The sequence below is a fragment of the Paraburkholderia unamae genome, from assembly GCF_003096875.1.
In the GTDB taxonomy this organism is placed as follows: domain Bacteria; phylum Pseudomonadota; class Gammaproteobacteria; order Burkholderiales; family Burkholderiaceae; genus Paraburkholderia; species Paraburkholderia unamae.
The window spans coordinates 57,672-399,425 of sequence record NZ_QEOB01000008.1; the positions used below are offsets into that span (position 1 = coordinate 57,672).

Genomic DNA, 341,754 nt, shown 5'->3' on the forward strand with positions numbered 1-341,754 from the left:
CCGCGGGTGCGGGCACGACATGCTCCTTCACCGGCGCGCCGGCCATGAGTCGTAGCGTGTTGTCGACGATCACGTGGTCGCCCGCGTGCAGGCCCGATTCGATCACCCATGCGTTGCCGTTCCACTGGCCCGTTTCCACGGAGCGTTGCTGCGCCCGGCCGTCCTTGTCCACGGTCCATACGAAGGCGCCACGCGGTCCTTGCTGCACGGCGTTCTGCGGCACCGCGATCGCGTTCGGGCGCACCGCGCCAATGAGCTTCACGCGCACGAACTCGCCCGGACGCAGCGACCCGGTGGCATTCGTCACCACCGCGCGAATCAGGTAGGTGCCGGTTTGCTGGCTCAGCGAGGCGTCGGTAAACGAAATATGGCCGCGCTGCGGATACACGCTGCCGTCGGCGAGCACGAGCTCCACCTCCAGTTGGCCGAGCGGGGGCAGCTTGAGCGTGCCGTTGCCCGTTTGCGTGCGCACGTTGAGCATCTCGTTTTCCGAGAGCGAGAAGTTGACCCACATGGGGTCGAGCTTTGCCACGTAGGTGAGCAGGCTGTTGGTGGCGTCGATATAGGAGCCGTCCTGCTTCTTCGCGAAGCTGGACAGGCCGGTGACGGGCGCGGTGATGGTGGTGTAGCCGAGGTTGAGCTTCGCGCTCGTGACGTTCGCGCGCGCCTGTTCGAGCGCGGCGGCGGCGGCCTGCTCCTGGCCGGTCGAGTCGTCGAGATCCTTCTGGCTCAATGCGTTTTTCGCGGCGAGCGGCCGCACGCGAGCGAGGTTGGCGCGCGCCGTGTCGAGGCGCGCCTTTTGCTGCGCGTATTCGGCCTGCGCGGCGTCGAGCGCCGCCTGGAACGGCTTGCGGTCCATCACGAACATCACGTCGCCCTGACGCACCATCGTGCCTTCCTGGTAGACGCGCTTTTCGAGGAATCCGCTCACACGCGAGCGGATTTCGACTTGCTGCGAACTCTCTGTCTGGCCGACATAGTCGAAGACCACGGGCACCTCGCGCAGCGCGACGGCCATGACATCGACGTTGGCCACGGGCAAGGCGGTTTCGGGCGCTTTTGCTTTATCGCATGCGCCAAGGCCGAGGCAGGTTGCGAGCGTGACACCGGCTAACACGTAATGAAATCGTCGGTACATTGTTTTGTTCTCGTAGGCGAAAGCCCGCGCATTGATTTCCATCCGTTCCATTGCCGGAGCGGAAGGAACGGAAACAATGCGTCGATCGCGGTGACAAGAAAAAGGAAAGGAAAAAAGCAGATCGAGAGTGCTACATCTTGAAATCAACTGCGGGACGAGTTTGTTGCGCGTCGTCATAAGCGCATCGCCATGACTGACAGGCGATGTTTAGAAAGGGCGTCATTCTGGCGGTGCCAAACCACAGTCCTTGTCGGAAATCATTCTTTTCATCAAGAAAAGAAACGAAATGTGGCGATATGAAATCCAGCCGTGCAGGCGAGCCATTAGCCGGATTCATTGACTTCAATGGATGTGCCGGTTGATTCGAACAGATACCCCGAGGTCATTTCGTTGAACCAGTCCGCGAGTGCCCGCTTGCGAATGGTCTTGCGCAGTGCGCGAGCGGATTCTTGCGACGCGGCATCGCGTCCGTGTGCGGCAGACTCCACGCGCGCGCGGTCGTGGCAAGCAGCAACGCCGCCATCGCGTCCGGCTCCGATTCCGGGGCTCGTGGGGCTGGTAATTGCGGGTGCGCGTTCCTTTTCGAGGTCGACATGATGTGATGGGAGCTGAAAGTCGGGTTGGCGGGCCGGTATGGGTTGTCATTGAGCGCACCCCGCAGTCGATGGAGGGACCGGACGCCGCCGGAAAGGGCAGCGCCGCGTAGGGGTGCAGCGCTGCATGAAGGGGCGGCGGCCATGAACCGCCACCGCCCGCTCGCCGTGTTATTCCGGCGTCCAGAGTCTTGAAAGCGAGCCTGGAGGTGGGCTTAGAACCGGTGACGGATGCCCGCGCTCACGACCACCTGGCTCTTGCTCGACGACGGGGCGTCGGTGCCGTTGATCTGCACCGCGTTCGCGCCGACCGAGTTGTTGGCGCCGATTTGCGCGACGCTCGTGGCGTAGAGGTCGGTGCGTTTGGAGAGCGAGTAATCCGCCATCAGGCCGAACTGGTTCCAGTGCGACGAACGGTTGTTCGTGTCGCCGCTGGCCGGCGTATTGCGCAGGCCCTGCGTGTACGTGTACGACGCGCCCACGAAGAAGGCCGGCGAGAAGTTATAGCGCCCGTTGACCTCATAGTTGTTGTAGCGCACGGAGACGTCCGCGATCTTGTCCTGAACGCGCGTTTGCGTGAACACCGTGCCGATGACGGCGGGTCCGAACGCGTAGTTCGCGCCGAGACCCCAGACACGCTGGTTCTGGAGGCCGAGAGCGCCGAGCACCACAGGCAGGCCGTTCTGCACCGCGCCGTTGGTGTTGCCCGAATTCAGACCTTGCAGTTGCAGGTACGCGGCCGCGACTTGCAAGCCGCCGTAGTTGTAGCCCGCGCCCACGCTATACGCACGGTTGTTGGCGAAGCCGCCCGCCTGATTCGAGAAGCCATACATGCCGCTCATCGAGAAGCCGGCGTAGTTCGCGCTTTGGTACTTGATCGAATTGTTGGTGCTGTAGGTGCTGTTCAGGTTGTCGGCGTCGCCGAAGTGGGCGAAGTAGGTGCCGCCCCACGAGCCCGTTGCGGAGATCGGCGCGAGGTAGTCGACCACCGAGTCGTACTGGCGGCCCAGCGTGACCGTGCCGTAGTCGGCGCTCGACAGACCGACCACGGCCTGACGATTGAAGAGCGAACTGGTGGCGGTCTTGCCGTTGGTCACATCGAAGCCGCTTTCCAGCGTGAACACGACCTTCAGGCCGCCGCCCAGGTCTTCGGCGCCACGCAGGCCCCAACGGCTTTGCTGAACGTTGCCGCCGGTCAGGCCGAACATGGCCTTGCCGTTGGCCAGACCGCCGGACGTGACGACCGAAGCCTGGTTCGCTTCATTGCTCACATAGCTCAGTCCCGCGTCGATCAGCCCGTAGAGCGTCACGCTGCTCTGCGCGTGCGCAGCGCTGGCGAAGGCAGCGGAAGCGGCTGCGAAAATCAAGCTTGTCTTTTTCATCGGTTATTTCCCTACAGAATCTGATGGCTAATGTGAAAACTACGGCTGCGATCAGGTTGAATTCCGTTATTCCGCTGTCAGAATTCCGGTCAGAATCGCGGTATTGCCTGCGCGAACGGAATATAAAGTTTTACGGACTTCTGAACTACACCGGATAGGGAATAGGTATTTCAAATAAGCTGAAAAAAGACTGCGACATCGTAGGCAGCATGGGGGGCTGCCGGATAAATCCCTCGTATATCTCTTATTTATGACGTTTCTGATTGAAATTAACGTTGTCCTTTTGCAACATCGAATTTGTCCTAGGAGTTTTAAGTTGGTAGAAACCGCGATCGGCCAGAGTTATCTTATGCGTCTTCCGTATTTATTAAATCGTAAGTCAATAAATTTGAAGAATCATGTTGAATCAATTACAGGCAATGCGCGTTTTTCTCAAGGTTGCAGAGAACAATTCCTTCAGTCGCGCGGCGGCGAGTCTCGACTTGTCAAATGCCGCCGTGACGCGTTACGTCGCGCTTCTCGAAGCGCATCTCAATACACGCTTGATCAACCGGACCACGCGCAGCCTCTCGCTGACTGAAGACGGCCGGGCCTACGTGCAAGGCTGTCGCCAGATGCTCGAACTGATGGACTCGATCGAGTCGTCGGTGGGGGGCGGCTCGGGCGAGCCGAGCGGCACGCTCAAGCTGGTGGCGTCCGCTGCGTTTTCGCTGGTGGGATTGCCGCCGCTCGTCATGGACTACTGTCAGCGTTATCCGAAGGTGAAGCTGGATCTCACGCTGCTTCACCGTAATGTCGATCTGGTCGAGGACGGCTTCGATATCGGCATTCTGACGTCGCGTCAGGCGAGCAGCGGCTCGCTGGTGAGGCGCCCGCTCGCTTCGCTGCGCCCGGTCGTGGTGGCGTCGCCGGCGTATCTCGAAACTTACGGCGTACCCGCCGCGCCCGCGGACCTGGCGCTATGCGGGTTTCTCGCGCCGTCGCGTGAAATTCACGGGCGCGAGTGGTGCTTCGTCAATGCGCAGGGAGAGGAGGAGTCGATCAGCGTCGAGCCGCGCTGCACGGTCAACGACATGATCATGCTGCGCCAGTTGGCGCTCGTGCATATGGGACTCGCGATCCTGCCCGAGGCCTATGTGAAGGACGACCTCGAAAACCGCCTGCTTTCGCTCGTGCTGCGCGACTATGAGATCCGCGAAGGCGACAAGGAACTGGCGCTCGTTTATCCCGGAAGGCGGCACGTTTCGGCAAAGGTGCGCACGTTTGTCGACCTTGCGGTCGAGCATTTCCAGACGGCCTTCGGTTCCGCCCGCAACACCTGAAAGCGCGCCTGAAACCCGGATCTTTCGCATCGGCTTGCGCCCGCTCACGCTGTGCCGTGAGTCCATGGGCACGAGTCCCGCGTGTCGGGCATCGTGCCGCCAGGAACGAAGCGCGTGGTCAGCCAGGCGCCTTTTTAGAACCACGCATCCCGCATGTCGAGCGTCGTCCGGTCGAGCGAGGCGAGCAAATCGAATTGCGCGTTTGTCTTCGGAAGTTCCCACGCGAAAAAATACGCCGCTGCCGCCAGCTTGCCGCGGTAGAAGTCCGCCTCGTCGCCGCTGGCGTGTGCGAGCGCCGCGCGCGCGACGAGCGACTGTTCGAGCCATACCCACGCCATCACGACATGGCCGAACGCTTCCAGGTACACCGAAGCATTGGCGAGCGTCACCGCCGGATCGCCCGCGGCCCAAAGCTGCTTCGTGACCTCGGCAAGACGCCGCAGCGAGGCTTCGAGCGCACGCGCCTGGGTCGTGCATTCGGCGGCGTCATGCGCTGCGCCCGATGCATGCGCGCGTTCCAGCGTGCCCTGCACGCGTTCGACGAAGATGTTGAGCGCCGCGCCGTCCTTGATGACCACCTTGCGGCCGAGCAGGTCGAGCCCCTGAATGCCGTGCGTGCCTTCGTGAATCGGATTGAGACGGTTGTCGCGATAGAACTGCTCCACGTTGTACTCGCGCGTATAGCCGTAGCCGCCGTGCACCTGAATGGCGAGATCGTTGGCCGCGAGACACCATTGCGAGGGCCAGCTTTTCGCAATGGGCGTGAGCAGATCCAGCAGCAGCGTGAGCGACTCGCGCTCGGCGCCGCTTGCGGCGCTCGCTTCGTCCACGAGCTTCGCGCACCAGAGATTGAGCGCGAGCGCGCCTTCCACATAGCTCTTTTGCGCGAGCAGCATGCGGCGCACGTCGGCGTGTTCGACCAGCCTGACCTGTGGCGAAGCCGGGTCTTTGCCCGCCGCGCCCACGGGACGTCCTTGGGGGCGGTTGCGCGCGTAATCGAGCGCGTGCAGATAACCGGTATAGCCGAGCATCGTCGCGCCCAGCCCCACGCCAATGCGCGCCTCGTTCATCATGTGGAACATGTACGCGAGCCCGTGATGCGGCTCGCCCACGAGGTAGCCGACCGCGCCCGCGCGGCCGCCCGGCGTATGCTTCGTGCCCTCGCCGAAGTTGAGCAGGCAGTTCGTCGTGCCGCGATAGCCCATCTTGTGATTGAGGCCCGCGAGCACGACGTCGTTGTGCTCGCCGCGCGAACCGTCCTCATTCACGAGATATTTGGGCACGACGAAAAGCGAAATGCCTTTCACGCCCGCGATGAGCTTGCCGTCGGGACCGGGAATCTTGGCGAGCACGAGGTGGACGATGTTTTCGGAGAGATCGTGCTCGCCGCCCGAGATCCACATCTTGTTGCCGCGCAGCCGGTACTGCGCGCCAAGCGGCGAATCGCACTCGAAGTCGGCGCGCGTGGCGACATCCGAAAGCGACGATCCGGCCTGCGGCTCGGAAAGGCACATCGTGCCGAAATAACGGCCTTCCAGTTCGGGGCGCACGAAGGTGTCGATCTGCCTGGCGCTGCCGTGCGCGAGCAGGAGGTTCGCGTTGCCGATGGTGAGGAACGGGTAGGCGCTCGTGCCCACGTTCGCGCCCTTGAACCAGGCGAAGCCCGCTTTCTCCACGACGAGCGGCAACTGCATGCCGCCGTATGCGTAGTCCTGCCCGGCGGCCATGAGGCCGGCCTCGCTGAACGCCTTCAGCGCCGTCTTGACCTCGGGGATGATCGTGACCGTTTCGCCGTCGAAGTGCGGCTCGTGCTGGTCGTTCTTCTTGTTGTGCGGCGCGAACAGGTCGGTGGCGATTTTTTCGCAGGTGTCGAGCGCGGCGTCGAAGGTCTCGCGCGTATGGTCGGCGTAGCGGCCGATGCGCGTGAGGCTTTCGACATCGAGCCATTCGTACAGCAGGAAATTCAGATCGCGGCGGGAAAGGATCAACGACATGGCGGAACGGTCTCGCAACATGGGAAGAAGAGACGGATAGCCTACCCAAAATAGAACGAGCGTGCTATTGGTAATTTCTCCTGCCCGCGCGAGGCGCCCGGCTTTCGATTTTACGAAGAATCGCTCATGATCGGGCGTCACCCTTCCGGAAAGCGAGAATGCGATGGACCGTCTCGACGCCATGACCGTGCTGATCGCCGTCGTGGACGCCGGCAGCCTTTCGGCGGCGGCGCGCCGCCTCGGCATGCCGCTCGCCACGGTGAGCCGCAAGGTCGGCGAGCTGGAGGGGCATCTCAAGACCCGCCTGCTCACGCGCACTACGCGCCAGCTCTCGCTGACCGAGGCGGGCCGGTCGTACGTGGCCGCGTGCCGGCGCATTCTCGAAGACGTGGGCGAGGCCGAGCGCGCCGCCACGGGCGAGTACAGCGAGCCGAAGGGCGAGCTGGCGATCACCGCGCCCGTGGTGTTCGGCCGCCTGCATGTGTTGCCGGTGGTGGCTGAATTCCTGGCGCGCTATCCCGAGATCGGCGTGCGGATCATGCTGGCGGACAGTCTCGTGAACCTGCTGGAGGAGCACGTCGATCTGGCCGTGCGCATCGGCGAGTTGCCGGACAGCGCGCTCGTGGCGATGCGCGTGGGCGCGATACGCCGCGTGGTGTGCGCGAGCCCCGACTACCTTGCCGCGCATGGTGTTCCGGCGCATCCGCGCGACCTCGCGGCGCACGCGTGTATTACGTCGGACGGGCTCACGTCCGCGCGATCGTGGGCGTTCTGGCTGGGCAGGGAAGCGGTCTCGCTACCCGTGCGCTCGCGGCTCGTGCTCAACACGGCGGAAGCGGCCATCGACGCGGCCATGCTCGGCGTCGGGCTCACGCGCGTGCTGTCGTATCAGGTGGCGAGCGCCGCGCGCGAAGGCAAGCTCCAGGTCGTGCTCGAAGCCTTCGAGCCGCCCCCCTGGCCCGTGAGCCTCGTGCACGCGGGCCAGGCGCCGCTGCCGCTGAAGCTGCGCGCGTTTCTCGACTTCGCTGCGCCGCGCTTGCGCGCGCGGCTGGAGGGGGCGCGGCTCGCGAGTGCGAGTTCAGTCTGAGCCGCCCCAAAGCGTCACCCGCCCGGCTTCAGGGTTTGCCGTTGACGTAGTGATGCGGCGACACGCCCATGACGCGCTTGAACATGGTCGAGAACGCCGTCGGGCTGCCGTAGCCCAGGTCGTACGCGACGCGCGTGACCGAGTCGCCCTGGGTCAGCCGGGCGACGACCGCGAGCAGGCACGCCTGTTCGCGCCAGGCAACGAAGCTGGTTCCCAACTGCTCGCGGAACAGGCGCGTGAAGCTGCGCCGGCTCAGTCCCGCGCGGCGGGCGGCCTCGTCGAGACCGAGCGCCGTCGAAGGCGCGGCGAGCACCTCGCGGCAGAGCGCCGCGAGCCGCGGCTCTTCCGGCAGCGGCGCATTGAGCGCGAGAGGCGGCATGGCCGCGATTTCGTCGACGAGCAAGGCCATGATCCGCTCGGCGCGACTCATGGGCGCGTACAGCGCGGGCTGCAACACCGCCTCCGACATCAGATTTCTCAGCAGTGGCGTGGTGCCTTGCACGCAGCACTGTCGCGGCAACGCGCCCGCTTCATCGCCCGCTTTGTTGTCCGCCTTGTTGCCCGTTTCGTGCAAGCGCGTGTCGATGAACGCATTGAGCATGCGGACCTGACCGCTCATGCGCATTTCGTGCGGGACGTCGGCGGGTAGCCAGACCGCGCATTGCGAAGGCACGACCCAGTTGCCGGCCGCCGTCGACACCGTCATCGCGCCTTGCGCCGCATAGGCGAACTGGCCGCGCTCGTGCGTGTGGCGAGGGTGCACGAAGCCCGAGGGATAAATGCGCTCGGTCGCGATGACGTCGCGCGGGACTTCGTCGTAGCTCGGCGGTATGGCGGCTGGCATGGCCCGAATTGTGGCTCGATTGACCTGATCGCGAGTGCGGGGCGGGAAGCGCAAATTTAGCATGGTGGCGTTGGCGAAAGGCTGCCGTTCGCCAACGGACTGCGGCCGGGAACCCGGCCGGTCGACTCACGCCACCAGGAGACGCAAATGGTTTTGCGCAACGAGCGCATGCTGGCCCGATACACACAGTGGGCGAACGAAGTGATATATGAGGTGGTCGCCGGACTGCCGCAAGAGGACATTGTGAAGACGCGCGACATGACCTTCGGCACGCTCTTGCGCGCGCTGGGGCATGGTTACGCCGTGGGCGCGATCTTCAAGGCGCACCTCGAACAGCGCGACCACGGCTTCACCGCGCGCCACATCCCCGACGAGACGACCTTCCACGAACTGCGCGTCATGCAGCGCGAGCTCGACGCGTGGTACGCGTCGTGGATCGACCGGTTGAGCGAAGTCGAGGCCGCGCAGCCGCTGCGCTTCCCGTACATCGGCGGTGGCGAGGGCGTCATGACGCGCGGGGAGATAGGGTTGCACGTGGTCAATCACTACACGTTTCACCGCGGCTTTGTCGTCGAGACGCTGCGTGGGCTGCGGCAAGCCGTTCCGGCCACGGACATTACGGTTTATCTTCGCGATCACGCGCGCCAATGAATAACGGCTCGCCGGGCCCGGAACGAGTACGGCCAGTCCCGCCAGGCTGCAAACGTTTGCAAATACTTGTTCAGCAAAGGGTTTCCTGAAGTTTCCCGGAAGGCTGCCGTAAACTCGTACGCGGGTCCCGAATGTATTGGCCGGGACTGCCGCATTTACGCCTTCCTCCAACTTCCATTCTCTTCATTCAAGTGTCGTTCATGCTGGCAGATTCGCCGGGCCGCTCGCAATCGCTCCAATCGTCCGGTTCGCAACAGCGCGTGGCCGTTCGCGCGCTCGACGAAGTCGCGCGCGCCGCCGACGCCGTGATGTACTCCACGCTGATTCTCTCCGCTATCGCAGCGGTTTTGATCGGCTTCTTCTATTACGAAACGCAGCTCGCGTTCGCGGGCGCCGCGTTGTGCCTCGGGGTGGGGAGCTTTGCATTCTTCGGCGCGCGCGGCACGCGCCTTTCGTGCGGCGCGCTCACGCTCGCCAACGCCGCGCTGGTCGCGCTGCATATTCAGGCGGCGCATGGCGTCACCGAATTCCATTTCGGCGTGTTCGTGCTGCTCGGCCTGTTGCTCGTGTATCGCGACTGGCGCCCGATCGTGCTCGCCGCCGCGTTCTTCGCCGTGCATCACCTCGCCTTCGACCGGCTTCAGGCCCTGAACTTCGCCGTGTATTGCACGCACGAGGCGAACCTGCCGCGCGTGCTGCTGCATGCCGCCTACGTGGTCGCGCAGACGGCCGTCGAGATCGTGCTCGCCCATCGCCTGCGCGTGGCGGCCATCGAGGCGGCGGAGCTGGCGGATATCGTGCGGCGCGTGGTGCGCGAGCGCGAAGTGTGCCTCGCGGTGGACGGCATCGCGGCGAGCGCGCCCACGGCTGTCGCGCTCAAGGGCGCGATCGGGCAAATGGCGCGCGCCATGCAGGAGGTGAGCATGAGCACGGCGCATGTGGAGCAGGCCGCGCGCGAAATCGCCGAGGGCAACGCGAGCCTGAGCGAGCGCACCGAGCACCAGGCGGGCAGTCTGGAGGAAACGGTTGCCTCGATGGACCTGTTCACGCACACCGTGAAGGCGAGCGCGGAGCACGCCCGCGAAGCGAGCGAGTTCGCCCGCGAGGCGTCGACGGTCGCGAAGGAGGGCGACGGCGTGGTCGCGCGCATGGTGGCGACGATGGGCGCCATCGAGACCTCGGCCAAGCGCATCTTCGAGATCGTCGACGTGATCGAGGGCATCGCGTTCCAGACCAATATTCTTGCGCTCAACGCGGCGGTCGAGGCCGCGCGCGCGGGCGAGCAGGGGCGCGGCTTCGCCGTGGTCGCGAGCGAGGTGCGCAGCCTCGCGCAGCGCGCTGCCGCTGCCGCGCGCGAGATCCAGCAGCTCGTGGAGGCCTCGGCGAGCGAGGTGGGCGCGGGCACGCAACTGGCCGGCGAGGCGCGCGCCGCGATGGAAGGCGTCGTGCGCAGCATTGGCCGCGCGGCCGACATCATGGGCGAGATCACGGCGTCGAGCCACGAGCAGGCGCAGGGCATCGAGCAGGTCAACGCCATGGTCGCGCAGATGGACGACACCACGCGCCGCAACGCCGCGCTCGTGAGCGAGGCGGCCGCCGCCTCCGCGTCGCTGCATGCCACGAGCGCCAGGCTGCGAGACGTGCTCGGCCTCGTCGCTTTGTCGTGATATCGTGGCGCGTCGCATCGGGCGAACACGTGGCTGAACAGGAGGCTTACCCGTGATGAGCGTGCTGGGCTGCATCATCTACAGGCACAACCTGTGGCTTGTCGTCGTTGCGCTGCTGATTTGCGGCGCGGGCTCGTGGGTCACCGCGCGGCTCGTTCTGCGCGCGTTCGCCACGCGCTCGCTGCAACGCTTCGGCTGGTCGTTCATCGCGGCCGTCGTGGCCGCCGCCGATATCTGGTGCACCCATTTCGTCGCCATGCTCGGTTTCGAGCCGGGCGTGCCGATCGCCTTCGACCCCGTGCTCACCATCGCGTCGCTGCTCATCGCGCTGGTGGGCAGCATCGCGGGCTTCGTGCTCGCCACGAGCCGCGTGTCGCGCGCGGCCCCGGCGCTCGGCGGCGCGATCGTCGGGCTGGCGGTCGCGCTCATGCACTACGCGGGCATGCTCGCGTATCGCGTGGAAGGCGTCGTGATCTGGAATCGCACCTTGCTGGTGCTTTCGATCGTATTCGCGGTAGGCCTGTGCGCCCTCGCGCTGCACCGCGCCGGCGTTGCCGCCGGGGAGCCCGGCGAGGCGGCTCGTGCGCGCTCGCGCGGCAATGCGGCCGCGCTCGTCGTGGCCGGCGTGCTCGCGCTCGCCATCGCGGCGCTGCATTTCACGGGCATGACGGCGTTCCAGGTCGTGCCGCTCGCGATCGACGGCCATTTCTCGAATCCCGCGGCGCTGCATGCGCTCGCGCTCGCCGTGGCCTGCATGGCGCTCGTGATCGCGGGCTCGGGCTGCGTGAGCTTTCTGCTCGACGACAGCGTGCGCGCCGAATCGGTCGAGCATCTGCGCACGATGGCGATGAGCGACATGCTCACGGGGCTGCCCAATCGGGCGAACTTCAACGCGCGCATCGACGCCGAACTGGCCCGCGCCGACGACTCGCGCAAGCTCGCGCTCATCGGTATCGACCTGAACCGCTTCAAGGAAATCAACGACCTGCACGGCCATCATGCGGGCGACGAGGTGCTGCGCATTCTCGCGAGGCGTCTGGCGAGCCTCGTGCGCGAGGACGAGTTCGTCGCGCGCGTGGGCGGCGACGAGTTCGTGGCGTTCACGCGCTTCGCGACGCGCGACGAACTGGCCGACCTGCTGGAGCGGCTCGAAACGGCGCTGTACCGGCCGATCCGCTACGACGACGCCGAAGTGATCTCGGGCGCGAGCCTGGGCGTGGCCATCTACCCGGACGACGCCACCAGCAAGACGGTGCTCATCAACAACGCCGACCTCGCCATGTACCGCGCCAAGGCGGACCTCACGCAATCGGTGTGCTTCTACGAGCCGGCGATGGACGAGATCGCGCGCGAGCGCCGCTCGCTCACGCACGACCTGCGCGAGGCGCTCGCCCGCGGGCAGTTGAGCGTGCACTACCAGGTGCAGACCTCGATCACGACGGGCGACATCTGCGGTTACGAAGCGCTGCTGCGCTGGGAACATCCGCGCCTTGGCTTTATATCACCGGCGAAGTTCATACCGCTTGCCGAGGAAAACGGCCTCATTCTCGGCATCGGCGCATGGGTGCTGCGCGAGGCGTGCACGCGCGCGGTCGCGTGGTCGCCGCCGTACAAGGTGGCCGTGAATCTTTCGCCCGTGCAGTTCGCGCACGCCGACCTGCCCAAGCTCGTGGAGACCGTGCTGGTGGAAACCGGCCTCGCGCCCGAGCGGCTGGAACTGGAGCTGACCGAAACGGCGATTTTCGCGGACCGCGAGCGCTCGCTCGACGTGCTGCAACGGATCAAGGCGATTGGCGTGAATCTCGCGCTCGACGACTTCGGCACGGGTTATTCGTCGCTCGACACGCTGCGCTCGTTCCCGTTCGACAAGATCAAGCTCGATCAGTCGTTCGTGAACGAGGCCGAGACGAGCCGGCAGGCAACGGCCATCATCCGCGCGGTGCTCGCGCTCGGCAAGAGCCTCGGCATTCCGGTGCTGGCCGAAGGCATCGAGACGCAGGACCAGCTCACGCTGCTCGCGAACGAAGGCTGCGACGAGGTGCAGGGCTTCCTGCTCGGCCGTCCGGCGCCGCTCAGCCAGATCGTGGCGAGCGGCCAGCTTTCGCTGCTCGCCGACGACGAGCCGGTCGTGGACGTGGCGCGGCCATAAGCACGCCGCGTTTCACCCCGCTTATCACGCCGCTTATTTCACTTCCTCCGCCTGCCCGTAACCCACGAAGCGCGGCGCACACTCCGGCGCCCACGCGTCACCGCTTTTCGCAAATGCCCCGCGTGCGGTGTTGTGCGCGTCGAGCGGCGCTTCGGCAAGACTCAGCACCGGCGTGACGCACGCATCGCTGCCCGCGAACAGCGCGGCCCATTCGTCGCGCGTGCGTGTGGCGATCACGCCGGCAATGCGCGCTTGCAAGCGCGGCCAGTGCGCCCGGTCGCGCTGCGGCAGATCGAGCAGATCCTCGGCGCCAATGCCTTTCATGAACGCTGCGTAGAACTGCGGCTCGATGCAGCCCACGGCAATCCAGCGATCGTCCGCGCAGCGATAGGTCCGATAGAAGGGCGCGCCGCCGTCGAGCAGGTTCACGCCGCGCGCATCCTGCCAGTGCCCCGCCGCCTGAAAGCCGTAGATCATGCTCATGAGCATGGCCGCGCCGTCGGTCATCGCGGCGTCGACCACGCAGCCTTCGCCGCCCGCGCGCGCGCGCAGGATGGCCGCCACCACGCCGAACGCGAGCAGCATGCCGCCGCCGCCGAAGTCGCCGACCAGGTTGAGCGGCACGACCGGATCGCCGCCCGCGAGACCCACGGCGTGCAGCGCGCCCGAGATCGCGATGTAGTTGATGTCGTGACCCGCCGTGTGCGCGAGCGGCCCGGTTTGCCCCCAGCCGGTCATGCGTCCATAAACGAGCGACGCGCGCCGTGCATGGCAGACCTCGGGACCGAGCCCGAGGCGCTCCATCACGCCGGGGCGAAAGCCTTCGATCAGCGCGTCGGCGCTTGCGATCAGGTCGAGCGCGCGCGCGATGTCCTCGCCGCGCTTGAGGTCGAGCGCGACATACTCGCGCCCGCGCGCGAGCGGACCCGAGGGCGGGGGCGCGCCTTCGCGGCCGATGCAGATCACGCGCGCGCCCATTTGCGCGAGCAGCATGCCGCAGAACGGCGCGGGGCCGAGCCCCGCGAATTCCACGACGGTAACGCCTTCCAGTGGCTTGATCATGTGTGTTGTTCCATCTGCTTCGTCTTGCGTAGATTGCCGCGCCGTCACAGCGTACGGGCGATGATTTCCTTCATGATCTCGTCGGTGCCGCCGTAGATGCGCATCACGCGCGCATCCACCCACGCGGTGCCCACCACATACTCGGACATGTAGCCGTAGCCGCCGTGCAGTTGCAGGAATTCGTCGAGCAACTGGTTTTGCAGTTCGGTGGCGTTGAGCTTGGCCATGGCGGCGTCGACGGGCGAAAGCTCGCGCTTGAGGTGCCGCGCGATGCAGTGATCGACATAGGTGCGCACCATCTCGGCTTTCGCGCGCGCATGCGCGAGCTTGAAGCGCGCGTTCTGGAAATCGAAGATCGACTGACCGAACACCTTGCGCTCGCGCGTGTAGCGGATCGTGCGCTCCAGCATGCCTTCGATCGAAGCCGCGGCGCGCACCGCGATCACGAGCCGCTCTTGCGCGAGTTCACGCATCAGGTACGAAAAACCCTGGTTCTCCTCACCAAGACGCTGCGTGACGCTCACGCGCACGTCCTCGAAGAAAAGCTCGGACGTGTCCTGCGCCCGCAGCCCGATCTTGTCGAGCTTGCGGCCCTTGCTGAAACCCGGCGTGCCTTCTTCGACCACGACGAGCGACACGCCCTTGCCGCCCAGTTCCGGCGCGGTCTTGCACGCCACGATCACGAGGCTGGCGTTCTGCCCGTTTGTGATGAACGTTTTCTGCCCGTTGATGATGTACTCGTTGCCTTCGCGGCGCGCGGTGGTGCGCACCGACTTGAGGTCGCTGCCGGTGCCGGGCTCGGTCATGGCGATGGCGCCGATGTGCTCGCCGCGCGCGAGCTTCGGCAGCCACTCGCGTTTTTGCTCCTCGGTGCCGTAGGCGAAGATATACGGGGCGACGATATCGGAATGCAGCGGAAAGCCAATGCCGCTCGCGTTCACGCGGGCCAGCTCCTCGATCATGATGGCCGCGTGGCCGAAGTCGCCGCCGCCGCCGCCGTATTCCTCGGGAATCGTGCAGCAGAGCAGCCCCTCTTCGCCCGCGCGCAGCCAAACGGACTTCGGCACGATGCCGTCCAGTTCCCATTGATGATGAAACGGCACGATCTCGCGTTCGACGAAGCGCCGGACCTGCTCGCGGAAAATTTCGTGGTCGTCGCGGAAAACGGTGCGCATGAGTAGTGTCTCCAGTTGCTTCTATGACTTCGTTATGCGATTCACACTGCCGGCTGGCGGTAGCGTTCCTTGAGAATGCGCCGCAGCAGCTTGCCGTTGTCGTGGCGGGGCAGCGCCTCTTCGAAATCCACGGCGCGCGGCACCTTGATATGCGAGAGCCGCTCGCGGCAGAAGGCGATGAGTTCCTCCGCGAGTTGCGGGCTTGCGCTGTCGCGCTCGCGCGGCTGCACGATCGCCATCACGGTCTCGCCGAATTCGGGATGCGGCACGCCGATCACGGCCGCGTCGGCCACGGCCGGGTGCTCGGCGAGCACGTTCTCGATCTCCTGCGGATAGACGTTCACGCCGCCGCTGATGATGAGGTCCGCGCGCCGGTCGCTCAGGTACAGGTAGCCCTCGGCGTCGACATGGCCGATATCGCCATAGGTGGCCCAGCCGTGGCGGTTGTACACGCTGCGGGTTTTCACCGGGTCGTTGTGGTACTCGAACACGGGGCCGCCCTCGAAGAACACGCGGCCGATTTCGCCCACGGGCAGTTCGTTATCCTCATCGTCGATGATATGCAGTTGGCCGTATTTCGAGCGACCCACCGAACCGCGATGCGTGAGCCATTCCTCGGAGCCGATCGCCGTGAGCCCCACGCTTTCCGAGCCCGCGTAATACTCGTAGATCACCGGGCCGAACCACGCGATCATCTGCTCCTTGATGTGCGGCGGGCAGGGCGCGGCGGCGTGGATGGCCACGCGCAGGCTGCTCACGTCGTAACGCGCGCGCGTCGCCTCGGGCAGGTTCAGCAGGCGGATGAACATGGTCGGCACCCACTGGCTGTGCGTGACGCGATGGCGCGCGAGCGCGTCGAGGGCGGACTCGGCGTCGAACTTTTGCAGCACGATGGCGCGCCCGCCCGTGTGCAGCATGCGGATCAGGTAGCGCAGCGGCGCGGCGTGGTAGAGCGGTGCGGTGCTCAGGTAGATGGAGTCGGCGTCGAAGCCGAAGGTCTTGCGCCACGAGGCCGTTTCGGTGTCGTCGTCGTCGCGCTGCTCGAACGGCACGAGCGGTTTGCGGATGCCTTTGGGCAGCCCGGTCGTGCCCGACGAATAGAGGAAGTCGCGCCCGCGCGGCCGTGGCGGCAACGGCGCGCGGCCGTCGATGTCCGCGAGCGCCGCTTCGAGCGAGGCGAAGCCGGGCAGCGCGGCGCTCGCGCCGCAAAGGAAACCGGCCACGCCTTGCGCCGCGCCTTCGGCCACGAGCGCCGCGGCCAGCTCGCTCAGGGCCTGCGAGACGATCAGCACGCGCGCGCCGCAGTCCTTGAGGACGTGCGCGACTTCGCGCGGCTTCAACTGGATGCTGATGGGGGTGTAGTAGAGGCCGGCGCGCTCGGCGCCGATGGCGATGACGGCCAGCGCGGGATGATTCTCGAACAGCAGCGCAATGCCGTCGCCGGGTTGCAGCCCGAGGCCGATGAGCCAGTGCGCGATGCGGTCCGCGCGTTCGTTCAGCTCGGCGTAAGTGATGACTTCGTTGAGTGCGGGAAAGCGCAGGGCTTCCCGTGTGGGTGCTTCTACGGCTAGTTCGCGGACACGCTCCACGGTCTCGTCTCCATGTCATGCGCGGCTCCAGTCATGCTGCCGAGCGCTGCCTCCACGCGCCTGACGAGCGACATCAGCCGGGGAGCGATGTCGTCGGTCAACTGGTTGCCGCTGATATTGAAAACTGCAATCGAACAGCTAAAAACCCAATACTCGTCATCGATCGGGGCGGACAACGGAATCGCCACCGAATGAATTTCGCGTTGCATGTCGCCGTGCGAGATCGTGCAGCCGTGCGCGCGCAATTCCTGCTGCGCTTGCGCGAGGCGCTGCGCGAGCAACTCGCCCTTGGCCGGGTCGCGCGTGAGCGTCTCCTGCAAGTACTGCTCGCGTTGCTCGCCGGGCACGGTCCACAGATACGCGCGGCCCGAAGCCGTGCGCGAGAGCGAGAGCCGCGTGCCCGTTTCCGAGCGGTACACGGCGCTGCCCTCGCCCTGGATCACCTCGGCGTACGCCATGTTCAGGCGGTAGCCCACCGCGAGCGTGACCTGGCCGTGGCAGTAGTCGGCCAGTTCCTGCATCATCGGCCGCGCGATCTGCCGGATCGTCATGCGGCCCAGCGCCGGGGCCGCGAGGCTCAGCATCTCCGTGCCGAGCACGTACTTCGAGATGCGCTCCGAATAGCGCAGCAGGCCGAACTCCGCGAGCGTGTTGATGAGCCGCAGCGCCGTGGGCTTGGGCAAGCCGGTGCGCTCGACCAGATCGCGCGCCGAAAGCTCCGCATCGCCCATCGAAAAGCATTGCAGGATCCGGATGCCGCGCGCGAGCGCGCTCACTAGCTGCGAGTCGGCGGCGTCGTCGGTGCGGGAGATGGCCTGATCGTTCATTTCGGGTCCTTCGTCGGGGTAAGGGCGCGGCGCGCCGGTGCGGCTCGCGGCAAACCCCGGATTCTAGCTTTCACCTGCGCGCTGGAACAATTTTTTAAGACGCCTGGCTCATTTTTTCGCTTCCGCGATGCGGCGCGGCCGGTTGGGGCGCGCTCGTGTCTCCTTTTTTGATCTCTCAGGTTCATGCAGTGCAATCAGTGTTGCGGATTGCGAACGAGAAATCAACAAAAATGATTCAACAGACTCAAAATATGTTTACCTCTATTGAAATAGTGAGCCGGCGTGGTGTATTTTGAGTCGTCGGATCCATTTTTCCTATCACTTCCCAACGTTGAGAGAACCATGACCAACAGCGCGGTAATCGTCGACGCAGTGCGCAGCCCGATGGGCCGGACCAAGGCTGGCGGTGCTTTCGTCGAGCTTCATCCCGTCGATCTGCTCTCGCAGGTCCTCAAGCAGTTGATTGTCCGCAACGACCTCGACCCCGGCAGCGTGGACGACGTCATGATCGGCTGCGTGAGCCAGGTGGGCGAGCAGGCCTCCACGCCCGGCCGCCTCGCGTGGCTCGCGGCCGGTTTTCCGCAGCACGTGCCGTCCACCACCATCGAGCGCAAGTGCGGCTCGAGCCAGCAGGCCATCCATTTCGCGGCGCAGGCGATCATGGCGGGCGTGAACGATATCGTCGTGGCGGGCGGCGTGGAGTCGATGAGCCGCGTGCCGATGGGTTCGTCGCGCATTGGCCGCGACCCGTATGGCGCGCTCTACCACGCGCGCTACCCCGAGGGTATGGTCGGGCAGGGCGTGAGCGCCGACCTCGTCGCGCAAAAGTGGGCGCTCACGCGCGCGGAACTGGACGCCTACTCGGCCGAATCGCACCGCCGCGCCGACGCCGCGCGCGCGGCCGGGCAGTTTGCGCGCGAGATCGTGGCGATCGACGTGCCGGGCGCGGAGGGCGTGCGCCGCGTGGACACCGACGAAACCATCCGCGCGGGCACGACGGCCGAACGCCTCGCGGGCCTCGCGCCCTCGTTCGAGAGCGCGGAGCTGGCCGAGCGCTTTCCCGGCATCCAGTGGAACGTGACCGCGGGCAACGCCTCGCAGATCGCCGATGGCGCGTCGGCGCTGCTCATCATGAGCGAGCAGAAAGCGGCCCAGTTGGGCCTGAAGCCGCGCGCGCGCATCGTGGCGTTCGACGTGTGCGGCGACGATCCGCTCATGATGCTCACCGCGCCGATTCCCGCCACGCAACGCCTGCTGAAAAAGCGTGGCCTTACCGTGGGCGACATTTCGCACTTCGAAGTGAACGAGGCGTTCGCCGCGGTCCCGCTCGCGTGGCAAAAGTCGCTGGGCGCGGACGCCGCGCGCCTGAACCCGGCGGGCGGCGCGATTGCGCTCGGGCATCCGCTCGGCGCTTCGGGCGCGCGCCTCATGACCACGATGCTCAATTCGCTGGAATTGAGCGGCGGCCGCTACGGCTTGCAGACGATGTGCGAAGCGGGCGGCATGGCCAACGCAACGCTCATCGAGCGCCTCTGACGCGCAACCCCGAACAACGAAGGAGAAACGACTCATGAACGAACAGAACAAATTTGCAGGCACGGTGGCGGTGGTGACGGGCGGCGCTTCGGGGCTCGGCCTCGCGAGCGCGAAGCGTTTGCTCGCGAAGGGCGCGCAGGTGGTGATCGCCGACCTCGCCAGTTCGCGCGGTGCGGCCGTGGCTGACGAACTGGGCGCGCAGGCGAGCTTCGTGCCCGCCGACGTGACGAGCGCCGACGACATGAACGCCGTCTTCGAAGCGGCCACGAAGCGCGGCACGCTGCGCTCGCTCGTGCATTGCGCGGGGCGCGGCGGCGCGGTGCGCCTGATCGAGAAAGACGGCTCGCCGGGTTCGCTCGAAGCCTACGAAAACGTGGTGCGCGTGAATCTTATCGGCACCTTCAACGCGTTGCGACTCGCGGCGGCGGCGATGGCGCGCAACGAGCCCGACGCGGGCGGCGAGCGCGGCGCGTGCGTGCTCACGGCGTCGGTGGCCGCGTACGAAGGGCAGATCGGGCAGGTGCCGTATGCGTCGTCCAAAGCCGGCGTGGTCGGCATGACGCTCGTGGCCGCGCGCGATCTCGCAAGCAAGGGCATCCGTGTCTGCACGATCGCGCCGGGCCTGTTCGACACGCCGCTGCTCGCGCGTCTGCCCGAGGAGATTCGCGATTCGCTGGGCCGCATGGTGCCGTTTCCGCCGCGTCTGGGCGAAGCCGACGAATTCGCCGCGCTCGCGCTGCACATTCTGGAGAACCCGATGCTCAACGGCGAAACGATCCGTCTGGACGGCGCGATTCGCATGCAACCGCGCTAAAGCGAGGCCGACGATGAGCGACGAATTGCTGATCGAATACCGCGACGGTATTCAGATTCTCACGATCAACCGCCCCGAGGCGCGCAACGCCTGCACGAAAGCGGTGGCCGAGGCGATTGCCGCGGCCCTCGACGAACTGGCGCGGCGCGACGATCTGCGCCTCGCCATCATCACCGGCGCGGGCGGCACGTTTTGCGCGGGGATGGACCTGAAGGGCTTTCTCAAGGGCGAGCGGCCGAGCCTGCCGGGCCGCGGCTTCGCTGGGATCACGGAAGCGCCGCCGGGCAAGCCGCTGATTGCGGCGGTGGAGGGCTATGCGCTGGCGGGCGGCTTCGAACTCGCGCTGGCGAGCGATCTCGTCGTGGCTGCGAACAACGCACAGTTCGGCCTGCCCGAAGTGAAGCGCGGCCTGTGCGCGGCCGCCGGCGGATTGTTGCGCCTGCAACAGCAGTTGCCCGAGCGCATCGCCATGGAACTCGTGCTCACCGGCGACATGTTCGGCGCGCAACGGGCCTACGAATTCGGCCTCGTCAACCGCCTCACGCCGCCGGGCGAGGCGCTGGCCGGGGCGCTCGAACTCGCGCAAAAGATCGTCGCGAACGGGCCGCTCGCGGTGGCCGCGAGCAAGCGTGTGATGCGCGAGTCGCGCGACTGGACGAGCGCCGAGATGTTCACGCGCCAGCGCGAGATCACGGACCCGGTGTTCGCATCGGCCGACGCGCGGGAGGGCGCGGCCGCGTTTGCGGAAAAGCGCAAGGCGGTGTGGCAGGGGAAGTAGCGGCGAACGCGTGGGCCTCTTGCGACGGGGCGCGGCGGCCCCGTCCGTGATGCGCCGCCTTCACGGTTGAATCACGGGTGAATCAACGTTCTCCTCAACGCGGTGAAGAACAATTCCGACTGAAGCCGCTCGCCCTGAACCTGACTGGCCACCCGTTGCGCCAGCCCGGCGGCCACGGGCCGCAACGCGCGCCCCGTGGAAAGCGCGAGCACCTGCGTCGCGCAGGCGCGCTCCAGGTAATAGAGGTCGTCGAACGCGTAATCGATGCGCTCGCCGCACACCACGACGCCGTGATTGCCGAGAAAGCCGATATCCTTGCCGCCCAGCGCGTGCGCGATGCGCTCGCCTTCCTCGGGACCGAGCGCCAGGCCGTTATAGTCGCGGTCCAGCGCAATGCGGCCGTGATAGCGCATGGCGTTCTGCGACAAGGTCGTATCGAGCCCGCAATCTTCCGTGAGCGTGAGCGCGGTGGCGTAGGGCATGTGGGTATGCAGCACGCACTGCTTGTTCGCGATGCGGTGGATGGCGGCATGGATGAACATCGCCGTGGGCTCGACTTCGTGACGCCCCGCGATCATGCGCCCCTCGGCGTCGACGATCACGATGTCGTCGGCCTTCACCTCGCTCCACATCAGGCCGCGCGGGTTCAGCAGAAAGCGCCCCGCTTCGCCGGGCAACGCCACGCTGAAGTGGTTGCAGACCCCTTCACCGAGCCCGAAATGCGCGGCGGCGCGCAGGGCGAGCGCGAGGTCCGCGCGCAAAGGCACGATCGCCGGATCGTGGAATAGCGCGTCGTCTCCCGTCATTCCCGCGTGATGTGGCGTGTTGCTGCTCATGGGGCGTCGCTCCTTGTTTTGAATCGTGGGCCTGGCAAGGCGTCATGTCCGATCCTCGCATAGCGGCGCGATAAAAATTATCGGAAAGCGCGCGCAAAACGATGGATTTTTGCATCCACACCGGTTATGCGTCGCCCGCATCGAGCGGCACTTCGAGCCCGACCTTCACGCGGCTCATGCTCACGAGAGTCTTGAACCGCTTCACGTTATTGTTCGAAAAGAACAGTTCGCGCGTGAGTTCGGTGTACTGGTCCATGTTGCGCACCGCGAGAATCAGCACGAAATCCCACTCGCCCGCCACGTAGTAGCACTGCTGGACCTGCGGGCAGCGCGCGAACGTGCGCTTCATGGCGTCGAGCAGATCGATCTGCTCGCTCTCCACCTCGACGTTGGCCACGATCGTAATGGGGTGATCGACCTTTTCGGGCGACACGATGGCCGCGTAACGGTCGATCACGCCCTCGTCGGCGAGGCGACGCAGACGGCGGTTCACGGCGGCGGTGGAGAGGTTCACGCGCACGCCGAGTTCGTTCTGCGGGGTCTGGGCGTCGCGCTGCACTTCCATCAGGAGCTTGCGGTCGAACGAATCGAGATGTGTCGCCATTTCCATTTACACGGGAGCCTGAAAGTCGATATTTTTTTGCGTGCAGCGCTCGCATTATGAGACTTTTTCGCGGGGTCTGCGCAATATCATTTCGATATCGCAAGCCCACCGGAGCCCTTACGCATGCTGATCGCCAATCCTCGCGCCACGCGCAGTCCGTACCCCGAGACGCTGCGCGGCATCCTCAACATGAAGTCCGGCGACGAAAGCCGCGCATGGCTGGCCGGCTGGAATCTCATCAGCCCCGAGCCGACCCCGCTCTGGGAACTGGGCGGGCTGGCCGCGCAACTGGGCGTTGCCCGCGTGGGCTTGAAGGACGAATCGCTTCGTTCTCCTCTGGGCAGCTTCAAGGCGCTTGGCGCGCCCATCGCGCTGATGCGCCTCGTCATGCGCCTGTGGCCCATGCACGATATCGACGCCCGGGCGTTGATCGAGGGCCGTTACGCGGAAATGGTCGCGAACCTCACGGTCATCAGCGCGACCGACGGCAATCACGGCAAGGCGCTCGCCGCGGCGGCGCGTGCCATCGGCTGCCACTGCGTGATCGTGCTGCATGCGAACGTCAGCGCCGAGCGTGAGGCGGCAATCGCCGCCTACGGCGCGCGCATCGTGCGCATTGCGGGGAACTACGACGAGTCGGTCGAGCACGCGGCGCAACTCGCGAAGACGAACGGCTGGCACGTCGTCTCCGATACGTCATACGAAGGCTATGAAGCGATTCCGCGCGACGTCATGCAAGGATATGGGACGATTGCGGCGGAAATCATCGAGCAATCGCGCGACGCGGCGTGGACGCACGTTTTCCTCCAGGGCGGCGTGGGCGGCCTCGCGGCCGGTGTGGCCAGTTATCTCTGGGAGCATGATGGCGTGGCGCGCCCGCGCTTCATCGTGGTCGAACCGCGTCAGGCCGATTGTCTCTATCAAAGCGCCATCGCCGGTCAGGCGGCGAAGGCCACGGGTTCGGTCGATTCCGTCATGGCGGGCCTTGCGTGCGGAGAAGCGTCGCCGCTCGCGTGGAAAATTCTCGAGCCCTGCGTGGACGACTTCCTGCTGATCGACGATGACGAAGCCGTTGAAGCGATGCGCAGACTCGCGGCGGGCGCGGACAACGACGTGCCTGTCGTGTCCGGCGAATCGGGCGCGGCGGGCCTGGCGGGCCTCGCGCGGCTGATGCGCGAGCCCGAACTCGCGCGCGCGGTCGGTCTCGACGCCAACGCGCGCGTGTTGCTCATCAGCACGGAAGGCGCCACGGCGCCGGGCGTGTACGCGCAGCTCGTGGGCGTGCCCGCGGAGGATGTGGCGGCGCGTCGCGACGCGTGGCTCGGACAACTCACGCGGTAATCGAACGGATGCGAACGGCGAGCACAGAAAAGGACAACCGCATGGAAAGCACACTGCAAGGCCAGCTCAAAAGCTGGCGCCAGTATCTCCACCAGCGCCCCGAAACCGGCTTCGAGGAGGTCAATACGTCCGACTACGTGGCGAAGATACTCGAAACCTTGGGGCTGGAGGTGCATCGCGGCATAGGCGGCACCGGGCTCGTGGCGAGCCTCAAGGTGGGAGACGGCAAGCGCGCCATCGGCCTGCGCGCCGACATGGACGCCTTGAATATCGCGGAGCATGCGCCGGGCCGCGCCCACGCTTCGCTGATCGCGGGGAAGATGCACGCGTGCGGGCACGACGGCCATATGTCGATGATCCTGGGCGCCGCGCGCCTGCTCGCCGAGCGGCGCGACTTCAACGGCACGGTGCGGTTTATTTTTCAGCCCGCCGAGGAGCATGGCCGCGGCGCGAAAGCGATGATGGCCGACGGCTTGTTCGAACGCTTTCCCGTGGACGCGATTTTCGGCGCGCACAACATGCCGGGCATGCCGGCCGGCTCGTTCGCCACGCGCGCGGGCGGCATCATGGCCAGCGAAGATAATTTCGTCATCCATATCAAGGGGCGAGGAGCCCATGCCGCGCGCCCGCATATGGGCGTCGATCCCATCGTGATCGGCTCGCAAATCGTGCTCGCGCTGCAAACCATCGTCTCGCGCAATCTCGACCCGAGCCTGCAAGCCGTGATCTCGTGTACGGAGTTCATCACGGACGGCATTCGCAACGCCACGCCGTCGAACGTCGTCATCAAGGGCGACACGCGCAGCTATTCGAAGGACGTGCAGGCGCTGCTCGAAACCCGCATGCGCGAGGTGAGCGAGGGCATTTGCCGCACGCACGGCGCGCAGTGCCAATTCGAATACACGCACGAGTTCGCGCCCACGGTCAATTCGGAGGCGTTCGTCGGCGTTGCGGTTCAGGCGGCGCGCAACGTGGCGGGCGAGTCGAATGTCGACGCCAACGTGGTGCCGATGATGATCTCCGAGGACTTCGGCGCGTTCTTGCAGGTGGTGCCGGGCAACTTCAGCTTTATCGGCAACGGCGAAACGCCGGAGCGCGGCGGCATCGCGCTGCATAACGCGAGCTATGACTTCAACGACGACATCCTGATGACCGGCGCGCGCTACTTCGCTGAAATCGCTCGGCTGGAATTGCCGCGCCTCGCAACGGCGGAGCGCCCATGACCACCCATACGACACTCAAACTGAACGGCGAGCGGCTGCTGCGGCAACTGCGCGAGCTAGGCGAGATCGGCGCGGACCCCGATGCGGGTGGCCGCACGCGTATTGCGCTGAGCGACGACGAAAAGGCCGGCCGCGACCGCGTAGTCGCCTGGATGCGCGAACTCGATCTCGACGTGACGATCGATCGCATCGGCAATGTGTTCGGCACCTTGCGCGCCGACACGCAGGATGCTGACGACCGCGCGCACCGCCCGCTCATGCTCGGCTCGCACATCGACACGGTACGCAACGCCGGTGCGCTGGACGGTTGCTACGGCGTGCTGGCCGGTCTCGCCGTGGTGCGCGCCTTTCGCGAGGCCGGAGTCAAGCCGCGCCGCGCCATTACCGTTGGCGCTTTCACGAACGAAGAGGGCGTGCGCTACCAGCCCGACATGATGGGCTCGCTCGTCTACGCGGGCGGCCTCGCCGTGGACGAGGCGCTGGCGACGCGCGGCATCGACGGCACGCGTCTTGGCGACGAACTCGCGCGCATTGGTTACGCGGGCGACATGGAGCCGGGGGCGATCTTGCCGCACGAGTACGTCGAACTGCATATCGAGCAGGGGCCGATACTCGAAGCGGAGAACGTGCGCATTGGCGTGGTCGAGAATCTGCAAGGCATTTCGTGGCAGCGCGTGACCGTGCAGGGCAGCGCCAACCATGCGGGCACCACGCCCACGCATCTGCGTCACGACGCCGGCTGGGTGGCCGCCGCGGTCGCGACGTTCCTGCGCGAACTCGCGGTGCAAAGCGGCACGACGCTCGCGACCATCGGCATGCTGAACATCGAGCCTAACGTGATCAACGTGATTCCTCGCAAGGCCGTGTTCACGGTGGATTTGCGCGACCCCGACGAAGCGCGCCTGCAAGAAGCGGAGCGGCGTCTTGCGGACTTTCTCGTCGAGTCGGCGCAGCGCGAGGGCGTGAGGATCGAGACCGAGCGCCTCGTGCGTTTCGAGCCGGTGGTGTTCGACGCGGCCCTGCTCGATGTCATCGAGGCGTCGGCGGCGCGGCTGGGCTTTTCGCATCGCCGCATGACCTCGGGCGCGGGCCACGACGCCCAGATGATCGCGCGCATCGCGCCGTCCGCCATGATCTTCGTGCCGAGCCGTGGCGGCATCAGCCACAACCCGCGCGAGCATACGGACGACGATCAGCTCATCGACGGCGCGAACGTGCTACTCGACGTCGTGGTGAAGCGCGTCGCGCTTGCGTGACCGCCGGTCACGAAGCGGCCGTCGCCGCCTCGTCGAGCGCGTCGAAGATGCCGACGACGCCTGCGGCGACGCTGCTCCAGCGGTCGATGGCGTGCGTGCCGACCACCTCATCCCAATAGGACTCCGATCCATACTGCAAGCGTTGCGCATGCGACCGGCGCGTATGGAGCTGGAGATCGAACTCGGCGGTGATGCCCATCGCGCCCGTAAGCCGGGCACCGAGGCCACGACAGCGTCACCCGGCCCGCGCGCCACGACGCGTATCGCGCAGGTCCTGCGCATACTCGCCGACCACCCGCAAGGCGCCACGCTTACCGGGCTCGCGGAGTTGAGCGCCACGCCCAAAACCAGCCTCCTCGCGCTGCTGCGCGCGCTCACGCACGCGCATTACCTCGCGCACAACGGCGGCAAGTACGCGCTCGGCGTGGAAGCGTTCAAGCTTGGCGCGGCCATCGTCGCCCAGCGGCGTTTTCCCGAGATCGCGCGGCCCGTGATGGAGCGCCTCGCGCTGGAGGCGGGGGAGACGATCCTGATCGGCCAGCTCGCGAGCGACCGGCCTTCCATGGTCTATGTGATGTCGGCGGAAAGCCGCAGCGCGATCCGTTTTATCGCGGGCATCGGCGAGCGGCGCGAACTGTTTTCGTCATCGGGCGGGCGCGTGCTGCTCGCGGCGATGAGCGAGGCGCAGCAGGCCGAGTATCTGCGCACGGCCGACCTGCGTGCGCACACGCCCGCCACGCGCACGCTCGCGCGAGCTGAAAGCCATCATCAAGGACGTGGCGCAAACCGGCGTGGCGGCCACGGTCGAGCAAAGCTCCGCCGACGTGATGGGCTTCGCCGCGCCGATACGCGACGAGCCGGGTGCGGTGATCGCGACGCTCGTGATGGGCACGCCCGTGAGCCGCGGCGTGCCGGGCATGGAGCGCTTCAAGGCGCTGATCGCGCGCGGCGCGGCGGACGTGTCGGCGCTGCTTGGCTACGCCGGGCCGCACGCATTTGCGCTTGCAAAGCCGGTGGCTTGAGCGGGCGACGTCCTCGCGCGCGCAGGCCGGCGCGCGGCCGGCTTGCGCGGTTTGACCGGACCGCGCCTCTTCAATAGACTGAGATCCCTTTTGTGCCTTGCCAACAAAAGGGATTCCCATGCTCGGTCTATCTACGCTCGCGCTCTTTTCCGGCGCTTGCCTTGCTCTGACGATGACACCCGGCCCGGACATGCTGCTGATCGCTTCGAGGAGCGTGAGCCAGGGGCGCGCCGCGGGCTTCGCCTCGCTGGCCGGCATTCAGGCGGGCACCTACTGTCACGCGATGGCGGCCGCGTTTGGGCTCTCCGAGTTGTTTCTGGCCGTGCCGGCCGCTTACGACGCGGTTCGCTTCGCCGGCGCCGCGTATCTGCTCTACCTTGCCTGGAAAACATTCCGGGCGAATGCAACCATCGCATCGGCCGCGACGACATCCGCTCGAAAGTCATTGGGACGGATTTTCCGGCAAGGGTTGTTGACGAATCTGCTCAATCCCAAGATGGCCTTGTTCGTGCTCGCGCTTTTTCCGCAATTCGTGCGCCCGCAAGACGGCTCCGTCGCCTTGCAGATATTGATGCTGGCCACCGTGCTCAATGCGATCGGTTTCGTTGTGAATGGCGTGGTGATCGTGGGAGCGAGCCGTGTGATGCGCCGATTGATGGGAGGGCGGCGTCAATCGAGGCTTGCGCAGTATCTTCTTGGAACGGTGTTCGCGGGGCTTGCGATCCGGCTTGCGATGGCAAGCCGGAGATGAAACAGGGGGACGCCCGGCGATCCTGAGCGGATTGTCCTGGCAACACCGGGCCAACCGCCGCGACGCATCCACATGCAAAAAAGCGGAGACCGGGTTTTAAATCCGGTCTCCGCTTTTTTTCGCTACGTCTATCGAAGACGGGCTCGCTTACGCTTCAGCCGTTCCGCTAGTCGCGTCGATCGCCCACTGCGGCGCATCTTGCAACGCAACCGGGCGCAGGAAGCGCTCGATCGCGGCATAACCCACCGAGGTGGTTTGCGGTTGCGTCGAAGCGGGCCACGGGCCGCCGTGTTGCTGCGCGTCGCACACGGCGACGCCGGTCGGCACGCTGCCGAACAGCACGCGCCCCGCGATGCGTTGCGCAGCGGCGGCAAGCGCGCGATTCCCGGGCGTATCGGCCTGCGCGCCCCACAGCGTGACCGTGAGCGAACCTTCCACGGCGCCCAGCACGTCGAGCGTTTGCGCTTCGTCGCGCACCTTCACGATCAATGCGGCGGGTCCGAACATCTCTTCATGAAGCGCCGCGTTCGCGATGAACGTTTGCGCGTCGGTTTCGAAAAGACGGGGCGCGGGTGCGACGGCTTCTTCGTTTTGCTCGGGCGCGGCAAGACGCACGCGCACGCCCGCTTGTGCGGCGACATGCGCGCTCGCGCTTTCGAAGCCACGGCGCATGGCGGCCGTGAGCATCGCATGGGGCTTCTGCGCGGACAAGGCCTGGGCCAGCGCTTGCGCGAAACGTTCGCCGTCGGCATCGTCGCGAACGAGGATCAAGCCGGGGCTCGTGCAGAACTGACCGCAGCCCGCCGTGATGGACGCGGCAAGCGTGGCGGCGGGCGTGTCGACGCCTTCGGCGAGCGCTTGCGGGAGCACCACGAGCGGGTTGATCGAGCCGAGTTCGCCGTAGAACGGAATCGGCCGGCGGCGCGCATTGGCCGCGCGCCACAGGGCCACGCCGCCCTGGTACGAACCCGTGAACGCCACCGCCGCGACATCGGCATGACCCACGAGATGCACGGCCGCTTCGCGCGACGCTTGATCGACGAACGCGATCACGCCTTGCGGCAGGCCCTGTTCGCGCAACACGGCCGCGGCCAGCGCATGCACGCGGCGCGAGAGTTCGGGGTGGCCCGAGTGCGGCTTGACGATCACCGCGCAACCCGCTGCGAGCGCCGACGCCGTATCGCCGCCGAGCACCGAGAACGCGAACGGGAAATTGCTCGCCGAAAACATTGCGACAGGTCCGAGCGGGATCTGAACGCGCGTGAGATGCGGGCGGCCTGCGGGCGGCGCACCGGGCACAGCCGCGTCGTCGACGTGGCGATGGGCGACGCCCGCGTCCACGCGCTCGGCAAAGCCGCGCAACTGGAACGCCGTGCGTGCGACTTCGCCGTTCAAACGCGCCGCGCCGAGCGAGGTTTCTTCATCGGCGATCGCGACGAGCTGGGCGACGTCGCGTTCGAGCGCGTCGGCGAGGCCCCGCAGCAGGGCGCTGCGCACCGCGCGCGAAGCCGCGCCGTAAGTCGCCTGGGCTTCGTGCGCGAGGGCGGCGGCTTCGTCGATGCGCGCGAACGGCGCTACGTTGTTGTCTGTTTGCATTGCGAATTCACTCCAGATTAAAGACCGCGCGCGGCCAGATTGGCATACAGCGCTCGCACGCCGAACGTCCACGGTTCGATTTCGGTGCTCAGGCGCACGGTGTTGACGATGGCGCCGAGCGGCGGCGCGCTGATCGTGACCCGGTCGCCGAGGTGATGGGTAAAGCCGCCGCCGGGCGCGTCGCGGTCCTTGATCGGCGAGAACATCGTGCCGAGGAACAGCATGAAGCCGTCGGGATACTGATGGTGGCGGCCCCATGTCTGCGAAACGAGATCGAGCGGGTCGCGGCTGATTTCCTGCATATGGCTCACGCCTTCGAGCAGGAAGTCGTCGTCCGCGCCTTCCACGCGCAGCGACACGCTCGTGGCGCGAACCGAGTCGAGCGTGAACGTGTCGTCGAACACGCGGATGAACGGGCCGATGGCGCAGGAGCCGTTGTTGTCCTTGCACTTGCCGAGCAGCAGCGCGGAGCGGCCCTCGATGTCGCGCAGATTGACGTCGTTGCCGAGCGTCGCGCCCACCACGTCGCCCCGGCTGTTGACCGCGAGCACGATTTCCGGCTCGGGGTTGTTCCATGCGGAGGCCGGATGCAGACCGATATCGGCGCCGAAGCCGACCGAGGACATGGGCTGCGACTTCGAGAACACCTCGGCGTCCGGGCCGATGCCGACTTCCATGTATTGCGACCACGCGCCCCGGCGCTGAAGTTCGTCCTTCAGCTTGCTCGCGGCCTCGGAACCGGGCTTGATCTTCGAAAGATCGGTGCCGATGAGCTGGGTGATTTCGGCGCGCACGGCCTGCGCTTTGGCGGGGTCGCCGCCCGCCTGTTCTTCGATCACGCGCTCCAGCAGGCTCACCGCGAACGTCACGCCGCAGGCCTTGATCGCTTGCAGGTCGCACGGCGCGAGCAGCGAGGGGCGATCGGCGGGGCGCCTGGCCGCGAGGCTGTGCTCGATCAGCGCGCCGACCGGGCCGAGCGGCTCGCCGGGCGTATGGCGGATCACATCGAGCAGATCGTCGCGCTCGAACAGGTCGGCCGTGGTGGGCGCGACAGGCGAGATGTCGAAAACCATGCCGCCGCGAACGACGACGACGCAGGGGCCGTCACCATCCGGGGTGGGGCGCCAGACGCGGCCGACGAGCAGGGCGCAGTCGAGATCGTGCGGAAGATAGGCGGAAGCTGTGGACATGGAAGACTTTCGAGAGTGGGAGTGGCGAGTCGCATCGTAGGCCGCAAGCGCGGGTTCGTCCAAAGGAATGCTTCATCTTCCAACAGGTTGGACGAAAATATGATACCGGTATCAAAATGGCTGATCGTAGGGCTGGCGCTGCGAGCGTTACGGGGCCCAACGACACTCGCGCTACGCGTCGACGTTGGCCTCGTCGAGCATGCGCTCGGTGAGCGCCAGCGCGACTTCTCCGGCAGGCGAGAGGGTTCGCTCGGCCAGCGAGACCAGCGCGAATTCCAGACCCGTACGCGGCGCGTCGGTCAACGGCACGGCCGCGAGCGTTTTCGCCTCAAGCTCGCGCCGTGTCACCGATGCCGTTGCGAACAGCACCGCGTCGCTGGTTTCCACGTAGCCCTTGAGCACGCGCACGTCATTGCATTCGAGCTGGATCGGAATTCGCTCGTGCGAGCGGATTTTCAGCAGGCGGTGCACCGCGCTGCGCATGTATTGCGGCAACGGCACGGTCACGATCGGATAGTCGCGCAGCGCGCTCGACGGCACCGGCCCGCGTTGCATCAACGGATGGCCGGGCCGGGCAAACCAGTTGCCGTTGTGGCGCGGCAGACGCCGCACCGATAGCGATGCGTTGTCGGGCAGCACCCGACGGTCGAGCACGAGGAAGTCCAGTTGCTCCTTGAGCAGCATGTCGATCATCACGTGCGCGTGATTGAGCTCGGCTTTCATCTGCACGTTCGGATAACCGGTGGCGAACGCCGTCAGCAGGTCGGGCAACAGCAACGCAGCGGGGTACGGTCCGAGCCCGATGCGCACCTCGCCCGCCTCGTGTGTCTTGAGCAATTCGACGTCGCGCACGAGACAGCCCGCTTCGAACAGCACGCGGCGCGCTCGCTCGATGATCAGCTTGCCCGCCTGCGTCACCGCCACGCCGCGCGTCGCGCGATCGAACAGGCGCAAACCGAGTTCTTCCTCGATGGCCTGCACACTGCGGCTGAGCGCCGGCTGGCTCAAATGGACGCGCTCGGCCGCGCGCGCAAAGCTGCCTTCTTCGGCGAGGGCGACGATATGGTTCAACCGGCGGACGCTGATTTCGACCAACGGGATGTGACTCCGGAAAAGGTGGCGCGAGCGGCAACGCCGGAGCGTGCCGTGACACCGCAAGATAGCGAAGATCGTGCCCCCTCGCAACGCGTGGTTTGCCCACCCGACGCAGGTTTTCGCCGGTTCGATGTGGCCCCGAAGTGCATGCGCGTGCTGCATCGATTGGATGCAAAGAATGCAATTGTGTAATCAAGCCGGGCGTCGTTCAATGTGCGGCACGCGGCAGCGGGAAGGCGATCGGTGTTGGCCGGCGCGACGACAATGGCCGCGAGAGGAGACACCATGGCGTTCGACGCGAGCGGTAAGGGCCGGAGATGGATCATCGTCGCCGGACTGTTTTTGTTTCTGGCGATCAATTTCGCCGACAAGTCCCTGATCGGGCTCGCCGCCGGGCCGATCATGCGAGACCTGCATCTCACCCACGCGGCGTTCGGGCGCATCGCGGCAAGCTTTTATGCGCTCTTTTCCGTTTCGGCGTTGCTGGTCGGCTTGCTGGCCAATCGCGTCAAAACGCGTTGGCTGCTGTTCGGCATGGCCGTGATCTGGTCCTTGTCACAGGCGCCGCTGCTCCTGTACGCGACGCCCGCCACGCTGCTCGCGTCGCGCATCTTGCTGGGCGCGAGCGAAGGCCCGGCTTTTCCCGTTGCCGTGCACGCGCTCTATAAGTGGTTCCCGGATCACGAGCGCATGCTGCCCTCTGCATTGCTAACGATCGGGGCCGCGTTCGGAGCGGGCTTCATCGCGCCCGGCATCACGGCGGTGATCGCCGCGTATGGCTGGCACGCCGCGTTTCAGTTGCTCGCCGTCGTCGGCCTGGTCTGGAGCGCGGCATGGCTCCGGGTCGGCCAGGAGGGGCCGCTTGGCATGCACGACGGGCAGCGCGGGCAAGGCGAACATGCCACCGCCCAGGCACGCCCAGACCTTCACGCGCTGCCCGCGCGCGTCCCGCTGCGCGTGTTGCTGCTCGCGCGCACGTGCGTGGGTTGCGATCTGGGCGGGTTTGCCGCCTATGTGATGCTCACGGTCGCCACCGTCTGGCTGCCGAGCTATCTCACACGCGTTGGCGGCTATTCGATCGAGCAGGTCGGCTGGATCGTCGTGCTGCCCGCCTTTGGCCAGATGATCGCCTCACCGGCGCTGAGCGGCGGGTCGCAATGGCTTATGAAGCGCGGCATTTCCAGTCGCCATGCGCGCGGAACGCTGGGCGCGGCGGCGGTGGTCGCCTCCGGCGGCGCACTGGCGCTCATGCCGTTCGTGCCCGTTGGGCCGCTGCTCATCGCGACCGTGACACTCGCGTTCTCGCTGGCTTCGTTCACGTTCGTGACCGGTGTCACGCTCGCGGGCGAAATCGTGCCGGGCGCGCAACGCGGCGGCGTGCTGGGCATCAACATCTGCATCACGACGCTGGCGGGGCTGATCACGCCCGCGGTGATGGGATGGATCATCGACCGCGCCGCGGACGTCGTCACCGGCTATCGCCTCGGCATGATGGTGGCCGGGGGATTCTCCGTGATCGCGGGCTTGCTCGCCGCGTGGCTGATCCATCCCGACGCGGATCGGCGGCGCTTTATCGCTCGCGCCCAGGCCGCTCACCCAGCGTTGGCCGACTCGAACCGGCCCGGCTCGCAAAGCGCGCGCCACACCGTCCAGTAACGCCGCGCTTGTTTGCAACGCGGCCGTTCAAGGCGGCATTGCCGCCCCGCCGCCTCCAACCGGAAACTGTTATGTACAACCCAACAATGAGCCTCAACGAGGCAATGCCGGAACACGTCGACGACCCGCTCACCGCGCTCGTCAGAATGGCGGCCGGGCCGCTTGCGCTCGCGCGTTATCCCGTGGTCGAAGTCATGCGCACGTGCGCGCTGCACACGCTGGCGCATTCGACGAGTCCGCTGCGCTCGCCCTTCAACACGATTCACGCGAGCGAGCGTTGCTGGACCCACGAAGATCGCGACATCGTCACGCCGGCGAACGACTTCCTCTATCTGAACGGCTGGATCGATCTTGGTGCGGGGCCTGTCGTGCTCGAGATTCCCGCCATCGAGGCGGATCGCTACTACGTGATCGAACTGCTGGACGCCTTCACGAGCAACTTCGTCAATATCGGCGCACGCAAAGCGGGCGCAAACGGCGGCCGGTTCGTGCTGCACGCGCGCGGCCAGCGAGTGGATGCGCCGGGTATTCCGGTGGAATGTCCCACGGCACTCGTGTGGTTGCTTGGCCGCGTGCTGGTGCACGGCGACGACGATCTGCCGGCCGCACGGCAGGTTGCACGCGCGTTTCGTCTGCACGGGCCGCAGAGCGCAGGGCCCGCGTGCGTGAGCCGATGGCCCGAGCGCGGAGATCGCGCGCTCGACTTCTTCCAGAGCGTGTTCGACTCGCTGGCCGACTTTCCGGTGCGCGAGGACGAGGCAGCGCTCGTGAAGATGCTCGTGCGCGCGGGCTTGCGCGAACGGGGGCCGAACGACGTCACGTTGCTTCCGGCAGCGGTTCAGCATGGTTTGCGCCAGGGTTACGTGGACGCCCAACGTTTGATCGCCGCGTTCACGACGAATCGCGCCCGGCGCGGTTGGGCGTATAGCCTCGGACTTGGTCGCTATGGAAACGATCATGTGCTGCGAGCGTGCATCGCCATGAAAGGCCTGGGTGCGCTGGCCGCCGACGAAGCGGTCTACGCCACTGCCGATTTCGACGACGCGGGGCAGCTTCTTGCCGGGAGCCGTCGCTACGAACTCTATTTTCCGCCGGGCCAGTTGCCGCCGGTCGATGCGCTGTGGTCGCTGTCGCTCTATGGCGAGGATCGTTTTTTCGTCGACAACCCGATCAGGCGGTATGCGATCGGTGACCGCACGCAAGGGCTTCAATACGACGCCAACGGCGGCCTGCGTATCCAGATCCAGCACGCGCCGCCGCCTTTGTCCGCGAACTGGTTGCCCGCGCCGGTGGGCGGCTTCTATCTGATCCTGCGCCTTTATCACCCGCAAACGTCTTTCCTCGAAGGGCTTTACGCGATTCCCCCGGTTCGTGCCGTGAATGACCAACCATGACTAACCATGACCAACGCCGCTTGTGAACATGAAACCCACGCCTGATTCCGATCCGCAGTTTGATGGTCTGTTCGATCTGGCCGTCGAAGCGGTGCAGTTCGCGCTGCCGCTGTACGAAATGGCGCGCATGCGCTCGGCAACCTGTCCGCGTATCGACGCAGCCGGGCGTCTCGCCGGTTCCGCGGCCGACGCCTCGCAACGCTGGGCGAACCAGTGGCTCCATGTGCGCGAACTGCTCGGCCCGCAACATCGCCGGGTCGTCACGCCAAACAACGACACGCTGTACTCGAATGCATGGCTGGACCTGAGCGCGGGCCCTATCGTGATCCGCGTGCCCGCGATGCAGGCGCGGTACTACGTGCTCGGTCTGCTCGACATGTACACGAATCCGTTCGGCTGTATCGGCACGCGCACGACCGGCAACGAGGCCGGCGCGTTCCTGCTGCACGGACCGGGTTGGCGCGGCAGCGTGCCCGAGGGCATGCAAGCGGTGGCATGCCCCACGAATACAGTGTGGATCATCGGTCGCATGCTGGCGGACGGCGCAGCGGATCTCTCCGATGCCGTGCGCTTGCAGGACCAGTTGGTCATCGAGCCTGGGCCGGAAGGCAGCGCGCAGGCGCCGTGCCGGATCGACGCGGGCATGCAGCCGAACGAGAAGCCGGGCGACGCCATGCGGTTCGTCGAGGTCGTCAACGCGGTGCTGGCCGCGAATCCGCCGCCGCTTGCCGAGGGCGAACGCGTGGCAAGCTTTGAGCGAGTGGGCGTCGGCGCCCGCTGCGCCGGCAAGGCGCTCGACGCGCAGGTGCGCGAGACCCTGGCGCGCGCCATTGCGCATGTGACGGATGCCCTCTCGGGTGCGCCCGCGCTCGCGCTGGGCGGCGGGTGGGCCTTGCCGGTGGACGTGCGCGAGTCGTTCGGCGCGGACTATCGCGAACGCGCGCAGGTCGCGCTCAACTATATCGGCGCACTGGGCATCGAAGAGGCGATGTACATCACGGCTGACTTCGATTCAAGCGGGGCATGCCTCGATGGCGGCTGCACTTACGTCGTGTACTTTGCAGCGGGACAAGGGCCGCAGGTCGACGCATTCTGGTCGCTCACCGCCTACGAGAAAGCGACCTGCATGCTCGCGGAGAACGAGATAGGGCGTTATTCGCTGGGCGACCGTACACGCGGCCTGCGTCACGACGCGGACGGCGGCTTGCGCATTGCGATTTCGGCCGTGGAGCCGCACGATCCGGTTCTGCGCGCCAACTGGCTGCCTGCGCCCGCGGGCCGCTTCTATCTGGCGCTACGTCTTTATGTCCCGCGAGAAGTGCACATTTCGCGCCGGTTTGTTTATCCACCTGTCGTGCGTCAATCCGTTTGATTCGATACGGATAACGAAATAAAAACGGCGACTGCTTGCAGTCGCCGTTTTTGTTGCTTACGTGGGAACGCAGGAAATCAGAAGCGATGCGTCACGCCCAGGGCCGCCATGAACTGATTCGTGCCCGCTTCGGTTACGGAGACGCCCGGCCAGCTCACCGTGGCGGTGCCGTTGTTCTTCATGTAGCCAACGCGCGCATAGACGCTCGTGCGCTTGGACAGAAGATGGTCGATACCCGCCGCGAAGCCCGGTGTGTTGTCATGCGCGCCGCGTACGTTGCGATAGAGCGCGGCAAGCTTGATGGAATCGGCGGAACTCGCCTGAATGGTTGCGCCGAGTTCCGCGATGCTGAGCGAGTGCGCCGTGCCGAGAACCGCGGCGAGCGTATGCTGCGAGGGATTGTCGGCGCGCTGGTACGAGTAGTTGAATTGCAGGTTCACGATACCCAGCCGGTAGGCGAGCGCACCGACGAAGTGCTCGGTGCCGAGCAAGGTCAGCGCGGCCGGCAGGGCGGCGATGGTCTGCGTTCCCGGCCGCTGGTTCGTATAGGCAAACCCCGCGTAGAGCGCCCCGCCCGTGTAGTTCACGCCTACGCCGAGCGTATTGCCCGTGGTCGCCGGAACCGGCGCCGTGACGGTTGCGGCGAACGAATACATCGCGTAACCCTGCAAGCCGCCAATTCGCGGCGTCTGGTAGAGCGCGCTGTTGGACAACCGACCGGGATCGTACTGCGTCGAGAGCGTATTGCGATCGACGGCGAGCACCATGGCCGAGAACGGCGACAACGTTTCGTTGACGTTGAACGGCTCAACCGGGTAGACAATGCGAAACGCCACATCGTACTGGCGGCCGAAGCTCAGCGATCCATACGTTTCGTCCTTGAGCCCGACCCACGCCTGGCGATAGAACAGCACGCTCTTGTCGATCAACAGCGAGCCGTTGTTGAGATTGAAGCCCGCTTCGACGTCGAATTGCGCGGCGAGTCCGCCACCCAGGTCTTCGTTGCCTTTGAGCCCGACCAGCGAGCCCGTCGAACCGCCGCTGTACTGGCCGATCGTATGGGCGCCGCCATTGTCGAGATACTGCAAATAGGTGTCGGCCACGCCGTATAGCGTGACGTTCGAATCGGCTGCCGCCGCACTGCCTGCGGCAATAGCCAGCGCTACGCCGCACGCTCCGTGCTTGCCAACGCGCATAGTTGTCTCCTCTTGGTCTTGGTTTAATGGCATTCAAAATAGAATGACCGTGCCAATTTGAGGGACCAGGCCAGTTGTTGTCTACTGCATTGTTTTTATGGGGAGATTGCAGGTCGTGCATGGCGCCGCGCGCGCCGGAATGGGGCGCCTTCTGCGAGGCATTTACTCGCCCATCAAGCTCCCACCCGGCGCCACCGGCAGCGACAATTTCCCCTGATCGGTGAATCGCGTGCCGCCACCGATGCCGCCCGCGAGCCGCCCGCGAATCTCGTACGGAATGCTGCCCGCGCTCGCGCCGCCTGCGAACGCGAAGGCCTGGCGCACGGCGGAGAACGCAGGCACGGTCAGCGGCACATAGATGATCGCTTCGCCAAATCGCGGCACGACGCCGCTTTGATCGCTCACGCCGCTCGCGAAGGATTGCCCATTGAGATCCAGTTGCAGCGAGACGCCGCTATATTCGATCGGCGTATCGTTGGGATTCTGGATGCGCAGCTTCACGTTGAAGCGCATCTCCAGCCCTTCGCCTTTTAGCGGTTCGATGCCTGCCACGTTGACCCGCAGCGGGTCCTGGCCAAACCCCGCGCAGCCGCTGAGCCAGAAAACGAGGGAGAGGAGAAGGCAGAAGAGGGAGAAGAGGCGAGCTGAACGCCCCGCATGGGCAACCGGCATGGCGAGCACCTCGTTCGATGAGTCTTCGATGAGTCGGCGGGTGCCGCCAAGTGTAGCGTTTTTCGCTGCCGGGCTATCCGATGCGGGTTCGCGCGCCGGGTGGAGGCGCTCGCGTGAGCATCGAGCGCCTCCCGCGCGGCCGGTCACGCATGCCGCGAAGTGTGACCGCGCTCGCCCCAGGCGCGGGTGTCGTCGTATTCGCGCGAAATGTCCTTGTTCGTGTAGTCGCCCATGCGCCAGGCGGCGAGCAGGCTGACCACCGCGCACGCGAGGATATACGCCGCGATCGCGTAGCCCGAGCGGTAGTAAGCGAACAGCGCGGTGGCGATCAACGGTGCGGGGCCGCCCGCAATCACCGAAGCCAGTTGATAGCCGAGCGACGCCCCGCTATACCGCAGCCGCCCCGTGAACGACTCGGCGATGAACGCCGCCTGTGGACCGTAAAGCATGGCGTGCGGGACGAGCGAAAGCACCACGGCCGCGAAAATCCACGCGGGATTTTTCGTGTCGACCATCGCGAAGTAGATAAAGCCGAACACGCCGACGGCTACCGCGCCGATCATGTACATGCGCTTGCGACCGATCAGGTCGGACACGTGGCCAAAGAGCGGAATGGTCACGAACTGCAACACGGCGGCGGCCAGCACGGCGGTGAGCATGAGGTCGCGCGAGACGTGCAGCGTTTTCACGCCATAGGTGAACACGAAGGCCGTGTAGATGTAGAACGGCGCCTGCTCGGCCATGCGCGCGAGCGCCGAGAGCAGGATGTCCTTGGGCTGGCGGCGGATCACTTCGAGCATCGGGGTTTTCTCGATCCTGTTCTCGGCGAGGAGCTTGGCGAAGATCGGCGTTTCGAGAATGCTCAGCCGGATATAGAGCCCAATGGCGACGAGCACGATGCTCAGGAAAAACGGCACCCGCCATCCCCAGGTCAAGAAGCTGCTGCCGGAGATCTCGCTCATGGCCAGCACCGCGAGATTGGCGAGAAAGAGGCCCGCCGGCACGCCGAACTGCGGCCAGGACGCGACGAAGCCGCGGTGCGAATTGGTGCGCGCCCACTCCATGGACATCAGCACCGAGCCGCCCCATTCGCCGCCCACGCCCACGCCCTGGATGAAGCGCAGCACCGTGAGCAGGACCGCGCCCCAGACGCCGATCGTCGCATAGGTCGGAACGAAGGCCACGGCGAAGGTGGCGAGGCCCATGAGCAAGAGAGTGACGATCAGGGTGGCCTTGCGGCCCACGCGGTCGCCGTAGTGGCCGAAGATGGCCGCGCCAACCGGCCGGGCGACGAACCCCACGGCGTAGATCAGAAAGGCTTGCAGGGTGCCGACGAGCGGGTCGGACTCAGGAAAGTACAGCTTCGCGAAGATAAGGCCGGTGACGATACTGTAGAGGAAGAAGTCATACCATTCGATCGTCGTGCCGATGGTGCTGGCAATGACAGCGCGGCGCAACTGGCGATGGGCGTCTTCCTCCGACAGGAGCGTGGCTCCCGACTGATCAGCATTCATTTCGCACCCCCGGAAACAAGGGCGATAGGGCTTTTCGGACAAATCGCAGGACTAGGGTTCCGGTGGCGCGCAGGCGTGCGCCAAGTTGCCGGAAAGTGGAACTGACCGGTTCAGGCAAAAGTGATTTGTCCCTTGCTGTCGCTTCATCCTGATCCGCGTGGTTGATCCATTCTTCTATCGAACGTTATATCACGTTGTGATGTGATGCGCGATGGATCGTCCAGGTAAAGTCATACGATCCGGCTCGCGCCGCTCGGCTCGGTGCACCGGTAATGCCCCGCACCACGCGCCCGGAAGCCCGGCCGGGCACGCGCGCGCGCCCTCCGGCATTGGGACAAATGCCGACTTCCAGCCAGCCGAACGCCCGCTTTTCCGAAAACGAATTGTTGGCCTCGCGTGCCTCCACCACACTGGCACCTGTCCGATGTTGGCGCCACGCACGCGCCACGCCGGAAAACTCCAAAGCAAACAAGCGCCCGCGAAGGCGAAGGAGGAGACATGAGGCGACCCAGGACGCAAGCCCGGCTTGTGCAGCACGCGCCCAACGCAACACCCGCTCGCGCGCCGCGCCGCCTGCATGGCGCGCTGGCAGCGGCGCTGACCATCGCGCTGGCGCCAACGCTTGCGCACGCCACGGAGTGGCGCGTAGGCGTGGAACTGCCGCTCACCGGCGCGCTCGCGCAGGCGGGCACCGAGATGTATCGCGGCATTCAGGTGGCGGCCGACATCTACAACCGTCGCCATCCACAGGACAAGATCACCCTCATCGCCGTCGACGACGAATCGAACCCGGCCAAGGCCGTCGCCGCCGTCGAGCAACTCGCGTCGCAGCACGTGGTGGCGATTGCGGGCGCGGCCAATTCCAACTGCGCCGGTCCCGCTTCGGAGGCGGCCAGCAAGGCGGGCCTCGTCTACGTGACGTCGGGCGGCACGAGCGACGACATGGTCACGCGCGGGCTGAAGAACTTCTTTCGCGTGAGCAACACGCCCGGCTACACGAAGGGCATGGTGGGCCTCTTTGACGCACTGGGCGTGAAGTCGGTGGCGATCGTCTATTCGACGAAGGACGCGACCAGCGATCTCGCGAAGCAACTCGACACGGCGCTCAAGGCGCAGGGCGTGAAGACCACGCTGCACGCCTACGATCCCTCGATCAGCGACTTCAAGCCGCTCATCAACAAGGTGAAGTTGCAGGACAAGCCGGACGCGATGGCGATGCTCGGCTATGAAAACGACTACGTGGGCATTCTGCGCGCCGCGCGCGTGCTCAAGCCCGACCTGAAGGCGATTGCGGCGCCGTGGGCCTTTGCGAGCCCGAAGATGGCGCAGTCGTTCCCCGATCTCGTGCCGAACGTGTACGGCGCGACGGTGCTGTCCTCGCCGGCCGACTACCGCTCGGCTGACCAGCGCGACTTTTCCGATACCTATCAACGTCTCTTCAAGACCAGCTCGAATTACCAGTCGCAAACGTCGTTCGTCTACGCGCAAGTGCTGTTCGACGCGATCGCCAAGGCACAGAAGTCCGGTGCGCTCGATAAGGGCGGTCTCGCCGACACGCTGCGCGCCACGCAGCGCGACGACACCTTCCTCGGCAAGGTGAGCTTCGACGCGCGCGGCGACAACACGAACTACGTGGCGCACATGGGCCAGTTCGCGCACGACGGCAAGCTCGCGCTCGTGTGGCCCGCCAACTACGCGACGTCGAAGCCCGTGTATCCCGGCGTGCCGTGGTGAGCTGAAGCCGCGCTCGCGTGAGTGCTTATGACGTACTCCGAAGCAAACGAATAGAACAACGAAACAGTGCGAGCGCCGCGTTCGACGGCGCCGCTCCATCTCATTGAGACAAAGGTTTGGAGGTTCGATGGTTCGCAACGCTACTCGCAGCAAGCCGAGCACGGTTTTCCGCGCTTTTTTCCGAGCTTTTCCCCGCCCCTCGTGGCGCCTGGGCGCGGGCGCGGCAAGCGTGTGCGCGCTGCTCGCGCACACGCCCGCGGCGTTCGCCGACGTGCTGCCGGTGGGCGTGGAGTTGCCGCTCACGGGTTCGATGGCGCGCGCGGGCAACGCCCAGCTCGAAGGCATCAAGCTCGCCGCGGACCTCTTCAACAAGGGCGGCGGCAAGCACAAGGTCGCGCTCACGGTGATCGACGACGAGGCGCAGCCCGCTAAGGCGGTTTCGGCCGTCGAGAAGCTCGCCTCGCAGGGCGTGCTCGCCATTACGGGCGGCTATGGCTCGAACTCGGTGAGCCCGGCCTCGGAAGCGGCCGACAAGGCAGGCATCGTCTATATCACCTCGGGCGCTGTGGACAGCGCGATGACCACGCGCGGCCTCAAGCGCTTCTTTCGCATCGGACCCGCTTCGGGCTACTCGAAAGCCGTGGTGGGCCAGTTGAACGCGATGGGCGTGAAGTCCGTGTCGATTCTTGCCTCGACGAAGCAGGCCACCACCGACCTGAGCAACGAAGTCTCCACGCAAATGCGCGCGCAGGGCGCGACGGTGACCGTGCACGCGTTCGACCCGACCATGACGGACTTCAAGCCGCTCGTGAACAAGGTGCGCTTGCAGGACAAGCCTGAAGTCATGCTGATGATCGGCTACGAGAACGACTATATCGGCATCCTGCGCGCGGCCAAGGTGTTGCGCCCGCAACTGAAGGCCGTGATGGGCGCGTGGTCGATCGCCACGCCCAAAATGACGGCCGAGTTTCCCGACCTCGTGAACAACGTGATCGGTTGCGCGATGCTGCCGCATCCGGCGCAGTTCGGCTCGGCCGAAGGCAAGACCTTCGTCGAAGCTTACCAGGCCGCGTTCCACAAGGAGCCCGACTACGTGGCCGAGTTCGCCTACGTGCAGTCGCGCCTGCTGTTCGACGCGATGGCGCGCGCCGCCGACGCGGGCACGCTCAAGCAGGACGGCATTGCCGCCGAGCTGCGCGCGAAGCCGCACGACACGCTCATCGGCAAGGTGAGCTTCGCGGCGAACGGCGACAACCCGTCATTCCAGAACAACATGGCGCAGATTCAGGGCGACCGCATCGTGCTCGTGTGGCCGAAGGAACGCGCCACGGGCAAGCTGAACTATCCCGCGCTGCCATGGTGAGCGCTAGCGCTGCGAAGGAGGCGTCGCAATGACCGACCTGTTGCTCCAATCGCTGTATTCCGGCGTGCTCGTGGGCGGCGCGTACGCGCTCGTCGCGCTCGGGCTCGCGCTGGTGTTCGGCTCGATGCGCATCATCAACCTCGCGCACGGCGAGCTGGTGCTGCTTGCCGCCTATATCGCCTACACGTTCGAGACGAAGCTCGGCCTGAATCCCGTGCTCGCGATTCCGGTCGCGATTCCCGTGGTGTGCGCGGCCGCTGCGGCGGCGTGGTACCTCGTGAGCCGCATCAAGCGCGACCGTGAGCTGAACTCGCTGATCCTGACCTACGGCATCGGCATCGTGCTCACCAACGCCGTGCTGTTGGGCTGGGGCGCCGACGTGCGCTCGAGCGGCAACGCGTGGTTGCAGGACAGCGTGATGCTGGGCGACCTGCTTTCCATGCGCAGCGAGCTGCTTTCGTTCGGCATCAGCGTGGTGCTGATGCTCGCGTTGTGGTGGTGGCTCTCGCGCTCGTGGTATGGCCGCGCCGTGCGCGCCATTTCGAGCAACCGCGACGCCGCGCGTCTCATGGGCATCGACCCGCGCAAGACCGAGCTGATCTCCTTCGTCGTGGCGGGGCTGCTCGCTTCGTGCGCGGGGGTGTCGATCTACGCGTCGAGCGCGATCCAGCCGTCGATCGGCGAGGCGCTCACGGTGAAGGCGTTCATCATCACGGTGCTCGCGGGCGTGGGCTCGATTCCGGGCGTGCTGGCGGGCGCCATGCTGCTCGGCATTACCGAGGCGCTCACGGTCACGCTCGCCAGCTCGGCGCTTCAGGAACTCGCGGGCATGCTGCTGTTCCTGCTCGTGCTCTACGTGTTGCCGAACGGCTTGTTCGGCGTGGCGAAACGAAGGGGATGAGATCCATGCAAACGATGAAACCGGCAACCGCCTGGTCCGGCTCGCGCATCGCCGCGCTCGCCGTGGCGCTGCTCGTGCTCTATGTGGCCGTGCCGCTCGTGCTCGGCCAGAACCTCTATCTGATGAGTCTTGCCGTGGCCTCGCTCACCATTGCGGGCGTGGCGCTCGCGTGGGCGCTGCTCGGCAATCTGGGCGGCATGGTGAGCTTCGGCCATGCCGCGTTCTTCGGCGTGGGCTCGTATATTTCGGCGCTGCTCACGCTCAAGGCGGGGTGGCCCGTGTTTCCCGCCATGCTCGCGGGCGGCGTGGGCGCGGCGCTCGCCTCGCTCGCGATGGCGCCCGCGCTGCGCCTGAAGGGCCCGTACTTCGCGCTGGCCATTCTCGCTTACGCGCAGATTTTTCGCATCGTCGCGACCGAATGGTCCGGCCTCACCGGCGGCGCGAGCGGGCTCTCCAGCATCCCGGGCTTGCCGAAGCTCGCGGGCTTCGACTTCGGCAGCAAGAGTGGCGGCTACCTCGTGGTGCTCACGCTCGTGCTCGTGTTCGCCGCGATCTACGCGCGGCTGCGCGGCAGCTACGTGGGTCTTGCGCTGCGCGCGATGCACGAGTCGGAGGACGCCACACGCGTGGTGGGCGTGAACAGCGTGATGCTCAAGCTTGCCATGCTGATGCTTTCCGCCTTGATGACGGGGCTGGTGGGCGCCTTCAACGCGCATTACATCAACTTCCTCGAACCCGACTATGCGTTCAACGCGAGCTGGGCCGTGGTGCCGATCATCGCGGCGATCTGCGGCGGCTATCGCACCATTCTCGGGCCGCTGGTGGGCGCGGTGAGCGTGTATCTCGTCGATCAGCTCGTGCTCAAGAGCCTGCTGCCCACGGGCCACCAGATCGTGCTCGGCATGCTGCTCGTGGCGATGATCATCGTGAGCCCGGCGGGGCTGACCGCGCTGCGCTTCAAACGTACCCGGCGAGGTGTTTATGCAGCAAGCTGAACGAGTCGAAGGCGTGGAACAAGGGGAGCAAGCGGCGGAACTGCGCCTGCAAGACGTGTCGATCCGCTTTGGCGGCATCACGGCGGTGAACGGCGTATCGCTGTCGCTCGGCACGCGCGACGTCGTGGGACTCGTCGGGCCGAACGGCGCGGGCAAGACCACGTTATTCAACGCGATCTCCGGCCTCGTGCGGCCCACGAGCGGCTCGATCCGCTTCGGCGACGTCGATTTGCTGAAGGCGCCGCTGTATCGCCGCGCGCGCCTTGGCATCGGGCGCACGTTTCAGGTGCCGCAGCCCATGCACGAATTGACCGTGCGCGAGAACCTGATCGTCGCGCAACGCTTTGGCACCGGACGCGTGGACGAAGCTCGCATCGACGAGATCCTGGCGTTCATGGGGCTGGAAGCCAAGGCACAGCGCGAAGCGGCCACGGAACTCGCGCTGACCGAACTCAAGGCACTGGAAGTAGCGAAAGCGCTGGCCACGGGGCCGAAGCTGCTGCTGCTCGACGAAGTGCTGGGCGGGCTGGAAACTGCGACCAAGCGCCGCTTCATGCAGACGCTGCTGGCGGTTCACGAACGCTATAAGGTAGGCATCCTGATCATCGAACACGATATCGAAACCGTGATGAACCTGTGCCGCCGCGTGTGCGTGCTCAATTTCGGCAAGCTGATTGCCGACGGACCGCCCGCCGAGGTGTTCCGCGATCCGGAAGTCGTGCGCAGCTATACGGGGGAGGCCGCCCATGCTTGAAGTCAGCAGCGCCCGCGCGGGCTACGGCGCGATCAACGTGTTGTGGGATGTCTCGCTCAATATCGCGAGCGGCGAAGTCACGACTATCGTGGGACCGAACGGCGCGGGCAAGACCACGCTGCTGCGCGCGATCATGGGGCTCGTGCCGCTGGAGCGCGGGCAGATCACCTTCGACGGCGCGCCGCTCGCGGGTGTGCCCACCTGGGACATGGCGCAACGTGGCATTGCGATGGTGCCCGAGGGACGCATGATTTTCCGCGACATGTCGATCGAAGAGAACCTCATGCTGGGTGCTTTCGCGAAAGCGCGGCGCGCCGGGGCGAAAGCGCAGCTCGATGAGGTGTACACGCTTTTTCCGCTGCTCAAGGAGCGTCGCGCGTTGGCGGCGGGGACGCTCTCGGGTGGGCAGGCACAGATGCTCGCGTTAGGGCGCGGGCTGATGTCCTCGCCGCAACTCATGCTGATCGATGAGCCTTCGCTTGGGCTTGCGCCCGTGATGGTGCAGGAGGTGTTCGCGATTCTCGAACGCCTGAAGGCGGCGGGGCGGACCATCGTGCTGGTCGAGCAGAATACCAATATGGCGCTGCGGCTTGCTGATCAGGTGTATTTGATGCAGGGTGGGAAGGTGACGTTTGCCGCGCGGGCGAACGATGTGAATGTGGATGAGCTGCACGATATGTATTTTGCGCGTTAGCTTTTCTTTTTTGTCGTGGTTCCTGGGGGCTTTCGCGTTTCCTTGTTTTCGTGTCGGTCTGCCAGGGTTGCCCCTGTGCGGGGCGGCACCTACTTTTCTTTGCAGCGGCAAAGAAAAGTAGGCAAAAGAAAGCCGCTCACACCGCTAACGCCTGCCACCGTTCACCTCGCGCCGCCCCAGATAGTGGCTCCGGAGCGTCTGTCACCCCGCACCTTTGTACTGAGTGACAAAGGGCTCATCCTTTCGGCGGCGCTACGCGCCCCGAAGGGCATAACAGAAAGCACAAACCTTGCGTACGCAAGGCGGGTTTCCCGCAGACCTTTCCGCGGCGCGCGAAGCGAGCAGCGGGAAGTATGACGGCCTTGTCACTACGTTCGAAGGTGCGGGGTGACGGACGCTCCGGAGCCACTACCTGATGCGGTGCGGGGTGAACGGTGGCGGGCATTGGCGGTGTGAGCGGCTTTCTTTTGCCTACTTTTCTTTGCCGCTGCAAAGAAAAGTAGGTGCCGCCCCGCACAGGGGCAACGCATGCAGACCGACACGAAAGCAAGGAAAGGCCAAAACCGCCAGGAACCCCGCCATCAACCCGAGCCAACCTCAACCGCCAGAGCCCAGGCACCAGCGCTCAGACCACCACGGTATCGAGACAATCCTCAGCCCGCCACCCATATAACCATTGCAGCGAATCATAAAACTGCTCCTGACTGCGCCCCACCCACAACGCATTGCGCACAAGACGCTCCACACCCATCGCGTGATAAACGCGCCCCATCTCACGCGCCGAGTAGAGCACGCGCGCCGTGCGCGGAATGCGCACCGCTTCATAGCGCTTGAATGCCGCGACGAAGTCGCCATCGGCGGCCTTGACGGCAGCGCCGAGCGTCACAGCATCCTCCAGCGCCTGGCAGGCGCCCTGAGCCACGTACTGCGTCATGGGGTGCGCAGCGTCGCCGAGTATCGTCGCGCGCCCGAAGCTCCATTGCTCGACCGGGTCGCGGTCGGCGGTGGCCCATCGCTTCCACGAGGTGGGACGGTCGAGCATCTGGCGCGGCAGTGCGTCGATTCCTTCGAAGTACGAAAGGACTTCTTCCTTGCTGCCGTCGCGCACGCCCCACACTTCCTGCTCGCGGCTGTGAAAGGTCACGACGAGGTTGTACTGCCGCCCGCCGCGCAGCGAGTAGTGCACGAGGTGACAGTGCGGCCCGGCCCATACCACGGGCGCATTGAGCTGCAAGTCCTTCGGCATGTTTTCCGTGTCGACCACGGCGCGGTAGACCACATGTCCCGTCACACGCGGTTCGTCGCCGATCAACGCGGCGCGTACCGCCGACTTCACGCCGTCGCAGCCGATCATCGCGTCGGCGCTGTAGCGCTCGCCGTGCTGGTCGGTCACAGTCACGCCGTGCTCGTCCTGTTCGAGCGCCTTGATCTGCGTATTCGTGCGGAACTGGATCAGCGGATTGTCCTTCACCGCTTCGAGGATCGACAGGTGGATATCGGCGCGATGAATCACGCCGTACGGATTGGCAAAGCGCTCGCGAAAGCGCGCACCCGTTTCGATGCGCGCAACCGGCCTGGCATTGGTCGCATCCATGAGCGTGAGCGAGTCCGTGAACACCGCGCGACTGCGCGCCGCCTCGCCCGCGCCGAGCGCATCGAGCGCCGTGAACGCATTGGGCCCGAGCTGGATGCCCGCGCCGATCTCGCCGATCTGCGCGGCCTGTTCGAGCAGCAGCACGCGAACGTCGGCGCGCGCGAGCGCGAGCGCCGCGGCCAGGCCGCCGATGCCGCCGCCCACGACGATCGCGCGACGCGCCGGTTGGGATGTATGCATGTCTTGTCTCCTGAATGACTTGTTGGGGCGGCGGCTGGCCGCTATGCGATGTAATCGGGCTGGCGTTGCGGCTCGGCCGCGGCGAACGCCGGATGTTCGCGGGCGTGACGGTAGACCGCCATGCTGCGCACGTAGGCCGAGAGGTCGCAGCCCATGCGCAGCGCGTTGGCGATTTGCGGCACGAGGCAGCAATCGGCGAGCGTGGGCGCCGCGCCGAAGCACCACGGTCCCTCATGCGTGGCGGCGGCCTGAGCGAGCAGACGCTCGACGCCCGCCATGCCTTCGTCGATCCAGTGCCGATACCACGCGTCCTTCTGCTCCGGCGTCACTGCCAGCACGTTCTGGAGGTACTTGAGCACGCGCAGGTTGTTGACGGGGTGCATGTCGCAGCCGATCAGATACGCGAGTTCGAGCACGTGCGCACGCCGTTGCGGGTCCGCCGGAATCAGGCGCGGCTCGGGATGGCGCGCATCGAGCCAGTCGATGATGGCGAGCGACTGGCCGAGATGAAAATCGCCCTCGACGATAGCGGGCACCGCCGCCGAAGCGTTCACGTTCTCGACGTATTGGGGCGCGCAATGCTCGCCGGTGCGAATGTTCACGCCGAGATACTCATGCTCGACGCCCTTGAGCCGCAGTGCGATGCGCACGCGGTACGAGGTCGAGCTGTTGAAGAAGCTGTAGAGCTGCACGATGACGTTTCCTGTAGGCGCGACGCGGCTCAAACCACTTTCACGGTCAGCTCGCCCAGGCGCTCCACGCCCACCTTCATGGTGTCGCCGGTCTTCACGGGGCCCACGCCTTCGGGCGTGCCGGTGAAGATCACGTCGCCCGGTTCGAGGCGGAAGAACTGCGAGAGGTACGCGACCGTTTCCGCGACCGACCAGATGAGATGCGAGACATCGCTCTTTTGCTTCGTTTCGCCGTTCACGGTGAGCCACAGCGCCGCGTTGTCGAAGTGCCCGGCAATGCTTGCCGGATGCACGGGGCCGACCGGCGCCGAGAGATCGAACGCCTTGCCGATTTCCCAGGGGCGGCCCATTTCGCGCATTTTCATCTGGAGGTCGCGACGCGTCATGTCGAGGCCGACTGCGTAGCCCCAGACGTGCGAGAGCGCGTCTTCAAGGGCGATGTCCGAACCCGCCTTGCCGATCACGGCCACGAGTTCCGCTTCGTAGTGGTAGTTCTGCGTTTGCGCCGGGTAGGGCAATTCGAGCGTTTCGCCGTAGGCCACGGGCACGATGGCGTTATCGGGCTTGCAGAAGAAGAAGGGCGGCTCGCGGTCCGGGTCGAAGCCCATTTCGCGCGCGTGCGCGGCGTAGTTGCGGCCCACGCAGTAGACGCGGCGCACCGCGAATTGATCGGTCGAGCCGGCGACGGCAAGGGCGACGGGCGCCTCGGGCTGGAAAACGAATGCCATGTTGGTTGCTCTATGAGAGTGAATCGGTTGATATGGATTGCGAAATGATGATGTAGCGAACGCGCCGGTACGAACGGCGCGCTTCACGGCAGAACGTCAGCCGAGGCGCTCCTCGCGCAGCAGGTTGAGCGCTGCGAGCACGGGGCGATCGGAGTAGCTGAACAGCACGGCGTCGCTATCGGCTTCGAGTTGCACCGGCATCCACGAGGGCGCGACGAACACGTCGTGCGCGTCGAACGTGAAACGCTCCTCGCCGATACGCACCGCGCCGCTGCCCTCCACCACGCAGTAGACGGTGGAGTCCGTGCTGCGATACGGCTTGCCCCTGAAGCCCTTCGGCAGGAACTGCATGAAGGTCGCCATGGTCGGCATGGGCCAGCCGCCCGTGGCCGGATTCACGTAACGCAGCTTCACGCCGTCCCAGTCGTCGAGATCGCCGTGGCGGTAGAGCGTGTCGAGCGCTTCGCGGCTGCGCGCGTACGGATAGCTGAAGATGGGCGAAGTCGGGTCGGTCACGGTATGGCGCACCGGCACCATGTTGTGGCCGAAGCGCGCATAGCTGTCGCCTTCGGGGCGCGCGACGGGTTGCGTGGCTTCAGGGTAGTTCTCGGCGAAGCCGGCGTCGAGATGGCCGAGCAGCGGAATGTCCAGGCCGTCGAGCCACACCACGGGCTCGCCGCCTTCTTCCACGGTGGGGTTGCCGTGATCGTGCCAGGTCCACGAGGGCGTGATGATGAAGTCGCCGGGATGCATGCTGGTGCGCTCGCCGTTCACGGCGGTCCACGCGCCCTTGCCTTCCACGATGAAGCGCAGCGCCGACTGCGTGTGGCGATGGCTCGGCGCGATTTCTCCGGGAAGGATCAACTGAAGGCCGCCGTAGAGGTTGGGCGAGAGGCTCGACTTGCCGGGCAGGCCGGGATTTTCGAGCACGAGCACGCGGCGGATCGCTTCCTCGGCGCTGATGACCGCGCCTGCCTGCATGACGAGCTCGCGCACCTGCGCGTACTTCCAGATGGCGGGCAGCGCCTGCGGGCGCGGCGACTTCGGCACGAGGCTGTGCAGCGACTCCCACAGCGGGGACATGCCGCTGCGCGCGATCTGCGCATAGTAGGCTTCGCGCTCGGGCGTGGCCGTGCCGGCTGACATGCTGGACATGCGAGTCTCCTGAAATTCGTTGTATTGGGTGGCGGTTGAACGAATTTATAATCCCGCAAGACATATCCAGTAAAATCACAAATTCATCTTGTCCATATGTTTGTGGATATACCTTGGCGAGGAGATCATGGACTGGACTCACCGTTTGCGGCTGCGGCACCTGCAAATGCTGCTTTCCGTGGCGCAGACCGGCAACCTGAGCCAGTCGGCGGAGGCGCTCAACACCACGCAGCCGGCGCTTTCGAAGTGGCTCAAGGACCTCGAAGCCGACATCGGCCTGGCGCTGTTCGAGCGCCATGCGCGCGGCCTGCGGCCGACGCCGTACGGCGAAGCGCTCATCGAGCACGCGCGCCGCATAGAGGGGCACCTGGACAGCGCGCGCGACGACATGCTCGCGTTGCGCGAGGGCGGCAGCGGCCTCATCTCGATCGGCACGTCGGGGGTCTCGGCGGCGGACACGGTGCCGCTCGCGGTGGCGCGCCTCATCGAGGCGATGCCGCGCGCGCAGGTGCGCCTCGTCGAAAGCACCATGAACCTGATGATGCCCGCGCTCGTGCACGGCGATCTCGACATCGTGGTGGGGCGTGCCGCCAACGCCCAGTTCGACGCGACGCTGGAGATGGAAACGCTCTATCGCGACCCGGTGAATTTCGTCGTGGGCCTTGGGCATCCGCTCGCGAAACGGCGCAAGGTGGACTGGCACGATTTGTTCGAGTATCCGTGGATCGTCTGGCCGGCGGGCACGCCCATTCGCACCGCGCTCGAAGCGGCGCTCGCGGCGGCGGGGCGCGCCATGCCCCGGCACACCGTGGAGTCGAATTCGTCGATGCTCAACGTGACGCTGCTGAACCAGACGCACCTGATCGGCGTGGCCTCGCACCGCGCGGCCGTGCGCTTCGAGCACCTGAACGTGCTTCGCGTGCTCGCCATGCCCATGCCGCTCGGCGGCTCGGGCGCGGTGGGCATGTACTGGCGGCGCGACAGCGTGGGCCGCGCGGCGGTCGCGCTCGCGCTCGACTGCCTGCGCGAGAGCGCGAATCCTTCAGGCGAGGGTCAGACCGGGACGTGACGCCATCGCGAGATAACGCGATGCGCGGTGGGGAAACGTTGCTTGTTGGTATCGCATTGAGCCGCGTTGACTGAGAACAAGCTGACGGGCGTGGCCTGACGGTATGCTGCGCGGGCAGCGCGTGGGCGTCAAACCACGGCTGAATTTTTCCCACGCCGAGGTTTTATCCAGGAATGAAAAAGGTCACGCTTGCCGGTCTCTCACTTGCTATCACGGCTATTGCGCTGAGCGCGGGCGGTGCGCTGGCGCAAACTTCCCAGCCGGGCCCGGCGCCCTCGATCGATCAGGGCGATGTGTTCCTGGCCGTATGCCAGAAGCCCGAGAACCTCGACGCATGCATCATGTATCTCGCCGGTTATACAAACGGCGCGCTGGTTCAGTCCGTTATCGACAAGCAGCGGCCGCGCTACTGCATCCCGCCGAACGTCGGCCGCAAGGACCAGCTCGTTGCCGTCACGACGTGGATGAGAGGGCATCTCGAACATGTGCTCGAACCCACGGCGGCGGTGGTCTACAAGGCGCTGATCGGCGCTTACCCGTGCCGGTAGCCGCGCCGCTGCGAGGCTCGGCCGGGTTTGGCCATTTCATGAATTGCATTCATGAAAGCATGCGCGATTCAGGGCTTTATCGAAAGACGGCGACGTATTTAAATCTCCACTTCGGCAACGAGTTCGAAGTGAGAGGATATGGACTATCGCAATCTGGGCCGCAGTGCGCTCAAGGTTTCCCCGTTGTGCCTCGGCGCGATGATGTTCGGCGGCGAGACCGACGAGGCCACGTCGAAGCGCATCATCGAAAAGGCATTCGAGCAGGGCGTGAATTTCATCGACACGGCCGACGTTTATCACGCGGGCCGCTCGGAAGCGATCGTGGGCCGCGCGATTGCGGCGCAGCGCGATAGCTGGGTCGTGGCGACCAAGTTCGGCTTTCCGTTCGCTCAAGGCCCGAACGAGCAGGGCCAGTCGCGCAAGTGGATCTATCAGTCGGTGGAGGCGAGCCTGAAGCGCCTTGGCACCGATTACATCGACATTCTCTATTTCCATCGCGCGCTGCCCGACGTGCCGCTCGAAGAGAGCGTGCGCGCCGTGGGCGATCTGATTCGCCAGGGCAAGGTGCGTTATTTCGGCGTGTCGAACTTTCGCGGCTGGCGCATTGCGGAGATCGCACGGCTGGCCGACCAGATGGGCATCGACCGGCCCGTGGCGAGCGAGCCGCTCTACAACATCGTCGACCGCACGGCCGAGGTCGAGCAGTTGCCCGCCGCCGCGCATTACGGGCTCGGCGTGGTCTCGTATAGTCCGCTAGCGCGCGGCGTGCTGACCGGCAAATACGCCGTCGATGCGCCGCCGCCCGGCGACAGCCGCGCGGGCCGTGGCGACCGCCGCATCCAGCAGACGGAATGGCGCGCGGAGTCGCTGCGCATCGCGAAGCAGATCGCCGATTACGCGGCGCAGCGCGGCGTCACGCCGATCGCGTTCGCGCTTGCCTGGGTGCTGAAGAATCGTCATGTGAGTTCGACGATCGCGGGGCCGCGCACCGAGGCGCATTGGGACAGCTATTTCGAGGCGCTGAGCGTGCAGCTCGGGCCTGACGACGAGGCGTTCATCGACAGCCTCGTGCCGCCGGGGCATGCTTCCACGCCGGGCTACACCGACCCGGGCTATCCCGTGGAAGGACGCAAGACCGGCATGTGATCTGGCCGCTGAGTCGGCACCTAACCTCGCGCTGCGTTACCCTCCGGGCTACCCTCGATAACGCAGCGCGTCGATCACGAGCGCGAGCGCGCGCGACGATTGCCGCCGGCTCGGGTAGAACGCGTGGTAGCCCGGAAACACCGGGCACCAGTCCTTGAGCACGCTTTTCAGGCGCGCTTCGCGTATGAACGGCAGCGCGACGTTCTCGGGCAAAAAGGCGAGACCGTGGCCGTCCAGCGCCGCGTTGAGCATTTGCGGCACGGCGTTGAAGGTGAGCTGGCCGTCCACGCGCACCTGCAATTCGTGCTCGCCCTTCTTCAGTTCCCAGGCATACAGCCCGCCCGACGACGTGAGCCTCAGCGTGATGCAGTTGTGCTTGAGCAGATCCTGCGGCGTTCGCGGCACCTTGTTTGCGGCGAAATAATCGGGAGAACCAACGATCGCCATCTTCACGTCGGGCCCGATGCGCACCGCGATCATGTCCTTGGTCACCTGATCGCCCAGGCGCACGCCAATGTCGTAGCGGTCGGCGACGATGTCGCGCAGGCCGTAATCCACGGTGATTTCCACCTTGATGTCGGGATAGCTCGCGAGCACGGGGCGCAGTTTCGGCCAGATCACGCTGTCGATGGGATGATCGATCGCGGTGATGCGGATCGTGCCCGCGGGCTTGTCGCGCAGCTCGGTGAGGGCGGCGAGCTCGGTGTCGATTTGCTCGAAGCGGGGCGCCACGGCCTGAAAGAGCTGCTCGCCGGCCTCGGTGGTCGAGACGCTGCGGGTGGTGCGCGTGAGCAGGCGCAGACCCAGACGCGTTTCCAGACTACGGATGGTATGGCTTAGCGCCGACTGCGACACGCCCAGTTGCGCGGCGGCGCGGGTGAAACTGCGCTCGCGCGCAACGGCGAGAAACGCAAGGAGATCGCTGAAATTTTCACGCGCCATGGAAGTGCTCGAAGTCGGGGCCGGAGTGGTGCGAATCGTATCACCAGGGGCGCGGCGGCGTGAAAAGGGCGTCAATGCGCCGGGCGTCAGGCTGTCGCTTCGATGGCCAGTTCGAAGCCCTCGTCGAGCCAGCCCGTCACGCCGCCGATCATCACCTTGACGGGCCGCCCCAACTGGGCCAGCCGGATCGCCCCGCGCGTGGCGCCATTGCAATGCGGCCCCGCGCAGTAGGTCACGAAAAGCGTGTCGGCCGGATACGCCGCGAGCTTCGAGGCAATGATCTTGCCGTGCGGCAGGTTGACGGCGCCCGGCACGTGGCCGCTCGCGTAGCTTGCGGGCCCGCGCACGTCGAGCAGTACGAAGTCCGCGGGGCCGTCGCTCGTCAGCGCGGCGTGGACGTCGGAGCAGTCGGTTTCGAAACGCAGCGAAGCGGTGAAGTGCGCGAGCGCTTCGGCGCTTGCGGCGGCGGGGACGGCGGATACGGTCGACATGGGGGCTCTCCTGAGTGTCGTGTTGCGTTGCGATGGCATCCATTGTGGGGGGGGCGACGCATGACGTGCCAGTGGCGCGATTGCCAATCTCCGGTAACATCGCGCCATGAACGAATCGACTTCACACCTCGTTGTCGCGCTCGCCTACGACAGGCTTTGCACCTTCGAATTCGGCTGCGTGACGGAGTTCTTCGCGCTGGAGCGCCCGGAGCTTGGCGTGGACTGGTATCGCTTTGCCGTGTGCGCGGGCGAGCGCGGGCCGTTGCGCGCGGCGGGCGGCATCACGGTGCAGGCGCCCTATACGCTCGCCATGCTCGATCGCGCGCAGACCATCGTCATACCGGGCTGGCGCGATGCTGACGAAATCCCGCCCGAACCACTGCTCAGAAAGCTGCGCGCGGCCTATGCGCGCGGGGCGCGGCTGTGCTCGATCTGCTCCGGCGTGTTCGTGCTGGCGGCGGCGGGCGTGCTGGACGGCAAACGCGTGACGACGCACTGGCGCTACGCCGAGCGCCTGCAACAGCGCTATCCGCGTGTGATCGTGGAGCCGCAGGCGCTCTACGTCGACGAAGGCCAGGTACTGACGTCGGCGGGCTCGGCCGCGGGGCTCGACATGCTGCTGCACCTCGTGCGCCGCGATCATGGCGGCGCGGTGGCCAATCGCGTGGCGCAGCGTCTCGTGGTTGCGCCGCACCGCGAGGGCGGCCAGGCGCAGTTCGTGCCGCGCCCCATGCCGCCCGACGAAGCGAGCCGCCTTGCCAGGCTGATGGACTGGGTGCGCGCGAATCCGCGCCGCGCGCACAGTGTGGAGTCGATGGCCGCCAGGGCGGTCATGAGCCCGCGCACGCTGCAACGGCAGTTCCTCGAAGCGACGGGCATGGGACCGTACGAATGGGTGCTGCGCGAGCGCGTGAGCGTCGCGCGCGAGTTGCTGGAGTCGCGGCCGCGCCTGACGCTCGCGCGCGTTGCCGAGCTGGCCGGCTTCGGTTCCGAGGAGTCGATGCGGCGGCACTTCAGGCGCATCGCCTTGACGAGCCCGGCGGCTTATCGTGCGAAGTTCGGTACGCAATCCGGCGCGAAAGCAAGTGGCGAAACCGCATAGCGTGGCGCGCGATCGTCACGCCTTGCCGCGCTCGCGGACGATCGTTGCGGCGCGCTTCGGCGTAGCCGACGGTTGCGCGTTGTGTTCGCGCGTGCGTCCGAGAAAGGCGAGCACCGCAAGCGCGCAGATGAGCGTCAGCGCCGCCAGTCCCGTAAGCAGGACCGAAAACGCGTCGGCATAGGCGTCGCGCAGCGCCGCGGCGGGCAAGCCCGGCAGCCACGCTGACGCTTGCGCGAGGTCGCCCGTCGCGAGTCTTGCCGCCGCCTGGGCGAGGGCGCCCGCATCGGCATGAGCGTGATTCACGGCGCCGAGCCGCGTTTGCGTGAGCGCAGCCAGCACCGCGCTCACACAGGCAAGCGCGATGCCTTCGCCCGCCACGCGCGTCGTGCTGAAGATGCCCGTGGCCATGCCCGCGCGCTCTTTCGGCACGACGCTCACGGAAAGGCCGTCCATCAAGCCCCAGGGCATCGCCGCGCCTGCGCCGATCGCAAGCATGGGTCCGATGGTCCGTTCGATTGCCAAGCCGTGCGCGCCGCCGCGCAGCGCAAGGCCGAGCGCATACAGCCCCACGGCGGCGATGGCGAGCCCGATGCCCGAAACCACGCCCGGCGCTAGCCAGCGCGTGAGCAAGGCGGCCGCGAGCGGCACGACGAGCATGGGCGCGGAGAGCGCGAGCATGAGCCAGCCCGCGTCGATCTCGCGGTAGCCCTCCACGCCGATCAGCCGCAGCGGCAGCACGACGAGCAGCACGATGTAGCAAAAGCAGGTGGCGACGGGCAGCAACTGCACGCCCACGAAGCGCGGATAGCGAAACAGCGAGAGATCGAGCATGGGGCGCGCAATGCGCGTTTCGATCGCGACAAAGGCGCAGCCCAGCACCGCCGAGGCGCCCAGCAAGCCCGTGACGAGCGCATTCGACCAGCCACGTCCCGGCGCTTCGATTACGCCGTAGGTGAAGCACGAAAGCGCGGCGGTGAAGGTGAGCGTGCCCGCCCAGTCGAGCCCGCGCGCGTGCGGGTCGCGCGACTCGCGCATGCGCGGCACGCCGAAGGCGAGCGCGAGCGCGCCCGCAACCGCGCCCGTCGCGAACACGGCGCGCCAGCCGAGGCGATCGATCAACAGCCCGGCGATCACGGGCCCGAACGCGAGCCCCAGGCCGAAGGTCGTGCCGAGCAGGCTGAACGCGCGCGTTCGCGCATGGCCGTCGAATTCCTGCGCGAGCGCCGCCGTGCCGCCCGCGAGCGCGGCGGCGGCCGCGATGCCCTGCGCGGCGCGCAGCAGGTCCAGCGCGAGGAGCGAAGGCGCGCACGCGAGCGCGATCGATGCCAGTGTGAAGCCGCCTATGCCGAGCGCGAACACGCGCCTGCGCCCATACCGGTCGGCGAGCGTGCCCGCCGCCATCAACAGGCTGCCGAAGGCGAGCATGAAGGCGTTGGTGATCCAGTTGAGGGCGGCCGGGCTGCCGGCCGTGCCGGTGGCGAAGGCCCGGCCGATGGCGGGCGTCGCGACGGCGCCGCCCGAGAAGGCGAGCGGCAAGGCGAGGGCGGCGAGGCAGACCGCGGCCAGGATCGCGACCCGGCGCGAGCGCTCGCTGTCGTTGCGAAGAGGCGTCATGAGTGGGCTCCGGAGCGTCGCCGGGCGTGCGCCGGCAGGAGCGAGCAACGATAATGCGCAGGCGCGCGCGGAAAAACAGGCTGGCGCTCCGGGCATTGCGGAACGCAATTCGCGAATCGTTGCGCGCGAGACCACTCGAACACGACATGGACAACCTCAACGGCATCGTCGCCTTCGTGCGCGTCGCGCAGGCGCTCAGCTTCGTTGCGGCCGGGCGCACGCTCGGCATCTCGGCCTCGGCGGTCGGCAAGAGCATTGCGCGGCTGGAGCAGTCGCTCGGCGTGCGGCTCTTTCATCGCACCACGCGCCGCATCACGCTGACCGAGGAAGGGCAGCTTTTCTACGAGCGCTGCCATCGCATGCTCGAAGAGTTGCGCGACACGCGCGAGCTGCTGTCGGCCGCCGCGCAAACGCCGCGCGGCCGCCTGCGCGTGAGCCTGCCCGCCATCGGCTATCGCTTCCTGCTGCCGGTGCTGCCCGAGTTCGCGCAGCGCTACCCGGAAATCGAACTCGATCTGGACTTCAGCGACCACATGGTCGATCTCGTGGAGGGCGGCTTCGACGCGGCGATCCGCAGCGGGCCGCTCAGCGATTCGAGCCTGATGGCGCGGCGGCTGGGGCCGTTTCGCTTCGTGCTTGCCGCGTCGCCCGCCTATCTCGCCCGTGCGGGCGTGCCGGGCACGCCCGCCGATCTGGAGGCGCATGCGTGTGTGCGCTACCGTTTCGCCACCACGGGCAAGCTGCAACCCTGGGACATCGCGAGCGGCGCGCAAGCGCTGCCGGCGCTGCGCAGCGCGCTCGTGTGCAACAACATGGAGGCCTTGCGCGGGGCCGTGGAGGCGGGCTTCGGCATTGGCTACATGCCCGATTTTCTCGCTCGCGGCGCGGTCGCGGCGGGTACGCTCAGGACCGTGCTGGACGATGCCTGCGAAGCGCGGGGCCAGTTCTCGATCCTCTGGCCCTCTAACCGGCAGCTCACGCCGCGCCTGCGTGCTTTCGTCGATTTCATTTGCGAGCGGCTTTTCAAGGCGCGCTGAAGCCGCTGTTACGCTGTTATTGCGCCGTCGGGGTCACGGCGGATTCATGCCAATCGTGCTAGCATGCGCGCTTTCGTCCGTCTGGATCCGGGCGCGCGCCCACACGCACGCGCCTCGCGCGAGAGGCTGCCTGCCTCGCGAATCTTCGCGGCGGCATGACGCCGCCGCATCGCGCCCCGACCTTGTCCCCGCCCCCCTTCGAGCCAGCGCGACGCGCGGGGCGTGGCAGCGACATTCAGCCAACCTGCCGCAATCCATACCGCTTCATGGAAACCGACCGTTCCGGCTCGCGCCGTCCTGCTTCCCGTTTTTCACTGCTGCGCGGCGAACTGCTCGCGGGCCTCACGTCGTCGTTCGCGCTCGTGCCCGAGTGCATCGCGTTCGCGCTCGTCGCGGGCGTGAACCCGCTCGCGGGCCTGTATGGCGCGTTCTTCATCTGCACGATCACGGCCCTGTTTGGCGGGCGGCCCGGCATGATCTCGGGCGCGGCGGGGTCGATGGCCGTGGTGATCGTCGCGCTCGTGGTCCAGCACGGGCCGCAGTACCTGTTCGCCACGGTGGTGCTGAGCGGCATCGTCATGATGCTGTTCGGCGCGTTGCGGCTGGGCAAGCTGATCCGCATGGTGCCCCACCCGGTGATGCTCGGCTTCGTGAACGGCCTGGCGATCATCATCGCCCGCGCGCAGTTCGAGCATTTCAAGGTGCCGGGTCCGCAGGGGCCGCAGTGGATGCACGGCTCGGCCCTCGCGCTCATGGCGGGGCTCGTCGCGCTCACCATGGCGATCGTGTTCGTGCTGCCGCGCCTCACCAAGGCGGCGCCGCCCGCGCTCGTGGCGATCGTCGGCGTGGGGCTCGCCGCGCAACTCCTGCATCTGCCCGCGCGCACGCTCGGCGATATGGCGCACATCGCGGGCGGCCTGCCCGCGTTCGCGCTCCCCGCCGTCCCGTTCGACTTCGCCACGCTGAAGATCGTGCTGCCCTACGCGGTGCTGATGGCGACGGTGGGGCTGCTGGAGACGCTCCTCACGCTCAATCTCACCGACGACGTGACGGCCACGCGCGGCCAGCCCAACCGCGAGTGCGTGGCGCTGGGCGCGGCAAACGTCGCATCGGGCCTGTTCGGCGCGATGGGCGGCTGCGCGATGATCGGCCAGACCGTGATCAACCTCGGCTCGGGTGGCCGCGCGCGGATTTCCGGCGTGACGAGCGGCGTGATGATCCTGCTCTATATCCTGTTCCTTTCGCCGCTGATCGAGCGCATTCCGCTCGCGGCGCTGGTGGGCGTGATGTTCGTGGTGGCGGGGCAAACGTTCGCATGGGGATCGCTGCGCGTGCTGCACAAGGTGCCGCGCAACGACGCCGTGGTGATCGTCGCGGTCACGCTCATCACCGTTTGCACGGATCTCGCCACGGCGGTGCTTTGCGGCATCGTGATCGCCTCGCTCAATTTCGCGTGGCAGCATGCGCGCGAGTTCCGCTGCGACGTGCACGATGTCAACGACGGGGCCGAGCGCGAGCGCATTTACGCACCGCGCGGCACACTGTTTTTCGCCTCCGCCGCGCATTTCCAGACGCTGTTCGATCCGCAGCGCGACCCGGCCGCCGTGACGATCGATTGCGCGCATCTGCATGTGGCCGACCACTCGGCCATCGCCGCGCTCGAAGCGGTGCACGCGCGCTATGAGCGGGCGGGCAAGCGGCTCGTGTTCGCGCATCTTTCGCCGCGTTGCAGCGGGTTGCTGGCGCGTGCGGAGGTGGCGGTGAGGGTGTCGGCCTAGCCGCTCGTCGCACTGTCCACTCACGGCCGGCCCGTCCCGTTGACAATGGCGGTGAGGATGGCGCAGTCGTAAAAAGCGCTTGACCTGGAGTGCACTCGAAGTCCCACGATCTCGAATGTCGATGAGGAGAAGCGCATGAAGATTGGCGAACTGGCCGCACTTTCGGGCCTTTCGGCCCACACGATCCGCTATTACGAACGCATCGGGCTGATTCCCTATGCCGTTCGCGACGACACGGGCCAGCGCGCTTACGACCGCAGCGTGCTCGACTGGATCGGCTTCCTGGGCCGCCTGAAGACGACGGGCATGCCGATTCAGGGCATGCTGCGTTATGCGCAGCTGCGCGCGGCGGGTCCGGCAACCGAAGGCGAGCGCGGCGAGTTGCTGGCGGCGCACCGCGATGCGGTGCGTGCGCAGGTTGCCGAACTTCAGGCGTGTCTTCTCGTTCTCGACAAAAAGATCGAAGGTTATTCCCACGCCATGCAAAGGAACGAGAATGCACAACACGATGAATCAATCCGGCGACGTCCGGCAGGAAAGCCGCCTCGCAAGAGGCCAGCGCATGCTCACGGCGATTGACGGCAGCGCCGGCGAACATGTGATCGACGCGCTCGCGGATATCGCGCCCGACTTCGCGCGCTATCTGCTGGAGTTCCCGTTCGGGGACATCTACGCGCGGCCGGGCCTCGATCTGCGCTCGCGCGAGATCGCCACCATCGCCGCGCTCACGGCCGTGGGCCATGCGCTGCCACAGCTCAAGGTGCACATCGCGGCGGGACTCAACGTGGGGCTCTCGCGCGAGGAGATCGTCGAGACGATCATGCAGATGGCCGTGTACGCGGGCTTTCCCGCCGCGCTCAACGGGCTTTTCGCGGCGCGCGAGGTGTTCGCAAGCAAGGCGTGAGGCGTGCCCCGCTTGCGGTGGCCGCATCAGAACAGTTTCAACGGCATGTTCACGACGAGGCGATACTCCATGTTGCTCGGGTCGGAGTAATACTTCGAGCCGTGATGCCACATAGCGATGAACGTGAACTTCGTGTCCTTGAAACGCCCGTCCTGGACGGTATAAGACGGAATGAGGCCGAACTCGTGATGCGAGCCGTGCACGGGCTGCCCGTCTTTCCAGTAGAGGTTGTAGAGCGGGCTCGCCGGCGTGGGGTTGGCGAGCGCGCCCGCTGTTGCATCGGCGCCCCAGCCTAGCGCGTACCAGAGCATGGCTTTCGCGCCCGGCAGGCCCGCATATTTACCGTCGAAGCCATAGCGCACCTGGAACGACTGTTCGTGAGGCGCGTTGTAGTCCACGTCCATCGAGTTGACGAGATAAATGCCCGCGGTCTCGTTCACGTAGTCGAAGAACTGGTCGCCGAGCACCTCCTGATAGCCGAGAAAGAGTGAATGCGGACCATGCTGCGCCGACAGCGAAAGGCTGTACGCGTTGCTGTTGATCGGGCCTTGCAGCGCGCTGCCGGCGTTGTGCGTCGAGTAGATGTTGAAGAAGCCCGTCCACTTGATCGTCGATGGGTCGCCGTAGCTCTGCTGCAACGAGCCATAGTACTGACGCCACACATCGTCGGCCTGGTTCGCGAAGAGCGCGAGGCTGCCGCTTTTGCTGTAGTCCCAACTGCCGCCCAGGTAGCTGAAGCGCTTGAACGACACACCGCCGTAAGTGGTGGAGAGATCGACGAGGTTCGTGTGTCCGCGCGGGTTGACCTTCGTGAAGCTGCCCGCCTGTAGCGCGACGTTCGAGATGTCGTTGCTCACGAGCGAAGCGCCGAGGAAGGTGGGCGGCAGGGCGCGGTTGTCGTGCGGCTCGAAGAACGGGTTGTCGGAGACCATTTGCAGGCCGTACTTCACGACTGTGTCGGAGATGCGCGCCTTCACGTCGTAAATGCCGGGGTAGGCCCACGCGAGCTGATTCGAGCCGCCGCCGTCCTTGCCCACGTGCACCATGTTGCCCGCACCCGCGCCGCCGTCGAGCTTGAGCGCCGCATAGAGCGAGGCGTCGACGCCGAGGCCCACGGGCCCCTGCGTGTAGCCCGAGGTGTAGTCGAGCATCGCGCCCTGCACCCACGCATGGCGGTGCGGGCCGCCTTGCACGTCGAGGTGGTCGGCGTAGTTGCGCAGATTGAGCGTGAGGTGGCTGTCCGCGATAAAGCCTTTGCTTTGCGACTGGCTCGATTGAGCGGGCTTCGTGTTGTCGGCCTCCACGGCGCGGTTCACGCTCAGGTCGGGCGAGCCCGATGCGAGACGCTCCGGGGCGTTGGGTTGCACGAGCGCGTCGGGGTGCTGTGCGTGCATCTGCACCGGGGCCGTGGCGGCATCGGCCTGCGCGGTTGACGGCGTGGTGTGCGTGGCCGTTTTGCGGCGCGCTTTGTGGCGGGCTTTCTTCGCTTTATTGGGCGCGGGTTGTTGGGCCTGTGGCTGCGATTGTGGCTGCGTTTGAGTTTGCGCTTGTGTTTGCACTTGCGCGCCTGCCGCTAGGCTCAACGGCAGTCCGATCGTGAGCAGCGCGAGTCGTGCGGCGTATTGCCTGTTCCTGTGTCCTCTTTTCATCATGTCTCCATAAGTATGGTCGTTGTTATTCCGCAAACAATAAGGAATGCGAATGGTTTGTGAGGCCCGCCCGCGAGGGCAAAGCGGGCACTTCAGGCCGCGCGTGGATCTTCAGCCGTGCGCGGGTGCCAGCAGGCGACAATCGAATGGCCGCAGCGGGAAGCCACGGGCGGCGGCGTAGTGGCGGCGCACTGCGCCGAGGCACTTGGGCAGCGTGTGCGGAACGCGCAACCCGAAGGCGGCTTGAGCGGCGAGGCGATCTCCCCGCGCAGCAGCGGCGCGGGGCGCTCGCGGGCGTGCGCCGGGTCGGGCAGCGGCACGGCGTCGAGCAGCGCGCGCGTGTAAGGGTGAGCGGGGTCGTCGTACACGGTCCCGCGCGCGCCGAGTTCCATAACGCGCCCCAGATACATCACCATCACGCGATGGCTGATGGCCTTGACCACAGCCAGGTCGTGCGCGACGAAAAGCAGCGAGAGTGACAGCTCGCGTTGCAGGTCGCACAGCAGGTTGACGATCTGCGCCTGAATGGAAACGTCGAGCGCGGAAACCGGCTCGTCGCAGATCACGAGCGCGGGCTCGCCGATCAGCGCGCGTGCAATGCCCACGCGCTGGCACTGACCACCCGAGAATTCGTGCGCGCGGCGTTCCAGGTGATGCGCGTTCAATCCCACGCGTTCGAGCATGGCGAGCACGCGGCGCGCGGTCTCCTTGCGGCCCAGATGCGGCGCGTGCGTGCGCAATGGCTCGGCCACGATCTCGCCGATCGACATGCGCGGGTCGAGCGAGGCAAGCGGGTCCTGGAAAATCATTTGCACGCCACGGCGCAGGTTGCCGAGGCGGCGGCGCGCGCCGAGCACGGTTTCTTCTCCCTGCCAGCTCACGCTGCCCGAGGCGACGGGTGCGAGGCCGATCACGGCGCGGGCAAGCGTGGACTTGCCGCAGCCCGATTCGCCCACGAGCCCGAGCGTTTCGCCACGCCCAATATCGAAGGAAATACCGTTTACGGCGTGCAGCAGCGCCTTTTGCCACGGCCACGCGCCGCGTGCGACGCGAAAATTCACCGCGAGGTCGCGCACGCTCAGGAGCGGGGTGCCCGGCGCTATCGTGGGTTTCGTCATGCGTGGACTCCCGGTGCGGCGCGCAAGGCGCCGTCGTGGCGAATCGGCAGGTGGCACGCGCGTGCGCGCGTGTGCGGCGGCGTGGCCACGGATTCGAGCGGCGGCATTTGCGTGCGGCACCGTTCGAGCGCGGCGGCACAGCGCGGCGCGAATGCGCAACCGGGGCCGAGGTTGCCCGGCATCGGTGGGTTGCCGGGAATCGTGCGCAGCGGCGCGCCGCCTGGCGCATCGAGCCGCGGCAGTGCGCCCAGCAGTCCCACCGTGTAGGGATGCAGCGGCTGCTCGAACAACGCGCGCGCGCTCGCCTTTTCCACCTCGCGGCCGGCGTACATCACCATGACGTCGTCGCAAAGCTCGGCCACCACGCCCATGTCGTGCGTGATGAGCAGGATCGCGGTACCGCGCTCGCGGTTCATCTCGCGCAGCAGCGCCATGATCTGCGCCTGCACCGTGACGTCGAGCGCCGTGGTCGGTTCGTCGGCGATCAGCACGTCGGGCTCCATCATCAGCGCCGCCGCGATCAGCACGCGTTGGCGCATGCCGCCCGAGAACTCATGCGGATACATGGCGATGCGCCGCGCGGCGTCGGGAATGCGCACGCGCTCCAGCGCCTCGATCGCGCGCTGGCGGGCCGTGCGCCGCGTGACCCTGCGGTGCAGTTGCAGGGCCTCGGTCATTTGCCGTTCGACGGTAAGGAACGGATTGAGCGAGGTCATCGGGTCCTGAAAGATCATGGCGATGCGGTCGCCGCGAATGCGGTTGAGCGCGCGCGGTTTCATGTCGAGCAGGTTCTCGCCGCGCAGGCGCGCATGGCCGGTGGCGCGGCCATGCGAGGCGAGCAAGCCGAGCAGCCCCATCACCGTTTGACTCTTGCCGGAACCCGACTCGCCGACGATGCCGAGCGTCCCGCCCGCTTCGAGCGAGAAGGAAACGTCGTGCACGACGGTCACGGGCGGCTCGTCGCGGCGTTCGAAACGCACGCTCAGGTCCTGAACTTCGAGCAGGGCCATGTCAGCGCTCCTTGGGGTCGAGCGCGTCGCGCAGGCCGTCGCCCACGAAGTTTACGCAGTAGAGCGTCGTGCACAGCAGAACGGCGGGACAGAGCAGCAGCCACGGCATGGCTTCCAGCTTTTGCGCGCCGTCCTGGATCAGCACGCCCCAACTGGTCATCGGTTCCTGCACGCCCAGACCAAGAAAAGACAGTACGGACTCCGTAAGAATGATGTTGGGAACGGTGATGGTGGCGTAGATCGCGACGACGCCCGCGAGATTGGGCACGATATGTTGCGCGATGATGGCGGCGGGGCGCACGCCGATGGCGCGGGCGGCGTCGACGAACTCGCGCGAGCGCAGCGAAAGCGTTTGGCCGCGCACCACGCGCGCCATGTCGAGCCACGAAAAGGCGCTGATGGTGAGCACCACGAGCGAGAACGCGCGGCCGAACAGCGTGACCATGAGAATGGCGATCAGCATGTAGGGGATGGCATACATCATGTCGACGATGCGCATGAGCACGGCGTCGACGCGCCCGCCCAGAAAACCGGAAGTCGCGCCGTAGATCACGCCGACCAGCGCGGAGACGAACGTGCCGAGCAGGCCGACTTCGAGCGACACGCGGCCGCCGACCAGCGTGCGCGCCAGCAGGTCGCGGCCCAGTTCGTCGGTGCCGAACCAGTGGCCGCCCTGGAGTGTGGGCGCGACGCTCATCGCGCCCCAGTCGTTGTCGATGGGCGTGTTCGTGAGGAGCAACGGGCCGACGAAGCAGGCCAGCGAGATGAATGCGAGCAGCACGACGCTCGCGAGCGCCGCGCGGTGGCGCATGAAGCGCTCGAGCGCGGGCGGCATGCGCCGCCTTGGAGCGGCCGCCGTGGCTGGAGTGAGGGACGAGGCGTTCATGATGACGGAGGCGTTCTCAATAGCGGATGCGCGGATCGAGCCACGCATAGGCGAGGTCGACGAGCAGATTGAAGAGCACGGCGCAAACCGTGGTCAGCACGACGAGGCCGAGCACGAGCGTGTAGTCGCGATTGACGGCGCCGTTCACCACGAGTTGCCCGAGGCCGGGCAGCGCGAACACCGACTCGGTGACGACCGCCGCCGTGATCGACGAGATGCACACCGGGCCGAGCAGCGAGACGACGGGCATGAGCGCGGGCCGCAGCGCATGGCGCAGCACGATGACGTGGCCGGGCAAGCCCTTGGCGCGCGCCGTGCGGATAAAGTTGCCCGAGAGCACTTCGATCAGGCTGCCGCGCATCACGCGTGCGATCGCGGCCATGTTGATGATGACGAGCAGCGCAATGGGCAGCACGCGGTGAGGCCAGTCGCCGTCGCCCCAGCCGCCTGCGGGGAGCAGGCCATTGCCGTTGGCGGATTTGAGCAGGATGGCGAAACAAAGCACGAGAACCGGGCCAAGCACGAAAGGGGGCACTACGTTGCCGAGATTGCCGAGCAGCATCACCGCGTGATCGACCGCGCCGTTGCGGCGCACGGCGGCAAGCGTCCCGAGCGTGACGCCCAGCAGCACCGCGAGCGGAATGGCGACGCCGCCGATGCCGAGGCTCACGGGCGCGGCCTTTTTCACGAGCTCGTTGACGGACCAGTCCGCGTAACGGAACGAGCTGCCGAGGTCGCCGTGCAGCAGCGCGCCGAGATAGCGCAGGTACTGCTGCCAGATCGGCTCGTCGAGGTGGTAGCGCGCGTTGAGATTGGCGAGCGCCGCCACGGAGAGGCGTTTCTCGGTGTCGAACGGGCCGCCCGGCGTGAGATGCAGCAGCAGGAAGCAGGCGGTCACGACCGCGAGCACGGTCGGCACCGACCAGAGTACGCGGCGCAGGATGTAGGCGAGCATGGGTGGTCAGTGCTTCAGGATGTACATGTCCTGGGTGGCGCGCTGGTCGAGGTAGCTGGTGAGCGAATAGCCCGCCACATACGACTTCACCAGCCGGGCGTTCGAGTACTGAAATAGCGGCACGATCGGGTAGTCGCTCATCGCTTGAGCGAACGCCTGGGTGAGCAGGCTCTTGCGCTTCGCCTCGTCGCTTTGCTGGTTGGCGTCGTTCGCCAATCCATCGGCCTTCGAATTGCAGTTGTGCTGATCGTTTTGCGGGTTGCCGCATTGCACGAGGTTGTAATAGCTCGTGGCGTCGTTGTAATCGGCGTACCAGCCGTTACGTGCGACCTGGTATGCGCCATCGTGACGCCGCTTCAAAAGAACCTTGAATTCCAGGTTCTCGATCTGCGCGTTGACGCCGAGCTTGGTGCGCCATTCGCTCAACGCGAAGAGCGCGACCTTCTTGTGCAGATCGTTGGTGTTGTAGGTGAGCGTGAAGGCGAGCGGCTTCGCGTCGGAGTAGCCTGCGGCCTTCAACAGGGCACGCGCCGTTTCGACACGTTTGGCCATTGGCCACGAGGCCCAGTCCGGCGTGAACGGCTCGGCGCCCTTTGTGCCTTCGACGACGAGCCCATAGGCGGGGCGCTCGCCGCTTTGCGTGATCTTCGAAGTGAGCAGGTCGCGGTCGAGCACCATCGAAAGCGCCTGGCGCACGCGCGGATCGTGCAACGCGGGGTCGCTGTTGTTCAGGCTGTAGTAGTACGTACCGATTTGCATGCTCGCTTTCAGTTCCTGGCCGAACTGCTTCGAAAGCGACGCGTACTGGCTCGACGGCACCGTGTAGGTCATGTCGATCTGCCCCGCCTGGAACATGCGCATCGCGGTTTCGTCGTTATCGATGGGCATCCACGTGACCTTGGCGATGGCGACGTGGGCCGCGTTCCAGTAGTGCGGATTCTTCGTGAGGACGATGCGGTTGTTCGGTTGCCAGTCGGCGAGCACATAAGGGCCGTTGCCGACGAGATTGCCGGGGCGTGTCCAGGTGGCGCCGTACTTCGTGATCGTCGCGCGGTCCACCGGCGCGAGGGAAGGGTTGGCGGTGAGTTCGGTCAAGAAAGGCACGGCCGTTTCGGTCTTGACCTCCAGCGTGTAGGGGTCCAGCGCACGCACGCCGAGCGCCGTCGGCGGCTGCTTGCCCGCAATCACGGCCTTGGCGTTCTTGACGAACTCGACGATGACCGTGTAATTCGAGGCCGTTTTGGGATCGGCGACGCGCTGCCACGCGTACACGAAGTCGGCGGCGGTAACAGGACGCCCGTCGCTCCATTTCGCGTCGTGGCGAAGCTTGAATACCCAGGTGTCGGGCGCGGTGCGCGTCCAGGAGGCGGCGACACCCGGCACGACCTTGCCGGCGGCGTCGAGGCGCGCAAGACCTTCGTAGAGGTCGTAACCGACAAAGGCGGCACTGGTCGTTTCGATGTGTGCGGGATCGAGCGACTCGACCTCGGCCAGCAACTGCCGCGTGATTTCCTGCTTCGCTGCGAGCGCCGTGCCGGGCGGGATCGTGACGGCGTTGGCCGCGGGCAACTGGGCGAATGCGAACGCGGCGAGCGCCGCCGCGAATAGCGATGTGCGTGCCATGGGGTCTCCTGATTAATGTTCGTTGTGCGAAGCGGATTCGCGTGGCGCGGGCGCGATCAGCTTGACGATTCAAGCTGTGCCTGGCGCGGCGATAACTAGCCTGGTTGGCGAGTCGGGGGCGATTATTGAAATCGGCGAATGCCTTGTCAATCGGGGAGGATGCGTCGCGAGATTCGGATTTGTCCGATGGAGAAAGACCTCGGCTGTGGGTTCACTTTTCGGCTCTTAAGTAAGCCGTTGATAATGCAATCGATATTCAGGACTATCGAAAGGAGGCGTGTGCAGGCGCGAGCGGGATCCATACAAGACGCATAGCCCGAAACGTTTCGCTCCGTGCAAGAGCATTGCGCTCGGTCAATCTTGCAGCGATCCCATCGGTGAGGTTGGAGGCCCGTATCACGGATGCCAGCGATAGACCACAACACTCGATCCGTTGTAATTGTCCTTCGTGATCACATATTCGCCGGTCGAGCGCAAAAGTGCGCGAATGCCGTACATCGAATCGACGTCGTTGCCGACATCCAGGGCCGATGGATTCGAGTTGGTCAACGTAGTCACCAGGCTGCCCGTGTTGAGGTCGAACACGTCGATGTTCGGCACCGTATGCACATAGCCGACAAACAGATAGTGGCCCGCCGCCGCGATCGATTTCGGGTTCGCGCTCGTGAGGTCGATCACGGGGCTCGGCGCGCTCGTGTTGCCTGCTTTCCAGCCGTGATACACCTCGATGTGCCCGTTCATCGCGGTCCAGTCCCAACTTCCCGCAATGCCTTGAGCGAGGATCATCGTGTCGCTGTCCGACTGGTAGACGATGCGCGTGAGCGGCAGCGCGGTGCGCGGGATCTGCGTCACGATGGCCGCGCCCCATGACGGCTTGCCGGTCGCGTCGAAGCCCGTCAACGGATAGTGGTAGAGGCGGTTGGTGCGGTCGAGACCGGCCCAGATGTCGCCGTTGCCGTCGATGGCGAAGCCGGCTGTCACCTTCAGATCGGTGTTGAAGGACTTGCCGGGCAGCGAGCCGTCCGGAATCGCAATGTAGCCGTTCGCCGCATTGAAATGATAGAAGTTGAACGCGTCGGGGTTCTGGCCCGAGGCGACGAGTATGCGATTGCCGCCCACCGACACGAGCTGGCCGAAGTGCTGGCCGCGCTGGTAGTCGTTCACGTTCAGGCGCGGGTCGTTCGGCCAGGTGAACGGATCGATTGTGTTCGCAACGAATGTGCCGCCCGCCGTGCCGGTATAAATGTTGTTGCCACTGTAGAACCAGGCGCCGTCGGTTGCCGGGTCTGGCGCGGCGATCGCTTCGAAATTCAGCGCCTGCAAGGTCCACTGGAGCGTGCCCGTGGGGCTGTACGAGTGAAGGTCGGTGCTGCCGTTGCGGCCGAGGTCCCAACCGCCGCCCCATGCGTTGTTCAGCACGTACAGATTCGCGGCGGCATCCTTGCCGATACCCACCACACGCGTGAAGCGCTTGTCGCCAACCTGCCCCTTTATGCCCGTCGTGGTGTCGAGATAGCCGCCCTGCACGCCGAACGTGCCCACCTGCGCCGGTACGCCGGTCAGGGCGTATCGCTTGATGTTCATGTCGGGCCCCTCGTCGCCGACCAGCAACTGGTTCGTTGCGGCGTCGTAGTCGAGCGCCGAGGGCCGCGCGCCCGCCGCCATCTGGATCGTGTTCAAGGCGGCGCCGGTGGGGCTGAACTGGGCGATCACGCCCGCGCTCTCGCACGCGACCCACAGGTTGCCCGCGCCGTCCGTTGCGAGCGCACCGGGTTGCTTGACGCCGATGTCGCGTTGCCACACGCCGTCGGTGGTGTAGACGCGCACACGGTTGCCGTAAAAGTCGCTTGCGTACAAGAGCGATCCTGCCGTGGCGAGCCCGGTGATCACGTCCGCGTACGGAATGCCGGTCCACGTGCTCACGCCAATGCGCAGGTCGCGGGTGTTCGTGCCGCGGTTGTAGCGTCCCACGGACCCGCTGCCGTACGTCCGGCTATAGCCGAGCGCCACGAAGATCGACGTGGCATTGCCCGTGATGGCGCCGCCCTGGAACTCGTCGTGCGCGCCGATGGTGCCGAGCGCGGCGCCGTTCTGGTAGATCGCCACGCCGCCCGCGTTTTCGTCCCAGCGCGACGCCGTGTAGATCACCCCTTCGGGCGCGACCCACATCGAGCGCGCGCCATTGCCGACGTGCGCGGCGAGCGTGCCGTACGTGTTCGCGAGCCAGTCGGTCGTGTATTGCGCGTGAGCGCTGCTCGCCAGCGTGGCGACGAGCAGCCCCAGCCATGCCGCGCGAATCGGTTGTTTGAACATGCGTGAGTGTCCCGCTGATGTCGCGCCGCGAGAGGGTGAATCGTGGCGCATAAAATGGCTGGTAGTGCGACGACGCCGGATTCGCAAGGGCAGGTTTCGCGATCGTGCGTAAAGGCAGTGTACGCACTAAATGCGAATCACTGCTTCGAGCAGGACACCTTGTAGCGCGCCTCAGGGGCGCGGCGTGACCCGCAACGAATCGGGGCCGCACGAGGATCCCGATATAATCGTCCTGCCATTCAACGAGGACGTTACATGAAATCACTGATCGCCTTTCTCGCCGCCGCTACCGTTGCATCGAGCGCTTTCGCCGCCAACACCATCGAGAAGTTGCCCTCGGGTGTGGTGGTCGAGCACATCAAGCAAGGCACCGGCCCGCAACCCACGGCCAATGACGTCGTGCGCGTCAACTATCGCGGCACGCTCGCGAACGGCACCGAATTCGACAGCTCCGACAAGCACGGCGGCGCGGCGACTTTCCCGCTCGGCCGAGTGATTCCGTGCTGGACGCAAGGTCTCCAGAAGATGAAGGTTGGCGGCAAGGCCAAGCTGACCTGCCCGGCGGCGACGGCATACGGCGACCGCGCAGTCGGCCCGATCCCGCCGAACAGCGACCTCACGTTCGAAGTCGAACTGATCGGCATCGGTCAGTAATGCGAGGGTGAACGCGGCCGGCCATGCATAAACGCCGCGTGTAACACGCCGATTCAGGCGGGCGGTGCGTCCAGCGTGGCGCATCGCGAGAACCGGGCCTGGCCAGACCGTTCTGATCGATAGCGAGCGTGCTTGAGTTGCCGGATTGATTGGTACTGCTGAGTAGTATGCGGGCCAGCACGATGACGCCCGACAAGCGCGATTTAAGGCGTCAAGTCTCGGGCTTCATCAAGAATCCATTTCGCGAATGCCTGTAATGGCGTTTCGCTCAATTCGATCGGCTCCGGCAGAACGAGACAGAAGTTTTTGGTCACGGCTTTGCCGTCGGGCCAGGGCGCGACCAGACGGCCTTGTTCAAGCTCGGTCCCGATGTAGAGACGCGGCACCAACGCCACGCCTAAACCGGCAAGCGCGGCCTCTATCAGCATGGAATGGAGATCGTAACGCGCGCCAACCGCGGAATTGCCAAGCGCGATGCCGGTCTCTTGCGCGTAAATCTGCCAGGCATCCGGATTTTGTCGCCGGTGAAGGCGTGGCAACGCATCGAGCGACGCGTTCGCACCGGCGTTTGCGAGGAGCGCCGGACTGCAAACGGGCACAAGCACCTCCTCCAGCAAGCGATGGAGATGCATGCCCGCCCATGCCGGATGCTCGAAATGAATGGCCGCGTCGAAACCGCTACCGGCAAGAAGGAAGGGCTCCATGCGTTCGGCGATATGCACCGTGATGTTGGGGTACCGATCCTGAAAACGCTTCAGCCGGGGAATCAGCCAGCGGGTGGCGAAAGTCGGAATGGCGGCGATATCGAGGCTCGCGCCCTCCAGAGGCTGCCCCATCACATACAGGCTGTCCCGCTCCAGCCGGTCCAGAATCTCCCGAACCTGCGCCGCGTAGCGCGTGCCGTTGGGTGCGAGCCGCACCCGATTGCCCACTCGCTCGAACAACGCGACACCCAGGAACACTTCCAGCCGGCCAATCTGACGACTGATGGCGCCCTCGGTGAGCGCCAGTTCCTCGGCGGCGCGGGCAAAGCTTCCGTGTCGAGCCGCGGCCTCGAAGGCCAGAAGCGCGGAATTGCTGGGAATCTTGCGTCGCATTGGAGGTTCTCCGGTCAAAATGGGTTCCACGCCAGCTTGATTAAATGTCACGAGAGCCTGACTAAACGTCGATATTCGCGCGGGAAATGCAAGGCTACCATTACATTGCTGCAATGAACATGAATCATTCGCAGAAGGAAGCCCATCCCTCAGAAGGACAAATCGATGATCTATACCGTGGAATGCAGCTTTGCCGATTCCAACTGCGAAGCCGAATGGAACGACTTCTACAGCCTTGAAAAGCTGCCCGCACTCATCTCCGTTAGCGGCTTTCATACGTCGCAGCGCTTCAGATCGATAACCGACGGTTGCCCCGTCTACCTGGCCGTTCACACGATCGACGGACTCGATGTCCTGACGGGAGAGGAATATCGCCAGAAAGGCGGCGGCAATTTCGCCAGGTGGCAGCAACACATCACTAACTGGCATCGCAATCTCTACAGCGATATCGGCCTCGCGCCAGCGGTCAATGCCGACGAACGCCTCGTGCTTTGTGCAAGCGGCCCCGATCCGCTGATCGGGATGGGCCTCGAACCGTTAGCCATGCACGCCGTTGCGCTGGAGAAGTCTCCCGAACGTCGCTGGCTTGCGGTCATGTCTCGCAGTCACGCTCAACGTGTCGGGAGCGTCGCTGAAGACGTCCATCTTTACTCGCCGATGACGGCACAACTGACAAGCTCCCGCACGCTTTCGACGCAGCAGAAATAGCAGGACTGCCATGCCAAATGTGACTTTCTATATTCATGTGGAGCACATGCCGTCCGGCGCGAGCCTTGCCGGGCTATCTCGCGACTGCGTCGAACTCTGCACGAATGTTCTCGAAGCGAAACTCAAGAACGTTCATGTCGTATATGTGGGCGTTCAGCATGGACACGGGCATCCCGTCTTTGTGGAAATCCAATATCGTCTGGAGACGTTTCGTACTCCTTCGGTCATGAGCCGGTTCATGGAAGTCCTGGATCATGCCATCGCTCGCCACACGGGGCTCATGGCGCGTATCCGCTGTTTTGGTTATGCCGCGTCGGATATTCACGCCCGAAACTAACCGGTCAGGAGAAGAACTGTGTCCACCCTTGTCTTTCCAACGCAGCAGGTTGGCGACTTCACGATTACCGCGATCAGCGATGGCTACCTCACCGCGAGCCTCGACTTTCTCTCGAATATCGATGCGTCCGAGGCTTCCAGCATGCAGCGCGATGCGGGGCAAACGGAACCGTCTGCCGTGCATATCAATTGCTACGTGGTGCGAGGCGCGGGCCGCACCGTTCTCATTGACGGCGGGGCTGGCGGTATCAAGCAGTGGGGTGGCCGCCTGAAGCCCCATTTATTGCTCGCGGGCATCGAACCCACCGCGATCGACACGATCCTGCTCACGCACGCGCATCCCGACCATGTCGGCGGGCTGATGGATGCGGCCGGACAAGCGAGCTTCCCGAATGCGGAGTTGGTGGTTCATCAGCGCGAAGTTGAATTCTGGCGGGATGAGGGGAACAGGGCGCGTGCCAGCGAGCGGGCGCGCGGCAACTTCGTGATAGCACGCCAGGTTTTCGATGGCTACCGCGACCGGCTGCGCACATTCAATGAGGGCGAAGTGCTCCCCGGTATCAGCGCGATGCCGCTACCGGGACACACCGATGGACATACCGGATATCTCCTCGAAGCCCGTGATCGGAGTCTTCTTGTCTGGGGGGATATCGTTCATTTTCCTCACATCCAGATTCAACGGCCGGATGTTTCGATTGCATTCGATCAAGACTCGTCCCTCGCCGCGACTACACGATCACGGCTTCTGGATAGGGTCAGTTCGGAGCGGCTTCTGGTTGCCGGCATGCATTTGGGGGAAGCCGGTTTCGCGCGAATCAGGCGGACGCGGGGAGCGTACGGTTTGCATTACGAGAGCGAAGCGTGAGGCATCAGGTCCGATTCACCAGCTGGTCTCGCAACTGTCGCCGCAGCACTTTCCCGACCGGCGTTTTCGGCAGACTGCTCACGAAGACCACCTGCTTCGGCACCTTGTAAGCGGCCAGGCTTTTGCGCGCGAACTCGATCACGTCGGGTTCGCTCAATCCCGAATCGCTTTTCACCACGAAGGCCACCGGCGTCTCGCCGGATTGCGAATCCGCCACGCCCACCACCGCAACTTCGAGAATGCCGGGATGCCGGAAGAGCACGCCTTCCACTTCGTTCGGGTAGACGTTGAAACCGGAGACCAGAATCATGTCCTTCTTGCGGTCGACAATCCGGATCATGCCGCGCTCGTCCATGACCCCGATATCGCCGGTCGCGAAAAATCCATCGGCGCCGATCGCATGCGCCGTTTCCTCGGGCCGGTTGAAGTAGCCTTGCATGACGATGGGCCCGGCGACCCAGATTTCGCCCGGCATACCAGTGGCCACGGCCGCTCCGCGTTCATCGCGGATTTCAATGCGTGTGGAAGGCAGCGGCACGCCGATCGTCCCTTCGAAGTTCGCCACCGTGACGGGATTGGCCGTCACCGCGCCCGCGGCTTCGGATAGCCCGTAGACTTCCAGCACCGGGCTGCCGGTGAGCGTCTGCCAGCGCTCGGCAACGGCTGGCTGGGTCGCGGTTCCGCCACCGAACGTGTTGCGCAATGTCGAGAAGTCGAGCGCGCTGAACTCGGCGTTGTTCATCAGCGCCGTGAATAGCGTATTGAGACCGCCGAACACGGTTGGCCGGTGCGTTGCAAAATCTCTCACGAGGCCGGGAATATCGCGTGGGTTCATCACGAGAATGCAGCGGGTTCCCAAATGAAACGAGACCAGGCATTGGCACACGAGTGCCGCGACGTGGTAAAGGGGCAGCGCGACGAGCGTGGTTTCGCCGCTCGCACGAAACACCGGCTTCACCCACGCGGCGAACATCAGCACATTCGCGAGCACGTTGCCATGCGTCAGCACGACCCCTTTGGGCTCGCCGGTCGTGCCGCCGGTGTATTGGAGGAGCGCTCTTGTCTCGCGGCTCAGCGCCGGTTCGGTGAAGTCCGCGGCCGCACGCGCGCTCATGGCGGTCCTGAAGGCGATCGCGCCGGCGATCGTCCAGGGCGGCACGAGCTTTTTCTTTTTCCGAACGACGTAGTCGACGAGGATGGATCTCGGAAAGTGCTGCATCTCCGCCACGCGCGCCACGATAACGTGCTCAATGGCGACACGGGTGAGCACCTTTTCGACGGTGGCGGCGGAAACCTCCATGACGATGATCGCGCGTGCACCGGAATCCTTGATCAGAATTTCCAGTTCCGGCGCGGTGTAGAGCGGGTTGACGTTGACCACGGTGAGCCCGGCCCGCAGTGCGGCGAACATCGCGATGGGATGTTGCAGGGAGTTCGGCAACATCAGCGCAACGCGGTCGCCGGGTTTCAGACCCAGGTCTTTCTGGAAATAGGCGGCGAGGCGGGTGGCGTGCTCGTCCAGTTGGCGATAGGTGAGATCCACGCCGAACTGATGAAAGGCGATGCGGTTGCCGAATCGTGTAACGGCTTCTTCGAGGAGGGCGACCATCGAAGGGTAGTCATCGAGGTCGATGTCCGCCGCAACGCCGGGGGGGTATTGCGAAAGCCAGGGCAAGTATGACATTGCGTCCTCCGCTGCGGACGGCTCCGACGTTTGCCGCGTCTAACATCCTGTTCGATCATTCCGCAAAGACTGGAATTCGCGATCCATTATCCATAACGGCCAATGCATAATGCGATTCGTCTTCCTTCGTAAGGTAGACGAAATTAATTCGGACTCCAAGCGTATTCTCGCTGTGATGTCCCTGGTGTGCTGTAGCGCACATATGTGCGAAATGTCCGGATGCCGCGTTAGCGATCCGGTCAGGGAAGGCTGTGAAGGAGTTGCTCGGGTATTGCGGCGTGTGCGGCGTCAGCCCGTTTGGTGGCAGCAGGAGGAACCGATGAGCGGGCGCCCGGATGAACGGTCGAGACAGGGGCGAGGATGCTTGAGGCCTGATAGAGACAAACCCATTCCGCGTGCTCTGGCTGCCGCGGATCGATTTCCAGCAACCAGTTTGTCTGGCAAATGCGGCAACCGTAACGTTGCAGGAGCACGGGGCGACGCCCGAGTGGGCGCAGCCGGGTGCGCCCGTCGATGATCCGCAGCCCGTCGTGGGGAGGGACCGTGTCGCCCAGTTGCATTCTTTGGCAGGCTTCGCAGGACATGGCAGTCGGAGTGTCGCTGGACGAGTGACCGACTATAGCACCGCGTTGCGCGCCAGGCGCAGAGTCAGTAGTCGAAGAAAAAGCCCGCACAGGGCGGCCTGAATGCCGATCGAAAGGAGGCAAGTAAGGCGCGCCGCGCAGTATAGACTTTTGATGTTGTGTCGCTCCCGCTCGTGCGCTTATTGAGCGCTGATACGGGCAGTCACGATACGCATCGGGTTATTCCTCTGATTTTTAGCCGCGACACGACGCTGTGCCTGCGCGGCAACGACAGGAGCCGGTCATGAATTCAAACCTGCGATGCGCCTTGTGTGCGTCTTTTCTGCTGATCTTTACCGGCATCGCGAATGCCCAGTCGGCAACCGCGCCTTCCGATGCGTCGATGGCGCCGGGCGCGACGCCCTCGGCATCCAGCACGACGAAGTCGGACCGGGCGCTCGCGCGTGCTGTGCGGCGCGCATTGTCGAAAGCGCCGGGGTTCAATGTTTCCGGTGTTTTCGTTCGCGCGCGCGACGGCGCCGTGACGCTCAGCGGCACGGTTCGAAATGGCGACCAGATCCGGCAGGCGGAAGACGTTACGCGTTCGGTGCCGGGCGTGAACTCGGTATCGAACAAGCTGACGCTATTTCACGGCGGGAACGGTTGATACGGCCGCTTGCGGAGCGGAGCCGTCGATCAAACAGGCGGCTCCCATCCTCACTCCCTGGCACATCGCGAAGGTCCGCTCGTTATCCGCGAGAACAGTTTTCTTGCGGCTCGAACGCAAAGACCCAGACAGATGAGCAGCATGCCAAGCAGGATCATTACGCCGGCCATGCCCGTGACCGCGCCGCCCACCCCTTGTCTCGCCGAATCGACCACCACGAGCGTTCCGAACGCAATAAGGCCCAGCGCCACGATGTAGTACATCCGTCGCAACAGCGTCGCGCCGCCCGGCGCGGGCCGCCAAATGTTGTACAGGCCAACGGCGACGGCGCATACGTACATGATTAAGGCTAGATACGTCGTTAGCATGATTTTGAGCCGCCGGTGTTGTCAAAAATGCGAATGTCGATCCCTGGCAGTCCTTGATGGTTCCTGGAGGCGGTCGTCGAACCATGAAGGCGTCTACGGCGCGCTCTGCCGCAGTTGCTCGGCCAGCAGGCCGGCGTGCGGAGTCAGTGCGGAAAAGTCGCGCGCGCAGAGGTAGAGCCGTCGCGTGGACCACGCTTCCGATAGCGGCAGGACGGCGAGGTCGCGGCGCAGCGTTCTGGCCAGCCCTTCGGAAAGGATGGAAACGCCGATGCCGGCTTCCACGTGCATGACCACATGGTCGACGTTGCGCAACTGGATGCGGTAGTCGAGCTGCCGCCCCAGACGTGATGCACGTTCCGCGAGATGCGTTTCGAGCGCCGTGTCCGCCATGCCCACGATGGGCTCGTCGAGGATATCGGTAAAGGCAACGTCCGATTGCCGGGAGAAACGATGCGAATGGCTGGCGACCACGACGAGCTGGTCACTGGCGATCAGGTGCGTTTGCAGCGTGCCGAGATCCGTGATGTCCGCAACGACACCCAGATCCGCGCGTCTGTCCATGAGGGTCTGGACGATCTCGGCGCTGGGCCGCTCCTCCAGATCGATCGACAGGTCGCGATGCGCCGCCAGAAATCGGCAGAGCTGCGGCGGCAGGAACGCCGCCATGGCGGCGGTGTTGGAGAGCAGCCGGATGCGCCCTTTCAGGCCCGTTGCGTAGGTCCGCAGTTCCCCGCGCATCATTTCGACCTGGCCCAGGATCGAACGCGCATGACGGACCAGCGCGTCGCCCGCAGCGGTCGTGCGCACGCCGCGACGGTTGCGTTCCAGTAACGGCGCGCCCAGCGCCGCTTCCATGCTGGCCATGCGCTCGCTGACCGATGCCAGCGCCAGATGCATCGCCTGGGCGCCATGTGTGAGGCTGCCGCATTCCACCACGCTCAGGAATAGGCGCAAATCGGTCAAGTCGAAGCGCATGGGCGATTGTCATGGGTTCGGATTTTCCGAAGTCTAGCACCGGAATTGCCAGATTGTCGGAATGCGGGGTGGCGACTAACATCGCTGGCATGAACTCGACGGCCTTGATTTTTTCAACGGGATTGCTGGCAGGCGCGATGAATGCGCTGGCAGGGGGCGGCTCGTTCGTCAGTTTGCCGGCGCTGATCGCGGCGGGCGTGCCTCCGGTTCAGGCGAATGCTTCCAGCACCGTCGCGCTGTTCCCTGGCGGCCTGGCCAGCGCGTGGGCGTATCGCGACGGCCTGCGGCCGGTGGGCGCCGTGTCGCTGCGCGCGCTGCTCGCGACGACGCTGTGCGGCGGCTTCGCGGGCGCACTGCTGTTGTTGTGGACGTCGTCCGCGGCGTTCACGTTCGTGCTGCCGTGGCTGTTGCTGGTGGCTTCGATCGCACTCGCGTTCGGCAGGCGCATGGGCGAGGCGTTACGCGCACGCTGGCACATTCACGCGCGTGCGGTGCTGGCCGTTCAGTTCGCGCTTGGCGTCTACGGCGGCTACTTCGGCGGCGCGGTGGGCATCATGATGATTGCGATGTGGGGCCTGCTCGAAAACGCTGACCTGAAACACCTCAACGCGCCGCGCACGCTGCTGGTCAGTGCCGCCAACGTCGTGGCGGTCCTCGCTTTCATTGTCGCCAATGCGGTGCGCTGGCCCGAGACGCGGGTCATGCTGGTGGGCGCGATCATCGGCGGATACGTCGGGGCGCGCATCGGTCGCCGGGCGTCGCCGCGAATTATCCGCGCCCTCACGTTGCTGGCCACTTCCTGCATCACGCTCGCGTTCTTCGTGAAAACGTACGCGCCCCTGCTGCTGCATCGCTAATTCGATGAGGACACCATGCTCAGCGCCTTGCTGGAAACCATCGGAACACTGGGTATCCTGGCGAGCCTCGCGGTGCGGTTGCGCAGGCGCCGACGCTGACCGGCTGGCGTATCGCTGCGTCGAGGTCGTGAAGCCGGGCGGGATCCCATCACGATCGGCGCGCGGCGAACGCCATTGCTGTGTCGCGCCCCGGCTGCACCGCTTCGACGATGCGCCCGTCTTCAAGCCGGATAACCCGGTCGGCGGCGTCGAAATAGCGGTCGTCGTGCGAAATCACGATGAGTGTTTTGCCCTGGCGTTTGAGGTCCGGCAGGATCTCGGTGTAGAAAATGCGCCGGAATGTCGGGTCCTGGTCGGCGGCCCATTCGTCGAGCACCATCACCGGGCGGCCCTCCAGATAAGCATGCACGAGCGCGAGTCGCTTGCGTTGCCCGGTCGACAGATCCGTCGTGCTGAACATGCCGTCTCGCACCGATACCTTGTGCGCGAGCGCGAGCCGCTCCAGATAGCGTTGCGCTTCGTTCTCACGCGTGTGCTCGCCGGGCAGCAATGTGTCGAACAAGTGGTAGTCGGAGAAGACCGCCGAAAAAAGCTGGCGGTAGGCGTCGAGCCCGTCGGCGCGAACCGGTGCGTCGTCGACGAGCAGCGCGCCGCTGTCCGGCACATAGAGACCGAGCAACAGCTTGAGCAGGGTTGTCTTGCCGCAGCCATTCTCGCCAACGATAAAGAGCGTTTCGCCGCGGGTGACGGTCAGCGAAAGCGGCCCGAGCGCGAAGCCGGCCATATCGGCCGGCGCGCCTGCATGGCTGTCGTCCTGCGGCGCGGGAAACCGGTAGGTGATATCGCGCAGCGTGATGGTGTGGAACGCGTGGGCATCGAACGCCTGCGCATGGCGTGGCGTCGCGCGAGGCGGCGCATCGAGCAGCGCGGGCTCGCTGCTCGAAAACCGTGCGGAAAGCGCCGCAATGCGCCTGAGCGCGACTTGCGCTCGCCCGATGGACGGCAGCGCGCCGACGATCTCCTGAATCGGGCCCTTCATGTAGAGCAGCACGAGCACGAATCCGGTCAGCACGCTGCGATCCGCATGGGCCGCGCCGCCTTGCAGCACGAGCATGAGACCGACCACGACGAAGAACAGCAGCGAGCCGAACGCGTTCGCACTCACGAACACATTGGCGGCGCGCACGCGCAGTCGGAAAATCGCATCGATCGTGCCGGACAGCTCATGGCCGTAGACGAAGGCGCGGCGCTCGCGGTTGATGCGCAACTCCTTGGCGCCGTCCACCATCGCGCGATAGTGCTTTTGCAGGCGATCTTCGGCTTCACGGGCGGCGCCGAAGCGGCGAATGCCCACGCGCCTCGCGAGCGACTGCACGATCGAGCCGAGTGCGATGGCGACGAGCGCAATGAGCAGCAGCATCGGCGAGAGCACGAACAGATAGCCGAGGCAACCGGCGATGGTGGCCGTTGCGATGGCGAGGCTCGAAAACATGAAGGAAAACGTGCTGATCGTATCGATGTCCTGATTGAGCGCGGCGATCAGCCGATGGCTGCGAAACTGCTCGATCTCGCTGATCGGCGCGGCGATGATCTTCGCGCAGAGGTCCTTGCGCAACGCCGCGATCACGCGCTGCCCGACAACGTTGTTGCCGATATCCGAGATCACTTCGCCCGCGAGCGCAAGCGCGCAGAGGCCGGCGAAGCTCGCAACGAAGGTCGGCAGCGCGGCGTCGCCGTCGTGCAGCGTGCGGTTCGTGAGGGCGAGCAGCGCCGCCGTGGCGATGCCGCTCGCCGCGCCCATGAGCGTTGCGAGCGCCGAGATGGGCCACAGGCGGCGCAGCAGCCGGAACAGGTGGGAGAGCATGGTTTTCTCCGTCGTTATTCTTGAAGATGCAGTGGGGAAATCAGGCGGCGGAGGCGCGCCGCGCGAGCAGCCACATGAGCCACGGCGCGCCGAAAAGCGTTGCAACCAGGCCGGCCGGCAGTTCGCGCGGCAACAGCAGCGTGCGCCCGAGCCAGTCGGCAATGACGATCGTGAGTCCGCCGATGGGCGCGGCGAGCAGCAACTGGTCGAGCGGACGCCGCGCGCCCGCGAGGCGGGCGAAATGCGGCGCGGTGAGTCCCACGAACGACAGCGGCCCGACGATCAAGGTCGCTGCGGCGCTTAGCAATGCGGTGAGGGCGAGCAGCGCGCCGTGCGCAAGCGGCGTGTGCACGCCGAGCGCGCGTGCGCTGGCGTCGCCGAGCGGCAGGATCGCGAGCAGCCTGCCGGTGAGCGGCGCAAGCGCGGCGAGCACGAGACTGAGTCCGAGCGCGAGCATCGCGTCGCGAGGCGTGACCGTGTAAGTGGAACCCGAGAGCCAGGTGAGCAGGGTGGCCGCCCGTTCGCCGCCGCCGGCGATGACCACGGCCACCACGGCCTGAAACAGCGCGCCGATCGCAATGCCCACGAGCAGCACGCGTTGCGGTGCGAACGCCGAGCGGCGCGCGAACCAGAGGATGGCGAGCAGCGTCGCGAACGCGCCGCCGGACGTGGCCGCAAGACGCGCGCCGTGCCCAGCGTCGGCCGCGCAGGCCACGAGCGCGATGAAGCCGAGCGCGGCCCCGGCGGACACGCCCAGCACCTCCGGACTCGCGAGCGGATTGCCGGTGAGCCGCTGCAACAGGGTGCCTGCCAGCGCGAGCATGACGCCGGCCGCGAAGGCGGCAATCTCGCGCGGCGCGCGCCAGATCGCGACGTGCGAGAGATCGGCGAGGCTGCTGAACTGCCAGCCATGCACGCCCCGGCCGAAATCGAGCGCGAGCACCAACGTTGTGGCGCTCACGATTGCGATCAGCGCGAAGCGACGCCGGATCGACATGGCGCGAGAGACTCGACGCGATATCGAAGCGACGGCGTCGAGCCGCTGCGTGCGCGGCATGCGCGCGAGCAGGAGCAGCATGAGCGGCGCACCGAACAGCGCGCTCGCGGCACCCGCGGGCACCAGTTCGCCGAGCGCGTTGGCCAGCGGTTGCACGGCCTGATCCGTGAGCCAGAGCAGCAGCGCGCCGCACAACGGCGCCAGCACGAGGCGCTGCGCCATGCGTCGCGCGCCCGCGAGCTGTGCGAGAGCGGGCGCGGCGAGCCCGATGAAACCGATCACGCCAACCGTGCTCACCACGGCGGCGCTCAGCATGACGGCGAGCGCGAGCGCGGCAAGCCGCAGGCGGCGCAGTGCGAGACCGAGGCTGCGGGCGTTGGCGTCGTCGAGACTGAAGAGCTGGAGCGGGCGCAGCAGCAGCCACGCGAGCGCGCCCCCCACGGCGAGCCGGGGCGCGAGCGCGGCGACATCGCTCCAGTCCTGCTGGACGAGCGAGCCGCCGCCCCAGATGAACAGGCCGCGCAGATAAGGCGTGTGAAAGAGCTGGAGCGCGACGCTGACCGAGCCGCACCAGAGCGTCACGACGAGACCCGCGACGGCGACCGTCACCGGCGCGAGGCCGCTGCGCCACGCGAGGCCGAACACGATGGCCGCGGCGGCCAGCGCGCCCGCGAGCGCGACCGGCTCGCGCGCGAGACCGTGAGCGGCGAGCGAAGCGGGCGCCCAGAGCGCGGCGAGCGTGAGCGCGAGCTGGGCCCCGGCGGAAATGCCTAGCGTCATCGGCTCGGCGAGCGGATTGCGCAGCACCTGCTGGAAGATCGTGCCCGCGAGGCCGAGCGTCGCGCCCGCGAGCCAGGCGGTGACGATGCGCGGCAGCCAGCTATCGTGCACGATGATCTGGCGGATGTCGCGCGCATCGGGCGAAAGGAGCGCCTGCCACCACAGCGAGCGTGGCGCGACAGCGGCCAGGTTGAGCGCCGACAGGCCGACGGCCGCGACGAGCGCTAGCCCGAGCGCCACGACGACGAGCGAGCCGGAAAGGCGCCCGTGCCCGGCGCGCGCCGACGTCGCGAGGGGTGCCTCGGGGGTTGCCTGGGAAGGTGCCTCGGTCGGCGGCGGAGAAAGACGATCGATTCCGCTCATGAGTGGGCGATTCCGGTTGCGTGGGTCGCGCTGGCGGAGGCCGCGAGCAAGGTCCGCGTGATGGCATCGCCGAAGCGGCGCGCCGAGGGCAGCATGCCGAAGCCCCAGAAGGGCGGCAGCGCGGCCACGCGGTCATGGGCGACGGGCGGCAACGCTCGCCACAGGCGGTTCGACGCGAGCGTGCGCGCAACGTCCTGGGGCAGCGGGTCGAAGTAGAGCATGCTGGCGTCGGGCGCGGCGGCCAGCGCCTCCAGCGGCGCGACGCCGATTCCCCAGTAGTCGGTTGGGCCGCGCCAAGCGTTGGCGAGACCGAGCGTGTCGAGCACATCCTGGAACAGGCTGCGCGCGCCATACACGCCGACGTGCCGCGCGTCGAAGAAGCGGATCAGATAAAGCGGCCGTGCGGGCGCGACAGCCGCTGCAAGACGCGCGCGGTTGGCGGCGAGCGCCTGCGCCGTTTGCGCGATGAGGGCCTGCGCGGCCGCCTCGCGGCGGCAGAGCGCGCCCAGCTCGCGCGTGACCGATGCGGCGCGCAGGTAGGGCGCGCCTGCGTCGGTATAGACCGCGAAGGCGCGAACCGGCGCGATGCGCTCCAGCATGTCGCGCTGCGACTCCTGGCTCGAATTGATGAGGATGAGATCGGGAGCGAGCTGTGCGAGCCACTCGAGGCTCGGCGCGAGCCGCAGTCCGACGTCCGGCACACCGGGCGGCACGCGCGGCGTGACCACATTCGCGTTGTAGTCGCCGATTTCGGCAACGCCCGCCGGGACCACGCCGAGCGCGAGCAGCGTCTCGGCAAGCCCCCAGTCGAGCACGACGACGCGCGGTGCGTCGTGTTGCGCGGTAGCGCGGGTCGCCGCGCGCGGCGCGCCGCTGCCAAGCGCCGCCGCGCTGGCGGCCATTGAAAGCAGAAACGTTCGCCTTTGCATGGTCAGCGCGCCACCGCAATGGGGCTGCCGCCATGCGGGTGCGGCACGATATCCATGGGGACGCCGTAGATCGCTTCGAGCACCGGGCTTCGCATCAGCTCGGCGGGCGTGCCTTGCGTGAGCAGCCGGCCGCCATGCAGCGCGACGAGTTCGTCGCAAAAGCGCGCGGCGAGGTTGATGTCGTGCAGCACGATCACGACGCTCAGGCCGTGTGTGTCGGCGAGGCTGCGCAACAGGCGCAGCACGTCGATCTGGTGTGCGATGTCGAGCGCCGAGGTCGGCTCGTCGAGCAGCAGGCACGAGGCGCCTTGCGCGACGAGCATGGCGAGCCAGACGCGCTGACGCTCGCCGCCCGAGAGATGCTCGGCAAGCTGCGCGGCGAAACGCGCCGTATCCGTCACGCGCAACGCCTCGTCGATCATCGCGCGATCCTCCGCGCGCAGGCGGCCCAGCGCGCCATGCCAGGGATACCGGCCCAGCGCGACGAGCTCGCGCACGGTCATGCCCGCGGCCTGCGGCGGGTGCTGCGGCAGGTAGGCCACACGCCGCGCGAACTCGCGCGCGGACCAGGCGCCCAGCTCGCGGCCCGCAAACCGCAGCGAGCCGCCCGAGGGCGCCTGCTGGCGCGCCAGCAGCTTGAGGAGCGTGCTCTTGCCCGAGCCGTTATGGCCGATGAGCGCGATCATGCGGCCCGCCGTGAGCGAGAGCGAGAGCGGCGCGAGCAGCATGCGTGCGTCCGCTTCGAATGACACGCCCTCGATCTCGTACAGCGCGCCGCCCGCGCGCTCGCGCGGCTGTCTCGCATCGTCGAGAGCGGGCGCGTGGGTTGCCTGCATCGAACGCATCGCTTGCCTTACCAGCGATAGCGCGCGGTCGCGAGCACCTCGACGCCGTCGCCGTAGGTGCAGGTGTTCGCGCTGAAACAGGACGCCACGTACTGCCGGTTGAACAGGTTGGTCCCGTTGAGCGAGAGCAGCCAGTGACGGCCCGTGTCGTAGTGAATGGCGGCGTCGATGAGCGTGACCGACGGCACGCGGATCGTGTTCGACTCGTCGTAGCTCGAACCCAGGTAGCGCACGCCCCCGCCGAACCCGAGGCCGCGCAGCGACCCGCCGTGCAGCGTGTAGTCGATCCAGGCGGCCGCGACGTTGCGCGGAATCCCCCACGTCGTCTTGCCCTGCAACGGGGTCGTGCCGCCGTCGATGGTCGTGGCCGAGTCGTTCGAATCGGTCGTGACGTTGTTCAGATAGGTGTACGAAGCGGTGATATTCAGGTCGTCGGAAAGACTGGCCTGACCCTGGAGCTCGAACCCACGTGCGCGCACCTGGCCCGCCTGGGTGCTGAAGCCGGGGTTCGCCGGGTCGGACGTGAGCACATTGCGCTCGCGCAGGTCGAACACCGAGGCCGTGATGAAGCTGTTGTAGCCGCGCGGCTGGTATTTCACGCCCACTTCGTACTGCTCGGCCGTGGTCGGCCTGGCCGCCGAACCGTCGGCGAGCACGCCCGCCTGGGGATTGAACGACTTCGCAAAGCTGGCGTAGGGTGCGAAGCCGTTGTCGAACAGGTAGACGAGACCGGTGCGCCACGTGAAGGCGCGCGCCGACTGCGACGTGTACGACGCCGTGACCGGATTGTTGTCGTCGGACGAGGCCCAGTCCTGGCGCACGCCGATCAGGAAGCGCCACCTGTTCCAGGCGAGCTGGTCCTGTGCGTACACGCCAAACTGGGTCATGCGGATGTTGTCGTCCGAGGTGGCGTTCGGCATGGCCACGCTCTGATAGACCGGCGCGAAAGGATCGAGCTGCGGCGCGGCGCCGAGGCCCACGCGCTCGCGATAGAGCACCCGCTGATAGTCGAAGCCGAAGAGCGCCGTGTGGCTGACCGGGCCCGTCGAGAATTTCGCCTGGGCCTGATTGTCGACCGTGAAGAACTTCGCGCTCTCGTCGTTGAAGAACGCGTAGCGGTTCAGCTTGGTGGCCGAGTCGTCGGAGAAGCCGTTGGCGAACACGTTCGAGAAGTCGTCGCGCACGTACGTGTAGCGCAGGTTCTGGCGGAAGGTCCACACGTCGTTGAACCGGTGCTCGAACTGGTAGCCGACCGAAGCCTGCGTACGCGAATGCGAGTCGAAGTTCGGGTCGCCGAGATTCGTGTGCGTCGAGATCCTGCCGTTCGGCGTCTCGAACAGGCTCCCCATCGCCGGCACGAAGTTGTAGTAGCCCACGTCCGGGTCGCGCTGGTACTTCGCGAGCACCGTGAGCGTGGTGTTCGCGTCCGGCTTCCAGGTGATGGCGGGCGCGATGTACACGTGGCTTTGCTTCGCGCCGTCGACCTGCGTGTCGTTGCGGTTCGCCGTGCCCGTCAACCGGTAGGAGAGCGAGCCATCCTGGTTGATGGCGCCGCCAAGGTCGAAGCCGCCTTCCGCGCGATTGTGGCTGCCCGTGGTGAAGAACACCTCGTGAACCGGCGTCGTGGTCGGCTGCTTGCTCACCAGATTCGCGACGCCGCCGGGGTTGGCCTGACCGTAGAGCACCGAAGCCGGGCCGTGCAGCACGTCGATGCGTTCGAGCCCGTAGGGATCGAACGCGGGAATCGCGTAGCCGAAGCTGATGTCGCTCGGTTGCCGCGCGCCGTCGAGGAACTGCTCCAGATAGAAGCCGCGGCTCATCAGATAGGGCGCACCGGCCGCCGACGCGCCGCGGATCTCCGAGGTGACGCTCGCGGTGTAGCGCAGCGCCTCGGTCACCGTCTGGGCGTTCTGGTCGGTCATCTGGTCGCGCGTGACGACGGAAACCGACTGCGGCGTCTCGATGAGTGGCGTGTCCGTTTTAGTGGCAGTAACGGCCGTAATCGGCACATAACCGTCAGCGGTGCCGGTCGTGGTCTGTTCGCGCCGGTTGCTGACCTTGACGGCGGGAAGCTGCTTGCCCGCGTCCGTTGCGCCGTCACTCGCGGCGCCTTGTGCATTGTCATTGGCTGTCTGCGCCAGCGCGGCGCCACCGCCACCGAGCAGATAAAGCAGCAACGCGATGGCAGTCGTGCTGCCTACCCCGGTCTTCATGTGGATATCTCCATCGAGTGCAAATAATAATACAAGTCGGAATGATTCTCGTTAACAATGGAAATGCCATGTGAAGGACTCTTGGTGGTCCTCGGGACATTTGCCATGCGATGGGGACGTTCAGGCAGAAGACGGCTGGGCCGCTCAGGCGTTACTATAACTGCGGCATTCCGGCTTAGTCCGGACAACTTTGGCAATGAAATGGTCAATCATGGCAGATTGGATGTGAGATTGACTTTGAGACATTTGATACGGACATGAGCCAGCCCAAACTCCAGACTTTCGGGGCGCTGCCCGTGGGGCGCAAGGTGATCGCGCAGTCCATCGACTACGACGACGGCACCCACGAAATCGCTCACGTTCACCACCGCTCGCAGCTCGTCTACGCCACGACGGGCATCGTGCGCGCGGTCACGCCGTTGGGCCTGTGGATGCTGACGCCCGGCCACGCGCTGCTGATCGGCTCGCAGGTCGAGCACGAGCTGCATATGGTGGGCAAGGTGTCGATGCGCACGCTCTATATCGAACCTGAAGCGTTGCCGGCAAGCGGCGCCGAATGCCAGATGCTGACGGTCGACGCGCTGCTGCGCGCGTCGGTGCTCGGCATGTTCGACCCGGCGCTCGATGAAGATGTCGGGAACGGCTCCGGCGCGACGGACACGCGCGAAACGCTGCTGGTGCCGCTGATCCTGCGGCTTCTGGCGCTTGCCTGCGCGCGTGCGCCGGACAAGCGGCTGCCGCTGCCGGCCAACCCACGCCTGCGCCGGATCTGCGAGCGCCTGATCGCACAACCGGCGACCAACGACACGCTGGACGACTGGGCCGACGAAGTGGGCGCGAGCGCCCGCACGGTTGCGCGGCTCTTTCGGCAGGAAACGGGCATGACGTTTGGCCAGTGGCGCGAGCAGTTACGCCTTGCCGAGGCGATGTCCAAGCTCGCGGTCGGCCATCCCCTGGCGCGCATCGCACAGGACCTGGGCTACGCGGACGTGCGCACGTTCTCCTCGATGTTCCGGCGAGCGTTTGGCAGCACGCCGCAGCAGTTCCGGCAGCACGTGGGCGAAGCGGATTGAGCTCCCCACCTCATGCGTTCCCGCCGGATAAAAAAAACGCCAACCCATTCGGGTTGGCGTTTTGCTTGCAGCAGGACAGGTATCAGAACTGGTTCATCGTGTTGTCTTTACCTGCCGCCTTCAGGGCCGCTTCGCCGCTGAAGTATTCCTTGTGGTCGTCGCCGATGTCCGAACCGGACATGTTCTGGTGCTTCACGCAGGCGATGCCCTGGCGGATTTCCTTGCGCTGCACGCCAGCCACGTAGCCCAGCATGCCCTGGTCGCCGAAGTATTCCTTGGCCAGGTTGTCGGTCGACAGCGCGGCGGTGTGGTACGTCGGCAGCGTGATCAGGTGGTGGAAGATACCCGCTTCGCGCGCCGCGTCGGCCTGGAAGGTGCGGATCTTTTCGTCGGCGGCGGCTGCCAGTTCAGTCTGATCGTATTCCACGCTCATCAGTTGGGCGCGGTCGTAGGCCGACACGTCCTTGCCTGCGGCCTTCATCGCGTCATACGCCTGCTGGCGGAAGTTCAGGGTCCAGTTGAACGACGGGCTGTTGTTGTACACGAGCTTGGCGTTCGGGATGACCTTGCGGATCTCGTTGACCATGCCTGCGATCTGGGCGATATGCGGCTTTTCGGTTTCGATCCACAGCAGGTCGGCGCCGTTTTGCAGCGAGGTGATGCAGTCCAGCACGCAGCGCGCTTCGCCCGTGCCGGCGCGGAACTGGAACAGGTTGCTCGGCAGGCGCTTCGGACGCATCAGCTTGCCGTTCTGCTTGATGACGACGTCACCGTTGCCCAGTGCATCGGCCGAGATTTCGTCGCAGTCGAGGAACGAGTTGTATTGGTCGCCCAGATCGCCCGGCGTGTGGGTCACGGCGATCTGCTTGGTCAGGCCGGCGCCCAGCGAGTCGGTACGGGTCACGATGATGCCGTCGTCCACGCCCAGTTCCAGGAAGGCGTAGCGGATCGCGCGCACTTTGGCGAGGAAGTCCTCGTGCGGCACGGTGACCTTGCCGTCCTGGTGGCCGCACTGCTTCTCGTCCGACACCTGGTTTTCGATCTGGATGCAGCAAGCGCCCGCTTCGATGAACTGCTTGGCCAGCAGGTAGGTGGCTTCCGCGTTGCCGAAACCGGCGTCGATGTCAGCGATGATCGGCACGACGTGGGTGACGTGGTTGTCGATCTTGTCCTGAATGGCGGCCTTGGCGGCCGCGTCCTTCGCGGCGTCCAGCTCGCGGAACAGGCCGCCCAGCTCACGGGCGTCGGCCTGGCGCAGGAAGGTGTACAGCTCGCGGATCAGCGCGCTCACCGAAGTCTTTTCGTGCATCGACTGGTCCGGCAGCGGGCCGAACTCGGAGCGCAGCGCGGCGACCATCCAGCCCGACAGGTACAGGTAGCGGCGCTCGGTGCTGTTGAAGTGCTTCTTGATGGAGATCATCTTCTGCTGACCGATGAAGCCGTGCCAGCAGCCCAGCGACTGGGTGTACTTCGACGGGTCGGCGTCATAGGCGGCCATGTCGGCGCGCATGATCTTCGCCGTGTACTTCGCGATGTCCAGGCCCGTCTTGAACTTGTTCTGGGCGCGCATGCGAGCGGCGGATTCGGGATTGATGGCATCCCACGCGCTGCCTTGTTTCTCCTTCAAACCGGCAACTGCCTTGATGTCGTCTTGATACTGGGCCATGAGTCTCTCCTGAGAGCTAAGCGCGATTGATCGAATGATTCAGCTTGCCGCTGCGTATGTCGAAGCGAACTGCATGACTAAATAGTAGCGATGTTTGAGACGCGCGGGCGATGTCTTATATAAGACATAAGAGTTTATTTTTCGTTATTTTTCAATGAGATACGCATCTCTTTTTGCGATGCAAAACAGGTTTTCAAGCGACGAAAAGAGGACGCGGCGGAAATCCGCAGCGGATTCCGCAATGTGAAACGTGCTTTCGGGTGCTGAAGGGAAGGCCGGTGCGGCAGGCGCGAGCGACGATCGCCGGCGGGATGATCTTGCGGACGTCTGTTACGAAGACTGGCGCGCCAACGAATGCTCGCCGGATGATTGGATCTACGCGCGCCTGGCGGGTCCGCGGCGTCCCTTCGCCGCCGGTTTCGTCTCAAGAGAAGGCGAGCGCTCGGTGAGCGACGGCGAACTCTCGTTCCTCTCCCCGAAGAACTGCTGCCGATAGGCGACGGGCGTCATCTGCTTCGTCGCCTTGAACTGCCGGTTGAAGTTCGGGACGTTCGGAAACCCGCAGCGGGCGGCGATCACCGAGATCGGCACGGCGGTATCGGTCAGCATGCGGCACGCGTGACCGATTCGAACGCGGGCGATGTACTGGCCGACGCTTTCCCCGAGGTGCTGCGTGAAGTGCCTCGTCAGCGTGCGTTCGGACATCCCGGCGGCCTTCGCAAGCGTCGCGAGCTTCAAGGGATGCGCGAATTGCGTGTCGATCAACGACAGCACCCGGTTGAGCCGGTCCGGCCCGAACCCCGAGGTGGCGCCCGCGCGGGCGTCGAAGGCCACAGGCAGCGTCAGCGCCTGGGCGGGCAAGTCCGACAACCAGACGAGAATATCGAGCACGGCGGCCAGCCTTTCTCGCGCATTGGCCGATAGCAGCCGGTCCAGTTGCGCGCGCATCTGCGTGCCCGCGCCCTCCTGGAACACCAGCCCGCACGCGGCCCGCCGCAGCAGATTGCGCAGGTCGGCGTATTCCGGGCACAGATCGGCGAGCCGCTGCACCCACAAACCGTCGAACCAGACGACGATCGCCACCTGCGGCTGCGAAGGATTGATGGAGCGGTTCGACGACCAGGTGTGCGGCAGATCCGGCGGCACCAGCACCAGGTCGTCGTCGCCATAAACCGCGACCGTGTCGCCGATGTAGCGCTTGCCCTGACTGTTCATCGTCAGGGTCAGCTCATATTCGGGGTGATGGTGCCATTCGAACGGGATTTTCGGCAGCCGGCGGTTGTATACCCTGACCGAACAACGCTCACCGAATTCGACGTGCTCGTAGGCGGGTTTCATGGCTGGAAACGCAAAGAGGTTGTCCGGATTCTATCTCTTCTCCGGGGTGCCGGGCGCTAAGCTTTGGGGCACGACACACTATATGGAGACGCAGCATGGAATCCCTGCATATCGACGATCTACCGGCGGCCATCCGCGCGGTGAAGCAGCAACTGCGCGAGAGCCTTCCCGACTACCGGCAGGTATTCGAGCAGGTCGACGCCGAAATCAGGCGCAAGGTCGAGGTGATTGCGCGCGAGCGCGAGCGTGGCGAGCCGGTGATTCCGGAGGTCCAGTATGCGGATGTGGCGGCGGGGCGCGTGAGCGAGCAGGCGATCGCGGCGATCAAGGAGCGCGGCGCGTGTGTCGTGCGCGGCGTGTTCAGCCCGGAACGCGCCGCGGCATGGGACGACGAGATCGCGGGCTATGTCGAACGCAACCGGCTGGACGAGAAACTCGCGCACCGGGCCGAGGACAAGTTCTTTGGCACGCTCGCATCGAGCAAGCCGCAAATCTATGGCATCTACTGGTCCGGGCCGCAGGTGGAGGCGCGACAGTCCCCCGAACTCACCCGCACACGCGTGTTCCTGAACCGGCTCTGGAAGTGGGAAAGCGAAGGCCGGGTTCACTTCGACCCACAGAGCGTGCCGGCCTACGCGGACCGCCTGCGCCGCCGCCCGCCGGGCTCGGAATCGCTGGGGCTTTCCGCGCATTGCGACGGCGGCTCGGTGGAGCGCTGGCTCGACGAGAACTTCCGGCGCGTCTATCGCCACGTCTTCAGCGGCGACTGGCGCCGGTACGACGCCTTCGACGCGGCCTGGCGCCCGCAGGCGCGCGAGATCCGCTCCCCGACGGTGTGCTCGGTGTTCCGCACGTTTCAGGGCTGGACGGCGCTCACGCCGCAAGGGCCGGGCGACGGCACGTTGCAACTGGTGCCGATCGCCAACGCGATGGTCTATGTGCTCTTGCGCGCGCTCCAGGACGACGTCGCCGACGACGATCTGTGCGGCGCGATGCCGGGCCGCGCCTTGTCGATCAGCCCACAGTGGCACGCTCCGCTGCACGAGGCGCTCTCGTCCATTCCCTTGATGCAGGCGGGCGACACCGTCTTCTGGCACAGCGATGTGATTCACGCGGTGGAAGACGCCCATCGCGGCACCGGCTACAGCAACGTGATGTACATCGCGGCGGCGCCCGGCTGCGCGAAAAACGACGAGTACCTGAAGCGCCAGTTGCCGGCTTTCCTCAAAGGCGAAAGTCCGCCCGATTTTCCCGCCGATCACTTCGAAACCGGTTTTGCCGGCCGCGCGACCGAAGGCGATTTGACGGCGCTGGGCAAGGCGCAACTCGGCTTCGGCCTCTGACCTACTTACGTGGGGGAATGCGCGGGAGGCTGGGCGGCTCGACGGCGACTTGGCGCCGTCGAGCCAGGGGGACATCAGCCGCTTCGGCTGAAGGTGAGGGTGAGGGGCGTTCCTGTTGCGTTGCGTGCTTACGCGTTTGCGGTTTCAGGGCGCTTCCAGTGTGCGGTGGCTTGCTTGTCCGTTATCCGCACCTTCGCGAGCAGCGGCTTGTAGCCTCGCAAGATGACTTCGCTGATCGCGAGAAGCTCCGAGCGGAAGATGTCGCTGGTGAAGCGGCTACCGTCGGCGAACTCCAGCGAATAGCCATCGATCGGGCCCCATTGGCCTCGCGGTAACGGTTCGATATACACGTCCATCATTAGTCTCCATAGAATAGAAGGGGTAAGAGATTCAGTCGTTTTCAGTCTATCGCAGGAAAAGATGCGGCCATGGCTGCCATTCGTCTCGGATAATTCGTTGTAATTCAATGGCTTGTGTGACATTTTTCACGATGAGGGAAGAAGTCCTCCAATGCGCAATTGCGCAGCGGTAGCGGGGAAATGGCATTCCCACGCATTGGAGCCAGGTTGCACGATATGAAAGCGCGGGCCGGTTCGCGCGTACGCTTCGAGGTGTCGTGGGTCGCGGGTCAGGTGGTGCTTGACACCATCTTTTTTTCTGGTGAAAGTGTAGACACATGTGTAGGCTGAATTGAGCTGCATCGGGCTACATTGCGCGAACGAAAGAACCGGTACGACGGACAGGACGGACACCATGAAGCTCGCTATATACAGTGCGACTCACGCCTCGCCCAAGGCTCGTTCGCCACATACACGCAAAACCTGCAAAACCTGCAATACGCGGCAGGCGCCCACCCGAACCATCGCACACGACGCGCGGCGATTCATCAGTCCGTTCCCCGGCGCATACGGCACCGGCACTGCCAGCGAGACGCAAAGCGTTCCTGGTACCGCTTTCCTCGTGGCGCTGCTTGGATTGTCGGGCGTGCTCATGGGGGCGTTCGTCTTCATGCTTCACAGCGCCGTCAACGCATCCTGACGACGAACCCATTGTGAGTACAACAAGGCGGCTCATGACCCGACGATTCGCTCATGGCCGCCGCACGCCGCGACGTTCGGTCGAGCACCAGACTGGGGAAAACTAGAATACAAAAGTGTAGACAATCCGCTAGTCTGGAGACGTCGTGAGCCAGTGGGCTCCCCCTCTTTTGCATGTTGTGCAATGCCTCGCAGTGCCGCCAAACGCGCAGCGAGCCGCATGTTTGCTGGTTAGCCAGGAAGCCGGAGAAGCCTTGTTTGCAGGTCCTCTGGCCCCGCGTTCGAGTGTCGATGTTTTTATTGACATCGTTTTTTTTGCGCTAAATTGTCGACACTTGTGTAGTCTAATTTTCCCATCCGATGAAGGGGTGTCACCATGAAGTTTGCGAAAGAGCTGTGCATGAGCGTTGCAGCGGGCGCGTTGTTCTCCATGGCGGGCGTGGCGTCTGCACAGACGGTGTCGCTTGGCGCAGTGCTGCCCCTCACGGGGGCGAGCGCGTCGGTCGGGGACGATCAGCGGCGCGGCGTGGAACTGGCCGTCGAGCAAATCAACGCTCACAACGGCGTGCTCGGGCAGAAGCTTCAGGTCATCGTCGAAGACTCCGGCGGCGTGGCGGCAACGGCACTGAGTTCGGCCCGCAAGCTGGTGTCGGTCAACAAGGTGCCGGTGGTGATCGGCGAGTTCTCGTCGGGAATCACGATTCCCGTTGGGCAATACGTGGTGCAGCAGGGCGACGTGCATATCAACATTGGCTCGTCCAGCCCGCAGGTGCGCAAGATCGGCGATGGTTCGTTCAGCGTGATCGGCCTCGACGACCTCTCGGCGCGCTTCGCGGCCGGTGACGTCTTCGGGCAGAACCTCAAGGACGTCGCGTTCATCGCCCCGAATAATTCATACGGGCAGGGCGTCGCGAACGAATTCAAAAAGCGCTTCGAATCGCTGGGCGGCAAGGTGTCGTCGGTGGTGCTCTATAGCGAAGGGCAATCGACGTATCGTCGCGAGCTTCAGCAGATGTCGCGCTCGGCGCCGCAGGCCTATGTGTATAGCGCGTACGGGCAGGAAGCGGCGACCATCAATCGCGAGGCGTATGAGCTCGGCCTGAACAAGTCGAAGTGGTACGGCATCTACCTGACGATGTGCACGAGCGATACGACGCCCCAGGCCGCGCAAGGCCAGGAAGGGCTCGAAGTCGCCTCGATCGGCGATGGCGGCAAGGCGTATGAGCAGGCCTATCGCGCCAAATACAAGGAAGCGCCCAAGTCGTCCTTCGGCAGCTATGCGTACGACGGCGTGATGGTTGCCGCCGCCGCGATCAACAAGGCCGGTTCGGCCGATCCCGCCAAAATTCGCGCCGCGATGAAGGCCTTGGGGCCGTACAGCGGCGCGACGGGGACCATTGCGTTCGACGATGGCGGCCAGCGCAAGGACCAGCCCTACGACAAGGTGAAGTTCGATACGAAGGTCGTCACCCGCTAAGCTCGGCCGCGCTGCGTGCCAGCGCGGCTGGCCGAGGAGAACTCGATGCTGCAATTCATCATTGACACCCTGATACGCACCTCAGACATCATGCTGGTCGCCGTGGGCCTGAGTGTCGTCTACTCGCTGGTCAAGTTTCCGAACATCGCCCATGTGCAATACGCCATGCTCGGCGCCTTCATCAGCCTCGCGCTCACCCGCGTTGGCATGCCGTTCGTGCTGGCGCTGTTCGGCTCCTGCGTCGCGATGGGCGCACTCGCCGTGCTGCTGAACATGCTCATATTTAAGCGGCTGTTGCGCTCGGGCAGTTCAATCGCGATGATCGGCTCGCTGGCCATTTCGATGATTTTCATCGCCGTGGTGCTGGGGGTTGCAGGCTCGCGTCCGTTCCAGTACTCGGCGGGACTGTCGCATCCCATCGCCGTCGGCTCGACCACGGTATCGGTGGACCAGCTCACGTCGATCGCCTGCGGATTCGGCTGCGTCGGTCTCCTTGCCGTGCTGCTGTTCAAGACCAACGTTGGCCGCTCAATGCGCGCCATGTCGTCCAATGCCGCGCTTGCGGCGGCTACCGGCGTGGACGGCGCGCGCATCGTGAACGGCATCACGTTCCTGAGCGGCGCGCTGGCGGCCCTGGGCGGCACGATGCTTGGCCTCACGGAGTCCGTTCATATCGGCCTCGGGACCAACCTGTTGCTGCCGGTATTCGCCGCGGCGATTCTGGGCGGGCTGGGTAATCCGCTCGGCGCGGCCGCCGGCGCGCTGTTGATATCCATTGCGGAAACGCTGGTCACGAACCTCGATTTCGGATGGATGTTCGGGACAACCGATGTTTATGTGCCGATCACCTACATCAGCGCAGCGTCCTTCCTGATTCTGCTCGTTGCGCTCCTGTTCAAGCCCTACGGCATCTTCGACCGGGAGGTTCGCCGTGTATAGCTTCCTGTTGCACGTTGCGACGCTCACCTGCATTTATGCCCTGCTCGCGCTCGGGCTGAATCTCCAGGCGGGATTCACCGGACTCCTGAACTTTGGCTTCGTGGCGTTTGCAGGCGTGGGCGCCTATGCGTCAGCGATCACCTCATCGCTGGGCTATCCGGTTCCCGTCGGCATGCTTGCCGGTGTCGCCGTGGCCATGCTCGTAGGTTACGTCATGGCGCGGCTCGGCCGCAACCTCGCGTCCGACTACTGGGCGATCGCGACGCTCGCCGTGGCGGAGTTGATCCGCACCGTCGCGCTCAATGAAAACTGGCTCACGGGTGGTGCGCAGGGGATCAGCGGCGTGCCCGCGATTTTCGGGAGCAAGGCCGGCACGCAGTACGACCTTGCGTTCTTCCTGCTCGCATTGGCGATGGTGGTCATGGCGTTCTTCGCCTGCACGCGTCTGACGCGGGGCCGGTTCGGCCGCGCAATCCGCCTGATGCGTGAGGAACCCGCGCTCGCAACCAGCCTGGGCTACCAGCTCGTGCCGCTCAAGGTCAAGGCCACCGTCACGAGCGCCGCGATGGCTTCCGTTGGCGGTTCGCTGCTTGCGCACTACATGAGTTTTGTCGGCCCCGACTACATGCTTTCCTCCGAGACCTTCCTGGTCTGGACGATGGTGATGATAGGCGGCCTCGGGAACAACGTGGGCGTGATACTGGGCGCGTTGCTCGTCGAAGCAGTCTATAGCGCGGTGCCGTTTGTCAAAGACTACCTCGACATCAGCAGCGACATTGCGGGCGCGGTGCGGCTCGGCACGATCGGCGTCGTGCTGCTCATCTGTCTGATGGTCCGGCCCGGTGGCCTGGTTCCCGAAAAAATCCGGAGCGCAACATGAGCACGATGCTTCGCTTGCATGACGTGTACAAAGCCTTTGGCGGCAACCAGGTGCTGACCGGCCTGAACTTCAACGTGCGCCAGGGCGAAATTGTCGGCTTGCTCGGGCCGAACGGTTGCGGCAAGAGCACCGTCCTCAATGTCATCACCGGCTATTGCCCCGTCGATCGCGGCGAGGTGGAGCTTCAGGGCGAGCGCGTGAGCGGCATGGCGGCCCACCAGATTGCCGCAAGGAGCGTGCGCCGAACCTTCCAGCTACCGTCCATGCCGACGCGCATGACGGTCGAAGAGGTCGTGATGGCGGCGTCCACGCAAAGTCACGGTCTGTGGAGCACGCTATGGCGAACGGCAGCGGTCAAGCGGCTGGAGCAGCAAACGCGCGAGCGCGCGCGTCATCTTCTCGACGAATTGCTGCTCGCGAAAGTCGCGCACTTGCCGGCCGCCTCGCTCTCCGGCGGCCAGAAAAAGCTCCTCGGCATTGCCTGCGCCATGATGGAGCAGCCGGCGCTGCTGCTGCTCGACGAGCCGATGGCGGGCGTGCATCCCAACCTGCGCGCGGAACTCGTCACGACGCTCAAGCGCATCAACGCTCAGGGCATTACGCTCGTCATCATCGAGCACGACATGCACTTCATTTCCGAAACTTGCAGCCGTTGCATCGTGCTGGACAAGGGCAAGACCGTCGCCGACTGCCTGCCTTCTGAGCTCGAAAATCACGAAAGCGTGGTGGAGGCCTATCTCGGCAAGAAGCCGGGCGGGCAATACCAGGTTGCGGGAGCCATCGCATGATAGCCGTCAATAACGTCGTAGCCGGTTACACGCGGGAAGTCGACATCCTGCGTGGCATTTCCATCAATACGCGGCAACTGGAGATCGTGACCATCCTCGGCCCCAACGGCTGCGGCAAGTCAACCTTGCTCAAGACCGTTGCCGGATTCGTGCTGCCCCGCGAAGGCACCGTCACACTGGACGATGCCGACATCGGGCAAGTGCCGGTGCATCGCAAGGTGCGCAAGCACGAAATCGGCTTCGTCCCGCAAACCGACAACGTATTCGGTTCGTTGTCCGTATGGGAGAACCTCGTGCTCGGCGGTCAGTTCATGCAGGAGCGGGACCGCAAAGCGAGAGTGGATGAACTCTGCGGCGCTTACCCGGTGCTCAAGCGCAAGATCCGCGCCCGCGCCGCGAGTTTGTCGGGCGGCGAGCGGCAGATTCTGTCGCTCGCGCGTGCGCTCATGCCGCGCCCGCGCTTTCTGCTGCTCGACGAACCGTCCGCCGGACTCTCGCCCAAGATGCTCGGCGAGGTCTTCGACGCGATTGTCGAATTGCGCAACACCGAACGTATCGGCGTCCTGATGGTCGAGCAGAACGCGACCGAGGCGCTGCGCATTTCCGACCGGACCTATGTGCTCTCGATGGGACAGGTCGCGCTGGAAGGCAAGGCTTCTGAGCTACTCGCGAGCGATGAAATGCGCCGGCTCTATCTGGGTGGCAGGCCGCACTGAAAATGCGGCGGGCAGCGTGCTTTCACGCGCGCTGTCGTCGCGGGTATCGTGAAGCATTGGTTCGACGAAATCGGTTCGACCCAATCGGTTCAAAGGGACGACGGACGAGCGCCCCTTAAAGGAGGAGACAGCGTGACGAATGAGCCGGGGATTCTGGAGCGTACCGGAAGACAACTGCCGCGCGGCAGCGTGGTGGCATTGATTACGCCGTTCACGAAAGAGGGCAGTATCGATTACGAAAAGCTGCGCGCGCTCATCGACTTTCATGTGGCCAGCGCAACGGCCGGCATTGCGGTGGTCGGCACGACCGGCGAGGCATCGACGCTTTCGTTTAATGAGCACTGCGACGTGATTGCGGCAACGGTGGAACATGCGGCCGGGCGCATCCACGTCATGGCGGGAGTGGGCGCCAACTCCACCCGTGAAGCCGCAGCGCTTGCGAAGTTCGCGTGCGTGCATGGCGCGGATTCGCTGCTCAGCGTCGTGCCGTACTACGTGAAGCCTTCGCAGCAAGGTTTGGCCGCCCACTTCCTGGCGCAGGCCGATGCGGGTGACGCGCCGCTGGTGCTCTACAACGTGCCGGGCCGCACGGTGACGGACATGTCCGTCGAGACGGTCCTGCGCCTGAGCGCCCACCCCAATATCCGCGGCATCAAGGATGCGACCGGCGACATGCTGCGGGCGGCCGAGCTTGTCGCCGCATTGCCGGCCGACTTCGCACTCTATAGCGGCGACGATTTCACCTCCATGCCCTTCATGGTCCTCGGAGGATGGGGCGTCATTTCGGTCGTGGCCAACGTGTTGCCCAGGCAGGTGAGCGAGATGTGCCGGCTTATCGACGACAACGACATCGCGCGGGCACGGCAAGCGGTCCTTGCGATGCTGCCGCTCACCCGCGCACTCTTCGCGGAAACCAGCCCGGGGCCGGTGAAATACGCGGCCAGCCTGCTCGATCTGTGCGAGTCCGTTGTCCGCCTGCCGCTCGTCTTGCCGGAAGCGTCGACGCGGCGGTATCTTGAGGAAATCCTTGTCAGGGTGCAGAAACATGCTGCATGAAATGGTGGCAACGGTGGCCAAAAGCGGAAGCGGCGTGACGCCTCTGCCGGAACCGGGCGCGCTCGTGCGGCTTGGGCGCTGGCTGTCCGGGCGGGACATCATTCGATCCGATGTCGCGTGCGTGTCGAAGTTGTCCGGCGGCGCCATTCAGGAAAACTGGCGAATCGACACGGGAGACGGAACGTCATACGTACTGCGTACGGATGCCGATGCCGCGATCCCAACGAGTTGTACCCGCAAGGAAGAATACGAGCGCTACAGTCTGGCGTCGCGACTGGGCGCGCGGGTGGCGCGGCCCCACGGGTTCTGCGACGACCTCTCCATCATCGGCAAGCCGTTCTTCATCCTCGACTTCGTATCGGGAATGACCGCAGGGCATATTCTCGCCAAAAGCGACGCGCACGTCCCCGACCGGCATGCGCTCGCGGTCGAGCTGGGCGAGCTTCTCGGTGTCATCCATCGTGTGCCCGCGCCCGATGTGGAGACCGTATTCGGCGCTGCGCCGCGCTCGGCCGCATCCGCGTCGATCGCCCATATCCGCAGCCAGCTCGACGCGTTGCCGGACGCCCATCCGGCGCTCGAGCTCTGTCTGCGTGAAGTCGAAGTGAGGGTGGGCGGTGCATCGCAAGCGGTGTTTTCACACGGCGACTATCGAACCGGCAACTACATGGTCGATGGCGGACACGTTACGGCTATCCTCGACTGGGAGTTCTCGGGTTGGGGGCACCCCTATGAGGACCTCGGGTGGTTCACGGCGCCTTGCTGGCGATTCGGCAGGGCGGAGCTGGCCGGCGGCGGAGTCGGACCCGTTGAAGGCTTCCTGGACGGCTACCAGGCAGCAACGGGCAGCCGCGTCGAGCCGTCCGAACTCGTCGACTGGCAGGCGCTCGCCCAGGTCAAATGGGCTGTCATCGCGCTTCATCAAGCGCAGCGGCATGCGTCGGGGGCGCAGCGCAGTCTGGAACTCGCGCTCTCCGGCCGCCTCGTTTCCGGGCTGGCGCTGGAAGCCATGAATCTGCTGGAGATGCGTTGATGAACACCCATGACAGGATGGTGGACCTGCTCGACACGGCAACCGGCACGCTGACCGGCGACGTCCTCCCGTCGCTTCAAAAGGAAGCGCGATACAACGGTCTCATGGTCGCCAACGCGATGCGGATCGTCGCGCGTCATTTCGGTCGTGCTTCCGCTGTGCCGGACGCCCACGCGCCGGTCCAATTGCTCGGCGATGCTGTCATCGTCAGCGGTATTCGCGCCGGACAGTTCGACGTCGGCTCGCCAATGCGCCCGGCGCTCGTCGCCACGCTGTGGAATCGGCTCGCGCAGGAACTGGCGGTCGACAACCCGCGCATGCTCGAAACACTTCAAAACTCCCCACGGGGCAGGTGAAATGGACTTCTCGATTGACAGCAAGACGCGCGCGTTGCGCGACCGGATTCGAACCTTCGTTGACGACGTCCTGTTGCCGCTGGAGTCCAGCGCGGCGTCTTACGACGAGCATGAAAACGTCGCCGAAGGCTTGCTCGGCGAACTGCGTGCGCAGGCGCGCGAGCGCGGCCTGTGGTCGCTCCAGATGCCGCGCGAGCGCGGCGGCGGCGGTCTGTCCGTTGCGCAGATGGCCGTTTGCTACGAGGAGATGAATCGCTCCATCTTCGGTCCAGTCGTATTCAACTCGGCGGCGCCCGATGACGGCAACATGATCCTGCTGAACAAGGTGGCGACACCGGACCAGAAGGACCAGTGGTTGCAACCCATCATCGACGGAAAGGTGCGTTCGGCGTTCGCGATGACCGAGCCCGCGCCGGGAGCGGGCTCCGACCCGTCGATGATGCTGACACGCGCCGAGCGCGCGGGCGACAAGTGGATCATTCACGGTCGCAAGTGGTTCATCACGGGCGCTGCGGCCGCGACGCATTTCATTCTTATCGCGCGCACCTCGGCCGACGCGAGAAAGGGTCTCACCGCTTTTCTCTTTCACGCTAACACGCCGGGTTGGCGCATCATTCGCCGCATTCCGATCATGGGACCGGAGGAGCACGGCGGACATTGCGAAATCGAATTCGACGGTCTGGAGATTCCCGACGCGCATCGCCTCATGGAAGTGGGCGATGGGTTGAAGGCGACGCAAATACGCCTTGGCACGGCTCGTCTTACGCACTGCATGCGGTGGAACGGCATGGCGCGTCGCGCGCTGGAGCTGGCCGTGGCGCACGTGAACACGCGCAAAGCGGGCGGCGACCTGCTTGCGGCGCGTGAAGGCGTGCAATGGATGCTGGGCGAAGCGGCCATGAAGCTCGACGTCGCACGCTTGCTGACGATGCGCGCGGCGTGCTGTCTGGACACCGGTGACTTCGCACGTGCGGAAATCTCGATGGCGAAAATTGCGGCATCCGAAACATTGCATCAGGTCGTCGATACTGCCATTCAGTTGCATGGCGCCAAAGGCTATTCAAAGGACACCCGGCTCGAATGGATGTATCGCTACGCACGGCAGGCGCGCCTCGTTGACGGCGCCTCCGAAGTTCACAAGATGGTCGTTGCGCGCTCGCTGCTCGAAACCGGCAGCGAGATGTGGAACTGGAAGACGCAAGCGGCTGAACCCACTGCCTCGAAGGAATGACCGTGAATTTGCGAACTGTGACGCTTGACGACAAATACACGCTCGACAGCGGGCGTATCTTCCTGACCGGCGTGCAAGCGCTGGTTCGCCTGCCGCTCATGCAGCATCGACGGGACAAGGCCAACGGTTTGAACACCGCCGGCTACGTCTCCGGCTATCGTGGCTCGCCGCTGGGCACCTACGACGCCGAACTCGGCAAAGCCAAAAAATTTCTCGGCGAAGCCAACGTGGTTTTCGTGCCCGGCGTCAACGAGGATCTCGCTGCGACGGCGGTCTGGGGCACGCAGCAGGCGGAGGCGGCCGGGGACGGCAAGTACGACGGCGTCTTTTCCATCTGGTACGGAAAAGGCCCCGGTGTCGACCGCAGCGGCGACGCCTTCCGCCACGCCAATCTCGCGGGGAGTGCGAAGCACGGCGGCGTGTTGCTGTTGATGGGCGACGACCACACGTGCGAGTCGTCCACGACCTGCCATCAGTCGGAATTCGCCTTGGTCGATGCGTCGATACCCATCCTGAGCCCGAGCGGCGTGCAGGAAATTCTCGACTACGGCCTGTACGGTTGGGCCATGTCGCGGTACTCGGGCTGCTGGGTCGGTCTCAAGTGCGTGAAAGATACCGCCGACGCTTCCGCCGCGATCGATGTCGAACTCGACCGCGTCTCCCCGCGCATTCCCACTGGCGTGGATATGCCGCCCGGCGGCCTGAACCTGCGTCTGCCCGACACGCCTCAGGAGCAGGAATTCCGGCTGCACAACTACAAGCTCGATGCCGTTCGCGCCTTCGTGCGCGCCAACGGGCTCGACCGGGTGACGCTCGGCAAGCCTGGCGCGCGTATCGGCATCGTCACGCACGGCAAGAGCTATCTGGACCTCCTGCAAGCGATCGATGACCTGAACGTCACAGAAGCGGATCTGGAAGCGATGGGCGTCGCCATCTACAAGGTCGCATGCACCTGGCCGCTCGAACCGCAGGGCGTTGCGGCGTTCGCGGCCGGGCTGGACCTGCTCATGGTGATCGAAGAAAAGCGCAGCCTGCTGGAGTCCCAGATCAAGGACATTCTCTATCGGCAACCGCATGCGCCGGTCGTGATCGGCAAGCACGACGAGCACGGCAAGAAGCTTTTCCCGGTCGAAATGTCGTTGAGCTCGCTTCAGATCGCCATTGCGTTGGGCGAGCGTCTGACGCAACACGCGCGCGACAAAAGTCTCGCGGAACGCGTCGAGTTTCTCACCGCATTGAGCCAGGTCGAGTTCGCGCCCGAAGCCATGCTGCGCAGCTTCTACTTTTGCAGCGGCTGCCCGCACAACTCGTCGACGGTGATTCCCGAAGGCAGCAAGGCCTACGCGGGAATCGGCTGTAGCTGGATGGCGCAGACGATGGAGCGCAACACGCTGGGCTATACGCAGATGGGCGCGGAAGGCATGGCGTGGGTGGGCGAGGCGCCGTTCTCCACGCGCGCGCACATGTTCCAGAACATGGGCGACGGTACTTATTTTCATTCAGGATTGCTTTCGGTTCGCGCGGCGATTGCGGCGAAGACCAACATCACGTTCAAGATTCTGTACAACGACGCGGTGGCGATGACCGGCGGGCAGCGGCACGACGGCCAGCTTAGTCCGATGACCATCACGACGCAGGTGCGCGCCGAGGGCGTGGGCCGCATTGCCGTCGTGTCGGACGACCCGTCGAAATATCCGGCCGACGCCGGGTGGGCGCAGGGCGTGACCATTCATCACCGCTCCGAGCTGCAAAAGGTCCAGGAGGAACTGCGCGAGATTCCGGGCGTGACCGTGCTCGTGTACGACCAGACCTGTGCGGCGGAAAAGCGCCGGCGGCGCAAGCGCAAGCAGTTTCCCGACCCGGCGAAACGGCTCGTCATCAACGATCTCGTTTGCGAGGGCTGCGGCGACTGCGGCGTGAAATCCAACTGCGTGTCGCTCGTTCCGCTCGAAACGGAGCACGGCCGCAAGCGCGCCATCGACCAGTCGTCATGCAACAAGGACTATTCGTGCAACAACGGCTTTTGTCCGAGCTTCGTGACGGTGCATGGCGGCAGCCCGCGCAAGGCGCCCGCCGTGAAACCGAACGTCGACCTGTTCCCGGCGCTGGTCGAGCCTGAACTGCCGTCGGTCGAGCACGGGGTGTACTCCATCATTGTGACGGGCGTGGGCGGCACCGGCGTGGTGACCATCGGCGCGATTCTCGGCATGGCCGCGCATCTCGAAGGCAAGGGGTGCGGCATTCTCGATATGGCGGGGCTGGCGCAGAAGGGCGGCTCGGTATGGTCGCATCTGCGATTCGGCAAGAATCCGGCGGCGATCAAGGCCATTCGCATTGCCGCTGGCGGCGCCGATGCGGTGCTCGGCTGCGACATGGTCGTGGCCGCGAGCCGCAAGACGCTCGCCGCGACGCGCAAGGGCGCCACGCGTATGCTCGTGAATACGCATGAGGTCATGACGGGCGAATTCGCGCGCCACCCCGACCTCCAGTTCCCTGCTGCGGAACTGCGCAAGGGCATTGCGGATGCAGTCGGCAGCGAGTGCGTCGAATTTGTCGACGCAACGAAATACGCCCTCAGCATTTTCGGCGACACGATTGCGGGCAATATGTTCATGCTCGGCTATGCCTGGCAGCGTGGCCTCATTCCGATCGGCGCCGAGGCGATCCACACCGCCATCGAACTCAATGGCGCGGGCGTCAAGATGAACCGGGACGCCTTTCTGTGGGGACGCCGTGTGGCGCAGTCGCCCGCTTCGGCTGAGCGGGCCCTCGTTGCGGCGAAGCCCGTGAGCGAGTCGCAGCGTATCTCGTCGTCGCTCGACGAATTCATCGAGCGCAAAGTCAAGTTCTTGACCGGCTATCAGAATGCGGCGTATGGCGAGCGTTTGCGCAAGCTCGTTAGCCGGGTGCGCGACTGGGAGCGTGCGGTCATGCCGCGCGAGGAGCGTGTCACGCGCGCCGTGGCGAGCGGCTATTTCAAGGTCCTCGCCTACAAGGACGAGTACGAGGTTGCCAGGCTTCATTCCTCGCCGGAGTTCGTCGAAAGCATCAAGCAGCAATTCGAGGGCGCATTCCGTATTGCCTTCAATCTCGCGCCGCCGCTTTTCGCGCGCAAGGATGCGTTGAGCGGCGAACCACGCAAGAAGGAATTCGGCGCCTGGATTCTGCCGGTGTTCCGCGTGCTCGCGAAAATGAAAGGGCTGCGGGGAAGCGCACTCGACGTGTTCGGCTATACGGCCGAGCGCCGCATGGAGCGCGGGCTCATTGCTCGCTACGAGCAAACCGTCGATGAAATTCTCCGTCACGGCACTGCGCGCAATTATCAGGCTGCGTTGCGTGCGGCGAGCATCGTGGAGAAAGTGCGTGGATATGGGCACGTCAAGGAGCGCAATTTCAAATCCGTCGATGCCGAGTGGACGAATGCCGTCGCTCAATTGTCGAAATCGCACGTGATCGAACTCAAGCAGGTCGCTTGAATCACGCAAAGTCTGGAGAACCTGCATGACGTTCAACTTCGACTTGGCAGACAAGACCGTGCTGGTCACGGGCGCATTCAGCGGGCTGGGCCTTCATTTTTCGAAGACGCTCGCAGCGCAGGGCTGCCGGGTGGCCATGTGCGGGCGGCGTCTGGCTCTTGGTCAGACGCTGGCGCAGTCACTCTCGGATGAGGGCCATACGGCGCACGCTTTCGAGCTGGATGTCACCGAAGCGAATTCGGTCGCACGATGTATCGAGGCGGTCGCCGGGAAACTCGGCCAGCCCGTTGTGCTCGTGAACAACGCGGGCGTTGCCCACCATTCGCCCGCGCTTGCCACCACCGACGAGTCGTGGAACCAGACCATCGATGTCAATCTCAACGGCGTGTGGAGAATGACGCGCGCGTTCGCCGCGAGCCTGAGGGACGCCGATGCGCCGGGAAGCGTGGTCAACATCGCGTCGATACTCGGGCTGAGGGTGGCCCAGCAGGTCACGGCGTATGCCGTCTGCAAGGCGGGCGTGATTCAGATGACCAAGGCGCTGGCGCTCGAACTCGCGCGATATCGGATTCGCGTGAACGCCATCGCGCCAGGCTATTTTGAAACGGACCTGAATCGGGACTTCTTCGAAACCGAGGCGGGGGCCCAACTGGTCAAGCGCATTCCGCAACGCAGGCTTGGTGCGCTGAGCGAGCTTGACGGGCCGCTGCTGCTGCTCGCCTCCGGCGCGTCCTCGTTCATGACCGGCTCGGTCGTGACGGTCGATGGCGGTCACCTCGTCAGTTCGCTCTGAATGCCAGCGCGGTGACAGGCGCCGCCGCGCTTACTGCGAATAGAGTTTCACGACGCCGGCGTCGACGACCTTGGCGATTTCTTCCATGCGCCAGGTGATATGCGTTTCCGTGAGTTCGCGGCAGCGCTTGGCGTCACGCGCTTCAATGGCGTCGAGAATGTCGAGGTGTTCCGAGAACGCGTCGTGGCCGCGCTGTTCGAGGTCGACCCAGCGCACGAAATGAATGCGGGCGTTGATGCCATACAGCGCGCGCACCATTTCGTTATTGCCGGAAAGGGCGACGAGGCGCACGTGAAACTCCTCGTCGCGCGCAACGAGTTGCGTGGCGGGCGCTTGCGCGGCCTTGTTCTTCATCACGTCCTTCCAGAACTTGCGTAAAGCCCGGATGTCCTTGATGTCGGCGCGCTCGACCGCGAGTTGCACGGCCGATGCCTCGATACTGCGCCGAAGTTCGAACAGGTCGAAAATGTCCTGACGATTCAGCTCGCGGATAAAGAACCCCCGGTTCGGAACGAAGGTCAGGAGGCTCTCGGCGACAAGCCGATTGAGCGCCTCGCGCAACGGCGTGCGGCTGACGTCGAACTTCGCGGCAAGCTCCAGTTCGTTCACCCGCTCGCCGGGGCGTATCGTGTAGAGCACCGCCATCTCTTTCAATTGCTCGTACAGGTCGTTGACGGTGAGCCCGGCGCGCTTCGGTGCGTTGGTTTCGCGTACACGCGGCCTGGATTCGCGCAGGAGCGAGTTGTAGCCTGCCATTGTCTGTTTCCTTCCTGGTGCGCATGGCACCCTGTTTCTTGCTGGGGACTTGCCGCTCCCGGCTTCGGGGTCGAGGAAATGCGCCGGTTGGAAAGTGTCGGCAACGCTGTATTCTACAACAGCCGCTGTCGCCAGCAGCCTCGCGGTCCTGATGCGCCGGTTCCCTGATCGACGGCGAGGTCAGCGTCCGGCAAATGCCGCTTCGACCTTGTCCGTCAGGCGATGCCACGGATGAATGAGGCCGGCCATACGCACGGCGACGCCGTGGCTGTGGATTTGCCGGAGCGGCGTCACGGGCACGGGCATGTCGGCTTCGGTTGCCGCGCCTGCCAGCAGGCGCGCGGCGCACGGGCCCCAGACCGTGCTCATGGCGACGCCGCGTCCCGAGTACACGCCCGCAAAGAGCAGGTTCGGCGCGAGCCGCATCAGTCGCGGTATGCGGTCGGGCACCGCAGCCAGGGTGCCCTCCCAGTATTCAGCGGATTTGAGCCCGGCTAGCTGCGGGAAGACGGCCCGAAATTTCGCCATCACGGCGGCTTGCCCCCTGGCTGCGGCGTCGTGCCATAGGGTGTGGGCGCCGATCGCTTCCAGTCTGCCTTCGCTATCGTAGCGGCAGGCGAACAGGTCTTTGCGCGTGTCGGAAACGCCTTCGTTTCCGGGCAGGACGGTGCGCCGTTGCGCTTCGTTCAACGGCTCGGTTGCGACCTGATAGATCCGCACGGGGATGAGGGCGCGACGCAAGCCCGGCCAGAAGTCGCCGGTCAGCGCGTTGGTCATGACGAGTACGCCCTTCGCCGAAACTTCACCGACGGGCGTGCGGACGCGCCATCGGCTCCCGTCGCGAACAATGGCCGTCGCGGGAGAGTTTTCATACAGCCGAACTCCGTCGCTGACCGCGCCGCGCGCAAGCCCGCAGCACAAGGCGTATGGATTGAGATGACCGGCGTGGAGGGCCTTCCAGCCACCCGGATACATCACGCTTCCCATGCGTGCGGCCAGCGCGTCGCGGTCGAGCCATTCCACGCGGGCACCGAAGGCCTTCCATTGCTCATAGAAGGTGCGCCCCCGGTCGAGCGCCTGTCTGGAATGACAGGCCTGCATCCAGCCATTGCGCACAGAATCACAGCGAATATCGTAGTGGTCGATCAATTCGAACAGCTTCGCCGGAGCGGAGGCGACCAGGCCGTTGTAGCGTTCGCCGCGTGCCGCGCCGAGCCACTGCTCCATTTCGCGCGGGCTTGCCTTGGAGTGGTGGGGAATCACCTGACCATTGTTTCGGCCCGAGGCGGCTTGCCCGATACGATCCTGTTCGAGCACGACTACGGAAGCGCCAAGGCGAATCAGTTCGATGGCCGCATTCAGCCCCGACAAGCCGCCGCCAATCACGACGTAATCAGTCGTTAGCTCTCCAGATAGAACGGGATAGTCCGCCGTGACCTCTTTCGAAATCTTGAGCCAGTGATGTCGTGTCTCATTCATTTCCCGCCTCCTCGCCGCCGGCACGGCAAGCAGATTGGCGGCCCGGCGTCATGACGTCAGGCCATCCATCGGAATTTCCGGCGTGCGTCCCGCGATGAGGTCCGCGGTAATGCGAGCCGAGCCGTGCGACATGGTCCAGCCGATGTGGCCGTGGCCCGTGTTCAGGAACAGGTTGGCGTATTTCCGCTTGCCGAAGCACGGTAGATTATTGGGCGTCATCGGACGCAGGCCGGCCCACATTTCCGCGCGGTCGTAGTTGCCGCCGTCCGGATAAAGCTCTTGCGTGACGCGTTTCATGAACGCGAAGTCCGATGGTTGGTGCGTCGTGTTGTATCCGGCGAATTCGGCGGTGGCGGTGACGCGGATCCTGTCGCCGAACCGGGAGATGGCGACCAGGTTGTGCTCGTCGACCACGGCGACGTTGGGCGGCTGGACATGGCTTTCGATCGGGATGGTGAGCGAATAGCCCTTCACTGGATAGATCGGCAAGTGGATGCCGATCTGCCGCGCGACGATCGGGCTATAACTGCCAAGCGCGAGCACATACGCATCGCCCGTCAAGCTGCCTTTATCGGTGCGCACGGCGCTGATTTTCCCGCCCGCCACTTCAATCCCCTGAATCGTCGTATCGGTCAGAATCGTCGCGCCTCGGGAAACGATGATGTCGGCCAGGCCCCGCGTGAATTTCGCCGGGTCCCCGGTTTCGTCCGTCGGGCAGTAGATTGCGCCGGCAATCTCGTCTTTCGCGGTGGCCAGCGAAGGGTCGACTGCGACCACCTCGTCCCGGCTCAACACCTTGATGAGTTGTCCGTCCGATTCCAGCAGTTTCATTTGCGCGACGCCGCGCTCCAGCGCTTCCTGACTGCGATGGAAATAGAGGATGCCCCTGTCGTTGCGATCGTAGCTGAGCGATTCCGTCGCGATGACGTCTTGCAGCACCGACTGCGAATAGGCGGCGAGCCGATGCTTGAGCAGCGTGTTGCGCCTGGCTTTCTCCGCCGTGCATTCCATCAGGAATAGCCACGACCAGCTATAAAGCCTCGGGTCGGCCGAAAACTTGAAACGCAGCGCCTGGTCTTTGAGCACCAGTGACTTGAGCAGCACCATCGGCGCTTTCGGCGAGGACCAGACGAACGAGTGTCCCGGCGCAACCATGCCCGCGTTCCCCCAACTGGTTTCGCCGGCGACCACGGGTTGCCGGTCGACGACCGTCACGTCATGGCCATCCTTTTGCAGTTGATACGCGGTCGTCACGCCCACTACGCCGCCGCCAAGCACGATTACCTTCATGATGCCCTCAGTCTCAAACGTGGAATGACTTCGCGTCAGGCGCCGAGGGCCGCGGTCTCCCGACCCTCGCTCGCAAAGTGTCTACACAAATGTATATTCCGAATAAAAAAAGAACGCAATGGGCGCTATCGCTGACTCGGATTCTATCCGTATCTGTCGATAAAAGTGTCGACAATTGTGTGTGACATGAGTTAGCCTTAGGACACTTTCACCTGACCTGATAGAGGAATCCATGCAGATCAAGCGCTACGAGAGTGGCAAGCGAATGAGCCAGGCCGTTGTCTACGGTGGTTTTGTGTTTCTTGCGGGGCAGGTCGCCGCCGACCCGAGCGAGGACGTGAAGGGGCAGACCGGGCAAATCCTCAAGAAGATCGACACCCTGTTGCAGCAAGTCGGCTCGGACAAGACGAAAATTCTCTCTGCGAGCATCTGGCTTGCCGACTACCAGACGTTCAACGAGATGAACGAGGTGTGGGACGCATGGGTGCCCGAGGGCGATGCGCCGGCGCGCGCCTGCGTGGAGTCGAAGCTGGCGTTCCCGCAATACACCGTCGAAATCGGCGTGATTGCCGCGGTGTGACGGGTAGGGCATGAACGATGCGCTGGCCAGGCGCATTTCAATCCGGTGGCAGCACGAACCGACAACGTTGAAGGGCACAGTATGGAAACCGTTGAAGCTGCGCAGCGCTATGTGAAGCTCGACTTCACCCTCGATGACGGGATTTCGCATCGCGCCGCAATTGGTCTCGTCGTCCTCGCGACCGACCACACGATCGAATACGAGTGGCGCAAGCTGCTCGCCGTCGAGGGGGTTGGCTTCTATGAGAGCCGGATCCTCAACTCCGCGGAAATCACACCGGCAACGCTGCGGGAAATGGATCGGCTGATCGCGCCGGGTGTCGCCCTGATCCGGCCCGGCGAGCGGCTCGACGTCGTCGCGTTCGGCTGCACGTCGGCTTCCATGGTGCTCGGCGAAGGCCATGTGATGGAGCGCATCAGGGAGGCCCGGCCCAACGCTGCGTGCACCACGCCCATTACCGCCGCGAGGGTCGCGCTGAATTCGCTGGGCGCGCGGCGCGTCGCGCTTCTGACGCCGTATCTGCGCGAGATCACGGAGTCCATGAAGGATTACCTGAGCGCCCGTGGCATGAACATCGTACGAATGGGCTCGTTCGAACACTCGGACGACAACGAGGTCGCGCGCATCGACGCCCAGTCGGTGCGCAACGCGGTGCTCGAACTCGGCCGCCACGACGACGTGGACGCGGTGTTCGTCTCGTGCACGTCCGTGCGCCTCGCCGACCAGGTCGCGGCCATCGAGCGCGAGCTGGGCAAGCCGGTGACGTCCAGCAATCACGCGATGGCGTGGCACGCCTTGCGCCTGGGCGGCGTGAAGGACGAACTGCCGCAGTTCGGACGACTCTTCACCGTGCAGAACGTCGAGCAGTAGCCCACGCTGCCAGCCCTAGCGCCCCATGCGCCGGTCGTAGCTGCGCGAAATGCGCTGCATGAGCGTGGGGTCGCGCGCATCGGCGCTATTGAACTGCACGATCACGCTGCCGTCGCTTTGCTGGTGCACGTTCGCCGTCACGGTGCCGCCATCGATCGTTCCCGCGATCGTGCCGGTGCCGGGGTCCTGGACCGTGAGCGCGAGACCCTCGTCGCGCATGGCGCCCGCGGCGGCCGCGAAGGAGCGGTCGTAGCTGGCGGGTGTCATGACGACGGTGCCCGCGGGCACCGCATAGTAGGGACATCCGGCGAGCGGCAGCAAGCAGGCGCAGACGCTTGCGAGCACCACGCGCCGCGTGACGGGACCGGTTGCCATGCGGCGTTGCCGCTTACCCCGTGAAGTCATCGCTGTTCTCCTCGATCGCACCGAAAATCGTCTGGCTTCCTAAAAGCTCACCGCAAGACCGAACGACACGCCGTGCACGTTGTGCCCGAAGACATAGCGCACCATCGCGCGCGTGCGGGTGATGATGATCGGATACTGGCTGCTGTCCAGTTCGAGCCCCACGCCGAGCGACGTCAGATCGTTGAAGCCCAGCACGCCTGCACTGTCGCCGAAATAGTGCGAGTAGGCGAATTCCAGCACGTAGCGCACCGGCTTGTCGAGCGCATGCCAGCCGGTCGGCGCGCGCCAGCGCGTCCACAGGCTCAGTTGCTGCGCCATGGCCGATCCCTGTACGGCGTCCGACGATCCGCCGAAGCTGCGCAGGTAGATGTCGGTCGCGCGCAGTTCCGCGTCGATTTCGTAGTTTTCGCGGTAATGCTCGAAATCGAGCATCAGCGAGCCGCCATAGCCGTACGCGTCGAGATAGCCGTTGTTGAGAAACTGGAGATTGCTGTCGGTGATGTGATTGATAAGCGTCTGGCCGATCCGCAGATCGCTCGAAACCCGCCCGATCGTGCCGTTCAGAATGGGGCGAAACACGAGTTCATTGGTGATGGGGAAGTCCCAGCCGATGCCGACCGTGCCGCTGAAGGTGTTCCACCGCGTCGGCAAGGCGCGCTGCTCGGCGCCGTCGGTCGCGACGAACGTCGGATCGTAGCGGCTATAGGCGATCGTGCCTTCCATATACAGGGGAAAGGACCGGCTGAGCGTGAAGCCGCCTCCCAGTTGCGACTGACCGAAGCCCGGATTGCCGGTGGTGCCGTTGTTGATCGAAAGCGAACTGGTGGTCACGTCGGGAACCGTGGTGTAGGTCATGATGGATAGCACGGCGTCCGCATGCTGCTTGATGTTGCCGCCTACCACTGTGCGACTGGACAGTTGATCGGGCAAGCCCTGCGCATGCAATTGCAAGGGCGGCAGCGCGACGAGCATGACCACGCAGAGTCGCCGGAAAATGAATTGGAGTCCATACGATTTCGCCATGCCGCTAGTTCCGATGGTGCGCATGGCGTAAAGCTTCGTGCACGTTTTTCATAACGTGTTCCTTTCGGGAGCCGCTTTGCCGCGTGGGGCACGCCGCTCGAAGATCTGAAGCATGAGCGAGGCATAGATCGTAACGGCGAAAAAGAGGCCCATGCGCACCGCAAATGCCTGATAGACGTCCTTGCCCGCCACGCTGTCCTGCACGGACTGGCCAAGCAGAATGATCATCGTCACTAGGCTGTTCAGCCAGAAGCCGGGCGAATAGCGCGTGGGGCTCAGGCGATAGAGCTTGCGCCCGGCCAGCAGGCCGAACAGCAGCATCCACAGATAGAACATCCACACGTTGACGAAGAGCCTGAGCGCAAACCAGAACGCGATGGCGAGGAGTCCGCCGAGCGCGGTGGAGCCGAGCAGTTCGCGCACCGCGCCGCGCGCCGAGGTCGTGCAGCTTTGGCGGCCGAGGCTCACGGACTTCATGATGATCGGCATATAGCTGGCGGGGTCGCTCATCGCGAGCAGCCAGGCGGGCATGACCACGAGCGCGGCCTGCAATGCCACGCGCGCCGCCTCGTCGCGCGACATGGCGCGCGCGGCGGGCGGCGAGGGCGCGCCCGCGGGCTCGGGAAACAAGGCGTGGCTCGCCGTGCAAACGAGCACCGCGAGCAGCAAGCCTTTCACCAGTGCGCCCACCACGGTCGCGGCCAGTTGCAGGTCGGCCACGCCTGCCGCCGAAATCATCGTGAGGCCTGCCGCGAGGAACGTCGCCACGAGGTTGTTGCCGCCGCGCAGCCCGTGGCGAAAGGCGAGGAAGAGGCCGAGGCCCACCAGCAGCACGCCCGCAAAGGGGTAGTAGCGAAGCAGGGGAACGAGCAGCAGGCCGCTGCCCGTGGTGGCCGCCGTGACCACGGCCAGCGCGAGCGCCGCCTTGAGCGAAAGCGGCCGGGTTTGGGTGGCCAGCAGAAAGACGGTGAACACGGGCGCGATCACGGGGATCGGCAGATCGAGCGCGAAGCTGACGGCGAGCGCGAGCGCCGTGCCGGTGGCGACGCGCAGCGCACGCTGGCCGGGACGCGAGAGGCTCGTTGGCATGGGCGCCGTTCAGTAGAGGAAGGAGATCCAGCTCATCGCGCGCAGAAACACGCGGCCGAGCGGATTGAGCGGGTTGCCCTGACTGGGAAAGGCCATCACCTCGGCCTGGCCGCCCACGCGCACGTTGCGCAGCCGCGCGCGCTCGTCCGGGGCGAACTCGACGATCACGGGAAAGCGCTGCGCCGGGCGCAGCCAGTCGCGGCTGTTCTGAACCGTGGGCAGGGTGCCCGGCGGGGTGCTCTGGCCCACGCTCACGCCATAGCCGATGCTGCGCACGCGCCCTTCGAACACTTCGCCGGGCAGCGCGTCGAGCGCGATGGCCACGGGCGTGCCCGGCTGCAAATGGCCCAGATTGTTTTCGGTCATGTCCGCGCTGATCCAGACGTCATGAATCGCAATCAGCGTCATGACCGGATTGCCCGCCGCCGCGAACTGGCCGACCTCGGTGCGCAGGTCGGTGATGACGCCCGCCGAGCGCGCCCGGATGCGCGTATTGGCGAAGTCGAGCCGGGCCTTCTCCAGTGCGGCCGCCGCGCTGCGCAACTGTGCGTTCTCGGCTTCGTCGCCGCCTTGCTGCTCGCGCGCGCGCTCCACTTCGGCGCGGGCGGCTTCCACCTGGCTTTGGGCCTGCTCGTGCGTGGCGCGCGCCACTTCGAGACGCCGCAGCGAGACGGTGCCCTCGTCCTCGCGATAGAGCCGTTCGAGCCGATCGCTGTCCTGGCGCGCCTTGACCTCGTTGGCGAGCGCCGCGCGCAAGGAGGCCTGCGCGGAATCGATGCCGGCCGTGCTCGCCCCGATCTGGCGGCGCGTGGATTCGAGATCGGCGCGCGCGCGGTCGGCGGCAATGCGGTATTGCTCGTTGTCGATCTCGAACAGCACGTCGCCCGCTTTGACATCCTGATTGTTGTGCACGAGCACGCGCGTCACGCGACCCGAGACTTCGGCGGCCACGGGCACGACGTAGGCCTGAACGCGCGCCTGCTGCGTATAGGGCGTGAAGCGATCGGCGAGCAGATACCAGATCAGGCTCACGGCGATCAGGCCCACCACCCACTTGAGCGCGCGGCCCGATGGGTCGGACGCGGGCGGCGTTGGCGTCGCAGGCGGCGGCGCGGCGGAAGCGGGTCCGGTCGATTCGCTCATCGTGTGGGCCCTTCTGGCTGGGTTTGCTGCTCAGGCTGCGTATGGGCAACTGGGGCGACCGGGTCCGCAGTGGGTTCGTCGAGCAGGTCGCCCCAGTCGGTGCGATGCTGCATCTGCGCGCGCATGGCGGGGTCGACGAGCGGCGCCTCCGAATACCAGCCGCCGCCCACAGCTTTATAAAGCGCAATGAGGCTGCTCACGGCGTTGCCGCGATTGACGACGTAGGCGTCCTGCTGCGCGGAGAGCGCGCGTTGCGCATCGAGCACGCGCTGAAAATCCGAATAGCCTTCGCGGTAGATCGTGTTGGCGAGCGTGAGCGAGCGCCGCGCCGCGCCCTCCGCGTCGCGCAGGATGGTGTCGCGCTGGAGCGCCGCGATCAGCGCCGTGGCGGCGTCGTCGGCTTCGCGCGCCGCCTCGCGCACGGTTTCCTGGTAGGCGACGATCGCCTGCTGCAAGCGCGCGTCCTGCACGCGCACGTTGTTCGTGATCTTGCCGTGATCGAACAGGTTCCATGTGATGCTCGGGCCGGCCATCACCGCAAGCGTGTTGGGCGAGCCGGCGAGCGAACTGGCGCTCCACACGAGCGAGCCCACCAGCGAAATGGAGGGGTACAGGTCCGCCTTCGCCACGCCGATGAGCGGGGACTGCGCGGCCATCTGCTGTTCGGCCGCGCGCACGTCGGGGCGCCGCAGCAGCAGATCGGCCGGCACGTCGTCGAGCACGGCGCGCTTTATGAGCGGCACCACGGCCGTCTTGCCGGGCTGCGCGTCGAGCTCGGGTAGCGGGCCGGGCGGGCGGCCGAGCAGAATGCAAAGCGCGTGGCGCGCCAGCGCGATCTGGCTTTCGAATACGGGAATGCTGCTCAGCGTGCCGAGATACTGCGTTTTCGCCTGCTGGAGATCGAGCTCGTCGGTCTCGCCGCTCTTGAAGAGTTTTTGCGTGATCTCGTAGCTGCGCTTTTGCAGTTGCGCGTTCTCGCGCGCGATGCCAAGGCGCGCCTCGGTCGTGCGCAACGTGTAATAGGTATCGGCAACCTGCGCGTGCACGAGCACCAGCGCGTCTTCCCGGTTGGCTTGCGCGGCGAAGAACGATGCGTCGGCCGACTCGATCGCGCGCGCGAAGCGTCCCCAGAAGTCGAGCTCCCAGCCAATGCTCATACCGAGGCCGTACTGGAAGTACGCGCCCGAACGCGTGTTGAAACCATCGGAGCGCTTGCGCGCCGAGTAGAGCACATCGGCGTTGGCCTGCTGCACCTGCGGATAGCGGCCCGCGAGCGCGATGCCGAGTTGTGCGCGCGCCTCGATAACCCGCAGTCCCGCGATCTTCAGATCGCCGTTGTTCGCGTCGGCGGCGGCCATCAACTGGTCGAGGTTTTCATCGCTGAAAATTTGCCACCATTGCCGCACGTCGGGTTGCGCCCCGGGCGTCGTAACCTGCTCGATCGACGCGCTGGTCCAGTGCTCGCTCCAGCTTTCATGCTGCGGCTGGAAGTCGGGCCCCACGCGCATGCACGCGCTCAGGCAGCATGCGCCAAGCGGCAGCCAGTAAGGGTGCTGGCGGAGGAACACAGGGTGGTTCCTCCGCTTCAAGCCTTTTGCTCTTCCCGTGCGCGTTCCGCTTGAGGCTGGTCCCGCACCCAGCGCCAGAACAACTGATAGCCGACGGCCAGCATCACCGGGCCGATGAAGAGGCCGATCACGCCGCCCGTGACCATGCCGCCCAGCGCGCCGATCAGCACCACGGGCATGGGCACCGCGACGCCGCGGCCGAGCAGCATGGGCTTGAGCACGTTGTCGGCGAGCCCGGCCACGAACTCGTAGACCGAGAACACGATGGTGGCGGTGCTCACGCCTTGCGTCATGATCACGAAGATGATGACGGGCACGGTGATGAGCGTGGCGGGCAACTGCATGATGCCGATCAGCAGCACCGCGAGCGCGAGCAGCCCCGCGCCCGGTATGCCCATCACGATGAACCCGATGCCGATCAGCAGCATCTGGATAAAGGCGATGCCGACCACGCCCTGCGCCACGGCGCGAATGGTGGACGTGCAAAGCTCGGCGATCTGCGCGCCGTTTTCCGGACCCGAGATGCGCGAGGCGATCTGCACCGCGCTGCCGTGGCCTTTCTCGCCGTATGCCATGAGAATGCCGGCCACGATGAGCGAAACGAAGAACACCAGCAGCGCCGCGCCCAGACCGGTGACGGTGCCGAGCAGCCCGAGCCCGGCGGCCTTCAGTTGCGGCGCGAACCGCTGCACCAGCCCGGTGAGATCGGTCGAGGCCTGCAACCAGAAGTCGTACACGCGCTGCCCGATGACCGGCCAGCCGGTTATCGAATCGGCGGGCGGCGGAATGTGGAAGGTGCCGCTCTTCGCGACGCTCATCGCATGTTCGATCGAATCGGCCACGGCCACGCCGAGCAGGTAGGTGGGCGCGAGAATCACGCCGAACGCCACGAGAATGATGAGCGTGGAGATCAGGCCGTCCTTGTTGCCGAAGGTGCGCCGCAAGCGGACTTGCAGTGGATAGAGCGTGACTGCGAGGATCACGGCCCAGACCATGAGGTCGAGGAACGGCGCGAAGATGCGGAAACAGAACATTGCCAGCACGGCAATGAGCGCGGCGCGAATCAGGACATCGAGCAAGTCCCGCGATTGCGCCTTTGGCGTTTGACTCGTGGGCAGCAGCATTGTTGGTCTCCTCGCAGGTTGCCGCGAGGGATCCCCGACGGCAAACCAGGCACGCCGCGGTGCTCGTGTCGAGCCATCCGTGGCTTCTCTCGCCATCTGGCGACGCCGTCGCCAGAACCCAGGTAGTACGAGAAACTGTCCGCCGACATGCGTTGTTTCCGCAGGCTCCATCCCTCTTGCGAACACGACCCCATGATGTTCGCAATCACCTTGTTGCATCTCTTCAGGCACCGCTATACGCACGCTGATCTGAGTCTAGATCAAGCGGGAAAAAGCGGCAATAAACGTGCCGCCCGCATTTGCACAGCGAGCAATCGCGCTAATTGGCTGCTTAAGACGCGGCCGCGCGAATGATTTTTATTCGACGCTCACGCTTGCTGGTTCAATGGCCGGGTCCGCTCGACGGCTCGCAACTCAATACGAGGTGGTCGCCGGTACTGCCGGCGCTAAGCGCTGCATTGTGAAAATCGTGGCTGCCACAGCGCCACTCGGCGAGATAGTCGTTGCGACACCCGCCCGATTGCGCGGCGATGACCGAGAGCGGATAGCTGCATGTGCGCAGACCGTCGCAGTGTTGCGCGAGGTCGTGCGTGGCGTTGCCGCGCGGTGCGCCGCAATTGCCGCCATACGTGCCCGAGACAATGGCGATCGACGCTTCATTCGCGCCGGCCACCGCGGACGAGACCAGCAGACCGCCGATGGCGACGGCCACGCATGCGCCCACGAGGGCGATATCGGTTGGTTTCATGATGCACCTCCCGAGCCGACGCCGCGTGCGCGACCACGCAAACTCGCGCGCGAGGCGCGGCTTCCAGTCGACGCTTTCATCTTAGCGCGCACACGCCCGGCGTTGGTGCGAGGCTACGTTGCAGTGCACCAGCAGCAAACACCGCAGGCACATGAATGGTGGCGCGCCGCTCGCGTGCGCGGCGGTGGCGGCGCGGCTGCTTAAACGGGGCCGCTTTGTGCAAACCCGCGCCAGCGGGGCTTCGCGGCGTCGTGCGTGACCCAGGCCACGAGATGGCATGCCTATTGCTTATTAAGCTGCGGGGCCAATGACGGCTCCAACGAATTGCAATGTCCCGCGGCGTGCGGGAACGATCAGGTCAGGCGGGGCAACGGCGTCCCGAAGCAACACCCCACGGCACAAGCGTGCCTGGCGGGTGCGCTTCGGGACGTTTTTTTTTGCCCTGTGAGACCCATCGAGCCAGGCGAGTCACTGACAGGTCCATTTGCACTACTAAAGATGATCATGCGGGAAACGACACACAGCGTCTCTGGGGAAATCGTCGGCGAGCTCATCAATCTGGCCGGGCGCCAGCGCATGCTCTCGCAGCGCATTGTCCTGCACGCGTTGCTCGGCTCGCGCGGCGACCCCGCCGCCGTTGCTGCGATTGCCATCGCACGCGAATGCCTCGCGACGTTCGCGGCCTCGCACGCACGCATCGTGGAAGGCGACGACCACTTTCCCGGTGTGTTCTCGCCCGCGCTGCGCGAGTTGTATTTCGGCGCGCGCAAGGCCGACGAACGCATTCGCGCCTTCATGAAGCTCGCCGCGCACGCGCTCGATGGTCTCGAACGCTCGCGGCACGACGACGCGGCGCGCGAAGCCGCGCTCGCGCGGCTCACGGCCGAAGCCACGCCGCTGCTCGAACTGCTGCAAGTGCTCACGCAGGCCTATCAGGACGAAATGCGCGGCGTGGAAGCGGCGGCCGCGAAACGCCAGGCGGGCATTGTCGACGAGCTTGCCACCATTTCGCTGCGCGCGAACATCGTCGCGCTCAATGCGCGGGTGGCCGCGGCGCGCGCCGGGCAGTTCGGCCGCGAGTTCGCCGTCATCACGGCCGAGCTGGCCGACGTGATCGGCGAGATGGACCGCCTCGTGCAAGGCGTCGTGGGCAAGCGCGAGACAAATTCCATTGCGCCCGAGCGTAATTTCGGAATCCGAATTCAACGGATGCATGCCCGCGCTGCGGGTTGAGATCCATTACTGGGGAGAACCTCGTGAAAGACCTGGCAAGTTCGCTCAAGAGCGGTAACTGGCGCGCGCTGATAGCGTGCTTCCTGTACTTCGACACCGGCTTCACGGTCTGGGTGATGTTCGGCCCGCTCGCGCCGTTCATCCAGAAGGACATCAAGATGACGCCGGCCGAACTGGGCCTGCTCGTCGCGGTGCCGGTGCTCGGTGCGGCCATCCTGCGCGTGACGCTCGGCAACCTGTACCAGGCTTACGATGGCCGCCGCGTCGCGCTGCTCGGCATCGCGCTCTCCGCCATTCCCGCCGCCGTGCTGCTGCTCATGCCCGGCACGCCGTCCTATACGACGCTGCTCGTGCTCGGCGTGCTGCTGGGCGTGGGCGGCGCGAGCTTCGCCGTGGCGCTGCCGATGGCGGGCAGCAATTATCCGCCCAAGGTGCAGGGGCTCGTGCTCGGTCTCGCGGCGGCCGGCAATATCGGCGCGGTGCTCGACGGCTTCCTCTTTCCCGGCCTTGCGGCCCACTTCGGCTGGGCGCGCGCGACCGGTGCGGCGCTGCCGCTGCTCGCGCTCGCCGCAACAGCCGTGGCTTTCTGGGCGCGCGATCTCGGCCAGAAGTCGGGTAGTGCCGCGCAGGCATTGCGCTCGTTCTTCATCACGCTCGCCGGCCTTATCGCGCTCGTGCTGGCCGTGCATGCCGGCGTGTTCGGCGCGGGCAAGACCGGCGTGCTGATCCTGCCGGTGCTCGGCGCACTGCTCGCCATCGCCGTGTTGCCGCGTCACTATCGCGCCGTGCTCACGCAAGGCGACACGTGGGTCGTGATGCTCGTGTACAGCATTACGTTCGGCGGTTTCGTCGGCATGTCCTCGTATATCTCGACGCTGCTCATTTCGCTCTACCAGGTGCCGAAGCTCGAAGCGGGCGTGGTGATGTCGCTGCTGGCGCTGACCGGCGCCATGGTGCGCCCGCTGGGCGGCCTGATCGCCGACCGCATTTCGGGCGTGCGTGCACTCGTGCTGCTGCTCGCCGCGATTTCCGTGTGCGACTTCGCGTTCGCGCTGTGGATGCCGCCGTTCGCGGCCGGTGTCGCGCTGCTCGCGTTCACGTATGTGTGCTTCGGCCTGGGCAACGGCGCGACGTTCCAGCTCGTGCCGCGCCGCTGGCAGGGCCGCACGGGCCTCATGTCGGGCATCATCGGCGCGGCGGGCGGCATTGGCGGCTTCTATCTGCCGGTCATCATGGGTATCGCCAAGGAAAGCACGGGCAGCTACCAGATGGGCTTCGCCACGTTCGGCGCCATTGCCGCCGTCGCGTTCGGGCTTGTCGTGCTGCATCGCGCCCGCTGGCTCGAATGGGCGCTGCCGCAAGAGCCGGTCATGGCTCCTGCCGTCGTGCAAGGTGCACAGGCGAGCGCAGGCAATTAACGCTGCAAGCGCGATCCGGCGCGAGGCCGGGTCGCGCTTCAACCCTTACCGTTCGTGCGCTGCCTGAAGGGTCGGCTCCGCAGTCGGTTCGTACAACGGAGCATCGCGTGCACGCAGGATATAGCCGATGCCGCGCAACGTGAGGATCTGCGCGCTCGACGGCGCGAGATGCTTGCGCAGGCGATGAATATAGATGTCGATCGCGTCGCGGCTCGGTTCGTCGTCGAGGCCGAAGATGTTCTCCATGAGCGTGTGCTTCGATACCGTGCGGCCCTGGTGCAGCATCAACGCTTCCAGAATCGCATGCTCGCGACGGCGCAGGCCAAGGCGCGTGTCGTTGTGACGGAACTCGCGCGTGTCGGAGCGATAGTGCAGGTCGCCGCAAGTCAGGCGCGCGCTTCGGTCGGCGAACTGCCGGCGTATCAGCGCCTTGATGCGCGCCAGCAGTTCGCGCGTATCGAAAGGCCGTACGAGATAGTCGTCGGCGCCCGCCTCGAAGCAGTCGACCTTGTCTTCGATCGAGCCGTGGACGGTCATCATCATCACCGGGATGTTGTCCTGCCTGCGACGCAATCGGGTCAGCACGGTTTTGCCGCTCATGCGCGGCAAGTGCATTTCGATTATCACGAGGTCGTAGCGTTGTGTTTTCAGCAACGAATCGGCGGCTTCGCCATCCGCCATCCAGTCCACCGTGAAGTTTTCTTCACGCAACAGGCCGCATAGCCAGCGGCCGAGTTCGACATTCTCTTCGACGAGCAACAGCTTCATTTTTTTGTCCCATGCTTGGGCCGGTCCGGCTTGCGTACCTCCGCGACGAACGCCATTCACGACGTAATACACGAAGTGACCCAGAGCGCGAAGGGGAGGCTGCATGGCCGGCTCGCAATGATGGGCCGACTGCACGATGCCGTCCGCCGCATTAGATGGCTGAATTCTAGCGACGTGAACCCTTCCTCACGCTTTCACAGAGGAAGCCAAAACATCCGGGATTTCCATGAGGCGCGTAGGAGCGCGGTAGGAGAAAGGTCAGGCGATGGTTAATATGACAGCGGTTGATCGCAATTGGCTTACTGAATGGTGATTCGATTTCAAGTTGAAAGTTTGAATAATGGAAACCGGTTTTTCTGCATCTGGAATATTGATTGACTACGTGCGATGCTGAAAAATAAGTCGATATCCTAAGTATTTTGACCAGGAAAGCCCGCCCCGATCGTATCCGATCGAGGCGTTCTCGATCGGGCGATCAAGCGATCAAGCGATCAAGCGCTGCGGTGTCTGCCCCGCATCTTCGTCGTAGCCCACGCCGAACGATGCGTGCGAGAGGCTGAACGAAGCCGCCTCGCCAATGGCCTTGCCCACGAGAATGATGGCGGGGCTGCCCAGTCCGGCCGCCTGGGCTAGCGCTGCGATCGTGCCGAGCGTGCCTGTTGCGCGCCGCTCTTTCGTGCTGCCCGCCCATTGCACGACGGCGGCGGGTGTGTCGCTCGCGAGCGTGGCGGCGAGCGTCGCGCACAGCGACGCGATCCGGCTCATGCCCATATAGATGGCGAGCGTCATGCCGGTTGCGGCGAGCACGGTCCAGTCGGGCTCGCTATGGTCGCGCAAATGCGCCGTCACGAAGATCACGCCCTGGCAATGGTCGCGATGCGTGAGCGACACACCGAGCCCCGCCGCCGCCGCAAACGCCGAGGAAATGCCGTTGACGATTTCCACTGTCACACCCGCGCTGTGCAGCGCCGCGAGTTCTTCGCCCGCGCGGCCGAACAGCAGGGCGTCGCCGCCTTTCACGCGCACCACGTGCAGGCCGCGGCGCGCATAGCGCTGCATCAGGCGCTCGATGAAGGCCTGCGGCGTGGAGCGGCAACCGCCGCGCTTGCCCACGCGTATCACACGCGCCTGGGGCGCGAGCGTGACGATTTCCGGGTTCACGAGATCGTCGAGCAGCACGACGTCGGCGCTCGCCAGCGCCCTGGCCGCTTTCAGGGTGAGCAGCTCGAGGTCGCCCGGACCTGCGCTCACCAGCGTGACCTTGCCCATAGCCATCGTCTTGTCCTTTCGCGTTGCGCGCGCCCACTGTGAAAGTGGGCGCGCCATAAAACAAATGGCGTCCGCTCGCCGCTTGCGACGAGGGGACGCCATTGTCCGGTTTGCTCGATGGGCGGCGCGCAGCGACGCCCGGGGTGTGCAGCGCCCGGCATCGTTGCCGGACGCCTTCCTTCACGCAAGTTCCAGACCAGCCCGCATGCATGCGCGGCCGTTGCCCGCCGGCGGGGCGCGCCCCGATTGACAACGTCGCAACGTGCACAGTCAGGGCGCACAGCGAAAGTGCTGCACGGCACCAATCTTGTGCCGGCCTGCATCACAATGCGCTCACGCGGGCGGTGTGTGGCGAACGGCACGCAAACCTTCCACGCCCGCCGCGCGGGGCGTTTCGCGCGATGGCGGCAACTTGGCATGGTGCTTGCGTAATGCTCTACCGCAAGTGCCACAGCGGATCAATGGCGATCCGGCCGCAAGACCACAGCGCGGCGCACGACAATTTTCGTATTTTGGGCAACGGCGTCCCCCGAATCTGGCTTCCTTATGCAAGCTGGAATCGCGGGACGCCTTTTTTATTGGCAGGGGCTCATGGTGCAAGCAACGAACGCAGTGAACAGCTCGGCCGCGATGGAGATCGTCGTCGTCGGCCATGGCATGGTGGGCCACAAATTCCTCGAAAGCATCCTGGCGGACGGCTCGCTCGACTCAAATGTCACGGCGCGCGTGACCGTGCTCTGCGAAGAGCCCCGTCCCGCCTACGACCGCGTGCATCTCTCCGAATTCTTCGCGGGCAAGTCGGCGGACGATCTTTCGCTCGTGGCGCCTGGCTTCTTCGAGCGCGAGAACGTGCGCCTCGTGCTCAATGCCAGGGCCGTGGCGGTCGATCGCGCCGCACGCACCATCACGGTGTCCAACGGCGAGACGCTTTCGTACGACAAGCTCGTGCTGGCCACCGGTTCCTCGGCGTTCGTGCCGCCCATCGCGGGCAACGACCGCGCCGATTGCTTCGTCTACCGAACCATTGCCGACCTCGAAGCGATGCAGGCGCGCGGCGCGCACGCGAAGACGGGCGTGGTGGTGGGCGGCGGCCTGCTCGGCCTCGAATGCGCGAAGGCCCTGCGCGACCTGGGCCTCGAGACCCACGTGGTGGAATTCGCCCCGCGCCTCATGGCGGTGCAGGTGGACGACGACGGCGGCCGCATGCTGCGCGGCAAGATCGAAGAACTCGGCGTGACCGTGCACACGCAGAAGAACACCACGGCGATCGTGGACGGCGAAACGGCCGCGAACCGCATGCAGTTCGCCGACGGCACGCACCTCGACGCCGACATGATCGTGTTCTCGGCCGGCATTCGCCCGCGCGACGAAATCGCACGGGCCTGCGGCCTCGATATCGGCGCGCGCGGCGGCATCGTGATCGACGACCAGTGCCGCACGAGCGACGCGAACATCTACGCCATCGGCGAATGCGCGCTCTGGCAAGGCCAGATCTTCGGTCTCGTCGCCCCTGGCTACGACATGGCGCGCATCGCCGCCAAGGCGCTGGCGGGCGAGGCCTCGACCTTCGCGGGCGCGGACATGAGCACCAAGCTCAAGCTGATGGGCGTGGACGTGGCGAGCATTGGCGACGCGCACGGCAAGACGCCCGGTAGCCGCTCGTACCGCTACGCCGACGAGCGCCGCCAGGTCTACAAGAAGATCGTGGTGTCCGATTGCGGCAAGAAGCTGCTCGGCGCGGTGATGGTGGGCGACGCGAGCGAGTACGGCACGCTGCTCCAGATGATGCTCAACGGCATCGAGTTGCCCGAGTCGCCCGAATTCATGATCCTGCCGCAAGCCGACGGCAAGGCCAAGCCCGCGATCGGCGTGGAGGCATTGCCGGATGCCGCGCAAATCTGCTCGTGCAACAACGTTTCGAAGGCCGAAATTTGTGCGGCCGTGCGCGAAGGCGCGACCACCATCGCAGCGGTGAAGGGCGCGTGCAACGCCGGTACGTCGTGCGGCGGCTGCGTGCCGCTCGTCACGCAGGTCATGAAGTCGGAGATGAAGCGCCAGGGCCTCGCCGTCAACAATCACCTGTGCGAGCACTTCCGTTACTCGCGCCAGGAGCTGTATCACATCGTGCGCGTGGAGGGCATCAAGACCTTCAGCGAACTGCTCGCGAAGCATGGCCACGGTCTGGGCTGCGATATCTGCAAGCCCGCCGTGGCCGGCATTCTCGCCTCGTGCTGGAACGAATTCGTGCTGAAGAAGGAGCACGCGAGCCTGCAAGATTCGAACGATTACTACCTCGCCAACATCCAGCGTGACGGCACCTACTCGGTGGTGCCGCGCATGCCCGGCGGCGAAGTGACGCCCGAAGGCCTCATCGCCGTGGGGCAGGTCGCGAAGAAGTACGGCCTTTACACGAAGATCACGGGCGGCCAGCGCGTGGACCTCTTTGGCGCGCGCGTCGAGCAATTGCCCTTCATCTGGGAGGAGTTGATCGGCGCGGGCTTCGAATCGGGGCACGCCTACGGCAAGGCCCTGCGCACGGTGAAGTCGTGCGTGGGCTCGACGTGGTGTCGCTATGGCGTAGGCGATTCGGTGGGCTTCGCGATCGAACTCGAAAACCGCTACAAGGGCCTGCGCGCGCCGCACAAGATCAAGTTCGGCGTGTCGGGCTGCACGCGTGAATGCGCCGAGGCGCAGGGCAAGGACGTCGGCATCATCGCAACCGAGAAGGGCTGGAACCTCTACGTGTGCGGCAACGGCGGCATGAAGCCCCGCCACGCGGAACTGCTCGCCGCCGATCTCGATCAGGCCACGCTCGTGCGCTACGTCGACCGTTTCCTCATGTTCTACGTGCGCACGGCCGACCGCCTGCAACGCACGAGCGTGTGGCGCGACAACCTCGAAGGCGGCCTCGACTATCTGATCGACGTGGTCGTGAACGACAAGCTGGGCCTCGCCGCCGAACTCGAAGCGGAAATGCAGCTCGTGGTGGACACCTACGAATGCGAGTGGAAGAAGGCCGTGACCGACCCCGAAACGCGTCGCCGCTTCCGCCACTTCGTCAACAGCGATGCGGGCGACCAGCACGTCACCTTTATCGAGGAGCGCGGCCAGATTCGTCCGGCCACCCCCGAGGAGCGCACGCAATGCCCGCAACCGGCGCGTCATGACGCGTTGGCAGAGATTCCCGTAGTCGTCGAAACCGTCTGATTCCTTTTATCGAACCAAGGAGTGCGCCATGACTCACCCGACTCAAAGTGACCGCAACCCGAGCCACTGGATTCCCGTCTGCACGCTCGACGACATCGTGCCGAACACCGGCGTCTGCGCGCTCGTGAAGGGCGAGCAGGTCGCCGTGTTCCATGTCGACGACGGCGACGCGCGCGTGTACGCCATCGGCAACTACGACCCGAACTCGCATGCGGCGGTGCTCTCGCGCGGGCTCGTGGGCAGCTTCGGCGAACGCATCGTGGTGGCCTCGCCCATCTACAAGCATCACTTCGACCTCAGCACCGGCGAGTGCATCGAAGCGCCGCAGCATTCGGTCAATGCGTTTGCCACGCGCGTGGAAAACGGTCAGGTGTGGATCGCCGCCTGATGATTTGACTGACGTGAGCCAGGCGCGGCGTGCATCATGCGCCGCGCGCCCTGAATCTGTTTCAAGCTGAGATTGATCGACCGCATGAGCCGCGAGAGCGTAAAAAGCGTTTGCCCGTACTGCGGCGTAGGCTGCGGAATGATCCTGCACGTCGAGGACGGCCAGGTCGCGAAAATCTCGGGCGACGCCGAGCATCCGACCAATTTCGGCCGCCTTTGCACGAAGGGCTCGTCCGCGCACGTGGCGCTGCGCAAGTCCGGGCGCCTCGAGCGCGCCTTCGTGCGCCACGCGCGCGACGAAGACCCGGTGCCGCTGCCGATCGCGCAGGCGATCTCGGACACGGCGCGCCGCCTGCGCGCCACGCTCGACGCGCACGGCCCCGACGCGCTCTCGTTCTATGTTTCCGGGCAGATGTCGATCGAGGCGCAGTACCTCGTGAACAAGCTCGCCAAGGGCTTCGTGCGCACCAACAACATCGAGTCGAACTCGCGCCTGTGCATGGCGAGCGCGGGCAGCGGCTACAAGCTCTCGCTCGGCGCGGACGGGCCGCCGGGCTCCTACCAGGACTTCGAGAAGGCCGACCTGTTCTTCGTGATCGGCGCGAACATGGCGGACTGCCACCCCATCCTGTTCCTGCGCATGATGGACCGCGTGAAGGCGGGCGCGAAGCTCATCGTGGTGGACCCGCGCCGCAACGCCACCGCGGAGAAGGCATCGCTTTTCCTGCAAATCGCGCCGGGCACCGACCTCGCGCTGCTCAACGGTCTGCTGCACCTGCTGCACAAGAACGGCCATACCGACGCCGACTTCATTGCCCAGTACACCGAAGGATGGGACGCGATGCCCGCGTTCCTCGAAGATTACACGCCGGAAAAAGTCGCCGGAATCACGGGTCTTGCCGCTGACGACATCCGCCGCGCCGCGCAGATGATCGGCGAAGCGCCCGAGTGGATGAGCTGCTGGACCATGGGCCTGAACCAGAGCACGCACGGCACGTGGAGCACGAACGCGATCTGCAACCTGCATCTCGCGACGGGCAAGATTTGCCGCCCCGGCAGCGGGCCGTTCTCGCTCACGGGCCAGCCCAATGCGATGGGCGGGCGCGAAATGGGCTACATGGGGCCGGGCCTGCCCGGCCAGCGCACGGTGCTTGCCGAGGAGGATCGCGCGTTCGTGGAAGCGGCATGGGGTGTCGCGCCCGGCACGCTGCCCGTGAAGGTGGGTGGCGGCACTATCGACATGTTCTCGCGCATGGCGCAGGGCGAGATCAAGGCGTGCTGGATCATCTGCACGAACCCGGTGGCGAGTGTCGCGAACCGGCAAACGGTGGTGGCGGGGCTGAAGGCCGCCGACCTGGTGATCGCCCAGGACGCTTTTCTGGACACCGAAACGAATCAGTACGCCGACGTGCTGCTGCCCGGTGCGCTCTGGGCCGAGGCCGAGGGCGTCATGATCAACTCCGAGCGCAACATGACGCTCATGCAGCAGGCGGTCGAGCCGCCCGGCGAGGCGCTGGCCGACTGGCGCATCATCGCGCGCGTGGCCTGCGAGATGGGTTTTGCGCACGCGTTCAGCTATGAAAGCGCTGCCGAGGTATTCGACGAAATCACGCGTTTCGCGAACCCGAAGACGGGCTACGACCTGCGCGGCGCGAGCTACGCGAAGCTGCGCGAAACGCCGCTGCAATGGCCGATTGCGCCCGAGTCGGCGAACGACCGCAACCCGCTGCGCTATGTGAACGACGGCGTGAGCCAGACGCTCAAGGAAAACGCGGACGGCACGCGCCCGCGCATTGCCTTCGCCACGCCGCACGGCAAGGGCGTGTTCTTCGCGCGTCCGCACGTGGCCCCGGCGGAACTGCCCGACGGCACGTTTCCCGTGGTGTTCAACACGGGACGGCTCCAGCACCAGTGGCACACCATGACGAAGACGGGCAAGGTGCCGATGCTCAACAAGCTCAACCCCGGCCCCTTCGTCGAGATTCATCCGGAGGACGCCAGCGCGCTCGGCATCGCCGCGAAGGATCGCGTGGAGGTGCGCTCGCGCCGTGGGCGCGTAGTGCTGCCCGCGGTCGTGACCGAGCGCGTGCGGCCCGGCAACTGTTTCGCGCCGATGCACTGGAACGACGTGTTCGGCGAGGAACTGTGCGTGAACGCCGTCACGAGCGACGCGATCGATCCGGTTTCCCAGCAGCCCGAACTGAAGTTTTGCGCGGTCGCGCTCACGCGCGTCGGCCCCGCGTCCGCGCCGCGCGAGACCGCGCGCACGCCGGACGCCGCTGATGCACCGGCTGCCCCGGCCGCTGTGGCCGCTGTGGCCACTCAGGCCGTCAACCCGTCTCAGGAACACGACATGTCCCGTATCGATGCCTTCTCGACGCTACTCGGTCTCGACGACGTAGCCGCGCCGCAACTGGGCGAACCGGAACGCCGGTACCTTGCGGGTTTCGTCGGCGGCCTGCGCTCGTCGCGCTCATTGCCATCGGACGAGGCCATCGGCGTGCCGATGCTGCCCGCGCACGCGCCGTTTCCCGCCGACACGCGCGTTTGGCTTGACGGCCTGCTCGCGGGCCTCTTTAGCCGTGCAGAGCCCGCTCATGCTGCGCGCGCCGGCTCGCTTGCCGCACCGCAAGCGCCGGAGGAAAAGCCTCATGGCGTGCGCATCGCCCATACGCGCCCGAAGGTCGTGCTGCTGTGGGCTTCGCAAACGGGCAATGTCGAGTCGCTCGTCGAACGCTACGCTACGCAACTGATGGAATCGGGCTTCGAGATTCGCACGGCTTGCATGGCCGACTACTCGCTCGCCAGCCTCGAAAAGTCACAGTACGTACTCCTGATGACGAGCACGTTCGGCGACGGCGACGCGCCCGACAACGGCGAGGCCTTCTGGAGCGCGCTGGCTGCGCAGAGCGCACCGCGTCTCGCGTCGCTGCGCTTTTCCGTGCTCGCATTGGGCGACCGCAACTACGACCAGTTCTGCGGCCACGGCCGCAAGATCGACGCGCGGCTCGAAGCGCTGGGCGCCACGCGCCTCATGGAGCGCGTGGATTGCGACAGCGAATACCAGGGCGCCGCCGACGCGTGGCTCGATCGCATCGTCGTACGCATCAAGGAAGAAGACGCGGCGCTGCATGCGGTGCCCGCCGACGGCGCGATTCCCGAAGTGCTGCCCGGCTGCGCGGCGACCAAGGCGCGTCCGGCCGCCTCGCGCCTGCTGAAGAACGTGCGCCTGAACATGAGCGGCGCGACGAAGGACACGCGCTACTTCTCGCTCGCGACGGGCGAGGCAGGCCTCGAATACGAAGCCGGCGACGCACTGGGTGTATGGCCCACCAACTGCCCGGCGCTCGTGGACGAACTGCTCGGGCTCACGCGCCTTGCCGCCGACACGCCGGTGGCCGTGAGCGGCCAGGGCGAGATGCGCCTGGGCGAAGCGCTCAGCAAGCACTTCGAAATCGCGCGCCCGAGCCCCGATGCGCTCGCGTTCATCGCAAAGCGCACGCGCTCGGGCGGGCTGACCGATCTGCTCGACGAGGCGCGCAAGGGCGACCTGCGCAACTGGCTCTGGGGCCAGCAGCTTGCCGACGTGCTGCACGAATACCCCGTCGACCTGAGCGCGCCCGAACTGCTCGGCATGCTCAAGCGCCTGCAACCGCGGCTCTATTCGATCTCGTCGAGCCCGAAGGCGCACGCGGGCGAAGTGCATCTGACCGTTTCGGCGGTGCGCTACAACAATGGCCGCCGCGAGCGCAAGGGCGTTGCCTCGACCTTCCTCGCCGATCGCGCGCTGGAGGGCAGCGTGCCCGTGTTCGTGCAGAAGAGCACGCATTTCCGGCCCCCGCGCAGCGGCGACACGCCGATGATCATGGTCGGCCCCGGCACCGGTGTCGCGCCGTTCCGCGCCTTCCTGCACGAGCGTCGCGCGCGCGGCGACACGGGCCGCAACTGGCTGTTCTTCGGCGAGCAGCACGCGGCCACCGACTTCTACTACCGCGACGAACTGGAGACGATGCGCAAGGACGGCCACCTCGACCGGCTCGATCTCGCGTTCTCGCGAGATCAGAGCGAAAAGGTCTACGTGCAGGACCGCATGCGCGAGCAGGGCGCGCAGCTATGGGCGTGGTTGCAGGAAGGGGCGCATCTCTACGTATGCGGCGACGCGAGCCGCATGGCGAAGGACGTGGATGCGGCGCTCAGGGAGGTGGTGTGCAGCCACGGCGGTATGAGCGCCGATGCGTCGCACGACTACATCAGTGCGCTCGGACGGGACAAGCGCTACGTGCGCGACGTTTATTGAAGGCGCGCGGCGCGGCTTTGGTCAGTCCGTGCGCCGGTCGTTTGCCTGCGCGCCACGTTTTTCGCGCGCGTGAGCGGCGCGTGCGCGTCGGGTCCGCGCCGGCGAAGCTTTCATCTTCATTGCCGAGCCCCGCATAAAGACCGCCCCGGCCGCCCTTGGCCGCGACGGGCTCGGGCAACAGGATGGCGATCAGGAACGTGAGGCACGAGCCTGCGAACACGGCCACCACACTCAGCGCGATCGACTCGAACATCCGCTCGCTCCCCGGCGGATTGATTCCCGCCGTTGCAATCTATTGTGCGCGGGGCGCGCGCCCACGTCCAAGACCTTATTCGCATCGATGCGCCCGCCTTATGAGTCATTCGGAAGTCATCCGGAGACCTTCGGGAGCGAGCCACCTGACGATGCTTCGCGCTCAGGGTTGCGGTGACGAAAGCAGATTGTTGAAGAAGTCCACCGCGTGCTGACGTGTGGGCGTGGACCCGAGCGCGGCCGCCGGGTCGAGCCCCGAGCGGCGCGCGGTGCCGCTTACGAGGCTTTGTTGCAGGTCGTTGAGCGGGCGCGCGAGACTCGTCGCGATGAAGCCGGTGGAAGGCGGCGCGGCGATTGTCGGCAGGTCCGTGCGGGGCGTGTCGAGCGTGAGCAGCGGGGCGAGCGTGGGCGCGGCCGCGACGCGCTGGCTCGCGAGCATGTCGGCCGGCGCGATGTCGAGCCAGTCGCGCAGGGTGGCGAGGATCGAGGTGTGGTCGTAGGGCGTCGTGCCCGCCGCGCGAAACACGGTGCCCGCGGCGATATATGGCGAGACCACCACGGCCGGCACGCGCACGCCGAAGCTGTCGAAGCCGTAGTTCTGGTCGCCGGGGTTGCTGGCGGCGTCGGGCGGCACGGCGTTCGCGGGCGGCAACACGTGGTCGTAGGTGCCGCCATGCTCGTCGTAGGTGATCACGAGCAGCGTTTCGGGCCACGCGGGCGACGTGCTGATCGCGCTCCAGATGTCGTAGAGAAAGCGCTCGCCCGCGTAGACGTCGTGGGGCGGGTGCTGGTCGTTGGGGTCGAGCAGGAAGCGCGGCTCGATGAACGCATACTGCGGCAGCGTGTCGTTCTGGCAGGCGCTGACAAACGCGCTGAAGCGCTGGAAGTTCGGCTTGTACTTCGCGTCCCAGAGCGTGGGGAACATCGTGAGCGTGAGCGAGGGCGCGACGAGCGCGTCGCTGTACACGGCCCAGCTCGCGCCCACGTCGCCCAGCACGTTGAAGATCGTGCGGACCTGCCAGTCGAACGGGTCGGGCGGCGAGCCGTTGTCCACGTGGCCGTTCGAGGTGCCCGCGTGGGTGAATGCGCGGTTCGGCCAGGTCTGGCTCGGCACGGACGCGAACCAGGCATCCGAAACGGCGTACTCGCGCGCAAGCGTGGAGAGCACGTTCAATTGCCCGGCGCTGTGGCACTGCATGACCTGGCTTGCGTCCGTGGTCGCGGTCGACTCGTAGTTGAGCACGAAACCCGACATGGGCGAGTCGCCCTGCGCGTTGCCGAGCAACTGGATGCGTACGTTAGCGAACGTCTCCTGCGGGTCGGGGTCGGGGAGCGTGGCAGTGGTGGCCGGCATGCTGGCGAGGACCGTGCCGCCCGCTTTGGAGAGGTTGGAGAGGCCCGGCTTGAGTCCGTCGAACGGCGGCGGCGTGCCGCCGGCGGGCAGGAAATGCGCGGGCTGAGTGCCCCCGGTGCTTCCGGCGTCTCCCGAGTAAAGGCCGCCGAGCATCGTATCGAACGAACGGTTTTCGAACATCACGACGACTACGTGCTTGATGTTCTGCATGGGCATGGGTCTCTCCGTCACAAGGGCTGACGCAGAGTATTGGGGCAGGCGCGTTCATTCGGCAAGCTTCGGGAACCCTGGGAGAAGCGGGGCGATGCTGCGTGAATGGAGAGGAGCGCGAATTAAAGCGGATTGAAAGGCGAGGGCGGGCCAAGCCGGGCCCGTTGCCGCTTTTACCTTCGCCTTTCACTTTGCTTGTGGCATCGCGCGTTACTTCACCGCCGCCTGCCGCACGCCTCGCTCGACTTCCCGCCCCGGCGCGGGTACCGCGCGCAGCAGTACCACCATGCCGATGACGAGCAGCAACGCGATCACGGCGAAGCCCGAATAAAGGCTTCCGCTATAAGTCTTGAGCATGCCCACGAGCGAAGGGCTCACGGCCCCGCCGAGCGCGCCGATGGCCGTGATTGCCGCAATGCCGGCCGCGGCCGCGTTCTTGTCGAGGAACGCGGTCGGAATGGTCCAGAACACGCTCAACGTCGCATAGATGCTGAGCGAAGCCACCATCAGCAGCAGCACCGTGAGCACGATGCTGTGCGCGGCGAACGGCAGCAGCACGAAGCTCGCCGCCGTGGCGAGGCCGCAGCCGGCGGTGTGCCAGCGGCGCTCCATCAAGCGGTCGGAGCTGCGGCCGATAAGCAGTATGCCGATGGCCGTGCACACCGAAATGCCGCCGCTCAGCCAGCCGATCGACGAGACGTGCTCCACGCCCACCTGGCGCAGCAGCGTGGGAATCCAGAAGCCCACGGCGTTCAGGCCCATGAAGATGCAGAAGTAGATGCCGGCCATCACATAGATGCGCGGGTTCGCCAGCACGTCGCGCAAGCGGCCGTGGCCGTGAGGCTGTGCGCCCGCATGTCCGGCGCGTTCGGCTTCGAGCGCGGCGGCCACGCGTTCCTTTTCGTGGACGCTGAGCCAGCGCGCGTCGGCGGGCCGGTCGTCGAGATAGAACAGCGCCATGAAGCCGAGCGCCACCGCCGGCACGCCTTCGATCAGGAACAGCCACTGCCAGCCGCGCAGGCCGAGCGCGTCGTGCAGATGGCTCATGATCGCGCCCGAGAGCGGGCCGCCCACGATGCCCGCAAGCGGCACGGCCATCACGAACAGGCTCATGATGCGGCCGCGCCGGCTGTCGGGGAACCAGTAGGTGAGGTAGAGCACGATGCCGGGAAAGAAGCCCGCTTCGGCTGCGCCGAGCAGAAAGCGCAATACGTAGAGCCCGGTCGCGTTCTGCACGAACATGAGCAGCACCGTGAGCAGGCCCCAGAGCGTCATGATGCGCAGCATCGTCTTGCGCACGCCAATGCGCGCCAGCAGCAGATTGCTCGGCACTTCGAACACCACGTAGCCGACGAAGAACATGCCGGCCGCGATGCCGAACACGGCGTCGTCGAGCTTGAGGTCTTGCAGGAATTGCAGCTTCGCGAAGCCGATGTTCACGCGGTCGATGAAATTGACCACATAGCAGACGAACAGGAACGGCACGATGCGCCGCGCTATCTTGCGAAAAATGGCGTCCTCGTCGGAATGCGCCGGGGTGGCTTGCATGCGTTTGTCTCCTCCGGGGCTCGCCCGGTTTTGCCTCCCTGTCGTAGCGCAGGGTACGGCGGTGCTGTCGGTGTGTCGGGCCGGGGCTTGGCGCTCACCACTCGCCGAAGAACACGCCCCAGTCCTTGTGCGTGTTGGTTTTCGATTCGACGGTGGGCGTATCGACCGTCACGCGCTGCTTGAGCGCACCGTGCCACTGCGCGAGCTTCGCGTGCATGCGCGTGCGTTCGGCCTCGTGGCTCGCTTCGGCGCCGAGATCGACGAACTCGTCGGGGTCGTTGGCGAGGTCGAAAAGCTGCGGGCGATAGCCTTGCCAGTACACGTATTTCCAGCGCTCGTCGCGCACCATCCAGCCGCGGCATTCGTCGGGCTTGCGCCCGAGCGTGAGGCGCGCGCCGCGAAAGCTGTAGTCGAGCTCGGAGACTACATAGCTGCGCCAATCTTCGGTTTGCGCGGCGTCGGCGCGCGTGAGCGGCAGGAGCGACGCGCCTTCCACGCGCTCCTCGTACTTCGGCAGCCCGAGCGCGTCGAGCACGGTGGGCACGACGTCGACGCCCGAGACGAAGCGCGCCTCGCGCGTGCCGCGCGTGGCGTCGGCGGCGGAGGACGGATCGTAGACGATAAAGGGCACGCGCTGCACGGTGTCGTAGAACATTTCTTTCTCGCCGAGCCAGTGGTCGCCGAGGAAGTCGCCGTGATCGGCCGTGAAAACGATCAGCGTGTCCTGCCAGCGCCCGAGCTTCTCCAGCGTGTCCCACAGCTCGCCCAGGCGATCGTCGATCTGCTGGATCAAGCCCTGATAGACAGGGCGCACCGTGTTCGAGACTTCGTCGCGCGCGAAGTTGAGACTCTCTTCATGCTGGTGATACGCGCCGAGCACCGGGTGCGGGTTGTCGAGTTCCGCGCGGCGGCGCACGGGCGGCAGGCACTGGTCGAGCGAGTACAGGTCGTGATAGGGGCGCGGCGCGACATACGGCCAGTGCGGTTTCACGTACGAGAGATGCAGCGTCCACGGCGTGTCGCCCTGCTGCTCGATGTAGCGGATCGCCTGGCGCGTCATGTATGCCGTTTCCGAATGCGGTTCGGCCACGCGCGCGGGCCAGCGCACATTGCGCATCTTCCAGCCCGACTGGACCTTGCCCTCGTCGTCCTCCACGCTGATGACGAAATCGCTCCACGGGCGCTCGCTCTCGTAGCCGTGGCTGCGCAGGTAGGCCGGATAGCCGCTCTCGCGGCCGGGTTCGTGGTGGCCGTCGTAGCGGTCGAGTTCGAGAAAGGAGCCCGTGCACAGGCGCTGGCCGAGTTCGCTGGCGCGCGCGATTTCGAGGCGGCGCATGCCGTGCTCGTCCACCTGCACGTGGGTCTTGCCCGCGAGCGCGAGCGTGCGGCCGTGGCGTTGCAGATACTCGCCGAGCGTGATCTCGCCGATCGAGAGCGGCACGCGGTTCCAGTTCGCGCCGTGGCTCGTCATGGTGCGGCCGGTGTAGTACGACATGCGCGACGGGCCGCACACGCCCGAGGTGACGTAGGCGTTGTCGAAGCGCACGCCGCGCGCGGCGAGGGCGTCGATGTTGCGCGTGCGCAGCCAGGGATGACCGTAGCAGCCGAGGTGATCGCGGCGCAGCTGGTCGCACATGATGAAGAGAACGTTGCGGGTGGCGGTCATGCGGGTGTCTCTCGCGCGGGGCGCGTGGTTGGTGTGGGTGCTCGTGTTGCGGGGCCTATGCGGGCGATGTTAGGGAAGCCGCCGACGATTGACCTAATCAAACGTATGTGCGGTTGCACAATGACATGGCCGGGCCAGGCTTGCGGCGTTGCGCGCCCACGTTTTCCCGCGTTCTGCGCCGTGCGGCGAAACGGCATAATGAGGGGCCGGACTGCCTTGTTCTCCGCGATTGCCTCGACTCCAACGTGCCGCGCTCCAAATCCGCCCCTCCTTCCGCGGCGCCGCCCGCAAGCCCCGCATTGAAGAACCCGGGGCATATCGAAGAATTTCTGCTCTATCGCATCCATAATCTCTCGCGCATCGCCACCCAGGGTGTGGGCCTGATGTTTCGCCGCGAGATCGGCATCAGCCGACGCGAGTGGCGCATCATCGCGTTCGTCGGCCGCTATCCCGAGCTGAGCCTCACGCATCTTGCGCAACTCGCGGCGCTCGACACCGTGGTGACGAGCCGCGCGGTCGCGCAACTCGTGAAGAAGGGGCTGGTCGCCAACCGGCGGCTGCCGTCGAACAAGCGCATCGTCGCGCTCGCGCTGACCGAGGCGGGGCTGGCCGTCTACGAGCGGGCGCGCGCGGCGGGGCTGCGCTACAACCTCGAATTCATGGATTGCCTGAGTGACGGGGAGGCGCAGCAACTCGACGCGCTGCTCACGCGGCTGGAGGCGCGCGCAAGCGAGCTGACGCGGCGCGAGGCGCAGCGCAGCGGCGTGGAACAGGAAGACGGCGACGGCGATTGAGCCGCTTGATCTGGCGGCTCAAATGACGATTCACGCGCCCCGCAACCCGCGCCCGATCTTCGCGTACGAAACGAGCATGGCCGCAAGCGAAGCCGCGATGGGCGCGAGCGGCGGGCTCGCGCGATGCACCACGCAAATCGTGTAGACCTTCTGCGCCTCGACTATCGGAATGCGCGCGAGGCCCTCGCGCATGAGGCTGTGCGTGAGCGCCGTTTGCGGCAGCGGCGCGAGCAGGTCGGTGCTCGCGATCAGCGAGAGCGTGTCGAACAGCGAATCGCACACCACGGCGATATTGGGCGGCCCGAGCCCGGCTTCCGCGAACAGGTCGACGATGCTGCTGCCGGGCACGCCCATGCTGTCGGCCACGCCCGTCACGATCCACTCGCAGTCGGCCAGCTCCCGTATCGAGCGGCAGTGCGCGCGCGGGTGGCCGCGCCGCCCGACGATGGAAGGCTCGGTGGGAAAGAGCGGAATGGTGTGCAGCCCGGTGTCGTCGAAGGGCTCGGGCACGGGCGTGACGGCAATATCGAGCTGGCCCGAGCGCACCGCGGGCAGCAGCGAATGCGCGAGACCGTGCTGCACATGCAGGCGCGCGCGCGGAAAGCGCCGCCGGAACTCGGGCAGCACGGCGGGCAGCAAGTGGATGGACGGCGCGGGTGAGACACCCAGATCGATTTCGCCCGCCTCGTCGCCGCGCAACTGGTTCAGGTTGGCCTCGGCGCGGTCGCACTCGCGCAGGATCACGGCCGCATGTTCGAGCAGGCTTTCGCCGAACGCCGTGAGCGCCACGCCGCGCGGCGTGCGCACGAACAGCTCGGCCTGCACCGATTCTTCGAGCCGCGTGAGGCTCTTGGTCAGCCCCGCCTGGGAAACGCCCAAGGCGCGCGCGGCCGCGCGCACGCCGCCGTGGCTCACGATCGCGCGGAAGTCGCGCAGTTGCTGGAGTGTCATCGTGCCGGGCCGCGTCCGGGCGGTCTGAGTGATCGCTAAAGGCGATCATGATAGCGAATTTTGACTTCCTTGGTTATCTCCAAAATGCCACGATTCGGGTCATCGGATCCCGCTCAGCCGGGAACGCCGCCCGGCAGCGAGCGGGGCGCGATAACGCCAACAGGAGGCTGGAGACATGCAGGAACTGCTCAAACATCGGCGCGTGATTTTCGCGTCGACCATCGGCAACGTGCTGGAGTGGTACGACTTCATCGCGTTCGGCTATCTGATGGGCGTGATTTCGCGCCACTTCTTCCCCGCCGGCGCGGGCGCCTCGGCCACGTTGCTCACGGCCGCGACCTTCGGCGTGTCGTTCGTCGCGCGCCCGCTTGGCGGCATCGCGCTCGGCATCTACGCCGACCGCGCGGGGCGCAAGGCGGCGCTTCTGCTCGTGATCGTCATGATGACGATCGCCACCGCGCTGATCGGCTTCGCGCCCACCTATGCCGAGGCCGGAGTCACGGCCACCGTCATCATGGTCGTTGCGCGTGTGTTGCAGGGCGTGTCGGCGGGCGGCGAATTCGGCAGTGCGACGTCGATGCTCGTGGAGTACGCACCCGCGAACCAGCGCGGTCTCTTCGGCAGCTTCCAGATGTTCGCGCAGGCCGTGGCGGGTGTGCTGGCCGCGCTCGCGGGCGTGCTCATCACCGAGGGGCTCACCACCGCGCAGCTCGAATCGTGGGGCTGGCGCCTGCCGTTCATGTTCGGCCTGCTGCTCGGGCCCGTGGGTCTGTATATCCGCCGCAGCGTGGACGAGCCCGAAGTGTTCCGCGCCACGCGCGATCGCGAGCCGCGTCTGTCCTTCGGGCAACTGTTCACGGGCTACTGGCGCGAGATGCTGATCGCGGGCGGACTCGTTGCGGGCTCAACGATCATGCAGTTCGTCTTCAACATCTACATGCCCACCTACGCGGTGCAATACCTCCGGATGCCGGCCGCCACGCCGTTCATCGTGATCGCGGGCTCGGGCGTGGTGCGCATTCTCGCGTGCCCGCTGTTCGGCGCGCTCTCCGATCGCACCGGGCGCAAGCGCGTGATCGCTTGGGGCTTCGCGTTCTGCCTGCTGGCGGTGTGGCCGTCGTTCGCGTGGCTGAAGGCGGCGCCCACGCTCGCTACGCTGCTCGCCATCGAACTGCTGTTCGGCGTGCTCGGCGCGGCCGTGCTTGGGCCGCTTTCCACGGCGCTGGCCGAGATGTTTCCGGTGCGCGGTCGCTCCAGCGGCCTGGCGGTCAGCTACAACGTTTCGACCACGATCTTCGGCGGTTTCACGCCCTTCATCGTGACCTGGCTGATCGTCACCACGGGCGATCGCATGGCCCCGGCCTACTACGTGATCTTCGGCGCCGTGTGCGGGCTCGTGGCGACGTTCGCGCTGCCGGGCGTCGCCTGCATGCGGCGCATGGTTGCCGACTCCGGCGAGGCGCCCGACGCGGCGCTGCGCGGCTGATCTCACTCTCAACTCTCTTCGTTGTCACTACACAAGGATTCGACTCATGAACATGACAGGCGGACAGGCGCTCGTGCGCCAGCTCGTGCGCGAAGGCGTGACCGACATCTTCGGCATTCCGGGCGTGCAACTCGACTGGGCCGTGGAGGCGCTGCGCCAGCACGGCGACGCGCTGCGCTACTGGGTGCCGCGCCACGAACAGGCCACCGCCTATATGGCCGACGGCTACGCGCGCACCACGGGGCGCATTGGCGTGAGCATGGTGGTGCCGGGGCCGGGCCTGCTCAACGCCATGGCCGGACTCTCCACGGCCTACGCGTGCAATTCGCGCGTGCTGGCGATCAGCGGCAATATTCATTCGAGCGGCGTAGGCAAGAACTTCGGACTGCTGCATGAAATTCCCAACCAGAGCCAGGTGCTCGCGAGCGTGACGAAATGGCAGGGCGGCGCGCCTACGCCACAGGCCATTCCCGCGCTGGTGCGCGAGGCGGTGCGGCAGCTCAGGAGCGGGCGGCCGCGGCCGGTCGGCATCGAAATCTCGCACGACCTGCTCAGCGCCAGCGCCGATATCGCGCTGATCGACCCGCCCGCCAACGAGGACGACGCAGGCCGCGCGCGTCCCGATGCACGCGCCATCGACGAAGCCGTCGCGCTGCTCGAACGCGCGCGCTTTCCGGTGATTTACGCGGGCGGCGGCGTGCTGGCCGCGGGCGCGAGCGAAGCGTTGCGGCGCTTCGCGGAAAAGCTACAAGCGCCCGTGGTGCTCGACGACAACGCGCATGGCGCGCTTTCCAGCCGCCATCCGCTCGCGCTCAACACGCTTGCGGGGCGCGCCGTGTTCGCCCACGCCGACGTGGTGCTGGTGGTCGGCAGCCGTTTTCTCGACATCATGACGCCGCAGCCTTCGTGGCCCGCCGCGGGCATCCGCTATATCTATCTGAATGTGGATGCGGCGGACTGGTCCGCGCCGCGTGCGCCCGGGCTCGGCATTGCCAGTGACGCGCTTGCCGGCCTGAACGCGCTGTGCGACGCACTTGCCGACACGCCGCGCCGCGTGAGCGCGGACCTCGATCTCGTGCGCGCCTGGGCGCAACGCCAGGCCGACGAAATCGAGCCGCAAAGCGCCTATACGCGCGCGCTGCGCCGCGCGATACCCGACGACGGCATTCTCGTGAACGAGTTGACCCAGGTGGGTTACTTCGCACGCCTGATGTATCCGGTCTACCAGCCGGGCACCTTCATCACGCCGGGGTACCAGGGCACGCTCGGCTACGGCTTCGCAACGGCGCTGGGCGCGGCGGCAGGCAATCCGGGGCGCGCCGTGGTCAGCATCAACGGCGACGGCGGCTTCGGCTGGAACATGCAGGAACTCGCCACGGCGCGCAAGTACGGGCTCGGTCTCGTGACCGTGGTGTTCAACGACGGCCATTTCGGCAACGTGCGCACGATCCAGAAGCAGACATTCGGCGAGAACATTGCCGTCGAGCTGTGCAATCCGCATTTCGACCGGCTCGCGGCGGCGTTCGACCTCGACTTCGAGCGTGTGCAGAACGCGGAGCAACTGGAAGGCGCGGTGCGCAACGCGATTGCGGCGCGCGCGCCGGTGGTGATCGAGGCGCAGGTAGGCGAAATGCCGAGCCCGTGGCACCTCTTCCGCCTGAAGGCGCCGCTCAAGCTGGCGGGGCGCGAAGCGCCGCCGAATCCGCTCGGCGAGCCGGCGAAGGCGGCGTAAGGAGGCGTCATGCAAACACTAGATTCGTACTATTGCAACGGACGCTGGGTACCGGTGGCGGGGCAGGCGCGGCTCGCCGCCTGCGATCCATGCAGCGGCAGGCAGGTCGCCACGGTGGCCGTGTGCGATGCCGCCGAAGTGGACGCCGCCGTGCGCGCCGCGCGGCTCGCGTTCGACGGCTGGGCGGCGACGCCCGTGTCGATACGCAGCGCCGCCCTCAGGCGCGTGCGTGACGCCATCGCTCAGGATATCGAAGGATTTGCGAGCGATCTCGCAAGCGAAATCGGCGTGCCGCTATGGGTTTCTCGCCAGATGCAGGTGCCCATGCCGCTGCGCAACCTGGAACTCGCGATCCAGGCCATGAGCGAGATCGAGCACGAGACGCGCATCGCGCACTCGCTCGTCTTGCGCGAGCCGGTGGGCGTGGTGGCGGCGATCACGCCGTGGAATTTCCCGCTGCACCAGATCGTCGCGAAGGTGGGCGCGGCGCTCGCGGCCGGCTGCACCGTCGTGCTCAAGCCAAGCGAGCTTGCGCCGCTCGCGGCGCGCCGCTTCGCGCGCATCATGCACGAGGCGGATCTGCCGCCAGGCGTATTCAATCTCGTTTGGGGCGACGGACCCGGCACCGGCGCGGCGCTCGCCGCGCACCCGCTGGTCGACATGGTGAGTTTCACGGGCTCGCTGGCGGGCGGCCGCGCGGTTGCCCTCGCCGCCGCCGACACGGTGAAGAAGGTCGCGCTGGAACTGGGCGGCAAGTCGGCGACCATTCTGCTGGACGACGCGCCGCTTGCCGACGCCGTTCCCACGGTGCTGCGCCAGTGCTTCACGAACAGCGGCCAGATTTGCGCGGCGCAAACGCGCCTCATCGTGCCGCGCGCGCGGCTTGCCGAGGTGGAAGCGCTGTGCGAGCGCCACGCGGCCGAATGGCAATGCGGCGAGCCGACCGACCCGCAAACGCGGCTCGGCCCCGTGGCGAACCTGCGGCAGTTCGAAGCCGTGCAGCGCCACATCGCCGCGGCGCTGGACGAAGGCGCGCGGCTCGTGACGGGTGGCGCGGGCCGCCCGCCTGGCATCACCGGCGGCCACTTCGTGCGTCCCACGGTGTTCAGCGATGTCAAGCCGCCGATGACGCTGGCGCGCGAGGAGGTGTTCGGGCCGGTGCTCGCGCTCATGAGTTACGACGACGAAGACGAAGCGGTCAGGATGGCGAACGATAGCGATTACGGCCTTTCGGGCGGCGTGTGGAGCGCCGACCCGCGCCGCGCGCTGCGCCTGGCGCGCCGCCTGCGCACGGGGCAGGTGGTGATCAACGGCGCGGCGCAGAACCTCGCCGCGCCGTTCGGCGGCTACCGGCGCTCGGGCATCGGCCGCGAGAACGGACGCTACGGCGTCGAGGAATTCTTTGAACTGAAAGCGATCCAGGGAGGTTGCATCGATGAGTGAAGTGAACGAAGCGCCGGTGTGGCGTTTGCCGGCCCATATCCGCGCGTCGAAGCCGTATCAGCCGGGCAAGCCGATTGAAGCGCTCGCGCGCGAAATCGGCGTGGCGGCCGAGGCGATCGTGAAGCTCGCGTCGAACGAGAACCCGCTAGGCATGAGCGAGGCGGCGCGCCTCGCGCTCGCCCAGGCAGCGAATGCGCTCGCGCGTTATCCCGACAACGACTGCCACGCGCTCGTGGGCGCGCTGTCGCGCAAGCTCGACGTGCCGCCTGACTGGCTCGTGACCGGAAATGGTTCGGAGTGCATACTGGGTCTCGCGGCCACGGCGTTCCTCGAACCCGGCCGCCACGCGGTGTATGCGCAATACTCGTTTCAGGCCTTCGTGAACGCGGTCCAGCGCACGGGGGCCGGCCACCGTGTCGTGCCGGCGCGCGGCTTTGGCTGCGATCTCGACGCGATGCTGGCCGCCATCGACGACGATACGGGGCTCGTGTACCTCGCGAACCCCGGCAACCCGACCGGCTCGTTCGTGCCGGGTCCGCAGCTCGAACACTTCATTGCGCGCGTGCCCGCCCATGTGCCCATCGTGCTCGACGAGGCCTATTTCGAGTATTTGCCCGATGAGGACCGCTACGACAGCCTCGCCTGGGTGCGCCGCCATCCGAACCTGATCGTCACGCGTACGTTCTCGAAGGCGTATGGGCTCGCGGGGCTGCGCGTGGGTTACGGCGTCGCGCAGCCCGAACTGGCGGCCTTGTTCAATCGCATCCGGCCCGCATTCGTCGTGACGGAGCAGGCCGAGCGCGCCGCCGTGGCGGCGCTGGACGACGAGGCGTTCCTCGCGCGCAGTCGCGCGGAAAATGCGCGCGGCCTGGCGCAGCTCTATGCGGGCTGCGACCGGCTGGGACTCGCGTATTTGCGTTCGCGCGCGAATTTCGTGCTCGTGCAGGTGGGCGACGCTGCCGCCGTCAACGCGCGCCTGTTGCGCCAGGGCGTGATCGTGCGCCCCGTGGGCGTGTACGGCTTGCCGCAATGGCTGCGCATTTCCGCGGGCACCGCGGCGCAAAACGCGCGCTGTCTTGAGGCGCTGGGGCAGGCGCTGAAAGGCTGATCGGCGCCGGAATGGCCCTGATCGGCACCGGGCGCGAGGGGCCTGCATGCGCAGGCCCCTCGCTCAGCGCAATCTCACGCGCCAGAGTTCGTGGCCCGCGCAGATCGCGAGAAACACGCCCAGCAGAATCGCAGCGACCGAGGCGGACTCGCCGCCCGCGTTCGCGCCGCCATGCAGTGCGTGCAGCCACAGACCGACGCCGCCGCCCGCCGCGGCCAGCCCCAGCGTGAGACCCGTCACCGCGAGCGTGACGTGCCGCCGTGCTTGATGCCAGTGCTTCATATTGCTCCCCGTTATTCGTACCGCCGGGCGTGCTATCAACGCCTGAAAGCCACAATACGCCGCCAATTTTCGCGCGACATCCGCTGTCAAAAATACGCAGCGCGCCGATCATGCGAAGCGCGTATGACGGGCGGCTGAAAAAGAGCGCCAAGTGCGTGCATTGCCGCCCGAACCATGGGCAGTCGGCGCGGCGCGCGGCGCTGTGGGATAATCGGAGGTTTGCCCAGAGCGCAGCTCAAGAGGTTGTTCGCAAGGGCGTGTGTGGGGCCTTTATTCCCGTGGCCCGCTTCCTTTCTGCGATTTTTCTTCAACAACCACAATGCCCGCATACCGTTCCAAAACCTCCACCGCCGGCCGCAACATGGCAGGTGCGCGTTCCCTGTGGCGCGCCACCGGCATGAAAGACGAAGATTTCGCCAAGCCGATCATCGCGGTCGTCAACTCGTTCACCCAGTTCGTGCCCGGCCACGTGCACCTGAAAGACCTCGGTCAACTCGTTGCGCGCGAAATCGAAGCCGCGGGTGGCGTCGCCAAGGAATTCAACACGATCGCCGTGGATGACGGCATCGCCATGGGTCACGACGGCATGCTGTATTCGCTGCCGAGCCGCGACATCATCGCGGATTCGGTGGAATACATGGTCAATGCGCACTGCGCCGACGCCATGGTCTGCATCTCGAACTGCGACAAGATCACCCCGGGCATGCTCATGGCCGCCATGCGCCTGAACATTCCCGTGATCTTCGTCTCGGGCGGCCCGATGGAAGCGGGCAAGACGCGCCTCGCGAACCCCGTGACCAAAGCCATCGAGGTCAAGAAGCTCGACCTGATCGACGCCATGGTGATCGCGGCGGACAGCAAGTACTCCGACGCCGAAGTGGCCGAAGTCGAGCGCTCCGCCTGCCCGACCTGCGGTTCGTGCTCGGGCATGTTCACGGCCAACTCGATGAACTGCCTGACCGAAGCGCTCGGCCTCTCGCTGCCCGGCAACGGCACCGTGGTCGCCACGCACGCCGACCGCGAGCAACTCTTCAAGCGCGCCGGCCACCGCATCGTGGAACTCGCGCGCCAGTATTACGAGCAGGAAGACGAGCGCGTGCTGCCGCGCTCGGTGGGCTTCAAGGCGTTCGAAAACGCCATGACGCTCGACATCGCCATGGGCGGCTCGACCAACACCATCCTGCACTTGCTGGCCATTGCGCAGGAAGCGGGCATCGACTTCGGCATGGACGACATCGACCGCCTCTCGCGCGTCGTGCCGCAGTTGTGCAAGGTTGCGCCGAACACGAACAAGTACCACATCGAAGACGTGCACCGCGCAGGCGGCATCATGGCGATCCTGGGCGAGCTGGAGCGCGCGGGCAAGCTGCACACCGACGTGCCGACCGTGCACGCGCCCACGCTCGGCGACGCGCTCAAGCAATGGGACATCACGCTCACGCAGGACGAAGCGGTCAAGACGTTCTACATGGCCGGTCCCGCCGGCGTGCCGAGCCAGGTGGCGTTCAGCCAGAACACGCGCTGGCCGAGCCTCGACTCGGACCGCGCCGAAGGCTGCATCCGCTCGTATGAGCACGCGTTCTCGAAGGAAGGCGGCCTCGCCGTGCTGACCGGCAATATCGCGGTCGACGGCTGCGTGGTGAAGACGGCGGGCGTGGACGACAGCATCCTCGTGTTCGAAGGCACGGCTCACGTGACCGAGTCGCAGGACGAAGCGGTCGAAAACATCCTCGCCGACAAGGTCAAGGCCGGCGACGTGGTGATCGTTCGCTACGAAGGCCCGAAGGGCGGCCCCGGCATGCAGGAAATGCTCTACCCGACCAGCTACATCAAGTCGAAGGGTCTCGGCAAGGCGTGCGCGCTCTTGACCGACGGCCGCTTCTCGGGCGGCACCTCGGGCCTCTCGATCGGCCACTGCTCGCCGGAAGCGGCAGCGGGCGGCGCGATCGGCCTCGTGCGCGACGGCGACAAGATCCGCATCGACATTCCGAATCGCACCATCAACGTGCTGGTGTCCGATGAGGAACTCGCGCGCCGCCGGGAAGAGCAGAACGCGAAGGGCTGGAAGCCGGTGAAGGCGCGTCCGCGCAAGGTGTCGGCGGCGTTGAAGGCCTACGCCAAGCTCGTGATGTCGGCCGACAAGGGCGCCGTGCGCGATCTGTCGCTGCTGGACGACTGAGCTTTTTGAGTACGAGGCGGGCCGCAAGGCTCGCCTCGAACAAGAAGGGCAAAAAAATCGAGCCTCCCACATCACTGTGGGAGGCTCGATTCATTTGGTGGAGAGCATCCCCCCGCGCAACGCACGGGGGAGCAGTCCATCAATTACTCGGCAGCGGCTGCGATTGCGGCGTTGAACGTCGCGCTCGGGCGCATGACTTCAGCGAGCTTCGCGAAGTCCGGCTTGTAGTAGCCGCCGATGTCGACCGGCTTGCCCTGAACAGCGGCCAGCTCGCCCACGATCTTCTGCTCGTTCTCGGCCAGCGACTTCGCGAGCGGCGCGAAGTGAGCGGCGAGTTCCGCGTCGTCCTTCTGCGCGGCCAGTTCCTGCGCCCAGAACATCGAGAGGTAGAACTGGCTGCCGCGGTTGTCCAACTCGCCGGTCTTCGGCGACGGGCCCTTGTTGTTGTCGAGCAGCTTGCCCGTGGCGGCGTCGAGCGTCTTCGCGAGCAGCTTGGCGCGCGCGTTGTTCGTCTTGATGCCGAGGTCTTCGAGCGAGACGGCCAGCGCGAGGAATTCGCCGAGCGAGTCCCAGCGCAGGTGGTCTTCCTGAACCAGCTGCTGCACGTGCTTCGGCGCCGAACCGCCCGCGCCCGTTTCGTACATGCCGCCACCGGCCATCAGCGGAACGATCGAGAGCATCTTCGCCGAGGTGCCCAGTTCCATGATCGGGAACAGGTCGGTCAGGTAGTCGCGCAGGATGTTGCCCGTGACCGAGATCGTGTCCAGACCGCGGATCACGCGCTCCAGCGTGTAACGCATGGCGCGCACTTGCGACATGATCTGGATGTCGAGGCCCGTCAGGTCGTAGTCCTTCAGGTACGTTTCGACCTTCTTGATCACTTCGTTTTCGTGCGGACGGTACGGGTCGAGCCAGAACACGGCCGGCGTGTTCGAGTTCTTCGCGCGCGTGACGGCGAGCTTGACCCAGTCGCGGATCGGCGCGTCCTTCACGAGGCACATGCGCCAGATGTCGCCTTGCTCGACTTCTTGCGTGAGCGCGTCGAGCACTTCGCCCGTGGCGTTGTCGACGATGCGCGCCGTGCCGTCCTGCGTGATTTCGTACGTCTTGTCGTGCGAACCGTACTCTTCAGCCTTCTGCGCCATCAGGCCGACGTTCGGCACCGTGCCCATCGTGCGCGGGTCGAATGCGCCGTTGGTCTTGCAGAAGTTGATGATTTCCTGGTAGATGCGCGCGAACGTGCTTTCCGGAATCAGGCACTTCGTGTCGGCCGGGCGGCCGTCGGCGCCCCACATCTTGCCGCCTGCGCGGATCATGGCCGGCATCGACGCGTCGACGATCACGTCGTTCGGTGCGTGCAGGTTCGAGATGCCCTTGGCCGAGTCGACCATGGCGAGCGCCGGACGGTGCTCGTGGCACGCGTGCATGTCGCGGATGACTTCTTCACGCTGCGATTCCGGCAGCGTTTCGATCTTCGTGTAGAGATCGACGAGGCCGTTGTTGACGTTCACGCCGAGCTGTTCGAACAGCTTGGCGTGCTTCGCGAACGCGTCCTTGTAGAACGTGCGCACGGCGTGGCCGAACACGATGGGGTGCGAAACCTTCATCATGGTCGCCTTCACGTGCAGCGAGAGCATGACGCCGGTCTTGCGCGCGTCTTCCATCTGCTCTTCGTAGAAGGCCAGCAGCGCGTTCTTGCTCATGAACATGCTGTCGACGATTTCGCCGGCCTGGAGCGAAACCTTCGGCTTGAGGACGATGGTTTCGCCGCTCTTCGTCACGAGTTCCATGCGCACTTCGCGCGCGCGGTCGAGCGTGATCGACTTTTCGCCGTGGTAGAAGTCGCCGTGCTTCATGTGCGCGACGTGGGTGCGCGAAGCCATGCTCCACTCGCCCATGCTGTGCGGGTGCTTCTTCGCGTAGTTCTTGACCGCGAGCGGTGCGCGGCGGTCCGAGTTGCCTTCGCGCAGCACCGGGTTCACGGCGGAACCGAGGCACTTCGAATAGCGCTTCTGGATTGCCTTTTCTTCGTCGGTCTTCGGATCTTCGGGGAAGTCAGGGACCTTGTAGCCCTTGCCCTGAAGTTCCTTGATCGCGGCGACGAGCTGCGGCACCGATGCGCTGATGTTCGGCAGCTTGATGATGTTCGTTTCCGGCAGCTGCGTGAGACGCCCCAGTTCAGCGAGGTTGTCCGGCACGCGCTGGTCTTCCGTGAGGAATTCCGGGAACTCGCCGAGGATACGGCCAGCAACGGAAATATCGCTGGTTTCGACGTTCACGCCGGCCGGGGCCGTGAAGGCGCGGATGACAGGCAGAAACGCGCTGGTGGCGAGCAGCGGCGCTTCATCGGTCAGGGTATAGATGATGGTGGGTTGCTGGGTACTCATCGGCTTCTTGGCGGGTTCTAAAACGGGGTGATAACACCACCGGCTGCGCGCAGTCGGCGAAACACTTGGATTTTGCCTGATTTTGGAGCGGCCCAGGGGGCAACCGAACATGAATTTCATATCGTGGAAAGCCGTTGCGCGATGTTAATTGACCATTAACGCGGGCCGTTTGCCTTGCGCGGGCGGCCTCGCGCTGAAAACGTTTTCGTCCCGGAACCCCGTCAGACAAGGCCTGGCGGGCCGTTGTGGGCAATCTCATGACGCCGTCAGGGTTTTCCCGATCGCGCCCTTCATTCACTGTCAAGCTGGTAAAGACCCTTGTAAAAAGACGCGTGAATCGGGCAGTCTTATATAAGAATTTTTGTCCGGAGGCGGTCATTTCGGGGGCGAACGTCGGGGCCGGCCGGAAAGGTGTCGAGGCAAGGCCGCCGCGCAAATCGATCCGCAGGCGTTCGCGATAACGATTGCCTTGCTAATCAATTCATGGTTTCATGTCGCCATGTTCGATCATTGCCTTTACTTCAATTCGGCGGCGCTCGCGCGTCTCGTGGAGCGCGAATGGGCCGCCGCCTATGCGCCGTTCGGCCTCACGCCCGCGCAGGGCTTCGTGCTGCGCGTGGTGCTCGCGAAGCCGGGGTGCCTGGCGAGCGACGTTGCGCAAACGCTCGGCATCGCGCGGCCCACGGCCACGCGCCTCGTCGACAGCCTGTGCGAGAAAGACCTGCTCGAACGTCGCCAGGGCGAGGCGGACGGCCGCGAATGGGGGCTCTTTCCCACGGCGCGCGGCACGGGGCTCGATGGCCCCATCAACGGCGCGAGCGCCGACGTCGCGCGGCGCCTGCGTGCGCAAGTGGGCGCCGACCTGTTCGAGTCGACGGTGACGGGCATGCACGAGATCCGTAAGGGACTCGCGTGAGGGTGGCTCGCGCGATTTTTTTGCGCAGATGATTGTCTTGCTAATCAATAAGGAGAATAACCATGAGCGAAGCGGCGCTGAAGGGTGCAGGGGCCGAGGGATGGCGTTGGGCGATGGGTCTGACGATTGCCGCGCTGGCGGTGGGCGCGGTCGTTGTGGCGATGGTTTATATGCCGGGCGCCGTGGAGGCGAACAACCGCGCCTGCGTGGCCGCCTACGCGAACGACTTGCACGCGGACCTCGCGGCTTTCGGGCAAGACCCCGCGTGGCAGGCGCAGTACGTGCAGGCGTTGACGGCGTGCTCGCGTTGAGCGGGCACGCCGCGCGCAGCCGCGTTACTTGCGGTTCAGGAACGCGAGCAGATCGGCGTTGACCTGGTCGGCCATCGTCGTGCACATGCCGTGCGGGCCGCCCGGATAAATCTTGAGCGTGGCGTCCTTGACGATCTTTGCGGAGAGCTTGCCCGCGTCGTCGATCGGCACGATCTGGTCGTCGTCGCCGTGCAGCACCAGCGTGGGCACGTCGAACTTCTTGAGGTCTTCCGTGTAGTCGACTTCGGAGAACTCGTGCACGCAGTCATGGAGCGCGAGGATGCCGCCGAGCATGCCTTGCAGCCAGAACGAGTCGATCGTGCCCTGCGAGACTTTCGCGCCGCTGCGGTTGAAGCCGTAGAACGGCACCGCGAGTTCCTTGAAGAACTGCGAGCGATTGTCGATCACGCCCTTGCGGATGCCGTCGAACACATCCTTGGGCAGGCCGCCCGGATTCTTTTCGCTCTTGATCATGATGGGCGGCACCGCGCCGATCAGGACCGCGCCCGCCACGCGCTTCGTGCCGTGACGGCCGATGTAGCGCGCGACTTCGCCGCCGCCCGTGGAGTGACCGACGAGCGTGGCGTCTTTCACGTCGAGCTTGTCGAGCAGTTCGGCCAGGTCGTCGGCCCAGGTGTCCATGTCGTTGCCCTTCGCGGGCTGATCGGAGCGGCCGTGGCCGCGACGGTCGTGTGCGATCGTGCGAAAGCCGTTTTGCACGAGGAAGAGCATTTGCGCGTCCCAGGCATCGGCCGAAAGCGGCCAGCCGTGCGAAAAGACGACGGGCCGGCCGCTGCCCCAGTCTTTGTAATAGATCGACGTGCCATCGCGGGTGGTGAAAGTGCTCATCGGAAACTCTCCTGTTTCGAACTACGTACGAATCACGAAGCGGACAGACGCTCTCGCGCCCGCACGTCTTGCGCGCGGCCGTCAGCGACAACGTCCGGGGGTTAAGGCGACACGGATACGAAGCATGCCGGAACCTGCGCGTCACACAGCGAGGCAGGGACGGCATGGAGATCAGTATAGAGACAAGCCGCTGGTTATGCCGTGGAGGTGTACGCGCGCATTAACGCGTGCAAGCGTCGTTTTATATCCGGCTTTTCGCGCGTTTGTCGCGGACGTTTGCAGACCCGGTTTCATGGCCGGGCCGCCTTGCCATGCGCCGCCTTTTTCCCCACGGGCTCCTCGCGCAGATAGTTGCCGAGAAACTCCACGAAACTGCGCAGCTTCGCGGAGAGCTTGTTGCGTTCGAGATAGATCGCGTGAATATCGGCGTTCGGCAGCGCCCAGTCGGCGAGCAGCGGCACGAGTTCCCCGCGCTCGATGTGCCCGCCGATTTCCCACTGCGAGCGCACGACAATGCCGCGTCCGTCGAGCGCCCAGCGCAGCACGCTGCTGCCGTCGTTGCTGGACAGCGCGCCATCGACCTTCACGGTCTCGGCGCGCTTGCCGCGCGCGAAGTGCCATGTTCCGTACGCCGAATCATTTTCACGCAGCACGATGCACGTGTGCTTCGTGAGATCGTGCGGCGCGGCGGGCTTGCCATGCTGCTTCAGATACGCAGGCGACGCGCACACGATGCGCCGGTTCTTCAGCAGCAGGCGCGCGTTGATGCGCGCGTCGGGCACTTCGCCAAACCGTATGCCGAGATCGAAGCCTTCTTCCTGAAGACTGAGCGGGCGCTCCGTCAACTGCAACTGGATTTTCATCGCGGGAAAGCGCTCGACATATGCCGACACGGCGGGCGCGACATGCGCGCGGCCAAAGCCGAACGACGCGTTCACGCGCAAGAGGCCCGCCGGTTCGCCACGGCTGCGCGTGACGAGTTGCTCCAGCTCCGACAGCTCGTCGAGAATGCGCGACCCGTTCGCGAGATACAACTCGCCTTCCGGCGTGAGCGAGAGACGCCGCGTGGTGCGGTTCACGAGCCGCACGCCAAGGCGCTGCTCCAGTTGCGCGAGCCGCTTGCTCACGGCGGGCGGGGTGACCCCCAGTTCGCGCGCCGCCGCCGCCAGATTGCGGTTGCGCGCCACCAGCGCAAACAGGTTCAGATCGGAAAATGCATCCATGGCGCCGCTCCCTGCGCTGCGTTTGATTCGTTCCTGAAAGTTACGACCGGATTGCTTTTGCGGAAACCCAATCGCCCACGGCATCAATTAGACTGCAAGCCACTTCGGGAGACAAGCATGTTCGAAGGCTTCACCAACGTCGCGGCGGATATCGACGGCGTTCGCATTCACGCGCTCAAGGGCGGGCGCGGTCCCGCGCTGCTGCTGCTGCACGGCCATCCGCAAACCCACGCGATCTGGCACAAGGTGGCGCCGGCGCTTGCCGAGCGGTTCACGGTGATCGTCGCCGACCTGCGCGGCTACGGCGAAAGCGGCAAGCCGCAAGGCGCACCCGACCATTCCACCTACGCCAAGCGCCGCATGGCGCTCGATCAGGTCGAACTCATGCGGGGCCTCGGCTACGCGTCGTTCGCGCTCGTCGGTCACGACCGGGGCGGGCGCGTCGCCGCGCGCATGGCGGTCGATCATCCTCACGCCGTTACGCGGCTCGTGACGCTCGACGTCGCGCCGACGGTCGCGATGTACGAGCAAACCTCGTTCGCATTCGCGCGGGCCTACTGGCACTGGTTCTTTCTCGTGCGCCCGGCGCCGTTTCCGGAAACGCTGATTCGCGCCGACCCCGACCTGTATCTGAAGCAGACCATGGGCGCGCGCAGCGCGGGGCTCGCCCCGTTCGCACCCGAGGCCTACGCGCACTATCTGCGCTGCCTCTCGGACCCGGCCACGGCGCACGGCATCTGCGAGGACTACCGCGCGTCGATCACGATCGACCTCGAACACGACCGCGCGGATCTCGCGGCGGGCAAGCGCATCGTGTGCCCGTTCCTCGCCTTGTGGGGCGCGCACGGCACGGTCGGCCAGTGCTTCGATCCATTGGCCGAGTGGCGAAGCTGGAGCGAAAGCGTGAGCGGCGAGGCGTTGCCGTGCGGACACTACATGGCGGAAGAAGCGCCGCAACTGTTGCTCGAACACGTGCTGCCGTTTCTCGATCGCTGATTCGACCGTTTGACCATTTTCAGTCGGGTTTCATCATGTCCTCACACACGCTTTATCAAAAACTGGTTGATTCGCATACCGTATCAACCATCGACGCCGAGCACGTTCTGCTCTACGCCGATCTGCACATCATGAACGAGTACACCAGCCCGCAGGCTTTCGCGGGTCTGGCCGAAAAGGGACTGCGCGTGCGGCGTGCGCGCCAGCAGATGGGCGTGGTCGATCACGTGATTCCGAGTCGGCCGGTGCCCGTCGCCGCGCGCACGATCGAGATCGTCGACGCGGCGAAGCAGGCTGCCAACTTCACCCGCAATTGTGCGGAGCAGGGCATTCACCTGTTCGATATTCACGACCCCGTGCAGGGCATCGAACACGTCGTCGCGCCCGAGATCGGGCTGATTCGTCCCGGCATGGTCGTGCTGTGCGGCGACAGCCACACGACCACCTATGGCGCGCTTGGTGCGCTCGGCTTCGGCATCGGCACGTCGGAGGTCGAGCACGTGCTGGCAACGCAAACGCTCGTGTACCGCGTTGCGAAGGACATGCGCATTGTCGTGGACGGCGCGCTGCCGCCCGGCACGACCGCGAAGGATCTCGTGCTGCACATCATCGCGAAGATCGGCGCGCAAGGCGCGCGCGGCTACGCCGTGGAATACGCGGGCGAGGCCATCGCCGCGCTGTCGGCCGAGGCGCGCATGACCCTGTGCAACATGACCGTGGAAGCGGGCGCGCGCGCCGCGCTGATCGCGCCGGACCGCACGACGCTCGACTATGTGCGCGGCAAGGTGCGCGACCTCGACGCGAAGACGCTCGACGCCGCGTGTGAGGCGTGGTCGAAGTTGCACCCCGACGCCGATGCGCATTTCGACGCGGAGCATCGCTTCGACGCCGCGCGCATCGCGCCTTACGTCACGTGGGGCACGAGCCCGGACCAGGCGGTTCCCGTGGACGGCTGCGTGCCTCTCGCCGCCGAAGGCTCGGGGCTCGATGCCGCGACGCTGCACAAGGCGCTCGACTACATCGGCCTGCGCGCCGGCGCGCCGATCGAGGGCACGCCGATCGACCGCGTGTTCATCGGCTCGTGCACGAATGCGCGCATCGAGGACCTGCGCGCGGTGGTACAGGTCGTGCGCGGGCGCAAGGTGGCCGCGACGGTGCGTGCGATGGTCGTGCCCGGATCGGGCATGGTGCGCGACCAGGCGGAGCGCGAAGGCATTGCGCAGGCGCTGATCGACGCGGGCTTCGAATGGCGGCAACCCGGCTGCTCGATGTGTCTCGCGATGAACGACGACGTGCTCGCCCCCGGCGAGCGCTGCGCATCGACAACGAACCGCAATTTCGAAGGACGCCAGGGACGCGACAGCCGCACCCATTTGATGAGCCCCGCGATGGCCGCCGCCGCCGCGATCGCGGGCCGTATCGTCGACATTCGCAAGGAGCTTGCACATGGCTAAGCCGTTCACGATTTCCGGCGTCGCCGCGCCGCTGCCGGTCAACAACCTCGACACCGACCAGATCATGCCGAAGCAATTCCTGCTCGGCATCGACAAATCGGGGCTCGCGCGCGGGCTGCTGTACGACCTGCGCTTCGATGCCGAAGGCCGCGCGCGCGAAGCCTTCGTGCTCAATCGCGCCGACTATCGCGGCGCGAAGATCCTGATCGGCGGCTCGAACTTCGGCTGCGGATCGAGCCGCGAACATGCGGTGTGGGGCTTGCAGCAGGCCGGTTTCGAGGCCGTGATCGCGCCGGGCTACGGCGAGATCTTTTACTTCAACGCGATGAACAACCGGCTGCTGCTCGTCACGCTGCCGCCCGAACAGGTCGAGGCGCTAGTCGAGGAAGTCGAAGGCGGCGGCGACAAGACGCTCTCGATCGATGTCGAGAACGAAGTGGTGGTGACGCCTTCGGGGCGGCGCTATGCGTTTTCGCTGGCTGCGCGCCAGAAGCAGATGCTCGTGGAAGGGCTCGACATGATCGGCATGACGCTGCGCCAGCAAGAGGCGATCGACGCGTTCGAGGCAAGGCATTGGGCGGCGCAGCCTTGGTGCCGCATCGATTTGCCCGCGCAACAGCGGCAAGCGTCGTGATTGAACGACAACGCTGACCGATAAAACCAGACGTTGCGCGCGCAGCGCGCAACAGGAGGAGACAACCATGAGCACTGCCGCAGTCCACCCCCAGGACGCCGCCGCGCTGGAAACCGGCGTCGTGCGCAAGGTCTCACGACGCATCACGCCGTTCATCATCGTCCTGTATTTCCTGAGCTTTCTGAATCGCGTGAACGTCGGCTTCGCGGGCCTCACGATGAATCACGACATCGGGCTCTCGCAGGCCATGTTCGGCATTGGCGCGGGCATATTCTTCGTGGGCTATATCGCCGCCGGCATGCCGTCCAACCTCGTGCTGCAACGCGTTGGCGCGCGAAAATGGATCGCACTGCTGATGGTCGTGTGGGGCGTGCTCTCCGCGGCCACGGCGTTCGCCAGCGGCCCGTACAGCTTCTACACGCTGCGCTTCGTGCTCGGTCTGGCCGAGGCAGGCTTCTTTCCCGGCATCATTCTCTACCTGAGCTTCTGGTTTCCCGCGCGCCATCGCGCATTCGTCACGGCGATGTTCATGACCGCCGCGCCGCTCTCGAACATGATCGGCTCGCCCATTTCCGGCGCGCTCATGAATCTCGACGGCGTTGCGCACCTGCACGGCTGGCAGTGGCTGTTCCTCGTGGAAGGCGCGCCCACGGTGCTGCTCGGCGTCGTGTCGTTCTTCTATCTGACCGACCGGCCTGACGACGCCCGATGGCTCGCGCCCGCCGAGCGGCAGTGGCTGAGCGACGCAATGCGGCGCGAACGCGAGGCGAAGGCCGCGCAGAGCCAGTCGAGCGTTTGGGCGGCGGTGAAGGACCCGCGCGTGCTGCTGCTGGCGCTCGTCTACGCGGGCACGTCGACCGGCCTGTACGCCATCGGCATCTGGGCGCCCATGATCATCCACCGCTTCGGCTTCAGCTATTTCGAGCTGGGCCTGGTGAACGCGATTCCCAATCTGTTCGCGGTCCTCACGATGGTGCTCTGGGCCCGGCACTCGGACCGTACGAACGAGCGCCGGCTGCACGTTGCGATTGCGTGTCTCGCGGCAGGCGTGGGTATGCTGCTGTCGGGGTACGCCGCCAACGCCATCGTGTTGATCGTCGGGCTTTCGATCGCGAATTTCGGCATCAACGCGGCGAAGCCGCCGCTCTGGAGCATGCCCACGCAGTTCCTGTCGGGCTCGGCTGCGGCCGCGGGCATTGCGCTCATCAACGCGATGGGCAGCCTGATAGGCGGCACGATCGGCCCGATGGTGATCGGCCGGTTGCGCGACGTGAGCGGCGACTACTCACTGGGGCTGTACTTCGTGAGCGCGACGCTGCTGGTTTCCGCCGTGCTCGCCTATGCGTTCGGGCTGCGCGCCCGGCGCGCGGCGCTCGACGTAAGCTGCTGATTTGTATCGGGATAGCCGATCTGGATGTTTCCGGTCGCGTCTGCGGTGTTGAACAGGTCCTAAGATCGACCTGACGCCTGCCCCCCGTGGGACAGGCGGGAAGAACACAACACTGGAGACGCGCACGACGCCCCACGGCTCATCGCATGGTGCGCGAGATAAAACGTAGAGGATTCCTGATATGTCGCGTAACAAATCCGTCAATATCGGCCTGATCGGCGCCGGCCGTATCGGCTCGTTTCATGGGGAAACCGTGGCGCGCCGCCTCGTGGACGCCCATCTCGTCGCGATTGCCGATCCCGCGCCCGGCGCGGCCGAGAAACTCGCTTCTGCGCTCGACGTCGACCACGCCTATACGGATGTGGCGCAACTGCTCGCGCAACCCGGCCTCGACGCCGTCATCATCGCCACGCCCGCGCGCTTTCACACGAACATCGTGGTGCAGGCCGCCGAAGCCGGCAAGGCGATCTTTTGCGAAAAGCCGATGGCGCTGACGCTGGAAGAGGCCGACCGCGCGATCGCCGCCGCGCGCAGCGCCGAAGTGCCGTTGCAGGTGGGCTTCAACCGCCGCTGGGATCAAGCCTTTGCCGAAAGCCACGCGGCAATCGCGGCGGGCCGGATCGGTGCGCCGCAACTGCTGCGCTCGCTCACGCGCGACCCCGGCCCGTTTGGCGGCGATCCCGCGCGCATCCCGCACTGGACCATTTTCTACGAGACCCTGATCCACGATTTCGACACGCTGCTGTGGCTCAACGCCGGTGCGCGCGCGACGGAAGTCTACGCGGCGGCCGACGCGCTCGTGCGCCCCGACGCGAAGGAAAAGGGCTTTCTGGATACGGCGGTCGTGACGATCCGGTTCGACAACGGTTCGATCGCGGTGGCGGAGGCGAACTTCTCGGCGCTGTACGGCTACGACATTCGCGGCGAGGTGTTTGGTCCGGGCGGCATGGTCACCATGGGCGATGTGCGCCGCTCCAGCATGACGCTGTTCGACCGGCACGGCGTGACGCAAGACACATGGCGTCGCGACACGGAGCATTTCGCGGCGGGCTACACGGCCCAGCTTGCGTCGTTCGTGCAGGCTGTTCGCAAGCGCGAGCCCGTTGGCGGGCCGGCCGGCGAGGACGCGCGCCGCGCGCTCGCCATTGCGCTCGCGTGCATCGAATCGGTGCGCGAACAGGGGCCTGTTGCCGTGAGGTGAGCGGGCGCGGCCCGACGGGCGACCAGCAGGCGTTGGGCCGTTTCAGGCATGGTCGGGCGAGCAATACGCGATAATTGCGCCTTGTCGATTTTCGCATCAATCTGGTATGTCAACGCCTGAACCGGTTTCGTCCCGACATTCGTGGTGGGGAGTGCTCGTATTAGCGCTCTCGGCTTTTATTTTCAACACCACCGAATTCGTGCCCGTTGCGCTGCTCAGCGCAATTGGCGACAGTCTGCACATGAAGTCGACCGACGTCGGCATCATGCTGACGATCTACGCGTGGACCGTGGCCGTCGCTTCGCTGCCGTTGATGCTGCTTACCCGCAACGTGGAGCGCCGCAAGTTGCTGACCATCGTGTTCGCGCTCTTTATCGTGAGCCATGTCGTGACGGGCGTTGCCTGGAATTTCACGGTGCTGATGGTCGGGAGAATGGGCATTGCATTCGCGCATGCGATTTTCTGGTCGATTTCCGTCTCGCTCGTGGTGAGGCTCGCGCCGCCCGGCAACAAGAGCCGGGCGCTCGCCATGCTGGGAATGGGCACCTCGATCGCCATGGTCGCGGGCATTCCGCTCGGGCGCGTCATTAGCGAACTGCTCGGTTGGCGTCAGGCCTTTCTCGTCATCGCGGGCGCGGCTGCCGCCGCGTTGCTCATGCTGCGCATGACGCTGCCGTTGTTGCCGAGCCAGCAAGCGGGCTCGTTCAGCAGCGTGCCCGTGCTGTTCAAAAAGCCGATGCTCGTGTCGCTCTATCTGATCACGATTCTCGTCGTTTCGGCGCATTTCACGTCATACACGTATATCGAGCCGTTCATTCAAACCGTTGGCCACCAGAGCAGCCACCGGATCACGTACCTGCTCATCCTGTTCGGCAGCGCGGGCATTCCCGCCGCCATCTGCTTTAACCGCATCTACCCGAAGCAGCCGGGGCAATTTCTGCAAGGCGCCGTGTTCACGGTGTTCGTGTGTCTGCTCGTGCTGTTTCCCAGCGCGCTCAGTATCGTCACGCTTTCCGTGCATACGGTGATATGGGGCGGTGCGATCGTCTGTTTCGGTCTCGCGATGCAGGCGTGGGTGTTGAAGCTCGCGCCGGAAGCGGCGGATCTCGCCGTGTCCATCTATTCGGGGCTCTATAACGTGGGCATCGGCGCAGGCGCGCTGCTTGGCAACCATATCGCGAACGACTTCGGCGTTTCGTGGGTGGGCACGTTCGGCGGCGTGGTGGGCGGGCTCGGCGCGGCGGTGTGCTGGCTGGCGCTGCGCATGTATGGCCGGGCGCACGCGTCCGCTCATTGAGCGGCGCTTGAGGCCGAGCTTGAAGCCGAGCTTGAAGCCGCGCGGCGGCCTGCGCCTGACGCGCCCACGAGGTTCGCGACGCCTGCGTCGAGGTCGGCCTCTTCGTTGAAGAGCAAGGCTTCGAGGTGCGAGCTCAGCACGTCGACCAGTTCGTGATAGTGCGAAACCGCGGGCGAGGGAAACGCCTGGACGTGGTGCGCCTCGCGCGGGTGTTGCGCCCGCATGAGCCGGTCGATCTCGCCGATCACCCGATTGCGTTGCAGCACGTAGCGGTCCTCCGCCACCGAGTAGCGCGCGTTGCCCGCCGCGCCGTGCAACACGAAATACTTCATCATCTCAGGGGAGCCCAGCGTTTCGACCGCTTGCCACGCGAGGCGTATCGCGCTTTCGTTGCAGGCGGAAGGGATGGCGAGCAGCGCGCCGCCCAGCGGCGACACCGGCGTCATGTCAGCATGAATCGTGGGGTGTTCTAGCAGCCCGATGCTCGCGCCGATCTCCAGCAGCTTGTGACCGTCCAGCGTGCCATAGCGGTTCGACCAGTGGTAGCACATGGCCGCATTGCCGCCGCCGAAGATCTGCACGCTGCGCGCCCAGTGATTGGCGCGCAGATTGCCCGGCGAGTAGGGAATGAGCGCGCGCAGATAGTCGATCACGCTCCTGCATGCGGCCATGTCCAGTTCGAGCCCGTCGTCTCTCGTCAGCACGCCGCCCTGAGCGCCGAGAATTTGCAGGAACATCTCCGCGAGCGGCAGGCCGGGCGCCGCCGTCCACGTGATGCCGAAGCGCCCCCGGCTCGGACGATGCAGCAGGCGCGCGCAGTGAATCACGTCTTCGAAGGTGCGCGGCGGTTGCAGCCGTTCGGCGTCGAACAGATCCTTGCGATACCAGAGGAAGTCCACGGTGGGCTGAACCGGAATGCCAAACAGTTGGCCCCGGCTCCATCCGGCCTGCCACACGGCGTCGTAGAAGTCGGCCCCGGAAACGGCGCCGCCCGCCTGTAACGCCTGGAGATCGAGCAACTGTTCGCGGTCGCTCAAGCCGGCGAGCCACGGGAACGGTATGGCCACGACGAGCGGTGTATGGGCGTCGCGCTGCGCAGCGCTCGCGAGCGCATCGTCCAGCACCGCGCGGTACGTGTCCTGCGGATAGGTCGAGATACTCACGCGCATGCCGAGGAAGCGCTCGATATCCGTGCGGTTCTGCTTGAGGATGTCGAAAACCGGATCGGCATAGGCGAGCAGCGTGAGTTCGACATTGCCGTTGAAGCCCGCCGCCGCAGGGCGCGGCCACGCGATCTCCACCGGAGCGGCGAGACTCCTGGCGTCGAAGTGATCGACCGCGCGCGTGTCGACGGCGCTCATCAGCAGATTGATCGTTTGCCCGGTGAGACTGTCCAGATGTTCGAGCAGCCGCTCGGAAGGCATGACGTGCTCGCGGTTGTGCGCCGCCGAGATCGGCTTGAACTTGAGGAGGCCTTTCGCCTTGAGCGCGAAGATGACGCGGCGCGCCGTGGTGCGCGGCAAGCCGGAACTGTCGGCCAGCGAGGTGATCGTGGTTTGGCGCTTGCCCAGATGATTTTGCAGCACCGTGCTCAGAATCGGCCAGCTTTCGTGCGCGGTGTCGCCGAATTCGGTCCGTAATAGCTGCGAAAGCCTGTCGATGACAGCGATCGCCGCGTAGCGGTCGCGCGCATGCATGTTTCGGCACTCCTGCTCGTGGATGGGCCCGAGTCGAGTCTAGCAGAGAGCCGCCGCCGCTCGTAAGAGGGGCGGGTGCGCTTTTCATCGTCGCAAGTGGATGCTTTTAAAGCATATAACCATAATGAACGTTTTGCCCGAATGGCGGCGCTGCGGATCGGCTCTAAGATTTCCGTGCATGGCGACATGCCCTTTCAACCTCAGCGGAATTGCTAAGGAATGCACATGTTCAATCTTGCTGTATGCGCGGAAATGATTTTTCGTGACCTGCCCGTTGTCGAGCGAATCCGGCGTATCAGTGAGCTGGGATTCGATGTCGAGATCTGGGACTGGACCCGGCACGATATCGGCGCGCTCGCCCGCACGGGCGCGCGTTTTTCGTCGATGACGGGCTATGTCGAAGGCGACCTCATCACCGCGCGCGGCGCCGACGCGCTGTTGCGCACGGCGGCACAGTCCATCGAAACCGCGAAGCGCCTCGCTTGCCCGCGCCTGAATCTGCACGGCACGGGGCTCGACGCGAAGGGCTTGCCGGTCACGCCGGTGCCGGTCGTGAGCGGCGAGATGTGGCTGGCCGCGCACGCGACCCTGGCGCGTATCGCCGCGCTGGGCGCACAGCACGACGTGGTGTTTTGTCTGGAGAATCTCAATACCGAGGTGGACCATCCGGGCGTGCCGTTCGCGCGCGCCGCCGACACGCTCGCGCTCGTGAAGGCGGTCGGCAGCCCGCATCTGCGACTGAATCTCGATCTCTATCACGCGCAGATCGGCGAGGGCAACCTGATCGAACTGGTGCGCCGCGCGGCGCCCTATATCGGCGAGATTCAGGTGGCCGACGTGCCGGGCCGCAAGGAGCCGGGCACCGGAGAGATCAACTACCCCGCGATCGCGCGCGCGCTTGCCGCGCTGGGCTATCGCGGCACGATAGGCCTGGAAGGCTGGGCAAGCGGCGACGACGAACTCGCGCTGCGGCGCTTTCGCGAGGCATTCACGGTGTCGTAGCCCGCGCGTCCTCGCCCGTTGCGGTCGCGCGGGGAAACGTCAGCACCACGGCAAACCCGCCGCGTGCGGGAAACGCAAAGCCCACGCTGCCGCCGTGCGCCTTCATCACGGCCTGCACGATCGCGAGTCCGAGGCCGGAGCCCGTGGGCCGCTCCGCGCTTTCCTGCGCGAGGCGCTCGAACGGACGCAGCGCCGCTTCCCAATGTTCGCGGGGCATGCCCTGGCCGTTGTCGGTCACGGTGAGGGTGACGGTGTCGCGCGCGGCGTCGGGGGTGACGACAGTGACGACGATGTCGTCGGCCTTGCCGTGCAGCAGCGCGTTGTGCAGCACATTCGAGAGCGCTTCCTGCAAGCTCACGGGGTCGCCCGCAATCCATACTTGCGGCGCGCTGCTCTCGAACGCCACATTCACGTCGCGTTCGTCGGCAAGCGGGATCGTGCGGCCGAGCACTTCCTTCGCAAGCCTGGCGAGATCGACCGGTTGCAGCGGCACGACCTCCGTGCGATGAATCACCATCGCGTGGTTGAGCAACTGGCCCGTGAGGCGCCCGACGTCGGAGCAGGTCGTGCGCAACGCTTCGAGGCGCGCCGCGTGGCGCGCGGGATCGGACTCCGTGCTGAGCAGTTCGATCTGCGCGTCGAGGCGCGCGATCGGCGTGCGCATCTGGTGCGCGGCGTCGGCGATAAAACGCTGCATGGCCGTCATGCGCTCCGCGAGGCGGCCGATCAGGCCGTTGATGGCGCCAATCAACGCGTTGATCTCGCTGGGCGTGTCATGCGCCACGGGCCGCAGGTCGGCGGGGTCGCGCGCGGCGATGATCTGCTCGATCTGCGCAAGCGGGCGCAGGCCGCGCCGGATCGCCAGGCCGCTCGCGCCGATGGCGAGCACGCTCATCAGCAGAATGAGCGTCCACACCTTGAAGCTCATGTCGTTGGTCAGTTGCTGGCGCGCGTGCGTGGTTTGCGCGACCGTCACCATGGCCCAGCCGGGCGGGTGCGCGTCGGGCATGTAGCGGCCGATGGTCGCCGTGCGCACGCGCTCGCCCTGGTAGCGGCCGTTCGCGAACGCAGGCCCCTGGCGCGCGGCGAGGGCGTTCGCGGGACCAGGAAGGTCGCCGTAGCCCGCCACCACGACGCCGCGCGCGTCGACCACGCGGTAGTAGACGAGGTCGTAGCGCGAGAGTGACGACAAGGCGGCCACGGGCGGGTTGAGCGCGAGCACGCCGCCCTGCACGTAGAGGTTTTCGGCGACCTGGATGGTTGCGCCCGCAAGGAGCTGGTCATAGGCGCGCTCGGAGGCGACGCCCGCGTAATAGCGCGCGATGCCCGCGAGCGCCGCCGCGCCCGTCGCCACGACCAGCGCGACGAAGAGCAGCGTGCGGCCGAGCAGCGTTTTCGGGAACCAGTCAAAGCGCGGCAATTTGATATCCCATGCCGCGCGCCGTGCGAATCTCGACGGAACTGCCTTGCAGCTTCTTGCGCACGCGCGTGACATATTGTTCGACGGCGTTCGCGCTCGGCTCGTTGCCGTAGCTGAACAGCTGGTTCAGCAACTCCTCTTTCGGGAAGATGCGCTGCGGGCGGCTGGCGAGGATTTCGAGCAGCGCGAACTCCTGGCGCGAGAGCGAGAGCGGTTTGCCGTCGAGTTCGGCGAGGCGGCTGCTGCGGTCGATCGTAAGGCCGCCCAGCTTCACGACATCGTTGGCGTGCCCGCTGTTGCGGCGCAGGAGCGCCTGCACGCGCGCTTCCAGCTCGCGGTAATCGAATGGCTTGACGAGGTAGTCGTCGGCGCCCAGACCAAAGCCGCTCACGCGGTCGTCGATCGCGGAGCGCGCCGTGAGGAGCAGCACCGGGGTCGTGCTGCCCGCCGCGCGCAGGTTGCGCAGGATCGCGAAGCCGTCCATGCCCGGCAGCATCACGTCCAGCACCACGAGGTCGAAGCGCTCGACGCCCAGCAGGCTGTTGGCGGTCGCACCGCTCGCTTCGAGGTCCACTGCGTGCCCGAGGCGCGTGAGTCGCCCGCGAACCGCCGCGCCGATTTCCGCGTCGTCTTCCACCACCAGAATGCGCATGTTGCCGTTCCTGCCGAGTTCTTCATGGGTTCGATTGCGGGTTTTCCCGAGGCCCGCCAAGGGGACTTTCTCAGCATTTTCTCAGACTCGCCCGGTAATCTCGCGAACCATGGAAGATGCAGCGACGTGATTACGACACGAACGAAAGGAGACGGCAAGATGCGCATGAAGTCGTCACCGCGGCCTTCGGCGCGGCGGCGCGCGCTCGTCGCGGCCGCGGGGCTTGGCGCGGCGCTGGCGATCGCGCCCGCTTTCGTGCGGTCGAATCCGCGTACCGTGCGCATTTCGAAGGGCTACGGCCTGCTGTATCTGCCGCTGCTCGTGATGGAGAAGGCGCGCCTGTTCGAGCGGCACGCGGCCCGTCAGGGGCTGAGCGGCGTGAGCGTGGAGTGGGTGATGCTCGACGGCGGCAACTCGGTCGACGACGCCATGATGGCCGGCACGCTCGACTTCGCTGCCGTGGGCGCGCCCGGCTTTATCGAACTGTGGGCGCGGGCGCGCGGCATTCCGAACGTCGAGGTGATCGGCATCAGCGGCCTTTCCACCACCTCGCTCTCGCTCAATACGAACCGGGCGCAGATCGCGACGCTGCACGACTTCACGCCCGCCGACCGCATCGCGGTGCCCGGCATTCGCACCTCGCTTTCGGCCGTCGTGTTGCAGATGGTCGCAAGCCGCCTGCTCGGCCCGCAGCATTTCGCGCAACTCGACTCGATCACGGTGGGCATGCCGCATCCGCAGGCCATGCAGGCGCTGATGCGGCGCGAGGGCGGCATCACCGCGCATTTCGCGTCGCCGCCGTTCTCGACGCTCGAATTGCAACAGCCCGGCATTCATCGCGTCGTCAATTCGAGCGACGTGCTCGGGCCGCTCACGCTCGACGTGGTGTTCGCGCCCAAGCGCGTTGTCGACGCCGAACCGGCGCTGGTCAGGGCGTTTCTCGGCGCGCTGGACGATGCGAATCGCATGATCGTGCGCGACCGCGAGGCCGCGGCGGCGATTTACGTCGCCGCGTCGGACTTCGGCGTCTCGCGCGAACACGTGGTGCAGACGCTGTCCGCGCCCGAGTCGCGCTTTTCGGTCTGGCCCGAGCAGTTGATGGAGTACGTCGACTTTCTGTACATGGTCGGCACGATCAAGGCGAAGCCGCGCGCATGGAACGACATGTTCGTGCCCATGCTCGGCGACTTCCGGCCTTCGTAGTCAACACAACAAGTAAACGCAGGAGAACGTAGTGAACACGGATTCAACGCTTGACACACAGTCCGCCGAAGAGCGGCACATCATGTCGAAGATCGCGCGACGCCTGATGCCGATCCTCGTCGTGATGTTTCTGATCTCCTTCATCGACCGGCAGAACGTCGGCTTCGCCAAGCTTCAGATGGTGCATAGCCTGCATATGACCGAAGCCGCGTTCGGCCTCGCGTCCTCGCTGTTCTTCATCAGCTATCTGCTGTTCGAAGTGCCGAGCACGCTCGCGCTGCACCGCTTCGGCGCGCGCGTGTGGCTCGCGCGCATCATGCTCACGTGGGGCGTGATCACGGTGCTGATGGGCTTCACGACCTCGATGCAGGTGTTCTGCGGCCTGCGCCTCGCACTGGGCGTGGCCGAAGCGGGCTTCTATCCGGGCGTGATCTACTACCTCACGCTGTGGTTTCCGCAAAGCTATCGCGCGCGCGTGCTCGGCATCTTCACGCTCGGCAGCGCGCTGGCGAACATGCTGGGCTCGCTGGTGGGCGGCTGGCTGTTGAGTCTCGACGGCACATTGGGCCTGGCGGGCTGGCAGTGGGTGTTCATCGCGACGGGCCTCCCTGCCGTGCTGGTCGGCCTGATCGTGTTCCGGCTGCTGCCGGCTTCGTACCAGGAAGCGCGCTTTCTCAACGAGCGCGAAAAGCAGGTCGTCGCCGCCGCGCTGGAACGCGAAAAGCCCGAGCACGCGGAACACTCGCAACCCTGGAAAGCGCTGCTCGATCCGCGCGTGATGCTGTTCGCCGCGACCTATATGCTGATGTCCACGTCGCTCTACGGCGTGACCTACTGGCTGCCCACGCTCGTGAAGTCGTTCGGCGTGTCGAGCAGCATGAACGGGCTGCTGAGCATGTTGCCGTGGGCGCTGGCCGTGCTGCTGCTGCTCTACCTGCCCTCGAAACTGCGCCGCGCCAAGAGCATTCTTCGCGCGATGGCGATCGTGGCCGCGCTCGGCACGCTCGCTTTCCTGCTGAGCCTCACGTTGCCTTCCACGCCGCTGCGCTTCATCGCGCTCGTGTTTGGCGGCGCGTGCATTCCGCTCCTGTATCCGTGCTTCTGGTCGATGCCGCCGCGTTACTTCACGGGTGCGCGGGCGGCGGCGAGCGTTGCGGCGATCAACTCGATCGGCAATCTCGGCGGCTTCTTCGGCCAGAATCTCATGCCGTTCGCGGGCAAGGTCACCGGCAGCGCATTCGGGCCGATGATCGTGCCGATCGTCTGCCTCGCGGTGCTGGGCTTCGGCGCGCTCGTTGCGTGGGGACGCTCCGGGCGCACGATGGAAGGCGTGCCCGCCTGAGCCACCTTTGAGGGCGGCGCGCAGCATGCCGCCGCCCCGTCATGCAGGGTCTGGGGTCGGATGACTTTGGCCGTCCTTCTGCACCTGCGCGGATTGTCCATATTGCGGCAACAGAGAATTCGTTCTATTGGCATAGATTTTCGATAGAACGATCCTAAACTGTGTCCTTATGCCGCTGCGATGATCGCAGCGCTTGAGCATGAGGACCTGCAATGCTGCAAATTCTCGAAGGGGCCGCGGTCATCGCCGCCTTGACCCTGTATCTGATTCCGTCAATCGAAGCCGACGCGCGCAATCACCGCGACGCGTTCGCCATCACGCTGGTCAATGTCCTGCTGGGCTGGACCATCGTGGGCTGGTTCGCCGCGCGGGCGTGGGCGCACAGCCGCCATAACGGGCTGCTGCCGCGCACGGCGATGCGCATTCGCGGCGCGGCCGGGCATGCCACCAGCGAGAAGCTCGTGCAGCACGCAACGTTGCGCACGGCGCTCACGCGCCGTGAGAAGGCCGCACGGGGCGGCGCGGCGGAGCAGTGTTCATGAATGCGTTGCGCTTCGTGCGGTCGCGCCCCAAGGTGCTGGTTTCGCTTGCCGCCGCGTGCGCCTTGCTGGCGGGCTGCGCGTCATCGAGCGATGTGAGCGCGACGGACAAGCAGGGCGTGTTTGTCGCCTCGGCGTCCGCTTCGGGCGGCCGTCTTGCATGGGCGCGCGCCCATCGCCGCGCCATGACCGAGGCGACCGATTACTGTGAAAGCCGTGGCATGCAACCGAGCATGAACTACGAGCACACGGCCGGCATCGACGCGTTGAGCGAGCACGATTCGGTGATTCGCTTCGAGTGCCATCCGAAGCTTTGACGCGATCAACGCGGCTTCAATTCGACCGGCGACTCGGCGCGCCTTCGTGGGCGCAATGCGGGCCCTCTGCATGAGCTCCGGCGATCGCCGCGTGGTGCCCCTCGTGACGAAGTATTGCGCGCAGTACCCGGCGGTGACCGGCGAATACAGTGCTTCGCAGTACGTATGGAATCTGCTGGCCGCGGCATGAGCGTGAGCGTGTATCTCGCGCGCTGCCTGCCGGGTTCCAGCCTCGTTGCCCGAGTGGCGCGCGCCTGACGTGGGGGTTTATATGCTGATGCCGTCGAGGAAGTTTCTCGAAGCCAGGACTCGCGCTTGGGTCGAACTGTTGAAAGCGGAGTTGCCGCCCGCGCTCGAACGCGATGTGATTCGAATCGCCGCGAAGGCGGTGCGCGGACAAAGGCGGCCGCGCGCGGCGAAATCGTGACGTTGACTTCGCCGGTAGCCGGGCTCAGGTCAAGTGGTGTGGCGCTTCAGGAAACGCTCGACGACGGTTGCGAAGTATCGCGGGCACGCCTGCATCGGGTAATGGCCGCAATCAGGAATAACGTGCAGCTCGGCATTCGGATGCCATGCGAGAAACGTGCGTTGCATTGCCTTCGCATCGAGGCCCGGGTCGTTGTCGCCGACCATGACCAGGAAAGGTGTTGCAAGACCCTGTACGTCATCGACGAAATTTGCCGTGACCAGCATGTCGAGGTATGGCCTCCGGCACGCAGGTGCGACCGTCGCGCGGCTATGTTGCACCTTGCTATCGGCCCACTCGTCGGAAAGGCCGCCGGAGACAAACTTGAACAAGCGCCGCAGGGCGTTGTCGTCGTCCACCGTGCTGGCAAAGAAGGTCAGGGCCTCCGGGCTTAACCGGTTTCCGGCAGCGGAAACGGGGCACACCGCGATTGCGCTGGTGACACGAGAAGGCGCGTCCGCCGCAATGTGTTGCGTGATCATCCCGGTCATCGAGTGACCGATTACGTGGAAGCGCCCCCAGCCGAGTTGATCGGCGAGCGTGAGGCAATCGGCGGCAATTTCCTCGACGGTGAATTCACCCGTCAATGCGATGGATTGCCCGTAGCCACGCAAATCGACGAAAACGTAGGTGAGCGCATGGCCATCGAGCCAGGGCACGACCGCATCGTAGCTCGCGTGGTCGCCGAGCCAGTCATGCATGACCAGGACATGGACCGGGCCATTGCCGTACTTTACATAGCCGAGGCCGGCGTCCGATCCCGGACGGATTTCAAGGGGAACTTTCATCGCATGGTTCCATCTGGATTGAGGGAACCAAAACGAAACGCCCTCCCGGCGAACCGGGAGGGCGTTTTCAAAGTGACATCATCGTATCAATCGTTTGAACGAGCGTCAACAGGCGGGCACTTCTCCCCATTCAGGTATTGGAAAAAGGGCGTGGACTTCCGAAGTGGACGCGAGTTCGGTCATTAAAGCCATACGAGTTCAGGTGACCCAAGCTGGCGGGTAGATCCTGTACGGAAGGAAGCGCGTCAGGAGTCGTGCGGTGACACAGCTCCTAAAGATCGCGCAGAAACGCGATCAAGGCGGCGTTGACGCGGTCCGGGGCTTCTTGTTGCAGCCAGTGGCCCGCTCGCGCAATGATTTGCGAGTCGCGAAGATTGGGCACAAGTTTCGGCATCGCGCGGATGATGTCGTGCATGCCTGGAATCGCCAGCCCCGTGTCGTACTCCCCCGCCAGATAAAGGGCTGGAGTTTGGACGAGCAAGCCGCTAAAGGCCGACTGGAGTGCCCAGTTGCGGTCAAGATTGCGGTAATAGTTCAAGCCTCCGCGAAACCCCGACACCTCGAAGGCTTTCACAAAAACGTCGAAGTCGCAGGCATCGAGCCAGGCGGGTAGCGAAGCGGGTTCAGGCAAGGCGTCGAGGAGTCCCCCGTCCCGCGCAACGAGCCCGAAGGGATTGGGTGTTATCTCGCCGCGTGGGCCCGCGTCCCCTGAAGCCCAGAAATAAATCTTGCGCAAGGTAGTGGCGATGTCACGTTCGAGTTCGCCTTCGGCCTGCCCCGGCTCGGCGAAATAGTGCGTGTAAAACCACGCCTCGTCGGTCAGCGGGAATAACCGGCTCGGTGTGATCGGGGCTCGGTCCATCATGGGAACGCCGAGCGCCGCGACCGCGCGAAAGCGGTCGGGGCGCAGCAGGGCGGCTTGCCACGCAATGGTTGCCCCCCAATCGTTTCCCACCACGACGGCGTTTTGCTCGCCGAGCGCATCCACGATACCCACGATGTCGCCGATGATGTCCAGCGTCGTGTATCGCTCCGTTTGCGCCGGACAATCGCTGCGTCCGAAGCCGCGCAGATCCGGCGCAACTGCGTGAAATCCGGCATTCGACACGGCCGCGAGCTGGTGTCGCCACGCGTACGAGGTTTCGGGGAATCCATGGAGGAACAATACCAGTGGCCCCGTGCCTTGAGAGTCGACGCTCAGGCGAACGTCATGGGTTTCGATAAACGACTGAGTGAATGCGTGCACGATCGCGCTCCGACGGTTGCAAAAGATCACGCGAAATCGTAACATCAAATGTCACGATTAGTTTGCTTGAACGACATGCAACGAGATACACGGCTCGCCCGGCTGCTTCACGTGCTCATTCACATGAGCCTGCGCGGCGGCACGACCAACTCCGAAACGATTGCGAAAATGCTGCACACGCAGCCATCGCTGGTGCGAAGGACCATGGCGGCGCTGCGCGAAGCCGGTTATGTGGAGTCGATTGCCGGGCCGGGGGGAGGCTGGGTTCTGTCGTGTGAAATCGGCGATCTCACCGTGCGCGACGTCTATGCGGCTATCGCGCACACGAGCGCATTCGCGATCGGAACGGCGCAGGACAACCCGGCTTGCCCGGTGGAGTCCGCTGTCAATCAATTCCTTGGCGATGCGCTGGATTCGGCCGAGGATGCGCTGCTCCGGCGTCTTGCGAAAGTGCGGCTTTCCGACATCGCTCGGAAAATCAAGGCGCCGGCTCGTTGAGTGACATTTGCCTCAGGCGTTGCAACAAGCGGTTGCGCGCGGTGCGCTTGCGACGTCAGCAGCAGACGTCAAGCGGCCGGCGCGAGCCGTTCCAGCGCGTCGCCGAGATGCTGCGCGAATGCGCGCACGCGTGCGCTCATATCGCCGCGCGACGGATAAACGAGGTAGAGGCCCTGCTGCGCGGCAGACTTCGCGGCCACGTCGATCTCGATCAGCGTACCGGCCGCGAGCGCGTCCGTACACAAATGCGCGGGCAGCATCGCAACGCCCGCGCCGCGTATCGCCAATTCCTTTAGCAGACCGAAACTATTGGCCGCGACGCGCGCGGAGCGATTCGCGTGCGGGGAGAAGGCGAGCGAGGCGGTGAGTGATGCGGGCTTCGCCGCCGTGCGCTCGCGCTGCGCGAGCCATGCCGGACTGGCGAACGCCGCCATGCGGAAACTCGCAATGCGCCGCGCCACCATGTCGTTGCCGCCCGGCTTGCCTCCGCGTATGGCCAGATCGAACCTGTCGCCGACGAAATCCACGACATCGTTGCTGGCGTGCACCTCAACGCGCACGCGCGCGTGCGCCGCGATGAACGTGGCGATGGCGTCGGCGAGCACGGCCTCAGGGAAGTCGAGCGGCACGCTCAGGCGAATCGTGCCGTACAGCGCTGCGCCTTCGGCAAGACCGCGCCGCTCGGCGTCGCGCAAGGTCACAATGGCGTCGCCGACGCTCGCGTACCACGCCTCGCCGTCGTCGGTCAGCGCGAGGCGGCGTGTCGAGCGTCGCAGCAGCCGCACGCCGAGCCGCGTCTCCAGGGCGGCCACGCGCGCGCTCACGGTCGAGCGCGGCACGCCCAGCTCGCGCGCGGCGGCGGCGAACGAGCCGCAATTCACGACGGCTACAAAGGCGAGGGAGCCGTTGATATCCATTGTCCATCTCATTGGCGGGAGTCGCCATTCTAGCGGTCTTATCGCTGGCGTCGCTCAGGCGCAGACTGAGGTTTCCTCAACACGCTTTGCAACGCCAATGAAAACCGCCATCTTCACGCCCTCCGCCACGCTGTGCTTCGCCAACATGCAGACTCGCGTGATAGCGGGCACGCCCGACGCCGGTTCCCCCAGCGCCGACGCGCCGTACACCGTGATGGAAATGCGCATCGGCACGCACGGCGGCGCCCCCGCGCATCGCTCGCTCGACGAGGACAAGACCTTTGTCGTGCTCGAAGGCGCGCTCGAATTCCGCACTGGCGAGACCGTGCAGACGGTGTCGGCGGGCGCGGTGGTCACGGTTGCGCGTGGCGACGTGCACGGGTTCACCAATCGCGAGGCTGCCCACGCGCGCATGCTGCTGGTCGCCGCGCCGGCGCGCCACGACGCCTTCTTTCGCGCGATGGCGGCGCTGCCCGTGCCGCACGATGTCGAGGCGGTGCGCCGTATCTGCGAACAGTACCGGCAGGTGATCGTGGGGATGTGAACGTAGGGGGGGCGCTGCGATCGGGTTCCTTGCGCCCTTCGGCAGCCACTGTGAGACCCGGCCGCCCGCTATCACTATCTGGAACGAAAGCCGGGTAGCTCCGGGTGTGCCAAAATGCGTATGCACTTTGCCGTAGCGGGCGGCGATTCATCGGCTACTCAGCGTAATCACCGGCCCGACGTGACCACTAAGCGTCCATTGTGCGACCGTTCCGTCCCTTCTTTGCCGGGCCACGCCCGCGCGGGTCGCGGGCGGTGACGCTTGAGAGCAGGCTGCCGAACCCCAAATACCTTTCGTGAACCAGCGTATCCGTCCCCCGTTGCCACCCGAATGGCCCTTTCCGCCGAGTCGCGATGTCCTTGGTCGCACCTTCGGCGATCTCGTCGCGCTTCAGTATCGCGGCGCGAACGTCTGGCTCTGGCAGTGCCGGTGCGGCGCCCATGTGAGCGCCGGGCTGGATGCGGTGGAGAGCGGCCAGACGCGGGACTGCGGCTGCCGCGAGCAGCGCCGCGTATGGCGGTCCCGGCCGGGGTCGCCCGCGCTGCGCGGCGGCGAGGTGTTCGGCCAGTTGACGACGCAACGCTACGCGGGCAATGGCTTGTGGATCTGCCGGTGCGAGTGCGGCAACGAGGCGACGGTGAGCGCCGGGCGCTTGCGCCTGGGGCAGGCGCGTTCGTGCGGTTGCTGCTTTGGCGCTTCGAGCGCCTGAGCGACGCGGGCCGCCCAGGTCGATCGTCGATGTCAATTACTTAGTGATCCTTCGTGAAATCGATCGTGCGCGCAAGACACCATCACCACGGGATCGTTTGATTCTCCCAGCGCGTGAATGTCCCGGTGGGGCCGTCCGGGCCGAGCATCGCGACACGTACCGCTTCGCGCGCGCCGTCCTCCACGGTCTCGATGCCCGTATAGCCATTGAGATTGGTCCGGGTAAAGCCCGGCGAAACGGCGTTGACCTTGATGCCCTCCAGTTCCAGTTCGATGGCCATGGCGAGCGTCAACGCGTTGAGCGCGGTCTTGGAGGCCGGATAAACCGGGCCGAAGATCGCCCGATACGGGAACGCCGGATCTGAATTGGCGGCGAGCGACCCCACGCCGCTCGACACGTTGACGATGCGCGCGCCGGGCGTCTCGCGCAGGATCGGCAGCATCGCCTGGTACACGGCGAGCACACCGAACACATTGGTGTCCCACACCGCACGCATTTCATCGAGCGAGACGTTGGCGGGGCGGGTCGTTTTCGCGTACTCCTCGACGGACAGGCCGGCCCGGCGGCCCGTGGTCGAAATGGCGGCGTTCTGGATGAGCACGTCGAGGCGCCCAAACTCGTTGCGCACGCGCTGCGCCGCCGCGCCAATCGAAGCCTGATCCGTCACGTCGAGCGCCAGCGCGTGGGCGTGCGGCCCGATCTCTTTGGCCGCGGCTTCGCCTCGCTCGACATTGCGCGAGCCGACCAGCACGGTGAGGCCGCGCGCCGCCAGTTCCTTCGCAATCTGAAAGCCGATGCCCTGGTTTGCCCCGGTGACGAGGGCGACGGATTTGTTCTGCATGACAATCTCCTTGTTGTATTGCGCTGTCGCGCTGTAACGGGTGCGGGCGGCTCAGCGAGCCTCGGCCGCCCAGGCTTCGGCATCGGCGCCGGCGGGCAGGCGCATCGGGCATGACGGGTCGGTCGCCGCGCGCCATACGGCTTGCGCGACGTCCTTGGCAAAGGTCACCGGGCTCGACGTATCCGAAAACGATTCGAGAACGCTTTTGACGACATCGGCATACGCCTCATGGTCGAAGCCGTAGATGTGGGCGCGCGCGTTGTCGCCAAAGCGGGTCTCGGGCGAGCGGCCCGGCAACACCAGGCGAGCGCGCACGCCGAACGGCGCGAGCTCCAGCGCCATCGACTCGGTGAATGCATTCACGGCCGCCTTGCTCGCGCGGTACGCGGCGATCAAGGGGAGCGCCTTGAGCGTGACGCTCGATGTGACGTTCACGACCACGCCTGCCCTGCGTTGCCGGAACTGCGGCAACACCGCTTGCGTCACGGCAATCGTGCCGATGGTGTTGGTTTCGAACAGCTCGCGCACCGTGGCGATGGGAACGAGCTCTGCCGGCGACGCGGCGCCAAAGCCCGCGTTGTTGACGAGCACGTCGATCGGGCCCGCGGCCTCGACAGCGTCGTGAATGCTCTGCGCATTCGTGACGTCGAGCGCGAGCACGCGCAGGCGCTCCGAAGGCGGCAGCACGCTGGCGTCGGGCGTGCGCATCGTGGCGACGACCTGCCAGTCGCGCGCGAGGAAGAGGCGGGCGATCTCAAGACCGAATCCGGACGAACAGCCTGTGATCAGCACGGTTTGCATGGGAACTCCGGTTAAGTGGTTAGCGAGTGCCCATACGATAGATCGCCGAGACTGTACTTGCTACAATAAAAGATCCGAGTTTCATTTGCAGGAGTCCGGAGATGATCGATCCGCTCGCCGAAGTCGTGACGCTGCTGCAACCGGCTGCGCGGTATTCCAAACTCGTGCTCGGCGCGAGTCCGTGGGGCATCAGCCGCTCCGATGCCGGTGAGCCGTTCTATTGCGTGATCCTCGAAGGCGGCTGCCGCATCGCCATCGACGGACATGAGCCGATCGAGCTCCTGTCGGGTGATTTCGTGCTGATTCCCGCGGCCTATGGCGTCGCGATGTCCAGCCTCGTGCCGCCGCCGCCGGGCGTCGTAACGCTCGCGCCCGTCGCGCTTGGCAACGGCGAATTCAGGATCGGCGCGGCGGACCGCCCGGTCGACGCGCGCATGATGGCGGGGCATTGCAGCTTCGGTTCGCCCGATGCGGCGCTGCTGGTTTCGCTGTTGCCGCAAATCGTGCATGTCCGGGGCGAGCGGCGGCTGGCCACGCTCGTGGAACTGGTGCGGGACGAGTCGCGCGAGGCGCGGCCCGCGCGCGAGGTCGTGCTTTCGCGGCTGCTGGAGGTGCTGCTCATCGAAGCGTTGCGGTCCATGGCGGGAACGCATGCGTCGCCTGGGCTCATACGCGGGCTTTCCGACCGGCGCCTCGCGCTCGCGATTCGCGGCATGCACGAACACCCGACGCGCGCGTGGACGGTTGCCGAACTCGCGAGGCAGGCGGCGCTTTCGCGTTCGACCTTTTTCGAGCGCTTCAGCCGCGCCGTGGGCGTGGCGCCGATGGAATATCTGCTCACCTGGCGCATGGCGCTCGCGAAGGACCTTCTGCGCCGCAACGAAGGCCGTGTCGCCGAGATCGCGCAACGCGTCGGCTACAGTTCGGCCAGCACGTTCAGCGTGGCCTTTACGCGGCACGTGGGGCGGCCGCCCACGCAGTATGCGCGCGACGTGCAGGCGGCCTCTGGCCGCCTGGGGCGCTGAGGGCCGCTAAAGGCCGCCAAGGGCTGCTGACGGCGGCATCGGCCGCCGGGCCCTCGCACTCAGAACTTGTGCCGCATGCCGACCCGCACGACGACCAGGCTGTTCGACGACGAAGGCGTGAGCACATTGATCGCGGCCACGGCGGGCTTGTTGGTCGAATCCGTGCCCGAGGCGTGCTGCCAGATCCCCGAAAGATAGACATCGGTGCGCTTGGAGAGGTAGTAGTGCGTGCTCGCCTCGACCTGGTGGTACGTCGCGCCTTCGTTGACGTTGTTGGCGTGGCCCTTCGTGTAGTCGTACGCAACGCCCGCCATCCACGCGGGCGTCAGCTTGTAGCTGAAGTTGACTTCGGCGTTGTCGAAGGTCGCGTTGCCGCTGTAGCCCGAGGGGTTCGGGCCTGACGACGTGTCGCCCATGCCGCGAAAGCTGATGTTGGAATAGGTCGCGCCGAAGGTGGCCGCGCCGAGCGTGTACGACGCGCCCACGCCGATGTCCTGATACGAGTGAGCGGAAAGGAATCCGCGGTAGACCGGCGAAGTCGCATTCGCGGCCGTGGCGCTTGCCGTGGTGGACGAGTTGCCGCCAAAGAGGCTCGTGTTGGGATTGCGGGCGCTGAGCACGGCCGCGCCGATCGAAAACGGTCCATGACTATAGCCTGCGCCGAGCGACCAGATCTGGTTGCGCGTGAAGTCGCCGGCCGTGCCGCCCAGGCTGTAGAGCGTGCCGAACGAAAATCCGCCGTAGTCCGCCGACGTGAACTTCACCGAGTTGTTGCTGCGGTAGCTGTAGTTGAAGTTGTCGAGATCGCCGGGGTGCGCGGAAATATAGCCGCCCCACTGGTTGCTCACCGAATACTGGCCCACGAAGTCGATCAATGTGTCGTACTGCCGACCCAACGTGAGCGTGCCGTAGGGGCTCGTGAGTCCCACGTACGCTTGCCGCCCGAAGAGCAGGCCGCCCTGGCCGAGCTTGCCGTTGGTGACGTCGAAGCCGTTTTCGAGGCGGAAGATCGCCTTGAGGCCGCCGCCCAGATCCTCGCTGCCGAGCAAGCCGAAGCGGCTGCCCTGATTCACGCCGCTCGTCATGGCGAATAGGCGGCCGCCCGAGGCGTTCGACTGATAGTTGAAGCCGACGTCGATGATGCCGTAGAGCGTCACGCTGCTTTGTGCATGCGCACCCTGGCAGAACAGCCCCAATGAGGCGAGCGCGAGCAGGGTGGACGAGTTCTTTTTCATGGTGTGTCTCCGTGGTTTGAAGCCTGGTATTGGCGAGCGCGGACAAAGCCGCGCCCCTGGCGAGGCCGCTCGAAGGCGGCGCCAATGAAATAAAAAGGTGTACTAATGGAGGCGGCGCGAGCGCGCGCTTGAGCGGGCTCGCGCCAGGGCGCAGGCGCGGTGGTTAGCCGGCGTTGTTGCGGCGGACCTTGTCGTGCGGGCCGACGGCGATGACGGTGACGGCGCCCATCAGCATGAGCGCGGCGAGATAGTACTGGCCTGCGGCAAGCGTATGCGTGGTCTGATTGAGCCAGCCGACAATCGCCGGGCTCACGAGACTGCCGAGACCCGCAAGCGTGCTGATGAGGGCGATGCCGCCCGCGGCTGCCTGCTTGCTCAAGTAGAGCGCGGGCATCGACCAGAACGGCCCCATGGCCGCGAACGTGCCGGCGGCGGTGAGCGTGAGGGCTGCCACGGAAAGCGCCGGGCTCGTCGCGACGAGCGGCAGCGTGGCCCACCCGATGGCGGCAACGAGTCCCGAGATGGCTGCGTGCCAGCGCCGCTCGTTGCGCGCGTCAGAGCGGCGCGCGACCCAGTACTGGCAGATAAAGCCGATCACGAAGGGCAGCGCGGAGAGGGCGCCCACGGTCCACAGATCGTTCACGCCGGTTTTGTTGATGATGGTGGGCAGCCAGAAGAACACGTTTGCCGTGCCCGCGAGCAGCGCGACGCCCATGCCGGTCAGCAGGTAGAAGCGCGGGGAGCGCAGCGCTGCGCCGAACGACTTGTGGGCGTCGGGCGTTTGCGCCTCGCGGTCGGCACGCAGGTCGCGTTCGATGATGGCGACCTCGTCCGCCGTGAGCCATGAGACCTTGGCGGGACTGTCGTGCAGCCAGCGCAGCACGACGAACACCAGCAGCAGCGGCGGCACGCCTTCGATCAGGAACAGCCAGCGCCAGTTGCGCAGGCCATAGGCGCCGTCGAGCGTATGCATGATGAGCCCGGAGAGCGGTGCGCCGATCGCGCCCGCAATGGGAATCGACGCCATGAACAGCGCGGTGAATCGCGCGCGCCGCGTGCTCGGAACCCAATAGGTCAGATAGAGCAGGATGCCCGGAAACAGCCCCGCTTCCGAAGCGCCGAGCAGAAAGCGCCAGAGATAGTAGCTGTTCTGGCCCGTCATCGCAGCGAGGCCGGCCGAACAGATCGCCCACAGCACCATGATGCGCACGAAGGTCTTGCGTGCACCGATCTTCGCGAGCATGAGGTTGCTCGGGATCTCGAACAGCATGTAGCCCGCGTAAAAAATGCCGGCCCCGAGCCCGAACACGGCGTCGGAGAGGTCCAGGTCGCGCAGGAAGCTCAGCTTCGCGAAGCCCACGTTGGAGCGATCGATGAACGCCACCACGTAGAGCGCCATGAGCAGCGGCATCAGGCGCCAGAGCAACTTTCGGTAGACGGCGCCCTCGTCGGGGCGGGCGTGCGAAAGCGTGCCGGATGGCGCGGAAGTCTGGGTGGTCACCAACGTCTCCTGTTCTTCGAATGGAATTGTAACGGGCGGCTTGCGGTACGCCTTGCCGCGACAGCCGCATTAAAGGACTTTGAGTCGTAAAAGTCAATAACATGACCTATAGGGTTTTTACGGGCAGTCTCGACGCGGCGAACGGTCCACAATGCGACGCGTGAATGCGGCACGCAGACAGGTTCACGTCGGCGGCCACACCGAGTGACGCATGAGGCAAGGGCAAAACGAATGGACAGTGAAACGCAGCAAGCCTTCAAGGATAGTGCGAGAGACCTGATCGGCCGGGGCGATCCCGCACGCCGTCGCGCGGCCTCGCTTGCCGGCGACGGCGCGACGCAGCGCGAGGTGTGGCGGGAAATGGCGCAAGCCGGCTGGACCGCCATCCTGATTCCCGAGCATGCCGGCGGCCTCGGTCTTGGCGTGCCGGAAGCCGTGGCCATTGCCGAAGAGGCTGGCGCGGCGGCGTTGCCGGAGCCGTTCGTCGCAAGCGCCGTGCTGGCGGGCGCGGTGCTGGGCGCGGTGAGCGAGGCGCAGGCGGCGCAGCCGCTGGTCGAGGCCTTCGTGAACGGCGAGTTGATGGCGGGCGTAGCGTGGCAAGGCGAGTGCGGACAGATCGATCCGTGCGCGCAGCGTGGCGTGCGGTATCGCCGCGAAGATGGCGTGCTCGTGCTCGACGGCGCGCTGCACTTCGTCACGCCGCTCGCGGGCGCGGACGGCTGGATCGTGCTCGCCACCGGCGCCGAAGGCGCGGCGCTCGTCTGGTTGTCGGCGCTCGCGCCCAAGCTCGAGCTTGTCTGTTCGAGCGGCGTGGATGGCGTGTCGTTTGGCTCACTTCATTTGCGTGGCTGTGAGGTGGCGCAGGCGCAGGTGCTGATCGAAGGGGCCGAGGCGCTCGACGCGCTCTCCTGCGCACTCGACATTGCACGTATCGCCCAGTCGGCGGAGTTGCTGGGCATTGCGCGCGCGGCGCTCGCGACGACGATCGATTACGCCGGCACGCGCGTGCAGTTCGGGCACGCCATCGGTTCGTTTCAGGCGCTTCAGCACCGTTTAGCGGACGGTTACATCCAGACCGAACTGGCGGCCGCGGCGCTGCACGAGGCGGCGGCAACGCCGCTGCAAGCGCGCCGCGATCTGGCCGCGGCGGCGAGCCGCGTCAAGGCGCGCGCCGCTCATGCCGCGCTGCTCGTTACGCGTCTCGCGGTCCAGTTGCACGGCGCAATCGGTTACACGGAGGAGGGGCCGATCGGCCCGTGGCTCAAGCGTGCGCTCGCGCAGGCTGCCTGGCTCGGCAACGCGCGCGCGCACCGGGCCCGTTACGCCGCGCTGCTGCCGGGCGAAGCGGCGCAAGCGGCTGACGCGTATCGCGGTGGCTTCCCGCGTGACGCGGACTGGGAGGCGATGTCCGAAGCGCAATTCCGGCAGATGGTGCGGGCGTTCTTCGCGGAGCACTATCCCGAAGCATTGCGCCATTCGCCGCGCCGCCTGCACTGGCATGAAATCGCCCCGTGGTATCGCACGCTGCACGAACAGGGCTGGATTGCGCCCGCGTGGCCGAAGGCCTTTGGCGGCATGGCGCTGCCGCCGGACAAACTCATTGCATGGATCGAGGAGCAGGAGTTCTACGGCGTCGGCCGGCCGCCCGATCAGGGGCTCGTCATGCTCGGCCCGATTCTGTTCCGCTTCGGGACCGATGCGCAGCGCGCACGTTATCTGCCGAAGATCCTTTCCGGCGAGCACGTGTGGGCGCAAGGCTATTCGGAGCCCAACGCCGGGTCGGATCTTGCATCGTTGCGCACGCAAGCAAAGCTCGCAGACGGCGAGTTCGTTGTCAACGGCCAGAAAACGTGGTCCACGCTCGCGCAGGACGCCACGCACATGTTCATGCTCGTGCGTACCGACAACACCGGCAGGAAGCAGGAAGGCATCAGCTTCCTGCTGGTCGATCTGAAAAGCCCCGGCGTGACGGTGCGGCCGATCCGCACGATTGCCGGCGACGAGGAGTTCTGCGAAGTCTTCTTCGACGATGTGCGCGTGCCCGCGGAGAATCTCGTCGGCGAGCTGCATCGCGGCTGGGACATCGCCAAGCAGCTGCTCGGCTTCGAGCGGCTTTTCTCCGGGAGTCCGAAGCATTCGAAGCATGCGCTCTCCCAATTGCGCGAGCTGGCCGAATCGCGCGGCTTGCTGGCGGACCGCGCCTGGGCTGACGCATTCGCGAGCGCGCAACTCGATGTCGCGGATCTCGTGTGCGCCTACGCGGGGTTCGCGGACCGGGTCAAGCGCGGCGAAACGCTGCCGGTGGAAGTCTCGTGGCTCAAGATCTGGGCCACCGAAACGCACGAGCGCGTCGCCATGCTGCTCAACGAGGCTGCCGCCGAGTCGGCCATGGGCGAGGCCGCCGTGGCCGGGGGCGCGCAGCCGGTGCATATCCATCCTCCGCTTTTCAATGCAATGGCGGCCAAGATTTTCAGCGGCAGCAACGAGATCCAGCGCAATATTCTCGCGCGCCAGGTTCTGCGTCTGCCCGTGTAACGGAGCGCACATGAATGAACTGATGTCCAGGCTGCGCGTGCTCGACATGAGCCGCGTCTTTTCGGGCCCGTGGGCGGGGCAGATGTTCGCCGACTTTGGCGCGGACGTCATCAAGGTCGAACGCCCCGTGCATGGCGACGACACGCGCCACCAGGGCTTCCGCATGCGTGACGCCGAAGGAGAACCGACCTCGGAAACGTCATCGTTCGTGGCCATGAACCGCGGCAAGCGCTCGATCACCGTCGATCTCGCACAGCCCGCCGGGCAGGCGCTCGTGCGCAAGCTCGCCGCGCAGTGCGACGTGCTGATCGAAAATTTCAAGGCAGGCGATCTTGAGCGTTACGGTCTTGGCTACGAGGCCATGCGCGAAGTGAACCCGCGGCTCGTTTATTGCTCGATCAGCGGCTTCGGCCAGACCGGTCCCTATAGCAGCAGGCCGGGCTACGATCCGATCTTCCAGTCGATGAGCGGCCTGATGGCGATGACGGGCGCACCCGACGGCACGCCCGGCGCCGGGCCGCAAAAGGTGGGCTACGCGGTCTCGGACCTCACGGCCGGCTTCTATGCCATCGCGGCAACCCTGGCCGCGCTTCACCATCGCGATACGGTGTCGGGCACGGGCCAGCATATCGACATCGCGCTGCTCGACGCGCAGATCGGGGCGATCTCGCACATGGCGCAGAACTGGTTCGCCTCCGGGCGGCAGCCGCCGCGCCTCGGCACGAGTTCGGAGATCACGTGCCCTTACCAGGCATTCACATGCAGCGACGGCGATGTGATGGTCGCGGTGGGCAACGACGGGCAGTTCCGCAAGTTCTGCGCGGCGATCGGGTTGCCCGAACTCGCCGCCGATGCACGCTTCCTCACCAACCCGCTGCGCGCCGCACACCGCGCGGAACTGATCGCGCTCATTGCGGCGCGGCTTGCGCCGCAACCCGTGCGCCACTGGATCGATCTGCTCGAAGCGCACGGCATTCCGTGCGGGCCGATCAACGATTTCGCGCAGGCGTTTTCCAACCCCCAGGTCGTGCATCGCGAGATGCGGCGCACGATGGCGCACCCGGCCATCGGCGAGATGCCCTTCGTGGCCAACCCCGTGAAATTCTCCGGCACGCCCGTTCAGTATCGCCGCGCGCCGCCGTTGCTCGGCGAGCACACCGACGAGATTCTCGAAGCACTGCTGGGGCTCGACGAGCACGAAATCGCGGCGCTGCGCGAAGCGCGGACCGTTTGAGCGACTCACCGACCCGATCATCACAACATTGCGGCCACGTGCCCCCAACGACATGACAGGACCCCTTTCTCACATTCGCGTACTCGACCTCAGCCGCATCATGGCGGGGCCATGGAGCGGCCAGATTCTCGCCGACCTGGGCGCCGACGTCATCAAGATCGAGCGCCCAGGCGCGGGCGACGATACGCGCAGCTGGGGCCCGCCGTTTCTCCCGGCAAGCGACGGCGCGCCCTCGAAGGAATCGGGCTATTTTCTCGCGGTGAATCGCGGCAAGCGCTCGGTTGCCGTCGATCTCGCGACGCCCGAAGGCCAGGAGACCGTGCGCGCGATCGCCCTGCATTGCGACGTCGTGCTGGAGAATTTCAAGGCCGGCACGCTTGCGCGATATGGTCTGGGCTATGAGGACCTCAAGGCGGTCAAGCCCGATCTGGTTTATTGCTCGATCACAGGCTTTGGCCAGGATGGCCCCAAGGCGGGGCACGCGGCTTACGACTTCATGATCCAGGCAATGGGCGGCCTGATGAGCGTGACGGGCGAGCGCGACGACGCGCCCGGCGGCGGCCCGCAGAAAGTGGGCGTGCCGATCGTCGACATCATGACGGGCATGTACGCGACCATTGGCGTGCTGTCCGCGCTTGCGCGGCGCGCCGAAACGGGCGAGGGCGAGTACGTGGACATTGCGATGCTCGACGTGCAGGTCGCCTTCCTCGCCAACCAGGCGATGAACTACCTCGTCTCCGGCAACGCGCCTGGCCGCAGCGGCAACCGGCATCCGAACATCCAGCCGCAGGACGTGTTCCGATGCCGTGACGGGCATCTCGTGCTCGCGGTCGGCAACGACGGGCAATTCCGTAAGTTATGCGAAGTGATTGCGCGCGCGGAGCTGGCCGACGACGAACGTTTCGCGACCAACGCGCAGCGCGTGCGCAATCTGCCCGAACTGCTCGCCATCATTCGCGAGGCGCTGCTCGCTGACGACCTTGCGGTATGGCTCGCCAGGCTCGAAGCGGTGGCGGTGCCCTGCGGGCCGATCAACACCATTCCGATGGTGTTCGACGACGAACAGGTCAAGCATCGCGCGATGCTGCGGCATCTGCCGCATCCGGTTTCGGGCACGGTGCCGCAGGTCGTGAGCCCGATCCGGCTGCGCAATGCGCCGCTGGCGTTCGACCGCGCGCCGCCGACGCTCGGCCAGCACACGGACGAGGTGCTGCGCGAACTGGGCATTGTCGGCCTCTGAACGCCTCATGGTGAGAATTCCGCTTAACCGTTTGCAATATCGCTTCATGAAGGACTGAACGTGCCTCGCATTCCCCTCTTTACCCCCGAGTCGATGACCGCCGAACAGGAGCGCGTCTATCGCGCCGTCGTGGACGGCCCGCGTGGCGTCGTGGTCGGCCCGCTGCGCGCGGCGCTGCACAGGCCCGAACTGGCCGATTGCTGGCAGCGCTTCGGCGCCATCCTGCGCTACGGCACGAGCCTGCCCGCGCGCCTGACCGAACTCGCCATCGTCGTCACGGCGCGTCGCTGGAACAGCCAGCTCGAATGGCATATCCACGCCGAGGCGGCGAGGCGCGCGGGCATCGACCCGGCCGCGCTCGACGCCATACTGGCCGGCGAGCCGCCCCGCTTCGCCGATCCCGAGGAGGCGGACATCTACGAGTTCGCGCGCCAGTTGCAGCAGTCGGGCAACGTGGCCGAAGCGGTCTATCAGCGCGTGATGGCGCGCTGGGGCAATGTGGGCGTGGTCGAACTGGGCGCGGTGATCGGCTACTACACGCTGGTTTCGATGACGCTCAACGTGCACGAAATCCCGCTGCCGGACGGCGTGAGCGCGCCGCTGCCGCCCATCGCGCATGCGGATTCGGCGCAGGAGTCGTTGCCGACCCTCGCGCCGGCGTGGGCTGCGCAGGAGGCCTCCCCGGACGTCGCCCAGGCCGGAAAAGATCGGTAAAGGTCAGTAGTCTGGTTCACTGGTTCTTTGCATTACACTAGCGGGACGCGCCGCGCATGAGCGGCAAACGACACGACCCGGAGTAGCAATGAGTCATGAGGCGGCCCTCAGGGAACCAGCCATCGATTTCAGCCTGAGCGGCGTGGCCCGCTACATTCAGCTTGCGACGCTGTTCCGGCGCCGCATCGAATCGGGCCAATGGCCGGTGGGCGAACAGATTCCCACGGTGGACGATCTGGCCGAGGAGTGCGCCGTCGCACGCGCGACGGTGCGCCAGGCGCTTGGCCTGCTCGAAGACGAAAAGCTCATCGAGCGCTTTCGCGCGAAGGGCACCTTTGTCATCCAGAAGCCGCAAAGCGCCTTGTGGTGCGAAGTGCCCACGGATCTTTCGGGACTGCTGCTGGCGGCAGAAGGCGCGACCATCGAAATCCTCAAGCACGAGAAGGGCGTCATGCCCGGCAGTGTGCTGCACACCGCGGGCCAGCTCGCGCCGTCTTACCAGCATTGGCGTCGCCGTCACTCGCGCGAAGGCCAGCCCTATTATCTGGGCGATGCCTATATCGACGAGCGGCTAACCCGGCGCATTCCGAAGTCGGCGTTCAAGCAGCACACCACCATGCGCATTTTGCGCGACATGCCGGACCTCGAATTGCGCGAGATTCACCAGACCATCACCATCGGCGCGGCCGATGTGGAACTCTCGCGCATGCTGGAGATTCCGCTCAATGCACCGGTGGCGCACGCCTGGCGGACCGCCACGGACGCGAGTGGCACGATCGTATTCGTGGGCAACGGTGTGTATCGCGGCGACGTCGTGCGGCTCGACATCAAGGTCGCGCTCTAGCCATCGCCGCGTAGCGGGCTCGCGCTCGCCAGGGTTTTCACCGAAAACCTTTTGCTACGGCTTATAGGTCAAAAGGACATATAATTGACCTAAATGACGAGGTGACATGGCATGACTCCATGCGGTCATGCGCCCCGTTGCCGTAACGAAGGAATCGCTCGATGAAACTACACTGGTCACCCCGTTCGCCGTTCGTGCGCAAAGTGATGGTTTGTGCGCTGGAAACCGGCGTCGCGCCGCGCATCGAATGCGTGCGCTCGCCTGTGGCGATGGACAAGCCCAATCCCGATCTCATGCGCGACAATCCGCTGAGCAAGTTGCCGACGCTCGTGCTCGACGACGGCCTCGTGCTGTTCGATTCGTCGGTGATCTGCGAGTACCTCGACACGCTGCACGACGGTAACCGGCTTTTCCCCGTGGCAGGGCGCGAGCGCTTCGTCGCGCTCCAGCAGCAGGCCTTCGCAGACGGCCTGCTCGACGTTCTCCTGCTGTGGCGTCAGGAGCGCAACAAACCTGAAGCGCAGCAGCGCGCGCAATGGCTCGCGGGCTTTGCCGCGAAGTCGGCCGCCTCGCTCGACGCACTCGAAGCGCTCGCGCCCACGTTGCGTCTCGATGCGATTCAGATTGGCGATATCGCCATTGCGTGCGTGCTCGCCTACTACGATTTCCGTTTGCCCGATTTGCAGTGGCGCGAAGGACGCCCGGAGCTTGCTGCCTGGCATGCGCAATTCGCGCAACGCGACTCGATGCGCAGCACGGAGCCAGGCGATGGCGAATAACTCCCGGAGCGCGACGGCCGACCCGCTGCGCCCGAGCGAAACAGTGCCCGCGAAAATGCCGCGCGTACCGCGTGAGCCTTTGCCGGCATTCGCGTGCGACGCGCATTCGCATGTATTCGGCCCGTACGACACATTTGCGTTCGCGACGCCATCGAGCTATCCGCCGCCGCTTGCGCCGGCCGCCACGTATCGGGAGATGCTCGCGACGATCGGCGCGCAGCGCGGCGTGCTGGTTCAACCCGCGCCGTACGGCACCGACAATACGGCGCTCGTGGCGGCACTGCGTGCCGGAGGCGGCCGCATACGCGGCGTAGCCGTGACGGACGCGAACGTGAGCGACGCGGCACTGGAATCGCTCCACGCGAGCGGCGTGCGTGCGCTGCGCTTCAACGAAATGCCGAGCCCACAAACCGGCAAGCCCTTCGCCGGTAGCGTGGGTGTCGATACGGCGCTCGCGCTGGCAAGCCGAATGAAGATGCTGGGCTGGCACGCGCAGGTATGGGCGCGCTGCGCCGATGTGCCGGCTATCGCCGAGCGTCTCGGGAAAGCGGGGCTGCCCGTGGTGTTCGAGCATATGACATGCTTCGACCCCACGCTGGGCGTTGCGCACCGTGACTTCGCCAACGTGCTCGCGCTGTTGCGCGAAGGGCGCATTGCAGTGAAGCTCGCACTGTGCCGCGTCTCGAAACAGCCGCCGGATTACGAGGATCTGCGGCCGTTTCACGATCGTCTCGTCGAAGCGAATGCGAAGCAACTGGTGTGGAGTTCCGACTGGCCGTTCGTGCGCATGGGCGACGCCGCACCAGACGTCGGCGCGCTGCTCGACACGTTCCAGCACTGGGTGGACGACTCCGCTTTGCGGCAAGCCATACTCGTCGATAACCCCGCGCGGATTTACCGGTTCGAGAACTGAACGGATCGTATGTACGTCGTCACAGGCGTACTCAATTTAAAAAGGATGACTAAACATGTCGCTCAAGCTTGAGAAACGCGACGGCGTGGCGATCGTCACGATCGACCGTCCGCCCGTCAACGCACTGACTATCGCACTCTATGGCGAAATTGCCGACCTGTTCGAGCAACTCGGCAAGGAACTCGATGTGCATTGTGTCGTATTCACGGGGGCGGGCGAACGCGCGTTTTGCGCGGGGCTCGACCTCAATGAGTTTCTCGCTGCGACGCCCGAGCAGGACCCGGAGCGCGCCGCGATCGTGCGCCGGACGTTCTCGGCCGTCTATCGCTGCGCCATTCCGGTGATTGCGGCGATCAACGGACCGGCGCTCGGCGCGGGCTCCGTGCTGGCCACGGTTTGCGACATCCGTATCGCGGCAAACCACGCGCGCTTTGGCACACCGGAAATCAACGTGGGCCGGTGCGGCGGCGCTGCGCATCACGGCCGTTTGATTCCGCAGGGCGCGCTGCGGCGCATGTATTTCACGGGGGAGCCGATCAGTGCGCAGGAGGCGCTGCGCCTTGGCCTCGTGGACCAGGTGGTCGCACCGGGCGAACTCATGCCGACGGCGCTGGAGCTTGCCGCGAAAATCGCGGCGAAAAGCCCGCTTGGTTTGCGCTATGCGAAAGAGGCGCTCAACGACATCGAGTCGATGGCGCTCGAAGCCGCCTATCAACACGAGCAGAGTTTCAGCACGAAGCTGATGTATACGGAAGACGCCCGCGAAGCCACGCGCGCTTCCGTGGAAAAACGGGCGCCGGTGTTCAAGGGGCGCTGAATGTAGAGAGGGTGACAAGGCGTGGTGGCTCGTGAGTCGTCGAAATGGATGACGCGCATTCACGCCTGTCAATTTTTGCCGACCAACGCCATATTGTGTCCATGTTTGAGGTGAATGGCGGGCGCTAGCATGGGGGCTTCTATCGGAAGAACCAACGGGTTGAAGACAAGAAGGCGCCATGAAGCTTCCAATCTATCAAATCGATGCGTTCACAAGCGAAATCTTCAAGGGCAACTATGCGGCGGTGGTCTTGCTTGAAGCCTGGCTTGCGCCGTCTCTCATGCAAGCGATCGCGACCGAGAATAACCTGTCCGAAACCGCTTTCCTTGTGCCCAGGCCGAACGGGGGATTTGATATCCGCTGGTTCTCCCCGATCACGGAGATTGCATTCTGCGGACATGCAACGCTGGCGGGCGCCTTCGTGTTGTTCAAGCGGTTTCCCGAGCGCGACCTGATCGAATTCCATGCTGACGCGGTAGGCGCGTTCACCGTTCGGCGCGGACGCGACCACATGGTCGAGATGGATTTTCCGCAACGTGACATCGAACCGCTCGACGCCATGCCGGACGAACTCGCACGCGGACTCTCCATTCGCCCGAAGGAAGTGTTCGTCGGGCAGCAGGCCTTCATTGCGATTTACGAGCACGAGGATCAGGTGCGCGCTGTCGTGCCCGATCTGGACTTGATCGCCCGGCTCGGACCACGCGACGTCGTGGTGAGCGCGCCGGGCGAGCGCTACGATTTTGTCTCGCGGTATTTCTGGCCGGCAAACGGCGGCGACGAAGACCCGGTGACGGGCTCGATTCATACGGCGCTCACGCCGTACTGGGCGAAGCGGCTTGGCAAGACAAAGCTGCTGGCATTGCAGGCGTCGCGGCGCAGCGGCGTGCTGCATTGTGAGCTTGATGCGGGCCGCGTTCGCATTTCGGGGCACGCTGTTCAGTATCTGGAGGGCACGATCGACGTGCCCGATTTGTGATGGCCCGGCGTGGTGTCAGCCTGCGCTTAGGGCAAACCGTTTGCGCAGTGGACTGAAAACCCGGATCGCTCGCGCAATCGATGAAAATAGTCGGTCACCGCCGGGAAATCCGCGTGCTCGAAAGGCGTGCGGAGCCAGCGGTTGACCGACAGCCCCACAGGAATATCGGCCAGTGAGAACGATTTGCCGGCAACAAACGCACCTGTGGCATGCAACTGTGCGTTCAGGATGCGCATATTGCCGGTCCAGTTCGCTATCGAACGCGCTGTCTCGTCCGCCGACTGATGAGCCGGCGATTGCCGCACCAGACCCAGAAATGCGTAGCTCCATGATCGATTGAGCTCGGTTGCCTGCCAGTCCATCCATTGATCGACCCGCGCACGTTCGGTGGGATCGGCGGGATAAAGGTGCGTTCCGCCGTAGCGCGAAGCCAGGTAGCGGATGATGGTGTTCGATTCCCAGAGGACAAGATCGCCGTCCCTCAAAACGGGCACCAGGCCGTTGGGATTCAACGAAAGGAATTCCGGCGTCTGGGTGGATCTGAATCCTGTTCCCCAATCTTCCTGCTCGAATGGGAGATCGAGTTCGGCACAGGTCCACAGCACCTTGCGAACGTTGATGGACGAAGCCTTTCCCAGGATCTTGAGCATGGCGGAGTCTTGAAGATGCCGATCTCACGAGTGTAGGCTTCGTCGGGAATCCGGCTCAATATACAGTTTGTCGGATCGACGCCATTCCAGTTCTCCAGACCTTGCGAGACAAGGCGAGGGCGCCGCGCGCGCTCGCCACGTCGAAGATCAGGACCGCAAGGGCGTGAAGCCGTCGGGGCTCCAGTCGTCGCTGCCGACTCCGTGATGGACGAAAAAGAAGTCTCCGGGATCGCGCAGGTCCATTTGACCGCCATCGCTCAGGCGGTTGCGCGGGCCGGATTCACTTCGACCGTGACATGCGACAGGCCCTTGAACCGCTTGAGCGCCGCGTGGTAGAAGCGCGGGTTGCGCTGCGCCTCGCCGGTGGCAACGGACACGACGGCGCTCATGTGCCCTGGGCCGACGCGCCAGACGTGGAGGTCGAGCACGGTGTCGCCGTTGTCTTCGATGGCATGGCGGACGTTCTCGGCCATGCGCTTGTCTAGATTCATGTCGAGCAGAATGCCGCCCGTATCGCGCATCAAGCCCCACGACCAGTTCGCGATCACCAGCGCGCCGATCACGCCCGCGAGCGGGTCCATCCAGACCCAGCCAAACGCCCGCGCCAGCAGCAGGCCGACGATTGCCAGTACGGAAACCGCAGCATCGGCTATGACGTGGATGTAGGCCGAGCGAATGTTGTGGTCGCGGTTCGCGGCAACTTCCGCGACGTCGTGGTCGTGTCCTTCGCATTCCTGTGCATGGCCGTGCGCGTCCTCATTTTCGTGCTCATGCCCATGCCCGTGCCCGTGCCCATGCCCATGCCCATGGCTGTGCCCGTGATGGTTGCCGCTCAGCAGCCATACGCTCGCAAGATTGACCAGCAGGCCAAGCACCGCGATGGGGATCGCCTGGCCGAAGTGGATCGGCACGGGCGAGAGAAAGCGCGAGACGGCTTCGTACCCGATCAGCAGCGCAATCATGGCAAGGACAATGGCGCTGGTGAAGCCCGCGAGGTCTCCCAGCTTGCCCGTGCCGAATACGAAGCGCGGGTCGGTGGCGTGCCTGCGCGCGTACGTATAGGCCAATGCGGCGATCAGCATTGCGCCGGCATGCGTCGACATGTGGAGGCCATCGGCCACGAGTGCGAGCGAGCCAAAAAGACTCCCGCCGACGATCTCGGTCACCATCATCGCGCTGCACAGCGCAATCACCAGCCAGGTTCTGCGCTCGTTCTCTTCGTGGGCCGCGCCAAGAAAGATGTGGTCATGCCCTGCGCCGAAAGCGGCGTTCTCGAATTCGCTCATGCCTGTCTCACTTGAAGTAGCTGTGGACGACTTCGATTAGCTGTTCCTTGCCGCTGCCATGATCGTCCTCGGACTCCACGTCGACGAGATGGGTGCGGATATGGTCCTCCAGCACGACGGCCAGCAATCCGTTCATCGCGCCACGGCTGCTCGTGATGAGTTGCAGCACGTCCATGCAGCCGCGCTCCTCCTCGAGCGCGCGTTCGATGGCCTCGACCTGTCCCTTGATGCGGCGCACCCGGTTGAGCAGTTTCTGTTTTTCTCGAATCGTATGGCTCATATTGAGCGTCCAGTTATACCGTAGGGGGGTATACTAGCATCATAGGGTGGGGGGGTATACTAAAATGTCAAAGGCCGCGTGGGCTAGCGCCGGTTGGCAGATGAAGGCCAGTGCGAACACAACGACCGCTATCAACGTGCTGTCGCGGCTCGTGCGAGCGCGAAGACGAAGCGAACTCAAACGATAACTAACATCGAAATGGCGCGAGCATTGCTTCGCTTCGCCATTAGCGATACCTTTATCGCTATTCCGGTCGTCGATTTCGGGTCAACGAGGGAGAACCGTTTCATGAAGAGCGCGTGGACTTTCTCCTGCGTCATCGCCTTGAGCGCGATCCTCGCTGGATGCGGCAAGGAAGGTTCGAAAAACGCCACTGAAGCGTCGGGCGCATCTGCGAGCCAGGCGCCGGTTCAGCCAGCGCAAGCCGCAAGCGGTACGCCCGCGTCAGGCGCGCAAGCATCGGGTCTGCTGGGCACCGTGACTAAATCCCAGCTACCGGCCGAAGCTGCCGAGACACTCGGGTTGATCAAAACGGGCGGCCCTTTCCCTTATGCCGACGACGGCGTGTTGTTCCGCAATACCGCGCAGTTGCTGCCCAAGCACCCGCGCGGCTACTACCACACCTACACCGTGCGCACCCCTGGCGCGGCCGATCGCGGGCTGCGCAGGATCGTATGCGGCGGCCCTCACAAGAAGACCGACGACTGCTATTACACCGACGATTACTACGTCAGTTTCAAGCGAATCGCGCCATAACAAGGCGCGCTGATCCGCTGTCCCAACGCTCTGTTCTGCTCAGGAAATCGCGCCAATTTCCTCTGTTCCATTCACCGGGACGATGAATCGCGCTCAACAGTGGCCATGGCAAAAATGCGCCACATGTTGTTTCCTGGAGCAGCGAAAGCATCGAATACGACAGTCGAAACATTAACGATTCCGGGCATTGGACCTCCCGTATCGCGCGCCGTGCTCGGGACCTGGGCGATGGGCGGCGCTCGAACGCGGCATCAACTTCATCGGCACCGCGCCGCTCTACGGCTTTGGCCGTTCGGAAGATGTCAGCGCCGCCTGGATCACAGCTTCCGTTTTGTTGAGCGGCGTGCGACCCGTGACCGCAATCCGGCATGTCTTCTCGCCGCGCCCGAACTGCCAGCGTTAGATCCTTCGTTGCCAGGGCGCATGCCGATGCAGGCGTGATCGCGCAAGTAGTAGGGCGTGCATGGCGCGCCTGCAAATGACGGAGAACGAATGAAGTGCGGCGCGTCGATTGTAGCGAGTCGAATCGTGCGGGAACAATGGCTCGTCTTTTGCCCGAAGCAGGTCCCGCGCGAGGAGCCAGGTGAAGATATTTGCCGGACTAACGGCGTTGAAGGCTGACATACATCTTCTTGCATCGGCCCAACATTTCGAATATATTGGAAATATGGAAGAGAAAGACATCATCCGCGCCCTGGCGGCGCTCGCTCACGAGTTGCGGTTGCGCGTGTTCCGCATGCTGGTTGTTGCCGGTCCCGGCGGACTCACGCCCGGCGCGATCGCCACCGAGCTCGACGTGCCGAATGCGACGCTCTCCTTTCACCTGAAGGAGTTGATGCACGCTGGCCTGGTCACCCAGGAGCGCGACGGGCGCAGCCTGATCTATCGGGCCGCCTATGCGCAAATGAATGCCGTTCTCGGCTTTCTGACCGAGAACTGCTGCCAGGGGCAGCCATGCCTCGTACCTGGCGCGGATTCCTGCCAATGCTGACGGAGAACCTCCATGAAGCGGTTTCACATCCACGTCCACGTTGACGATATCGCTACCAATGTCGCGTTTTATTCGAAGCTGTTCGGCGCAGAGCCGGCGCGCATCGAAGCGGATTACGCCAAGTGGATGCTGGACGACCCTCGTGTGAACTTCGCGATCTCGACGCGCGGCACGAAAGCCGGTGTGGATCACTTGGGTTTTCAGGTAGATGACGCGGCCGAGCTGGCCGAACTCGCGCAGCGCGCGCAAGCCGCGGACATGACCCTGCTCGACCAGGGCGAGACCACCTGCTGCTACGCGCGCAGCGACAAGCACTGGATCGTCGATCCCCAGGGCATCGCCTGGGAGTCCTTCCATACACTCGACAGCGCCCCGGTCTACGGCGAAAGCCGCCAAACGGTGCCGTCGGCGCAAGCCGCGGCGTGCTGCGGACCGCGCGGCAAGTCCGTTGGCATGCCTGTGAAACCGGCGGGTTCGGCCTGCTGCTGATTGCGTGATGCATCCGATCACACCATGACCACCAACGTCCTTATTCTCTGTACGCACAATTCCGCGCGCAGCGTGCTTTCCGAAGCCATGCTGAACCACTGGGCGAGCAAGCTCGGCAAGGACGTGCGCGCGTTCAGCGCCGGCAGCGCCCCGAGCGGCCGCGTCAATCCGTTCGCCCTCGAAGCGCTGACGAACGCGGGCATCGACACGGGCGGCTATCGCAGCAAGAGCTGGGACGAGTTCGCGCAGGACGGCGCGCCGCCCATGCACATCGTCATTACGGTGTGCGATAGCGCGGCCGCCGAACCGTGCCCGTTCTGGCCCGGCAGCCCCGTCCAGGTCCACTGGGGCTACGCCGATCCGTCGAACGCGGCGGGCGGCGATGAAGGCAAGCGTCAGGCGTTCGAGCTCACACGTCAGGCCATCGGCTATCGCATGCTGCAACTGCTTGAACTCCCCCTTGACCGTCTGGGCAATGCCGAGCTTCAGCAGGCGCTCAACGACATCCTGCAAAGCTGAAGCCGTTTCTTGTCGAGCCGTTCCATGAATAGCCCCAACGTCGCCGCTTCGCGCCCGAGCGTCGCGAAGCCTGCCATCAGCTTTTTCGAGCGATATCTGAGTGTCTGGGTCGCGCTGTGCATTGTCGCGGGCATCCTGCTCGGCCAGATGCTGCCCGCCCTTTTTCAGGCGATTGGACGGATGGAGTATGCCCAGGTCAACCTGCCGGTCGGCCTGCTGATCTGGGTGATGATCATCCCGATGCTGGTCAAGGTCGATTTCGGGGCGCTGCATGAAGTGCGTCAGCACATCCGGGGCATTGGCGTCACGCTGGTGGTGAACTGGCTCGTCAAGCCGTTCACGATGGCGTTGCTCGCCTGGCTCTTCATCAAGCATCTGTTCGCGCCGCTGCTGCCCACGGCGCAACTCGACAGCTATGTGGCCGGGCTGATCCTGCTGGCCGCCGCGCCCTGCACGGCAATGGTGTTCGTCTGGAGCCGCCTGACGGGCGGCGACCCGCTGTTCACGCTCTCGCAGGTCGCGCTCAACGACAGCATCATGGTGGTCGCGTTTGCCCCGCTCGTCGGCCTGCTGCTCGGCATTTCGGCGATCACGGTGCCGTGGGCGACGCTGCTCACTTCGGTCGTGCTCTACATCGTCATTCCGGTGATCCTCGCGCAGATCCTGCGCAAGCTGCTGCTCGCGAGCGGCGAGGCGGCGTTCGATGCGGTCATGGCGAAGATCGGCCCGTGGTCGATCACGGCGCTGCTCGCGACGCTGGTGCTGCTGTTCGCTTTCCAGGGCGAAGCCATCCTGAAGCAGCCGCTCGTGATCGTGTTGCTCGCCGTGCCGATCCTGATCCAGGTGTTCTTCAATTCGGCGCTGGCGTACTGGCTCAATCGCGCGGTCGGTGAGAAGCACAACATTGCCTGCCCGTCCGCCTTGATCGGGGCGTCGAACTTTTTCGAACTGGCCGTGGCCACGGCTATCGGCCTGTTCGGTTTTCACTCCGGTGCGGCGCTCGCGACGGTCGTGGGCGTGCTGATCGAGGTGCCGGTCATGCTGCTCGTGGTGCGCATCGTCAACCGTTCGAAGCCCTGGTACGAGTGTGCGTGAAGGTTAGGGAATGAATCACATGAACGAAGTGCTCGTCTATCACAGCCCGGACTGCGGGGCCTCGCGCAACGAGGGTGTGGAAATCACCGCCATCGATACGGAGGCCGGGCGTGTCTGATCCGAAGACCGAACTCGCAGCCAAATTCACGGCCGAACGCGTAGCAGAACGCGTAGCAGAACTACCGCAGGTTGACCCGGCGCTGTTCCGCGTCCCCGATATCGAGCGCCTTCAGGCCACGAAAGCCTCGCCCCATCCTCCGCGCATCCTGGTGCTCTATGGTTCGCTGCGCGAGCGCTCGTTCAGCCGCCTGCTGAGCGAGGAAGCGGCCCGCCTGCTCACGGCGATGGGCGCTGACGTTCGCACGTTCAACCCGAGCGGCCTGCCGCTGCCGGACGACGCGCCCGACACTCACCCCAAGGTGGCGGAATTGCGGGACCTGGTGCTGTGGTCGGAAGGCATGGTCTGGTGCTCGCCGGAGCGCCACGGCGCGATGACCGGCATCATGAAATCGCAGATCGACTGGATTCCGCTTTCGGTCGGCGCGATCCGGCCGACGCAGGGCAAGACGCTGGCGGTCATGCAGGTCAGCGGCGGCTCGCAGTCGTTCAACGCCGTCAACCAGATGCGCGTGCTGGGCCGCTGGATGCGCATGTTGACCATCCCCAACCAGTCGTCGGTGGCGAAGGCCTTCATGGAGTTCGATGAGGCCGGCCGCATGAAGCCTTCGGCCTACTTCGATCGCGTCGTGGACGTCATGGAAGAGCTGGTGAAGTTCACGCTGCTCACTCGCGATATCGGTCCCTATCTGGTCGACCGTTATAGCGAACGCAAGGAGAGCGCCGACGAGCTGATGAAGCGCGTGAACCAGTCCGGCATCTGACGTTTGGCGTCAGGCAACGCCGAACATCAGCAGGCGCGTTGCTGCCCTGACATGACAGTCACGTTTCCGGTGGATCGAGTGAAACCGCCCGGCATCGTGTCGCTGATCAGGGCTGACGTTTGCCGCGGCCACCAGCGAGTTTGCCAGCGGGCTTGCGCGCACCCGCTGCCGGTTTGCCGGCGGGTTTGCCGCGCGGCTTTTGCACGCTGAACGGGCTGCCGCTGACGAAGCTTGCGGCGTTATCCGAGGCCACAGTGTGCTGCGCAGCAGGTTTGCTTTTGTTTGCGCCACCTTTCGGGTGCGGCTTTTTATGGGGCGCTTGCGTGACGCCTGGCGCGGCTTGCGGCACCTTGGGCTTCTTGGGCTTTTTCGGTTTCTTGATGATCTGGCCCGTCGCGCTGGTTTCCGGCACGCGGTGTTCGGCTTCGAAACCCGGCTCTTCTTCACGACGCAGCGTTTGCCGGATCAGCGCTTCGATCGCGGCCAGTTGCGGCGCTTCGTCGGCGCACACAAGGGACACCGCCACGCCGCTGGCACCCGCGCGGCCGGTACGGCCAATACGGTGCACATAGTCTTGCGCGACGATCGGCAGATCGACGTTGATCACGAGCGGCAGGTCGTCGATATCCAGTCCGCGCGCCGCCACGTCGGTGGCGACCAGCATGTTGACTTCGCCCGTCTTGAAGCGCTCCAGCGCACGCAGGCGCGCAGGTTGCGGCTTGTCGCCGTGGATGGTGTCGACCGCATAGCCCGCGTCATCGAGCATGGCCGCCAGATAATCCACGCCAACGCGGGTTTTGACGAACACCAGCGCATGCTCCCATTTGTTCTCAGCCACCAGGTGCATGAAGAGTTCAGGCTTGTTGCGCTTATCGACCGTCACCACCCACTGCTTGATCTTGCTGGCCGTGACATTGGGCGGGCTGACGCTGATATTGACCGGGCTGCGCAGAATGCCCGCCGCCATGGTGCGGATATCGTCGGTGAACGTCGCGGAGAACAGCAGGGTCTGCCGCTGCACCGGCAAGGCGGCAAAGACGGCGTTGAGCTCGCGCGCAAAGCCCAGATCGAGCATGCGGTCGGCTTCGTCCAGCACCAGCGTCTGCACTTGATCGAACTGCACGGCGTTCTGGCGATTGAGGTCCAGCAAGCGGCCCGGCGTGGCAACGAGCACATCCACGCCTTTGCGCAACTTCATCATTTGCGGGTTGATGCTCACACCGCCGTAGGCGGCCAGAAATCGTAAGTCGAGGCCTTTGCCGTACTCGACAAAGCTTTGCAGCACCTGTTCAGCCAGTTCTCGCGTGGGCACCAGCACCAGAACGCGTGCGCGATTGCTGGACACCGCCGGGCCGTGTTGCACCAGCCGTTGCAACAGCGGCAGCGCGAAACCCGCCGTCTTGCCCGTGCCGGTTTGTGCCGCGGCCATGACGTCCTTGCCGCTGAGCACAGCAGGAATCGCCTTGACCTGCACCGGCGTAGGGGTCTGGTAATTGAGGCCCTGCACGTTACGCAGCAAGGGATCGATCAGGCCGAGCGAGGCAAAAGACATGGGCGTAATCCGGGCTAAAACCGCAATTCTAGCGGTTAGCGCGCTAAAGAACGGCGCGGGTCCTGCACAACCGACGCTCAATCGAGCGGGCCACCTTGGCAAAAGTGACGCAATGACTGGGCAACCTCAAGGAGGGTGGGGGCCCAGTCATCCAGGTCGCGCTGACGAAAAAGGCGCATCGCCCCCGGATACCACGGGGAATCCGTGCGTTCGTCCAGCCAGCGCCAGCCCGCATTGACGGACGGCAGCAGGACCCAGCAAGGCGTCCCGAGTGCGCCGGCAAGGTGGGCGATGGCGGTGTCGACGCAGATCACCAGATCCAGCTGGGCGACGATTGCCGCGCTGTCTGCGAAGTCCTTGATGTCTCCCCCGAGGTGCGTGAGCGACTGCCCGGATTGCGGCGCTACCGCCTCTTCTTCGCGTTGGCCCTTTTGCAGGCTGACGAAGTGAACGCCTGGCACGTCCCAAAGCGGCGCCAATGTCGCGAGACCCGGCAGCGAGCGGTTTGCGTCGTTGTTTTGCGCCGCGTTGCCCGCCCAGACCAGACCGATGCGCCGCTGCGCAGCCGGCAGCCGTGGACTCCAGGCGCTGAGGCGATCCGGAGCCGCCCTTAGATACGGAATCCCGGCGGGGATGGAATCGAGCGTCGTGGCGAGGCGCAGCGGCAGGCTGAGCAGGAAGGTCCAGTAATCATGGGAGGGGGCCTTCGCAACCTCATCGGTCGTGAGCACGACATCGGCGTCAGCGATGCCTTCAAAGAGCGGTTGCAGGGCAGGCGAGCAGATCAGGGTGACGCGACTGGCGCCCAGCTCCTTGAGCCTGGCAAGGTAGCGGACGAACTGGATCTGATCGCCAAAACCCTGCTCGCCGTGGACCAGGATAGACCGGTTCTCCAGGGGTTCGCCCTGCCACTGCGGACAGGCAAGGGAGGGCTTGACGATACGCTCCGGCATGGCCTCATGGTAGCGGGCTTCATGCAGGGGCCAGCCCTCGGACAAGCGGCCCGTGTGGAGCAGGAGCGCCCCCAGGTTGTAGCAGGCCTCAGCATGGTCCGGTCGAATCTCAAGGGCTTGGCGGAAGACCGCCTCGGCCTCGGAAAAGCGCCTGAGCTGCTTGAGCAGATTGCCCAGGTTGTTGCGCGCGTCGGCATGGTCCGGCTGGATCGCCAGGGCATGGAGGTAGGCCGCTTCGGCTTCGGAGAAGCGCTTCGCCTGTTTGAGCAGATTGCCCAGGTTGTTGTGGGCATTGGCATGGTCCGGGCGGATCGCCAGGGCTCGGCGCCAGGCCGCTTCGGCCTCGGGAAAGCGCTTGGTCTCGTAGAGCAGATTGCCCAGGTTGTTGTGGGCATCGGCATGGTCGGGCCGGATTTCCAGGGCTCGTCGCCAGGCCGCCTCGGCCTCGGGCAAGCGCTGGGTCTGTTTGAGCAGATTGCCCAGGTTGTTGTGGGCATCGGCATGGTCGGGCCGGATCTTCAGGGCTCGCCGCCAGGCCGCCTCGGCCTCGGAAAAGCGTTTGGTCTGGACGAGCAGATTGCCCAGGTTGTTGTGAGCATCGGCATAGTCCGGATCTTCCTTCAATGCCCGCCGCCAATAAGCTTCCGCATCTTTCAGTTTCCCGAGCCGCTGGGAGCAGGCCCCGGCGATATTGAGCGCCGCCACATTGCCCGGCTGCAATTTGAGTGCCTTCGTCGCTTTCGCCAACGCCTCCCGAGGTTGTCCGTGGGAGAAGTGCGAAATCGCGTCGTTAAGCAATGTGTGGAGCGGCGAGGCTCGATGGGTGAGCAGCGTTTTCAAGGAGTGGTCGGGCCGGGAAGGAAGAATCTCGCAGACACTTCAAACCGGACGGGCGTCGCGAGGGGCAATGGCTTGTGCCGCGATTTTCTCACAATGCCCGATCGCATTTTGCCGTTGCTTGTCCGTGCCAACCCGGGCAAGCAACGCTATTCACCCCTTTTCAGGCAAAGCAGCGAGATTTACCGGCGGGGCGGCGAACGTTTCATGCGGCAAGCCACTTCAACCGATGATTCCAATGTTCACCGTCGCCGAACGTGCCTGTCCGTCACGACGCCGGTCGATCGCCCGTCCAGATCGCGGTGCTTACCGCATGCCCCCACTGGTGATGATATGTTCCCCCGTCAGCCACTTTGCGTCGTCCGACGCAAGGAAGGCGACCACCGACGCGACGTCGTCCGGTGTGCCCAGGCGTCCGAGCGGCGTTTGGCTGACCGCTGATGTCTCGAAGTCCGAGCCGATGACCCCCGCGCTTTGTGCGCCCTCGGTCAATATCACGCCGGGGTTGACCGAGTTCACGCGAATCTTCCGCGGTCCCAGTTCGCGCGCGAGCGCGCCGGTGATCGCATCGACCGCCCCCTTGGTGCCGCTATAGACGGCAGTCGTGGGAGGCGTAACGGTGGAGACGACCGAACTGACATTGACGATGCTTGCGCCCTCGCCAAGATGTCTCACGGCCGCCTGCGTGGTGAGCAGCACGCCGAGCACGTTGGTGTCGAACTGCCTGCGGTATTGCGTTTCCGTGAACTCCGCGATGGGCGCGAACTCATACACGCCCGAGTTGTTGACGAGGATGTCGAGGCGGCCATACGTTTCGATTGCCGCGTCGACGATACCTTTTGCGTCGGCGGCCTTCGACACGTCGCCGCCTACGGAAACGGCCTTCCTTCCGGCAGTGGTGATCGCGGATACGACTGCATCCGCGCCGGCCTTGCTGCTGGCGTAGTTCACGACGACCGAAGCGCCTTCGGCCGCGAGCGCCTTCGCGATGGCGGCGCCGATGCCTTTCGACGCGCCTGTTACAACGGCGACCTTTCCTGATAGTTTGCCCATGATGTTTTCCTCAGTGTGAGTGGCTTGATTGATTGAAGCCGATGCAACGCCTTGCATGATGCGACGGCCGGTGCTCTGTGAATTGGAGGTTCGCGTCGCCGTTATCAAGGTATGCGAAACAATAGCGTGGATACAGGGGATTCATCTTTACCCCGGCCAAGGCGAATTCCGGATCACGGCGCAAAAGTTACCCGGATGGAAATGCGGTTCCTTGTCGGCGATGACGTCGGCCTTTACGTTGCCGAAGGTTGTATCGGGTTTGCGTTTGATGCCGTCGTAGAAGGCCTGAATGATGTCTTCCTTGAAGTGTGGCGAGCGCGGATGGGCTCGCGTCACCGCTTCGCGCTCCTGCTGGGAAAACTCGTGATAGGAGAGTCCGAGCACGTCCATCTCGACGCCGGCTGTCACAAGGGCGACGATCGGATGCATATGGCGCGGGATACCCGGCGTGGTATGCAACGCGATCGCCGTCCAGACGAGATCGATATCGGGCGCCGCGATGCCGCGGGTCGAGAGAAAGTCGCGGGCGGCGTTGGCCCCGTCAACTTCGAACCGTTCGGTCGCGCTGCTGTAGGCGCCGAGGAGACCCAGGTCGTGAAACATGGCGCCGGCGTACAGCAGTTCCGCATCGAACCTCAGCCCAAGGCGGCTCCCCTCCATAGCGCCAAATAGATATACCCGGCTCGAATGGTGAAAGAGCAGCGGGCTGGAGGTATCGCGCACGAACTCGGTAATTTCCCGCGCAAGCTGGCTGTCGGGCACGGCTACATCCTGAATGAACTGGGACATGACGCTTCTCCTTCGAGAGTGGAACGGGTCTGGCGCTGCGCGAGCGGCGTGCTATTTCGTTGCCGCTGTCGTCCCGAGTCTTGCCAGAGCCTCGCGAATTCCCGCACCGTAATCCGGGTCTGCCTTTGAACAGTTGACTATGTGGCGGTCCTGAATATGCGCCTGAACCGAGGCCATCTGGCGCGCGGTATTATCGAACAGCATCTGCTGCTGGGACTTGCTCATCAGGCGAAACAGATTGCCGGGTTGCGCGAAGTGGTCCACGTCCACGCGGTGGTCCCAATGGGCGGCGTTGCCCTCGATGGGCAGCGCCGGTTCATGAAGCCCGGGCTCAACGTCCCATTCGCCGGCACTGTTCGGGAAGTAAGACGGGGTGCCGCCAAGGTTGTCGTCGGTGCGCATGGCGCCGTCGCGGTGGTAGCTGTGGACGGGGCACTTCGGTGCGTTGACGGGAATATGGTTGAAGTTCACGCCGAGCCGATACCGTTGGGTATCGCCGTAGGAAAAGAGCCGCGCCTGAAGCATCTTGTCGGGCGAAAAGCCAATCCCGGGGACCACGTTCGCAGGCGAGAAGGCCGCCTGTTCGACCTCCGCGAAGTAGTTACCGGGGTTGCGGTTCAGTTCGAGAACGCCCACCTCGATCAACGGGAAATCGCCTTTCGGCCAGACTTTGGTGAGATCGAACGGGTTGAACGGCAAAGACCCGGCCTGTTCGTCGTTCATCACCTGAATAAAGAGCGTCCAGCGGGGAAACTCACCGCGCTCGATGCTCTCGTAAAGATCGCGGCCATGCGTCTCCCGGTCCTTGCCCACCAGGCTCTCGGCTTCGTCGTCAGTCAGGTTCGCAATGCCTTGCTGCGTGCGGAGATGAAACTTCACCCACATCCGGCGATTGGCGGCATCGATGAGGCTGAACGTGTGGCTGCCGAAGCCGTGCATGTGGCGATAGCTGCGCGGAATGCCCCGATCGCTCATGACGATCGTGACCTGGTGAAGCGCCTCGGGCAACAGCGTCCAGAAGTCCCAGTTGCTGTTTGCACTGCGCAGCCCCGTGCGAGGGTCGCGCTTGATCGCGTGGTTCAGGTCGGGAAAGCGCAGCGGATCGCGGAAAAAGAACACGGGCGTGTTGTTGCCCACAATGTCCCAGTTCCCTTCTTCCGTATAGAACTTCACCGCGAAGCCGCGGATGTCACGCTCGGCGTCGGCGGCGCCGCGCTCTCCAGCCACGGTGGAGAAGCGCAGGAATACCGGGGTCGTCTTGCCGATTTCCGAGAAAAGCTTCGCCTTCGTGTAGCGCGTGATGTCATGCGTGACCGTGAACACGCCATGCGCTCCCGATCCTTTGGCGTGCATGCGCCGTTCAGGAATGACCTCGCGGTCGAAATGCGCAAGCTTTTCGATCAGCCAGATGTCTTGCAGCAGCGCGGGACCGCGCGGACCGGCTGTTTCGATGTTCAGATTGTCGACAACGGGGGCGCCCGTTGCGTGATCCAGACGCGTTGACGTATCGCGATTTGCCATGCCACGACTCCAGGAGGGTTGTGCGATGCCGGCGGAGCGCCGTTACGTTCCGGGCGCGGCGGTCGCGCGAAGCGTTACGGACGATCGGCGTTTGACTTCTGCAAGCGTTACGGGGCGAGCGCGTCCCGTAGCGTCGGCCACTCGATCAACGAGGGTGAGAGGGCAGAGACATCGACTTGTCGATGTGGAGAAAGCGTACCGGATCGGTACCGGACCGATCTTGGACAAAACAACGATTCGATGGACAAAACACGGGCGGTCGTCGTGGACCGACGGCAACGGCGTGTATGGCAGGGCGTTGTCGTGACCCGCAGTGTGGGACTGCTAGTCGAACAGTACCGACGCCGAAACGTCGATAGCGATGCTTGCGCAAACGTGGCGTGAGCGGTTGCGCTGGCGCCAATCCTTCGGCCCGCACCCTTCGAAGCGCGAAAACACGCGTGAAAAATGGCTCTGATCAAAAAAGCCGCAATCCGACGCGATGCTGGCAAGGCTCGCATCGGACTCGCGTAATTGGGATTTGGCTCGTTCGATTCGACGTTTTAGCAGCCACTGATGCGGCGTGCTCCCGGTCGTCTGCTTGAAGGCTTCGGTGAAGTGGCTCGTGGAAAGATCGCATTGGCGCGCGAGGTCGAGAATGGTCGGATTACCGTGCAGGTGGGCCTCGAAAAAATCCTCGATTCGTCGCATCTGCCAAGGGGCGAGTGCGGCGCGGCGCGGACGATTCAATGTGTCGGCCCTGCCATACCGTGTCACGACGTGCTCGCAAAAAGCGAGGGCGAGGTAGTCGACAAACAGCGAACTCGTCTGATCGGGCTGTTGCAGAACGGTCTGCATGGTGTGCGAAAGGCGAAACAGGACAGGGTCGCTTGCCCCGAGACTGCGCTGCACCAGCCCCCCGATGCGCCGGCGTCCCTTTTGATCGGTGAACGCTTCGATCGTGCTCTGGGCGATATAGAGCCGCATGGTATCGAACGGCATGTCGAGCCGCCGCGTCGGACTCGAGCGCAGGTCGAGCAGATAACAGCAGCCCGGTCGGCAGGATGTCGAACCATCGAGGGTTCCGCTCGAATAACGGATGCCCGGATCAGGGCTCGAAACAAGCGGCATTTGAAAGACGAATGCTTCCTCGGGGTGCGGCGTCAGCGAGCGCCCGGGTTGCGGGCGCGCGTTCGTCAGCCGCGAGAACGCGATCGGCGGTCCCTGAGTCAATACGCCTGCCCGGACGGTGGGCGCTTCCCGCAGGAGAAAGCGCCTCGCGAGCGTGTCGTCTGGAGAGGGCTGCCCCAGAGCAGCAGGACTCTTTTTGTTCATTCATCGCGCCCGTGAGTGCCGCCGTGACGGAGTCTGTGCCGTTGCCTGGCGGCTGGTTCAAATGAAAGAAAACCCAATTTATCCCAGTTTGGTGACTGCCGCGCTGCCGGTGACGGGAGGTGATGGCGTGTGACTGGTCGCGGGTGGCGCCTGGAGAGATTCCGGGTCCCAGCCGCCGCCGAGTGCCTTGAACGTCGAGATTGCCGCGCGAGCAGATTCCGTTTGCGCTTGGGCGCGCGCGTCGGCAGCCTGCAACAGCGTCTCGTTGGCGTGCAACACGTCGATAAAGCTTGCCGCGCCGCTCCGATACGCTGCCATCGAGGAGTCTCGCGCTTTGGACAATGACGATTCCGCGTGCGACAGTGTGGCCGCCTGTGCCTCGCGGTTCACCAACGACGAGAGCGAGGTTTCAACGTCCTCGGTGGCGCGGAGTACGGCCTGGCGATAACCGGCGAGCGCTTGCGCGTCGGCGCCTTTCGCCTGGTTGACGTCGGCGTTGATCCGCGCGAAGTCGAACAGGCGCCAGCGCAATCCCACGAGGCCGGCCGCCTGGCTGGCACCGCCTGTGAATAACGTGCCGGCTGCGGCTGAGGTCGCACTGCCGAGGAATGCGTTCAGCGACACCGTTGGATAGTATTCGCTGATTGCGGCCCCAATGCGCGCGTTGGCGGCTGCGAGGTGGCGTTCGGCTGCGATCAGGTCGGGCCGCCTTTGCAGCAGATCGGCCGGCGTGCCCATATCCGCGAGCGAAGGCGCAACGGGGATCAAAGACGCAGGGGCGAGCTCTTCCCGGTGGGTCCCCGGCGGCGCGCCCAACATCACGTCGAGGGAGTTTGACGCCGCATCCAGCGCCGCGTTCAGGATGGGCACGCTCGCCTGAACCTGGTCGAGCGTGCCTTGCGCCTGCTGAACCTGATAGTCGGCGGCGGCGCCCTTCGAATACAGGAGTTTCACGTCTGTGAGCAGTGCTTCCTGCGTCTGCACCTGGTGGTTTGCAATCTCCAGGCGAGCCTGAAGGCCTCGTATCGTCACGTAGATATCCGCTGTCTGGGCCGCGACGGCGAGCCGGGTGGCAGCGGCCGCCGCTTCGGTCGCTGAATAATCTGCGAGCGCGGCTTCGCGCTGCCTCCGAAGGCCGCCAAAAATGTCGATCTCCCAACCGGCCTCCAGATTGGTTTCGTACTCGGTGCCCCAGCGCTCGTAACCCGGTGTCGCATTGAGCAACTGGCCGAACGGCGTGTTGACCGATTGGTAGGCTCTGGCCGCCGAGGCCGAAACCGTGGCCGAGGGCAGGAGCGCCGCGTCAGCGGTGCCGAGGCGCGCACGCGCCTGGTCGATTTGCGCGACAGCCTGGGCAAGGTCCAGGTTCTGGGCAAGCGCCATGGCAACGTAGCGCGTGAGCAGGGGATCGTCGAAGCCTTCCCACCACGCAGACAGATTTGCCGACGGAGCCGCCGCCGCGGTGACGGACGACGGCCGCGTCACATAGCTTTGCGCGAGCGGCACATCCGGCCGCCGGTAGTCGGGGCCCACGGTGCAGGCAGAAAGGGCGGCGGCGCTAATCAGGAAAGCAAGTGGGCGACGCGAAAACATGGTCATCTCGGCGAGTGTCGATATAGTGACCAATATACAATATGGTCACTTGTTGTCAACCATTCGGTGAGGGACTAAGCTTGGGACATGAACAAGCCCATTTCATCCGCCGCGTCATCCCGTGGCCCCTCGGACCACGAAGTTCGTGCACAGATCGTCGAAGCCGCGACGGAATACTTCAGTCGCTACGGCTACGAAAAGACAACGGTCTCCGACCTCGCAAAAGAAATCGGCTTCTCGAAAGCCTACATTTACAAATTTTTCGACTCGAAACAGGCAATCGGCGAAGTTATCTGCGCGAACCGCCTCGCCGCGATGATCGCGGCCGTGAGCGAAAACGTCGCAGACGCCTCCAGCGCCACGGAGAAATTTCGCCGTATGTTCAAGACGTTACTGGCGTCGGGGTGCCAGCTTTTTTTCCAGGATCGCAAGCTTTACGATATCGCCGCCGTTGCGGCTGCGTCGCCCTGGCCGTCCGTCCACGGGTACGAAGAACAGATCCGTTGCATGCTGGCCGACATCCTGCGACTCGGGCGGGAAACGGGCGAATTCGAGCGTAAAACGCCCTTGGACGAGGCCGTGAATGCGATCTTTCTGGTGATGAAACCGTACTTCAATCCCTTGTTGCTCCAGCACAACCTCGACGCTGCCGAGGAGGCGACGGTCCAGCTCGCGAACCTCGTGCTCAGAAGTCTCTCGCCATAAATGCCTTTGTGACTATTGACTGAAATGGTCACAAGAATCAGAATGAGGTCTCCTGTTCATTGGAAAGGGCGACCTCATGTTCCGGCATCATCATCTTCTTTGCACACTGAGCCTGGCCTCGCTCGCCCTCGCCGCGTGCGGCGAGAAGCAGGCCAACGATCCGCGCACTGAGGCTCCACTCGTGCGTACGAGCGCTGTTCGTAGCGCGCCAGGGGCGAGTCGCTCGTTTTCGGGGGTAGTGGGCGCGCGCGTTCAGAGCGACCTCGGTTTCCGGGTTCAGGGAAAGGTCATCGAGCGTCTGGTCGACGCGGGGCAAACGGTCAAACGCGGCCAGTCCCTGATGCGCATCGACCCCGTCGATCTGGGTTTGCAGGCGCGTTCGCAGCAGGAACTCGTGGATGCCGCACAGGCGCGTGCCACGCAGACGGCCGCCGACGAGGCCCGCTATCGGGATCTCGTTGCGGCAGGTGCGGTTTCGGCATCGACCTATGAGCAACTCAAAGCGGCCGCCGATTCCGCCAGGGCACAACTCGTCGCGGCCAGGGCGCAGGCGGTGCTTGCCAGCAACGCTTCGGGCTACGCGGTGCTCGTGGCGGATGCGGACGGCGTGGTGGTGGAGACACTGGCCGAACCGGGCCAGGTGGTCGCGCCGGGTCAGATAGTCGTGCGGCTTGCGCATGCCGGACCCCGCGAGGCGGTCGTGCAGCTTCCCGAAACGCTGCGTCCTGTTCCGGGCTCGATCGCGCAGGCAACCCTCTACGGTGCGGACAAGAGGCCGGTTCCCGCCGCGTTGCGTCAGCTCTCCGACTCGGCCGATCGCCTGACACGCACTTACGAGGCGAGGTACGTCCTTGAGGGCGCACTGTCCAACGCCCCGCTTGGCGCGACCGTGACCATCGACCTCCCGGGTGAAGCCGGGCAGAGAAAAGGCGCTCTGGAGGTGCCGATTGGCGCCGTGTTCGATCCGGGAACGGGCGCCGGCGTCTGGACCGTTGACCGATCGCAGGCGCGTGCGACGTGGCACAAGGTTCACGTCACCGCCTTGAGCGACGACACGGCGACGGTCTCCGGCGATCTTCACAAAGGCGACCAGGTCGTTGCGCTCGGCGCTCAATTGCTTCACGACGGAGAAAGGGTGCGTCTTGCCCGCGACGCGATGGCTACGGCGTCGGTCTCCCGGGAAGGAGCGGAGCAATGAGCGGTTTCAATCTTTCAGCCCTCGCGGTGCGAGAGCGCTCAGTCACGCTGTTTCTGATCATCCTGATCTCCGTTGCCGGCCTGCTCGCCTTCTTCAAACTGGGGCGGGCCGAAGACCCGCCATTCACCGTCAAGTCGATGACGGTCATTACGGCGTGGCCGGGCGCCACTGTGCAGGAGATGCAGGATCAGGTGGCCGAACCCCTGGAGAAGCGCATGCAGGAGCTGCGCTGGTACGACCGGACCGAGACCTATACGCGTCCGGGGCTGGCCTTCACCACAGTGACCTTGCTGGACAGCACGCCGCCTGCCGACGTGCCCGAGGAGTTTTACCAGGCTCGCAAAAAACTCTCCGACGAAGCGGGCAGTCTGCCGCCGGGCGTGATCGGACCGCTCGTCAATGATGAGTATTCCGATGTAACGTTCGCGCTGTTCGCGCTCAAGGCCAGAGGTGAACCGCAACGATTGCTGGTGCGCGACGCCGAGGCGTTTCGCCAGCGACTCCTTCACGTGCCGGGCGTCAAGAAGGTGAACATCATCGGCGAGCAAGCCGAGCGCATTTATGTTTCGTTCTCGCATGACCGGCTCGCGACCCTTGGCGTGACGCCTCAGGACATCTTTGCCGCCCTCAACAACCAGAACGTTCTGACGCCTGCCGGTTCGATCGATACGGCTGGCGCGCAGGTTTTCATCCGCATTGAAGGCGCTTTCGACAAGCTTCAGAAAATCCGCGACACCCCCATCGTTGTTCAGGGCCGAACACTGAAGCTCTCGGACGTGGCAACCGTCGAGCGCGGTTACGAAGACCCGGCCACCTTCCAGATTCGCAATAACGGCGAACCGGCGCTGCTCCTTGGCGTGGTGATGCGCGACGGCTGGAACGGGCTGAACCTGGGGCAGGCGCTCGACAAGGAGGTGGCGTCGATCAACGCTGCGCTTCCGCTGGGCATGAGTCTCACGAAGGTGACCGACCAGGCCGTCAATATCCATTCGGCCATCGACGAGTTCATGGTCAAGTTCTTCGTCGCGCTGCTCGTGGTGATGATCGTGAGCTTCGCCAGCATGGGATGGCGCGTGGGCATCGTGGTGTCGGCCGCGGTGCCGCTGACACTCGCGGGCGTGTTCGTCGTCATGGCTGCGACCGGCAAGAGTTTCGACCGCATCACACTGGGCTCGCTGATCCTCGCGCTGGGCTTGCTCGTCGACGACGCGATCATCGCCATCGAAATGATGGTCGTGAAAATGGAGGAGGGCTATAGCCGCGTTCAGGCGTCCGCTTACGCCTGGAGCCACACTGCGGCCCCGATGCTCTCCGGTACGCTGGTCACGGCCGTCGGCTTCATGCCGAATGGCTTCGCCCGTTCGACGGCGGGCGAATATACGAGCAACATGTTCTGGATTGTCGGCATCGCACTGATCACCTCGTGGATCGTTGCCGTTGTCTTTACACCCTATCTCGGCGTCAAGCTGTTGCCCGACATTCCGGCGATCGAAGGTGGACACGGGGCGATCTACAACACGCCGAATTACCAGCGCTTTCGCCGCTTCCTCGCGCGCGTGATACAGCGAAAGTGGATAGTCGCCGGGGTCGTGGTGGCGTTGTTCGTCGTCGCCGTGATGGGAATGAGCGTGGTGAAAAAGCAGTTCTTCCCGACCTCCGATCGCCCGGAAGTGCTCGTGGAGGTGCAGATGCCCTATGGGACGTCGATCGAGCAAACGTCCGCAGCGACGGAAAAAGTCGAGGCATGGCTGGCAAAGCAGCCGGAAGCGAAGATCGTCACCGCCTACATTGGACAGGGGGCGCCTCGCTTCTATCTGGCAATGTCGCCGGAGCTTCCGGATTCGTCGTTCGCGAAAATCGTCATACGCACGAGTGACGAGACGCAGCGGGAGGCACTCAAATTCCGTCTGCGCAAAGCCATTGCCGAGGGTTTGGTACCGGGGGCCCAGGTTCGCGTCACCCAGTTGGTGTTCGGCCCTTACTCGCCTTATCCCGTTGCGTTCAGGGTCATGGGTCCGGACGCTCACACGTTGCGCGCAATCGCCGCGCAGGTCGAACGGATCATGAACGCCAGTCCGATGATGCGGACGGTGAATACCGACTGGGGGCCACGTGTTCCAGCCGTCCACTTCACATTGAATCAAGACCGGCTCGGGACTTTCGGATTGACGTCCAGTTCGGTCGCACAGCAGCTGCAATTTCTGTTGACCGGCATAACGGTCACGAACGTACGCGAGGACATTCGCTCTGTTGAACTCGTCGCACGATCGGCCGGCGACATCCGGCTTGATCCGAACCGGATCGGTGGATTCACCCTGATCGGCGCCGCGGGTCAGCGCGTACCGCTGTCACAGGTGGGGACGGTCGAAATCCGGATGGAAGACCCGATCCTTCGCCGTCGCGATCGAACGCCAACGATTACCGTGCGCGGCGACATTGCGGAAGGACTGCAACCGCCCGATGTCTCGACCGCGATGATGGCGCAGCTTCAGCCGGTGATCGTAACGCTTCCGGACGGCTATCGGATCGAGGAGGCAGGATCCATCGAAGAAGCCGACAAAGCGACGAAAGCGTTGGCTCCGCTGTTTCCGATCATGATTGCGCTCACCTTGCTCATCATTGTTTTTCAGACGCGCTCGATGGCCGCGACCATGATGGTGTTCGCGACGAGTCCGCTGGGCTTGATCGGCGTTGTCCCGACATTGCTGCTGTTCAATCAGCCGTTCGGGATTAATGCCCTGGTGGGGCTCATTGCGCTCTCCGGCATCTTGATGCGCAATACGCTGATCCTGATCGGCCAGATCGAGCAGAATGCGCGGGAGGGAATGACGCCTTTCGATGCCGTGGTGGAAGCCACCATTCAACGGTCCCGGCCGGTCATCCTGACCGCGCTTGCGGCGATGCTCGCTTTCATTCCGTTGACCCATTCCGTCTTCTGGGGCACGTTGGCTTATACGTTGATTGGGGGAACCTTTGCCGGAACGATTCTGACGCTGGTGTTCCTGCCGGCGATGTATTCGATCTGGTTCAGGATTCGGCCCGGCGCGGGGGAGGACCACGCCGCGCTTGAGCCGAGTGCAAGCACGATCACGTAGACATGTCCGCACGCAGGCGCTGGATATTCCCGGCGCTTGTCCACGCGCCTGAAGGTGCGCATCGTCTCGGCCGAAGCCGTTACCCGAGCATTGTCCGTGTGCGGACGAGAGCACGTCCAACTGGAACTTGTGTGTTGGCGGGACCGCTTCTATCGTGTAATCAATTCCCGTGTTTGCAGTGCGATCGCCGGTTACGTCGTCAAGCGCTTTGAACGTTGCGAAACGATATACCTCTGACCAATACGCCCGGCGCGAAGCGGTACAAAGCGGTACGAAGCGCCACTAAGCGGGACGAAGCGCGATGCATGTCGTGACGAGCGCACACCATGCCCGCGAGCTTGTAAAAACAAGGAGTGTCGGCCATGTTCACTCGCCGGGACTTTGTGAGGACCCTGCCCGGGCTGCCGGCCGCCCTCTGCTGCGGTGCGAGCGGCGCCGCAACGGTGAACGACGCATCGAAGGTCTGCCTGGTCGTTGGCAACAGTGCCTATGCCCGTATGGCGCTGCGCAATCCGGTCAACGATGCGCGCGCGATGAGCGAACTCTTCGCGGCAGCCAATTTCAGCGTGGATTTCCAGCAGGACGTGAAACTCGACGCATTCAGGGAAGCGGTCGACCGGTTTGGCGAGACAGTCCAGCACGCAAGCACCAGGCTCGCGGTTTTTTACTACGCGGGTCACGGCGTCCAGCTCGATTGGCGCAATTACCTGTTGCCCGTCGATGCCCAGGTAGGCACTGCGGATCAACTGAAGGCCAGATGCCTGGATCTGGGGCTCCTGCTCGGCAAGTTCGCCGACACGAAAGACAAGACCCATATCGTCTTTCTCGATGCGTGCCGCAACGATCCATTCGGTGGCACCTACCAACCCGCGCAAGCGGGTCTCAGTCAGGTCGACGCGCCGGTTGGAAGCCTGCTTGCCTACTCGACCGCGCCGGGGAAGGTGGCCTTCGACGGCCAGGGGGCGAACGGCCCTTACGTGCAGAATCTGGTCCGCGAACTGTCACGCCGCGACGCGCAGCTCGAGGATGCCTTGAAGCGTGTGCGCCTCAACGTGAGGCTGGAATCCAGCGGCATGCAGATTCCCTGGGAGTCGACCTCGCTTGAACGAGCGGTCTATCTCTTCGACGACGGACGCAAGCCGCTCAGCGACGCGGACCTCGAGAATGCCGTCAAGGAGGATCTGGACTACTGGGAGCGCATCAAGTCGTCGCGCAACCCGCAGGACTGGATCGCCTATTTGCGCACTTTTCCCAATGGCCGCTTTGCCGAGATCGCGCAGGACCGGCTTACCCGTCTGCTCGCCACGCAGGCAAGCCCGCCCGTAGCGGGGCGCACAAGCGTTGCAAGCGCACCGGCTGCGGCGCAAACCGGCGTGCCGGTAGCGATCGTTGCGTCTGCACCGGTCGCCTCGCAGCCGCCGGCGCAGGCGCGGGTCGAACCGCCCGCGATCGTGGTGGCGCCGGGCGCTCCGCCTCCGCAACTCGCGCGACCGTCGGATAATCCATACTCGGCCGGCGTTTATCCTTTGGGACGCGTGTTTTCGGTCGGCGACGAAGCCACGTTCAGGGTGATCGATATCATTGGTGGGCGGGAAAAGACCCGCTACAGCATCCGGATCACCAAAGTCGATCTGGACGCCGATCGAATTGAGGCCAACGGAGGCAAGTGGGTGTACGACGCCATGGGCAATCCGCGAGCGACGCCCCAGGGGGCGAGCACTGTCCCGAAACAACTCGTTCCAGCGGAATTCCAGATTGGCAAGAAGTGGAAGGCGGCCTATGCGGACGTCAACGGCCAATGGGCCACCGAACTCGATCTGAAGGTCGTGGCGCGCGAGATCGTCCGTGCCGGCGACGTAGACTTTCTGGCGTTTCGTGTCGAAGGCCGGGGAATCCGCACGCGTTTGCACCGAACCTTTGTTCGTCTGGAGTGGCGCTTCTGGTATGTGCCGGGCCTTAATTTCAGCGTCGTCAGCGAATATATCGAACGGGCGGCGAATGCGGTCTTTTTATTCTCGAGCAATCGGGACGAACTGATCATGCTCAGGCAGCAAAGAACGGGACTTTCCACGACTGCATAGGATGGTGAAGCCCATCCGACGCAGACATCGTCTCGTCACTCACCCTGACGGCTGCCCTTGCGATAGTCAGTAGGACTACTGCCGGTCCAGTGCTTGAATGCGCGGCAAAAGCCGGTGGCATCGGAAAAGCCGAGATCAAACGCCAGCACGGCCACGCTCGTGTTCGAATTGGTCAGCCTATGGATGGCGATATCCCTTCGCAGTCCGTCTTTCACTAGCTGAAAATGCGTTCCTTCCTCTGCGTATCTGCGGTTGAGCGTGCGCACCGACGTATGTAATGCCTGCGCGAGATCCTGAATGGTTACCGGCTGCGTCATATTCTGTTCAAGATACTCGCGCGTTTTCGCCACGATGGAACCATGATGCAACGCGGTGAATGTCCAGTCTCCAGGCGCGCGCTTCAGGAATTCCCATAGCTCGTGCTTCTCGCGGTTGAACAGTTCCGCACAATCCTGGTACAGGAAATAGATGCTCGTCATTCCTGCATCGAAATGCACGGCGCCTGGGTACAGGAACGCATAGTCCCCCGCGTGCCTCGGTTTGGCGAAGTCGAACTCGACCCGGTGCAGGACGATTTCCCTGCCAAGCAGCCAGGAGGCGATGCCGTGAACCAGCTTCATCATCAACTCATGTCCAAGTGGCGTGACCGGCGTGCCGGACGTTCTTTCCACTAGCGCGAGTCGCACCAGATCATGCTTCGTTGAAATCTGTAGCCGGTAGTCATCCAGCAGCAAATTCCAGAAGCGCACGAAACGATTGAACGCCACCAGCACGGTGGGCGCGTCGAGCAGGCTGAGCATGAGGTACTTCAATGTGCCACCCCGGATCGGCCGGGACCATAGACCCAGCATCTCGTCATCGAGTGTCGCCGCGACCGTCCTGTACAGCGCGACATATTGCTCGCGTGTCATGCGCGCATCGGGCTGATGGAGCAGGGACTGGGGGATGGCGGCGCTTGCGAGCGCCTGCGCTGCCGCGTCCTCCCCGTGACGGCTGCGAATGACGCGCAACATCCCGTGCAGGAAGTGAGCGGAAAGCGTGAGAGGGCTTTGCGAGGTCCGGTTCATGGTGCGTTCATTATGGCGCACTTTGCACATTGATTGGCGCGATGTGTCAATTTCCCACGGCCCACCTGCCTATACTGGCCAGTAATTTCCGCGGTGCTTGAAGCTTGTGATCGTTGCCACTTGGCGCGTTGTGCCAATTCGTGGCGGCATATGTTCGTCAATCGGAAGGGAGCATGGTTTGAGTACGAGACGCATTGTCGTGACTGGCATGGGGATAGTGTCGCCGTTGGGGTGTGAGGTCGAATCCGTATGGAGCCGGCTCTTGAACGGTTATTCAGGCCTGGCGGGTTTGCCTGACGAGGTCACGGAAGGGATTGCATCGAAGGTCGGCGGCGTCGTGCCCATCTTGACGCCGGATTGCCCGTGGGGATTCGATCCCGCTCTCGCGGTCGAGCCCAAGGACCAGAAGAAGATGGACCGCTTCAGTCTGTTTGCGCTGAGCGCGGCGCAAGACGCTTTGAATCAATCCGGCTGGCACCCTGAAACGGAAAGCGCTCGTCAAAGAACGGCAACGATCGTGGCTTCCGGCGTAGGCGGATTTGGTGCGATCGTCGAAGCCGTAAGGACCACTGATAATCGCGGACCTCGGCGGCTTTCTCCATTCACCGTTCCCAGTTTCCTGGCCAATATGGCAGCCGGCCACGTATCCATTCGCCACGGCTTTCGTGGTCCCCTGGGTGCGCCGGTCACCGCCTGTGCCGCCAGCGCTCAGGCCATTGGCGACGCCGCGCGCCTGATCCGCGCCGGCGAAGCCGATATTGCCGTGTGCGGCGGAGCCGAAGCCTGCATCGATCGAGTGAGCTTTGGGGCGTTTGCCGCCGCAAGAACCCTGTCCACAGGCTTCAACGACCATCCCGCACAAGCGTCCCGCCCGTTCGATAGCGGACGCGACGGCTTTGTGATGGGAGAGGGCGCCGGCATGCTCGTCATCGAAGACCTGGAGCACGCATTGCGGCGAGGCGCCACGCCGATTGCGGAAGTGCTCGGTTATGGCACGAGCGCCGATGCGCACCATATGACATCCCCGCCCGAAGACGGTGCCGGCGGAAGGCGCGCGATGGAACTGGCGATCCGGCAGGCGAATCTCGAACCCGGCCTGATCGGGCATTTGAACGCTCATGCAACGTCCACGCCCGTAGGCGACATCAGTGAGCTGGCGGCCATCAAGGCGGTATTTGGAACAGGTCGAGGCCCCGCCGTATCCGCCACCAAGTCATCGACTGGCCATTTGCTTGGCGCGGCTGGCGGCGTGGAGGCCATTTTCACCGTGCTTGCGTTGCGAGACCAGCTTGCGCCGCCCACGCTCAATTTGACGCAGCCTGACCCGGCAGCGGAAGGCATCGACATTGTCGGTGCAACGGCACGAAACATATCGACGGAATACGCGATCTCCAATGGCTTCGGCTTTGGGGGCGTCAATGCCAGTCTGGTATTCCGCCGACTTTGATTGCAAATGCGTGTTGAAGGGGTGCTTGAGGGCGTGCCTTGGCGCCCTCAGGCACCATCAGGTAACCTCAAGCGGCGAAGTCAGTCGATGCCGACAGGGCCTTCCACGTTTGCATTTCCTGCGCCACATAAGCGTTTTTTGCTTCGATGGCAGCCAGCGTGTCCGTGCCAAGCGGGAGGCGCAGCGGCGGGTTCGGCGCGTCGACGAGCGTGATCAGCGCCGCCGCAAGCTTCGTCGGGTCGCCGGGCTGGTTGTGATTCATTTGCACCGCCTTGCGGCGCACCGTACCCGAGGTTTCGTCGTAGTCGGCAATCACGTCGGGCGCAACGACGAGCGAGGAAGCATCCAGAAAGTCCGTGCGAAAATACCCCGGCTCGACAACGGTCGCGTGAACGCCCAGCGGTTTCAATTCGGCGTGCAACGCTTCCGTAATGCCTTCGACGGCGAACTTCGTCGACGAGTACGCGCCGAAACCCGCCGCGGCCCGATAACCGCCAACCGACGAAATATTGATCACGTGGCCCGAGCGGTTCGCGCGCATCGTCGGCAGCACGGCACGCGTGACGTTAAGCAGACCGAATACATTCGTGTCGTACATGCGGCGGATGTCCTTGTCGGCGGATTCTTCCACGGCGCCCAGCAGACCGAAGCCGGCGTTGTTGACCAGCACGTCGACGCGGCCGAATTTTTCAACCGCCAGTTGCACGGCCGCCTTCGCCTGGGCTTCGTTTGTCACGTCCAGCGCGACCGGCAGCAACGCCGCCGACTCGCCGAGCCGCTCGACGATAGCGGGAGCATTACGTCCGGCGGCCACGACTGCGTTGCCGTCCGCGAGCGCCGCTTCGGCAATCAATGCGCCAATCCCCCGTGATGCGCCAGTGATGAACCATACGCGCTTGAAGCCACCTTGTTGAACGTTAGCCATCATGTCTCTCCTACGTGTGTGATGAGGTGAGGTCATGGTAGTCGCGGCGATTGACACAAACTAGCCGTATATTACTGGAGTGATAATCAACCTCTGTTTGCGAATCGGGGCCCTGGAGATGAACGGAATTCGTGCGATCACCATTTTCGTCCGTGCCGCGGCGCTCGGCAGCCTGCGTGGCGCGGCAATCGATCAAGGCATCTCGCCCCAGGCCGCGAGCCACGCGGTGATGCAACTGGAGAAGGAACTGGGCGTGCGGCTCTTTCACCGGACCACGCGCAAGCTGAGCCTGACCGAGGAGGGCCAGCGTCTGCTCGACAACGTGGAGCCGGCGCTCGCCACTCTCTCTTCCGCGCTCGACGAAGCCCGGCGCTCGAAAGAGGACGTGGCCGGCATGTTGCGCGTGAGTGCGCCGCGGGCATTCGGGCTCCCGGTCCTCTGGCCGTACTTCGAGGAATTCCAGAAGCGCTATCAGAACGTGCAGCTCGAAGTGCAATTCGACGATCAATTCACGGATCTCGTGACAGACCGCTCCGACGTGGGGTTTCGCGGCGGACCGCCGCCTTCGGGAGGCTCGATCGCCCGCAGGCTGGTGCCGATTCAACTGATCGTGTGCGCTTCGCCGGACTATATCGAGCGCAACGGCGCGCCGCGGACCATCGAAGAACTCGCGCAGCATCGCTGCACCGGGTACCGCCGCGCCAACACGGGCAAGCTCGCGCAGTGGCAGTTCCGCCTTGGCGATGAGATCGTTTATCGCGACGTGCCTCCCGCCATCTGCGTAAACGATACGGAGCTCGAAACGCAGGCCGTGCTTTCGGGCCTCGGCATCGGGCAACTGGGGAGCTTCAATGCCACGGTGCATATCCGAAGCGGGCGACTCATTCCGCTTTTGACGGAGCACATCACCGAATACGGCACGATTTATATCTACTACAAGCATCGAACCGAACAATCGCTGCGCGTGAAGACGTTCATCGACTTCATGGTCGAGCGCATGGCCGGCAACCGGAACTTCTTTCTCGATCCGTCCGAGCTTCGCGCGGCGCAGCCGCCGCAGCGCAAACGTGCAGCGAAGCGACGTGGCTAGTGGCTTCTTTGTGGCCGACCGCGGAGTCAGCGGATCGAAGCTGCCAGCAGCACCTCGCGCCGCGCCGCGATCTTGCTCGCCCAGTCGTCGATCATCGCCGCGAAGCGCTCACCCTCGAAATCTTCGAGCGCCCGTTCGCCCGCTGCGTTCAGCGCGGTGAGCGTGTAGCTCACCTCAACCGCGGTGCGCGCTGCGTCGAGTGCGGCGCAGCGCACCTCGACAACGCTGGTGCGCGAGGCCGGGGTCGAACGCACATAGCGCGATCGGTGCGCGTCGCGCTCGAAGTCGATCAGCGTCCAGACAGTCAGCTCGCCGCCCTGACCCGTGAGAAACACCATTCCCGCCTCGGTGCGGCCATCGCCTGGGTGGACGTAGGTCGGCTTCCAGCCGTCGACCCACAACTCTTCGCCCGCTGGCGTGAAAAACATGAAGGCCCGGTCGACCGGGGCGTCGACGACGATCCGGTGGCTTACGTGCAGTCGGCGCGGCATGCGTGCATCCTCCGTTCTTCAAAATTCGCAGAGCAAGCGAGCAACGGCGAGCGCGCGTTAAGCCACGCGTTAAAACCGCATTCGGCTTGCGGGCGTATCAGTCTGAATCTCGTTTAGCTGTGTTCGAACGCATTTGGCGTCATGACCTGTGCGCTCCCGCCTCATTCACGAATGACCTGAACCCGTCCCGATTTGACCGCTGCCTTTAAAACCGTCCAGTCCGCTTCATTCTGTTCGGCATAGGCGAGCGCGAATTGCACGATTGCCTCGTCGAATGCGCTCGACTTTCCCATATATCCGAAGATCAATGCGGGGTCGCCCGCTTTTGCCATCGCGTGGGCGAGCGCGTGCGCGCAGGAAACCGCATATTCACCGAGATCTTCCACGTCGAATGTGGAGAAGTCGAACGCGCCTTTCATGTCGCGCAGTTGGCGAACGTAAAAGTCGCTGCCCGTGTGCCGCATTTTCGACCAGCCGAGAAAAATATCGCTGGCGGATTGCAGCAGACGCTGCCCGTTCACCACACGCTGGCCGTGATTGGGGAAACGGCTCGGCGGCACGTAACCCTCCAGCACGGAGGCTCGCGCCTCCTTCAACTGAAGGAACAACGGGCAGTCGCCGTCGGCCATGAATAACGCCTGGTAGCAGCGCGTGCCCACCGATCCCACGCCGACAACACGAATGGCGACATCCACAAGTTCGTAGCGATCGAACAGGGCACGCCTGTCGTCGGGCAACGTCAGGCGGTAGTCGGCGAAGAAGCGCCGGACCATCGCATCGTACTGCTTATGATCGTGCGGGCTCTCCAGAGGGATGTGATACACGAGCGGTGGGACATCCTTGATGCGCAGCTTGCCGTTGACGACTTCGGTTGCGTGGCTCATCACCGACCGGGAAGACTGCTGGCTCGCCTTCGCGATGACCGCCATTTCTTTTTTCTTTTCCACCTGCGAACCGGCAATCGCCAGCATGCTCGCTGCACTGAACTGGTAATACCAGACGTCGAGCGTATCCATCCGGCTGAATTCGGCGATGCGTTGCCGAAACGTCTCGCACAACCGGCGTACGACGGCGCGCTGCTCGCGCGTGGCGAATCCGCGTTCGCGCGCTTCGATCACGAACGACGCGGCCAGCCTGCGCACGTCCCAGTCAAACGGGCCGGGAAGCGTTTCGTCGAAGTCATTGGGTCCGAAAAGCATACGCCGCTCGGGGCTCGCGAACAGGCCGAAATTCGCGAGGTGGGCATCGCCGCCCAGTTGCACGGTAACGCCGGAATGCGGCAGCTTCGACAGGTCATAGGCCATGAGCGGCGCCGCGCCGCGATAGAACGCGAAGGGACTCGCAACCATGCGACCGTAGCGTATGGGTATCAGCTCGGCCACCCGTCCCACGTTGGACGCGTCGAGCAACGCGAGGGGATCGCGGCCGTCGGTCCTGAATTCGGCCAGCTTCGCTCTCGGCACTTTTGTGCGTGCCGCCTTGCCGCGCTCGATGCGCGCCGCCACCGACCCACGCCCCGCAAACAGCATGGACGGGTCTTCCGGATCGGCGGGCCCCGGTGGACTTTCATTGCGCTTCGCAGCAGCGATCTCGGACACGTGTGCCTCCCTTTCCCGGTTGATTGTCTACAGGCCTGGCTTCGTCATGCTTTGGTGTCGTCCGGTGCAGGCGGCGCAGCCGTTGGCGATAGATTGCCGAGCGCGTCGATCGCCTCATCGACCGTCGAGAAGATCTGTCGATGGATATCGGGCGCGCGCAGCGCCTTGTATCGTTCGAGTTCATGCCGCACACCCGAAGGAAGGGCGACGATGGCGATACCCACCCCGCGCCTGTCGAGTTCGCCGCCAAGCTGAAGCAAGGCTTTGCACGCCGTGTAATCGACGTTGTTGATTTCCGATGCATCGAGGACCACCCAGCGCAACGGCGGGCTGGCCTCGTTGACGAGTTTCAGCACTTCCTCCGAGAAGCGGCCGGTGTTCGCATAGAACAGGTCCGCTTCGAACCGGTAGACGACGATGCCGGGAGCCGCGAGCACATTCGGCTCGACACGATGCGCGACCCAGTGACCCGCAGGGCTGCGGGTGAGCACGCGGGTGCGCAGGTGGTAGCTGTTTCGGGCATGCGCGATCAGTGACATCACAATGGCGGCGAGAATGCCGTGCATCACATCGACGAACACGACCACGCACACCGTCAGCAGCGCGACGACGAATTCGTCCTTCTGCATGCGAAAGAGCTCGATCATGCCCTTCACGTCGATCAGCTTCACCCCGATCATGAACACAATGGCCGACAAGACGGCGGCAGGCAAAAGACTCAGCGGTCTCGTGAGGAACAGCAGCACCAGCAGCACGATGACCGCGGTCGTGAGATGGGCGACCTGCGTGCGGCCCCCCGCATCGTCGACCATCTCGGTCTTGGTCGGACTGCCGTTCACGACGAAGGTGCCGGTGAACGCCGCTGCGGCGTTCGCTGCCGCGAGTCCGATAATGTCGGCGTTGTCGTCGCCTTTTTCGTTGTAGCGGTTGGCGTACGCGCGCGCCGTCGCCGCGCTCTGGGCGATGATGACGATGAAACACGAGGCGGCCGTTGCCAGCACCTGATTGACCTCGCCCATATGCAACGGCGGAAGGAACAGCGACGGAAGCCCGCCCGGCACTTCGCCGGTGACGGTAATGCCATGCGCGGCGAAATCGAACACGCTACTTGCCACGATGGACCCGATCACCGCGATCAACGCGCCCGGCGCGCGAGGCACGAAGCGCTTGCAACCGATGATCACGGCGAGGACGGCAATCGAAAGCAGCGTGGTCGGATAGTTCGCCCCGGCGACGCGCTCGACGACGGACACGATCTGCATCACCGGGCCATGCCCCTGCTTTGCGAGTCCGAACAGCCCCGCAAGCTCGCCTGCCGCAACCTGCACCCCCACGCCTGTAAGGAAGCCGATCAACGCGCTGCGCGAAAGAAAGTCGGCAAGGAAACCCAGACGAAAGATCCGCGCAAAGACCAGCATCACGGCCACCGCCAGGGCCACGGTGCTCGTCAGGCCGACATATTCCTTGCTGCCCAATGCGGCGACCGCGGTGAGCGTACCGGCGGGAATGGCGGCGGTGGCGGAATCTGCCGCGACGACCAGTTGACGCGACGCACCAAAGACCGCGAACGCCAGCAGCGGCAGCAAGATGGTGTAAAGACCCGTGACGGTGGGTGTACCAGCTATCTTCGTATAGCCCATCACCTCGGGAATGCCGAGCGCCGCGAGCGTGATTCCCGCGATGATGTCGTGCGGGAGTTGCGCGGGGCTGAGCGGCAAAAGCCCCTGTAGAAAGGGCAGGCGATGCGGATGCGCTTGCGCGGAAGCCGCTGGTTTCATGGCGTCACCTCCAGTTCGCACTGAACGCGGTGGAGTCACCGGGTGGCGTAACGCGATTCATACACAGTCCAAAATGGATGTAAGCACTTTGTCGGGAAGGAGCGTGCAGCACGAGCGGGCGTGCGCGATGGCGCGCGCGACGACGCCATTCGCGAATGCAGAGAACGCGCAGACGAGCCTCATCGAGACGGAAGATCCCCATGCCTGATCCGGATAAACGGCTTGATCGAGACAACAGCGAACCAGGTTCCAGACGCACACCGTCGCCCTTTTCAGGGTAACAGTCAAGAAGCGAGACGCGTTGTTTACCCGCCCACTGCGATGATTGCCATCGTCAGCAACACGCCGAGCGCGGTCATGGCGATGCCTGCTTTCATTGCGCCCGCACCGGTGTAGCGTCCCAGTGCACAGCCCGCGATGAAGAGCATCGCGAGTGTCAGCACGCGTGAGCAGACGAGCGCCGCCCTGTGATCATCGATCAGGAGAAACGGCAGGGCAACGGGGAAGGTGCCGAGGACGACGAGCAGAAAGATGCCCACTGCGCCGACGAAGTCGTCACGTACGAAATTCGCTCTGGGCGGCAGCGTCGATGTGGCCGAGAGACGCGCCCGAATCCGCTCGAGTTCGTCGTCTTCGACAAGCGAGTCCAGCGTCTCGGGCAATGCGTCACGCAATGTACGCACGGCAACTGCACGGTCTGTCTCTTGCCGCGCGGTCAACGCGAGCTTCAGGCGTTGTCCTCGATCGACAAGCGTGCGCACGAGATACATCACGGCGTCGGCCAGGCCCCACGCGAGATTGCATCCGAGCGCGGCATGGAACATTTTGGTCCCGGCATCGCCGCCGACGCTCACTGCCTTGACAGCCCCGACGAAGGTCAGTGCCATGAACAGGCCAAAGCATATCTCGCACACGCGGTCGACGGTATTGAGAATCGGCTTGCGCCGCTCGGGTTCGGTGTGTGCGGCCGGTGTGATGGTGCTCATTTCGCCTCGACTCCAGATGGACAGCGCGACGTTGCGCTCATGCTTGGGAGGACGGCACGTATGAGCAGTATATGAAAGCGACGACCGATCGGAGCCCTTATTTTTTCGGCGGAGGGCGGTGCCGTCACGCATGGTTCGCAGCCTTCGAACCCGCCGATGTCACGCGTCGCATTGGAGCGTTTACATGCCGCTGCCTTGCGTTCGCCGGGCAAGGCCGGGACTTCGTCCGCAGCGTCGTATGTCAAACGTTGAGCGGCGCGGTGGTGGTCATTGCCCGTTTGATATTTGCCGACAGGGAGAGCGCTTCGGTCCGGCAGCCCGCAACACTTTGTATTGCAATTCGATACAATGAGCCTTTGCCAATTATCGTGTATCGGGAGCTACCAGGTGAGCAGCAACGAGCAGGCTACGGAGGTCGACAACCTCTTCGTGCAATCCCTTGCCAAAGGGCTAAAAGTGCTTGAGGCGTTCAGCTCGCTCCAGGATTCAATCAGTCTGACTGAGCTTGTCGCCGCGACCGGAATGACCAAGAGTGGCGTTCAGCGTCTCACGCACACGCTGGAGCAGACCGGCTATATCAGGAAGGATGCGTTGTCGAAGCGCTATAGCCTCACGCCCCGCGTGCTGGAGCTAGGCTATTTTTTCCTGCGGACCAACCCGCTCGTCGCGAAGGTCACGCCCACGCTCGTCGCGGCCCGTGAGCGCCTCGGCCTCGCCATGCATGTGAGCGTGCTCGAAGACGACGACCTGCTGTATCTTTTCCGCCTTCCCAGCCGGGAACTGAAAGTGGTCGAGATGTTGCCCGGCCGCCGGACGTCGGCGTTTTCGACAAGCTCGGGGCGCGTCCTGCTTTCCGCTTACCCCGATGACAAGGTGCGCGACATCCTGAAGCGCAAGCCGGTGCCGGCCATGACGCCGCAAACGGTCACCGACCCGGACGAACTGATGGCGCTCGTTGCCGAATGCCGGAGCCAGGGCTATTCGATTTCGCAGGACCAGCTCATCACCGGCCAGATTGGCGTTGCGGGGCCCATCTTCAACGCGGCAAGGAAGATGGTCGCCGCGGTCAACATCGTCGCGAGAACCAGCGACTGGCCGCTGGCCCGGGTCGAAGCCGAACTTTTGCCGCAGTTGCTCGCGCTGGTTCAGGAACTCTCGACTTACTGACCGGCATGTCGACGGTCGCGCCGTTGCGGACGCGACCGTTGCGACAGCCGCGGGGGGTTACATCGCCGCGAAAGACGTCTTTCTTCGCGCGATGATCGCCACGCAGATCAGCGAGGCCGCGCTCAGCGCCGAGTAAAAGACGGCAAGCGGAATCCAGCTTCCGTGGAAACGCTCGGCGAGTATCGAACCGACGAAAGGCGTGAAGCCCGCGATAATGGCGCCGCACAGCTGGTAGGCCAGGGAGATGGCCGAATAGCGGATATGTGCCGGGAAAATCTCGGTCATATACCCGGCGATAATCGAATAGAAACTCGACTTCGTGGCGATCGCCAGCATGACGCCAATAAGCATGAGCCAGGTGTTCTGCGTGCTGACCAGCATGAACATCGGATAGGGAATCAACACACTGCCGGCGGCCGACAACAGCAGGCAGCGCACCGTACCGAAGCGTTCGGCGATTTTTGCCGCAACCGGCTGCCACAGAAACTGGATGACGGCGGCGAGCGTCAGCACATTGATGATCTTCGACGCGGACATCCCCAGATAATGCGTGGTGTAGCTCAGCATGAACGTGTTGGTGAAGTAAGCGCCGGCCACGCCAATGCTGTTTGCACCCATGGCGAGCAGCACCACCACCCAGTGATGGCGCAGGACTTCGACCAGCGGCATCTTGACGAGCTTGCGTTCTTTCTTCGAAGCGTGGAACTCGGGAGACTCCTTGACGCCTGCTCGAACGAAGAACCCCACGGCGAAAAGCACCACGCTCCCGAGGAACGGCAGGCGCCAGCCCCAATCGAGGAGGGTCGCGTGGTCGAAGCGGCTCACTGCGCCGAATACCAGCATGGCGAGCAGCAATCCCGCAGGACTGCCAAGTTGCGCGAAGGAGGCAAAGAAGGTCCGGCGGTGCTTCGGGGCGTGTTCGCCCGCGATCAGGACCGCGCCGCCCCATTCGCCGCCCACCGCAATACCCTGCAAAACCCGCATGAGCAGCAGCAGGCACACGGAGAGGGCGCCCGCCTGTTCATAGGTCGGCAGCAAGCCAACGCCAACGGTCGACGCCGCCATCAACATGAGCGTGGCCATGAGCGACTTTTTACGGCCGAGCTTGTCACCGAGGTGTCCAAACACAATGCCGCCGATTGGCCGCGCGAGAAAGCCGACTGCGAACGTCGCGAAGGACGCCAGCGTGCCGACGTAGGAACTCACTTGCGGGAAGAACAGTTTGTCGAAGACGAGTGCGGCCGCATTCCCATAAATGTAGAAGTCGTACCATTCGACGGTCGTGCCGAGAAAGGCCGCAATGGACGCGCGAACAGGCTGGTTTTCCGAACGGTGCGCTGCGATGTCCGAACGCTCAGTGGATGTGCTCATGATTGACCTGGTCAGTCGTGCGAATTAAGAAAGGGTCGAGCGAACAGGCCGACGGCGATGGTGCTGGGTGAGTTGCTCGAATGCATGAGCCAACTGGAGTACGCCGAGCTCGTCGCGGTACCGGCCGATAATCTGGACGCCCACGGGCGTGCCGTCCTTGCTGAAACCACAGGGAACGGAGATGGCCGGGTTTCCGGCGACCGAGAACACATAGGCGGATTGCTGCCAGTCGATGTAAGTCGCCTGGGGCACGCCTGCAATTTCGGCGGGATATTCCTGTTCAACGGGGAACGGCAGCACCTGCGAAACCGGCGCCACGATGAATTCATACGTGTCGGTGAATTCCCGCAGGCGCTCGAACAGGCGGGTGCGCTGGGCTTGCGCGTCGAGAATGTCGTCGACCGTCAGCCGCAAGCCCTTTTCGATATTCCAGATGACCGTGTCTTTGAGCTTGTCGCGCTTCGACTTGAGGGTCTCCCGATACGCGTTCGCAAACGACATGGCGCGCAAGGTGTGGAAGGCCTCGTGGGCGCCTTCCAGAGGAGGCGTTGCGGCTTCCACGCGGCAACCCAGGTCGGCGAATACGCCCAGACTCGCACGCGTGATTTCCATCACCTCGGGCTCGAACGGCAGGCCGCCCAGGTCGCCGCCCCACGCAATTCGAACGTTGCTGAAATCGCGCTGAAGCTGCTTGCTGTACGCGATCTCCGGCGACGGGAAGGAAAGCGGGTCCCGCGCGTCGAAGCCTGCCAGCGTTTCCAGGAACAGCGCGACATCCTCGACCGTCCTGCCCATGGGCCCGGCGACCGAAAGCGGATTGAAGCGGCCCGCGTTCGGCGCATATGGCACGCGGCCGAAGGAGGGGCGCAGGCCGACGATATTGCAAAAGCTGGCCGGGTTGCGCAGCGATCCGCCCATGTCCGAACCGTCGGCGAGCGCAACCATGCCGCTGGCCAGCGCCGCGGCGGCACCGCCGCTGCTGCCGCCCGCCGAGCGGTCCGGCGCGTAGGGGTTGCGCGTCATGCCGTACACGGAATTGAAGGTGTGCGAGCCGGCGCCGAATTCGGGCGTGTTCGTCTTGCCGATGGCGATTGCGCCCGCGAGGCGCTGGCGCTCCACGAGCGTGACGTCGGCTTCGGGCACGTAGTCCTCGAAGGCGAGCGAGCCGAATGTCGTCCGTGTGCCCTTCGTGCTGAAGAGGTCCTTGTGGGCGACGGGCAAGCCATGCAGCGCGCCGAGTGGTTCGCCTCGGGCCTGGGCGGCGTCGGCGGCGCGTGCGCCCGCCACAGCGCGGTCGAAATTCGCCGCTACGACCGCGTTGATTTGCGGATTCCATTGCTGAACGCGCTCCAGATGAGCGGCCATGACCTCCGTCGCGCTCACTTCGCCGGTGCGGATGAGCCTGGCGAGGTGGGTAGCGGTCAAATCGGGGAGTTCACTTGAGACTGACATCATTTCCTTTAAAGTATCGAATGGCAATACAATGTATTGGGAAATATTGAAGTGTCAAAAACACATCGTCAATGAAAACCTGACGACGTGCGGGTAAACCCTTTGGAAGCATCGCGCGCAACCGTTCGCCCCGGCTGGGGCGCTGTGCGCGTGGACGAAGGGAGAAGTCGCGGCGTCGCGACCGATGAAGCCGGGCGGCGGGACTGTGCAGCGAAGGACGGGGACGCCCGGCGCGCCCGGCGATTACAGCAGTGGCAGCGTGAACCGGATGTGATCCGCGAATGCCGCCGTGAGATGCGAGGGGCGCTTGCGTTCGAACTTCAGCGTGATGCCGACGCTCGGCAACGGCGGCAACGCGGGGTCGCCGTTGAGGATGGCCAGATCGGATGGCACGGCCGTCTGCGTCATCACCGCGAAGGCTTGCCCCGAGCGCACGAGCGCCGTGAGTCCGGCGAGACTGCTGCTCGCATACGCGACGCGGTAGGCCCGGCCCGCGCGATCGAGCGCTTCGCACGCGGCGATGTGGTCGAGCGTGTCCGGGTCGGAAAGCGCGAGCGGCAGCGGATCGAAATGCGCGGATTCGAGCTCCGGCGAGCCGATCCACACCAGTTGCTCGCGGCGGATGATGTCGTCGCCCGCGCCGCTCGCTGCGCCGCCTGCCGTCCGGTCATCGGGCAACGACACCATCGCGAGATCCACGGCGCGTTTGTCCAGTTGCTCCAGCAGTCGCGGCGTGGGGCCGCAAACGACCTCCACGAGCGCATGCGGGTGCTGGCTCGCGAACTGGCGCAGCAAGGTGGGAAGGAACACGGCCGCATAGTCGTCGGGGCAGCCGAAGCGGATAGTCCCCGACAAGCCCTTGCCGCCAAGGTCGGCGAGCGCCTCGTCATGCAGCCGCAAAATGCGCTGGGCGTGTATCAGCAAGCGCTCGCCCGGGTTGGTGAGCACCACGCCGCGCCCGGTGCGCTGAAAGAGCGGCTGATCGACGATTTCCTCCAGCCGCTTCATCTGCTGGCTCAGCGCCGACTGGGTGCGGCCCACGCGCTCGGCCGCCCGGCTGAGCGAGCGCACTTCGGCAATCACGGCGAACGAACGCAGCAAATCGATTTCGAGCGTACGGCTCAAGATATTAGCCTCTCTTCTATCTCGCATAAGAACTATTCGATTCTATAAAACCAGAGCGCCGACTAGACTGCAAGGAAAACTTGCTACGCGAAGAGGAGAAGCACGGTGACCCGCAACGACGATGAACTTTTCTGGCGCAACGCCAGGCAGCACCTCATCCGCTATGGCGGCACGTTCGAGCCGATGATCATCGAGCGCGCCCAGGGCAGCTTCGTCTACGACGCCGACGACCGCCCGATTCTCGACTTCACCTCGGGCCAGATGAGCGCGGTGCTGGGCCATAGCCACCCCGAGATCGTTTCGGTCATCAACGAATACGCGGGCAAGCTCGATCACCTCTTCAGCGGCATGCTCTCGCGTCCCGTGGTCGATCTGGCAACGCGCCTGGCCGAGATCACCCCTGAGGGGCTGGACCGCGCGCTTTTGCTCAGCACGGGCGCGGAGTCGAACGAGGCGGCCATCCGCATGGCGAAGCTCGTCACCGGCAAATACGAAATCGTGGGCTTCGCGCAGTCGTGGCACGGCATGACGGGCGGCGCGGCTTCGGCCACGTATAGCGCGGGGCGCAAGGGCGTGGGCCCGGCCGCCGTCGGCTCGTTCGCGATTCCCGCGCCGTTCCCGTACCGGCCGCGCTTCGAGCGCAACGGCCAGTACGATTACCTGGCAGAACTGGATTATGCGTTCGATCTGATCGATCGCCAGTCGAGCGGCAATCTCGCGGCCTTCATCGCCGAGCCGATTCTCAGCTCCGGCGGCATCATCGAACTGCCCGAAGGCTACATGGCGGCGCTCAAGCGCAAATGCGAAGAACGCGGCATGCTGCTGATCCTCGATGAGGCGCAAACCGGCGTGGGGCGCACGGGCACGATGTTCGCGTGCCAGCGCGACGGCGTCACGCCCGACATTCTCACGCTCTCCAAGACGCTGGGCGCGGGCCTGCCGCTGGCGGCGGTGGTCACGTCCGCGCAGATCGAGGAGGAGGCGCACGCACGCGGCTTCCTGTTCTATACGACCCACGTGTCCGATCCGCTGCCCGCCGCGGTCGGCTTGCGCGTGCTGGACGTGGTCGAGCGCGATGGCCTCGTGGCGCGTGCGAACGTGATGGGCGAGCGGCTCAGGCGCGGCTTGCTGGACCTGATGGAGCGCTTTGACTGCATTGGCGATATTCGCGGGCGCGGGCTGCTGCTCGGCATGGAGGTCGTCAAGGACCGCCGCACGAAGGAGCCCGCCGACGGCCTCGGTGCGAAGATCACGCGCGAGTGCATGAAACTCGGCCTGAGCATGAATATCGTGCAGTTGCCGGGCATGGGCGGGGTGTTCCGCATCGCGCCGCCGCTCACGGTTAGCGAGGCCGAGATCGACCTCGGCATCGACCTGCTGGGCCAGGCCATCGCGCGTTCGTTGTGAACAGGCGGGCCGCCGAGGCTAGGCCCTGCTGTTCGAGTCCGGCGGCCTGGCAGTTGGCCGCTGCACCGCGCGAGCGGGCAGCGGCGTGGACATGACGATGGACGTGCGCGTTTCGCCGTAAAGATTGATGCGCTGGATCAGCCGCTCCAGGTCGGCCACGCTCGCCGCGACGAGGCGGATTACATAGGAATCCGCACCAGTGACGTGATGGCATTCGAGCACCTCGTCGATCGTGCCGAGCAGCTTGAGAAACTTCGTTTTGGCGGATTGCTGCACGGTAATGCCGATCAGCGCCATGATCGGATAACCGGCGGCCACCGGATTCACGCGCGCCGAGTAGCCTTCTATCACGCCCGACTCTTCAAGGCGTCTCACCCGTTCCGTCACCGCCGGCACCGACAAACCCACCTGCCGCGCCAGTTCGGTATAGGTCACGCGGCCGTTTTCCTGTAGCAGCGAAAGTACCTTCCAGTCCAGATCGTCCATCATGATGAAGTTTTTAAGGTAAAACGCCAATTCTCCATTAAAAACCTACTTTTGCGGCGCACTCGCGGCGTTTACGATATTTCCCTGAACAACACGAATTGCGGGGAGAGGGGAAATGCTGTTCGTCAAAGCCGTTGCGATGGGGTTTTGCATCGCCGCACCCGTCGGGGCCATCGGCATGCTGTGCATCCAGCGCAGCCTGAGCCGCGGGTTTTGCTCGGGCTTTGCCACGGGTATCGGTGCGGCGTGCGCCGACGCTGTTTATGGCCTGCTCGGCGCCCTGGGCGTTGCGGGCATCGTGACGGCGCTGCCCATGCTGACCGTTGCCCTCAAATGCGCGGGCGGGGCCTTTCTGGTCTGGATGGCATGGTCGATCGCGCGCGATGCGCCCACCGCGCAGGCTGCCGCACAAGAGCCTGCGCGCACGCCGGTCACGCGCGACTTCGTGACGACGTTCGCGCTCACGCTCTCGAACCCGTTGACCATTTTTTCGTTCATCGCCGCGTTCGCGGCGCTCGGGCCGCTTTCCGCCCCGAAGGGCGAGCATGGCGCGATGGGGTGGGCCACCGTGGCTCCCATGGTGCTGGGCGTGTTTGCCGGGTCGGCGGTGTGGTGGCTGTGCCTGAGCGGCGTGACGGCCGCGCTGCGCACCAGGCTGCCTTTGGCATTTACGCGCGGCGTTTCCCTGTTCTCGGCGCTCGCCATCGCGGCGTTCGGTGTCGTTCAGGTGGTGACGGGGCTGGGGCGGCTGGTGTAGGCGCGCCGGTTTCCTGCTTTAACGCGGCATTAATGTGGCATTAATGTGGCATTAATGTGGCATTAATCGGCCCTCACATCCACGGCAACGTCCACCCGATGTGCGCCGCCCCCCAGGATCACGCCGCGCAGCAGCGACACATCGCTGTAATCGCGGCCGATGGCGAGCGTCACATGGCCCTGATCGGCGAGCACGTCATTGGTCGGATCGAGGTCGATCCACCCGGCCGAATCCACGCCCGGCACATAGAGCGACACCCATGCGTGCGAGGCGTCCGCGCCGATCATCGCGGGTGCGCCGGCGGGCGGGTCGTTGCGCAGATAGCCGCTCACGTAGCGCGCCGCAAGGCCGATCGAGCGCAGGCAGCCGATCATCACCTGGGCGAAGTCCTGGCACACGCCGTGGCGCAGCGCGAAGGCGCGCGCGGCGGGGGTGTCGAACGCCGTTGTCGAGGGACGGTACGCGAAATCCGCGTGGATGCGATGCATCAAGTCAATTGCCCCGGCCAGCACAGGCGCGCCGGGTGCGAAGCTTTCCAGCGCATAGGCCCGCAGTTCGGGCAGCAGGGCGATATTCGGCGAAGCGAAGCAAAATTCGGACTCCGCATGGAATGCGCCGCCCGCCGTGTAACGCAGCTTGTGAGCGACCGTTTCCCAGGCCAGTGTGGCGGCGATGTCGAGCGTCGCATAACGCGGCGCGAGCATCACGGTCGTCTCGCTCGTCATCAGCAGGTAATCGTGCGGGGCTTCGAACGAGAAGTAGAGCACTTCGTTGCCGAAGGCGTCGAGGCGGCTGCGTTGATACGAGGGCGCGGGCTCGATGCAATCGCGGTGCGCCAGCACGCGCTGCCACGGCAGTTCGAGCGGGCGGATCGTCGCGAGATGCTGCGCGGTTTCGACGAGCGTCGAATACCGATACGTCGTGCGGTGCGAAACCGTGAGGCGCGTGTCGCTCATGACCACACCTGCGCGGCGAGCGGCACGGCGTGGCTGAACCAGCGTGCGCTGATTTCGTTCGACGCCGCGGCCATGCGTTCGGCGAGCGAGTCGCACAGCGCCGTGAGCGCGGGATAGCGGCCGTCCTCGCCGGGATCGCACAGCGCTTCGAGCGTGGGAAGCGCTTCGATGGGCGCGAGTTGCGAGGCGAACGGCTCGCGCTTCGGTCCGCCCGCCGCCTGGGCGATCTCGTCGAGGCGCGTGCGCAGGCGCGCATAAACGCCATAAAGGCCGCGCGGATTGGTCGGGTCGGTCACGATCGTGTCGAGCAGGGCGGGCACTTCGAAGCGTCCCGGATAAAGCGAGCGATAGGTGAGCGTGCTGTCGAACAACTGCAACAGCATGTCGAAGCCCGCCGGTGTGGCGAGCGTGCGTTCGTGCGCCGCGACGCGCAACATCGTTGCGAGCGCAGCGACCCGTTCGATGTGACGCCCCGCGAACAGCAGCCGCCACGCTTCGTCGCGCGTCATGCGGTCGCCCTGGCAGCCGCTGATGGCGCTCAGTTGCGTGGCGAGCGCATCGAGCGCGCCCATGAGCGCCATGCGGTCGTATGGCGTGGGACGTCGGAACTCGATGGCGGCGCCGTGACGCGGCGGCGCGGGAATGAGCGACAGCGCCTGGAGCGCGTCGCGAAAGTCGTTGCGCGAGGCGAGCACGGTGCGCCAGTGGTCGCTCGACAGCCGGCCGCGAATCTCGCCGCACGCATAGGCCTGGCTCGCGAGCGTGCGGCCGATGCCTGTCGCGCCCGCGTTCTCGTGCAGATTGGCCACGAGCGCGCGCTCGAACTCATCGAGCGCGAGTCGCGTTTCGTCGCCGGGAGCGGGCACGAGCCCATTCGCAGCGGCGAGTTCGACGAACGTGCCGGACAGTTCCTCGGCGTCGCTGCCTTCGAGCGAGCCGAGAATCAGCCTGCACAAGCGCACGCCGTTTTCGGCGCGCTCGCCGTATCGGCCTGCCCAGAAGAGGTTTTCGGCGGCGCGGCTCGGCACGCGGCGGCGTTCGCGGCGCAGGTCGCCGGGCTTCATCGGGCTCGGCAGGAGCGTGAAGTTCGAGCCGGGCTGGCTCGACAGCACCCAGGTGTCCACGCTGCTGCCGCCCACCTGCATCGATACGGATTCCTGATGTTCCGCCGCTAGCCGCGTGAAGCCGCCGGGCAAGACGCGCCAGCCTTGCTCCTGGTCGGCGATCGCATACACGCGCAGCACGGCCGGACGCGCGCCGAGCATGCCCGCGCCGGTTTCGTAGCGGGGCGTGTAGCTGTAGCGCAGCGGCTGCTGGATCGTGAACGCGTCGGGCAACTGCTCGATGCGCTCGCGCCAGTCGGCGAGCGTTTGCACGCCTGCGGCAAGCCCCGGCGGCGTTGGTGACGCCGCTGATGCCGCCGCGCCGCGCGAACCGCCGGGCCACGTCGGCACGATCAGCGCCTGCGGCACCTGCGCGAGCGCGTCTTGCCAGGCGGCCGCTTCGCCGCACCACCAGGTGGGGACGCCCGGCAGCGCGAGTTCTTCGCCGAGCAGCGCCTGCGCAATGCCGGGCATGAAGCCATGCAGCGCGGGCGACTCGACGAAGCCGGCGCCCGGCACGTTCGAGACCATCACGTTGCCCGCGCGCATGACCTGCAAGAGCCCCGGCACGCCGATGGTCGAGTCGGCGCGCAGTTCGACCGGGTCGCAGAAGGTGTCGTCGAGGCGGCGCAGCACCGCGTGCACGCGCTCCAGGCCACCCAGTGTTTTCAGGTAGAGCATGTCGTCGCGCACCGTGAGGTCCTTGCCCTCCACCAGCGTGAGGCCCAGGTAGCGCGCGAGGAACACGTGCTCGAAATAGGTTTCGCTGTACGGCCCAGGCGTAAGCAGCACGATATGCGGCGAGGCGCCGCTCGCGCCGCGCTCGTCGGCGTTCATGATCGCGCGCGCGGCCGCGGCGAGCGTGGCGATGAGTTGCGAATACGAGGGCGCGAGGCGATGCACCCGCATGGTGCGAAACGGCTCGGCGAAGAGGCTCGATACGATGAGCCGGTTTTCCAGCAGATAGCCCAGGCCCGAGGGGGCTTCCGTGCGATGCGAAACGACGGTCCACTGACCGTCGGGCGCGCGCGCGAGGTCGAGCGCGACGATCTGGAGATACTGGCGCTCGGGCGGCACGAAGCCCTTCACGGCGCGCAGATAACCGGGGTGGCCGAACACCAGCGCGGGCGGCAGGAGGCCGCTTGCGAGCAGCGTCTGCGGCCCGTAGATGTCGGCGACGATTTCGTTGAGCAACCGCGCGCGCTGTGCCACGCCTTGCTCGATCTGCGCCCATTCGCTTTCGTCGATGATGAGCGGCAGCGCGTCGAGCGCCCACGGGCGGGGGCCGCCGGGGTCCGCGTAGACGTTGTAGCTGATGTCGTTCTCTCGCACCTGGCGAGCGACCGAAGCGGCGGCGCTATCGAAGTCCGCCACGCCAGGCTTGCCGAGCAGCGCGAAAAACTGCCGCCACGGCTCGCGCAACTCGCCCTGCGGCGCGCGCAGTTCGTCCCAGTGGCCGGCGTGCACCGGTAAGGTGCGCAACGGCGCGATCGCCAGCGTGTCGCTGGCGGAGGAATCGAACGGCAGGGTGGATTGAGTCGGCAAGATCGTGGGTCGTCGCGGCGCGCCCGGTGTGCCGGGCGCGCTTTCGGTTGAGTCTATCGACGTGTTATCGGCCGCGATCAGCCGCGGCGCAGGTCCAGTGTGAATGGAAATTCGAGGCTGCGCTCGGGCGCGGCCACGTCGACCGCCCCAGGCGTATGCCCGATCGTGAAGAAGCGCGCGCGCCGCCGGCTTTCGGCCTCATAGGCGTTGACCGGAAAGGTCTGATAATTGCGGCCGCCCGGATGCGCAACATGATACTGGCATCCGCCGATCGCGCGGGCGTTCCACGTATCGACGATATCGATCGTGAGCGGCGCGTGCACGCCGATGGTGGGGTGCAGCGCCGCCGCTTGCTGCCAGGCGCGAAAGCGCACGCCCGCCACGCTCTCGCTCACGCGCCCGGTGGGTTGCAGCGGCAGCGCGCGGCCGTTCACGGCGACGATATGACGACTCTCGTTGATGCCGAGCACGCGCACTTCGAGCCGCTCCACCGACGAATCGACATAGCGCACCGTGCCGCCGGGCGAACCCTCCTCGCCCATCACGTGCCACGGTTCGAGCGCGTGGCGCACGGCGAGCGCAATGCCGCCCGTGTGCACTTCGCCCACCAGCGGGAAGCGGAATTCGAAGTGCGGCGCGAACCATGTGGAGTCGAGCGCGAAGCCAGCCGCGGCCGTTTCGGCCAGCACGTCGTCGAAGTCCATCTCCACGAAGGTGGACAGCATGAAGCGGTCGTGCAGTTCGGTGCCCCAGCGCGTGAGGCGCTGCGTGTACGGCGTTTTCCAGAAGCGCGCGACGAGTGCGCGCAGCAACAGTTGCTGCGCGAGGCTCATGCGCGCATGCGGCGGCATTTCGAAGCCGCGCAGTTCGAGCAGGCCGAGGCGGCCGGTCGGGCCGTCGGGCGAGTAGAGCTTGTCGATGCAGAATTCGGCGCGGTGCGTGTTGCCGGAAACATCGATCAGAATGTTGCGCAGCGCGCGGTCGATGAGCCAGGGCGGCACGCGCTCGCCGCCGCTCGGGAACTCGCTGTAGCCATGAAGTAGATCGACCTGACGCTGGATCTCCGCGAACGCGATCTCCAGTTCGTACACCTGATCATTGCGCGCTTCGTCCACGCGCGGCGCCTGGCTCGTCGGCCCGATGAAAAGCCCTGAAAACAGGTACGAAAGCGACGGATGGTTGTGCCAGTAGGCCACGAGGCTCGCGAGCAGGTCCGGGCGGCGCAGGAACGGGCTGTCGGCGGGCGTGGCGCCGCCGAGCACGAGGTGATTGCCGCCGCCCGTGCCGGTGTGACGGCCGTCAAGCATGAACTTCTCGGTGGAGAGCGCCGTTTCGTGCGCGGCCTGATAGAGAAATTCGGTGCGCTCCACGAGTTCGTCCCAGTTCGACGACGGGTGGATGTTCACCTCGATCACGCCGGGGTCGGGCGTGACCTGGAGCATTTTGAGGCGCGGGTCGCGCGGCGGCGGATAGCCCTCGATCACGACGGGCAGCGCGAGGTCGGCGGCGGTGGCTTCGACGGCGGCGAGCAGGTCGAGATAGTCGTCCAGTTCGGCGAGCGGCGGCATGAAGACATGCAACTGGCCTTGCGCGCTGCCGAACGAGGCGGCCTCGGCTTTCGGGCCCGCGGCGCGCGCGGGGTCGCGGACTTCCACGCAGAGCGCCGTGCGGTGGAGCCACGCGGCGGATTCGCCATGCGCGGGGTAGCGGTTCGCATCGGCCTCGCCGGAGCCAGCGTGACCGTAACGCGCGCCTGCCGCGAGGCCCGGGCTTGCGCCGGACGCGGATTGCCCGCGTGCATCGATGCCGCGTTCATATTGCATACGCAGTTCGGCTGCGCTGCGCAGTGGCGCGGGCACGGCGAACGGATCGCGCGCGTGTTGCCAGGGGTAGTCGCCGGCCGCGACCCACGGCAGCGAATCGAGCGGCAAGCGATAGCCCATCGGCGAGTCGCCGGGCATGAGGTACATGCGCTCATCGCGGAAGAACCACGGGCCGCTCACCCAGCGCGGGCCCTGCAAGGCGGGCGCGGCCGGCGCGGCGGCGAGCGGCAGCACATAGCCGGTCACGGTGTCGAGGCGCGCGTCGAACACGCGGCGCAGCCGCATGCGCTCCAGTTCGTCGTCGAGGCGCGAGTCGAACGGATCGACGTTCACCGGCAGGCGACGCTCGCGCCACAAGTAGTACCAGGTGTCTTCGTAGCCGGGCTGCACATGCAGGGGATCGACCGCGAGCTTCGCGGCGAGGTGCGCGATGAAGCGCTGCGCGTCGGCGGCCGTGTGGTGCGCGGGCGAGCGCTCGTCGGCGAAAAGCGCAGGGTCGCGCCAGCACGGCTCGCCGTCGGCGCGCCAGTAGAGCGAGAGCGCCCAGCGCGGCAACTGCTCGCCCGGATACCACTTGCCCTGGCCGATATGCAAAAAGCCTTGCGCGCCGTATTGCGCACGCAGCTTGTCCATCAGCGCGATGGCGTAGCGGCGCTTGGTCGGGCCGAGCGCGTCGGTATTCCATTCGGCCGCGTCGCGGTCGCCGGCGGCGACGAAGGTCGGTTCGCCGCCCATCGTCAGGCGCACGTCCTGTTCGCCGAGGGCGGCATCCACCTGCGCGCCCATGGCGAGCATGCCGGCCCATTGCGCGTCCGTGTACGGTTTCGTCACGCGCGGGGTTTCCAGCACGCGCGAGATGGACATCGTATGCGAGAACTCGACCTCGCATTCGTCGAGCGCGCCCGAGATGGGCGCGGCGCTGCCCGGCTCGGGCGTGCAGGCCACCGGAATATGGCCTTCGCCCGCCAGGAGCCCCGAGGTCGGATCGAGCCCGATCCAGCCCGCGCCCGGCAGATAGACTTCGCACCACGCGTGCAGGTCCGTGAAGTCGGCTTCGGCGCCGCGCGGGCCGTCGATCGCCTTGACGTCGGGCGTGAGCTGCAACAGATAGCCCGAGACGAAGCGCGCGGCGAGCCCAAGCTGGCGCAACGTCTGCACGAGCAGCCAGCCCGTGTCGCGGCACGAACCTGAGCCTTTTTCGAGCGTTTCCTCGGGCGTCTGCACGCCCGGCTCCATGCGGATCAGGTAGCCGATATCGCTTTGCAGGCGCTGGTTCAGTTCGACGAGGAAATCGATCGTCACGCGCGGCGTGCGGTCGATCGTCTCGACGAACGCGGCGAAGCGCGGCGTCGGCTCGCCGGGCACGAGATACGGCGCAAGCTCGGCGGCCAGCTCGGGCGAGTAGGCAAACGGAAACTGCTCGGCGCTCGGTTCGAGAAAGAAGTCGAACGGATTGTAGACCGCCATTTCCGCGACCAGATCGATGGTGACGCGGAACTCGCGCGTGGGCTCCGGAAAGGCAAGCCGCGCCTGATAGTTGGCGAACGGGTCCTGCTGCCAGTTGACGAAATGATCGGCGGGCTCCACGCGCATCGAGTACGAAAGAATGGGCGTGCGGCAGTGCGGCGCGGGGCGCAGGCGCACCACGTGGGGCGCGAGGCGCACGAGCCGGTCATAGCGATACTGCGTGACATGGTTTAACGCGACACGAATGGACACACGCAACTCCTCGATCGACCTGGATGGAATGGACGCAAAAGCGCTTGGCGCGTGCGTATGATGCAGATGCCGCGAGTGCCGGATGTGACAACCGCTGCGGCGAACGGTGCGCGCGGCACGCGACGTGCTGCGCACGCTGGCGCGCCCCACGGGGCTATCACAGGAATGCGGCAATGAAGACGTTTCACTGCGATCAGTGCAATCAACTGGTGTTCTTCGAAAACGAGCGCTGCGAGCGTTGCGAAGCGCGCCTTGGCTACGTGCCGCAAACGGGCGAGATGCACGCCTTCGGGGACGCGGGCGAAGGCCGCTGGCGCAGCCTCGACGCGCGCTCGCGCGGCGCGCTCTTTCGCCAGTGCCACAACTACGCGGCGCAGAACGTCTGCAACGGCATGATCGCAGCCGATTGCGCGGACACGCTCTGCCGCGCCTGCCAGTTCACGCGCACGATACCGGACCTCTCGCGGCCCGAGAATCGCCTTTACTGGTATCGGCTCGAAACGGCCAAGCGCCGCCTGCTGTACACGCTGAACGCGCTCGGCCTGCCGCTCGCCACGCGCGCCGAAGACCCCGAACACGGCCTGGAATTCGCGTTTCTCGAAGATTCGGACGACGGCCCGCGCATCGTGACGGGCCACGATCACGGGCACGTCACGATGAACATCGCCGAGGCCGACGACGCCCATCGCGAGCGCACGCGCGTTTCGCTGCACGAGCCGTATCGCACCTTGTTGGGGCATTTTCGCCACGAAGTCGGCCACTACTATTTCGATCGGCTCGTGGCGCCCGACCCCCAAGCGCGCTGGATCGAGCCGTTTCGCGAGTGCTTCGGCGACGAGCGCGCCGACTACGCCGCGGCGCTCGCCAGGCACTACGCCGAAGGCCCCGCGCCCGACTGGGCGCAGCGCCACGTGAGCGCGTATGCGTCGGCGCACCCGTGGGAGGACTGGGCCGAAACGTGGGCGCATTACCTGCACATCGTCGATACGCTCGACACGGCAACGGCCTGCGGCCTCGCGCTCGTGCCCGACAGCCCCGACGAGCCCGTGCTCGTCGACCAGACACCCGTTGACGAGGCGAGCTTCGAGAGCCTGATGGCGCGCTGGTACCCGCTCACCTATGCGCTCAACAGCCTGAACCGCAGCCTCGGCATGTCCGATGGCTACCCGTTCGCGCTGGCCGCGCCTGTCATCGAGAAGTTGCGCTTCGTTCATCGCGTGATCTCGGCGTCATCCGTTCGTTCGTCGTCCTGATCGAATGGCTATCGTTCCAGAACCCAGGTGTCCTTGGTGCCGCCGCCCTGCGAGGAATTGACGACGAGCGAGCCTTCACGCAGCGCCACGCGAGTGAGGCCGCCCGGCACCATGCGCACCTCCTTGCCGGAGAGCACGAACGGACGCAGGTCGATATGGCGCGGCGCGATGCCCGATTCGACCCAGGTGGGGCAGGTGGAGAGCGAAAGCGTGGGCTGCGCAATGTACTTGTCGGGGTTGGCGACGAGCGCGGCGCGGAACGCCTCGATCTCGGCGCGCGTGGAAGCCGGGCCGATCAGCATGCCGTAGCCGCCCGCGCCATGCGTTTCCTTCACGACCAGATCGGGCAAATGGTCGAGCACGTATTGCAGGTCGTCGGGCTTGCGGCACATCCAAGTGGGCACATTGTTGAGCAGCGGCTCCTCGCCCAGATAGAAGCGCACCATGTCGGGCACGTACGGGTAAATCGACTTGTCGTCGGCCACGCCCGTGCCCACCGCGTTGCACAGCGTGACGTTGCCCTTGCGGTAGACATTCATGAGGCCCGCCGCGCCGAGCGTGGAGTCGGGGCGGAACGAGAGCGGATCGAGAAAGTCGTCGTCCACGCGCCGGTAGATCACATCCACGCGCTGCGGACCCTGCGTCGTGCGCATGTAGAGGTAATCCTTGTCGACGAACAGATCCTGACCTTCCACGAGCTCGATGCCCATTTGCTGAGCGAGGAACGCGTGCTCGAAATAAGCCGAGTTGTACATGCCGGGCGTGAGCAGCACGACCGTCGGGTTGTCGGCGCCCGCGGGCGCGGCGGCGCGCAGCGTGTCGAGCAGCAGGTCGGGATAGTGCGCGACGGGCGCGATGCGGTTGCGCACGAACAGATCGGGAAAGAGCCGCATCATCATCTTGCGGTTCTCCAGCATGTACGAGACGCCGGAGGGCACGCGCAAATTGTCTTCCAGCACGTAGAACTCGCCCTCGTCGGCGCGCACGATGTCGATGCCCGCGATATGCGCGTAGATGTCGCGTGCGACGTTGACGCCCTGCATCTCGGGGCGGTATTGCGCGTTGTTCAGGATCTGGTCGGCGGGCACGATGCCGCGCTTCACGATCTCCTGCTCGTGATAGATATCGTGGATAAATCGGTTCAGCGCGTTGACACGCTGGCGCAGTCCGCGTTCGAGCTTGTTCCACTCCTGTCGCTGGAAGATACGCGGGATCACGTCGAACGGAATCGTGCGCTCGGTGCCCGCGCCCGTCACGTCCTTTTCGCCATAGACGGCAAACGTGATGCCTACGCGCCGGAATATCGCATCGGCCTCCGCGCGCTTCTTGTGCATTTGCGGCTCGTTCTGGCCGCGCATCCATGCGAGGAACTCGCGGTAATGGGCGCGTGGCTCACCGGCCTGCGCGAACGCCGTGGGGGCCACGCCCCGAACGTCGAATTCCCCGTGCTCGAACATCTCGTTGAAGAATGTTTGCGTCATATCCGTTCTTCCGTCCGCTGCTTTTGTCCGCTATGCCTGGCAGAACCTGCCCCGACTGCCCTGACCGGCGGCTGCTTCAAGCGCCGCGCGCGCTGCTTTCGATCGGTGACGCGTGATGACCGCCGGCGCGCGAACTTGTTGCGATGTGCGTCGCGCCAGCGGATTCGCCTGATCGGAAAGCATGTGCTCGTGCGTGCCTCAAGAAGGCGCACGCCGGCACGCACGCCGCGCGGCGGTTGCCGCAGCGCCGGGTGATCGGGCTGTTGGGGTCAATGCAACTTTCGTGCCGATTTGATGGGTGGGGGCAGGCTTGAGGCGGGGTGTGGGGGGGGCAGGGTATTGCCGGGAGAGGCTCGGCGCACGGGGGGCCTTCTTTTCACCGGATTTTAAGCGCTGGTGATGCTTCGACATGACGGAGATGTGAACGGGCGCTTTATCGTGGTGCCAGTGCATGCACGGTTCCGGAGCAGGTTTTGCGCCGAGAAGTTGCATGGGGGGGAGGTTTTGCGCGACCGGGCATAGTGTCTCCGTCGTTCAGCCCGAGAGGGAACGCAATACCCATTGTTGAATCTCCCTATACGCTTACGCTATTCAGAATTATTTGACAGTGGAGTTTTGCTTTATGTACATCATGGCCGTGACTGTTCCAGCGCTTCCGCCAATTGGATTTTGCAGAATATACTCATGCTTTATTGTCGAAAAAGAAAGGCCAATGGTCTCGCGGCAAATTTCGGCCGCAACGATCGGAGTAACCTGAGTTATTACAACGTCGTACATTGTTATTCGTGAGAACTCAAGAGGAGCTCCTCCCGCTTTGCGCATCGTTAAAGTGACTTTATCGATATGCTGTCCGGTGAAACAGTATTTCGCAAGATTTGGGCTTGCTTTGTCGAATTGATGAATGAAGGAAAGGTCGGATACGGTGGCCTTTCCGGCTCCACCTCCTGATCCGGAAAACATGGCGGAATTCTGTTTTATTTCCCACGTCCAGGTAATCACGTCGATTTCGTTAAGATGTTGTGCGTCTTTCGATTCTCCGTCAATGCCATTGATTTTTATGAATATATCTTGCGACATCTGAAAGATCATCCTGTAGGTTAATCGATGTAACCGAAATTATCGGATTTTGCATGAGATGCTTACGTCAGCATTCCAAGCATTCCATTTAACGCCCAGCTTGCCTGTGGCCCCATGTTCGATCCCCGCATGAACAGGATTGCAGGAGCCTGAGCGATAGCAATTTCAAGCAGATGGAGTTGTGGAGCGGGTACGCCCGCAAGTGCCAGCATCTGATTGATGCCCAGAAACATCAAAGTTGCACCATACCCGGCGACCAAACCCGCCCCGAATTCAACATAGGCGGCCAGGCCGCAGATATCCCCCTTGGTTAGCTCCTTTCCTGAAAATGCCTTCGTCATGAAAACGACGCCCGTACCTGGAAAATTGGTAATCGAGCCATTGCCGGACTGGACATAATTTTTAGTAATCGTCTCGGGAATTTGAATCCTTGTAAGCTCAAATCCCCGAGAGAATCCGACTCCAAATCCTCCATAATGGAAATGGTGCGCATTGTTGTGCGGATCTTTAAGGGATATTAGTCCTCCTGATAGCAAGAGCGCGCCAAGTCCAATCTCTGCACCAGCGCTTGTATCGAACGTCCATTGACTTACTCTGTAATTTTCCATTTATCTGATTTATTGAATTTACTTTTCATTGATTTTGACAGCTCAATTGCCGGAATAAAAACAACCATAAGCGTGAAATAAATGGATAATTCCCAAACCGCTCCGAATTGATCTATGGTAGCTCGCGGATTTCGCGAGTTTTCCAAGTAAAGCACCGTAACGCTGTCGCCGATCCTGTAGCCGAAAATCAAACCACCTTGTGGGTACGAAATGTGGTCCCCCCTTTTATTTGTGAATTCGATTTGTGGATGGCTGCCGCCGGCATTCAATGCGACTACGACGCCGGGTGCCTTGTTGGCGACGTGTAAAAATTCGTGCGTCGAATATAGTGATGCGATCAAGCCATAGATGCAGCCTAGCCAGATAATGGAAATAAAAAATAACGTGAATTGCCGCATTGACGCTCTTTCAGTTATGTTTAAAGCCCAAGCACAGTCATTACGTCCGCACCTTGCGCGCCCGTCTTCGCGAGGTGCGAAAGGGGCGGCAGGTGCTTATGTCGCGCCGTTGCGTTTCTACTGATCCGACACCCCCATACCTCCGTGACGTCGGAGATACGACCGACCCGGCGATGCATCCCGCCCAGCAAGTTGCGCTAAAAATAGCTTACATAAGCTATATTCACGTGATGCCGAAGCGCGCGATATGGGATTCGTCCGAAAATGGGGGGTGTTCCGAAGTGCGCGATTCACCGCGCATCGCGGCGAACCGTCTGGACGATCTGGGAGAGCCGCAAAGAAATAGCGCCAAGCCTTGCGCAGCCAACCGGCCAGCAAGACATCGCGCGCGGGTTCCGCGCGCGTTCGCGCTATCGGGAAGGGGGAATCAGCAACCGCCGCACAGAACGTAGCGCCGTGCTCCTGCACGGCGCACGCATCACGTCGAACTCACATCGGCCCACGCCGCAGGCGCCGGAACGCTGCACGGGGCGTCCACGTCGATCGATTTGAAGTCCGCCGGGCTCACGATTTCCAGGTACTCCATATCGGGCGAGTAATCGAACAGATAGTGCGCGATGCCCGGCGCCTGGTGCACGCAGTCGCCGGCTTCGACGAGCGTTTCCTTCTCGCCATACATGAAGCGGGCCCAGCCCTTGAGCATGATGACAATATGGAAGTCCGCCTCATGCCGGTGCCAGCCCGTGCCCTGTTCCGGCGCAAGATTTGCCCTGACAAGTTGCGCGACGACCTTGCCGTGGGTCGCGTCCGCGATGCCGAGGTCGCGGTAAATGAAGAAGTCGCGCAGTCCGCCGCCTTTGAAAGGCGTGTCCTGCGGCTTGATGTGAGAAAACCCCGTGGCGAACTCTGTTTGCATGGCGGCGCTCCCGGATGTAGTGGAGGCCCGATTCGCAAGCACGAGTTGTTCCATCGTACGCGTGGCGCGTCTTCAGAGGGGCTTCGTTTCCAAACCTGCCAGCGCGTGCGCCACGTCTTCGATGTACGGATCGCTCAGTGCGCAATCGGCCAGCGCCTGCCGCAGCCGGAACACATATTCGGCGTTGGTGCCAAGCGGGCCTTGCGCATGGGCGATCAGGCGCGCGATCTTCGCGGGATGCGAGTCGGCTTCGTACTGGCGCTCGCAGTTGCTGGCCACGAAGGCGAGGGCGTGTTGCGTCTCGCCCGTTGCGAGCGTCACCGTGGTCCACGTTGGGGTGTAAGCGCCCGTGAGCATTTCGCGCGTCCAAAGAATGCGCAGTTCCTCATCGAGCGTGGTGGTGGCGAGGCGCAGCGCCACGCCTTGGGTGCACCCGCCGGGCTCCAGCGCGAGCATGCGGCCGGGGCGTTGCGGCGTGCCGCGCCCCGCTAGCAGCCGGATGCAGAAGCTGCGATGCCAGCCTTGCAGCGTGGCGATCTCGCGGCGGTCGTAGCAGGAGAGCGGATTCCACATCAGCGACCCGTAGGCGAAGATCCAGACGTCTTCGCCCGTGGGGCGTCTGGCCATCGTCTGCGCGAGCGACTGGTCGATCTGTGACTGCGTCCAGAGCATTCCTGGCGGGAGGAAGTTGAAGCTCTCGAGAAACGCTCCGGAGCGTATGGCGTCTCTGTTTAACATGGGCTAGGCGGCGTCGTGAAATCTACGCCGCCAGTATGCGGTCTCGTTCTGCGCCGATAAAGCGGCTCAAACGCGAATCTGCGTTCACCTCAGGACGACAATCGTCTCGGCAGAGCGCCTCAGTTCCTCCGCCGGAGTCGTGGGTTCAGCGGTCCGGCCCGTGTCAGGCCTCGTCCCAGCAGGGCGCGAACGCCGGGCTCACAAGGCGCTGATTCTTCGGCATGCCCGCGATGAGCGCGCGATCCTCGTCATCCAGCCGCAATTCGAGCGATGCCAGATTCGCGAGCTGATTGGCCCGTGAACTCGCTTTCGGCACAGCGGCAACGCCCGCCTGGTCGAGCAGCCACTTCAGCGCGACCTGGGTGGGTGGCACGTCGTGCCTCGCGGCGATGCGCTGGATCGCCGGCATCTCCGAGACCTTGTTGCGCGCAAGCGGGCTGTACGCAATGAGCGCCATATCGTGCCGGCGGGCAAAGTCGAGCAGATTCGCCTGGCTCAGCGCGACGTGATACTCCACCTGCATCGCGGCTAGCGGCGCCTGCATGACTTCCACGACTTCGCGCACGAGCGCCAGCGGAAAGTTCGCGACGCCGATCGCTCGCGCACGGCCCGCTTCCTTGAGCGCAACGAGCGTGTCGATCGTGCGCGCGAGATCCCAGTCCTGCGCGGGCCAGTGAATCAGGAACAGATCGACGTAGTCGGAACGTAGCGCGCGCAACGAGTTATCGAACGAGGCCCGCATGTCTTCGGGGTTGAGTCGATCCCACCACACCTTGCTCGTCACGTGAATCTGCTCGCGCGGCACCTGCGATTGCGCCATGGCGGCGCCAACGGCTTCTTCATTGTTGTACGCGGCGGCCGTATCGATATGGCGATAGCCCAGGTCGAGCGCCTCGGTGACCGCGCGCGTGCATTCGTCGCCGAGCATGGGCCAGGTGCCGAGACCCAGCTTGGGCATGTCGAGCCCGTGGCGATTGACGATCCGTTGCATGACTGCGTTTCTCCGTTTCAGGCGCAGGCTCTCGCCGCGCGCACGTTCTGTGTTGCGTTTGCCTTGCCGCCGTTCGCGGCGTACTTCGCGATGCGCCAGCCGAACACGATGGCCGGGCCGAGCGTCGTGCCGGGGCCGGGGTACGTGCCGCGAAAGATCGACGCGAGGTCGTTGCCGCACGCGAACAGGCCCGCAATCACGTGGCCCGCGTGGTCGAGCACTTCGCCGTTCGCATTGCCGCTCAGTCCCGCGCTGCACGCGAGGTCGGCGGGCCACACGGTCACGGCGTAGTAGGGGCCCGCGCCGATGGGGCGCACGCACGGGTTGGGCTGCTGGCTGGCGTCGCCATTGAAGCGGTTCATGGGGCTGCTGCCGCGCTCGAAGGCGGGGTCCTTGCCTTCCCTGGCGGCGCGGTTATAGATGTCGACCGTGCGCGCGAGACCCGCAGCATCGACTTGCAGTTTCGCGGCCAGTTCGGCGAGCGTCGCGCCTTTCACCAGATAGCCCGAGCGCTCGAACGCGGCGATGCGCGCCGCGCTGCGGCCCGGCATCAGCAGGCCAAGGCCGTATTCGTGGATGAACGCCGCATCGACGATCAGATGCGCGGCCACGCGCGGTCCTTGCTCGCCGCGCTGCTGCGCGTCGCGCAGCATGCCCATCACGAAGTCGTGATAGGAGTCCGATTCGTTCACGAAGCGCTCGCCCCGGCTGTTGACGGCAATGAGACCGGGTTTCGCGCGATCGAGAATGATATGCGGCCAGACGCTGTCCGCGTCCGCCTGGCCGTTGCGCGCGCGGCGGATCGAGCAGGGCATCCAGAGGCCCGGGCTGTCGCCGCCATTCTCGACATTGGCGCCGACCTGGCGGGCGCGGTCCACGCCGTCGCCCGTGTGGGTTTGCGGTGCGAGCGACAGGCCACGCGCACCGGCGGGAAAGAGCTGGTTGCGCAGCGTCGGGTGACGCGTGATGCCGCCCGTGGCGAGCACCACGCCGCGCCGCGCACCGATGCGGCGGCGGCCGCCGCTGGGCGTCGCGACGACTGCGCCCGTCACGCGGCCGTCCTCGCGTACGAGTTCGACGAGCGGGCTCTCGAAGCGGACTTCGATATCGCGCTTGCAAAGGCTGTAATAGAGGCGCGCGGCAAGCGCGTTGCCCATGACGAGCTGCGTGCCGCGCGGGTGGCGCAGCCGGTCCATCGCATAGCGGCCCACCACCGCGATCGTGCGCCGGAAGTTGGCAAACGTGGCGAAGGGCGCGAGCAGCGCATTCAGATCGGCGCGCGCGACCATCATGCCGCCGAGCCCCATGAACTCCTTGCGCGGCGGACGCACGCGCGCGAAGGCCTTGCCGAGCACGCGCGCGTCGAACGGCGCGGGCACGAGCGCGCGGCCGCCGAAGGCCGCACCGGGGCCGCTCACGTAATCGGGGTGGGCGGTGGCGGCGACGAACTTCACGTCGCTGATGCGCGCCAGTTCGTCGATCACCTGCGGCCCGCTTTGCAGGAAGGCCTCGCGCGCTTCGTCGCCGCCGCGCGCGCCGACCACCGACGCGAGGAAGCGCCGTGCGTCGTCCACGCTGTCGGGCACGCCTGCCTGTGCGCTCAGCGTCGTGCCCGGCACCCATGTGGTGCCGCCCGAGGTGGAGGTGATGCCACCCACCATGCCGGTCTTTTCGCAAAGCAGGACCTTCAACTTCTCGTGGTCGGCCACGAGCGCGGCCGTCATGCCCGCCGCGCCCGCGCCGAATATCAGCAGATCGACTTCCTCGTCCCAACCTTGTTGCGTGGCCGCGCCCATGTCCGTGCCTCCTCCATGCTGGTTCGCCCGTGCGCCCGGCGAAGGGCGCGTAAGGTGAACGGTGTCTTTGATAATTGTGGAATCTTATTCCAGTTACGAAAAAAGTGGAATAGAGTTCAAAAAATTGGAGGTGACGTGTCCCTGCGACCCTTAAAACCGGTGCACGATCCCCACGCCAACCGCCACCTGGTTGCGCGTGGAGGAGGGGGTGGAATTGAAGCCGTCGCCAAGCGTGGCCGTCGCGTCGATGATCTGGCCCGCGCCCGCCGTGCCGAGCGTCGAGCCGTTGGCGTGCTGATACGCCTCCAGCATGTAGAAGCCGGTGCGTACCGACAATGCATAGTACTGCGAGAGATTGAACTGCTGATACTGTGCGGCGTTCGTGATGCCGTTGGCTTTCGTCGCGCGCGTATAGCTGTAGCCCGCGCCCAGATCCCACGCCACCGCGGGCTTCCAGTGCAGCACCACGCCGCCCGTGTTGAAGATGGCGGTATCGGTGAACTTCGAGCCCGAGCCGGGAATGTACTGCACGTTCGAGTAGGTCGCGGACACGTCCCAGGCGCTGTTGAAGCGGTAACTCGCGCCCACCGCGAAGCGCTGCTGCGCCTGTGCGCTCTGGTAGCCGTTGGTGAGCGCCGAGACGCCTGCCTGCGCGCCGTTGTTCGAGGTGGTGGAGTCCGCGCCGAACGCACCGCCGCCAGACGTGGAGTTGTTGATGCGCGAGAAGCCCACGCCCACGCCGACCGGACCCTCCAGGTACTGGAGCGCGACCGTCCATGTCGATCCTGCGTTGAAACTGCCCGGCACGCCGCCCAGCGAATACGATCCGCCGAACGAGAAGCCGTGGAATTTCGGCGAGAGGTACTGGATGGTGTTGTTCGCGCGATAGATGGTGTCGAAGCCGTCGATGTCGCCGGGATGCGCGCCGTAGAACCCGGTGAGCGAGTTGGTCGGGCTGAAGGGCGAGAGCAACTGGTAATACGAGGCGTACTGGCGGCCGAAGGTCAGCGTGCCGTAGGCCGGGTTGGTCAGGCCGACCCACGACTGGCGGCCGAACATCGCGTTGGTGTATTGCTGCGCGCCGGTGGCCGAGTTGATGCCCGATTCGAGCGTGAAGATGGCTTTCGTGCCGGCGCCCAGATCTTCCGAGCCCTTCACGCCGAAGCGGCTGCCCGCCCACACGCCGTTGATCATCTTCACGGCCGAATGGCCGCCGCTGGTGGAGCCGAGCGTGGTCTGGTTGTTGACCCAGCCGATGCCGGTATCGACCACGCCATAGAGGGTCACGCTCGACTGCGCGAAGGCGGGGGAAAGGGCGAGCATGGCGGCGCTCGCCGCAACGGTTTTGAGTCCGGTGCTGCGGTTCATCGATTGTCTCCTGCTTGTTGTAATGAGAGAGATGAGGTGACGGCGGCGGGTTGCGCCACCGTCTTGCGAGAAGTGATTCAGTACGTGGCGCGGCCCCCGGAGAGGTCGAAGGTCGCGCCGCTCGAAAACGAGCATTGGTCGCCTGCGAGCCAGGCAACGAGATTGGCCGCTTCTTCGGCCGTGCCTGCGCGTTGCATTGGGATTTTTGCGAGGCTGGCGGCCAGCGCGTCGCGTGTCATTTGCGCGAGCAGGGGCGTTTCGATCACGGCGGGCGCGATGCAGTTCACGCGCACGGGCGTGAGCGCAAGCTCCTTGCCCATCGACTTGGTGAAGGCAATGACCCCCGCCTTGGCCGCCGAGTACGCGGACATCTGCGGATTGCCTTCCTTGCCCGCGATGGAGGCGAGGTTCACGATGCGGCCAAAGCCGGCTGCGAGCATCGGTTGCACCGCCGCGCGCGAGCAGAGAAACACGCTGCGCAGGTTCACGTCGATGCAGCGTTGCCAGGCCGCGAGATCGCAGTCGGCTACGTTCGCAACCGGTCCCGTTGCGCCCGCGCTGTTCACCAGCACGTGCAGCGCGCCGAAGTGCGCCAGTGTTGCGCGCAGGGCGCTTGCGACGGACGCTTCGTCGGTCGCGTCCACGCGCACGCCCAGGCTCGTGCCCGCGCTTGCGCTTCTGGGTAGCGCGGCGGCGGCCTGCGCGGCCGCGTCGCCGTCGAGATCCCACAGCGCGACGCGGTGGCCGTCGTGTTGCAGGCGCGCCGCGATGGCCCGGCCGATGCCGCCCGCGCCGCCCGTCACGATCGCCACCCGCGACTGCGCATTCATGCTTCGGATTCCAGAAGGAATGCCACCATGCGGTCGCACACGCGCGCGAACATCTGCGTGCCCGTCACCGTCTTGCAGCCGCGTGCGCGCGCCGCCTCGATAAAGGGCGTGAGCGGCGGCTTCGTCACGACGTCGCCCACGAAGGTGCTGGCGGGCAGGCGCGAAACGTCGACAGGCAACGGGTCTTCGGGGTGCATGCCCATGGGCGAGGCGTTCACGACCACGTCGAACGATTCGGCCGCGACGTCGCTTGCCGCCACACGCACCGCGCCGCGGCCGAGCCCCGCGAGTCGATCGACGAGGGCGCCCACGCGCGCGGCGTCGTTGTCGCGCACGTCGAGCGAGGCGACACCGGCGTTCACCAGCGCCTGGGCGATGGCCGAGCCCGCGCCGCCCGCGCCCACGAGCAGCGCGCGCTTGCCGCGCAGGTCGCAGCCTTCGTCGGCCAGCGCCGCGACGAAGCCGGTGCCGTCGAACATGCCGCCATGCCAGCCGCCATCCGGCGTGCGGCGCAAGGTGTTCGCCGCGCCGAGAAAGGCCGCTTCTTCCGAGAGGCTCGTGCAGAAGCCGGCGGCGCTGAACTTGTGCGGCACGGTGATGATGACGCCGTCGACATTGCGCATGGGCGTGACGCCTGCGAAGAACGCCGCGAGATCGTCGGGCGCGACGTGCGCGGGCACCACGAGCGCGTCGCGGCCCGCTTCGCGCAGCGCCGCCGTCACGCCTTTGGGCGAGCGCACCTGCGCGATCGGATCGCCTACGATGAAGTAGACGCGCGTGGCGCCACTCAATCCCTCGTCGAGCGAAACGGGTGTGGGCGCAACGGTATTGCAGGGGGTGGAAGTGGCGGAAGTCATGCTGATTTCATCTCCTGGGTTGTGTCGGCGTCGTCGTGCATGATGCCGAGCAGTCTTGCCTGCGTGAGCGCGTCCTGTTCCAGGGCGCTCGCGCTGTTTTCATAAGCCACGCGGCCGTTCACGAGCACGTAGGCGCGATCGGCGATCGGCAGCACCATGTCGGCCTGGTGTTCGACGATCACGATGCTCGCGCGCTCGCGCAGCTTCACCACGGCGTCGAGCACTTCCTGCACGACGGCGGGCGCGAGGCCTTCGAACGGCTCGTCGAGCAGGATCGCCTTCGCGGGCGCCATGAGTGCGCGCGCAATGGCCACCATCTGCCGCTCGCCGCCGGAAAGATGCTCGGCGCGTGCGTCGCGGCGCGTGGCGAGGCGCGGGAAGAGCGCGAACATCTCCTCGACGCTCGCGCCGCCCTTGCGCGCGGCGAGGCGCAGGTTCTCGCTCACCGTGAGGTTGGGAAAGAGGCGGCGGCCTTCCGGCACCATCGCGAGTCCGAGGCGGTTGATCTCGTGCGCGGGGCGGCCGGTGATGTCGTGGCCGTCGAAGGTGATGCGGCCCGCCGTGACCTGCGCGACGCCGGTCGCGGCGCGCAGCGTTGTCGTCTTGCCCACGCCGTTGCGGCCGAGAATCGCAATGACCTCGCCTGCGTTGAGTGTCAGATCGACGCCGTCGAGTATTGTGTTGCCCGCGTAGCCCGCCTTCACGCCTTCGAGCCGCAGCAGCGCGCGTGGAGCTGCCGCCGCGCCGGGCCGTTGCTCGCCGTCGCGCGCGGCGAGCCGTGCATCGACGGGGCGCGCGCCTTTGGCATGCCCCATGTACGCTTCAATCACTTCGGGGTGCTTTGCAACATCGGCGGGCGAGCCGTCGGCGATCAGGCGGCCGCGATGCAGCACGCTCACGCGGTCGGAAATCGTGAGCACGCGGTCGATGTCGTGCTCGATCAGCAGCACGGCGTGATGATTCGCCAGTTCGCGCACGATGCTCGCCACGCGCGCGCGGTCGGCTTCGGCGAGACCCGCGAGCGGTTCGTCGAGCAGCAGCAGGCGGGCTTCGGTCGCAAGCGACAGCGCGATTTCCAGCAGGCGCTGCTCGCCGTGCGAGAGACTTTCGCAGGCGTGCGCCGCGCGATCGGCGAGGCCGACCGCAGCGAGCAGCGACCACGTACGCGCGTTCTGCTTGTCGAGCGCGTGGGCGTCGCGCCAGAGGCCCAGGCGCTCGCGCTGCGCGGCCTGCACCGCCACGCGCACGTTCTCGAACACCGTGAGGTTGCGGAACACGCTGAGGATCTGGAACGAGCGGCTCATGCCAAGGCGCACGCGGCGGAACATGGCGAGCTTCGTCACGTCCTGGCCGTCGAAGGTGATCGTGCCCGCGCTCGGCCACAGCACGCCCGTGAGCATGTTGAAGAAGGTGGTCTTGCCCGCGCCGTTGGGGCCGATGAAGCTGTGCAGGCGGTACGGATACACGTCGAGATCGATCTGCTCGGCGGTCACGAGCGAACCGAAGCGCTTGGAAAGGCCGCGCACGCTCAGCACGGGCCTGGCGGGATCGGCGTCCACGCGGCTTGCGCGGTACGGCGCGATGATCTCGGGGCGCGCGGGAATCGTGTTGCGCACGAGCGTCCAGCCGGGCCGGCGCAGCAGGCGCTGCACGAGTCCCTGAATGCCTTCGGGCGAGAAGAACGCGAACGCGATGACGATGGGCGCGAAGATCAGCCACCAGTGCTCGGTGAGGCCGCTGAGCTTGTCTTCGAGCAGGATGAACGCAATCGCGCCCCACAGCGGCCCGAGGAACTGGTGCACGCCGCCCAGCACCGTCATCAGCAGGCTGTCGCCCGCATGCTCCCAACTCAGGTTGTTCGCGTACGCGCCTTGCAGCATCAGGCAGAGCAGGCCGCCCGCATAGCCGATCACGGCCGCCGAGATCACGAACGCCTGGAGCTTGAGGCGGTACGTGTCGTAGCCGAGGCTCGCGGCGCGCTGCTCGTTGTCGCGCAGCGCTTGCAGCGCGCGGCCGAACGGCGCGTGCACGAGACGCCAGAGCGCCCAGGCCACGGCGATCACCGTCACGCACGCAAACACGTGAAAGCCCGTTGTCGTCGCGAAGGTGGGGCGCTGCACGTTCTGCAAGCCGTTTTCGCCGCCCGTCACGTCGGTCCACTTGAACGCGATCTCGAAGGCGATCTGCGAGCACGCGAGCGTGAGCAGCGAGAAGTAGAGGCCGCGGCGGCGCAGCACCACGGCGCCGATCAGCGCGGCCATGAGGGCCGTGACGATCACGCTGGCGGCGAGCGCGAGCATTTCGTTGCCGATGAAGCGCAGCAGCGAAACCGCGACGAGATACGTGGAAGTGCCGAAAAATACCGAGGCGCCGAACGGCACCAGGCCCGTGTACGCGACCAGCAGGTTCACGCCCATGCCGTAGAGCGTGTAGATGGCGATCTGCGTGGCGCGTTCGAGTGGGGTGCCGCTCGCGGTGAGCGCGAGCGAGACGACGATCAGGCAGAGGGTCAGCACCGCAACGGGGTGCCGGGTCAGAGAACCGAGTTTCATTCGAAGCGCTCCCAGCGTTCACCGAAAAGCCCGCGAGGGCGCACGAGCAGGACGAGGGCCATCAGCACATACATCGCGACCGACGAGCCTTCGGGAAAGAACTGCACGGCCAGCGCCGTCACCATGCCCACCAGCAGCCCCGCGACCACGGCGCCCGCGAACGAGCCGAGCCCGCCGATGGTCACGATCACGAAGGCCGGCATGACCGCGGCGGTCGCCATGCCCGGCGTGACGGTCAGGAGCGGCGCGGCGAGCAGGCCGGCCGCGCCCGCGAGCAGCGCGCCGAGTGCAAAGGCACCGGTCAGCACGCGCGGCAGATTGATGCCGAGGAGTCCTACCATTTCCGGGTCGCGGCTGCCCGCGCGCAGAATGCGGCCATAAGGCGTGTACTTCATGAACGCCCAGAGCGCGACGAGAATCGCCACGGTCGCGGCCAGCACGAAAAGGCGGTACTTCGTAATGAGCAGCGGTCCGTACACGAGAAAGCCGCTGAGCGCTTCGGGCGGGCTGAACGGCAGGCCGCCCGCACCCCAGATGAGGCGTGTGAGCGCCGTGATGAGCAGCGACAGCGCGAACGTCACGATGAGGCTCAAAAGCGGTTCCTTGCCATAGAGCCTGCGGATGAAAACGACTTCGATCAGCACGCCCACCGCCGCCACGAGCACGGGCGCGAATACAACGGCGCCCCAGCCGAACTGCGTGGAGAGCGCGATGGCGAAGTACGCGCCGAGTGCGAACAGCGCGCCGTGCGCGAAATTGACGATGCCGAGCAGCCCGCAGATGATCGACAGACCGATCGCGAGCAGCACGTAGAGGAAGCCCAGCACCAGTCCGTTGGCGACCTGGGACAACACCATTTCTGCCATGCCCATACTCCAGATTGCGGCGCGCGATGCACCGCGCGCGCGGGATTTGCCAGCCTTGTGTGCCTGGAAAGCGAATGGCCTTGATGACCGTGGTGGCCTCAGTGACCTCAGCGGGCAGCCATCGTGCAGCCGATTTCCTGGCGCGTGCCGTAAAGCCGGTCGAGGTCCGACGGGTTTTGCGGCACGACCGAGACCTGGTTGAGCCAGTCCCACTTGTCGGTGATGTGGTCCTTCACCTTGAACACGGTCCAGCGCCGCAACAGTTGGTGGTCCCACGGGCGGAAATACGCGGGGCCGCTGCTGTCGCCTACCTGCACCGTTTCGAGGCTCTGCACGATGTCCGCGCCCGAGGTGCTCTTCGCGTCGTTCACGGCCTTGAGCAGCGCACGCGTGCTGAACCAGCCAATCCAGGCCTTGTCGGCGGGCGGCTTGCCGTACTTCGCCGTGTACTGCTTGATAAAGGCGAGTTCCTCGGGCGAGTGGCCCGGCGAGCTGAAATGCCAGGGCTTGCCGTAATAGCCGGTCGCGGCGTCGACGTTGATCGACCAGAGATCCGAGTCGCCGATGATCGGGCAGGCCACCGGAATCTGGCCTTTCATGCCCATTTCCGCGTACTGCTTGAGGAAGGTGGAGAGGTCGCCGCCGGGCAGCCCGAGCAGCACGACATCGGGCTTCGACTGGCGGATCTTGAGGATGAACGAACTGAAGTCGGTGGTGTTCAGCGGCGTGACGTCGGCGCCCACGATCGTGCCGCCCGACTGCTTGAGCAACTCCGACATCGAGCGCTGGATGTCCTGCCCGTAGGCGTAATTCGCCACGAGGAAGTGCCACTTCTTGCCGATGGCGAGCAGCGACGGCGCCAGCGCGCGGCAGGTCACGGGCGTCGGGCTCAGCACGCGGAAGGTGTACGGGTTGCAACTGCTGCCGGTCAATTCGCGCGCGGCGGCGTTGGGCGCGATATAAGGCGTTTTCGTGCGCATGGCGACCGACGACATCGCGAGCGACGTGCCGCTGTTCGTGCCGCCGATCACCGCAATCGCCTTGTCCTGCTCCACCAGCTTCTGCATGTTCTGCTGCGCCGACTGCGGGTTGGGCTCGTCGTACCAGACGAGATCGAGGCGGCGGCCGCGCGCCTGGTTGCCCGCCTGGTCGAGCGCGAGCTTCACGCCGTTGGCGATCACTTCGCCTTGCTCGGTCCACACGCCCTGCTTGGCCATCAGCAGGCCGAGTTTGAGCGGCTGCTCGCCTTGCGCGCGGACGAAGGCGGGCGCCGCGAGCACCGCCGCGCCGCCCGCGAGCGCCTTGCCGGCCGTCGCAAGCCATGCGCGCCGCGTGAGTCCGCAGGCGCCCGGCGTATCCGCCGACGATGTTTCGGGGGCCGAAAGGTGGCTGTCCTGGTTGTGCTTTTCCGTCATGTGTCTCCGCTCCTGTCCCGTGTGAATGGCTGGGTTTGCTTGTGTCCGGCGCGCCGTGCAAAACCGGTGCGCCAGAAAAGTTTTGGTGAACTCTAGTTCAAATTGGAATAGTATTCAACAATCAAAGCAAATTTCAGGGTATCGGGGTAATCACCGTGACGGCGCCCTGGAGCCAATCTGTTCAACCGGGAAAAGGAGGAGAAACGCAATGGCAAGGAGACGTCTGGCGGTAATCGGCGCGGGTGCGATCGGCAGGATGCACGTGGAGCGCGCGCGGCTGCACCCGCACGCCGAAGTGGTGGCGATCGCGGACCCGTCGCCCGCCGCGCAGCAGTTCGCGCACGCCGAAGGGCTGCGCTGGTTCGCCGACTACGCGGCGATGCTCGACGAAGTGCGCCCCGAAGGCGCGATCGTCGCGACGCCGAACGCGACGCACGTCGACGTGGGCCTCGCATGCGTGGCGCGCGGCGTGCCGGCGCTGATCGAAAAGCCGGTTGCCGATCATGTGGAGGACGCGTTGCGGCTCGATCGCGCCGCACGCGAAGCGAACGTGCCGCTGCTCGTGGGCCACCATCGCCGCCACAATCCGATCCTGCGCCGTGCGCGCGAGATCGTGCGCTCGGGCCGCCTCGGCAAGCCCGTGGCGGCCAATGCGCTCGCCACGTTCTACAAGCCCGATGCGTACTTCGACATGCAGTGGCGCCGCGAGGCGGGCGGCGGCCCCGTGCTCATCAACCTGATTCACGACATCGACATCATGCGGTTCCTGCTCGGCGAGATCGTGGAGGTCCAGGCGCAGACGTCGAACGGCGTGCGCGGCTTCGCGGTGGAGGACACGGCCGCCGTGCTGCTGCGCTTCGCGAGCGGCGCGCTGGGCACGATCGTGGTTTCCGACACGGCGGCCGCGCCCTGGAACTGGGACCTCGCGGCGGGCGAGGCCGCGCATTACCCGCGCCAGCAGGAGAACACGCACTTCCTGATCGGCACGGACGCGTCGCTGACGCTGCCGCAGCTCGATGTGTGGGAGTACCGCAGCGGCAAAGGCTGGCACGAGCCGCTCACGGTGGAGCGCAGCACGCCGCATGCGGGTGATCCTTACCACGAGCAGTTGCGTCATTTCGCGGCGGTGATCGCGCGTGAAGAAGCCCCGCTGTGCACGGCCGACGACGGTGCGCGCACGCTCGCGGCGACGCTTGCGGTGCATCGCGCGGCGGCGTCGCGAGCGCCGGCTGTGCCAGCCGACGCCATGCAGCGATAAACGATCAGGAAGCCTGAGTGATTTTGAGGCCGTGGCGATAGAACGCCACGGTCTCGCGCAGGCCGTTTTCGAGCGAGGTTTGCGGCAGGCCGGGCAGCAGGCGCGCCAGCGCGGGATCGTGCAGGAACGCGGTGGCGATGGGCAGCGGCGGGCCGCTCGCGTCGATGCGCGCGCCGGGCGCGATGGCTTCGATCCGCTCGATCAGCGTGGCGACCGGCGTCATTTCGCCAGCCAGCGTGAACGCATGTGCGCCTTCGAAGTCGCGCAGCAGTGCCGCTTCGTAGGCCGCGGCGACATCGTCGGCGAATACGAGGCCCGTCGATCCGCTGAAGGGGATGGTATAGCGCTCGCCGCGCGCGGCCGCGCGGCACGCGAGGCTCGGCCCCGCGCTGGAGCCCGATTCGCGCCCCGCGCCATAGACCACGAGCGGGCGAAAGCCGATGCTGGCCATGCCGTGGTCGTGCCAGTAAGCGCGCGCGGAGCCCTCGCAGGCAAGCTTGAACGCGCCGTAGTGCGTTTGCGGCAGGGGCGCGGCGCCGTCGTCGGGGCCGAACACGCCGGCGCTGCTCGCGTAGAGCACGCGGCGCAGGCCCGCGGCGCGCGCGGCTTCGAACACGTTCAGCGTGCCGATCAGGTTGATCTGCGCGCCGCGCACGGGGTTCGCCGCGCAGTCGGGCGTGAGGATGCCCGCGAGATGAATGACGGCGTCGCAGCCTTCCAGCGCGCGCGCGGTGTCCTCCGCGCTGGCGATGTCGCCGGTGCGCCATTGCACCGCCGCCGCGTGTTCGGGCGCGAGCGCTTCGACGAGCCGCGCGTTCGCGCGCAGGTCGAAGGCTACGCAGTCCATGCCGCGCGCGAGCAGCCGCTTCATGATCCATGCGCCCAGAAAACCGCTGCCGCCCGTGATCAGTACCTTCATTGTCATGCCTCCATGGTGTTCGTCAGGTCACAAAGTCTTTGCCAAACCGAATTTAGTGGAATAGTATTCCACAACGAAAAGTAATTCTACAAAGACAGCACAATACTGTCTCTGGAGACACAGGAAGAAAGGCGATACCGAACATGAAGGATGAACCGAAACTCGATTGCGACGTGCTGGTGCTGGGTTCGGGCGCGGCCGGGCTGTCGGCGGCGGTGACGGCGGCGGCGCAGGGCTTGCGCGTGATCGTCGCGGAAAAGGAGGACGTGTTCGGCGGCACGACCGCCTGGTCGGGCGGCTGGCTGTGGATTCCGCGCAACCCGCTGGCCACGCGCGCGGGCATACGCGAGGACATCGAGGCGCCGCGCACTTACCTGAAGAGCGAACTGGGCGCGCAATACGACGCGGCCAAGGCCGACGCGCTGCTCGAACGCGGCCCGGAAATGGTCGAATTCTTCGAGCGCCACACCGCGGTGCGTTTCATCGACGGCAACCGCATTCCCGATTTCCACACCACGCCGGGCGCGGGCACGGGCGGCCGCTCGGTGTGCGCGATGCCGTTCGACGGCCGCGAGCTCGGGCCGCTGATCGACAAACTGCGCAAGCCGCTTTCGGTCACGACGATCAACGGCATGGCGCTCGGCTCGGGCCAGGATCTCGCGCACTTCTATCGCGCCACGCGCTCGCTGCGCTCGGCGCTCTACGCGAGCCGCCGCCTCGCCGCCTTTGGCTGGCACAAGCTGCGCTACGGGCGCTCGATGCATCTCGTGAACGGCAACGCGCTCACCGCGCGCCTCTTGAAGTCGGCGGCCGATCGCGGGGTGGACCTGCGCACGCGTGCGAAAGCGATTGGCCTCTTGCGCGATGCGTCGCGCGTCACGGGCGCGCGTGTCGAGATCGACGGCGTGGTGCACCAGGTGCGCGCCGCGCGCGGGGTGGTGCTTGCCTGTGGTGGTTTTCCGCATGACGTTGCGCGCCGCGCGCGAACCTTCGCTTATACGCCTTCGGGCCGCGAGCACTGGTCGGCGGCGCCGCGCAGCAACACCGGCGACGGCATTCGTCTGGGCGAGTCGATCGGCGCGCATTTCGACGGCGCGCTCGAAGCGCCCGCCGCGTGGGCGCCCGTCTCGATCGTGCCCACGCACGACGGCGTGAAAGATGTGGCCTTTCCGCACTTGATCGAGCGCGCCAAACCCGGCGTGATCGCGGTCACGCGCGCGGGCAAGCGTTTCGTGAACGAGGCTTCGTCGTATCACGACTTCGTCGGCGCGCTGCTCGACACGACGCCGCCCGGCGAGGAAGTATGCGCCTGGCTCGTCTGCGATCACCGCTTTCAGCGCCGCTACGGGCTGGGCTTCTCGAAGCCGTTTCCGTTTCCGCTCGGGCCGTATCGCCGCTCGGGCTATCTCAAGCACGGTGCGACGCTCGCGGCGCTGGCGGCGCAATGCGGCATCGACGCGCACGCGCTGGCCGAGACCGTTTCGACCTACAACCAGTACGCGAAACAGGGCTTCGATCCGCAGTTCCACAAAGGCTCGACGCCGTACAACCGCGTGCAGGGCGATGCCGGGCACGAGCCGAATCCGTGCCTCGCGCCGGTGGAAAACGGCCCGTATTACGCGGTGAAGCTGCTGCCTGGCAGCCTCGGCACGTTCTCGGGTCTCGCCACCGACGCGCAGGCGCGTGCGCTCGACCGCAGCGGCCGTGCGATCGACGGCCTCTACGCCGTCGGCAACGACAGCGCGAGCATGATGGGCGGCTGCTACCCGAGCGGCGGCATCACGCTCGGCCCGGCGATGACCTTCGGCTATCTCGCCGGGCTCTCGCTTGCCGGTGCACAGCCTGCTACGGCATGCGCATCGGACTCCGAACAAAAATGTTTTTATCCTCAAGGACAATGCAATGACACTGTATGACGTAGTGACGCTCACGGTGAAGATCGGCGCGAACGCGCAGGTTTTCGAAGGCATCAAGGCAAGCGGCGATCCGCAGGGCGGCAAGCTGCTCGGCTGCTGGTACTCGGACATCGGCGCGCTCGGCAAGGTGCTGGTGCTGCGCGGCTACGCGTCGGAGGCGGCGCTGGTGAGCGAGCGCAAGCGCCTGCTGCTGGAAGGCAATCCGTTCGGCGTGGGCGAGTTTATCGACGACGTGAAGACGGAAAGCTACGCGCTCTTTCCGTTCCTGCCGCCCATCGAGCCCGCGGTGCATGGCGGCATCTACGAGATGCGCGTGTACGGCACGAAACTCGGCAGCCTTCAGCATACGATCAACGTATGGGAGCAGGCCGTGCCCGAGCGCACGAAGCGCTCGCCGCTGGTGGGCGCGATGTACTCGCTCGACGGCGACGTGCCGCGCTTTCTCAACATCTGGCCGTATGCCAGCGTGGACGAGCGCTCGCGCATTCGCGCCGAAGCGGTGAAGGACGGCGTGTGGCCGCCCAAGGGCGGGCCCGCGCATCTCACGACGATGGAATCGACGATCTGCGTGCCGGCCCCGTTCTCGCCGCTGCGCTAACCAGGGAGACATCATGACCCAGCCTCAATCGCGCGCGCTCTCGCTTTCGGCGTTGACCGTGCTCGAACTGAGCCCGCCGCAGATGGTGCAGTGCGCCGTCGATGCGGGTTACGACTACGTGGGCCTGCGCCTGTTGCCCGCGACGGATCACGAAGTGCGTCACGACATCGTCGGCGAAACGGGCAATACGCGCAATACGCCGCTCAAGCGTGAAACCCTGGCAATCCTGAGGGATACGGGCATGCGCGTGCTCGATGTCGAGATCCTGCGCCTGAAGCCCGACACCGATGTGAAAGCCTATCGGCCCATGCTCGAAACGGCGGCGGAACTCGGCGCGCGCTACGTGCTCGTGGCAGGCAACGACCCGGACGAAGCGCGCACCGTCGACCGGCTGGGTCAGCTTTGCGACATCGCGGCGCCGCTCGGTCTCACGCCCTCGCTCGAACCCATGCCGTGGACCGACGTGAAGGACATCACGGCGGGCGCGCGCATCGTGAAGGCGAGCGGGCGGCGCAATACCGGCCTCATCATCGACCCGATTCACTTCGACCGCGCGCGCTCGTCGCTCGACGACTTGCGCGCGCTGCCGCGCGAATACTTTGGCTATGTGCAGTTCTGCGACGCGCCGGCCGAGCGGCCCACCGACCTCGACACGCTGCTTTTCCAGGCGCGCTGCGAACGGATGATTCCGGGCGAGGGCGGCCTCGACCTCGTGGGCATCCTGCGCGCGTTGCCCGAGCAGTTGCCGGTGAGCGTCGAAGTGCCGACCGGGCAGTGGGCAAAGACCACGCGCGCCGTGGATCGCGCGCGCCGGTTGCGCGAAGCGACGCTTGCCGTGCTCGAGCGGGCGCGCGAAGCGCGCTGACCACAGGCAGCGCACCGCGTGCGCCGAAGCATCGAGCGGTCCGGCCAGGCGGCCAGTCGAAGCGCCGTCCGGGCCCGCGTTCTGAATCGACAGAACAAGAAGAGCATGACACGGAGACAACCATGGCTTTTTCACACACGGCCCAGCGGGCCGCGCAATCCCGGAGTGCGAGCGAGAGCGCGCGTGCGCTGGACGTTCAGCAGTTTCTCGATGACCAGCCGATCGGGCGCTTTCAGGTGCTCGTGCTGCTGCTGTGCATGATGATCGTGATGCTCGACGGCCTCGACACCGTCATGATCGGCTTCATCGCGCCGTCTCTCTCCGGCGCATGGGCGATTCCGCGCGATGCGCTCGGGCCGGTGATGAGCGGCGGGCTGCTCGGCCTCGCGTTCGGTGCGCTGACCGCCGGGCCGCTCTCGGACCGCCTGGGCCGCAAGACGGTGATGACCGTGGCCGTGCTGTTCTTCGGCGTGTGGAGCCTCGCTTCGGCGTTCGCGTGGAACGTGCCGTCACTTACTGTGCTGCGCTTTCTCACCGGCATCGGCCTCGGCGCCTCGATGCCGAACGCGGCGACCCTGATGGCCGAATACGCGCCGCCGCGCCGCCGTGCGTTGATGGTGACGGCCGTGTTCTGCGGCTTCACCTTCGGCGCGGCGGGCGGCGGCTTCGTGAGCGCGTGGCTCATTTCGCAGTGGGGCTGGCAGTCGGTGCTGCTGCTCGGCGGCGTGCTGCCCGTGCTGTTCGTGCCGGTGCTCATCAAGTGCCTGCCCGAGTCGGCGCGTTATCTCGCGCTCAAGGAAAGCCGCCGCGCGCGCCTCGTGAGCGTGCTCAATCGCCTGAAGCCCGGGTCGGCCGGCGAGTCAACGCGCTTCGTCTCGCACGAACCCGCGCAAGCGCCGCGCAGCCCCGTGCGCGCGATTCTTTCACGCGAGCACGCGTTCGGCACGGTGATGCTGTGGATCTGCTATTTCGCGGGCCTGCTCACGGTCTACCTGCTCGGCAACTGGCTGCCCACGCTGATTCGCGGTCTGGGTTTCTCGCTTGGCGAAGCAGCGGTGGTGGGCGCGCTGTTCCAGGCGGGCGGCACGGTCGGGTCGGTGCTGATCGGCTGGCAGATGGACCGCTTCAATCCGCATCGCGCGCTGGGCGCAACCGTGCTGGCGGGCGGCGTGCTGGCCTGGTACATGGGCGCTTCGGCGCACCCGTTCAGCATTATCTGCGTGCTGGCGTTCGGCATGGGCTACTGCATGAACGGCTCCAACACGGGGTTCTGCGCGCTCGCGGCCGGTTCCTACCCGACCGAAATGCGCGCGACCGGCACGAGCTGGATGCTCGGCGTTGGCCGCTTCGGCGGCATCGCAGGGGCGATGGTGGGCGCCGCCATGCTGCACGCGAACTGGAGCTTCGGCGCGGTTTTCACGGCGCTGGCCGCGCCGGCTGCCGTGGGCGGGCTGGCGGTGCTGCTCAAGGGCGCGCGCCATCGAGGCACGTTTGCGGCCGTGAGCGTGAGCGCGGGGCACTAAAACCCGTGCGTGGAGGCATGCGCCTGGGAGTTTGGCGCGAATTCGCTTGAATTCCAGTGTGGAATTGTGTTCTCATTTGGCTACCACGATACGGATGAGAAAACGCTATGGCAGGGAATCTTGAGCGTGCGCTTGGCGTGCTTGAACTGTTGGCGAAGAATGGCGGGCGCATGCCACTCGCCACGATTGCGGATACGCTGGACATTCCGCGCAGCGGCACCCACCGGCTCCTTTCGATGCTGATCGACGAGGGCTTCGTGCGCCAGGACGAGGAGCACGGCGAGTACATGCTCGCCATGAAGCTCGTTTCGCTGGCGCTGATCTATCTCTCGACGAGCGGGGTGTTCGACATCTCGCAGCCGGTGCTCGACCGCCTCGCCGAAGCCTCGGGCGAACTCGCCCGGCTCGGCGTGGTGGAGGGCGATCACCTCACCTTCGTCGGCAAGGCGCAGGGTGCGAAGTCGGGCCTGCGCTACGACCCGGACATGGGCAGCAATCCGCCGCTGCACTGCACGGCGAGCGGCCAGGCGTGGCTCGCCACGCTGCCGGACGAACGCGCGATCGAACTGGTGTCGCGGCAGGGCGGCCTCGGGCCGAAGGCGCAGAACGCGCCGCGCGCGCCCAGGACGATCCAGCAGTTCCTGAAGGACCTCAACGGCGCGCGCCAGCGCGGCTACGGCGTGGCCATCGAGACCTACGAGCGCGGCATGACGTCGATCGCCGCGCCCGTGCGCAATCCCGTGACGGATGAGGTGGTCGGCATCGTCAGTCTGGCGGGGCCGAGCAGCCGCTTGCCCGAGGAGCGCCTCCTGGAACTGGCGCCGCATTTGCTGGAGGCGGCGTCGGACATGGGCGCGGCCACGCTGAGCTCGCGCTACTTCAAGCAGCGCGCGGCGGCCGCGGCAAGTGTTGAGCCGCCGCAAGCACAAGCGCAAGCCCCGGCCAGCAAGACGCGGGCCCGGGCGGCGGCGAAGTAAGGCTCGCCGCCTCCATCGAACGATGGAGGCGGTGGGGCACGCACTGCAATCAACGGTATGGACGACTGATTAAATGAAGCGCGTGGCGGGCTTGCATGCTCAGTGTCCGAGCCCGCTCGCGGCGATCTGCTGCTCGACGTACTGGGCGAACAGCGCATGCGTACGCGTGGTGGGGTGCAGGTCGTCGGCAAAGATGTAGGTCTGGTCCGCGTTGGGCGCGACGTAGGTGGCCGGCGAGCAGAACAGCGAGGTATTGTCAGGCGTTTTCGATGCATCGCAGGCCTGGGCCGTGTTGGACACGGTAAAGCCGTTCGCCTGGAAGTTCGCGATGAGCTGGGTCACCCAGGCATAGGAATCGATCTCGATGACCTTGCCTTGCAGGCCGTTCGCCTGCAACGCGCCGTTCAGGGTGGCGTTGAAGAGTTGCGACAACTGGGTCAGGTTCGCGCCGCCGTCCGAGGCGGCACGACCCTTGGGCGAGAGGCCGACATTCGGCACGTTGACTACCACCACGTGCGTGGCGCCGCTCTGCACGATCTGCCCGACCACCTGCGCGAGCGTGCTTGCCGCCGTTTGCACGGTTGCCGTGGCGGCCGGCGGGGTGCCCGCCCGAAGCACGTCGTTGGCGCCCGCCCAGACGAGCACGAGCTGGCCGGAGTTGAACGTGCCGTGAGCGGAAAGGTAGCTCGATACCTGCTGGTTGACAGGCATTTCGATGTTGCCGATCACGTCGGAAAGAAAGTCGTACTGGTTGGCCGGGGTGGCCACCGTCGAGCCGCCCTCGGCGTAACCCAGCCCGCTTTGCGCGCTCAACTTGTGATCGAAGCCGATGGTGTAGGCGGCGTTCAGCGTGTCCCCATAATACTGTGCGACGTCCTGGGCCCACACCTGGCCGGGGTTGGTCGTGAAACGGCCGCCGCCCACGGCGCTCGCGATCGGCGCGTATGTCCCCACATCCGAAAGGCTGTCGCCGAACGAGACGACCTGCAACTGCACGCCGCCCGGCGGCGTGTTCGTGGCGCCGCCCGAACCGCCGGAGCCACCACCGCCGCCGCCGCATGCCGCGAGCAGCGCAACGAGCGTGACCAGCAAGGCAGAAATTGCACAACGAACCCGGTATTCGATCGCCAACATCGCGCCTCCCTTACCGCTCAAGGCGGTTGCGCCCGCGCGGCGGGCCTGCTTCAGGGGAGTAGCAAAAAGAGTGCGCGCTGCGGGCGCGCTCAAAGCGACTGCGATTCGAGCCGGTTGCCGCCCAGCGACTTCGCGTTGTAGAGCGCCGCGTCGGCGGCGGCCAGCAGATCGGCCAGCGTGGACGCTTCGTGCCCATGCTGCGCGAGGCCAATGCTGACCGTGGCCTGGATGGCGACGCCGTTGCTGCGGTGAGCGGCGCTTTGCGCGAAGCGCCGCGCGATCGCCTCGCCCACCGCTCGCGCGCGCGAGCGGTCGTGGCCGGGCAGCAGGGCGGCGAATTCCTCCCCGCCAATGCGGGCGAGCACCGCGTCGGCGCCCACCGCGCTGCGCACGATATCCGCGAATGACTTGAGGACTTCGTCACCCGTTTGATGGCCGTAACGGTCGTTGATCGTCTTGAAGTGGTCGAGGTCGAAGGCGAGGAGCGAAACGGGCCGGTGCGCCGTGTCGCGGCCGATCACGCGCTCGCCTTCCTCGAAGAACCATCTGCGGTTGCCAAGGCGCGTGAGGTAGTCGGTTTGCGATTCGAGCACGAGTTGCCCGTGAGTTTCCTCGCGCATGAGCCGCAGGATGGCCATGGGCAGCACGACCGAATAGAGCACGCCTTCATACATGGTGATCTTGCCGACGGCCGCGACGAAGTCTTGCCCGTAGCGGTTTGCGAGCCAGGGCAGGATGAGCGCGCGGAACGCGTAAAAGAGCGCGTGAATGCCCGTCACGATCGCCGCGACGTAGCGCGATTGCACCCCTTTCATGCCGTCGCCGCGAAGCAGTTCGCGGGAGGTCATGGCGCTGGCGAGCGCGATGGGCAGCGCGCTCACGTAGAACCACATGGTTTCGGTGTGCCGCGCGCCCCATGTGGCCCATGTCAGCGCGAGCACGGCGAGCAGGGCGATCGAGCTCGCGCGGTATTGCCGTCCGTTCAGCGTCGCAACCCCATGCAGGACCCGCAGATAGCCGGTCATGATGACGAGGTTGCTCAGGGCCGCGCCCGCCGCGCCGGGCAGGCGGGTGCGCACGAGCACGAGGGCGCAGCCGAGCGCCAGCGTGGCGTAGCCCGAGGCCAGGATCCGCAATGCCTTGCTGCGCCGGGGGTGCGTGCGATGCTCCCAGAGCGTCATGCCGGCGCTGGCGAGAAGGGTTCCGATCAGAAGGAGATAAATGGTCAGTAAATCGACGTGCATCGCGAGCGTGGGGCTTCTACGCCGGTACTTCGCGGCGAACGGCGCATTTTACGCCGAAACGCTACGGCGCGATGAAGGCTCCCGCGGCGGCGCACGCGGCGTCGCGTTTCGCGCCGCGCGGGGAAGCTCATCAGCACTGCCGTGCAATATGCGCCAAAGGGCATCAAACGTAGCGCTCGGGAAAGTCCTGCATCGCGAGCCAGTGGCGGAGCAGCCGTGCCTGGTCCGCATCGAGCGACTTGAGCACCTGCTCGGCGGGCTCGCGGCGCAGCGCCTCGACAACGGGCGCGAGCGCCGCATCGCAGAGGTGCCAGATGCCGAGCGGCTGGTCCGGGCTCGCGACCACATCGGCTTCGGCAATCAGGCCGCCTTCGATCACCGGCGCGCGTTCGACATTCAGTTCGTTGAAGTCGGCGCTCACGTGCGCGGGCCGGTCGTCGGGCCACACGCCGCGCGTGAGCCAGAACGGCTGTGTGGTCCAGCGTTGTTCGAGCGCGTAGACGTCGCGGCCCGTGCGTGCGAAGCGCATGAACAACTGCTCGATACGCTGCTGATGGAAGCGCAAGGCGAGCGGGGCGCGCTCGGGCCGCTCGAGCAGCGTGTGAATCACGGCGGGCGCCTGCAAGGCGGAGGTGAGCGACTGGAACACGCCGTTGCCCGCGAGCGGATCGACGGCCATGGCGGCGTCGCCCACGCGCAGCCAGTTGTGGCCGCCGGTGCGCCCGCATAGCGTGGCGGTGCTGCTGCGCGCATACAGACGCGCATCGTTGGCCGCGTCGCCCGCGAAGAAGTCGCTCGCCAGCGGCGAATGGCGCATGCGTTCGCAATAGGCGAGCAGTTCATCGCGCTGCGGCAACTCGGGGTTCGCGACATCGAGCGTCAATTGCCAGTAGCAGCGGCCGTCGCGCAGGCGGGCCATCCATGCCCAACCGGCGGGCAGGCTTTCGACGGCCGTTGCCGCCGTGCCGGGTCGGCCCCTCCATACATTCAGCAGGCTCAATGTTTGCGGACCACGCGTCGCGTCGCGCAAGAGCGGCGCGAAGCGGCCGCGCGCCTCGACCAGAAAGTCGGCGCGCAGCGTGAGCGGACCATCGGCGGTTTCGATCATGAGATCGTGGCCCGCCGCCGACGACTGCAACGATCGAACGTTCGCTTCGATCACGTCCACGCCCGCGTTGTACAGGTCCTCTCGCAAGGCCGTGTCGAACAGGCGCCGGTCGACGAGGAATTCGGCGTCTAGCGTGCGCAATGCGCCGTTCCATAGCGTGGTGCGCACGCACGGGCCTTCGCCGCAGCTTGCCGCGTGATGCAGGCTCGCGCGGCGCAATGCTTCGATCGCGCGTACGGAGAGGGCTTCGGCGGCGTCGAAGCGCCGCCAGTCGCTCACCACTTGCACGCGATGGCCGAGCCCGGTGAGCGCGCGCGCGACCGCGGCGCCCGCGGGCCCCGCGCCGAGCACCACGATGCTGGCGGCGTTCATGATGCGCTCGCGCGCCGCCGCGCGAGCGTACAGACGTTGTGCGTGAGCGCCTGAGGGGGAGGAAACGAATGGTGCAACCCGTCCTCCTTGCAATGTTGGCGCAACGCTTTGTGTTCCTCGCGCTGCGCTTGCGATGAGCGAAACCTAATCTGGCATAGATGCCGCGAGAAAGCTATCCGGTCAAAGGCGAATATCTACGGCACAGGTGCCGCGTTTCCATGCGCCCTGCGTATGAACGATCGTGCACGTTAACTGCTTTGCGAATTGTCGATGCATGGCGCCTGACCGCGTGAGGCGTGGCATCGGTCGTCGCGCATATGATCCGTATTCCTCACAAGGATGCCCGCAGCGACGCAAGGGGACGCCAGGCGGCGCCAGTGCACGCGATATCGGCATTCAGGGGCGCGAAGGCACGCCCTCTTGCCATTCGCTCCATTGCGCGACGATGGTCTGCACGAGCGGATAGCCCGCGCGAAAGAGATTCTCCAGCGCGGGCGCGAAGCCGCCCTGGCTCGCATAGTTCAGCAGATTCGCGGCGCTCGATTCGCCTGCATAGGGGCGATCGAAATCGGACCCGGCACGCAGCACGGCCACGCGCTGGAGATCCACCCGCTGGGCGGCGGCCGCGCGCTTGAGGGCTTCATAGGTGGCGTTATCCTCCTGCTGCGTCATGCAATACACGCCCTGACCGCCGGTCAGCTCGCGTGTGAATTCACTCGCTCGCGTACCGAGCGCGGTGCCCGACCACCACGTATCGTCCGCGACCGAGTCGCAGCGAATGACCGTGGGCGGACGGTTGGCCGGCGCATCAGCATATTTCGCGCGCGCGGCCTGGGCCTGCGCGCTGTCCGCGAGCGCGACGTGTTGCGAGAGCGCCCACGCCGCGTCGGTGAGCCTCGGGTTCAGGCGGAACACTTCGGTGCGATAGTCGAGCGGCGGCTTTTCTGCGGGGCTTTTCGTGTTGATGCCGAGATAACCGGTGCGCCAGTCGCGTGGCCGCCCGTCGCCGTCCACTTCCCATTGCAGACCGAAGTCGACGAGCCAGTCCGACCATGCCGCCGAGCCCAGCGTGCCGCGCTCGGGATTCACGCCCGCAATGCCCGCGATCAGGAAGTAGGTGCGGCGCAGGTCGAACTGCGGCGCGAAGGCGAGCGCCATGGTCGAGGCGGCCGCGTTCGCATGGCCCATGCCCGTCGTCATGACGCAAACGTCATTGGCATTGCATTGCACGGCGGGGTAGTCCGGCGAGAGGCCCGCGATCGTCACGGACTGCCAGGGACCGAGGCGATCGAGCCACGTTTTGGCCTCGGGCGCGAACATCGTGACGATCATGACCTTCACCGGGCGCGCGTGCGCGCTTGCCGGCTCCTGCGCGAAGGCGGACGTGGCGGGCGGCGTGGCCGCCGTGCAGGCGGCGAGCGCCAGCGCGGCGCACAGGGAACTCAGGGAGGTCAGCCGGTTGAGGCGGGCGCGCATTGTGTGGCTCCGTTTTGTCGTTGGTGTGGGGCGTATCGGGTTAGCGGACCGATTGTCCAGGATTGTCCGGGATCGTGTTGAATTGATCGGGCGAATGCGCCCGACTATGACAGTTTCGCGACGGTTTCGCGCGTTGCGCGCCGCCGCATTGTGCGGAGCGCATTTCCAGAGGAAGTACCTATACTTCGTGAGAGACCGGCCCATGCGCCGCCAAGGTGTCCACGCAGAATACGCGCGCAACCTGGCCCACGAAGCGAAGCGAGAAAGCCGCGCAGCCCATGCGGGCGCGCGCGAGACAATCAGGAGGCAGACATGGGACATCCCGCATCCGCGGCGCCCTCGCACGGTCATCTCGGCGACACGGGCCCGCATCGTCCGGCGCTTCCCGCGCTCGCACTGGCCGCGCTAGGCGTGGTCTACGGCGACATCGGCACGAGCCCGCTCTATACGCTCGCCACCGTGTTCGATCCCGGCAACGGTCTCGCGCTCAATGCGTTCAATATCGTCGGCATCGTCTCGCTGATCTTCTGGTCGCTGATGATCGTCGTGTCGCTCAAGTATGTCGCGCTGATCCTGCGCGCGAACAATCACGGTGAAGGCGGCATTATGGCGTTGCTCGCGCTCGCGGCCTCTTCGGTCGCGTCGCGCCCGCATCTGCGTCGCATGCTGCTCGTGGTCGGCGTGATGGGCGCGGCGCTGTTCTTCGGTGACAGCGTGATCACGCCCGCCATCTCGGTGCTCAGCGCCGTGGAGGGGCTGGAAGTCGCCGAGCCCGCGCTCAAGACCTACGTGATTCCGGTCACGCTCGCCGCGCTCATCGTGCTGTTCCTCACGCAGAAGCGCGGCACGGGCGGCATCGGCGCCGTGTTCGGGCCGGTGATGGTGCTCTGGTTCGCCGTGATCGGCGTGGCGGGCGTCGTCAACATCGCGGCCGCCCCGGTCGTGCTGGTCGCGCTCGACCCGCTGCAAGGGCTCGCGTTCTGCCTGCATCACCGCTGGCTCGCCTTCGTCGCGCTCGGCGCGGTCGTGCTCTCGCTCACGGGCGCGGAGGCGCTGTACGCCGACATGGGTCACTTCGGCAAGCAACCCATACGCCTCACGTGGTTCGGCGTGGTGTTCCCGGCGCTCGCGCTCAACTACCTGGGCCAGGGGGCGCTGCTGCTCGCGAACCCGGGCGCGGTGCAAAGCCCGTTCTACCGGCTCTTTCCGCAATGGGCCATCGTGCCGATGATCGTGCTTGCGACGGTCGCGACCGTGATCGCCTCGCAGGCCGTTATTTCGGGTACCTATTCGATGACCATGCAGGCCATGCAGCTTTCCTTCCTGCCGCGCATGAACATCGTGCATACGTCCGAGCGCGAGATCGGCCAGATCTACGTGCCCGGCATCAACTGGATCCTGCTTGCCGCAGTCGTGGCGGCGGTGCTGGGCTTTCGCTCCTCCACGGCGCTCGGCTCCGCATATGGCATTGCGGTGACGGGCACGATGCTCATCACCACTTTCCTGACGTTCTTCGTCGTGCGCTACGCGTGGCACTACAACTGGGCGCTTTGTCTGTTCGCCACGGCGTTCTTCTTCGTGATCGACGCGATGTTCTTCTCGGCCAACCTGCTGAAGATCGTGGATGGCGGCTGGTTCCCGCTCGTGATCGGCGGGATCGTCTTCACGGTCATGGCGACCTGGGGCCGGGGTTGGGAAATGATGGCGGCGGAGGCGCGCGTGCGCGCGGGCAAGAAGCCGCTCAAGCCTTATCTCGCGGCGCTGCTCGAAAGTGCGCCCGTGCGGGTGGGCGGCACGGCCATCTTCCTCACGCCGAACGCCGACGCGGTGCCGCACGCGCTCGTGAACAACCTGCGCCACAACCGCGTGCTGCACGAACGCGTAGTATTCCTGAGTGTCGTGACAAAGGATGTGCCGTGGGTGGCGGAGAGCGCGCGCGTGCAGGTCGAGCCGCTATGCCCCGGCTGCTATCACGTGACGGTCAACTACGGGTTCAAGGACGAGGTGGACTTGCCGTGCACGCTGGCGGCGTACAAATCGGCGGATTTCACGTTCGATCTCGACGAGACCTCGTGGTTCCTGAGCCGCGCGGTCGTGGTGCCCAAACGCGGGCACGGCATGGCGTTGTGGCGCGAACGTCTCTTTGCCGTGATGCTGCACAACGTCGGCAATATCGCCGCGTTCTTCAAGCTGCCGGCCAATCGCGTGATCGAGGTGGGCGCGCGCGTCGAGATCTAGCGAAGCCTCGCCGCGCACGCCTCGCCGGGTTACTCGTTCTCGGCGCGCCGGGGCGGCGGCGCGGCGTGCGCGGCCGCGCGCGCTTTCGCCACGTCGGCGGCCTTGACGGCCGGCGCATGGTTGCCCCAGCTTGCCCGCACGAAGGTCAGCACGTCGGCGATATCGCGGTCGGTGAGGCGCGCCGCGAAACCGGGCATGGCGTAGTGCGTGGGCGCGGCCTGGGTCGACGGCATTTCGCTGCCGAGCAGCACGATGCGGATGAGCGAGGCGGCGTTGTCGCTGTTCACCACAGAGCTTCGGGCGAGCTTCGGGAAGGTGTCGTCGTAGCCGGCGCCGCTCGTGCGATGGCAGGCCGCGCAGTTGTCGACGAAGGTGAGCGCGCCGTTGCTGCGGTCCGCGCCCGAGCGCAGCGCGGTGGCGGCGGTGTCGTCGGCCATCAGCGCGTCGCCGTTCGGGTCGAGCGGCGAGAGCGACTTGAGGTACGCGGCGATCGCGGCGAGGTCCGCGTCGCTCATGTACTGCGTGCTGTGCGCGACCACTTCGGCCATGCCGCCGAACGCCGCTGCATCGTCGGAGCGGCCGCGCTTCAGGAAGGCCGCGATGTCGTCCGCGCTCCATGTGCCGAGCCCGTTTTTCGGGTCGCCGCGCAGGTTCTTCGCAAGATAGCCGTCCACCACGGCGCCCGAGAGATACGTTTTCGTCGTGTCGCTCAGGGCCTTTTCCTGCAACGCGAAGCCGCGTGGCGTATGGCATGTGCCGCAGTGCGCGAGGCCTTCGACCAGATAGCGCCCGCGCAGGACGGGGTCGTCGCTCGCGGGCTCGCTTGTATTGGCGTTGCCGTCCATGTTGTCGTCGGCGCTGGCTTGCACGGGCCTGGGCGCGAACGCCATGCGCCAGAACCGCAACGGCCAGCGCATGGAAAGCGGCCAGCGGATGCCCTCGGCCTTGTTGGCCTGTTCGACGGGCGCGACCGCGTGCATGAAGTACGCATAGAGCGCCTGCACGTCCTGCGGCGTGACCTTCGAGTAAGACACGTAAGGCATGGCGGGGTAAAGCGTCGTGCCGTCCTTTGCAATGCCGCGGCGCAGCGCGCGATCGAAGTCCGCGAGCGTGTAGCCGCCAATGCCGGTGCGCGGGTCGGGCGTGATGTTGGTCGAGTAGATCGTGCCGACGGGCGAGGCGATGCCGCGGCCGCCCGCGAACGGCTTGCCGCCCTTCGCGGTGTGGCAGGCCGCGCAGTCGGCGACGGTAGCGAGGTAGCGGCCCTTTTCGATGCGCGTCGTGTCGGCCCCCGCCGCGGCCTGCGTGCACCAGCCGGCCAGCGCGAGCGTCAAGCTGGCGACGGTGAATCGTATATAATTCGTCATCCGTATTAATCTCATTGTCATGCCTGGACCAGCGGGCCGGGCTGCTTCAGGTACTGCTCGCGGATCGCCTTGGCCGAATGCCAGGCGAGCGCCGCGACGAGGCCGGTGGGGTTGTAGCCCATGTTCTGCGGAAACGCCGATGCGCCCATCACGAACACGTTGGGCACGTCCCAGCTTTGCAGGTACTTGTTGACCACGCTCGTGCGTGGCGACTCGCCCATCACCGCGCCGCCTGTCGTGTGCGTCGACTGGTAGAGCCGTGTGTCGTAGTGCTCGCCCGGCTTGCGGATCGCGCGGTAGTACGCCTCGTGCTGCATTGCCCGGGCGATTTCCTCCACGCGTGTGCCTACGTGATCCAGCATGCGGTATTCGTTCTCGTGCCAGTCGAAGGTCATGCGCAGAAGCGGGAGCCCGAGCGCGTCGCGGTAGGTCGGGTCGAGGTCGAGGCAGGCGTCGCGATAGGGCATCACCGAACCCGAAATGCCGATGCTCAGGTAGCGCTGGTAGGCGTCGGCCACGCCTTCCTTCCATTTGCCGCCCCACGCGGGCGTGCCGGGCACGGCGGCGGCCTGGCCGATCGGGCGGCCGCCGGTGCGCACGTGCCGCACGCTCGCGCCGCCCAGAAAACCGAGCGCGCCGTGGTCGAACTGGTCGCCGTTGAGGTCGTCCATGGCCACGCCGCCCGCGCCCGAGCCAATGAACGGGTTGAGCAGCGTGCCTTTGGGCAGCAGCACGTTGATCGCGCCGTTCATCTGGTAGGCGTAGTTGCGGCCCACCACGCCTTCGCCGCTCTTCGGGTCGTAAGGCTTGCCGATGCCCGAAAGCAGCAGCAGGCGCACGTTGTGCATCTGGAACGCGGCAACGATCACGAGGTCGGCGGGCTGGTCGACTTCCCGGCCCTGCGCGTCGACGTAGCGCACGCCCGTGGCGCGCTTGCCGCTGCCGTCGAGCAGCACCTTCGTCACGTAGGCATTCGCGCGCAGCTCGAAGTTCGGCTTCTTGAGCAGCACGGGGAGGATGGTGGTTTGCGGCGAAGCCTTCGCATACATGTAGCAGCCGAAGTCTTCGCAGAAGCCGCAGAAGTTGCACGGCCCGAGGCGCACGCCGTAGGGGTTCGTATAGGCCTGCGAAGCATTGGCGGCGGGCGCGGGGTAGGGGTTGAAACCCGCTTCGCGCGCGGCCATTTCGAAGAGTTGCGCGCCGGGCGTGTTCTTCAGCGGCGGCGTGGGGTACTCGCTGCTGCGCCTGCCTTCGAGCGGGTTGCCGCCGCTCTGGAGCTCGCCGCCCAGGTTGCCGGCCTTGCCCGACGTGCCGAACACCTTCTCGGCGAAATCGAAATGCGGCTCCAGTTCATCGTAGGTCACGCCGAAGTCCTGCACCTGCATGCCCGCCGGAATGAAGCGCTTGCCATAGCGCGTTTCGTAGCTGGTGCGCAACTGCAACTCTTCGGGCAAGACGCGGTAGTGCATGCCGTTCCAGTGGAAGCCCGCGCCGCCCACTCCGTTGCCGAGCAAAAACGAGCCTTGCTGGCGGTAGGGCACTGCGAGGCCGTTCGGGTTATGGCGGATCGTGACGGTTTCGCGCGAGAGGTCCTGGAACAGCTTGCCGCGCACGGCGTACTTGAGTTCGTCGATGACCTGGGGATACTTCGCGTCGGTGGGTGTGTCGCGCATCGCGCCGCGTTCGAGCGCGACGACATGGAGCCCCGCGGCCGTGAGTTCCTGCGCGAGAATCGCGCCGGTCCAGCCGAACCCCACGATCACGCAATCGGTTTTTTTCATCGTGATGGTCATCGCTCAACCTCTGCTTCCGTCGATAGAAACCGGGCCATAGGGATACTTCGCGCCGGGCTGGTCGAGCCAGTCGGCGAAGTCGGCGCGTGCGCCGGGAAAGCCGATCGTCTTCCAGCCCGCCATGGCCTTGTTGCCGCCGTAAAGCGGATCGGCGAAAAAGCCTTCCTTCGTGTTGGCGAGCAGGAAGCTGAAAAACGTGGCGGCCGCAACGGTATCGAAATGCGTCTTGCCGTGATCCATTTCACCGAGCAACGCGTCCTGATCGGCAGTCGTAAGCTCTGCGAATGATTTGCCGCCGTGGTGCGCACGGCACCAGTCGTCGCAGGCCTTGATGCCGTGGCGGTACAGCTCGCGTGGCGCGAGGTTCATCTGGTAGCCCAGTTCCGGCGCTTCGCTCACGTGGAACGGCCCCTGCATGTACCAGAGCTTGCCGTAGCCCCAGGGCGTCTCCATCTGGCGGTCGATGAATTCGGGCACGCCCGCCTCGCGTGCGCCAGGGCCGAGGCGGTCGGCGGGAATCAGGCGATCGACGGCGGCTTCGAGAAAGCGCCACTCGTCGGCAGTGAAATAGTCGGGCTGGTAGGGCTTCGGCGCGGCGGCGGGCGGCGCGGTGGGTTTGCAGGCCGACTGCGAGAACGCCGCGCCGGTCGCCAGCGAAGCGGTGGGGACGGCGGCGAGCATGCGCCGCAGGAATTGACGGCGGGGTTCCTGTTCGTTGGACATGGTCGGTTTCCCTCTGCGTTGTTTTCGGGTATCGGGAGGCGGCGCGGCAGGCGCGTGGCGACGCGCGTCCGGCCGGCGATCGCCGGATCGGCGCGATGGTAGGGGAATTGGATCGCGCGCATCGGTCGCGCCGCGTTATCGAGATAAGGGCGATGCGTGGCGGAAAATCCCTGTTTTCATGGGATTTTTTCTTGGGCGAAGTCGGATGGCGACTCGCGCGCCAGGCGCGTTTGCGGTAATTGCAAGTCGATCGATTGATGCGTCGCAAGCGCTCGTGATTTATCGGCGGCGCTGCGTTTGTCGAAAGGCGGATCTCCACGTGCAGACCCGCATCGAAATGCAAAAGAATGAAACGAGCAACGCGCCGATGGGCCCGATCCGGAGCAGTCGCGTTGAAGGGAAGTCAGGCGTAGGATTGGTGGAATCGCGCGGTAGTAGATGACCGCATGACTCAAGGGAGGGCCGTTATGAGACGCCTCTATTTTCTCGCTCCCGACACGACCACGGCGCAGGCGATCGTTGACGACCTCCTGCGCGCGCGCATTACGTGGCGGCATATCCACGTGCTGGCCAATCACAGCGTGGGGCTCGAACGCTTGCCCGAAGCGTCGTTGTTGCAGCGCAGCGACGTGGTGCGCGCGCTGGAGCGCGGCGTGACGTTCGGCGGCGTGACCGGCGCGCTTGTCGGTCTCGTGGCGCTGGCGTTCCCGCCCGCCAATCTCGACATCGCGGGCGGCACGGTCGTCCTGCTGACCCTGGCGGGCGCGGTATTCGGCGCGTGGACGGCCGCGATGATCGGCGTGGACGAGCCCAACACGCGCCTCGCGCGCTTTCGCGGGGCGATCGGCGACGGCCAGTTGCTGGTGATGGCCGACGTGCCCGGCTCGCGCGAAGCGGAGATCGAGGAGAGCATCGCGCAGCACATTCCGCGCGCCGACGTGGAAGGCGCCGAGGCGACCTCGCCGATCTTTCCCTGAACGGGAAAGGCCAAAGCGGCCTGAGCGGCTGCGGAACGCGGTTCCGGCCCGGCCGCTCGCGGCTTCGCGCGCACGCAAGCCGCTAATCAAACCCCATTTTTTATACCCTGCGCCCCGCGCCGGCGGCCCCGCGCGGGGCCTCGCGTGCACGCCGAATTGCCACGCCGCGCGCGCCAATCCCCCGTTCAATCCCGCTTTTTGACCGGATCCAGCCCGCGACAAGGCAAAATACGGGTTTTGAGCCCGCGCCGGGCTCGAGTTTTCCCTGCCGGCCGCCTCCTTCCAGGCATCGATCGGGCCTCGTCGCGAGCCCGGCAGGCCGGCTCGCCTTGTCTGCGAGCCTCAAGCGATATTGGAGTCGTCTTTATGCCCGAATCGAATCTGTCTTTCTTCGGCCGCCTTTCGGTCGCGCTGGGGTCGTTCTTCGCGATCCTCGGCGACGGCGAGCTTGCCGCCAACGTGCGCCGCTTGCGTGAGGGTGGCTTGACGCCTGCGCCCGCCGCCGCCGCGCCGGTGGCCACGCCCGCACCGGCCGCCGCGCCCGTGGCACCGCCCGCGCCGCCTCCCGCGCCCACCGTTATCAAGGAAGCCACACCCGACGCCGCGCTCCAGTTGCTCGGCCTGCTCCAGCGCAACGCGCGCTTTGTCGATTTCGTCGAGGAAGACATCGCCGGTTACGCCGACGCCGAGATCGGCGCCGCCGCCCGCATCGTCCACGAAGGCTGCCGCGCCACGCTGCGCGACCACTTCGCGATTCGGCCGGTGCGCAGCGAGTCCGAAGGCTCGCGCGTGACGCTGCCGGCGGGCTTCGACGCCGCCGCCGTGCGCCTCACCGGCAACGTGGTGGGCGAGGCGCCGTTCAGCGGCAGCCTCACGCATCGCGGCTGGCGCGTCGAGGAGGTCAAGCTGCCGCAACTCGTCAAGACGCACGACGCGCGCATCATCGCGCCCGCGGAGGTGGAGCTGTGAGCGATTCGCGATATTCGATTGGCGTCGACCTCGGTACGACGCACTGCGCACTGTCCTACGTCGACCTCGCCGCCAGTGACGGCGAAAAGACCCAGCAGGGCGTGCTGAACGTCACGCAACTCACGGCGCCCGGCACGCTGGAGTCGCCCGACCTGCTGCCTTCGTTTCTCTACCTGCCGCACTCGGGCGAGCTGACGCCGGGCGACCTCACGCTGCCGTGGACCACCACGCGCGACTACGCCGTGGGCGAACTCGCGCGCAGCCGTGGCGCGGGCACGCCCATTCGCCTCGTCTCCAGCGCGAAAAGCTGGCTGTGCCACCCCGGCGTGGACCGCCGCGCGGCGATCCTCCCGAACGACGCGCCGCCGGAAGTCGAGCGCGTGTCGCCGCTCGAAAGCTCGGTGCGCTATCTCACGCACCTGCGCGAGGCGTGGGACCACGCGCATCCCGAAGCGCCGTTCGTCGACCAGGAAATCACCGTCACGATCCCGGCCTCGTTCGACCCGGCCGCGCGCGAGCTGACGGCCGAAGCCGCGCAGGCCGCGGGCTACGCCAACATGACGCTGCTGGAGGAGCCGCAGGCGGCGCTCTATAGCTGGATCCAGAAGAGCGGCGGCGCGTGGCGCAAGGAAGTGAAGGTCGGCGACATCATTCTGGTCGTCGACGTGGGCGGCGGCACGACCGACCTTTCGTTGATCGCTGTGGTCGAGCGCGAAGGCAATCTCGAACTGCACCGCGTGGCCGTGGGCGAGCACATCCTGCTCGGCGGCGACAACATGGATCTCGCGCTCGCACACGTGGTCGCGCGCAAGCTCGCGGCCCAGGGCACGCAAGCCGATCCGTGGCAATTGCGCGCGCTGACCTACGCGTGCCGCTCGGCCAAGGAAACCCTGCTGAGCGACGCTTCGGTCGATACGGTGCCGCTCGTCGTGCCGAGCCGCGGCTCGAAGCTGATCGGCGGGTCGATCCGCACGGAACTCACGCGCGCCGAACTCACGCAGATCATCCTCGAAGGCTTCTTCCCGCAGGTGGACGCCGCCGCGCGTCCCGCCGTGCGCACGCGCGTGGGTCTCACGCAGCTCGGCCTGCCGTACGCGCAGGACGCGGGCGTCACGCGCCACCTCGCGGCGTTCCTCGGCCGCCAGGTGCAGGCGCTCGCCGAACTCGAAGGCTTTGGCGCGCCGCCCGAAGGCGCGACCTTTCTGCATCCCACGGCGGTCCTCTTCAACGGCGGCGTGTTCAAGTCGCCGCTGCTCTCGCAGCGCGTGCTCGACATCCTGGGCGGCTGGCTCGCGGCCGAGGGCGCCGCGCCCGCGCGTTTGCTGGGCGGCGCGGACCTCGACCTCGCGGTGGCGCGCGGCGCGGCCTATTACGGCTACGTGAAGCGCGGCAAGGGCGTGCGCATTCGCGGCGGCACGGCGCGCGCGTATTACGTGGCGGTCGAGTCGGCCATGCCGGCGGTGCCGGGGCTGGAGCCGCCGGTGTCGGCGCTGTGCGTCGCGCCCTTCGGCATGGAAGAGGGCACCGATGCGGCACTGCCGCCGCAGGAGTTCGGCCTCGTGGTGGGCGAGCCGGTGCATTTCCGCTTCTTCGGTTCGTCGGTGCGGCGTCAGGACCAGGTCGGCACGATGCTCGATTACTGGTCGGCGGAAGAGCTGCAAGAGCTTGAGGAAATCCAGGCCACGCTGCCCACCGAAGGCCGCACGCCCGGTGAGGTCGTGCCCGTGAAGCTGCACGCGCGCGTGACGGAAGCGGGCACGCTGGAGCTCGAAGCCATGCCGAGCGGCACGAACGAGCGCTGGAAGGTCGAGTTCGACGTGCGCGGCACGGCAAGCGACTGAGCCCGATGAAGCAATACGTCGTCGGCATCGACCTGGGGACGAGCAACACGGTCGTGGCGTACGTCGAGCAGGGCGGCGACGCCATTCGCGTGTTCGACGTCGAGCAGCTCACCGCGCTCGGCGAAGTGGGCGCGGAGAAGATGCTGCCTTCCGCGCGCTATCACCCGGCGGCGGGCGAACTCGCCGCCGGCGATTTGCGCTTGCCGTGGAGCGCGCCTGCGCCGGGCGATGGCGCCGTGATCGGCCGCCTCGCGCGCACGCTCGGCGCGCAGGTGCCGGGCCGGCTCGTGGCGAGCGCGAAAAGCTGGCTCTCGCACGCGGCGGTGGACCGTCTCGCGCCCATCCTGCCGTGGGGCGCGCCCGACGACGTCGCCAAGGTTTCGCCGGTGGCCGCGAGCGCGAGCTATCTCGCGCACGTGCGCGCCGCGTGGAACCATCGATTCCCGCACGCGCCGCTCGAAGATCAGGACGTGGTGCTCACCGTGCCCGCCTCGTTCGACGACGGCGCGCGCGCGCTTACGCTCGAAGCGGCGCGGCTCGCGAAACTGCCTGCGCTGCGCCTGCTCGAAGAGCCGCAAGCCGCGTTCTACGACTGGCTGTATCACCATCGCGCGACGCTCGATGCGCAGCTGGGCGCGTCGCGCCTCGTGCTGGTGTGCGACGTGGGCGGCGGCACGACCGACCTCACGCTCATCAAGGTGGGGTTCGAGAACGGCGAGCCACAGCTCGCGCGCATTGGCGTGGGCAACCATCTGATGCTGGGCGGCGACAACATGGACCTCGCGCTCGCGCATCTGGCCGAAAGCCGGCTCGCGAGCGCGCAAACCCGCTTGAGCGCGGCGAGCCTTTCACAACTCGTGGAACGCTGCCGGGTGGCGAAGGAGCAACTGCTCGACGCCAATGCGCCCGAGTCCGTGCCCATCACGCTGCTCGGCGCGGGCGCGCGGCTCGTGGGCGGCGCGCGCACCACGCAGCTCGGCCGCGACGAAGTCGCGCAGATCGTGGTGGACGGTTTCTTCCCGATGGGCGGCGCGGGCGACCTGCCGCGCCGCTCGCGCGCGGCGATCGTGGAGTTCGGCTTGCCCTATGCCGCCGATCCGGCCATCACACGCCATATCGCGGCCTTCCTGCAACGCTTCGCGGCGCAGTCGCGCGAGGCGTTGGGCGGCGAGGCAAGCGGCGCGCTGCCGGTGCCTGACGCCTTGCTGCTCAACGGCGGCGTATTCCGCGCGCAGGCGCTCTCGCAGCGCCTCGCGGATACGCTCGGCGCGTGGCGCGGCGAGGCGCTCAATGTGCTGCAAAACGATCAACCCGACGTGGCCGTCGCGCGCGGCGCGGTCGCCTACGCGCTCGCGCGCGCGGGCCACGCGCCGCGCATTGGCGGCGGCTCGCCGCGCAGCTACTTTCTCGTGCTCGACGAAGCCGCGAGCGATGCGCCACGCGGCGTGTGCGTGCTGCCGCGCGGCACGGAGGAAGGGCACGAACTGCATCTGGACGACCGCACGTTCGCGTTGCAGCTCGGCCAGCCGGTGCAGTTCCATCTGGCGTCGACGGTGGCCGACACCGCATGGGCGCCGGGCGAACTGGCCGATCTCGCGGCGGGCGACTTCGTGCGCCTGCCGCCGCTCGCGACGGTGGTGCCCGCGAGCGACGGCGGCGCTGCGAAAACGGCGCGCGAGCGCCCTGTGAAGCTCACGACCGCGCTGACCGAAGTGGGCACGCTGGAGATGCACTGCATCGCCACCGACGACGCCTCGCAGCGCTGGCTGCTCGAATTCGCGCTGCGCCGCGCGGAGCACGAGGGCGACGCGGCGGGCGGCGCCGCGAACCACGCGGGCCTGGGCGACGCCATCGAAGCGATCGAGCGCGTGTTCGGCGCGCGCTCCGCCAAGGTCGACGGGAAGGAAGTGAAGCGCCTGCGCGCGCATCTCGAAGAGCGGCTCGGGCCGCGCCAGAACTGGGACGGCCCGCTTCTGCGCGAACTCTTCGGCGTGCTCTGGGAACGCGTGGGCAAGCGTCGCCGCTCGGCCGATCACGAACGGCTATGGCTGAACCTGGCGGGCTTCAGCCTGCGTCCGGGTTTCGGCTATCCGCTCGACGAATGGCGTGTCGAGCAGCTCTGGACGCTGTTCGACGACGGCATCCAGTTCGTGAACGACGGCCAGGTGTGGTCGGAGTGGTGGACGCTCTGGCGGCGCGCGGCGGGCGGCCTGAACGAGGCGCAGCAGCACGAGGTGCTGGAGGCGATGACGTACCTCGAAGAGGCGGCAGGCTCGAAGCGCCACAAGCTGCCCTTCGATCCCGCGAAGCTCGGCGCGCCGGACATGATCCGGCTCTATGCCTCGCTCGAACAGATCGCGGCTCAGCGCAAGATCGAGATCGGCGAGCGGCTGTTGCAGCGGCTCCAGAAGTCTTCGGAGAATCATCAGACGTGGTGGGCCGTGGGCCGCATCGGCGCGCGCCAGCCGTTCTACGGCAGCGCGCACGGCGTGGTGCCGCCGGAAACCGCCGCGCGTTGGCTGGACGCGATTCTCGCGCTCGACTGGAAGAAGGTCGAACCGGCGATGTTCGCCGCCGCGCAGATCGCGCGCATGACGGGCGACCGCTCGCGCGATTTGCCGCCCGAGCTGCGCGAGACCGTGGTGCGCAGGCTGGAGTCGGCGAATGCGCCGCCCACATGGGTGACGATGGTGCACGAAGTCGTGGCGCTCGATACGGCGGACACGGGCCGCGTGTTCGGCGAGGCGCTCCCGGCCGGGTTGAAGCTGATCGCGGCGGGCTGATTCGCGCCGCCTGGCTTCTGCGGCAGGCCCGGCGCGCGTATGATCGAACGCCTGATTCCAACATGAACCACAGCGAGCCTGATCTGCCCATGAATTCTCCTGCCGATGCCTCCTCGCCGCGCGCCTTGCGCGCGCTCACGCCGCTCGAGGCGCGTATCGTCGGCGTGCTGGTCGAAAAGCAGCACACCGTGCCCGACACGTATCCGCTCTCGCTCAACGCGCTCACGCTGGGCTGCAACCAGAAGACCGCGCGCACCCCGGTCATGAATGCGAGCGAAGCCGACGTGCTGGCCGCGATCGAGGACCTCAAGCTGCTCAGCCTCGTGTTCGAAGGCAGCAGCAGCCGTGTGCCGCGCTTCGAGCACAACCTGAACCGCGTGCTCGGCGTGCCGAGCCAGGCGGTGGCGCTCCTCACGGTGCTGTTGTTGCGCGGCGCGCAGACGGCGGCCGAGCTGCGCCTGAATTCGTCGCGCCTGCATGGGTTCGCCGATGTCTCGTCGGTCGAAGGCTTTCTCGAGGAACTGGCCGAGCGCGAGCCGCCGCTCGTGATCAAGCTGCCGCGCGCGCCGGGCGAGCGCGAAAGCCGCTGGATACATCTGCTGTGCGGCGAAGTGAACGTGGCGAGTTTTGCGGGCGCGGGCGGCGCGGCTTCGAGTGCGCGCGAGGACGCCGGCGAGGGCGTCTCGCTCGCCGACTTCGAAGCGGTACGCGCCGAGCAGCAGCGTCTTGCCGAAGAAGTCGCGCGGCTGCAAGCGCTCGTCGCGCGCATGGCCGCGGAACTCGGCATGTCGCTCGACTAAGCGGCGTTGCCCCATGGACGCCGCCGCATCCACCGCCCGGCGCCCGCGCCAGGTGCGGCAGGTCCATGATTTGCCGAGCCCGCGCGGCTTGCCGCTGCTTGGCAACCTGCATCAGTTGAACGCGCCGAAGCTGCACCGCGTGCTCGAACACTGGGCGGCCGAGCTTGGCACCCCGTATCGCTTCCAGATCTGCGGCATGCCCGTCACGGTCTGGAGCGACGCGGAACTGAGCCAGAGCGTGATGCGCGAGCGCCCGCACCGATATCGGCGTTATGCGGCGCTCGAACCCGTGCTTGCCGAGATCGGCTGCAACGGCGTGTTCTCGGCGGAGGGCGCGGCATGGGAGCCGCAACGCCGGCTGGTGATGCAGGCGCTGTCCCTGCCGCATATCCGCGCGTTCTATCCCACGCTGGAAGCCATCACGAAGCGGCTGCACGCGCGCTGGCAACGCGCGGCCGAACGCGGCGAGGTGGTCGAGATGACCGACGACCTCAAGCGCTACACGGTGGATGTGACGAGCGCGCTGGCGTTTGGCGAGGACCCGCGCACGCTCGAACAGGAGCGCGGCGTGATCCAGGAGCAACTCGCGCAGATTTTCCCGACGCTCATGCATCGCGTGAATGCGCCGTTTCCGTACTGGCGTTATGTGCGCCTGCCGCGCGACCGCCGCACGGACCGGGCGCTCGCCGAAGTGCATCGCACGATACGCGCGATGATGGCGCGCTCGCGCGAGCGCATGCGCGACGACCCCGCCGAGGCGCCGCGCCATTTGCTCGAAGCGATGCTTGCTCTGCGCGACGCGCCAGGCGCCGACGTGACCGACGACATCATCGCCGCCAACGTGCTCACGCTGCTGCTGGCGGGCGAGGACACCACGGCCAACGCGCTCGCGTGGTCGCTCTACTATCTTTGCGCCGACGAGCCGTTGCAGGCGCGCCTCGCCAACGAAGCGCGCGCGGTGCTGGGCGAAGCGGCCGTGTGCCCCGACTATGGCCTGATGAAGGATCTCGATCGCTTCGAAGCCGTGTGCACCGAAACGCTGCGTTTGCGCCCGGTGGCGGCGATCATGGCGTTCGAGCCGGTCGAGGACGTGCAGGTGAGCGATGTCGCGCTGCCCGCGGGTTCGAAGATGTTCTTCCTCACGCGCCCGCCCATGCTCGACGCGCGTCACTACTCGCAGCCCGGCCGCTTCGACCCGGAGCGCTGGCTGCGCGGCAGCGGTGGTTCTGCCGCGCAGCGCGTGCACGACTCGCGCGCGTGGGTGCAGTTCGGCGCGGGGCCGCGCGTGTGTCCGGGGCGGCATCTGGCCGCCGTGGAAATGCGGCTCGTGCTCTCCATGCTGATGAAGCACTTCAAGGTGAAGCTCGCCGCCGATCCCGCGACGATCGAGGAGGTCACGGCGTTCGCGATGGTGCCGAACCGCATGCCGGTGCAGCTCGAATGGCGTGGGGGCGCTAGGGCAGATTCTCGCGCAGCACGATACTGAACTGGATCGGCTTCACATCGGCGAGCGGGTCGCGCCGCTCGGCGACGTTGCGAAAAATCTTCAGACAGTTGCCGACCATCGACTGCGGCGTTTGCGTGATGAGCGCATCCATGGTGCCGTCGATGAGCAGCGCGCGCGTGTCGGGCGTGAGTCCGTGCCCGATGAAGAGAATCTTCTGCTCCGCCTTCGCCTCGACGATCGCGCGGCCCACGCCGTCCGAGCCGCCGCCGCTGTTGTAGACGCCCGCCAGATCGGGATGCTGTTCGAGCAGCCTGCGCGTTTGCTCGTAATTGCGCTCGCTGTCGTCCTGGCCCTCGCGCAGGCCGATCACGCTCACCTGCGGAAACATTGACTCGACGAGATGCAGAAAGCCGATCTCGCGCTCCTCGTGGCCGCGATAGTTGAGGCTGCCCGCGATCATCGCGATCTTGCCGCTCGGGCGCGGGCCCATGAAGCGGCCGAGCAGCAAACCGGCCGTGCGGCCGGCCGAGCGGTTGTCGATGCCCACGTAGGCGAGGCGGCGCGCATTGGATAGATCGGAGATCAGCGTGATGGCGGGCACGCCCTGGTCGGCGAGCGTGTTGACGGCGTCGCGCACCACGGGGTGTTCGAGCGCCATGAACACCACGCCCTCCGAGCGCTGCCCGGCTTGCAGCAGGCGCAGCGCGAGTTCGTTCGGATTGAAGCTTTCCACGTACTGCACGCGGCACTTCATGCCGAGCGCGCTCCATTGCTCGTGAGCGAATTCGATATAGTCGCCGAGCATGCGCAGGTAGCGGTTCGTGCCCGCCGGCAGCAGGAACGCAATGCGCAGCGGCCGGGCGGGCTGCCCGGCGGGCGCGTCCTGCGCGAGCACGTAGCCGAGCTGCGCGGCCGCTTGCAGCACGCGCTGGGCGGTGTTGGCGCGCACGCCTTCGCGGCCGTTGAGCACGCGGTCGACCGTGGCGGTCGAGACGCCCGCCGCGCGGGCGACATCGGGGATGCGGGCGCGCGCGACGAGCGGGGAAATCGTTTCAGACATGACGTCGTTCCGATCGGAAATCAATCAAAAACCATCAGGTGCGCGGTTTGACAGCTTTTGCCGCGCCACCTAGTCTTGCAGCTATCGCGCCGCTGCATCATGCAAGGATGTGAGGATGATAGTGCAAAGCGTAGCGCGGACGGAATGATGGTTTTTGATGTACCACGGGAAACCATCAATCACACAATAAAACTGTTTGGAGACACGTCATCATGACCAACCAGGTGAGGCGCACTCTGCTGCGCGCCGCCGCCGCGGCGCCGATGGCCGGCGCGTTCGGCTTTCCCGCTATTGTCCGCGCCGCTTCGGCTCCCGAGTTCGTCTTCAAGTACGGCAATAACCTGCCGCTCACGCATCCGTTGAACATCCGCGCGCAGGAGGCGGCCAACCAGGTCAAGGACGCCTCGAAGGGGCGCATGGAAATCCGCATCTTCCCGAACAACCAGCTAGGCGGCGACACCGACATGCTCGCGCAGGTGCGCAGCGGCGGCATCGAGATGTTCACGCCTTCGTCGCTCGTGGTTTCCACGCTGGCGCCGGCGGTGGCGATCAACGCGGTGGGCTTTGCGTTCAGCGACTACGACCAGGTGTGGAAGGCGATGGACGGCTCGCTCGGCACGTTCGCGCGCGACGCCATGCGCAAGGCCGGCCTCGAATCGTTCGAGAAAATGTGGGACAACGGCTTTCGCCAGACCACCACGAGCAGCGGCCCGATCGCGAACGCGCAGAGCATGAAGGGGCTCAAGATCCGCGTGCCGGTGAGCCCGCTGTCCATCGACATGTTCAAGGGCCTGGGCGCCGCGCCCACGAGTCTTCAGTTCAGCGAAGTGTATTCGTCGCTACAGACGCATATCGTCGATGCGCAGGAAAACCCGCTGCCTATCGTGCAGGTGGCGAAGTTGTACGAAGTGCAGAAGTATTGCTCGCTGACCAACCACATCTGGGACGGCTACTGGTTCGTGCTCAACCCGCGCGCGTGGCAGCGGCTGCCGAAGGACTTGCAGGGTATCGCGAGCGACGCGTTCAACCAGGCCGCCGTCAAGCAGCGCGAGGACGTGGCGAAACTCAACGGGGCCGCCGTGGCCGACCTCAAGAGCAAGGGCCTGGCGATCAACCAGCCGGCGCCCGACACGTTCCGCACGGCGCTGCGCCAGGCCGGCTTCTACGCGCAGTGGAAGGGGCGCTTCGGCAACCAGGCGTGGGACCTGCTCGAACAGACGGTGGGCAAGCTCGCCTGAGGCCGCCAAGGTGGAACGATTGAGCCGGGAAACGGCGCGAGGAACCCGCATCATGACCGATCAGGCATTGCACCCGGCCGAAGCCGCCGATCCCCTCGACGCGGCGGCCGCGCGCGCCGCGAAAAGCGCATGGCGGCGCGCGCTGCGCGGGTTCGACCGTGCGCTCGTCGGGCTCGTGGAGGTGTGCGCGGCGGCGCTGCTCGCGGTGGAGATCGTGGTGCTGCTCGCGGGCGTGATCTCGCGCTATGCGTTTCATGCGCCCTTTGTCTGGTCCGACGAACTGACCGGCATTCTCTTCATGTGGCTCGCCATGCTCGGCGCCGTGCTCGCGCTGCGGCGCGGCGAGCACATGCGCATGACGGCGTTCGTCGGCCGGCTCTCGCCGCGAGCGCGCGCATTCGTCGATACCTTCGCGATCTGCGCCTCGATCGCGTTTCTCGCGCTGCTGCTGCAACCGGCCTATGACTTCGCCTCGGGCGAGTTGCCGATCCTCACGCCCGCGCTGCAAATCAGCGACGCCTGGCGCGCAGCCGCGCTGCCCATCGGCGCCGCGCTCATGCTGATCGTCGGGCTGATCCGCCTCGCGCAAGTGGGCCGCGCGCGCGACGTGCTCGTCATGGCCGCACTCGCCGTGGCGATCGGCGTGCTCGCGGTGCAGGCCGCGCCCTGGCTGCAAACGCTCGGCAAGCTCAATCTCGTGATCTTCTTCGTGGGCGTGGTGGCGATCGGGATCTTTTCCGGCGTGCCCATCGGCTTCTCGTTCGCGCTCGCGACCTTCGGCTATCTGAGCCTCACGACTTTCACGCCCATGGAAGTCATGGTCGGCCGCATGGACGAGGGCATGTCGCATCTCGTGCTGCTCGCCGTGCCGCTTTTCGTGTTCCTCGGACTCCTGATTGAAATGACGGGCATGGCGCGCGCGATGATCGAATTTCTCGCGGGTCTGGTCGGGCACCTGCACGGCGGTCTTTCGTATGTGCTGATCGGCGCGATGTATCTGGTCTCGGGTATTTCCGGCTCGAAAGTCGCGGACATGGCCGCCATCGCGCCGGTGCTGTTTCCCGAGATGAAAAAGCGCGGCGCGAACGAGGGCGATCTCGTCGCGTTGCTCGCCACCACGGGGGCGCAGAGCGAAACCATTCCGCCGAGCATCGTGCTCATCACGATCGGCTCGGTCACGGGGCTGTCGATCTCGGCGCTGTTCACGGCAGGCATGCTGCCGGCCGCGCTGCTCGCCGCCATTCTCTGCACCGTGGTGTGGTGGCGCTATCGCAAGGAGGACCTGAGCGGCGCGCAGCGTTTTTCGCGTCGCGAGATCGGCCGCATGCTCGTGATCGCCGCGCCCGCGCTCGCACTGCCGTTCGTGATTCGCGCCGCGGTGGTGGAGGGCGTGGCGACCGCCACCGAGGTATCGACCATCGGCATCGCCTACACCATGACGATCGGCTTGCTGGTCTACCGGCGCTTCGAATGGCGGCGCCTCGGCCGCATGCTCGTGGACGCCGCCACGCTTTCGGGTGCGATCCTCTTCATCATCGGCTGCGCCACGGCAATGGCCTGGGCGCTCACGCAATCGGGCTTCTCGCAGGATCTCGCGCAGTGGATGGGCGCGATGCCGGGTGGATCGTATGGCTTCCTTGCGGTTTCGATCGTCGTGTTCACGCTGCTCGGCAGCGTGCTCGAAGGCATTCCGGCGATCGTGCTGTTCGGGCCGCTGCTCTTTCCGATTGCGCGCATGGCGGGCGTGAACGAGGTGCACTACGCCATCGTCGTGATTCTTTCGATGGGACTGGGGCTGTTCTCGCCGCCGTTCGGCGTGGGCTACTACTCCGCCTGCGCGATCAGCAAGGTCAATCCCGACGCGGGCATCCGGCCGATTGTCGGCTACATGTGCGCGCTGTTCGTGGGGCTCGTGCTGATCGCGGCGATTCCCTGGATTTCCACCGGCTTTCTCTGAACCGTTCATTACGGGTCGTGGCTTGCGGCGTCGCGCAGCGGATTGCGCCACGCCGGGGCGGCGCTCGTCCTTCAATCCTTGCAGCAGTGTGGAGAGTGTTATGAGCCGCTTCTTCGGCGAGATTCGTCAGGCCGGTTATGTCGTGCGCGACATCGAGGCCGCCATGGACTACTGGAGCCGCGTGCTCGGCGTCGGCCCCTGGTTCTACAACGAGCGCGTGCCGATCGAGAACTATCGCTATCGAGGCGAGGCCTACGAGGTGCATAACTCGGTGGCGCTCGCCAATTCGGGGCCGTTGCAGGTCGAACTGATCCAGACGCGCAACGACGCGCCTTCCATGTACCGCGATTTTCTCGCGGCGGGACACACGGGCTTGCAGCACAACGCCTACTGGACCACGAATTTCGACGCCGATCTCGAACGCCTGCTCGTGCAGGGCTTCAAGGTGGCGATGAGCGGCGAGGTGGGGCGCAACGGGCGCTTCGTCTACTTCGACACCGAAACGCATCCGGGCACCGTGATCGAGCTTTCCGAAGTGGCCGGGCCGAAGGGCAAACTCTTCGACCTCATCCGCTCGGAGTCGGCGGGCTGGGACGGACGTGATCCGGTACGCGCCTTTCCCGATCTGGCGGCGTTATGAGCACGAGCATCGAAGCCGACTATCTGATCGAAACGCCGCTCGACCCGGCGCGCGTGGCCGACGTGATGGCGGGCGAACAGTCGAGCGGCACCTTCGTGCGCGTGCACAACGAAACCGACGCGCTGCGCGCGCGCAGTCGCGCGAGCGTCTTGCGCATCGACGAGCGGGAAGCGGCGCAACAGCCGAGCCTGGCCAGCGCGTGGCTCGCGCGCGAAAAAATCGGTGGCCCGTACCGGCGCGCGCGCGTGACGCTGTCGTTTCCGGTGGCGAATATCGATGCCAATTTGCCCACGCTCGCGGCCACGGTGGCCGGCAATCTCTACGACCTTGGCGAGACGACCGGGATGCGCCTGGTCGCGCTGCGTCTGCCCGCCGCGTATCGCGCGCGCTTCGAGTTGCCGCGCCATGGTGTGCGCGGCACGCGCGCACTGACCGGCGTGGCGCGCGGCCCCGTGATCGGCACCATCGTCAAGCCGAACGTGGGCATGGACGCCATGGAAACGGCCGCGCTCGTGCGCGACCTGTGCGAAGCAGGCGTCGATTTCATCAAGGATGACGAAGTTTGTGCGAACCCCGCGCATGCGCCGATCGAAGCCCGCGTGCGCGCCGTGATGACCGAGGTGCGGCGCTACCGCGAGCGCACGGGGCGCAACGTGATGATCGCCTTCAACATCACCGACGAACTGGACGCCATGCGCCGCCACGCCGACCTCGTGGAGCGCGAAGGCGGCGCCTGCGTGATGGCGAGCATCAACTGGTGCGGCTTCTCGGCGCTCCAGACGCTGCGTCGCGCCACGCCGCTCGTGCTGCACGCGCACCGCAACGGCTACGGCATGATGTCGCGCGACCCGGCGCTCGGCATGTCGTTTCAGGCGTATCAAACGCTCTGGCGGCTTGCCGGCGTCGATCACATGCATGTGCACGGCCTTGGCGGCAAGTTTGCGCAGAGCGACGCCGAAGTGATCGAGTCCGCGCGCGACTGCGCAACGCCGCTCACCGACGCGTTCGACGATGCGGTGATGCCCGCGTTTTCTTCGGGCCAATGGGCGGGCACGGCGCGCGCGACTCATGAGGCCGTGCCGAGCGCCGACTTGCTGTTCATGTGCGGCGGCGGCATTCTCGCGCACCCGGACGGCGCGGCGGCGGGTGTGACGAGCGTGCGCGAAGCGTGGGCCGCGAGCGAGGCGGGCGTCGACCTGGAAACCCATGCGCACGAGCGGCCCGCATTGCGGCGCGCGCTGCAATTTTTCGCGGCCAAACGATGAACGTGCCCGCCTACGCGTTCTACGGCGACGATTTCACGGGCGCGACCGATACGCTCGCGCATCTGGCGCGCGCGGGCCTGCGCACGCTGCTATTCCTTCGCATACCTGATGAAATACGTCTGGCCGATGCCGGACCGCTCGACGCCATTGGCGTGGCGGGCGCGGCGCGCTCCATGGACCCGGCGGCCATGCACGCGGAACTCGCCGTGGTGGGCGCGCGCTTCGCGGCGCTGGGCGCACGCGTGATGCACTACAAGGTGTGCTCCACGTTCGACAGCGCACCGCAGGTGGGCAGCATCGGCGTGGCAATGGCCACGTTGCGCGCGTATTTCGCGAATCCGCTGCGCGTGGTCGTGGGCGGTCAGCCCGATTTGCAGCGCTACTGTTTATTCGGGCAGTTGTTCGCCGCGACGGGGGCTGCCGAGGGCGAACCGGTGTTTCGCATCGACCGTCATCCGACCATGAGCCGCCATCCGGTCACGCCGATACACGAGGCCGATTTGCGTTTGCATTTGCACGCGCAGGGGCTGGCGAACCTCGGCGCGATCGACTGGCGCGCCTATGGGCGCGGGGAGGCCGCGCTGGCGGATCACGTCGACAACGCGCTACGCAGCGCGCCCGACGGGCTACTGTTCGACGTGCAGGACGCAGCGCATCTGCGTGCGATCGGCCGGTTGATGCGCGATCGCGCCGCGCGCGAGCCGCTGCTGGCGGTGGGGGCGAGCAGTGTCGCGCAGGCGTGGGTGTTGGCCGATGACGCTCGCGCACGCCCCGTGGTGAGCGAAGACGTGCGGCCGGAACCTGCGCAGGGGCCGGTTTTCGTGCTGGCGGGCAGCCTCTCGCCACGCACCGAGGCGCAAATCGAAGCGGCCGCGTCGTACACGCGCATGCGCCTCGATCCAGCGTGCTTGATCGACGAAAGGGAAGGCAATGCGTATCTGAATCGGCAGATCGACGCGATGGTGGCGTTGCTGAGGCAAGGCCGCCATGTGCTCGCCTATACGGATCGCGCGCGCTCGGCCGCAGGCGCGGGCAACGCGCTCGCGCTCGCCTGCGGTGCATTGCTGGAGGGGGTGCTGCGCCGCTCGCCGGTGCGCCGGGCCGGGGTGGCGGGCGGCGACACGTCAAGCCACGCGGTGCGCTCGCTCGGCGCCTGGGCGCTTTCGTGGTGCGCGACGCTCGCGCCCGGTGTCGCGCTATGCCGCCTTCATGCCGACGACGAACGCCTCGACGGCATCGAGCTCATGCTCAAGGGCGGGCAGATGGGGGGCGTGGATCTATTCGAGCGCCTGCTCACGGGGTAATGCGACCGTCGCCGGTGCATTGCCCGCGCGCTTTACCGTTCAACCCTGCGTAATGAACGTGTGAACGTGGGTGTTGAACAGGTCGGGGTGCGTGCCGTTCATGCCGTGCGTGGCGCCCTTGATGGTCACGCGTCGCGCGAACTCGATCCACTCGGAGAGCGCCTCGACGTTGTTGCGGAACATGAGCGGGCTGCGCTGGCCGTCGATGAGCAGCGTGCGGCACTTGATCTCGCCGGCGGCGCGCGGCGCGTACGGCGGCAGCGGGTCCTGAAGCTGCTTGGGCAGCGTCGTGGCGTTGGCGATGGCCATCTGGCGAAAGCCCGCCGGGCTTTTCTTCCACGCGCCCGGCATGCTCACGGAGTCCACGAACAGTTCGAGCCCGGCTTCGACTTCGCCACCGTGGATCAGGTCGGCGGCGCGGTTGCGCAGCGCATTGGTCGCGCTCGGCAGCGCGGCTTCATCATCGTCCACGCGGGAGAGCGGGCCGCCAGGATCGGCGAGCACCAGCGTGCGCACGAGGCGCGGATAACGGCGCGCCAGATGCCAGGCGATGCAGCCGCCGCGCGAATGGCCCACCAGATGCACCGATTCGAGGCCCAGCGCGGCGATGAAGTCGGCCAGTTCGGCCACGTGGCTCTCCCAGCCGAAATCGCCCTGGATGCAGGCGTCCGCTGCGGGCCAGTAGTGGCTCAGGCTCGGCGCGATGCAGCGGAAATGCTCCGAAAGACCGTTCAACTGCGGCGCCCAGTACCGGTAGTCGCACAGTGAACCATGGACGAACAGCAGCGGCTCGCCGTCGCCGCGTTCGAGGAACGGCAGGGCAATGCCCGAATGCAACGTGGCATACGAGAGATCGGGCGCGGCAAGCAGTGAGGGATCGATGCGTTGGTTCAAGGAGAGACTCCGGGCGTATGAGCGTCACTTTGCCGCAACCGCATAATTAAGGGAAACTCAATTAACTGATGAGATCGATAAGGTTTTCTGATTCAAAAGGGGGCGCAACGCGGCGAGGCATGGTTGCCGGGGCTGCTGTCTTTCAAAGATGAAAGCAAGCCGGTCAGGTGCGTCGGCTCGGCGTGCGCTTGGGGAGGATCCGGCGATCCGCTGATCGAGGCGCGTCCAGGCGCAAATCAGGCAGGCCGCGAGCGCGCGCGCAAAGCGCGAGTTCGACGCGCACGCCGCCCCGGGGCCAGCGGCGAGTGCCGACTGGCGTGCCGGTCGTATGCATCAGGCGGCCCGGTTCGCGCTATTCCTTCGCGGCCACGAGATTGGCGTCGCGCGCAAGCAGCCAGCGGCCGCTCGCGTCGCGGCGCACCAGCGTGAGGGTGTAGCCCGCGCGGCGCATGGGCTGCGCGGCGCCCGGCGGCGTGATGGAGAGGTCGATGCGATTGCGCAGGAACGCCCAGTCGCCCAGCACCTGAAGCTCGACGATCTCGGCCGTGCCGTCGATGCGCATGCCTTGCTGCGCCTGCGAGGCGGCCGCGAATTCGGCCTTGCCGAAGGGCGCCTGGCCGGGGACGGTGAACACCACGTCGTCGGTCATGAGGCTCAGTACCGTGGCGGTGTCGCCTGCGCGGCTGGCGTCCATCCAGGTCTGCACCAGCTCGCGAATCGCGCGTTCGTCATCGGTCATGCTGGGCTCCGTCGTAGTCCGGTTATGGACGTCGCCACGAGCGTGAGCATGGCGGCGAGCGACCTTAAAGGCGAATGGTAGCAGGGGCGGCGCGGCTCGCGCAGGCACGCCGCGCTTCACGTCGTGTCCATCTGGCGGAAGCCGTTTGCCCGAAATTGCGGGTATTCCCTGGCGGGTAAATTTATAAGCCGTTATAAATTTCTCGTGACTCGCGAGCGCTCCGGCGGCTCGCTCATGAAACAGGGGAATGGCAATGCAAACGGTGAGGGAAGCGGCCAAGGAGGCGCGGCGCGAAGCGATATTCGCGGCAGCGGAAGCGCTCATCCGGCGCACGGGCCACACGGACTTTTCGATGCGCGATCTCGCCCAGGAAGCCGGGCTCAGTCTCGCCACGGCCTATAACCTGATCGGCTCGAAGTCGACGGTGCTCTACGCGCTGCTCAACCGGCGCGCGGACGCGCTGGCCGAGCCCGGTGTCGCACCCAAAGCCGGCGTGGCCATGCGCGACCATCTGGGCAACAGCGCGCGGCGAGCCGTGCGCCAGTTCACCGGCGATCCTGAATTCTTTCGGCCGCTCATGCGCTTTCTGCTGAGCGTGCCGGACCCGGTCCATCGACCCGCCTTCATGGCGCGCGGCCTCGCGTACTGGCGCGGCGTCATGCAACCGCTGGAAAGCGCCGGCCGCTTGCCCGACGGCATGCGGGCGAGCGACTTCGCGAGCGTCGTGCATCTCGTGTTCACGGGCGCGCTCGATATGTGGATTCATGAGGAATACAGCGCGAGGCGTTTTCAGCAGGAACTCGACAAATGCCTGGCACTGCTGATGCTCGCGATCAGGAAAGACGGCAACGCGCGCCCAGGGCGTTCGGCGGATTGATTCAAACAGCAACGCGGGCGCAAGGCGTGCCCGGCAAAACAGGAAACCCATGAAAAAGACTGTGGAAACCGAAGTCCTGATCGTCGGCGGCGGCGCGACGGGGCTGACCGCATCGATGCTGCTCGCGCGTCACGGCGTGAATAGCTGGCTTGTGAGCAAGTACAAGCAGACATCGATGCTGCCCAAGGCGCACCTGCTCTCCATCAAGACGATGGAGATCTACCGCGAGCTGGGCGTGGAGGAGGCCATTCGCGCGCAGTCGTGCCCCGACGCGCACATGCGCTATGTGGGCTGGTATGCGGGTCTCGCGGGCGCGGACCCGGACCACGGCCGCGAGATCGCGCGCCTGGGCGCGTTCGGACGCGGCGGCGAGGACGGCGACTGGCGCGCCGCGAGCGACAACCGCTACGCGAACCTGCCGCAAGCGCGGCTCGAACCGCTGCTGCGCACGCACGCGCAAGCCCTCGCGCCGGGCGCGGTGCATTTTCACCATGAATTTCGCGGCTTCCGTGAAGAGGCGGACGGCATCGTCGCCACGATTCTGGATCGCGATACCGGTGAGCAATACGAAGTCCATGCGCAGTATCTGCTTGCCTGCGACGGCGGCCAGATCGTCGGCCCGCAGCTTGGCGTCGAAATGGAAGGCGAAGCGGCGGTGGCGACGACGGTGTCGGTGCACTTCAGCGCCGACCTCGCGCGCTATGGCCGCGCGCACGAAAGCGAAGACGTGCTCAATCGCACCATCCTCAATCCCGAGACCGGCGAACCCGGCGTGCTGGTGCCGATGGGCCCCGACGCCTGGGGCATGCGTTCGCGCGAATGGGTGTTCAGCATGATTGCAGCGCCGGGCGACCACAAGCAGGACAGCGACGACGAAGCCGTTGCCAAACTGCTGCGTACGCTCGGCATCGCGCGCGAGGGGCTTCAGGTGCACCAGGTCACGCGCTGGCCGCTCAACGCGGTGGTGGCGGCGCGCTTTCGCGTGGGCCGCGCCTTCATACTCGGCGACGCGGCACACCGCATGCCGCCGGCCGGCGCGCATGGCCTGAACACCGCCGTGCAGGACAGCTACAACCTGTGCTGGAAGATCGCCATGGTGCTGCGCGCCCAGGCGGGCGAAGGTCTGCTCGATTCGTACGAGGCGGAGCGCCAGCCGGTTGCGCGCGCAACGGTCGATTCAGCGTATGGGAACTGGCGCAACGCCTGGCGCATCGCGGCGTCGTTCGGCTTTTCCGCTGCGAACGGTGCGCAGCAGAATTGGCAAAACCTGCGCCTGCAATGGGCCGACGGACCGGAGGGCGAGGCGGCGCGGCGGCGCGCGACCCAAGGCATCGGCATTGCGTGCTCGACCTATCACCACCTCAACGTCAACTACGGCTACACCTACGCGAGCGGTGCGCTCGTCGCCGATGAGATCCCCGCGCCCGCGAGCCTCGACAGCCACGGCGACTTCCGCCCGAGCACGAAGCCGGGCCACACGGTGCCGCACGCCTGGCTGGAAGACACGCGTGGCCGTTATTCGATCAACGATCTGCTCGGCGAGGGGCGCTTCGTGCTGATCGCGGGCGAGCAGGGCGACGCCTGGTGCGAAGCGGCGCGCGCGCTCGCCGCCGAACGCGGCTTGCCGCTCGACGCCATGACGATAAGCGTGCGCGAAGGCGAGCGCTTCGACCTGCGCTGCGAATGGCTGAAGCGCCGCGAGCATGGTCCTGCGGGTGCCGTGCTGGTGCGGCCGGACCGGTTCGTGGCGTGGCGTTCGATGACGCTCGCGCAGGACCCCAAGGCGACGCTCGCCGCCGCGCTCGATCGCATTCTCGCGTGCGGTTGAATGCGGCGTTGAACGGGAGGGGGCAAGCGGCGCGTCAGAACGCGCTGCGATAGGCGAAGAGTCCTGGCAGGCCGCCGCTCATGATGAACAGCACGTTCTCGCCGGGCGCATGCTGCCCCGAGCGTGCGGCCTGAACGAGACCCGCAAACGCCTTGCCGCTATAGACCGGGTCGAGCAGCAGCCCTTCCTTCGAGGCCATGAGGCGCACGGCTTCGCGCATCGCATCGGTGGGGATGCCGTAGCCCTCGCCCAGTTGCGTTTCGTCGATCGCGATCGCGTGGTCTGCGATGCGCCGCGCCGGATCGATCAACGCGAGCGTGTCGCGGGCCTTGTCGAGCGTGGTGGCGTGTGCCTGCCCGGCCTTCGAATAGACCGTGTAGGCGAGCACGATGGCCGGGTCGAGGCCGAGCGCCGCGAAGCCGGCCGCGAGCCCCGCGTGCATGCCGCCGCTGCCGTTGGGCACCACGATGCGCGAAAAGCGGATGCCCTGCGCGTGCGCTTGCGTCATGATCTCGGCCGCGCAGGCCGCGTAGCCCAGACAACCCACCGGGCTCGACCCGCCGAGCGGGCAGACATAAACCTTGCGCCCCTGGCTGCGCAGCTCGTCGGCCCGCGCCTCGGCGAACGCCAGCGCGTTCGCCGTGCCGGGCAGGTCGTGCACGCGCGCGCCCAGCAGGTCGTCGAGCAGGATGTTGCCGTTCTCCAGATACTCGCTGTCCTCGCGCGGCACGGCGCGCGTGAGCACCAGTTCGCATTGCAGGCCCAGGCGCGCGGCGGCCGCCGCGGTCAGGCGCGCGTGGTTCGACTGGCGCGCGCCCACGGTGATGATCGTGTCGGCGCCCATGGCCAGCGCCTCGCCCACGAGGAACTCCAGCTTGCGCAGCTTGTTGCCGCCGCCGCCCAGACCATTGAGATCCTCACGCTTGACATAGAGATTCACGCCCCCACATTCACGGCTCAATCGCGGCAATGGCTGGATTGGCGTGGGCCCTTCGAGCAGCGGCTGGCGGGCGTGCTTCGAGAGGTCGAGCCGGTACGGGGGCGTGGCATTCGTTTCGGTGATCATCGGGGTCTCGTGGGTTCGATGGGGGCGTGGCGGCGTGTGACGGCGTGGCTTTAGCGCACAGCGCGCCGCATGATAACCAGGGCAATGACGCCGCGCCCGCGCACCAACATGATGCGCATTACGTCAGGGTTCTCACGTCCATGAAAATCCGTATTGCGTCGCAGCAAGGTCATTTCTTAAACTGGTCTCATTCAGGCAATCGTCCGAGACGATATTCCCACGACGGGAGGCTTTACATGAGCATATTTCAATCGCTGAGTCAGTCATCGATCCCAAGGCTGCACGTCTTCGAGCAGGAAGGCGGCTGGCACTGGGGCATCACCATTCCGCGTTCGGCGGGCTGCGGGTTCAAGGTCATCGCGTATAGCGAGAGGACGTTTCGCGCCGAAAACGAAGCACAAACCGACGGCGATCGCGCCCTCGTCAATCTGGCCGAAATGGCTTGAGCCGCGCGCCGCGCGGCTTCGAAGTCACGACCTGTTCCCACGGTTCTGTCTTCGCATGACTCCATGCTTGCGGTCCCCTTTCTGGCGGCGCACCGTAGCCGGTCTCGTTTTGTCTCCTCGCTTTGCTCGTCCACGCGGCATGAACCGGTGCGCCGGGGAGCGACCATTGGTCTCGGCGGGTATCGGCTGTCTCGTGCGCGGCCTTTGCTCAAAGTCAGCGTAAATACCAGGACGCCTTGATATCTTGAAGCTTTGCCCGCGCGCGTTTCAAGCGCGCCTTGCATGCCGACTGCCCTCTCGCTCATGACCTCATCCGTACCGCGCCGCGCGCCCGCTCTCGCCCCCGATTTGCATCTGGGGGAACCCATCACCGATACGATGCACGAGGAATTCGTGCAGCTGCTCGACGCGGCGGCGAGCGCCCCGGACGAAGCGCTCGCTGCCGCGCTGGAGGTCTGGATTGCCCATACGCGCGAGCACTTCGCGCAGGAAGAAGCGTGGATGGAGGCGATGGACTTCGGTCCGCGCCACTGTCATGCGGGACAACACCGGCAGGTCCTCGACGTGGCCGCCGAGGTGCGCAGGCAAGTCGCCGACGAGCACCGCTTCGCCGCCGGGCGGCAACTGGTGAGCGAAGTGCGCGAATGGTTCGCGTGGCACGTGAGCGCAATGGATTCGATGATGGTCGAATCGTTGCGCGAAAGCGGCATGGTTCAGGCCGTTTGAGTCATCCCGGGACCAGTCGATTCATGCAAGCAGATATCGTAATCGTGGGCGCGGGCCCGGTGGGGCTGTGCCTCGCGCGCGCGTTGAGCGGCCAGGGGCTGCGCATTGTCGTCGTCGAGCGGCAGCGTCTTGAGGACATTGGCGAGCCGCGCTTCGACGGGCGCGAGATCGCCCTGACCCAGAAGTCGGTGCGCCTGATGCAGAAACTCGGGCTGTGGGACCACATCGAGCCCGATGCGCGTTCCGCGCTTCGCAGCGCGAAGGTATTCAACGGCGCTTCGCCGCATGCGCTCGATATTGGCCATGAGTTGAGCGGCCACTCGGAGCTGGGCTGGCTGGTCTCCAATCACCTGATCCGCAAGGCCGCCTATGACGCGCTGTGCGCGAGCAACGCACAGCATGAGGACGTCACGCTGCTCGCGGCCGAAACGGTGAGCGGCGTGAAAACGGGCGATGCCTGTGCGCGCGTCACCCTGGAAAGCGGCAAGACGCTCACGGCGAATTTGATCGTGGCGGCCGATAGCCGCTTCTCGGCCACGCGCAAGATGATGGGCATTCCGGCGGATTTGCACGACTACGGCAAGGCCATGCTGGTTTGCCGCATGACTCACGAAGCGGCGCACGGGCACGCGGCGTGGGAGTGGTTCGGCTACGACCAGACGCTCGCGCTGCTTCCCTTGAATGCCGACCGGGCGACGCATGCGCCTCAGTCGTCGGTCGTGCTCACGCTGCCGGTGGGCGAAGTGAACGAAATGGCCGCGCTGTCGCCCGAGGCATTCAGCCGCGACATCGAGCGGCGATTCGCAAGGCGGCTGGGGGCGATGACCCTGACGAGCACGCGCCACGTTTATCCGCTGGTTTCGGTTTATCCCGAGCGTTTCGTCGCGACGCGCTTCGCGGCGGTTGGCGACGCGGCGGTCGGCATGCATCCGGTGACCGCGCACGGTTTCAACTTCGGGCTGCTCGGTGTCGAAACATTAGGTAGCCTGATCGTTTCCGCGCGAGGCGGCGGGCTCGACATAGGCGCCGCGTCGGTGTTGCGCCGCTACGAGGATCAGCACCGCCGCGCGACCAGGCCGCTTTTCCACGCCACGCGCTTCATCACCGACGTGTTCACGAACAACACCGCGCCGGCGCGGTTCGCGCGCGATTTCATGCTGCGCGCGGCTTCGCGGCTCGCGCCGTTCAGAAGGGCGATTGCGGCTTCGTTGACTGGCTAGGCTCACCGCCCGCCCGCGACGATGCGTTCGAGCGCCGCTACCGCGTTCGCCACACCGTTTTCCGCACGCATCGACTCGCCCAACGCACTGGCGCGCTCCCGTACCGTTGTGCTCGCAACGAAGTCGAGCGCGCTGGCGAACGCCCTTGCTTCGGGCTTGCGGCCGTTCACCGCCTTCGGCGCGACGCCTGCCAGGCGCAAGCGTTCGGCCCAGAAGAACTGGTCGCCCGCGAACGGTGTCACGATGGAGGGCACGCCCGCGCGCGCCGCCGAGTGCGCAGTGCCCGATCCGCCGTGATGAATGACTGCGGCAGTGCGCGGGAACAGCCAGTCGTGCGGCGTCTCGCCAATCGCGAAGACGTTGCCCGGCAACGCCTTCGGATCGATGCCGCTCCAGCCCGGATAAAACAGGGTGCGCCGGCCTTGCATCGCTTCGATCAAGGCTTCCAGCAAGCGCGCGTTGTCGAAGCCGGTCATGCTGCCGAAGCCGATATAAACGGGCGCCTCGCCCGCCGCGAGAAAATGCTCCAGCGCGGGCGGCGGCGTCCACGCGGCGGCGGGGGCGAGCCACTGGCCGCACAGTTGCGCGTTGGCGGGCCAGTCGCCCGGGGCGGGCAGAAGGCTCGGCGAGACGCCGTACACCATCGGGTGATCTGTCCACATTGCGTGGCGCGCGGGTTGGCCGAACTGCGCGCGTGCGGCGTTGGTCTGCCCGCGAAAGGCCTTCCACAACATGCCGTTCACAAAGCCGTGGCTCATGCGGTTAAACGCGCGCGGCACCCACCGGGGCGGCAGGAACGGCGAAGGGAAGGCGGCCGTTGGCGTGAGCGGGATCATGCCGGAGCCGATGCCTTTCGCTCCGAGATATTCCGCCGCGCTCAGGCCCACAAACGCGGCAAGCCCCGCAACGAGGATCGCGTCGCAGCCTTCGCCCGCTTCGACGAGCGTACGCATCCAGGCTTGCGCATTGGCATTGGCGATGTTCGCGAGCGCGCGTGCGGTCGCGTTGAAACCGCCGCCTTTCGCCACGACGCCGGAGATGGCCTGGTCCGCGCTCAATGTGCCGCGAATGTCGCCGGCCAGCGCCGTGACCGGCACGCCGAGCGCTCTCGCGCTGCCGAGCGTGGCGGCGTCGGCGAGCAGGTGCGCTTCGTGTCCCGCGTCCATCAGGCCACGGCACAGCGCCGCGAACGGGCGCGCGTCGCCTTCGGTGCCATACGTCGCGACTAGAAGCTTCATGAGCGCTTGATCCTCGACGGTCTCGAACGGGGTGACGGTTTCGCCGTTTCAACGGAAATCGACGCGCCATGGAGGAACAAATCGATCGCCGCAATAAACTCCTGGCGCAGTTTCAGGCGCGGCTCGGCAAGCCAGCGCAGCATGGCCCCGAGGTAGAGATGGTGGAACGAGATGGCAAGCCGCGCCGCATTGAGGTCGCCGCGAATTTCACCCGCCGCCTGAGCGCGCCGGATCAGCCAGCCAAAGGTATCGGCGATGTCGCTCAGTTGTTCGCTGTCCCGCGAAGGCGAAGTCTGCGCGCCGATGCCGAGAAAGCGAAAGCGCAGATAAGGCGCGAGATAGTCGGGATGCGCCTCGCACCAGGCCGCCGAGTGATCGAGCACGAGCTGTGCGCCTTTCGCGAAGCCGGGCGTGGTCTCGAGCTTCGCGTGCAGCGCAGTCAGGTTAGTCGCCAGTTCCAGATGCAGCCAATGCGCGAGCACCGCTTCCTTCACCGGGAAGTGGTTGTAGAGCGTGCCTTTGGCCACGTCCGCCGTTGCGGCGATCTGCTCCATGGTCACCGGCTCGTAACCGTGGGCCTCGAATAGCGCGGCGGCGGTGCGCGCGAGGTGCTCCATGGTGTGCAGGCGTTTGCGGTCGCGCCGGCCTGGGGGAGAAGATTCGGGCATGCGAACGATAAAATTGAACGACGTACAATATTATTCATCGTTCACAAATCGGCCGCAAGCGCGGCGCCCGCTGCCGCCCGCCTCGCTCAACGCAACACGCTTTCGGCCATGCCGCACGCAACGCAGAAAGCGACGACGGCGAGCGGCGGCACGCGCCAGCGCGTCAAGAGGATGAAGCCCACGCAAGCAATGGCGAAATCGGCCTGCGAGAGCACAGCGCTGGTCCACACCGGCGAATAGAGCGCGCAGGCCAGCAGGCCGACCACGGCGGCATTGACGCCCGCAAGCGCCGAAGCCATGGCCGGGCGGGCGCGCAGCGCCTGCCACCAAGGCAGCGCGGCAATGACCAGCAGCAGGCCCGGCAGAAAAATGCCCGCGGTGGCCAGCAGCGCGCCGCCCCAGTGCCTGGGCGGTCCGGCCATCGTCCAGCCGAGGAAGGCCGCGAACGTGAAGAGCGGCCCCGGCACGGCCTGCGCCGCGCCGTAGCCCGCGAGAAAGTTGGTGGGCGTGACCCAGCCCGTGGCGACCGTTTCCCGCTGCAACAAGGGGAGCACCACGTGGCCGCCGCCGAACACGAGCGCGCCGGACCGATAGAACGCCTCGAACAGGCGCACGCCCTGCGCGCCGACCGTGGCTCCGAGCGCCGGCAGGCCGAACAGCAGCGCGCAGAACACGATCAGCGCGGCGAGGCCGAGCTTGCGCGACACATGAAACCCGGCGCTGTTCGCGGTTTCGGCGCGTGGCGGCTCTGCCGCGTCGGCGCGGCAGAGCGCGAGACCGAGCAATGCGCCCACGCCGATCACGATGAGCTGCGCGAAGTCGGTCGACAGCACGCTCAGCAACGCGATGGCCGCGAGCGCGATGGCCGCGCGCCGCCGGTCGGGGCACAGCCGCCGCGCCATGTCCCAGACGGCTTGCGCGACGACGGCCACGGCGACGAGCTTGAGCCCGTGAATAATGCCCCCGCCCACCGGGCCGCCGAGATCGGGTGCGATAGCGGCGAAGGCGATCATCAGGAACATCGAAGGCAGCGTGAAGCCGCACCACGCGGCCAGTCCCCCGGCCCAGCCTGCCCTGAGCCAGCCGATCGCAAACCCGGTTTGACTGCTGGCCGGTCCCGGCAGGAACTGGCAGAGCCCGACGAGATCGGTGAACGCCTTGTCGTCGAGCCAGCGGCGGCGCTCGACGAACTCGCGGCGAAAGTAGCCGATATGCGCGATCGGGCCGCCGAAGCTCGTCATGCCGAGCTTGAGAAACACGGTGAGAACTTCGAAGGCGCGGCCAGCGCGGGACTGGCGCTGCGTCGACATTTCAGTATCCATGGATGCGCGAAGCGGCTGGGAAGATGAGTGATGCCGATGTTAGCGCGAGAAGGTGGCGAATCTTCGGCTCATGCGGCCGACGAGCGTCGAGCTTGCCAGGCGGTGGGCTGACGCGCGCAGGTGCGGCGGGCAGTGCCGCCGCCGGTTCGGTCGGCAATCTTCAGTGATGCCCGAAAAGCGCGTCCTGGCGAGCGCGGGCGTCTCCCGCCTGCGCGTAGGTCTGGCCGGACCACGGCCACGGGAAGCGCTTGCCGGTTCCCCCCTTGTGCTCGGCGCTGGCGAGCGCGAGCAGATGCTTCGCTTCGCGGCTCGATGCGTCGACGTTCGCCGCATGCCCCGCGTCTTGCCGCACGCAAGCCCATTGGCGCGCGTGCGCGCATTCGCGTGCGCGGCCGATCAGCGCGTCGCGCTGCTGCTCGCGCGCCACAAGGTCGGCGCGCATTTGCTGCGCCTCGGCGTTGCCGGGCTGCGCGGCGAGCGCCGTCATGATGGACCGGCGCGCGGGCCAGAGATTGTTCTTGTCGAGACTGGCGCGCGCGCTGGCAAGCTCGCGCGCGACGTCGGGACGGGTGTTTGCGAATCCAGGCGAGCCGGGTGAGCCAGGGGAGCCCGGCGCGAGCTCCAGCGGCCGTGCCTTCTGTAGCGAGGCGGTTTGCCCCGGCGGCGCCTGGCGCGGCAACGCGGCCATGGGGGGCGCGCCGTGTCCGGCGGCCGGTCGGGCGCTCAGGCTCGTGAGTTTGCCGTGCGGGCCGACCACCGAGCCTTCCACGACCTGTACGCCGAGCCGGGGCTCCCACGCGGCGCGATTGGCGAACGCATAGCTGCCGAGCGCGATGATGCATACCGCCGCGCCGGCCCAGGCCAGGCGCGGCACACGCGGGCGGCGCGCCACGCGCTCCTCGTCGATCGAAGGATACTCGCCGTCGAAATCGCCAGGCTGGGCGTTCAGGTGCGTGCGCAAGCGCTGGGCGATGCCGCCAGGACGCTCGCCCGACGCGGCGTTGCTGGCCGCCGCGATGCGCGAGGCGGCCGCGACGAGGTTCGCGCCGCACTCGGGGCACAGGACCAGCTGCGCATTGAGTCTGGTCCCGCAGTAAGGACACTGCCACGGACCAGAATCATCGTGACCAGGTTCGTTGAACATGGGCTGAGGTTGTTCGCTTCGATCGCATCAGACCGGCTTTCGCCGCCAAAGGGCGTTGCACGGCGTTTCGCGACGTTTAGCGACGTTTAGCGACGTTTAGCGACGCACGACAACGTCACACGAAAACGGTGCCGGATTTGGCGGGACCATTTGAATATGGGCCAGTTCGCCGTGAAGATCAATCGGCGAAAACCGCCAGGTTGGCGGAATAAGACAGGCCGCGAGTCAATGGCTGGCGGGCAGCGCCGAGAGCATGCGGGCGAGATTCTGAAGGCGCCGCTCGCCCCTTGCGTGAGCATGATGGACATGGACCTCGACCTTGTTCCTTTTCTGTGGGCGCGCCGCGCATCATCATCGCTTGCTGATGGGGCGCGGTCCCGCCATCGCCCATTGCACGGCAAGCACGCTGCCGAGCACGGTCACGAGGCCGAGCAGCGAGACACCCCGCAATGCCTGGCCGAGCCACACCCAGCCCAGCACCACGGCCGTCAACGGGCTCAGCAAACCCAGCGACGAAACCGCCACCGGCGAAAGCATCGCGATGCCGCGAAACCAGAGCGCATAGGCAAGCAATGCGCCCGCGAGCGACAGGTACGCGTAACCGGCGATCTGCGCGGCGCCCAATGCGGGCAAGGGCGGATCGAGCCACCACGCCGCGGGCGCGAGCAACGCACCGCCGATCAGCAACTGCCAGCCCGTGAACGCCAGCACCGGCATGGCCGGGCGCCAGCGGCGCGCGAGCCAGGTGCCGCACGCCATGCTCAACGCGCCCGCGAGCGCGGCGACGACGCCGATCGCGTCCCATGTCGCGCCGGGCGAGAGCAGCAGCGCCGCCATGCCCAGCACGCCGAGCGCCGCAGCGAACACGGCCACGCGTGCGGGGCGTGCGCCATCGAAGCCCCACGCGAGCGCCATGACCACGAGCGGCTGTAACGCGCCCACCACGGCGGCAAGGCCGCCCGGCAAGCGATACGCGGCGACGAAAAGACACGCCTGGAAAAAGCCGATATTGAGTGCGGCCAGCGCGACGAGTCGCGGCCATTCGTGAGCGCGCGGCAGGCGCCGGCAATACAGCGCGAGCAGCAGGCCGGCGGGCAACGCGCGCAGCAGCGCGGCCGTGAAAGGGCGATCGGGCGGCAGTACCTGCGTCGTGACGATGTAGGTCGAGCCCCAGATGGCGGGGGCGATGGCCGTAGCGAGGATGTTGGCGCAGGTTCGCCAGGCGGGCGGAGAGGACGAGGAGGGAGAGGCAGCGGAGGTGTCCATGAATTTATCTTCACGTTGAGATAAATTGCATCTTATATAATCTTGACGTGAAGATAAATTGGTAATCGCTATGAAGACGATAGTGCGACCCGACGCCGTGGACGCGATCCTCGCGCAGTGGCGGCGCGAGCGGCCGGATCTCGATGTCACGGCGATGGGCCCGATCGGGCGGCTCAAGCGTTGTTCGGTGCTGTTGCAGCGCCGGATCGAAGACACGTTCGCGGAGTTCGATCTGAGCCGCTGGGAATTCGACGTGCTCGCCACGCTGCGCCGCTCGGGCGAGCCGTTTCGCCTCGCGCCCACCGAGCTGTTTTCGACGCTCATGATTACGTCGGGCGCCATGACGCACCGGCTCAAGGGGCTGGAAACGCGTGGCCTGATCGCGCGTGTGCCCAATCCCGACGACGCGCGCAGTCTGCTCGTGGAACTCACGCCGGCGGGCTACGCGTTGATCGAACGGGCGGTGGAGGCGCATGTGGCCAATGAGCAGCGCATTCTCGCGCCGCTCGGCGCGCGCGAGATCGCGGCGCTCGACCGGCAGTTGGCGCGCTTGCTGGCGGTGCTGGAAGCGGCGGATGGCGCCGGTATGGAAGAAGACGCGTGAGGCACGCCCGCAACGGGCGGTGTTATGAGCGGACGCGTTCGCTCACGCGGGAATAGCGACGGGCGGCGACGTATTGTTCGCCACGCGCGTCGGGGCGAGGCCGCTTGCGCCGGGTAGGGTGGTTGGGGGCGCTGCGCACATCAGACAAGGGGAACCGGCGTGCGTCTCCTGCATACGACGCACGAAACGGCCAGAGCAAGCGGCGCAGCGCGTCAGCGTGAGCAGGCGGCCCTCGAAAAAGCGCAGCAGCGACCATGCGCGCGTGAAGCTCAGCACGCGTTCGATCTGCGCGGACTCACAGTGTTCGAGGTAGAGGCGATACGCGCGCGTGAGCGCGTCGAAACGGCTGCACTTCGCTTCATCGCGGAGAAAGAGATAAATGTTGTAGAACAGCGAAGCATGAATGTTCGGCAGCCGCGCGAAATACCAGTCCGTTGAAAACGGCAGCGCGCCTTTGGGTGGCAACGCGCGTTTGGTTTCGCGATAAATCCGGATGATGCGATCGCGCGAAAGCGCGAGTTCTCTTTCCAGCACCGGCATGCGTGCGCCAAGGCGAATCAGCTCGATTGCGCGGAGCACTTCGCGCGCCTCTTCGGCCACACTGCCTTTGTACATGACGTTGTATTCCCAGGGACAGCCGCAAGCTGCATTGACGGCCAGGCGGATGCCTGAATTCACGGGCGATTATAAAAGCGCGTGAATAAGCGTCAAGAATAATATTTCGAAAGAATTTTCGATTTTCAGAAAGAAAAGAATCCGCGTGAATTGCGCGGAAATTACGCGTTAAATGCCCGTGCGCGCTTGCGGCGAATCTCCCCGCGATGCCTCACAACCTGTTGCGTCTCCCTACGAATTATTACAGCGTTTTGCCGCGTAAACTTTTCGCGCGCATCTCGCGGTAAGCTTCGCCCTTCCTGAAAGCACGCGATTCACGACGTTGCAGCGGCTCGCTGCGTGCGCGGGCTCCTGCATCAGCCGCTCATCAATGAATCCTTTTATTTCCGCCTCAACCTCTTCCCGCGCGCGTATGCGCGGGTGCGCGACCGGCCGCGGCGCGCCGGCCAGTCCGCCACGCCGCGCGCTGCTGAAGGGTACCGTGAGCGTGCTCGCGCTGGGCGGCTGTGCGAGCACGCTGCTGAGCGCATGCGGCGGCGATTACGCGGGGGGCGACGGCTCGCAGGACGCGGCAACGCCCGTCGTCAAGTCCGTGGCGAATTTCCGCGACGTGGGCGGCGCGGCGCCAGGCTACAGCACGAGCGACGGCGCGCACGTGCGGCGCGCGCTGCTCTATCGTGCCGACACCCTCACGCCGAACGCCGCCGACGCGGCCACGCTCGCGCGCATGGCGCTCGCCTGCGTCTACGATCTGCGCACGCCGGCCGAAACCGGCAGCACCCCCAGCCAGGTGCCGGGCACGGCCAGCTATCTCACGCTCAATGTGCTGGGAACGCTCGCGCCACCGTCGTTCGAGGGCATGGGGGCCGCCGCGCTGGACGCCGCGATGCAAACGCAGTGGCGCACGCTGGTGACGGGCCGCGCGCAATGCTCCGCGTATGGTGCCTTGCTCGAACATATCGCGGCCACGCCGGGGCCGCAGATCATCTGCGGCGGGACCGGCGTGGATGTCGTGGGATGGGCGAGCGCCTTGCTGCTGCTGATCGCGAACGTGCCGCTCGAAATCGTCGTAAAGGACTTTCTGCTCACCAACGCGTGGCGCTCCACGAACGTGGATGCGCTCAACGCCGCGCCGCCGGTGCAGGCCAGCTATCTGCAAACCGCATTCGATGCGTTGCAGACCGGTTACGGCGACCTGAACCGCTATCTCACCGCCGGGCTCGGCCTGGCTTCGGCCACAGTGGACAGCCTGCGCAATCGTCTCGTGGCGTGAGCCGCGCGCGCAGGCGCGCTTATGCAACGGGCAGCGCAATGCGCACGCGCAGGCCGCCTTGCGGGTGATTGGACAACTCGCAGCGGCCGCCTTGATTGCGCACGAGCCGCGTGACGATCGCGAGGCCCAGCCCGCAGTGGCCTTCGCCGCCGCGTGCTTCGTCAAGGCGTACGAACGGTTTGAGCGCCGCGGCCACGCGTTCGGGCGGAATGCCGGGGCCGTGGTCGCGCACCTCGATGATCCAGTGCGCGCCTTCGCGCCACGTGGCGAGCGCCACGGGCGGCACACCGTGTTCGAGCGCATTGTCGACGAGATTCGACACGAGCCGGTCGAGGAAAGTGCGCGGCAAACGAAACGCGGGACCGGCGCGCAGGTCGAGCATGAAAAGCGCTTCGTGGTCGTCGCTGTCGTCGGAGAAGAACTGCTCGCGCAGCAGCGTGTCCACCTGCACCTCGGGCCCCGACTCGGGCCGCTGGCGCGCGAATTCCAGGAACTGCTGAACGATATCGTTGAGCGAATCGACTTCGCGAATGAGTTGTTCGCGCTCGCGCTCCAGACCGAGCATGCTCGCGCGCAGCTTCAGGCGCGTGAGCGGCGATTTGAGGTCGTGCGCGACGCCCGCGAGCATGACAGCCTGATCGTCGTCGGCTTCGTTGAGCTGTTTCATCATGCCGTTGAACGCGCCGATCAACTGGCGCAGTTCGCGCGGCCCGTGCTCGTCGACGGGCGCGGGGCGATGGCCCGTGCCGAACGCGCGCGCGGCGTGCGCGACGAGCGAGAGCGGCCGCTGCATTTGCCACACCGCGAGCAGCGCGAGCAAGAGCGAGATGGCGAGCATCGCGCCGAACTGCGGCAGCAGATTGAGCGCAGGCGGCAGATCGACCGGCGCGACGATCCACGTGGGGCGGCCCGGAAAGCGTACCCACAGTGCGTCGTCACGCCGTCTGGCGGCGAGAATCTCGGTGCCCGCAGGCAGGTCGTGAAGCAGTTGCCGGCGCAAGTCGGCGAGCGGCTCCACGCGCGGCTCTTCGAGCCGCACGTCGGCGGGCATGTTCCAGGTGGGCACGAGATGCACGCGCAACGCGGGCGCCAGTTCGACTTCGTTGGGCGCCGCGTTGGTGGCGGCGTGCAGCATGAGCAGCAGGCCGCGCTCGAAACCTTCCACTTCGTGGCGGCGCGGCTGCGGCGCGAACACCGCATACCAGCATGCCTGAATCGCGAGCAGCACCAGCACCGACATCAGCGCCATGCGCCCAAACAGCGTATTCAACGGGTTGTTCATGCGTTCAGGCGATCATGCCGCGCGCCGCGTGAGTGTCGCAGCGGGGATGAGTCGTGAAGATCTCGGGTAAGGCGCGATCGCCTTCGACGATGAGGACGTGTGGACTCATCGCGTCATTTTATTGGATATCGACGGCTTTCAGGACTGCAAGGGACTACTGATTTCTTGCATCTTCTTACATGCGCACGGGAAAGGAATGGTAAGGCGCGGGGTCTATGCCGGCCAGTTTTAGTCCCTTACGATCTACGCATGACTAACAAGATTTTTCTCGTCGACGACGACCCGGTCGTGCGCGACGTCACCGCGGAATATCTCCAGATGCGCGGATTCTCCGTGACGACGCTGCCTTCCGCGCGCGCCATGCAGTTGCAGTTGCGCACGGAGCGGCCGCAGGTCGTGGTGCTCGACATCATGATGCCGGAGGTGGACGGCATCAGCGCGCTGCGCACGCTGCGTGACAGCGGCGACGACTTGCCCGTCATTCTGCTGACCGCGCGCAACGACGTAATCGACCGCGTGCTCGGGCTCGAATTCGGCGCCGACGACTACGTGGGCAAGCCCTTCGATCCGGGCGAACTCGTGGCGCGCATTCGCACGGTGATGCGCCGGCGCAGCATGGCGAACTCGACGGGCGCGCCGGAAAGCCGCGCATCGTTTCGCTTCGGTCCTTATGAGCTGGATTTTCGTTCGCGCGAACTCTATCGCGACGAAGTGCGCATTGCGCTGCGATCGAGCGAATTCACGTTCCTCAAGCTGTTCGTCAATCACGCGATGACGATTCTTTCGCGCGAGCGCATTATCGAAATCGTCTATGGCGAGACGGGCCGCTATCGCAACCGCAGCCTCGACGTCGCGATCTGGCGGTTGCGGCGGCTGATCGAAACCGATCCTTCCGAGCCGCGTTATCTACAGACCGTATGGGGGCACGGCTACGTGTTCGTGCCCGACGGCGAAGTGGGTTTCGCGCAGCGCTACGGCGATCATGCGGGCGAATTTTCCCGCGACCACTGAGCGCATGCGCGCGCCGCTTATGGGGCGATCCACTCGCCGCGCCACGCCCCGGCATCGAACGTGAAGCTGGCGCGAACATGGCCCGCCGGGTTCAGATCGAGGTAATCGATTTTCGACACGGCGACGTCGATCAGGCAGAAGTTTTCGAATCCGGCCGAGGAATCGATGTCTTCACCGGCTGTCGTTGCGTGCGCCTCGGCCGGTGACGCAACCGGCGTGGCGGGCGCGAGCGGTGTGCGGTAGACGATCAAGGTTCGTGGCCGGCTCGCAGTCCAGATGTCTCGCGTTTCGTGGGGCGCATCGACGATGCGCGCGCTGCCGTGCAGGCGTATCTGAATGCCCGTGTCGAGGTCGCAGCCGACCAGTGCAATGCGCGCGTCCTGGCGCAACTCGGCGACCTTCGCGGAGCGCACGTCGGTATGGAACATCACCGAGCGTTGCTCGCGGCAGACGCGCCGAAGCACGACCGTGCGCACGCGAGGCGAACCATCAAGGCCGATGGTCGCCGCCTGGAGCATCGTGAAAGGCGAGCGCGTTTTGCCCGCATTGGCACCCGCGTTCAGCAGGCGCCATACCTCATCGGCGATCGGGTCGAGATGCGGTTTCGGCATGCCGGTCACAGCGCGCGCACGATGCCGCCATCCACGCGAATGTTCTGCCCCGTGATGTAGCCCGCGCCATCGGAGAGCAAAAATGCCACCGTCTTCGCGATCTCTCCGGTCTTGCCGAAGCGGCCAACGGGAATGCGGGCGACGATCTCCGGCGTTTCGGGCCAGCTATCGATAAAGCCTGGCAGTACGGAATTGATGCGGATATTGTCTTTGGCGTAGCGATCGGCATAGAGGCGCGTGAACGAACTCAATGCGGCGCGCAGCGCGGAGGAAACGGGCATGGCCTGCTCGGGCGCGTCGGCCGCGAAGCTGGAAATGTTCACCACCGCTCCGCCGCCCTGGGCGAGAAACGCAGGCGTCACGCGACGCAGCACGCGGGCGACATTGAGCACGATGATGTCGAGCCCCAGGTGCCACTGTTCGTCGTCGATCGAGAGCAGGTCGCCCTTGGGCGGGTGGCCGGTGTTGTTCACCACGGCGTCGATGCGGCCGTATTTGTCGAGCGTTCCCTGGACGAAGCGGTCGATGTCGGTGGCCTCCGTGACCGAACCGGTCATGCCGAATCCGCCCAGCTCCGTGGCGAGCGCGCTCGCGCTGCCCGACGGCGACATCAACGCGAGGCGGTAGCCCTGCGCCGCCAGTTCACGCGCGATGGCCGCGCCCATGCCTTTGCCGGCGGCCGTGATGAGTGCGACTTTTTCTACTGCCATCTTGCTTTCTCCTTGAGTGGATTGCGCGCGCCGTGAGGGCGATCTGGCCGCAATCGGCGGGTGTTCATGGGGAATTTATGGCGTTATGATCGAATTGTCGAATGATGTTTTTTACGGTCTGACAGTAGAATATCTACTGTCTCGATTCCCTGCTGCCTCATGTATACGCTGAAGTCACGCCGCCTCCCGCCGCTCAATGCCCTGCGCGCATTCGAGGCCTCCGGCCGGCACCTCAATTTCCGGCTCGCCTCCGAGGAGCTTGGCGTGACGCAGGGCGCGGTGGCGCAACAGGTGCGTCTGCTGGAAGAGTCGCTGGACCTGCCGCTCTTCGAAAGGCTATCACGGGGTCTCGCGCTCACCGCGGAAGGTCACACGTACTTCGTCGCCGTGCAACGCGCGCTCACGATCGTGTCCGACGCCACCGAGGCGCTGAACCGGCGCTCGGCTTCGCTCACCATCAGCACGCCGCCGTCGTTCGCCTCGAAATGGCTGATCCCGAGGCTGGCGGACTTCGGCGAGGCGCATCCGGAGATCGATGTCCGCGTGATCGCGGACGTCGCGCTGTGCAGCTTCAAATCGGACGGCGTGGATATCGCCGTGCGGCTCGGCAAGCCGCCGTTCGCCAAGGGGCTCGTGAGCGATCTGCTGTTTCCGCTGCATGTATTCGCCGTCGCGAGTCCGCAGTTGTTCAAGCACGACGCGCCCGTCACCACGGTCGCCGACCTCGAAAAGTATGTGTTGCTGCACGACACCCATGATCTCTGGCCGGAGTTCTTCAGCGCGCTCGGCTACACCAGGCCGATGGGCGCGTTGAAGGGGCCGCGTTTTAGCCAGTCGTCGCTTGCCATCGACGCCGCCATCGCGGGACACGGCATTGCGCTGACCAGCGAGCAGTTCGTCGAGCGCGATATCGAGGCGGGCAGACTGCAACGCCTGTTCGACTTTTCGCTGCCGTTGTCGCTGGGCTATTACGTCCTGCTGCCCCAGGCGAGCGCACGGTGGGAAACGAGCCAGAAGATGCGAAGCTGGCTGCTCGCGCAATACGCGTCCTCGCTCAAAGACAAACCGCTCGCCGGCTCGTCGGAATAACACGCTCGATCGCAAATGGTGAGCGCCGGTAGTGGCTTGCCGGTCGCTTGCCGAACGCCTCGCCCCCTCAAGCGGCGCGCGGTTTTTGCCGATATGCATGCTGGCTCCCTTATCGCGCCCATCGACCCGTTTTCCCTCGTGGTTGCGATAACCCGGCACGCTTAATCTGGCGGGCGTGAGAGATGTGCGGGACTCCCGACGCCCAAGCCGCTTTTCCCGAACTCATACGCGAGCGTGACGTGCAAGGAATCAAGTTTGCCTGGCTGCTGTCCGGACTGATCGGCTTGCTGGTTCTCGCGGGTTGCCATGAGCGCAACGCGACTCAGGGCAGCGAGCCGCCGCCCGCCGGCACGACCATCACCGCGCTGATATGGGCGCCCGACTGGCCGGAAGAGATGCTCGAGATCGCTTCCGAGTTCGGCAAGCGCAATCCCGACGTGCACGTGAACGTTCAGTTCATGATCGGCAACTCGGTCGAAGAAAATATCAAGCCGCGCGTGGCGGCGGGCACGCTGCCCGATCTCGTCAGCATCAATCCGAACGCTTACGCAGCCGAACTGGCCGACCAGGGCGTGCTGGCCGACGTCAGTCAGACGGCGGCGTGGAAGACCATGCTCGCGCCGCTCAAGGGCGACTGGACGAGCCGCCGCGGCAAGGGGTTCGGCGTTTCGGGCGGCGTTGCGACGACGATGATCTATTACAACCGCGAGATGTTCGCGAAGGCAGGCATCAAGGCGCTGCCGACGAATTTCGCGGAGTTCATGCAGGTGTGCGCCCAGCTCAAGCGCGCGGGTCTCGTCCCCATCATGTGGAACGGCGGGTTTCCGAACATGCTGGGCAACGGCCCCTTTGCTTCCGGTTTCGCCAACAACGTCGTGGCGCACGAACCCGACTGGAAAGCGAAAATGGCGGACGGCACGTTGAATCTGAATACGCCGGCCGTTGCCGAGATCTTCGCGAGGCTCGCCTTGCTGCCCGAGCGCGGCTACGTGCAACCCGCGTTCATGACCACGGGCTATGACGAAGGCATACGCCTGTTCAAGGAAGGGAAGGTGGCCATGGCGTTTCAGGGCAGTTGGGCCGCCGGGCTCATGATGCATGGCAACCGCTTTGCGGTGGGCGTATTCATTCCGCCCTGGAACGCTAAAGGCGAGACGGTCGTGCCCGTGCTGGGCAGCGAAACGGGCTTCGCGGTTTGCGAAACACCCAACCAGGCCGCCGCCATGCGCTTTCTGGAATTCATCGCCGCCAGGGGTTTTCCGATTCTTCAGAGGAAACGCCACAACATCTCGCCGTTTCAGCAAGGCGCGGGAACGGTCGTGAGCGACCCGGAAATCGTCGACTATACCAATGCGGTCAGTCGTTTTCCCGTAACGGCCAGCCCCTATTATTCGTCGCTTCCTTCCAATACGATTGAGCTCCTGCACAAACTGATGCAGGACGTGCTGCTCAGGAAAATAACGCCCAGGCAGGCCGCGCAGCGCCTGGATGAATCGGTGAAGACTGAAGCGAAGATGCATTACAAATGAATTCGATTTCCGCGCTGTTGCGGCGCGCTTTCGACCACCTGAGCCAGGACCTGCTTCGCCGCGTTGAAATCCGGTATCGGCTGATCACGGCTTTCATTTTGCTGTCGCTGTTGCCCATCTTTATTTCGGGCTGCATTTCGTATGTGAAATCGATCGCGGCGATCAAGGAGAATGCGGAGATATTCTCGAAAGAGGTCGTGCGCCAGGTTTCGAGAAACGTGCAACTGCGCATGCAGCAGATCGAAACCGAGAGCAACCTGCTGGTGCTGTCGAACCGGGTGCAGGGCGCGCTCGCGATGGCGGCGAGCGGCAGCGCGAGGGAGCAGAGCGAGGCGCGACAGGATATGGCGCGTTTGCTCCTTGAGCACTACGGGTCGGTCGATTTCATCAACCAGAAGTATTTGCTCGACGGGCAAGACCGGATTCTCGACACGCAAGCGTTTGCGCAGTTGACCCAGGGCGTGACGAGTCTCGTGCGGCGTGCGCAAGCCGCGCACGAGCGCACCTACTGGGGCAGCTACGACAACGGCGTCGGGCAGCAGAACCTGGGCATGGTGCGCGCCATCTACGACAAGAGCAACAACAGGAAGATCGGCAATCTGGTTCTGGTCGTTCGTCCGGAATACTTTTCGACCATATTCAATGACGTCGCTTCCGGCAGCGGCACGAATATCTTCGTGTTCGATTCGAGCCACGACAAACTGATCGTCAGCGCCGAGAACGCGTTGGCCGCCAGTGGCCGCGACACGCCTGAGGCGGGCCTCGTCCAGGAGATCGCGCGCAACGGCGCGTCCGGCGAGGCGAGCCGTTGCTTTGCATTCGCAGGCCGTCACGGCGAGCGCTACCTGGCCGCCTATGCGCGCATTCCCGGCACCGCCTGGTTCGTGGTGAGCACGATTGCCGAAAAGAATCTGACCGCGGAAGCGCAGGCGGTGCGCAACCAGATCGTGCTGGTGGGCATCTCGGGCTTTCTGCTGTCGATCTTTCTGGCCTGGTTTATTTCCCATAGTATTTCGGCGCCGCTTCGGGATCTCGTGCGCAAGATGCACGACGCCGGCGACGCGGCGGGCGCGGCCGAAGACGAAGCGCAGGACGCGCAAAGCCCGGCCGGCGGGCGCGATGAGCTGGCGAGGCTTGCGCACCGCTTCGAGCGCATGCGCGGCGCGATCAAGCAGAAGATCGAGAAGATCAACGAAATCAACGCCTCGCTCGAACAGACGGTGGTCGATCGCACGGCGGAGCTCGTCGCGCGCGAGCGCGAGTCGCGCACTCTCATCGAAAACTCGCCAGACACGATCACGCGCTACGACCGAGATCTGCGCCGCACTTACGCGAACCCCGCGTTCTGCGCCTCGGCCGGGTGCCATGCGGCCGACGCGTTGGGCAAGCGGCCCTCGGAGCTGCCGGGTGGCCCCAATGCGCTGCTCTATGAAAAGAAAATCGGCGAAGTCCTGGCAAGCGGGAAAAGCACGCAATTCGAGCTGAGATGGTCCGGCAAGGATGGGCAGGAGCAATGCACCCACATTCGCATCACGCCGGAAATCGATCGTGACGGCACGATCACTTCGGTGCTGGCGGTGGGCCGCGATCTCTCCGACCGCATGGCGTTCGAGGCGACCATCTGGAAACAGGCCAATTTCGACGCGCTGACGAACCTGCCGAACCGGCAGATGTTTCATGATCGCCTCAATCAGGACGCGGCCCATTCGCGCCATCTGGGTCGGCGCATGGCTTTGATGCTGATTGACCTCGACCGTTTCAAGGAGGTCAACGACTCGCTGGGGCACGACACCGGCGACGTGCTGCTGATCGAGGCCGGACGGCGCATCAGCGACAGCGTGCGCGAGCAGGACACGGTCGCCCGGCTTGGCGGCGACGAGTTCACGGTGATCCTGCCCGGGCTGGAGGACATGGAGGTCGTCGAGCGCATTGCGCGCAACATCAATCGTAAGCTAACCGAACCATTCAAGCTCGGGGCGGACGAGGTTTATATCTCGGCGAGCATTGGCGTAACCGTGTTCCCCGACGACACGAGCGAGCTCGACGCGCTGTTCAAGAACGCCGACCAGGCCATGTATGCGGCCAAGAGCGCCGGGCGCAACCGCTTTAGCTATTTCACGCCCGATTTGCAGGTGGAGGCGGAAACGCGCCTGCGCCTCACGAGCGACCTGCGCGCCGCGTTGCCTCGCCATCAGTTGCGCGTGCTTTACCAGCCGGTGGTCGAGCTCGCCACCGGACGCGTTTGCAAAGCCGAGGCGCTGATACGCTGGCTGCATCCCGAGCGGGGCACGGTCAGTCCGCTCGATTTCATTCCGCTGGCCGAGGATACGGGGCTGATCGTCCCGATCGGCGACTGGGTGTTCCGGCAGGCGCTGGAACAGGCGCGGCAATGGCGTGAGCGCTACGACGGGTCGTTCCAGATCAGCGTGAACATGTCGCCGGTGCAGGTTCGCCAGGACAGCGCGATGTGCGCGCGCTGGCACGACTATCTCGACCAGGTGGGCATGCCGGGGCAGTGCATCGCGGTGGAAATCACCGAAGGCATTCTGTTGCACGCCGAATCGAAAATCGACGAGAAGCTGCTGGATTTTCGTCGCTCGGGCATTGGCATTTCGATCGACGACTTCGGCACGGGCTATTCGTCGCTGGCCTATCTCAAGCGCTTCGATATCGATTACCTGAAAATCGATCGTTCATTCGTGCAGAACCTGAGCGTCGACGAAGAGAATCAGGTGCTGTGCGAGGCGATGGTGGTGCTCGCGCACAAGCTGGGCATCCAGGTCATTGCCGAGGGGGTGGAAACGGTCGAGCAGCGCGATTTTCTCAAGGCGATCGGCTGCGACTTCGCGCAGGGCTTTTTGTACTCCACGCCGATTGCGCCGGATCAGTTCGAAACGCTGGTCTGGCCGTCGATCCCCGCTCACGCCGATGAAGACGGCCGCGCGCAGGCGAGGGCACGGGCGCGCAATGCGGGTGTCCTGGACGGCGTATGACGCGCCGCTCGATTCGCGAGGCTGAGATTTCAGCCTGCGAATTTCTCCGATTCTGAAATCTCAGCGCGCAGAGCCGCTGCGCCGCTCAGGGTCACATCAGATGGATTCATATAAATCAATGGGTTAGGCGGATTTTCAGCGTTTGGACACGGGTTGGCACGACTGCTGCTTTATAAAGCTCCGGCGGCCTTCAGCCGGTCGCCTTTTTCAGAACGAGCACCGGCAAAGCGACCCGTCCGGCAGCGAAAACGAAGGAGACATCCGTGCAGAACAGTGCATCCGCATCCGCCCCATCCCACGCGCTGCCCGAGCAGGCCGCCGCCAACAAGACCCGCTTCTGGCCAGAAGGCTGGTGGAAGCTCATGGAAATCCGTATCGGCATCATTCCGCTGCCGATCTACGTGATCCTGTTCGCGCTCATCTGCGGTTTCGCCGTCACCGGCAAGGTGCCCGGCGAGATCTCGATGGCGATCGCCGTGCTCGCGTTCTTCGGCTTCACCTGCGCCGAACTCGGCAAGCGCCTGCCGCTCCTGCGCAACATCGGCGCGGCCGCGATTCTCGCGACCTTCGTGCCCTCGGCGCTCACTTACTATCACGTGCTGCCCAAGCCGATCCTGCACGTCACGGTCGAGTTCACGAAGCAGACCAACTTCCTCTACCTGTTCATCGCGTCGATCATCGTCGGCAGCATTTTGAGCATGGACCGGCGCGTGCTGATCCAGGGTTTCCTGAAGATCTTCATTCCGCTCGCGGCGGGCACCGTTGCGGCAACCATCGTCGGCACGCTGGTGGGCACCGCGCTCGGCCTCGGCGCGAAGCACACGCTGCTGTACATCGTCGTGCCGATCATGGCGGGCGGCGTGGGCGAGGGCGCGATTCCGCTTTCCGTCGGCTATTCGGAGATCATGCATGTGGCGCAGGGCGATCTGTTCGCCCAGGTGTTGCCGCCCGTGATGCTCGGCAGCCTCATTGCGATCATTCTCTCCGGCGCGCTCGACATGGTCGGCAAGCGCTTTCCGCATCTGACCGGCAATGGCCGTCTGCAAGTCGGCGAACTCGGGGAAATGGCGCAGTCGAACGAGGAAGCTCGCGGGCACGTCGACGTGGGCCATATCGCGGCGGCGGGTATTACCGCGATCACGCTGTACCTGATCGGCCTGATGGCGAACAAGCTGTTCGGCCTGCCCGCGCCGGTCGCGATGCTGTTCCTCGCCGTGCTCGTGAAGCTCGCGCGCGCCGTTTCGCCGCCGCTCCAGGAAGGCGCGTTCGTGGTCTACAAGTTCTTCTCCACGGCGGTCACGTATCCGCTGCTGTTCGCGATCGGCGTGGCAATGACGCCGTGGGACAAGCTGATGGCCGCGTTCACGCTCGTCAATGTCGTGACGATCGCGGCGACCGTCGTGACGCTGATGGGCACGGGCTTCGTGGTCGGCCGCCTGATGAAGATGTACCCTATCGACACCGCAATCGTGAACGCGTGCCACAGCGGCCAGGGCGGCACCGGCGACGTGGCGATCCTCACCGCCGCGAACCGCATGCAACTCATGCCGTTCGCGCAGATCGCCACGCGCATTGGCGGCGCGATCGTCGTGACCGTGACGCTCATCCTGCTCGCGCACTTCGGCGCTTGAACGCCGTCTGCTGTGAACGCCCTCGCGATGGCGGCGCCGGCGCATCCGGCGCGCAGCCGCCGCGCCGTCCGCCGCGCCGTCCGCCACCCGGCGGCGGTCCATCGACGAGGGAGAACGTGCACAAGCGCTACAAGGGAATCGCATGGTGGGGATGGGCGGCGGCGGCCGTCCTGTATGTGGGGGCGGCGTTCGCCGCCGTCGAATTCGCCTGGAACCGGGCAATCGATGCGCTCGCCGATGTCGGCGCGCACCGGCTCGACCTTTACGCCTCCAGCCTGACGAGCGAGCTGGGGCGCTTCGAAATGGTGCCTGCGCTCGTCGCGCGCCAGGACAGCGTGCGCGCGTTGCTCAACGCGCCGCCCAACGAAAAGGCGGGCCTTCTGCCCGCAGTCAACACCTATCTCGAAGCCGTCAACCGTGACGTCGGCAGCGGCGCCGTGGACGTGATCGACGCGCACGGCACCGTGATCGCCGCGAGCAACTGGAACCAGCCGGTGAGCTTTGTCGGCACCAACGTGTCGTATCGCCCGTACTTCCAGGACGCGCTGGCGCGCGGCCGCGGGCGCTTCTTCGGCATCGGCACGAACACCGGCGTGCCCGGCTTGTACTTCGCGAACGTCGTGCCCGAAGGCGGGGTGGCCGGCGACATGGCGGCCGGCCGGCCGCTCGGCGCGGTGGCCGTGAAGGTCAGCGTGGACGCGCTCGAAGTGGCGTGGCGCACGCCCGCCGAGGCGGCGCTGGTGGTGGACGGCAACGGCGTGATCGTGATCTCCACCGAGCCCGCATGGAAGTTCAGCGCCATGCGCGCGATCACCGCGCAGCAGCAGCGCGGCATCCAGGCGTCGCGGCAATACGCGGGGCGCGTGGTCGAGGTGTTGCCGTACCGGCGCGTGGGCGACTGGAACGGCGCGGCGTGGTTCGGCCTGTTCCCCGATCCGCATCGCGCGGGCCGCACCGCCCGCTATCTCGTGATGTCGCGTCCGGCGCCGCAGGGCGGCGACACGATCATGGTGCTGCTCGACACCGCCGGCGCGCGGCGTCAGCAGCGCATTGCGTTCGGGTTCGTGACGGGCATGTTTCTGATCGCCGTGCTCTATGCGTTGTACGCGCTCCAGCGCCGCCGCACGATTCAGGAAAAGCTCACTGCGCAGGAGGCGCTGCGCCGCGCGAACGACCAGCTCGAAACGACCGTGGTGCAGCGCACCGCCGCGCTCACCGATGCGAACGAACGGATGCAGCGGGAAATCGCCGAGCGCGAGCGCACCGAGCAGCGCCTGCGCGCCACGCAGCAGGAAGTCGTGCACGCGGGCAAGCTCGCCGTGATCGGCCAGATGGCCGCTGGTCTCACACATGAACTGAATCAGCCGCTCGTGGCGATCCGCACGCTTTGCGACAACGCGCGCACGTTCTTCGAGCGCAACCAGCCCGCGCAGGCGAACGCCAACCTGGAGCGCGTCGGCCGTCTCGTCGACAGCATGGCCGTGCTCACCGCCGAGCTCAAGGCGTTCGCGCGCAAGCCGGAGGTGGAGCGCGTGGCCGTGTCGCTGGCCGAGGCGCTCGCGCACGCGCGGCTCATCTACGACGCGCGCATTCGCGACGAAGCGGTGCGCCTCGCCGTGCGGATTCCGCCCGGCACGACCGTGTATGCGGAATCGAGCCAGCTTCAGCAAGTGATCGTCAATCTGCTCGGCAACGCGCTGGACGCCGTTCGCGACGCGCCTGCGCGTGTCATCACGATCGAGGCGAGCGAGCCTGACTCGCGCGGCATCGTCCGCTTCACGGTTGACGACAGCGGGCCGGGCATCGCGCCGAAGGTGCTCGCACATCTGTTCGAGCCGTTCGTCACGACGAAGCCGCGAGGGCAAGGCCTCGGACTCGGGCTCGCGATCACGTCGCGCATTATCGAAGGGTTCGGCGCGAAGATCTCCGCCGCCAACCGCGACGAAGGCGGGGCGCGCTTCACGATAGAATTCGCGGCAGCCGAACCGCAAAGGACAGAACATGGAAGATGAGATTCGGGTGCTGGTTGTTGAGGATGACGAAAATGTTCGCATCGGCGTCGAACAGGCCGTCGCGCTCGCGGGCTTTCCGGTGAGCGCGTATGCCTCGGCCGCCGAGGCGTACGCCGAAGTCGTGCCGGGCGCGCCGGTCGTGATCGTCTCCGACGTGCGCATGCCCGGCATCGACGGGCTGCAACTGCTCGACCACGTGATGTCGGTCGACGCGCAGATTCCGGTGCTGCTCATCAGCGGACATGCCGATATTTCCACTGCGGTCAGCGCCATGCGCGTGGGCGCCTACGATTTCATCGAGAAGCCGTTCTCTTCGGACGTGATTGCGGCCCGGGTGGCGCGCGCCGTCGAGAAGCGCCGGCTCACGCTCGAAGTCGAGGGGCTGCGCGCCACGCTGCGCAACGGCCAGGGCATCGAGGCGCTGGTGCTCGGCAAGTCGCCGGCCATGGCCGACGTGCGCAAGAAGATTTTGCGGCTCGCCAATACGTCTGTTTCGGTGCTCATCACCGGTGAAACGGGCACCGGCAAGGAACTGATCGCGCGCAGCCTTCACGATTTCAGCGCGCGGCGCGACGCGCATTTCGTCGCGCTGAACTGCGGCGGCCTGCCGGAGCAGGTGTTCGAGAGCGAGTTATTCGGGCACGAGGCGGGCGCGTTCACGGGCGCAATCAAGAAGCGTATCGGCAAGATCGAGTGGGCCAATGGCGGCACGCTCTTTCTCGACGAGATCGAAACGATGTCGGTCCCGCTACAGATCAAGATGCTGCGCGTCTTGCAGGAGCGTGTGGTCGAACGGCTGGGCGCGAATGAACTGATTCCGGTGGATTGCCGCATCGTCGCCGCATCGAAGGCGGACCTCACCGCGCTCTCGGCCGAAGGTACGTTCCGTTCGGACCTGCTCTACCGGCTGAATGTCGCGCAGATCGAATTGCCGCCGCTGCGCGAGCGGCGCGAGGACGTGCCGCTGCTGTTCGAGCATTTCGTGCTCGCGGCCGTGCGCCGCTTCGGCACGCCCGCCCCGTTGGTGAGCGCGGCGCAGATGTCCGAGCTGATGATGCACCCGTGGCCCGGCAACGTGCGCGAACTCCAGAACGTCGCGGACCGCTTCGTGCTCGGGCTGACCGGCGACAGCCTGCTTTCGGCGGGCGAGGGCGCGGCCAAAGGCGGCACGCTCGCGGATCAACTCGCGTACTTCGAGCGCATGCTGATCGAGGACGCACTGCGGCGCAATCACGGCAACGTCGCTGATGCGAGCACCGACCTCGGCATGCCGAAGAAGACGCTTTACCACAAGCTGCGCCAGTTGAAGATCGCGGGCCGCGATGCGCAGGGCGAGGGCGCCGAAGTCTGAATACGTAGCGCCGCGCAGTTCGATAATGTGAATTCGCGTTGAATATTCCTGGGCGATTTATCTGCGTCTGGAATATCGATAATTATTTTTCCGCTAAAATACCCACATCCGCCCCGGAATCGCATCGGGGCGCGAGCCGTCATATTCCGTTCATAACCCTGTTGCCGACCCCGCCAATCGCGAGGCCGCACACGTTTTATTCTTTGATGTTAAGTTAAACGCCATTCCCCCGCGCTCAATTGAATTGGCGAATATCGCCGATTTTTAGCGTGTATTTTCCGAACAATCGATTTTATTATTCGCCCTCCACCCAACAGTCATCGAATCATGAACGACCGTTCACCCATTCTCGCACCCCCACAGCACGACGAAACAACGCTGCGCCAATGGCTGTCGGTTTTTGCCGTGGCGATCAGTGCTTTTGCGTTCGTGACATCCGAGTTTCTGCCGGTGGGCCTGCTCACCCAGATCGCAAACGACCTCCACGTGACGCCCGGCACCGCCGGGCTGATGGTGACCACGCCCGGCGTGATGGCCGCGATTTTCGCGCCCGGCCTCATGATATTCGCCGGGCGCATGGACCGGCGGCAGGTGTTTCTGCTGCTCACGGCCATGCTGCTCGTATCGAATATCGTTTGCGCGATCTCGTCGAACTTCGCGGTCATGCTGATCGGCCGCGCAATGCTCGGCGCGGCGCTCGGCGGCTTCTGGACGCTCGCCACCGCCGCGGCGGGGCGCCTTGTGCATGTCAGCGACGCTGCGCGCGCCACGGCCATCATCCTCACCGGCGTGACCTGCGCGACCGTGATCGGCGTGCCGCTCGGCACCTTTATTGCAGGTTTTGCGTCGTGGCGCATGTCGTTTTTCGTGACGGGCGGGCTCGTCGCGCTGGCGCTGGTCGCGCAGGCGCTGCTGGTGCCCTCGCTGCCATCGGCGGTCGCCTTGCGTATTGCGGACTTTGTCGCGCTGCTGCGTCGCCCGCATACGCGCCTGAGCATGCTGATGGTCGCGCTCGTGTTCGGCGCACACTTCTCCACCTATACGTTCATCACGCCGCTGCTTCAGCAGGACTTCGCGATGAGCGCCATCACGCTGCTCCTGCTCGCGTTTGGCGTGATCGGCTTTTTCTCGAATGCGCTGACGTCGCTCGTGATCGCGAAGCGCTTGAAGTCCTCCGTGGCGACAATGTCGGCGCTCCTGCTGTGTGCGCTCTCGGCGATGATCGTGCTCGAACATTCGCGCGTTGGCGAAATCGCCGCCATGCTGATGTGGGGCATCGCGTTCGGCGCGATTCCGCTGTGCTTCTCCGTATGGATCCAGCGCGGCACGGCCGATTTGCCGGAAGCGGGGTCGGCGATGTTCGTGAGCGTGATTCAGGTGGCGATCGCGCTGGGCTCGTCGGTGGGCGGCGCGATCGTCGATCGCTCGGGCGTGCGCGCCGACTTGCTGCTCGGCTGCGCGCTGGCGGTGTTCGGCCTCGTTGCGTTGCAGCGGCTCGCGGCGATGGAGCGGCCGGCGAAAGTCGCTGAGATGGCGCATGAATGTAGTCCGTCGCTGGACTAAGGGGCCGCGGGCGCGCTAAAAGAGGGACGGTGTCTGGCCGCCATCCAGTTGCACGGTCTGGCCGGTAATATAGCCGGCAAGGTTGGATGCGAGGAACGCGACCACGGCGCCCAGTTCCTCGGGCTTCCCGAGCCGTTTCACCGGTACGGCCTGCACGCGCGCTTCGACGTTATGGAACTGGCCGAACGTCGGCGTCCATATGGTTGCGGGCGCAACCGCATTGACCGTGACGCCCCGGCCGGCGACTTCATTGGCGAGATGTTTGAGCGCGCCATGCACACCCGCGCGAAAGATCGTGGAGATGGCGTGCTTCGTCATCGGACTCTTGACGCTGGCGGACGTGATGGCAACGATTCGTCCCCAGCCCTTGTGAAGCAGCAGCGGGGTTAGCCGGCGCAACACGAGCAATGCCGCATGCAACTGGTCCTGATACGCCTGCTCCCAGCGGGCGTCGTCGTTTTCGTCGAGAAAGTCGCGCATGGGGCTGGGAGGGCGCGGTGTGTTCAGCACCATGATATCCACGCCCCGGCCCGCCGATAAAGCGCGAGCCAACGCATCGACATCGACAGCATGGGTCATGTCGCCGGCGACGATATCGACTTCAACGCCGAAACGCTCGCGCAGTTCGTCGCGCGTGCGCGCGAGTGCTGCCTCATTACGCGCGAATAGCACGATGTCGACGCCTTCGTTCGCCAGGGCCTCGGCTGCCGCTTTGCCAAGGCCCGAACTTGCGCCGATCACGACTGCCCGCTTTCCTCGTATTCCCAGATCCATGCCAACTCCTGCGACGCTGCGCGAAAACGCGTGATGGTGTGCGATGGCCGAACTACGCAAGCGGGGCGTGTGCCGTCTCTTTCAACGAGAAAATAACCGGAAGAGAAAGGGCGGCCGCGAGTATCACGTAGTAGCTGGGCGAAAGCGGCGATCCCGTCAGTTTGATCAAACTCTCGGAGATGAGTGAAGCGAAGCCGCCGAAGATCGCTGTCGAGAGGCCAAAGCCGATCGATACGCCCGTCGTGCGAAGCTGGGTGGGATACATCTCGGCCATCGCGGCCGGGCAGGTGCCGGCGAAGATTCCCACGAGCCCTCCGGACAGGACGACGCCGAGAAACACGAGTGCGGTCGAGTCGCTACGCACGAAAAGAACGAACAGCGGATACGAGAGGAGCAGAAAGGCGAGTCCTGCGATGATGAGCAAAGGCTTGCGTCCCACGATATCCGACACGATCGACGACAGCACGATGCTGATCACCATCATCAGCAGACCGGCGGTGTTGATCCAGAGCGCAATGGAAGCGGGGATCCGGCCGTGCAGCGAAAGGAACGACGGCACATAGATGAGAAACGTGTAGAAGGCGACGACCCAGACGGTTGAAATGCCCACCGTCTTGAGGCAGAGCAGGCCAATCGATTGCCTGGCGGCGCTCGCGGGCCTGGCCTGATTCGCTGCTCCGTGTTCCTGCTCTGCGAAAAAGGGCGTTTCGTCGACCTTGCTGCGGAAATAGTAGCCAAGGGGCGCAATGACCAGGCCGCCGACAACGAAGGGAATTCTCCAGCCTATGCTTGCAAGCAGTTCATGCCCCATGGCGGAAGAAAGCGAGGCGGCGAGCCCCGAACCCAGCAGCGTTCCGCCTACCGCGCTTGCCTGTTGCAGGCTGCTGTAGAAACCACGCTTGCGCGGCGGTGCCCACTCAATGAGAAAGGCAATGGCGTTGCCCACTTCGCCGCCGGCGGAAAAGCCTTGCAACAGCCGGCACAGAACGAGGCCAATGGGCGCCGCGATGCCGATCTGCGCGTAAGTCGGCAACAGGCCGATCAGGAGCGTGCCCGCGCCCATCATGGGCATGGCGATCAGCAATGCAACCTTGCGGCCTCTCACGTCGCCGAATCGTCCGAAGAAGAGTGCGCCAAGCGGCCTCGCAACCAGCCCGATGCCGAACACGGCGAACGTGCCGATCATGGCCGTTGCATGGTCCTGAACCGGGAAGAAGTGGTTCGCAATGATCGAAGCGAAAAACGCGTAACTGGCGAAGTCAAACCATTCGAGCGCGTTCCCGACGACTGTCGAGAACGCAGCCTTCTTGCCCATTTCCATTGCCGTATCCGCTTCCAGCGCATGCGTCGACATGTCGTCTCCTGAACGAGGTGCACTTTGCATTTTTCGGTTGGGTTGTGGGCCGTCGAACGCCTGCGAACGGCGTTGCCCGGCCTGGTGGTGGACGAACCGGTCCCGTATCGGGTCTCGCGGTTCCTTCTTCGTGTTACTTTAGCAAATAATGCATGATGCACAATCGGAGTTTACGAGGACGATTGAGAGATCTCGCAGGTGGCAAGAAAGGCAGATAAAGCACAAAAATTGCAGTTTTTGCGCCTGTCAGGATTGATCAAGAAGGGTGAGACTAGTCGAATTATGTTCTAGTTGACCTTGTTATCGCCTAAAATCAGCGAAACGTCAGTGTAAACACGGAGCAAGATGGTTTGCCGACATTAAATGCATAATGTAGTATTTGATGTGGTGTTTGCGGACTATGCGCAGATTCGTCGGCGATGGGGTGGAGCATGCGCTTGCGGATATGTCGGCAACGGAGCACCCCTCCTTCGTTGCCGTTTTTTTGCATGGACGCACATACCACCTCGGCGAACGAGTGAAGTTCGCCATGTTCTCAAGCGTTGTAATGCTAATTCGCATGACTAATCAAATGACGGGCGAGCGGTGGCGCACATGCCAGCCGGGTACTCACGCCGCCGATCCCGTCCGGACGCGACGTATCCGAAGAAGAGGCTGATTGAAGCTAAAGAGGCGAAACAATGCGTGGAATCGTTTTTAGCGGCGACTGTACGCTCGAACTCCTGACCGTTCCCGACCCGACGCCTGGGCCCGGAGAAGTCGTGCTGGAGATCAAGGCGTCGGGAATGTGCGGTAGCGACCTGCATGTCTACAGGCGGCCGCGCGACGCATCGACGGCGGGGGTCATCGCCGGTCACGAACCATGTGGCGTCGTGGTGGCGGTCGGGCCAGGCGTCACTGCGCCTTTTGCACGCATCGGCGCACGTGTCATGGTGCACCACTATCGCGGCTGTGCGTGCTGCGAGGACTGCCGTTCCGGTTGGCCGCAGATGTGCCGCTCCGTGCCGGTGACGGTCTACGGGAGCGACGCGCACGGCGCACACGCCCCCTATATGAAGGTCGCCGCCGATACCCTCGTGCCGCTCGACGAGCGGCTGAGTTTCTCGGCCGGCGCGGCGATTTCCTGCGGCACCGGCACGGCATGGGGCGCTTTCGAGCGCATGGGGCTGACTGGGCGCGACACGGTGGCGATATTCGGGCAGGGACCGGTCGGACTTTCCGCCACGCTCCTCGCGAAGGCGCAGGGCGCGCACGTCATTGCGCTCGACATTGACGAAGGCCGGCGCGCGGCGGCAAAGGCCTTCGGTGCCGACAGCGTACTCGATCCGCGCGACGGCAATGCAGCCGATGCGATTCATGAGCTGACGGGCGGAAGAGGAGCGAGCATGGCGCTCGAAACCGCGGGCGCAGCGGCGGCGGGAGACGACGCGCTGAATTGCGTGCGGTCGTGGGGAACAGTCTGCCTGGTCGGTATCGGTGCCGAAATCAGGCTGTCGGTTGCGAAGATGCTGCGCAGGCAGTTGCGGATTCTGCCTTCATGGACGATGTCGATCATGGCCCAAAAGGCTTGCGCAGACTTCGCCGTCGAAAGGAACCTCGATCTCGACGCGCTGTTTACCGACCGCTGGCGCCTGGATCAGGCAGCGCAGGCATACGAGAAGTTCAACCGGCAGAGCAGCGGCAAAGGCGTGATCCTGATGTAAGTCCTGCTACGCCACGGGTGGATAGTCCATGCTGTGGCGCCGCGATTGATTCGAACGCTGCGTGCAGGTTGAAGTCGCACGCGTACATGGAGACTGATATGAATCAGCAGGCCTCGCTTATCGCGCCGGGCGAGAATACGGAACGATTTCTTTTGAGGGAAAACTTTGGACTCTTTATCAATGGAGAGGTCGTAGCGAGCGCATCGGGTAAGACGTTCGAAACCTGGAATCCCTCGACAGGCGAAGTGCTGGCGCGCGTTTCCGAAGGCGATGAGCGGGATGTCGACCGGGCCGTGCGGGCGGCGCGCGCGGCGTTCGAGGGGCGCTGGCGCGGGTGGACGCCATACGAGCGCCAGGCGCTGCTTTATCGCGTGCACGACATCGTCGAGCGCCACTTCGACGAGCTGGCCGAAATCGAATCGCTCGACATGGGGGCGCCCATCTCGCGAACGCGCGCGTCCAAAAGCGCGCTGCTGAAAATGATCCTGTTCTTCGCCGCACAAAGCGCAAGCATTGCGGGGCAGACGGTTCAGAACGGCTTGCCGGGCGATGTCATGACCTTGTCGATCAAGGCGCCTGTCGGTGTCGTCGGCGGAATCATTCCGTGGAACGGGCCGCTGGTCGGGCAATGGTGGGTGCTCGGCGCCGTTCTGGCGAGCGGTTGCACGGCGGTGCTCAAGCCCGCCGAAGACGCGTCGCTGAGCGTACTGCGCACCGTCGAACTGCTGCGGGAGGCGGGCCTGCCCGCGGGTGTCGTGAACGTCGTCACGGGCATGGGTCATGTGGCGGGAGCGGCGCTGGCGGCCCATCCGGGCGTGGACCGCATTGCATTCACCGGGTCCACGACCACGGGGCGCAAGATTATCGAAGCGTCCACGGGCAACATCAAGAAGCTGCAACTGGAACTGGGCGGAAAGTCTCCGGACATCGTCTTCGCAGATGCGGACCTCGACAAGGCGGTGCCCGGCGCTGCCATGGGGGTCTTCGCTAATTCCGGGCAGATTTGCTTCGCCGGGACCCGGGTCTTCGTGGAGCGCTCGATTGCCAGCGAGTTTTCCGCTCGGGTGGCGGATTTCGCGCGCTCGATACGGGTCGGCCAAAGCATGGACGCCGATGCGCAGTTGGGGCCGTTGATTTCCGGGCGTCAACTCGACCGGGTCATGTCGTACATCGAGATCGGTTCGCAGGAGGGTGCGCGGCTCGTGTGCGGCGGGCAGCGTCCTGGCGGTGTACCAGGCAACGGATACTTCGTGGCGCCCACGGTTTTTGCCGATGTGAGCAATGACATGCGTATTGCCCGGGAGGAAATATTCGGGCCCGTGCTCTCCGTCATTCCGTTCGACACGGTCGAAGAGGCCATTGCGCTTGGCAATCAGACGGAATACGGCTTGGGCGGCGCCGTCTGGACCCGCGATATTTCGCGGGCGCTGCGGGTCGTGAAGGGCATCCACACCGGCGTAATGTGGGTCAATTGCTACGGGCTGATCGACCCGATGATCGGTTTTGGCGGGACGAAGCAAAGCGGATATGGCGCCAAGGGCAGCAATGCGCACCTCGATACGTATCTGTACACCAAGAGCGTGTACATCAATACCTGAGCGATTTCCCGCAAGATCACCCCAACTGCGCTGTCCTGCGCGCTTGGGGTGATTTCACATCACGCATCGCGTGGCCTCGTCGGGCGGGGCGCGGCGTGCACCTCCAGGCCAGCCATCTCCGGCATCGACTCCGAATACCTGATGTCCTCTATCGAATGACCCGCTTCGGGACTTGATCGCTCGACGTGTCGCAAATATAATGCATAATGTTTTATGTGAAAGAGAAGGGGGAGATGTGAACACATTGAGTGCTATTGGGGATGCACCGATTTCCGTCACGGATCACGACCGGATATCGGCGTCCCGCGCGATGGCGTTGGGCGCAACGCTGGATCACGAGCGGGCGCTCAAGGCCGGTGATCCGTTGCCTGAGCTTTGGCACTGGATGTACTTTTGGCCACTCGCCTCGACGGGCGAGCTCGGCGTCGATGGCCATCCCAGGAAGGGAACCTTTCTCCCCGATCTCGGATTGCCACGCCGTATGTGGGCCGGAGGACGGCTGCGGTTCGATCGCCTGCTGGAAGTGGGCAGCTCGGTATCGCGCACCTCGACGATCGAAAAAGTGGAAGAGAAGGCGGGCCGCAGCGGCCGGCTTGGCTTCGTCACAGTCAAGCATCGGTTCGCAGACGAACGGGGCGTAGCGATCGAAGAGGAGCAGGACCTGGTATATCGGGACGCTTACGCGCCCGGCGCACCGGCGCCCCAACCCACTGCCGCACCCATGGACGCCACTTGGCAGCGCGAGATCGCGCCGACCGAAGCCATGCTGTTTCGATATTCCGCGCTGACTTTCAATAGCCATCGTATTCACTACGACAAGACCTATTCGATCAATGAGGAAGGCTATTCAAATCTGGTCGTTCATGGACCGCTCATCGCCACGCTGCTGATCGATCTGGTCCAGCGTCATTTGCCGCTCGCGATGGTCAAAGCGTTCAGCTTCAGGGCGGTGCGCCCCACGCTGCTCGGCAATGCTTTCTTCGTTTGTGGTGAACCGGGTGCCGACGGCAAGTCGATCGAACTCTGGGCGAGGGACCATGAGGGCTGGTTGACGATGCGCGCGCGGGCCGAAATGGATTGATGGTTTGGAGCGCTTCGGAAAAGCATACGCAAGCGGCACGCGTGCCGTGATTGCCGGCCTCGATGATGCGCTTCGCAAGCCGGGTGTGGCCGGCATCGTCTTGAGCAAAGCGGAGCGGACTGTGGCCTCCGCACGGGAGCATTGAAATGCCGTTTACGAGTCAACGAGTCGCGCGTGAGCGCCTTCATACACGACGTATTCACATCGAGGGATTTCGGCGAGCGGACGGACTCTGGGATATCGAAGGCCATCTGCTCGACACGAAAGATCAGGATTTGCATTTGTTCCCGGAAGTGCGGCGGGCCGGTGATGCCGTTCACAGTATGCGCCTGCGTTGGACGCTTGACTCCACGCTGACGATCGTTTCGGCGGAAGTCGTGATGGATGCCGTTCCCTATGCAGGAGTGTGCAACGCCATTCAGGCTCGCTATCAGAAGCTTGCTGGATTGCGGGTAGGGGCGGGATTTCGGCGCGCGGTGAGCGAGCGCTTCAAGGCGCATAGGGGTTGCAGCCATATTACCGAACTCGTTGGCGCCATGGCTGCGGGGTCGATCCAGACCCTTGCGCCATATCTCAACAAGCGACCCGATGCTCGGCCCGTTCAGATCGGCGGTTGCCATGCCTGGCGCGAGAGCGGTACCTTGGTGGAAACGATCTATCCGCAGTGGTACGTGAGCGAAAGCAGCAACGAAGTTGCAGACCAACTCAGCGATTGACGGTCTTCTGAGCGTCTGGGAGCAAGGTAGATTCGTAGTGGTATGAATGATGATGCCGGATCGCTTGCCAGGGTTTGTTGGACGGGTTTCGAAATCAGAACGTGACGATAGCAATGAGCATAAGTGGATCGCTTCTCAGCGAATACGGCCCTCGCGAGTCGACGGAGTACGACGTGGTGATCGTGGGCGGTGGCCCGGCCGGGCTTTCCGCCGCGATCCGCCTGAAACAGCTGGCCGCGGAGAAAGGCGCCGAAATTGGCGTGTGCGTGCTGGAAAAAGGCTCGGAAATCGGGGCGCATATCCTTTCGGGCGCGGTCATGGATCCGCGCGCCTTGAATGAGTTGATTCCCGACTGGAAGGAACAGGGCGCGCCGCTGAATGTGCCCGTGACCGAAGACAAGTTCCTTTTCCTCACGGAAACGGGCGCGAAGGGCGTGCCGAACTGGGCGCTCCCCGATAACTTCAAGAATCACGGCAACTACGTCATCAGCCTCGCGAACGTTACGCGCTGGCTGGGCCAGCAGGCCGAAGCGCTGGGCGTGGAAATTTTCCCTGGCTTCCCGGCCGCCGAAATTCTCTACAACGAAGACGGCTCGGTAAGAGGCGTCGCCACCGGCAACATGGGCGTGGGCAAGGACGGCGAGCCGACCGAGAACTTCCAGCTCGGCATGGAGTTGCACGCGAAGTACACGCTGTTCTGCGAAGGCTGCCGCGGGCATCTGGGCCGTCAGCTCAACGAGAAGTTCAAGCTCGGCCGAGACTCGGACCCGCAGGTCTACGGCATCGGCATCAAGGAACTGTGGGAGATCGATCCCTCCAAGCACAAGCCTGGTCTCGTGATCCACACGGCCGGCTGGCCGCTCGAATCGGATACCTACGGCGGCTCGTTCCTGTATCACATCGACAACAACCAGGTGATGGTGGGTTTTGTCGTCGGTCTCGCGTACCAGAATCCGTATCTCTCGCCGTTCGAGGAATTCCAGCGCTACAAGACGCACCCGGAAATCCGCAAGTACCTGGAAGGCGGCAAGCGCGTCTCGTATGGCGCGCGTGCGATCACGGCGGGCGGCCTGATGTCGCTGCCGAAGCTCGTGTTCCCGGGCGGCGCGCTCGTGGGCGACGACGCAGGCTTCCTGAACGCCTCGCGCATCAAGGGCAGCCACGCGGCGATCAAGACCGGCATGCTGGCCGCCGACGCCGCATTCGAAGCCGTTCAGGCCGGCCGCCAGAGCGACGAACTCACGCAGTACCCCGAAGGTTTCAAGCAGTCGTGGCTCTACACGGAGCTCTACAAGGCCCGCAACTTCAAGCAGTGGATGAGCAAGGGCCTGTACCTCGGCACCTTTATGGTCGGCATCGAGCAGAAGCTGCTGGGCGGCAACGTGCCGTGGACGCTGCACCACCAGCATCGCGACCACGAGATGCTGAAACCGGCCTCGCAGTGCAAGCCGATCGAGTATCCGAAACCTGACGGCAAGCTCACGTTCGACCGGCTTTCCTCCGTGTTCATCTCCAACACGAACCACGAGGAAAACCAGCCCGCGCACCTGACGCTCAAGGACATGACAGTGCCGGTCGGCATCAACCTCGCGACCTACGCGGGCCCCGAGGCGCGCTTCTGTCCTGCGGGCGTCTACGAGTTCGTGAAGGACGAACAGGACGATCACCGCCTCCAGATCAACGCGCAGAACTGCGTGCACTGCAAGACCTGCGACATCAAGGACCCGACGCAGAACATCGTGTGGGTCACGCCGGAGGGCGGCGGCGGCCCGAACTATCCGAACATGTAAGTCGCGCCCCCTCCGAACCGCCCACCCACCGCTTCCGGGTGGTTGCAGCCGGCTCGTTCTGCCTTAAGTTCGTGGTTATGGCCAGCGAACACATCGTCGGCTGGCAGGCACAACGAATCGGAGACAGGGCATGGGTGTATTGAGCGGTTTTCGCGTACTGGAGTTCGAGGCAATCGGCCCGGCTCCCTTTGGCACGATGCTGTTGGCGGACATGGGGGCGGACATTATCCGCATCAACCGGCCCGTCGCCCCCGAGGATCTCGGGCCAAAGCGCGAAGGCGCGCATGTGGACGTGACGGGGCGCGGCCGCCGCTCGATCACGCTCGACCTCAAGCGCCCCGAAGCGGCACAGGTCGCGCTCGACCTGATCGCCGAGGCCGACGTGCTGATCGAGGGCTTTCGTCCCGGCGCGATGGAGCGTCTTGGCCTCGGGCCCGAAGCGGCGCTCGCGCGTAATCCGAAGCTCGTCTACGGCCGCATGACGGGCTGGGGCCAATCCGGGCCGCTCGCGCAGCGCGCCGGGCACGATCTCAACTACATCGCGTTGTCGGGCGTGCTGTCCGGCATCGGCCGCGCGGGCGAGGCGCCGGTGCCGCCGCTGAACCTCGTAGGCGACTATGGCGGCGGCGGCATGCTGCTCGCGCTCGGTGTGGTGGCCGCGTTGTGCAACGTGCAGCGCGGCGGCGGCGGACAGGTGGTGGACGCGGCAATGGTCGAGGGCGCGGCCCAGCTCGGCTCGATCGTCTGGGGCTTGATTGCTTCGGGCAACTGGCGCGAAACGCGCGAAAGCAATCTGCTCGACGGCGGCACGCCCTGGTACGACAGCTATCTCACGAAAGACGGCCATTACATGGCGGTCGGTGCGGTGGAAGCGCGCTTCTACGCGCAGTTGCTCGACAAGCTCGGGCTCGCCAACGCCGACCTGCCGAAGCAGCACGACCGCAAGGGCTGGCCCGTGTTGCGACAGCATTTCGAGGTGGCGTTCCGCTCGCGTACGCGCGACGAATGGTGCGCCGCGTTCGAAGGCAGCGACGCGTGTGTCGCGCCGGTGCTGGGTTTTTCCGAAGCGCCCGCGCACCCGCACAACGTCGCGCGCGGCAGTTTCGTCGAGGCGCATGGCGTCGTGCAGCCGGCGCCCGCGCCCCGTTTTTCGGCCACGCCCTCGGCCATCGGCCACAAGGCGCCCGCGCGCGGCGAGCATGGCCTCGCCGCGTTGCTCGACTGGGGGTTCGACGAAGCCAGCGTCGCGCGCATGTGCGAGCGCGGGCTGGGTTACCAGGTGTAAATGCCGCCGCGCGTTGCGGGCGGCGGCAGCGAATGCAGCGAATGCAGCAATAGGGAGGAAGACATGAAGGTGTTGGTAGCAGTCAAGCGTGTGGTGGACGCCAACGTGAAAGTGCGCGTCAAGGCCGACGGCTCGGGCGTCGATCTCGCGAACGTCAAGATGAGCATCAATCCGTTCGACGAGATTGCCGTGGAAGAGGCCGTGCGCCTGAAAGAGCAGGGCGTGGCAAGCGAGGTGGTGGTGGTCTCGTGCGGCCCCGCGGCCTGCCAGGAGACGCTGCGCACGGCCATGGCGATCGGCGCGGATCGTGGCGTGCTGGTGGAGACCGACGCCGCGCTCGAGCCGCTCGCGGTGGCGAAGCTGCTCAAGGCGCTGATCGACAAGGAAGCGCCGCAGCTCGTCATTCTCGGCAAGCAGGCCATCGACGACGACTGCAACCAGACGGGCCAGATGCTGGCCGCGCTCGCCGCGCGTCCGCAGGCGACGTTCGCGAGCCAGGTGGAGATCGTTGACGGCAAGGCGCGCGTCACGCGCGAGATCGACGGCGGCCTCGAGACCGTGCAGCTCGCGCTGCCGGCCATCGTCACGACCGACCTGCGCCTGAACGAGCCGCGCTACGCCACGCTGCCCAACATCATGAAGGCGAAAAAGAAGCCGCTCGATACGACCACGCCCGCGCAACTGGGCGTCGACGTCACGCCGCGCCTCGCCACGTTGCGCACCGTGGAGCCCGCGGGTCGTGCCGCCGGCGTGAAGGTGCCCGACGTCGCCACGCTGGTCGCGAAGCTGAAGAACGAAGCGAAAGTTATCTGAGGGGATGCAAATGACTGCTGGTAATCCTGGCAATGCCGCTAAAGCGGTGCTGGTCGTGGCCGAGCACGATCATGTTTCGATCAAGTCGGCCACGCTCAACACCGTGACGGCCGCGCTCCAGTGCGGCGATCAGGTGCACGTGCTGGTGGCGGGCCACAACGCGGCGGGCGCGGCGCAGGCGGCGGCCCGCATCGCCGGCGTCGCGAAGGTGCTGCACGCCGACGGCCCGGCCCTGGCCGATGCGCTGGCCGAAAATCTCGCGGCCCAGGTGCTGAGCGTTGCGTCGAGCTACGGACACATCCTCTTCGCGGCCACGAGCGTGGGCAAGAACGTCGCGCCTCGGGTGGCGGCGCTGCTCGACGTGGCGCAGATCTCGGAGATCACGCGCGTGGTGAGCGCCGACACGTTCGAGCGCCCGATCTACGCGGGCAACGCCATTCAAACCGTGCAGAGCGCCGAAGCGGTGAAGGTGCTCACGGTGCGCATGACCGGCTTCGACGCCGCTGCGGCGCAAGACGGCGCGGCGCAGGTGGAGAGCGTTGGCGCGGTGGCGGACAGCGGCCTGAGCGCGTTCGTCGAACGTGTCGTGACGAAGAACGAGCGGCCCGAGCTTGCGGACGCGCGCATCGTCGTGAGCGGCGGCCGTGCGCTCGGCAGCAGCGACAAGTTCAATGCCGTGCTCACGCCGCTCGCCGACAAGCTTGGCGCCGCGCTCGGCGCAAGCCGCGCGGCGGTGGATGCGGGCTTCGCGCCGAACGACTGGCAAGTGGGTCAAACGGGCAAGATCGTCGCGCCCCAGGTGTATTTCGCGTGCGGCATTTCGGGCGCGATCCAGCACCTCGCGGGCATGAAGGACTCGAAGGTCATCGTGGCCATCAATAAGGATGCCGAAGCGCCCATTTTCAGCGTGGCCGATTTCGGACTCGAAGCGGATCTGTTCGAAGCGGTGCCGGCGCTCGTCGCGGAGCTTTGAACGTTCGCGCCACGCTGGCGTTGATATCCGGTGCGTGCCGTCGATGCGGCTTGTGGCAGGGAAGGCGTATTTCGCCTTCCCTGTTTTTTTTTACCGCCGCGCGGGTCAAGCCAGCGAGTACCAGAACACGCCGTCCTCGCGCAGTTCACGTTGGACCTCGCCGCGATCGATGAGGTAATTCAGGCATGCCAGGCTCTCGCCGGTGGCGAGGCTCATCTGCCCGAGGTCGTCCTCGCCGATGCGCCGCGCGAACAGCGCGCCGAACACGTCCACGGCCCGGCGCGGTTGCGCAAGCGTCGCGCGCAGGCGATCGAAGCTCTTGTCCTGACCCCGGCGCAGCCGTTCGATGCGCGCGTGCAAACCGTAGAAGCAATCGTTGTGCGCGGGGAGCACGAGCACGTCGTCGGGCACTTCGTTTTGCAATTTATCGAGCGATGCGTACCACTGCGCCATCGGATTGGCGTCGGGTTCGATCGGATAGACTGAAACGTTCGACGAGATGCGGGGCAGCACCTGGTCGCCGGAAATGAATAGCTTCAGCGCCGGGCAGTAGAGGCAGGCATGCTCCGGCGAATGCCCCATGCCGACGATCACGCGCCAGTCATGCGCGCCGATGCGCACGACGTCGCCGTCCTGCATGCGCCGGAAGCTGTCGGGCAACGGGTGGATATGCTGACCGAAGCGGCCGAAGCGCGCGCGATACACATCGATGGCCGATTCGCTCCAGCCCGCGCGGCGATAGAAGTCGAGCGCGTCGGCTGGGGCTTCGCGCCCTGTGTCCGAAGCGGCCACGCGGCAGTTGAAGTACTCCGTGCGTGTCATCCAGAGGCGGCAGCCGAATGCGCGCGTGAGCCAACCGGCCATGCCCACGTGGTCCGGATGCATGTGCGTGACGAACACACGCGTCACGCGCGGCACCGCTCTGGCTTCGCCTGTTTGCGCGCACAGCGAGCGCCACACGGCCGTGGCCGCATCTGTGCGCGTGCCCGTATCGATGACGGCGCAACCATCGGCTTCGTCGACCAGCCACACGTTGATGTGATCGAGCTCGTAGGGCAGCGGCATGCGCAGCCAGCGCACGCCCGGCGCGACTTCGAGAGTGGTGCCGGGGGCGGGCGGTTCGGCAAAGGGGTAGCGCAGCGCCACGCGCGCGCTGTTTTCGGTGTCGTCGGTGCGTTCGGTCATGCCTCGGGATCCGTCATGAAATCGTGGGCGCAGAGCGTCGCGCGTCCGATGCAGCATAGCGCGAGTACAGGGTGCCCCGCGACGTTCGTTAGGAGGAGATCGGCGCGCGACGAGCCAAACAAAAACCCCACGCTTGCGATCAAGCGTGGGGTTTCGCGTAGTCCCTTCTTGCAGCATGCCGGTGCGCACGCTATGGCACGGCATCTGGCAAGGGATTATTCGTCCTTGGCCGGGCGTCCCGTCTTGACGGTTTCGAGCGCCGCGATGGCCGCGACCAGACGCTTTTCCGACGAGGCTTCGAGCAATTGCAGACCCGCGCGCAAAAGCTCGCTCTTCTTCACCGAGACACCGGCTTCAAGGCACTTTTGCTTGAGGCTGGCGATACGGTCGTAGTCGGCCTTGGGCATTGTGAAGCTGTCGCGCACGACCTTGTCCTTCTTGGCGCGCTTGTCCTTGCCCTTCGCAGCGGCTTCGCGCGCGGGCTTCTTTGCGGCTTCCTCAGCGGGCGCGGCGACGCTCGCTTTCGTGTCTGCCTTGGTATCTGCCTTTGCGTTTGTCTTCGCGTTCGTCTTTGCGCTGGTTTTCGATTTTGCGCGGCTCGATTTGCCGGCGGTGGCAGCCTTGGCGGCCTTCACCGGCTTCTCCGATCCGGCCGACTTGGCCGGACGCTTGTTTGCAGGCTTCGCTTCATCAGGCGATGTCGGAAAGTAAAACGCTTTGCTGGTCGGCTTGCGCGCCGTGACTTCGCTCATGATCATCTCGTGAAATTAAAACGGTATAAACAGTATATACGGTTTATGTGAGGTCCCGGCTTCCATCCTGAATATGTTTGCTTACGTTTTTTGCCGCTTGTTGCGACCTGTTGCCCTTTGTTGCCGGATCGCGACGCGCAATGGCGTAGCATCGGCGCTCAATGCCGATATTTATTGCACCGCAACAAAATGATGCCTACACTGAAGAGGTCTGCCGGGTGCCTCGAAGCTTGGAAAAGGAGGGCGTGACATGACGAATCGATCTCCCGCATTGCAAGCAGTTCTGAAGCTACACGTCTTTGAACAGGAAGGGGGCTGGCACTGGGGCATCACGATCCCCAGGTCGGCCGGCAGTGGCTTCAAGGTCATCGCGTACAGCGAAACGACATTCGACGGCGAACACGCGGCGCGCAGCGACGGCAGCCGCGTGCTCGAAAGCCTGCCCGACGATGCGGCGCTCGCCTTCGCGCCCTGAAAATGACGGTGCGGCGTGCGTGCAACGCACGCGCCGCTCAGGAGGCGGCCTTGCGGCACATGCAATAGATGAACTTCTGCGTGGCGCCGGCCGGCGTGTGATGTTCTTCGCGTTCCTGTTTCAGCAGCGTAAATGGCGCGCCGAATTCGGCATGCAGCGCGTCGGCGTTGTAGCGCATCACGGGCAGCCCACTGCAATGGTCGGGGCCGTCCTCGGCGAAGGTCGCCACGATCACGATGCCGCCGGGCTTGACCGCCCGCAGTACCGCTCTCACATACGCTTCGCGGTCTTCCTGGCTCGTCAGGAAGTGAAACACGGCGCGGTCGTGCCAGACATCGTAGGCGTTCACGGGTAGCTCGACTTGCGTGATGTCACCCGCGATCCACGAAACACGGCTTGCGCTTTCGCCCAGCCGGGCCCTCGCCGCCGCCAGTGCGGCATCCGATAGATCCAGCACCGTGATGTCGCGGTAGCACTGCGCAACGAGATCGTCAACGAGCGTGGACGCGCCGCCGCCAACATCGATGATCCCCGCCTCCTTCGGTACGCCCGACTCCTGGATGAGCGCCATGGACTGCCGTGCGTGCTCCTGAAACCAGCTTACGCTGGCAGGCGTCTTCGTCGTGTAGACGCGATTCCAGTGATCGCGGGATTGCATAAGGCCTCCTGCCTCTGACTCGGTGACCGGATCGCCCGCTCACTCGCAAAGCTCGATATCCGGCAGCGTCTGCGAACTCGTCTCCTTGATGAGCGAGAGGAATTCGACGACATAAGGAGCGGTGCTGCGCGCAGGCAACGTCGCTGAGGCCGGTGGGCGTAATCGGCCTGCCCGTCACGTATTGTCGCTGAAGATAGGTGTGAACGGCCCAGCGCGGCAGGACCGCAATCCCGCGGCACGGCGCGGCGGGCTGGCCGTGTCGCGAATGTTGCGGAAAAGCCGTACTCCTGAACCTTCGTCTCACGCGTTTTGCAGACCTCTTGTTTCAATGTTAAATCACGATATTATGATAATAATAGTTATCTAAACCATGTGATGGAAGGTCGCGTTTTCGCTGTCACTCCATCCCACGACAATCGAGAGCCACAAAGGAGCGAGAAGGGCGGCATACCCCGTGCGGACCGAGAGAAAACCCTGGATCACACAAGGGCTCAAGGCCGCCCGAACCTACACGCATAGGCCCTTTCACCACGGCTGCGCGGGTCCAGGCGTTGCGAAGTCGTTTCCGCCGTATCGATTTCTCTTATCGGCGGCGAGCAGAGCAGTTGAGCGAGCGCGCCCTCGCCGTTGTCCGGTTGCGGGCCGCCGAGCCTTGCCCAGCATGATGCTGCGCTGCAAATTGCGGGCATTGCAGGCGGCTTGCGCGCGCTTTCTGCCGGACTGCTCGCCACCCGCCTGACGTTAACCCGATGTGGTTTTCGCATTCCCGCCTTTCTATCGTCACGACAATTCTGCTTGTGCAGCGATAACAGGGGAGGCGACTATGGACGGCAACGCAAGCGTACGCAACAGCGGGTACGGTCAAGATGCAGGCACGCAAGCCGGCGGTAAGCCAGGCTTGCACGCAATCCTGCGTGCCGGCATTGCGGGCGGACTAACGGGCGCGGTGATCATCTGGATCTACGAGGCGCTCATCTGGGTCGGCGCGCAGCACTTGATGCCGCTTGCGGGCATCCCGCGCAACGCGACCGGGCTCGTGTTCGGCAAGGCCGTGCAAGACGGGCTCGGCATCTGGGCGTACTTTCTCGGCACCGCCATCCATTTCGTGTTCGCCATCGCGTGGGGCGTGCTGTTCGCCGCGATCTGGCCGTATTTCCGCCGACGCGGTTACGAGGCCACGTTCATTGCGCTGTTCTACGCGATCCTCGCGTGGATCGTCATGCACGTGGCGATCATGATCGCCTCCACTAACCATCCGAACTACTACGACCCGGTCGTCATCATTGGCGGCTTCATGTCGCACTTCTGTTTCACCGTGCCGCTCGCGCTCGTCGTCAAGCGCCTGCTGGCGACCGACCGCGCACGCTGACACCAGGCCCGCGCCGATTTACCGGCAAACCAGGCAGTCAAGAAATCCAGAGATCAATACCAGGGGAACATCGCGATGGCAATAAATAAAGGATTCCTTAGATTATCGGCAATCTGCGCCGCCACGCTCGTCAGTGCGCCGGCCATGGCGCAGTCGTCGGTGACGCTCTACGGCGTGCTGGACGTGTTCGCCGGCTACCAGAACACGAAAATCGACGGCAAGACCACTTCACTCGCCGTGCTCGGCAACAACGGCGAAATGACGAGCCGCTGGGGCTTGCGCGGCACGGAAGATATTGGCGGCGGATACCGCGTGAACTTCGCGCTGGAGAACGGTTTCGACCCTGGCACGGGCAAGGTGCAGAACAGCTATCGCTTCTTCGACCGCCAGGCGTGGGTGGGCGTGAGCGGCGGGTTTGGCGAGGTGCGCTTCGGCCGCCAGAACACACCGATGTTCGCCTGGAGCGGCAATATGGACGCGTTCAGCGCCGCAACCTACGCCTCGGGCTACAACAATTTCGCGAACTGGCTCGCGCGTGTCGATAACGACATTGCGTGGCTCTCGCCCAAGTTCTATGGAACGCAGGTCGAGTTGCATTACTCGGTGGGTGGGCAGCCCGGCACGCTCGCGGGCAATGCCGTCTATCAGGCAGGCGTGCAGACGACCCAGGGGCCGGTATATCTCGCATTCGCGTATCTGAACGCGGCGAACGCGACCGCTTCGAACCGCGTGCAGGAATTCATGGCGGGCGGCAATCTCGACTACGGCTGGGGCCGCATTTACATCGGCTATTTCCGCGCCAACGAGGTCATTTCAGCGTCGACGGGCAACGCGCTCAGCAATCCCGCGGGTAAATACGACCCGGCGGTGGGGCCGGTGGGCAATGCCGCGGGAGACTGGCATAGCACCTATTCGTTCTCGGCCGATTACCGCTTCACCCCGTTTTTCAGCGTGGGCGCCGGTGCCGCCTATATCAAGGACAGTTCGTCGCTCGGCAACGACGCCCTGCAATACGGGGCGATCGTGAACTACGACCTCTCGAAAGGCACACGCCTTTACGGCACGATTTCGGAGTTGAAGAACTATGGCACCGCGCAGTTCAAGATGGCGGGCGCGAGCATTACGACGGGTTCGTTCCTGACACCCGGACCCGGCCAAAGCCAGTTCGGCGTGCAGGTCGGCATCCGGCATCTGTTCTGATCGCGGCTACCCACGCGGCGCATCGAGCATCTGCCGGTGCGCCGACTCGCGGAATTCGCCCGGCGTGCAGCCCGTTTGCTTGCGGAAATAGCGGCTGAAATATGCACTGTCCTCAAAACCCATCTGATGGGCGATCTGTTTCACGCTGAGCGACGAATAGACGAGGTCGCGCTGCGCCTCGCGAATCAGATGCTCGTTGACGACCGCCGTGGGCGAATAACCGAGCGCCTCGCGTCAGGTGCGCGCGAGTTGCGCCGATGTCACCCCCAGCCGTCCAGCATAGAATTCGACCGGCTGATGCTCAGCGATAGTGCGCCGCCACGCGTTCGCGAAGGCGGCTCAGCAGGGCGTCGCGACGGCTGCCGCTCGCGGACGCGGGCGCTGCCGCGAGATCGCTCAGATGCGCGACATGCACGAGCAGCGCCACCATCAACGCCATGCCCGCAGCGGCACGCCCGCGCGCGCCGCCGCGAAACTCCCGTTCGAGCAACGCGAAGATCGGCATCAGCATGTTCACGCTCGCGATCGGGCCGCGCACGGGAATGACGGCGGCGCGCTGCACGACGGTAATCACGAGGCCGTCCACATCCAATGTGAATTCGAACGCATGCGCCGTTTGCGCCGGCAACAGCACGAGGCAGGGCGGGGCGAACGCGTGCAGCTCGCTCTCGATCACCACATGACCGCCGCCCCCTCGGATGTACAAAATCTGCAATAGCGTGTCGTGCCGGTGCGCGGCGATGCGCCAGTCGTTCGGGCGGCTGCGCTCGGGGATCCACTCGAAATTGAATGCGTCCAGCCAGGGCAGTCGCGCCGGGTTACGTGAGCACCGAACTGGTCAAGCGGCTCGCCAGCAACGGGCAGATGAACCGCACTGCGATCGAGCGGCGCACGCCGCTCGATCGCGGTCCCCGAAGAGATTGCGCAGGCCATCGCGTTTCTGGCCTCGGATGCGGCGAGCTACATCACGGGCACGCCGCTCGACGTCGATGGTGGATGGAGCCGCGTACGGCAGCGTCTAGCCTTTGAAGAGGCACGCGACATAGGCGCGCAGCGCAGCGCGATCGACGGGGCATACGTACTACGATGATCAAGGCGAGGGCGATGACGTCACTCCGATCAAGGGGCGGAACGCGCGCCATCTCTCGCCGCCACACCCCTTATCCGCGCGCCGGACCATTTCCGGCCTTTTCGCATGATTTCCGCATCTTTCCGCTCACTGCTGGAGGGAACATGAAAGCACTGGTCTACAACGGTCCGGGCAAATGCGCGCTCGAAACACGGCCGATACCCGAACTGCAAGGTCCCGGCGACGCCATCGTCAAGATGACGAAGACGACGATCTGCGGAACCGATCTGCATATCCTCAAGGGCGACGTGCCGACCTGCGAGCCGGGCCGCATTCTCGGCCACGAGGGCGTGGGCGTCGTGCACGAAACCGGCACCGGCGTGACCGATCTGAAAGTGGGCGATCATGTGCTCGTGTCGTGCATTTCGAGCTGCGGACAATGCGAATATTGCCGCCGCGCCATGTACTCGCACTGCAAGACCGGCGGCTGGATCCTCGGCAACCGCATCGACGGCACCCAGGCCGAATATGTTCGCATTCCCCATGCGCAAACGAGCCTGTACCGCATTTCCGACGGCCTCGACGAAGCGGCGCTCGTGATGCTTTCGGACATTCTGCCCACGGGCTTCGAATGTGGCGTGCTTAACGGGAAAGTCGAGCCCGGCAGCATGGTGGCCATTGTGGGCTCGGGACCGATCGGGCTGGCCGCGCTGCTTACCGCGCAGTTTTATTCGCCCGCGCAGATCATCATGATCGACATGGATGCCAACCGCCTGGAATGCGCGAAGCGCTTCGGCGCCACGGCGTGCGTCGATCCGCGCGCGGGTGACGCCGTCGAGGCGGTCATGAAGCTCACGGACGGCGTGGGCGTGGATTGCGCCATGGAGGCCGTCGGCGTGCCGGCGACGTTCGAACTGTGCCAGCAGATCGTGGCGCCGGGCGGCGTGATTGCAAACATCGGCGTGCATGGCGTGCCGGCGTCGATCTTTCTCGACAAGCTGTGGGACCGCAACGTGTCGATCACGACGCGGCTCGTCGATACGGTCAGCACGCCCATGTTGCTCAAAACGGTGCGCGCCGGACGCATCGATCCGAACCGGCTGATCACGCACCGGTTCGCATTCGATGAGATGGACAAGGCGTATGAGACGTTTTCGCACGCTGCCAGCACGCAGGCGCTAAAGGTCATTGTGGAGATGTGAGGCGGGGTTTGATAGATGTTTAAAAACGTCTCAAAATGTCCCCGCTAAGTTCAAACGTCGTGCTGCCAGCTAAATAGAAATGTCGGGGTGATGCGGTTTTGCCTTGTCTCTGTTTATGGGTTCGGGGTGGGGCGGCGAAGCCGCCCCACGTCCCCTCATGGCCTGTTCGCTGAGTTCGAGAATCGCGTGATTCAGGTCCGCAACCTCGATTGCACGCTGCTTCTTTAGCCCCACCAGCGCCTTCTTCGCCCGAACCTCTTCACCACAATGCGTGCGTGACGGAGAACCGGAGGCGCGGCGATCGTCACGCATGGCCTGCACGCTGCGCGCCACTTCCAGCACGCTCGCGAGCCGCTTGTTCTCCACCTCGGCGCCTTGATCAATCCGCGTGATGCGGTCGTATTGCCGGTACGGCAGCGGCACGCCATTGGCCTGTACCTCGATCTCGCCGTCGGGATACTCCACGATCTCGACATACTCGTGCACGAGGGCTCGGTTCTGTACCGTATCGTCCAGCAGGTACATCACCCGGTCGTACTGCACCGTGAGTGACTTCGTTACGCGCCGCGGCACCCGCCAGGCCAGTATCTGCCGCAGATCCTCATCGGCGCGCACCGGCCGGTGTGCGTTGTGATCGCTCCTGGGTGGCTTGCCGAAGCGCCGGTTGAAGTCAGCGATAAAGGAGGGCGCATAAGCATTGGCCGCCTCGCACGTGCTGATGCCGCGCAGCCGCAACTCCTTCACGAGCCGGTCCTGCAAAGTCAGGTTGGCACGCTCCACGCGGCCTTTGGCCTGACTCGTGTTCGCACAGAAAGCCTCAACATTCAGCTCGTACAGGGCCCGCCCGAACTGCGTGACGCCTTTGCCCGCCGTCTGCGAGCGTTGCTTCACGTAGAAGACGCTGGCCTTGTCGCTGTAGAACGCCACCGGTTTGCCGTGCACGGCCAGATACTTCGACAGCGCTCCGAAGTAGCTGAAGGTCGATTCGGTCTGCGTGAAGTGCAGCGTCATCAGCCGCCCGGTCGCATCATCGATGAACACCAGCAGCGTGCAGGCCGGTGCGCGCTCCTCGAACCAGCGGTGGTCGCTGCCATCGATCTGGATCAGCTCGCCCAGGCATGCACGGCGGTTACGCGGCTGATGCACCCGCGGCGGACGCTCCCGGCGCGGTATCCACAGGCCTGCGGCCCGCATCAGCGTGCGCACGGTCTCGACGGCCAGATCGATGCCATGGCATTCGGCGAGCTTCTCGCACGCCAGCGTGGGCCCAAAATCAGCGTAGCGCTCGCGGATCAATGCCAGTGCCCGCTGCGCCTTGCCCGCGGGCAACTGATGGTTGCCCGGGCGGCCACGCTTGCCCGACACCAGACCGGCGACGCCGGCGGCCCGGTAACGCAACACCAGCCGCTCAACCTGGCGCACGCTCAGGCCCAGCCGTTCAGCTGCCTGACCGGGTCTGAGCCGCGCCTCGGTCACAGCCTGGATGACCTTGAACCGGTCAACTTCGCGCATCGTCATCGTGATCGTCCCAGTCGCGTTCATCGCCGGTGCTTCCATGTGGATGTCCGGCGCTCAACCTACACAGAACACGACATTTCTATTTAGCGGAAACCCGACATTTCTATTTGGGACCTACAGCCATTGTCATGGCCAGATAGAGATGTCTGGTCTCCGGCTCAATAGAAATGTCCGGTTTTAGTGAGGTTTGCTTCTGTCTTTCCCGGGTTTGATCTCCAT

Annotated in this window: 288 protein-coding genes and 2 pseudogenes (1 of these 290 cut by a window edge); 151 read left to right on the forward strand and 139 right to left on the reverse strand. The window is 65.4% G+C overall.

Features of this window, described 5'->3' with window-relative positions; all coding sequences use genetic code 11:
- From C7402_RS17785 to C7402_RS17790, 3 genes are all read right to left on the reverse strand, one after another.
- On the reverse strand, window positions 1-1,138 hold the 5' portion of the coding sequence (locus tag C7402_RS17785; RefSeq protein WP_116611690.1) for an efflux RND transporter periplasmic adaptor subunit. 59 nt of this gene lie to the left of the window's left edge; the window shows 1,138 of its 1,197 coding nt (coding positions 1-1,138); it begins with the start codon at window positions 1,136-1,138; its stop codon lies beyond the left edge, outside the window.
- Between the two features lie 323 nt (window positions 1,139-1,461).
- On the reverse strand, window positions 1,462-1,626 hold the full coding sequence (locus C7402_RS46990; RefSeq protein ID WP_165841914.1) for a hypothetical protein: 165 nt from the start codon (window positions 1,624-1,626) through the stop codon (window positions 1,462-1,464).
- 320 nt (window positions 1,627-1,946) lie between these two features.
- On the reverse strand, window positions 1,947-3,113 hold the full coding sequence (locus C7402_RS17790) for a porin (protein WP_116611484.1): 1,167 nt from the start codon (window positions 3,111-3,113) through the stop codon (window positions 1,947-1,949).
- Window positions 3,114-3,532: 419 nt separating this feature from the next.
- Here C7402_RS17790 and C7402_RS17795 point away from each other — a divergent pair, with 419 nt between their 5' ends.
- Window positions 3,533-4,435, forward strand: coding sequence for a LysR family transcriptional regulator (locus C7402_RS17795; RefSeq protein ID WP_341869250.1), 903 nt, complete (start codon window positions 3,533-3,535; stop codon window positions 4,433-4,435).
- Window positions 4,436-4,569: 134 nt separating this feature from the next.
- Here C7402_RS17795 and C7402_RS17800 read toward each other — a convergent pair whose 3' ends face one another.
- On the reverse strand, window positions 4,570-6,429 hold the full coding sequence (locus tag C7402_RS17800; protein ID WP_112177308.1) for an acyl-CoA dehydrogenase: 1,860 nt from the start codon (window positions 6,427-6,429) through the stop codon (window positions 4,570-4,572).
- A 163-nt stretch (window positions 6,430-6,592) separates the two neighbouring features.
- Between C7402_RS17800 and C7402_RS17805 the strand changes: the two genes are divergently transcribed.
- On the forward strand, window positions 6,593-7,516 hold the full coding sequence (locus tag C7402_RS17805; protein WP_116611485.1) for a LysR family transcriptional regulator: 924 nt from the start codon (window positions 6,593-6,595) through the stop codon (window positions 7,514-7,516).
- A gap of 28 nt (window positions 7,517-7,544) precedes the next feature.
- On the opposite strand, the gene C7402_RS17810 is transcribed toward C7402_RS17805, so the two are convergent.
- On the reverse strand, window positions 7,545-8,360 hold the full coding sequence (locus C7402_RS17810) for an AraC family transcriptional regulator (protein WP_116611486.1): 816 nt from the start codon (window positions 8,358-8,360) through the stop codon (window positions 7,545-7,547).
- 147 nt (window positions 8,361-8,507) lie between these two features.
- Here C7402_RS17810 and C7402_RS17815 point away from each other — a divergent pair, with 147 nt between their 5' ends.
- The 3 genes from C7402_RS17815 to C7402_RS17825 all read left to right on the forward strand — a co-directional run bounded on the left by C7402_RS17815 (window position 8,508) and on the right by C7402_RS17825 (window position 12,827).
- Window positions 8,508-9,011, forward strand: coding sequence for a DinB family protein (locus C7402_RS17815; protein WP_116611487.1), 504 nt, complete (start codon window positions 8,508-8,510; stop codon window positions 9,009-9,011).
- Window positions 9,012-9,211: 200 nt separating this feature from the next.
- On the forward strand, window positions 9,212-10,678 hold the full coding sequence (locus C7402_RS17820) for a methyl-accepting chemotaxis protein (protein WP_208948953.1): 1,467 nt from the start codon (window positions 9,212-9,214) through the stop codon (window positions 10,676-10,678).
- A 55-nt stretch (window positions 10,679-10,733) separates the two neighbouring features.
- The gene (locus tag C7402_RS17825; RefSeq protein WP_208948955.1) at window positions 10,734-12,827 is read left to right on the forward strand and encodes a putative bifunctional diguanylate cyclase/phosphodiesterase; all 2,094 of its coding nucleotides are present in this window, start codon (window positions 10,734-10,736) and stop codon (window positions 12,825-12,827) included.
- A 33-nt stretch (window positions 12,828-12,860) separates the two neighbouring features.
- Here C7402_RS17825 and C7402_RS17830 read toward each other — a convergent pair whose 3' ends face one another.
- From C7402_RS17830 to C7402_RS17845, 4 genes are read right to left on the reverse strand one after another with little or no spacing between them, the layout of a single operon-like run.
- Entirely contained in the window at window positions 12,861-13,889 is a 1,029-nt protein-coding gene (locus C7402_RS17830; protein ID WP_116611490.1) for a CaiB/BaiF CoA transferase family protein, read from the reverse strand.
- A 44-nt stretch (window positions 13,890-13,933) separates the two neighbouring features.
- On the reverse strand, window positions 13,934-15,064 hold the full coding sequence (locus C7402_RS17835) for an acyl-CoA dehydrogenase family protein (protein ID WP_372460557.1): 1,131 nt from the start codon (window positions 15,062-15,064) through the stop codon (window positions 13,934-13,936).
- 41 nt (window positions 15,065-15,105) lie between these two features.
- Window positions 15,106-16,653 (reverse strand): AMP-binding protein, encoded by a 1,548-nt coding sequence (locus C7402_RS17840; RefSeq protein WP_116611491.1) that lies wholly within the window; start codon window positions 16,651-16,653, stop codon window positions 15,106-15,108.
- On the reverse strand, window positions 16,632-17,480 hold the full coding sequence (locus tag C7402_RS17845) for an IclR family transcriptional regulator (RefSeq protein ID WP_112177299.1): 849 nt from the start codon (window positions 17,478-17,480) through the stop codon (window positions 16,632-16,634). The genes C7402_RS17840 and C7402_RS17845 overlap by 22 nt, the downstream gene beginning before the upstream one ends.
- A 342-nt stretch (window positions 17,481-17,822) precedes the next feature.
- On the opposite strand from C7402_RS17845, the gene C7402_RS17850 reads away from it, so the two are divergent.
- The 3 genes from C7402_RS17850 to C7402_RS17860 are packed head-to-tail and all read left to right on the forward strand — an operon-like array spanning window position 17,823 to window position 20,608.
- Window positions 17,823-19,016, forward strand: a complete 1,194-nt coding sequence (locus C7402_RS17850) for a thiolase family protein (protein ID WP_116611492.1) — start codon at window positions 17,823-17,825, stop codon at window positions 19,014-19,016.
- A gap of 34 nt (window positions 19,017-19,050) precedes the next feature.
- Window positions 19,051-19,830 carry an SDR family NAD(P)-dependent oxidoreductase gene (locus C7402_RS17855; RefSeq protein WP_116611493.1) on the forward strand — a complete coding sequence of 260 codons (780 nt, stop codon included), beginning with the start codon at window positions 19,051-19,053 and terminating at the stop codon, window positions 19,828-19,830.
- Window positions 19,831-19,843: 13 nt separating this feature from the next.
- Window positions 19,844-20,608: a crotonase/enoyl-CoA hydratase family protein gene (locus tag C7402_RS17860; protein WP_112177296.1), complete on the forward strand. Its 765-nt coding sequence runs from the start codon at window positions 19,844-19,846 to the stop codon at window positions 20,606-20,608.
- A gap of 71 nt (window positions 20,609-20,679) precedes the next feature.
- On the opposite strand, the gene C7402_RS17865 is transcribed toward C7402_RS17860, so the two are convergent.
- Window positions 20,680-21,414, reverse strand: coding sequence for an aldolase (locus C7402_RS17865; RefSeq protein WP_116611691.1), 735 nt, complete (start codon window positions 21,412-21,414; stop codon window positions 20,680-20,682).
- Window positions 21,415-21,568: 154 nt separating this feature from the next.
- Window positions 21,569-22,048: an Lrp/AsnC family transcriptional regulator gene (locus C7402_RS17870; RefSeq protein ID WP_116611494.1), complete on the reverse strand. Its 480-nt coding sequence runs from the start codon at window positions 22,046-22,048 to the stop codon at window positions 21,569-21,571.
- Between the two features lie 123 nt (window positions 22,049-22,171).
- Between C7402_RS17870 and C7402_RS17875 the strand changes: the two genes are divergently transcribed.
- From C7402_RS17875 to C7402_RS17885, 3 genes are read left to right on the forward strand one after another with little or no spacing between them, the layout of a single operon-like run.
- Window positions 22,172-23,389, forward strand: a complete 1,218-nt coding sequence (locus C7402_RS17875) for a diaminopropionate ammonia-lyase (RefSeq protein WP_116611495.1) — start codon at window positions 22,172-22,174, stop codon at window positions 23,387-23,389.
- Between the two features lie 41 nt (window positions 23,390-23,430).
- Window positions 23,431-24,612, forward strand: coding sequence for a M20 aminoacylase family protein (locus tag C7402_RS17880; protein WP_116611692.1), 1,182 nt, complete (start codon window positions 23,431-23,433; stop codon window positions 24,610-24,612).
- A complete protein-coding gene (locus C7402_RS17885; RefSeq protein ID WP_116611496.1) occupies window positions 24,609-25,868 on the forward strand; it encodes a Zn-dependent hydrolase in 1,260 nt (419 codons plus the stop codon). The genes C7402_RS17880 and C7402_RS17885 overlap by 4 nt, the downstream gene beginning before the upstream one ends.
- Before the next feature lie 7 nt (window positions 25,869-25,875).
- Here the strand turns inward: C7402_RS17885 and C7402_RS48185 are convergent, their stop codons facing one another.
- Window positions 25,876-26,007 carry a hypothetical protein gene (locus C7402_RS48185; RefSeq protein WP_341869249.1) on the reverse strand — a complete coding sequence of 44 codons (132 nt, stop codon included), beginning with the start codon at window positions 26,005-26,007 and terminating at the stop codon, window positions 25,876-25,878.
- A gap of 24 nt (window positions 26,008-26,031) precedes the next feature.
- On the opposite strand from C7402_RS48185, the gene C7402_RS17890 reads away from it, so the two are divergent.
- Both C7402_RS17890 and C7402_RS17895 read left to right on the forward strand, forming a co-directional pair.
- Window positions 26,032-26,967, forward strand: coding sequence for an IclR family transcriptional regulator (locus C7402_RS17890; protein ID WP_244314870.1), 936 nt, complete (start codon window positions 26,032-26,034; stop codon window positions 26,965-26,967).
- Between the two features lie 41 nt (window positions 26,968-27,008).
- Window positions 27,009-27,641, forward strand: a complete 633-nt coding sequence (locus C7402_RS17895) for a LysE family translocator (protein ID WP_116611497.1) — start codon at window positions 27,009-27,011, stop codon at window positions 27,639-27,641.
- A gap of 147 nt (window positions 27,642-27,788) precedes the next feature.
- On the opposite strand, the gene C7402_RS17900 is transcribed toward C7402_RS17895, so the two are convergent.
- From C7402_RS17900 to C7402_RS17910, 3 genes are all read right to left on the reverse strand, one after another.
- Window positions 27,789-29,237, reverse strand: coding sequence for an aldehyde dehydrogenase (NADP(+)) (locus tag C7402_RS17900; RefSeq protein ID WP_116611498.1), 1,449 nt, complete (start codon window positions 29,235-29,237; stop codon window positions 27,789-27,791).
- Window positions 29,238-29,254: 17 nt separating this feature from the next.
- A complete protein-coding gene (locus C7402_RS17905) occupies window positions 29,255-30,427 on the reverse strand; it encodes a fumarylacetoacetate hydrolase family protein (RefSeq protein WP_116611499.1) in 1,173 nt (390 codons plus the stop codon).
- 171 nt (window positions 30,428-30,598) lie between these two features.
- Window positions 30,599-31,522, reverse strand: a complete 924-nt coding sequence (locus C7402_RS17910) for a LysR family transcriptional regulator (RefSeq protein ID WP_165841915.1) — start codon at window positions 31,520-31,522, stop codon at window positions 30,599-30,601.
- Window positions 31,523-31,807: 285 nt separating this feature from the next.
- Between C7402_RS17910 and C7402_RS17915 the strand changes: the two genes are divergently transcribed.
- The 3 genes from C7402_RS17915 to C7402_RS17925 all read left to right on the forward strand — a co-directional run bounded on the left by C7402_RS17915 (window position 31,808) and on the right by C7402_RS17925 (window position 35,944).
- Entirely contained in the window at window positions 31,808-33,178 is a 1,371-nt protein-coding gene (locus tag C7402_RS17915) for an MFS transporter (RefSeq protein WP_116611501.1), read from the forward strand.
- A gap of 71 nt (window positions 33,179-33,249) precedes the next feature.
- Window positions 33,250-34,572: a DUF1254 domain-containing protein gene (locus C7402_RS17920; protein ID WP_116611502.1), complete on the forward strand. Its 1,323-nt coding sequence runs from the start codon at window positions 33,250-33,252 to the stop codon at window positions 34,570-34,572.
- Between the two features lie 28 nt (window positions 34,573-34,600).
- Window positions 34,601-35,944, forward strand: a complete 1,344-nt coding sequence (locus tag C7402_RS17925) for a DUF1254 domain-containing protein (protein ID WP_116611693.1) — start codon at window positions 34,601-34,603, stop codon at window positions 35,942-35,944.
- Window positions 35,945-36,021: 77 nt separating this feature from the next.
- Here the strand turns inward: C7402_RS17925 and C7402_RS17930 are convergent, their stop codons facing one another.
- The 3 genes from C7402_RS17930 to C7402_RS17940 all read right to left on the reverse strand — a co-directional run bounded on the left by C7402_RS17930 (window position 36,022) and on the right by C7402_RS17940 (window position 39,326).
- The gene (locus tag C7402_RS17930; protein ID WP_116611503.1) at window positions 36,022-37,140 is read right to left on the reverse strand and encodes a porin; all 1,119 of its coding nucleotides are present in this window, start codon (window positions 37,138-37,140) and stop codon (window positions 36,022-36,024) included.
- A 162-nt stretch (window positions 37,141-37,302) separates the two neighbouring features.
- Window positions 37,303-37,812: an LEA/WHy family protein gene (locus tag C7402_RS17935; protein ID WP_116611504.1), complete on the reverse strand. Its 510-nt coding sequence runs from the start codon at window positions 37,810-37,812 to the stop codon at window positions 37,303-37,305.
- A 143-nt stretch (window positions 37,813-37,955) separates the two neighbouring features.
- Entirely contained in the window at window positions 37,956-39,326 is a 1,371-nt protein-coding gene (locus C7402_RS17940; RefSeq protein ID WP_112177277.1) for an MFS transporter, read from the reverse strand.
- Window positions 39,327-39,824: 498 nt separating this feature from the next.
- Between C7402_RS17940 and C7402_RS17945 the strand changes: the two genes are divergently transcribed.
- The 6 genes from C7402_RS17945 (at window position 39,825) to C7402_RS17970 (ending at window position 45,767) form a co-directional block, all read left to right on the forward strand.
- Complete coding sequence (locus C7402_RS17945) at window positions 39,825-41,060, forward strand: ABC transporter substrate-binding protein (RefSeq protein WP_112177276.1); 1,236 nt, start codon at window positions 39,825-39,827, stop codon at window positions 41,058-41,060.
- A 127-nt stretch (window positions 41,061-41,187) separates the two neighbouring features.
- Window positions 41,188-42,423 carry an ABC transporter substrate-binding protein gene (locus C7402_RS17950; RefSeq protein ID WP_116611505.1) on the forward strand — a complete coding sequence of 412 codons (1,236 nt, stop codon included), beginning with the start codon at window positions 41,188-41,190 and terminating at the stop codon, window positions 42,421-42,423.
- Window positions 42,424-42,451: 28 nt separating this feature from the next.
- Window positions 42,452-43,324: a branched-chain amino acid ABC transporter permease gene (locus C7402_RS17955; protein ID WP_112177274.1), complete on the forward strand. Its 873-nt coding sequence runs from the start codon at window positions 42,452-42,454 to the stop codon at window positions 43,322-43,324.
- A gap of 5 nt (window positions 43,325-43,329) precedes the next feature.
- On the forward strand, window positions 43,330-44,319 hold the full coding sequence (locus C7402_RS17960; RefSeq protein WP_308012646.1) for a branched-chain amino acid ABC transporter permease: 990 nt from the start codon (window positions 43,330-43,332) through the stop codon (window positions 44,317-44,319).
- Window positions 44,306-45,073 carry an ABC transporter ATP-binding protein gene (locus tag C7402_RS17965; RefSeq protein ID WP_112177273.1) on the forward strand — a complete coding sequence of 256 codons (768 nt, stop codon included), beginning with the start codon at window positions 44,306-44,308 and terminating at the stop codon, window positions 45,071-45,073. The genes C7402_RS17960 and C7402_RS17965 overlap by 14 nt, the downstream gene beginning before the upstream one ends.
- Entirely contained in the window at window positions 45,066-45,767 is a 702-nt protein-coding gene (locus tag C7402_RS17970) for an ABC transporter ATP-binding protein (protein ID WP_112177272.1), read from the forward strand. Before C7402_RS17965 ends, C7402_RS17970 begins: the two co-directional genes overlap by 8 nt.
- A 625-nt stretch (window positions 45,768-46,392) precedes the next feature.
- Here the strand turns inward: C7402_RS17970 and C7402_RS17975 are convergent.
- From C7402_RS17975 to gtdA, 4 genes are all read right to left on the reverse strand, one after another.
- Window positions 46,393-47,601, reverse strand: coding sequence for a 3-hydroxybenzoate 6-monooxygenase (locus C7402_RS17975; protein ID WP_116611506.1), 1,209 nt, complete (start codon window positions 47,599-47,601; stop codon window positions 46,393-46,395).
- A gap of 41 nt (window positions 47,602-47,642) precedes the next feature.
- Window positions 47,643-48,293, reverse strand: a complete 651-nt coding sequence (gene maiA, locus C7402_RS17980) for a maleylacetoacetate isomerase (protein WP_116611507.1) — start codon at window positions 48,291-48,293, stop codon at window positions 47,643-47,645.
- 29 nt (window positions 48,294-48,322) lie between these two features.
- Window positions 48,323-49,021 carry a fumarylacetoacetate hydrolase family protein gene (locus C7402_RS17985; RefSeq protein WP_116611508.1) on the reverse strand — a complete coding sequence of 233 codons (699 nt, stop codon included), beginning with the start codon at window positions 49,019-49,021 and terminating at the stop codon, window positions 48,323-48,325.
- Between the two features lie 96 nt (window positions 49,022-49,117).
- Window positions 49,118-50,167 (reverse strand): gentisate 1,2-dioxygenase, encoded by a 1,050-nt coding sequence (gene gtdA, locus C7402_RS17990; RefSeq protein ID WP_116611694.1) that lies wholly within the window; start codon window positions 50,165-50,167, stop codon window positions 49,118-49,120.
- A gap of 136 nt (window positions 50,168-50,303) precedes the next feature.
- Here gtdA and C7402_RS17995 point away from each other — a divergent pair, with 136 nt between their 5' ends.
- The 3 genes from C7402_RS17995 (at window position 50,304) to C7402_RS18005 (ending at window position 52,939) form a co-directional block, all read left to right on the forward strand.
- Entirely contained in the window at window positions 50,304-51,245 is a 942-nt protein-coding gene (locus C7402_RS17995) for a LysR substrate-binding domain-containing protein (protein WP_116611509.1), read from the forward strand.
- A 173-nt stretch (window positions 51,246-51,418) separates the two neighbouring features.
- Window positions 51,419-51,793, forward strand: coding sequence for a Rap1a/Tai family immunity protein (locus C7402_RS18000; protein ID WP_116611510.1), 375 nt, complete (start codon window positions 51,419-51,421; stop codon window positions 51,791-51,793).
- Window positions 51,794-51,931: 138 nt separating this feature from the next.
- Window positions 51,932-52,939 carry an aldo/keto reductase gene (locus tag C7402_RS18005; RefSeq protein WP_116611511.1) on the forward strand — a complete coding sequence of 336 codons (1,008 nt, stop codon included), beginning with the start codon at window positions 51,932-51,934 and terminating at the stop codon, window positions 52,937-52,939.
- A 48-nt stretch (window positions 52,940-52,987) separates the two neighbouring features.
- Here the strand turns inward: C7402_RS18005 and C7402_RS18010 are convergent, their stop codons facing one another.
- The gene (locus C7402_RS18010) at window positions 52,988-53,881 is read right to left on the reverse strand and encodes a LysR family transcriptional regulator (RefSeq protein ID WP_116611512.1); all 894 of its coding nucleotides are present in this window, start codon (window positions 53,879-53,881) and stop codon (window positions 52,988-52,990) included.
- Window positions 53,882-53,967: 86 nt separating this feature from the next.
- Window positions 53,968-54,372, reverse strand: coding sequence for a rhodanese-like domain-containing protein (locus C7402_RS18015; protein WP_116611513.1), 405 nt, complete (start codon window positions 54,370-54,372; stop codon window positions 53,968-53,970).
- Window positions 54,373-54,478: 106 nt separating this feature from the next.
- On the opposite strand from C7402_RS18015, the gene ftrA reads away from it, so the two are divergent.
- On the forward strand, window positions 54,479-55,474 hold the full coding sequence (gene ftrA, locus C7402_RS18020) for a transcriptional regulator FtrA (protein ID WP_112172383.1): 996 nt from the start codon (window positions 54,479-54,481) through the stop codon (window positions 55,472-55,474).
- A gap of 15 nt (window positions 55,475-55,489) precedes the next feature.
- Here the strand turns inward: ftrA and C7402_RS18025 are convergent, their stop codons facing one another.
- Window positions 55,490-57,088 carry an MFS transporter gene (locus tag C7402_RS18025; protein ID WP_116611514.1) on the reverse strand — a complete coding sequence of 533 codons (1,599 nt, stop codon included), beginning with the start codon at window positions 57,086-57,088 and terminating at the stop codon, window positions 55,490-55,492.
- 146 nt (window positions 57,089-57,234) lie between these two features.
- On the opposite strand from C7402_RS18025, the gene C7402_RS18030 reads away from it, so the two are divergent.
- From C7402_RS18030 to C7402_RS18045, 4 genes are all read left to right on the forward strand, one after another.
- Window positions 57,235-58,125 carry a LysR family transcriptional regulator gene (locus tag C7402_RS18030; protein WP_116611515.1) on the forward strand — a complete coding sequence of 297 codons (891 nt, stop codon included), beginning with the start codon at window positions 57,235-57,237 and terminating at the stop codon, window positions 58,123-58,125.
- A gap of 266 nt (window positions 58,126-58,391) precedes the next feature.
- Complete coding sequence (locus tag C7402_RS18035) at window positions 58,392-59,903, forward strand: SulP family inorganic anion transporter (protein ID WP_116611516.1); 1,512 nt, start codon at window positions 58,392-58,394, stop codon at window positions 59,901-59,903.
- A 135-nt stretch (window positions 59,904-60,038) separates the two neighbouring features.
- The gene (locus C7402_RS18040; protein ID WP_112172379.1) at window positions 60,039-60,482 is read left to right on the forward strand and encodes a MerR family transcriptional regulator; all 444 of its coding nucleotides are present in this window, start codon (window positions 60,039-60,041) and stop codon (window positions 60,480-60,482) included.
- Window positions 60,412-60,807, forward strand: a complete 396-nt coding sequence (locus tag C7402_RS18045) for a carboxymuconolactone decarboxylase family protein (protein WP_165841916.1) — start codon at window positions 60,412-60,414, stop codon at window positions 60,805-60,807. Before C7402_RS18040 ends, C7402_RS18045 begins: the two co-directional genes overlap by 71 nt.
- Window positions 60,808-60,833: 26 nt before the next feature.
- On the opposite strand, the gene C7402_RS18050 is transcribed toward C7402_RS18045, so the two are convergent.
- The 7 genes from C7402_RS18050 to C7402_RS18080 all read right to left on the reverse strand — a co-directional run bounded on the left by C7402_RS18050 (window position 60,834) and on the right by C7402_RS18080 (window position 70,361).
- Entirely contained in the window at window positions 60,834-62,456 is a 1,623-nt protein-coding gene (locus tag C7402_RS18050; RefSeq protein ID WP_116611517.1) for an OprD family porin, read from the reverse strand.
- Window positions 62,457-62,548: 92 nt separating this feature from the next.
- Window positions 62,549-63,574 carry an ABC transporter ATP-binding protein gene (locus tag C7402_RS18055; protein WP_116611518.1) on the reverse strand — a complete coding sequence of 342 codons (1,026 nt, stop codon included), beginning with the start codon at window positions 63,572-63,574 and terminating at the stop codon, window positions 62,549-62,551.
- Window positions 63,571-64,584 (reverse strand): ABC transporter ATP-binding protein, encoded by a 1,014-nt coding sequence (locus C7402_RS18060; protein ID WP_116611519.1) that lies wholly within the window; start codon window positions 64,582-64,584, stop codon window positions 63,571-63,573. Before C7402_RS18060 ends, C7402_RS18055 begins: the two co-directional genes overlap by 4 nt.
- Before the next feature lies 1 nt (window position 64,585).
- Window positions 64,586-65,470 (reverse strand): ABC transporter permease, encoded by an 885-nt coding sequence (locus C7402_RS18065; RefSeq protein ID WP_116611520.1) that lies wholly within the window; start codon window positions 65,468-65,470, stop codon window positions 64,586-64,588.
- A 16-nt stretch (window positions 65,471-65,486) separates the two neighbouring features.
- On the reverse strand, window positions 65,487-66,425 hold the full coding sequence (locus C7402_RS18070) for an ABC transporter permease subunit (RefSeq protein WP_116611521.1): 939 nt from the start codon (window positions 66,423-66,425) through the stop codon (window positions 65,487-65,489).
- 6 nt (window positions 66,426-66,431) lie between these two features.
- Complete coding sequence (locus C7402_RS18075; RefSeq protein WP_116611522.1) at window positions 66,432-68,048, reverse strand: peptide ABC transporter substrate-binding protein; 1,617 nt, start codon at window positions 68,046-68,048, stop codon at window positions 66,432-66,434.
- A gap of 396 nt (window positions 68,049-68,444) precedes the next feature.
- Window positions 68,445-70,361: an NHL repeat-containing protein gene (locus C7402_RS18080; RefSeq protein WP_116611523.1), complete on the reverse strand. Its 1,917-nt coding sequence runs from the start codon at window positions 70,359-70,361 to the stop codon at window positions 68,445-68,447.
- Window positions 70,362-70,616: 255 nt separating this feature from the next.
- Here C7402_RS18080 and C7402_RS18085 point away from each other — a divergent pair, with 255 nt between their 5' ends.
- Complete coding sequence (locus C7402_RS18085) at window positions 70,617-71,015, forward strand: FKBP-type peptidyl-prolyl cis-trans isomerase (protein WP_112172370.1); 399 nt, start codon at window positions 70,617-70,619, stop codon at window positions 71,013-71,015.
- Between the two features lie 203 nt (window positions 71,016-71,218).
- Here the strand turns inward: C7402_RS18085 and C7402_RS18090 are convergent, their stop codons facing one another.
- Window positions 71,219-72,112 carry a LysR substrate-binding domain-containing protein gene (locus C7402_RS18090; RefSeq protein ID WP_116611524.1) on the reverse strand — a complete coding sequence of 298 codons (894 nt, stop codon included), beginning with the start codon at window positions 72,110-72,112 and terminating at the stop codon, window positions 71,219-71,221.
- 165 nt (window positions 72,113-72,277) lie between these two features.
- Between C7402_RS18090 and C7402_RS18095 the strand changes: the two genes are divergently transcribed.
- The 3 genes from C7402_RS18095 to C7402_RS18105 are packed head-to-tail and all read left to right on the forward strand — an operon-like array spanning window position 72,278 to window position 74,021.
- Entirely contained in the window at window positions 72,278-72,820 is a 543-nt protein-coding gene (locus C7402_RS18095) for a sugar ABC transporter (RefSeq protein WP_116611525.1), read from the forward strand.
- Window positions 72,821-72,830: 10 nt separating this feature from the next.
- Window positions 72,831-73,157, forward strand: coding sequence for a hypothetical protein (locus tag C7402_RS18100; protein ID WP_116611526.1), 327 nt, complete (start codon window positions 72,831-72,833; stop codon window positions 73,155-73,157).
- 18 nt (window positions 73,158-73,175) lie between these two features.
- A complete protein-coding gene (locus C7402_RS18105) occupies window positions 73,176-74,021 on the forward strand; it encodes an MBL fold metallo-hydrolase (protein WP_116611527.1) in 846 nt (281 codons plus the stop codon).
- A gap of 4 nt (window positions 74,022-74,025) precedes the next feature.
- Here the strand turns inward: C7402_RS18105 and C7402_RS18110 are convergent, their stop codons facing one another.
- Window positions 74,026-75,705 (reverse strand): AMP-binding protein, encoded by a 1,680-nt coding sequence (locus tag C7402_RS18110; RefSeq protein ID WP_116611528.1) that lies wholly within the window; start codon window positions 75,703-75,705, stop codon window positions 74,026-74,028.
- Between the two features lie 966 nt (window positions 75,706-76,671).
- On the opposite strand from C7402_RS18110, the gene C7402_RS18115 reads away from it, so the two are divergent.
- On the forward strand, window positions 76,672-76,935 hold the full coding sequence (locus C7402_RS18115; RefSeq protein ID WP_425273789.1) for a BON domain-containing protein: 264 nt from the start codon (window positions 76,672-76,674) through the stop codon (window positions 76,933-76,935).
- Between the two features lie 50 nt (window positions 76,936-76,985).
- Here the strand turns inward: C7402_RS18115 and C7402_RS18120 are convergent, their stop codons facing one another.
- Complete coding sequence (locus C7402_RS18120) at window positions 76,986-77,303, reverse strand: hypothetical protein (RefSeq protein WP_116611530.1); 318 nt, start codon at window positions 77,301-77,303, stop codon at window positions 76,986-76,988.
- Window positions 77,304-77,396: 93 nt separating this feature from the next.
- Window positions 77,397-78,278: a LysR substrate-binding domain-containing protein gene (locus tag C7402_RS18125; RefSeq protein WP_116611531.1), complete on the reverse strand. Its 882-nt coding sequence runs from the start codon at window positions 78,276-78,278 to the stop codon at window positions 77,397-77,399.
- 89 nt (window positions 78,279-78,367) lie between these two features.
- Here C7402_RS18125 and C7402_RS18130 point away from each other — a divergent pair, with 89 nt between their 5' ends.
- The gene (locus tag C7402_RS18130) at window positions 78,368-79,135 is read left to right on the forward strand and encodes a sulfite exporter TauE/SafE family protein (RefSeq protein ID WP_116611532.1); all 768 of its coding nucleotides are present in this window, start codon (window positions 78,368-78,370) and stop codon (window positions 79,133-79,135) included.
- Between the two features lie 148 nt (window positions 79,136-79,283).
- On the opposite strand, the gene C7402_RS18135 is transcribed toward C7402_RS18130, so the two are convergent.
- From C7402_RS18135 to C7402_RS18155, 5 genes are read right to left on the reverse strand one after another with little or no spacing between them, the layout of a single operon-like run.
- Entirely contained in the window at window positions 79,284-80,999 is a 1,716-nt protein-coding gene (locus C7402_RS18135) for a cyclic peptide export ABC transporter (protein WP_116611533.1), read from the reverse strand.
- Window positions 81,000-81,039: 40 nt separating this feature from the next.
- On the reverse strand, window positions 81,040-83,139 hold the full coding sequence (fhuB, locus tag C7402_RS18140; protein ID WP_116611534.1) for a Fe(3+)-hydroxamate ABC transporter permease FhuB: 2,100 nt from the start codon (window positions 83,137-83,139) through the stop codon (window positions 81,040-81,042).
- A complete protein-coding gene (locus C7402_RS18145) occupies window positions 83,136-84,068 on the reverse strand; it encodes an ABC transporter substrate-binding protein (RefSeq protein ID WP_116611535.1) in 933 nt (310 codons plus the stop codon). The genes fhuB and C7402_RS18145 overlap by 4 nt, the downstream gene beginning before the upstream one ends.
- A gap of 2 nt (window positions 84,069-84,070) precedes the next feature.
- Window positions 84,071-84,904 carry an ATP-binding cassette domain-containing protein gene (locus C7402_RS18150; protein WP_116611695.1) on the reverse strand — a complete coding sequence of 278 codons (834 nt, stop codon included), beginning with the start codon at window positions 84,902-84,904 and terminating at the stop codon, window positions 84,071-84,073.
- A gap of 17 nt (window positions 84,905-84,921) precedes the next feature.
- The gene (locus C7402_RS18155; protein ID WP_116611536.1) at window positions 84,922-87,126 is read right to left on the reverse strand and encodes a TonB-dependent siderophore receptor; all 2,205 of its coding nucleotides are present in this window, start codon (window positions 87,124-87,126) and stop codon (window positions 84,922-84,924) included.
- 257 nt (window positions 87,127-87,383) lie between these two features.
- On the opposite strand from C7402_RS18155, the gene C7402_RS18160 reads away from it, so the two are divergent.
- A complete protein-coding gene (locus C7402_RS18160; protein WP_116611537.1) occupies window positions 87,384-88,199 on the forward strand; it encodes an AraC family transcriptional regulator in 816 nt (271 codons plus the stop codon).
- A gap of 82 nt (window positions 88,200-88,281) precedes the next feature.
- On the opposite strand, the gene C7402_RS18165 is transcribed toward C7402_RS18160, so the two are convergent.
- Together C7402_RS18165 and C7402_RS18170 are read right to left on the reverse strand one after the other, a co-directional pair.
- Window positions 88,282-89,865, reverse strand: a complete 1,584-nt coding sequence (locus C7402_RS18165) for an isocitrate lyase (protein ID WP_112172355.1) — start codon at window positions 89,863-89,865, stop codon at window positions 88,282-88,284.
- 375 nt (window positions 89,866-90,240) lie between these two features.
- Window positions 90,241-91,203 (reverse strand): helix-turn-helix domain-containing protein, encoded by a 963-nt coding sequence (locus C7402_RS18170; protein ID WP_116611538.1) that lies wholly within the window; start codon window positions 91,201-91,203, stop codon window positions 90,241-90,243.
- Between the two features lie 95 nt (window positions 91,204-91,298).
- Here C7402_RS18170 and C7402_RS18175 point away from each other — a divergent pair, with 95 nt between their 5' ends.
- The gene (locus C7402_RS18175; RefSeq protein ID WP_116611539.1) at window positions 91,299-92,546 is read left to right on the forward strand and encodes a DUF1479 domain-containing protein; all 1,248 of its coding nucleotides are present in this window, start codon (window positions 91,299-91,301) and stop codon (window positions 92,544-92,546) included.
- Window positions 92,547-92,674: 128 nt separating this feature from the next.
- On the opposite strand, the gene C7402_RS18180 is transcribed toward C7402_RS18175, so the two are convergent.
- Window positions 92,675-92,902, reverse strand: a complete 228-nt coding sequence (locus tag C7402_RS18180) for a hypothetical protein (protein ID WP_244314871.1) — start codon at window positions 92,900-92,902, stop codon at window positions 92,675-92,677.
- A 397-nt stretch (window positions 92,903-93,299) separates the two neighbouring features.
- Between C7402_RS18180 and C7402_RS18185 the strand changes: the two genes are divergently transcribed.
- The 12 genes from C7402_RS18185 (at window position 93,300) to C7402_RS18240 (ending at window position 106,328) form a co-directional block, all read left to right on the forward strand.
- On the forward strand, window positions 93,300-93,584 hold the full coding sequence (locus tag C7402_RS18185; protein WP_116611540.1) for a hypothetical protein: 285 nt from the start codon (window positions 93,300-93,302) through the stop codon (window positions 93,582-93,584).
- Between the two features lie 375 nt (window positions 93,585-93,959).
- A complete protein-coding gene (locus tag C7402_RS18190; RefSeq protein ID WP_116611541.1) occupies window positions 93,960-95,060 on the forward strand; it encodes an ABC transporter substrate-binding protein in 1,101 nt (366 codons plus the stop codon).
- 45 nt (window positions 95,061-95,105) lie between these two features.
- Window positions 95,106-95,999: a branched-chain amino acid ABC transporter permease gene (locus tag C7402_RS18195; RefSeq protein WP_116611542.1), complete on the forward strand. Its 894-nt coding sequence runs from the start codon at window positions 95,106-95,108 to the stop codon at window positions 95,997-95,999.
- The gene (locus C7402_RS18200) at window positions 95,992-96,879 is read left to right on the forward strand and encodes a branched-chain amino acid ABC transporter permease (RefSeq protein WP_116611543.1); all 888 of its coding nucleotides are present in this window, start codon (window positions 95,992-95,994) and stop codon (window positions 96,877-96,879) included. The genes C7402_RS18195 and C7402_RS18200 overlap by 8 nt, the downstream gene beginning before the upstream one ends.
- Window positions 96,876-97,667, forward strand: a complete 792-nt coding sequence (locus tag C7402_RS18205) for an ABC transporter ATP-binding protein (protein ID WP_112172347.1) — start codon at window positions 96,876-96,878, stop codon at window positions 97,665-97,667. Before C7402_RS18200 ends, C7402_RS18205 begins: the two co-directional genes overlap by 4 nt.
- Window positions 97,664-98,383, forward strand: a complete 720-nt coding sequence (locus C7402_RS18210; protein WP_112172346.1) for an ABC transporter ATP-binding protein — start codon at window positions 97,664-97,666, stop codon at window positions 98,381-98,383. Before C7402_RS18205 ends, C7402_RS18210 begins: the two co-directional genes overlap by 4 nt.
- 132 nt (window positions 98,384-98,515) lie before the next feature.
- Window positions 98,516-99,439 (forward strand): 4-hydroxy-tetrahydrodipicolinate synthase, encoded by a 924-nt coding sequence (gene dapA, locus C7402_RS18215; RefSeq protein WP_224044319.1) that lies wholly within the window; start codon window positions 98,516-98,518, stop codon window positions 99,437-99,439.
- The gene (locus tag C7402_RS18220; RefSeq protein ID WP_116611544.1) at window positions 99,429-100,472 is read left to right on the forward strand and encodes a phosphotransferase family protein; all 1,044 of its coding nucleotides are present in this window, start codon (window positions 99,429-99,431) and stop codon (window positions 100,470-100,472) included. Before dapA ends, C7402_RS18220 begins: the two co-directional genes overlap by 11 nt.
- Entirely contained in the window at window positions 100,472-100,828 is a 357-nt protein-coding gene (locus tag C7402_RS18225) for a DUF6285 domain-containing protein (RefSeq protein WP_133254503.1), read from the forward strand. Before C7402_RS18220 ends, C7402_RS18225 begins: the two co-directional genes overlap by 1 nt.
- 1 nt (window position 100,829) lies before the next feature.
- The gene (locus tag C7402_RS18230) at window positions 100,830-102,059 is read left to right on the forward strand and encodes an acyl-CoA dehydrogenase family protein (protein WP_116611545.1); all 1,230 of its coding nucleotides are present in this window, start codon (window positions 100,830-100,832) and stop codon (window positions 102,057-102,059) included.
- On the forward strand, window positions 102,056-105,535 hold the full coding sequence (locus C7402_RS18235) for an indolepyruvate ferredoxin oxidoreductase family protein (RefSeq protein WP_116611546.1): 3,480 nt from the start codon (window positions 102,056-102,058) through the stop codon (window positions 105,533-105,535). The genes C7402_RS18230 and C7402_RS18235 overlap by 4 nt, the downstream gene beginning before the upstream one ends.
- Before the next feature lie 25 nt (window positions 105,536-105,560).
- Window positions 105,561-106,328: an SDR family NAD(P)-dependent oxidoreductase gene (locus tag C7402_RS18240; RefSeq protein WP_116611547.1), complete on the forward strand. Its 768-nt coding sequence runs from the start codon at window positions 105,561-105,563 to the stop codon at window positions 106,326-106,328.
- A 30-nt stretch (window positions 106,329-106,358) separates the two neighbouring features.
- Here C7402_RS18240 and C7402_RS18245 read toward each other — a convergent pair whose 3' ends face one another.
- The 3 genes from C7402_RS18245 to C7402_RS18255 all read right to left on the reverse strand — a co-directional run bounded on the left by C7402_RS18245 (window position 106,359) and on the right by C7402_RS18255 (window position 109,853).
- Window positions 106,359-107,084 carry a GntR family transcriptional regulator gene (locus C7402_RS18245; RefSeq protein WP_112172340.1) on the reverse strand — a complete coding sequence of 242 codons (726 nt, stop codon included), beginning with the start codon at window positions 107,082-107,084 and terminating at the stop codon, window positions 106,359-106,361.
- Between the two features lie 180 nt (window positions 107,085-107,264).
- Window positions 107,265-108,563, reverse strand: coding sequence for an NAD(P)/FAD-dependent oxidoreductase (locus C7402_RS18250; RefSeq protein ID WP_116611548.1), 1,299 nt, complete (start codon window positions 108,561-108,563; stop codon window positions 107,265-107,267).
- Between the two features lie 48 nt (window positions 108,564-108,611).
- Window positions 108,612-109,853, reverse strand: a complete 1,242-nt coding sequence (locus C7402_RS18255; protein ID WP_116611549.1) for a D-amino acid dehydrogenase — start codon at window positions 109,851-109,853, stop codon at window positions 108,612-108,614.
- Window positions 109,854-110,085: 232 nt separating this feature from the next.
- Between C7402_RS18255 and C7402_RS18260 the strand changes: the two genes are divergently transcribed.
- Window positions 110,086-110,433: a RidA family protein gene (locus tag C7402_RS18260; protein WP_112172337.1), complete on the forward strand. Its 348-nt coding sequence runs from the start codon at window positions 110,086-110,088 to the stop codon at window positions 110,431-110,433.
- Window positions 110,434-110,514: 81 nt separating this feature from the next.
- On the forward strand, window positions 110,515-111,303 hold the full coding sequence (locus C7402_RS18265; protein ID WP_116611550.1) for a maleate cis-trans isomerase family protein: 789 nt from the start codon (window positions 110,515-110,517) through the stop codon (window positions 111,301-111,303).
- Between the two features lie 15 nt (window positions 111,304-111,318).
- Here the strand turns inward: C7402_RS18265 and C7402_RS18270 are convergent, their stop codons facing one another.
- From C7402_RS18270 to C7402_RS18300, 7 genes are all read right to left on the reverse strand, one after another.
- Complete coding sequence (locus C7402_RS18270; RefSeq protein ID WP_244314872.1) at window positions 111,319-111,708, reverse strand: hypothetical protein; 390 nt, start codon at window positions 111,706-111,708, stop codon at window positions 111,319-111,321.
- A gap of 39 nt (window positions 111,709-111,747) precedes the next feature.
- Window positions 111,748-112,680: a hypothetical protein gene (locus C7402_RS18275; protein WP_116611697.1), complete on the reverse strand. Its 933-nt coding sequence runs from the start codon at window positions 112,678-112,680 to the stop codon at window positions 111,748-111,750.
- Between the two features lie 99 nt (window positions 112,681-112,779).
- Complete coding sequence (locus C7402_RS18280; protein ID WP_116611552.1) at window positions 112,780-113,820, reverse strand: DUF2955 domain-containing protein; 1,041 nt, start codon at window positions 113,818-113,820, stop codon at window positions 112,780-112,782.
- A gap of 9 nt (window positions 113,821-113,829) precedes the next feature.
- Window positions 113,830-114,963, reverse strand: coding sequence for an HlyD family secretion protein (locus C7402_RS18285; protein WP_116611553.1), 1,134 nt, complete (start codon window positions 114,961-114,963; stop codon window positions 113,830-113,832).
- A complete protein-coding gene (locus C7402_RS18290) occupies window positions 114,960-116,531 on the reverse strand; it encodes a TolC family protein (RefSeq protein WP_279635562.1) in 1,572 nt (523 codons plus the stop codon). Before C7402_RS18290 ends, C7402_RS18285 begins: the two co-directional genes overlap by 4 nt.
- Before the next feature lie 17 nt (window positions 116,532-116,548).
- Window positions 116,549-117,655, reverse strand: a complete 1,107-nt coding sequence (locus tag C7402_RS18295; protein WP_112172332.1) for an AI-2E family transporter — start codon at window positions 117,653-117,655, stop codon at window positions 116,549-116,551.
- 382 nt (window positions 117,656-118,037) lie between these two features.
- A complete protein-coding gene (locus C7402_RS18300; protein ID WP_112172331.1) occupies window positions 118,038-118,403 on the reverse strand; it encodes a hypothetical protein in 366 nt (121 codons plus the stop codon).
- Window positions 118,404-118,907: 504 nt separating this feature from the next.
- Between C7402_RS18300 and C7402_RS18305 the strand changes: the two genes are divergently transcribed.
- Window positions 118,908-119,636: a type IV pili methyl-accepting chemotaxis transducer N-terminal domain-containing protein gene (locus C7402_RS18305; protein ID WP_244314873.1), complete on the forward strand. Its 729-nt coding sequence runs from the start codon at window positions 118,908-118,910 to the stop codon at window positions 119,634-119,636.
- A 23-nt stretch (window positions 119,637-119,659) separates the two neighbouring features.
- Window positions 119,660-121,054, forward strand: coding sequence for an MFS transporter (locus C7402_RS18310; protein ID WP_116611554.1), 1,395 nt, complete (start codon window positions 119,660-119,662; stop codon window positions 121,052-121,054).
- 45 nt (window positions 121,055-121,099) lie between these two features.
- Here the strand turns inward: C7402_RS18310 and C7402_RS18315 are convergent, their stop codons facing one another.
- On the reverse strand, window positions 121,100-121,822 hold the full coding sequence (locus tag C7402_RS18315) for a response regulator (RefSeq protein WP_116611555.1): 723 nt from the start codon (window positions 121,820-121,822) through the stop codon (window positions 121,100-121,102).
- Between the two features lie 483 nt (window positions 121,823-122,305).
- Window positions 122,306-123,091 carry a uroporphyrinogen-III C-methyltransferase gene (gene cobA / locus C7402_RS18320; RefSeq protein WP_116611556.1) on the reverse strand — a complete coding sequence of 262 codons (786 nt, stop codon included), beginning with the start codon at window positions 123,089-123,091 and terminating at the stop codon, window positions 122,306-122,308.
- Window positions 123,092-123,721: 630 nt separating this feature from the next.
- Here cobA and nirB point away from each other — a divergent pair.
- The 3 genes from nirB to C7402_RS18335 all read left to right on the forward strand — a co-directional run bounded on the left by nirB (window position 123,722) and on the right by C7402_RS18335 (window position 130,982).
- Complete coding sequence (nirB, locus tag C7402_RS18325; protein WP_116611699.1) at window positions 123,722-126,298, forward strand: nitrite reductase large subunit NirB; 2,577 nt, start codon at window positions 123,722-123,724, stop codon at window positions 126,296-126,298.
- Between the two features lie 28 nt (window positions 126,299-126,326).
- Window positions 126,327-126,686, forward strand: coding sequence for a nitrite reductase small subunit NirD (nirD, locus tag C7402_RS18330; protein WP_112172326.1), 360 nt, complete (start codon window positions 126,327-126,329; stop codon window positions 126,684-126,686).
- An 84-nt stretch (window positions 126,687-126,770) separates the two neighbouring features.
- Window positions 126,771-130,982, forward strand: coding sequence for a bifunctional nitrate reductase/sulfite reductase flavoprotein subunit alpha (locus tag C7402_RS18335; protein ID WP_116611557.1), 4,212 nt, complete (start codon window positions 126,771-126,773; stop codon window positions 130,980-130,982).
- 415 nt (window positions 130,983-131,397) lie between these two features.
- On the opposite strand, the gene C7402_RS18345 is transcribed toward C7402_RS18335, so the two are convergent.
- The 3 genes from C7402_RS18345 to C7402_RS18355 form a co-directional block, all read right to left on the reverse strand.
- Window positions 131,398-132,804 (reverse strand): alkaline phosphatase family protein, encoded by a 1,407-nt coding sequence (locus C7402_RS18345; protein ID WP_116611558.1) that lies wholly within the window; start codon window positions 132,802-132,804, stop codon window positions 131,398-131,400.
- A gap of 204 nt (window positions 132,805-133,008) precedes the next feature.
- Complete coding sequence (locus C7402_RS18350; RefSeq protein ID WP_116611559.1) at window positions 133,009-134,346, reverse strand: MFS transporter; 1,338 nt, start codon at window positions 134,344-134,346, stop codon at window positions 133,009-133,011.
- Between the two features lie 94 nt (window positions 134,347-134,440).
- Window positions 134,441-136,012 carry a sulfatase-like hydrolase/transferase gene (locus tag C7402_RS18355; protein WP_116611560.1) on the reverse strand — a complete coding sequence of 524 codons (1,572 nt, stop codon included), beginning with the start codon at window positions 136,010-136,012 and terminating at the stop codon, window positions 134,441-134,443.
- A 299-nt stretch (window positions 136,013-136,311) separates the two neighbouring features.
- Here C7402_RS18355 and C7402_RS18360 point away from each other — a divergent pair, with 299 nt between their 5' ends.
- On the forward strand, window positions 136,312-136,806 hold the full coding sequence (locus tag C7402_RS18360; RefSeq protein WP_224044295.1) for a MarR family winged helix-turn-helix transcriptional regulator: 495 nt from the start codon (window positions 136,312-136,314) through the stop codon (window positions 136,804-136,806).
- A 30-nt stretch (window positions 136,807-136,836) separates the two neighbouring features.
- Here the strand turns inward: C7402_RS18360 and C7402_RS18365 are convergent, their stop codons facing one another.
- A complete protein-coding gene (locus tag C7402_RS18365) occupies window positions 136,837-137,757 on the reverse strand; it encodes a LysR substrate-binding domain-containing protein (RefSeq protein WP_112172319.1) in 921 nt (306 codons plus the stop codon).
- A gap of 175 nt (window positions 137,758-137,932) precedes the next feature.
- On the opposite strand from C7402_RS18365, the gene C7402_RS18370 reads away from it, so the two are divergent.
- Genes C7402_RS18370 through hisC form a run of 4 tightly spaced genes read left to right on the forward strand, consistent with a single transcriptional unit; the run spans window position 137,933 to window position 143,526 of the window.
- The gene (locus C7402_RS18370; RefSeq protein ID WP_112172318.1) at window positions 137,933-139,243 is read left to right on the forward strand and encodes an MFS transporter; all 1,311 of its coding nucleotides are present in this window, start codon (window positions 137,933-137,935) and stop codon (window positions 139,241-139,243) included.
- 46 nt (window positions 139,244-139,289) lie between these two features.
- Window positions 139,290-140,975, forward strand: a complete 1,686-nt coding sequence (locus tag C7402_RS18375; RefSeq protein ID WP_116611562.1) for a thiamine pyrophosphate-dependent enzyme — start codon at window positions 139,290-139,292, stop codon at window positions 140,973-140,975.
- Between the two features lie 9 nt (window positions 140,976-140,984).
- Entirely contained in the window at window positions 140,985-142,418 is a 1,434-nt protein-coding gene (locus C7402_RS18380; RefSeq protein WP_116611563.1) for an aldehyde dehydrogenase family protein, read from the forward strand.
- Complete coding sequence (gene hisC, locus C7402_RS18385; RefSeq protein WP_116611564.1) at window positions 142,411-143,526, forward strand: histidinol-phosphate transaminase; 1,116 nt, start codon at window positions 142,411-142,413, stop codon at window positions 143,524-143,526. The genes C7402_RS18380 and hisC overlap by 8 nt, the downstream gene beginning before the upstream one ends.
- A gap of 63 nt (window positions 143,527-143,589) precedes the next feature.
- Here the strand turns inward: hisC and C7402_RS18390 are convergent, their stop codons facing one another.
- Window positions 143,590-143,808 carry a hypothetical protein gene (locus tag C7402_RS18390; RefSeq protein WP_116611565.1) on the reverse strand — a complete coding sequence of 73 codons (219 nt, stop codon included), beginning with the start codon at window positions 143,806-143,808 and terminating at the stop codon, window positions 143,590-143,592.
- A gap of 319 nt (window positions 143,809-144,127) precedes the next feature.
- On the opposite strand from C7402_RS18390, the gene ilvD reads away from it, so the two are divergent.
- The gene (gene ilvD / locus C7402_RS18395) at window positions 144,128-145,987 is read left to right on the forward strand and encodes a dihydroxy-acid dehydratase (RefSeq protein WP_112172313.1); all 1,860 of its coding nucleotides are present in this window, start codon (window positions 144,128-144,130) and stop codon (window positions 145,985-145,987) included.
- Window positions 145,988-146,130: 143 nt separating this feature from the next.
- On the opposite strand, the gene C7402_RS18400 is transcribed toward ilvD, so the two are convergent.
- Complete coding sequence (locus tag C7402_RS18400) at window positions 146,131-148,374, reverse strand: NADP-dependent isocitrate dehydrogenase (protein ID WP_116611566.1); 2,244 nt, start codon at window positions 148,372-148,374, stop codon at window positions 146,131-146,133.
- Window positions 148,375-148,873: 499 nt separating this feature from the next.
- On the opposite strand from C7402_RS18400, the gene C7402_RS18405 reads away from it, so the two are divergent.
- The gene (locus C7402_RS18405) at window positions 148,874-149,290 is read left to right on the forward strand and encodes a MarR family winged helix-turn-helix transcriptional regulator (RefSeq protein ID WP_116611567.1); all 417 of its coding nucleotides are present in this window, start codon (window positions 148,874-148,876) and stop codon (window positions 149,288-149,290) included.
- A gap of 62 nt (window positions 149,291-149,352) precedes the next feature.
- A complete protein-coding gene (locus C7402_RS18410; RefSeq protein WP_116611568.1) occupies window positions 149,353-149,601 on the forward strand; it encodes a hypothetical protein in 249 nt (82 codons plus the stop codon).
- Between the two features lie 24 nt (window positions 149,602-149,625).
- On the opposite strand, the gene C7402_RS18415 is transcribed toward C7402_RS18410, so the two are convergent.
- Window positions 149,626-150,450: an alpha/beta fold hydrolase gene (locus tag C7402_RS18415; RefSeq protein WP_112172309.1), complete on the reverse strand. Its 825-nt coding sequence runs from the start codon at window positions 150,448-150,450 to the stop codon at window positions 149,626-149,628.
- A 290-nt stretch (window positions 150,451-150,740) separates the two neighbouring features.
- Complete coding sequence (locus C7402_RS18420; RefSeq protein ID WP_116611569.1) at window positions 150,741-151,673, reverse strand: LysR family transcriptional regulator; 933 nt, start codon at window positions 151,671-151,673, stop codon at window positions 150,741-150,743.
- Between the two features lie 117 nt (window positions 151,674-151,790).
- Here C7402_RS18420 and C7402_RS18425 point away from each other — a divergent pair, with 117 nt between their 5' ends.
- The 6 genes from C7402_RS18425 (at window position 151,791) to C7402_RS18450 (ending at window position 158,645) form a co-directional block, all read left to right on the forward strand.
- On the forward strand, window positions 151,791-152,669 hold the full coding sequence (locus C7402_RS18425; protein WP_116611570.1) for an alpha/beta fold hydrolase: 879 nt from the start codon (window positions 151,791-151,793) through the stop codon (window positions 152,667-152,669).
- Between the two features lie 35 nt (window positions 152,670-152,704).
- Window positions 152,705-154,123 carry a 3-isopropylmalate dehydratase large subunit gene (gene leuC / locus C7402_RS18430; protein WP_112172306.1) on the forward strand — a complete coding sequence of 473 codons (1,419 nt, stop codon included), beginning with the start codon at window positions 152,705-152,707 and terminating at the stop codon, window positions 154,121-154,123.
- A complete protein-coding gene (gene leuD, locus C7402_RS18435; RefSeq protein WP_112172305.1) occupies window positions 154,116-154,757 on the forward strand; it encodes a 3-isopropylmalate dehydratase small subunit in 642 nt (213 codons plus the stop codon). The genes leuC and leuD overlap by 8 nt, the downstream gene beginning before the upstream one ends.
- Before the next feature lie 67 nt (window positions 154,758-154,824).
- Window positions 154,825-156,147 carry an MFS transporter gene (locus C7402_RS18440; protein WP_116611571.1) on the forward strand — a complete coding sequence of 441 codons (1,323 nt, stop codon included), beginning with the start codon at window positions 154,825-154,827 and terminating at the stop codon, window positions 156,145-156,147.
- Window positions 156,148-156,328: 181 nt separating this feature from the next.
- On the forward strand, window positions 156,329-157,348 hold the full coding sequence (locus tag C7402_RS18445; RefSeq protein WP_116611572.1) for a Gfo/Idh/MocA family oxidoreductase: 1,020 nt from the start codon (window positions 156,329-156,331) through the stop codon (window positions 157,346-157,348).
- Window positions 157,349-157,454: 106 nt separating this feature from the next.
- The gene (locus C7402_RS18450; RefSeq protein ID WP_116611573.1) at window positions 157,455-158,645 is read left to right on the forward strand and encodes a sugar transporter; all 1,191 of its coding nucleotides are present in this window, start codon (window positions 157,455-157,457) and stop codon (window positions 158,643-158,645) included.
- Here C7402_RS18450 and C7402_RS18455 read toward each other — a convergent pair.
- A complete protein-coding gene (locus tag C7402_RS18455; RefSeq protein WP_116611574.1) occupies window positions 158,639-160,342 on the reverse strand; it encodes an ABC transporter substrate-binding protein in 1,704 nt (567 codons plus the stop codon). The genes C7402_RS18450 and C7402_RS18455 overlap by 7 nt on opposite strands.
- A 225-nt stretch (window positions 160,343-160,567) precedes the next feature.
- On the opposite strand from C7402_RS18455, the gene C7402_RS18460 reads away from it, so the two are divergent.
- The gene (locus tag C7402_RS18460) at window positions 160,568-161,344 is read left to right on the forward strand and encodes a TIM barrel protein (RefSeq protein WP_244314874.1); all 777 of its coding nucleotides are present in this window, start codon (window positions 160,568-160,570) and stop codon (window positions 161,342-161,344) included.
- On the opposite strand, the gene C7402_RS18465 is transcribed toward C7402_RS18460, so the two are convergent.
- Both C7402_RS18465 and C7402_RS18470 read right to left on the reverse strand, forming a co-directional pair.
- Window positions 161,331-162,764: a sensor histidine kinase gene (locus C7402_RS18465; RefSeq protein WP_116611576.1), complete on the reverse strand. Its 1,434-nt coding sequence runs from the start codon at window positions 162,762-162,764 to the stop codon at window positions 161,331-161,333. The two genes, C7402_RS18460 and C7402_RS18465, sit on opposite strands and share 14 nt — an antisense overlap.
- A complete protein-coding gene (locus C7402_RS18470; protein ID WP_112172298.1) occupies window positions 162,751-163,416 on the reverse strand; it encodes a response regulator transcription factor in 666 nt (221 codons plus the stop codon). The genes C7402_RS18465 and C7402_RS18470 overlap by 14 nt, the downstream gene beginning before the upstream one ends.
- A 165-nt stretch (window positions 163,417-163,581) precedes the next feature.
- On the opposite strand from C7402_RS18470, the gene C7402_RS18475 reads away from it, so the two are divergent.
- The 4 genes from C7402_RS18475 (at window position 163,582) to C7402_RS18490 (ending at window position 166,817) form a co-directional block, all read left to right on the forward strand.
- A complete protein-coding gene (locus tag C7402_RS18475) occupies window positions 163,582-164,619 on the forward strand; it encodes an ABC transporter substrate-binding protein (protein WP_116611700.1) in 1,038 nt (345 codons plus the stop codon).
- A 31-nt stretch (window positions 164,620-164,650) separates the two neighbouring features.
- On the forward strand, window positions 164,651-165,961 hold the full coding sequence (locus C7402_RS18480; RefSeq protein ID WP_116611577.1) for an MFS transporter: 1,311 nt from the start codon (window positions 164,651-164,653) through the stop codon (window positions 165,959-165,961).
- A 212-nt stretch (window positions 165,962-166,173) separates the two neighbouring features.
- Window positions 166,174-166,503, forward strand: coding sequence for a superinfection immunity protein (locus C7402_RS18485; protein WP_116611578.1), 330 nt, complete (start codon window positions 166,174-166,176; stop codon window positions 166,501-166,503).
- Window positions 166,500-166,817 carry a hypothetical protein gene (locus tag C7402_RS18490; RefSeq protein WP_116611579.1) on the forward strand — a complete coding sequence of 106 codons (318 nt, stop codon included), beginning with the start codon at window positions 166,500-166,502 and terminating at the stop codon, window positions 166,815-166,817. The genes C7402_RS18485 and C7402_RS18490 overlap by 4 nt, the downstream gene beginning before the upstream one ends.
- A gap of 456 nt (window positions 166,818-167,273) precedes the next feature.
- On the opposite strand, the gene C7402_RS18495 is transcribed toward C7402_RS18490, so the two are convergent.
- Both C7402_RS18495 and C7402_RS18500 read right to left on the reverse strand, forming a co-directional pair.
- Window positions 167,274-168,071: an alpha/beta fold hydrolase gene (locus C7402_RS18495; protein WP_116611580.1), complete on the reverse strand. Its 798-nt coding sequence runs from the start codon at window positions 168,069-168,071 to the stop codon at window positions 167,274-167,276.
- 271 nt (window positions 168,072-168,342) lie between these two features.
- Window positions 168,343-169,317 carry an alpha/beta fold hydrolase gene (locus C7402_RS18500; protein ID WP_244314875.1) on the reverse strand — a complete coding sequence of 325 codons (975 nt, stop codon included), beginning with the start codon at window positions 169,315-169,317 and terminating at the stop codon, window positions 168,343-168,345.
- 75 nt (window positions 169,318-169,392) lie between these two features.
- On the opposite strand from C7402_RS18500, the gene C7402_RS18505 reads away from it, so the two are divergent.
- The gene (locus C7402_RS18505; RefSeq protein ID WP_116611582.1) at window positions 169,393-169,815 is read left to right on the forward strand and encodes an Rrf2 family transcriptional regulator; all 423 of its coding nucleotides are present in this window, start codon (window positions 169,393-169,395) and stop codon (window positions 169,813-169,815) included.
- Between the two features lie 68 nt (window positions 169,816-169,883).
- Here the strand turns inward: C7402_RS18505 and C7402_RS18510 are convergent, their stop codons facing one another.
- A complete protein-coding gene (locus C7402_RS18510; RefSeq protein ID WP_165841917.1) occupies window positions 169,884-170,732 on the reverse strand; it encodes a LysR family transcriptional regulator in 849 nt (282 codons plus the stop codon).
- A gap of 97 nt (window positions 170,733-170,829) precedes the next feature.
- Here C7402_RS18510 and C7402_RS18515 point away from each other — a divergent pair, with 97 nt between their 5' ends.
- Window positions 170,830-171,276 carry a cupin domain-containing protein gene (locus C7402_RS18515; protein WP_116611584.1) on the forward strand — a complete coding sequence of 149 codons (447 nt, stop codon included), beginning with the start codon at window positions 170,830-170,832 and terminating at the stop codon, window positions 171,274-171,276.
- A 295-nt stretch (window positions 171,277-171,571) separates the two neighbouring features.
- Entirely contained in the window at window positions 171,572-171,985 is a 414-nt protein-coding gene (locus C7402_RS18520; protein ID WP_133254504.1) for a hypothetical protein, read from the forward strand.
- A gap of 82 nt (window positions 171,986-172,067) precedes the next feature.
- On the opposite strand, the gene C7402_RS18525 is transcribed toward C7402_RS18520, so the two are convergent.
- Together C7402_RS18525 and C7402_RS18530 are read right to left on the reverse strand one after the other, a co-directional pair.
- Entirely contained in the window at window positions 172,068-172,826 is a 759-nt protein-coding gene (locus C7402_RS18525) for an SDR family NAD(P)-dependent oxidoreductase (protein ID WP_116611585.1), read from the reverse strand.
- A 51-nt stretch (window positions 172,827-172,877) separates the two neighbouring features.
- Window positions 172,878-173,627 (reverse strand): SDR family oxidoreductase, encoded by a 750-nt coding sequence (locus C7402_RS18530; protein ID WP_116611586.1) that lies wholly within the window; start codon window positions 173,625-173,627, stop codon window positions 172,878-172,880.
- A 101-nt stretch (window positions 173,628-173,728) separates the two neighbouring features.
- On the opposite strand from C7402_RS18530, the gene C7402_RS18535 reads away from it, so the two are divergent.
- Window positions 173,729-174,652: an AraC family transcriptional regulator gene (locus C7402_RS18535; RefSeq protein ID WP_112172288.1), complete on the forward strand. Its 924-nt coding sequence runs from the start codon at window positions 173,729-173,731 to the stop codon at window positions 174,650-174,652.
- Window positions 174,653-174,711: 59 nt separating this feature from the next.
- On the opposite strand, the gene C7402_RS18540 is transcribed toward C7402_RS18535, so the two are convergent.
- Together C7402_RS18540 and C7402_RS18545 are read right to left on the reverse strand one after the other, a co-directional pair.
- On the reverse strand, window positions 174,712-175,887 hold the full coding sequence (locus C7402_RS18540; protein WP_116611587.1) for a porin: 1,176 nt from the start codon (window positions 175,885-175,887) through the stop codon (window positions 174,712-174,714).
- Between the two features lie 163 nt (window positions 175,888-176,050).
- Complete coding sequence (locus tag C7402_RS18545; protein ID WP_116611588.1) at window positions 176,051-177,388, reverse strand: MFS transporter; 1,338 nt, start codon at window positions 177,386-177,388, stop codon at window positions 176,051-176,053.
- A 231-nt stretch (window positions 177,389-177,619) separates the two neighbouring features.
- On the opposite strand from C7402_RS18545, the gene C7402_RS18550 reads away from it, so the two are divergent.
- The 9 genes from C7402_RS18550 to C7402_RS18590 all read left to right on the forward strand — a co-directional run bounded on the left by C7402_RS18550 (window position 177,620) and on the right by C7402_RS18590 (window position 187,443).
- Window positions 177,620-179,923: an acyl-CoA dehydrogenase family protein gene (locus tag C7402_RS18550; RefSeq protein WP_116611589.1), complete on the forward strand. Its 2,304-nt coding sequence runs from the start codon at window positions 177,620-177,622 to the stop codon at window positions 179,921-179,923.
- Between the two features lie 10 nt (window positions 179,924-179,933).
- Entirely contained in the window at window positions 179,934-181,157 is a 1,224-nt protein-coding gene (locus tag C7402_RS18555; protein WP_116611590.1) for a CaiB/BaiF CoA transferase family protein, read from the forward strand.
- Window positions 181,158-181,209: 52 nt separating this feature from the next.
- Window positions 181,210-182,397: a CaiB/BaiF CoA transferase family protein gene (locus tag C7402_RS18560; protein ID WP_112172283.1), complete on the forward strand. Its 1,188-nt coding sequence runs from the start codon at window positions 181,210-181,212 to the stop codon at window positions 182,395-182,397.
- Between the two features lie 60 nt (window positions 182,398-182,457).
- Complete coding sequence (locus C7402_RS18565; RefSeq protein WP_116611591.1) at window positions 182,458-183,111, forward strand: carboxymuconolactone decarboxylase family protein; 654 nt, start codon at window positions 182,458-182,460, stop codon at window positions 183,109-183,111.
- An 88-nt stretch (window positions 183,112-183,199) separates the two neighbouring features.
- Entirely contained in the window at window positions 183,200-183,955 is a 756-nt protein-coding gene (locus tag C7402_RS18570; protein WP_112172281.1) for a GntR family transcriptional regulator, read from the forward strand.
- Window positions 183,956-184,116: 161 nt separating this feature from the next.
- Window positions 184,117-184,734, forward strand: coding sequence for a glutathione S-transferase N-terminal domain-containing protein (locus tag C7402_RS18575; RefSeq protein WP_116611592.1), 618 nt, complete (start codon window positions 184,117-184,119; stop codon window positions 184,732-184,734).
- On the forward strand, window positions 184,724-185,647 hold the full coding sequence (locus C7402_RS18580) for an amidohydrolase family protein (protein ID WP_116611593.1): 924 nt from the start codon (window positions 184,724-184,726) through the stop codon (window positions 185,645-185,647). The genes C7402_RS18575 and C7402_RS18580 overlap by 11 nt, the downstream gene beginning before the upstream one ends.
- 55 nt (window positions 185,648-185,702) lie before the next feature.
- Entirely contained in the window at window positions 185,703-186,464 is a 762-nt protein-coding gene (locus C7402_RS18585; protein ID WP_116611594.1) for an enoyl-CoA hydratase-related protein, read from the forward strand.
- Between the two features lie 178 nt (window positions 186,465-186,642).
- Window positions 186,643-187,443, forward strand: coding sequence for a PhzF family phenazine biosynthesis protein (locus C7402_RS18590; RefSeq protein WP_116611595.1), 801 nt, complete (start codon window positions 186,643-186,645; stop codon window positions 187,441-187,443).
- 26 nt (window positions 187,444-187,469) lie between these two features.
- On the opposite strand, the gene C7402_RS18595 is transcribed toward C7402_RS18590, so the two are convergent.
- The 3 genes from C7402_RS18595 to C7402_RS18605 all read right to left on the reverse strand — a co-directional run bounded on the left by C7402_RS18595 (window position 187,470) and on the right by C7402_RS18605 (window position 189,659).
- On the reverse strand, window positions 187,470-188,093 hold the full coding sequence (locus C7402_RS18595; RefSeq protein ID WP_116611596.1) for a glutathione S-transferase family protein: 624 nt from the start codon (window positions 188,091-188,093) through the stop codon (window positions 187,470-187,472).
- A gap of 257 nt (window positions 188,094-188,350) precedes the next feature.
- Window positions 188,351-189,379, reverse strand: a complete 1,029-nt coding sequence (dmeF, locus tag C7402_RS18600) for a CDF family Co(II)/Ni(II) efflux transporter DmeF (protein WP_116611597.1) — start codon at window positions 189,377-189,379, stop codon at window positions 188,351-188,353.
- 7 nt (window positions 189,380-189,386) lie between these two features.
- Complete coding sequence (locus C7402_RS18605) at window positions 189,387-189,659, reverse strand: metal/formaldehyde-sensitive transcriptional repressor (RefSeq protein ID WP_112172274.1); 273 nt, start codon at window positions 189,657-189,659, stop codon at window positions 189,387-189,389.
- Window positions 189,660-189,947: 288 nt separating this feature from the next.
- Between C7402_RS18605 and C7402_RS18610 the strand changes: the two genes are divergently transcribed.
- From C7402_RS18610 to arsH, 6 genes are all read left to right on the forward strand, one after another.
- Window positions 189,948-190,415: a ribonuclease domain-containing protein gene (locus C7402_RS18610; protein WP_112172273.1), complete on the forward strand. Its 468-nt coding sequence runs from the start codon at window positions 189,948-189,950 to the stop codon at window positions 190,413-190,415.
- Between the two features lie 667 nt (window positions 190,416-191,082).
- Window positions 191,083-191,406 (forward strand): ArsR/SmtB family transcription factor, encoded by a 324-nt coding sequence (locus C7402_RS18620; RefSeq protein WP_112172272.1) that lies wholly within the window; start codon window positions 191,083-191,085, stop codon window positions 191,404-191,406.
- 12 nt (window positions 191,407-191,418) lie between these two features.
- On the forward strand, window positions 191,419-191,895 hold the full coding sequence (locus C7402_RS18625) for an ArsI/CadI family heavy metal resistance metalloenzyme (protein WP_116611598.1): 477 nt from the start codon (window positions 191,419-191,421) through the stop codon (window positions 191,893-191,895).
- A gap of 24 nt (window positions 191,896-191,919) precedes the next feature.
- The gene (locus tag C7402_RS18630) at window positions 191,920-192,414 is read left to right on the forward strand and encodes an arsenate reductase ArsC (RefSeq protein WP_112172270.1); all 495 of its coding nucleotides are present in this window, start codon (window positions 191,920-191,922) and stop codon (window positions 192,412-192,414) included.
- A 24-nt stretch (window positions 192,415-192,438) separates the two neighbouring features.
- The gene (gene arsB / locus C7402_RS18635) at window positions 192,439-193,509 is read left to right on the forward strand and encodes an ACR3 family arsenite efflux transporter (protein ID WP_116611599.1); all 1,071 of its coding nucleotides are present in this window, start codon (window positions 192,439-192,441) and stop codon (window positions 193,507-193,509) included.
- A gap of 110 nt (window positions 193,510-193,619) precedes the next feature.
- A complete protein-coding gene (gene arsH, locus C7402_RS18640; protein WP_116611600.1) occupies window positions 193,620-194,390 on the forward strand; it encodes an arsenical resistance protein ArsH in 771 nt (256 codons plus the stop codon).
- Between the two features lie 106 nt (window positions 194,391-194,496).
- Here arsH and C7402_RS18645 read toward each other — a convergent pair whose 3' ends face one another.
- From C7402_RS18645 to C7402_RS18675, 7 genes are all read right to left on the reverse strand, one after another.
- Entirely contained in the window at window positions 194,497-195,942 is a 1,446-nt protein-coding gene (locus tag C7402_RS18645) for a DEAD/DEAH box helicase (protein WP_116611601.1), read from the reverse strand.
- 77 nt (window positions 195,943-196,019) lie between these two features.
- Window positions 196,020-197,735, reverse strand: a complete 1,716-nt coding sequence (locus tag C7402_RS18650; RefSeq protein WP_116611602.1) for a tetratricopeptide repeat protein — start codon at window positions 197,733-197,735, stop codon at window positions 196,020-196,022.
- A 303-nt stretch (window positions 197,736-198,038) separates the two neighbouring features.
- Entirely contained in the window at window positions 198,039-198,785 is a 747-nt protein-coding gene (locus tag C7402_RS18655; RefSeq protein ID WP_116611603.1) for a glucose 1-dehydrogenase, read from the reverse strand.
- Between the two features lie 147 nt (window positions 198,786-198,932).
- Window positions 198,933-199,574: an HD domain-containing protein gene (locus C7402_RS18660; protein WP_116611604.1), complete on the reverse strand. Its 642-nt coding sequence runs from the start codon at window positions 199,572-199,574 to the stop codon at window positions 198,933-198,935.
- 51 nt (window positions 199,575-199,625) lie between these two features.
- Entirely contained in the window at window positions 199,626-201,095 is a 1,470-nt protein-coding gene (locus C7402_RS18665) for a catalase (RefSeq protein ID WP_116611605.1), read from the reverse strand.
- A 324-nt stretch (window positions 201,096-201,419) separates the two neighbouring features.
- The gene (locus tag C7402_RS18670) at window positions 201,420-202,409 is read right to left on the reverse strand and encodes a helix-turn-helix domain-containing protein (protein WP_112172262.1); all 990 of its coding nucleotides are present in this window, start codon (window positions 202,407-202,409) and stop codon (window positions 201,420-201,422) included.
- Between the two features lie 78 nt (window positions 202,410-202,487).
- A complete protein-coding gene (locus C7402_RS18675) occupies window positions 202,488-204,002 on the reverse strand; it encodes an efflux transporter outer membrane subunit (protein ID WP_116611701.1) in 1,515 nt (504 codons plus the stop codon).
- Window positions 204,003-204,089: 87 nt separating this feature from the next.
- On the opposite strand from C7402_RS18675, the gene C7402_RS18680 reads away from it, so the two are divergent.
- The 4 genes from C7402_RS18680 (at window position 204,090) to C7402_RS18695 (ending at window position 211,081) form a co-directional block, all read left to right on the forward strand.
- Window positions 204,090-204,707, forward strand: a complete 618-nt coding sequence (locus C7402_RS18680) for a TetR/AcrR family transcriptional regulator (protein WP_116611606.1) — start codon at window positions 204,090-204,092, stop codon at window positions 204,705-204,707.
- 76 nt (window positions 204,708-204,783) lie between these two features.
- Window positions 204,784-205,905 carry an efflux RND transporter periplasmic adaptor subunit gene (locus tag C7402_RS18685; RefSeq protein WP_116611607.1) on the forward strand — a complete coding sequence of 374 codons (1,122 nt, stop codon included), beginning with the start codon at window positions 204,784-204,786 and terminating at the stop codon, window positions 205,903-205,905.
- The gene (locus C7402_RS18690; protein ID WP_116611608.1) at window positions 205,902-209,000 is read left to right on the forward strand and encodes an efflux RND transporter permease subunit; all 3,099 of its coding nucleotides are present in this window, start codon (window positions 205,902-205,904) and stop codon (window positions 208,998-209,000) included. Before C7402_RS18685 ends, C7402_RS18690 begins: the two co-directional genes overlap by 4 nt.
- A 362-nt stretch (window positions 209,001-209,362) precedes the next feature.
- Window positions 209,363-211,081 carry a caspase family protein gene (locus C7402_RS18695; protein ID WP_116611609.1) on the forward strand — a complete coding sequence of 573 codons (1,719 nt, stop codon included), beginning with the start codon at window positions 209,363-209,365 and terminating at the stop codon, window positions 211,079-211,081.
- 35 nt (window positions 211,082-211,116) lie between these two features.
- Here C7402_RS18695 and C7402_RS18700 read toward each other — a convergent pair whose 3' ends face one another.
- Window positions 211,117-212,148, reverse strand: a complete 1,032-nt coding sequence (locus C7402_RS18700) for an AraC family transcriptional regulator (RefSeq protein WP_116611610.1) — start codon at window positions 212,146-212,148, stop codon at window positions 211,117-211,119.
- A gap of 178 nt (window positions 212,149-212,326) precedes the next feature.
- On the opposite strand from C7402_RS18700, the gene fabF reads away from it, so the two are divergent.
- Entirely contained in the window at window positions 212,327-213,595 is a 1,269-nt protein-coding gene (gene fabF, locus C7402_RS18705; RefSeq protein ID WP_112172256.1) for a beta-ketoacyl-ACP synthase II, read from the forward strand.
- Between the two features lie 67 nt (window positions 213,596-213,662).
- Here the strand turns inward: fabF and C7402_RS18710 are convergent, their stop codons facing one another.
- Entirely contained in the window at window positions 213,663-214,520 is an 858-nt protein-coding gene (locus C7402_RS18710) for an oxidoreductase (RefSeq protein WP_116611611.1), read from the reverse strand.
- A gap of 118 nt (window positions 214,521-214,638) precedes the next feature.
- Here C7402_RS18710 and C7402_RS18715 point away from each other — a divergent pair, with 118 nt between their 5' ends.
- The gene (locus C7402_RS18715) at window positions 214,639-215,610 is read left to right on the forward strand and encodes a LysR family transcriptional regulator (protein ID WP_116611612.1); all 972 of its coding nucleotides are present in this window, start codon (window positions 214,639-214,641) and stop codon (window positions 215,608-215,610) included.
- A gap of 26 nt (window positions 215,611-215,636) precedes the next feature.
- Here the strand turns inward: C7402_RS18715 and C7402_RS18720 are convergent, their stop codons facing one another.
- From C7402_RS18720 to C7402_RS18735, 4 genes are all read right to left on the reverse strand, one after another.
- Entirely contained in the window at window positions 215,637-216,101 is a 465-nt protein-coding gene (locus C7402_RS18720) for an SRPBCC family protein (protein ID WP_116611613.1), read from the reverse strand.
- A gap of 161 nt (window positions 216,102-216,262) precedes the next feature.
- A complete protein-coding gene (locus C7402_RS18725) occupies window positions 216,263-217,699 on the reverse strand; it encodes a DUF2252 domain-containing protein (RefSeq protein WP_224044195.1) in 1,437 nt (478 codons plus the stop codon).
- 44 nt (window positions 217,700-217,743) lie between these two features.
- Window positions 217,744-219,477, reverse strand: coding sequence for a SulP family inorganic anion transporter (locus C7402_RS18730; protein ID WP_116611615.1), 1,734 nt, complete (start codon window positions 219,475-219,477; stop codon window positions 217,744-217,746).
- Between the two features lie 305 nt (window positions 219,478-219,782).
- Window positions 219,783-220,463, reverse strand: a complete 681-nt coding sequence (locus C7402_RS18735) for a VIT1/CCC1 transporter family protein (RefSeq protein ID WP_116611616.1) — start codon at window positions 220,461-220,463, stop codon at window positions 219,783-219,785.
- A gap of 429 nt (window positions 220,464-220,892) precedes the next feature.
- Here C7402_RS18735 and C7402_RS18740 point away from each other — a divergent pair, with 429 nt between their 5' ends.
- Window positions 220,893-221,630 (forward strand): IclR family transcriptional regulator, encoded by a 738-nt coding sequence (locus tag C7402_RS18740; protein WP_425273790.1) that lies wholly within the window; start codon window positions 220,893-220,895, stop codon window positions 221,628-221,630.
- 57 nt (window positions 221,631-221,687) lie between these two features.
- On the opposite strand, the gene C7402_RS18745 is transcribed toward C7402_RS18740, so the two are convergent.
- From C7402_RS18745 to C7402_RS18755, 3 genes are all read right to left on the reverse strand, one after another.
- Window positions 221,688-223,001 (reverse strand): MFS transporter, encoded by a 1,314-nt coding sequence (locus C7402_RS18745; protein WP_112172249.1) that lies wholly within the window; start codon window positions 222,999-223,001, stop codon window positions 221,688-221,690.
- 24 nt (window positions 223,002-223,025) lie between these two features.
- On the reverse strand, window positions 223,026-224,453 hold the full coding sequence (locus C7402_RS18750) for an amidase (RefSeq protein ID WP_116611702.1): 1,428 nt from the start codon (window positions 224,451-224,453) through the stop codon (window positions 223,026-223,028).
- A gap of 243 nt (window positions 224,454-224,696) precedes the next feature.
- A complete protein-coding gene (locus tag C7402_RS18755; RefSeq protein ID WP_181565588.1) occupies window positions 224,697-225,605 on the reverse strand; it encodes a LysR family transcriptional regulator in 909 nt (302 codons plus the stop codon).
- A 78-nt stretch (window positions 225,606-225,683) separates the two neighbouring features.
- Here C7402_RS18755 and C7402_RS18760 point away from each other — a divergent pair, with 78 nt between their 5' ends.
- Window positions 225,684-226,985: an aspartate aminotransferase family protein gene (locus tag C7402_RS18760; protein ID WP_112172247.1), complete on the forward strand. Its 1,302-nt coding sequence runs from the start codon at window positions 225,684-225,686 to the stop codon at window positions 226,983-226,985.
- Between the two features lie 18 nt (window positions 226,986-227,003).
- Here the strand turns inward: C7402_RS18760 and C7402_RS18765 are convergent, their stop codons facing one another.
- Window positions 227,004-227,471: an Lrp/AsnC family transcriptional regulator gene (locus C7402_RS18765; RefSeq protein ID WP_116611703.1), complete on the reverse strand. Its 468-nt coding sequence runs from the start codon at window positions 227,469-227,471 to the stop codon at window positions 227,004-227,006.
- A gap of 115 nt (window positions 227,472-227,586) precedes the next feature.
- Here C7402_RS18765 and C7402_RS18770 point away from each other — a divergent pair, with 115 nt between their 5' ends.
- Entirely contained in the window at window positions 227,587-228,228 is a 642-nt protein-coding gene (locus C7402_RS18770) for a LysE family translocator (RefSeq protein WP_116611617.1), read from the forward strand.
- 62 nt (window positions 228,229-228,290) lie between these two features.
- Here C7402_RS18770 and C7402_RS18775 read toward each other — a convergent pair whose 3' ends face one another.
- The 3 genes from C7402_RS18775 to C7402_RS18785 all read right to left on the reverse strand — a co-directional run bounded on the left by C7402_RS18775 (window position 228,291) and on the right by C7402_RS18785 (window position 235,374).
- Window positions 228,291-229,184 carry a transglutaminase family protein gene (locus tag C7402_RS18775; protein ID WP_116611618.1) on the reverse strand — a complete coding sequence of 298 codons (894 nt, stop codon included), beginning with the start codon at window positions 229,182-229,184 and terminating at the stop codon, window positions 228,291-228,293.
- Window positions 229,181-231,832: a circularly permuted type 2 ATP-grasp protein gene (locus tag C7402_RS18780; protein ID WP_116611619.1), complete on the reverse strand. Its 2,652-nt coding sequence runs from the start codon at window positions 231,830-231,832 to the stop codon at window positions 229,181-229,183. The genes C7402_RS18775 and C7402_RS18780 overlap by 4 nt, the downstream gene beginning before the upstream one ends.
- A 77-nt stretch (window positions 231,833-231,909) precedes the next feature.
- Window positions 231,910-235,374, reverse strand: coding sequence for a transglutaminase family protein (locus C7402_RS18785; RefSeq protein WP_116611620.1), 3,465 nt, complete (start codon window positions 235,372-235,374; stop codon window positions 231,910-231,912).
- Between the two features lie 173 nt (window positions 235,375-235,547).
- Here C7402_RS18785 and C7402_RS18790 point away from each other — a divergent pair, with 173 nt between their 5' ends.
- Window positions 235,548-236,627, forward strand: a complete 1,080-nt coding sequence (locus C7402_RS18790) for a zinc-binding metallopeptidase family protein (protein ID WP_116611621.1) — start codon at window positions 235,548-235,550, stop codon at window positions 236,625-236,627.
- Between the two features lie 8 nt (window positions 236,628-236,635).
- Here the strand turns inward: C7402_RS18790 and C7402_RS18795 are convergent, their stop codons facing one another.
- The 14 genes from C7402_RS18795 to C7402_RS18860 all read right to left on the reverse strand — a co-directional run bounded on the left by C7402_RS18795 (window position 236,636) and on the right by C7402_RS18860 (window position 252,520).
- The gene (locus tag C7402_RS18795) at window positions 236,636-238,108 is read right to left on the reverse strand and encodes a circularly permuted type 2 ATP-grasp protein (RefSeq protein ID WP_112172241.1); all 1,473 of its coding nucleotides are present in this window, start codon (window positions 238,106-238,108) and stop codon (window positions 236,636-236,638) included.
- A gap of 597 nt (window positions 238,109-238,705) precedes the next feature.
- Window positions 238,706-239,185: an Hcp family type VI secretion system effector gene (locus C7402_RS18800; RefSeq protein WP_116611704.1), complete on the reverse strand. Its 480-nt coding sequence runs from the start codon at window positions 239,183-239,185 to the stop codon at window positions 238,706-238,708.
- Window positions 239,186-239,247: 62 nt separating this feature from the next.
- On the reverse strand, window positions 239,248-239,793 hold the full coding sequence (locus C7402_RS46320) for a hypothetical protein (RefSeq protein ID WP_133254505.1): 546 nt from the start codon (window positions 239,791-239,793) through the stop codon (window positions 239,248-239,250).
- A complete protein-coding gene (locus C7402_RS18810) occupies window positions 239,775-240,191 on the reverse strand; it encodes a DUF3592 domain-containing protein (RefSeq protein ID WP_116611623.1) in 417 nt (138 codons plus the stop codon). The genes C7402_RS46320 and C7402_RS18810 overlap by 19 nt, the downstream gene beginning before the upstream one ends.
- A gap of 478 nt (window positions 240,192-240,669) precedes the next feature.
- Entirely contained in the window at window positions 240,670-241,107 is a 438-nt protein-coding gene (locus C7402_RS18815) for a cupin domain-containing protein (RefSeq protein WP_116611624.1), read from the reverse strand.
- A 72-nt stretch (window positions 241,108-241,179) separates the two neighbouring features.
- The gene (locus C7402_RS18820) at window positions 241,180-241,779 is read right to left on the reverse strand and encodes a gamma-glutamylcyclotransferase (RefSeq protein WP_308012616.1); all 600 of its coding nucleotides are present in this window, start codon (window positions 241,777-241,779) and stop codon (window positions 241,180-241,182) included.
- Window positions 241,780-242,008: 229 nt separating this feature from the next.
- Complete coding sequence (locus C7402_RS18825; protein WP_116611626.1) at window positions 242,009-242,836, reverse strand: aldo/keto reductase; 828 nt, start codon at window positions 242,834-242,836, stop codon at window positions 242,009-242,011.
- A gap of 17 nt (window positions 242,837-242,853) precedes the next feature.
- The gene (locus tag C7402_RS18830; protein ID WP_116611627.1) at window positions 242,854-244,632 is read right to left on the reverse strand and encodes an FAD-binding protein; all 1,779 of its coding nucleotides are present in this window, start codon (window positions 244,630-244,632) and stop codon (window positions 242,854-242,856) included.
- Window positions 244,633-244,782: 150 nt separating this feature from the next.
- Window positions 244,783-246,000: a porin gene (locus C7402_RS18835; RefSeq protein WP_116611628.1), complete on the reverse strand. Its 1,218-nt coding sequence runs from the start codon at window positions 245,998-246,000 to the stop codon at window positions 244,783-244,785.
- A gap of 77 nt (window positions 246,001-246,077) precedes the next feature.
- A complete protein-coding gene (locus C7402_RS18840) occupies window positions 246,078-246,830 on the reverse strand; it encodes an SDR family oxidoreductase (RefSeq protein ID WP_116611629.1) in 753 nt (250 codons plus the stop codon).
- Entirely contained in the window at window positions 246,827-247,687 is an 861-nt protein-coding gene (locus tag C7402_RS18845) for a shikimate dehydrogenase family protein (RefSeq protein WP_116611630.1), read from the reverse strand. The genes C7402_RS18840 and C7402_RS18845 overlap by 4 nt, the downstream gene beginning before the upstream one ends.
- Window positions 247,684-250,239: a branched-chain amino acid ABC transporter ATP-binding protein/permease gene (locus tag C7402_RS18850; RefSeq protein WP_116611631.1), complete on the reverse strand. Its 2,556-nt coding sequence runs from the start codon at window positions 250,237-250,239 to the stop codon at window positions 247,684-247,686. Before C7402_RS18850 ends, C7402_RS18845 begins: the two co-directional genes overlap by 4 nt.
- Complete coding sequence (locus C7402_RS18855) at window positions 250,236-251,105, reverse strand: branched-chain amino acid ABC transporter permease (protein WP_116611632.1); 870 nt, start codon at window positions 251,103-251,105, stop codon at window positions 250,236-250,238. The genes C7402_RS18850 and C7402_RS18855 overlap by 4 nt, the downstream gene beginning before the upstream one ends.
- Window positions 251,106-251,212: 107 nt before the next feature.
- Window positions 251,213-252,520, reverse strand: a complete 1,308-nt coding sequence (locus C7402_RS18860) for an ABC transporter substrate-binding protein (RefSeq protein WP_116611633.1) — start codon at window positions 252,518-252,520, stop codon at window positions 251,213-251,215.
- A gap of 208 nt (window positions 252,521-252,728) precedes the next feature.
- Between C7402_RS18860 and C7402_RS18865 the strand changes: the two genes are divergently transcribed.
- Complete coding sequence (locus C7402_RS18865) at window positions 252,729-253,778, forward strand: Gfo/Idh/MocA family protein (RefSeq protein ID WP_116611634.1); 1,050 nt, start codon at window positions 252,729-252,731, stop codon at window positions 253,776-253,778.
- 4 nt (window positions 253,779-253,782) lie between these two features.
- On the opposite strand, the gene C7402_RS18870 is transcribed toward C7402_RS18865, so the two are convergent.
- On the reverse strand, window positions 253,783-254,697 hold the full coding sequence (locus tag C7402_RS18870) for an NAD-dependent epimerase/dehydratase family protein (protein ID WP_116611635.1): 915 nt from the start codon (window positions 254,695-254,697) through the stop codon (window positions 253,783-253,785).
- A 143-nt stretch (window positions 254,698-254,840) separates the two neighbouring features.
- On the opposite strand from C7402_RS18870, the gene C7402_RS18875 reads away from it, so the two are divergent.
- The 5 genes from C7402_RS18875 (at window position 254,841) to C7402_RS18895 (ending at window position 260,576) form a co-directional block, all read left to right on the forward strand.
- Complete coding sequence (locus C7402_RS18875; RefSeq protein ID WP_116611636.1) at window positions 254,841-256,613, forward strand: FAD-dependent oxidoreductase; 1,773 nt, start codon at window positions 254,841-254,843, stop codon at window positions 256,611-256,613.
- A complete protein-coding gene (locus C7402_RS18880) occupies window positions 256,600-257,211 on the forward strand; it encodes an NIPSNAP family protein (protein ID WP_112172225.1) in 612 nt (203 codons plus the stop codon). Before C7402_RS18875 ends, C7402_RS18880 begins: the two co-directional genes overlap by 14 nt.
- A 13-nt stretch (window positions 257,212-257,224) precedes the next feature.
- Window positions 257,225-258,076, forward strand: a complete 852-nt coding sequence (locus C7402_RS18885) for a sugar phosphate isomerase/epimerase family protein (RefSeq protein ID WP_116611637.1) — start codon at window positions 257,225-257,227, stop codon at window positions 258,074-258,076.
- 122 nt (window positions 258,077-258,198) lie between these two features.
- Window positions 258,199-259,599 carry an MFS transporter gene (locus C7402_RS18890; protein WP_116611638.1) on the forward strand — a complete coding sequence of 467 codons (1,401 nt, stop codon included), beginning with the start codon at window positions 258,199-258,201 and terminating at the stop codon, window positions 259,597-259,599.
- A 107-nt stretch (window positions 259,600-259,706) separates the two neighbouring features.
- Window positions 259,707-260,576 (forward strand): IclR family transcriptional regulator, encoded by an 870-nt coding sequence (locus tag C7402_RS18895; protein ID WP_112172222.1) that lies wholly within the window; start codon window positions 259,707-259,709, stop codon window positions 260,574-260,576.
- A 99-nt stretch (window positions 260,577-260,675) separates the two neighbouring features.
- Here C7402_RS18895 and C7402_RS18900 read toward each other — a convergent pair whose 3' ends face one another.
- The 4 genes from C7402_RS18900 to C7402_RS18915 form a co-directional block, all read right to left on the reverse strand.
- Complete coding sequence (locus C7402_RS18900) at window positions 260,676-261,710, reverse strand: SGNH/GDSL hydrolase family protein (protein ID WP_116611639.1); 1,035 nt, start codon at window positions 261,708-261,710, stop codon at window positions 260,676-260,678.
- An 89-nt stretch (window positions 261,711-261,799) separates the two neighbouring features.
- Entirely contained in the window at window positions 261,800-262,954 is a 1,155-nt protein-coding gene (locus C7402_RS18905; RefSeq protein WP_116611640.1) for a GGDEF domain-containing protein, read from the reverse strand.
- A 163-nt stretch (window positions 262,955-263,117) separates the two neighbouring features.
- Window positions 263,118-264,434: a flavin-dependent monooxygenase QhpG gene (qhpG, locus tag C7402_RS18910; protein ID WP_116611641.1), complete on the reverse strand. Its 1,317-nt coding sequence runs from the start codon at window positions 264,432-264,434 to the stop codon at window positions 263,118-263,120.
- Between the two features lie 396 nt (window positions 264,435-264,830).
- The gene (locus C7402_RS18915) at window positions 264,831-265,910 is read right to left on the reverse strand and encodes a purine-nucleoside phosphorylase (RefSeq protein WP_116611642.1); all 1,080 of its coding nucleotides are present in this window, start codon (window positions 265,908-265,910) and stop codon (window positions 264,831-264,833) included.
- A 312-nt stretch (window positions 265,911-266,222) separates the two neighbouring features.
- Between C7402_RS18915 and C7402_RS18920 the strand changes: the two genes are divergently transcribed.
- Window positions 266,223-268,148: a potassium transporter Kup gene (locus tag C7402_RS18920; protein WP_116611643.1), complete on the forward strand. Its 1,926-nt coding sequence runs from the start codon at window positions 266,223-266,225 to the stop codon at window positions 268,146-268,148.
- 29 nt (window positions 268,149-268,177) lie between these two features.
- On the opposite strand, the gene C7402_RS18925 is transcribed toward C7402_RS18920, so the two are convergent.
- The 3 genes from C7402_RS18925 to C7402_RS18935 are packed head-to-tail and all read right to left on the reverse strand — an operon-like array spanning window position 268,178 to window position 272,031.
- Complete coding sequence (locus C7402_RS18925; RefSeq protein ID WP_116611644.1) at window positions 268,178-269,515, reverse strand: cytochrome c; 1,338 nt, start codon at window positions 269,513-269,515, stop codon at window positions 268,178-268,180.
- 17 nt (window positions 269,516-269,532) lie between these two features.
- A complete protein-coding gene (locus tag C7402_RS18930) occupies window positions 269,533-271,296 on the reverse strand; it encodes a GMC family oxidoreductase (protein ID WP_224044164.1) in 1,764 nt (587 codons plus the stop codon).
- Window positions 271,297-271,311: 15 nt separating this feature from the next.
- Entirely contained in the window at window positions 271,312-272,031 is a 720-nt protein-coding gene (locus tag C7402_RS18935; RefSeq protein ID WP_116611646.1) for a gluconate 2-dehydrogenase subunit 3 family protein, read from the reverse strand.
- Window positions 272,032-272,498: 467 nt separating this feature from the next.
- On the opposite strand from C7402_RS18935, the gene C7402_RS18940 reads away from it, so the two are divergent.
- The 6 genes from C7402_RS18940 to C7402_RS18965 all read left to right on the forward strand — a co-directional run bounded on the left by C7402_RS18940 (window position 272,499) and on the right by C7402_RS18965 (window position 280,887).
- Window positions 272,499-273,008 carry a DUF1269 domain-containing protein gene (locus C7402_RS18940; RefSeq protein WP_112172214.1) on the forward strand — a complete coding sequence of 170 codons (510 nt, stop codon included), beginning with the start codon at window positions 272,499-272,501 and terminating at the stop codon, window positions 273,006-273,008.
- A 366-nt stretch (window positions 273,009-273,374) separates the two neighbouring features.
- Window positions 273,375-273,977 (forward strand): DUF2760 domain-containing protein, encoded by a 603-nt coding sequence (locus C7402_RS18945; RefSeq protein ID WP_116611647.1) that lies wholly within the window; start codon window positions 273,375-273,377, stop codon window positions 273,975-273,977.
- On the forward strand, window positions 273,974-275,818 hold the full coding sequence (locus C7402_RS18950) for an Hsp70 family protein (RefSeq protein WP_116611648.1): 1,845 nt from the start codon (window positions 273,974-273,976) through the stop codon (window positions 275,816-275,818). Before C7402_RS18945 ends, C7402_RS18950 begins: the two co-directional genes overlap by 4 nt.
- Before the next feature lie 5 nt (window positions 275,819-275,823).
- Window positions 275,824-278,601, forward strand: a complete 2,778-nt coding sequence (locus tag C7402_RS18955; RefSeq protein WP_116611649.1) for an Hsp70 family protein — start codon at window positions 275,824-275,826, stop codon at window positions 278,599-278,601.
- A gap of 89 nt (window positions 278,602-278,690) precedes the next feature.
- Window positions 278,691-279,401, forward strand: a complete 711-nt coding sequence (locus C7402_RS18960) for a YceH family protein (RefSeq protein ID WP_116611705.1) — start codon at window positions 278,691-278,693, stop codon at window positions 279,399-279,401.
- 13 nt (window positions 279,402-279,414) lie between these two features.
- The gene (locus C7402_RS18965) at window positions 279,415-280,887 is read left to right on the forward strand and encodes a cytochrome P450 (protein ID WP_116611650.1); all 1,473 of its coding nucleotides are present in this window, start codon (window positions 279,415-279,417) and stop codon (window positions 280,885-280,887) included.
- Here the strand turns inward: C7402_RS18965 and C7402_RS18970 are convergent.
- Complete coding sequence (locus tag C7402_RS18970; RefSeq protein ID WP_112172209.1) at window positions 280,856-281,908, reverse strand: LacI family DNA-binding transcriptional regulator; 1,053 nt, start codon at window positions 281,906-281,908, stop codon at window positions 280,856-280,858. The two genes, C7402_RS18965 and C7402_RS18970, sit on opposite strands and share 32 nt — an antisense overlap.
- A gap of 212 nt (window positions 281,909-282,120) precedes the next feature.
- Here C7402_RS18970 and C7402_RS18975 point away from each other — a divergent pair, with 212 nt between their 5' ends.
- The 5 genes from C7402_RS18975 (at window position 282,121) to C7402_RS18995 (ending at window position 288,312) form a co-directional block, all read left to right on the forward strand.
- Window positions 282,121-283,146: a TRAP transporter substrate-binding protein gene (locus C7402_RS18975; protein WP_112172208.1), complete on the forward strand. Its 1,026-nt coding sequence runs from the start codon at window positions 282,121-282,123 to the stop codon at window positions 283,144-283,146.
- Window positions 283,147-283,198: 52 nt separating this feature from the next.
- Window positions 283,199-285,103, forward strand: coding sequence for a TRAP transporter large permease (locus tag C7402_RS18980; RefSeq protein ID WP_112172207.1), 1,905 nt, complete (start codon window positions 283,199-283,201; stop codon window positions 285,101-285,103).
- A 100-nt stretch (window positions 285,104-285,203) separates the two neighbouring features.
- Window positions 285,204-285,743 carry a VOC family protein gene (locus C7402_RS18985; RefSeq protein WP_112172206.1) on the forward strand — a complete coding sequence of 180 codons (540 nt, stop codon included), beginning with the start codon at window positions 285,204-285,206 and terminating at the stop codon, window positions 285,741-285,743.
- A complete protein-coding gene (locus tag C7402_RS18990) occupies window positions 285,740-287,008 on the forward strand; it encodes a ribulose-bisphosphate carboxylase large subunit family protein (protein WP_116611651.1) in 1,269 nt (422 codons plus the stop codon). Before C7402_RS18985 ends, C7402_RS18990 begins: the two co-directional genes overlap by 4 nt.
- Complete coding sequence (locus tag C7402_RS18995) at window positions 287,005-288,312, forward strand: four-carbon acid sugar kinase family protein (RefSeq protein ID WP_116611652.1); 1,308 nt, start codon at window positions 287,005-287,007, stop codon at window positions 288,310-288,312. Before C7402_RS18990 ends, C7402_RS18995 begins: the two co-directional genes overlap by 4 nt.
- A gap of 39 nt (window positions 288,313-288,351) precedes the next feature.
- Here C7402_RS18995 and C7402_RS19000 read toward each other — a convergent pair whose 3' ends face one another.
- Both C7402_RS19000 and C7402_RS19005 read right to left on the reverse strand, forming a co-directional pair.
- Complete coding sequence (locus C7402_RS19000; protein WP_112172203.1) at window positions 288,352-289,206, reverse strand: alpha/beta fold hydrolase; 855 nt, start codon at window positions 289,204-289,206, stop codon at window positions 288,352-288,354.
- A 352-nt stretch (window positions 289,207-289,558) separates the two neighbouring features.
- The gene (locus C7402_RS19005) at window positions 289,559-289,945 is read right to left on the reverse strand and encodes a YybH family protein (protein ID WP_112172202.1); all 387 of its coding nucleotides are present in this window, start codon (window positions 289,943-289,945) and stop codon (window positions 289,559-289,561) included.
- Between the two features lie 247 nt (window positions 289,946-290,192).
- Between C7402_RS19005 and C7402_RS19010 the strand changes: the two genes are divergently transcribed.
- The gene (locus tag C7402_RS19010; RefSeq protein WP_116611653.1) at window positions 290,193-290,822 is read left to right on the forward strand and encodes a TetR/AcrR family transcriptional regulator; all 630 of its coding nucleotides are present in this window, start codon (window positions 290,193-290,195) and stop codon (window positions 290,820-290,822) included.
- Between the two features lie 49 nt (window positions 290,823-290,871).
- Entirely contained in the window at window positions 290,872-292,650 is a 1,779-nt protein-coding gene (locus C7402_RS19015) for an FAD-dependent monooxygenase (protein ID WP_116611654.1), read from the forward strand.
- 34 nt (window positions 292,651-292,684) lie between these two features.
- Here C7402_RS19015 and C7402_RS19020 read toward each other — a convergent pair whose 3' ends face one another.
- Window positions 292,685-293,716: a D-cysteine desulfhydrase family protein gene (locus tag C7402_RS19020; RefSeq protein ID WP_116611655.1), complete on the reverse strand. Its 1,032-nt coding sequence runs from the start codon at window positions 293,714-293,716 to the stop codon at window positions 292,685-292,687.
- Window positions 293,717-293,856: 140 nt separating this feature from the next.
- Here C7402_RS19020 and C7402_RS19025 point away from each other — a divergent pair, with 140 nt between their 5' ends.
- The 3 genes from C7402_RS19025 (at window position 293,857) to ubiM (ending at window position 296,108) form a co-directional block, all read left to right on the forward strand.
- Window positions 293,857-294,162: a hypothetical protein gene (locus tag C7402_RS19025; RefSeq protein ID WP_372460504.1), complete on the forward strand. Its 306-nt coding sequence runs from the start codon at window positions 293,857-293,859 to the stop codon at window positions 294,160-294,162.
- Between the two features lie 303 nt (window positions 294,163-294,465).
- Entirely contained in the window at window positions 294,466-294,888 is a 423-nt protein-coding gene (locus tag C7402_RS19030; RefSeq protein WP_116611706.1) for a hemerythrin domain-containing protein, read from the forward strand.
- A gap of 23 nt (window positions 294,889-294,911) precedes the next feature.
- Window positions 294,912-296,108: a 5-demethoxyubiquinol-8 5-hydroxylase UbiM gene (gene ubiM / locus C7402_RS19035; RefSeq protein ID WP_116611656.1), complete on the forward strand. Its 1,197-nt coding sequence runs from the start codon at window positions 294,912-294,914 to the stop codon at window positions 296,106-296,108.
- A 2-nt stretch (window positions 296,109-296,110) separates the two neighbouring features.
- On the opposite strand, the gene C7402_RS19040 is transcribed toward ubiM, so the two are convergent.
- From C7402_RS19040 to C7402_RS19060, 5 genes are all read right to left on the reverse strand, one after another.
- Entirely contained in the window at window positions 296,111-297,346 is a 1,236-nt protein-coding gene (locus tag C7402_RS19040) for a glycosyltransferase (protein WP_116611657.1), read from the reverse strand.
- On the reverse strand, window positions 297,343-297,963 hold the full coding sequence (locus C7402_RS19045; protein ID WP_224044138.1) for a TetR/AcrR family transcriptional regulator: 621 nt from the start codon (window positions 297,961-297,963) through the stop codon (window positions 297,343-297,345). The genes C7402_RS19040 and C7402_RS19045 overlap by 4 nt, the downstream gene beginning before the upstream one ends.
- A gap of 137 nt (window positions 297,964-298,100) precedes the next feature.
- Window positions 298,101-299,336, reverse strand: coding sequence for a chromate efflux transporter (gene chrA, locus C7402_RS19050; protein WP_116611659.1), 1,236 nt, complete (start codon window positions 299,334-299,336; stop codon window positions 298,101-298,103).
- A gap of 160 nt (window positions 299,337-299,496) precedes the next feature.
- A complete protein-coding gene (locus C7402_RS19055; protein WP_116611660.1) occupies window positions 299,497-300,480 on the reverse strand; it encodes a hypothetical protein in 984 nt (327 codons plus the stop codon).
- Between the two features lie 351 nt (window positions 300,481-300,831).
- A complete protein-coding gene (locus C7402_RS19060) occupies window positions 300,832-301,746 on the reverse strand; it encodes an EamA family transporter (RefSeq protein ID WP_116611661.1) in 915 nt (304 codons plus the stop codon).
- 70 nt (window positions 301,747-301,816) lie between these two features.
- Here C7402_RS19060 and C7402_RS19065 point away from each other — a divergent pair, with 70 nt between their 5' ends.
- On the forward strand, window positions 301,817-302,350 hold the full coding sequence (locus C7402_RS19065) for a MarR family winged helix-turn-helix transcriptional regulator (protein WP_181565587.1): 534 nt from the start codon (window positions 301,817-301,819) through the stop codon (window positions 302,348-302,350).
- Window positions 302,351-302,392: 42 nt separating this feature from the next.
- On the opposite strand, the gene C7402_RS19070 is transcribed toward C7402_RS19065, so the two are convergent.
- Window positions 302,393-302,965, reverse strand: a complete 573-nt coding sequence (locus tag C7402_RS19070) for a FlhC family transcriptional regulator (RefSeq protein WP_116611662.1) — start codon at window positions 302,963-302,965, stop codon at window positions 302,393-302,395.
- A gap of 481 nt (window positions 302,966-303,446) precedes the next feature.
- On the opposite strand from C7402_RS19070, the gene C7402_RS19075 reads away from it, so the two are divergent.
- A complete protein-coding gene (locus C7402_RS19075; protein ID WP_165841919.1) occupies window positions 303,447-304,238 on the forward strand; it encodes a tyrosine-protein phosphatase in 792 nt (263 codons plus the stop codon).
- Between the two features lie 19 nt (window positions 304,239-304,257).
- Here C7402_RS19075 and C7402_RS19080 read toward each other — a convergent pair whose 3' ends face one another.
- Entirely contained in the window at window positions 304,258-305,520 is a 1,263-nt protein-coding gene (locus tag C7402_RS19080; RefSeq protein ID WP_116611664.1) for an ATP-binding protein, read from the reverse strand.
- Between the two features lie 249 nt (window positions 305,521-305,769).
- On the opposite strand from C7402_RS19080, the gene C7402_RS19085 reads away from it, so the two are divergent.
- A complete protein-coding gene (locus C7402_RS19085; protein WP_116611665.1) occupies window positions 305,770-306,531 on the forward strand; it encodes a response regulator in 762 nt (253 codons plus the stop codon).
- A 17-nt stretch (window positions 306,532-306,548) separates the two neighbouring features.
- On the opposite strand, the gene C7402_RS19090 is transcribed toward C7402_RS19085, so the two are convergent.
- Together C7402_RS19090 and C7402_RS19095 are read right to left on the reverse strand one after the other, a co-directional pair.
- Window positions 306,549-307,142 carry a pyridoxamine 5'-phosphate oxidase family protein gene (locus C7402_RS19090; protein WP_116611707.1) on the reverse strand — a complete coding sequence of 198 codons (594 nt, stop codon included), beginning with the start codon at window positions 307,140-307,142 and terminating at the stop codon, window positions 306,549-306,551.
- 5 nt (window positions 307,143-307,147) lie between these two features.
- Window positions 307,148-307,852, reverse strand: coding sequence for an SDR family oxidoreductase (locus C7402_RS19095; protein WP_116611666.1), 705 nt, complete (start codon window positions 307,850-307,852; stop codon window positions 307,148-307,150).
- 159 nt (window positions 307,853-308,011) lie between these two features.
- Between C7402_RS19095 and gcvA the strand changes: the two genes are divergently transcribed.
- The 7 genes from gcvA (at window position 308,012) to C7402_RS19130 (ending at window position 320,020) form a co-directional block, all read left to right on the forward strand.
- The gene (gene gcvA, locus C7402_RS19100) at window positions 308,012-308,941 is read left to right on the forward strand and encodes a transcriptional regulator GcvA (RefSeq protein ID WP_116611667.1); all 930 of its coding nucleotides are present in this window, start codon (window positions 308,012-308,014) and stop codon (window positions 308,939-308,941) included.
- Window positions 308,942-309,180: 239 nt separating this feature from the next.
- Window positions 309,181-310,470, forward strand: a complete 1,290-nt coding sequence (locus C7402_RS19105) for an ABC transporter substrate-binding protein (protein WP_224044123.1) — start codon at window positions 309,181-309,183, stop codon at window positions 310,468-310,470.
- Window positions 310,467-313,463: a bifunctional diguanylate cyclase/phosphodiesterase gene (locus tag C7402_RS19110; RefSeq protein WP_116611669.1), complete on the forward strand. Its 2,997-nt coding sequence runs from the start codon at window positions 310,467-310,469 to the stop codon at window positions 313,461-313,463. Before C7402_RS19105 ends, C7402_RS19110 begins: the two co-directional genes overlap by 4 nt.
- Window positions 313,464-313,765: 302 nt before the next feature.
- A complete protein-coding gene (locus C7402_RS19115; RefSeq protein ID WP_112172401.1) occupies window positions 313,766-315,094 on the forward strand; it encodes a 2-hydroxycarboxylate transporter family protein in 1,329 nt (442 codons plus the stop codon).
- Window positions 315,095-315,210: 116 nt separating this feature from the next.
- A complete protein-coding gene (locus tag C7402_RS19120; protein ID WP_116611670.1) occupies window positions 315,211-317,106 on the forward strand; it encodes a sensor histidine kinase in 1,896 nt (631 codons plus the stop codon).
- Window positions 317,096-318,457 carry a sigma-54-dependent transcriptional regulator gene (locus tag C7402_RS19125; RefSeq protein WP_116611671.1) on the forward strand — a complete coding sequence of 454 codons (1,362 nt, stop codon included), beginning with the start codon at window positions 317,096-317,098 and terminating at the stop codon, window positions 318,455-318,457. The genes C7402_RS19120 and C7402_RS19125 overlap by 11 nt, the downstream gene beginning before the upstream one ends.
- A gap of 327 nt (window positions 318,458-318,784) precedes the next feature.
- Window positions 318,785-320,020 (forward strand): MFS transporter, encoded by a 1,236-nt coding sequence (locus C7402_RS19130; RefSeq protein WP_116611672.1) that lies wholly within the window; start codon window positions 318,785-318,787, stop codon window positions 320,018-320,020.
- A gap of 15 nt (window positions 320,021-320,035) precedes the next feature.
- On the opposite strand, the gene C7402_RS19135 is transcribed toward C7402_RS19130, so the two are convergent.
- Both C7402_RS19135 and C7402_RS19140 read right to left on the reverse strand, forming a co-directional pair.
- Window positions 320,036-320,794 (reverse strand): SDR family oxidoreductase, encoded by a 759-nt coding sequence (locus C7402_RS19135; protein ID WP_116611673.1) that lies wholly within the window; start codon window positions 320,792-320,794, stop codon window positions 320,036-320,038.
- A gap of 52 nt (window positions 320,795-320,846) precedes the next feature.
- Window positions 320,847-322,148: an MFS transporter gene (locus C7402_RS19140; RefSeq protein WP_224044119.1), complete on the reverse strand. Its 1,302-nt coding sequence runs from the start codon at window positions 322,146-322,148 to the stop codon at window positions 320,847-320,849.
- 680 nt (window positions 322,149-322,828) lie between these two features.
- Here C7402_RS19140 and C7402_RS19145 point away from each other — a divergent pair.
- From C7402_RS19145 to C7402_RS19180, 8 genes are all read left to right on the forward strand, one after another.
- Complete coding sequence (locus C7402_RS19145; RefSeq protein ID WP_116611674.1) at window positions 322,829-323,851, forward strand: zinc-dependent alcohol dehydrogenase family protein; 1,023 nt, start codon at window positions 322,829-322,831, stop codon at window positions 323,849-323,851.
- A 98-nt stretch (window positions 323,852-323,949) separates the two neighbouring features.
- Window positions 323,950-325,449 (forward strand): aldehyde dehydrogenase family protein, encoded by a 1,500-nt coding sequence (locus C7402_RS19150; protein ID WP_208948956.1) that lies wholly within the window; start codon window positions 323,950-323,952, stop codon window positions 325,447-325,449.
- A 310-nt stretch (window positions 325,450-325,759) separates the two neighbouring features.
- Window positions 325,760-326,530 (forward strand): HTD2 family dehydratase, encoded by a 771-nt coding sequence (locus C7402_RS19155; protein WP_224044340.1) that lies wholly within the window; start codon window positions 325,760-325,762, stop codon window positions 326,528-326,530.
- Between the two features lie 146 nt (window positions 326,531-326,676).
- A complete protein-coding gene (locus C7402_RS19160; protein ID WP_116611677.1) occupies window positions 326,677-327,246 on the forward strand; it encodes a DUF2889 domain-containing protein in 570 nt (189 codons plus the stop codon).
- Between the two features lie 113 nt (window positions 327,247-327,359).
- Window positions 327,360-329,036: an electron transfer flavoprotein-ubiquinone oxidoreductase gene (locus C7402_RS19165; protein WP_116611678.1), complete on the forward strand. Its 1,677-nt coding sequence runs from the start codon at window positions 327,360-327,362 to the stop codon at window positions 329,034-329,036.
- Window positions 329,037-329,166: 130 nt separating this feature from the next.
- Window positions 329,167-330,321: a CaiB/BaiF CoA transferase family protein gene (locus tag C7402_RS19170; RefSeq protein ID WP_112172683.1), complete on the forward strand. Its 1,155-nt coding sequence runs from the start codon at window positions 329,167-329,169 to the stop codon at window positions 330,319-330,321.
- Window positions 330,322-330,384: 63 nt separating this feature from the next.
- On the forward strand, window positions 330,385-331,134 hold the full coding sequence (locus tag C7402_RS19175) for an electron transfer flavoprotein subunit beta/FixA family protein (RefSeq protein WP_112172921.1): 750 nt from the start codon (window positions 330,385-330,387) through the stop codon (window positions 331,132-331,134).
- A 10-nt stretch (window positions 331,135-331,144) separates the two neighbouring features.
- On the forward strand, window positions 331,145-332,107 hold the full coding sequence (locus tag C7402_RS19180; RefSeq protein ID WP_116611709.1) for an electron transfer flavoprotein subunit alpha/FixB family protein: 963 nt from the start codon (window positions 331,145-331,147) through the stop codon (window positions 332,105-332,107).
- A gap of 105 nt (window positions 332,108-332,212) precedes the next feature.
- On the opposite strand, the gene C7402_RS19185 is transcribed toward C7402_RS19180, so the two are convergent.
- Window positions 332,213-333,292, reverse strand: a complete 1,080-nt coding sequence (locus tag C7402_RS19185) for an MBL fold metallo-hydrolase (RefSeq protein WP_116611679.1) — start codon at window positions 333,290-333,292, stop codon at window positions 332,213-332,215.
- 215 nt (window positions 333,293-333,507) lie between these two features.
- Window positions 333,508-334,044: a hypothetical protein gene (locus tag C7402_RS19190; RefSeq protein WP_116611710.1), complete on the reverse strand. Its 537-nt coding sequence runs from the start codon at window positions 334,042-334,044 to the stop codon at window positions 333,508-333,510.
- A gap of 250 nt (window positions 334,045-334,294) precedes the next feature.
- Between C7402_RS19190 and C7402_RS19195 the strand changes: the two genes are divergently transcribed.
- Window positions 334,295-334,519 carry a hypothetical protein gene (locus tag C7402_RS19195; protein ID WP_112172685.1) on the forward strand — a complete coding sequence of 75 codons (225 nt, stop codon included), beginning with the start codon at window positions 334,295-334,297 and terminating at the stop codon, window positions 334,517-334,519.
- Window positions 334,520-334,556: 37 nt separating this feature from the next.
- On the opposite strand, the gene C7402_RS19200 is transcribed toward C7402_RS19195, so the two are convergent.
- Window positions 334,557-335,177: a class I SAM-dependent methyltransferase gene (locus tag C7402_RS19200; protein ID WP_116611680.1), complete on the reverse strand. Its 621-nt coding sequence runs from the start codon at window positions 335,175-335,177 to the stop codon at window positions 334,557-334,559.
- 823 nt (window positions 335,178-336,000) lie between these two features.
- On the opposite strand from C7402_RS19200, the gene C7402_RS19210 reads away from it, so the two are divergent.
- Window positions 336,001-336,546 carry a hypothetical protein gene (locus C7402_RS19210; protein WP_112172687.1) on the forward strand — a complete coding sequence of 182 codons (546 nt, stop codon included), beginning with the start codon at window positions 336,001-336,003 and terminating at the stop codon, window positions 336,544-336,546.
- 75 nt (window positions 336,547-336,621) lie between these two features.
- On the forward strand, window positions 336,622-337,746 hold the full coding sequence (locus C7402_RS19215; protein WP_116611681.1) for a porin: 1,125 nt from the start codon (window positions 336,622-336,624) through the stop codon (window positions 337,744-337,746).
- Window positions 337,747-337,752: 6 nt separating this feature from the next.
- Here C7402_RS19215 and C7402_RS19220 read toward each other — a convergent pair.
- Window positions 337,753-338,554: pseudogene (locus C7402_RS19220) on the reverse strand (helix-turn-helix domain-containing protein).
- Here C7402_RS19220 and C7402_RS19225 point away from each other — a divergent pair.
- Both C7402_RS19225 and C7402_RS19230 read left to right on the forward strand, forming a co-directional pair.
- Window positions 338,551-338,836 (forward strand): annotated as a pseudogene (locus tag C7402_RS19225) (SDR family oxidoreductase); the annotation flags it as partial. The pseudogenes C7402_RS19220 and C7402_RS19225 sit on opposite strands and share 4 nt — an antisense overlap.
- A 143-nt stretch (window positions 338,837-338,979) precedes the next feature.
- On the forward strand, window positions 338,980-340,017 hold the full coding sequence (locus C7402_RS19230; protein ID WP_116611682.1) for a zinc-dependent alcohol dehydrogenase family protein: 1,038 nt from the start codon (window positions 338,980-338,982) through the stop codon (window positions 340,015-340,017).
- A gap of 69 nt (window positions 340,018-340,086) precedes the next feature.
- Here the strand turns inward: C7402_RS19230 and C7402_RS19235 are convergent, their stop codons facing one another.
- Window positions 340,087-341,559, reverse strand: coding sequence for an ISNCY family transposase (locus C7402_RS19235; protein WP_116611683.1), 1,473 nt, complete (start codon window positions 341,557-341,559; stop codon window positions 340,087-340,089).
- Window positions 341,560-341,754: the final 195 nt, after the last annotated feature.

Bases quoted from the DNA above. Each gene is read 5' to 3' on its own strand.
- C7402_RS19150 (WP_208948956.1), top strand. From the start codon at position 323,950: ATGAATCAGCAGGCCTCGCTTATCGCGCCGGGCGAGAATACGGAACGA.
- C7402_RS18630 (WP_112172270.1), top strand. From the start codon at position 191,920: ATGACCACCAACGTCCTTATTCTCTGTACGCACAATTCCGCGCGCAGC.
- C7402_RS18180 (WP_244314871.1), bottom strand. From the start codon at position 92,902: ATGGACGTGTATATCGAACCGTTACCGCGAGGCCAATGGGGCCCGATC.
- C7402_RS18680 (WP_116611606.1), top strand. From the start codon at position 204,090: ATGAACAAGCCCATTTCATCCGCCGCGTCATCCCGTGGCCCCTCGGAC.
- C7402_RS18900 (WP_116611639.1), bottom strand. From the start codon at position 261,710: ATGTTGGCGATCGAATACCGGGTTCGTTGTGCAATTTCTGCCTTGCTG.
- C7402_RS18550 (WP_116611589.1), top strand. From the start codon at position 177,620: ATGGACAGTGAAACGCAGCAAGCCTTCAAGGATAGTGCGAGAGACCTG.
- C7402_RS19110 (WP_116611669.1), top strand. From the start codon at position 310,467: ATGAATTCGATTTCCGCGCTGTTGCGGCGCGCTTTCGACCACCTGAGC.
- C7402_RS18875 (WP_116611636.1), top strand. From the start codon at position 254,841: ATGAAGGATGAACCGAAACTCGATTGCGACGTGCTGGTGCTGGGTTCG.
- C7402_RS18475 (WP_116611700.1), top strand. From the start codon at position 163,582: ATGAAGTCGTCACCGCGGCCTTCGGCGCGGCGGCGCGCGCTCGTCGCG.
- C7402_RS18685 (WP_116611607.1), top strand. From the start codon at position 204,784: ATGTTCCGGCATCATCATCTTCTTTGCACACTGAGCCTGGCCTCGCTC.
- C7402_RS18380 (WP_116611563.1), top strand. From the start codon at position 140,985: ATGCAAACACTAGATTCGTACTATTGCAACGGACGCTGGGTACCGGTG.
- C7402_RS19215 (WP_116611681.1), top strand. From the start codon at position 336,622: ATGGCAATAAATAAAGGATTCCTTAGATTATCGGCAATCTGCGCCGCC.
- C7402_RS18940 (WP_112172214.1), top strand. From the start codon at position 272,499: ATGAGACGCCTCTATTTTCTCGCTCCCGACACGACCACGGCGCAGGCG.
- C7402_RS19095 (WP_116611666.1), bottom strand. From the start codon at position 307,852: ATGGCAGTAGAAAAAGTCGCACTCATCACGGCCGCCGGCAAAGGCATG.
- chrA (WP_116611659.1), bottom strand. From the start codon at position 299,336: ATGGATACTGAAATGTCGACGCAGCGCCAGTCCCGCGCTGGCCGCGCC.
- C7402_RS18450 (WP_116611573.1), top strand. From the start codon at position 157,455: ATGTCAACGCCTGAACCGGTTTCGTCCCGACATTCGTGGTGGGGAGTG.
- arsB (WP_116611599.1), top strand. From the start codon at position 192,439: ATGAATAGCCCCAACGTCGCCGCTTCGCGCCCGAGCGTCGCGAAGCCT.
- C7402_RS18790 (WP_116611621.1), top strand. From the start codon at position 235,548: ATGAAGACGTTTCACTGCGATCAGTGCAATCAACTGGTGTTCTTCGAA.
- C7402_RS18230 (WP_116611545.1), top strand. From the start codon at position 100,830: ATGGACTTCTCGATTGACAGCAAGACGCGCGCGTTGCGCGACCGGATT.
- C7402_RS18700 (WP_116611610.1), bottom strand. From the start codon at position 212,148: ATGAACCGGACCTCGCAAAGCCCTCTCACGCTTTCCGCTCACTTCCTG.
- C7402_RS18490 (WP_116611579.1), top strand. From the start codon at position 166,500: ATGAATGCGTTGCGCTTCGTGCGGTCGCGCCCCAAGGTGCTGGTTTCG.
- C7402_RS18530 (WP_116611586.1), bottom strand. From the start codon at position 173,627: ATGCAAACCGTGCTGATCACAGGCTGTTCGTCCGGATTCGGTCTTGAG.
- C7402_RS18415 (WP_112172309.1), bottom strand. From the start codon at position 150,450: ATGAGCACTTTCACCACCCGCGATGGCACGTCGATCTATTACAAAGAC.
- C7402_RS19160 (WP_116611677.1), top strand. From the start codon at position 326,677: ATGCCGTTTACGAGTCAACGAGTCGCGCGTGAGCGCCTTCATACACGA.
- C7402_RS18255 (WP_116611549.1), bottom strand. From the start codon at position 109,853: ATGAAGGTAATCGTGCTTGGCGGCGGCGTAGTGGGCGTGACGACCGCG.
- C7402_RS18930 (WP_224044164.1), bottom strand. From the start codon at position 271,296: ATGAAAAAAACCGATTGCGTGATCGTGGGGTTCGGCTGGACCGGCGCG.
- C7402_RS18085 (WP_112172370.1), top strand. From the start codon at position 70,617: ATGAAATCACTGATCGCCTTTCTCGCCGCCGCTACCGTTGCATCGAGC.
- C7402_RS18890 (WP_116611638.1), top strand. From the start codon at position 258,199: ATGGCTTTTTCACACACGGCCCAGCGGGCCGCGCAATCCCGGAGTGCG.
- C7402_RS18915 (WP_116611642.1), bottom strand. From the start codon at position 265,910: ATGCGCGCCCGCCTCAACCGGCTGACCTCCCTGAGTTCCCTGTGCGCC.
- C7402_RS19155 (WP_224044340.1), top strand. From the start codon at position 325,760: ATGGCGTTGGGCGCAACGCTGGATCACGAGCGGGCGCTCAAGGCCGGT.
- C7402_RS18870 (WP_116611635.1), bottom strand. From the start codon at position 254,697: ATGAAGGTACTGATCACGGGCGGCAGCGGTTTTCTGGGCGCATGGATC.
- C7402_RS18770 (WP_116611617.1), top strand. From the start codon at position 227,587: ATGCTGTTCGTCAAAGCCGTTGCGATGGGGTTTTGCATCGCCGCACCC.
- C7402_RS18445 (WP_116611572.1), top strand. From the start codon at position 156,329: ATGTCGCGTAACAAATCCGTCAATATCGGCCTGATCGGCGCCGGCCGT.
- C7402_RS19235 (WP_116611683.1), bottom strand. From the start codon at position 341,559: ATGAACGCGACTGGGACGATCACGATGACGATGCGCGAAGTTGACCGG.
- C7402_RS17985 (WP_116611508.1), bottom strand. From the start codon at position 49,021: ATGGCATTCGTTTTCCAGCCCGAGGCGCCCGTCGCCCTTGCCGTCGCC.
- C7402_RS17815 (WP_116611487.1), top strand. From the start codon at position 8,508: ATGGTTTTGCGCAACGAGCGCATGCTGGCCCGATACACACAGTGGGCG.
- C7402_RS19130 (WP_116611672.1), top strand. From the start codon at position 318,785: ATGAACGACCGTTCACCCATTCTCGCACCCCCACAGCACGACGAAACA.
- C7402_RS18125 (WP_116611531.1), bottom strand. From the start codon at position 78,278: ATGCGCTTCGACTTGACCGATTTGCGCCTATTCCTGAGCGTGGTGGAA.
- C7402_RS17880 (WP_116611692.1), top strand. From the start codon at position 23,431: ATGGAAAGCACACTGCAAGGCCAGCTCAAAAGCTGGCGCCAGTATCTC.
- C7402_RS18120 (WP_116611530.1), bottom strand. From the start codon at position 77,303: ATGCTAACGACGTATCTAGCCTTAATCATGTACGTATGCGCCGTCGCC.
- C7402_RS17820 (WP_208948953.1), top strand. From the start codon at position 9,212: ATGCTGGCAGATTCGCCGGGCCGCTCGCAATCGCTCCAATCGTCCGGT.
- C7402_RS18580 (WP_116611593.1), top strand. From the start codon at position 184,724: ATGGCGAATAACTCCCGGAGCGCGACGGCCGACCCGCTGCGCCCGAGC.
- C7402_RS18845 (WP_116611630.1), bottom strand. From the start codon at position 247,687: ATGACTTCCGCCACTTCCACCCCCTGCAATACCGTTGCGCCCACACCC.
- C7402_RS18625 (WP_116611598.1), top strand. From the start codon at position 191,419: ATGAAGCGGTTTCACATCCACGTCCACGTTGACGATATCGCTACCAAT.
- C7402_RS19200 (WP_116611680.1), bottom strand. From the start codon at position 335,177: ATGCAATCCCGCGATCACTGGAATCGCGTCTACACGACGAAGACGCCT.
- C7402_RS18865 (WP_116611634.1), top strand. From the start codon at position 252,729: ATGGCAAGGAGACGTCTGGCGGTAATCGGCGCGGGTGCGATCGGCAGG.
- C7402_RS18660 (WP_116611604.1), bottom strand. From the start codon at position 199,574: ATGTCCCAGTTCATTCAGGATGTAGCCGTGCCCGACAGCCAGCTTGCG.
- C7402_RS18370 (WP_112172318.1), top strand. From the start codon at position 137,933: ATGCAGGAACTGCTCAAACATCGGCGCGTGATTTTCGCGTCGACCATC.
- C7402_RS17850 (WP_116611492.1), top strand. From the start codon at position 17,823: ATGACCAACAGCGCGGTAATCGTCGACGCAGTGCGCAGCCCGATGGGC.
- C7402_RS18735 (WP_116611616.1), bottom strand. From the start codon at position 220,463: ATGAGCACCATCACACCGGCCGCACACACCGAACCCGAGCGGCGCAAG.
- C7402_RS18525 (WP_116611585.1), bottom strand. From the start codon at position 172,826: ATGCAGAACAAATCCGTCGCCCTCGTCACCGGGGCAAACCAGGGCATC.
- C7402_RS18010 (WP_116611512.1), bottom strand. From the start codon at position 53,881: ATGGCGCGTGAAAATTTCAGCGATCTCCTTGCGTTTCTCGCCGTTGCG.
- C7402_RS18315 (WP_116611555.1), bottom strand. From the start codon at position 121,822: ATGAAGCTGTTGCTCGTCGAAGAGAATGTCGAACTCGGCCGCTGGCTA.
- C7402_RS17995 (WP_116611509.1), top strand. From the start codon at position 50,304: ATGGACTGGACTCACCGTTTGCGGCTGCGGCACCTGCAAATGCTGCTT.
- C7402_RS17870 (WP_116611494.1), bottom strand. From the start codon at position 22,048: ATGGCGACACATCTCGATTCGTTCGACCGCAAGCTCCTGATGGAAGTG.
- C7402_RS17965 (WP_112177273.1), top strand. From the start codon at position 44,306: ATGCAGCAAGCTGAACGAGTCGAAGGCGTGGAACAAGGGGAGCAAGCG.
- C7402_RS19005 (WP_112172202.1), bottom strand. From the start codon at position 289,945: ATGACCGATGACGAACGCGCGATTCGCGAGCTGGTGCAGACCTGGATG.
- C7402_RS17920 (WP_116611502.1), top strand. From the start codon at position 33,250: ATGTACAACCCAACAATGAGCCTCAACGAGGCAATGCCGGAACACGTC.
- C7402_RS18345 (WP_116611558.1), bottom strand. From the start codon at position 132,804: ATGCCCATGCAGAACATCAAGCACGTAGTCGTCGTGATGTTCGAAAAC.
- C7402_RS18040 (WP_112172379.1), top strand. From the start codon at position 60,039: ATGAAGATTGGCGAACTGGCCGCACTTTCGGGCCTTTCGGCCCACACG.
- C7402_RS19015 (WP_116611654.1), top strand. From the start codon at position 290,872: ATGAAAAAGACTGTGGAAACCGAAGTCCTGATCGTCGGCGGCGGCGCG.
- C7402_RS18815 (WP_116611624.1), bottom strand. From the start codon at position 241,107: ATGCAAACAGAGTTCGCCACGGGGTTTTCTCACATCAAGCCGCAGGAC.
- C7402_RS18830 (WP_116611627.1), bottom strand. From the start codon at position 244,632: ATGGGCGCGGCCACGCAACAAGGTTGGGACGAGGAAGTCGATCTGCTG.
- C7402_RS18075 (WP_116611522.1), bottom strand. From the start codon at position 68,048: ATGGCACGCACATCGCTATTCGCGGCGGCGCTCGCCGCGTTCGCATTC.
- C7402_RS18220 (WP_116611544.1), top strand. From the start codon at position 99,429: ATGCTGCATGAAATGGTGGCAACGGTGGCCAAAAGCGGAAGCGGCGTG.
- C7402_RS18710 (WP_116611611.1), bottom strand. From the start codon at position 214,520: ATGGCTAACGTTCAACAAGGTGGCTTCAAGCGCGTATGGTTCATCACT.
- C7402_RS18045 (WP_165841916.1), top strand. From the start codon at position 60,412: ATGAATCAATCCGGCGACGTCCGGCAGGAAAGCCGCCTCGCAAGAGGC.
- C7402_RS18405 (WP_116611567.1), top strand. From the start codon at position 148,874: ATGTTCGATCATTGCCTTTACTTCAATTCGGCGGCGCTCGCGCGTCTC.
- C7402_RS17810 (WP_116611486.1), bottom strand. From the start codon at position 8,360: ATGCCAGCCGCCATACCGCCGAGCTACGACGAAGTCCCGCGCGACGTC.
- C7402_RS17790 (WP_116611484.1), bottom strand. From the start codon at position 3,113: ATGAAAAAGACAAGCTTGATTTTCGCAGCCGCTTCCGCTGCCTTCGCC.
- C7402_RS17940 (WP_112177277.1), bottom strand. From the start codon at position 39,326: ATGAATGCTGATCAGTCGGGAGCCACGCTCCTGTCGGAGGAAGACGCC.
- C7402_RS18155 (WP_116611536.1), bottom strand. From the start codon at position 87,126: ATGAAGACCGGGGTAGGCAGCACGACTGCCATCGCGTTGCTGCTTTAT.
- C7402_RS18850 (WP_116611631.1), bottom strand. From the start codon at position 250,239: ATGAAACTCGGTTCTCTGACCCGGCACCCCGTTGCGGTGCTGACCCTC.
- C7402_RS18835 (WP_116611628.1), bottom strand. From the start codon at position 246,000: ATGAACCGCAGCACCGGACTCAAAACCGTTGCGGCGAGCGCCGCCATG.
- C7402_RS18060 (WP_116611519.1), bottom strand. From the start codon at position 64,584: ATGGCCCTGCTCGAAGTTCAGGACCTGAGCGTGCGTTTCGAACGCCGC.
- C7402_RS18165 (WP_112172355.1), bottom strand. From the start codon at position 89,865: ATGGCCCAGTATCAAGACGACATCAAGGCAGTTGCCGGTTTGAAGGAG.
- C7402_RS18610 (WP_112172273.1), top strand. From the start codon at position 189,948: ATGAAGAGCGCGTGGACTTTCTCCTGCGTCATCGCCTTGAGCGCGATC.
- C7402_RS18645 (WP_116611601.1), bottom strand. From the start codon at position 195,942: ATGTCTTTTGCCTCGCTCGGCCTGATCGATCCCTTGCTGCGTAACGTG.
- C7402_RS18035 (WP_116611516.1), top strand. From the start codon at position 58,392: ATGGAAACCGACCGTTCCGGCTCGCGCCGTCCTGCTTCCCGTTTTTCA.
- C7402_RS18390 (WP_116611565.1), bottom strand. From the start codon at position 143,808: ATGAAGCACTGGCATCAAGCACGGCGGCACGTCACGCTCGCGGTGACG.
- C7402_RS18240 (WP_116611547.1), top strand. From the start codon at position 105,561: ATGACGTTCAACTTCGACTTGGCAGACAAGACCGTGCTGGTCACGGGC.
- C7402_RS17970 (WP_112177272.1), top strand. From the start codon at position 45,066: ATGCTTGAAGTCAGCAGCGCCCGCGCGGGCTACGGCGCGATCAACGTG.
- C7402_RS18505 (WP_116611582.1), top strand. From the start codon at position 169,393: ATGCAACGAGATACACGGCTCGCCCGGCTGCTTCACGTGCTCATTCAC.
- C7402_RS17935 (WP_116611504.1), bottom strand. From the start codon at position 37,812: ATGCCGGTTGCCCATGCGGGGCGTTCAGCTCGCCTCTTCTCCCTCTTC.
- C7402_RS19185 (WP_116611679.1), bottom strand. From the start codon at position 333,292: ATGACCGAACGCACCGACGACACCGAAAACAGCGCGCGCGTGGCGCTG.
- C7402_RS18965 (WP_116611650.1), top strand. From the start codon at position 279,415: ATGGACGCCGCCGCATCCACCGCCCGGCGCCCGCGCCAGGTGCGGCAG.
- C7402_RS18100 (WP_116611526.1), top strand. From the start codon at position 72,831: ATGCCAAATGTGACTTTCTATATTCATGTGGAGCACATGCCGTCCGGC.
- C7402_RS17945 (WP_112177276.1), top strand. From the start codon at position 39,825: ATGAGGCGACCCAGGACGCAAGCCCGGCTTGTGCAGCACGCGCCCAAC.
- C7402_RS18860 (WP_116611633.1), bottom strand. From the start codon at position 252,520: ATGACGGAAAAGCACAACCAGGACAGCCACCTTTCGGCCCCCGAAACA.
- C7402_RS17900 (WP_116611498.1), bottom strand. From the start codon at position 29,237: ATGCAAACAGACAACAACGTAGCGCCGTTCGCGCGCATCGACGAAGCC.
- C7402_RS18655 (WP_116611603.1), bottom strand. From the start codon at position 198,785: ATGGGCAAACTATCAGGAAAGGTCGCCGTTGTAACAGGCGCGTCGAAA.
- C7402_RS17795 (WP_341869250.1), top strand. From the start codon at position 3,533: ATGCGCGTTTTTCTCAAGGTTGCAGAGAACAATTCCTTCAGTCGCGCG.
- fhuB (WP_116611534.1), bottom strand. From the start codon at position 83,139: ATGAGCGGAATCGATCGTCTTTCTCCGCCGCCGACCGAGGCACCTTCC.
- C7402_RS18175 (WP_116611539.1), top strand. From the start codon at position 91,299: ATGGAATCCCTGCATATCGACGATCTACCGGCGGCCATCCGCGCGGTG.
- C7402_RS18425 (WP_116611570.1), top strand. From the start codon at position 151,791: ATGTTCGAAGGCTTCACCAACGTCGCGGCGGATATCGACGGCGTTCGC.
- C7402_RS19140 (WP_224044119.1), bottom strand. From the start codon at position 322,148: ATGTCGACGCATGCGCTGGAAGCGGATACGGCAATGGAAATGGGCAAG.
- C7402_RS19165 (WP_116611678.1), top strand. From the start codon at position 327,360: ATGAGCATAAGTGGATCGCTTCTCAGCGAATACGGCCCTCGCGAGTCG.
- C7402_RS18935 (WP_116611646.1), bottom strand. From the start codon at position 272,031: ATGTCCAACGAACAGGAACCCCGCCGTCAATTCCTGCGGCGCATGCTC.
- ftrA (WP_112172383.1), top strand. From the start codon at position 54,479: ATGAACGAATCGACTTCACACCTCGTTGTCGCGCTCGCCTACGACAGG.
- C7402_RS18110 (WP_116611528.1), bottom strand. From the start codon at position 75,705: ATGTCATACTTGCCCTGGCTTTCGCAATACCCCCCCGGCGTTGCGGCG.
- C7402_RS18885 (WP_116611637.1), top strand. From the start codon at position 257,225: ATGACCCAGCCTCAATCGCGCGCGCTCTCGCTTTCGGCGTTGACCGTG.
- C7402_RS18115 (WP_425273789.1), top strand. From the start codon at position 76,672: ATGGCGCCGGGCGCGACGCCCTCGGCATCCAGCACGACGAAGTCGGAC.
- nirD (WP_112172326.1), top strand. From the start codon at position 126,327: ATGACTCACCCGACTCAAAGTGACCGCAACCCGAGCCACTGGATTCCC.
- C7402_RS19230 (WP_116611682.1), top strand. From the start codon at position 338,980: ATGAAAGCACTGGTCTACAACGGTCCGGGCAAATGCGCGCTCGAAACA.
- C7402_RS18260 (WP_112172337.1), top strand. From the start codon at position 110,086: ATGCAGATCAAGCGCTACGAGAGTGGCAAGCGAATGAGCCAGGCCGTT.
- C7402_RS17855 (WP_116611493.1), top strand. From the start codon at position 19,051: ATGAACGAACAGAACAAATTTGCAGGCACGGTGGCGGTGGTGACGGGC.
- C7402_RS18225 (WP_133254503.1), top strand. From the start codon at position 100,472: ATGAACACCCATGACAGGATGGTGGACCTGCTCGACACGGCAACCGGC.
- C7402_RS19010 (WP_116611653.1), top strand. From the start codon at position 290,193: ATGGCAATGCAAACGGTGAGGGAAGCGGCCAAGGAGGCGCGGCGCGAA.
- C7402_RS18455 (WP_116611574.1), bottom strand. From the start codon at position 160,342: ATGCATGCGCGCGACCGCTACGCGGCGATCGCTGTCATCGACAGGCTT.
- C7402_RS18975 (WP_112172208.1), top strand. From the start codon at position 282,121: ATGACCAACCAGGTGAGGCGCACTCTGCTGCGCGCCGCCGCCGCGGCG.
- C7402_RS18005 (WP_116611511.1), top strand. From the start codon at position 51,932: ATGGACTATCGCAATCTGGGCCGCAGTGCGCTCAAGGTTTCCCCGTTG.
- C7402_RS19190 (WP_116611710.1), bottom strand. From the start codon at position 334,044: ATGAGCGAAGTCACGGCGCGCAAGCCGACCAGCAAAGCGTTTTACTTT.
- C7402_RS17915 (WP_116611501.1), top strand. From the start codon at position 31,808: ATGGCGTTCGACGCGAGCGGTAAGGGCCGGAGATGGATCATCGTCGCC.
- C7402_RS19045 (WP_224044138.1), bottom strand. From the start codon at position 297,963: ATGGAGCACCTCGCGCGCACCGCCGCCGCGCTATTCGAGGCCCACGGT.
- C7402_RS18030 (WP_116611515.1), top strand. From the start codon at position 57,235: ATGGACAACCTCAACGGCATCGTCGCCTTCGTGCGCGTCGCGCAGGCG.
- C7402_RS18185 (WP_116611540.1), top strand. From the start codon at position 93,300: ATGAAGCTCGCTATATACAGTGCGACTCACGCCTCGCCCAAGGCTCGT.
- C7402_RS19020 (WP_116611655.1), bottom strand. From the start codon at position 293,716: ATGATCACCGAAACGAATGCCACGCCCCCGTACCGGCTCGACCTCTCG.
- C7402_RS18855 (WP_116611632.1), bottom strand. From the start codon at position 251,105: ATGGCAGAAATGGTGTTGTCCCAGGTCGCCAACGGACTGGTGCTGGGC.
- C7402_RS18135 (WP_116611533.1), bottom strand. From the start codon at position 80,999: ATGCTCTCCCACCTGTTCCGGCTGCTGCGCCGCCTGTGGCCCATCTCG.
- C7402_RS18775 (WP_116611618.1), bottom strand. From the start codon at position 229,184: ATGAGCGACACGCGCCTCACGGTTTCGCACCGCACGACGTATCGGTAT.
- C7402_RS18825 (WP_116611626.1), bottom strand. From the start codon at position 242,836: ATGCAACGGATCGTCAATCGCCACGGGCTCGACATGCCCAAGCTGGGT.
- C7402_RS17905 (WP_116611499.1), bottom strand. From the start codon at position 30,427: ATGTCCACAGCTTCCGCCTATCTTCCGCACGATCTCGACTGCGCCCTG.
- gcvA (WP_116611667.1), top strand. From the start codon at position 308,012: ATGTATACGCTGAAGTCACGCCGCCTCCCGCCGCTCAATGCCCTGCGC.
- C7402_RS18570 (WP_112172281.1), top strand. From the start codon at position 183,200: ATGAGTCATGAGGCGGCCCTCAGGGAACCAGCCATCGATTTCAGCCTG.
- C7402_RS18730 (WP_116611615.1), bottom strand. From the start codon at position 219,477: ATGAAACCAGCGGCTTCCGCGCAAGCGCATCCGCATCGCCTGCCCTTT.
- C7402_RS18960 (WP_116611705.1), top strand. From the start codon at position 278,691: ATGAATTCTCCTGCCGATGCCTCCTCGCCGCGCGCCTTGCGCGCGCTC.
- C7402_RS18375 (WP_116611562.1), top strand. From the start codon at position 139,290: ATGAACATGACAGGCGGACAGGCGCTCGTGCGCCAGCTCGTGCGCGAA.
- C7402_RS18895 (WP_112172222.1), top strand. From the start codon at position 259,707: ATGGCAGGGAATCTTGAGCGTGCGCTTGGCGTGCTTGAACTGTTGGCG.
- C7402_RS17875 (WP_116611495.1), top strand. From the start codon at position 22,172: ATGCTGATCGCCAATCCTCGCGCCACGCGCAGTCCGTACCCCGAGACG.
- C7402_RS18285 (WP_116611553.1), bottom strand. From the start codon at position 114,963: ATGAGCGAATCGACCGGACCCGCTTCCGCCGCGCCGCCGCCTGCGACG.
- C7402_RS18715 (WP_116611612.1), top strand. From the start codon at position 214,639: ATGAACGGAATTCGTGCGATCACCATTTTCGTCCGTGCCGCGGCGCTC.
- C7402_RS17930 (WP_116611503.1), bottom strand. From the start codon at position 37,140: ATGCGCGTTGGCAAGCACGGAGCGTGCGGCGTAGCGCTGGCTATTGCC.
- C7402_RS19135 (WP_116611673.1), bottom strand. From the start codon at position 320,794: ATGGATCTGGGAATACGAGGAAAGCGGGCAGTCGTGATCGGCGCAAGT.
- C7402_RS18460 (WP_244314874.1), top strand. From the start codon at position 160,568: ATGTTCAATCTTGCTGTATGCGCGGAAATGATTTTTCGTGACCTGCCC.
- C7402_RS18980 (WP_112172207.1), top strand. From the start codon at position 283,199: ATGACCGATCAGGCATTGCACCCGGCCGAAGCCGCCGATCCCCTCGAC.
- C7402_RS18275 (WP_116611697.1), bottom strand. From the start codon at position 112,680: ATGCTCGTCGCGCTGCCGCCCTTGCAATTGCATGCGCAGGGCTTGCCC.
- C7402_RS18000 (WP_116611510.1), top strand. From the start codon at position 51,419: ATGAAAAAGGTCACGCTTGCCGGTCTCTCACTTGCTATCACGGCTATT.
- C7402_RS18535 (WP_112172288.1), top strand. From the start codon at position 173,729: ATGATCGATCCGCTCGCCGAAGTCGTGACGCTGCTGCAACCGGCTGCG.
- C7402_RS18015 (WP_116611513.1), bottom strand. From the start codon at position 54,372: ATGTCGACCGTATCCGCCGTCCCCGCCGCCGCAAGCGCCGAAGCGCTC.
- C7402_RS19040 (WP_116611657.1), bottom strand. From the start codon at position 297,346: ATGAAGCTTCTAGTCGCGACGTATGGCACCGAAGGCGACGCGCGCCCG.
- C7402_RS19090 (WP_116611707.1), bottom strand. From the start codon at position 307,142: ATGCCGAAACCGCATCTCGACCCGATCGCCGATGAGGTATGGCGCCTG.
- C7402_RS18755 (WP_181565588.1), bottom strand. From the start codon at position 225,605: ATGCGAGATAGAAGAGAGGCTAATATCTTGAGCCGTACGCTCGAAATC.
- C7402_RS18695 (WP_116611609.1), top strand. From the start codon at position 209,363: ATGTTCACTCGCCGGGACTTTGTGAGGACCCTGCCCGGGCTGCCGGCC.
- C7402_RS19080 (WP_116611664.1), bottom strand. From the start codon at position 305,520: ATGAACAACCCGTTGAATACGCTGTTTGGGCGCATGGCGCTGATGTCG.
- C7402_RS19055 (WP_116611660.1), bottom strand. From the start codon at position 300,480: ATGTTCAACGAACCTGGTCACGATGATTCTGGTCCGTGGCAGTGTCCT.
- C7402_RS18590 (WP_116611595.1), top strand. From the start codon at position 186,643: ATGAAGCTTCCAATCTATCAAATCGATGCGTTCACAAGCGAAATCTTC.
- C7402_RS18280 (WP_116611552.1), bottom strand. From the start codon at position 113,820: ATGCCAACGAGCCTCTCGCGTCCCGGCCAGCGTGCGCTGCGCGTCGCC.
- C7402_RS18025 (WP_116611514.1), bottom strand. From the start codon at position 57,088: ATGACGCCTCTTCGCAACGACAGCGAGCGCTCGCGCCGGGTCGCGATC.
- C7402_RS18995 (WP_116611652.1), top strand. From the start codon at position 287,005: ATGAACGTGCCCGCCTACGCGTTCTACGGCGACGATTTCACGGGCGCG.
- C7402_RS18560 (WP_112172283.1), top strand. From the start codon at position 181,210: ATGACAGGACCCCTTTCTCACATTCGCGTACTCGACCTCAGCCGCATC.
- C7402_RS18335 (WP_116611557.1), top strand. From the start codon at position 126,771: ATGAGCCGCGAGAGCGTAAAAAGCGTTTGCCCGTACTGCGGCGTAGGC.
- ubiM (WP_116611656.1), top strand. From the start codon at position 294,912: ATGCAAGCAGATATCGTAATCGTGGGCGCGGGCCCGGTGGGGCTGTGC.
- C7402_RS18295 (WP_112172332.1), bottom strand. From the start codon at position 117,655: ATGCTGCTGCCCACGAGTCAAACGCCAAAGGCGCAATCGCGGGACTTG.
- C7402_RS18675 (WP_116611701.1), bottom strand. From the start codon at position 204,002: ATGTTTTCGCGTCGCCCACTTGCTTTCCTGATTAGCGCCGCCGCCCTT.
- C7402_RS17805 (WP_116611485.1), top strand. From the start codon at position 6,593: ATGGACCGTCTCGACGCCATGACCGTGCTGATCGCCGTCGTGGACGCC.
- C7402_RS19170 (WP_112172683.1), top strand. From the start codon at position 329,167: ATGGGTGTATTGAGCGGTTTTCGCGTACTGGAGTTCGAGGCAATCGGC.
- C7402_RS18485 (WP_116611578.1), top strand. From the start codon at position 166,174: ATGCTGCAAATTCTCGAAGGGGCCGCGGTCATCGCCGCCTTGACCCTG.
- C7402_RS18250 (WP_116611548.1), bottom strand. From the start codon at position 108,563: ATGAATGAGACACGACATCACTGGCTCAAGATTTCGAAAGAGGTCACG.
- C7402_RS18265 (WP_116611550.1), top strand. From the start codon at position 110,515: ATGGAAACCGTTGAAGCTGCGCAGCGCTATGTGAAGCTCGACTTCACC.
- C7402_RS18440 (WP_116611571.1), top strand. From the start codon at position 154,825: ATGAGCACTGCCGCAGTCCACCCCCAGGACGCCGCCGCGCTGGAAACC.
- gtdA (WP_116611694.1), bottom strand. From the start codon at position 50,167: ATGTCAGCCGGCACGGCCACGCCCGAGCGCGAAGCCTACTATGCGCAG.
- C7402_RS18765 (WP_116611703.1), bottom strand. From the start codon at position 227,471: ATGGACGATCTGGACTGGAAGGTACTTTCGCTGCTACAGGAAAACGGC.
- C7402_RS18510 (WP_165841917.1), bottom strand. From the start codon at position 170,732: ATGGATATCAACGGCTCCCTCGCCTTTGTAGCCGTCGTGAATTGCGGC.
- C7402_RS18195 (WP_116611542.1), top strand. From the start codon at position 95,106: ATGCTGCAATTCATCATTGACACCCTGATACGCACCTCAGACATCATG.
- C7402_RS19175 (WP_112172921.1), top strand. From the start codon at position 330,385: ATGAAGGTGTTGGTAGCAGTCAAGCGTGTGGTGGACGCCAACGTGAAA.
- C7402_RS18420 (WP_116611569.1), bottom strand. From the start codon at position 151,673: ATGGATGCATTTTCCGATCTGAACCTGTTTGCGCTGGTGGCGCGCAAC.
- leuC (WP_112172306.1), top strand. From the start codon at position 152,705: ATGTCCTCACACACGCTTTATCAAAAACTGGTTGATTCGCATACCGTA.
- C7402_RS19070 (WP_116611662.1), bottom strand. From the start codon at position 302,965: ATGTACAAAGGCAGTGTGGCCGAAGAGGCGCGCGAAGTGCTCCGCGCA.
- C7402_RS18170 (WP_116611538.1), bottom strand. From the start codon at position 91,203: ATGAAACCCGCCTACGAGCACGTCGAATTCGGTGAGCGTTGTTCGGTC.
- C7402_RS18985 (WP_112172206.1), top strand. From the start codon at position 285,204: ATGAGCCGCTTCTTCGGCGAGATTCGTCAGGCCGGTTATGTCGTGCGC.
- C7402_RS17925 (WP_116611693.1), top strand. From the start codon at position 34,601: ATGAAACCCACGCCTGATTCCGATCCGCAGTTTGATGGTCTGTTCGAT.
- C7402_RS18750 (WP_116611702.1), bottom strand. From the start codon at position 224,453: ATGTCAGTCTCAAGTGAACTCCCCGATTTGACCGCTACCCACCTCGCC.
- C7402_RS18160 (WP_116611537.1), top strand. From the start codon at position 87,384: ATGAGCCAGCCCAAACTCCAGACTTTCGGGGCGCTGCCCGTGGGGCGC.
- C7402_RS18130 (WP_116611532.1), top strand. From the start codon at position 78,368: ATGAACTCGACGGCCTTGATTTTTTCAACGGGATTGCTGGCAGGCGCG.
- C7402_RS18210 (WP_112172346.1), top strand. From the start codon at position 97,664: ATGATAGCCGTCAATAACGTCGTAGCCGGTTACACGCGGGAAGTCGAC.
- C7402_RS18800 (WP_116611704.1), bottom strand. From the start codon at position 239,185: ATGTCGCAAGATATATTCATAAAAATCAATGGCATTGACGGAGAATCG.
- C7402_RS17825 (WP_208948955.1), top strand. From the start codon at position 10,734: ATGAGCGTGCTGGGCTGCATCATCTACAGGCACAACCTGTGGCTTGTC.
- C7402_RS18810 (WP_116611623.1), bottom strand. From the start codon at position 240,191: ATGCGGCAATTCACGTTATTTTTTATTTCCATTATCTGGCTAGGCTGC.
- C7402_RS17890 (WP_244314870.1), top strand. From the start codon at position 26,032: ATGGAGCTGGAGATCGAACTCGGCGGTGATGCCCATCGCGCCCGTAAG.
- dmeF (WP_116611597.1), bottom strand. From the start codon at position 189,379: ATGAGCGAATTCGAGAACGCCGCTTTCGGCGCAGGGCATGACCACATC.
- C7402_RS17955 (WP_112177274.1), top strand. From the start codon at position 42,452: ATGACCGACCTGTTGCTCCAATCGCTGTATTCCGGCGTGCTCGTGGGC.
- C7402_RS18470 (WP_112172298.1), bottom strand. From the start codon at position 163,416: ATGCGCATTCTGGTGGTGGAAGACGACGCGGAAATCGGCGCGGCGGTT.
- C7402_RS18055 (WP_116611518.1), bottom strand. From the start codon at position 63,574: ATGACGAAACCCACGATAGCGCCGGGCACCCCGCTCCTGAGCGTGCGC.
- C7402_RS18065 (WP_116611520.1), bottom strand. From the start codon at position 65,470: ATGAACGCCTCGTCCCTCACTCCAGCCACGGCGGCCGCTCCAAGGCGG.
- C7402_RS17835 (WP_372460557.1), bottom strand. From the start codon at position 15,064: ATGCGCACCGTTTTCCGCGACGACCACGAAATTTTCCGCGAGCAGGTC.
- C7402_RS18920 (WP_116611643.1), top strand. From the start codon at position 266,223: ATGGGACATCCCGCATCCGCGGCGCCCTCGCACGGTCATCTCGGCGAC.
- C7402_RS18400 (WP_116611566.1), bottom strand. From the start codon at position 148,374: ATGAGTACCCAGCAACCCACCATCATCTATACCCTGACCGATGAAGCG.
- ilvD (WP_112172313.1), top strand. From the start codon at position 144,128: ATGCCCGCATACCGTTCCAAAACCTCCACCGCCGGCCGCAACATGGCA.
- C7402_RS18245 (WP_112172340.1), bottom strand. From the start codon at position 107,084: ATGGCAGGCTACAACTCGCTCCTGCGCGAATCCAGGCCGCGTGTACGC.
- C7402_RS18515 (WP_116611584.1), top strand. From the start codon at position 170,830: ATGAAAACCGCCATCTTCACGCCCTCCGCCACGCTGTGCTTCGCCAAC.
- C7402_RS18745 (WP_112172249.1), bottom strand. From the start codon at position 223,001: ATGAGCACATCCACTGAGCGTTCGGACATCGCAGCGCACCGTTCGGAA.
- C7402_RS18145 (WP_116611535.1), bottom strand. From the start codon at position 84,068: ATGCAAAGGCGAACGTTTCTGCTTTCAATGGCCGCCAGCGCGGCGGCG.
- C7402_RS19195 (WP_112172685.1), top strand. From the start codon at position 334,295: ATGACGAATCGATCTCCCGCATTGCAAGCAGTTCTGAAGCTACACGTC.
- C7402_RS18945 (WP_116611647.1), top strand. From the start codon at position 273,375: ATGCCCGAATCGAATCTGTCTTTCTTCGGCCGCCTTTCGGTCGCGCTG.
- C7402_RS19145 (WP_116611674.1), top strand. From the start codon at position 322,829: ATGCGTGGAATCGTTTTTAGCGGCGACTGTACGCTCGAACTCCTGACC.
- C7402_RS18300 (WP_112172331.1), bottom strand. From the start codon at position 118,403: ATGAAACCAACCGATATCGCCCTCGTGGGCGCATGCGTGGCCGTCGCC.
- C7402_RS17960 (WP_308012646.1), top strand. From the start codon at position 43,330: ATGCAAACGATGAAACCGGCAACCGCCTGGTCCGGCTCGCGCATCGCC.
- qhpG (WP_116611641.1), bottom strand. From the start codon at position 264,434: ATGAACGCCGCCAGCATCGTGGTGCTCGGCGCGGGGCCCGCGGGCGCC.
- C7402_RS17800 (WP_112177308.1), bottom strand. From the start codon at position 6,429: ATGTCGTTGATCCTTTCCCGCCGCGATCTGAATTTCCTGCTGTACGAA.
- C7402_RS18820 (WP_308012616.1), bottom strand. From the start codon at position 241,779: ATGCTCTGGACGCAGTCACAGATCGACCAGTCGCTCGCGCAGACGATG.
- C7402_RS18050 (WP_116611517.1), bottom strand. From the start codon at position 62,456: ATGAAAAGAGGACACAGGAACAGGCAATACGCCGCACGACTCGCGCTG.
- C7402_RS18410 (WP_116611568.1), top strand. From the start codon at position 149,353: ATGAGCGAAGCGGCGCTGAAGGGTGCAGGGGCCGAGGGATGGCGTTGG.
- C7402_RS18365 (WP_112172319.1), bottom strand. From the start codon at position 137,757: ATGACACTCCAGCAACTGCGCGACTTCCGCGCGATCGTGAGCCACGGC.
- C7402_RS19025 (WP_372460504.1), top strand. From the start codon at position 293,857: ATGAAAATCCGTATTGCGTCGCAGCAAGGTCATTTCTTAAACTGGTCT.
- C7402_RS18540 (WP_116611587.1), bottom strand. From the start codon at position 175,887: ATGAAAAAGAACTCGTCCACCCTGCTCGCGCTCGCCTCATTGGGGCTG.
- C7402_RS18150 (WP_116611695.1), bottom strand. From the start codon at position 84,904: ATGCAGGCAACCCACGCGCCCGCTCTCGACGATGCGAGACAGCCGCGC.
- C7402_RS17845 (WP_112177299.1), bottom strand. From the start codon at position 17,480: ATGAACGATCAGGCCATCTCCCGCACCGACGACGCCGCCGACTCGCAG.
- C7402_RS18080 (WP_116611523.1), bottom strand. From the start codon at position 70,361: ATGTTCAAACAACCGATTCGCGCGGCATGGCTGGGGCTGCTCGTCGCC.
- C7402_RS18605 (WP_112172274.1), bottom strand. From the start codon at position 189,659: ATGAGCCATACGATTCGAGAAAAACAGAAACTGCTCAACCGGGTGCGC.
- C7402_RS18880 (WP_112172225.1), top strand. From the start codon at position 256,600: ATGACACTGTATGACGTAGTGACGCTCACGGTGAAGATCGGCGCGAAC.
- C7402_RS17860 (WP_112177296.1), top strand. From the start codon at position 19,844: ATGAGCGACGAATTGCTGATCGAATACCGCGACGGTATTCAGATTCTC.
- C7402_RS18235 (WP_116611546.1), top strand. From the start codon at position 102,056: ATGACCGTGAATTTGCGAACTGTGACGCTTGACGACAAATACACGCTC.
- C7402_RS18970 (WP_112172209.1), bottom strand. From the start codon at position 281,908: ATGTCTGAAACGATTTCCCCGCTCGTCGCGCGCGCCCGCATCCCCGAT.
- C7402_RS18955 (WP_116611649.1), top strand. From the start codon at position 275,824: ATGAAGCAATACGTCGTCGGCATCGACCTGGGGACGAGCAACACGGTC.
- C7402_RS18090 (WP_116611524.1), bottom strand. From the start codon at position 72,112: ATGCGACGCAAGATTCCCAGCAATTCCGCGCTTCTGGCCTTCGAGGCC.
- C7402_RS18355 (WP_116611560.1), bottom strand. From the start codon at position 136,012: ATGACCGCCACCCGCAACGTTCTCTTCATCATGTGCGACCAGCTGCGC.
- C7402_RS18585 (WP_116611594.1), top strand. From the start codon at position 185,703: ATGTCGCTCAAGCTTGAGAAACGCGACGGCGTGGCGATCGTCACGATC.
- C7402_RS18905 (WP_116611640.1), bottom strand. From the start codon at position 262,954: ATGCACGTCGATTTACTGACCATTTATCTCCTTCTGATCGGAACCCTT.
- C7402_RS18795 (WP_112172241.1), bottom strand. From the start codon at position 238,108: ATGACGCAAACATTCTTCAACGAGATGTTCGAGCACGGGGAATTCGAC.
- C7402_RS18990 (WP_116611651.1), top strand. From the start codon at position 285,740: ATGAGCACGAGCATCGAAGCCGACTATCTGATCGAAACGCCGCTCGAC.
- C7402_RS17885 (WP_116611496.1), top strand. From the start codon at position 24,609: ATGACCACCCATACGACACTCAAACTGAACGGCGAGCGGCTGCTGCGG.
- C7402_RS18595 (WP_116611596.1), bottom strand. From the start codon at position 188,093: ATGCTCAAGATCCTGGGAAAGGCTTCGTCCATCAACGTTCGCAAGGTG.
- C7402_RS17865 (WP_116611691.1), bottom strand. From the start codon at position 21,414: ATGACGGGAGACGACGCGCTATTCCACGATCCGGCGATCGTGCCTTTG.
- C7402_RS18190 (WP_116611541.1), top strand. From the start codon at position 93,960: ATGAAGTTTGCGAAAGAGCTGTGCATGAGCGTTGCAGCGGGCGCGTTG.
- C7402_RS18495 (WP_116611580.1), bottom strand. From the start codon at position 168,071: ATGAAAGTTCCCCTTGAAATCCGTCCGGGATCGGACGCCGGCCTCGGC.
- C7402_RS19125 (WP_116611671.1), top strand. From the start codon at position 317,096: ATGGAAGATGAGATTCGGGTGCTGGTTGTTGAGGATGACGAAAATGTT.
- C7402_RS18095 (WP_116611525.1), top strand. From the start codon at position 72,278: ATGATCTATACCGTGGAATGCAGCTTTGCCGATTCCAACTGCGAAGCC.
- leuD (WP_112172305.1), top strand. From the start codon at position 154,116: ATGGCTAAGCCGTTCACGATTTCCGGCGTCGCCGCGCCGCTGCCGGTC.
- C7402_RS19085 (WP_116611665.1), top strand. From the start codon at position 305,770: ATGACTAACAAGATTTTTCTCGTCGACGACGACCCGGTCGTGCGCGAC.
- C7402_RS18620 (WP_112172272.1), top strand. From the start codon at position 191,083: ATGGAAGAGAAAGACATCATCCGCGCCCTGGCGGCGCTCGCTCACGAG.
- C7402_RS19210 (WP_112172687.1), top strand. From the start codon at position 336,001: ATGGACGGCAACGCAAGCGTACGCAACAGCGGGTACGGTCAAGATGCA.
- C7402_RS18305 (WP_244314873.1), top strand. From the start codon at position 118,908: ATGCGGGAAACGACACACAGCGTCTCTGGGGAAATCGTCGGCGAGCTC.
- C7402_RS18670 (WP_112172262.1), bottom strand. From the start codon at position 202,409: ATGAACAAAAAGAGTCCTGCTGCTCTGGGGCAGCCCTCTCCAGACGAC.
- C7402_RS19180 (WP_116611709.1), top strand. From the start codon at position 331,145: ATGACTGCTGGTAATCCTGGCAATGCCGCTAAAGCGGTGCTGGTCGTG.
- C7402_RS17830 (WP_116611490.1), bottom strand. From the start codon at position 13,889: ATGATCAAGCCACTGGAAGGCGTTACCGTCGTGGAATTCGCGGGGCTC.
- C7402_RS18665 (WP_116611605.1), bottom strand. From the start codon at position 201,095: ATGGCAAATCGCGATACGTCAACGCGTCTGGATCACGCAACGGGCGCC.
- C7402_RS17895 (WP_116611497.1), top strand. From the start codon at position 27,009: ATGCTCGGTCTATCTACGCTCGCGCTCTTTTCCGGCGCTTGCCTTGCT.
- cobA (WP_116611556.1), bottom strand. From the start codon at position 123,091: ATGGGCAAGGTCACGCTGGTGAGCGCAGGTCCGGGCGACCTCGAGCTG.
- C7402_RS18720 (WP_116611613.1), bottom strand. From the start codon at position 216,101: ATGCCGCGCCGACTGCACGTAAGCCACCGGATCGTCGTCGACGCCCCG.
- C7402_RS18070 (WP_116611521.1), bottom strand. From the start codon at position 66,425: ATGCTCGCCTACATCCTGCGCCGCGTACTCTGGTCGGTGCCGACCGTG.
- nirB (WP_116611699.1), top strand. From the start codon at position 123,722: ATGGAGATCGTCGTCGTCGGCCATGGCATGGTGGGCCACAAATTCCTC.
- C7402_RS18840 (WP_116611629.1), bottom strand. From the start codon at position 246,830: ATGAATGCGCAGTCGCGGGTGGCGATCGTGACGGGCGGCGCGGGCGGC.
- hisC (WP_116611564.1), top strand. From the start codon at position 142,411: ATGAGTGAAGTGAACGAAGCGCCGGTGTGGCGTTTGCCGGCCCATATC.
- C7402_RS18555 (WP_116611590.1), top strand. From the start codon at position 179,934: ATGAATGAACTGATGTCCAGGCTGCGCGTGCTCGACATGAGCCGCGTC.
- C7402_RS18205 (WP_112172347.1), top strand. From the start codon at position 96,876: ATGAGCACGATGCTTCGCTTGCATGACGTGTACAAAGCCTTTGGCGGC.
- C7402_RS18350 (WP_116611559.1), bottom strand. From the start codon at position 134,346: ATGCAAGCCACCCCGGCGCATTCCGACGAGGACGCCATTTTTCGCAAG.
- C7402_RS46320 (WP_133254505.1), bottom strand. From the start codon at position 239,793: ATGGAAAATTACAGAGTAAGTCAATGGACGTTCGATACAAGCGCTGGT.
- C7402_RS17975 (WP_116611506.1), bottom strand. From the start codon at position 47,601: ATGCATACATCCCAACCGGCGCGTCGCGCGATCGTCGTGGGCGGCGGC.
- C7402_RS17950 (WP_116611505.1), top strand. From the start codon at position 41,188: ATGGTTCGCAACGCTACTCGCAGCAAGCCGAGCACGGTTTTCCGCGCT.
- C7402_RS19060 (WP_116611661.1), bottom strand. From the start codon at position 301,746: ATGGACACCTCCGCTGCCTCTCCCTCCTCGTCCTCTCCGCCCGCCTGG.
- C7402_RS18690 (WP_116611608.1), top strand. From the start codon at position 205,902: ATGAGCGGTTTCAATCTTTCAGCCCTCGCGGTGCGAGAGCGCTCAGTC.
- C7402_RS18575 (WP_116611592.1), top strand. From the start codon at position 184,117: ATGAAACTACACTGGTCACCCCGTTCGCCGTTCGTGCGCAAAGTGATG.
- C7402_RS19065 (WP_181565587.1), top strand. From the start codon at position 301,817: ATGAAGACGATAGTGCGACCCGACGCCGTGGACGCGATCCTCGCGCAG.
- C7402_RS19030 (WP_116611706.1), top strand. From the start codon at position 294,466: ATGACCTCATCCGTACCGCGCCGCGCGCCCGCTCTCGCCCCCGATTTG.
- C7402_RS18270 (WP_244314872.1), bottom strand. From the start codon at position 111,708: ATGACTTCACGGGGTAAGCGGCAACGCCGCATGGCAACCGGTCCCGTC.
- C7402_RS18925 (WP_116611644.1), bottom strand. From the start codon at position 269,515: ATGACGAATTATATACGATTCACCGTCGCCAGCTTGACGCTCGCGCTG.